Source organism: Guptibacillus hwajinpoensis (genome assembly GCF_020171785.1).
GTDB classification, from domain to species: domain Bacteria; phylum Bacillota; class Bacilli; order Bacillales; family Guptibacillaceae; genus Guptibacillus; species Guptibacillus sedimenti.
Window position 1 is genome coordinate 1 of sequence record NZ_JAIVAE010000003.1, and the last position, 461,373, is coordinate 461,373.

Consider the following 461,373-nt stretch of genomic DNA (forward strand, 5'->3'; position numbering starts at 1 on the left):
GAGCTAGGTGAAGGAGAGTTTTTTTCATCTTATATACTTCAAAACACCATTTCAACTAACAGGAAAATCAAAACCATTAAAAAAGCTTGTAGAGGAACCAAGGGTTCCTCTACAAGCTGAACGCATCCAATGGATGCGTTTTTTCGTACAGATGACCAATCACATTTTCATCCTTTTGAATATAAATAAAGAAAACTACTTTAGACAGGAAGTGCCTTCCAATGGAAATACATTGTGATGGATGTACGAAGGAGATGAGAGACTGGGAAACCATTCATATGGTGAAGTTCGATAAATGGTATGTTGGTCATTTCAACTGCTTATTGAACTTGAAAAAAAAATTGAATCTCAATAGACCGATTAAGTGGGATAAATTAGAAGGTAAGAAGGATAATCAAAAAGATTCGGATGGGAAAACAGCGAATTAGATCGAGGGGCAAGAAAAGACGCTAACTTTAGGTAGCGTCTTTTCTTGTGATTTTAATATGAAACATCCTCTTTATTCGCCGCTTTCTTCCATAGGAAGAGCTGATTAAACTCGCTGGTGAACTTAATGTACCTTTTTTAGTAGAAGGAGATCGGTCTATTTCTCTAGACAATATGTAAATGACATGCTAGTCACCTGTGGAGGATGAGGTGAATATTGTAGAGCATCTAATAAATGAGGTGATACAATGTTAGCTTGTCATTCTGCAATAGGTTACACAGCAATCGGTGACTCTATTACATTAGGAACGGGGACCATGTTGTTTTCTCCAACTTTTGTAGATTTTTATAAAAATGAATTACAATGTTCCATAAGAAAAAAGGTGAATGTAAGTGTTTATGCTGAAAATGGAGCGACGACGTCGGAAGTGAAAAAATGGCTTGCTTGCTCGAAGATCGACCTGGGACAAACGGAAATCGTAACTTTAACAGCCGGTGGAAATGACCTTATCGATGCGGCTGAATCTTACGCGGTAACGAAAAAAGATACTGTGTTGGATGATGCTTTAAAGCTTTGCTGCCAAAATATGAGCTGGATTGTCTCCAATTTGTCTAAAGCTCTTAAACAGTCAGATGGAAAAGCGATGATACGAATTGTTAACTTGTATAATCCTATTCCTACTATTCCTTTTTCGGATTACTGGGTAAAGCAGTTCAACCGTCATATTGACAAATGTTCCACTGGAGAGTTGGTGAGAGTGGCTAATGTCTTTCCCGTTTTTAAAGGGAGAGAAAAGCAATTGTTAGCTTCAGATTGTATCCACCCGAACACGCATGGACATAAAGAAATTTCAAATGTACTTATGAAAACAGGAATTACTTTATAAATGTTTAATTAATTGAAAGCAAGGGTAAATTTTTGTGTTAATACATTATAGAAATACTAGGGAGGAACATATGGTACAACAATCGATTCAGTTAAGCGAATTACGAGAACAATTGCTTCATTCCTTTGAGGCAACACGCGCAATGACAAATACATTAGTGGAACCACTTGAGACGGAGGATTTTACCATCCAATCAATTCCCGATGTTAGTCCTCCCAAATGGCATATGGCCCACACGACTTGGTTTTTTGAAACGTTTATTTTGAAACAGTATAAAGAAAATTATGAGTCTTTTCATAAAGAATTTGACTATTTATTTAACTCGTACTATGAAAGTGTTGGAAGTTACTTTCCGCGTCATTCAAGGGGATTATTAAGTAGACCAAGTATAGATAAAGTAAGAAGCTATCGTTCGGATATCAATGAAGAAATAGTGAACTTAATTCAACAACTCGATGAAGGACATCTTCATCAAGTTGCAGATCTCGTTGAAATTGGACTAAATCATGAACAACAGCACCAAGAACTTTTAATGACAGATATTAAATATAATTTCTCCGTTAATCCGTTGTACCCTGTATACCGTCCACTTGATGACGAACCTACTGCAAAAGCGACACCGTTAGAATGGGTGTCATTCGAGGGTGGACTTATTGAAACGGGGATAGATGAAGAGGACGGCTTTTCTTTTGACAATGAGCGACCAGTACATAAGGTATGGCTTGAACCATTTAAATTAGCGACAAGAACGGTGACGAACGGAGAATACATGGAATTTATCAATGCTGGAGGCTATGAACAGGCTGCCTACTGGCTGTCTGATGGTTGGGCAACTGTGAAGGAAGAAAATTGGAAAGCGCCATTGCATTGGGTCGAAAAAGACGGTAAGTGGTATACGTTTACACTTCATGGACTAGTGCCGATTAATAAAGAAGAGCCCGTTACCCACGTTAGCTATTACGAAGCTGAAGCCTATGCAAGTTTTGTTGGGAAGCGCCTACCTTCAGAATCAGAATGGGAAGTTGCAGTGAGGGATCAGCCGATCGCTGGTAATTTTGTAGAGGATGGTCACTATCATCCGGTTGCATCAGTGAAAGAAGAAGAAGGTAACATTAAAAAAGCTTATGGAGATGTATGGGAATGGACGAAAAGTCCTTATATGCCATATCCTGGTAATAAACCTCTTGAGGGTGCATTAGGTGAATATAATGCCAAATTCATGAGTAGCCAAATGATTTTACGAGGAGGATCATGCGTTACTTCGCAAACACATATCCGTCCAACATATCGTAATTTCTTTGGTCCTGAAAAACGCTGGCAATTTACAGGCATTCGTCTTGCAGATGACGTGGAATAACAGGGGGAATTTTAGCCTGATTTACTGAGTTTCTAGATAAGATAGGATTCGACCTCTTGAAGCTTTAAGTTCTTAATGCTGAAATATCGTAATCTTCCTTACAGACATTAGAAGATTATTTCGATATAATTGTCACTGAAGATAAAGATAGAAGGAGCGATGAATGTGAAAAAAATAGAAACGGCAGATTCTTATCAGTCTTTCATTAACAATAAAGAGGTATCCATACTAAAATACGAAGCAAACTGGTGTCCTGATTGCAAACGACTTGATTTTTTTATTGATGACATCATGAATGTTAATCAAGATAAGTCCTGGGCTCAAATTGACATTGAACAGTTTCCTGAAATTACAGAGGAAAATAATGTTATGGGTATTCCTAGCTTACTCGTTTATAAAGATGGGAAGAAAATTGGTCACTTGCATAGCGCCAATACAAAAAATCCCGATCAAGTGAAAGAATATCTAAGTCAGTTTTAATAATAGGAGAAGGTTGCATGTGCAATCTTCTCTTATTTTGTAAGTACATATTCAACTGAGCCATCGTTAAGTGAATGAATGTAAGCAATTGAGTAGCCGATGCTAAGATAAATCCATAGCGTTTCGGTACATGAAGGATGGAGGGGCTCAGTTGGTGCGTAAAGACTTTTGTAGAGCACAGTTGTTTGATTGGAAAATGGTGAACAGTGGAGAAGTACGACATGTTTTCCACTCCAAGCCGTCCCGATTTGATGTCGTCTCATTACACTCATCCTTTAGGGTATTTTTAGTTTTTTTCAATCACCTGCAAAAATGAGAAGTTACTCGATTTAGATGGAAAGATTCATTTTGTTGATAGGAGTATCATATGATTCATGCATGTTGAATGATATGACTACGACATTATTTTAAAAATATTTTGAATTTTTTCTGCGTAGCTGGTATATTAGTAACATATACCGGCAAACTTCTATTGTAAATTTGTAAATTCTTTAAAAACATGTAGGTTTTCTAGGAAAATAGTCGGTGCATGTCATTTCTTAATTCTCCAGATAAGGGCAAACCATTCTAAAGAATGGGACGCAAAGACACAGGTCTAATGTTGGGTCACCAACGATGACGGCTGGTCCTCCTGGAAACCCGATAAGGAGGAGAAAAGAATGACCATGGCAGAGATTAAGCCTAAGAAAGTACTAGATCAAGAATGGGTTATTCTCATGAGGGCTGCCCGGGAGCTTGGGTTACAAAAGGAAGAGGTAAGGTCATTCCTAAGACAAGGTAAAAAACCAACATCCACGAATGTACATAAATGATGAGCGACCAGTAAGGTCGTTTTTTTCTGGCTTAATCCTTGACTTTAGGTGAACATTTTTTGTATCATATGTCATATCAATCTCATACATAACCATACTAACTATGAAGGACAAATAGTAATCAGATAAACCTCATTGAAGCGATTCGGGGATGGTGCGAGCCCGAATAAGGTCTGATGAAACGGCGGTCTGGAGTTTACGTTCTGAAAGTGGATGCATGATATGCATCAACTAGGGTGGAACCGCGGGTGCATAAGCTCTCGTCCCTGGACATTTATTGTCCATGGAGCGAGAGCTTTTTATATTGATTGAAAAAAGGAGAGAATAACATGACAATTTCTATGGAACAGATCGTATCTGTATCAAAGCACAGAGGATTTATTTTTCCAGGGTCTGATATTTACGGAGGACTCGCAAATACGTGGGACTATGGTCCGCTTGGCGTAGAATTAAAAAACAATATTAAAGGAGCATGGTGGAAGAAATTTGTTCAAGAATCTCCATACAATAGTGGCCTAGATGCTGCCATATTGATGAACCCAAAAACTTGGGAAGCTTCGGGTCACTTAGGTAACTTTAATGATCCATTAATTGATTGCAAAAGTTGTAAAACAAGGCACCGTGCTGACAAGTTAATCGAAGACGCACTATCGACAGAGGAAGATGAAATGATTGCAGACGGCCTTTCATTTGAAGAAATGGAACGTCTAATTAAAAATAACAACATTACATGTCCAGAATGTGGTAGTGAAGACTTTACAGAAATTCGTCAGTTCGATTTAATGTTTAAAACACATCAGGGTGTAACGAAATCAAGCACAAATGAAATTTATCTTCGCCCGGAAACAGCTCAAGGAATTTTTGTTAACTTTAAAAATGTTCAGCGTTCTATGCGTAAAAAAGTACCTTTTGGTATTGCACAAATCGGAAAAAGCTTCCGAAACGAAATCACACCAGGTAACTTTACGTTCCGGACTCGTGAATTCGAACAAATGGAGCTCGAATTCTTCTGTAAACCTGGTGATGAACTCGAGTGGCATGACTATTGGAAAGAGTATTGCAAAAACTGGTTGCTTAATCTTGGCGTGAGTGGAGATAGCATTCGTCTACGTGAGCATGCAGAAGATGAACTTTCCCATTATAGTAACGCAACAACTGATATCGAGTACAAATTCCCGTTTGGTTGGGGCGAGCTTTGGGGCGTTGCTTCAAGAACAGATTACGATCTGAAGCAGCATATGGAACACTCAAATGAAGATTTTACTTATCATGATCAGCAAACGGGTGAAAAGTATGTACCATATTGTATCGAGCCTTCACTCGGTGCAGATCGTGTGACACTTGCCTTTTTGATTGAAGCATATGAAGAACAAGAGCTTGAAGATGGCACATCAAGAAGTGTGATGCACTTCCACCCGGCGATCGCGCCATTTAAAGCAGCTGTCTTCCCACTTTCTAAAAAGCTATCTGAAGAAGCGCGTGCCGTTCATGCTGAGCTATCTAAATATTTCATGGTTGATTATGATGAAGCTGGTTCAATCGGTAAACGTTACCGTCGCCATGACGAAATTGGTACACCTTACGCGATTACGTTTGATTTTGATTCTGTAGAAGATCAGCAAGTCACGATCCGTGATCGTGATACAATGGAACAAAAAAGAATGCCGATTTCAGAACTGAAAAGCTTTCTTGAAGAAAAAACACAATTTTAATTAAAGTAGCCGCTCGTGTACGAGCGGCTTTTCTTTACTAATGAGGAGAGTGAGTGAAAGGTGAGAATACTTTGGGATTTTGATGGGACATTATTTGATACATACCCAGCGTTTACAAAAGTGATGAAACAGTTAGTCTCCTCTGAGCTATCAGAAGAAGAGATATTAAGAGAGTTGAAAGTTTCCTTTCATCACGCAACAGAAGTGTTTCAATTAACTGAGGAGCAGATTACAGCATTTCGTAAAAAGGATAATGCCCTTTCTCCTGACGACAAACCACCATTTAGAGGATTAAAAACGATCCTGGAAAAAGCCGATTTAAATGTAATCATGACACATAAACCACGTGCTGAAGTAATTGCTATTTTAAAGCATTTTGATATGGAACATTATTTTGCTGATCTCGTAGCAGGTGACGATGGTTTTCCACGAAAGCCCGATCCTGCTTCATACCATTATTTGAATGATCAATACCATTTGGACCTTGCAGTAGGGGATCGTATGCTGGATATTCTTCCTGCAAAAGAAGTTGGAATGAAAACATGTCTCTTTCAAAATGACTCTCCAGGAGCCGATTTTTATGTGACAAATTATCATGATTTAAATGAAAGGCTTTGGCCTTCTAATTATTAATAATCAAGTAGTTGATCCCCTTTGTGTTCATATGTGATAATACACATATCAACACAAGGGGGATGTTTTTGTTGGATAAAAAACTTCGGTTTATATTGATTACATTTTTGCTAGGTGTTTTTCTAGGTGCTCTTGATTCAGGCATCGTATCTCCTGCGTTAACCACCCTTATAGAAGATCTAGGGATTGACTTAAAATGGACGGTTTGGGTAGTAACGATTTATACGCTAGTCTATGCAGTAAGCATGCCAATTGTAGGGAAACTTGCTGATTTATTTGGGAGAAAGCGAATTTTCCTAACTGGTATTACGTTATTTGCCATTGGTTCTGTAATCGCTGGATTTAGTCAGTCACTTTCCTTTCTCCTTGTTGGTCGAGCGGTTCAAGCTCTCGGTGGTGGTGGCATTATCCCTATTGCAAATGCCGTAATCGGAAGCAGCTTTCCAAAGGAGAAACGGGGCATGGCACTCGGTTTTGTTGGAGCTATGTTTGGAATAGCGACGATTCTTGGACCAAATGTAGGAGGTTTTTTCGTTGCTCAGTTTAGTTGGAGATGGATATTCTTCATTAACGTCCCTATTGCACTTATTATCATCATAATGGGCTTAAAACTTCCCGATGATCGAAAAGAGACAAAAAAACCTTCACTTGATTGGGGGGGAGCTGGTGTATTATCTTTTGTTATCATAAGTCTTCTACTGGGATTAACGAATCTTGATACAAATGAATTTGCGCAGTCGATCCAATCGCTCATGGTTTGGCCGCTTTTACTAATTAGTGTTGTATTTATTTATCCACTTATTCGAGTGGAAAAAGCTGCAAAAGACCCGATTCTTAAATTAAGTTACTTTAAAGACCGGAATATCGTGTTAGCTTTACTCATTTCAATGATTACAGGTATTGGCATAATTAGTATGATTTTTGTTCCTTCATTCTCAGAAATCATATTACTGCTGTCCAGAGGTCAAGGTGGGTACGTTATGACAATTCTGGCAGTAGCATCTGGTTTTGCTGCTCCTATAGGTGGAGTACTTCTCGACAAGTGGGGGGCAAAACAAGTTGTATTACTTGGCTTTTCATTAAGTCTTCTTGGTTCACTTTCTTTTGTTTATATAGCAGATGGATGGATCACACTATCTCTTGGGATGATTCTATCTGGTATAGGGATAGGATTCACTATGGGAACACCCTTAAATTATATTATTCTTGAGTTAACACCTGATCATGAAGCGGGATCAGCTCTATCTCTCGTAAGTTTGTTTAGATCGGTAGGTACTTCACTTGGCCCTGTTATTCTTGCTGGTTTTATCGCTATGTCAGGAGCAACATTTAACGGAAGTAAAATGTCTGAAGCGATCAGAGATGTGATTTTATCCGGCTATCAACATATGTACCTTGCTGCCTCTGTTATTTTCTTGATTGGTCTTATACTCGGAGTCTTTCTGAAGATGCCTCCCAAGTCTTCCAGCGTTCATAATTCATAGGAAATGGTAGGTTCGCTAGATTTTTCCTTCATTAATATAGCTTGCAAAAAGCCAGATCTGAACACGTATGCTCGATCTGGCTTTTTTTATTGCCCAAACCTGTTAAGAACTTCATAGAAGTGTTTAAGAAATTCGAAAAATTTTCTTTCTGAAGGGGCTAGTTCTCTTCCTTGAGGAATAATGACGCCCACAGTCCTTGTCACATTGGGCTCTGATAATTCAATTTTTACTGTTTCACCAGGTAACTGTTCTGAAAGTGTTATTTCAGGTAAGAGACTTACACCTAATCCTGCTGCTACAAGCCCCTTAATCGTATCAATGTCTTCCCCTTCAAATGCAATTCGAGGTTTAAAACCAACCTGCTGACATGCTGATGTAACTAGATGATGAAGCGCATATCCTGAACGAAATAGAACAAAGGGTTCATTCTTCAATTGTCCTAGTCTCAACATTGGATAATCTGCTAACTCGTGTGAGATTGGTAAAAGAGCGAGTAGTTTTTCAGTGAAAAAAATGTGGCCTTCAACATCTGTTCGATCTTTTGGTACTGGAGATACGAACGCAATATCGATCTCTCCTTTGCTGACAGCGTCCGTTAGATCTTGCACAGATCCTTGCCTTAATTGAAATCCAACGCTTGGATGCTCTTTACGAAATGCTGATATAACAGTAGGTAGCGTTTTGGCGGCTAAACTATTCGGAAAGCCGATGCGGATTGTTCCGGTGTCTGGATTTAGAAATTCGTAGACGGCTTGTCTCGCACGTTCAATTTCTGAAATGGCCGTCTCGGCGTGATCCATAAATATTTGTCCAACTTGAGTTAACTTTACGTTTCTCCCTTCCCGAATAAATAATTGTACGCCAAGTTCCGATTCAAGATTGGCAATTTGTCGACTTACAGCTGATTGAGCAACGTGAAGAGAAGTCGCTGCTGCTGTAACATGTTCTCTTTTTGCAACTTCCATAAAATAATATAACTGCCTAAGTTCCATAAAAAAGCAATCTCCCTTTTGATTCATATCAATAATAGATTAATTATATCTAAATTATATATTGGAAGCATTGGTTAAAGCAATGTAAAATGAGTGTAGAATATTTAAACAATTTCGACGTTATGGCGTTAAAGCGAGAAACCATAATGAATTGGGATAAGAGCGAGGAGTGGGAATATGGATAGAACAAACTTTCCAGAGAAACAGGGATTATATGATCCAATTCATGAGCATGACGCTTGTGGCATCGGGCTGATCGCCAATATAAATAATGTGCCTGCGCATGACATTATTGAAAAGGGAGTCTATATGCTACGCCAGCTAGATCACCGCGGAGGGCAGGGAAGCGATCCTGACACGGGTGACGGTGCGGGCATTATGCTACAGATTCCACACGAATTTTTCCAAAAGAATTCCGGGTTTAACCTTCCAAATAAAGGGGAGTACGGTGTCGGAATGATGTTCCTACCCGTTGATAATCAGCTGAGACAGCGCGCAAAACAAATTGTTGAAAAAGCAATCGAGGAAGCAGGCCAAGAGTTTATTGGCTGGAGAACCGTTCCTGTAGATGAAACAACAATTGGAGAAGCTGCATGTATTGCTCAGCCTGTCATTCGACAGGTCTTTATTAAGAAAAGCGATATTTCTGCTGAAGAATTTGAACGTAAATTATACGTCATTCGTAAAAAAGCAGAGAAGCAAGTATCTCAAGATTCACAGCTATCAAAGACAAAGTACTACGCAGCTAGTTTCTCAAAAGATACGATTGTTTATAAAGGAATGCTCACACCAGAACAGCTTGATCAATTTTATTTAGATTTAAAAGATCCAAGTTTTAAATCTGCTTTTTCAATGGTTCATTCACGTTTCAGTACAAATACTTTTCCAAGTTGGGATCGGGCGCATCCAAACCGTTACCTTATTCATAATGGAGAGATTAATACGCTTCGAGGGAATGTAAACTGGATGAGAGCAAGAGAAGGTGCTCTTCAGTCAGATGTCTTTGGAGACGACATGAAAGACATTGCTCCAATCGTACGACCAAACGGGAGTGATTCTTCATCATTAGATAACTGTCTTGAATTTTTGAATCTTTCAGGCCGATCACTACCCCATGCGGCTATGATGATGATCCCTGAACCGTGGGATCGTGATGCAACGATGCTTGATCCTAAAAAAGCTTTCTACGAGTATCATAGTACATTAATGGAACCATGGGATGGACCAACTGCAATCGCGTTTACAAACGGTCGCCAAATTGGAGCGATGCTTGATCGAAATGGACTGCGTCCTGCACGCTACGTAATCACAAACGACGATACGTTTATTCTTTCATCCGAAGTTGGTGTCATTGAAATTGATGAAGAGAAAATAGTGGAAAAAGGCCGCTTAAGCCCTGGCAAAATGCTTCTATTAGATCTTGAAGAAAAACGACTTGTGTATGATGAAGAGATTAAAACACAAATCGCAACAGACAAACCGTACCGTAAATGGTTAGATGAAAATTTAATGAGCTTGTCTCCTGAAGCAAGTAAAACGAGAGAAATTGAAGAGAAAGAGCTCATTAAAACACAAAGAGCCTTCGGTTACACATATGAAGAGTTAACTAAGAATATTGCTCCAATGGTAACAGAGAAGAAAGATCCAATTGGATCAATGGGGAACGATGTCCCTCTTGCTGTTCTTTCTGAGCGACCGCAGCTATTGTTTAACTACTTTAAGCAACTGTTTGCTCAAGTTACGAATCCACCGATCGATTCCATTCGTGAAGAATCGGTTACTTCAACAATGACGTTGCTTGGACCAGAGGGCAACTTGCTTGAAACGGATCCAGGAAGTGCTAGAAGAATTCGACTTGAAACACCGATTCTTACCGATAGTCGTTTTGAAGCGATTAAAGCATTGAATGAAGAGGACTTTCATCCAGAAACATTAAGTTTGCTGTTTGATGCAGCTCGTGGTGAAACGGAAATGGAACATGCTTTACTAGCACTGTTCCGAAAAGCTGATCGTGCCATTAAAAACGGTAAAAGCATCCTTGTTCTTTCAGATTTAGGAATTAACCGTGATAAAGCAGCAATTCCATCATTACTTGCTTTAAGTGGTCTTCATCATCACTTAATTAAGAGAGAAACGCGTACGAAGGTTAGTTTAATTGTTGAAACTGGTGAGGCTAGGGATGTTCATCAGTTTGCCATGCTAACTGGATATGGGGCTGACGCTATTTATCCTTATGCCGCTTACGATTCAATTAACCAGATGATTTTGGACGGAACCATTGAAGGATTTACGTTCGATGAGGCGATTGAGAACTACATTGAGGCTGCCACAACTGGTATCGTTAAAGTAATGTCAAAAATGGGTATTTCAACGATCCAAAGCTATCGTGGTGCTCAAATCTTCGAAGCAATCGGTGTAAGCAACGAAGTGATCGATCGTTATTTTGCTGGTACCGCTTCGCAAATTGACGGCATTCCAATCGATATTATTGCGACAGAGACGTTGATGAGACATCATTTTGCTTATCATGATTCTGAATATAGTGATTTAACGCTTGAAACAGGAAGCGAACTTCAGTGGAGGAATGGAGGAGAGCATCACTCTTTCAATCCGAAAACAATTCATACGCTACAACACGCTGCTAGAAGTAATAATTATGAATTATATAAAAAATTCTCCGGTATGGCGCTTGAAGAGAATTTAACTTATCTTAGACAGGCGATTGATTTTGGATCGAAAGAATCCATTTCAATTGATGAGGTTGAAAGCGTTGAATCCATTACACGTCGATTTAAGACGGGCGCAATGAGCTACGGCGCTCTAAGTGGTGAGGCTCACGAAGCTCTCGCAATTGCGATGAACCGGATTGGAGGACGAAGCAATAGCGGTGAAGGTGGAGAAGATCCTTCTCGTTTTACGCCAGATGAAAATGGGGATCTACGTCGAAGTGCGATTAAACAGGTCGCTTCTGGTCGCTTTGGCGTATCAAGCTATTACTTAAGCAATGCAGATGAAATTCAAATTAAAATGGCTCAAGGCGCTAAGCCGGGCGAGGGTGGTCAGTTACCTGGTAAGAAAGTATATCCTTGGATTGCCGAAGTTCGTGGCTCTACGCCAGGAGTCGGATTGATTTCACCACCACCGCACCATGATATTTATTCAATTGAGGATCTTGCCCAACTTATTCATGATTTGAAAAATGCAAATCCATCTGCACGAATCAACGTAAAGCTCGTTTCAAAAGCAGGCGTTGGTACGATTGCTGCAGGAGTAGCGAAAGGGCTGGCAGATGTGATTCTTATTAGCGGATATGAAGGTGGAACAGGAGCATCGCCTCGAACGAGTATTAAACACGCGGGTCTTCCATGGGAACTGGGCTTAGCTGAAACGCATCAAACGCTCGTCTTGAATGATCTTCGTGACCGCGTTGTTCTTGAAGCGGATGGAAAAATGATGACCGGTCGTGACGTAGTGATGGCGGCGATTCTTGGCGCTGAAGAATTTGGATTTTCAACTGCACCGCTTGTTGTTCTTGGATGTATTTTAATGAGAGCTTGTCATTTGGACACATGTCCAGTTGGTGTAGCAACTCAAAATCCTGAACTTCGCAAGAAATTTATGGGTAACCCCGATCATGTGGTTAATTATATGCAGTTTATTGCTCAAGAAGTGCGAGAAATCATGGCTGAACTTGGCTTTAGAACAATTGAAGAAATGATTGGTCGTACCGATGTACTGAAAGTAAGTCGTCGTACAAAAGACCATTGGAAAGCAAGATATCTTGATCTTAAACCGCTTCTTTATCAGCCGCATGTATCCGATGAAGTCGGTAGATTCAACCAGCGACAGCAGGATCATAAACTAGATGCTGCGCTTGATAATACGTCAATCATCCCTGCAGCACTTGGAGCGCTTGAAGAGCAAAAACCTTTTGAAGGCTCTTACGTTATTCGCAATACAAACCGCGTTGCTGGTGCGCTATTAGGACATGAGATTACGAAGCGATATGGTGCTGATGGACTTCCAGAAGACATGATTCGCCTGCATTTTAAAGGGTCTGCTGGTCAAAGTTTCGGAGCATTCGTCCCTAACGGGGTGACAATGCAGTTAGAAGGCGATGCAAACGACTATGTTGGAAAAGGATTATCAGGCGGGAAACTCATTATTCATCCTTCCGCTAAAGCAGGGTTTGCTAGAGACGAAAATACAATCGTAGGAAACGTTGCTTTTTATGGAGCAACTTCAGGTGAAGCCTATATCAGTGGGCTTGCAGGAGAACGTTTCTGTGTAAGAAACAGTGGTGCTAAAGCGGTTGTAGAAGGAATTGGCGACAATGGATGTGAATACATGACGGGTGGCCGTGTCGTTGTGCTTGGTGAGACTGGAAAGAACTTTGCAGCCGGTATGTCTGGAGGAATTGCATACGTTCTATCAGATGATCAAGAAGCATTTAAACGCAATGTGAATGCTGAAATGGTCCATGTTGAAACATTGAGCAACTATGAAGAAATTCTTGAAGTAAAGCATATGATTCAACAGCATGCTTACTTTACTGATAGTCCAAAAGCCATTCGTTTTATTCAAAACTGGAATGAAGTTGTAGGGAAGATCGTGAAGATCATTCCTAAAGAATTTAAGAGAATTACAGAATCATTAGAAGAGCTTAAAGAACAAGGCTATAAAGACGATGACGCAGCATATGAAGTGTTCCAACAGGCAAAGAACGGTGAAGTAAAGCCACGTAAAAGTGATCTGGAGCCGGTATAAGGGGAGGTATTCGATTGGGTAAGCCAACAGGATTTTTAGACTATCCTAGAGAAAAAGCACGTGAAAGAGATCTATCAACACGACTGAAAGATTGGGGAGAATACCAACTCCCTCAATCTGAAGAAAACTTGAAAACGCAGGGGGCACGCTGCATGGATTGCGGCACGCCCTTCTGCCACTCAGGTATCGAATTAAATGGGAGTGCATCAGGTTGTCCACTTTATAACCTGATTCCAGAATGGAATCATCTTGTTTATCAAGGGAAATGGAAAGATGCGCTAGATCGCCTACTTAAAACAAATAATTTTCCAGAATTCACTGGCAGGGTATGTCCTGCGCCATGCGAAGGTGCCTGCGTAGCAGCGATTCCTGACGATGCAGTTGCGATTAAAAGCATTGAAAAAGAAATTATTGACCGCGGTTTTGCAGAAGGATGGATGACACCTCAGCCTCCTAAAAATCGTACTGGGAAAAAGATTGCCATCGTAGGATCAGGTCCCGCAGGCTTAGCTGCCGCTGATCAGCTGAATAAAGCAGGACACTCCGTTACAGTATATGAACGTGATGATCGTATTGGCGGTTTATTGATGTACGGCATTCCTAACATGAAGCTAGATAAAGAGTTGGTAGAGCGCCGTGTAAAACTTCTTGCTGATGAAGGCGTAACCTTTGTTACGAATACGGAAATTGGTAAAGACGTGACACAAGCTGAGCTTCGTGATGAACATGACGCGGTGATTCTTTGTACGGGAGCTCAAAAGCACCGTGACCTTCCAATTGAAGGACGTAAGCTTGGAGGAATCCATTATGCAATGGATTACTTAAAGCAAAATACAAAGAGTTTGTTAGATTCTGAGCTTCAAGATAAGAAGTATGTTTCAGCAGAAGGAAAAAATGTGATTGTAATTGGTGGTGGAGATACAGGGGCGGACTGTGTTGCTACAGCACTTCGACACGGATGCAAAAGTGTCCACCAATTTGGTAAACATCCACAGCTAACAGCTGATCGAATGATCGATAACCCTTGGCCAGAATTCCCGAAAGTTTTTACTCTTGATTATGCTTATGAAGAGGCTCAAGCAGAGTACGGTGAAGACCCTCGTCAATATTCCATCATGACGAAAAAATTCGTTGGTGATGAGAATGGTCAAGTAAAAGAGCTACACACGGTTACGATCGAGAAACATGTTGATAAAAGAGGGAATGTGTTCATGAAAGAACTTCCTGGAACAGAACAAGTTTGGCCAGTTGAACTTGTCTTAATTGCAATTGGCTTCACTGGACCTGAGGAAGGTGTTCTTGAGCATTTTGAAGTCGATCAAGATAACCGTAAACGAGCGAAGGCAGAATTTGAAGATTATCGTACAAATGTAGACGGTGTGTTTGCAGCGGGTGATGTTCGTAGAGGACAGAGCCTTATCGTATGGGCAATTAATGAAGGACGCGGTGTAGCTCGTGAGACGGATCGCTATTTAATGAACAAAACGGTTATGCCTTAATAACAAGAAAAGCACTCCAACGGAGTGCTTTTCGGTTTGTTACGAAGAACGATCTTTCGTGTGGATGATGGCGAGCACAAGAGCGGAAAAGCTGACCATTAACGATAGGGCCTCAAATACGCTAAGCATCACATCACTCCTTTACAAATAGAATGTCACTTACAGGGGTTGTCCTATACGCAAAAAAGCGAAGTATTTGACAGAATGTCTGGAATCAAATACACTTAAATCAAATATCTCGAATTAAAGATATTTATCATTTATAAATTAGATGATTAAGATAATTGCAATGCGGGAACCTTCTAAAATGGATGTAACAATGAAAAGGAGACTTATAACTTATGAAGCACACAACAGGAATACACCATATTACAGCAATTGTAGGAAACCCTCAGGAAAATGTCGACTTTTATAGCGGGGTTTTGGGGCTACGCCTTGTTAAAAAAACAGTGAATTTTGATGACCCAGGAACGTATCACCTTTACTTCGGAAACGAAGAAGGAGCACCAGGTACAATTATGACGTTTTTCCCGTGGTCGAACGCTCATGATGGTGAAATCGGTTCTGGTCAAGTTGGCGTAACAAGCTTCGTAGTTCCAACAGGTAGCCTACCATTCTGGAAAAAACGCCTGGACAAGTTAAATGTAGAAAACGGTGAGATGACTCGCTTTGGTGAGAAGGTTCTTGCTTTTGATGATCCTCATGGTTTGCATCTAGAGCTTGTTGAACGAGAAGAAGGTGAACCTAATACTTGGAGTTTTGGCGGTGTTAGTACGAAACATGCAATCAAAGGATTTGCTGGTGCAACGCTATTAACAGGAAAACCAAATTCAACTATGACGGTTCTTGAAGAAGTTCTCGGTTTTATCCGTGTTGCGGAAGAAGAGGATTTCGTTCGGTTCAAATCAAGTGCTTCTATTGGTAATACGATCGATGTTAAGAAAACACCAATGGTTTCTGGAAGAATGGGGTCAGGAACAGTCCACCATATTGCATTCCGTGCAAATGACTTCAATGATCATGAGGAATGGAGAAATTTACTCGATGAAAAAGAGTATGGTCCTACACCAGTCGTTGACCGTCAATATTTTAATGCCATCTACTTTAGAGAAGAAGGCGGAATACTTTTTGAAATTGCAACAGATCCTCCAGGATTTGCAAAAGATGAAGACCCTGATGAAATGGGGAAAAAGCTTCTTCTACCACCATGGCTTGAGGAAAAGCGTCCTGAGATTGAACGTGTTTTAGAGCCTGCAAATGCAAGAGTGCTTGAGGGTGACAAATAGTGAAACACATTTTCAAACAAGAAAAAAAAGATCTTCCCGTATTACTCTTACTTCATGGAACGGGGGGAACAGAAGAAGATTTGGTTCCTCTAGCTGAGCTTGTTGCGCCAGAGCACTCAATTCTAAGTGTGAGAGGAAATGTTTCAGAAAATGGAATGCCGCGGTTTTTTAAACGATTAGCAGAGGGTGTTTTTGATGAGGCAGATTTAATTGAGAGAACGCATGAGTTAAATGCTTTCATTGATGAATCCGCAAAAATTTATAACTTCGATCGTAATCATGTTATTGCCATAGGCTATTCAAATGGTGCTAACATAGCCGGAAGTTTGCTTTTCCATGACCCAAATGCACTTAAAGGCGCTATTCTTCATCACCCGATGGTGCCACTGCGAAATCTGAAGCTACCTAATCTTTCTGGAAAGCCTATCTTCATAGGCGCAGGAGAGAATGATCCGATTTGCTCTCCTGAGGAAACGAAAGAACTTTATGAAATGCTTTCTCATGCTGGGGCGGATGTAGAGGTCCATTGGGAAAGCGCTGGACATCAATTAACAAGGTCTGAAGCTGAAACAGCGGCAGATTGGTTTCATAAGCATTTTAAATAGCGGAAAGAGTGCTTTAACATATCCTCAATAATAAAAAAGCAAGCATCAAAGTCGCATAACTTTGTTGCTTGCTTTTTTTGTATACCAGTTTAAGTACTTTTCTTTTCATCGCGATCGATTACGGCAGCTCCGATAATGTCTCCTAGTACGTTTGAAGCTGTGCCAGCCATACCGATTAGTACGTCAACACCTGCGATGAGAGCGACGATTTCTAATGGTAAATTAAACATCGTTAAAACAGCTGATAGTGTCACTAAGCCAGCAGCTGGAATGCCCGCTGTTCCTATAGATAAAAGAGTGCCAATCGCAACGATGATCACATAATCCATAATCGAGAAGTTTAACCCTGTTACATTTGCAGCAAATACAATCGAGGCTCCCATTCTTAATGCCCCTCCATCAGAGTTAAACACGGCTCCAATCGGTAAAGAAAAGTTCACAACTCGCTCTGAAATACCAGCTTTTTTTGCAGAGTCAATGGCTATCGGAAGAGAAGCGATACTACTTGATGTGAAAAAGGCTGTAAGATAAGCATCCTTCGTTTGAGAGAAGAAGTGTCGAATACTCAACTTTGAGTATTTTAGAAAAGAAGTATAAATCAGTGCCCATAACAATAGAACACCTAAGTAAAACACCCCTGTAAAAGCAATGAGTGACTGGAAGGTTCGAAAGCCTTGATTACCGAACGATGTTGCGCTGATCGCAAAAATACCAATTGGTGCATAAAGCAAAATTCCCTGTAATAGCAAGAAGAACAAGTCATTTGCAGATGAGAAAAGACGATGGAGCCTTTCACCTGATTCCCGCAGATCTTTTTTGTCGGAATAACGCATTTTTCCCATCGTTAATCCGATGATCACAGCGAGAAAGAGAATGCCCATTAGCTGGCCAGAAGAAAAAGTTTCAAAAAGGTTACTAGGCACAATGTTAAGAAGTACATCAGAAAATCCTGGTGTATCTGGCTTTTCTACTTTAGCATCCGGAAGGGTTAAGCCAGAACCGGGGTTAACCCATAAAGCGATTGTGACCCCTATTAATACAGCCGCGGCTGTCGTTAATCCGTAATACACGAGCAGCTTGCCGCCAAGCCGACCAAGGTGTTTCGGATTCATTTGATTAATTGCGAGCACTACTGTTAAGAAAATGACTGGAATTGCGACAAGGTTAAGCAAGTTGATCAAAATGGTGCCAAGTGGTTTAATAATTTCAATACTTGGTCCAAAAAGAATACCTGCTCCTATACCTAATAGAAAGCCTAGAGTCATTTTTAATACGAAAGAAGAATCTTTATACAATTGCCACATTACCTGCATGGTTACACCTCTTATTAAATAGTGTTATTAGTATAACAGCTAGATAGGAAATTGTTTAGAGATTATATTTCCTTTTAAAATAAAATATATTTATAAAAGGTTATTTATCATTGGATATTTAGATTTTACTTGATTTTTAAATCGCTTTTTAAGATATTTATATTTTCTTGTTATATTTTTTTAGAATAGTATTTTGGGGATAAGCTATTCTTCTATTATTTGCTTTTGAAGGCACGTGGTATACTAACTAAGAAGGAATTAGAAGGAGTTTAGAAGAATGATTTTTACAACTGCAGGTAGACCAACTGAAGCGCTAGTGAGAGAAGCGAAAAGACTGAGCCGCTTACACAAAGGCACATACATACCAAGGGAAAAACGATCGATTAGCCAACTTATGAATTTATGTGATGAACCACTTATAGTTGTTGGATTTGATCGCCTTTTTCTATATAAAGATCAGGCAGAAAAGCCTGTTTTCTTCCATCCGAATACAGCCATGTTTCGTACGAAAGCTCTCTTACGAGGACGTAGCGATGCGTTCATTCAGGCGAGCGGACTTAATAAAGGTATGAGTATGTTAGACTGTACTGCGGGTCTGGGAGCTGACAGCATCGTTGCGAGCCTTGTAGTAGGAAAAGATGGAAGTGTTCAAGCAATCGAAGGCTCAGACCATGCTCTTATACTTCAAGAGGGACTTAAAAATTGGCAAAGTGGCGAGGCAAAGATCGATAACGCTATGAGGAGAGTAGTCGTGATAGGGAAGCGGTATGAAGCAGTTTTACCGAATTTACCTGATGATTCAGTAGATGTGGTTTATTTTGACCCAATGTTTGAAGATACCATACTAGAATCTGATGGGTTACTAGAAATGAAAAAGATTGCCCTGTACGATGCGCTATCTGAGGAAATGATAAAAGAAGCAAAACGAATTGCTCGTATAAGAGTTGTTTTAAAAGATTCGTGGAAAAGTTCACAGTTTCAAAAGTTTGGCTTTCAACAGCAGATTCGAAGAACATCCAAGTTTCATTACGGAATCCTTGAATGTAGGGGGTGAAGCAATTTGTTACCAGATCACCTAGATTATAATTTGAAAATCCTGTTTATCGGTTTCAATCCTGGGCTTCAATCAGAAGAAGTAGGCCATCACTATGCAAATCCTACAAATCGTTTTTTCGCTGTATTATATGAAGCGGGACTGACTGACCGGAAGCTCTCACCAGAAGAAGATCATAGACTTCTCGAATATGGGTATGGATTAACGAATATCGTTGATCGTCCTACAAGAGGAGCGAGTGACTTAACTATTGAAGATTATGTCCAGGGAAGAAAAAACCTTATGAAAAAAATCAACGGATATATGCCATTAGTAAACTGCTATGTCGGGAAAGGAGTATATCAGAAATTATCTGGGATAAAAAAGGTTGATTGGGGATTTCAACCGATTAATCAAGTGGATGGTGTTCGCGATTTTGTTGCACCATCTACAAGCGGATTAGTTAGGATGTCTCTTAAAGAATTAATTGGTATTTATAGTGAATTAAAAGTGGATAAGGTCAATTAGGAGGGACTGGGTATGTCGGATAGAAATAAGAGTACTGAGAGAAAAATTTTGCAACCTGAACATAAGGAAGAATTACTTCGCAAATTAAAAGACCGCTTTGAAAAAAATATGCAGCGTCATAATGATCTTGAATGGGCAGGTGTGCGACTAAAGCTTGAGGAAAATCCTGATAAAATATGGACTCTAAATGAAATGGAAATGACAGAAGGAGAGCCAGATGTTGTAGGTTACCTTAAAGAAAGTGACGAATACATTTTTTATGATTGTTCGGCTGAGAGTCCTAAAGGCCGCAGAAGTGTTTGTTACGATCGAAAAGCTTTAGAGTCCAGAAAAAAATTTAAACCTGAGAACAACGTTATGGACATGGTAACGTCCATGGGTGCTGAGCTATTAACTGAAGAGCAGTACCGCGAATTGCAAACGCTTGGGAATTTCGATGTGAAAACGTCGAGCTGGGTGCAAACTCCCGCTGATGTGAGAGAACTCGGCGGTGCGCTTTTTTGTGATCGTCGCTACGGTCGTGTGTTTGTTTATCACAATGGTGCAGAATCTTATTATGCTGCCAGAGGGTTTCGCTGCTCACTAAAGGTGTAATAATGATTTGGATTTAGTAAACCCCTTCTATCAATTTCAGCTTAATTGTAATGTAAGCGCTATTGTGAGGTTAACTTGAACGGAGGATAAGATGAAGCTGGGGACTTTTTTTATACAGGAACGCATGGCAACTCATAACGTAATTGGTATAAGTTTAGCTGTTGTGAACCACTGCAAAATAAGTCATACGGAATGTTTTGGTTTATTAGAAGCACATTCAACTAAGAGGGTAGAAACTTCTTCACTTTTTAATGCGTGTTCTGTTAGTAAGTTTCTTACGTCAGTACTTGTAATGACTTTAGTGGAAAAAGGAAATCTTGATTTAGATAGAGATGTCAATGAATTTCTAACTTCCTGGAAGCTTTCAAACAAACTATTTATGAATCACAAGGTGACGCTTCGTTACTTACTTAGTCATCAATCAGGAATAGTAGACCCTATTGATAGTTTTGGTCAGCTTGATCAAATTGATACGGATCCTCCATCCATGGTGGAACTTCTGAAAGGAAAAACAGTCTATTGTAAAGAACCTATTCAGGTAACCTACAAACCTGGCAGTGACTTTCAGTATTCTGATGCTGGATTTTGTATCATTGAACAAATAGTAGAAGATGTGACGGGTATGAATTTTCATGAAGTTATGAACGACTTCATTTTTAAACCATTAAACATGAATCGTAGCACCACAGATTTCACCAGGTTAACAGCCTTTAGTGGAGAAATTGCTTCTGGTCATCATAAAACGGGTGAAAAAGTTAAAGAAAACGATATGATTTATCCATATGCAGCTGCATCTGGTCTTTGGACCACACCCACAGATTTATCTTTGTTTATGATGGATTTCTTGAAGTCTATGAAAAATGAAAGCAAAATAGGACTATCTGCAAGTAGTGCCATGAAGATAATCAGTTCGTATGGTGATAGAGAGTGGACAGGATTAGGTGTATTTCTAGAACGCTCAGGTAAACATTTCAAAGTCTTTTCTCTTGGATGGGGAGTTGGTTTTCAATGTATGATGGCACTGTACCCCAAATTAGAAAATGGAGTAATCATAATGACAAATACAGATTTAGGTGTACATCAAGATGAAGGCATTATAGGGGACATCATTCGATCACTTACACTCGATAATAGTTAGGACAAGGGTGGACTATTTAGTCATAAGTCTTTAACTGTGAATGAAAAACGATCCTGCTTGCTCGACAAGATCAGGATCGTTTTTATTATACAAATCGTAGCAATAACCGCTTTAACAATGGTGTTAAATACGCGGGTATTTCATTTGCGGAAGGAATGACAAGACTTTGTGTCCCGTATATATTTCGCATCGTATTTTTTTCTTTTTCTTGTGGTTCTCCATTTGATAAAAAGACACCGATTACTTCATAGCCTTTTTTTCGTGTCTGAATAACGGCTTCATGTGTATCGATGATGCCATTTTCACTATAATCGTAAGCAGAAGGCTCTCCATCTGTAAAGACGAGTAAGATTTTATGTTTTTCATTTCGTTCAGCTAGTTCTTCAGCAGCTTTTCGAATCGCGTAACCATCCCGATTGTCTTCTTCAGGCTCCAATTGCATAATTTTTGCACCTTCATTAGGTTGAGTGGAGCGATTATAGTCGACGATTTTGAAAAGGGTATTTGGCTGTTCTTCATCATCTGCATCGAAAGCATCTTCATAGAAGCCAGTGATCGAGTGTTTAATGTTGAGTCCTTTTAACGTCTCGTGGAAAAGTGTAATCCCAAGGCGTGTTTCTTCCATTTTATCGTACATGGATGCCGAACAATCGACAAGTAACGAGAAGGTGACATCTAGCTCTGTACTAGGCGCATTCTTTTTATAAAAGAGACGAGGATTTTCGTCTGTTAATATCCTAAGGAGCTTGCGATTCAATCGACCAAAATGAAGATCACTTCTTGGGGCAATTTGTTTTTGCTCGATCGTTTTTTGGATCGCAGAGCGAAGTGACTTTTCAGCATATTGAATTTCAGCTTTCGCAGTTCGATAATTCGATCGCTCTTCAGAAGTAGGTTTGTCGGCTTGACGAATGACTTCCTTCACGTTTCGATTCGCTTCCCCTAGGGGATCCTGCGCTCCTGCGACAGCTTTTGTATCATGGCTTTCAAGAAGAGCTTCTTCATCAAACTGACTGCCTTCTGATTGCTTTGAAGCACCTTGCACACTGACAAAGGCTTGATCACCGGATTCTTCTTTTCGTTCTCCTTCACCGATGAGGTCGGATTTTGCCCCTTCTTCCAGGTCAAATTGAAGGAAATTGGAGCCTTCTTGTTCCTGTTCTTCATGCCACGTATTCATTTCTTCATCATACGTTTCTTTATCTTCTTTATCCGTCGTTTCCATAGTATCGTCACTTTTCAACTGACGAGCTTCTTCATCCTCTACTACTACCGAGGGATTTGCGGATGTCCCATACATCGTTAAATATTCTGTTGACATATCGAAATGATCATCATTTAGTTCCTGACAAAAAGCGTTTGTGAGCGTAACGACGGCTTTTGTTGAACTCGCTTTAGAAATCTCCATAATTAAATGGCGCAAATAGGGCTTATATTCTGCTAGGTCATTTCCGAGAGCAACTGGTTTACCGATCGCTTGGAGGTAGATGGCGCAAAATAAAGCATCAAGCAGCTGGTTCTGACGATTATGAACGTCCAAACGTCCACGGAAACGCTTTTGAAATAGCGTTCGTCTTGTATCAAAAGCAGCACTCATTCCAGGACGGACATTCATACAAATCTTCTCAAGTCTGACATCTTCTAATAACGCAAACAACTGTTTACGAAAAAGAGGATGTGATTGGTTTTTAAGAGTAGAGAGATAACGATCTACTTCATTGAAATTTGTATAATGAACATTACCAAGTGCACGAAGGTAGATATCACTTTTCATGCCATCAAATTGTGTGCCATCAAAAATATCATTCCAATAATGACTGACCGTAATCAACTTTTCAGCTGGTCTGTAATAAGAATGGAAAGCGAACTGAACTTCACTCTCTATGTGACTCAGTGTTTCAGCGAGATCAGATAAACTTAGATGAAGAAAAGGATCAGTCTGATTCTCAGCAAAGTTTAGAAACTTCATTTATGCTTTCTCCTGATAACGTCCAAAAATCGTTTCTGCGATGTTTTCCACTGCCGCTTTTTCACGCTCATCTTCAAGCTTATCTGTAATCGCGCGTTTAATCGCACGTCTCGCTTCCATAAATGTTGTTAAGTCACACGCATCTAAGAGTGAACGAGGAGAGGCGGCTTCTTCTGAAATCTGGCCATCTCTTACTTTTGATTGAAGGTCAGCAGATAGTGTCACAAACTGATCAAGCTGATCTGAGTCGTCTAGAAGCGACTGTTCACTTAACATTTCTTTTAAAGCTTCCCCTTGTAAGTAAGGCACTTCTATTACGATAAAGCGATTTTTTAATGCCTCATTTAACGGTGCTGTTCCAATATATCCTTCATTAATCGCAGCAATAACACCAAAGTTCTCTTTTGCACGAACCGTTTCTCCAGTGAAAGGGTTGAGCACCATGCGTCGATAGTCAAGAACACCATTTAGAATAGGAAGTGTTTCTGCTTTCGCTGTATTTATTTCATCAATATAGAGAAGTTCACCGTTTTTCATCGCATTTTCCACTGGCCCAGGAACAAATGTAATATGCGCATTGTTTTGTTCGTCATAACTTAGCGTTTTGTAACCTAGAAGCGCTTCAGCATCTAAATCAACGGAACAGTTAATTGAATACATAGGTTGGTTAAAGAAATAGCTAATTAATTCGGCTAGTTTTGTTTTACCAGCTCCTGTTGGTCCTTTTAGCAAAACATTCTTCCCAAGAATTAGAGCTGTTACGGCATCTTTTACAATTGACATGTCTGGTGCTGTGTATCCTTTTGAACCAATTAGGTAGTGATCTGGGTTTGTATTTGCATCGCGTCGGTCTTCAATACGATTCTGTATTTTATCTGGAATATCAAACGTTTCATATAATTGCATCTGTCATACCTCCGAGTTTCGAATTCACATCTATTCAAAAGTTAACTATAACGGAAAAAAACAGTCTCTGTCTAATGAAAGTCGTTGGAATGTCAACGTCAATCATTTTACCGAGCGTAATAGATGAGCTATACTAGTTCTAGCAAGTAGGCCTATGAAAGAAGGGGGCATAAGAAATGAAGCCTATTCAAATAGAAAAAGTACAAGAAATTCTTGAAACATTTGAAAACAAAGAGCTGTATTTACACTTAGAAACGACGAGTGGAGCCTATGCTGCTCAAGATAAAGAAAAGCTTGCGGTTGGAGCTTACATAAGAAACGGCTCAATTAAATTTACCAATGTAAAAATGGCTGGTAGCGGTCCATTTCGCGTTGGGTTTAAATTAAATGACGGCTGGATGTATGCGGAAGGCTTAACGGATTATCAGTTGGATGGTGGTCGCCTGTTAATGGCAGGTCATGATTCAAGCGGCCGTTTAGCTGTAGCCGTACAACTAAGTTATACACCATTCGACTAAGGAGGTAACGATGATGGAGAAACAAGTCCTAGTTGTTTTCCCGCACCCGGATGATGAAGCTTTCGGAACTGCAGGGCTAATAACGAAATTTGTAAATGATGGCGTGCCTGTCACTTATGCATGTGCAACGCTAGGAGAAATGGGACGTAATATGGGAAACCCATTCTTTGCAACAAGAGAAACCCTTCCAGAAGTACGTAAGAAAGAATTGCAGGATGCTTGCAATGCAATGGGGGTAAAGGACCTTCGCATGCTTGGCTTCCGTGATAAAACGCTCGAATTTGAAGATCCTGAACTGCTAGTTTCAACGATAGCGAAGCTCGTTGATGAATTGAAGCCGTCGTTAATCATTACATTTTATCCGGAATACGGTATCCATCCCGATCATGATGCCTGTTCGGCTGCTGTCATTGAGACGTTAAAACGTATGCCGAAAGAAGACCGTCCAACGGTTTATGCATTGCCAATTACTCCGGATCGCGAAGCAGTACTTGGTAAGCCAGATAAAACATTTGATGTAACGGATGTGTTAGAAACGAAGATTAAAACAATTGAAGCTCACCGTTCCCAAACAGAGGCTATGGTGGCGAGACTTGAAGACGGCTCTATGGATCCTAACTCCGAAATGATGTCGTTCATTAAGCAAGAATCCTTCTGGATCTACCCATTTGATGAATAAGTTCTGAAGCGTTCATATCTATTCCGAACAGAACGTGATATAATTTGCACTATAATATGATAGATGGAGGAATACGACCTAAATGATTACAGTTACAGATGTCGGCTTACGATATGGTGATCGTAAGCTTTTTGAAGATGTTAATATTAAATTTACTCCAGGAAACTGTTATGGACTAATCGGTGCGAATGGCGCTGGTAAGTCAACGTTTCTTAAGATTTTATCAGGTGAAATTGAACCGCAAACAGGCGATGTTCATATGGGACCTGGTGAGCGTCTTGCCGTCCTTAAGCAGAACCATTTTGAATACGAAGAGTATGAAGTACTAAACACGGTTATTATGGGACACGCTCGTCTTCATGAAGTTATGCAGGAAAAAAATGCGATCTACATGAAAGAGGATTTCTCTGATGAGGATGGTATGAAAGCTGCAGAGCTAGAAGGTGAATTTGCTGACCTTAACGGGTGGGAAGCTGAGTCTGATGCAGCCGTATTGTTGAAAGGTCTTGGGATTTCAGAAGATCTTCACTATAAAAAACTAGCTGACCTCACTGGTTCTGAAAAAGTGAAAGTGCTTCTTGCTCAGGCGCTATTTGGTTCCCCTGACATTCTTCTTCTGGATGAGCCTACGAATAACTTGGATCTTAGTGCGATTCAATGGCTAGAAGAGTTTCTTATTAACTTTGAAAACACCGTTATCGTTGTATCCCATGACCGTCACTTCTTAAACAAAGTATGTACGCACATGGCTGACCTTGATTACGGTAAAATTCAAGTATACGTAGGTAACTACGATTTCTGGTATGAATCAAGCCAGCTTGCTCGCACAATGAAAGAAGATGCGAACAAGAAGAAGGAAGAGAAAGTAAAAGAACTTCAAGCGTTTATTCAGCGTTTTAGCGCGAACGCATCGAAGTCCAAACAAGCGACTTCTCGTAAAAAACTTCTTGATAAGATTACGCTTGATGATATTAAGCCATCGTCAAGAAAGTATCCTTATGTAGCATTCACACCAAATCGTGAAATCGGAAACGATGTGCTACATGTAGAAGGTTTAACAAAAACGATTGATGGTGTGAAAGTTCTTGATAACGTGAGCTTTATGCTTAATAAAGATGATAAAGTGGCACTCGTAGGTCGTAATGAAATTGCGAATACGGCGCTCATTAAAATCTTGATGGGTGAAATGGAAGCAGATAGCGGTACGTTCAAGTGGGGCGTAACGACTTCTCAGGCTTATTTCCCTAAAGATAACTCGGAATACTTTGAAGGCGTCGATACAAACCTTGTTAACTGGCTTCGTCAATACTCGCCAGAAGATCAGAGCGAAAGCTTCCTTCGCGGTTTCTTAGGAAGAATGCTATTCTCTGGAGAAGAAGTATTGAAGAAAGCAAGCGTTCTTTCCGGTGGAGAAAAAGTACGCTGCATGCTTTCGAAAATGATGTTAAGCGGTGCAAACGTGCTTGTCCTTGACGATCCGACGAACCACTTGGATCTTGAATCAATTACAGCGCTCAACAATGGTCTTATGAACTTCAAAGGGGCAATGATCTTCACATCTCATGACCACCAGTTCATTCAAACGATCGCTAACAGAGTCATTGAAGTAACACCTAAAGGGATCATTGATAAAGAAGCAACTTATGATGAGTACCTTGAAAACACAGAACTGCAAGCTAAAGCGCAGGCAATGTATAACTAATAGACTAAAAAGCGGGTCCCACTGGGATCCGCTTTTATTCGTATACCGTTCGTGTAGATTGTTGCACATATCGTAGTCTCAAAAATAACGTAATGGCGGCAAAAAATAGTCCAGTACTAAGGCCAACCCAGTACCCATATGGACCAAACGCTGTGTATTTCGCAAGTATAAAACCTGAAGGAAGACCGATCACCCAATAAGAAATTAAGCTCATAACGAGTGTCACATTCACATCCTTATATCCTCGGAGTGCACCCTGAATTGGAGCAGCAACTGCATCTGAAAGCTGGAAAAAGATCGCATAGATTAAGAATACTTTAATCAAATCGAAAACGTCCTCATTACTTGTATACCAACTTGCAACTGCATCGTTGAATAGAAACAAACAAAGAGCTGAAAACAAAGCCATACCAACGGCAAAAGCAATTCCCATGTAACTGTAGTGCTTCGCATCTTGTAATCTTCTTGCGCCAACTTCAAATCCGATGGCGATCGTTAAAGCCATTGAAATACTAAGTGGAATCATATATAGAAGAGAGGCGAAGTTAATAGCCGCCTGATGAGCAGCAATCGTTTCGGTTGAATACGTGCTCATTAATAGCGTAACGGCGGCGAAAATACTCACTTCAAAAAAGATGGAAAAACCAATAGGGACGCCAATTTTTAACTGTTCTTTCCAAATTGAAAATGAGACTGGATAAAAACGTTTGAAGACACCGTATGCACTAAACGGTCTTACTTTTATCACGACCAGTAATGCAATTAGAAGAATAAACCAATAAGTGATCGCTGATGCATAACCAGCACCAACACCACCTAATTTAGGGAATCCCCATTTTCCAAAAATAAGTACATAGTTGAAAAATACATTGATTGGAAGCGATGTGAGAGTAACAAGCATCGTTGTCCTTGTCTGTCCAAGTGCATCAAAGAAACTTCTAAGTACCGAGTAAATAAACAATGGAACAATCCCAAATGAAAGTCCGATTAAATACTCTTTTGCAATTTGAGCTACGTTGTCCTGAAGATCCATCGTATTTAATATTGGATCCAAAATAAAACTTCCAACTACTAAAATACTAAGTGATAAAGCAATAGAAAGGTAAATGCCCTGCAGGACTGAAAAAGAAACACGATCTTCCTGTTTGGCGCCAATATAATGCGATACGATTGGCGTTATGGCAAGTAAAATACCGCTTAAGCCCGTAAAGACAGGTACCCAAAGACTCGACCCAATCGCAACTCCGGCTAGATCATTCGCCCCAGCTCTTCCGCTCATGAGTGTGTCTACAAAGTTCATTGAATAAAGACCAACTTGCGTAATTAAAATCGGGTACAAAATCACAATTAATAGTTTGATTTTTTCCTTGAGGGAATTAGTTGGATACATGGTGCAACATCCTTGCTATGTAAAATACTGAACACGGAAATTATAGCACATTCTGCCTCATCAATTAGAAAGTTATGCTACACTAAATATGTGAAATAGTGAACATACAAACGAGGTGTTAATACATGAAAAGTCGAGTAGACGTGGATACAAATATTATACTTTTTGATGGGGTTTGCAATTTATGCAATGGATTAGTGAAGTTTATGTTTAAATACGATAAGAAAGCCGTTTTCTCTTTTGCATCGCTTCAATCAGAAACGGCAGAGATTGTTCTTAAGAAAGCTGGTCTTACAGAAGTTCCAGATAGTGTGATTGTGATCAAAGAAGGGAAGGCGCTAGTTAAATCAGAAGCGGCTCTTTGGATCATTCATCAACTTGGCGGATGTTTTAAGCTATTGCTAGTATTTCGCTTCTTCCCACGTTCCATTCGAGATCGGCTCTATGACGAAATAGCCAAACGTCGTTATAAATGGTTCGGAAAAAAAGAAAGCTGTATGATCCCAACAAAGGAACAAAGAAAGCGATTTTTGTAAAAAGAAAAACGTTGAAATTGCTTACCTATCAATTTCGTTGTTATATAATGGAAAACAATGAAGGGAAGAAGGATATACGAATTCTTCTACCAAGAAAGGCATTGATCACTCATATTTCTTACCTATCGCAATCATGCATCACTTGAGAGGGGGATTTCATGGAGCACGTCATTATCGTAGAGGGTGTAACTAAAAAATATGGTTCTGTGTTTGCAGTGAAGAATTTATCTTTCACCGTAAAAAAAGGTGAAATCTTCGGTATTATTGGTCCTAATGGTGCAGGGAAAACAACGACGCTTGAAATGCTTGAAGGAATATTAAAACCTAACAGCGGTACGATTGATGTGTTAGGCTATGTTCCTACGAAACAATTACGCGAATTGAATAAGCGCATTGGCGTACAATTTCAATCCACTTCGATTCAAAAGAAAATGAAAGTAAAGGAAGCACTTCAATTATTTGCATCATTTTATGATGGGCCGAGTCAAAAGGATCATTTGATCGAATTACTCGGACTGCACGAGAAGTTAAACGTACATTTTGAAGATCTTTCAGGAGGTTGGAAGCAACGTGTCACCCTAGCACTCGCTACGATTCATCAGCCTGAAATCTTATTTCTTGATGAGCCAAGTATGGGACTGGATCCTCATGCACGTAGGGAAATGTGGTCATTGATTGAACGATTAAGAAAACAGGGATGTACAATTGTGATTACTACCCATTACATGGAGGAAGCAGAAAAATTATGCGACCGTGTGGCTATGATTTACAATGGGGAATTAAAAGCGCTTGATACGCCACAGCAGTTATTAAGTGGGAGCATTTCAAAAAATATCACTTTCGAAAGTCATCAGTTAAAACTTGAGGATATAGAACCAATACCCGGTGTGCTAAGAGTTGAAGAAAATGATGGGCTATTTCACGTGTTTTGTAAAAATCAGCAAGAAACAGCTTATCAAATTTTTCGCATCTGTCATGAGCAAGAAATTTCTCTTTCGAACTTCTATTTCGAGAAAGGTACTTTAGACGACTTATTTGTACACTATCTCGAAGAGGAGGTCGTCCAATGAACGCTGTCGTGCAGTTAGCAATTCTAGAAACGAAAATGTTCTTTCGAGATCGTTTAAGTGTGTTTTGGACATTTCTTTTTCCTGTTGTCATGATCTGGCTTTTTGGTTCCATGTTCGTTGGAAATGAAATGAATGGCCTTACTTTTGCTGAGCAGTTTGTTCCTTCTTGGATTGGAGTAAATATTGTAACAACTTCTTTTTTTACTTTAGGTACGGTTCTTGCTGGCTACCGTGAAACAGGCGTTTTGCGAAGGTATCAATCAACCCCTCTTCAACCATGGAAAATTCTCGCAGCGCATACTGTACAGGGAACTGTTATTTTCTTTTTTTCTGCCGTGTTACTAATGGTTTTTGGGATGTGGATGTATGGCCTTTCATTACCCGAATACATCGGAAGCACACTATTGGCTTTAGTTATTAGTATTCTAGCTTTCTTTCCATTTGCTCTATTCTTAACCTCACTAGCTAAAAACACCCAGGCAGCTGCAGCTATCAGTTCCCTCTTTTTAAACGTCATGCTTTTTTTATCAGGGGCCACCTTTCCAATTGCATTTATGCCAGAGGCACTTCAGTTCGTTGCGAAACTACTTCCGCTTTATTATGTCATTAATTTGCTTCGTGGAACGTGGAACGAAGCTTCCATTTCCTCTTATGGAGTCGAAGTAGGAATTTTTTTAGGAATTTCAGTAGTCTCAATCCTACTGGCCTCTCGTTTTTTTAGATGGAGCGGAAAGTAGCAGTAGACGAAAAAGGTAAGGGTTGTAAAAATTTAATTTTACTCATTTCAACCACCTTTAATTTGGTGATTCGGTTTAAAATACGAACGTTTTATTTCTTTTATTCGAAAATATTCATGTTTTACTTGAACCTCAGTTATGGGTTTGCTATGGTAGTTAAGTACTAACTAAATCAATTTTACTCGTATATTCTCAGAAATATGGTCTGAGCGTTTCTACCCGGTTCCCGTTAAAGTACTGGACTACGAGTTGAAGTATGCTGATAACTGTCTTTGTTTTTATAATGTAAAATAAGATGACAGCTATTTTTTATACTTGAACTTTTGTGGTCTGGAGGGTAGAACATTACACCATCCAGACTTTTTTTTTCACGAATACGAGAATGATATTCTAGAAGGGAGCAGCAAAAGAAAGGTTAGTCAGACAGGTTATCGTGTTTATTTAAAAAATATCCGAACATACATACTAGGGAGAGAGCAACCATGAGGAAACCAGTGATTAAAAAATACGTAGCAACAACGATGCTAACTTTACTTTTGCTAGTTGTTTTGTCAGCATGTAACTCTGAATCAGAATCTTCTGCAGAGCAAGAGACAACGGAGCGGCCCATCCTTGTTCAGGGGCCAATGCCAATTGAAGCAGAAGAATTTGCAGAAAGATTAGAGAATGTGACGGAAGAAACTTCAGGATCATTTCTTTTTTATAAAGGAACGGTAGATGATTATCCAGTGATCGTTGCAAAGACAGGAAAAGGTATGGAAAATACAGCTGCTTCAACAGCCGTAGCCATCGAGAAGTACAATCCACTTGCGATTATCAACCAGGGTACTTCGGGTGGTCATGACCCCGAATTAGATGTATTTGATATCGTTCTAGGCAAAAGAACGACGAACACCGGGTCTCTAAAAACGGTTAATTTGAATGAGGATGAAGGTATAAAGCCAACGGAATGGAAGCCAATGGATTTAATGGCTTCTGAGGGTAGCGCAGGAGAAGATCCTGATGCAGAAAATATACGCTACTTTGAAGGAGACCCAGACTTACTTGCTGCAGCAAACGCTGTAAAAGATGACTATCAAAAAGGAAAAGTTGTGGAAGGAACGATTGGTTCTGCCGACGTGTGGAATAATGAAATTGATCGTATTAATTGGTTTCATGAGAAGTATGGTACTTCCGTAGAAGAAATGGAAGGCGCAGCAGGAGCTCAAATCGCTCAAGCCTACGATGTTCCTTTCCTTGGGATTCGTATTCTTTCAAATAATAAAGTAAACGGAGGAGAATATAACCCAAATACCGCTGAAGCAAATCAAGAATATGTTTACAAAGTTGTCCAACAATATATAAAGAATCAATAAAATAACTAGAATCCGGCCGTGTTTTAACAAGAAACAGCTTAAGTCATAAGTGCAAGGTAAGACGCACTTTTCTTAAGCTGTTTTTTTATTTTCTCTTCTATCCAACTTTCCTACTTGCGACAATATGCTAGTTTTTTGTGGATTTCATTTTACACTTTGTATAGTGTATCAAAGAAATGAATCTTCTACACTTTCATTAGAAAGAAAATTCAGTTAATTACTTGAATGGGAGGGTATACATATGTCAGATTCAGTAAAAATCGGGTTAATTCAGGCGAAAAATGAGGTGGATGGCAATGAACCGGTTGAGTTGCATAAGCAAAAAGCGATTGAAAAACATATTCAGCTTGTAAGAGAAGCAAGTGAAAAGGGAGCTCAAATTGTTTGTTTACAAGAGATTTTCTATGGACCGTATTTCTGTGCAGAGCAGAATACGAAGTGGTACGACGCTGCAGAGGAAATTCCTGAGGGACCGACGACAGTAAGATTTCAAGCACTTGCTCGTGAACTTGGAATCGTGATCGTATTACCTATATATGAACGTGAAGGTATCTCTACTTATTACAACACAGCAGCTGTCCTTGATGCGGACGGTTCCTATCTAGGAAAATACCGAAAACAACATATTCCTCACGTTGCGGTTGGAGAGAACGGACACGGCTTCTGGGAAAAGTATTATTTTAAACCAGGTAACCTCGGATATCCGGTGTTTAATACGGCTTTCGGTAAAATTGGCGTATACATTTGTTATGATCGTCACTTTCCTGAAGGAGCGCGCTTACTTGGGTTAAACGGAGCAGAGATTGTTTTTAACCCTTCAGCTACAGTAGCTGGACTTTCTGAATATTTATGGAAGCTTGAGCAGCCAGCCCATGCGGTTGCGAACGGCTACTATTTAGGAGCGATTAATCGCGTTGGGACGGAAGCGCCATGGAATATGGGGGAATTTTATGGTCAATCGTATTTGGTAGACCCACGTGGCAACTTTGTTGCGATGGGCTCGCGTGATGAAGATGAAGTTATTATCGGTGAAGTGAATAAAAAGATGATTCGAGAAGTTCGAGATACATGGCAATTTTATCGTGATCGCCGTCCAGAAACTTACGGAGAAATGACGTCATTATTACCTTAGCGAGCAGGTGTGGCTTGGCCACCTGCTTTTTCGTTTAAAGCTCTTGCAGAACAGAGCTCATTTTATTTATAGGGGGGACTCATATGAGTACTAGCGAACCAATGATTCAACGAGAGCTTCAGAAACGATTTACCGAAGTCACACCACCGCTCACGAACCAGGAAGCGTTTCAAGAATCGCAAAGGTGTCTTTATTGTTACGATGCTCCGTGCATCCAGGCGTGTCCAACCGGCATTGATATCCCTACCTTTATTAAGAAAATCGCGTCAGGTAATATGAAAGGTTCCGCTAAAACAATCATGACAGCCAATCCAGTAGGGGCAAGCTGTGCAAGAGTTTGTCCAACTGAAGAACTATGTGAAGGTGCTTGCGTACTTAATCATTCGACGAAACCGATTTTAATCGGAAACCTTCAAAGGTACGCCACTGATTGGGCAATAAAAAATGATCAGGTCCTATTTAAAGAAGGTCAACCAAACGGTAAGAGCGTCGCCATTGTGGGGGGAGGTCCAGCGGGATTATCTGCCGCTCGTGAGCTTGCTCTGCTTGGGTATAGCGTGACGGTTTATGAAGCTGAAAAGCAAGCAGGGGGGCTCGATACGTATGGGATCGTCTCATTTCGCTTACCGAAGGCCATATCTTTATGGGAAGTTGAGCAAATCGAAAACTTGGGCGTTACGATTAAAACGGGTGTAAAGGTTGGCGTAGATATTCCATTTCATGAGCTTCTTGCAACGAATGATCGCGTGATTTTAGCAATTGGAATGGCAAACGTCCCTGATCTTCAAATTGCAGGTGAAAATGCGGAGGGCGTTTATGATGCGATTGAACTTGTAAAAATGACAAAAGACGCACCATTTCCAACTCACTTAAAAGATAAGAAAGTGGTAGTGATTGGCGCAGGTAATACTGCAATCGATGGTGCTACTTGCTCTGTTCGGCTTGGAGCAGAAAACGTGAAAATTCTTTATCGTCGATCCGAACAAGAAATGACTGCCTATGATTCTGAATACGAATTCGCCAAACAAGATGGCGTTGAGTTTCGCTGGTTAACGCAACCAGTCGAAATTGTCACAAATAAGTCAGGACAAGTTACAGGGATGAAATGCGTGAAAATGAAGCTTTCAGAACCGGCTGAGGACGGGAGAAGGAGAACTGAACCTATCCCAAACTCTGAATTTTTGATTGAATGCGATGCAGTCGTCAAGGCGATTGGGCAAAAGCGTCATCTTTCTTTTATTGAAGAACTTGGTATTGCGCATAACGACGGCGTTATTTTAATTAACCCAGATACGATGGAAACATCCAATCCAAAAATCTATGCATGTGGCGATGTGATCTTTGGAAAAGGTCAGGGAGAAGCCATGGTTGTTTCCGCGGCCCAACAGGGGAAAACCGCTGCTTATCATATGCATGAAAGTTTAAAAGAAACGTACTCAGCGTAATGGGAGAAAGGGGAATAATGATGGCAGATCTTAGAACGAATCTTGCGGGGATTACTTCACCGAACCCATTTTGGCTCGCATCTGCACCACCTACGAACTCAGGCTATCAAGTGCAGCGTGCGTTTGAAGCAGGATGGGGAGGAGCTGTTTGGAAAACGTTAGGGGATCCAATTCTAAATGTTTCTTCAAGATACGCAGCCGTTCACTTTAATGGGCAGCGCGTAGCTGGATTTAATAATATTGAGCTCATTACAGACCGACCGCTGGAAGTGAATTTGAAGGAAATCTATGAAACGAAGAAAAAGTTTCCGAATCATGCTGTTGTTGCTTCGTTGATGGTTGAGCCCAATCAAGAAGCATGGCATGAAATCGTTAAAAAGACAGAGGCCGCAGGTGTAGATGGTCTAGAACTAAACTTTGGTTGTCCTCATGGAATGGCTGAACGAGGAATGGGGTCTGCTTCTGGGCAAGTGCCTGAACTTGTAGAAAAACAAACCTATTGGGCAAAAGAAGCGGCTGAAACACCAGTTATTGTTAAGTTAACACCTAATATTACGGATATTACCGCTACGGCTGAGGCTGCCGTTAGGGGTGGAGCAGATGCAGTAAGCATGATTAATACGATTAATAGCCTTGCTGGAGTGGATATTGATACGTGGCGACCGATTCCGCATGTTGGAGGAAAAGGCGCACATGGTGGCTATTGTGGACCTGCCGTGAAGCCGATCGCATTAAACATGGTCAGTGAATGTGCAAGAAATAGTCGTATTAATGTCCCGATATCTGGAATGGGCGGGGTGTCAAACTGGCAGAATGCGATTGAATTTATGTTGATGGGCGCAAGCAATGTCCAGATTTGTACTGCAGCGATGCACCACGGTTTTCGTATTGTCGAAGATCTGATCGACGGTTTGTCTACGTATCTTGATGAAAGAGGCATCCTTTCAGTTCAAGATATTATTGGAAAATCTGTTCCTACCTTTTCAGACTGGGGAAACCTCGACCTCAATTACAAAGTTGTCGCGCGGATTAATAATGACGTTTGCATTAATTGCAATAAATGTCACATTGCCTGCGAAGACACTTCTCATCAATGTATTGATATGTTAAAAGATCCAAAAGGACATGCCATTCTTCAAGTAAGAGAAGAAGATTGTGTTGGCTGTAATTTATGTTCAATCGTCTGTCCAGTTGATGGTGCAATTGATATGGTTGAGCTAAAAAGTGACTTGCCACCGATGACCTGGAATGAACGCCAATCGCTCATTACTTCGCTTAAAGATTATAAAGTTACAAAATAAATAGGAGGGTTTTTTATGAAAAAAATCATTCGCAATGGAACAATTGTAACGGCAAGTGAAACGTATCAGGCAGATATTCTTATATCAGATGGCGTGATATCTTCTATCGGAAAAAGCATTGAAGTGGAGGGTGCTGAAGTTGTTGATGCTACGGATCGCTATGTTTTTCCAGGCGGTATTGACCCCCATACACATCTGGAAATGCCATTTGGAGGCACAGTAACAAAAGACGATTTTGAGACTGGAACGATAGCGGCAGCGTTTGGCGGAACAACCTCGGTCATTGATTTTTGTCTCACTGAAAAAGGAAAACCACTTTCTCACGCAATTAAAACATGGCACGACAAATCAAAAGATAAATCGGTGATTGATTATAGCTTTCATTTAATGATTAGTGAAATTAATGATGAGGTATTAGATCAATTACCTGCTGTGATCAATCAAGAAGGAATTACATCTTTTAAAGTATTTATGGCCTATAAAAACGTCTTTCAAGCTGACGATGAAACCCTTTATCGTACGCTATTAGCTGCGAAAGAACATGGAGCGCTAGTTATGGTTCACGCCGAAAATGGAGATGTTATCGAATATTTAACGAAAGAAGCGTTAGCCAAAGGACAGACAGAGCCGATTTATCATGCTCTTACAAGGCCACCGGAAGTTGAAGGAGAGGCGACTGGGCGTGCTGCACAATTAACAGGACTCGCTTCTTCTCAATTATATGTCGTTCACGTAAGTTGTCAGGAAGCGGCGGATAAGATTGCGGAAGCAAGAAAGAAAGGTTATGACATACATGGAGAAACGTGCCCACAATACCTTGTTTTAGACCAATCGTACTTAGAGAAACCGAACTTCGAAGGCGCAAAATATGTGTGGAGTCCGCCCCTTAGGGAAAAATGGAATCAGGATGCGCTCTGGAATGCACTTAGAACGGGACAGCTAGAAACCATTGGCTCGGATCAGTGCTCTTTTGACTTTAATGGTCAAAAAGATTTAGGAAGAGATGATTTTACCAAAATACCAAATGGCGGACCAATGATTGAAGATCGATTTAGCATTCTTTTTTCAGAAGGGGTTCGAAAAGGTAGGATTTCATTAAACAAATTTGTTGATATTACTTCTACAAAATCAGCTAAGCTATTTGGGTTATTTCCAAAGAAAGGAACCATTTCGATTGGAGCAGATGCGGATTTAGTCATTTTTAATCCAGAAACAAAACGAAAAATTTCTGCCGACACACACCATATGGCAGTTGACTACAATGCATTCGAAGGGATGGAAGTGACTGGTGAACCTGAAACAGTACTAGTAAGAGGAGAGTTTGTTATCAAAAACAAACAATTTGTAGGAACACCGGGTTCAGGACAGTATCTGAAACGAGCAAAGTATGGCAAGACGACAAATATGACAGACAAGCCGATGATGATCCAGTAAGAGACTGAAAAAGGAGATAGCTGAATGAAAAAAGAGGAAAGCTATTTAAAATCACCGGACCTTTTGCCAATTGCTCATAAGGATAAAAAGATCGGGACTGGCGGGTTTGCCATGATGTGGGTTGGGATGGCTGTTGTGCTTGCAGCGTTTGCAATTGGTGGAGCAGGGGTTCAATCCTTATCACTAACATGGGTCGTGGTTGCAACGATTATTGGAACGATTGGAATTGGGTTGTTTATTACGGTAATAGGTGATATTGGCATTGAACATGGGTTATCTTTTCCCGTTTATATGAGAGCGCCTTTTGGAACGATTGGAACCCATATACCCTCAATCGTTAGAGGACTTGCAGCATCATTCTGGTTTGGCATCAACACTTACTTTGGCGCAACCGCGATGAATGCAATTTTAAACGTTCTATTTGGATTTGATAACTGGTTCGTCTGTTTCCTTATTTTTGCTACTGTTCAGCTTGTTAATACAGCGCTAGGCATTAAAGCTGTGGAACGATTCGCAGATCTTGCCGCACCGGTTATTATCATTATTTCGGTTTGGATGTACGCATCTCTTTCAGAACAAGCCATTTCTCAAGGTAGAGAAGTGTGGGCTTGGATTGAAAGTCCCGTAACAGGTGGCGCTGCAGTAACTGCTTTTCTCGTCGTCATCTTTAGTAATATGGGATTTTGGGCAACGATTTCAGCTGACATTCCATCGATCTCTCGCTTCATTAAAGCCCCTAAATTTGAACGAAACTGGGTAAAAAGAAATAAAGGAACACTTGTCGGTAGTATGGTTGCGCTACCGATTACCCAGACCTTCATGGTCGTAATCGGTGGTGTGTCTTACATTGCTGTATCAAATTACGATCCAGTCGTTGCGTTACAAGAAGCCGCGACAGGTTTGGTTCTAGGTGTCCTTCTATTAATGATTGTTCTTGCACAGTGGTCAACAAATGTTTCTGCAAATCTTGTGCCAGCTGCAACAATTTTTTCAAATGTTGGAGGCCCGAGAGTACCGTTTTGGGCTGGGGTATTCATTGCCGGTATTGTTGGATCGGTTGTTCAGCCTTGGAGTCTATTTAATATACTTATCCCTATTCTATTGATCGTGGGCGGGATCTTATCCGCTATCGTTGGTATTCTCTTTGCTGACTATTATCTTTTACGCAAAAGACGCGTAAATGTGCCAGACTTGTATGAGAAAGATGGCCAGTATCGCTATATGAACGGTGTTAATGCTGCTGGTTTTATCGCCTGGTTCATCGGGGGATTAGCTGCTTATTTCCTTTCTAACTACTCGTTTTTAGTCGGTTTTCTCGTAGGCGCTGGCACTTATTATGTATTAGCAAAGTACTGGTGGTTCAAAAAATACAAACAAGCAGAAATGCTGGATCCAAGTGATGAGAAATTTCTCGGCATTACAGTTGGGCGTGATTGGATCATCGGCAGTGACAGCGAATCGCAAGCTGTGCAAGAAGTCGGTAGTGGACTTGATGAAAGGAGGTAAGGTGATGAAAGAACATCAGCATTACTTAATTGAACGCGAGAAGATCGACTATTTTATAGATCGTGGCTATCGTATAAATGGAATTACGGAAAATTTAAGTGGAGCATTCATCGAGTTTGTTCTAAAGGACGTAAAGTCAGGTGAAATTTCGAATGAAATTCTTCATATTCAGACAGCAAATGGGAGAAAATATTTCTCAGCTCTTCTATTAAAACAGATCCAATCCGTTACTTAAGGAGGAGGGAAGAGATGGAGTACAACTTGTATTCAAAAGATAGCGCCTATCCATGTGAAGTGACAATCGATGAGGAAAACGGTCGCTATATGATAAGAAAAGCGGATACGAGCGGAGAAATATTCAATTCAGCAGCGGAATTAACTTCATGGATTCGATCCAATTGGAAAGAGACGGACTTTCGAAGTAAAAAACAGTATTATTATCTCATGGAACTATTAGATGAATATGAATGGGAAATAGAATCCGGGCAATAGTTGCCCGGTGTTTTTTATTTATTATTTAAATTTCATATACCGTACTAAAATTAAATAAATAAAATCTGGCATTATGACTAATTGTGTCACAATATAGAGAATAAGTAGAAATGATTTTGATCATATAGTAAAGTTATTCTCACGAGATGTAAGCGCTAACATAAATGATGACTGAAAGATAATCTTCCACAATTCCCCATCATTACAAAACTTCATGGTTAGATTAATCATATAATCTTCAGAATAGGAAGTGATCGGATGCTGCGAATGACCAGTTTAACAGTCCATGAAGTGTTAGAAAGAGATCATTTTCAACATGCTACTGTCATAGCTGGTAAAGAAGGCTTAACTCGACGGATTAAATGGGTGCACGTGATGGAAGTAACGAGTGTGAAACAGCTTTTACATGGAGAAGAATTAATTCTATCGACTGGCTTTGTATGGAAAGATAATGTGCAGGTTTTTCGTTCGATCGTAAAACAATTGATCCAAAGTTATGCTGCAGGTCTTTGTATTGAAATTGGTACATATATGGATCATATCCCCTTAGAAATTATCGAACTTGCTAATCAACATCAATTCCCCATCATTGTATTTACAAAAGAAGTTCGCTTTGTAGATATCACCCAAGATCTTCACTCCCTTTTAATTGCCCATCATTATCAAATGATTTCAGATCTCGAACAATTTTCACAAGAGCTAAACCGTCTCCTTCTTCTTCCTGGATGTTTAACGAAGATTTTATCGCTATTGTCTATAAAAACAGGTATGCAGGTCATTTATAATCCAAAAGAAGCAGCCCCTATTTTTGTGCCAGAAGCGACAGAAGAAAAACGAGAAACTTTCATGCATTTTCTGAAAATTCAACCTGACGGGAAAGGGCTCGTACTTCAACCCGTTCGTGCAATGGATTATCATTTTGCAAACCTTAGTCTTGTACCAGCACAGCATGCGTCCGTCTCAGATTATGACATGTTACTACTTGATCGTAGCGCAACCGCAATTGCTCAATATCTTCTTCGAGAGCTATATATTGAAGAAAAGAAGCGAGCATTAGAGACAGAGTGGTTATATGACTGGCTTGAAGGCAAGCACACAGAAGAGCGAATTTTGTCTTATCTCGTTGACGTAGACGAAACGCTCATCCCACGTGGACTTCATGTATGTACATGCAAATTTAAAAAGCCACATGATTCATACACATCTTCTCAAATGACGTATTTTATGCTCCTTATGCGCTCAATGTTTGAGCAGGAAGGTTTTTTTATATTATCGTTAACAACTCGGAATAAGCTGATCATTATTGTACTAAATCGGCGGACAGAAGAAAATGTGGAAGAACGATTACGTGAAGCTTTTAAACGCTTTCTACAAAGTGATATTTTACAGAAAGAAACTGTCCCAGAAGTTGAAAAAATCGGGGTTGGGAAACATGTCCGATTATTAAAAGACATGCACAGAAGCTATGATTCGTCGCTTGAAACCATCACGATGAATGACAAGATGTCGATAAACCCTTCCCTCGTTACCTATTACAACGACTTTCATATCTACCGTATGATCTTCCACCTAGCTAAAGGAAAAGAGCTAAATGAGTTTATGTATGATTATTTAGATCCGGTTATTGAATATGATGTAAAGAACAATAGTAATCTTTTAAACACCTTAAAAGTCTATATGTGTTGTAATGGGTCAAAAAAGGAAACTGCTGAACAACTCTATGTAGTGAGACAAACACTCTATCATCGATTAGAAAAACTAGAGGAATTACTTGGTCCAGATTTCATGTGTTCACCGAAACGTTTAGCAATCGAATTCGCTATTCATGCATACAGTTATTTAAAACAGCAGGGTTAAATGTGCAACGTGTACAAAACGTAGTATATCCATGTTACGTTTTGTCTAATGAATGAAAGCCATTACATCCCCTACAATGAAAATAGGAAAGATTAAAGGAGGGCATGTGATGACTGTTGTAAAAAAAGAAACCACTTTATTAAAAAACTTTGTTAACGGAGAATGGGTGAGCGCCAAAAGTAAAGATACGCTTGAGGTACCAAATCCTGCAACGGATGAAAACCTAGCATTTGTGCCACTGTCTTCAAAAGAGGACGTGGATCTTGCGGTTAGTGCAGCATCAGCTGCCTTTCAAACATGGAGTAAAGTACCTGTTCCGAAGAGGGCACGTATCCTTTTCAAATATCACTCCCTTTTAATGAAACACCATGATGATCTAGCAGAACTAGTTGTAAAAGAAAATGGTAAAAGCTTTAAAGAAGCTCATGGAGAAGTGCTTCGAGGTATTGAGTGTGTAGAGTTTGCAACAGGTGCCCCTTCTTTATTGATGGGAGACAATCTGTCGACGATTGCAGAAAATATTGATTCAGAAATGTTCCGTTATCCAGTAGGAGTAGTCGGAGGGATTACACCTTTTAACTTTCCAATGATGGTGCCACATTGGATGTTTCCACTTGCGATCGCGTGTGGGAATACGTTTGTCTTAAAGCCTTCTGAACGAACGCCAATTCTAGCTAATCGTATGGCTGAATTATTAACAGAAGCAGGATTACCAAAAGGCGTATTTAATATCGTGCACGGTGCACATGACGTTGTAAATGGGTTATTAGAACATGATGACATAAAAGCTATTTCATTTGTCGGATCCCAACCGGTTGCTAAATATGTCTATGAAGAAGCTGCCTCTCGTGGTAAAAGAGTGCAGGCCCTTTCTGGAGCCAAAAATCATCATATTGTTATGCCAGATGCTGATATTGAGAAAGCTGTACAACAAGTCATAAGTTCAACATTTGGTAGTGCTGGACAGCGTTGTATGGCTTGTAGTGCCGTTGTAATTGTTGGAGACGGTGAGTCATTTATATCTGCACTTAAAGAAAAAGCAGATGATTTAAAAATGGGAAATGGTTTAGATGAAGAAGTTCTACTAACTCCTGTTATCCGAAAATCTCATCGAGAAAAAGTGCTAGGTTATATCGATAAAGGATTAGAAGAAGGGGCAGCGTTAATTCGTGATGGTCGTATGGATATGGATGCTCACGAAGAAGGGAACTTTCTTGGACCAACAATATTTGATGAAGTAACGCCTGATATGACGATTGCGAAAGAAGAAATATTCGCACCTGTTCTAAGCTTGCTACATGCAGATTCGATCGATGCCGCTCTCGGCATTCTTCGTAAATCACGATATGGAAATGGTGCGACGATTTATACGAAAGATGCAGGTGTAATTAGGCAATTCCGTGAAGAAGCAGATGCGGGGATGCTTGGTGTTAATGTTGGTGTACCAGCGCCTATGGCTTTTTTCCCTTTTTCAGGATGGAAAGATTCTTTCTATGGGGATCTGCATGCAAATGGAAAAGATGGTGTCAATTTTTATACAAGAAGAAAAATGATTACAACTCGTTTTGACTACTAGAGGGGAGTGAAGAGTATGCAAACTGCTCACGAGAATCTTGCAGGAAAAGACGAGAAATATGTATGGCATGCGATGCGGCCATATGATCCGAAATCGACAATGGTCATTGAAAAAGCAAAAGGCGCGTGGTTATCTGATTACGATGGGAATCAATTTCTTGATGCTATGGCGGGTCTTTGGTGTGTGAATGTTGGATATGGTCGAGAAGAACTCGCTCAAGCAGCTTTCGATCAGCTTAAAGAACTATCTTATTATCCCTTAACACATACACATGCTCCGGCGATTAAATTAGCGGAAAAGTTAAATGAAATGCTTGGTGGAGGATATGTCATCTTCTTTTCAAACAGTGGTTCTGAGGCAAATGAAACTGCATTTAAGATCGCCAGGCAATATCATGAGCAAAAAGGGGAAGGAAGTAGACATAAAATTGTTTCACGCTATCGGGCCTATCACGGAAATACGATGGGGTCATTAGCTGCAACCGGTCAGGCACAGCGGAAGTATAAGTATGAACCGCTTGGCCAGGGCTTTTTACATGTGCAACCACCAGATACGTACCGTGATGTAGAAGACGATCGGGTTGAACTTGCTTCCGTCAAAGCAGTTGACGATCTGATGACCTGGGAACTAAGTCAGACTGTAGCAGCAATGATCATGGAACCCATCATCACAGGTGGAGGAATCATCATGCCTCAAAAAGACTACATGAAATCCGTAAAAGAAGTGTGCGAAAAGCACGGTGCTCTTTTAATCTGTGATGAAGTGATTTGTGGTTTTGGAAGAACAGGAAAAGCATTTGGTTTTATGAATTACGATGTTAAACCTGACATTGTAACAATGGCAAAGGGGCTAACGAGTGGGTACCTTCCTTTATCAGCTACAGCGGTGAAAGAAGAAATTTATGAGGCATTTAAAGGGAAAGATTCATATGATCACTTTCGTCACATAAATACATTCGGAGGTAATCCTGCATCATGCGCACTTGCTCTAAAAAATCTAGAAATAATGGAACGGGAAAAGCTTTTCGAGCGGTCGCAAGAATTAGGAGAAAAGCTGAAGCGTCAATTAATAGAGCAGTTATCTTCTCATTCCAATGTTGGGGATATCCGTGGGAAAGGGTTGTTGATTGGAATTGAGCTTGTTGAAGACAAAAGGACAAAAAAACCGCTTGCCGTGGGGGAACTAAACAAAGTGATCGGTTATTGCAAATCGAAGGGAGTAATTATCGGGAAAAATGGTGACACCGTAGCAGGTTATAATAATGTGCTTACGATGGCTCCTCCATTAATGATCGAAGAAAAAGACATCGATTTACTTGTTGATACCATTGTAGAAGGAATATCCGATTTATAAAGGTGCGCTTCAAGCGCACTTTTTCCTATGGACTCGTTATAAAAAGATTGAATAATTAAAATAATTGGTTTATAGTAAAGGTGTTACATACCGACTGGTTAGTTAATAAAGGGGGAAGAAAATGAAAGCGATTCAATTAACAGAGTTTGGTGGTCCGGAAGTGTTGAAACTAATCGACTTAGATGTACCGGAGCCAAAAGGACACGAAGTACTTATTGAGATTCAGGCCATCGGGGTTAATTACGCAGATACCGCAAGAAGAGAAGGGCAATATGTTGTGGAAACACCTCTGCCGTATGTGCCAGGTTCTGAAGTGGCTGGTGTTGTAAAAGCAGTTGGGGAAAAAGTGACTTCAGTAAAACCAGGTTCTTCGGTGGTCACGTTATTAGGTACAAAAAATGCAACAGGTTATGCAGAATATACGTTAGCTGATGAAAGAGGACTGATTGCGATTCCAGATGGCGTTGATCCTCAGTATGCAGTAGCTCTACCTCTACAAGGATTAAGTGCTTATCACACACTTAAGACAATGGGACGTTTTGAAAATGGAGAAACGGTTTTGATTCATGCTGCAGCAGGCGGCGTTGGTACAATTGCCGTACAGCTCGCCAGACTATGGGGAGCTAAAACAATCATTGGTACAGCAAGCAGTGAAGAGAAAAGAAAGCTTGCAGCTGATATGGGAGCAGATATTACGATCGATTATACGAAAGAAGGCTGGGAACAAGAAGTTTTAGAAGCTACGGAAGGTAAGGGAGTAGATGTTATTCTTGAAATGGCAGGAGGAGACGTTTTCAGAAAATCGTTGAATTGCCTTGGACCTTTCGGACGACTCGTCATATATGGGGTAGCAAGTGGAGAACAAAGCCGCTTTTATCCATCTTCCTTAATGGAGAAAAATCAGTCAGTTGTTGGCTTTTTCCTACCACAGATGATGCGTAAGCCATCACTTTATCAGAAGAGTCTAGAAGAACTCCTAAACTATATGCAGAGTGGAGAACTTAAATTGACGATTGGTGGGGTTTTTGAGTTAGAAAAGGCAGCTGATGTTCATCGTATGCTTCAAGGACGCCAAACGAAAGGGAAATTAATCTTAACTCCTTGATTGAAAAAGGAAGCGTGCATCAAACAAAGACGATCGAATTTGGTCGTCTTTTTTACATGGAGAAATTAGTTTTAATATTCTCTGTTAGAAAATCGCTATTGCCTATTCACTATGTTAACACTTTGTGGTAATTTAGTATTGCACTGTGTTAATATTCGAAATATTTTTCAGTGAAAATTCAATGTTGTTGAAAATTTTTTCGGAAATTTGCTTGAAAGTTTTGTGAGCAATCTAATACTATGCTAAAATATCAATGAAAGCGTTTTTTTAAAAGAATGTTTCAAAAAGTGAAAAGAGTGTAAAGAACTAGTAAGAAACCAAACTTTAACGAAGTTAGAAACCGTTCAATGCACGATTTGAGATTAAACCCAGCAGGGAGGTAGCATGCTTTGAATACCAAACAGTCCAGAGTGGAACATCCATGGCAAGAATTTTATGGACCAAACCTTGGCTATGCCATTGAATTATACGAGAAATATCAAGAGGATCCTGAGTCAGTTGATCCTGAGATGCGCCAAAAATTTGATCAGTGGGGACCTCCACCTTCATCACAGGAAGTCATTGAATCTACTAGTCAGCCCGCCAACCTCAAAAAGGTTATTTCTGCTGTTAAATTAGCCGACAACATTCGTACATATGGGCATTTGGCAGCAGCAATTAATCCGCTAACAAATGAAAAATCTGATCAAGATTTCATGACACCTCAAAATTACGGGCTTTCCGATGAAGACTTGAAAGCGATTCCTGCTCAAGTTATTTGGGAGAATGCACCAAGAGATGTCACTAATGGATTACAAGCAATTCAAAAACTTCAAGATCTTTATACAAAGTCCATGTCTTATGAGTTTACTCATGTTCATGCGGAAGATGAACGTAAATGGTTAGATGAGATGGTTGAGAACGATTCTGTAAGCCGTACGCTTACGAATGACGATCGTATCGCACTGCTAAGAAGACTAACAGAAGTAGAAGGTTTTGAAAAATTCCTTCATAAAACATTTGTTGGCCAAAAGCGATTCTCGATTGAGGGCGTTGATGCTATGGTGCCAATGCTAGATGATGTAATTAAATGCGGTGCAAGTGATGGTGCTAAGAACGTTATGATTGGAATGGCTCACCGTGGTCGCTTAAATGTTCTTACACATGTTTTAAATAAGCCTTACGAAAAGATTTTTGCGGAATTCCACCATGCACCAAACAAGGAACTTGTTCCTTCTGAAGGTTCAATGGGGATTAACTATGGTTGGACAGGCGATGTCAAATATCACATGGGTGCTGACAGACAAATCGAGGATTCGGAAACAGCCAGTGCAACCATTACACTAGCCAATAATCCAAGTCACCTTGAGTTTGTGGATCCTGTTGTAGAAGGTTATGCTCGCGCTGCACAAGAAACGCGTAATGAAAAAGGTGAACCGAAGCAAGATTTCACTAAATCTTTTGCGATATTAATCCATGGTGACGCTGCTTTTCCAGGCGAAGGTGTGGTAGCAGAAACGCTAAACTTAAGTCAGCTAAAGGGATATCATACCGGTGGTACAATTCATATCATCGCCAATAATCAGCTAGGTTTTACAACGGAAAGCACGGATTCAAGATCTACAAAGTATGCTAGCGATCTAGCAAAAGGATACGAAATTCCGATTGTTCACGTGAACGCCGATGATCCGGAAGCTTGTCTTGCAGCGATGCATCTTGCGTATGAATATCGAATGAAGTTTAATAAAGATTTCCTTATTGATTTAATTGGCTATCGTCGTTTCGGTCATAATGAAATGGATGATCCAGCCGTTACTCAGCCACATTTATATGAAAAAATTAAGAATCATCCTACTGTTCGAGCGAGCTATGCAAAGTATTTAACTGAGCAAAGCGTGATTGAAGACGGTCAGGGCGAAAAGTTAGATGAAGAAGTTCTTTCTGAGCTTCAGACTGAATACGACAAGATCGCTAAAGGTGGAGACGGCGATGGCGAAGTACAAGAGCTACAACCACCAAAAGAAATTGTGAAGGGACTCCCTTCTATCGATACAGCTGTTTCACTAGAAACGCTAAAAGATATTAACAACAAACTGTTAAGCCGTCCAGATGGATTTAATGTTTATCCTAAGCTTGAGCGCATTCTAAAACGCCGAATTGATATGTTAGAAGAAGGCGGTAAAGTAGATTGGGCGCTAGGTGAAACGTTGGCATTTGCTTCAATTCTTAGCGACGGAACGCCAATTCGTATTACAGGGCAGGACTCTCAGCGCGGAACATTTGCTCAGCGTCATCTCGTTCTTCACGATAAAGAAACAGGCGAAACTTTTTGTCCACTACATGAATTACCAGAAGCTGAATCGTCCTTTGCGATTCACAATAGTCCACTTTCTGAAGCATCAGTGGTCGGGTTTGAATACGGATATAACGTGTTTGCACCAGAAACGCTCGTTATTTGGGAAGCGCAGTATGGCGACTTTGCGAATGCTGCTCAAGTCATTTTTGATCAATTCGTTTCGGCCGGTCGAGCGAAATGGGGACAAAAATCAGGAATGGTTCTTTTACTACCGCATGGTTACGAAGGTCAAGGTCCAGAACATTCCAGTGGCCGAGTTGAACGCTTCTTGACATTAGCTGCTGAAAATAACTGGACAGTTGCTAATTTAACGAGTGCTGCTCAGTACTTCCACATTTTAAGAAGACAAGCGGCTATTCTAGAGAAACAGGAAGTGCGTCCACTTGTTATTATGACGCCAAAGAGCCTTCTTCGTAATCAGCGCACATCATCTCCTGGCTTTGAATTTAGTCAAGGCCAATTCTTGAGCGTTGTTGAGCAAGCAGGACTTGGTGAAAAGAAAGATAAAGTAGAGCGTATTGTTTTATGTACTGGTAAAGTAGCTGTAGACCTTGCAACTGAAATAGAGTCTTCTGATGAGAAGTACGATTGGCTCCACGTTCTTAGAGTAGAACAGCTATATCCATTCCCTGAAGAAGAAGTGAAAAACATATTTGACCGCTATTCAAACGTCAAAGAAATTATCTGGCTGCAAGAAGAACCAAAAAATATGGGATCTTGGAATTACATTTCTCCTCGTTTAAGGGAGACGGCACCAGAAGGCGTTTCTGTAAGCTATGTAGGACGTCCTGATCGTTCAAGTCCTGCTGGCGGGGAACCTAATGTGCATAAAAAAGATCAAGAACGAATCATTCAGGAAGTACTAGAACCATCTAAAACTGTTTCCCATCAAGGAGGTAATCGTCGTGATTGAAGTTAAAGTACCAGAACTAGCAGAATCCATTACAGAAGGTACCATTTCTCAATGGTTAATCAAAGTAGGCGACAAAGTTGAAAAAGGTGACAACCTTGTTGAGCTTGAAACAGATAAAGTTAACATTGAAGTGAGTGCAGAAAACGATGGCGTCATTGAAGAGCTTTTGAAAGAGCCTGGCGATAATGTTGAAGTTGGAGAGATTATTGCTTACCTTGGCAACGGAGAAGGTAGTTCTTCTAAGTCGTCAGATCAAGACTCTTCTGGAAAAGAAGAAGCAAAGAAAGAAGAGAAAGAAGCACCTGAAGAAGCAAAGTCAAACGAAGAATCTAAGGCGCATGCAACAGAATCTTCAGAAGACGAAAAATCTGAGAATGAACGTACAGTAGCTTCCCCTTCTGCAAGAAAGCTTGCACGTGAACTAGGCGTTGATCTGAATAATGTTGAAACGCGTGATCCATTAGGTCGCGTTCGTCCAGACGATGTGAAGGCTCATGCAGACAAAGCGAACCAAAAAGAAGCTCCTAAGGAAAAGAAACAAGAGGCACCTAAGCAACAAAAGCCATCTCCTGAAGCGAATGACGGCAAACCAGTTGAGAGAGTTAAGATGTCTCGTCGTCGTCAAACTATTGCGAAACGTCTTGTTGAAGTTCAGCATACTGCAGCAATGCTAACAACTTTTAACGAAGTAGACATGACGGCAATTATGGAACTTCGGAAACGTCGCAAAGATAAATTCCTTGAAGATAATGATGTGAAGCTTGGCTTTATGTCCTTCTTTACGAAAGCTGTTGTTGGCGCACTTAAGAAATATCCACGTCTAAACGCTGAAATTCAGGATACTGATATTGTATTGAAGAAATTTTATGATATCGGTATCGCGGTTGGAGCAGAAGAAGGTTTAGTAGTACCAGTCGTTCGTGATGCAGACAAGCTATCTTTTGCAGGAATAGAACAAGAAATTGGTAATCTTGCAAAGAAAGCACGAGACAATAAACTCAAACTTGATGAACTACAAGGTGGATCATTTACGATTACAAACGGAGGAATCTTTGGATCGATGCTTTCAACACCGATTCTAAATGCACCTCAAGTTGGTATACTAGGTATGCACAAGATCCAGTGGCGCCCTATGGCAATTGATCAGGAACGAATGGAAAACCGTCCGATGATGTACATTGCCCTATCCTATGATCACCGTATTGTAGACGGTGGAGAAGCAGTTAGCTTCCTTGCTAAAATTAAAGAACTTCTTGAAGACCCAGAACAGCTTCTTCTAGAAGGATAAAACGAAAGAACCTGAATCTACTGATTCAGGTTCTTTTTCTACTTCTACATTTTTGAAAGGAGAAGGTAGATCCTTTATCTTATCGTTCCTGTCATGTAGAATAGAAAGAAAGTTGAAAGGGGTGAAAGATTTGATTCATCAAACATGGAAAGAGACATCGACGATTAAAAAGGTGAAGTGCATACATACTGATGCAAAGAAGTATATGGTGAACCGCGTTTTAACTGAAGGAAAAACTTATGAAGTGAAAAATGAAACAGAAGAATTTTTATTCGTTTTAGACAATAGTGGTAAAATCGGTGGGTTTTATAAAGAGTATTTTGAAGAAGTAGAATGAGTGTATAAAGCCAGATCAAAATTGATCTGGTTTTTTATTTTATTAACGAAAAAAAGGAACACTGGATTATCCCCAATGTCCCTTACATCTCCTAACAAAATTGATCATTTTTGTTAGGGTTCTTTAATCCAAAAATCGGTCTTAAGTACAGAGCAAGATAGGATCCTGCGAGAGCGACGACCATCCAAACCCAGCCGTGGAGACTAAAGGAAGCTATTCCGCCAAAATAGGCACCTATATTACATCCGAAAGCTAGTCTGGCACCATATCCCATAAGCAGTCCTCCAATGATCGATGCGGCTGCTAACTTAAATGGCACTCTTCTCATGATAAAGGCGCCGCCAGCGCCTGCTGCCACAAATGCACCAAGAATAACACCAAAGTTCATGACGCTTGTTGAATCAGTAAGAATCGATTGCTGGAGTGCTTCCCCTTTTGTCCCTGACCAATATCCCCATTGTGTTACATCAATTCCAAGAAATAACGCGATTTTTGATCCCCATAAAGCAAAAGCGGACGTAATTCCCCATGGATTTCCGCGCGATATCAATGTGAGGGCATTTAAAACAGCTAATGCGATTGCTGCAATCCAAATCGGCCATGAGCCACGAAAAATCCGCTTCCATCCTGATGTTGTAGGAAGAGGCTTCATTTTTGGTGGCTTTCGTTTTTTAGCGATGAATTTTACAGCGAAAAAAATAATCCCAAACAATGCAAGTTGCACAATCCAGGCACCAAAATATCCCAATCCAGTATCTTCAGCTAAGGAAATCGCTTTAAAAGAGGGCATTTGATTTACCCAGAAATCAAAGTGCCATGCACCGATAACAGATCCGACGATAAAACCAAAAAGAGTAAGTAGCATTTCAGTTTTTCCCCACCCTACTGTATAGAGCGTACCTGAAGCGCATCCACCGCCTAGCTGCATCCCAATTCCAAATAAGAATGAACCAACCACTACGCTTGTTCCAACAGGAAATACATATCCTGTTGGAGTCGTTCCAAATAATCCAAAGCTGTTAGAGAGAATCGGCGCAAACAGCGTGCTAGCTACCGCAAGCATCAACATATGCGACTGAATGGCTGTTCCATTTCCTACACTTAATAATTGTCTGAAAGCAGAAGTGAAACCAAATCTTGCATGTAATAAACAATAACCAAGTAGTAATCCTAAACCAAATAAGACAAGTTGCTGAATTCCTTGATCGACCAATAATAGTAATGCGAGTAGACCAATGACTAAAAAGCCCCCTGTTAAAACGGGCTTTTGAGGAGCTTTTAAGAAAGGTAACTGTAAATTTGTTTTTGAAGAGTGAACTGGTTGTTCCATTGCCATGTATAATGCACCTCATTCCGATGTATTTAGTATGAATTGATTCGTATATCCTACATGATTTTTTTATATCTGTAAACTATTACATACCAAATCTTTTTACCTCTATCGATGAAATGGACATATCTTTCTCTACTTGGAGATTGTGCTATAATGACACATGTATCAATAGAGATTAATTTATTCATCAGGAGCTTAAGATTAGGTTTTAAAACCGTCTCAGGCTATTGGAGGTTGAGACAATGGATAATGAGCAATTAATTGAAAAAGCATTTGATTTTATTCATCAAGCTTATGCTGAACTAACGATCGATCCGTCACGCATAGAAGATCGTAAAAAGGAAATTATGCATGAAGTTAAAGCAACAGGTGCCTATACTCATACATATGACGAACTTGCTCAAGGAGCTAAAATGGCCTGGAGAAACAGCAATAAGTGTATTGGTCGCCTGTTCTGGAATACGATGACTGTGTTAGATGCGCGGTATGCTTCAAAACCTAAAGAAGTAGCGGATGCCCTTCTGCACCACATTCGCATCGCGACAAACGGCGGAAAAATTAAGCCAACGATTACTATTTTTCAGCCTGGTAAAGTTCGTGTATGGAACCATCAGCTAATTCGTTATGCAGGTTATAATACTGATAAAGGTACGATTGGTGACCCTGATTCGGTCGCTTTTACTAAGGAAGTCATGAAACTTGGATGGGAAGGAAAGGGAACACAATATGATATACTTCCGCTAGTTTTCTCAATAGATGGAGCTTTACCAAGTTTCGTTGAAATTCCGAATGAAGACGTACTTCAAGTCGTGATTCAACACCCGGACTACGATTTCACACCATTGCATGCACAATGGTATGGCGTCCCCATCATTTCAGATATGCGATTAGAAATTGGCGGTATTAGTTATGATGCCGCGCCATTTAATGGCTGGTATATGGGCACAGAAATAGGGGCAAGAAATTTAGCTGATACTGACCGGTACAATCTTTTGCCGGATGTAGCTAAACTCTTAGACCTTGATACAAGTTCAAATGCAACGCTTTGGAAAGATCGCGCATTAGTTGAACTAAATAGGGCTGTCCTTTATTCCTATCAAAATAAAGGGGTAAGTATTGTCGATCATCATACAGCTGCAAAACAATTTCAAAAATTTGAGCAAAATGAAGAGAAGGCCGAGCGAGAAGTTACTGGAAATTGGACTTGGCTAATTCCGCCTGTGTCGCCAGCTACGACTCATATCTTCCATAAACCTTACAAAAACAAAATTGTAACACCGAACTATTTTTATCAATCAAAACCTTATTAAGCGAGGGAGAAACTTGGTTATTGAAAAAGCTTATTTCACCATTCATGAAGGTCTTGAATCAAAATTTGAAGCGACATTTAAAGAAGCTGTACGTTACATTGCAGAAACCGATGGATACATGAATTATCGCTTGTTGAAATCAATTGAAACAGAACGTAAATACGTCATTTTCATTGAATGGGAAACACTTACATCACATACGGAAGGCTTCATGTCATCCGATCGATTTGAAAAATTTACGTCTTTAGTGGACCCATTTCTTGAAAACGTAGAGATGGAGCATCTTGCACCCCTTGACTCAGATCTTTAAACCCACATTTTTGTGGGTTTTTATATGCAAAAAACTATACAAGCTATTTAGAAAAGGGTATGCTAGGATATAGTTATATTCCTATAAGAAAGGTTGGTTTTGTAATGCCTTCATCTATCCCCAGGCCACTAGTTCGATTAAATCAATCGTTTATTTTTATATTTGCTACAGGTTTTGTATTCTTTTCACATTGGCTTTTCCTCCTGATCCCACTCATTGCTGGATTGATGGGTTTGTTACTTTATTTTAATCCAGTGCTGAAACTGGGAAAAAAATTCTTAAAGAAACCACTTAATCAATATATTCCTGAGGATGCCGATCAACAAAATTTCAATCAGAAAATAGCTGTATCGCTTCTTACCATTTCTTTTATAGCTCACATGTTTTCTATTGAATGGTTAGCAATCACGGCTGCAGTCCTAGTAGCTTTAGCTTCGTTTATCGCTATTCTAGGCTTCTGTATCGGTTGTTTTGTTCGTTTTCAATGGAAGCAATATCAATATAGACGGTCACAGCATTCTTAAAAGGCAGCTTTGGCTGTCTTTTTTTTTGACTGAAAAACCTGAAAAGTTAATTTCTGATATACTAAAGAAAGAGAGACGATGAAGATTAGAAAGGATAGGTTTGGATGAGAGAGAAGATTTATGACTTAATCGGTGTAGGAATTGGACCATTTAATTTAGGATTAGCTGCATTATTGGATCCAATAAATGAAGTGAATGCTTTGTTTTTCGATCAAAAACTTGAATTTGATTGGCATCCAGGTATGTTAATTGAAGGAACCAGATTACAGGTACCGTTCATGGCGGATTTGGTCACGATGGCGGACCCAACAAATCCATATAGTTATTTAAATTATTTGAAACATCAAAACCGCTTATATAACTTCTATTTCTTGCAACGACTTGAAATGCCTCGAAATGAATATAACCACTATTGCCAATGGGCAGCAGGTCAGTTAGAAAGCTGCCGATTCGGTACAAAAGTAACGAGCATTGTACCTGTAGGTGATCCTGTTGAACATTATGAAGTGGTTGTTGAAAACCTCGAAACAGGAGATGTGAATACGTACTCTGCTAAAAATATGATACTTGGTGTTGGGACCGTTCCTTCTTTACCTTCATCGCTTCAGGGGATGAAAGAAGAAGATGTATTTCATTCATCAACATTCCTTCAGCATACTGACCGCTGTTCTAAGGCAAAAAGTATCACTGTTATTGGGTCAGGTCAGAGTTCTGCAGAAATTTTCAGGGAACTTTTGAAAGACCGAAAAGAGCATGGGTATTCACTCAATTGGATAACACGCTCACAAGGTTTTTTCCCAATGGAGGAAACTAGATTAAGCCTTGAGCATTTTTCACCCGAGTATGTCGATTATTTCTATGACCTACCTCAGGCTCAAAAAGATGACATTTTTAGTGGTCAACAACTTCTCTACAAAGGAATTAGTCCTCATACTATTACTGACATATATAACCTGTTATATGAACAATCTGTAGGTGGCGAAAAGATGGATGTCACATTAATGCCATTAATAGAAGTAAACGGGATTAAAGAAAAAGAAGACGGTACTGGTTATGAATTAGAATGTCTTCAATGGCAAAAGGATAAAAAGTTTCTTATTGAAAGTGAAGTTGTGGTGGCGGGCACTGGCTATCGTCCATTAATTCCTCACTGCCTTGAAGACCTTCAGCATTTAATTGAGTGGGATGAAAAGGGACGCTACCATGTAACAAAGGATTACCGTCTTCGATTAAAGAAAGAAGCGAATGCGAATATCTTTGTACACAGCGGCATGCAACATACGCATGGAGTAGGATCCACAAATTTAGGGCTTGCTGTTAATCGAAATAAAATTATTATTAATGAGCTTTTAGGAAAAGAGTTTTACCCGATCCTTGAAGGAAATATCTTTCAACAATTTGAAGTAAAAGAGTAGTTAAACTTTCTATTTAAAGCTAAACATTTTATGATAAAAGAAAATAGAAAGGAACGGTGATGAGTGTGATGGTCCCATGAATCAATCCCAATCACTAACATCCAACAATTTTCTTGCAAAGTTGCTTACTCAGTACGCGAGCATTCATCATAGAGCAATTGGAGCTGCTGCAGAAGAATACATCAAACAGCTTGGAATTAGAACGGGAGAGTGGCTAGAGTCTCACTATCGTCTTCTTGAATGGACGCCTGATGACTATGCTAGGGTGATCGTTGATATAAAGAATTCTATTGGAGGAGAGTTCTATATATCAGAAGTTACTCCTACCTATGTGATTGTGAAAGCAAATCGCTGTCCATTTGGAGATCAAGTAATGAACGCACCACATCTTTGTACCATGACATCAAGTGTGTTTGGGGGAATCGCAGCAAGGCATTTTAAGTATGGTGAAGTAAATCTCCGGAAAAGAATTGCACTCGGTGACCCAGGTTGTGAAGTAATGATAGCATTTGAACCCGGAATTGAAACGGGAGACCGTTATGAAAACCTTCCAATTACGCCCGAGAATGGTGACCCTTTTACGTGGGAGGAAGATACCATCACACTCTTAAATCAAGAGTTAAAACGGAGTGATGAGATGGTAATGAAATTGCTTCAAGAATTAGAAGAACTTAAAAATCAAGTTGACAATCGTTAGAACTAAAACCAGCCTGGCAGTGATGGGCTGGGTTTTTTTGTATGAAATTCGGAATTAATCAGAAACTAATGACAAAGGGGTGATAAATATGGAGAAAAACGCTAGAGGATATGTTCAAGAGAGTTGTCAAGCTCTAGAAGAAGCGAGTCGTTGTTTACAACAAGCGTTATCAACAGTAGAGAAGGATCAAAATAGAGATCGAATACAGCAATCATTAGATGGATTAACTGCTGTTCAATCTCATTGTAGAGAAACGGCAAACGTACTTTCACACCAATAAAAAATTTTTTTGAAGAAATTTGAAGAATGAAGTTTTAGAAGAAATAAAATCGGAAATGGTGGACTAACGTTACACATAAGGAGGGATAGATCATGAGTCTTTTGTTTGGAAAAGGCATGCAAGCATTCGAACAGGATGCTAAAGCAGAAAGAGAAAAAGTACAAACTTCTCCAATTGCACACTCTAATAAAAAATCAAGATTAAAACAGAAACCGACTAAATTCTAGCCATCCTTTTGGATGGTTTTTTTATTGATTTTTGCACTCGAATTCATTACACTGTTTAAGAAAGAAATGGTAATAGAGGAAGGTCCTTACTCTTTCTTAAAAGGTGATATTGATTTTTTAAATGGATCACTCAATAAATAGAAAGGAGATAAAAAGTTAACAACAAGAAAACGTTATTGTGATTAATCAATCAAAACCAAAGGGGATTAGCTGTTGAAGAAAGTTAACGTAAGTAAGTTTATATTTTTTCCGGACATTATGATAATGTCATTATTTCTATTGAGCGGCATTATTTATTTATTCATTGAAGGATTGAGAGCGGAATATCTCGTATTTGCCCTTTTTGGTCTACTTATTTTTAGTATAAGTGAATATTCAACTCATCGCTTTTTCTTTCACAGAAAAGCTCCAAAAAACAAGTTCTTCTTAAAAGTTCTTCAGCGATTACATTATGATCATCATCAGTACCCAAATCAGCTAAAGCTATTATTTATGCCTATCTGGTATAGCACGCCACAATTTGCAGTAATTACATTTATTATGTATCTCATTACGAATAGCTTACCTAACGCAATATCTGTGGCAGTGGGTTTAATGGTAATGCTGCTTCTATATGAATGGAGACATTTTAAAGCACATCAACCTGGAAAAGCAAAAACGAAATATGGAAATTGGTTAAAAAAAACGCATTTACTGCACCACTACAAAAACGAAAATTATTGGTTTGGTGTAACAAACCCATTTGTTGACGTTCTCTTCGGTACATTAAAAGATGAAAAAGAAGTAGGAAAAAGCCAAACAGCTAGAAATATCAAAACGGAAAATACATCCTCTAAAGTAAAAATGCTATGAAGTAGCTCAGTGCTCTACAGTTCTTTTCTTACTTTACTGGAGTTAAATGCTATAGGAACTGTAAAAAATGATTAGATTGTGATAAGAATGGGAAATGTCCTCTTGTGAGTATAAGAATAATGGAGGAGATTTCAAATGGTTAAACAATGGACAACTACAACATTGCATAATGACGTAGAAATGCCAACGCTTGGTCTTGGTGTTTGGAAAATGGAGAATAACGATGAAGTAAAAACAGCAGTCAATGCCGCAATTGATGCAGGATATAAAGCGATCGATACTGCTGCTGCATACAAAAATGAAGAAGGTGTTGGTGCTGCTATTAAAGAAAGCAGTACACCACGTGAAGAACTTTTTATTACATCAAAAGTATGGAATGATGATCAGGGCTATGATTCCACCCTTCAAGCATTTGAAGACACGGTTTCAAAGCTTGGAATTGATACGTTAGACCTTTATTTAATTCATTGGCCTGTAGAGGGCAAATATAAAGAGACATGGAAAGCGATGGAGAAGCTCTACAAAGATGGTCGAATTCGTGCCATTGGTGTCAGCAATTTCCATCCCAATCATCTTGAAGATTTAATGAAAGATGCAGAAATTAAACCGATGGTAAACCAGGTAGAATTCCATCCACTTCTAAATCAAAAAGAGCTTCGTGAGTATTGTAAACAGCATTCTATTCAACTAGAAGCATGGTCACCACTTGCTCAGGGAAAACTATTAGATCATAAAGTTGTGAAAGAAATTGCAGAGCAGCACGGTAAATCTACTGCTCAAGTGATCATTCGATGGGATCTTGAACATGAAGTAGTAACAATTCCTAAGTCGTCAAATCCCGAGCGTATTAAACAAAACTTTGATGTTTTTGATTTTGAATTAACACAAGATAACATCCGCGCGCTTGATGAGTTAAATCAGAATGAACGAATGGGTCCTGATCCTGACAACTTCGATTTTTAAGACGAAGCCGGCCATGTGCCGGCTTTTTGTATGCAACCATTCCTTTTTTGTTACGTCTGTATTGTGAAGGGAGAGAAGAAAATGAGGAAATGGCTGTATGGATTTGTACTATCAGTATTGATCGTTACTTTTTTCTCAGGTGTGTGGTATACCATGATTCGAGAATCGAGTACAGAAGCGGTGAATTCTGTAGCACCTATCGCGAAGACTCAGGCAGATCGTGAGTACTATGAACTTGGTGAACCATATGTCGAAGAAGATATGGATGGGGAGGAGCTTTTTCGATTAGAAGTTAATGTGTTGGATGAATTGCCTGAAGAAGCCATCTTAAAAGAATTAGATAAAACACAAGAGTACATTGGGTTTGAACTTTATGCGAAAAATGATCAAGAAGCTGGCCTCGATTTCAAGCCTTATTATTCAAAGCTAAAAGTAAATGGTTCGCAAGTAGAACCTGCCGACTTTGTCATCATTGAACAAGACGGTTGGAACAAATTCATGATGAAAAACCAAGGTTCATTTCGGCTTGTGCTCATTTATCCTGTCGATCGAGATGCAAAAGAAATGACGCTTGTGATTTCCCCTGAATTTTACTATAAGGATATCTTGTATAAATGGATGAGGTAGCATTTTCATTAAATTTGACAATGTTACGGAAAGGAGATGAAATTATCTCGAATTCGAGATAATTAAAAGGAGAGATGAGTCAATTGCGTATAGAACGTTTTCGTGTAAATCAGCAGGGCGTAGGAGAATTTGATGGTGGTAAAATCACAGAACAAAAGCCAATTGGCTTTCCAGGAGAAGGTTCAGAGGTAAAACGAGTTGGTCCTTTGTTTTATTGGGCATGGGCTAAAGCAGAGCACGAAGGGTATATCCCTCTCCATCCACATCAAGGATTTGAAATCATTACGTATGTGATCAGTGGAAAAGCAGAGCACGGTGACTCACTAGGAACTAGAAGTGTTGTGGGAGCCGGTGGCCTTCAAGTGATGCAGACAGGATCGGGTGTTTCTCATGAGGAAGGTTTCGTTGGTCCAGATATGCAAGGCTTTCAAATTTGGTTTGAGCCTCATTTAAGAGAAGCGCTGCGACGCAAACCAACTTACCAACAGTTTGAACACGAAGAGTTTCAAACAATCGTTAAAGATGGAGTGAAAATAAAAGAAATTCTAGGAGATGATTCCCCTGTTTCATTCGAAACAGATGCACTTATGTGGGATGTTTTGATTGAGGACGAAATCATGTTTCAACAATCCTTAACTAAAGGACGCTCGCTAAGTGTTCTTGTTTTAGATGGTGTTGGTGAACTAAATGAGCATGTTTATGAAGCGAAAGATTTTTTTGTTATTGATGGTGCAGAAAGTGCTGAAATGATCGTTCAATCTAAAGAAAAGACGCGACTTTTAATAATCGAGGTTCCGACATCAGTTAGTTATCCATTGCTTCGAAAATAATCCTATATGCTTTTCCCGATCGATTTACTGGAGATTAATTCCTCTTGTAGTGTACGATAGATAGTATACATCAATTGGGAGGGCTGGAATCTTATTATGAACCACTTGTATCATTCTTATATAAAAAATGATCGGCAGAAGAAATTATTGAAGATGGCGAATACGCTCGCAGATTCATTTTCTGAGAGGGCGGATGAAATCGACAAGGAAGGTCGTTTTCCTTTTGAGAATTTCGAAGAATTAAAGAACTCCGGATATGTTGCTTTAACTGTTCCAACAAAGTTTGGTGGAAAAGCGATTGATCTATATGAATTTGTTATGCTTCAAGAGCGTATTGCAACAGGAGATGCTGCTACCGCGCTCTCAATTGGTTGGCACCTTGGACTTATGCTCGAAATGAGAGACGAGCAAACATGGACAGATGACGTTTATGAGCGACTTAGTCGTCTTATTATGAAAGAAAATGCTTTGTTTAATCGTGCTGCTTCAGAGCCTGCGACAGGAAGTCCGACCCGTGGTGGAATGCCACAAACGAAGGCAACAGAAAAAGATGGACAATGGATTATTAACGGACGAAAGTCATTTACTTCAATGGCACCCGGACTCCAATACGCGCTTGTTTCCGCTCAAATTGGAGATACAGGTGAAAAAGGTTTTTTCCTTATTGATATGAACCTTTCAGGTGTCGAAATTGAAGAAAAATGGGATACGATTTCGATGAGAGGGACACGAAGTGATGATCTGGTACTTAACGATGTTGTCCTACCGAAGGATGCTTTAGTGGAAGGTCCTGAATCCCCTAAGAGTAAGTTACCAAAAGCGTGGCTTCTTCACATTCCTGCATGTTATTTAGGAGTTGCAATAGCTGCTCGAAATGAAGCAATTGCTTTTGCATCTACGTATTCTCCGAATAGTCTACCCGGTCCCATTAAAGAGGTACCCGAAGTGCAGCGTAAAATCGGCGAAATGGAACTAGAATTGATGCGAGCACGAGAAATGATGTATTCTGTTGCTTTAAGGTGGGTTTCTGAACCTGATAAAAGGTCAGAAATGGGACCTGAACTAGCTGCTGTTAAACATGTTGCGACAAATAGTGCAGCTAATGTGGTAGATCAGGCAATGAGAATTGTTGGAGCTAGAGCGCTTTTTAAAGACAATCCAATGCAGCGCCATTATCGAGACGTAAGAGCGGGTTTACACAATCCACCTATGGATGACGCTGTTATATCAATGCTTGCGAAAAATGCAATCAGTCATTACGAATCTTCCTAAGGGGAGATTTTTTTTGAGAAAAAATGAAACCCTCTAATTAGACGTTTTTTACTACCTCATCTTTCAATATGCCAGCAATCTAGTTCATTAGATTTAAATTAGTCAGAAAAAAAGGAAAAAACTATTCGAATAGCGAAATAGATCACTAAGAAACGAAAGGAGGGGAGAAAAGTGAGAGAACGTCGAACCGTTTCTTTAAGTGGAAGCTTGTTGTTAACTTATCCATGGGAAATGGAGCGTAAGGAGCAAGCATTAAAAGAACAAGGTATCTATAATAGGAATAGCCAAAAAGAACAGGAGTTGAAGGAGAATAAATGATTTCCTTTCATGATAGTCTCTTCATAAATGCATTATAGCTTAGAGCCGCGCGAAAGAATAATCGCTTCGGCTCTATTTTAATTGGAAAGGATGTAGGTCTTATGTTATCAAAAAAAACGATCGGTTATGGAACGATGTTATCTAGTATTCTTATCTTAAGTATGGGCTGTAAACAAGGGAAAGGCACGTTACATCAAAAAGGAAAATGGTCATCATCTTTACATAGAATATTAAGCGATCATCGACTCAAAGGAGCAATTGCTGGGGTCAGCGTACGTTCCGCAAAAACTGGAGATTTACTTTTTGATCATAATGGAGATACAAGACTAACTCCTGCTTCAAATATGAAGCTCATTACTGGAGCTGCTGCTCTCGAAATGCTTGGCTCTGATTACCGTTTTACGACTGAGGTTTGTACAGATGGCGAAATACACGACGGAACTTTAATCGGCAATCTTTATTTAAGAGGAAAGGGAGACCCTACCCTTCTAAGAGAAGACTTTGATCAATTTGTTAGTCAGCTTAAATCAATTGGTGTAAAACGGATCGAAGGAAATGTAGTAGCAGATGAATCGTGGTTTGATGATCAGCATCTTTCTGAAGATATGATTTGGAGCGATGAGCACGAATATTATGGAGCGCAAATTTCAGCGCTTACCGTTTCACCAAATACCGATTACGATGCAGGTACTATTATGGTGACTGTTTCGGGAGGGGAAATCGGGAGCGCACCAGAAGTCGTGCTTCATCCTAAAACTAATTATGTTAACATTGTTAATTTGGCAACGACCGTATCTTCTGAAAAAGAAGGGGAACTTGTTATTAAACGGGTTCATGGGTCAAACACGATCACTATTTCAGGTACTATTTCACAGTTTGGTGATCCGGAAACGAATTGGGTCGCCGTTTGGAATCCTGGAGCTTATGCTCTGGACCTTTTTTCCGATTCGCTGCTAACACATCATATCGCTCTATCTGGAAACAAAGAGATTGCGTCTACACCTAGTCATGCAAAGACGCTTCTATCCAAGAAATCAATGCCGCTTTCAGAATTACTCATACCGTTCATGAAACTGAGTAATAATGGACACGCCGAAGTACTTTTAAAGGAAATGGGGAGGGTTCACTTAGGAAAAGGAAGTTTTGAAGCAGGTTTAGAAGTCGTTAAGACTTTTTTGAGAAGTGAAGGATTAAATCCTAATAACATGTGTTTACGAGACGGATCCGGCATCTCGCAAATGAACCTTATTCAACCAAACGAACTTTCGAAGCTTTTATATACATTACAAAGCAAGAAATGGTTTTCATCGTTCTTTGATTCGCTCCCAGTAGCAGGAGCTCAAGAGCGGTTCGTAGGGGGTACACTACGTGAGCGGTTAAGAAAAACTTCTGCTGAAAACGTAATCTTCGCGAAAACTGGTTCACTAATAGGGGTTACCTCATTGTCCGGTTATATTAAAAGGCAAAAACCTCTTGTTTTTTCAGTTATTATAAATAACTTTCTTGATGAAGAAGAAATGGAGAAAATTGAAGATGAAATTATGCTTATCTTAGCGGGTGACGTATTGTAATATGGCTGCAATTGCAGCCTTTTTTAATGTAGAATAGGAGAAATATATGATTCTACGTCAGTTTACATGATGACTGTTATAATAGGTATGGATTAGATTTGGTAAAGAGAGACAAAGCCTTGAGCGAATTGCGATTATTTCGGCTATACATAGAAAGAGGCATGCAGCCTAAATAAAAAGAAGTACAAACGGTGTACTACCGATGATAGAAAGGGGGATGTCATGCTTAAACGTCTCTATCAGTATCTTTTATTTATATGTGTGATTTTATCTGTATCAACAATCTGGTATAAGTCTCCCATACAACAGGAGATCTTGATTGGTACATGGATTGTCTTCTTTATTGATTATATTGTGTTTCTATATTTATCAAAAAGCCGATGGGACTACATTAAACGTCATCCTTTTGATTTGGTTGCACTGATCCCTCTTGACTCAATTTTTCAAGGAGCAAAGCTTGCGAGGCTTTATCGATTATGGCGGATTAAAACAATTGCAAAACGATTTAGTAACCCCATTCTAGGGAAAGCCATGGGAATGTCACCTCAAACATGGTTTTACACAAGTTTTGCCTTTGTTATTGTTTCAACATTCCCGTTTTATTTCTATGAGCCAGTTGTCGATTCTTTTCAGGATGCTGCGATATGGTCATTAGGTTCAATTATATTTGTTGGACGTTTTTCCGTTGAACCAACTTCTTTTATTGGAAAAATGGTGATCATTCTCTTAACGATTGTTGGCATTCTTCTTCACGCTTTAATCGTACGAACCGCTTTTCGATACGTTGATTATTTACGAAAAAAATGGTCATCCAAAGAGGATGACCATTCAGAAGCCTAGTAAAACCACTTAACGATAAAGAAAGTGCAAAGTGATAGCGTGATGGACACAATTGTGATAATCGCCATTGGCTTCAGGGCTTTATTTTTCAAGTCTTTTAAACTAACGCTTAAACCGAGCCCTACCATAGCAGCGGTTAAACACCACGTTGTAATTTCTGTCACAACATTCATGGCTGAATCAGAGAAAGGGATAATGGGCCCGAGAAGGAATGTTCCTGCTAGACTCATGATCACAAAGCCAACTAAAAACCAAGGAAATGCTACTTTTTGTTGCGTACCCTTGTTTTTGCGTTTCATAAGATACATGAACAAAAAACATACTGGGACAAGGAGAAAAACCCTTCCAAGCTTGGCAAGTAAGCCCATTGCTAATGCAGTTTCTCCCCCTGGTGCTGCAGCTAGAGCAACGTGAGCGACTTCATGGAGTGAAATTCCAGACCATACTCCATATTCACTTGATGTTAGTGGCAGGAATGGGCGAAGAATCGTATACCCAATGGAAAAAATCGTTCCAAACAAAGCTATAATACCAACGCCGATTGCTGTATCTTCTTCTTTCGCTTCAACGATCGGTGCAACAGCTGCAATTGCAGCAGCTCCGCAAATCCCTGTACCCGCGCCAAGAAGCAGCGTAATAGACTTATTAGCATTCATTACTTTAGAAAGCCAAATAGATGATAATAGAGCAAATGCAATAACAACTGCACCTAGTAATAGAATAGGTAGTCCATCTTGAAGAATCATACTAACATTTAATTTCATTCCATATAAAATGATCGCAAACCTAAGTAGTTTTTTTGATGAAAATGTGATGCCTTTTCTGAGCCACTCCGGATAGCCAGCCACTTGACGGTATGCAATCGCAATTAAAATTGCTGAGGCTAGTTGTCCAGTAAGCTTAAACCCTGGGACCATGGCGAGAAAATAACCTAATAACGCAATAAAAAACGTAAAGGCAATGCCAAGAATCCAGCGTATGGGTTCCGGTAGTGTTTGCTGATGTCTTAACGTGTTGATCATATTCTTTCCTCCGTTTCTCCTTCTATAGTTTACGTTACGAAGTATTATAAGTGAAATAATTATATTGAATGGTTATAATAAGTAATAACTTATAGTTAGAGGTGAGGAAGTGGATCAGCAATTAAAAGTGTTTGTTACAGTCGTCGATAAGCGAAATTTCTCCAGAGCAGCTGAAGAACTACACATGACACAGCCTGCCGTTAGTCAATATATTAAAAGCTTAGAAGAGACCCTTGGTACTAAGTTACTAGAGAGAAACAACCGATCGGTAGAAATGAACAAAGCTGGTGAAATTGTTTATCATCATGCAATAGAGTTATTAAATTTATATTCAAAAATGAACTATTTATTGGATGACCTGACGAACAGAGCAAGTGGCAAACTGACAATTGGTGCAAGTTACACTTATGGTGAATATGTTTTGCCACATGTTATTGCTTCAATACGAAAAAAGTATCCTTTAATTACACCAGCTGTCACCATTGGAAATTCAAGAGAAATTGGAGATCTTGTTTATTCCCATCAGCTAGATGTTGGTATTATTGAGGGAGACTATCCAGCAAGAGACATGAAAGTAGATAGTTTCACACAGGATGAAATGGTCATAGTAGCAGCCCCTTCACATAAGAATGTCGATCATGGGAGCATACTTGAAAATGAAATGTGGATTGTCCGTGAAGAAGGTTCTGGAACGAGAGAAGCGAGTGAAAAAATGTGGGAGCTTCTATCGATTGACCCTTCTCAAAAAATGGCATTTGGAAGTACGCAACTCATTAAAGAGTCCGTCGAAGCTGGAATTGGCATAGGTATCCTTTCAAAATGGACGATTCGAAAAGAATTGAAACTCGGAACATTAAAGATTCTTGAATTGCCCAATTTTAGATACACGCGAACGTTTTCGATATTAATGCGCTCTCCCTTTCAAACGAAAGTTCTTGAAGTCTTTCTCGATCACGTCCATTCTCATCATAAAACATAAGCGTTCAGTAGAGAGTTATTGGTGAGCATGATATAGTATAGAAATTGTGAAAGAACGAATGGTTAAAAGGAAGCGATAGATAATGAAAGAAATGATAGAAGAATGGCAATTAGCGCTTCGTGCGGAAATAGCCCATTTAAAAAAGTTTGGAAGTAGGCCAATAAAAATTGTTAACGGTCGATTATTATCAGGGGATGATTTTCGATACTATTTTGATGCACGTTCGCTTATTCAGATTCCATCTGGATCAAAAATACGCATTGAAATGAAACATATAAAACGCGATGGAAGAATGTTATCTTCAGAAGGGAAAAATGTCATTCTCGCCCTTGAGGGTGATTTTGGCGATCAAATTAGAGAAGCTGATCTTTACCATGATCCGTGGGAATTGCTTGATGAGCTGCACGAACGCCTGGAAGAAATAAAGAAAAGTAAAAGAAGGTTAGCGCGGGTTAGCAAATTAATGAATCCACCTAAAACGGTTAAACACCCTGAAGAAAAAATTAAGAGTCATCTTCACGAGTTGATTCTTAGGTCAAAATATAATCCAGTAACTTATGTATGGGGGCCACCAGGAACTGGTAAAACACATAACCTGGCAAGAGCCGCCGCAAACCACTTTTTTAAAGGAAATAGCGTTCTAATTTTATCGCATAGTAATCAAGCTGTTGATGTTTTAATGAGAGAAATAGCTCTTTTTGCTGAGAAAAGGGAGAAGTTTGAAGAAGGTAAAATCATGCGCTATGGCCTGCAACGTGACGTTCCATCTATTTTGCCGCTATATACAGATCAGTTACTGAGAGCACAACATCCAGATCTTGCTGAAGAGAAAGAGAGTATAGTGGAGGAACGGAAGAATTTAAAAGACGATTTATCAAATTCCTTTAGCAATCGTGATTCAACTCAGCTGCTAAAGTTAGAGTCTAAATTAGGGAATGTTCTCGAAAAGATTCGGCGTAAAGAAATGGAATTCGTTAAAAACGCTACGATAATAGGAACTACTTTAACAAAAGCAGCGATTGATGAAACGATTTACCGAAAAAGAGTTGATGTTGTCATTATTGATGAAGCTAGTATGGCTTACGTGCCCCAGGCAGCGTTTGCTGCCTCGCTTGGAAAACGGGTTGTGATATGTGGTGATTTTAAACAGCTTCCCCCTATAGCATCATCCCGCCATCCGCTCGTTTCAAAATGGTTAAAAGAAGATGTTTTTCATCGGGCTGGCATTATTGAAACGGTTCAATCGGGTAACCTTCATCCTCAACTGTTTTTATTAAATGAGCAGAGGCGTATGCATCCAGTTATTTCAGCTTTTACAAACAAAACAATTTATCATTCTCTTGTTAAAGATCATCCCACAACGGCTACGTTAAGGAAAGCCATTACTGAAAAACTTCCTTTCAAAGGAATGGCTTCCGCTCTCATTGATACAAGTCATACAGGTGCTTATTGTTTCACTGGCCACTCGTCAAAATCTCGGATGAACGTATGGCAACTCTTCTTATCTTTTCAAGCAATTTACGAATCATTGCAATCAGGAATGACCTCGATTGGCTATGTAACACCTTACCGTGCCCAATCGAAACTCATGGGATTATTGATAGAAGATCTTCTTTCACAGACTGACCAAGCAGATATTCTATCTGCAACTGTTCATCGATTTCAGGGAAGCGAACGAGATATGATGGTGTTTGATACAGTAGATAGTGATCCAGAATTCCGTCCTGGAATGCTACTTACAGGAAATAATAGCGAGCGTTTAATCAACGTCGCTATGACCCGTACGAAAGGGAAATTTATACATGTTAGCAACGTGGATTATTTCAAAAACCGGATGGCTCAATCTAAAACGCTCAGACAATTAATGGAGCACCAGTTACAGAAAAACGAAAGAATTAGACCTACTCAAATAGGAAAGTGGATTACACATCATCATGCTCATTTAAAATGGAGTCATGCTTTAAACACTGAAGACGTATTTGATGATATTCAAAAAGCAAACGAAATCATCATTTCTATTCCAACCGGCACATCGCTAACAAAAGAGTGGATAAAAACGTTGAAATCCTCCCCAGGTAAAACAATCATCCTCTCCCAAGCGGTCGTTCAAGCGATTCCGTTGGCGGTTCATGTGGCGTATGAAGTTCCCTTTCCCTTTGTAGCTATTGATCGAAAAATATTCTATCTTGGCATGCCATTTGAAGGAATGAAAAATGTCCTTCCACCAGCGGTTTCAGCGAGGTTGGAATCAGCGCTTGTTACTGGTGAGATATTAAATCAAATCCTCCCATCAGACGCTTAAAAGAGAATGCTTTTGCTTTTCTTCATTTGCGTTACTGTGTTAAAGTTATAGAGTCGAATGAATTGAATGAAAGCAGGTGACTTATGGCGATTCAAAAGCTTGAACATGTTGGCGTACAAGTGCGAAACATTGAAGCATCGAAAGGGTTTTATCAAGGAATGATTGGACTCGAACTACTTGATGAATTTGATCATCCTGATGGCGATAAAAAACTAGCTTTTCTTGGTTTTAATGGTGAAATTTTAGTGGAGTTAATTGAAGGCTATGATTCAGATTTACCTACGGAAGGTAAAGTTCACCATATCGCCTTTACAGTAAAAAATATTGAACAAGAACGCACCCGTCTTCATGATCTTGGTGTAACGTTTATTGATGAAGGTATCAACACATTGCCTAACGGAGCAAAGTATCTTTTCTTCGCAGGACCAGATGGTGAATGGCTTGAATTTTATGAACCTGCATCTAAATATAGCAAGTAAATACTAAAAGACAGTGTCCCCGTGAAAGGGCACTGCTTTTTTCTGTTCAAGAGTTCCAATCCTTTCGTTTTTAAACGCTCATCTTCGCTTTTTTGTCTGAGCAGGAAACTCTTAAAAAGGGTGATCATGCTGTAAGATTGAAGAGAATAAAAGTCATAGAAAGAAGGAATCGTTATGGCCAAACAGCAAGATCTTCAGAAAGAGAAGATCTGGACGCGTGATTTTATTTTTATTTGCATGGCAAACTTTTTTATTTTTGCTGGATTCCAGATGACCTTACCTACACTACCTTTGTTTGTGAATGAACTTGGCGGCAGTGATCAGCTAATTGGTTTTGTGGTCGGTATCTTTACCTTATCTGCTTTACTTATTCGACCATGGAGCGGGCACGTACTGGAATCACTTGGAAGAAGAATCATTTTCTTAATTGGATTATTGGTTTTTGTCATATCGGTAGGATCTTATGCGTTCACTGGCAGTCTTGTTCTGTTATTCCTAATGCGGGTAGTCCAGGGACTCGGATGGGGTATGTCGACAACGGCGGTAGGCACAATCGCAACGGATTTAATTCCACAAAAGCGAAGGGGAGAAGGAATGGGGTATTTTGGCCTTGCAGGAAATTTAGCTATGGCTTTTGGTCCAGCTCTTGGTTTATTCCTAATCGCTCTTTCAGGTTTTAAAACAATGTTTTTGATTGCAGCCTCTGCAGGTTTGCTTTCATTCATCATCGCTTCGATTATTCGCTATAAACCTGCGAACAAAACACCTATTGAGAAAAAGAAATGGGACATCTTTGAGAAGACAGCATTAATGCCTTCGATATTACTTTTCTTCATAACAATGGTCTTTGGAGGAATCGCTACCTTTCTACCATTGTATGCTGAACAGTTAGGTATTGATGGAATTGAATGGTACTTTGTCGTGTTTGCTGTATCGCTTATGCTTGTACGTGCTTTCGCAGGACGAATCTATGATCGGAGGGGCCATAAAGCTATTTTTCTTCCAGGCGCCTTTTTAATTTTAGCGGCAATGATTGATCTTACGTTATTGGCGAATCAATTTATGCTCATTCTTGCAGCTGTATTATTTGGGATCGGGTTTGGGTCTGTGCAGCCTGCTCTTCAAGCATGGGCAGTTAATGAAGCACCTAATCACAGAAAAGGAATGGCGAATGCTACCTTTTTCTCATTCTTTGATTTAGGTGTAGGTCTAGGGGCAATGTTTTTCGGTTTGATCGCATCCACATTTGGCTATGCTGATATTTATTTAACAGCAGGTATATCCGTTATCATTTCAATGGTGATTTACGTTATTTATTTAAAAAGAAGTGCTACGGTACAAAGACACCATGAAGCTGTTCAATGGAAGTAGGAAAATGAGCTCGTAAACCGAGCTCATTTCTTTTTTATCGACTACTCGGAATGAGCATCTCCTTGTTCACTTCATTTAGATCGCGACACCCTGACAACGCCATCGTTAAATCAAAATCAGCAAGAAGGTTAGAAAGTACATGCTTCACGCCTGCTTGCCCAGCTACAGCTAGTCCGTACATACATGGTCGTCCTACGAGAACGGCTTTGGCTCCAAGTGCAATGGCTTTAAATACATCAGCACCTCTTCTAATTCCACTATCCATTAAAACAGGAACTTGATTTTCTACAGCTTCCACAATGGCCGGTAGAGCATCGAGTGCTGAGATTGCACCATCCACCTGGCGCCCACCATGGTTTGAGACGATAATCCCATCGGCTCCATATTTTAAGGCTAGTTTGGCATCATCGGGATGAAGGATGCCTTTTAAAATGATAGGCAAAGATGTATACTTTCTTAGCTCTGCTAAATCCTCCCACGTGAGTCCGGCATTTCCAAATACATGAGTCCAATGCATAATTGCCCCCATAGCATCTTCTTCAGGAGGTACATGGAGTCCAGCGCGAAAAGCAGGATCCGTTAAATAGTTCCCAATTCCTTCTCCAATCAGAAAAGGCAAGTACACATTCTGTAAATCCAATTCACGCCATGCCATCATAGGAGTGTCAAGCGTTACGACGATTGCTGAGTATCCAGCGAGTTCCGCTCGTTGAACAAAACTTTTAGCGATCTCTGGATCACGACTCCAGTAAAGTTGAAACCACTTAGGTGCGTCTCCCATTATTTCAGCAATTTCTTCCATAGAATGACTTGATGCCGAGCTAGCAATGTAGGGGATTTCCATTAAAGCAGCGGCTTTCGCTGAAGCAAGTTCGCCTTCTTGATGGATAATGGATTGCACACCAATTGGGGCAACTAACAATGGAGCAGGGAGCATCTGACCGTACAAGCCTACTTTTAAGTTTCGGTCTTCAACATGACGAAAGACGCGGGGCACGATATTCCATCTCTTGAATGCTTCGCGGTTCGCATTTTTCGTTTCTTCCGCCCCAGATCCTCCAGCTACATAATGATAAGGTCCATCCTCAAGAATTTCCCGTGCTCGTGCTTCCCAATCTTCATATCTTGTTGGTAAACGCTCCGGATCAGGTGAAAGCATCTGCTTATAAATACCAAACTGAATTTCATTGCCGATATTAGCCATTGGAACGACTCCTTTATGAATGTAGTTAGTTGAATCTTCTTTGCTTTCTATCCAATTCCTTCTTTAAAATGGAAACTTTATATTAATATAATTAGAAAATAGCAGGATTTTGTATGTTAGTTTCGAAATAGTAGGATGGCACTAAATTTGCATACTGGGGGACAATCATGAAGCTTTCAGTCATACATACGAACGATATTCATAGTCACTTTAACAACTTCGCTAAAGCAACATCACTTATTCGCGATTATGCTGATGAACACACGCTAGTGTTAGATGGTGGGGACTTTGCAGATTTTAAAAGCATCGAGCTTCAGGGAACACGAGGGGTCGGGGCAGTGAAGATGTTGGAATCGACTGGTTACGATGCCATTACGATAGGAAATAATGAACTATTTAATGGAAATGATACATTAGAGCATATGGCGGTTCAGAGCACGGTACCGTTCATTAGTTGCAATCTACTTAAAACTAACGGTGAAACGTTCAAAGGAGTATATCCTAGTACGATTCTGATTAAAAATGAACTTCGCATTTTAATTACGGGTGCTTCTCCAGATTTACAAGAGTTCAATGATTTAATGGGCTTTCAAATTTTAGAATATGTAGAAGCGATCAGAACAGAAATTAATAAGCAACATGGAAACTATGATGTTTGTATTGTTTTAAACCATGTTGGCACACAAGCAGATATCGAATTAGCAGAAGCCATCGATGAAATTGATTTGATTTTATCCGCACATGACCACGTCCTTTATGAGGAAGCAAAAATAGTGAATAATACGATACTAAATTCAGCAGGTATGTATGGTGAGCATATTGGAATTATTGAAGTTGATGTATCAAATGAAGGCGTAGAACTATTAGCTTCTTCTACCATATCAACAGCTAAAGCGGTTGAAGATGTCGAAATTCAAAATATATTACAAGTAAGTAGGGAAGAAGCGATCGCTCACCTAAGTAAACCGCTTTATACCGTTAGCAAACCATTGTGGCATGACGTACTAGAAGAGAATCCGATGACCAATTTAATCGCAGATGGTTTGAAAGATCGTTTTGATTGCGATCTAGGGCTAATAAATAGTGGAATTGCAAATGGCGGTCTCATCGGCTATGTTTCCAATAAAAAACTAATTGAAATTTGTCCATCTCCACTAAATCCTACTTATTTTGAAATTCAAGGAAAAGACCTTTACGCAGCTCTTGAAAGTTCATTAAATAGCTCGGTTTGTATGGCTGATGGAAAAGGACCTGGTTTTCGAGGGAAGTATGTCGGACGGCTTCATGTTTCTGGTGCAAAAATTCAACATAATCAAAATCAAATAAAGATGATTACAATTAACGATGAAGCTTTCGATCCCGAGCGGTGGTATCGTGTAGCTTCATCAGATTACTTGCTAAGAGGTTCTGGGTATGGAGAGCTAGCAAACAATCGAAACTTTCATTATCAACCAGATGAAATAAAAGATGTTATTAGAGAATACGCCGAGAAGGAAACTTTTGTAATAAATGCTTTCAAGAATCGTTGGGTGTAGACTATTTCCGTCTTGAGTTCGTGTAGCTCGTACTCTAGACGTTCCTAGAAAAAGGAAATGAAACTTAAATTTAGGCCACATTGAAAGGAAGAAGATAAATGCGCGACGAACGATTAAGTCAGTTAGCTAAGACGCTAGTCCATCACTCCATTGAAGTTAAGATTGGTGAACGCGTGATGGTGACGGGTCATCAAATTGCCAAACCGTTAATACGTGAAATCATTAAGGAGATTTATGCAGCCGACGGGGTGCCATTTGTTGAATTACGTGATGATGAAATAGACGTTCACTTGGCTGAATTTGCAACAAAAGAGCAAGCAGAGATTCAAAAAGAATGGTATGCGAAGCAATTAGAAGATGTGCAATCGTTTATTCATATTCGAGCTGAAGAAAATGATGCGACATTGTCAGAACTTGCATCTGATGCCATGAAACTATATGGAGAAGTTTTCAAAGAGATCGATCATAAAATGGTGAATGAAAGAAAGTGGGTACTTCTTGATTATCCAACGCCAGCAGCAGCACAAAAAGCAAAAATGGGGACCCTTACTTATCAGGATTATTTGTTTGAAGTGTGTAGTCTTGATTATAAACGAATGGCGGAAAAGCAACAGCCGCTTTTTGATTTAATGGAAAAGACTGATCAAGTAAAGATCATCGCACCTGGTACGGATCTCTCATTTTCTATTTTAAATATCCCAACTATCGCTAGCCACGGAAAGAAAAACATTCCTGATGGAGAAGTGTTTACATCACCCGTCAAGGAGAGTGTAAATGGTATAATTTCATTTAATACACCTTGTTCTTATCAAGGGATTACCTTTCACAACGTAAAATTAACGTTGGAGAAAGGGAAGATTGTTCATGCGGAAGCTGACCAAACAGACAAACTGAACGAAATCCTAAATCTTGACGAAGGAGCACGCTATATTGGGGAATTTGCTATCGGATTGAATCCACTAATTAATCATCCAGTAGGGAATACCTTATTTGATGAGAAAATAAATGGTAGTATCCATTTTACGCCTGGACAAGCTTATGATAATGCCGACAATGGAAACCGCTCAATGATTCATTGGGATATGGTTTTGATACTACGGAAGGAGTTTGGTGGGGGAGAACTGTATTTCGATGGTCAACTCATTCAGAAAGATGGGGTTTTTGTAACAGATGACTTGATTGATTTAAACCCAGAAAATCTTAACCAAAAAGAAATTGTACGCTAATCAGCAACCACAGGCAGAATGATGCTTGTGGTTTCCTTTTATAATAACTAAGAGAGAACGGAAAAATAATAGTAAAATTATAAATTTCAATTACCGTAATAATTTACTAATTTTATAAAAAAGTATATAAATAAATATAGCTCCAGACACGTTAAGTCAAGAGAAAAAACAGAAGTTCTTATCATCCCCCAAATATAGCATGAATGGTACAAACCACATTTTTACTTTTTCAGTTCATTAAGAACGAATGACACAATATGCACGTAAACAAAACTAATTGCTTCTATACTCACACAATGATACAAAACATATATTGTGTATCATTGTGAAAATGAATGAAAGCTTATTTTTAGGGGTTTTCCTCTTTTACAGGAGAGGCCAGAAGGGTATAATGATACATATTGAACAAAATCTTATTATTAATGATACATATTGAATGTAGAAAGAAGGTTGCCTACATGAACACGGTTCAGCCGATTCGAGATCCTCAGAAGATAAAATTAGTAAAACAAAACCTGCGAAAGCGAAATTCCAGAGATTGGTTTTTGTTTAATATGGGAATTAACACTGGTTTACGGATTAGTGATTTACTACCTTTACGTGTTGGTGACGTTCGTAACCAAACCCATATCATCATAAAAGAAAAAAAGACCGGAAAATCAAAACGCTTTCCAATTAACTATGCACTTAAGGAGCTTATCGAATCGTATACGTTTGATATGGAAGAACGAGATTTTTTGTTTCCTTCAAACAAAACAGATTTACCTATCCAACGAGGTCAGGCTTATAAAATTCTAAACCAGGCTGCTTCAGAAGCAGGGCTTTCTGAAATAGGAACGCATACAATGCGAAAGACATTTGGTTACTTTTACTATAAACAGACGAAAGATGTAGCAATGCTTCAAAAGATCTTCGGCCATTCTGCACCATCGATTACTTTAAGATACATTGGCATTGAGCAAGAGCAAATGGATGAATCACTGTTTAACTTTAGTTTGTAAAATTACTTCAAAATCGGAACATGTTATACTTTTTTTGAGAGGAGGGGAATTAAGCTCATTAAAAGCAGATTAGCGTTAATGATTTATTAGACTACTATATTAATGAAGAAACACGGAAGAAGGTTGCGTTTTGGTTCCGCTTACAAATTAGGGGGAGGTTTTGTCATTGGGAAAGAAAGATCATCAAGATCCAACGGAAGCGTCCATACATACTGATTTTAAAAACAATATGACATACGGAGAATACTTAAGCCTTGATAAGATACTTGCAGGGCAGAATAGGTTATCCGACCATCATGATGAAATGCTTTTTATCGTTATTCACCAGGTAAGCGAATTATGGATGAAATTAATCTTGCATGAACTAAGAGGTGCAATTGAAGCAATCGAAAAAGATGAATTATCAACTGCTTTTAAAATGCTTGCGCGTGTTTCGAAAACTCAGACCCAAATCATTCAGGCTTGGGACGTTCTCTCAACGTTAACCCCGTCGGAATACATGCAGTTCCGCGATTCGCTCGGACAGGCTTCTGGTTTTCAGTCTTATCAATACCGTATGATCGAGTTTGCATTAGGCTATAAAACACCTCACGTTTTAAAGATTTATGAGAAAGATAAAGAGCTTCATGAAGAACTAAAAGACGCTTATCAAGAACCCGGTATTTATGATGTAGCGATTAAAGCTTTATCGAGGGCGGGATTACCTATTGATAAGGACGTTCTTGATCGCGATGTGACCGAAACATACAGAAGGAATAACTCAGTGATGCAGGCATGGTTGACCGTATATCGAGATGTAGAAACGTATTGGGACCTATATGAACTAGCTGAGAAGCTTGTTGATATTGAAGATTGGCTCCAACAATGGCGTTTCCGTCATATGAAAACAGTTGAAAGGATCATCGGGTTTAAACAGGGGACTGGAGGCTCATCCGGCGTTGGATATTTAAAGAAAGTTCTGGATCATCGCTTTTTCCCTGAACTTTGGGATATTCGAACAGAGCTTTAGTATAATTTAATATTATTATGTAAACAAACACTAAAAAATGCCCTCTTGTTAAGGGCATTTTTTTATACTAATACGTCCTGTAACGTGTGATCACTTTCTAAGAAAGAGAGAGCCTTTTGTTGGAAGGTTTGATCATGTAAATATGTGTAGCGACTTGGTTTTACTGATGGTGCAAATAAAATCGCCTCTGCCAGAGAGGACTTTTGAATCTTTTCTTCTTTTACATAATGAAAGAAACCTGTTCGCTCAAACACTTTTTTCATTCGTAATGCACGATGGTTTTGGACGTTTGCCATAATGTACGTAGCAAGACCAACTTGAATCCCATGCATATAAGGTTTCGACAATTGTTTGTCTAGAGCGTGTGAAATTAAGTGCTCTGAACCACTAATTGGAGCACTATTTCCACTAATCACGGTGGCCACACCGCCCATGGTTAAGGAACTTACAAGCTCTTTGATAAAGATTGGATTTTGAAGATCAGTCATCGGCGTTCGAATGAAACTATTGACCGCTTTTTTACTAAGCATCGCTGCGAAAGCATTGACGTGGCCTTTTCCATGCCTTTCTTCAAATTCCCAATCGTAAAGAGCCGTAATGTTACTCATTAAGTCACCAACTCCTGCAAGTAAGAAATGAGAAGGAGCCTGTTGAATCACTTCAAGATCCGCAATAATTCCAAAAGGCACCTGTGCAGGAACGGTCGCCTTTTTTTGATTAACGATAAGAGAACAATTGCTGCTAGCAAAACCATCATTGGAAGCGGAAGTAGGCATGCTGATAAAGGGGAGTTTTCTAGAAAAGGCAATATACTTTCCGTAGTCAATAATCTGACCGCCCCCCATCGCAACGACAACATCATAGGAATCAAGGGTAAAAGCAAAAGCTATGAGATCCTGAATCGTTTGACCGGGTTCCATTTTTTGAACGTTGATTGTCACATGTTTCGATTTCTGAAAGGACTCGGCATAAGCATCGTAAGTAAACGCATCAAACAAAAACAGAGCATGATGAAACCCGTGTTTATGAAGAATAGAATCTAGCTGATGACGGATACCTGAACGAATCTCCAAAATAGAAGGAATCGGAATATTCGTTAATGCATGCATGATTAAACCGTACCTTTCTCACGTAAAAATTCTTCTATCTGTAAAAACGAATCAACCGCAACATAAGGCACATGATTTTCCTTTAATAAATCTTGAAGGGCATCTTTAGCAAAAGTTAGATCGGCAACTTTCGCAGGATGCGAATCGGGTTCACTGTCACCAGCAAAATAAACAACATCATAGGTTTCCTTTAATTCTGCAATGACTTTTGATTTATCAATACCGTAACGTCTTGAATAATGTTTATGATTTTCATCAATCGACAAATGGACATTTTTATCTTCATAGTATCCTTTATTTGAGAATACCGGTACGTCTTTAATGCCATAATGCTCAAGAATGTGATGAATGTAATAATCGGTGCCGGCACTTAGTATATAGAAATCCCCACCGCTTTCCTGAACCGTTCGAATGAAAGAGGGGACGTGCTCATCAATAGGTAGCGAGAGAATGTCTTGAATAATTTGCTCTTCATGCTGATCAATCGATTGAAATACCTGGCTAAGAAAATCAATATCTTGCATTTCACCTGCTTTCCATTTCTTATACAATGGTTTACCTTCAGGATAGTAAGTGTCAATCACAAGCCAGTAGAAATCCTTTTTTGAAATCGTTCCGTCAAAATCTGACACAAAAGCCCACTTTTTCATTTATGTATCCTCCTCTTATGATAGCTGATCTCTTAAAATTGTAGCATGCTTTTGGATGCAAAAGAAATTCAATTCTTTTAGAACAATAACGTACAACAGCATTAAATTGTGTTAAAATGATTTTTAAAAAGTTAAACAATTCAATTTAATCTGAAGGAGTGCGAGAATGAGTAAAACAATCAGCAAAGTCCAGGTGGAAGATATCATTATCGCAAACCAAGTTTTAAAAGAAGTCGTTGTTCATACACCGCTACAGCGGAATGAAATACTCTCCGATCGCTATAACTGCAACGTTTATTTGAAAAGGGAAGATTTGCAAAACGTCCGATCTTTTAAAATTAGAGGGGCTTATAACCTTATTCAAAGCTTAACAATGGAAGAAAAGGAAAATGGGATTGTATGCGCTAGTGCTGGAAACCATGCGCAAGGTGTCGCTTTCTCATGTAAGACGCTTGGCATTCAGGGACACATCTTTATGCCCGCTACCACGCCAAGACAAAAGATATCACAAGTTGAATTATTTGGAGGCTCCTACGTTGAAGTGATTTTAACAGGAGATACGTTTGATGATTCCTTCCATACAGCGAAAGAGTTTTGTAACAAGCATGACAAAACGTTTATTCATCCATTTGATGATTATCGAACGATTGCAGGTCAGGGAACCGTTGGCCTGGAAATTATGAATGACATTGATGAAGTTGACTACGTGATGCTCGGCATTGGCGGAGGTGGACTTGCCTCTGGTGTTGGATCGTATATTAAAAGCATTAGTCCCGATACGAAAATTGTTGGAATTGAACCTGAAGGCGCTGCGGGAATGAAGCGTTCGATTGAACACGACAGCGTCGTACCACTTGACTTTATTGACAAATTTGTAGATGGGGCTGCCGTGAAGCAAGTAGGGAAACTTACCCTAGACATTTGCAAGCATCTTCTCGATGATGTTGTTCTTGTTCCAGAAGGGAAAATTTGCACAACCATTTTGGAACTATACAATCAGAATGCGATTGTAGCGGAACCTGCAGGTGCTTTATCGATTGCTTCACTCGATTTCTATAAAGATCAAATTAAAGGGAAAAACGTTGTTTGTGTCATTAGTGGGGGAAATAACGATATTAACCGGATGCAGGAAATTCAGGAACGCTCTTTGATTTATGAAGGTTTGAAACACTATTTCATTGTCCACTTTCCGCAGCGGGCTGGCGCCTTAAAGGAATTTATGGCAGATGTGTTAGGACCAACTGACGATATTACCCGTTTCGAATATACAAAAAAGAACAACCGAGATCGAGGGCCAGTCTTAGCAGGCATTGAACTTAAGCATAAAGAAGATTATGAACCTTTGATTGAGCGTTTAAATCGAAAAGGGTTTTCTTATATTGAAATTAATAAAGATCAGGACCTTTTTAACCTGCTTATCTAAAACGCCTACTATAGGCGTTTTTCTTTGTCAGGGCTTTCAAGTATAAATGTGACGCTTCTTTCGATATGATAGGAAGAGATTGTATTAAAAAGAGGTGCGCAATGAAACTAAGTATACTTGACCAATCACCCATTTTTTATGGAGAAACGGAAGGGGATGCTCTACAATCCTCAAAAGAATTAGCTGTTCTCGCAGATCGTCTTGGCTATACCCGATACTGGGTCACAGAACATCACGATTTAGAACATGTAGCTTGTCCTGCACCAGAAGTGCTCTTAAGCTATATTGGTGCACACACTAAGCAAATTCGCCTTGGTGCTGGAGCGATTCTCCTTCCGCACTATCAACCATATAAAGTCGTTGAAGTTTTCAATACGCTTGCGACGCTATTTCCAGATCGTATTGATTTGGGTCTAGGTAGAGCACCAGGTGGGTCTGCCGAAGCAACAACGGCTCTATCTCCACGATTTCTTGAAGAAGTTCGAAAGATGCCAGAAAAAGTAGAAGAGTTACTTCACTTTCTTCATCATGATTTTCCGAAAGACCATCTGTTTCATAACGTTCAAGCAAAACCAATTCCGAACCACAGGCCAGAGCCCTGGTTACTTGGAACAGGAAAGAAAAGCGCATTACTTGCTGCACAACAAAACCTGTCCTATGCTTTTGGGTATTTTATGAGTGACCATGATGGAAAGGAACTCTTTAACACATACCGAACCAATTTTGTTGGTGATCAACCTTATACACTATTAGCCGTTTCGGTTATTTGTAGTGAAACAGAATCACGAGCACAGGAACTTGCTCATTGGACACAGGTTAATAATGAAGCAAGGAAAAAAGGGGATCAAACGCTCTTATCCGTTGAAGAAGCGAAATGCGTTTCTCTTCCTAATGAATCCAATTCAAAGCTCATTAGCGGAACATTTAAAACGGTGAAGAAGAAGCTAATGAATCTTGAAAAAGAATATGAACCAGATGAACTCATGATTACGACAATCACCCCTAATCGTGAGGAAAGGTTGACTTCTTATCAGCTTCTAAGTGAAGCCATACAGCAAAAATAGATGTTTTTTCACTAATACGAATAAATCTGTTATGATAGAGTTTGGTTTCTTTTGTTTTTATAACACACGTTACGAACTGTCAGCATTTGAACAGTACCAATAGATAAGAAAATAAAAGGACGGATCACGCTAGAAGAGGAGACCGTACATGACTCAATCACTACCTTTCGAAATTACAAAGGAAGATTCTTTTTACGAGAAGCTTGGAGACTATGTAGGCGATGTATTTTATGACATTTTACCTGAACATGGTTACGAGCTTCGCGATGAACAGATCTTCATGGCTTTTCAAATTGAACAAGCCTTTAAGAACAAGAGCGTTGTTTTTGCCGAAGCAGGCGTAGGAACAGGAAAAACGTTTGTTTATTTGCTATATGCGATTTGCTATGCAAGGTATACACGGAAACCTGCCATAATTTCGTGTGCGGATGAAACGCTGATTGAGCAACTCGTAAAAGAAGGCGGAGACATTGAGAAACTTGAGAAAGCTCTTGGATTAACCGTAGATGTTCGCCTCGCTAAAGCAAGAGAACAGTATGTTTGTGTAAAAAAACTCGATTACCTTTCCCATCGAACAGATGATGAGGACATTTTGAGCGTTCACGATGAAATTCCTGAGTTTGTCTATGAACCTGCTGCCTCGATGAAATCCTTCCATCGATATGGCGATCGTAAAGAATACCCATGGGTACCAAATGATAAGTGGGAAAAAATCGCCTGGGATCCATTGCAACAGTGTTCAACTTGTGATTGGCGCCATCGATGTGGCCAAACATTAAATCGTGAATACTATCGGCATGCTAGTGATTTAATCATTTGTTCTCATGATTTTTATATGGAACATATTTGGACGAAAGAATCGCGTAAACGTGAAGGGCAACTTCCATTGCTTCCTGAAGCAAGTACAGTTGTTTTTGATGAAGGACACCTCCTTGAATTCTCAGCACAAAAAGGACTAACGTATCGCTTTCACTCTGAGACTCTCTCAAACATTCTAACAGGTTACATGGACCAGGATGTTCGAGAAGAATCTCTCACACTTGTTGAAGAGATTCTTGAGCTTCATGATAACTGGTTTGCTCATCTCAGTGACTCAGCAATAGCCGTAGAAGGTTCCGTTCGTAAGGATGTTCCACGCACAGAAGCAATGATTGAAATCGCAAAAGCCATTGCTGAAAAGGTAGATGCCCTATTAGAACAGCTTGTTTTTGATTCTGAGCTTTATGTGATGGAAGATTATCACGTCAAGATTATGGAAGAATATCTCGAATTTTTTGCTTATGGATTAAGAACGTTACTTCAGGATGGAGAAGGGATTCACTGGCTCGAGGAAACAGAGACACAAACATCGCTTGTGATTATGCCAAGACTTGTAGAAGACATTTTAAGAAAAGAAGTGTTTTCACAAAAAATCCCTTTTGTCTTTTCGTCTGCAACGTTATCTCAGGCGGGGGATTTCTCTTATACAGCTAGCAGCCTTGGTATTCAAAAGTACGCCTCATTTTCTGTGAATTCTCCATTTGATTATGAGACACAAATGAAAATGAATGGAACGGTTTCTCAGTCTGAAAAAGAAAAATGGGAAGAAATGGGCCGTGCACTCAATCAGAACAAAGGTCATTCGTTATTGCTATTTTCATCGCTTGAAGAAATGAACCGTTTCCGCAGCTATGCCGATCAAGAAAGCTGGGATTTTACAATCATCTATGAAGGCGATCGTGAAATCAGTGAAACGGTTAAAGCTTTCCAGCGAGAACAGTCTACCGTACTATGCTCCTATCATCTGTGGGAAGGACTTGATGTACCTGGTGAATCGCTTACGCAGGTGCTTATTTCATCCTTACCATTTCCACCAAACGATCCAGTATTCCAGGCAAAGCGAAGCCACTCAGAAAATCCAGTGAATGAAGTGGATCTTCCTTATATGCTCTTACGCTTACGTCAGGGAATTGGTCGGTTAATTCGAAGCAGTGCGGATCATGGTTCTGTCCGGATTTGGATGACAGAAGAGCAAGTCACCACATATGAAAAGCAAGTTCAAGAAGTTTTGCCATTACCGATTAACTGGAATTAAATCAAAAGCTCTTTCTCCAATGAGGAAGAGCTTTTTTGTATAGGAGTTGGTATGATAGATACAGGAGGGATTGAGTGAAAACAAATTGGGAAAGGCATCAAGCGATCATTCATCTTCCAGATGAAGCCATTACCTCCATAGTGAAAAGCTATCATCCACATTGGAATATTACATCAACGACTTACCTTTCAGGGGGCTTAAGTCACACAAACCTGAAAGTCGACATTGCAAATGAAAAGCCAATCGTCATAAGAGTAGCAAGAAATGCTGAGAGTTTATACCGTGAAAAAGAAATTCATGGCATTCTTCCAACTCGTGTCCGAAAACCCTATTTTCTTCACTTAACTAAATGGAATGGGTATAACATTGGGCTGTTAGAATGGATGGAAGGTGAGTTACTTCGAGATCAGCTGACGATTTCTTCAGCACTTGAAATAGGAGAAATGGGGAAATCAATAGGTGAGCAGCTTGCGTGTATTCGCAAAAAACGTTTTACTACATATGGTTTTCTTGACCCGAATCTTAATGTTAGGGAAGAATTCCGTTTAACTCCTCAGTCATTTATCACAACAATCGAATCGTTTTTCAAACACCATGCTTCTAAATGGTTACCGGAACATATGCCTGAAAAAATCATTGAATATGCAAAGGAAAATGCGCCTTTACTTAAAGAAGATCAGAGTGGAGCAAGACTTGTTCATGGTGATTTTAATGGGTTGAACATCTTAATGACAGGAACGGAAGTAAGTGCCATTCTGGATTGGGAATTTGCATTATCAGGGAGTATTTATTTTGACATAGGGAACTTGCTACGGTACGAATTCAATCATATCGACTCCTTTGAACAAGGTTTATATAAGGGGTTAAAGAATAAAGGAATTTCACTACCGAAGCAATGGAAAAAGCTCGCGAAGCTTGCTGATCTTGTAGCGCTATGTAGCTTGCTTGACAGAGTAATGTGTGGAGAAAATAGAGTGAAAGATATTACGTGCCTTATCAAACAAACAATTCACTCAGAATAGTTAAAGAGAGAGGGAAAAGACATGAGGATAGGTTTTATTCGCCACGGGAGTACGTCATGGAATAAAGAAAAGCGGGCTCAAGGAAGCTCGGATATTCACCTTGATGAACAAGGTCGCCGTGATGCAGCTAAGCTAGGTGAGTCACTCTTAAATGAGGAGTGGGATATAATCGTTTCAAGTGATCTATCACGTGCAAAAGAAACAGCAGAAATTATCGGGAGGTCCCTTCATATTGATGTTAAAACGGATCCAAGGCTGCGGGAAGCTGGCGGAGGACAAATTGAAGGCACAACGGAGCAAGAACGAATAGAAAAATGGGGAGAGAAATGGCGTGAGTTAGATCTCGGCATCGAAAAAGAAGAACTCGTTGTGGCAAGAGCACATGAAGCATTAGATGACTTATACCACCAATATCCAGGTCAAAACATTCTTATCGTAAGTCATGGATCGTTTCTTCGACATTTCTTTAAAAGCACATTACCTGAACTAAATCATGAAAAGCATATTGTGAACACATCTTTAACAGTTTTAAGAAGAAAAGGAGACGAGTGGTTAAATGAACTTTATCACTCAACAAGTCACCTTGATTAATAAATAAGGTTGTTATTAGCTCCAATATACATTTTAAAAAGGATATTCGATTATCATCAAGAAGTCTTTTAGTAAGTATAAGCAAGGTATTTATTGGAGGGATTGAACGGTGAAGCAATATCCTACACGTATAGCAGAAGATTTATCTCTTATCGATCTTTACGACCTGTCTCTCACACAGCGGACAGGTTGCTATGTCCTGCATGAAGAAGAACTAACCATTATTGAAACAAGTGCAAGTCCTTCGATTCCACACTTACTTAACGGGTTAGAAAAACTACATATCGACCTGGATGACGTGCGTCATATTATTGTGACGCACATTCATCTTGATCACGCAGGCGGAGCAGGCCTCCTGCTAAAAAAATGTCCGAATGCGCGGATTCTCGTTCATTCAAAAGGAGCACGACATTTAGAAAATCCAACTCGCTTAATTCAGGGCGCCAAAGCTGTTTATGGCGAACGGTTTAAGGAGCTGTTTGACCCGATTCTACCGATACCAGAAGACCGCTTAGTCATTATGAAGGATTACGATGAACTGAAGATTGGAAAGAAGCGCACGTTAACATTTATCGACACACCAGGACATGCCAAGCATCATTTTTCCATACATGACTCCAAAACGAACGGCATGTTTGTTGGAGATACAGTAGGGGTTTATTACCCACAACTGGACGTTGAACTATATTTACCCTCAACATCACCAAATCAGTTTGATCTAGATGACATGCTGGCATCTGCTGATAAAATTATGTCATTTAAACCTAGTTACATATACTTTGGCCACTATGGTATGTCTAACCATCCGCCCGAAGTTATTCAACAGCTGAAAGCTTGGCTATCTGAATTCTCAAGAATAACTGAAGAAGTGATAGGAACCCACCATAAGAATGATGAGCGTTCAGAACATCTTTTCAAAACGCTATTCAGTAATGTTCAAGGCATTTTATCTAAGCAAGGCGTACCTCTTGATCATCCCGTTTATCAATACATCAAGATGGATTTACACGTGTCAGCACTTGGCCTATTGGATTACACTGATCGAAAAAAAGTAAGAACCACTTAGGGGGATCTTAAGTGGTTTTCTTATGGATACGAAGCAAAACCGTTTATGATATAGTGAATAAGTCTACAGATCAACGTGTGGAGAGGTGCTATGTTAAAAACAAAATCAACGATTCAATCATTTCGTTATATTTTTATTACGTATGTAGGAACCATCGTCTTATTTGCGCTTCTTTATTTGCTGCCTTTTTCACATTATGGGTCGCTACAAGCGGTTGACTCGCTTTTTATATCCACAAGTGCTCTTAGCGTAACGGGTTTATCTTCAGTGAATATTTCGACAGACTTCACTCGAATTGGACAGGCTTTATTGATTATTGAAATGCAGTTAGGAGGCATTGGCATATTGGTTCTAGTCAGCTATCTTTTTCTTATGATGGGAAAGAAGCTAACGATGTCTAGCATGCTTTTAATTTCTAAAGACCAAAATCAATCGCAGCTAAAAACCATTCGTTCGTTAAGTTTGTCGGTATTAATGATTGCGTTAACAGTCGAAGCGATTGGCTTTAGTCTCATGTTCAATGCTATTAGTGAACAATACAGCTCAGTTAAAGAAGCAGTCTTTGTGACCGTTTTTCATAGCGTTGCAAGCTTTACGAATGCAGGATTCGATTTATTTGGAGATAGCTTAATTTCTTATCAGCATAATTGGCTATTGCTTTTAACGTCTGCTACAATGATTTTTCTTGGTAGCCTTGGATTTCCTACCATAGTCGAATACATATTAGGCTTTCGTAAAAAGAAGAGTTTATTTACAAAAGTAAATATTCGACTTCATAGTTCACTTTTTATCATTGGACTTATGGTGTATTTCTTTTTAGAGTACAACGGTGTATTTAATCATTTATCTGTATGGGATAAGTTCGTAAATGTGATTTTCCTTTCAGCCACCTCCCGCAACGGGGGGTTAACGACTGTCGACATTTCAACGCTTGATATCACCACAGTCCTTATTTTAATGACTTTGATGTTTATAGGTGGATCTTCTTCTAGTACAGGTGGAGGACTGCGCTTAACAACTTTTGCCGTACTTCTCGCAAAGATGGTATCTGTCGCAAAGTCGGAAGAATACACTACATTATTTAAAAAAACCATTTCTCAGGATTCCATTAATAAATCCTTTCTTATCTTTTTAAGCTTCATCTTTTTATTTGGCTTTTCGACCATCGTACTTTCCTATTTTGAATCGCAGGATATCCTTTTAGTGGCTTTTGAAGTCATTTCAGCATTAACGAATACCGGATTATCGATGGGCATCACTGGAGAACTTACAGAGGTATCAAAGCTATTATTATGCATGCTTATGATTATTGGGCGCATCGGCGTATTTAGTTTCATTTACGCTGTATTTAAAATCGAAAAATCGAGAACACGTTACATCAAAGAAGACCTGGCTGTTGGATAGAAGGAGTGAAGAACGATGCGAAAACAATTTTTAGTAATCGGTGCAGGAAGGTTTGCAAAGGGCATCATTCGTGAACTATATGAGCAAAAATGTGATGTTGTTGTGTGTGATAAAGATGAAGGACCGTTAGAAGATATTGACGATTATACGACTCATTCCATTGTCGGAGATTTACGTGAAAACCGCGTGATGGATGATCTCAATGTTGAGCAATATGACGCCGTTTTTGTCGCGATCGGTACGGACGCCTATTCTGCGATTTTAATTACGAACAGATTGCGTGATCGGAAGGCAAAAAAAATTATTACAAAAGCAGTTAGTCGCGAAATCGGAGAAATTTTATCTAACTTAGGAGCAGATCAGGTCATTTATCCTGAAGAAGAAGCAGGGATGAAAGTAGCGAAACAAATTATGATGCCAAATGTGCTCGAGTATATCGAAATCACAAAAAACGTTTCGGCGATTGAAGTCGAGGTCCCAGAAGAACTGGTCGGAAAAACACTTCTCGAACTCGATTTTTCTAGAAAATATGAGTTGAACGTCTCCCTAATCTTACGGAAGGAAGCACCTATTTTGAGTCGCTATGCAGAAGTCGCGTTTCAAAAAGGGGATGTTATCTTAATGGTTGGAGAAAATAAGAAAATCGAGCGCTTTAAACACAAATTTTCAATCTGAATCTGTAACTCAACAGGAAATTAAAATCCGCATAGTTTTGCGGGTTTTTTTATGAAAATACAAAAAAATAAAAAAACATTTGAATGCGTTTACATCGTTGTCTTTTCAGTACAAATAGCTTAATTTTGCATAGAGATTAGGTGTCATAAAAGATGACAAGAATAAAATTTCTTGTTTATAATAAGTTTATTGAAATATTTTTAATATTTGGTATTAAGTTTTTTTAGAAAGGTTGATCGGACATGACAATTGATACGGCACATTCAACGCAACAAAGTCACCACGTTGCGCTAAGGCGTGACATTAACATGCTAGGAAGCCTTCTTGGTGACGTTTTAGTGCAGCATGGCGGCAAAGAACTTCTTGATATGGTTGAATCGATTCGAGAGAAGACGAAATCTCTCAGAACAGCTGCAGATCTCGAAACTTCTCAGCAGCTGAAGGAAACCATTCAGACGCTTCAACCACCTATGAGAAAACAAGTCATTCGCGCATTTGCTCTTTATTTTCATCTCGTCAATATTGCAGAGCAGAATCATCGCATTCGAAGACGTAGAGATTATCAAATGTTGGAAGAAGAACAGTCACAGCCCGGATCCATTCCGCACGCAATTTCTTTACTTAAGAAGAACAATGTACCAGGTGAGCTGATTGAAGATACATTGTCCTCTCTATCACTTGAATTGATTTTAACAGCCCATCCAACTGAGGCAACGAGACGCTCAGTGCTAGAAATTCATAAACGTATCGCAAATTCATTACAACAATTAGATAATCCGCTATTAACAAAGCGAGAACAAAAAGCATTAAAAGCGGATCTTCTTAACGAAATTACCATCCTTTGGCAAACTGATGAATTACGCCATAAAAAACCATCCGTTATGGACGAGGTAAATATGGGCCTTTTCTATTTCGAAGAAACGCTATTCGAAGTACTACCACAAATCCATCAAGAACTTGAAGAGTGTTTAAAAGAACATTATCCAGATGCAAAATGGGAAGTGCCGAATATTCTAAAATTTGGCTCGTGGATCGGTGGAGATCGAGATGGCAATCCATTTGTTACGCCAGAGGTTACATGGAATACGCTTGAACGGCAGCGAGAAGTTGTCATTTCTAAATACAAAGACTCTGTAAAAGACTTAATGAGACAGCTAAGTCAATCGACAAACCGTATTTCCATCTGTAGCGAGTTGATGGAATCCATTGAGGAAGATAAACGTCAATTTCCAAACACAAAAGAATGGGGCGTGCCTCATGAAGCTTATCGGGTGAAATTAGCCTATGTATTAGAAAAGCTAAGTCGGGTAAACAGTGTGAACGGATACAAAAATACAGAACAGTTTATTGCTGATTTGAAGCTTATAAGCAATAGTTTGCGTCAACATTTCCCAGAAGGGGCTCACTTTTCGCAATTAAATAAACTCATCCGACAGGCATCTCTTTTCGGATTTCACCTCGCTACGTTAGATGTTCGGAATCATAGTGGTGAACATGAGGGAGCAATCGCAGAAATTTTAAATCGAGTTAACATGGCAAGTGATTATGCAGCATTAGAAGAAGAACAAAAAGTTCGCTTACTTACTAGTATTTTGGAAGATCCGCGTCCTGTTTTATCGACATATGAGGACTATTCCGAAAAAACACGGAAAATCATTGATATTTTTACAATGATTAAAAAAGCTCATCAAGAGTTCGGTACAAAATCAATTTCTGTTTACTTAATTAGTATGACCCGTTCGGCAAGTGATCTTCTTGAGGTACTCGTTCTTGCGAAAGAAGCAAACATTTACCGATTGCATGCAGATGGAAGTGTTGAAAGTGATTTAAATATTGCCCCTTTACTTGAAACCATCGATGACCTTAAAGCTGGACCTTCCATTATGAAGAGGCTTTTTGAACTCCCGGTCTATAAAAACCACTTAGCCAAGCTCGAAAACCGTCAGGAAATTATGCTTGGGTATTCAGATGGAAGTAAGGATGGAGGTACACTGACAGCTAACTGGAAGCTTTATCAGGCCCAGCAAGAAATTAGCAGCATTGCATCTGAAAAAAACCTTCGTCTTAAATTCTTCCATGGACGTGGAGGTGCACTTGGCCGAGGTGGTGGCCCACTTCGCAGAAGTCTTTTGTCACAACCACCAGAAACATATACAGCTGGGGTCAAAATTACAGAGCAAGGTGAAGTGCTTTCTTCTCGCTATTTGCTTTACGATATCGCTTATCGAAGTTTGGAACAAGCAACGACAACATTACTAACTTCTGCTGTTTCAGGAATTGAAACAGATCAGCGTCAAGAAAAATGGCATAAAATGATGGATGAAATGTCAGCAGTTTCACTTAAGTCTTATCAGTCCCTTGTATTTGAAGATGACGGATTCCTTGCTTACTTTAAACAAGGAACGCCACTCCCAGAACTTGGCGCACTAAACATTGGTTCACGCCCTATGAGTAGAAAAGGAACTGATCACTTTGATGATTTACGTGCAATTCCTTGGGTATTTGCCTGGACTCAAAGCCGTCAATTGATGCCAGCATGGTATGCTTCAGGCACTGGTTTAACGAAACTCGCTACAACAGAGGAAGGCTTAAAGAATTTAAAAGAAATGTATCAAAACTGGCCATTTTTCGCTTCACTTATTGATAACTTACAAATGGGTCTAATGAAAGCGGACCTCGCAACCGCTGAGAAGTATATGTCTCTGATTGATGACGAACAGCTCGCAAATCGGATTTTTGGTAAGATTGTCGATGAATATCATCGTACGAAGGATGTAATCTTAACCATTACAGGACAAGAAGAGCTTCTTGATGGTACGCCAAATATTAAAGACTCCATCCGTTTACGCAACCCTTACGTTGATCCATTAAGTTCACTGCAAGTTGAATTAATTTCAACGTATCGATCTCAAGGTAGCGAGGACGATGAGCTATTGAAAGAAATTCTGTTAACCATTAACGGCATCGCGGCTGGTCTTCGAAATACAGGCTGATATCCAAGTACCCCTTTATTTATAGAGGGGTATTTATTGTAAAGAAGGTGCGCGATTCTCGCTATTTACCACAAATACTTTTCCCTCCTTTAGAAAAACTAAGATAGTAACAAAATCATCTAAAGGAGGGCAACCCATGTACAAAAAGATCATACCTTTATTATTGCCAGGATTACTGCTTCTCGGAGCATGTAACGCAAATAACAACGATGAAGAAGCGTTAAATATAAATAAAACAAGCGCGCCTACAGAGGGAATTCAACGGATAAACAGTGGTCAACTTACTATTGATCCTAACTCCTATAGTACAGAGACACCAAGCGCAAAATTCCCTCATGGTGAAATGGTTCAAGATGGGCAATTTGAATTCAATGAAGTTCTTCCAAATGTAGATCCGCGTGAATATTTACCAGAAGGTTTCCCAGAACAATATGGCATTGGCGGCAAAGAGGAACAACAGCGTCAACAAAAGATGAGACCAGATCAAAATACTGGTCAAGCTCAGCCAAATGAAAATCCTGCTCCTGAGCAGGAAGAAGCCAATAAAGAAAAATCACCTACTTCAGAGCCATCAGGTGAAATTACAAAAGAGATTCAACAGGTTATCGACTTAACAAACGCTGAACGAAAAGAGCAAGGACTATCTCCACTAAAAGCCATGCCATCATTAAGTGATGTGGCTCAGGAAAAATCACGTGACATGCAACAAAAAAATTACTTTTCCCATACGAGTCCCACTTATGGTTCACCATTTGACATGATGAGGGATTTCGGAGTTGACTTTAACACTGCTGGTGAAAATATTGCTCAGGGACAACAAACTCCCGAAGCCGTTGTTGATGCCTGGATGAAGAGTGAAGGTCATCGAAAAAACATTATGAACAGCAGTTTTACTCACATCGGAGTGGGACTTGCACAAGATGGGCATTATTGGACGCAAATGTTTATCGGGAAATAATGATAACAAAGAAAAGGGTCACATTTGTGGCTCTTTTTCCTTTTTTAGATAAATATTTAGAAATTACCTGAAGAAGAAGGAAGTGGATTCATTTTGTCGAATCAAGATACTAACCGGTCAGTAAGTGTGTAGTTTATCAAAATCGATTTACAAGGAGAGATTACTTATGGATTTACGATTAACTGACGAACAAGTGATGGTGCAAAAAACAATTCGGAAATTTGTAGAAAACGAATTAATTCCATTAGAAAATGATGTGCTTCGTAATGAACGAGCAGGAAAGCCAGGGATTTCTGCCGAAAAAATGGAAGAGCTTCAGCAAAAAGCAAAAAAAGCAGGCTTTTGGGGCATTAATACACCAGAAGAGTATGGTGGGGCTAACCTTGGTCAAATGATGCTTGCGATTGTGATGATGGAGGTTTCTAAAACGTTTGTCCCGTTCCGCTTCGGTGGATCCGCTGATAATATCCTTTATTACGCAAATGAAGAACAGAAAGAAAAGTATCTTTTACCAACGATTAATGGTGAAAAGAAATCTTGTTTTGCGATGACAGAGCCTGGTGCTGGTTCTGATACACGAAATATTAAAATGACAGCCGTACGTGATGGGGATGAGTGGGTTCTTAACGGTGAGAAAACGTTTATTACTGGTGGAAATGAAGCTGATTTTGTTATGGTGATTGCGATTACAGATAAAGAAAAGCATGCCGCAACAGGTAGAGACGGAGTTACTTGCTTTATCGCAGACCGCGAGATGGGCTGGAAGTCTGAATACATTCACACAATGGGAGAATGGGGACCAGCAGGATTAGTGTTTGATAATGTAAGGGTACCAAATGAGAATATTTTAGGTGAAGTGGATGGCGGTTACAACCTCGGTCTTGAATGGATTGGTTTTGCGCGTTGGATTGTTGGGGCAACAGCTGTCGGAGCTGGTGAACGGTTACTTAAAATGGCGATTGACTACGCGAATGAAAGAGAAACATTTGGTAAACCAATTGCAGAACGCCAGGCCATTCAATGGCAAATCGCCGATTCTGCTGTGGAGATTGAAGCTGCTAAATGGCTCGTTTTAAACGCTGCTTATACGCTCGATGAAGGGAAAGACAATCGCCAGCTCGCTTCCATGGCTAAACTCTATGGTTCAAATATGGGAAACCGCGTTGTAGACCGTGTCTTGCAAATTCATGGAGGAATGGGATATACAAAGGAGTTACCAATCGAACGCTGGTATCGTGAAGCTCGTCTTTGGAGGATCTATGATGGAACAGACGAAATTCAACGCTTGATCATTGCTCGAAACCTCTTGAAAGGACATGTGAAGGTAGGTCAATACGCATAGGAGGGTGTTTATGTTTGAATCACTTATTGGTACACGATCAACTCCTGTAAAGAATATCGTGGAACGCGGTTCTTTGAAAGCGTTCTCAAAATCGATTGGGGATGAATCACCGCTTTATCTTGATGAGTTAGTTGGGAAACGCTCAAGGTATGGAGCAAACATTGCACCACCTACATATCCCAGAGTGTTTGATTATGGTGAAATTCAAGGCTTCGACTTGCCTAATGTCGGATTGATTCATGGAAAGCAATCTTTTCACTATAAGCGTCCGCTTTTGGTAGGGGAAACAGTTATGTGTTCCACTTCGCTTGAAAATTACTATGAGCGCAATGGAAAGAGTGGTTTACTCGGATTTCTTTTATTAAAGCGGTATGGAGAAGAGCCAGGAGGAAAACTAATTTTTACTGAAGAGCAAGTAGTGATTATTACTGAAGCTGTAAGAGAGGGGATGAGTTCTTGAACATAGTAGAAGAATTTAGTGTCGGAACACCATTGGAAATCACGCTCCCCCCAGTCTCTAGGTTAGATCTAATCAAATATGCAGGCGCATCGGGCGATTTCAATCCAATCCATACGATTGATGAAGAAGCTACTAAAGCAGGACTTCCGGGTATTATTGCACATGGAATGTGGACAATGGGTAACTTAGCGAAATTGTTCACGCCATACTATAAAGAGGTCTTTCTTGAAGATTATTCTGTTGCCTTCAAAGGAATGGTTTTCTTAAATGATGTGCTTACACTAAAAGCTTCTCTCGTATCGATCCAGAACGATCGCTATTATTTTGATGTAGCTGCACTAAATCAGAAAAACGAAGCAGTTGTCAAAGGCTCAGCCGTTCTAAAAAGGTTTTAATCAAATAAGCCCGCACAAACGAACCTTTTTAGGTTCGTTTCTTTTTTGTTCTTTATTAAATTCAATTAATCCCGAAACTTATTTTATTCCAAATCGTAGAAGAAGAGAGAGGAAGATACATACTTACCACTAATCGGAAAGGATGATGAACAGATGATGGAATTTATCGGATTAATAATTTCCGGTATTATTTTGTTTTTATTACTTTTGGCAGGCGGTATCGGATTTTTCATTTTCAAAAGGCGTTATAAAACCGCCTCCTCTAATCAGGCACTGATAATCACAGGACCAAAACTAGGAGATGCAGAGAAAGATAATCGCATTTTCGTCGATGACAATGGTCGTAGTATGAAGATCGTACGTGGTGGCGGTATTCGATTAAAGTTGTTTCAAACAAGTACGCCGATCGACCTTACCTCATTTCAACTAGAAATTGCTTCACCAAAAGCATATACATCAGAAGGCGTTCCAATTCGTGCAACAAGTGTCGCAGAAATTAGCATAGGCAGCAGACTTGAAATTGTTGCGAATTATGCAGAGAAATTTCTAGGCAAACCACAAAAAGAGAAAGAGCGTGAATTAAAAGAGGTTCTTGAAGGTCATCTTCGCGCCATCATTTCATCGCTTACAGTCGATGAAATCTACAAAGATTTTAATTCGGTCAATAAAAAAGTGAAGAATATTGCTGAAGAAGATCTCAAGAATCTAGGATTTGAAATTACTTCTTTTGCTCTAAAAGAATTAAAGGATGATGACGAAGAGAACGGATATTTAGAAGCTCTAGGACGTCCACGTATTGCAGAAGCTAGAAAAGATGCCGATATTGCAGAGGCTAACGCCAGACGTGAAACCCGGATGCACAAAGCGAAAACGGACCAAGAAGCAGAAGAAGATGAAATAAGACGTCAGATTGAGATCGCCCGTTCTCAAAAAGACAAAGATGTGAAGGAAGCGGAGTACAAAGCTGAAATCGAACAAGGAAGAGCACGTTCTGAGCAGTCCTATAACCTTGAGCAAGCAAGACTTAATCAGAAAGTAAAAGAAGAAGAAATGCAGGTTCAATTCATTGAACGACAGCGTCAGGTCGAATTAGAACTTGAAGAACAAAAACGAAGAAAAACGCAGGCCGATTCGAATGCCTATGATATTCGAGCAAAAGCCGAAGCGGAAGCGGAACGCGATCGCATCGATGGAGAAACGAAAGCTGAAATTGAAAAGCAAAAAGGATTGGCTGAAGCAGAAGTGATTCGAGAACGTGGTCGTGCTGAAGCGGAAGCGAAAGAACTAATGGCTCAGGCAATGGAGAAATATGGCGATGCTGCGATTATTGAAATGCTTGTCGACATGTTGCCGAAATATGCGCATGAAATTGCTCAACCATTGTCTCAAATTTCTGAGATGAAAGTGATTGATATGGGTGGCGGTAAAGGTTCCACACAGATTACAGACAATGTAACAAAAACAATGACAGGTCTTCAGGCAAGTCTAAAAGAATCAACTGGAATGGATTTAAAAGCCATGCTTGAGAGTTTTGTCTCAAGAGGACATTACAATTCTTTTGATAAAAAAGCTGATCCTACAGAAGAAGATAAGAGCACCAATTCAGGAATGGAGGATGACGCTTTTAAAAGCGAAGTAGCCTCAGCATATGAAGAAGAAAGAACAGAACGTCTTAATAATGAAGAAAACGAACAAAAAGAATAACACATGGAGAAAGCCTGGTTCAGTCCAGGTTATTTCTTTTGTATACCTGAACGTTGATTGACGCTTTTTATAAAATAGTGGTAAAGTGATGATGTTATCAGAAAAGTTTAAATTTTACATATGAACGGAGGACTGTCACATGAATATCGTATCTTTGCTAGCCACCTTTCTTGGTGATGACCAAATTAGCGTAAATGCCACTGTGTTAGAGCAGCATAGTAAAGACGAATCTTATCATACACCACATGATCCAGACGTGGTCGTTTTTCCAAAAACGACTGAAGAAGTTAGTAAAGTTTTAAAGGTAGCAAACGAAAATGGAATACCTGTTGTTCCATTTGGGTTAGGTTCAAGCCTAGAAGGTCATGTGATTCCTTATCAAGGTGGAATCTCTATCGATTTTCAATTGATGAACAAGGTTCTTGAAATAAGACCAGAGGATTTCCTCGTACGGGTACAGCCCGGTGTCACGCGTTCCCAATTAAATAAAGAATTAAAAAAGCACGGCTTATTTTTCACCGTTGATCCAGGTGCAGATGCCACACTAGGTGGAATGGCATCAACTAATGCTAGTGGAACCACCTCTGTTCGATATGGGGTCATGCGAGATCAAGTTCGTGATATGGAAGTTGTCCTTGCAGATGGTAGGGTTATACATACTGGAAGTAACACAGCAAAATCGTCATCTGGCTATCATCTGAATGGGCTATTCGTTGGCTCAGAAGGCACACTCGGGACATTTACAGAACTGACTCTCAACGTCTACGGAATTCCTGAAGCCACCCTTGCAGGCAGGATCGTTTTCCCAACCATTGAGCAAGCGGTTTCAACTGTTACCAATATCCTTCATGCTGCGATACCAGTCGCAAGAATTGAACTGGTTGATGCGCGTTCCGTTCAACAAGTGAACAAAACAAATGAAACGAACTACATAGAGAAGCCAACATTATTTATCGAGTTTCACGGAAATGAAGCTGGACTGAATCAAGATGTGGCGTTTGCTAAAAGCATTGCTGAAGACAACCAGTGTGAGGAGTTTATTTTCGAACATGATACGAAGAAACGCGCTCTTTTATGGGAAGCTCGACACAACCTCGCATACTCGTTCAGTCATGGATCTCCAGGTAAAAAGATGATGGTAACAGACGTCTGCGTCCCCATTTCAGAGCTTACCGGTGCGATAACAGACGCAAGGAAAGCAATCGAAACTTACGGATTAGATGGTGCCCTTCTCGGTCATGTGGGAGATGGAAACTACCATGCCATCGTCATGATCAATCCTAATGATTCAATTGAGCTTGAGAAAGCGACAAAACTAAATCAACACCTTGTTCACTATGCGCTCGAGCGAGGAGGCACATGTACAGGAGAACATGGAGTAGGTACAGGGAAAGCGCAATATCAGCAAAAGGAACATGGAGCTGCTTTGGATGTCATGTTAGCAGTTAAACACACACTTGATCCGAACGGCATTATGAATCCAGGTAAAATATTTGCGATTGATAAAGAACAGTCTTCCATTATCTGATCATTTTTGAGGTGACCGCTTTGGACTTATCAACTATTTTCCAACTGTCTTTTCCTGCTTTCATTTCAAAAAAAGGAATTATTTTTTCCACAAATGACGCTTTTCGTTCCATCATAAAAGATGCTGAAGAAGAACCAGTTGAAGAGATTTTTGATATCATAGAAGAACACGAAACATTTACTATAACCCGGTATAAGAACAAAGAAATGTTGTTCATTACAGAGAAGAAGGATCAGTACATCTATTACATCGGGAAAGAAAACACTCATTTCTCTGATTTGGAAAAACAGGTAACAGAACTTGAAAAACTAAACAGGGAATTGGATTCAATTATTGACAATTCCTATGACGGAATTTATATTACCGATAACAAAGGGATTACATTGAAAACCAATACAGCGATTGAACGAATAACTGGCATCCCAAAGGAATATTACATTGGAAAAAATGTTGATCGTCTCGTCAATAGAGGTATATTAAAAGATTCCGTAACGAAAAAAGTACTGAAACAACGCCGAACTGTATCAGTTGTACAGAATAATTTCGAAGGAAAAGAAACGTTAATCACCGGTAGCCCAATCTTTAACAATAAGGGTGATATTGAAAAGGTGATCACAAACATACGGGATCTTTCTGAATTAAACAGACTTATATCCGAGTTGAATAGTGTTCAAAAAAAGAATGCTGAATATGAAAAAGAACTCGAACTATTAAAAGGATATTCAAACTCAGGAATCATTATTGAGAGTGAACCGATGAAAGAACTTTATGAAACTGCCACTAGAATCGCGAGTTTTGATGCAACTGTTCTTATATTAGGTGAAACGGGTGTAGGAAAAGACGTTCTTGCTCGATTTATCTATTCAAAAAGCAAGAGAGCTTCAACCGGAGACTTTATTAAAGTTAATTGCGGTGCTATACCACAAGAGCTAATTGAATCAGAGCTCTTCGGTTATGAAGGCGGCGCATTTACTGGCGCGAATCGCAATGGTAAGCCGGGAATGTTTGAAATGGCTGACAAGGGGGTTCTGTTTCTTGATGAAGTAGGTGAACTCCCACTGAAGACGCAAGTGAAATTACTTCAGGTCATTCAAGATAATACCATTCAACGCGTTGGTGCCACAAAACTGAAAAAGGTCGATGTAAGGATTATAGCTGCAACCAATCGCAACCTCCTCCAAATGGTAACAGAGCAGGAATTTAGAGAGGATTTATTTTATCGCCTCAATGTCATTCCACTCTCCATTCCTCCATTAAGAGAGAGAAGAGATGATATTCTACCACTAATCCAGTTCTTTCTAAATCGAACGAATTTAAAATATAACCTTGATAAGCATTTAAATGCAGACCTTAAAAACTCTCTATATGAATTGGATTGGAAAGGGAATGTAAGAGAAATGGCTAATTTAATTGAACGAATGGTATTAACCACTTCTAAGCGAGCCATATCTCATGATCACCTTCCTGCCGATTATAAAAAGGAAAGAGCAGATCCTCAAATTCACAGCCTTAAAGAAGCAGTTGAAATAACAGAGCGTAAAGTTTTAGAAAATGCCTATTCAAAATACAAAAGCACATATGAGATTTCTCGAGTTTTAAATACCAGTCAACCAACAATTGTAAGAAAATTAAAGAAATATAAAATTGGTCAATCATAGATTATAATTCCATTACTCGCCTCTGGCGAGCTTTTTTATTGGCATCAAACTTGCAATATTTAAGGGAAAGGAGTGAAACGCTATGAAAATCGGAATTGCTGGAACAGGAGCAGTGGGTGGTTATATTGGCGGTATACTAGCACTTGCCAATCATGAGGTTGTTTTTTTATCCCGAGGGACTAACTTGCTCAGGATGCAAGAACGGGGTTTGAAAATCAAAAGCCCTGTAGATGAAGAAATTATTTATAAGGAATTTACACATTCACTGGATACATTTAGCGATGTCGACCTTATTATATTAAGTGTCAAATCAAACGATACACTCTTTATGACTAAACAGTTAAGCCATAATATATCTTCTAGTACGCCCGTTCTTCTTATGCAAAACGGAGTTAGTAATGAAGAAATTACAATGAAATATTTCGATCCTGCTCGCCTATTTACAGCTGCAGTCTATTTAACATCTAGAATGACAGAACCAGGTATCATCGAGATGTCAGGTAAACCTAGATTAACGATTGGGTCATTAAATTCTGGAAATATAGAGGAAGCAAAGTCTCTCACTCATTTGTTTAATGAAGCAGGAATTCAATCGAAGACATCATCAAATATAATGCGGGATAAATGGAAGAAACTGTTGTGGAATGTAACGTTTAATCCTCTTTCTGCCTACGCAGGTGTCACAGTAGGACAAATCATTAACCAACCAGAACTACGTGAAATAGCTGAGAGAGCTTTAGTGGAAGGGATGCAAATAGCGAGTCATAAAGGGTTCTATTTTCAGGATGAGCTGATCAATCAAATATTCGTTGGGGCAAGAAAAGCAGATAATCATTATACAAGCATGCTCCAAGATCGACTAAACGGAAAACAACTCGAGATTGAATCGATATGTGGATATTTTTTGAAAGAAGCGACGAAGCGAGGTATTTCTATTCCAGTTATTCAATCACTTTATAACCATTTAGCAACTTTAAAGAAAGAAGCTTTTCGCTAAAAACCATTTACTTAAATCGTTTCAGGTTTATGGCTGATTCATTTATGAATCAGTGCATTGTCATACGATAATAGCGATTCTTTTTATCGATAGCTAGATGTTAATGAAACGTGTTGATTTTTGATTCACTTACGTTTTTTGATGTTTAAAATAGTCAATATAACAATAAAATCTAACATAGACATAGCGTAAATAGTTTATACGTCACTACTAACAGAGCTTGCTTACTAGAAAGTATTAAAAGCGATACAAAAATGAATTAGTAATTCATTTTTGTATCGCTTTTTTGATTTTTTTTAACCATTTTTATTTCCAAAATGAATATAAACCTCGTAAATAAGCTGTTTTTGAGCTTTTTTAAAAAATGGCATAAAACTTGCAATCAAATTAAAGTAACAAAAGTAAGGGGTAACCTATTATGACTGCAACGATTACAAGTGAATTACAACAGATGAAAGCGATGATTCGAAACTTTGTTGAGAATGAGATTGAACCCTATGCTCAGCAAATTGAAGAAGAAGATACGATTCCAGAGCACTTGATCGAAAAAGCAAAAGAACTTGGCCTATTTGGAATGAGCATCCCAGAGGAATATGGGGGAATCGGATTAAATACAGAAGGAAAAGCTGTCGTATTAGAACAGCTTGGACGAACGCACAATGGATATGTTTCATTAATTAGTGCTCATACAGGGATTGGAAGTACGGGGTTGGTGAAATTAGCTTCTGAATCTCTTAAACAAAAGTACTTACCTGATATGGCTGCTGGAAACAAAATTGCCGCATTTGCTTTATCTGAACCTGGAGCCGGATCAGACGCAACGAACTTATCAACCAATGCAGTGAAACAAGGGAATAAATGGATTATAAATGGTATGAAGCATTTTATTACCAACGGTCCTGTTGCAGATGTCTTTACTGTCATTGCCTCTACTGATAAATCAAAGGGAGCTAAAGGTGGCATTACCGCATTTCTAGTAGAAAAGAATTTCCCGGGACTACTTGTTGGAAAACGCGATAAAAAGATGGGGTTAAAAGGTTCCTATACATGCCAGATCATTTTTGAAGATTGTGAAGTACCAGAAGAAAATGTAATCGGTGAAGTCGGAATGGGATACATATCAGCACTCAAAATTCTCGGTGAAGGGCGGATAGGTCTTGCTGCTCGTGCAGTAGGTTCGTGTGATAAATTAATCGAGATGTCTGCAAGTTATGCGAAAGAACGTATACAATTTGGAAAGCCTATTGCTTCCAATCAAGCGATTCAGTGGATGCTTGCTGATATGGCAACAGAAACGGAAGCAGCTAGGGCACTAACGACCATGGCAGCGAAGAAAGTTGATGAAGGAAAAAAAGTGATTAAAGAAGCATCGATGGCAAAACTCTATGCCTCTGAAGTATTCAACCGCGTTGCTGATAAAGCGGTACAAATCCATGGCGGGATGGGGTATGTCTCTGATTATCCAGTTGAACGCTTTTACAGAGATGCTCGGATTACTAAAATTTATGAAGGAACAAGTGAAATTCAGCGCATGATTATTTCAAGACACATACTAGATGAGAATTAACTTTCGATTTACTCGAACGACGGATACAGCGAAGAAAGGAGCTGGATTGTTTGAGTCAACATTATTCTGAAAATTCCGTTCAGAAAATCGATACAACTATTAAAGATAAACCAGCCTATATCGAAGACATATGGTCAACGAGAAAAGCCAATTGGAATCCAGCAAGAATTCTAATTCTTGTAGCATCTGTTTTAGCTATTGGTTTATCACTCTTTCACATTTATACGGCTGGTTTTGGAACGCTATCCTCGTGGCAGCAGAGAAGTATCCACGTGGTCTGGGCACTTCTGTTAATCTTTCTTATCTTCCCATTTCGAAAAGGAAAGAAATTTGGATTTATTGATTTGCTATTTGTTTTAGCAACAATAGTAGAAACTGGTTTTATCCTTCTTCACGGGGACGCCATTCAAAGTAGGCAAGGGAACCCAAACATGACAGATATCATTCTCGGTAGTATTTTCATAGGATTAGTGCTTGAAGCAACACGCAGGACAAACGGCTTTCTTATGTCATGTATTGGGTTGTTTTTCATGGGCTACATCTTTTTGGGTCCCTATTTTCCTGGTGCGCTAGCTCACCCCGGAGTAAGGTATGGAAAAATGGTGGATCAGATGTTTAATGGCACACTTGGAATTTTCAGTGCTCCTATCTATATCAGTTCAACCGTATTAATTTTGTTTGTGATTTTCGGAGCGTTTTTAATGCGTTCTGGAGGAGGGCAATTTTTTACCAACTTTGCTTTCGGCGCACTTGGTCATCGAGCAGGAGGACCCGCATTATCTGCAGTTGGAGCAAGTGCAATGGTTGCAACAATTACTGGAAATGGGGCGGCCAATGCAGCTGTAACAGGCTCTTTCACGATTCCTCTAATGAAGAAACTCGGGTATAGTAAACGGTTTGCTGCAGCGGTTGAAGCAGTAGCTTCGCAAGGTGGACAAATTATGCCACCCATTATGGGAGCATCCGTCTTCATCATGGCTGAAACAACGGGTATCCCTTATATAACGCTCGCATTATATGCATTAATTCCCGCAATTATTTACTTCTTAATTGCAGGATTCATCGTGTATTACCATGCGAAACGTTTGCACATGGAAGGCATTCCAAAAGAACAACTTCCCGATCCCAGAATGGTACTTCTAACTCAGGGCTATCTATTTCTTCCAATTATTATGATTATTTACTTAATGATTGATGGATTTAGTCCAATGAAAGCTGGCTTTTATGGAATCATAGCTACGATTCTCTTAAGCTGGATTAGAAGAATGACGAGAATGAATTTATTGGATATTCTCGCTTCACTCGAAAGTGGTGCCAGAAGCGCTTTAGCCGTTATTTCTGCCTGTGCGACTGCTGGTATTATTGTTGGTGCTGTATCGCTAACTGGACTTGGTCTTACGTTCTCGAGATTTATGATTGATACTGCGGGAGGTCATTTATTTCTTCTTCTCATCATGTTAGCCATTGCTTCAATCATTCTTGGTATGGGAATGCCAACCGTTTCAGCCTACGTCATCCTTGCCGTTTTAGGGGTTCCTGCGCTAGTGGAGATGAATGTTAACGTTGTGGCTGCCCATATGTTTGTCTTTTATTTCGGCGTAATGTCAGGACTTACTCCTCCAGTTGCAATAACAGCTTATACGACGGCAGGAATTGCTGGATCTAATCCATCATCAACCGCATTTTACGCGATTCGTATTGCTCTTGGCGGATTTTTTGTTCCATTTGTCTTTGTATATAACCCCGAATTGTTACTTCAAGGCGGTGATATTCCTGCCATCATTACTGCATTGCTTTCTGCTGCAGTTAGCTGTGTACTTTTTGCAGGTGCAGTGGAAGGATATTGGTTTGGACATGTCACGCCATTGAAAAGGACGATTTTATTTATCAGTGCTATATTACTTGTCATGCCTGGCTTAATCGGAGACCTAATAGGGCTTATTCTTGTCGTGTTCACGTTCATCTGGCAACGTGCTCATCGTGTCAGTAAAAGCTCACCACAAGAAATAAGTGGATAAAAGGAGGATTTTAATGCGTAAATCATTAATTAGTCTATTGATAGCGCTTACACTAATCGTAATGACAGCTTGTGGAAATAGTGCTTCTAGTGATGGAGAAGGACTCGAAGCACCTGATAAGTTTTTAAAAGTTGGTTCTGGACCTATGGGTTCTGGGTGGTATCCGATTACGACTGCATTGTCAGAACTATATATGGATCACTTTTCTGGACTTAATGTTTCACAGATTGAAGGCGGCAGTACTTCGAACCTAAAATCACTTCAAATTGGTGATATCCAGTATGGTATTCATTACACTTCTGATTTTGCTGACGCAGTTAAAGGGACCGGGAGCTTTGATGAACAATTAGATCAGGTAGCAGGACTTACTTCTCTCTACCCGGTTTATCAGACAATCGCGACTCTTGCAGATAATGAAGAGATTAATAAGGTGGAAGATATCGTTGATCAACACATCTTCCTAGGTCCAAAAGGCGGGGGTGGCCCAGTTGCCTTCTGGAGAATGATGAAAGAATACGGGATTGACGAAGGTTCTATTGAGGATGCAGGTGGTAAGATTTCCTATGGTAATTATTCAGATGGTGCCTCTATGTTAAAAGATGGAATTGTCGATGTTTTTGTTGGTGGTGGGGCTCCTCAAGTGACTTCTCTTCAGGAGATAGAGGTAACAAAACCTGTTAAGGTTATTCCAATTGATGAAGAAAAACTTAAAGCAATTAGCGATAAAGGATTAGGAATTTCTAATGACAACCTTCCAGGAGGTACGTATAAAGGTCTAGAAGAAGAGATTCCAACTTACACTCTTGTTGCGATGTTTAGCGTACGCTCAGACCTACCAGAAGATTACGTTTATAACTTGACGAAAGTATTTTGGGAAAACCAGGATCCCTTCAAGGAACAAATTCCACAAAGAGCAAAGAACTTCACGTTGGAAACGGCTTTGGATGGGATCGATCCAGAAACACTTCATCCAGGAGCAAAGAAATATTATGAAGAAGAAGGGATCATTCAATAAAAAAAGGAAAAGAAATTCTCAAAGGTGGGAATGGCAGTGGATAAACTGATCGATCGACCATGGTACCGATTTTACCCAGAAGTCATGAACAATTCTCCATCACTACCGGAATGTTCTGTGTACCAATTGCTTCAAGATAGCGTGAAAAAATACGGACAAAAAATTGCACTTCGTTTTCAAGATCAACATATCTCTTATATAGACTTGCAGGAGAAAGTGGATCGGCTCGCCTCATCCTGGCATGAAAGGGGCATAAAAAAAGGAGAACGAATCGGCTTGATGTTACTGAATCAGCCTATGTATGTCTATGCCTATTATGCAGCTCAGAAGTTAGGAGCTACTGTGGTACAGATGAATCCGATGTATATGCCCAGGGAAATTGAAGAGATATCACACGAGGTAGGTCTTTCTTATCTCGTGACAGAGAGCAAGTACTTGGAAAAACTTGAAATTGTGATGAAATCCTACTCTTATGATCAGCTATTTCTTACAGATCAGAACTCTTCCATTTTACCAACAAATGTTCACTTCATTGAACAGCTTATTGAAAACAGCTCATCGGATCATGAAACCGTACCAATTCAAGCAAAAGATGATATTGCCGTCATCCAGTTTACAGGTGGTACTACAGGAAAAATGAAAGGCGCTATGCTAACACATTATAACCTTGTTTCTAATGTGATCCAGAGTCATTTAATGTATGGAAATGAGATGAAGCTGGGGGAGGAAGTCACGTTAACGGCAACCCCTCTTTATCATGTTTACGCCATGACAAGCGGAATGAATTTAAGTATTTATATAGGAGCTACCAATATTATCGTACCTAAGTTCGATGTAAACGACGTGTTACGAATCATTAGGGAAGAACAGCCTACATTTTTCCCAGGTGTACCAACGATGTACAACGCTTTTGTTAATCACCCAGATGTAAAGGAATACGGACTCAATTGCTTTAAATTTTGTTCTAGCGGGTCTGCTCCACTTCCGATTGAAGTGATTAATCGTTTTGAAGAAATAACAGGCGCAGTCATCGGAGAGGGTTTTGGCATGTCAGAAACATCCCCTTCTACACATCGAAATCCACCATTCGGTGAAAGAAAGATTGGTAGTATCGGTATCCCTTTCCCAGGAACAGATTGTCAAATCGTTGATGGAGATGGAAATGAACTTCCTCCTAAAAGTGTTGGAGAGCTCGCCATCAAAGGACCTCAAGTAATGAAAGGTTACTGGAATAAACCAGAGGAAACGAGTAAGAGCTTAAAAAACGGATGGCTACTCACTGGTGATCTTGCAACGATGGATAAGGATGGTTACTTCTATATCGTTGGCCGAAAAAAGGAAATGATTATTACAGGAGGATTTAATGTTTATCCTCAGGAAATCGAGAGCGTCCTGTATGAACATCCTTCTGTGAAAGAAGCCGCTGTTATTGGGGTCCCTCATGAATACAGCGGCGAAAGAGTGAAAGCATTCGTTGTTGTTAAAGATAGTTCCATTTCAGAAGAAGAGCTCGTTGCCTATTGTTACGAGCATTTAACAAAATACAAAGTTCCAAAGCAAATTGAGATAAGAGACTCATTGCCCAGGAATACAGTAGGAAAGTTACTCAAAAGGCTATTGATTAATGAAGAAACGATCGAAATAAGGAGGTAACAATAATGAAAAATGAACGTGTTAATAGAGTTGGTGTGATTGGATCTGGAACCATGGGGGCTCAGATTGCGATGGTTTGCGCTCTTGCTGGCTATCCAGTTGTTTTAAACGATATAGAAGAAAGTAGTCTTGATAAAGCCAGAAAGTCACTAGTTGGCCATATGGAACGCAGAATTAAGAAAGGAAAATTGACAGAAGGACAGGTGGAAGAAGCTTTTCACTTGATTCACTTTAGTACTTCTCTAAACGATTTCAAAGAAGTTGACCTTGTTATCGAGGCAATCATTGAGAAGCTAGAAGTAAAAAGAGAACTGTTTGCTAAGCTCGATCAAATCTGCCCAAATCATTGCATCCTTGCAACAAATAGCTCGACAATCGTAAGTTCAAAAATAGCAGACACAACGGACCGTCCTGAAGCTGTATGCAACATCCATTTCTTCAATCCTGCGCTCGTCATGGATTTAGTAGAGGTTGTAAAAGGACCTCATACGTCTAACCAAACAGCAGATACCGCTTTCGAATTTGTAAAATCCATTCACAAAACGCCGGTTCTATTGCAAAAAGAAATTTCTGGTTTTGTTGCAAACAGAATTCTTGGAAAACTAATGGACGAAGCAGTTTACTTACTTGAGAATGGCTATGCAACACACGAAGAGATCGATCTCGTTTGCACAAAAGCATTAAATCATCCCATCGGACCTTTTGCACTAATGGACCTCACTGGTATCGATGTGAATTATTATGTACGTCAACAGCGATATGAAGAGTCCGGAAATGAAGCCGATCGACCAGCACAAATCGTGGAAGAAAAAGTAAACAAAGGGGAACTTGGGAGAAAGACAGGTAAAGGCTTTTATAGCTATCAAACTTAAATGATGGGAGTCGTTTGAATATGGAGAATATCGTTTTCACTCAAGAAGATCAGCTAGCCTATGTAAAAATTTCACGTCCTGACGTAAGGAACGCTTTGAATAAAGAAACATTGATTGAATTAAAACAAACTCTGGAGAAACTTGAAGAAATGGACGAAGTGAAGTGTGTCATCATCACAGGTGAAGGAGAAAAATCATTTGCAGCAGGTGCAGATATTTCACAACTTGAAAAGAAAACCATGTATGATGCATTCAAATCAGGAAGCATGCAGGAAGTCTATGATTATATCGAAGGCTATACGAAACCAACCATAGCAATGGTAAACGGTTATGCGCTGGGTGGTGGATGCGAGCTTGCCATGGCATGTGACATAAGAGTTGCAGCGACACATGCCAAATTTGGCTTGCCCGAACTCAATCTCTCCATTATTCCTGGAGCAGGTGGTACTCAGAGGCTTACAAGACTTGTCGGTAGAGGGAAAGCACTGGAAATGATTTTAACAGGAAAGTTGATTTCAAGTGAAGAAGCCGCTGCGATTGGCCTAATCACTGAAACTGTTGAAATATCAAACTTAAAAGAAAAAACAGTTGAAATCTCCCAACAAATTATTAGTAAAGGTCCGATGGCCGTTATGATGGCAAAACTCGCCGTGAATATGGGAGCGGATACAGATATGAAAACAGGTTTAGTCATTGAGAAGCTGTCACAAGCGATTCTTTTTGCTTCAGAAGACAAAAACGAAGGAACGAGAGCTTTTCTTGAGAAAAGAAAGCCCGTTTTTCAAGGTAAATAAATGGAGACAAATACAAACACTATTTATGATCATGTTAGAACTGATTTTGAAACAAGTCCCTTTTTCAATTTATTAGGTTTTGAATTACGATCGATTACTGAAGATGAAGTCATCCTTGAGCTACCAATAGAAAGAAAACTATTAAACACACATGGAAGTCTGCATGGTGGTGTATATGCAACGATGATCGACAATATTATTAGTTTGAAAATACGTTCTATGATCGGCAGTCCTGTCATCACGATTAACTTGACCATCAACTATATTGCTCCAATTACAAGTGGGAAAATTATTGCAAAAGCGTTCGTCTATGGAGAAGGAAAGCGAACGAAAATGGGTGAAGGAATTGTGATGGATGAGAACGGAAAACTTCTTGCAAAAGGAAGTGGAACTTTTAAAGTGATTAAATCGAAAGAACAATAACGATCGTTAAAGAAAAAAGGTGTTGCATGTGTCAATTCAAAAAATAGCAGTGATTGGTGCAGGAACTATGGGGAGAGGCATTGCCTATTCTGCTGCAGCAGCAGGACTATCGGTCATTCTTCAGGATGTCAGCGAGGCGTCATTAGATAAGTCCAAATCTTATCTAAAAACGCAATTTGATCGGTCCGTAAGTAAAGAGCTTCTTTCAAAAGAATTAGCTGATAAACGATTTAGAGAAATTAACTATACAACAGAACTATCTGAAGCTGCCAGGGATCGTGATCTAGTCATTGAAGCAGTTCTTGAACTAATGGAACTCAAAACAAGTATCTTCAAACAACTCGATGAATACGCACCAGATCATGCTATCTTAGCTACCAACACATCCACCATGAGTCCAACCGAAATCGCTGCCCAAACAAAGAGACCTGATCAATGTCTTGCCCTTCACTTTTTTAATCCCGTGCCAAAAATGAAGCTAATTGAAGTCATTTGTGGTTTAGAAACTTCTGAAGAAACTATTAACAAGGCTATGGCCTTTTGTAAATCGATTGAAAAAGAATGCGTGCGAATTAATGAATTTCCTGGGTTTGCTGTCAGCCGAATGAATTGTCTAATTGGCAATGAAGCGATGAACATGGTCATGGAGGGTGTTGGTTCACCAGAGGATATCGATAAAGCGATAAAACTAGGTCTAAACCATCCAATGGGTCCACTAGAACTCGCTGATCTAGTTGGTCTCGATACAAGACTACGTAACATGCAATATCTGTATGAAACGCTCGGAGAAAAATATCGACCATGCCCGATTTTAACGAAATACGTTAAAGCCGGAAGACTAGGGAGAAAAAGCGGAAGAGGATTTTATACATACGATTAAAAGGGAGAGAAAATAATGGACTTTAAATTCGATCAGGACATTCAGTTTCTTAAAACCAACATCCGCAATTTTGTTGAACATGAAGTCGAGAAGGTTGCCATGACGATAGAGCGCGAAGATCGTATACCAGACCGAATCATTGAGATGTCTAAAGAAATGGGATTATTCGGCTTAAGTATCCCAGAAGAATATGGTGGCTTAGGTATTGGGATGGTTGGAAAATGCGCTCTCTATGAAGAGTTAGGTAAAACCCATAATGGTTTTACTACACTGATAGGTGCTCATACAGGTATTGGCTCTGTCGGAATCGTTGAACTCGGCAATGAAGAACAAAAACAAAAATACTTACCCGATATGGCAAGCGGAAAGAAAATTGGCGCCTTTGCCTTAACCGAACCTTCTGCGGGATCGAATGCTTCTAATTTAAAAACCACAGCAGTTAAAGAGGGAAATAAGTATATTTTGAATGGAACAAAGCACTACATTACGAATGCCACTGAAGCTGATGTTTTTACCGTAATGGCAGCAACAGATCCATCAAAAGGTGCAAAAGGAATTACTTCATTTATCGTAGAAAAGGACTTTCCAGGCTTTCAGGTCGGTGCGGTTGAAGAAAAAATGGGGTTAAAAGGATCCCACTCCGCTGAGCTTATTTTTGATAACTGTGAAGTACCAGAGGAAAACGTGCTTGGTGATGTGGGAAAAGGATACGTGAATGCATTGAAAATCTTAGCAAATGGACGTGCTGGGCTCGCTGCGCGTAATCTGGGGTCATCTCAAAAACTATTGGATTTAAGCATGGAATATGTACAAGAACGTATTCAATTTGGAGTACCAATTATTGAACATCAGGCCGTCGCTCACATGGTGGCAGAAATGGGAGTAGAGATTGAAGCCCTAAGGTCGTTTACGTACCGCGTCGCGTGGATGGTGGATCAAGGTGAAAAAGTGATCAAAGAAGCTGCCATGCTTAAGTTATATGGATCAGAAGTTTACAACAGAGTGGCAGACAAAGCGCTACAGGTTCATGGAGGAATTGGTTACATTTCCGATTATCCAATTGAGCGCTATTTTAGAGACGCGCGTATTACACGGATTTACGAAGGAACTTCTGAAATCCAAAAGAACATCATTGCAAGTCAACTTCGAAAAGAGTACAGCTAAAGGAGGATGAGGTATGACAGAAAAGATTGTTATTGTTGAAGCTGTTAGGACACCAGTAGGGCGTTATGGAGGCGTGTTGAAAAATTTTAATTCAGGTGAACTAGCCGCTATTACCATTAAAGAAACAATCGCAAGAGCAGGGATTACGCCCGAACTTATTGATGAAGTTATCCTTGGTGAAGTACGTCAAACAACAGAGTCGTCGAATGTTGCCAGGGTTGCTGCTTTAAGAGCAGGGGTACCTGCTACTTCACCCGCATTTACAATCAATCGACTTTGCGCTTCTGGAATGCAGGCAATTGCTTCAGCTGTTCAACAAATCCATTCCGGACAGGCTGAGATTCTCGTCGCTGGTGGTACGGAAAGCTTAAGTCACGCACCGATCTATTTACGCGACAGCCGCTTTGGCGGAGATAGAACAAAATTAGTAGATTCCAATCTTGAAGCTGGTCAACAACCGGCCGAGTTATATGGTAATAATTTAGGTATGGGCATTACCGCAGAAAACGTAGCGGAAAAGTACCAGATTTCTCGAGAGGATCAGGATGCTTTTGCTGCTGAGAGTCAGCGACGCGCGGCTGTAGCCATCGAGGATGACGTTTTTGCTGAAGAAATCGTTCCGGTCGAGGTAAAGTCACGACGTCAGACCAACCTCGTTAATCATGATGAACATCCGCGTCCAGGAACAACGATAGAAAAGCTTTCAATGTTAAAGGCAGTATTTAAAGAAGGCGGTTCGGTTACTGCTGGAAATTCTTGCGGTAGAAACGACGGAGCGGTGGCGATGCTTGTGATGACGGAAGCGAAAGCACGTGAACTACAACTTCAACCACTTGCCCGAATTATTGACTGGGCTACCTCGGGCATTTCACCCGAGATCATGGGGGTTGGCCCTGTTCCGGCTGTTAAAAAACTTCTAGAACGAACAGGAAAGCAGTTAAATGATATCGGATTAATCGAATTAAACGAGGCATTCGCTGCCCAGGCGCTTGCGGTTATCCGTGAACTTGGACTCCAGTCAGATAAAGTGAATGTAAATGGCGGGGCTATAGCGCTTGGTCATCCCCTTGGGGCAACGGGTGCACGCATTTTAACATCTCTTATGTATGAAATGAAACGAAGAGATGAGCGGTTCGGTATCGCCACACTTTGCGTCGGTGGTGGACAAGGAATGGCAATGATGGTAGAGAATATGGTTAACTAGAAGAGACGGGATGCCGTCTTTTTTTTTCAGCCTATACAGCTTTACACACTACTCATTTAGCAAAAAAATAACGAATTAAAGGAGGTCAAAAAATGAAAATAAGACCATACGAACCTAAAGACTTAGATCACATCATCGAATTATTTCAACAAACCGTTTATATCATTAATCGACAGGATTATTCAGCGAATCAAGTAAATGCATGGGTGAATTCAACAACTAAATCAACAAGATATTCAAAATGGGCACTAGAATTTGAGCGGAATTTCACTTATGTAGCTGAAGAAGAAGGAGAAGTTGTAGGCTTTATCGACATGACCGCAGCCGGCTATCTTGACCGTTTATATGTGCATCATTATTTCCAGAGAACGGGAATTGCTTCTTTGCTTCTCTCAGAAATTGAATCCACTGCACGAAGTCAGCAGTTAAATAAGATCACCACAAAGGCTAGCATTACAGCACGTCCATTTTTTGAAGCACAACATTTTCAGACGATCAAGAAACAAACTGTTGAAATAAGCGATGCTAAAATGACAAACTTCTTGATGGAGAAAAAGTTGAAACGCTGAGACAGGAGAGATCATTGAAAAAATGATAGAGGGTTAAATCAGCAGTCAGTTCATCTCAACATTAATATTTAATTTGAAATTCTTTTGAGTATCCAATAGCGGCAATGATCGTCCCAGCTGTTTGAGCATAACTTCCTAGCGCCAAAATTTTCTCACCAAGTTTGATCCGTTTTCTTTTAATAAACAAAAGCCCAATTGTCTCTATTGAGAGCGCATAAGTTTGTATGGTCAATCCTGTTGTAATTAATCTAGCATAAGCGGATTGACTTAGGCTTGAACCTTGTGCTTCAAAGCCAGCACCAATTGTTTGAACCAGGCCTCCAATAATATCAATAGTTAGACCCTCATTTTCATCTAAGCTAATGGCTTGAGCGCCTCCCACCACATTAGAAGCGTTACCCGCCGCCTGCAGCCAGGAACCTAAAATACCTAGCATTTCCTCTTGCTTACCACCTGACAAGTTCGTCCGCCCTATGGCTTGAAGAGAATCTCCTGTTGCTTCAATCGCATTCCCAATCGCATACAGGTCGCCACCAACTTCATCAATGAGTTCTCCTTCTTCCCCCATTGCAACAAGTGTATTTCCGATCGAAACAATACCTGCTCCTAGAACTTGTATCCAAGCACCTATCAGTATAATCGAATCACCGTACACCTCCAAAATTTAATCCACTCCTTTTCATTTCTTCATCTTATTCAGTAATTAGAAGCAATGATTGTATGCTATATTCATTAATCGTCAAATCGCTTCATAGTAGAGTAAAACATCCTCTTTTTCTCTTCAAGTTGGAACCCCCACTAAAAATCAACCTGTTCATCTTCCATTTTACGGATGTTATTACCTCCAATAGACCTACAAACATCTCATTCATTCAATGAGAATAGTTCTCAAGTATTATTGAATATGATAATCATTCTCACTTATAATGTTACTTGCAACACATTGAAAATGATTATCATTTAAAAAGGATGGTTTCTATATGACTGTTAAAGATTTAGCCAATAACCAGACACTGCTTGACCAACAAGAAAGAAGAGAATCAAATGCAAGATCTTATCCAAGAAGGATACCAATCGCCATTGATAAAGCAGAAGGCATTTTTGTTACAGACGTGGACGGAAAGCGATACTATGACTGTTTGGCTGGTGCAGGAACACTTGCACTTGGACATAACCATCCTGTAGCGATAGAAGCAATGGAGAAGATTCTTCACGATAAACGACCGTTACATACGTTAGACATTACAACGCCAGTGAAAGAAGAGTTTGTAAATGAAGTGTATTCATGCTTACCAGAACAATTTGCCACTCGAGCCAAAATCCAGTTTTGTGGCCCTACTGGAGGGGACGCCATTGAGGCAGCTTTAAAATTAGTCAAAACAGCAACTGGAAGAAGCAGCATCCTTACTTTCCAGGGTGGGTACCATGGTTCTACACATGGGACGATGGCGATCAGTGGGAATCATGCTCCTAAACAATATGTTCAAGGCTTAATGCCTGATACTCACTTCATGCCGTATCCTTATGCCTACCGCTGTCCATTCGGAATGAAGGATGAAGAGGGACACAGGGTTTCAAGCACCTATATCGAAAATCTTCTCGATGATCCAGAAAGCGGCATTTTAACCCCAGCAGCCATGATTCTTGAGGTCGTACAGGGCGAAGGAGGTTCAGTTCCAGCTCCAATTGAATGGCTTCAAGAAATGAGAAGAATCACGAGTGAGAGAGGAATCCCTCTCATTATTGATGAAATTCAAACAGGCATCGGTCGAACGGGTAAAATGTTCGCATTTGAACATGCAGGGATTGTACCGGACGTTATTGTGCTTTCAAAAGCAATCGGAGGAAGTTTACCTCTTTCCGTTGTGATTTATGATCAAGATCTTGATAAGTGGAATCCAGGTGCACACATTGGTACTTTTCGAGGGAACCAAATGGCAATGGCTGCTGGGACTGCTTCATTGAAATTTATTAAAGAGCATGAACTTCACAAGCATGCAGCTGCAATGGGTGAAAGAATGATTGCTGCACTAAAAGATATGCAACACCAGTTCCGTGAAATTGGGGACGTTCGAGGAAGAGGGTTAATGATTGGAGTAGAAATTGTAGACCCCAATCAGGTTCAATCTTCTTCAGGAAGTTATCCATCTCACCCTGCATTAGCAAGCCTCATTCAGAGAGAATGTTTTCGTCGAGGTTTGATTTTAGAAGTTGGAGGGAGAAACGGCAGTGTCGTAAGACTTTTACCTCCGCTGATTATTACGGACGAGCAAGTGACAGATGTCCTCACAATTATTGAAGAAGCAGTAAAAGTTGCTGTTGAGTCAATCGAATGACACTAACGAACAAAGAAATTAAAGCAGAAGTAATGGAAGAACTCTTTCTTCATAGTGGAGAAAGTGGACAAGCTTCTTTTCAAAAGCAAATGACCGAAATGATCGCCATCCTCAGTCGAACCTTTCAGGATGCAACCGCTCCATACATTGGGAAGCAACCCAAAATGGTTCAAGATGAAATCGCATCACTGATTAAGTTTCCTAATGAAACTCAAAATTTCACCGAACTATTGCAAGAAATAGCGGAACCGATACTAAAAAATAGTCTTCAAGTTTCTCATGAAAAAAGCATCGCCCATTTGCACTGCCCGCCGCTCATACCAGCTATTGCGGCGGAGATTGTGATTAGTTCTTTCAATCAGTCTCTTGATTCATGGGATCAAAGCACCGCTGCCACGTACTTAGAACAGGAAATGATCAAGTGGCTGACAAAGAAATTTGGCTATACAGCCAATTCTGATGGCACATTTACAAGTGGCGGGACGCAATCGAATTATACAGGCCTTTTGTTAGCGAGGGATGAATTTTGTTATCGCAAGTGGGGGCGTGATGTCAAGCTGGATGGGTTACCCTCCCAATTTCACAAATTAAGGATTCTTTGCTCTGAGGATGCTCACTTCACCGTACAAAAAACAGCTGCCCAACTAGGACTAGGAGTGAACGCCGTAATAACGGTAAAAGTTGATGAGTACCACCGGATGTCGCCGATGCACTTAAAAAAACAATTGATAGATTTAAAAGAAAAAGATCTATTACCTTTTGCACTTGTCGGAACTTGTGGCACGACTGATTTCGGGAGCATCGATCCTTTAGTTGAATTAGCCACGATCGCAAAAGAGGAAGAATTATGGTTCCATGTCGATGCGGCATATGGTGGAGCACTTATACTCTCTGAATCTTACAATTGGAAGCTAGAAGGGATTAAAGCGGCGGACTCCATTACAGTTGATTTTCATAAGCTTTTCTATCAACCAATCTCATGTGGCGCTTTTCTTGTGAAAAACAGCCAGTCCTTTCGTTTTCTGAATCATCACGCTGATTACTTGAATCCAATTGAGGATGACGGGGAGGGAATTCCAAACCTAGTCAATAAATCGATTGTTACAACTAGAAGATTTGATGCTTTTAAACTTTTCCTCTCACTGAAGACCGTTGGAATCAGACTTTTTTCTGAAATGATTGACGCGACCTTTTATCTGGCTCAAGAAACAGCGAATTACTTATCTCACCAACCTAATATTAAAGTTGAAAACAAAAACCCAGAACTCAACACGGTTATTTTTCGATTTGAACCACAGACTTCAACCGGAGATGTGTGCAAGTTAAATCGAAAAATACAGCAAGAAATGCTCTACGAGAGCAAAGCAGCCATTGCTAAAACATCGGTGAATGGTCGAACCTATTTAAAATTCACTATGCTTAATCCTAGAACAAAAATGAAGCACATTTATGAGATTGTAGAAGAAATTCAAACGCTAGGATGGAAATGGAGGGAACACACGTGAAGTTTGCCAAAGACTATGCAGAACAAGCTACGATGCAGAGCTTCCTAAATTGTTATTTACGCGAAACTAGCCATTTTACTGAAATAGAAAAACCTGAAGCTTTGCGAGATTTATCAGCTCCGAAATTCATTTCCTGCTTACTAGAAAACCAGGGAATTGAGCTGATTTTACCAATCTCTTATTGGTCTTTAACTGGACGACATATCTTTGAATTCCCATTGGTTTATCGCATCGAAAATGGCGCATTTAACCCGCTTGATTATCTGACATTAACCACATTAATTGTAAAAGAACTCCTGATCGATCAGAAACGATTAGATGCAGAAGATGAATTGATCATGCGGATCATATTAAGCTGTCAAAACATGAAATCGTATATTGAAGAAAGATACAAAGACAATAAGCGCTTATCGGATGAAACATTTGATTACATTGAAGCAGAACAGTCTCTCTTACTTGGGCATCTGCTACACCCAACACCCAAAAGCAAACAAGGGTTATCACTAGAAGAAGATCGGCTGTACTCACCTGAATTAAATGGTGAATTTCAACTTCACTATTTTAGTGTTCATCCTTCCCTCATCTTAGAAGATTCAAGTTTATCACTATCCGCAAGTGAACTGGTGAGAGAAGAATTAAAAGCGGATGAATCCGTTAATCAAGAATGGCTTCATCAATTTGAAGATTGGGTTCTTATACCTGTGCACCCCCTTCAAGTCAATGTTCTCTTAAAAAATAAACATGTGGTTCACTATATTCAAAAAGGGAAACTTGATTATCTCGGTCCAGTGGGGAAGATGTATACGGCTACTTCTTCATTTAGAACGCTTTACAGTCGTCAGTCTAACTATATGCTGAAATTTTCGGTTCCCGTTAAAATAACAAACTCACTTCGAGTTAATCAGCAAAAAGAACTTTATCGAGGCGTTGAAGTTTCTAGACTATTGAAAACAGTGTTAGGAAAAGAACTAAAGAGCTTTCACCCAATGTTTGAGATAATTCGTGATCCCGCTTATTTGAATGTCGCAATTCCGGACCTTGAAGATGGTTTTGCTGTTGTCATTCGAGAGAATCCTTTCTACAAAAATAGCGAAAACACAAGCTTAGTCGCTGCTCTTTGCCAGGATCATCCATATGACGGGAAAGCTCGTCTACATGCGATTATTACTTCAATTGCAAGAAGAGAAGGACGTGCAATTGAAAAAGTAAGTTTAGAATGGTTTGATCGCTATTTGTCTCTCTCTCTTGATCCGATGCTATGGCTTTATCGCAACTACGGTATTGCTCTTGAAGCACATCAGCAGAATTCTGTCATTAAATTATCGGAAGGTTATCCATCAAGCTTCTATTATCGAGACAATCAGGGTTATTACTTCAGTGAATCTATGGCGGATAAACTCTCAAAACTTCTTCCAGATTTAAATGAGAAAAGCGATACCATTTGTACTGATGAAGTAGCAAATGAACGTTTTCGCTATTATTTCTTTTTTAATCATTTATTCGGCTTAATCAATGCATTTGGAGTGAACGGATTGATTAGCGAACAACACCTAATAAATCTCTTAAGAGATCGTCTTCTACGGTATGAGGCGTCATCATCTCTTGTGAAAAGTTTACTAGAAGAGCCAGTTTTGCCGTGCAAAGCAAATTTACTAACTCGCTTCTATGACATGGATGAGCTGGTGGGATCACTGGAGACACAATCGGTTTATACAATGGTGACTAATCCAATAGCTCAGGGGGTTGCAGTAGAAAATGGCTCACAAGCACGTTGAAGTAGATCAAGAATATAAAACCATTTCCTTTTCTGAAGTGAGCTTTGAACGCGATGTACATATGATTCATCGGTGGATGAACGAATCACATGTTTCGCCCTTCTGGCAATTAAATATACCGATAGAAGCCTATAAACGTCATTTGCTGAAAGCATTAAAAGACGAGCATCAGAACCTTTACCTCGGTCTTATAAATAACGAACCAATCAGCTACTGGGAAGCGTACTGGGTAGAAGGAGATATTATGGAAGGCATGTATGAAAATAAACCTTATGATCAAGGTATTCATCTCTTAATTGGAGAAACAGACTTCCTCGGTAAGGGATACGCACTTCCGCTTCTTAGAGAAATGGTGTCTTTACAACTGAAGGAAAGGCGGACAAAAAGAGTGATTGCTGAACCAGACATTCGAAATAAGAAAATGATTCATGTGTTTGAAAAATGTGGCTTTCGACCGCAAAAACCGATTAAGCTTCCTGATAAAACAGGGTTATTAATGATTTGTGAACGTGATCAGTTTGAAAGGAAGTGGGGGAATGAGTGAACACGTATATGATGCCATTGGGATAGGGATCGGACCATTTAACCTTAGTTTTGCTGCCTTAACAGACGAGCTTGATGAGGTAGATGTCCTTCTGTTTGATCGGAAAGAAGAGTTTGATTGGCATCCTGGCATGCTGATTGATGGAACCACTTTACAAGTGCCATTTTTCGCTGACCTGGTCAGCATGGCGGACGTAAAAAACAAATTTAGCTTTCTAAACTATTTACAAGTTCATAATCGCATGTATCATTTTTATTTTTTGGAAAAGTTTCATATCCCTCGAAAAGAATACAATCACTACTGTCAATGGGTATCTAAGCAACTTGATTCATGCCGATTTGGTTATGAGGTGGTGGATGTTTCATTACATCAATCAGGAAAAGGAGCATCCGTTTATCTTGTGCAAGTTCAGCATATTAAAACATTAGAAATTGAAACGTTTCTAACAAAACATATCGTAATGGGGATAGGTTCAATACCTTCCGTTCCTAAACCTTTCAAGTCTATGCTCAGTGAAACGGTTTTTCATTCATCAGATTACATGGAGAAGAAAGAGCGAGCTGTACAAGGAAAATCGATTGCTGTCGTCGGTTCAGGTCAGAGTGCAGCTGAGATCTTTTTAGACTTGGCCAAAGAGCAAGATAAGCACAATTATGAATTAAGTTGGTATACAAGATCAAACGGATTTTTCCCAATGGAATACTCTAAACTTGGTCTTGAATATTTTTCGCCAGATTACACGGGCTTCTTTTACAGACTTACACAAGAAAAGAAAGATGGGCTACTGAAAGATCAAGCATTGCTTTATAAAGGTATTAGCGCGGAAACGATTTCTGAAATTTATGATCTTTTATATGAGCAATCGATCGGAAATCAACAGCCGGCGCATCTACAAGCAATGAGCCAAATAAACCATCTAGAGATGAATGGAGACGTATGCAGCGTGCAAGGAAGTCATACCGTGACAAAAGAATCGTTTGGTTTTGAATCTGAAGTCATCATTCTTGGGACTGGTTACATACAGAACATGCCAAGCTTTTTGCCGGAATCCCTATTAAATAGAGACCCAAAAAATCGTCTAGAAATTACAGAAGATTATCGTTTGGGCACGAAACATAACAGTGGAAATGAGATTTTTGTACAAAATGGTGAACTTCACACTCATGGAGTCGGAGCACCTGACCTTGGTCTTGGCGCTCATCGAAACGCCGTGATTATTAACCAAATCGCTAAGAAAGAAGTTTATCCCATTCAGTCAAAAAATGTCTTCCAATCTTTTGGAGTGGTCAAAAAACCTGCATTAACAACTAATTAGAAAGTGGTGAAAGGTATGTTCTCTGATAAAGACTTAGATCGTATTTTATCAAAAGAAAGCTGGGAATTAGTGAATCATAAACTTCTCGGAAAAATGCTTTCAGAATTTATGTACGAGGATATGATTACACCTGAAATCATTCAAGAACAAGAAAACCATAGCCTTTTTGAGCTACGTGTTTCTGTGAAGAAAACCTATCAGTTCCATGCAGCAACTCGTCTATTTGATAGCTTCGACGTTGATTGGAAATCGATTCGTCTCTTTTCTGACGGAAAAGAAGAGAAGGTAGGAGCCATCGCTTTTCTTCTTGATATTCAACCGCTGATCGGCATGTCGGCTGAAACGACAGCTCACTTAATAAAAGAAATCAATCAAACCCTCATTGCAGATGCTCATCTGTTATCAAATCCCGTCTCCTCTGATGATTTAGTTGAGGAAGACTATGCTAGATTAGAAGGCTATATGACTGGTCACCCTTGGATCACCTATAACAAAGGAAGGATTGGATTTGGCTACGATGATTACTTGGACTTTGCCCCTGAACAACAAAATGAAGTAAAGCTTTCCTGGATCGGAGTTAGTCGTGAAATTAGCTCTTTTCAATCCGTTAACGACCTAACTTTTGGTGCGCTCATCAATTCTGAGCTTAGTCATGATGACCTTCAACATTTCAATGAGGTTTTACTATCAAAAAAGCTAGATCCTACTAACTTCCTCTTCATGCCAGTTCATGAGTGGCAGTGGAAAAATGTTTTGATTCAGAATTTTGCAGAAGAAATTGCAAATCAAACGATTGTACCGCTCGGGGAATCTAGTGACTCTTACCTCCCTCAGCAGTCCATTCGTACGTTTGTCAACCAATCTCATCGAGACAAGCATCATGTTAAGTTGCCAATGAGCATTTTAAATACCCTCGTCTATCGGGGCTTACCTACAGAACGAACGCTCATCGCACCGCAAATCACTGAATTTATAAAAGGAATCTATGAAAACGACTCCTTCTTAAAAGAGGAATGTAACGTTATTTTACCAGGTGAGATTGCAAGTATTAACGTTGATCATCCTTATTATCATAGGCTAGAACATGCACCGTATCAATACAAAGAAATGCTTGGGGTTATTTTTCGTGAAAGCATCTACACATACCTTGAAGAAGGAGAACAAGCCATTACATTAGCTGCATTGCTATATGAAGACCATGACGGTAAACCCTATATTCAAAGTATGATCGAAAAATCAGGGATTTCGACGCAAGAATGGATCACTCAATTTTTGGATGTCACGATGAAACCGCTGCTGCATTATCTGTACCAGTATGGCACGGTTTTCTCGCCACATGGACAAAACACTATTCTCGTATTAGAAGAGTACAAACCATGCCGACTCGCTGTAAAAGATTTCGTAGATGACGTGAATATTAGTGATCAACCGATCGAGGAGTTAAGAGGATTGTCACCAGAATTGAGAGAGGTTCTTCGCAGTGAACCGCCAGAAGGTCTTACGCAGTTTATTTTCACAGGATTGTTTATTTGCCATTTGCGCTATTTAACAAACATTCTAGAGCATAATGAAATGATGTCTGAAGATGAATTTTGGAAGATTCTCGCGGAAACGATTCATTCATATCAAGCTAGGTTTCCTCACTTAGAAGAGCGGTTTAAGCTTTTTGATTTCTTCCAACCATCATTTACAAAGCTATGTCTTAATCGAAATCGCATGGTCCAAGAAGGTTATTCGTCTGGAGATGATCGGCCGCACGCATCAGAGTTCGGTAAAGTTAATAATGCACTTTCAAATTATAAAAGCGTAACAAACTAACAGAGTGACGGGGGTGCCCCCCGTCCTTTTTAAGGAGATAGGTAGAATGGCGTATGAATGCACGATCACCGAAGAATCCGGTCGAACCCTTTCTTTTCGACCGGTCCATGAAGAAGATGTTCCTTTATTACACGAATGGATGCATCAGAAACACATTTATCCATTTTGGAAGTTAAATTTGCCACTTGAAGAAATTAAAGTCTGGGTTGAAAACTCGATTTCGTCACGACATAAGCGCGTTTTTATGGGCTATCTAAATGATGAACCTGTTTGTTACGTCATTGGTTACGATGTTAGGCAGGATCCAATTAGAAGCTATTATTCAATTGAACCGAGGGATTTAGGTATGCATTTGCTTATAGGACCGAGACGACTATTAAACAAAGATGATGGAGAAGCCATTATTCGAGCGATGACTTTGTTTTTGTTTGAAAAATTTGGTGCAAACAGAATAATTGGAGAGCCAGATGATCGAAATAGGATCGTCATTCCAATACTTAAAAAACTGGGCGGGAATGTGGTAAAAGACATTCAAATCAATGAAAAAAGAGCAAAACTCGTGATTGCAAATCGGAACGATTTTCATCAAAACATATGTGACTCCAACATCACTTCTTCATTTCATCTATTAAATTCCCCAGATCATGAGTGGGAAGTATTTAATGAGGCGGTCAAACATGGATCATCGTAAACTTGATCCACAATCAGAAAAACTACTTAAGAAAATCGCTTCAAGAATGAAGGAGTTGCAACATCCTCCTCTTGAATTACTAACACCAGAAATGTCACGTTATTATTACGACGAAGCTCGCGCATATTTTAAGCCTCTGCCTTCAAATCAAATACACTCAGAGGAAACAAGAATTGGCAGCCATCAAATCCCAATTCGTATTTATCAACCAGAAGGTTTTCATCATCTTCCTGTATTCATCTACATGCATGGTGGCGGGTGGGTTTTTGGATCACTTGATAGCTGTGAATCATTTTGTCAATACATAGCAGAGAAGTGCAAGTGTATCGTGATTTCTGTAGGGTATCGACTTGCGCCTGAACACAAATATCCTGCTGCATTGCTGGATACAATTGATGCCGTGCTCTGGACAGTTGAGCACATTTCATCGTTTGGGGGAGACATCAACAGGCTTTCTATTGGTGGGGAATCTTCAGGTGGGAATTTGGCTGCTGCCGCTTGTATTGCCCTTCATCAAAAAGTAGCGATTCATCATCAATTTTTAATTAATCCAGTCACAAATTATGCATTTGATTCTCCTTCTTATCTTGAAGATTACCAATTTAATTTAACATCTGAGAAAATGAAATGGTTTTGGCACCATTACCTTAAAGCCTCAAATGATGGTAAGGAAGCTTTTGCTTCTCCTTTACAAGTAGAAGATCAGATAGCTGAAAATCTTCCTCAAGCTTTAATCGTTACTGTTGAATATGATCCTTTAAGAAGTGAGGGAGAAGCTTATGCGAATAAACTAAAAAGAAATGGTGTAAACGTTACCCACCTTCAGTATGAAAAACTTGTTCATAGTTTTATCAATATGATTGGAGAAGTTGACATGGCTAAATCGGCTGTTGATCAGATGCTTCTTCATATGAAAGAATTTCTTTATGATAGTGAAGCAAAAACTCCATCTATGAAACCGGTTTAATCCGTTAACTAAAGGGAAACTACCATGTAATGACAGGTTTTGTTAATGGAGGGGAATTATGAAGTATCGACAGTTAGGACAAACCGACTTAAAGGTAAGTGAAGTTAGTTTTGGTACATGGGCCATCGGCGGAGCGTGGGGCAAGACAAATGACGCCCAAGCTCTTGAATCACTTCAATACGCGATCGATGCTGGGGTTAACTTCTTTGATACAGCAGATGTATACGGTGATGGTCATAGTGAAAAACTTCTTGCGAAAGCAACAAAAGGACAGGAAGATAAGATCCATATTGCAACGAAATTTTGTCGTGCAGGAGATATCCATGATCCAGCTACTTACTCTGAAGAAAGTGTGCGTTCATACTGTGAAGCAAGCTTAAAACGATTGGAACGCGATCAGATTGATCTTTTTCAAATCCACTGTCCACCAATTGAAATACTAAAAGATGGAGCTGTATTTCAAGTATTAGATAAGTTAAAGGAAGAAGGAAAAATACGTTATTACGGTGTTAGTGTTGAAACCGTAGAAGAAGGACTGCTATGTCTCGACTATCCAAGGGTTAGCGCATTGCAAGTTATTTTCAACCTTTTTAGACAAAAACCTTTAGAAGAGTTGTTTCCTAAAGCATATGAACAAGGGGTAGGAATCCTTACTCGGGTTCCACTTGCAAGCGGGTTATTAACTGGGAAATTCAAGAAAAACTCATCATTCGAAGAAGACGACCATCGTCACTTTAATCGAAATGGAGAAGCCTTTAATGTTGGGGAAACCTTTGCAGGGATTGAATTTGAAAAAGGGGTTGAATTAAGTAATGAAATCGATTGGATTGCTCGAGATCGAGAGAGCATGACAACCGCAGCCTTAAAATGGATCCTTGAACATAAGGAAGTCTCTTGTGTTATTCCTGGCTTTAAAAATAGTGACCAGGTGAAACAGAATCTTAAAGCGGTAGAAGTTCCTGATTTTACGAAAGAAGAGATGGAGAAGCTTAAAGCGTTCTATGAGCAAGAAGTTCATGGACTAATTAGAGGAGCTTATTAAATAAAGGAAAGGAGTTTTAAAGATGGCAAACCCAATTGAAATTGCTAATATTCGGATTGAGCAAGATAAAGATAAAAGCCGACGAGCTTATATCGCTGATTTCAAAGAACCTATACACTATGGAGTACATGGTGGTGTAAAAGATTTTTACAAAGCCACACCGGAGGTAGAACAACCTTCGACCCTCGATCATATTGTTGCAGCAGCTGGCGGCTGACTAACCGGTACATTATCCGGTGCGCTGGAAGCGCGCCACATACCAACTTATCCAAATAAGGTATCAGGAAAGTTTGAAGGAATCATTGAAGCGCCAGATGGCGTTCTTAAAATCACAAAAATCCGCTGTCATTATAAGTTAATTATTCCTTCTGAGAAGCGGGATGCAGCTGAAAGAGCGCTTAATGTGTTTGAACGAGGATGTCCTGTAGCCCAAACGTTAAAAGACTCCGTCGCTTTTGAACATGATTGGGAGATTATAGAAGAATAAATGAAAGGCTGATGAATAAAACCATTCATCAGCCTTTCTTATTGGAGATATTGGATTTTCTAGAAAAATTTCATAAGATCAGACTCACAGATTACTAATGAAATAATCCGTGTATTATTTCAGCTCAACAACCGGTTCAGCTAGATTAATAAACTCTTTCACAGCAAAAGGCAAATATTTATTTCGTTTCCAAATCAATCCGAGTTCTAAGTTTAAATTAGAGTGTCTAAGCTTTAATGTTTTAATTCTCTCATTATGGATTGAATTGGCAATTTTACTCGGTAGAAGTGCAATACCCAGTTTCGCTTCTACCATTTCAATCATAAAATCCTTTTGTGAGCTTTGACAGACGATGTTAGGGTAAAATTCATTCTTCGAGCATTCTTCTAGAATTCGATCATATAAAGTGAAGTCATCTCGATACAAAATAAAGGGCTCATATTCGAGATCAGCAAGGTGGATTTCAGAGTACACTGCTAACGGATGCTCATCATGAACAATTAACATGAGCGGATCTTTGATAACCTGTATTGCTTCAAAACTACTATTTTTTAAAGGTGTGTTACAGATCAATCCAATATCAAGAGAACCGTCATCAACGCCTTGTTTTATCATTTTGGACCCTACTTCAGTAAGTAGAATTTCTACTGTAGGATAGAGTGCCTTAAACTGGCTGATGATCTTTGAAAAAAAAGCTGCACCGATGATAGGGGGGATCCCAATTTTGATTTCCCCCTTTTTTAATTCTGTAATATCTGAGAGCTCTGCTGTTAGGTTTTGAAAAGCATGCAGAACATGCTGGGCATTGACCAAAACAGCCTTACCAGCATCAGTCAATTCTAATTGCTTGGAACGATAGAAAAGGGGGATGCCAAGCTCTGTTTCCAGATTCTTGATGGCTTTACTAATCGATGGTTGTGACACATGAAGTGTCGATGCTGCTTTTGTAAAACTTAGCTGTCTCGCCACTTCTGAAAAATACTCAAGATGACGAATCTCCAAACCTAATCACTCCTACTGCTGCGATATTTTATGCAAAATTCTGAATTATAACCTTATGGCATACTCAATATGCCAAATATGTATTATATTAATAACTATTTTTATTATAAGATAATACATAACAAAAGGACAGTACCACCGCGAGGTCCTGTTATCTTTACAAGGAGGAAATACAATGGAAAAGTATACGAAGATCGGCTCTTTACAAGTTGCCACTGAACTCTATAACTTTATTAATTCCGATGTTATTCCAGGTACAGACGTTACAAGTGATCAATTCTGGAATGGATTCGGTGAAATTGTGAAAGATCTCTCTCCTAAAAATAAAAGACTACTTTCAATTCGTGAAGAACTTCAACAAAAAATCAACGAATGGCATCAAGCAAATCCTAAGTACAGTTTCGAGGAGTACAAAACGTTTTTAACAAAATTAAATTATATTGAGAAGCAAACGGATGAATTTACGATAACCACTACAAATGTAGACGATGAAATAGCTGTTCAGGCTGGACCGCAACTAGTTGTCCCAGTAAACAATGGACGTTACGCAATTAACGCTGCGAACGCAAGATGGGGAAGCCTTTATGACGCATTATATGGGACAGACGCCATTAGCGACGAAAACGGAGCAGACAAAGCCGGAAATTATAATCCAGTTCGTGGACAAAAAGTAATTGCATATGCAAAACGTTTTCTTGATTCAGCAGTCCCATTAAAAGAACGAAGCTATTCCGATATAAAGCGTTTTTCGATAGAGCAAGGGATGCTCAAAGTGCACTTTTCGGACAATAATGAAAGCGTTTTATTAAATAGGGATCAATTCGTGGGGTATCAAGGTAATGAAAATAATCCCGATGCCATTCTATTGAAAAACAATGATATCCACCTTGAAATTCAAATAGATCCCACTAATCCAATTGGTCAGACTGATCCGGCAGGCATTAAAGATGTATACGTAGAATCTGCCATTACAACGATTATGGATTTTGAAGATTCAGTTGCTGCAGTAGATGCCGAAGATAAAGTACTTGTATATCGGAACTTTCTCGGCCTAATCAAAGGCGACATTGTTGCATCCTTTACAAAAGGAAAAAAGACGATATCACGAACACTGAATCCCGATCGTGAATATATCTCCCCAGATGGTAAAGAATTCTCACTTCGTGGCCGCTCACTCATGTTTGCCCGTAATGTTGGTCACTTAATGACAACAAATGCCGTACTCGATCAATCAAACAGCGAAGTTCCAGAGGGTATCCTGGATACAGTCATTACAGGACTTATCGCAAAGCACGACATTCTCAAGAATGGCAACTATCAAAATTCATCCAAAGGTTCAATTTATATCGTAAAACCTAAAATGCATGGTTCAGAAGAAGTAGCTTTTGCCAATGAATTATTTAATCGAACAGAAGATCTACTTGCATTAAAGCGAAACACAATGAAAATAGGCGTAATGGATGAAGAACGTCGCACAACCCTTAACCTTCAAAACTGTATTCGAAAGGTGAAGGAACGTGTTGTCTTTATTAATACTGGTTTCCTAGACCGTACAGGGGATGAAATTCATACTTCGATGGAAGCAGGTCCCGTTATCCGTAAAAATGAAATGAAGAACGCCACTTGGTTACAAAGCTATGAGAAATCAAATGTGCAACAGGGATTAAAAACAGGCTTTTCCGGTGTAGGACAAATCGGGAAAGGCATGTGGGCGATGCCAGACTTGATGGCAGACATGTTAGCGCAGAAAGGTAGTCAATTACAAGCAGGAGCGAATACGGCTTGGGTACCTTCACCAACTGCAGCTACCCTTCATGCCCTTCACTACCATGAAGCCAATGTTCCTAATATCCAGAGTGAATTAGCAAAGACCACATCAAACTATCAAGATGACATTCTTCAAGTACCAATAGAAGATAAGAACTGGAGTAAAGAAGAAATTCAAGAAGAGCTTGATAATAATGCTCAGGGCATTCTTGGGTACGTGGTTCGCTGGGTCGAGCATGGTGTAGGTTGTTCAAAAGTTCCGGACATTCGAAACATTGAACTTATGGAAGATCGCGCAACCCTCCGTATCTCAAGTCAACATATGGCGAATTGGCTACATCATGGCATTTGTACAGAAGAACAGGTATTAGAAACAATGAAACGAATGGCCAAAGTTGTAGACGAACAAAATGCAAGTGACCCCGAATATCGTGCCATGGCTGCAAATTATAAAGATTCTGTTGCATTTCAAGCGGCTTGCGACCTAGTTTTTAAGGGATTGGAACAGCCAAGCGGATATACAGAACCTATTTTGCATAAACGTCGACAAGAAGCAAAAGCAAAGTTATATGCCAATAAGTAACTTATCTTGCAAAAGTGGCCTTCGGCTACTTTTGCACTCTTTTACGAAAAAATTAACTGAAAAATACAAAAACTCGTTTCAACTTGTCTGATATGTGACTTCTGAAAGGTGGTTATTATTTTGGAATTTAAGCGTATTTCTTCTCAAAAAATATCTGAGAAAGTTGAAGAACAAATAGTAAAACTAATTAAAGAAGGTAGCTACAAAGAGGGTGATAAGCTCCCCTCTGTGCGAGAGCTTTGTGATTCCCTTGATGTAGGTCGTTCAGCTGTACGTGATGCGCTGACAACGCTAAAGGGGAGAGGATTAGTAGAAACAAGACAGGGTGAAGGAACGTTTGTGACAGGGTTCAATCCCAAGCGTTATTTTCAACATATGTTGATGCCCCATCAGAAGGAATTGGAATCTCTCTTTCAAGTTAGAGAAATTTTAGAAACGAGCATTGTCAAACTGGCTGCAGTAAATCGAAAAGAACAGGATCTGATAGCCATGAGAAAAACGCTCAACCACATGAGTGAATGTCAATATGATGACAGCGGCTATCATGATTGTCAATTTCATATGGCAATCGCTAAGGCTTCAGGAAATAGCATTTTACAAGAATTACTTGAATCGATCTCATCCACAATGGCTAAATCAATGGCAGATTTCCATAGTTTAATTGCTTCAAAACCTGAACTGATTCATGACATCCATCATCAGCACGAATTAATCATGGATATGATCGTTTGTGAAGATGCTTCAGGTGCAAACGAAGCCATGTTACTTCACCTATCCTATGTAAAAAAACATATGAGAAAAGGATTTTCGATTCGCTCTGAATTTATTGAAACAATTTGAAGGGAGGGAAGGATTTGGACGAACTGCTGATTGAAGGGCCATTGACCGAATTGGCAAACCGATTTGGCAATATTACGCCTCATATACGATATCCAGAGACGGAAGACGAAGTTGCAATGATTTTACAAGAAGCAAATAAAAACGGAAAGAAGCTCGCTATTGTAAGTGGTGGAACTAAACTGGGATACGGAGGGATAAAGCCTAATTACGACTTTACTCTTTCTCTAAAGAAATTAACCGGTATTGTTGAACATACAGCAGGAGATATGACAGTAACAGTAAAACCTGGTACTACCATGCAGAACCTTCAACAATTTTTGAAGCAACACAATCAGATGGTCCCATTAGACCCAGCTCACTCATCAGCTTCCACTATTGGTGGGGTCGTTAGTGCTAATGAAAGTGGACCTAAACGCTTGAAATACGGGGCTGCACGTGATCACGTCATTGGAATGCGTATTGTTTATCCTGATGGCAAAATCATTCGTACAGGTGGAAAAGTTGTGAAAAACGTAGCTGGCTACGATATGAACAAATTGTTTATTGGCGCGATGGGAACTCTCGGAGTCATTACAGAAATCACATTAAAGTTACGTCCACTTCCAAAACACTCAAGTACCGTCACGTTAAGTGTGCAAGAGGATGCACTTAATGATTTAAAATCATTCATTATACGAATTCAGGACTCTACGATTGAACCTGTTTCTCTTGAACTTATTAACCCTACGCTATCCAAGAGTTTATTTCATAAAGATGAGTATCACTTAATAATCGCACTTGAAGATGTTAAAAAAGCTGTCCTTTTTCAAGAAGATTGGATTGATGAAAACAAACCAACGGAAGCCATGATGAACGTATTAGAACAGCCAGAAGACTTCTGGACAAGATTTAATGAGCTAACACCAAACAGTCAAAACGATTTTCATGATACGACTTCTGGTGTTATGAAAGTCGGAACAGCCAATATGGGAGTATTCCCACTACTTCAGGAATGCGATCGATTGAATCTTGAAGGTAACGTGCAGATTCTTGCACACGCAGGAGTTGGACATGGTCTCAGTACAATTATCGTCTCAGGGCAGCCTGAAAATGTCGTTCAATGGATTAGATACATCCAGGCATTTTCTGAGGAATATGGTGGGTACGGAATAGTAAAACACCTTCCTTTCGAACTTCGGGAACAGTTGGAAGTCTGGGGACAACAAAAAGGTTCTTTCTCTTTAATGAGAGGAATAAAACAGAAGATTGATCCCAAAAATACGCTGAATGAACAGCGTTTTATAGGAGGGATATAGTATGAGTTTAAGAGAAAAAGAACTAATGAAGAACGCACCCCCTTGTTCATCTAACAGTTTAAGTAATTACCTGTGGGAGGACCATCCTGATGAGGAAAAGTGGGCAGACTGTGTACATTGTGGTATGTGCCTTGAATCATGTCCAACATATTTAGAGACAGGGCAGGAACAACATTCACCACGAGGACGCGTTCATCTTATTAAATCTGTCGCTGAAGGAAAGCTTGAAGTAAATGAACAATTTATGGATCCCGTATTTCAGTGCCTGGATTGTCGTGCCTGTACAACTGCATGCCCTGCAGATGTTGATGTCGGTGGGTTGATTGAAGAAGCACGTGGTCAGGTAAGACAGGCAATGCCATTAAAAGGAGTAAAGCGAGCCGTCAGTAGCTTCTTCTTAAAAGGGATATTCCCTCATCAAAGTCGTCTCCAAGCAGCTGGCGGGTTATTAAAATTCTATCAAAAGAGCGGGATTCAAAAAGCGGTTCGATCCACTGGAGTCCTTCGTATTATGCCTGATCATCTTGTAGAAATGGAAGCAGTTATGCCGGAGATTCATCAATCAACGCATCAAAAGTATAAAAATGTTGATATTATCCCTGCGAAAGGAAATTCGAAAGCACAAGTTGCAATGTTGAAGGGATGTATCATGGACGTGATGTTTAGTGATATTAACCAATCAACCATCAACGTACTTACGCATAACGGAAATGATGTTGTTCTTCCTAAAAATCAGACGTGTTGCGGTGCTTTGCACATCCACGCAGGTGACCGAGAAACCGGAAAGAAACTTGCCAAACAAAACATTGAAGCATTTCAAGATGCAGAAAAAGTCGTGGTTAACGCAGCAGGATGTGGATGTGCATTGAAGGAGTATCCGGAGCTTTTCCGACATGATCCAGAATGGAAAGCAAAAGCAGAAGTTTTTTCTGAGAAGGTGGAGGATATTTCAAAATATCTCTATGATACAGGATATGAGAAACCGCAAAGTGCAATCAACAAACGGATTACCTACCACGATGCTTGTCACCTTGCACATGGTCAGGGCGTTCGTCATGAACCAAGGCAGCTATTAAAAGATATTCCGGGTGTTGATTATGTTGAACAACCAAATGCAGATACCTGTTGCGGCAGTGCCGGAATCTATAATATTACAAATCCCGAAATGGCTTCCGCTGTTCTAGAACGTAAAATGGAGAATGTACCCAGCGACGTTGAGATGATTTCTATGGGGAATCCAGGATGTATGCTTCAAATGGCAATGGGGGTTCAGAAATACGGACGTGGCGGAAAAGTAGTACACACCGTTCAGTTACTTGATTGGGCCTATCAAGAAGATGAAAGGAAAGGAGTGAAAGATGGTGTTATTGTCGAGAAGAAAGAAAGCAACAATAGACCCTGACATTCTTGCTCTCTCGAAAATTGTAGGAACCAAATCCATTCTACATCATAAAGAAGATCTATTATCCTACGATTGTGATGGATTTACGATTCATAAAGCGATGCCTAAAGCTGTGATTTTCCCTAAAAACACAGAGGAAGTATCAGCTGCTGTCAAATATTGTGCTAGTCATAACATCCCTTTTCTCGCTCGCGGTGCTGGAACGGGATTAAGTGGAGGAGCGATTCCCCTAAATAATGAAGTTATCATCAGCCTTGTGAAAATGAAGAATCTTTTAAGTGTCGATTATGAAAACAGAAAAGCAGTGGTTCAGCCTGGATTTGTGAACTTAAAACTAACAAACTCCATTTCTCATAAAGGGTATTACTATGCACCAGATCCTTCTAGTCAATACGTTTGTACAATTGGAGGAAATGTAGCTGAGAATGCTGGTGGGGCGCACTGTCTGAAATACGGAGTGACTACGAATCATATTCTCGGTCTTGAGGTTGTGCTTCCAGATGGAGAAGTGATTGAAATCAGCCCTAACGGTGTCCTTGATACTCCCGGATACGATATTCTTGGAATCCTAACAGGGTCAGAAGGCACGTTAGGGATTGTCACAAAAATCACCGTCCGAATTCTCAAAAACCCGGAATCAAAGAAAACTGTTCTGGCTTATTTTGATCGAGTGGAAGATGGAAGCCATGCTGTTTCTGACATTATTTCAGCAGGTATTATACCTGCTGCGCTCGAAATGATGGACCAAACCGCGATCGAAGGGGTAGAAGCAGGGGCTTTTCCCGTTGGACACCCCCCTGATATTGAAGCTCTCTTATTAATAGAAGTAGATGGGATCACTGAAGGGATTGCTGAACAAATTGAACAAATCTTGACTGTTTGTGAGAACCATCATGTACGTGACGTCAAAGTAGCACGTGATGAAGAGGAGCGCGGCCGCTGGTGGGCAAATCGAAAGACAGGATTTGGAGCGATGGGAGCCATTTCACCAGATTACCTTGTTCAAGACGGTGTTATTCCAAGAAGTAAACTTCCTGAAGTCCTTAAAGAAATAAGGAATATAAGCAAGGAGTACAACCTTCGAATAGCTAATATTTTCCATGCAGGCGATGGCAATTTGCATCCGCTTATCCTGTTTGATTCTAGAATTGAAGGAGAAACAGAGAAAGCATTACTGGCGGGTACTGCATGCCTGAAAGCCTGTGCAGATGCAGGAGGATCCATTACAGGTGAGCATGGGGTTGGAATAGAGAAAAAAGAAGAAATGCGATTTATTTTTAGTGATGAAGAACTTGAAGCTCAAACCTCCATCAGAGACGTATTTAATCCCCATAACTTATTGAACCAAGGAAAGCTTTTCCCAACTCCAAGCAGATGTATGGATATTAAAAAGGTGGTCAATGAAACTTCACTTACAAAATCAACATAAAGGAGCTATTAATATGAAATTTGGTAGATTTCATTACAAGAATAAGATTCAATTTGGTGTAATCGAAAAGGATAATATCACGGTAATTGAAGGAAACCCACTTGCGAATTGGTCCTATACAAGGGAGAAAATCTCATTAGATGACATTGAGCTACTTGCTCCAATCGCACCAAAGAACATTATAGGAATCGGGGCGAACTACGTCGATAATAAACAATCACTCCCTAATCAAATCCCTGAAATGCCAGTGTTTTTCTTCAAGCCAGCAACCTCGGTGATTGGACCTAGTGAACCGGTTATCATTCCAAATCAACTGCACGAAATAAAATTTGAGTCTGAACTTGCGGTAATAATTGGCAAAGAAACGAAGAATATCGACAAAGAAAACGCACTTGACTACGTTTTTGGCTACACTGTCGGAAACGATGTAACAGCACCTCAATTTTTCCATGAAAATGGTCACTGGACGCTTGGAAAATCTTTCGACACATTTACGCCGCTTGGACCCATCATTGAAACAGAATTAGACCCTTATGACATTCACGTAACAGCGAAGGTAAACGGGGAAGTGAAACAAAACAGTCCTACAGAGTGGATGATTGTTCCGATAAAAGAAATGATTGCTTATCTTTCAACGGTTATGACATTACATCCTGGTGACGTAATCCTTACAGGAAGTCCTACAGGAGCGCATTTTGTAAAAAACGAAGATACCGTTGAATGTTTTATCGAAAAAATCGGTTCTCTAACGAATACGTTCAAGCATGCCGGTTCACGTGTTCACGTCTCCCAGAAATAATCCTGGGAGTTCCCCTGAGCGTGCTAAAACTAGCTTAAGATTTTACTGTCTTCAAACAGATTACATACAACTATACGAGAATAGACAGCATCGATGAAAGAAAGGAGAATAGGTTTCATTACCAACAAATATAACTATTGGAGGATGAGCAATGAGTACAGGATTATTAGCAATTCTTTCGTTACTCCCGATTGCTGCAGTAGGAATTTTCCTTGTAGGGTTACGATGGCCAGCAAGTAAAGCGATGCCAGTATCATACATCGTCGCGGTTGTACTAGCTCTATTCGTATGGAAAGTTCCGGGCGCTACTGTTGCCGCCGCATCGGTAAATGGGTTAGTTGTTGCCGCTACGTTGTTATATATCATCTTCGGAGCCATTCTACTCTTGAATACACTACAAGAAAGTGGTGGAATAAAAACGATTCGAGAGGGCTTTATTGGTATTTCACCTGACCGTCGCATTCAAGTCATCATCATCGCATGGTTATTTGGCTCATTTATTGAAGGATCTGCTGGTTTTGGCACCCCGGCAGCAGTCGCTGTGCCGCTTCTTGTCGGTCTCGGATTTCCTGCTATGGCTGCCGTTATTGCAGGTATGGTAATCCAAAGCACACCTGTTTCTTTTGGTGCAGTTGGAACGCCAATTCTTGTCGGTGTTCAATCTGGTCTTACTGCTGACGCTAGCATCACGAACGATTTCCTTGCTCTTGTAACAATGGTTGGAGGGCGGGTCGCCATTCTTCATGCTATTGTAGGTACACTTATCCCTTTATTTGTTGTAGCACTTATGACTCGTTTCTTTGGTAAAAACAAATCATTTCGGGAAGGGATTAAAGTCTGGAAATTTGCTTTGTTTGCTGCTTTCGCTATGACGATTCCATACGTTATAGTCGCAAATGTCTTAGGTCCAGAATTCCCATCAATGATAGGGGGGCTAGTTGGACTTGCTATCGTAGTTACAGCTGCAAAAAAAGGATTTCTCATGCCACCTGCAAATGAACAATGGGATTTTGATGATAAAGAAAACTGGGATCCTTCCTGGTCAGGAAGTATTGAAATTAAAGATATTGCTCATAAAAGTGGACATATGTCGATGGTCCGCGCGTGGACACCATACGTTCTAGTTGGTTTACTTCTTGTAGCAACTAGATTGAAAGCGCTACCATTAATCGATTGGTTTCAAGCCTGGACGGTTTCAATACCTAATATTTTCGGTACTCAGATTTCGTCGAGCTTTCAACCCCTTTACTTACCAGGCACGATTTTTATACTTGTTTCACTAATTACTTTTGTCATTCATCAAATGAATACGACTGCTTATGTTCGAGCATGGAAACACTCTGGTAAAACGATGATCGCTGCTTCAACTGCACTCGTCTTTACTGTTCCTATGGTTCAAGTATTCTTAAATTCCGGTGGTGGAGGGGCAGGATTTGATAAAATGCCGCTAGAACTCGCTAACGGTGTTGCAGCTCTAACAGGAGATTTTTGGCCTCTTTTTGCTTCATTCATCGGCGGTATTGGCGCATTTATTGCCGGTAGCAATACAGTCAGTAACATGATGTTTTCCTTATTCCAATATGATGTAGGAGCTCAAATTGGTGTAGATGCAACGTGGATTGTCGCTCTACAAGCTGTAGGAGGCGCAGCAGGGAACATGATCTGCGTTCATAACGTAGTTGCTGCCTCTGCAGTTGTAGGTCTAGTTGGTAAAGAAGGAGACGTTATTCGAAAAACGCTTATCCCATTTGTTTATTATGCAACGATGGCTGGTGCACTTGGTTATTCAATTGTGTGGACTTCTGAAAAGGGAATATTTAATCTTGGAACTATACTCACCACCCTTATTGGAGCTGCAGCGATTTATATCATTGCAACGAATCGCTCTAAAAGTACCGCTATTAGCGTTGATAATAACCCTTATAAATCCATTAAATAATCAGAAGCACCTGCCACTTTACATGGCAGGTGCTTCTGTATACTATGAAGCTTTTGATTCAATCAATGATTCTTTTTCAGGTTTTCTTAAAGATGAAGCATGAAAAACGAGATTTAACAGAATAGCCATTACACTTCCAGCGACGATCCCATTGTCAGTAAGAATTTGAATGCTAGCTGGTAGCTGTTCGAACACGGAAGGAGCAGCTGTAACACCAAGACCAATGCCAATTGAACAGGCTATGATAAATAAGTTTTCTTGTGAGTTAAAATCAACTCGCGTTAGCATTTTTATGCCATATGCCATCACCATTCCAAACATGACAAGCATTGCTGCTCCAAGAACCGGTGCAGGTATAATCGTTGTAACGGCTCCAATTTTTGGAACAAGGCCAAGAACAACTAACATACCACCAACGAGGTAAATGACCTGTTTTTTCTTAATACCTGAGAGCTGGATCAAACCCACATTTTGAGAGTATGTAGTATAAGGGAAAGCATTAAACAATGCCCCTAGAACAATTGCAACACCTTCAGCACGGTATCCCTTTTTCACATCTTCCTCTGAAATCTCCTGTTCACAAATGTCACTTAAAGCAAAGTAAACACCTGTAGATTCTACGAGGCTTACGAGAACAACAAGAATCATTGTTAATATAGCTGTAAGTTCGAAGGTTGGCACACCAAAATGAAGAGGTTCAATAAGGTGAAACCAGGAAGCATCTTTAACAGGAGCTAGATCAACCAAACCCATGAAACTGGCTACAATCGTACCTACTACAAGACCGATTAATATGGCGATAGATCTAACAAATCCATTTGATAGCCTTGTTAACACAATAATGAAGAGTAGCGTCCCTAGTGCAAGCGATATATTTTGCAAAGAACCATAGTCTCGAGCGCCTTCTCCACCTGCCATATTTCCCATCGCAACAGGAATAAGAGTTATCCCGATAACGGTAACGACTGATCCGGTTACAACTGGGGGGAAGAATGCAATTAATTTACTAAACACAGGGGAAATCAGGATAACAAATATTCCCGCTGCTAAAATAGCTCCATAAATAGCTGTTATCCCGTATTGTCCACCAATTGCAATCATTGGTCCGACTGCAGTAAACGTACAACCAAGAACCACCGGTAATCCAATACCAAAGAAACGGTTCTTCCAAACTTGTAAAATAGTAGCGATTCCACACATAAAGATATCAATTGAAACAAGATAAGTTAGGTCACTTCCACTTAGCCCAAGTGCACCTCCAACAATTAGAGGAACAACAACAGCACCCGCATACATGGCGAGAACATGTTGAATACCTAGAGAAGTGTATTTAAATAGATTCATACATAATCTCCTCTTCAGTAAACGTTACCTTGCCAGCTTCTAATTCGGATATCATTGCTAGTGACTCAACTCGATAACCCTTTTCTCGTAATCGTTTTCCGCCATCCTGAAATGCTTTTTCTATTAGAATTCCAATCCCTGCTGTAGTTGCTCCAGCTTTAGTAACAACTTCCAATAATCCTTCAGCAGCTTGTCCATTCGCTAAAAAATCGTCAATAAGGAGTACATGATCCTGCTCAGATAGAAATTTACTAGAAATAGAGATTGTGTTGGACTCTTGTTTTGTATAAGAATAGACATCCGCAGTTAGTAAATCTTCGTTAAGAGTAAGCGACTTTTTCTTTCGAGCAAAAATCAAAGGGACATTTAGTGTTAAAGCAGTGAATACTGCGGGGGCTATCCCTGAAGATTCCAATGTTACAACTTTTGTCACCCCTAAATTAGCAAATCGGTTTGCAAACACTTCTCCAATTTCTTTCATTAATTGAGGGTCTACCTGATGATTTAGAAAAGTATCCACCTTTAAAACGCTATCAGATAGTGCAATACCCTCCTGTTTAATTTTCTTTTTTAAATTTTCCATGTTGAATCCTCCTTCCATACAAAAACCCGAAGAACATCTTACCCACTAAAGAGTGAGCAAAATATCCTTCGGGCCTGCAGAAAGATGCTTTTCTGGCACAGAAGTTTGCTCACTCATAGTCGGATCATTTACGGTGAACCGGTAGAAACTTGCAAGCCATATTCTTGCGGTTATATGAGTGATGATGTTCATAAGGTTATGAATGGTATTATAAACCAACACCAAAATCGTTGTAAAGAAAAACTTAACAATACTAGATCGATAATGCATTTATGTTCGTGTTTTATACAGTTAATCTAAGTTAACTGCTAATTATTACTTTTTCATCCATCAGAAGGCCGGATTCATTGAATCCGGCCCTTGTTAGGTTTATTTTAACCCTTCGTTATGTCAGAAAGAAGTTTGTAAGACTTCTTCCTTTTCTCGTGATCATAGATTGATGAAATAACCATCATTTCATCCGCTTGAGTCTCATCAAGGAACTCCTGCATTTTCTTTTCAACGGTTTCCGGTCCACCTACAATGGAAGTAGCGAGCTGTTGATGTAGAGCTGCTAATTCATATTCACTAGCATTCAATTTCTCAACTGGCGGCTGCATTGGTGCTTCGTGATTGCGAATTAAGTTAAGGAACTGCTGCTGAAGCGTTGTAGCTAGAAAGTTAGCCTCTTCATCAGTATCTGCCACAATTACATTCACGCCTACCATTGCGTAAGGCTCATCCAATACTTTTGAAGGCTTAAAATGACTTCGATAAGTTTCTAAAGCACTAATTGTATTTTTTGGTGAGAAATGACTAGCGAATGAATAAGGGAGACCTAGTTCTCCAGCAAGCTGAGCACTATATAAACTTGATCCAAGAAGCCAAATTGGAATATCTAATCCTTCACCAGGAACGGCTCTAACTGGAGAAGTACCCTGACTTAATGTAGGGTCGAAGTAAGATCGTAGTTCACCGAGTAGATCTGGGAAGTCTTGCCCCATTGATCCTTGTCCTCGTCTTAAAGCGAATGCAGTTCGCTGGTCAGTACCTGGGGCACGACCGAGACCTAGATCAATTCTGCCTGGGAAGAGTGATTCTAGTGTTCCAAATTGTTCCGCAATAACAAGTGGTGAATGATTCGGAAGCATAACGCCACCTGAACCGACGCGAAGAGTGGACGTTCCTGCAGCCACGTGTCCAATGACGACTGACGTAGCTGAACTTGCGATAAAGGGCATATTGTGATGTTCTGCAAGCCAAAAACGATTGTAGCCTAATTTTTCTACGTGCTGAGCTAAATCTCGTGATCTGTGAAGAGCATCCGAAATCGCACCAATTTCTTTAACAGGCGCTAAATCTAGAACAGAATATGAAATATCATTTAATTGTTTTTTCGTTTGGTTAGACATACGTTCATCTTCTTTCTATTTAATAGATTTCTTACTTCTATAAAAACCCAATCCCAATTCTATCAGGGGCGTCTTGTAATAGAAAATAATCCGCTCATCAACACGTATGTCAAAATAGTTATCTGTACATACTAATTACTAGAATCGATTATTAGGAGGGAAGAGGATGGAAGAGTCTCGTTATCGAATCATGTTTACCTATCGGATGAGAAGCGTTGGATTCCTCTGTTTACATTGTTTTGATACGATTGAAAAACAAATCGTTACTGTACCTGTTTATAGTGGTTATAATGGAGTGGAGATCCATCACGATTCCATGCAGCGGTTTCCAAAAGAATTACTTGAAACGCTTCGTAATGAAAAAGAGAAGATTGATGATGGATTCTATTCCATACGAACCTGGGACGTTGAAAATCTTGGATAAAAACAAATGAGCCGATGTTGCATGCACTGCAACATCGGCTTTTGTTTATTTTTAATGCTTCCAGTTAAAACACCATAATTGCAATCCATCCAAGTGCGCCAGAAGCAACCGCATAAAACAACATTGGCCCCATCGTCATCCGAATAATCGTTCCTTCTTTTCCGACCATTCCGACAACTGAAGCAGCTGCCACAACGTTTAAAACACAAATCATATTCCCTGCATTAGCACCTAATACTTGAAGTGAAAGAACCAGTTGTTCATTCATTTGAAGCTGATCCGCTACGCTAAATTGAAAGAGTGAGAACATCATATTGCTAAATGTCGCACTTCCTGAAATAAATGAGCCGAGTGCACCAATGAACGGGGCAACAAGTGGCCAGGCATCGCCAACTGCGTTTGCAACAAGTGTCGCAAGCTCCATTGGCATGCTCAGGAGATTAGAACCATTAATACCAGAATTGATAAAAATCCGAACCATAGGAACCGCTGTTCCAAGCGCAACGACTGTCCCAACCATTGTTTTTATGGAATCCATCATTGTATTTTTCACAGCTGTTCGTGTCATTTTATGGAGAAAGATGGTAACGACGATAACAACGATGAAAATAGTTCCAGGTAAGTACAAAGGTTCAAAAGAAGTACTGATCTCCGTTCCGAGAATGTCTTGCCAGCCTATCTTAACGGACCGGAGCCATCCTTTTATCGGAAGGAAATCCAACCTCGTAAGCACCAATAAAATCGCAACGAGCAAATAAGGAATCCAGGCTACACCTAATGAAAGAGAATGGTGAGGCTTCAAGTTCGTTTGGTTTACATGGTTGAAATCCCAGGGCTCATCAGGAAGAAGAAAGCCTCTTTTGGCAGCTGGAATCACGATGGAAAGGCCAACAAGCCCACCAATAATAGAAGGGAATTCAGGTCCTAGTAAAGTAGCTACGATAAAAGCAGGTACGGTAAAGCTAAATCCAGCAAATAAGGCGAACTTCCATATAGAGAGCCCCTCTTTCCAAGAATGATTTTCACCGAAAAAGCGCGTTAACATCATCACTAAGATTAAAGGAATTAACGTGCCGACAAAAAGATCAATCATGACAGCACTTTGAGTAATGGCCTGAAGGTACTCTCCCATTGACTGACTACCAATAGAAGTTGCTACTTGATCTGCAATGGCTGGTCCCTGTCTAAGCCCCTGATCTACACCAACGATAATAGGTGTTCCTACCGCTCCGAATGATACAGGACTACTATCTGCAATAAGCGCCATCGTAACGGCGGAAAGGGGAGGGAATCCAAGAGCAACTAGAAGCGGAGCACCAATTGCAGCTGGGGTACCAAACCCTGCTGCTCCTTCAATAAATGCACCAAACAACCAGGCAATAATAATGAGTTGAACCCGACGATCCATCGATATGCCCATAAATCCCGCTCGAATCGCATCAATCGCACCACTGTTTCGTAACGTATTTAAAAGCAGAATCGCTCCAAATACAATCCAGATAATCGATAGAGCAATGATCAGCCCTTCCATAGAAGCTGCCACAATTTGTATAACTGGTATTTTCCAAATAAAAAAAGCTACGATTGCAGTAAGTAGTAAACTTCCTGGCATAGCTGTAGTAGCCGGAAGGCGTAGTAGGACAAGCAAGATAAATACCGCAAGAATCGGCGTTAATGCCGCAAAAAGTTGGAGTCCATTCATTTTTCTCACCTTTTCTATGAGGTTAATGTGATCTCTTTCACATATAGCTTATCTAAAATCACCTAAACATTAAGTGACAAACCTCACACTTTAAAACAAACTAGGAAAAGAAAATCTGTTAAAATAGCTTTGAATCAATAATGAAGGAGCTGATATTATGTTAAAAAAAGTCGATTACTTTTTCTATCCTGTTGACGTTACCCAGCCTACTGGGGCAGAAGTGACGTATTATTGGGAAATTAGCGTGGCGGAATACGAAGGTAAAATCTATGCATATGCGAAGGCGGACGAATTTGGAAGAAAAATTCGCTGGCACCAAAGTGATCAGCCTGATAAAGAAAGTGCTCTTACAGTCATTCAAGAAAAATGTAAATCTCAAAGCAAGTAACAAAAAAGCTAGCGAACTTTGCTAGCTTTTTTTAGCACATCGTAACCTATCCAGGTTGTTCATTTTGGCATGCGTTCGGTACATTCAGGGTACGATGAAGAAAAATGGCCAACAAGATAGGATGACGAACGCATGAACCAGAAAATCATAATCCTTAGCACACTTTTATTAGCGCATATTCTCTTGTTTTTAAGCTTTGTTCACTATCCAGAAACGTTTTGGCCTGTTTTTACTGTCACACTTGCGATTTTAATTTTCCTAAGTGTGAAAACAGGAACGCTTTTGTTTCGAAAAATAACAATTAGCAACTGGTGTTATATCCTGATTAGTGCCATCTTGCTTTATGCGATTTCGTATATTGGAATAGAAGGAATCAAGTGGGTTTATCCCTCATTATTTGAAGACATGGAACGCTTTTACGATATTGTGGAACCAGTTAAAGCCTGGCATTTTATTAGTCTTATTCTAATCGTCATCCCAGGAGAAGAGATATATTGGAGAGGGTATATCCAGCAACAATTGAAACGGTATAAAAAAGGAGACACCATTTTCATCGCAACCATTTTATATGCGACAGCCCATCTTTACTCAGATGCCTATTTATTAGTAGCAGCAGCAATAGGCGGCGGAATGGCGTGGGGATGGCTATATGAAAAAACAAAAAATTTTTGGGTCCCACTCCTATCGCATATTCTTTTCGATCTTCTTATTCTCGTTTTTATTCCGCTACTTTAAGGAACAAATGACTTTTCCTAATGGGGAAGGTCGTTTGCTTTTTCACTCAATCCCTGCAAATGATGTCACTATTCTAGACTAAGCGGTTGCGACTTGGTTATACTTCTAGTAGTATTAGAATGAATGGCTAAGAATTGAAAAGAGGGTTATAAATGAAAGAATCAATATACGGATTAACGTTTGATCAGCTAACTGAATGGTTGCTAGAACGTGGTCACAAAAAATTCCGTGCCTCCCAAGTTTGGGATTGGCTCTATAAAAAACGGGTTAAAGAATTTTCTCAAATGAATAACGTAAATAAAGACTGTATCAAGCTTTTGGAAGAGAATTTTGCTATCCAGACATTAACTCAAGAAATCAAGCAGGAATCTTCTGACGGTACGATTAAGTTCTTGTTCAAACTACAAGACGGAAACGTTATTGAAACGGTACTCATGCGCTTCCATTACGGCCAATCTGTCTGTGTGACGACACAAGTAGGTTGTAATATCGGTTGTTCCTTCTGTGCAAGTGGACTTCTTAAAAAGAGCCGTGACCTTACAAGTGGAGAAATTGTTGAGCAAATTATGAACGTTCAGCACGCCCTTGATGAAAAGGCTAATGAAGAACGCGTAAGTCACATTGTGATTATGGGAATTGGAGAACCATTTGATAACTACGATAATATGATGGACTTCCTTCGTATCGTTAATTCTCAAAAAGGTCTTTGCATCGGTGCTCGCCATATCACAGTTTCAACAAGTGGACTTGCGAAGCAAATTTACGATTTTGCGAATGAAGATTTACAAGTGAACCTTGCGATCTCACTTCACGCGCCTAATGATGAGCTTCGAACCAAGATTATGAAAATCAATAAAGCTTATCCACTTGGAAAACTAATGCCTGCAATTGATTACTATCTTGAGAAAACCAACCGCAGAATTACGTTCGAGTATATCATGTTGAGAGATGTGAATGATCACGTAGAAGAAGCGAAACAACTCGCCAATCTACTAGCTGATAAGCGCCATCTTTCATACGTAAACTTGATTCCATACAACCCGGTTGATGATCACTCTTATCAGCGTAGTGAAAAAGAATCGATTCTTGCGTTCTATGATACGCTTAAGAAGAACGGCATTAACTGCGTGATCCGTCATGAGAACGGGACAGACATTGATGCAGCTTGCGGTCAGCTTCGTAGTAAGCAAGTGAAGAAACTAGAAAACGCAGGAAAATAGCACGAATAAAAAGACGCTCACCATAAATGGTGGCGTCTTTTTATATACAAAGGCAATCACACCAACCATTTTTTAATGCATACACTGAAAACAAGCTAGCTTGAGTTCAACTTGTGAGTAAGGAGACAAAATATGAAAGGTTTAATGATTGTTTTTAGTTTACTATGCATCTGGATTGGATTTGGACTATACACGGATTATCAACGTGAAAGCCTACCTTTTGAGTTAATGGGAGAAGATACAAGCATAAAGTCTGGATATAACGATATTTATATTTTTAGAGAAAATAAACAAATTACTTCACTTGAAGTGTTCGATCAAACTAGAGAACGGGTAAAAGTATATCAAATAGATGATTTAAAGGACCTATACCCATCAGCTTCTTATGTAAAAGGAGAAGTGAAAGAAGGGAAACTCTATCTTTTATACGATGAAGGCGGAAAAGTTGTTTCCAAAAGAGTTGTAGTTGGTGCCAGAGGATCTTTATCATTTATGCCTGAAAGAAAATAAATTTTCCTAACAAATCGCCAATTCGTTTTCAGGATTGGCTTTTCTTCTTATAAGAATTAAGTTGATCGGGTCATCACAACAGCAATACCTGTTATAATGGCGTTACTATTGCATAGAGAGGGATTTATATGACAAAGAGCCTTACGAACTCTGAGAGAGATCAAATACTACAAGATCTTACATTTGACCAACAATCATATCTTATGAATATTCTTAAACGAGGTAAAAAAACAGCATTTGCGAATGTGATTGCTCAAAGTAAAGGAAGAATGATTCCAAACGGAGCTACTGATGAGGAAATTGGAATGTTGCTTGACGATTGGATACTAGACGATTACCTGGATGCAGGCGCTGTCTCAGAAGATCTAAAATGCGAATGTGGTCGTGCATTACGCTATCAATATATTGTTCGACATGTAAAAACGGGTGAAGTGCGTCGTTTTGGTATTAATCATTTCGAAGAACACACTGGCTTACCAGGTACCATCGTAAAAGAAGTTGTACAAGGTTTTACAAAAATTGATTATGAGTTAGATGAACTCTTATTAAAAATGCAAAACGGCTCTCCTACATATGACATCCCTGAAGGTTTGAAGCTACCAACCGATATTGAAGAGCCACTTTCCTTACAACTTCCGTTACTTGATCGACAAGAAAAACGGTTAAACAGTTTAATCAGAAGTTACCGTGAAGAAAAAGAAGCGTTACAAAGAGGTAGTACTACGTTAGAGGCTTTAGATATCCCAACACAGAAAAAAGAAGACTTGAAACCTAAAGAAACTCTACCTCAAGATGAGTTACAAGGCTCTTTTGATTTGTTCGCTGAAGAAGCGCAAGAACCTTTACAAGAAATAACAAGTGAGAAACCGAAAGAAACTTATTTTGTGGGAGATCTTTCGTTTCCAACTCAGGAAGCGATAGACGGCTATATTCAACAAGGTACAGAAAGTGCGTTGATGATTTGCGAGCTCTTAATCAAAGAAGGAAAAGTTCAAGACAAGCGCTACTCGACAAAGAAACCGAAAATATACTATGCAGTTTGCACGTATCTCGATTCTTATGTGGCATCGGCATCCATGTCTGTTGAGCCACTTGGACGGGAAGATCGCATTTATCGATTAAAAAGAGGACGATGATCCTGACATTTCATAATTATCAGATAAAGCATTGACATTTCATTATACCAGGTCTATAATTTCAAACATGTTCAAAAATTAAATCAATACTCTTATCAAGAGTGGCGGAGGGAATAGGCCCTATGATGCCCGGCAACCTTTCAACTATAGTTGAAGCTGGTGCCAAATCCTACAGATGATGTCATCTGGAAGATAAGAGGAGGATTCTGTTAGTAATCCCTCTTCTTATTTTTTAAGAAGAGGGATTTTTTATTTTACAGAGAATAAGGAGCTGTTACACATGAAAAGAACACTTCAACAACGCCTGCAAGATGGCCCAGTCATTTGCGGGGAAGGTTATCTGTTTGAATTAGAACGACGTGGTTATCTCCAAGCAGGATCATTCGTGCCAGAAGTTGCCCTAGATAATCCCGAAGCTCTTAAACAAACTTATCGAGATTATATGCTTGCAGGATCTGATGTCGTGCTAGCTTTTACGTATAATGGCCACCGAGAGAAAATGAGAATTATTGGAAAAGAAGAGTTGCTAGAGCCCCTCAATCGACAAGCGATTCGTCTTGCAAAAGAGGTAGCAAAAGAACACCCTGAAGAAGAAGCACTTGTAGCAGGCAATATATCAAACACAAATCTATTTGACCCTGAGGATGAAGACAGTAAAGAACAAATTCGTTCCATGTTTGCTGAAATGGTAAAATGGAGTAAAGAAGAAGGCGTTGATTTCATTAATGGGGAAACATTTTATTATTACGAAGAAGCGAAAATAGCCTTAGAAGAAATTCAAAAACATGATCTTCCAGCAGTTATTACACTTGGACTTATGAGTGAAAACATTTTAAGAGACGGCTATACCGTTGAGGAAGCTTGCCGGTTGTTAGAAGAGCATGGAGCGCTAGTTGTTGGAATGAACTGTTTTCGAGGACCTGCTACAATGCAGCCATACATCGAGAAAATTAGGCAGTCTGTAACTGGATATGTTGGCGCACTTCCCATTCCTTATCGAACAACAGAAGAACATCCAACATTTTTTAACTTACCTGATGGCGGTTGTGCCTGTACATTGCCAACAGAGACAACCTTTCCAACATCTCTCGATCCACTTTATTGCAACCGTTATGAACTAGCAGAATGGGCAAAAGAAGCAAAAAGTGTCGGGGTAAATTATTTTGGACTATGTTGTGGTGCTTCTCCAAGTATGTTGAGAGAAGTCGCTGAAACAGTAGGTAGAACAGCTGTGAATTCGATTTACTCTCCAAATATGGAGAAACATTTTCTGTTTGGATCAGATGAATCCTTAAAGAAAAACAATACGGCATATCGACAGAAGGCATAGATGATGACAAAACGGAGCGGGAAACCTCTCCGTTTTTTACTGCAAAAAGAATAGGCCAGTAACGTATTGGCAATAACGATAAAAAGAAAGTGAAAATGGAACCAATACAGATATGTCTGCATGTAATAAAACATCAATACATTTTACGATTGATCCCGGCCCGATTTTTGTTATAAAAGCAGCTTTTCGCAATAAAAAATCTTGCTTTTTATATCCTTAGCGTAAGATTCATTTGAAAATAGTAGCTTCTTTTGTCAAAATGATCATATTCAGACATCAGTTGTGTTATTATTTTAAATGTGTTTGAATATGTGACACAACGAAACTCTAATGAAATCATAACAAAAAGAACTTGTTTTATAAGCGAGGTAGCCTATGGATAATCAAAATGTAATAAATGAACTCCGCTCGATTTTGCCAGAAGCGGAATTGAAAATAAATGAGCCTTTAAATGCCCACACCTATACTAGGATGGGTGGATGTGCAGATGTTCTTGTTTTTCCTAACACAATTGAAGATGCAAGAGCTGCGGTAGAATATGCTTTTCAAAAAAAATATCCTTTAACGATACTCGGGAAAGGTTCGAATGTAATCATTCAAGATGGTGGTATTCGCGGTATTGTCTTGAATCTATCTTCTTTAAAATCGATTAATAAAAAAGACAAAAAAGTGATTGCTCAAGCAGGCGCTCGAATTATTGATGCATCTGAATTTGCGCGTGATGGCAAACTTAGCGGTCTCGAGTTTGCATGTGGTATACCAGGTTCTGTTGGTGGAGCTGTTTATATGAACGCAGGAGCATACGGTGGAGAGATAGCTGATTGTCTCGAAAGTGTGCTCGCTGTAACGAAAGAAGGAAAGTTAATTAAATTAACCGCTGATGAACTTGATTTATCTTATCGTCACAGTAACGTAGATGAAAAAGGTTTGCTTGTTTTAGAAGCAACCTTCGCTCTAAAAGATGGCGACTATAATGAAATCAAAGCGATCATGGATGACCTAACTGAGAAGCGCGAAACAAAACAGCCGCTAGAATACCCTTCTTGTGGTAGTGTATTTAAACGTCCTCCTGGACTATTTGCAGGTAAATTAATTCAGGACTCTGAACTCCAAGGTACACGAATCGGTGGGGCCGAAGTTTCTAAAAAGCATGCTGGATTTATTGTAAATATCGATAATGCTACTGCAACAGACTATTTGGATGTGATTCATCACGTTCAAAGAACAGTAAAAGAAAAGTTTGATGTCGAGCTTGAACGTGAAGTACGCGTTATTGGTGAACCACCTGAGCAAGCATAAAGAGAAGTCAGCCACTCATTTGAGCGGCTGTTTTTTTGTGATTTATTTAAGATAGACAACTTTTGATCATACTGTGAACAAATTCAATCTGCACGATAAGTGCACAATTTCTAGATAAAGTAGTCTTTGATGGTAAATGAAACCAATCATAGGAGGGTATATATGAAAACAAAAAAAGTTATTTTAGGATTATCACTATCACTTATTCTTGCAGCATGTGGAAACAATAACGAGGGCATAAATCAGGAGTCCGAAAACAACCAATCGCCTTCTAACACTTCAGCAAACTCCGAGAATCACATGGACGAGATGGAACACTCCGGCTCTTCAGAAGTACCTGAAGGGTTAAAAAGGGCTGAAAATCCTGCTTATCCAGAAGGCAGTAAAGCAATCATTGAAACAGATCATATGAAAGGAATGAAAGGTGCAGAAGCCACGATCTCAGGAGCTTTTGAAACTACCTCATATGTTGTTTCCTATATGCCTACGAATGGTGGAGAACTTGTAGAGAATCACAAATGGGTGATCCACGAGGAACTTGATCAACCTGATAACGCGCCTTTAACACCCGGTACAGAAGTAACGCTTAATGCTTCCCATATGAAAGGGATGGAAGGAGCCAATGCAACAATTGATTCAGCCAACCAAACTACTGTTTATATGATAGACTATATGCCGACAACTGGAGGCGAAGAGGTAACCAATCATAAATGGGTAACGGAAGATGAATTATCTCCTATTGAGCAATAAAGTTTATAGATGTCGCGCAATGGCGAATGAATAAGACAACACATAAAGGATGAATTGTTTTGAAGAAACATTGGATAATAATTTTTGGGGCGCTGCTTCTTATTATTGCAGGATGTCAGGAAGAAAACTCAAAACCAGTAGAAAGCAATAATGAGGTAAAGGAAACCCAAAAGAAAGAAAAAGAAACGGCATCGTTATCAGAATCAAACTTTTATAAACCGACTTCACGCAAGCAAATTAACCATGTTCATGGAATCGGGTATCCTGGCAATCAACATGAATTATTCGTGGCGACTCATCTAGGACCGCTGATTTATCTTGATGGAACCTGGTATGAAGCTAAAGCAAACAACCATGACTATATGGGCTTCCAGGCCGCGTCTGATGGTTTTTATAGTAGTGGACACCCTGGCGAAGCATCCGATTTACCAAATCCGCTCGGATTAATCAAAAGTACTGATCGAGGAAAGACGCTCGAGCAGCTAGGTTTTCAAGGAGAATCTGATTTTCACTATTTAGCGGTAGGCTATGAAACGCACAGCATTTATGCCGTAAATCAACAGAAGAACAGCGAAATGGACATAGGTGTTTATTATAGTGAGGATGCAAGTGATTGGAATCAAGTAAACTTAAAGGGGACTCCCGATCAAATTAATGGGATTTTCGCTCACCCTAGTGATGCTAACGTCGTAGCCATAACTTCGCCAAATGGACTTTACCTTTCAGAAGATCAAGGAGAGTCGTTTACACCAATGACAAAGGGCAGCTCTATCACCTCAATGGTCTTTCTTAAAGACCGTATCATCTTCGCCAAACAGGGAGCAGCTAGCCAACTTGTGTCCCTTAAGAACAGAGAAGAAACGCCCATTTCTATGCCGAACAAAATAGAAAAGGCGATTGATTATCTCGCGGTGAATCCACAAAATGAAAATGAGATTTCTTTTCATACATCTGATGGTAGTCTCTATCAAACAAAAGATGGCGGGGAATCTTGGGTCACTTTAATCGATCAGGGTAAAATAAACTAATTGCGACATCATGTTTCCTACTTAAACTTTCAACAATTCCCTCAAATTATCCAGAATTTGTGCAGAATTAATGAAATTTACATCTTAGCAACTTTATTTCGTTTTTACGTTTATTATCAAGTAAATAGGAAAATATGACAGTGTATTACATTATTAAGGAGGAATTTAATCATGTCACATGAAAAGTACGGTTCAATGATTCAAACACTCCACGAATGTATGACTGCATGCAATCACTGCTATGACGCTTGCTTAAAAGAAGAAGATGTAAAAATGATGGCTGAGTGTATTCGTTTGGACAGAGAATGTGCGGATATCTGTGGATTTCTTGAACAAGCCCTTGTAAGAGGAACCCCATTTGCCTCTGAACTTGCTCAAGCATGTGCTACCATTTGTGAGGCATGTGGAAACGAGTGTAAAAAGCACGATCACAAACACTGTCAGGATTGTGCAGAGTCATGTTTTAAATGTGCGGAAGAGTGTAAGAAATTAGCAGCATAATTGTAGAATGAGTTAAGAAGTCTGTTGAATCATTAGCAGGCTTCTTTTTTTATCACCAATTTGTTCATCTTGAAACAAAGCAGACAAGCTGCACACTTTCTCGATATAATGCTGGTAGAATAGCTGAAGACAAGGAGAGAGAAATGAGATTGAAGAGAAAAAGTAAATTAGCAACAAAATTAGGTCTGTTTTTTCTTACAAGCATCTTACTCCTTGAGGGGATTTTGTTTCTGGTGCTATACTTCGGCTTTTTAAATGAGCGGATTATGGCTGAAACTGATGCCCTTCTAGCGCGGGGAAACAGTCATAGAGATGTCCTAGAAAAACATTTCGATCGTGAAACAATGGAACACGTTGCTCTAATGGAATCTGAAGCTGAAACTCAAGTAATTATTACAGATGAAAGGAATAGCGTTCTCGTTCATTCGAATACTGTGACGTCTATGATCAGAACAACCCTTTCCTCATCATCTCCTCTTCCAGTGTCAGGAGATATAGTGGAAGGCGATTGGGGCAATGAACCTTATGTTATGACCGGTTCTCCCATCATCGTGAATGATGATCTTGTTGGAAACGTCTATATGATCCTCGATACAAAAAGTATTCGCGAAGTACGCGATCATTTAACAACCCAATTTTTGATCATTAGTGGTCTCGCACTCTTCCTCACCGTTATTACAATTATTTATCTTTCAAGGATGATTACACGTCCATTGATTGAGATGAAAGTAGCAACGCAGCAAATGAGCACAGGGGATCATAATGTCTCCTTAAAAGTGGATCGAAACGACGAATTAGGTGAATTAGCGAAAGGGATTCAAAGCTTATCAGATGATTTGCTCCGATTAAAAAATGATCGTAGTGATTTTCTAGCGAATATTGCTCATGAACTAAGAACACCGTTAACTTATTTGAGTGGTTATGCAGACATCGCTCAACGAGAAGAGTTATCTTCTACAGAGAGAAGTACTTATCTTTCAATTATTAAAGAAGAATCAGAGAACTTAACTTCTCTCGTTCGAGATTTGTTTGATATGGCTAAAATGGACCAACAAGGATTTGTGATCGATCGTGAGGAAGTCGAATTGTGTTCGTTGATTCATCAGGTAAGGGAGAAAGTAAGGCCTGCTTTTGAAGGTAAGGGGATTAATCTTATCGTGTCCTGTCCGAATAAAATCCATCTTGATATTGATTCTACAAGGTTTTCTCAAGTGATTTTAAACCTTTTGGACAATGCTCTGCATTATAGTGAGTCAGGAAAAACGGTACTCATCGAAGTTCAATCTTTTCAAAGCGACGTGATTGTTAGAGTAATTGATGAGGGAGAAGGGATTCCCGAGAAGGATTTGCCTTTCATTTTTGAACGTCTCTATCGGGTTGATAAGTCACGTTCAAGAAAGTACGGAGGTTCTGGACTTGGTCTTGCTATCGCTAAAGAAATTATCGAGAAGCATGGAGGTAGTATAAAGGCGGAAAGTCAAAAAGGAAAAGGGACAACGATCACCATAGTTTTGTTAGGAGTTGAATCACGTGAAAAATGTGCTGATTGTAGACGATGAAGAGCGGATGGTAGAGCTAATCTCTCTTTATTTGAAACCACATGGGTACACTATTTATGAAGCATATACAGGGATAGAAGCACTACATAGATTAACTGAACACAAAATAGATCTCGTTTTGTTAGATATAATGATGCCCGACATGGACGGCTTTGCGACGTGTGAAGAAATCCGAAATCAATCAGAGGTGCCGATTATCATGTTAACAGCAAGAGAGCAAAATGAAGATATTGTTAAAGGATTCAAGTTAGGCGCAGATGATTACATCACAAAACCATTTGATGAACGTGTTCTTCTTGCTAGAATGGAAGCTTTGGCTCGACGCGTAAAACAAGTTAATCAAAATCAAGTGATCTTCAAAGGACTAACCTGGGATGCAGACAAACATCTCGTATCATATTATAGTGTGCCTATTCCTATGACTCCCATTGAATTTAAGTTGCTTGGCCTATTCTTGAAAAATCCCGAAAAAGTATTTAGCCGAGAACATCTGATCCAGTTGATTTGGGGATTTGAATCAAACACAGAAGGACGCACGATTGATTCACATATTCGAAATTTGCGTGATAAGTGTAGACATGCGGACTTTCAAATCACCAACCATTTAGTCACCATCTGGGGTGTAGGTTACAAGTGGAAAAATGAATCTCCATAATTAATGGTTACCCACGACTATGACTGCCTAATTGGCGGTCATTTTTTTCTTTCACATTATCTCGATCAAATCTGGATATTTTTTGGGAACAATAAGTGAAGATGAATAACATCTACCATCTTATACTAAAAGAAGGAGGCTAGTATGGACCATTCTACGCATGAAGAACATCACCATTCCGAACATAAGCAAGATCACAGTTCTCATCACGAACATATGGTAGAAGATTTTAAAAAGAGGTTTTATCTTTCTTTATTAATCACACTACCTATACTCGTTTTGTCACCTATGTTACAAAATTTCGTTAATCTAAACTTAAGATTCACGGGAGATCTCTACATTTTATTTGCTCTTTCGACTGTTATCTTTTTTTATGGAGGGTGGCCTTTCCTCACAGGAGCATGGAGTGAACTAAAAGATAAAAACCCTGGAATGATGACACTTATTGCACTTGCCATTATCGTCGCATATGTCTATAGTTCATTGACGGTATTCAGTTTATCTGGGAAAAACTTCTTTTGGGAGCTAGCGACTCTAATTGATATTATGCTTCTCGGTCATTGGATCGAAATGAAATCAGTGATGGGAGCATCAAAAGCACTAGAAGAGCTAGTAAAACTGATGCCATCTGAGGCTCATCGTGTTAGCGAAGACGGCTCTATTGAAGATGTTCCTACATCAGAATTAAACGAAGGAGACCACGTGCTTATTAAACCTGGAGAAAAAGTCCCCGTTGATGGAACAATTGTAAAGGGACAGTCTTCGATTGACGAATCGATGTTAACGGGTGAATCTGTACCAGTGGAAAAAGAAAAAAATGATGAAGTTATAGGTGCCTCGATTAACGGAGAAGGTTCTTTGACTGTAAAAGTTGAAAAAACCGGTGAAGATAGCTATCTTTCTCAAGTTGTCACAATGGTGAGAGAAGCTCAAGAATCGAAATCAAGAACACAGAATTTTTCAGATCGTGCTGCTAAATGGCTTTTCTACCTTGCGCTTATAGCAGGAATAACCACATTACTATCTTGGGTTTTACTTGGCTACGATTTTGTTTTTGCTTTAGAACGGATGGTGACAGTCATGGTCATTGCCTGTCCACATGCTTTAGGTCTTGCAGCACCTCTTGTCGTCGCAAGATCAACCGCCTTATCGGCGAAAAAAGGACTGCTCATACGCAACCGAACAAGCTTTGAGGAAGCAAGAAAGTTAGAAGCGGTCGTCTTTGATAAGACTGGTACACTAACAGAGGGGAAATTTGGAATAACAGATATCATTACTGAGAAAGAAGAAGATGAAATCATTCTTCTAGCTGCTTCCGTTGAATCTGAATCAGAACATCCGATAGCTCGCGGCATAGTTGAGGATGCAAAAGAGAGAAACGTGAACTTGAAGTCCGTTGAGGATTTTCAATCGATTACCGGTAAGGGATTACAAGCAAGGGTCGATAATAAAAAAGTAATGGTTGTTAGTCCAGGTTATATAAAAGATGAAGAAATCGATTATCAAAAAGACCGCTATGCGGATCTTGCCAAACAGGGAAAAACAGTTGTATTCGTTTTAGTCGATGGAGAATTAGTGGCTATGATCGCACTTGCTGATAGGATTCGAGAAAGTGCAAAGAATGCCATACAGCAATTAAAAAACTTAAATGTCTCATCTATGATGCTTACAGGTGATAATAAACAGGTAGCAACATGGGTTGCGAAACAACTTGATTTAACTGAAATTTATGCAGAAGTTCTTCCTCACGAGAAAGCCGATCAGATAAAGAAAATCAAACAAAAAGGATTAAAAGTGGCGATGACGGGAGACGGAGTGAATGACGCTCCAGCTTTAGCAAATGCTGATCTTGGAATTGCGATTGGAGCAGGAACAGATGTCGCCATGGAAACGGCCGATGTGGTTTTAGTAAAAAGTAATCCTGAAGACGTGGTATCGATTATTGAATTATCAAAAGCAACCTATAAGAAAATGATTCAAAATCTCTGGTGGGCAGCAGGCTATAACATTATTGCTATCCCGCTCGCTGCAGGGGTTTTATATCCAATCGGCATCGTTCTAAGTCCAGCAATTGGTGCGGTACTCATGTCTTTTAGTACGGTTATTGTAGCGATAAATGCAAAGTTATTAAAAGCATGAATAATCGTTAGGTTAGAAGCAGTTTTCATCGCTTCTAACTAGTCATCCTATTACTTGGGGACGAACTATATCGGCACCGACAAATTAAATTAAAAGGAGAAAATCCGATTGTTTAAATACCTATGTGGGTATATAAGTATATGAATCAGGTTATAAGGGGGCGATTTTTATGATGAGCGGCGGAATGAACGGTGGATTCTGGGGATTCGGATTTTTTGGAATCCTAATTGCTATAGCTATTATTGCAATCATCGTATGGATGATGAAGCCTGAAAAGAAATCAAGTGATTTAAATTTACACGAAACATTAAAAGAACGGCTAGCTAGGGGAGAAATTTCTGAAGAAGAATATGACCGCTTAAAAAAGAAAATTAGTGAGCAATGAAAAGGCTGAAACGTTTCTGACTTTTCATAAGTGCAATATCACTCTAGACGTCGAGGTGAAAAAAATGAAAAAAAAAATAATTGGTAGTTCTATGATTGCCATTTTATTGATGATAGGAGGATGGCTTGTTTTTAAGTCACCTTTACTAACTGACAATTCACTTCCCGCAAGTGTAAATCAAGATGGAACTAGCATAATAGAAGTGAATGCTCAAGAAGTGGATGATCGACCAGTAAAGAAATTCAATTTAACTGCGGAAAAAAAAGAATGGAAAATTAGCAAGGAAAAGAAAGTCGATGCCTGGACTTATAATGGAACAGTTCCAGGAGAAGAAATACGTGTAACAGAAGGGGATTACGTAAAGATTCAATTAAAAAATGAATTAGATGTACCAGTTACTATTCACTGGCATGGTGTATTATTACCAAATGAAATGGACGGTGTACCTGGACTTACACAGGATGCTGTTCAACCAGGAGAATCGTTCACATATGAATTTATTGCTGGAGATGCGGGAACGTACTGGTATCACTCACATCAGCATAGCTCATTACAGGTAGATAAAGGTCTTTATGGTGCACTTGTTGTTGAAGAGAAGAAAAAGAAATATGATAAAGATGAAATTTTTATCCTCGATGAATGGGCAGTGAATCAAGATAAACAGAACTTATCTAATATTGGCGGAATGATGATGGGAAGCATGTCAGGAGATGGAGAAGCAGATACGAAGCAAATGTACGATACGTTCATAATCAATGGGAAAGCTGGTTCTTCTATTGAGCTTTTAGTCTTAAAAGAAGGTGAAACAGCCAGGCTACGTTTCATTAATGCAGGGTACCAAGTTCATCGATTGGTATTTCCTGAAGACTCCATAGAAGTAATTGAGACAGATGGTGAAGAAGTATCTGATAAAACAGAATCATCGAATGTAGTAGAAATTGCCCCTGGCGAAAGGATTGATGTTGCTTTCACAAAACAGGATGGGGAACCAGCGGTCATTGGACAATCAAATACCATTGAAAATGCAGAGGATATGAAAATTCCAGTCGTTACAAAGAAGGATGACGTTTCTGCAGCAATGAATACACCTCTCAGTTCTAATACATCTGTTGTAGATGGGACAACTTTTGGCAGTGAAAATGTGATATTTACTAAAGTACCAGCTAACCCCGATGTAACGTATAACATGGATTTAAGCATGGGGATGGATATGGGTGAAGGGATGGCATTTCAGATTAACGATGAAACATTTCCAAATACGCCACCCATTCAAGTTGAAAGCGGAGATATCGTAAAGGTCGAAATAACGAACTCTGGAAGAATGAATCACCCAATGCACTTACATGGACATAGGTTTCAGGTTACTTCAAAAAATGGTGAGGAACTGAATGCTCCATTCGTGAAAGATTTAATTCACGTAAAACCTGGTGAAACATATACCATTTATTTTAAAGCAAATAATCAAGGAGAATGGTTGTTTCACTGTCATGATAATAATCATGCAGATCGTGGTATGGTGACGATCGTTGATTATAAAGGGGTCTACTCACCGTTTGAATTAGGAGGAAAAAACAACAATTCACCAAATTAAAAAGGTAAATCGGTGTTTAGCATACTCTTGGGAAAACGAACCAGTATATTAGGTGAAAGTTGAATTAAACTAATCAGTGTGGCTAACGATTAGAAACACGTCTTTTAACTTTTATCTAAGGAAGTGATATGAAGTGAATTATAAAAAGCGTAACACCCAGAAAGGAAAAGGTAAAACCGCTACTGTTATGGCATTAAGTGCTCTTGGTGGAGCGGCAGCCTATGCCCTTACCAACCGTATGCAAAACGGATTTGGTGGCATGCAGCAACATTCACAGCAAAATTCTTCCCAAAAGGTACAATCGCATTCTCAACAGCCTCAACATCAAGATCCTGAATCCTTGAAGCAAATGGCATCCGCTCAAGGAATCGATAATGATGCGATCGCAGAATTCACCAATGCTATAAAAGACGATTTGCGATAAGTGAAGCACTCCCAAGTGGGGGTGCTTTTCTTTAACTAAAGAAGCGCTTTTTTCTAAAATTGACTTGCGATACGGATCGTGATTATTATATGTGTGCTCAAGAAGCAAAAGAGTATGGAATTTTTTGACGAAATCATCCAGAAACAAAATAGATTATCTAAGGGACGGGAAACCGTTCCTTTTTATTTTGCAAAAGGTCAGCGAGTCTCTATGTAGAATAAATAAATTGAATGTAATCGTAATAAATAAAAAGGAGTGTTGAAATGATTAATCAAATCGGTCAAATCATGCTATACGTTGATGATCAGGATGAGGCACTAGCATTTTGGACAGAAAAGGTTGGATTTCATCATGTTGCAGTGGAGAACAATAGCGGGGGAATGAGATGGATCGAGATAGCACCAACTCTGGAAGGGGGGACAAGCATTGTCCTTCATGATAAAGCGTTAATAGCAAAGATGGAGCCTGAGCTTAATCTCGGAACACCATCCCTTATGTTTTACACGAACGATTTAGATCGTTTATACGAAAGTTTTAAGAGTAAAAAAATAACCGTTGGGGAAATTGTGTCGATGCCTTCAGGACGCGTTTTTAACTTTGCAGATCCTGAAGAACATTATTTTGCAGTAATGGAAAAGAACGAAGCGTAAAATAGACTGATTGTTTTTTACTGAACATCATCATTCATTTGATGATGTTTTTTTCGTTAAATCCATAACTAAAATGATGATTAAATTTCAGAATAATTGAAAAAGAACTAGAAATGAAGGGAATCATTCATTATAATAAACAAAAAGAAGTATTAACTTCATAAACGAACGAAAGGAGCAGCTATGAACCAGCTTTCCATTAATCAAATGATTAAACAGCATTATCCTTCCCTATCTACCGGTCAAAAAAAAGTTGCAGAGTGGCTCACCCAAAATCATGAGGAAGGAGCATTGCTAACCGCTTTTCAAATGGGAAGGAAAGTGGGAGTCAGTGAAACGACTGTCATTCGCTTCTCCTATGCACTTGGATTTAAAGGATATTCTGAAATGCAGGAATCCGTACGAACTCATTGGTTAGGAAAAGCTAGAACCAAACAAATAGGAAATTCTTCTGATGTACAGGAAGTAACTGAACACACCCTTTTTAACGATATTGTGAAGGAAGAAACGGCTGTCCTACAGCAATTGTTAACGCAAATAGACAAAGACGAGATCTGGAAGGTGATTGATCGTCTGATTAAAGCAAAATCTGTTTACATTGCTGGCTTTGGAAGTTCGTACGGAGCAGCATACTGGCTGCATTATAATCTGAAGCAATTAAGGGAGGGGATTAGTCTTTCGAATTCAAGTGGCTTCTCACCTGAAGATCTTTGTGATCTCACGCAAGATTCTGTTGTCTTTCTGTTTTCATTCCCACGTTATCGAAGAGAAGCGGTTGACCTAGCTACGTGGTCACAACAGCAACAGATCCCTGTCATCTCCATTACGAATCGGCAATTATCTCCCATCGGCTCGCTTTCAACACTTACCTTAACAACGGAGGAGAAGATGGAGTCAGGTCACCACTCTATTTCCTCAGTAATTAGTCTTTTAGAAATGATCCTAAAAGGAATACACTTCAAAGACCGTGATCGTATTAGTCTTCGTCAACAAAAGTTAGAACAGCTCTACAGTAAACAAAGCTGGTTTGTCGAATAACACGATAAGGAAAAGGTGGAATGTTTATGAATGGATTGCCCAAACCAAAAGAAAACATCAATGTTACTTCTTATGACACAAAGGATATCTTAACGTTTTTAATCCCATCCTTGATTGGAATTCTATTGTTTATTGTCCCTATTAAGCAGGATGGAGGAATCACCATCCCTGTTGCGTTTTTGGCAGGATTAATCAATGATTCCATCGGTACTCTTATTCCAGCCATAACCGCTTTCATTATGGGTGCTTCGACAATCGGTTCGTTTATTGCAATTACAATGAATCCATCATTTATAACGAAAAGAACCGATTTACATACTTTACTTCACGTAAGTCCTTTCTGGTTAATCGCTCGATTACTCGGAACAGTATTTGCCGGAATGACGCTTTTTAAGCTAGGACCTGAAATGATTCACTCTGAAAACACAGGTGGACTTTTAATCTATGATTTAATTCCAATACTATTTTCAACGTTTTTACTAGCGGGTCTATTACTGCCACTTCTTTTAAATTTCGGATTACTCGAGTTTTTTGGAGCACTGCTTATCAAAATCATGAGACCGCTCTTCACATTACCAGGTCGATCATCGCTTGATTGCCTTGCTTCATGGGTAGGTGACGGGACGATCGGTGTCCTTCTGACAACAAAGCAATATGAAGAAGGATATTACACAAAACGAGAAGCAGCTGTCATTGCGACTACTTTTTCAGTTGTTTCGATTACATTTACGATTGTCATTATTACTTATTTAAATTTAGAACAATATTTTCTCCATTACTACGCAACAATCATTATTGCTGGTCTAGTAGCAGCTCTTATTATGCCACGCATACCGCCATTGTCTCGGAAATCAAACAATGGGTATGAGCAAACAGAATTGAAGGAAGAAACGGGAATTCCTAAAAATATTTCATCAGCGAAGTGGGGATTTCAACAAGCTGTTTCAAAAGCTCAAAAGAACAAGGGACCGTTGAGCGTAGTAAAAGAAGGAACGCAAAACGTTTTAGATATGTGGTTAGGCGTATTACCGATTGTCATGGCCATTGGTACGATCGCATTAATTACGGCAGAGTTTACTCCTTTCTTTACTTATTTAGGAAAGCCTTTTGAACCTATTCTAACGCTAATGAATGTTCCTGAAGCAGGAGAAGCAGCCCAAACCATGGTTGTTGGATTTGCCGATATGTTTCTACCTGCTGTAATTGGTAGCGGCATTGAAAGTGAATTAACTCGCTTTATCATCGCTTGTGTTTCGGTTACGCAATTAATTTACATGTCAGAAATGGGTGGATTGCTTCTTGGTTCGAAGCTTCCGGTTAGCATTTTCGATTTGATCATTATTTTTCTCATTCGTACATGTATTACCTTGCCGATCGTTGTTGGTATCGCACACGTAATCTTTTAATAGAAAGGAGCATCTTAGTGGAGTTTGTAGATGCGCATCACGATGACATATTAAAAACTTATGAAGACCTACATGAGCTAGCTGAAGCAAGCTGGCAAGAAGAGAAAACTTCTCGTTATTTAAAGGAAAAGCTATCAGACGCAGGGTATCAGATTCAAACATTTGAAGGACATTTCGGTTTCGTTGCAGAGTTTAATCGTAACAGCGCTGATGTCATTGCGCTTCGTGCCGATATGGATGCGTTAGTTCAAGAAGTGGAGGGCGTTGTGAAGCCGAACCATTCATGTGGACATGACGCGCATAGTACGATGGTTTTATTTGCTGCGCTTTCCCTTATCAAGCAACCAATGAAGCACACCATTCGGTTTATTTTTCAACCAGCAGAAGAAACGGCTGAAGGGGCATTGAAAATGATCGAGGAGCAGGCACTAAAAGATGTTGTCTTTCTCGGAGGGATTCACTTACGTCCGTCGATGGAAATCCCTCTAGGAAAAGCAGCCCCTGTTATTTCTCATGGATCAACAACGAGTATAAAGGGATGGATTGAAGGTGTACCTTCTCACGCCGCGCGGCCAGAAAAGGGAAATAACCCGCTCGATGCAGCCGCGGCTATGATTCAAGCTCTAAAACAAATCCGTTTAGACGTTCCAGACGCTTATTCGGTGAAAATCACTGAACTTCATGGCGGTGAAGCTTCCAATTCAATCCCATCGAAAGCGCGATTCACACTGGATTTAAGAGCAAGATCTAACGAGACGATGACCCAACTTATTGGAGAAACGAATCACGTCATGACGAAAGTGGCGGAGTTAACGAAAACAGATATCACTTCCTCCGCTGCCGAATTTTCTCCTGCAGCTGTGAAACATGCACTTGCAATTGACCTTGCGACTATCGCGATAAGCGCCACTTTAGGGCGCGAAAACGTCATATCAGAATGTACGTCACCAGGAGCGGAAGATTTTCATTTCTATGCGTTGAAACACCCTTCAGTCGCTTCAACTATGATTGGGCTCGGCTGTAACCTACTCCCTGGATTGCATCATCCGAACATGCATTTTAATAAAGAAGCCTTAATGGATGGAACGAAGATTCTAATCCAATTACTTTTAGAAGCTGATCAACAGAACTGGCTAGAAAGAAGGTAGCAAAATGAAGACACAACCACTTATGATTCGTACCCTTCATTCAGTGGAAGAACTTGAAGAAGTTAGACGTTTAGAAACAATTGTATGGAGCTTTGATGACTCCGTTCCAGTCAATCAAAGTATGGCAGTTGTGAAAAATGGCGGATTTATTTTAGGAGCCTTTTATGAAGATCAGCTCATCGCATTTCAATATAGTTTTCCAGGATTTGATGGCAAGAAGGTCTATCTCGTTTCTCAAAGTTTAGGAATCCATCCGGATTTTCGTAAAAGAGGAATTGGTGAGAAATTAAAGATGGAACAAAGAAAAACAGCCGCCAATATGGGCTACGATTTCATAACATGGACTTACGATCCATTAGAAACGGTGAACGGATCGCTGAATTTAAATAAGCTCGGGGCCGTGGTGAAGTCGTATCTTCCTAACGTGTACGGCCTAATGAATGATAACTTGAACGCCGGAATACCGACTGATCGCTTTTTAGTTGAGTGGCATACGAAGGACGATAAGGGCATTAGGGAGTCAGAACAAATCCTTCCTCATGCTCTTATCACGGGTGGCGGTGACACTCGCTTTTACCAACCTGACAAAGTAGATCTTTCCATCACTGCAAAGAAAATGTATGTGCCTGTACCTGGGAACTTTCAAGAAATAAAAAAAGCAAATCTTCCACTCGCAAAAGCGTGGAGGGAGCAAACGGGGATCGTGTTTACGCATTACCTTGAGCAGGGATGGAATGTAACGGATTTAGTCAAAAGTGAAGGCAAGCCTAATCTATATTTATACCTCTTAGAAAAAGGAGATTCAAATGAAAATTAACAGTATCATCCTAAGACACATCAAAATGGACCTTTTGCATCCATTTACGACAAGCGTTGGAACCGAGCGGGATAAAGATATTATTTTAGTTGAAGCCACCACGACGTCTGAACATTCAGGATGGGGAGAGTCGGTAGCCATTATGGAACCTATTTATAACGAAGAAACTGTTCAAACCAATTGGCATCTGATGATCGATCATTTGATTCCACTTCTTTCCGGTAAAGAATTGAACCATCCAGATGAAGTATCAGAGCGTTTCAAAAAAATTCGCGGCAACTACAATGCAAAAGCAGCAATTGAAGGTGCGATATGGGATCTTTATGCGAAAGTAAATCACATGCCACTTGCAAAAGCACTTGGGGGGGTGAAAAAGACCATAGAAGTCGGGGTCAGCGTAGGCATTCAATCTTCACCAGATAACATTTTAAAGCAAATTGAAGATTACGTAAAAGAGGGGTATAAGAGAATAAAAGTAAAAATCATGCCTGGTTGGGATGTTGAGATCATCAAACTAATACGACACCATTTTCCATCCATTCCACTGATGGCAGATGCGAACTGTGCCTATACGTTACAGGACATTGACCATCTGAAGCAGCTCGATCAATTTGACTTAATGATGATTGAGCAACCGCTCGCACATGATGACATTATTGATCATGCGAAACTACAGTCTCAACTAAAAACACCGATTTGCTTAGACGAGAGCATTCATAGTTTAGAAGATGCTAGAAAGGCGATTGAACTCGGCAGTTGTCAAATCATTAACCTTAAAGTAGGGCGTGTCGGTGGGCTAACTGAATCAAAGAAAATTCATGATCTTTGCGTGAAGCATAATATCCCGATGTGGTGTGGAGGAATGCTTGAAGCCGGAATTGGACGTGCTCATAACATTGCCATTACATCATTAAGTAACTTTTCACTTCCTGGAGATACAGCCCCATCGTCTCATTATTGGAAGCGAGATATCATTAGACCAGAAGTAGAAATGAATAGCGGCTACATTCAAGTACATGAGAAGCCAGGAATCGGATATGAACCTGATCGAGATTACATTGACGAATTGACGATTGTTAAAAAGACCATTCAGGTGAATTAATACAGTACGGAAAGAAGCCACTTACTCTCAATAGCGTTAGTGGCTTCTTTAATACAAATAATCATTCAATATATTACGCTCAAGATTTCCAACATTAAACAAAAAGGTATAAAAACAGTACATTTAAAGTTAAAAATGCTATTTTTACGGGATAGAGAACACTTGTTCCTATTATAGTATCAACAATATGAAATAAAGGATATACTTCAGTTGCTGACTGAAAAGGAGATTAAAACGATGTGCAATGGATAAAAACAATGGGATAGAAGAGAGGTAGCGAGGTTTTTTAGTTTGTTTCTTTGATTCAATATTAACTAAGTTCCAAAAGGAAAAGTTCATTTTGGAACAAGCTTACTATACCTAATAAAACATTTATTGGATAAAAGTGCTCAAAATCGCCTGCAAGAACGTTTGTTCGTATACTGAAAAAGAAAATTCCCGAGCTACTTGAAGAAATCAAAATTATCATCGGTTCAAATCAACCATTGTATCGAAATAAACACACTGGAGTGTACAGTTTGCTTTTCCACAGCAAAGTTATGAAAAATGATCTTCAAACGTTATTTCATATCACTTCAGATAAAAGTTACAATATTACGTTTCCGAACATACCAAAGCAATACGTTCATCATTTTATAAGAGGTTACTTTGACGGTGATGGCCATATAAACTACAAAGGCTATACAGTAAGTTTTGTAGGAGGATCCTTAGCATTTATGGAATCTTTGCAAGCATTGCTACTTAAGTACGGATTTAATCCCTATATGACCGATAATGATAAACATATAAGAGTATTTATAACCAGTAGAAAATCAATTAAACAATTCGGCGATTGGATTTATGCTGATAAATCACTGTACTTAAAACGCAAACAGGAAAAGTTATTAGCTGATGAGTTACAAGATCGCAAAAGAGATCGCAGCTAAATATAACAACAATCCATACGAAAAATAGAGGAGTACAAATACGTACTCCTATTCCTTAATTTTTATTTTAGTTTACATAATATATATTATAGGAAGTCACTGAATAAGAAATGATTCTGTCTCAATCGTTAAGTAAACTTAAGATATTGAGACAGAATAAAAAATTATCCGATTTCTAAAATACGTGATATTTCATCACTTAAATCAAAATGACTAATTAAATACGAATTAAATACTTTGTTATCATTATCATTTCTTGAAACGACCACATTATTTTCATCTAACTTAATTCTAATTTCTTTTCCTGTCTTTAAATAAATAATGAAGTCTGCATCATCAACCTGAACACGATGATTTGCTAATTGTGTTAAATCAGATCCATCAAGATTGTTAACCCAATTGACAAGATATGATTCATCTTCGTTTGACGTAATAATCTCTTCTTTTTGCTGTTTGCTTCTATGTACCTGTATTTCGTAAATATTCTGTTCATCGATCTTTTGATGCAAGCTGCTTTCAATACTTGTGGCACTTGCAGTGTGCGCATATTTATCGTTTTTGTAGTCTATATAAACTTCAGCTGATTTTAGGTAACCAAATGCGAGAACAGAGAAAAGTAGGATGGTTAGAAGTCCTTTTGATGCTTTTTTCATACAAATCACCCGCTTTCCTTTTCCAGCTATTACTTAGGTGAAACCTCTTCTGCTTCACCTCTTTTATCATAACAAAATTTGAAAAGAATGCACTCAATTATGGGAGTTTTTTTATAATTTTCTTTTCACTTTTTAGTCTTTAATAGTACTAATGATTGATTTTCGAAATAACGATTACAGATTAAAGGGGTAAACCATTATTTAGCGAATTAGTGTTATAGCCTCATAGAATTTTTACTTGTTACGTTACTGTTATTTATCCACTGATCATACGAAGGAGATATGCTCATGCCGTTTTTTATTGCCGTCCTCCCTCCTCCACAAGTTATGAACCAAATTCAATCTTTTCGGCAAAAATGGGATTATACTGAAACCTCTCCACCTCATATAACGGTTAAAGCATCTAGCGGTCTAAAAGCAACGGAGGATTGGGTTCCTAAAATTGAACAGATTTGCCGAGGATTTCCCGCTTTTGAATTAAAGCTAGGCCCACCAGCTACATTTGGCACATCAGTATTATTTAATACGGTCTTATGCAAAGAGATTATTACTCTTCATTTGTTGTTTGTAGATGCGATTAAACCATCTCTTCAAGAACAAAAAAAGCACTATGAAGTAACGGACTTTATTCCACATTTAACAATTGTACAAAAAAACAAACAAATGACAGACGATCAGTTCTTCCATATAAAACAAGATGCCGAACACACCTTAGACGAGTTTAAACCATTTATTGTTCCATCCGTTCATATTTTTTCAATGAATAAGTCTTATACATATACACCCGTACTTGAGTTACCTCTCCGCCCTTTTAAAAAAAGAAATTTTCTTATGTAACTATATTTTAAACGCCCTGGATTTTCCAGGGCGCTTTACTTCGCTATTTTTTTGAATTAATCGCTTTTTCCAATCTTTCTAACCCCTCTTGTAACACGGACCGTGGACAAGCAATATTAATACGTTCGAATCCCTTACCGCCTTCACCGAAAATATACCCTTCGTCAAGTGCAAGCCTTGCTTCGCCTTGCACAAACTGCTCAAGTTCCTCATGAGACATGTTAAGTTTATTAAAGTCTAACCACACAAGATAGGTGCCCTCTGGCTCTATTACGTCAATTTGCGGAAGTCGTTCATTAATAAAAGTCGTAAGGTACGAGAGATTTCCTTGTAAGTAGTCCATAAGATCATCAAGCCATTCTTCCCCATGGTTATAAGCCGCTTCTACTGCAGTTATACCGAATGGACTAGGCGCAAACAAACCTAATTTCCCCATATAAGTGTTAAATTTCTCTCGTTTTTCTTCATCAGGGATAATAATGGTCGACAGCTGCATCCCCGCGAGGTTAAATGTTTTGCTTGGAGCGATACATGTAATTGTATTAGCTGCAATTTCATTCGAAAGGGATGAAATTAACGTATGTTCATACCCTTTGAAAATAAGATCAAAATGAATGTCATCAGACACAATTAGAACATTATAAGCTAAACAAAGCTCAGCAAGCTTTATAAGTTCTTCTTTTTTCCAAACCCTTCCTACAGGATTATGAGGATTACAAAGAAGTAGCATCTTCACTTCCGGATCGGCAAGCTTCAGTTCGAGATCATGAAAATCCATCTCATATTTGCCGTTTCTTCTTACAAGTGGGTTATCAACTACTTCACGCTCACTCTTCTCTACCATATCTCGAAACGGATAGTACACAGGAGACTGGATGACCACTTTCTCTCCCTTTTCCGTATACGTATTAACCGCTGCCGATAATGCAGGCACAACACCTGGTGTAAATACAATCCAATCCTGCTGAATCGACCAATTATGCCGTCTATTCAACCAACCTTGAATCGCAGACTTTGTGTTTTCTGTAGGCATGGAGTAACCGAATATCCCATGCTGAATGCGTGTTGTGAGAGCATCAATGACGGGTTGTGGAGCTCGGAAATCCATATCCGCTACCCACATTGGCAAAAGATCTTCTTTTTCAAAAATGGCTTCAGTATGATCCCACTTTACTGAATGTGTATCAAATCGATTAATTCTTTCATCAAATACGTTCATCATGTGCCTCCAATTGTTCAATAGTCCATCTTTACTTTATCAAATCTTCTCTTATCTGTCAGAGTTATTGCTTATGGTCAATAGCTAAAACACCTTTACAAAGGACATGTAACTACTGTGATGATAAAATGAGTAGTAATCATTCTTTCCCTTTTAAAAGAACGGATAATAGCTGACCAATAAAGTGAGGGTTTACCATATGAATACACTTCACCATGCATTTTGGAGTTATTTCTTTTTCCGAAAGAAAAGCAGGCGAACGATTAAATACATTGTCATCGGTGGCATTGCACCTGATATTATTTATTATGTGATGTTTTTATACTTATTAATAGAACGAAGTATTCAAAAAATCATCAATCCTGAAATCAACCTCTCTGTGCATTATTTTATCCATGGCTTGTTTGAACATCCTGTAGTTGTTGTCCTCCGCCAATTAGGCCATTCGATTGTCATCTGGTTCCTTGGCTTTCTTCTATTGATGATCGTTCATCGAGGCTTTAAGCTAACACCTCTTTCTGGATTTGTGTGGGGATGGTTCTTGCATGTCATTGTTGATTTTTTCACACATGTAAGCGATGCTGTACCGATTTTTTATCCGCTCAGTCATACGATTATTCCTGGAGTTGTCTCGTATTGGAACCGTGATTATTATGGTATCGAATTTAGTTTTACTCATGGCCTGCTTCTAGTATCTACGATCATTTATCTTATCATAGACCGTCGACGAACTAAGAAAGGTTTAAAACAGGCTAAAAATAAAGAAATTCAGTCATAAAAAAGGAGCAGACCTTGTCTAAACAGCCTGCTCCTTTTTCTTATTTACTTAATGACGCGTTTTTCTTCGTCACTCTATTGCGAACTAAGATTGGTATAACGGATAGTAAGATGAAGACCCCAATAGCAAGTGCAATAACTTTTGGATCACCTGATACGAGGCTACTTCCTAAAAAGTTGTAAGCGAATGTGCCAGGTATAATCCCAATTAACGTACCGAAAAAGAATGAAGTAAACCGTATTTTAGATAAACCAGCAGAATAACTAATTAAATCAAAGTTAAATAGCGGAACGAACCGAAAAAAGAGAACATAGAAAAATCCATTTTTCTCAAGCTGTTCTTGTAACTTTCGTCCTTTGCCCTGCCAATCTTTGTTGGCGATTGACTTTCCTAGTTTTCTAGCAACGATAAATGATAAAACCGCTCCTCCAGTTGCCCCGATGACGGTATACATTGTACCAAAAATTGATCCAAACGCTAGTCCTCCCGCAATTGATAACACGGACGCCGGAAAGAAAAGCAAGGGGCGTATCGTGTAAATAACCATATAGACAATTGGAGCAAGTATACCGAATGATAAAATCCAATCTCTGATTTCTTCCACTCTAAAATCTAGATAAGATCGACTGAACCAGATTAAGAGCATGACCGCTATTAAGATGAGTGCCCATTTTAAAACCACTTTTGTACGAAACATCTCCCCATCCTCTCTGTATCCTTCTTCTATTAAGCATACACGAAAAACCTAGAAATGGCTTTAAGATGGCTTACGTCAGTACAAAAACGGGAGCTTATGAAAGCACCTTGTTGTAAACCATAATAATAGTAAGGATGATCAGACAGCTACTTATTAAACCCTCTCCCTTTGAGGCGGTTTTTAAATAAAGTGGAAAACGAACGCGAAGCGGGATAGGATAAAACAACTGAATTCCTCTTACTGTCATCGCATCTAACACAATGTGACTTATAATCCCTACTAAAAGACCCGTTTGGATAAGGTGATCATATTGAAAAGTAAAAGTAGATGTTAACCAGTAGATAAGAATAATAAAAAGAATGCTGTGTGTAATTGTTCGATGACCAAAAAAACGACTAATCCCTTTGGATAAAGCTCTGGCTCTTCTCCCCGTCCAGGAACCTGGATGACAAATGTCTGGCAAAAGTCCTCCAAATAGACAAGCTCCGTAAAAAACAATTAATTCTGGAGCATCAAGTTGATCTGTTATGTAGTAGCTTTGTGCGGCAACTCCTAAGCAAATACCGCCAATGGCATGGGTTTTCCCCTCCATCTTATTCCTCCTTGATCTGTGACTTCTTGTTTGTTTGATTGGAAAGTGCCATTTTAGAGGGGTGGCAATCATATGTTCGCATACCAAATAGTATATCACAAATTTCCTTGCTCATATACAAAGAAAACCCGCTTTTTAGGCGGGTTTTCTTTGTATTATATAGGCTTTTGGACTTTCTTGATTTCTACTGCATCGCCCGTTTCACTCACGTCTACGATAAATGATCCGTTGCTATACCGATCATTTGGTCGATAGGTTGCTGGATCTACCTCTATTGGTTCTCCCTTTTTCGTTCGAACCATAATAAGATCTTGTTTTGTTACTGCCGCAGCTCCAATGACACGGTGAGGATTTGATTTCAATTCACGTAACATCACAACACCGCGTTTTGCTCTCGTTGTTATTTCAAATTCACTTAGCTGCATTTTTTTCACAGCCCCTCGATGTGTGGCTAGGAATATATCGTGCTTCGCAGTTGGCTCATAAATAATCCCGCTCACGACGAAATCGTCATCTTTTAAGTTAATGCCTTTTACTCCGCTAGCCCGTTGACCAACTAGACTAATTTCTTCTTCTTTAAATCGGAGTCCATATCCAAAGTGTGTAGCAAGGAAAACTTCTTTACTTCCATTAGTAGAGTATACGTCTATCAACTCATCTTCTTTTTTTAACTTAAGCGCCATCAGAGGTTTTGAATACCGCTGTGCTTTGTATTGAGAAAGCTCTGTTTTCTTAATCATGCCCTGTTTCGTTACAAAAACTAAGTATTGATCTTCTTTAAATTCTTTTATTTCCATGGCTTCGATAATTCGCTCATCAGACTCGATCGATACAATATTAGCGACGTGCTGCCCAAGATCTTTCCATCTGATTTCAGGTAGCTCATGGACAGGTAAATAAAGATAGCTTCCTTTGTTCGTAAAGAGCAAGATGGTGTGAGTTGTATTGCTATCAAATTGACGAAGAAGCGTATCGGTTTCCTTCATTCCAAAGTCTTTCCCGTTCGATGCTGCATATGAACGAGGACTTGTTCGCTTCACATAACCATCTTCTGTGACGGTTACAATCACGTCTTCAGAAGGAATCATCACTTCAAGATTCACTTTAATATCTTCAATTTCTTCTTCTAAAACGGTCATGCGATCATCCGCGTATTTCTTGCGAATTTCAAGTAACTCTTTTTTAATGAGATTGACAAGCTTTTTCTCGCTACCAAGAATCGTTTCAAGCTTATTAATCAGCTCACTTAGCTCTTCTGATTCCTTTTGAAGTGTCGTTATATCGGTATTGGTCAAACGGTAAAGCTGTAAATTCACAATCGCTTCAGCCTGAGCATCTGTAAAGTCGTATTGTGCCATTAAGTTGGTTTTAGCGTCTCGCTTATCTTTCGATGAACGGATTGTTGCAATGACTTCATCCAAAATCGAGATTGCGCGGATTAAACCTTCAACAACATGTTGACGATCTTTAGCACGTCTTAAATCATATTCAGATCGTCGAATGACGACTTCCTTTTGATGCTCAATATAAGCCTTCAAGATTTGCTTTAAACCCATTTGCTTCGGTGTTTTGTTGTAGATTGCTACCATATTGTAGTTATACGTAATTTGAAGATCTGTTGCTTTATATAAATATTTTAAAATGCCGCTTGCATCGGCGTCTTTTTTTAACTCAATAACAAATCGAAGACCCGTACGGTCCGTTTCGTCACGCACTTCTGAAATGCCTTCAATTTTGCGATCAACACGAAGTTCATCAATTTTCTTAACAAGGTTCGCTTTATTGATTTCATACGGGATTTCTGTCACAACAATTTGCTGACGTCCTCCACGTACTTCTTCAATTTCTGCCTTCCCTCGTAAAATAAACTTCCCTTTTCCAGTCTCAAATGCTTTCCGAATGCCTTCTGTTCCCTGAGCGATTCCTCCTGTTGGGAAATCGGGTCCTTTAATAACACCCATTAGCTCTTGTAGCGTAACGTCAGGGTTCTCCATTTGCATAACGGCTGCATCAATGACCTCACCAAGGTTATGCGGCGGAATATCTGTTGCATAACCTGCTGATATCCCAGTTGAGCCATTGACAAGCAAGTTAGGAAAGCGTGCAGGTAAAACGATCGGCTCGTTTTGTGTATCGTCAAAGTTAGGTGCAAATTCAACCGTATCTTTATCAATATCACGAAGGAGTTCAGATGAAATGGCTGCTAAACGTGCTTCTGTATAACGCATGGCAGCCGGTGGATCTCCATCAACACTTCCGTTATTCCCATGCATCTCCACGAGAATGTTACGTACCTTCCAATCCTGAGTCATTCGGACCATAGCATCATACACAGATGTATCTCCATGTGGGTGGTAGTTACCAATAACGTTACCAACCGTTTTCGCTGATTTCCGAAACGGTTTCTCTGCTGTATTACCTTCATGATGCATTGCATAAAGAATCCGGCGTTGTACAGGCTTCAGACCGTCCCTTGCATCGGGCAGGGCACGGTCTTGAATAATGTATTTACTATATCGCCCAAAAGCGTCACCAAGGACATCTTCAAGCGGTAGATCTAGAAATTTCTCTGCGTTAGCCAATGCTACGCCTCCTCTTCAATAATGGAAATGTTTTCATTCTCGATGATGTTTGTATCTTCATTTAATCCGAAAGCCACATTCGATTCAATCCATTGTCTACGCGGTTCGACTTTATCTCCCATAAGAACAGAAACACGTCGTTCGGCACGAGCAATATCTTCAATCTTCACACGAATTAACGTGCGGCTTTCGGGATTCATCGTTGTTTCCCACAATTGATCGGCGTTCATCTCACCAAGACCCTTATAGCGTTGAATCGTGTAGCCTTTCCCAACCTTTTTCATCGCTTTTTTCATACCTTCTTCATCCCATGCGTACTCTACTACTTCTTTCTTTCCTTTTCCTTTACTAACTTTGTAAAGAGGCGGAAGCGCAAGAAATACTTTTCCATGCTCTACAAGCTGTTTCATGTAGCGGTAGAAAAACGTTAATAGAAGCACCTGAATATGAGCGCCGTCAGTATCAGCATCGGTCATGATAATGACTTTGTCATAGTTTGAATCTTCAATATCAAAGTCAGGACCAACTCCCGCTCCAATCGCATGAATAATGGTGTTAATCTCTTCGTTTTTAAAAATATCCTGCAACTTCGCTTTTTCTGTATTGATTACTTTTCCTCGTAATGGAAGAATTGCCTGTGTTCGTCGATCGCGTCCTTGCTTTGCAGAACCACCAGCAGAATCACCCTCAACAAGGTACAGTTCATTTTTCTTTGGATTCCGTGAAGTGGCCGGAGTAAGTTTACCGCTAAGAATGGTTTCTTTACGCTTCCCTTTCTTACCCGATCGTGCATCTTCACGTGCTTTCCTTGCTGCTTCACGTGCCTGTGCTGCTTTAATTGACTTTTTAATGAGCATCTCACTAATGGATGGATTCTCTTCTAGAAAATAAGAAAATTGTCCGGAAACAATCGCATCAATCGCTGACCGCGCCTCACTTGTCCCTAGTTTACTTTTCGTCTGACCTTCGAATTGAAGCAATTCTTCTGGAATACGTACAGAGACAATGGCTGTAAAGCCTTCTCGGATGTCATTCCCTTCAAGGTTCTTGTCCTTTTCTTTTAAAAGATTCACTTTCTTTGCGTAGTCATTGATCACACGTGTAATGGCCGTCTTCATTCCGGATTCATGAGTACCGCCATCTTTCGTTCGGACATTATTTACAAAAGATAGGACATTTTCTGAAAACCCGTCGTTGTATTGAAAGGAAAAATCCAGTTCAATTCCGTTACTTTCTCCAGTAAACGTCACAACTGGATGAAGTGTTTCTTTATCTTCATTTAAATAGTCGATAAACGCTTCGATACCGGTTTCATAATAGAAGACCTCTTTGCGGTCGTGACGCTTGTCATCTAGTTCAATTTTCAACCCCTTTAATAAAAAGGCTGCTTCGCGCAGGCGTTCACTTAATGTATCGTAATTATAATTTAATGTACTAAACATGATTGGATCCGGTTTAAAATGAATCGTCGTTCCCGTTTTGCGCGTTTTACCGATATTTTCAAGGGTTGTTGCTGGTTTTCCTCCATTTTCGAAACGCTGTTTAAAGATAAAACCATCTCGATGAATCGTTACTTCTAACCATTCGGAAAGAGCATTAACGACCGATGCCCCAACACCATGTAAGCCACCGCTCGTTTTATAGCCACCTTGTCCAAATTTACCACCAGCATGGAGGATGGTTAAAATGATTTCCGGAGTTGGTTTTCCTAGTTTGTGCATACCAACAGGCATCCCACGACCATTATCTTCGATGCTAACACTATTATCTTCATATAAGGTAACGTTGATTTCATCTCCATGGCCAGCAAGAGCTTCATCAACTGAATTATCTACGATTTCATAAACAAGATGATGCAAGCCTCTTGAGTCAGTGCTCCCGATATACATTCCAGGGCGCTTTCTCACCGCTTCCAGTCCTTCTAGAACCTGGATTGAATCATCACTATATTCCTGCTTTTGTTTTGTTACCATGTTTTTCCCCTTTCAACTTGCTGTATAGACTAGCCTACCACATGAGAACGGGTGTTTCTATCTTTTTTGTACCCAATCCGTTTTTTAAAGCATTGCCAGATCTGGTTGTTTTTAATAGTCGGGTAGTCTTTTACAGCGTCTTACTGCGTTCGTTTCGTTCATATGATCTCTGACTATCTTATCAAAAGGCAGGCATTTCCACCCATTTGTAAAGCTAGACATCCACTCATTCTTAACGTATTAAAAAATCCTGCACATTGGCAGGAGAGAAAAAAACATCGAACCGTATTGTACCTTAATGTTTATTCTTCATCAATTGTTTTCACGACATGCACGTTACCTTCTTCAAAACCGAGTGTAACGATATGACCTTCCTCAACCGACTCCCAATCAGACTTATCGGCTAAATAAGGAGTTTTATTAACAATAAGATAATAATAAGGTTTTTCTACCGGCGCGTTTGTCGCCTCTTCTGCATCTTCATTTGTTAATTCTTCATCATCTTCATTCATATTCGTATCTGTTCTCTGGTCCACTTCTGCTGTTACTTGTGGTTTCTCATATCGAATTAGTTTTTCTTGAACCTCTCCAGTTTCAAAAGCAAGGTTCTGATCTTGTCCATTTGCAAAGGCCGTGCTTATGGCAAGTACGAAACAAAGCAATAAAACAGACAGAATGGTTCCTCTTAGCATGTTCATATAGAGGCTCCTTTCAACGTACTTTCGCTCTAAGTTTACCATAGATTTTTTATAAAGTAGTACGTTTTCTAATATTCCAAAGGAATTCGACTCATAAACCATTGGTCATTACTTACTCCATTCAAACAAAGCAAACAGTGTTATCATAAATCCCTCAAAATGATTAAGTTAACTCTTCTTACTTTTCCGGTGTTAAATAAGCTGTAATTTACTAATTCAAACTTCGATTACTTTGAAATGTGGTTGAATAAGTTAACTTCACTTTATTTAAGTTAACCAAAATAAAAAATATGTTGACACAAATGACTTTTTCTTTTACGATTCTTTATAGTGATAATGAAAGCGAGGTTCAGTCATGAGGAAGATGAAAACAATTGATTTAGTTTATGCAGGAATGTTTGCTGCATTAATGGCGGTAGGCGCGAATATTGCTCAATTTCTCGTAGTAGGCGGCGTACCCATTACTTTACAAACGTTCTTTGCGATTTTAGCAGGTTTATTATTAGGTAGTCGGCTTGGATCCATTTCCATGATCGTCTACACGCTAGTTGGCCTTGCAGGTGCTCCGGTATTTGCTCAATTCACAGGTGGTCCTGGCGTTTTATTTAAACCAACATTTGGATTTATTCTATCTTATATTTTAGTAGCCTATGTAGCAGGTAAAATTGTTGAATCAAAATCTAGGCCAACCGTCATTACATTTATAATTGCTAGTTTCACTGCCTTTATCTTGAATTATGTCCTTGGTACAAATTATATGTATTATGCGTATAAATTTTGGGCTGATGCTCCCGAAGGATTTACTTATGGTATGGCATGGTTATGGATGCTAGCCCCGCTACCTAAAGATATTCTGTTATCTATTGTAGCTGCCCTTATTTCACCTCGTATTTACGCTGCCGTTTCGAAAACATCCAAGCGTCCACAGGTAGCTTAATAAATCATTCCTCTATTCCCAATAGATGAATATAAATGTACCGCCGGTAATCTACCGGCGGCTTTTTTATGGTTACCTTATTCATTAACTGTTTGTTTTGACTTACTTGAATTTAAGAATAGTGATACGACAAACATCAATCCAAGGAAAACGATGACAAGGCTGAATCCACCTTTTGCACCAAATGCTTCAGAAACAATACCGATGATATACCCTGCAATACCACCACCGATACCAGAAGCCACATAAATCAATCCTAGTGCTGTACCTGGATTTTTTGAAATAGTTGTTCCAAAAGCGGTTGCGGTTGGGAATAATGTTGAGAAAAACAGTCCCGCTCCTGCAAACAAGTACGGAACTTGATTTGCAAAAAAGAAGCTAATGGCAACAATGATCACTGAACCTAATGAGAATGAAATCATAATTAAGCGTTCGTTGATTTTGTTGGCAAGATAAGCGACACTTAGTCGGCCAATCATAAAGAAAACCGAAAATAGCGAAAGAATAGTAGCAACCATATCCGATTTCGCTTCATTTGAAATCCCTCCAAGTTCAAGAGATTTTAAATACGGTGGAAAGAAGTTTGTGAATGAAACTTCAGCAGATACTTCGAAAATCAAGAAGAACATTAAAAAGATCATCTGCGCATCTTTTAACATAGGAATAAATGCTTTTAAATTGATTTTTTCCGCTTTTCCATCTGGGAATTTAACGGACGTTACATAGAAAATGACAAGGATGTTCAGAATAGCAATCGCGAGATAGAAATAGCGCCATGAAGCAAACTGGAACATGTAGTTTAGAATTTGAGGGAAAATGATCATACCAAGTCCATAAATCCCCATTGCCAAATTAAACATTTGGTTTTGTTTCTCCGGATAAGCAGCGGGCACAATCGCGTTAGACGCAACGCCCAGCGCACCCAAACCAAATCCGATTAACATATAAAAACCTAGAAAGAAAGTGATGTTTGGCGCAAAGCCTGTACCCGCAAAACCGAGTCCCATCACAATTGTGGCGAAGATCACCATTATTCTTAATCCTTTTTTGTCGGTTAAATAACCAAAGATTAAACTAGCGAGCGTAAAGCCTAGTTGAAAAATTAAAACAACGAGTCCAAATTGACTCATATCGAGACCGATATCTGTTTCAACTTTATCGAGCACAATTCCCTTTGTATTTGTTACCCCACCTGACACGAACTGGGTAAACAATAAAATAATTAATGCATGAATACTTTTTCCTTTTGACATTGCCTGAACCTCCAAAAATTAATCTATGACAGGGGTTTCCACGGGTATTCTGACTTAAAACTTGCAAATATTTTCCGACTTTTTTACGTGAGCGTTTCCATCACCGCCATAAATGAGATAGCAAGACATAAAAAAAGTTGTAGAGGGAATTTCCTCTACAACTTACTTCATTGTATATACGGTGAATGTAGCGATAAAATAGATCACTACGATTAAGATCGATGGCAACATGTAAAAAAGGGTGCTCCGTTTGTTCTTTCTTGTAATGCTATACAAAATAACGAGCACAACTACAATAGAAGAAACGGTTGTTATCACATTTGATGGACTCGCATGCTGAAAAATATTTGTTTTAAAGTAGATCGCATCTGTAAAGGAAAGTAGCATAATGTTAAATGCGTTACTTCCGAGAAGTGAACTTACCCCCATGCTATAGTTTCGTAGTTTCAACGCAGTCGCAACACTTACTGCATCAGGTAAAGAAGTACTTGCTCCGACAAGGAAAGACCCTACAAAAGATGCACCAAGCCCTGTACTTTCTGCAATTCGATCGGCTGTCAATGTAAGCACTGTTCCTACGATCATGATTCCAACAGCAGAAAGAATGAACATCGTAAGAACTCTTCGGTAAGAAAATTCTCCGTATTTTTCGTTTTTACGGCTTTTTCTTTTTACTTTTTCTTCTGTTTGTTTATTTATCCATTTCACACCAACAAAATATACAAGCACTAAGATAACTGAGCTATATCCGATATGAAAAATACTTGCTGGAAGTGTGAGCGATAATCCAGCAACCACGATAAGCGTCATCACAATCACAAGATAAATATATAGTTTACTTCCTAGATCAGTTTGTCCCATAATCTGTTCACGACGATAAACCATGTCGAGGACAGCTAGAGCCAATAGGTTAAATAAGTTGCTCCCAAGCAAATTACCAATAGCTAGATCTGGACTATCAATGGCAATTGCGGTTACACTCGAAGTTAATTCAGGCAGAGAAATTGCAGCACCAATAATTATTCCCATAAAAGCAGAAGATGTTTTCGTTTTTTCACTAATGGCGTCGCCGTACATAGCGAGGCGTGTTGCAACAAAATATGTAGCAATGGCAGCTAAGATAAATAGTAGAATGGTTAGATATATATTCATTGACGTTCTCCTTCGTAAGTTCGTTATCACCTTCACCATTACCTTCGCTTCACAAAACTAAACTACTACTTTAACAATGTATTAAAAATGTAATGGTTCAAAATTGTTGATTATTGATCATCAAGCAGCAAGATTAAGACGAAAAACTTCGGACCTCAATCCTAGTCAAATCATTCATTTACAGCCAATTACCCCTTCATTCATATAAAAAAAACGCGCCTCAAATGAAAAGTAGTTCAGTTTTCGAGTACCAAAAGTGAATTAGCTACCAAAATAAGGTTGAATTCTAATAATGAAAAAAGAACTCCAAAACAAAACAGAAGGCTAAAACTTCCAAATAGTTACCCTTCACGTATATAAAAACCCTCTGAAAACATTCAGAGGGTTAATCAATTATTTTACACCTTTCATCAATACCTGGATCTTAGGTGAAAGCAAAAATAGAGCAATACTTAAAACAATTGCCATACCTCCGATTGCCCCGAAATACAGCGTTTCTGTTTCTGGCGTATAGAAACGAACAAGTTGTGCATTTAACGCTTGTGCGGCAGCTGAAGCTAAAAACCAAAGACTCATCGTTTGAGCAGAGAAAGCCTTTGGAGCTAATTTTGTTGTCGCAGAAAGACCTACAGGTGATAAGCATAGTTCACCAAGTACAACAATTAAATAGCTAAGCACAAGCCATAATGGACTTACTAGTGAACCTTCTCCACCAAAGTAGGCAGGCAGTAGTATCACTAAGAATGATAAACCAGCAAACAATAGACCGAACGAAAACTTCTTCGGGATCGATGGCTGACGATGACCCAGTTTCATCCACATCCAGGCAAACACTGGAGCTAATAGAATAATAAATAACGGGTTTAACGATTGGAACCAAGCTGGAGATATACTGATTCCCATGAATTCCAGTTCAGTTCGCTTATCTGCGTAAACTGCAAGGATGGTTGAACCCTGTTCCTGAATTGCCCAGAACATCACCGCTGCAATGAATAATGGAATATAAGCGATGACTCTAGAACGTTCCGTTTGTGTTGTGTTCGGACTATAGTACATCACGATAAAGTATATAGTCGGAACAACAATCCCGAAGATACCTACCAAATTAATAAATACGTTTAATGTAAATAAGCCTGCAGGAATTGTAATACCTAAAATGATAGTAAGACCAACAACAACTAATCCTGCAATTAATCCATATTTCTTCTTCTCAACTGGTCCAAGCGGGTTTGGCACAAAAGTACCAGCAAGCCCAAGATTCTTTTTCTTTGTTATCAGGAATACAACAAGACCTAAAAACATACCGATGGCCGCAGCCGCAAATCCCCAATGGAATCCTTTTGTTTCCATAAGTTTACCAACGATTAGTGGAGCTATGAATGCACCAAGATTGATACCCATATAGAAAATACTGAAAGCGGCATCGCGGCGCGTATCACTTTCGCTATACATTTCACCGACTACAGTGGAAACATTCGGTTTTAACAATCCTGTTCCAATAACGATCAATACCATGGAAACAAAGAACATGGCTAAACTACCTGGAAATGATAAAGCAATATGACCAAACATGATGAAGATTCCACCGTAGAAGACGGCTCTCGACGTTCCGAATATTCTATCTGCCAACCAGCCTCCGATTACTCCGGACATATATACAAGTGAACCATAAATCGACATGATGGCTAAAGCTGTGTTTTGCTCTAGACCCAGACCGCCTTTTGAAACCTCATAGTACATGTAGAATACGAGAATGGCGCGCATTCCATAATAGGAAAAGCGCTCCCAAAATTCCGTGAAGAATAAAGTGAATAATCCCTTCGGATGTCCAAAGAACCCTTGTTGAGGTACGCTATCCACAATTTTCTGTTTATTCATTGATGACATGTTACTACCTCCCTTATTCCTTTACTATAATATTTTAATATTTTAATAAAGTCAAAAAGAGTTTATAAACTGGCAATAATACTACTATCTAGCATTATATTTAAAATTTTTAATTATTTTAAAATAATTAAAAAGTTACAGATGTAATAAACATAATAAAAGAGCATGCCGTCCAATTCGAACGGCATGCAATATCCTTGTTCTTCCTCATAAAATCATCATGGTTACATTGATTTAGTTGCGATTGATCTTACGAGTAGGATGCAGATTAGGTAGCAACTCCATAAAGAAAAACAGTTCAATTAATGACACGAGATGTGTTTTATATTCTACTGCTAAGCTCTTATCACTTTTGTACATCATTGAAGAAACATAGAAGGCTTCTTCAGGACTTTGTAATGTTGCCATTCATAAGGTAGTAATTGTTGATATCGTTTTTCTAAATAGCGGTTATCAACTAGGAGTAAAAGACCATGGTCCGATTCAGTGCGAATGAGTCGTCCCCCTGCCTGTTGCACACGATTCATGCCAGGATAGACGTACGTATACTCGAACCCGTTTTTCCCATCTTGATCAAAGTAGGTTTTCATTAATTGGCGTTCGGTATTAAAGTTTGGCAATCCAACCCCAACCACCACTACACCTGTTAAACGTTCTCCTTTTAAATCAATTCCCTCAGAAAAAATTCCACCCACTACAGCAAACCCTACTAAGCTTGTCTCACGATCAGACGAAAACTCGCTTAAAAAACCTTCTCGCTCTTCTTCTGTCATGCCGCTTTTTTGTATCAACGTTTCTGATTGAGCGGGAGCGGTAAATGCGCTATATACTTCTTCCATGTACCCATATGAGGGGAAAAAGAATAAGTAATTCCCTGGCTTCCTTTCAACAACGTTCTCGAGAAGGGAAACAAGTGATGGCAACGTTCGTTCTCTGTCCCGATATTTCGTGGACAGAGGGGCGATCAATACTTCCGCATGCTCACGCGGAAATGGAGATGGAATTCGTACCGCATAATCCTCTTCTCTCCACCCGAGCATATTTTGATAATACGAAAAAGGACTAAAAGTGGCTGAGAAAAAAACATTCGCTCGAAATCCTTTCCTCATTTTTTGAAGCAGATTGGAAGGGTCAAAACAAAAAAGCTTGATTTTCACTTCTAACGTTCCTGCCTCCACATAGGTAATAAAGCGTTCGTCGTAAAGCTTTGCAATCCGAATAAAGTTTTGCGCTAAAAAGTACGTTTCTAAAAGAAGCTCATCATCTCCTTGTTGCAACAACTCTTTCTCACTTTCTTGTACAAACGTATCCAGTTGCACAATAAGTTCTTCATCCACTTTTGACGAAACGAGAGATCCATTTTGAGTCGATTTCCGATAATCCAGGAATGTACGATTAAGCTTAGCTGCAGCATCCGAAATGGCGTTGTTATGATTTTTATAAACGCGCTTCAGGTTCAGAAATGGGGATTTCGTTAATTCTGCTGAATACATTTCTCGCGCACGATCTACAAGATTATGTGCTTCATCAACTAGTACGGTCGTTTGCTTCTTTTGTTCGTCAATTAACCTTTTTAGCGAAACGCGAGGATCGAATAAATAATTATAATCACAAATAACCACGTCTGCTGTAAAAGACAAATCAAGGGATAGTTCAAAAGGACATAATCGATGCTTCTCTGCATATTGTTCAACTACGCTTCGGGTAATACGCGTTTCATTGTTCAAAAGATCAAGCATTCCTTCGTTTATTCGATCGTAATATCCATCGGCGAATTCACAATAATCCTTTTGACAGATTGTTTTTTCTTTAAAACAGATTTTATCTCTTGCTGTAATGGTTACGGAAGAAGTGTGGAGGCCTTTCTCTTCCATAAGTTGAAAAGCTTCCTGTGCGGTTTCCCTCGTAATGGTTTTCGCGGTAAGGTAGAAAATCTTTTTACCAAACCCTTCCCCTATGGCTTTCATAACAGGAAATAGCGTACTGATCGTTTTCCCAATCCCAGTCGGCGCCATCGCAAACAGCGTTGCTTCCTCCTGTACCGTTTTATAAACGCTTCCCGCTAACTTTCGCTGACCTTCTCTGTATGTATCGAAGGGAAACGTAAGGGCTTTACAGCTTTCATTACGCATCGTCATATGATCCCGCTTCCACTTAGCAAACGGGGCATATTGCTCAATCATGCGCAGCATGAAAGCTCGTAGATCGCTTGCTGTTAGATCATGTTGGAATCGAATGATGTCATTTGATTCTGACTGTACATAAGTTAATTGAATGGTAATCTGATCAAGGTTATATTTCTCAACAGCCATATATCCATAACATTTCGCTTGGGCCCAATAAACAGGGTGTGTCTGTTCATTTACCTCAGAGAGCGGGAGAGATGTCGATTTAATTTCATCGATCATATAGTGATCACCGTTCATTAGGAGACCATCACACCGTCCTTCGATATGAAAGGTCATTTCTTCGTAATGGAACCTGGTATCAAAAGGAACTTCCTTTTGATCCAATTCACTATACGTTTTTTGAACCATCTGATGAAGTCGCGTTCCTTCCGTCATGGTTGTCGCTGTTCGAAAACGATGATCAATACTTCCACTTCGGAATGCATACTCAACAAGCGGTCGTACTGACACTTTAATGATTTCATCCATCTTATCACCTATTATTTACGTTTATGCACTTTCATTAAGAGACCGCCTTTGATTCGTAGGGAAACGAGTGGCTCTGCTAGTACAGGGCGATCGTGCAGTTGTTGAAGATGAAAGCTTTTGCCTATTGTTGAAAATATTAATTGAGCCTCATAAGTAGCAAATTGACTTCCGATACAGCTTCGCGGTCCTCCACCAAATGGGAAATAAGCAAATGGGGCATGCTTCTCTTTCATTCGGTATAGTGAAAACTGCTCTGGATTTTCAAAGAATGAGGGATTACGATGCATAACGTAGGGACTAATCAAAAACGATGACCCCGCTTTAAATTGATACCCCATTAGTTCAACTGGTGTAGTCGCTTCTCTTAATATGACCCAGGCTGCAGGATAGAGTCTTAACGTCTCTTTAAAAAACAGATGTGTAAGATCATGTTGGTGAATACTTGATTCTCCTGCTACTTTCCATTCCTTTAAAAGCTGCTGTTCAATCTCCTCATTTTTGGAAAGTTCATACCACATCCATGATAGCACGTTTGCAGTTGTTTCATGGCCGGCAATAAGCATTGTTAAAATTTGACTTCTCACTTCTTCGCTCGAAAGAGGAGATCCGTCAGTATACGTTGATTCTTGAAGGAGTGAAAGTAAATGATCGCCTTTGGGTGTGTTTTGAATTAGCTGATCTGCCAGTTCATTTAAGCGGTTTTTTCCGAATTTGTATTGTTTATTCCGCTTTGTAGGCACAAACTCCGGTGATGGGAAAGGGAGAAATAAGTCAGCTGCAGATTTCTCGATAATATGGGTCACCGCTGTGACAAGTTCGATGCTTTCTTTCTTTGAGATATCTTGACCAAACATGGCTTTCATAATAATTCTTAGCGTTAACCTCATCATTTCTGAACTAATACAAATGACTTCTCCATCATCCCACCCATCAATAAACCGTTTTGTTTCTTCGAGGATGATTGAGATATATTGAGTCATTTTCTCTTTATGAAAAGCAGGCATCAACATTTTTCGCTGCCGTGCATGTGTTTTACCTTCTGAGGTTAATAGCCCACGCCCAATCGTTTGGCTCAATAACGAAGCAGAGCTCCCTTTCTGGAAAGATTCAGCATTCGTAACAAGGATTTGTTTAACTGCGTCAGGTTGATGCACGACAAAAGAAGAAGCACCGAGCTCTACGAAATCCGCTATATTACGGGTTTTTGATAAAAAACCTAATGGATCCTTACGAAAGGAGATATAATTCTTCAAACGTATACCAGATAACTTTTCAACACTCACGTAAACCACCACTCACTATTTTTCTCTATTATAGAAAGAACTGGATAGTACTTGCAATTTATAAGAGGTTACGATACAAAAATGCTCCCGCTAATCAGCGAGAGCATTTTTGCTTATTTGACATTAATTGCCCAGTTACCGTTTCGGAAAATCGCTTCCGTCGTCCCATCTGCTTTGACGCCGTCAATATTGAGTTCTCCAGAACCCATCATAAAATCAACGTGCGTGATGCTGTTATTTACACCGTGACGATCCAATGCATCATCATCCATATCAGCTCCGCCTTTAACACTACTCGGATAAGCTTTTCCAAGTGCTAAATGACAAGAAGCATTTTCGTCGTATAACGTATTAAAGAAAATAAGGCCTGATTGGGAGATAGGCGATTGGTGCGGAACGATCGCAATCTCACCAAGTCTCCGCGAACCCTCATCCATGTTCAGTAGATTTTCAAGCGTTTCATAGCCTTCTTCCGCTGAAAAATCCACAACTTTACCATCCTTAAATGTTAACGAGAAGTTATTGATTAAGTTACCGCCATAACTTAATGGTTTCGTACTAGAAACCGTACCATTCACCCCATATTTATGTGGTAACGTAAAAACTTCTTCTGTTGGCATATTTGCATTAAATTCAATGCCCTGCTCGGAAATGGAAGATCCGCCTTTCCATATATGCCCTTCAGGTAGTTCAATTTCCAAATCAGTACCAGGTGCCTTATAAGCAAGTTTCTTGTAGTTTCGATCATTCAGAACACCTCTTGCTTTAGCAAGAGTAGCGTTGTGATCATTCCAAGCTGCAATTGGATCTGTTTGATCGACACGCGTAATGGTAAATATTTGGTTCCAAAGCTTTTCAACAGCATCCTCTTCTGATGATTCTGGGAAAATTTTCTTTGCCCATTCTCCATTTGGGATCGCAACGATGGACCATGTGATCTTGTCGTTCATCGTATACTTACGGAAATTTTTCATTGCTTCGCCACTTGCTTTATTTGAAGCAGAAATGCGTGATGAAGCAATCCCTTTTAATAAATCAGGATTGGTGGAGCGGATTGAAAGAATAGCAGCGCCTTCTTCAGCAAAGTGATCATACATTTTCACACGCCATTCAGGGACATTTCCAAGCACATCTTGGGCGGCATTCTCATACCATAAACGGTCAAGATCGTCGTCACTCCAGTTAATATGTACAGTCTTCGCACCTATTTCGTAGGCTTTTTTTACAACGATTCGAGTAAATTCTGCCCCTTCAATAGAGGAGTTAATGACAAGCATTTGATCTTTTTGTAAATTAACCCCTCTTTTAAGAGCAAGTTCAGCATACTTTTCTAACATGATTTGTTCTGGCAACATAATTCCTCCTTCGTATCCTTACGACTACTTAAAATTTTAACAAAACAGACTCTTTCTGTCCTCTTAATCCGGATGATTTGTTTAAACTATTGGAAAGTAGTGTGAAAAATGACAAATATGACGTTCAATGATCAATGTGTTTGCGATCATACCATTACAGTATTTGGAGCGGGAGAAGTAAGTGCTGCACCGGATAGAGCGGTCGTTGTTACTGGAGTTACCACAACTTCAGAACAAGTAGCAGAAGCTCAAGAAGAAAACGCTGCTCTCATTTCCTCCATTGTATCGTCTCTTCATTCTCTCGGTATTCCATCAGAGAATATTCAAACAACCGATTATCGGATTGAAGAAAACATACGCTATGAAAACAACGTGAAGATCTTTCTTGGTTACAAAGTAACGCATCTCCTTAAAGTATACGTCGAACCAGTGAGCAGAACTGGCGCGGCAATCGATGCAGCTGTAGCCTCAGGAGCAAACGTAGTCTCGGATATTCGTTTTGAATTAAAAGATCCAACGATCGCCTACCAAAAAGCTTTAGCCATTGCGATTAAAGATGCAAAAGAAAAAGCTAAAACAATTGCACAAGCGATTGACATTGGCCTTCCACATTCACCACATCAAATTATTGAGCTTAGTTCATCGTCGCCTTCCCCACGGATGTTTAGTGACGTTCAAGCAACTCAAATTCAAACAGGTCAATTAGTGATAACCGCTCAGTTAAAAATGAGTTATCTTCTTAAATAAAAAAAGGGCGTTCTAAACGCCCTCAGCTTATTTCGTCATCGCATGTTCGACTTTAATGCAACGATCCATGATAACTTTAATATCATGTTTCTTTCCATATTCATACGCTTCTTCATTCATCACGCCGAGTTGGGCCCAGAAAACATCCGCCCCGATATCAACGGCATCTTTCATAATGTCTGGAAGAAACTCACTTCGTCTAAAGACATTAACGATATCGACATGACCTTCAATTTCTTTCAGAGAATCTACCGCTTTAACTCCAAGCGCATCATCAATCGTTGGATTAACTGGGATAATGTCGTAACCAGCATCCATCATCGCCTGAGATACCATAAAAGAGGTACGATTAGGGTTGTTCGATAAACCCACAACAGCAATTCGCTTCTTCGTTTTTAGGATGTTACCAATCTCTTTCCTTGATGGGTTTTGAATTGTCATTTACGCTCGCCCCTTTGTTTTTTTGTTTAAGTCTATTATAAAAGATGTCCGACCAGAGCAACACTATTTCGCTCAAATGCGGAGAATAGAATTCATTCCTCTTATGATCAGCTCAGGGCACACAGGGGGTGTTTTTTTCCTGCATGCTGGGCTTTATGTAAGCTGAACGACGAGAAAGACTTGCTTAATTTTGAATAAAATTTCCCCATACTTTTAATTTGAATTTCTCTGGTAACTCTGACCGGCATACTGAGTTATTCCTAATACGGAAGGGTCGCTTCTCCAGCTATACTTTCGCTTAAAATAGACTTACTTTTTCAATACCCTGCTCGGTTAGAGGCTAAAACAGTAAGTTCGCTAGTCATTCTTTCCTTCCAATCATAAAGTGAGCCACAAGGCAAAGATAACAATACGATTGACCTAGCATGGTAATTCGAAAGAAAAGATTTAATTATCCCATTTTTGGAGGTTGCAACACATGAATCCCTCATTTCCATTCCGTCCCGTTACCCAATTGCCCCCTTAAAACGATAGATAGATCGAGCAATAATTAGATTTATTCTTATTTCAAAAAATGAGTCGTTTCACGAGGATAGTTTTGCTATAATTCCTCTTAACTAGTGGAAGGGAGAAGGTAATATGTTAAAAATTCTGGAGCTAACGTCAATACACAGGAGGGACGACTGGCTTTAATGTAAATGACTCCCTCCTGTCTTTCCATTGTCAGAACTTACAATGAAAGTTGGAGGATCATGTCTTCTTTATCAACACGTAATCTGACCCTATTGTTCTGGGTACACTTTTTTGGAACGATTAGTTTTTTACAGCCTGTTTTAACCTTATTTTATGAAAAAAATGGATTAAATGAGGCAAACATTCTTGTTCTTTTAATATGCTGGAGTGGCGCTGTTTTAATAGGAGAAATCCCTACCGGTGTTTTCGCAGATCGGTATGGAGCTCGAGTGTCATTTCTTACAGGTTCCATGATTAAACTAAGTAGTATTGGTATCCTTTTACTTGCTAATAGTCTCGAAATGTTTATGCTATTTAGCGTTTTAAACGGATTATCGGTTACTTTTTTCTCCGGAGCGGACGAAGCGCTAATATACGAGTCATTAAAAAAAGATAATAAACAGCAAAAAATGGATGAAGCTATGGGAAAAATTCAATCAGCAGGATTTATCGCTATGATGATCGCTGTTCTGTTTGGGTCATTTTTTGCAAAAGACCTTGAACAAGACCAATTTCAGCTACTAATTTTATTAAGCATGGTCTCCTATATCGTTGAATTCGTTCTTTTGTTCTTTATTAAGGAGCCTTCTGGCAAAGTGAATATACCCGGAACTTCGATCGAGAATGTTTTGGAAGGTGTACGAGTGATCAAACAGGCACCGAGGCTTTTAGTTATGTTTTTGAATGTAACACTCGTCTTTATACCAACAGTTGCGGTTTTTCAAAAATTTGACCAACCTCTTATGATCGGTTCCGGACTTCCTGTATACTTTATCGGACCAGTTTACGCCGTAGGTGCTTTACTCGCATTCTTTTCTTCAAGAAGTATCGGTATGTTAAATAAAAAGCTTTCTTATTCAGTTTTAATGTACACGTCCGGTCTTCTTTCTGCCTTCGGGCTGTCGTTGGCTGCTTTATGTCAAAATCAGCTATGGATAATCTTATTTCTAGTATTGTTTTTAAGGTGGGTTGGTGCCATTCGCTATCCGATTTATTCCAAGTTAAGCAACGCCATCATTCCATCTCATGTAAGAGCGACAACGATCTCACTCTTATCTATACTTGACTCGTTATTTGACCTTGTAATTTTTTTGTTATTAATCTCTTTTGCTACGGAAGGTATTCAGGGTATTTTATTTGGTGGAGCAGCGGTAGCACTAATTGGATCAGCACTTCCAATTCAGTCACGAGAGAAATTGCGTTCCAGCCCGATAAATCGGTAAATAAATTTCCAGAATGGTTTGCAATTTAGAAGAGCCGGTGCTATTATATATTTAAACCATTTTACTATTAATATATTTAGGATTTAAATTAGCTGTAGCTTCGAAAGAGGGTAACAAAGTTAAATCCTCTTCCACAAGCTGCAGTTTTTTAATGTAAACGTATGACAATGGTAAATGGTGAATTTTAAATTATGTACGATGAGGTACATTAGGAGGCAATTTTTTATGCAAAACGGTAAAGTAAAATGGTTCAACGCTGAAAAAGGTTTCGGTTTCATCGAAGTTGAAGGTGGAGACGACGTATTCGTACACTTCTCTGCAATCAACGGCGAAGGTTTCAAAACACTTGACGAAGGCCAAGAAGTTAACTTCGAAATCGTAGAAGGTAACCGCGGACCACAAGCAGCTAACGTAACAAAAGCATAAATCGCTTTACAAGCCCCCGACGAAACTTTCGTCAGGGGCTTGTTTATTTACTATAAATATTGAGTGTCGAACTCTTCTAAGTGTTCATAACATCGGATAACGGTAGACAATGATAAAGGTGAAACATCGTTTGTCCATCTTTGTTTAGGACGTGTGCTTCGCTAATAGTATAACAACCATGAACAGCTTGAATATTTTGAAACCACACAAGGACGTCCTGAGACGTTACATGATAATAGCCATAGCTATTGAGTGAAGAAAGAAACTCCCTCTCTTTCACCAACGTTTTGGTATATGATTGAGCCCTATCTCCTCGCCAACTTGTAAAGAAGACGATGAAACGAAATTCCTTGAAATCATTTCTAACAATTTAAATCTGAATGATAGCCCACCCTTATACATTAAACAACAACGATCCAAAATAGCTACAGTGGCTGGATCGGATTCGAGGATTAGGAGATCTTTATACTTTAAATAATAACCTCGCCCGTATTCCATTTCTTCCTTTCGCCTCTTGTTAATGCGTACTTTTCAATAAGTGGAAAGCTTTTTATAAAGAATTAGCTCATCATGAATCGGAATGTTTTGCTCTCCAATTAGCGGAATTTCAGGCTTTGCTTGTCGAGCTTGATCGACTGCACCTGGAATAACTTCTTTTATCCGATAGCCCTTTCGTTGATAGAAGTTTAAAGCACTCATATTATCATTTGTGGTAATCACTCTAATGAGCGGATATTGATATTCTACTGCGATTAACTCTACCATCATCATTAATCGTGAGCCTATCCCCTGATTTTCTAAAACACTATCAAGAGAAATAATTTCAATAACACGATCATGACGCTTAAATGTGACAGCGCCAATTATTTTTCCGGTTGAACTGCAGGCTGCAAATCCCTCTAATTCGTGAAGTTTGTATGTGCCTGTCGAGATGACCATTACTGAACTTCCCCACGATTCAGTAAAGAATTTTGTTACTTGTTTTTCATACATACAAGAGAGCGGCTGAATTCGATATGTAGCAAAGTCATTTACCATCAAGAAACAGTCATTCCACTTACCTTCGTGGTATTCATGATTCGGAAGAACACCTACCTTTGTAAACCCAGCATGTTCATAACAGCGAATTGCTCTTTCATTCCATTTTTGTGGGTCCATTACAATCATAGATCCTTTTAAAGTCGTTTCAATATAATAACCGACCGATTGAACCAGATTTTTCCCAATGCCTTGATTCCAATACGACGTTTCTCCTATAAACTGATCCATACCATAAGTGCTTGTAGGAAGTGCGATTCCCTCAACCTCTACCATTAAATAAAATTGGATATAGCCAATTGGAGTATTCTTAAACAGCACCAGGCATCTTGTTTCATCGTCATCTAAAAAGAAATCTTCTAAAACTTTTTCGTACGTATACGGACGATCTTTCCCTTCATAATAAGTTAATACCGCAGGATCTGTTAACCACTTTAAAAGGTAATTCTCATCTCCGTCTTTTAGATAACGGATACTCACATCTCCTTTTTTAACAATAGGATGCATTTAGATCCTCCTAACAAATTTATCTTCTATAACTCCTTTTTACTTTATCGGAATAGCCTTACATGAATATAAATGAAAGCTGGAAAATTTTTTTAGAAAAAATACACAATAATAGTAATAATATTATTCTATTTCGGGTATACTAATAAGTTTAGGATATATCAATGTGAACATTAGTATGTTACACTAGGAGAAACTTATTAGAGATGGGATATGATAAATATATATGGGAAAATACATGATTGACCACCAAAAACAAATTGTCCATAGGACAGCTTACGCTGGTGATGAATGTCATTTACCCGATACTCCGATTAAAGACCGAACTGAAGCCAATCATGAACAAGAATTGCTTGTTTACTTAAGGCAAAAAGGATACAGTAAATGTGCTTCATGCTTTTTTGGCTCAACCTTTGAAGAATCTTATCAATTCGAGAATCCACATAGACATGCATAAATATGGATGAAGATAAAATAAATGAGAATAAACTTATTCTAGAGGCGAGGATGCCGCATCCTTGCCTCTTTTCTTTACTTATCAACCTTAACTAACTGAATAACAACTTGATGTGATTCACGTCGATAATAGTCGGTTTGTTTACTATTGATCACCTTCCATCTTTAATAACTTCTTTAATTGTTAGCGATTTCACGATATAATGCAATTGGTCGCTTTTTTCTGAACACTTTTTTTATTCAAGAGTTTGTATTTTCATGTTACATAAAAGGAGTTGATATGTTATATTCATAACTATGTTTTTATAAAAATACGTTTGGTTTGATAGAAAATCCGTTGCGAAACGACAGAGGTGACACTACGTGAACAGCACTCATCAAAGAAAAGTAACTTCAGAAGGTTTATTAAAATTCATAATTCCATCTCTCATTGGTATTTTCTTATTCATGATTCCAATCCCCAATGATGAAGGTGTTACCATTCCAATAGCGAAAATGGCTGGTTGGTTACAAGGCTTATTTGGAACAACCATTCCTTTTTCTCTATCCGCTCTTATGACGATCATTATTACGATAACTGCTTTACTAAGTGCCTATGCAGTTATCACAAAACCCAATTGGATTACGAAACGTCCATTTCTCACCAGTCTTCTTCAAGTATCATGGGTCTGGGTAATCGCTCGAGTTCTGGGCATGGCTTTTGCCATCTTAACTCTTTATCAGGTTGGTCCTGAATGGATTTGGTCAGATGCCACTGGTGGTTTGTTACTAAATGATCTTATTCCAATTCTCTTTTCTGTATTTTTATTTGCAGGGCTGTTTTTACCACTGCTCTTAAATTTCGGACTGTTAGAATTTTGCGGTACGCTTCTTACAAAGATAATGAGACCGATCTTCACACTCCCTGGTCGCTCTTCGATCGATTGCCTTGCATCATGGATGGGCGATGGAACGATTGGTGTATTATTAACAAGCAAACAGTATGAAGAAGGCTATTATACAAAACGTGAAGCAGCGGTTATTGGGACGACCTTCTCAGTTGTTTCGATTACGTTTAGTATTGTCGTACTTCAACAAATGAAGCTTGAGCAATATTTCATTCCCTACTATTTAACGATCGTACTAGCAGGCGTTGTAGCAGCGGTTATTATGCCTAGAATACCGCCTTTATCGCGTAAGCCAGATACTACTTATGAAACTGCGGCTGAAGCACCGGATGACACGATTCCAGAGGGGCACTCGCGTTTTCAATGGGGCGTCCTTCAAGCAACAAAGACTGCTGAAGATAATCGCGCTTCAAATGTCATTAAAGGCGGCGTTCAAAATGTACTCGACATGTGGATGGGTGTAATTCCAATCGTAATGGCTATTGGAACAGTTGCTTTAATTATTGCTGAAACCACGCCACTATTTAGTTATCTTGGTGCTCCATTCGTTCCGATTCTTAATTTAATGCAGGTCCCAGAAGCAGCTGAAGCAGCTCAAACTATGGTAATTGGATTTGCAGATATGTTTTTACCAGCGATTATCGGTGCAGATATTGAAAGTGATTTAACCCGCTTTGTAATTGCCAGTCTTTCAGTTTCCCAGCTCATCTATATGTCTGAAGTTGGTGGTTTATTGCTAGGTTCTAAAGTACCTGTTCGATTTATTGATTTATTTATTATTTTTCTAGAACGTACGATTATTTCACTACCCATAATCGTAGTAATGGCACATATTATTTTTTAACGGGAAAAACCGGGACAAATTTGTTCCGGTTTTTTTATTTTTTCTTTTGATTGTTTTATAGTTTTTTAACTAATGTTCTTAAAATATTTTATATCTAGTACGGTATATGAAATTTTATGAACCATAAAATAAAACAGCGGCAGTTAAGCCGCTGTTTCGTTTTACTTATTAAAATTAATAACAATTTTTCCTTTCGCATGATGCGATTCGCTTAGCTCGTGTGCTTTTTGAATACCTTCTTGACTGAACGGAAAACGATGACCAATTGTTGCTTTAATATGACCATTTTCCATCAAAGATGCGATCTCTTTCAACTGCTCTCCATTTGGCTCAAGCCATACATTCCCAGATCTAACGCCTTTTTCTTTTGCTTTCTCCTGGTCAGGTTCTCCTACGATTGAAACAAGGCGACCTCCACCACGCAAAACATTAAAACTTTTTTCTTGTATGTCTCCTCCCATTGTATCAAGGACGACATCATACTCTTCTAATTCTTCCGAGAAATCTTGCTCCCGATAATTAATAACTTTGTCAGCGCCAAGTGATTTTAAATAATCTTCATTCTTACCACTTGCAGTAGTAGCTACATAGGCACCCTTATATTTTGCAAGCTGAATGGCAAAGCTTCCTACACCACCAGCACCAGCATGGATCAATACTTTTTCACCCTTTTGAATATCAGCAAAATCAATTAAACATTGCCACGCGGTTAATCCTACAAGTGGTACAGATGCTGCTTCTTCATAAGAAATACGATCAGGAATATGGGCAAGCAAATGATCATCTACGACAACTTCCTCTGCATATGTACCATTTGCTGTTGTTGCCGGTCTGGCAAATACTCGGTCGCCTTCTTTGAACCCTTCAACAGATGAACCGACTTCTTTAATCACGCCAGAAATATCCCACCCAAGAATAATAGGAAAGTTAAAAGGAAGCATCTCTTTTAAATAACCTTCTCTTAATTTCCAATCAATCGGGTTAATTGAAGTTGCATAGCTCGTTACCACAACCTGATTTTTGTCCGGCGTTGGTGATGCCACCTCTTTTTCAACTAACTCATCTTTACCGCCATATTGTTCGATTACAACTGCTTTCATAGTAGAAAACTCCTTTCAATCAATGTCTCTCTACTATGTTCCCTTTCTTTCCTCTTTTCTAAACAGTCGAACTGTCGATACGATCAAATTTAGATAAAGTAATCAAGTTTTGGACAGTTAGTATTCCCTGCCATTCTTTTTTAGCAATTTCCCAATGATTTTCAAATTGTCCCCATGCCCAGGTTGGTTCCCACCTTCCATTCTCATGCTGACTTTCAATTAAATAATCTAAATTCACATTCAATTCCTGATTAAGTTCTTTAGCAAAAGGCGATTGGACAGAGTCCACCAGGAAAAGAGGCTGAACTCCATATTGATCCCATTTTTCTGGACGATCCACAATGTATGATAATTTCTTTTCAATCTGCTTATGAATCTCTTTCTGGACATCTACGCCTGCTAGCCTTCCTAATCGTAGATAACATTGCACCTCATGAATTTCATATTCACTTAATTGACTAAGATGATCCATTACCTTATATAACATCTCTTTTGAGACATGATGGTCCACGTTATAGTGGAGGAGATATCCAACGATCTCAGCGTCAGGATTAGCAAAATAGGGGGATTCCTTTTCCGATACATGCCACCACGGTGCATGCGGAACATCATTCACAAGATTAGGTACCGACTGCCAATCTTTCCTATCCTCTCGAAAAGTTTTTAGGAAATAGTTCGTACCGTCAACAATAAATGGGTGGTCAGCGTTTACTCCAAGTTCGTTGAGATATTGAAATGCTACCGTTGTGGCTAAGGGAGATGATTCTTGCAAACGAAAATCAGGCTCAATATAATTCCCAAAACCACCATCTTCATTTCTGAAAGCTTCAAGTTCGTGAAGAACTCTCTCTTTGTCACCATTCCCTCTCCAGTATGCGAAATACTCCCGGTCGAGCGGTCTTGCATGTAGCTCTATAAATTGACTTGCTTTTTCATACTGTTCCTCTGATAAGATTTTCATATTTATCAATCCTTTCAATCTTTTCCTCACTTAAGCTATTTCTGGACGATATTTTTATCTCCTGCCTTCTTGAAATTATGACACTAAATAAGTAGAGTAATAGAAAGAAAGCGATTTCGAAAAAGGAGGATGTTTATGAATATCATTATCATGGGAGCAGGTGCACTTGGTACATATTTTGGATCCAGATGGATAGAAAGCGGTGCGAACGTGTCGTTTTTTGTACGTGAAGGAAGAAAAAAACAAATAGAACGTGAAGGATTACAGGTTACAAGTGTAAAAGGTGACACAAGAATCTCATCTCCTACACTTTTGACAAACCCTTCTCAAGCTTCTTCACCTGATTTAGTATTGTTAGGAGTAAAAGGATACCACCTTGGTGAAACAATTCCAGTACTTAAAGAATTTGTAGCAAAAGGAGCAAAGGTACTTCCCATTCTAAATGGTATTGAACATATTTCCATTCTAAAAGAAGAGCTTGGGGAAGAAGTCGTTTTAGGTGGATTATCTTATATTATTGCAACGCTTGATAACCGCGGGTATGTCAATCATACAAGCGAACTCCATGAATTGATATTTGGTCCACTCCATCCATCACAAAAAGAAATTTGTGCAACATTAAACGAAATAAATGAACGTGCGAATTTCAACTCACAATTAACTTCTACCATCGAAGAAGAAATGTGGAAAAAGTATATGTTTATTTCAGCTATGTCTGGTATAACCACAGCTGGAGATATACATACAGGAACAATTCGTGCTATACCTGAAACGCTAAAACTTGTTGAGAATGTGATGATGGAAATCAAAACTCTTGCTTCCTACTACGATGTTCACATTAATCAGGAAGATATCGATCGTCGTATGAAATCATTTCACTCCCTACGGTACGAAGCAACATCGTCAATGCATCAAGATAAAAGAAAAAAAAATAACCTTGAAGTTGAACACCTTCAAGGTGGTGCGTTACGTCTTGCGGAAAAGGTAGAGTTGAAACTTCCTTATACGGAAACGCTCTACGGATTAATAAAGCCTTTTGAAACGCAAAACATTTAAAGCCAAAAAGCGAGGAGAACCCTCGCTTTTTTTACGCTTTCACACTAGATTTTGATAAAAATAGCTTTTTCGGATTTTCTTCAAATAAAATAGCTATCGTTTCTTCCGATATACCCGCCGTCTTCAATTTAGGAATTATCTCTTCAAAAAGATACACCGGCTGCCAGTTTGCCATGATTTTTTCGACTTGTTCCGGTAGAACAGGGGGACGTCCCATCCAGTAGTTAACGGTATCATGTGAAAGCATAATTTGTTTTTCATATCCGCTATTCAGTAATCCAATTAACGTAATGAGACGCTCTTTATCGTAAGGCGCGCCGACGAGTCCCTGTATCCCAAAACGATCGAACCCGATGTTCACTCCCCATTCTAATGTTTTTAAATGGTATGCGGCATCTGTATTGCCACACATATGACCGATGATAATGGACTGTGGATTTACGCCATCTTCCACAAGCAGCTTTGCTTGGTCAGGACCCATTGTCCCTTCCTGAGTGTGGGTTAATATTGAAATACCGGTTTTTTTATGAACTCGAGCAGCCGCTTTAAAAAACATCTTCTCATAATCCGTTATCTGATCTTTACTGGACGCTAACTTGATAATACCTGGTTTAATTCCAGTCGTTCCAATGCCGTCTGTTATTTCTTTTATAAACATTTCGTAAATATCTTCTTCCGCTGTACCAAGACCTTGCCTAAATTTGAAATAAGGCGTTGCTCCTTCTCCTTCATAGTAGTAACCTGTCGCACAAATAATTTGAAGACCAGTCTCTGTTGATATTTTCTGAAGAAGCTCTGGATTTCGCCCACATTCATTTGGTGTTGGATCTACAACGGTTTTCACACCATGTGCCATAACATTTTCAGCCACTGAAATCCCAACTCGAAGCGCCTCCTGAAAATCAAAAGCACCAAGTGAAATATCCCCACTAAATCCAGGATAACCAAAAGCAAAATGTTCGTGAACTAGTGTTTTTCCCAGCTGATCAATCGCGATTGGTCCAGTAACCGTTTCGACTGTTTCCCCCACCTTACTTCACTCCCTCTGCTTTTTGACGTTCGTTATCCTGTAGCTTTCTCCATAAAATCTTACCACTACTCGTTGTTGGAAAAGCGTCCATAAACTCAATCATTCTTGGGTATTTATAAGCAGCCATCTGCTCTTTAGACCATTCGATAATCTCTTCTTCTGTCACTTTTCCTTTATCATCTTCATTCAAAATGACGAAAGCTTTCACTGTTTCGCCGCGCCTTGGATCCGGTACACCAACGACACAAGCTTGTTGAACTGCTGGATGCTTATATAAAATTGATTCTACTTCTGTTGGCCAAACTTTAAAGCCTGAGGCATTGACCATGCGTTTCACACGATCAATCATAAAGAAGTATCCCTCTTCATCATAGCGACCGATATCTCCTGTTCGGAAAAAAGACTTTCCATCAAGTTCAATGAACGAACTGCGGTTTTCATCGTCACGATTGTAATAGCCATCAAACACCTGTGGACCGTTCACAATGATTTCGCCAGGCTCACCTGGACCGAGCTCCTTCATTGTATTTGGATCGATGACACGTGCATCTACATCGAACGACGGTACACCAAGACACTGAAGTTTAGGAAAATCTGGTGGGTTGAAATGCGTATGAGAAATCGTTTCAGATAACCCGTATCCTTCAATAAATCGTAATCCAGTTAAGTTGTATAATTTCTCTCCAACCGCCGCTGGTAAAGGCGCGCCTCCCCCAGCTAGTATTTTTAATGATGAAATGGAGTAGTTTGGTAGATTTGGATTCGAAAGAAAATCGATTAGCATCGTACTAATATTCACCCAATTAGCAACTTCGTAGTGTTCAATGTATTTCGCAGCCAAATTGCGATCCCAACGCGTCATAATAACCATTGGTGCCCCGCTATAAATCGGTGCATGCATACTATGAAGCATTCCGGTTACGTGAAACAATGGAAGCGTTACAAGGTGCATGCCATCCGCGGTAATATTCATCCACTGAGATGCGCCTACCGCATTCGCTTGTAAGGTGCGATTCGGATGGATACACCCTTTTGGTAAACCTGTTGTACCAGAAGTATAGGGCATAACCGCAACGTCATCGATCGTACGTACATATTCTCCAGGTACATTCGAATGATGAATCGCATCTTCCCACGTATAGTGGTTCGGTTTATCTACTCTTTTTGCCTCTAACGCCACTTCCGCAGGCATATCACTTTCATTACCAGCATAGTGAGAATAGGCTGCCGTAATCACATTAGTAAGAGTTGTTGTGTTTACTAAAGGCTCTACTTTCTCATATAACTCCTGACCCACAATAGCAGTTTTAATTTCGCAATCTTTAATATAAAAAGATAGCTCTTCTGCTGTTAACATAGGATTAATTGGGACAACGACGGCGTTAGCTCTTAAAATTGCATAGTAGCTAATTATGAACTGTGCTGAATTTTGCATAAAAAGAAGAACATTTTCTCCTTCTTTTACCTGCAACTGTTCAAGAAAGGCTGCAGTCTGATCGACTTCATGAAGTAACTCTTTATACGTCATCTTTGCTCCATAATAAAGAATCGCTTCTTTATTAGGATAACGTTTAGCAGATACGGTGAGGTTATCATAAATGGTTGTTTCAGGAATGGTTAGTGAATAGGGTACTCGTTTTGGCCAGAATTGAAAATGATTTGTTTGCATCTTGTTAGATCCCCTTTCAATTTCTCTTAATTTTCCACCTTCACAACTTTTCCATCTTCAACTGCTCCAATAGCAGGTTTCCAGTCAAATGCACCACCATTATAAATACCTGTTAAGTGCCAAACCATCTTTTCATCAGGTAGTGATTGGATAGCGGCATCCATACTCTCCATAATCTTCGTTGGATCTTCCACCGAACCTGATTCAGACATGGCATTGACAATGACATGCATCGCTTGATAGTTAAATGCACCTTCAGCAGTTGGAATTCGATCAAAACGTTCTTTGTATTGGCTTATAAACTCTTCTGCACCTGGCGCATCGCTATCAATAATTGGTAGTGCTCCAATTGTTCCCTCTAACTGATCAAGTCCACCTAGTACCGGCTCAATTTCCTCAATTTTTGCTTGGTCCATCAGCATAAATCCACCTTCAAAGCCTAATTCTCTAGCTTGTTTAATAACGAGGGCTGTTGGCTGTGATGGTCCCCCTACAAAAAGCACGTCAGGATTGTTGCTTAATGCTTTTGTGACAATTGAGAAAAAGTCAGTATCTTTACTAAAATCAATGGACCCTTCAAAAACGACTTCCCCACCATTCTCTTCCCAAACTGGTTTTAGTGCTTCTGTCCAGTCTTTTCCGTACTGAGATGAGGTTGGTAGCATTGCAATTTTCTTACCATACCGTTCCATTTGATAGTTTGTAAAAGCTTCAGGATATGCGCTGTACGCAGGGGGAATTCCTAAAGTAAGTGAATTATCCTGTTCCATAATTTTGGGTTCACTTGTATAGGCTGCGATTAAAAATTCTTCTTGTTCATTAAATACTTGGGTTGCGAAAACACCACCGCTATGTGGAACAAAAACAATCGGCGTATCATTTTCTTGAACAAGCCTTCTTGCGTTCGTTCCTGTTTCATTAGGCAAATACTGATCATCAAGCGTTACGAGGTTAACCCCGTATTTTTCGCCATCCACTTCAAAGCCTTCCTTGTTAATTTCATCTACAGCCATCTCTAAACCACTCAACGTATTCTCTCCATAGTAAGCTGCTGGTCCACTTAAAGGGCCACTAAATCCAATATTTACAGTATTTTCGAATGTCGTATCTGCACTTGTATCCTTGCTCGTATCTTTCGGTTCGCTTGTATTTGAAGCCCCTTCATTGCTAGAGTTACTAACAGAATCTGCCGCACATCCCGCCACTACGACCATGCCGATCAACATCACCATGTAAACAAAAAGCTTTATCCCGATTCTCATTGTTTTCCCCCTATTCAAATCGATTCCGTTTTTATGCCCCAATATAAGCTTTTCGAATTTGATCATTAGACAAAAGTTCCTCTTTACTTCCTTGAAGAACAATCTTGCCACTTTCAATCACATAGCCACGGTTAGAAATTTGTAGTGCAGCATTGGCGTTTTGCTCAGCTAGAAGAATTGTTGTTCCCTGCTCATTGATATCCTCAATAATATGAAACATTTGCTCTACAATGAGGGGGGCAAGTCCTAATGAAGGTTCATCTAGTAAAAGAACTTTCGGTTTGGCCATTAATGCTCGTCCAATCGCTAACATCTGCTGTTGACCACCACTTAAAGAACCTGCTGCCTCATGCCGCTTATCATATAAAATAGGAAAAAGGGAATACACCTCCTTTAAGCTCTGTTCCACTTCCTTACGATGTTTCCGATGAACAAAACTGCCCATTTTCAAATTTTCATAAACAGACATTTGTGGAAATAACTTTCTACCTTCAGGACATTGCACGATCCCTTCTTTCACTAAAGTGTGAGGCGATTTTCCAGTTAACTTACGATCCATAAACATCACATCACCAGAAGCTGGTTTCATTAAACCACTGATCGTACGAAAGATTGTACTTTTTCCAGCTCCATTTGCACCAAGTAACACCACTGTTTCACCTTTTTTTACTTCGAGTGAAATATGATGAAGTACGGAAGAAGCGCCATAATTCACATTAATATTGTTTAACTGGAGCATGCGCTTCACCTCCGAGATAGGCTTGAATAACCGCTTCATTTTGACGAATTTCATCAGGTCGCCCTTCTGCAATTTTCTTCCCATGATTTAAGACAACGATTTGATCAGCAAGGCTCATGATCATTGGCATCTTATGTTCAATTAAACAGACAGTAATCCCGTGATCTGCCATTTTTCTCATTAAATACGCTAGCCCATCCGTCTCGTCAGGATTAACTCCAGCGGCCGGTTCATCAAGAAGAACCAGTTCTGGATCGGTTGCTAATGCAAGAGCAAAGGCAAGTCTCTTCTTCTCTTCCTGCGTAATAAGTGAGACAGGATGTTCAACAACATGCATCATTTCAACAAATTCCAGTGCGTCGAGTGCTGTTTGATAAGACTTTTTTTCTTCCTCTTTTTCTCTTTTCGTTCGAAAAATCGCATCCCATATCCCTGATTTTGTGCGCAATCTATGTCCGATTAGAACATTATCTAGAACGGTCGATTGCTCAAACAAGTTAGTCGTTTGAAACGTTCTTCCGATTCCTAGACGTGCAATTTGCTGTGGGGGCATTTTTGTAATATCACGATCTTTAAAAAGAATTTTCCCTGAAGAAAGTGGGTGGATTCCACTAATTAGATTAAAAAAGGTAGATTTCCCGGCACCATTTGGACCGATAATGGCCGTGATCGTTCCTTTCTCAACCGATACACTCACATCTTCAACCGCTGCTAATCCCCCGAAACGTTTTGTAATCCCCTGTGTAGAAAAGAACATTATCCAGCCTCACCTACTTTCCTTTTCACTTCATGTTCTTCATTCGCAATCTTTACTCTTTGCTGTTTCTTTCTTTGCACATAGCCGTTTATACTTCCAGTGATTCCACGCGGGTAGTATAGAACTAATAGAACTACAACCGGACCAAAAATAAGCATCCGATATTCTTCAAGAAACTGTAATGATTGAGTAAGTGAAATAACAATAAGTGTTCCGACAAGAGGACCTGCAAGCGTTCCAATGCCCCCCACTAGAAGATACATCAGCATTTCAAATGTTACGGTAATCGCTGATATTTGCGGACCGATAAAACGGATAAATGAAGCATATAACGCACCTGAAAGACCAGCAAATAAAGCAGATAAGGTAAAAGCTAACAGTTGGTTTTTCATAATGGAGATCCCAATTGTTTTGGCCAGTTCTTCACTGTTTCTTATCGCAATAAACGTTCGTCCTAGTAAAGAATGAACAATGCGGTAACAAAGAAAAACTGTAAGGATTAGAAAGAACAAAGCAAGGTAATATTGAGAGGTTAATGTATCAAACGTAATGGGCCCTATATTGCTTGGTGCTGGTATCCCGATTAATCCACGAACTCCCCCCGTTAAGCTATCCCACTTGTCTATTAAAAGATAGACAATGACACCTACACACATGGTGTAAATAGCAAAAAAATGAGATTTTGTTCGAAGAGCAATCACTCCAACTAGAGCCCCGGCAATAGAAGTGATAAGAACTGCCAGAAGGAGAGATAGCCAATAAGACATGCCTGCTTTGGTTGTTAATAGACCAAGTCCATATGCTCCAATTGCAAAAAAACCAGCATGTGCGAGAGACAGATACCCTACGTACCCTGAAATAATATTAAATCCGTAAACCGCGATCGACCAAATAAACACAAGCGTAAGTAATTGGAGAACATACATATTTGGAAAAACGAGAGGAAATAAAACAGCAGCGACGGCAATGATACCGATTAGCACTCGCTTCGATAAGACATTCAGCATTACTGAACCCCCTTCGTAAATAACCCAGTTGGCTTGGCTGTTAGAATGACTACGAGTAGAAGAAACGCAATAACGTCTTTATAATCAGATGATATGTACGTTGCTCCAATGCTTTCGGTAAGGCCAAGCAAATAACCACCAAGAATTGCTCCGGGGATACTTCCCATTCCACCGATAATGATGATAACGAAAGCTTTCATAATGACCAGGTTTCCCATAGTCGGAAAGACAAGATTAATAGGGGATGCTAATGATGCGGCTGCAGCTGCTAATCCACCGGCAATCGCAAAGGTAAGCCAAGCCACCTGATTTGCATTAATACCTACCAGGAACGCACCCTCTCGATTTTGAGCCATTGCGACAATCGCTGCTCCGATCATTGTTTTCGTTAAGAAAAAATGTAATGCAAGCATAAGGATGACAGCAGCAACTATAATTAGAAGACGTTGTAACGTTACAGTTAGACCGAATAAATTAACGACCGACCCATAAGGAGTGTCCATTCTGTGGTATTCCGTACCCCACATAAATTGACCAAATGCTTCTAGAAAAAGGAGAATCCCGATGGCAGCAACCATCATTCTCATACCATCTGCGCCTTCTAACTTTTTAAATATTAGCTGCTGTGTGACAACTCCAAGAAGAGCAACAACAGCCACTGAAGCAATAATGGCGATCCAATAATGAAAACCAAAACCAACCATCATCATTAAAGTAATATAAGCACCAACCATATAAAAAGCACCGTGTGCAAAATTGGGAACATGTAAAATGCCAAAAACAAGTGTTAGACCAAGGGCGACAAGTGTGTAAACGCTTCCAATTGTAAGTCCGTTAAAAATCTGCTGGATAAGGAGCTCCATCATCTTCCTCCTTTTATTAAATTAGATCCAGACTAGGGAGACGGCGGACTTATGAAGGGGATTCAAGATGTAGGAATAAATCTGGATTGAAAAACTTCAATCCAGATTCAAAAAGTTATTTACCTTTAAATTGTGGCGCGCGTTTTTCTTTAAATGCATTTGCTCCTTCTTTGTGGTCGTCTGTCGTTACCATTAGCGCTTGTGTAATGCGCTCTTGTTCAAGTACTTCAGACAAAGAAGAGGTTAGCGAAGCATCTGCAATTTTCTTAATAAACCCATAGGCTTTACCCGGACCTTTAGAAAGCTTCTCAGCATATGCCATCGCTTCTTCTTCAAGACTAGCTATCGGATAAGTTCGGTTTACAATATTCAACTCTTTCGCTTCTTTTGCTGAAATGGGTTGAGCTGAGAAGAATAGCTCTTTCGCCTTATAAGGACCTATTAAGCGAGGAAGAAACGAAAGGCCCCCGCCATCTGAAATTAATCCAACCTGAGAAAAGCTTAATACAAAACTACTATCTTCAGCTGCCAAAATAATGTCACTCGCAAGTGCTAGATTAAAGCCTGCACCAGCAGCAAAACCATGAATCACTGAAATGATTGGTTTCTCAAGATCTCTCATAGCAAGGACCAGCTCATTTAACTTACCTATGTGTTCATAAACTTCAGTTGAGGTTGTATCCCCCATTGTTTTAACATCCCCACCTGCGCTAAAGGAACGTCCTGCACCTGAGAGCATCACTACTCGTATCTCATCGTTCTCCTTAGCATCTTGAATAGCTTTCGTCAGCCCTAAGATCATCTCAGGGCTAAACGCATTTAGTGCCTCAGGGCGATTAAGCGTAAGATGAAGCACAGCACCATGTACATTTACTTTTAGATGTTCCGTTTTTACAGTCGTTTCCATTTTTAAACACTCTCCTTTTTTTTTATACGATGAGCCAGCCGCCGTCGACTAATAAATCTGAACCAGTCATATAACTCGCTTCAGATGAAGCCGCAAATGAAATCACGTTTGCTATTTCCTCAGCTTGCCCCACTCGTTTTAATGCTGTATTCCGTTTAATGGACGCCTCGAACTTTTCATTTTTCAAACCTTCTTCCGTTAATGGTGTTTCAATAAACCCTGGCGAGACTGAATTTACTCGAACGTATGGTGATAGTTCAACTGCAAGTGCCCTTGTGAAATTGATGACCGCTGCTTTCGCTGCACTATAATGAGGAATTTTTGCCCCTGCTTTGTGACCAGAGAGGGAAGCAACATTCACGATAGAAAAGTCCATTTGATCTTCTTTCTTGGCACTTTCTAACATCAGTTTACCGAGAGCTTTCGAGACGAGAAAAACACTTTTTAAGTTTGCATTTTGCGCATGATCCCAGTTTTCTTCAGTCATCTCTAAAATCGGCGAACCTTGAGATCCTCCAGCATTATTAATTAAGACGTGAACGGTTCCGGTCTTTTCTTTAATAAAAGAGGACAATTGATCAACCTGCTCTTGACTCGTTACGTCTGCAACAAAAGTAAGAACATCACCTTCTAATTCTTTAAGATCATCTCTCGTTTGCATTAACTTTGATTCAGTCCGACCAACAAGGATAACTGTTCCACCTTCCGATGCGATTCGTTTAGCTGTCATAGCACCGATACCACTTCCGCCACCAGTTATCACTGCTGTTTTTCCTGAAAATCTATTCATTTTCTCACCGCTTCCTAAACTTCATACTTCAAATTGTTGTAGCTGTGCTTCGCAATTTCCCGATTTCGTTCAAGTGAACTTCCAAAATCGTAACTTGAAAGTTCTCGAATAATTAGATTTAAAACCTCACTTTTTTCTCGAGTAGGAAGCAAACTCATGATTAATTTACGAGCTGACGCTTCCACTTGTAAGAGTGCTTCTTCAAGGAATGTTCTCGTTAATGCTGTTTTAATATGGTGATCTCTCTGTGTATGTTTTACGGCACGTAATACGGAAGATTCAGCTGCGTATAGCATGATGGCTATATTAGCAAGTTTTATCACTGATTCCTGGTGCTTCATTAGTTCCTCACCATGCTTTTCAAACGCAACTCCGACACACAATAAAAATACGTTTCGTATGCTTCTTATCGCATCTTCTTCTGTTAATGAATCTTTTCCTTTTGAAGATAACTCTCTTTTCGCTTTTTCAACAAGCTCCTCTAAAGCTACCTCGCCTTTCAACGCTTTTTTGAGTAAATTACCTGGAATCAATAAGCGATTCACTTCATTTGTTCCTTCGAATATCCGATTAATGCGTGAATCCCGGTACATTTGTTCAATTGGATATTCTTGAATAAAACCTGCGCCACCATGTAACTGAAGTGATTCATCAACAACTTGATCCAGTGTTTCAGATCCAAAAACTTTACAAATCGCACATTCGACTGCATATTCCATCATTTGTTTCCCTACGATTCGATGGTCCTCTTCATCGTACAAATCTTTCATCGCTTCTTCTAAAAGGGATGCTGTGCGATATTGGAGCGATTCTGAAGCGTAGATTCGAGCCATCATGACTGCTACCTTTTCTTGAGTAGCCGTAAAACTTGCAATGGTTTGGCCGAATTGTTTGCGTTCATTTGTGTGTTGTAACGCTAAGTTTAGCGCGTGCTTTGCTCCTCCAGTACAAGCTGAGCCCAGGTTGAATCGTCCCAGATTCAGAACATTAAGTGCAATAACGTGTCCTTTTCCTACTTCTCCTAGAAGGTGATCAATTGGAACCTGGCAATCTTCTAAAATGACCGACCGTGTGGAAGATCCTTTGATTCCCATCTTTTTTTCTTCAGGTCCTAGAGATAGCCCTGGAAAGTCCTTTTCTACAATAAACGCTGAAAAATGCTTTCCATCAATTTTGGCATAAACGATGAACGTATCAGAAAATACCGCATTCGTAATATACAACTTCGTTCCGTTTAAAATATAATGAGTGCCTTCGCTATTTAATACAGCCGTTGTTTGAGATGCTAGCGCATCAGATCCTGCATTGGGCTCCGTTAAACAATAAGCGCCCAAATATTCACCCGAAGCCAGTTTAGGTAGGTATTTATCCTTTTGTTCATTTGATCCAAAGTGCGTGATTGGAAGCGTTGCGATACACGTATGATTGGATTGGGCAACACCGTATCCACTCGTCCTCCCAACAACTTCTCCCACAATCCCTTTTGATATCTTATCTAGCCCAAGACCACCGTACTTTTCTGGAATACTGTGGCCAAGCAATCCAAGTTCTCCTGCTTTTTTTAATAAAGTCACTACCCTATCAAAATCTTGATTTTCAATAGTTTCTCTATGAGCTTCAACTTCCTTTGTAACAAATTGATGAGCTGTTTTTGCGATCATCTTATGCTCATCCGTAAAATCTTCTGGTGTAAAAATATCTTCAGGAACAGAAGACTGATACAAGAAATCGGCTCCCGATCGACTAGATCTGGTTTGTGTCATAATGAACCTCCTCTCGAACGACTGTTTTTTGACCTTTAACGTAAGGAACAATCGAAAAAATCCCTTCTGAAGCAACGAAACTTACTTCATCCTGAAAACCATACTTTTTAATCATTTGACCGACACGTGATGAAAGCAAAACTTCTTCTCCACCATTGACGCTGCCTGAATAAAAAGTAAGAGCAGCGCGTGCAGAATCTGTTAACTCCCATTTAGTTTCGGAAGAAAGCATTTGATCAATAAGATAGCCAGCTCCATAGAAATCTTCCAGCGCGAACTCCCCAGAAGAGCCTGAACAAACAATTACAATCGTTTCGTCAAAGTGATGATCATTGAGCTTTCTGGCAACTGCCTGACCATTAAGTAAAGAAGCAACATACACTTGTTTAGCTTCACTTGTTCGCTTAATCGCTACCGTTCCATTCGTTGTTGATAGAATGAGCGTTTTTCCTTTGACCGATTTTTTTAATTGCAATGGATTGGGATCAAGGAAGCCTTCTATCGTCCGACCTTCATATTCTCCTGAAAGCAAATAACTTCCTTCAGGTAACGTTTTCGCTACATGCATTGCCTCATGTTGATCGAGAACAGGGATAACCTGTTCTGCACCAAACTCAAGTGCAGACGTAATCGTAGACGTTGCTAGCAGAATATCAAGAACAACCGCAATTTTATCTTCACTTATTTTTGCCTGATCAATGTCTTCCTTTTTCAAAACTACATGTATTTTCCCCATATACTCTCCTAACGCTTTACTCTGGCATTGTCACGCGCGTGTGCAATTAAGCTAGCGACAAACTGATTAAGATGTCGGAACCGTTCGTCAGTTGTTTGGCCCATTTTCCATCGATAATAGATTTGTTGGCAAATGACAGCGAGCTTAAAATAGGCAAATGTTAAGTAAAAATTCATTTGCGAGACGTCCCGCCCCGATTTATTCGCATATGACTGAATAAATTCATCCCTCGACATAAAACCTGGCATGACAGTAACAGGTGCTTTCCCCATACCAGCTTTCAAAATCTCCGGGTCATCATGTTGTAACCAGTAACCCATCGCTGCCCCTAAGTCTGCAAGCGGGTCGCCTACCGTCGTCATTTCCCAATCAAATAATCCAACAATTTCACTGTAGTCATCATGAGCGAACATCGCATTGTTTAATTTGTAATCATAATGAATCACGGTAGGACTTTGAGATTGAGGTATATTTGACGCCATCCATTTTGTAAGTTCATCAATACCTGAAAGATCGTCTGTTTTTGATCGATTGTATCGTTTAATCCAGCCGTGTACTTGCCGTTCCATAAACCCATCTGGATGCGTAACATCCGCTAAGTTCGTCTTTTTATAATCAATGCTGTGCAGGTCAACTAACGTATCTACCATCGTTTCGGAAATGCGTCGACACAAATCTTCTGTCGGTTGTACGCCTTCAGGAAATGATGTATCAAGAACTATACCTCTTCTTCTCTCCATAAGAAAAAATGGAACATCAAGCAAAGTCTCATTGTAGAGATACGGTTTTGGTGCTAGTGGAAAAATAGGATTTAATTCTTTTAATATTGTAAACTCTCGCTGCATGTCATGAGCTTTCGGTGCTACTGGTCCAAGTGGTGGTTTACGTAGCACCGCTTCCCAATCGCCAATTGATAGTTGATAAGTTAAATTGGAGTGCCCAGTACCGAACTGTTCAACGAGTAAAGGATCATCACTCAGATCATCAATGTTTTTCTTGATAAATTGCTCAAGTTTTTGTTTATCGAGCTCCTCTCCGTCTCGGACAGGGATCGTATCGTGTGAATAAGCCATATGCCACACTCCTGATTACATAATATTCAGTCATCAACCCTTAGAAAAAAAGTTAGAGGAGCTGATAAGATTCTTCAAGTTTTAACCGTAAGTCTTCTGGGATCACTTCACTCGCTTGTTTTTTGAAATCAAAATAAACGACTGTTGCTTCTCCCTCTGCTACAACGGTATCACTTGCTGTATCTTTTATATGATGCATAAGGGTAAAACTCTTTGTTCCAATACGTTTCACAGTCGTTTCAACTTGTAAAGACTGTTTAAAATAGGCCTGTTTCAAAAAATCGCATTTTGTAGAAACGAGAATAAACGGCCAATCGTCTGTCCCAGATCGTTTACCAAGATAATCAAAAAACTGGACTCGCGCTTCTTCTAAGTAAATAAAATAACTTGTATTATTCACATGTCCGAGCGCATCCGTCTCACAAAATCGTACTCTTACACTTGTATGCACACTCATTAAACTTCCTCTTTTCTATTACCTGTGAGTAAAGGCAGGCTTTCTTTTTTCCATAAATGCTTGTACACCTTCTTTAATATCTTCTGTTTGAAAAACTTCTTCAAACAATTCTGCTTCAAGTTCAACGGCAGATTCAATTGGAAGGTGCGCACCATTGTTCACTGCTTTTTTGATTCGGGATAAAGCCTGCAGAGATTGACCAGTTATTTTTGAAGCGAGTCCCTGAGCATAAGCCATGCCTTGTCCGGATGGTACCACGTGGTTTACAAGACCGTACCGATCTGCCTCTTCAGCTGAAATCGGTTCACCTGTAAACATCATTTCTTTTGCTTTGGCTTCTCCAATAAGTCTAGGAAGACGCTGCGTTCCTCCACCACCTGGGAAAAGTCCTAACTTTATTTCAGGAAGTCCAAGCTGAGCATGTTCTTCTGCAATTCGCATATCACACGTCATTGCAAGTTCACAACCGCCACCGAATGTTAGTCCATTAAGCACAGCAATTGTTGGTTTTGGAAAATGATCTAAATAATTCAATACTTGGTGAGTTTCCATTACGATATTTTTAAAACCAGACTGTCCAATCCAATCTGGAAACTCTTTAATATCTGCACCAGCCATAAAGGCTTTGTTTCCAGCACCCGTTAAAATAACTGCGACAGCATCTTGATTCGCTTCTAACTCTGTAAAAACCTCAAAAAGTTCAGTTGATACTTGTTTGCTCATCACATTTAAAGGGGGATTATTAATCGTAACGATAGCCGTCTTTTCATGAATGTCATACGTCACCATTTTCATTAATTTTTCACTCCTTCTTTTGTATAGTCATACCAGCCTTTTCCTGTTTTTCTTCCTAATGTTCCAGCTTTCACTTTATCCTCAATGGCTTTCGAGGGCTTGTCTTCTGGATTTCCCGTTTCGTTATAACGTTGCTGCATCACGTAATACCCAACATCGATTCCAGATAGATCCATTAATTCGAATGGCCCAATCGGGTGATTTAGAGCTTTGCGACAAATCAAGTCAATATCTTGGAAATCTGCAATTCCTTCTTCGTACAGATACATCGCTTCTTTTTGCAATGCACCTAGAATCCGATTTGCAACGAATCCTGAAATTTCTTTTTTTAGTAATACCCCTGTTCGATTAATACGCTCGCAAACCGCCATCGTAAGCTGGGCCGTTTCTTCAGAAGTTTCTTCACTCATCACCACTTCCACACAGTCCATAACTAGAGGTGGGAAGAAGAAGTGCATGTTTACGACTTTTTCTTTACGATTCGTTGCGGATGCAATTAATGAGTTCACAATTGTAGAACTATTAGTTGCTAGAATCGTATTTGGATCTGCTAATTGATCGAGCTTTTCAAACACTTCACGCTTCACATCTAATTTCTCAACTATGGCTTCAATAATGAAGTCAGCTCTCACCGCTGCTTCTTCAAGATTTGTTGAAAATTGAAGTCTTCCAAATGCTGCTGTTTTTTGATCCTCAGTAATTTTACCTTTCTTAACCCACTTTGACATTATTCCTTCAAGCTTTTCACCTGCATCTTTTAGAGCAGCTTCATTGATATCCTGGATCATGGTTTCATACCCACCAAGTGCACAAAGCATCCCAATCTGATGGCCCATAGAGCCAGCTCCGAGTACTGTTATCGTTTTGATTTCTTCTACATTCATTCTAATTCCTCCTTAAAGTAACTAACCGGTTAGGATGTAAAATTCGTAAACGCTTTCATATTTCTAGTAAAAGGAAAGCTTATCTGCTTTCCTCAATCCCATTTAAAACCATATCAACAAAAATACTTGCTACTTCTTTATCAGACACTGGACCGTTCGGCTTGTACCACTGATAGGTCCAATTTGTAATACCTAGAATGGCAAACGTTACAATATCAATATTGAGATCTTTTCTAAACTCTCCATTTTTGACACCTTGTTTTAGTAAATCCTGAAAGTAATAGCGGATTTGATCACGCTTTGGAAGGATTTCAGCGAGATTTTCTTCTTTTAGATTCTTCATTTCTCGAAAGAAAACTCGCGCACTGTGCCCTTCTAATTCAACGTTATGGATGAGCATATACACCATATCATAGAGTTTTTCTTTACAACTCTTAGACGCATCTTCTAAAATATCTTTCTGTTGCTTAATCATGCCATCGATATAAGAAGAATGGATGTCCATTAACAATGCTTCTTTACTCTTAAAATAATAGTAGAACGTTCCTTTTGTTACGCCGATTGCATCCACAATATCTTGAATCGACGTTTCACTAAATCCATTTTTTTCAAATAGCTCAATACTTTTAACAGTTAGTTTGTGTTTCATGCTAGTACCCTCTCAATCTATCAATCTACATTGATTAAGATTATATCATATGGAGGTTACTTCAAAGCATTTAACCTATACCTGACGTGCTTCATCACGGATGGAACGTCTTAAAATTTTCCCTACACTCGTTTTAGGAAGCTCATTACGAAATTCTATAATCTTCGGAACCTTGTAAGGCGCCATTTCATCCTGACAGTAAGAAGTAACCTCCTCCTCAGTCAAAGTTGCTCCTGGTTTCTTCACAATGACTGCCTTCACAGTCTCACCGCGATAAGGATCTGGGACACCTACAATGACTGCCTCCATAATACTTGGATGTTCATAAAGAACCTCTTCAATATCGCGTGGGTAAATGTTGTAGCCGCTAGCAATAATTAGATCTTTCTTTCGATCAATGATGGAAACATAACCATCCGCATCCATTTTTGCGATATCTCCTGTAAACAACCATCCGTCACGCAACGTGTTCGCTGTTTCTTCTGGCAAATTCCAATACCCTTTCATCACCTGTGGCCCTTTAATAATAAGCTCACCGGATTCACCAAACGGCACCTCTATTTTCCCTTCACCTAGATCAACAATTTTGTACTCTGTCGAAGGAAAGCCAATGCCGACACTCCCAGGCTTACGCTCACCAAAAGGTGGATTAACATGCGTCGTCGGAGAAGCTTCACTTAAGCCGTATCCTTCAAGAATTTTAGCTCCAGTTTTTCGTTCAAACTCTTTCATTAATCCAACCGGCATCGGTGCGCTTCCACTATTACACGTTCGGATGCTTCCAAGATTATACTTTTCCGCATCTGGATGATTCGTTAAAGCGACATACATTGTTGGAACACCAGGAAACATGGTTGGTTTTTGTGTTTCAATTGTACTTAATACTTCATTAACATCGAATTTAGGTAAAATGATGCTCTCTGCCCCAATTCGAATCGATAAATTCATACATGATGTCATTCCAAAAACGTGAAACAAAGGAATAACGGTTAAACATTTTTCTTCACCAAACGTGAATTCATCTTTAAAGAATTCGAGACATTGCTCAACATTTGCAATCAAATTACGGTGAGTTAGCATAGCTCCTTTCGATCTTCCAGTCGTTCCGCCTGTGTACTGCAGAACAGCAATCTCTTCTTTAGGATCGATTGAAACTTCTTTTAACGTCATAGACGTACTTTGCATAAATTCATCGAAAGTAAAATCAGGAGCGAAATTCGCTTCAGAAGGCTGAAGAGAAACAACAATTACATTCTTCACGTTTGTTTCGTTCTGTATGGCTTTCAACCTTGGGTAAAGAGCATCATAGATAACGATCGTTTCTGCTCCAGAATCAGCTAATATGTACTGAAGTTCACGTTCTACAAGCATCGGATTGATCTGGGTAATCGTACCTCCCGCTTTTAACACCCCATAATAACTAATCGCAAACTGAGGACAATTTGGTAACATAAGAGCAACGCGATCCTTTGGTTGCATTTCACAAGTATGCTGAAGGGCTGATCCGAAAAGGGATGAAAGATGTCCAAGTTCTTGATACGTTATTTTTTTATGATAAAAAGAGAGTGCGACCTGATCTGGATAGTCTTTTACTGTTTTCGATAACATGTCTTGTAGCGATACATTCGGGATATCAATTGTACTAGAAATGGAGTCAGGGTAATGCTTTGTCCAACTTTTTTCGTTCATGCTTGCACCTCCGAGTAATTAAAACGTTAATCCGCCTCCGTCAACAAGAAGACTTGTTCCTGTAACGTAAGAAGCTTCATCCGAGACTAGGAATAACACGGCGTTTGCAATTTCCTCTGGTTGTCCTACCCTTTTAAGCGCATTGGCTTTTGAAATAATGGGCCATTTACGTTCATCTTCTCTCCATGGTGTCACAATGTTTGTATCAATTACTCCAGGACAAACGGCATTCACTCGAATATTCTTGCTTCCGTATTCGAGTGCAGCATTTTTTGTTAATGTAATAACCCCACCTTTGGATGCGTTATAAGGGGCCATATATTTTTTCCCTTTAAAACCCAATAGACTTGAAGTGTTAACGATGGCGCCACCATTTCTCTTTTCCATCAATGGAATACTAAATTTCATTCCAAGGAAAACACCCTTCAAATTTATCGACACTACACGGTCCCATTCCTCAACAGGAACCTCCGCTAATTTCACTTCTTCGTTACTAACACCTGCATTATTAAAAAGAATGTCGAGGCCACCATAGTGCTGTTCACACTCTTCTACAAGCGCTTTCATTTCTCCTTCATTTGCCGTGTCCGTTTTTACAAATATAGCATCTCCACCCATTTTACGAACTTGTTCGACAGTTTCTTCACCAGATTCTGCGTGAATATCAGAGACGACTACTTTTGCCCCTTCATCAGCAAAGCGAAGTGCGGTTGCTCGACCGATTCCTCCACCGCCTCCAGTTACAATTGCAACTTTATCCTGCAGCCTCATTTCATCCCTCCTTATTCTCGCTCTAAAACGGTTGCTATTCCTTGACCTCCACCAATACAAGCAGTAATCAGTGCATATCTTCCTTCTCGACGATCAAGCTCATAAATCGCTTTTGTTGCTAGAATTGCTCCAGTTGCACCTAATGGATGACCATGTGCAATCGCTCCACCGTTAACGTTCACAACATTTTCATTCATTTTCAATTCACGATCACAAGCAAGTACCTGGGCGGCAAAAGCTTCATTAATCTCAATCAGATCCATTTCCTCGAGAGATAATCCGGTTTGTTTCAATAATTTTTGCGTAGCTGGAACAGGACCGATTCCCATTATATTCGGATCGACTCCGCTAACCGCGTATCCTCTCACTACCGCAAGTGGTTTTAATCCAAGACTTTCAGCTTTTTCGCGGGACATCACAATAAGAGCAGACGCCGCATCATTTAAGCCAGAGCTAGACCCAGCTGTAACGCTTCCGCCTTTTTTAAATACGGCAGGTAATAAAGCAAGACGTTCAATCGTTGTTTCAGGCCTTGGATGTTCATCCTTTGTTACTTTAATCGGGTCGCCTTTACGCACAGGTACATGAACAGGAGCAATTTGGGAGTCAAAATAACCTTCAGCCATCGCTTTGCCCATTCGCTCCTGACTCCTTTGTGCAAAAGCATCCTGTTCTTCACGCGTAATCTCATATTTTTCTGCTAAGTTCTCTGCAGTAATCCCCATTGGAGGATCGCCAATTTCATCAGGGGAAAGACGTGACTTCATGAATCGGGGTGGCATCGTACTGTATGGTTTAGAAGGCTTCTCCATCAAATAAGGCGCCTGGCTCATGCTTTCCGCTCCCCCAACGACATAAACATCCCCATCTCCAGATTTAATGGCTTGTGCAGCAAGATTTATCGCATTCAATCCTGATCCACACTGACGGTCAATTGTTAGTCCAGGAATTGAAAGAGGAAGACCGGCCTGCAAAGCTGTTAGCCTTGCAATATTCCCTCCACCACCAATAACATTTCCGAAGATCACATCATCGATTGATTCAACATCTAATTTGATACGTGCTACTGCTTCTTTAAGTGCGATTGCGCCAAGCTCATGTGCTGAAATCGTTGCAAACGCTCCACCCTGTCTTCCAATTGGTGTTCGAACACTTGAGACAATTACTGGATCACGATTCATATCATGATTCTCCTCCTTCATTACATTGCATGCTGTCCACCATCGACAATTAGAATATCACCAGTCACATAATTCGAAGCATTTGATGCCAAAAACAGTGCTGCCCCTTTGAGATCATCGTCTGTTCCAAAGCGATTCAGTGGCGTTGTTTCTAGCATCCTCTCACCACCCGCTTCAATTAACCCTTTAGACATTTTTGTAGGGAAAAAGCCAGGTGCAATCGCATTAACATTTATATTGTAGCTCCCCCACTTTACAGCAAGGTCTTTCGTAAAGGTAATCACTGCACCTTTACTCGTGTTATAACCGATTGCATCCATATAGCGAGGGTCAGCGCCACCAAGACCTGCAACAGAAGCAATGTTAATAATTTTCCCACTTTTTTGTTTGATCATTTCTTTCCCAACAGCCTGAGCAAATAAGAACGTACCGGTGACATTAACCTCCATTACTTTGTGCCAGGCTTGAAGAGGCATTTCCACTACGGGTGCCCCCCATGAAGCGCCGCTGTTGTTAACGAGAATATCGATACGACCAAATTCTTTCATTGTTTCATCAACGACATGTTGAACTTGTTCTTGGTTTGTTACATCACATTCAAAAGCTAATGATTTGACTCCAGCTGCTTTTAGCTCCTCACTAACAGCTTCACAAGCTTCTCGTTTTCTTGAACAAATTACAACGTTTGCTCCTGCCTCTGCAAATCCTTCAGCAATTTGCTTGCCTAACCCTCTTCCTCCTCCTGTTACGATTGCTGTCTTTCCTGTTAAGTCAAATAATTGCATCACATTCATATCTTATCCCCCTCATTAACGGTATTTCTTCAATTCCTGTCTTGCGACTGCACTGCGATGTACTTCGTCAGGACCGTCAGCTAATCGAAGCGTTCTCGCGTTAGCCCAGTGAGCTGCTAATGTATAATCATCACTTACCCCAGCGCCTCCAAATGCTTGAATGGCTCGGTCAATCACGCGAAGAGCCATATTCGGTGCAACTACTTTAATCATGGCAATTTCTGCTTTAGCTTCTTTATTTCCAACGGTATCCATCATATAAGCTGCTTTTAACGTAAGCAGTCTCGCCTGTTCAATTTCGATGCGAGAATCGGCAATCCATTCTCGAACGACGCCTTGCTCAGAGATTTTCTTTCCAAAAGCTTCGCGACTTTGTACGCGCTTACATAAATCTTCAAGCGCTCGTTCTGCCGTTCCGATTAACCTCATGCAATGGTGAATTCGCCCTGGACCAAGTCTCCCTTGAGCTATCGCAAAACCTTTTCCTTCTTCCCAAAGCATATTTGAAGCTGGCACCCTGACATCTTTGTACTCGATTTCTGCATGTCCGTGTGGGGCATGATCATAACCAAAAACGGGTAGCACTCGCTTTATCGTGACGCCTTTTGTATCAAGTGGTACGAGAATCATGGACTGCTGTTCATGTTTAGCTGCGTCTGGATCATTTTTACCCATAACAATGGCAATCTTACATCTCGGATCTCCTGCACCAGAAGACCACCATTTCGTTCCGTTAATAACGTATTCATCGCCTTCGCGTTCGATACGAGCTTGAATATTAGTAGCATCAGAAGAAGCCACATCCGGTTCTGTCATTGAGAAACAAGAGCGTATTTCTCCAGAGAGGAGGGGTTCTAGCCACTGTTTCTTTTGTTCGTCTGTCCCGTAACGGACTAATACTTCCATATTTCCAGTATCAGGGGCGGCGCAGTTAAATACTTCAGGTCCAATCATGGATCGTCCCATCACTTCGCAAAGAGGAGCATACTCAGCATTTGTTAGTCCAGCGCCATATTCACTTTCTGGAAGAAAAAGATTCCACAATCCCGCCTCTTTCGCTTTCTTTTTCAATTCTTCCATGATCGGAGGAATACTTGACCACCTGCTCTCCTGTTCTGAAAGCTGTTCTTCATACACTTTTTCATTTGGGTATACATATTCATCCATAAATGTTGTTAATTTTTCAAGATACGATTGGCTACGCTCGGAATAATCGAAATTCATCTATTGTTCGCTCCTTTTAACCGATATCTAACTAACCGGTTGGTATGTTCTTACAAACAGTATAAATTTATTATTCTCAATATTCAATACATTTTAATAAAATTTAAAAACCAGTTGGCCAATTTGCTAGCTTTCTTTCACTAATTGAACCTTTTTTATAACATGCCAGTTCTAGCGTTTTAGCAAGAAACTGCCTCGTTTCTCCTGGATCAATCACATCATCAATTAAATGTTTTGCAGCTGCTTTATAAGGTGAACTATCAAAACTCCATTTTTCTAAGAGCTTTTCTCGGTCCTCTTTTGGATTTTCAGATAACATCAATTCTCTTCCATAAACGACATTGATCCCAACTTCTGGCCCTGTAAAATTGATTTCAGCAGATGGCCAGGCAACGACAAAGTCGGCGCCCATCGTTGGACCACACATATTTCCATAAGCTGCTCCCACGCTTTTCCTAATGACCACTGATACTTTAGGAACTGTCGATTGTGCAAGAGCTTGATTCCACATCATAATTTTAGTAGGAATTTTCCCTTTCTCTGCTTCAGAGCTAACTCGAAAACCGGGGATGTCGTGAAGAAAGATTAAGGGAATATGAAACGAATCGCACATACAAATAAAATCTGTCGCCTTTTCGCATTCTTGAACACCTGCCGCACCAGCATATTTCATCGGTTGATTTGCGATAATTCCGACAGATCGCCCATCGATTCTTGTTAAAACAGTTAGAAGTGCAGGGCCGAATTCTGGTTTTATCTCAAAAAAGTTTCCATCGTCAACGATCGTAGCGATCACTTTTTTCATATTGTAAGCACGATTTCGTTTTTCAGGAACAACAGTTTGCAACTGATCTACCCTTCTTTCTACAGAATCATCATTTAGAAAAAGAGGCGGTTCTTCTTCGCTATGTGATGGAAGAAAACTTAAGAACCTCTTCACTTGAGCAATACAGTCTTCTTCGGTCTCAGCTGATTGATCAATTTGTCCCGTAAAGTCATGATGAACTCTAACGCCGCCTAGTTGTTCTTCTCCTATTTTTTCACCAGTAGCCATTTCAAGCATTCGAGGTCCAGCAACTCCCATACACGTTCCATTTAGTTGGGTAACAAAATCAGAAGATACCGCAAGCCACGTCGGTCCACCAAAGCTATCACCAAGAATGGCCGTTACCATTGGAACTTCACGATGATGCGTTAACATTTCTTGAGGAAAAAGCTTATCACTAATGCCATCAGAACCCATTCCATCTGGCATTCGAAGCCCTCCACCTTCACTTAAATTAACTAAAGGCAACCCTCTTTTTAATGCATAAGCATGGGCAGCTTTCGTTTTTCGAATATGAACGGCACCCTCTGTACCCGCAAACACCGTTTTATCACCTGCCTGAACAACGACTGGACGACCATCTACACGTCCTACCCCACAAATAATCCCATCTCCAGAACTCTTTTCTTCTTGTCCAGGAATTTCAGAGGTGTTTAATTTCCCAAACTCAAGGAATGATCCTTCGTCAATGAGGAGCGCAATTCGTTCACGTGCCGTCTTTTTTCCTATCGCATGAAGCGCATCGATTTTGTGTTGGCCGCCCATTCGTTCCGCACGTAGTCTACGATTCTTCAAATCTTCTACATATGATTCCATCATTCCACTCCCTTTCACTTCTTTAATAACCTTCTTAATACTTTACCTGAAGATGTAGCAGGTAGACTTTCACGAATTTCAATTATTTTAGGTGCTTTATAAGCAGCCATATGGTCTCTAGACCACCCCATTAACTCTTCAATTGTTGTGTTAGAATGATTAGGATGTAAGACGACGACTGCCTTAATGATTTCTCCTTTTTGTTCATCGGGTATACCGATAACCGCTGTTTGCTTAATAGCTGGATGTTCATTCATTAATGCTTCAACGTCCTCTGGAAACACGCTATAACCTGAGCTTTTAACCATCTCTTTCAAACGCCCTCGAAAATATAAGTAGCCTTCATCATCAAGATAACCGATGTCCCCAGTGTATACCCACCCATTCTTTAGAGAAGCAGCTGTCTCATCAGGACGATTGTAATATCCCTTAAAAACTCCTGGGCTCTTAATTACGATTTCTCCCTCTTTAAGTGGACCAACTTCTTCGCTATCCGTATTTATTATTTTCAGGTTTGTCTTATGAATAGGAATGCCGCAGCTTCCAAACTTCACATGTTCAGTTGGCATAAACGTGTCACATGTATGCGTCTCACTTAAGCCATAGGAAGCTTCATATAGTAGACAGCCATTCGTTGCTTTCTTCCATTGATCTGCGAGATTTCTAGTTACTTGCACGCCAAAGCTTGTCGCTAAATTAAGTCGAAGAGATGTTAAATCTCGTTCGTTAAGATCAGGCATTTGCAAAATAGCCACGTTCATAGGGGCGATACTGTACCACATTGTAATGCGATGATCCTCAATGGCTGATACGACCGTTTCTGCATCAAACCGACTCAGCAGCACAGTTTCATTACCGCTATAGACAGGTAAGTTAACTCCCATTACCATTCCAGCAATATGACATAATGGGGCGATCGCTAACAATTTGTCTTCCTGTTTAATTCGATTGCATGTCACCGTAGCAGCAGTTTTAAATAAAGCATTTTCATAAGTAAGCATTGCTGCTTTAGGTCTCCCCGTTGTTCCTGATGTAAACACCATTAAGCACACATCATCTAATCTCACAGGGACAGGTTGAAATGAAACTTCTTCTGTATCATAAAGAGACTCTAGAGTGGTAAATCTTGAAGATTTGATAGGGGATTTTATTTCAGATGGCACACGATTGGATTGCTCAGCGGAAAGAATCGACGTATAAGAAACCGTTACGATAAAGGAAAGAGCTTCCTCAATTTTTGCTAACATTGGTAAAAGTTCTATTCCACATATGATTCCTTTCATGTCTGCTTCTTGAATTAAGTAAGTAAGCTCAGAGGTTTTATACATGGGATTTAACGGAACGACAACTGCTCCAATCTTTTGAATGGCATAATGAGCAATAAGATATTGTGGACAATTTTGCATAAACAAAGCGATATGATCGCCTTGTTTGACACCAATCCGCTCTAAATAGTTTGCTAGTTGATTTGAGTGTTCATTCCATTTTTTCCATGTTAATTGATAACCATAATAATGAATGGCAATTGCGTTTGGTTTTCGCTCCGCTTGAATGGAGAGATATTCATGGAGGGGTCTTTCTCCATATTGATAAATTAATGTAGAAGGAACTGCTTCTGGCCAAAATGATGTAAGCTTTTCCACTTTACCACCCTTTCATACTAACCGTTTAGTATGTTCTGCTTTTATCTTACAACTACTGATCATCTTATTTCAACAGAAATTTCATGTTTTAACATATTAAAATTGGGAAATATAGTTTTTATTCATATTTGAAAGGATGAGCATCATGAATCAAAACTTATACCAGCTTACGCGTGAATATGAAAAATTCACGGATGAATGCGAAGGGCAAAACGTACCGGAATTTGTAGAAAATTTCATTTATGGATCAATGGACTATAACGAGGAAAACCTCCCTAAACTAACGGAGGAAATGGGGAAACAGGCTCAAGGACAGGATCCAGATAATTTCAAAAAAGCTTTTGATGAAATGCTTCTTTATCTTAGAGATCGCTTTGTTGCTCTCGACCCCGACAAGGAATATTGGCCGCTTCATTACCGTGAAGGTGTTAGCGCCTTCGTTGCGATGATCGATGGGTTAATCGTACAGTATTTCTCCGGACTCTATTCAGTGGAAGATTTAAAGGAACGAACCCCTCTATTTGCTGCAATTATTCTTAATGGATTTGTGGGAGTTAATGAAAATGAATATGATACGTTATCTACTGACTAAAAAATAAAAATCCTGCCATTGGCAGGATTTTTGAATTATTTACTTTGTAAACGGTAAACGCTAGAATACTTCTCTTCAAGGTATTGAATCAAATATTCAGCATTCAAGCCCTCTCCAGTTATATCTTTAATAATTTCAATTGGCTCCTTAAGTTTACCATATTGGTGAATATTTTCAGTAAGCCACTCTTTTATAGGTAGTAAATTCCCTTGTTCTAAAAGTTCATCAAACTGAGGAAGATCTTTCAGCATCGCATTCTTTAATTGTGCTGCATAAATGTAACCTAACGCATACGAAGGGAAGTAACCAAATGAGCCACCTGACCAGTGCACATCCTGAAGAACGCCTACTGCGTCGTCATCTGGCGTGATCCCCAAATACTCCTCCATTTTCTCGTTCCAGATGGTTGGTAGGTCTTTCACTTCAATGTCTCCATTAATTAACCCTTTTTCAATTTCGTAACGAACCATAATATGCAGCGCATACGTCATTTCATCTGCTTCAATTCGAATTAACGACGGACCCGCAACATTAATGGCACGGTAATAGTCTTCTAACGAAACATCATCAAACTGTCCAGTGGAATAGCTTTTAAGCTTTTCATAATTATTTTTCCAAAATGACTGATGGCGCCCAACAAAGTTTTCCCAGAAAAGAGACTGGGATTCATGAATACCCATTGACGTCCCGGTACATAAAGGCGTACCGATTAATTTAGGTGATAAATTTTGTTCATAAAGAGCATGTCCACCTTCATGAATTGTCCCGAAGACTGCTGTGCGGAAGTCCTTTTCGTCATACTTAGTTGTAACACGAACATCACCAGGATTTAGCCCTGTTGCGAATGGATGCACCGTTTTATCTAGGCGACCTGCCTCGAAATCATAACCCATTTTTTTTAATATATCCATACTAAATGCCTGCTGCTTATCTTCTGGAAAATGTTCAAACAAAAAGTCGGTTTTCGGCTGATCACTCGCTTGAACAACTTGTTGCACAAGCGGAACAATATGCTCTCTAAGTTGATTGAATACGCGATCAATCACCTTAACCGTTACCCCTGGCTCATACATATCAAGAAGCGTATCATATTTATTTTCTTCATAGCCCCAATATTCGACAAATTTTTGGTTGAACGCCACTAATTTTTCAAGGTAAGGTCTGAACAACTCAAAGTCAGCTTTTTCCTTCGCTTCCTCCCAAACCGTTTCTGCTTTTGAACATAAGACCACGTACTCAGAATATTCTTCTGCTGGAATTTTAATATTGCGCTCATAATCTTTGCGACACTCTTCCACTGTTTTACGGGTGATTTCACTTAAATCTGCTTGAACGTCTTCTCTTGTTAGGTGATCAAGAAGCCCTTTCATTTCAGAGGAAACCGACATTTCAAAAACTTCAGAAGACATCATGCCAATAACTTCAGAACGCTGTTCAGCGCCTTTTTTTGGTGCGCCAGTACGTAGGTCCCAATACATGACGCCAATGGCTTCATTAAAGCTCATCATTTTTTTAACATATGTTAAAAATTGCTCTTCTACTTGCTTCAGTTCGGTCGTCATTTTCATATTCCCCTTTTTTAATAGTATGTTACTTTACCGTAAATTCGACACATCTCGCTTCATTATGTAAGGATTTGTCGGAAGTTAAAAAATTCTAAAATAATCGATCTGTACATTCTCATGTTATCCTTTTGGTAAGCAAATAGTTCAAGGAGGGATTCAGATGTCTATTCAGAATCTGATACACACATTCGATCAGGTAAAAGGAAGAAAACCAGCTACCGCAGACGAATTACTAGACTTTATCCAGGTGAATTATTTACAAGGTTCGCTCTCGTTAAACGAGTATCAAATCTACTTTAAAGAACTTCATGCACAAGGTGCTAAGAAACCTGAATACTTCACGCATGAAGAGATGAAAGCCTTTTAATCCCTCTTGTTCTATCCTACCATAAGTTACTCATGATACGTATAGGAAAAGGCATTCATCCCTTTTCCTATACGTTTTCCATTTCAATCGATCTTTTTTATTTTTTCGATGTTCTTCTTATTAATGTAGAATGAATCAAACATCCCGATGGCTACTATTTCTTTATTATTCCATAATTTTGTTCGATAAATGGAGAAAAAATATGCTTCCGTTCGTGATGTTTGATCTCTTACATAGGGAACAACGGCAAGATCTACGCCTAACTCAATCAGTACATTTTGATCTTTCTTTAACTGCTTCCCAACCCATCTACTGTAATCATCCTGACTTGGATTCGTAAGGAACATTATGACGGCTACCGAAATAATCATACCCAAAATCGCTTTTTTCATAAATGCACCCCTTCACAGTCCCACTCTTCTTACTCTATGAAACAAACTTCCTTCAAATGATTCATGTACATCGTGATATTTTCCACAATATTCCGTTCAAAGCCGATAATCACGTGGTAACAAAAAAGTAAATCAAATTTTTGGAAAGGGGATTTTTTCATGAGACAGCATCGAGTCAATACGTTAAAACCTGGTGAGCACTATAAAGCAAAAGAACTCGACAGCTTTGTATCGTCAAACGATATTGTGCTGTTAGCAAGTAACGCTTCACAACTTTTTTCTGATCCAGAGCGAGAGTTCAAAGTGGTTCATGAAGTTGAAGGGTTTTTTGAACATTCGGCTGACGACGGTGAGAAATATTTCCGTGATAAGCGCGCGTATGTAGTTGAAAAAGTTTAATGAAATGTTTTATTTATAAAGACAAAAGCACCTCTCCATAAAAGGAGAGGTGCTTTTGTTTAAAAATTATTTTTTTGGGGGTCTTGGTCCAAAGAACTGATAGTAATGCGTTTTGATATCACCATTGTATAGCTTACGATTTTTCGTCGCTCGCTTTCCGTAAACTTCTTGGAAACGAGGATGAGAAGTTAGAATGTACACAGACCAGGTATTAAGTCGCTCACGGAACGCTTTTCCCATCTTCCGATACATCTCTTCTACTTCTTCACGTTCACCGAGGCGCTCGCCATACGGTGGGTTACCAATAAGGGTTCCATACTCAAACCTTGAGCTAACGTCCGTTACTTGCATTTGCTTGAATTGAATCATATCTCCGAATCCTGCTTCTAAAGCATTGTTTTTTGAAAGATCAACCATTTTTGGGTCAAGATCGCTACCAAAGATGTGAAGAGGCTGATCATATTTTGCAAGATCTTCCGCTTCAATCATAGCTTCTTCCCAGCGTTTCTTTCCAATCCATGCCCAATCTTCAGATGCAAATTCCCGATTAAATCCTGGTGCGATATTTTGACCAATCATCGCTGCTTCGATCGGAAGTGTACCTGAGCCACAAAATGGATCCATGAAAGGTTTATCGGCATTCCAATTCGTTAGCATTACCATAGCAGCCGCCATGGTCTCTTTTAGCGGTGCAGCACTATGAAGGTAACGGTAGCCTCTACGATGAAGCCCCTTCCCACTAGTATCAATTGTAAGAATAGCTGTATCTTTATGAATGGCAACTTCTATTTTGAACAATGGTCCATCCTCTTCAAACCAGGAAACATTGTACTTTTCTTTTAAACTTTCAACGATCGCTTTTTTCACAATCGCCTGACAATCCGGTACGCTGTATAACGTTGATTTAACAGAACGTCCACTAACAGGAAATTCTGCATTTTCAGGTAAAAGCTCTCCCCAAGGTAGTGCCTTCGTCGCTTCAAAAAGCTCGTCAAACGATGTCACTTTAAATTCGCCAACTTTTAGTTTTACACGATCTGCTGTTCTTAGCCAGTAGTTCGAACGACAAATCCCAATTTCATCACTCTCATAAGTAACTTTGCCATTTTCTACGCGCACATTTTCAAAACCTAGATCCTTTACTTCACGAGCAACCAATGATTCGAGCCCCATGGTGGCCGTTGCAATTAATTCGTATTTCGCCATCTTTTCCACTCCAATCTTTTTCGCTCTTCTATGTAAATAGTCGTTGTCTTAGTAATCATACAAAAAATGAATATGTTATGTTAGTCCTATTTGTATTTAATGAGTTATTGCTTAACACGAACTCCTCTTAGGTTTTCCATTCAAACACTATTATAGCCCAAACGTACAAAAAAGCCCCATAAGGGCTTTTCATCAAAGATGATAACGTTCTGTAAGCCATGTTCTGTTCTATCGTACTGCGAACGGGTCTCCCCTCGTACTCAAGTGGTAATCATCTATCTCCAGACGCGTCCTCACCGCCTGGCTTTCTCTCCGTTTAATTCCTTCGAGAAAGCTCCCCTACCATAATTTGGGTTTCTCGCTCGTGGGGTTTACCTCGTTCCACTCTTAATGTTTCCATTAAGACTTCGTCACTGTGGCACTTTCAGAGTATTCGGGCCTTATCCGTTAAGGACTTAGGCCGTTTCCCCGCCGTTAGCCCGAAATGGACTACCCTGACTTATTGTTTCATCAGGCACGAACACTACGATCATCTCAGACCGTGCGAGCATGGACTTTCCTCTATATGCCACTTAATGTGTGACATACAGCGATCACCCGAACGTTATCATTGTTAGGACAGCAAAAGCAATTATATCTTATATTCTGCTTATATGCAAGGTTGCTTAGTGAAATGTTTTGTTTCGTTATTTATAGTATAGTACGGTAAATGAAATTTTTCAAGTCCTAAAAAAATAAACCACCAATCGGCGGTTTATTCATACAACTTACTTCCAAAAACATGTTTTTCTAAATTAGAAAGTCGCTTTAAAATATCATAGTTCGTATTTCCTGGTTGCGTCTGAGAGCGCGTCTGCTGTCGCTTTTGCTGTTCGGACAGTCGATCCATTTCTCTTCTTAAACGCGTATTTTCTTGACGTAGTTGTTCGATATCGTTCTCAAAACGCTCATAATCTTTAATCACGACATCTAGAAACTTATCAACGTCGTCCTGGTCATATCCGCGAAAGCCGCTTTTAAAATCTTTTTCAAGAATATCCTTAGCTGTTAATTGAGTCGGTTGTTGCTCGGCCATTTTATCACCTCTGTATGTATGCGATTATTGTCTTTATTTTATTCTTCCAAAAGAGTTCCCTCTTGTCAATTGGAATCTCTCCAATTCGCCTTATTGCTTGTAAAAATCTGGATCACTTTCACGTAAATCCTGTTCTAGTAATTCAAGATCAATCGGCGTGATTGTAAAAACTTCGTACCCTTCATCCGTTCTCTGTCTGTTCTTCGCTTCTTTTAAGTAATAATCTGGAGAACCTGGCGTTTCTTCGTCATATAAAACGAGCATTGCGTGACTTTTACGCACTAAAAATTCATTCTTCGCTTTTAACTGCCCAGGATTTTCATAGGGACGACTTGTAATCGACTCAACAAAATCAGCTTCCGCGAGTATCATATTATAAAAATCTTGCGTCTGTTCTTTCCATTTGCTTTCTTGTTCCAAAAATGGCGTCAAGACAGCAAGCTTTAAATCAGGATAAAGCTCTCTCAAATCAAGTGCCACTTCACCCGCCCAGAGTTCCACCCCAGTCTGTCCACTTATTAAAATCCATTCCACATCTTTTTCTTCAATTAACTGCGCCATTCTTCCTTGCAAAGCCGCCTTTATAATTGGAAGACCTGGATGATCATCATTAAATATTCCTAGCTCGTGTGCTTTATAACCAGTAACAAGCAATACGTTTGCCACTTACACACCTCCTATGTAAAAACGAACTGGAAGCCCAGTTCGTTTCAATATTTCATTATTTTCTTCTCTTTTGAGCCGGACTTACTTGACCGTTCATACCATTACCATTCGGCCCCTGCATAGCCCCTGCCACTTGAGATGGACTTGTAGGTGCGTATCCTGCCGGCATGGCACCCGTTGGACGTGGTGGTGGATAATTATTCATATGTGATGCTAACACTTCATCTGACTCCGTTAAAGGATAACTATGATTGTGCTCATACATATGATGATGAACATTTTTAATATGGGTAGGATGAATATGATCAACGTTGTGCTTATAGTAATGATTCTTCACACAACATTTTGTCGGATATACTACAGGACTTGTTGGACATGGACCTCCAGGACCTTGCATGGCTGGACTTACCTGACCTGGCATTCCGCCTTTCATAGCAGGGCTTACTTGATTCGGCATATTCGCATTTGGTCCCTGCATAGCTGGACTCACTTGATTTGGCATATTCGCATTCGGTCCCTGCATAGCTGGACTCACCTGATTTGGCATATTTCCATTTGGTCCCATGCGATGATGTCTATGAAACATAGTGTAGGTTCCCCCTTCTTAATTTGGTGATTTCCCTACTAGCCTATGTTCATTGCGATGTACATGTACTGTGTATTCGTCCTTATTTCCACATTCTTCCCCTGAAATTCACGCCTATTTTTGAACAATGACCTCATTGTCACTGTAATTCTGAGCTGAATCACTAATTTGACTCATTACAACAACTGTTAACGCAATTACGATAAAGAACATAACCATGATTACCTGCTTCAATTTCCATCTCTCCATTACATTCAATCTGAACTATTTCTAAAAAAACTCAGAAACTTCAATATACTACTCAAAGTTACAACAAGAGACGACAATTGTAAACGGTGTTTCAACAAGTTTCCTAAAAGAAATCGTCGAAAGAATGCCCTTTATGCGCTTGCCCGGGGAATAATGAAAAGAAATAAAGCTATTTCCTACCAAATACGAGATTTTCCCTCGCAATTCGCTGTCTTATTTCCTCATCATGACCGTCGTTCATGTCCAATTTGTGAAACATTACTAATAAAAGTTCAGCAGTCATTTTGGCGTCATTTAGAGCATGATGGCGTTCATGACGATCAATATTAAGTTTCCTTATTAACGAGTCAAGCTGAGGATTACTTCGTGGAAATAATTCCTTAGCTAGTCCTTCAGAATCTAAATAAGGCGGCAAGTAGTCTGGTAATCCCCATCTTTGGATAAGGTTTTGTAGAAAATAAACGTCAAATTTAACAGGATGAGCAACAAGCGTTGTTCCCTTACTAAAGGATAAAAACTCCTCAAAAGCTTCAATAAACGTCCACCCTGCACGAATTTCTTCAATTGATAAGCCAGTTAATTGCCTAACAAACCGCGGGACTTTTTTAATAGGACGTACGATTCGATAAAAAGACTCATCCAGAATACGACCTTCAATAAGATCAACTTTTACTGCACCAATTGAAATCACTTCATCTCCTATTGCGGGATAGAAGCCTGTCGTTTCAAGATCAAACACCGTAAAATAGCGACTACTTGATTCTTGATATAATAATAATGAATCATGTAACCGGTCATATACCGGTAATGATTTGTCTGCTCTTATTTTTTTTTGCCATTTTACCCGATCAAAAAGATAATAACGCAATAATTTAAAACCTATGGACGACATTTTTAAATACTCCGATTCCTACGGAAGCTCAATTCACTTACTTGCTGCATTCTTTTCGCAACTAGTAACGCTTCCCTCATTTTCCTTCTCTCTTCTTTCTCCCATTCGATCGGTCTCACTAAATTAGAAATCTCAGACCCCTTCTCCAATTGATACAAATTTTGTCTTACTCGAAAGGTATACAAATAATGAAGCGATGTTTCAATATTAATGACATCACGATGGTGAAAAATTTCTTTCTTCTTTAATTCGTGTAATCGTTTAATCGTATTTACTTCCTCTACACCATATTTCATTGCAAAGATTCGGATCCCGTTCACAATTTGCATAATGGCTGCTTTCTTAAGATCAAGCGTTTTTTCTTTTCCTCGAAGCTGTAATTTCCCAAGAGGATTAAGCGGAACACGAAATCGAATTGTATCTTTCATTAACAGCATTTGCAGCGTATGTGCTTTTCGAATTCGTTCTGTTATACGACTTCTGAGTGCTCGTGCCAAATCAAAGTCACCATACACTGGGCGAAAGTCCATAAAGATCGTAAAGTTACGGATTTCTTCAGCATCTGTTTCCGTAATCCACCGATTCACTTCTGTTTGCCAATTTGAGAGAGACCGTCTCCACTTCTCATTTTTGGCCATAATTCCGCCATCACATTCTGGCAAACCGCATGTTGTAAGCATGGCATTGATTTTCTCTGCAAACACTTTAAAAAACGTTTCGATTTCTGTTTTATGTTCAAGATGTTCATAATCATCAATAATTAGACCGTTATCCTGATCTGTGCTGAAAGCCTGTTCTTTTCTTCCTTCACTTCCCATCACAATAAAACAGTAGTTCACAGGTGCTCTTCCGTATCCTTCTCTTATCATTTCCTTTTCAGCCAGTAAAATAATGCGACGGTGCATTTCATCATTATAATTGGACATCATTTCACATATCTCATATCCCAATGTATTGGCATCGAGTAATTCTTGAATAAAGGCACGAAACTCTTCATGAATAGGAGGAGAAAGATTCATTATTTCATCAAGTTCTTTTGCTCTTGAAAGACGATAAGATAAATCAAGATAGGCTGACTCTTGAATACCGAGGAAAGATTTCGCAGACACCATCCCCACGATTCGATCTCGCTTCACTACCGGTAGTAGTGATACCTTATGAAATTTCAAATAAGCAAGGGCTTCATAACTAAAGGTATCTTCTTCAACGAGATTTGGTTTTTGATACATCCATTTATGAATAGGATCTTGAAATTGTCCCATCGTCAGAGCATTGATAATTTCAAGAGGAGTGACCGTTCCTAATACACTCTCACGGTCTTCACTCACGATTACACCATCATAATTTTTCGTTCGAAACAAATCCGCTGTTTCTAGTACCGTATAAGTAGGAGGAATTGTTACCTTGGAATCCATAATGGCACTGACTCTCGTTCGATAAAGAGCGATGTTTTCTCCATCTGATTCGCGATCACGCTCCTGCTTAATTTCATCATACAGACTACGCATCCGTTCCCCAATTGTATCAAGAACATTATGCGAAAAAGCAGGATTTTCCGTCATTATCTTTAACATTACTTCTTTTTTGATTTGAATGACCTGACAATCTTCATTAGCTTGAACTGAAAATGTCATCGATTCATCCGTTAACATAATCATTAACCCTACCAGGTCGCCCGGGTAGTAGAATCGCATCGTAGCCTGCTGACCATTTGCTTTATGAACGATGTTTTTTGCAATACCAGTAACCAGGAGATAAAGAGTATTGGCATCTTCATCTTCATGATACAAAAATTCACCTTTCTGATAAGTAGAGAACTTGGCAGATGCCATTAAATTCTCAATCTCTTCATCGCTCAGTGAATGGAAAGGTTCCTTTTTCTTAAGTACATCATAGAAATCCTGCATAACAACCTCCAATCGTTAACGGGCTTCCTTTTGCTCAAGCCGTTCAATTCTCTTCATATACAACAATCGCTCATTCTCTTCTTTGTCTTTTAGTATCCTCTTCTTTTCTTTCCATTTTTGATAGGCGGATAAAGAATAATGTAATGCTTTTTCATAGTCTTTCACTTTATGCTCGTAATATTTCGCCAGTTCAATATCACATTCTTCATCATTCGTTTCCTGTGATAAAGAAAGCCAGATCTCAATCGATTTATGAATCTGACCTTGCTTTTTGTAGATACGCGCAAGGGCTTTTTTCGCTTCTTTCTCGTGCCGGCCAGTTGTTTTTTCATAAAGCAACGCTGCATGCTCTTCTTCGCCTACCGCTTCCCACCAACGAGCAGATTGATACTGCTCTCCGGCGGTTAACGACTTCCCTTCCATGTCGAGCAATAGGTGAGACATTCGAATATAAAGCGTAATTAACGACAAAATATCTTCCTCGTTATGCTTCAATACACCTTCAATGAGTTCTGGATCAGGATCCTTCACGAATTCGAAATAAAGCATTGGAGCTAAATAGCCTGGAATGTCTTCCTTTCGTTCAAAACCTAACTGCTGTTCTTCTACATTCGCGAGTCTAACAGATTCCATTTCATTTTTCCAAAAACGTCTTGCCCCGTGCAAAAGATCAAAGTGGCCAAATTGAGGTAACTTCGGTACTTGCTCGCGTATTAACGTGTGACGCGTTTTCACCTGCGGCCAATCAAATGCTTTGCCATTGTACGTTACAAGGTTCTTCATTTCGTTCACATCATCAAGAAAAGCCTTGTACATCGGCACCTCCGCACCTGGACCAGGCAGAAAATACTGATTAACGGATATTCCATTTTCTGTATACTGGCTATAGCCGAGTAAAAAGATCGTATTGCCAACGCCACCACCAAGACCTGTCGTTTCTGTATCAAAAAACAGTAAATCAGAAGGGGTAAGATGCTTAGATGAAAGCGGATGTACCCGGTGGCGATTATTCCACCGCTCCACGACGTTTTCAAGCTCCTGAAACACATAACGACCATGTTGATAGTTAGTGGGATAGTGCTTTTTTCTAACAAGTGCATAGTCTCCGTCCAGAAAATAGGGATGCGCATGAAGCTCTTTCCATTTTTGAAGGTGAGGAACATCGACAGTAGGCTGCTCCACTTTCGCTTCAACGTCATCCGCTTCGCTCAGGTTCATATGCTTTTTCATTCGATTTAATTTAGCTTTCAGTGACATGAGAATGTTCACCTCTTAAATATTCAAGTAAATAGATGGCGGTTTGCTTACTATTTTCGCCCGTTTCACCTGATACTCCTACACAGGATGGGCAGCCACTTTCACATTCACAATTCACGACAATCGATTCCGCTTCCTTTAAAATAAAACCAAGTTCTTTATAGACTCTTTCCGATAATCCGATTCCTCCTGGGTAACGATCATAGAAAAATACGGTCGGCTTGTTTGAATGAACAGCTTTAATTTGAGGTGTCACATGTAGGTCAGACACATCGCACATGACGAAGAGAGGAGCAACGTTCCGAAGGACATTCCCAAGACCGAGTAAGCCTTCCTCCAACCGATTCTCTCCCATTGTTTGGACAAAGCTTTCCGGGAAATCAAACCAGCATGCGTTCGTATGGAGCTCTTCTTCAGGAAGATGAATCGGACCAGATCCGATATTTTCATGCGTCTCAAATTTGATCTTCTTAAATATCGTTGCCATTGCGTTGACCATCACTTCTCCATAAGTAGCTGTTGTATGTGGCAGTGGTTCATGCTTGTCTTCTTCCAATACTTTCAACTGCACAGCAAGATTAGCATCCGTATAGTAATCGACATCCACTTCTCGGACCCACGCCTTTTTTTCATCATAGTCGAGCAGTTCCACTTGATATTGCACACCCTGATGAAGATAAATCGCTTCTTCATGAAGCAATGTCATGGCACTAAACCGATCCATTTCTCCAATCACTTTTACATTCGAAGCTGTCGTTTGATCAATAATCACAACATTTTCCTGAGACGCAGAGCGAAGACTTACGTTGTGAGCTGGGAAGGCATCGTTCATCCAAAACCACCGATTTGCCCGATGGTGAAGGAGTTGTTCATCCGTTAAAAACTCCAACACGTCTTCAATGTTTTCTCCACCAAACGTATCTCCTTGTTGAAAAGGAAGCTCATATGCGGCACATTTTACGTGATCAACAAGAATAATTAAATTATTAGGGTTTACTCGAGCTTCTTCCGGGTTTCGTTCAAAAAAGTAATCCGGATGAGTGATCATATATTGATCAAGTGGACTTGAGCTCGCAACAACAAACACAACAGATTCATCCTGACGACGACCTGCACGCCCGGCTTGCTGCCAGGTGCTTGCAATGGTGCCTGGATACCCTGTTAAAACACACGCCTGAAGTTGACCAATGTCAACACCGAGCTCGAGCGCATTCGTACTAACAACACCTTTTATATCTCCATTACGAAGACCGCTTTCAATCTCTCGTCTTTGTTTAGGTAAATAACCTCCACGATACCCCATAATGGAGCGTGGCCCTAATTCTCGCTGTTCCAACTGCTGCAAGTAGGTGAGGAGAATCTCAACACGAACACGACTCCGTGCAAAAACGATTGTTTGAATGTTATTTTTCAACAATTCTGCTGCTAAATTTCTTGCTTCAAGCGTAGCGGAACGCCTGATATTAAGCGCCTGATTGACAACGGGGGGATTATAAAGAACAAAGTGTTTCCGGCCGGTAGGCGCGCCATTGTTATTAATCAATGTAATTTGTTCTCCGGTTAGCTCTTCGGCAAGCTCTTTCGGATTCGCAATCGTTGCTGATGTACAAATAAAAATAGGGTTACTTCCATAAAATTGGCAAATGCGCTTCAATCTTCGAATCACGTTCGCAACATGGCTTCCAAATACACCACGATACGTATGAAGCTCATCAATCACTATCACTTTAAGATTTTCAAATAGTGAAACCCACTTTGTATGGTGAGGAAGAATAGCAGAATGCAACATGTCTGGATTCGTCATAACAATGTGTCCTGCTTTACGAACGATTTGTCTAATCGTTGGAGACGTATCTCCATCGTACGTATACCCTTTTAAATCAACTTCCATCTCATCAATTAATTCATTGATCTCACTCTTTTGATCCTGCGCAAGGGCTTTTGTTGGAAACAAATAAAGAGCCCGACTTGAAGAATCTTTCAATATCGTATCTAAAACAGGCAAATTATAGCACAATGTTTTTCCTGAAGCGGTCGGTGTAACAGCTACGAAGCTGTTTCCTTTTGATGCCTCATCATAGGCTGTTGCCTGATGCGTGTATAATTGTTCCACACCTCTTTCTTCAAGAGCTTTCTGAAGCTCTGGCTGAAGCCCTTGTGGAAAAGGCGCTGTTTTCGCTTCCTTCGGTTCAATCGTTTTCCAGGTTACGATATTAGACCGATACTTTTCCTCCTGCTGAAACATCTCCAGAAGCTCTGGCAGTTTCTTTTTTCTTTCCATCCGATCACCTCAAAAATTATTCTATGTCTATTGTAGCGAATACGCGTTCGAATGGATACCGTTTTGATTGGTAAGTTCCCTTTCCATTACCTTCTAACGATCGATCGAAATACACAATCAATCCTATTTTGATCCATTACACGCCTTTCTTTTAAGAGCCGAGCTTTTTTCTCTAATAGATTTAACTCTTCTTCAAGATTGACTATTAAGTGCTCTGGATTACTAAGCGTTTCTCTTCTGAATAAAGCCTTTCCCTGTATTTTTATATGATCATTAAGCGATGAATCTTGGAGAAGTTGAGGGAGAGTTGACCGAGGAAGGCTTTCATTCTCCAAGATCCACCTTCCAAAAAGAATCGATTTTAAAACATAAAGCATCCCTTTTTGGTCGGATCGTTCTTCCTGTGCTTTTAAATTTGTTATTCCCATATTAATATAATGAAACAATAATGGTTTTACCGAAAAACAATCCGTGCTTAATTCCCTAAGCATTTTCACTTCTTCCGTTTCCTTGTAAATAGTCGGTGAAATGAACCACTCCAGAATGGAAGGATTCGATTTACCTATTAAATAGAGTGCCTTTTTTATATCCCATCCATGGAATTCAACTTTCCCGCTGTTAACTTCCAAAACATCCGTCTGAGGAAATACCGTTAAATACCAGTCTAGATCGTGCGTGTAAATAAACCGTATATCATGATCACTGTTCTTATTCTCATAACCGAAAGCGCGACTCCCCGCTTCACATGCAAATAAAATCGTAATTTTATTCTTTTTTTCGATCTCAATAAGCTTTGCTGTAATCGTGCTCATGACCTAACCTCTTTATCGACAAAAAGCTACCAGGTTTAGCCCGGTAGCTTTTTCGTTTATTTTTCTAATTCTTTCATAACTTTATCCACGTCCCTCTCAGGAAGCGAACAGCTGAAATTCTCACAAATGTATATGGTCGTTTCGCTTGTCTTCTCAAAGTTAGCAGCAAATGGTGCTGCTTCGGTTAGTTCCGTCGGATCTTCGACGCTCACTACGGTTAGTTCAGGTAAAAAGTTTTGCTGTAGAAACTGTATCAATCTTTCTTTATTGCGATCTTGGTTTGAACCGACGATAACCACTTCTTTAGAAGAAGATCGTGCATAGAGCTTACTCATTAAGAAATAAGCATGACCACTTGAATACGATGAGACATCACCTGAAAAAGCGGTAAACATCCGATTAGCCCACTCATCGTATTTCATTTCGCCTGTTAACTTCGATAAACGGAGCAACTGAAGAACAGCAACGCTGTTTCCAGATGGGAGAGCGCCATCGTGAACATCTTTCGGTCTTGCGATCAATCGATCAGCATCATGGCCATATAAGTAGAATCCTCCAGAACTCTCATCCCAAAACAATTCGTGCATATCATCAGAGATTATTTTTGCTTTAACAAGATATTGGGAGTCATACGTTGCTTCATACAATTCATTTAACGCCCAGAGTCCATATGCATAATCGTCATGATACGCTTTAAATTTCACTTCTCCATCGCGATAACGAGCCATTAAACGTCCATCGACCACCATGTTTTCTTCAATAAACCGATACGACTTTTCAGCTAATTGAGTGTATTCAATTTGTTGAAACGCCGTTCCCGCTTTCGCAAATGCCGCAATCATTAACATGTTCCAACTCGTTAAAATTTTATCATCTTTATAGGGATGAACGCGTTTTTCTCTCTCGACATAAAGTTTCTTTCTTGCTGTCTCCAGTTGAGTTTGGATGTCTTCTTCTGTCAGGTTGAATGATTTAGCAATCTTTGAAAGATCTGTTTTGATTAAGTTAGGGATGTTTTTCCCTTCGAAATTTCCACTCGCTGTAATGTCATACACTTCAGCGTACAGAGAGCCAAGTTCTTCACCTAAGATTGTGTGAACTTCTTCTTTTGTCCACACATAAAACTTGCCTTCTTCCCCTTCAGAATCAGCATCTTCTGCGGAATAAAACCCTCCATCATTTCCTGTCATATCACGTTGTACATATTCGAGTATCTCACAAGCAACTCGTTTGTAGCGTTCGTTCCCAGTAACTTGAAATGCTTCGGTATAGGTAAGCGCAAGCATGGCGTTATCATACAGCATTTTTTCGAAATGGGGCACAAGCCATTCCTGATCGACAGCATACCTCGCAAAACCAAACCCTACGTGGTCATAAATGCCACCATTTGCCATAGCATCAAGCGTTCTCGTCACCATCGTCAAGGCTAGATCTTGATTATAGTGGCGATAATACCGTAGCAAATACATGAGCATATGAGGGGATGGAAATTTCGGGGACTGACCGAAACCACCAAATATTGTATCAAAGGAATTTTGCATTTGACCAAATGCTTTATGTAACGGCTCTTCTGTTAGTTCTCCACCTTCCGCATTCATTCGTTCTTGCAAAGACGCGGTTATTTTATCGCCAATTCCTGCAATCCGCTCAGGATTTTCCTTGTATTGCTGATAAAGCTGCATGATCGCATCTTTAAAACCGGGTAGATTGTATCTGCTTTCTTTCGGAAAATAAGTCCCCGCATAAAATGGTTTTTGATCAGGCGTAACAAAAACATTCAGCGGCCATCCCCCCTGACCAGTCAATCCCTGACACACCTTCATGTAAATGGAATCTATATCAGGACGTTCTTCCCGATCGACCTTTATCGCTACAAAGCGATCATTTAGAAGCCTTGCCGTTTCCTCATCCTCAAAGCTTTCTCTTTCCATTACATGACACCAATGACAAGTCGAATACCCAATCGAAACAAGTACAGGCTTGTTTTCTCGTTTCGCTTTCTCAAACGCTTCTTCTCCCCACGGATACCAGTCGACTGGATTGTGTGCGTGCTGGAGCAAATAGGGCGATTTTTCATGAATTAACTTATTTTCGTGTGGTTGATTGATATTGTTCACTTTGTCACCCTCCATTTCTCGGTATTAGTCTTTTTTCAGTGTACCAAATTGTAGGGTATAATCCTAAACACAAAAATAAGCGGAATCACCGCTTATCGTAAGTTTTATCAATATAGGCTTGTTCTTCTTCTGTTGTCATTAACCTTTTCGCTTTTCCAACCGTTCCACCATTTAAATTCCATATGTAGTTATGGACGTCCACGGCATTGTTAAAGTTTCCTTTGTCCCATTCTGTTAAAGCTTCCGTATAAAAATCCTGGTACTTATACTCTTCTGGCGTTCCTTTTACTTGATCTAGCACCTCGAGCATATTGTCAATCCGCTCCTCAGAAATTTGATAGATTCCCCACTTATCTTCAGCAATAACTTTTTGATGGGTCATTCCATGCATATAATCCTGAAATTTACTTTCACTTGGTATACCATCTGCCGTTATGGATTCTTCACCTTCATCCACGTAACGCTCTGGATCAACAGATGAACCCTCTTCATTACTTATCGCTTCAGCTTCTTGCGTATTTTCTTTTAAACTCCAATCCAAATCTGAAATAAACCAGTACGTAAGTCCAAGGATAAGGATTACCATGGAAGAAATTGAAATAACTAAGGTTTTTGTTGAAGGCATTGAATACGACAGCTCCTTACTTCTAATTCCACCTGTGTGACCGAAAGCGTTTAATGCTGTTCCTCTCTCAATCTATCAAAGGATATTAATACCTATTTTTACATACATTTGTATAAAAACAAGGGAGTTAACCTTATTTTCTGAATGTTTATCAAAAAAATAATGAATTGATAGTTTTAACTAGGCGAATGGATAAGCATGTCCGATACCTTCTACATAAAGTATTGATAGATAGGAGGTGGTAATATGGGAAGTCGTCGAAGTGCTAATAACCGAAGAGCTAACATTAAGCGAAACCGTACTGAAGGTGAAGCAAGAGGTCGTTGTGGCTGTAGAGATAATGACACTGCCGGTCGCGAAACTGCTCCTAGCTGCTCTCGCTATTGCTCCAACGTTTGTCGCCGTTTATTTCCTTTAGACTTTACACGTTGCTTTAACGATTGTGTATCATGTCAGGAAGATGTTCTTTTTGAAACGGATCACGAGTTTTACGAAGATTAATCGCTAAACAGAAAGGACAATCCCTTTTTTACAGGAATTGTCCTTTTTCCTTCCCCAAACGTATTAACCCAGTATAAATTGACCGTGAATATTCCATTGAAATTGATCTGCACGTAACCACGTTGAAAGAGCTTCAATATCATCTGAAAAGACGCGATCTTCCTCAATCGAGGATACGATAGTTCGTCCTTTCTCATATAACTTCTGCGCAGATGTAGAGGCTAAAGTGATGCCCCGGATTTCTAATGCTTGCATCGCACATATCATTTCAATCGCGGCAACTGTTTGGGTATTTAGGATGATTTGATAAGCATGACGAGCACCAATTGTTCCCATACTAACGTGATCTTCCTGATTCGCGGATGAAGGAATACTATCCACACTTGCTGGATGGGCAAGCGTTTTGTTCTCTGATACGAGTGATGCAGCCGCATATTGCATAATCATACCACCAGACTGGAGACCAGGATCCGGGCTTAAAAATGCCGGTAAATCATTTAACTGAGGATTAACGAGCCGTTCCACTCTCCGTTCTGATATATTAGCCATTTCGGCTACAGCGATTTTGAGAAAGTCCATCGCAATGGCAATAGGTTGACCGTGAAAATTCCCACCAGAGACGACCGTTTTGCCGTTTTCTAAAATAAGAGGATTATCTGTAGCAGCATTCATTTCAATCTCAAGCTTTTCTTTTATATAAGCTAGACTTTGTCTTGAAGCCCCGTGAACTTGTGGCATGCATCGGAGGGAGTAAGCGTCCTGCACGCGTTTATCTCCTTGATGTGTCACGAGTTTACTATCACTCGTTAACTTTCTTATTCGTTTGGCAACCTCCATTTGCTCAGGGTATCCTCGTGCTTCATGTATCGCTGGATGAAAGGCGTCAATAATTCCTTCCAGTGCTTCAAATGTCATCGCTCCGATCCAATCACACTGATCCATTAAACGCTCTGCTTCAATATAGTTGATCACTCCCATCGCCGTCATCGCTTGTGTCCCATTAATAAGGGCAAGACCTTCTTTTGCCTTTAAGGTGAGTGGGGAAATACCTCGTTCATCGTAAACCCCTTTTGTTGGTACAATTCTCCCCTGGTAATGAACTTTTCCTTCTCCTACAAGAACTAACGCAAGGTGAGAGAGCGGCGCTAGATCCCCGGAGGCTCCAAGAGAGCCTTGACTTGGAATTACAGGAATTATTTCTTCATTTGCTAGATCACAAAGACGTTCGACAACACATGGGCGAACGCCGGAATACCCTTTTATTAACGCATTAAGTCGTAATACGACCATGGCTTTACTGACTGGTTCTGGAAAGTATTCCCCTACCCCACAGGCATGAGAACGTATAAGGTGAAGTTGAAGAGTATCGACATCTTTATCTTGAATCCGAACGTCGCTGAATTTACCGAAACCTGTATTAATACCATACACAGTCTCCCCACTTGCCACGATCTTCTCAACTGCTAACCTGCTTTTCATAACCTTTTCCATACTTAGCGGATCAATCGCAATTTCTTCTCCTTCGTAAATGACACGTTTCATTTCCATTAAAGTTAACGTAGAGCCATTTAAATGAACCATATATATCGCCTTCTCTCATTCAAATTGATCGTCTTAAAACAAAAAGAGGCGGCAATAGAACATACTGTTCCATTGCCGCCTCCTCATCACTCATTACTTTAGGCAGCATTTATCCTATATGATTAATTCCAAGACCAAACGTTTCATGTTCAAGTCCTTTTACTGGAGCGCCAATTGTTCCATAAAAAGCAACAGCAATCCATTCTCCTTCATCATAATGCTCATAAGGTGAGCCACGGACAATCGCAAAACGTAAGCCCACGGTTCGCATCATGTCTCCTGCACCTATCTGGCCACGCATAACCCCTTCTAATGCCTCTAATATGGCATGATATAAGGCATGTGTCTCTCGATAAAGCTCTTCTGAAATAATCTTATTCCTTTTAGCAGATGTTTCAACAGCTGAAATGACTTTCTGCATACTCATTGATCCAGACTTTCCCTGACAATAATCCACATCTTTCAGCTGATGAGAAAATGGTTCTAGCTCTTCAGGAGTTAAGGACGCTACGAGCATCGCTAATTTACCAATCAATATCTTTTGTGTCATTTCTCTCACCTGTCCACGTTTCTACTAGTTACTAGTAACTCTCTTTATTGTAAGCGCTATCAACCTTAGTGGTCAAGACGTTCCCTTCCTATAATCTTTCGTTTACAAACTCCCGTTAAAAAGGAAAGCATTGTATGAACAGCACTTTTCACCCCGATCTCACCGACATCTTTTCTAGGATCAAGGCAAACGATGTCCATTGCCTTTACTTTCGAATGCTCTCCCGCTAACTGGACAGCTTCAAACAACTCATCCGTTCTCATTCCACCAGGAGTTGCTGCGGGCGCAGCTGGATTACAAGAAATATCAAGGACATCCATGTCGACCGTTAAGTAAATCGTGTCAACGGTTTTTTCAAGTTGAGCTAAGGCATCTTGAACGACATGATGGATGCCCTTTTTCCTTACTGTTTTCATCGTCGTGTAGTGAACGCCATGTTCATCAGCGTAGTTTTTTAAATCTAAACTATTAAAAAAACCGTGAAGTCCGATATTATGCACATGCTTTCCTTCAACTGTATGGCTTTCTATTACCTGCCTTATGGGCGTTCCATTTGCGGGGCCAAAATCTGCTAAGTCTCGCAAATCAAAATGTGTATCTAATTGCAAAATGCCGATCGTCTCAGTTTGATGCACCAGCTTCCAGCCTTTAATCAACATAGCCGTTATCGAGTGATCCCCGCCCATCGTTAAAGGTATTGTATGGGGGTGCTGTTTTCTCATCGCTACCATGGCCTGTTGAATTTGGTCATGCGTATACCGTATATCTGTCGCATGCTGTTTGACATCACCAAGATCAATCGTTTTTAAACGAGCTAGATCAATATCTTCATCTAGATTATACGTACGAAAGGAACGCCATGCTCTTCGCATCGCATCAGGATTCTCACTTGCTGCGGATGTACTAATCGAAGACTTTGATAAGGGAACACCGAGAATGGTAATGTCGTAGTCTTCCCAATTTGGCGTTGATTCACCTATTGTTTCAATCCATTCATTCACCGTAAGATCAAATTGTTCATCCGTTTGCTTTGACCAAACCATGGTTGGACGATTTAACATTGGGTATGGATATCCCCTCATAAAAGGTGGCCTCCTACGACCAGCGTTACGCCTCCTTTAATCACAGTATCGACATGATTCATTCCATATTGATAGGAAAGAGTAAGGTAATTCGGTACATCAAAGATTGTGATATCTGCTTTTTTTCCAGCTTCAAGACTTCCTGTAACATCCGCACAGCCAATTGCATGAGCAGCATTAATCGTTGTCGCAGTTACTACCTCTTCAGGCGTCATCCCCATTTTCAAGCAGCCAAGATTCATGATAAATGGAAGAGAGAGTGTAGGAGAAGAACCAGGATTTGCATCCGTAGATAGTGCAACACCTACTCCAGCATCTATCATCTTTCTACTTTGAGCAAAATCAGCCATTAGGAAAAATGCCGTTCCTGGAAGTAAAACACCCATTACACCTGCATCGGCCATATCTTGTATCCCCTGATCTGATGCTCTAAGAAGATGATCTGCCGAAATTGCGCCTACTTCCGCTGCCAGCTCCGCTCCTGCATAAGGTTCAATCTCATCCGCGTGAATTTTAGGAATGAGTCCGTATTCTTTACCAGCTTCTAGTATGCGCTTTGATTGATCTGGTGTGAAAACACCCCGTTCACAAAAAACGTCATTAAATGTGGCGAGCTTCCGCTTGGCTACTTCTGGAATCATTTCAGAAATCACTTTCGATACAAACGTTTCGGGGTTTCTCTTTTCTGATATAGGAATGGCATGAGCGCCCATAAACGTGGAAATGACATCAATAGGATGAGATTCATGGAGTTGTTTCGCAACTTCTAATTGTTTTATTTCATGTTCTAACGTGAGACCGTAACCGCTTTTCGCTTCTACTGTTGTCACACCGTGCAATAAAAATTGGTTCAGACGTTTTCTCGACTGTTCGAACAATTCTTCATAACTTGCTTTTTGTGTCGCACGCGTAGTGGCATGAATGCCGCCACCAGCTTCCATAATTTCCATATATGTCTTCCCTTGTAACCGCATCGCGTATTCATTTTCTCTCGTACCAGCATGAACAAGGTGCGTATGGGGATCGATTAACCCTGGAGTTACCACTTTCCCCGCGGCATCAATTTGCTCTGTAAGGGCCACTGAATCTTTGTATTTTGCTACCATTTCGTTCGATGATCCAACTTCAACAATGATTCCATCTTCTATATAGACAGCGCCATTTTCAATTAGTCCTATTTTCGACATTTTCTTTTTTAATGCTGGACGGTCCGAGTATCCTGACATTGTGATCAGCTGTGCAGCATTTTTTATTAATAGTCTTGCAGTCATATCGCTCTACCTCCTATTTCTTTCGTAGCATCGGAACATGAATGCCTTTCTCCTCTGCCGTTTTCTTCGCTAAATCATAGCCTGCGTCAACATGACGAACAACACCCATTCCAGGATCTGTTGTTAAAACACGTTCAATTCGCTGCTCCGCCTCTTTCGTCCCGTCTGCGACAATAACCATACCTGCGTGGAGCGAATAGCCCATACCAACACCACCGCCATGGTGAACGCTAACCCAACTTGCCCCACCAACACTATTAATCATCGCATTTAAAATCGGCCAGTCAGCAACTGCATCACTTCCATCTTTCATTGCTTCGGTCTCTCGATTCGGTGAAGCGACGGAGCCAGAGTCAAGATGATCACGCCCGATCACAATCGGAGCACTTAATTCACCTTTTGCGACCATGTTATTAATGATTTTCCCAAATTTCGCACGTTCTCCGTACCCAAGCCAACAAATTCGAGAAGGAAGTCCTTGAAAACGAATTTTCTCTCGCGCCATACGAATCCAATGACATAGGTGTTCGTTGTCACTAAACTCATTTAATATCACTTCATCTGTTTTATAAATATCTTTTGGGTCTCCAGATAAGGCTACCCAACGAAAAGGGCCCTTCCCTTCGCAAAACTGCGGTCGGATATAAGCCGGTACAAATCCCGGGAAATCAAATGCGTGTTCAACGCCTTCGTCTTTCGCAACCTGGCGAATGTTATTTCCGTAATCGAATGTTACAGATCCATGCTTCTGCATCTCAAGCATGGCCTGAACGTGCAAGGCGATACTTCGTTTTGCTAATTTACTATACTGATCTGGACTCTCTTTTCGGAGTTTCTCTGCAGCTCTTATTTCTAGGTTTATAGGATAATAGCCGTTTAAAGGGTCATGAGCAGAAGTTTGATCCGTTAAAATGTCAGGGATAAACTGATGATCGATCATTTTAGGTAAAATTTCTGCCGCATTCCCTAGTAAACCAATGGAAAGAGCTTCTCCTTTATTTCGAGCTTTCTTTGCCAACTCAATTGCATGCTCAAGACTAGCAGTTGACGTATCAAGATACTTTGTATCGATTCGACGTTGAATCCGTTTAGCATCCATTTCGATTGCAATACAAACGCCTCCGTTAAGAGTGACGGCAAGTGGTTGCGCCCCGCCCATTCCGCCTAAGCCTGCTGTTAACGTAATGGTATTGCTTAAACTACCATTAAAATGCTGCTTCCCACATTCAGCAAATGTCTCATACGTTCCCTGTACAATCCCTTGACTGCCAATGTAAATCCAGCTCCCAGCTGTCATTTGTCCATACATCATCAACCCTTTACGGTCGAGTTCATGAAAGTGGTCCCAATTTGCCCAGGCAGGCACCAAATTTGAATTAGCGATCAGTACTTTAGGCGCATCCTTGTGAGTCTTAAAAACAGCTACTGGCTTGCCAGATTGGATCAAAAGTGTTTCATCATCCTCTAGTTCCTTAAGTGAACGAACAATCGCTTCATAGCACTCCCAATTCCTCGCCGCTTTCCCGATTCCACCGTAGACTACGAGATCCTCTGGATTCTCAGCGACGTCAGGATGCAAATTATTATTGAGCATTCGTAAAGCAGCTTCCTGAATCCATCCTTTTGTGTGGAGAACTGTGCCTCGATACTGCTCTACTTTGGTTGCTTTTGTATCCGCCATCTTCGTCACCCTTTCAGAATCATTTCCTAATAAAAGCGTAGCACCTGATGCAGAAGTGATATAGATAACCAGATTTTGATTAATAGGAAATACTTTATAAACAAGAAGACCATTTCGATAAACAACAAATAATTTATAGTATTTTTTTTAGAAAAGTCAATTAAACTATTTATCTCTTATGATTTAAGATAGCGAATCGTGGGTAATATCAATGAGTGATCTTTAAAGGAAAAATCATACTCTATGTAAGCTCATGACCTGATTAAATTGCGATGATTTTCTTAAACAGCAATCCTTGATAAATCCATAGAAAATTTGGTGTTAATTATGATGGAATAATGGGAAGAGTATAGATGGTTGCATGATGAAGTTTAGAATTAAAAGGAGTGGAAAAACATGAACAACAATCAATTCGACAAAATCAAGAATGGAACAGGATTTATTGCAGCGCTTGATCAGAGTGGTGGAAGTACACCTAAGGCCTTAGCAGAATACGGTGTTCCTGAAGATTCCTACTCTAATGAAGACGAAATGTTTGATCGTGTTCATCAGATGCGAACAAGAATCATTACATCACCTGCTTTCAGTGGAGAGAAAATTCTTGGCGCTATCCTATTTGAACAAACGATGGATCGTGAAATCGAAGGCAAGTATACAGCTGACTATCTTGCAGATAAGGGGATTGTCCCTTTCCTAAAAGTAGACAAAGGACTAGCCGAACAAGAAAATGGCGTTCAGCTTATGAAACCAATTCATGATTTAGATGAAACGCTTGGTCGCGCAAGTGAACGTAAAATTTTCGGTACGAAAATGCGCTCTGTGATTCATGAACCAAACGAAAGCAGTATCAAGGCAGTTGTTGAACAGCAGTTTGACATCGGAAAGCGAATTCTTGCCGCTGACCTAATGCCAATTATTGAACCAGAAGTAAACATCCACAGTGAAGACAAAGAGAAATCAGAAGAAATTTTACGTGAAGAAATCCTAAAACAGCTTAATGATTTGTCAGACGATCAAAATGTGATGCTTAAACTTTCAATTCCTACAAGAGCGAATGCGTATAAACAATTAATTGAGCATCCTCGTGTGTTACGTGTTGTTGCGCTATCTGGAGGATATTCACGTGATGAAGCGAACGAAAAGTTAAAAGAAAACGATGGTCTTATTGCCAGCTTCTCTAGAGCACTTGCTGCTGATTTAAATGCGAATCAGTCTGAACAAGAATTTAACGATGCTCTACAGAGCGCAGTGGACTCTATTTACGACGCTTCCGTAAATAAAAAATAATAAGCGCTAAATGGAATGGGTGAGGATACAACAAGGTATCCTCACCCATTCTTCATATTCACTTGCCCACTTTTCGATATTCGCCAGGTGTTTTGCCAGTGAATTCTTTAAAAACCCGGCTAAAGTAATTCGGGCTCTTGAAACCTACATGACTTGCAATGGACTGAACGGATTCTTTTGTTGAGATGAGAAGCTCTTTTGCTTTGTAGATACGTGTCGTATTTAGTATTTCACGAAACGATTGACCATAATTTTGAGTTAATGTGTGACTTAAGTAAGCTGGATTACGAAGCACATGATCCGCTACTTCATTCAAGGTAAGAGCGGAATCATGATAATGATCATCAATGTATGTTAAGGTTTCTTCGATGACATTTCTTTTTAAAGTAGGACGAGCGTCAACTGAATCATGTAGAAGATTCGTAAGAAATAGGATTAAATCTTGAACGATGCGATAAAGAATAGGACTATATAAAATCGATTCAAATACCTCTTTATATAAGGCTTCACTTCGCTGATCGGTCATTCCTTTACGAATCATAAATCGTCTGATTTGAGCAAGGATACTCGTTAAACGCGTTCGCAAAAGACCCGGCTCTGGATAAGGAGATGCCATGCCATAAAAGTGCTCGTACATCCACTTTTTCAATTCTTCGATTCGACTTTCCTCAAGCATAGTAACCCAATGACGCTGTTCTGTTAACGTTAGAAATGGGTCGATATCATGCCACTCCTCGTCTTGATTAGAATGAAGAACTTGTTGATAGCCAGTAAAAAAAGATATTTCCATCACCTTTTGTAATTTCATATAAATTTGATGCAAGGAATGGTCGGTCATTCCTTGATGCACTGCTATGACAATAGACCCTCCATTCATCTGTTCCCATTCACGCAAAAACCTTTGCGCCTGATGAATAGGTTCATGTATCAGTTGGTCAAAAACAAGGACAATTCGATCCGTTGTTGAGAAAACATGTGGCGTAGATGAAAAGTTAAACTGGTCAATAAATTGGCGTAACTCACTGAGGAAGATTCTTTCCTCCGTTTTCAATAAGTAAACCGGAGCGCGATAGGTCAATTGATCATCAATAAACAAGGAGTTATACCATAGTGTTTCGTGTAACTTTTCCCCTTTCTCTCTCCTTTTAAAATCCGCAACATTCCGAAAGGCTTTCTGTAAAGAGGTTTTTATTTCTAAGGGTGATAGCGGTTTCACGATCAAGTCTAAGGCGCCGATTTCAATCGCTTCAGTGGCTTTTTCAAAAGTTGGCTCAGCTGTTACTGCAATCACTTCTGTAGTATAACGATCAATAAACGTTTTCATAAGATTCCATTTATCCCGAGGGATCATGTCCAATTCAATGAAAAGGATATCAGGTAATTCTTTTTCCAAAATCATCATAACCTCTGTCAACTGATTAACCGTTTCCACTGATGAAATAGGAAATGAATACTTTGAGATTAACCATTTCATTCCGATTAACTCCTGGGAATTACGATCTCCAACCACTAGTTTGTACATAAGTCATTTGCCCCTGCTTCCTTATTGCATTTTCGTTCACGCAGAAGAGATTCTTTAGTTTCCTCCTCTATCCACTTTTATTTTGTCAAAACAGATCAGAAACCTCAACATTTTTCCTTCCGTTCATTTACGTACCTAAACAAAAAAAGGACTTGCTTTCAGCAATGATCCTTTTCTCGTTAGCGAGTCTTCTCTCCATTACCAAGGACAGCTGTAACACCCCAAACCTTATCGTATGCCCCATATCCATTTAATCCAATATCGAGGTCATGGAAATAACGATGAAGTTTTTGAACATCTCGTGTAGTGCCATGTTCAATATAGTGTAAGGCAATGAATTTAATGTCCTGTAGGTCCTGATTGAGCTTGTCATTTTCCTCTTTGGAATAAGTATTAATGACTGACACTAATTCAATCGCTTTATCAGTTTGATCCGTATGATTGAGCTTTGATATTTCACCAAATCCAGTCGTTTGATTGTAATACGCATGTGTCGAAGCAACAAAAGCATTTATATTGTCATATGTGAGATCATTCGAAATTGCTGACGCAATTTGTTCCATCTCCTCATCTCCATAATCTGGTCGATTCTCTATGGGAGAGGCAATCCATTCCTTACTAACAGAGAGAGCGCGTTCGTTGATTGAAAAAAGGACATAGATTGTAATGGCAAGACTCGCTATCGTCGCTAGACCAAGCAAAACGAATTTTGCTTTGGTAGTAATCAAAACATCGCCTCCCTTCTTATATTGATAGAAACGTTGTCTTAACGCCACAAAAGCGATATCTCATCTCTGAATGATATCGCTTTTGTTTATACATAATCAGAGAAGCTCCTCATCTTAATCATCCCCAAAGGTGTCGGTTACTCCGAACGTATCCTCATGATCATAGTTGTTCAGAGCTTTGTCGAGATCATGAAAGTACCGATGTAGTGCTCGTACCTCAGTTGTTGTAAGGGTTTGACTAGAAAGTTCCTTTATGGACATTAAGTCTTTTTTTAGGTCTTCATGAGCTACCCCGTTGTCTAAAAATACATCAATATAGGCTACGGAAGCAGTGGCTTGACGCTCCTGTGCTTCTAAATCCATAGGACGGTCAATCATCCCGTAGCCCGTTGTTCGATTGTAAAAAGCATGAAAATCCGCAACGAATTCTTCTACTTGCTCATATTCTGCCGGGAAAGAAGCGGCAGATACTTGATACTCATTCTCCTTAATCTTCGTCCCATTTACCTCGGTGTGAAGTGAGAAAATATAAATATAGAGAGCCGCGAATGTTGCAGCAACGAGGAGACTGATTATGGAAAACATCACTTTCGCTTGATCCATTTCATCTTCCCCCATTCGAATTTCTCTCTACTCTAATTCTTTACTTCGCAAAACCGAAAATATTTTTGATTTTTGTAACGCCCCACTTCGGATCATGTGCTCTGCTTTCGTCCCGGAAACGATCCTGCACAACAGCCATTAGTCTTTCTTCTCGCGCAGACATTTGTTCATCAGCAATTTGTCTTTCTTTTGTTACTTCAAATTGATAGAATTCACGTTCATCGACTGAGACATCAGCTAAGTGATCGATTTTCTTACCAATCGCATTTAATTCCATTTGGTTAATGGATGCGTGCGCGTCTGAAGCAGTGGCGATTTCTTCATGAACAATTTCATGAACTTGATGAACGATATCTTTTTCTAAGCGCTTTACGGTTTCATCCATACTAAGAAGTTTTTTTACTTCTGCTGATTCTACAAAAGAAACGATTTTAGATAAGGAAGTCTGGATATCTACCTGATCAATAGGCTCGCTAGGCGGCGTTTTTTCTGCTTCCTTACCTTGTAGTTCTAACGTATTAATAATGACTTCATCAGCAGCATGACTTTCTTTCATGTTTTTAATTAATTGAAGGACTTCAATATCGCCAATTGTATACGTACGGGCATTGTTTTCATCGCGTGGAATCGTTAGAAATGGCGCAAACTGTTCTTCCCATAATTTCAATGTATGACGAGACACATTCAACATGGAAGCTACCCTAGAAATCATCATTGTATTATTCATCTTCATCATTCCTCCCCGTTGATTTAATAAAGTTATTCCATGCCTATCTATCTATTTTCCTGCAAGGTGACAAAGGTTCTTAAAAACAGTCAGAGACTCTTAGGAAATAGCGTTAATCTACAAAAGCGCTCGTTTGTTGTAATGTTTTGAAATGGATTATTCACTTTTCTCGAAATATGACGTGATCTAATCCAGCAGACTACTTGGTCTATTAGGAGGCATTCCCAACATTTCAGAAAGCGCTATCATCACGATGTATTATGGTAATATATAGATAAAATGAAATGGGAGGGAAGTTATGAGTACGGTTGTTACACCTGTAAAACAGCCTAAGTTAAAGAAAAGAAAGTGGCCTTTTTACCTTACTGGAAGTATCTTATTACTAGTAATCCTCGCTTTATCCGTCAGTTTTTGGTTTGTGCAGAAAACAGCTCCTGAAACAAATGGGGAAATCACTTTATCAGGCTTAGAAGATTCTGTTTCCATTTATCGAGATCGTTCAGGCGTTCCTCACATTGAAGCCTCATCTACAAAGGATCTGTTTATGGCTCAAGGATTTGTGACAGCTCAGGACCGCATGTTTCAAATGGACCTAAGTCGTCGTCAAGCTTCTGGAACACTGAGTGAAGTCATTGGTAAGTCCACGATCGACAATGACAAGTTTTTTCGTACGTTAGGCTTAAGAAGGGCTGCAGAAGATTCTTATAATGCCTACTCTGATGAGGCAAAGCAAATACTCGAGTGGTATGCAGATGGTGTCAACGCCTATATGACACAAGCAAAAGCGGAGAATTCACTGCCAATTGAATTTACACTTGCGGGTTATGAACCAAATGCATGGACACCACTTGACTCTCTTACAATTGGAAAGTATATGGCGTTTGATTTAGGCGGGCATTGGGAAGGTCAGGCATTTCGCTACTACCTTCTTCAGAATTTCTCAGAAGAAGAAGCAATGGATTTGTTTCCGAGTTACCCTGATGAAGGGTCTACTGTTATTCAAGAAATGAAAGAAAGTCAGTTAGACATCTCAAAAAGTTTTGCTAAAGCGGTTATCCCAGATCCATTTAACGGAAGTAATAATTGGGTCGTATCAGGCGAAAAAACCGCTTCCGGAAAGCCTCTTCTAGCCAACGATCCGCATCTTGGACTTGGTACGCCTCCTATCTGGTACGAAACGCATTTAAATTCTCCAGATTATCACGTTAGTGGCGTTATTTTTGCAGGCGTTCCTGGAATTATCGTGGGACGAAACGACTCAATCGCCTGGGGGGTTACAAATGTAGGACCAGATGTTCAGGATCTCTATATTGAAAAACGAAATCCTGATAACCCTACTGAATTTCAGTACAATGATAAATGGGAAACAGCAGAAGTTCTTGATGAAAGCATACCTGTAAAAAACAGTGAACCGATACCATATGAAGTTGTCATTACTCGACATGGTCCTATTCTTTCTGAATTTGCCCATGACGATCAACCAGATACAGCTTTATCTCTCAGGTGGACTGCATTAGATCCTTCAACCGAATTGGAAGCTGTTCTTAAGATCGATCGAGCGTCTAACTGGGAAGAATTTAAGGAAGCACTCACTTCCTTTCATACGCCAGCTCAAAATTTTGTGTTTGCTTCCACTGACGGAACAATTGCTTACCGAGCAAATGGACTCATTCCAATTCGTAAAAATGGCGATAGCATGCTACCAGTCCCCGGTTGGAACGATGACTATGAATGGGACGGTTATATTCCCTGGGAAGAACTTCCGACAATCGTAAATCCGGATGAAGGATTCATTTCTACGGCAAATAATAAAATTACAACAGATGACTACCCCTATCACATCACCCATACGTGGGCTCAACCTTATCGTCAGAATCGTATTCGAGAAGTATTAATTGACGGAAATAACCTTGAGACTCAAGATATGATGAACCTTCAAAACGATTTCGTGAATTTACAGGGAAAAGAGCTCACTCCCCTATTAACAAAGGAACTTCACAGAGAAAACTTGACCTCAGTTGAAAAAGACGCTCTCTCGCTCCTTCAAGAGTGGAACTATATCGATGGTAGAGATGAAGCCGCTCCGCTTCTCTTTCATCTATGGATAGTGGAGATGGAAAAGGTGCTGTTTGATGGAAAGATTGACAAAGAAATGATGCCCCTTTTTGATGGAAAGAGTCAAGTCATTGATCAGCTTATTAGACGAGCTGTCGATGGAGAAGAAGGGCCATGGATGGAAAAGTCTGGAGGATTTCAATCTGTCGTAACGAAGTCCTATCAAGCTGCAGTTGATCGAGCTGCTTCCTTACAGGGGCATGCACCAAAGAAATGGGCGTGGGGGACGTTCCATTCTGTACCATTTGAACATCCTCTTGGTGCGATAAAACCTTTGCATCTTCTCTTCAATCCAGAAGTGAACGCGATGGGCGGTAGCCGTGTAACAGTTGGTGCTGCAGGCTGGAATTCATCAACTGGTACAGTTAACCACGGAGCCCCATGGCGAGGGGTCACAGATTTAGCCAATATGGAAACAAGCTATAACGTCATATCCCCTGGGCAATCTGGTTACGTGTTTAGTGAATGGTACGACAATCAAATCGATGATTGGGTAAATGGGCGTTACCACGAAACGAAGATGAGCGGCTATGAAGAAAATGCGAAGCATCTTATTCTGAAACCGTAACAAAAGGCTCTCTCAAACGAATGAGAGAGCCTTTTACTTGCTATTTTACGGATACTGTCCAATTTTGTGTATCTTCTAACTTCCCTGTTTGGATCCCTGTAATGGTGTCATACAATTTCTGAGAAAGCTCTCCAATTTCATGATGATTAATAACCATTTTCTTACCTTGCCAGTTGAGTTCTCCTACTGGTGAAATGACTGCAGCCGTTCCAGTACCAAACGCTTCTTCAAGCTCTCCCTTTTGCGACAGCTCATACAGTTCTTCAATAGATACCTTTCTTTCAGTGACTCTAATATCCCATTTCTTTAACAATTCAATAACGGACATTCTTGTAATGCCGTGGAGAATGCTACCGTTTAATTCTGGCGTAACAACTTCTCCATTAATCTTAAAGAAGATATTCATGCTCCCCACTTCTTCAATATAGCGCTTTTCAACTCCGTCAAGCCAAAGAACATCTGCATTTCCGTCTTTATAGGCTTTTGCCTGCGCTTGATAAGCGGATGAATAGTTTCCGGCCGTTTTTGCCATTCCTGTTCCGCCTTTAACAGCTCTAGTGAATTTATCTTCTACGCTAATTTTCACTGGTGTTAAGCCACCAGAAAAATAAGAGCCAACTGGTGAAAGAATGATCATTAGTTTGTACGTATTTGAAGGAGCAACAGATAAATTCGGCTCTGTTGCAATAATATACGGGCGTACATAAAGCGATGTTCCCGGCGTCGATGGTACCCAATCTTGCTCAATGTGAATCAGTTCTTTTAAGTAACCCATCACACGTTCTTCATCAATTGGAGGAATGCTCAATCGGTCGCTTGAAAGGTTCAAGCGCTGCAGATTTTTCTCCGGTCTAAATAAAAGGATACGATCGTCAGAACGGTAGGCTTTTAAACCTTCAAAAACCGTTTGTCCGTAGTGAAAAATCATCGCAGCAGGATCAAGAGTAATAGGCTCATAAGGAATGATTCGTGGCTCAAACCACCCTTTATCGGTTTCATAATCCATTACAAACATATGGTCGGTAAACGTTCTTCCAAAAGGGATCTGATCCTTTTCAGGCTTCGCTTTTAAATTTGTACTTTTAACAATTTCTAAATCTGTACTCATGGCCAGGACTCCTTACTCATTTAAAATAATATTCATAACCTGTGCTCCTTCCACTTGAAGGCAGCTTACTATTTATCTATTGTACTGCCAAACTCTATTGAATTAAAGCTTTATAGTACAGAAAGATGAAAAAATTCAGTAAAAGATGTTTTTCTTCTTAACTATTTTATCTTTCATCGCATTGCAGTAATTTCGACTGCTTCTCTCAAAAAAAGATATTCTTTATTCACTGTTTTTTGTAAACGATACCAAATATACAATAGCACCATTTTAGTTTTCAAGACTTTGTCTTCTCGATTACGATTAGTGAATTTACTATTGCAACTGATGTCTTTTTCACGTAAATTAGTCAAGTATGTTTATTAGGAGGTCTCATCATGAATCAAACACAAAACACGCAGCGCGTGCAAATGGTAACTGCAGATCCATCGGCTATTGGACTGTTTGGTCTTGCAATGGTTACGCTTGTTGCATCATCAGCTAAACTAGGTTGGACAGACGGCGTATCCTTTGTCCTACCATGGGCAATTTTTCTAGGAGGTATTGCTCAGCTTATTGCTAGTTTCCTCGATGCCAAACACAATAACACGTTTGGAACGACTGCCTTCGCAGCTTTTGGTCTATTTTGGCTAGGTGTCGGAACATCCTGGTTAATTCAATTCGGTGTTTTCGGCGATGCAGCAGCGGCAGCTGTTGATCCAAAACAATTAGGCATTGCATATGTCGGATATTTAATCTTCAGTGTCTTTATGACAGTGGGTGCGATGGAAACACATAAAGTTCTTTTCTTTATTTTTGTCTTTATTGACTTCTTATTTATCGGACTTACATTCTCTACTTTAGGAATTTTCCCTGAAGGAATGCACTTCTTAGCCGCTATTGCTGAGTTCTGTATTGCAATCTTAAGTTTCTACGGTTCAGCTGCTAGCGTATTAAATACCCATTTCGGCAAGGTGACACTACCTGTCGGAAAGCCTTTTGGTATTTTCAAGCAGGCTTAAAAAAGACAGATGAAAGTTAATTCTTTCATCTGTCTTTTTTGTATCACTATTTGCTTTTTGAACGAGATTATTTTACTAAAACCCCTCTTTCAAACGCTTTCCAAGTAAACGAACATTTTTTCGCCCTCTAATCATAAATCGTAATTCTTTCATCGCTGCAAACTGTTTTCTTTGTTCCATTCTGCTTCACTATGATTAGTAAAATAAATTTTCAACATACTTCACTTTTAGTTTACAATAATATGATTATGTATAAAGTTAACCTTTCTTGAAGATCGTTTAGCACACCTAGTAGATTATACATGTTTCAATTAATAAAAAAGAGGCAAAGGGGATCCAACTCCCCTGCCTCATTAGCAGTTTTTATTTACTTAACTGATTAATCAGATCAATGTCATTATTAATCTCTGTTAAAGTTTGAAATGACTTCGTATGTTGATTCATTAATTAGCTAATGTTCCTTGGTGAAAGAACAGTTGCCATTGATCGCCATTTTTTCTCCATATCGAACTTCGAAGCGTTTTTTGATTTCTTGTTTTATCATAAACACGATACGTAGCAAGCACCACATTTTCTGTTAAAGGGTGAATGTCAAAATCAGATAACGTCATTTCTCTTAGCGAAAGGCCTCCTTCTATCGCATCCTTTTTACTCCAAATCGCCCCTGAACTTCCAAACTCAAAGAAATCAGCTGCGAGTATTGAATTTAACTTCAATGAGTTCTCCCTCACTTGAGGCGTAAGCAACTTCATTTCCAGTTGAAAAATCTGTGTTTTGATTTCATCGATTCTCATATTTTCACCTCTCACTTTTTACCATTACCTCCATTTTACTCCTTCAAAAAACCACTAGCAGCAGTAATTTCAATGAAATTATTGATGTAAGCGGTTAAGTGAACGGCTATGCATTGAAATTCACTCAAGGATAATTTAACCTATTAGAGTAGGTATAAAAGATAACTGGATGATGGACACTTTAAAAGAAAAATACAATGAGTTACGTCCCATTTTCTTCTGTCGCTTGATTAGTGCCTTTTACATATAATCAGGCTTTTGAATACCTTAACATGGTTTTGCCTTATGATAGAACAAAGAAGCGTAATTGCTTAAAAGAAGGAGAAGTGACTATGTCAGAATCAATCACAACCGAAACAGGCGAAAAACGTGTTCCAACCCAAGACGAGCGCGAACTGCTTGATCAGCTTTTAGATCCTAAAGTTCAGGAGTCATTAAGCGTACTCGTAAAGGAACTACCTAAAGTAACAGAACTTGTCAACATGATGTCTAAATCATATGATACCGTACAAGCACTCGCAACAGATGATGTATTAAAAAATGATACTGTCGAATTCATGTCTGAAATTCTTCACCCTGTCAAAAACTCTGTTAAAGACGTTGCCGCTAATGCAATTGAAGCAAAAGATGAAGCAGAAAAAAGCTCTGAAGTGATTGGCCTTTTCGGACTTTTGAAAATGCTCAAAGATCCACAAGCTCAAAAACTTTTCAGATTTGTAAATGCCTATCTTAAAGTTTCAGGCGAAAAAAGTAACCAAAAATAATATTGATCTGCTAGAAATGGAGGAACAATCATGTCAAAACAAATAGTCATTTTGGGCGCAGGTTATGGTGGGCTTCTTTCTGCTTTATCCGTACGTCAATACTTAAACGAATCAGAAGCAACTGTTACATTAATCAACAAAACGCCAACACACCAAATCATTACTGAATTGCACCGTCTAGCTGCTGGTAACATCTCTACTGAGGCTGCTGCACTTCCACTCGACAAGTTATTAAAAGGAAACGACATTAACCTTAAAGTTGCAACGGTTGATTCTTTTTCTGTTGATAACAAAGAAGTGAAGCTTTCAGATGGCTCTACACTTTCTTACGATGCACTAGTCGTTGCACTTGGTAGTAAAACAGCTTACTTCGGCATTCCAGGACTTGAAGAAAACAGCATGGTTTTGAAGTCTGCTGAAGATGCAAACCGTATCCACGCTCATGTGGAAGAACGCATTAAGAGCTTTGCAGCATCAGGTGACGAAGCGGACGCTACCATTCTTATTGGCGGTGGCGGTCTTACAGGAACTGAGCTCGTTGGCGAACTAGCGGATGAAACACCGAAGCTTGCTCGTAAATATGGCGTAGATCCTGCTAAAATTAAACTGAAACTGGTTGAAGCAATGCCAAAAATTCTCCCAATGCTTCCGGACGAATTGATTAACCGTGCCATGACTAGTCTTGAAAAGCGCGGCGTTGAATTCTTAACGAACCTTCCTGTTACAAATGTTGAAGGTAACGTCGTTGAACTAAAAGACGGTCAAAAGATCGTCACAAACACATTCGTTTGGACGGGTGGCGTACAAGGTAACCCACTCGTTGGCGAATGCGGAATTGAAGTCAATCGCGGCCGTGCAACGGTGAACAATTACCTTCAATCCACTTCACATGAGAATGTGTTCGTAGCTGGAGACAGTGCTGTTTACTTCAAACCAGGAGATGAGCGTCCTCAACCACCTACAGCTCAAATTGCATGGCAGATGGGTGATCTCATTGGTTATAACCTCTATGCTTACCTTTATGACAAAGACTACAAAGAATTTGAACCCGTTAACTCAGGTACATTAGCAAGTCTTGGTCGTAAGGATGCAGTTGCTCAAATCGGAGGTAACTCAACCTCTCTTAAAGGACTTCCTGCATCTGTGATGAAAGAAGCAAGTAACGTTCGTTACCTTTCACACATTAAAGGGTTGTTTGCTTTAGCATACTAAATGACGAATCACTTTCTATAAAGAGAAAAAAGTGCTGGGAGTTCCAGCACTTTTTTTCATATAATAAAATTTGGTTTTGTACCTTTTACAATTTGATTTAAAGGATACAAGTCACCTGTAACTCCGTGGCAACATACGACATTCATGCCTTCTATAAATATTCGACTCGTAAACACCGTTTCGCCATGATCACAAAAGATTTCAATGCTTGAGGAATCTATAAAAAGACGAATTTGATGCTTCTCCTTTTGTTTTCTTAATGCATATCTTTTTGTGCCAAATTCTTCAGCATAAACTTGGGTCATCTTTGATCGATCAAGACAATACTCTTCTCCATTTGAAGAGAAAACCACGGTTTCATTATCTTCATTTCTAAACACAATTTCAAATTCTTGGTCGACTTCAATGACCATTTCAAATGAACGGGAAATTAATTGGTGATTCGTTTGCAGATTCTGCCCCTTTGCCCTCAGCTCTCTTAGCTCTTGAAGAGGCTGTTGTACTAAACGATTCCCCTCAATCTTAACTTCTCTCGGCAACGTTAACATGTGAGCCCACATATTTTGGTCTGTCGGATAGATGCTCTTTGAATTGCCTAACCAGCCAATTAGAATCCTTCTTCCATATGCATCCTCATAAGTTTGAGGAGCATAGAAATCAAACCCTTTGTCTAGTTCGATATATTCGTGGGCATTTAGTTTACCCGTAGCAACATCTAATACATCACTAATACAATACACCACCGAAAATACATTGTTATACTGATACTTATCTTTACTCAGCTCCCCTTGAGGAGAAAAGATAAGAACACCGCGATTATTTTGTTCAAAATAGTTGGGGCACTCCCACATATACCCTGCATCCTTAAAATTCGTCTGAAGAATGCTATGATACGTCATTTCATTTGGTTGGTCTCCCGAATAAAGGGCGATTGCGCCTTTATTCTTACTTGTTTCACCACCCACAAGCATATAGTATTTCTTGTCTCGTTTAAAAACAATCGGATCTCTAAAATTATTGCTGAATTCGGGAGGCGTCCCTTCGATCATCACGTTTTCCTTCGCTATCGTTTGATCTTCCTTTAGGAAGCCATACACCTGACTTGGTATGGCTTCACTCTCCTCAGTCAGATGATTTCCTGTATAGAACAGGTGCATCTTATCCCCTTCAACAAAAGCGGATCCTGAATGACACCCGTGAGAATCATATAACTGATCTGGATAAAGAGCGATACCGTGATCTTTAAAATGAATAAAATCTTTCGTTGAAACATGATACCAATGCTTCAATCCATGAACAGGTCCTAATGGGAACCATTGATAGAAGATATGGTGTTCTCCTCTAAAAAAAGCTAATCCATTTGGATCATTCATTAATCCATGATGAGGTGCTATATGATAATTCGGATAATAAGCATCCTCTTTTGCAATTTTTTCAATCATACTTAGATAGTCATTCGAAACATCTGACAAAGTAACGAAGCGATTCTGGCGGTTAGAAAAATCAATGTAATCAATCATGTAAAGCTTCCCTTCTGTTAAACCTTAAGAAAATGAACATTAGCCATGTTTAATATTTAAATTTAATGCAGGTTGTTCGGCAGACGGCTTTTCACGATAAGCAATGAACGTAACGAGAAACGAAGTGGCCAATGCAACTAGAATCACAAGAATGTATTGAAAGAAACCATCGCCTATATACAATAACAATCCTGGTAGCATCGTCGAACCAGTACCCGCAGCAGCGATGCCCAAAATCGAAGCAAACCCACCGCCGACTGCGCCACCTAAACAACCGTAAATAAATGGCTTTACTTTCGGTAAGTTAATCGCAAACATCACAGGCTCAGTGATGCCAAAGAAAGCAGGTATTACGGAACCTAACATATTAGATCGTTTAATTTTATCTCTTTGCTGAATAACGACCGCAAGAGCTGCTCCTGCTTGACCGGCGATTGCTGCCGTACCAATTGGATTGATTAAATCATATCCCGTTTCTGCAACCATCTTAACGGTTATCGGAACAATCGTATGGTGCATACCTGTTATCGCTAAAAGCTGAATGGTACCTCCATAAACAAATCCACCTATCCCAAATGGTAATTCAAAGAAATACATGATGCCAGAAGTAAGTAAATTTTCTATCCCCAAAATCACCGGGCCCACGATAACAAGTCCAAGAATTAATGAAAACAGTAATGTGACAAACGGTGTCAAAATAAGGTCTAGCATCTCAGGAATGTATTTTCTCGCTATTTTTTCCGTTTTGGCAGCTAACCACCCCATAAAGACAGCAGGTAGAATCGAACTTTGCATACCTGTTATTGGAATATCAAACCCTAATATTGTAAGAAGTAGCGGTTCTACTTCCCCGAACGATACAGCCCATTTATCCGGTAACTGTGGCGCTACTAGCATTAAGCCGAGGGCTATTCCAATGACGGGTGATCCTCCAAATTTCTTCATAGCAGACCAAGTAATTAACACCGGAATGAATGTAAACGCTGTATCTGTTAGTACTTGAGACAGTACTAAAATGGTTGAGGAGAGTTCCATTCCGAAACCGTTTACAAGTAATCCTCTAAGTCCCATCAATAGACCTGTTGCAATGAGAACAGGGATAACAGGGATAAAAATATCTGCAAAGGTTTTTGTTAGTTGTTGAATCTTAGAATTGTTTGAATTTCTTGGTTCATTAGAGCTGTCTTGACTGTCAGTGACTCCACCTTTTTCAAGTTCAGCATAAACTTTATTTACAAAACCAGTACCAAGAATGATTTGATGTTGCCCACTTTGATAAAAATATCCGCTTACGCCTTCAATTGAATCCAATGATTCTTTCTTAAGCAATGTATCATCATTCAGCTCGACCCTTAATCTTGTTGCACAGTGAGAGATGCGATAAATATTCTCTTTTCCACCTAATGCTTGTAATACAGAATGAGCAACTGTTTTAGGATTCTTCGCCATGATCCTACCCCTCCAATAGCATATTCGTTATCCTCACAAAAGCGGAAACGTTTCCACTTTGTCCTAAAAAGAAAATTTCTGATTAAACCCCCGCACTGGAAACGTTTCCAGTTACGATAAAAAATGAAAGCGACTCTAGAAATCGCTTTTGAATAACTAAATGATATCGTTTACACACCAGGGAGTCAAGTGTTTTTTTTATTTGTACTATTTCCATCAAAGAAGGTAACTGGAAGAACATTTTTCTTTTCAACTGGCTGTTCCTTAATTAGATTAATAAGCACTTCTACTGCTTTTTCAGCCATTTCAGCAACAGGTTGGATAATTGTTGAAAAAGTTAATTCATCTTCCTTACTGGAAGTAACACCATCAAAACCAATCACTTGCACATCCTCTGGAACTCTTCTTCCTACATTTTTTAGGGACCGCAACAATAATTTCGCCCACTTATCATTCATGGTAAAAAATCCATCCACATCAGGGTTTTGTTTTAAAAATCGTTGGATAACCGCTTCAATGTCTGTGACAGGCTCTCTTAATTCGTAAATACAGTGATCAATATTTTTGCTTAAACTCTCCGTTTCAAATCCAAGCCGCCGTTTCATCGATTCATTTTCAATGTTTGAAACACTACCTAAATAAGCAATGCGGTTACAACCCCGTTTTATCAGTTCTTCAGCTGCAAGCTCTCCACCTTTCTTATTATCACTCGTGACAAATACGACATCTTTCGTAAAGTGTCGATCAATACTTACAATCGGTAGGTGACTTGAAATATATTGATCAAGTTCAGCACTATAGGTAATTGCAATTAACCCATCTATTTTATTTTTTTCAAGCATCGAAATATAGCTTATTTCTTTCGCACGTTCATTCTGAGTATTACAAAGGATCATTTTATAGCCGAGATCAGACAATTTCTTTTCAACATGATAAGCAAATTTCGAAAAGAATGGATGCCAAATGGTAGGCACAATCAATGCGATCGATTGACTTTGCTGCATTTTAAAATTCCTAGCCACTTCATTTTGCTTATAATTCAGTGCTTCAATCGCTCGTTCTACTTTTCGTCGCGTTGTTTCTTTAACAGGACCATTGTTGTTAAGTACTCGTGAAACAGTACCTAATCCTACCCCAGCCTCTCTTGCTACATCTTTCATATTTACCAAAGTTCTGATTCACCTGCTTTGTTTATGAATTCATACAAAAATTATTGTAACATAGAAAAAGTTGTCAAGTTGACCGATAACCTCATTAAGTTAGTATAATAAGGTTATCCTACTCCACATTTACCTTTATCATCCGATCATCTTCTTTAACGGGATCCCCTCGACCATCTTTATTATTCGTAATCGCATATAAATTTCCTTCAGCTAAAAATAATGAACGAACTCTTCCAATTCCTTCTTCCACAACTGTGGTTCCCTGTCCTTTAAGCTGAAACGATCGAATTGCTTCACCTCGTAAGCAAGCGACATACAATTGATCATTCCAAAAAACCATTCCTGACGGAGCCCAAGTGTCGTTACCAGAATGATAAAGTGGCTGCGTCATCCCATCCGCAACTTCATCACCTTCAATCACAGGCCAGCCGTAATTATTTCCTGGATCAATTTGGTTGATTTCATCATGTGCAGACTGCCCATGCTCAGAGCTAAAAAGTTGTCCTTCGTCATTCCAGGCAAGTCCCTGGGGATTTCGGTGGCCATACGAGTACACATAGGAATCCTTAAATGGATTGTCTTCTGGAACATTTCCCTCTAGATCCATGCGAAGGATTTTACCCGCTAAACTTTCTTTATTTTGAGCTAACTCTGGTTCACCAGCATCGCCAGTTGTAATATAAAGCATGCCATCAGGTCCTAATTTCACTCTGCCACCATTATGAAACTGTGAACCAGGGATATTAGAAAGAAGTTCGTCCGTTTCTGTCCATACCCCTTCTCTTAACTCAACCTTCACCACTCTATTCAGCGTTTTATTATCTTCTAAATACGTATGATAGAGGAAAGCTGTTTGCGATTCTGGAAAATCTTTTGATAAGGCTAGACCTAAAAGCCCCCCCTCTCCTTCGCTGTGAATCTCTTTTGCAAGTTGCAGAGACTGCCTCTCCAAACGATTCGTAACGTTTGCCACTATGCCAGAACGTTCCGTAATGTAAAATGTTCCTTCAGATCGTGTGATTTCCCACGGAACATCTAGATTTTCTATAAATGCTTCCTCATAATTTTCCTCAGCCACATGCTCATCAGAACGATCGTTAGGTTTATGACTAGAACATGCTACCAAAATGAGAAATGCTCCGATCACTCCCATTATTCTCACGATGTATGCCTCTTTTCTCATTATTTATAAAATCACTCACAAATCATTAATACATTTCCGTCAGGATCCTTAAAGTTAAACCAATGACCGTTTTCAATTTCCGTCACAAGTTCAATTCCCTTTTCTTTCATAAAGGAAAAGGCAGCTGCAATGTCATTCGTATCAAAATGAAACGCAGGTGTGTGGAATATGGTTTCGGACGAAAAAATTTTACTATCAAGCACAAGTCCAGTCCCCTTCATAGGAACAATATAAAGGTGTCCAGCGATAATATCCCCATCTGGCTCGAGGCCAAGCAAATCACAGTACCATTTTTTAGCATCCTCGATATTACTTACTGGGATAAAGACCGCACTAACTCGATTTAAGATTGGTGTCAATTGGCTAACCTTCCTTTCAATATAAATTTCTCATCAACTATATCTCTTCTTGATTCCGTGTGTTGATCCTGCTCAGGAATAATAAATCAAAAAAAGTACTTACTTTTAAAGTACTTTTGCTTCCTATGGTAAAATAATTCAACAAAATTCCCCCTCTACATTTTTGCTTTCTAGTCAGTAGCTGAGGTGGGTAAGATAAAGAAATATTCCTCAAACAAAAGGAGCCTATCTACGTTCAGATAGACTCCTCTTCATGTTAAAGGAAAAAATCCTTAATCTTAGTTATAAACACTAGCACACGTGCCAGCTTCTGGTTCATAGTAACAATGATTTTTAAATTGACCTGCAAAAGGTTGCCCGTACCAGGTAGGAGGACAAGGAGCATAAGGATTGAAATACCAAAGAGCATATTTCCCCGGATGTTCTCTCCAATAATCCAAGTTCTTTTTTGCTAACCGTTTTTCAACAGACCTTGCTCTGTTATAAAAGACATTCCCTTTTTGAACGGCCTCAAAGGAATAATTCCCTCCCTGCACTTGATAAATCACTTGGGGAATAGTTCTCAGACCTACAAAGTCTAAACATTCTGCTTGTGCACGGTTCACAATGACATTTCCTACATACAACATTCCTTGCTTCCCTTCACCTTCGGCTTCCGCTCTCATCATTCTTGCCATTAAATCAACGTCTGAACTTGTGTATTTTACTCTCGGCATATTTTTCACCCCAAGTACATTGTATGAAGGAAAGGCACTTTTATGTCATTCATTTTATAGCAGAATGAAACTTCAAAACTGTTCTACTAATTTTATTTTAGTATAGCATTAGTAGAAGAAGGGATCGCTAAACGTTCATAAATAAAAAAAGGATAGGTAAGTAGCATGCCGCTACTTACCTATCCCCTTCTTTTAATATACAAGGTACATAAACCAATCCCATCAAGCTAGGACTGTGGAACAGATTGATCTTTGTGTTTATTCCCGTTATTCTGTAGCACTTTTAAACCACTACCGATGTCTGACGCTAGAATATAATTTCGATCTACGAATACACCCCACACATCTGATTGCTCTGGTGTGTATTGAGCAATTTCTGTCGGTTTAGAGGGATTCGTAATGTCTACCGCTATAACTCCTCCCGCATAGTGAGAAAGATAAAGGGTATTTCCATGGACTTTTGGATCGTGAACTGTTTTCGCAAAGGTGACATTGTCTTCTTCTGGAATATCATAGGTTAACTCTGTTTTAAATTCACTCAAAAGTTTTGGATTACTCTTATCTTTTATATCAAAAATACGTGTATAACCATATGCATTTTCATATCCTTCTTTAACTGGGTCATAGACTTCTCTTGTTTCAATTAAAATCGTCCCACCTTTTGCAAGGGTCGAGGAGTGAGCGGATCCCTGCTGATCAGATGCAAAATCAGTTCTTCCAAGGTACTCAGGTTCCTCTGGATTCGATATGTCAAATATAACTGTGCCAAGATCCCACATCGAGACATATGCGTACTTTCCAGTTTCATCTACCATTGTACTGTGGTTAAAGAGTGGTCTAGTTTTACCATCCGGTGAGTTCCAGTGATAGCCATTGAAATCGTCTGCTACCTCAGGAAGTGTCCTCGGATCAAACTGCCAGAGTGTCTCTGGGTTCGTTGGATCTGTCACATCAACAATTTGAAAGTCTTTCTCTTCTCCATTACTGTAATAATCAGCATAAGGGTTTGCAGCTACGACTATTGCGCGATTACCTTGAGTTGTTAAGTATAACTCATGTGTTCCTCTTGTTTTCTTAGTCACTTCCCAAAAGCCAAGTTTTTTAGGGTTTTCCGGATTCGTTACGTCATATAAAAGAAATCCACCTTTGGAATCGGGATTGTTTTTATTTAGCTGCTGAACGGAAACGACAGCAAGATCACCTTTAAACTCAGGAGTGCTAATGGATTTCACAATTACTTTCTCCTGCCATGTTTCTGGAATATCGTTATTTGCAAATACCGCTACCTCTTCCGGATTTGCAGGGTCTTTCAAATCAAACACCCGAACTCCGCCATTACCATTGTTCTGCACATGCGTGCCTACATAGGCATATCCTTTGTGAGCGTAAACATCAGCAAATGAATTTTGCTTACCGTCTTCACGAACAATATCCATCTCTGGTGCTGCCACTTCATTTAAGAAATTAAGGTTTTTACTACCTTCAAGAACCGGAGCTGCAACATTATCATAATTCGCGCGTTCTCCTTTTTCAATATTCACATCTCCAATTTCATCATGTGCGAGGACCTGTCCTGGAAGAATAATAGAAAATGCCAAAACTCCAGACAATGCCGTGTTAACTATGTACTTACTATTCAACTCATCGCCTCCGATATCTAAATATTCTGATAACGAAATACTGATAACACACTCAATTGTAAATTTAATTCATATTTTGTAAAATGATCCACATGAACCACTTAGTATTTAATAAGTCGTGACTAATGGAATACTGCCTTTCAATTCAAACGTAATTTAAATCATGACAATACTCCTGGTTCCTTATTCTTTCAAATTAATATTTAATAGTTTAAACGTAGTTCTTTCTAAAAGCATGTTTGTATGAGAGCATCTTAAAAATGCTGACCTTCTTTTCGCTTCTGTTGGGGTTACGCCATGTAAATTAAAAACGATCTCGTAAGGGAGTCCAGTGAATTTTATCCATATTTCATCGCAACATCGATTATTTTTGCATTACTATTTTGAAGCTCGAATGCTACCAAACTTAGTCGTCTACAACGTATATATTCTGATAACATCATTCCTGCAAGAAAAGAAAACATTTTCTTAAAATGATATTCGGAACAATAAGCTTTGCTTGCGACTACTTTGTAGTCTATTTCATTAGTAAGATTTTTATCAATATACTTCATTGCAGTATTCATGTCCTTAAGCAACTCCAATATGACCTCCTTTCATCAATAGAATAACAGCAGTTTCCTCTATTTATCCGACATTTCGTGTACCATTTAGTAAGGTTAATGAACCAATAATGGTCCGTTAGTTCAATTCTGTCATCCGCATGTTTACACCCCATTTTTTTAAGAGCTCCGAGATAACAGTGCTACTTCCTCCTTTTAAAGTCTCCACAACAAACTGTTATGCAATTCCCATACGCAAAACTTTTGCCGTTAAACACACATTGACAGGGTTAGGCCGGCAGGATACAATACGCATATAATTACTATGCATCGAACTACTATGCATAAGGAGGGAATGTATCTATGAAAGTGAGTAAAGAGCTGCTTAAAGGGAGTACCACCACGCTGATTTTAAGCTTGCTGAACACTAAGCCAAGGTATGGATATGAAATCATCAAGGAGCTGGAATTAAAGTCTGATGGTATTTTCAGTTTCAAGGAAGGAACAATCTACCCTATTCTTCATACCCTTGAGAAAAAAGGACTTATTGTCTCCTTCTGGGGGGAAGGGACTGGAAAGAGAAAGAGGAAATATTACAAGTTGAATGAGTCAGGAAGAGAACTTATCCAAGAGAAAAAAGAAGAATGGTCTGTTTTTAAAAATGCAGTGGACCAAGTGCTTCATGGAGAGAAAACCGCATGGGAATAGATAAGAAATTCGAAGTATATATTGATAGGTTGTGTAAGCGGATCAGAAATAAGGATGTACATGATCACATCAAGCTCGAGATAGGCGATCATCTTCAAGAACTTAAAGAGGATGCCATGCGCAGGGGACTTTCTGAAGAAGAGGCTGTAAATGAGGCAATGAAGCATATAGGTGATGAGAAAGCATTAGGGAAGCAGTTGAACAAGACGCATAAAGCACCGTTAGATGTACAAACCATTCTTTCTGTTCTCGCGGTTTCTCTGTTCGGACTTCTGGTTATGTACTACCTGCAATTTCATTCCACCATTACAGCGCTTCATGAGATGAAGGTATTCAATAAAAGCCTGGTTTTCTACTTAGCCGGCCTTCTGCTCATACTAATTTTGTTCAAATGTGATTACAGAAAACTGGCTAAGTATTCGATCCGCATTTATGCAGGGACGTTATTCATTCTTTCATTGACCCTCCTTCTCGGTGTCCGGGTCGAAGGCATCCCATTTTTAAATATCGGCTTTGCTTTTATCAATTTCACTGAAATCACTCCATACCTCTTGGCCATATCCTTTGCGGGAATCTTTCACGCCTGGAATTGGAAAAATATTAAAAACTTCTGGATTGGAGCAGGGCTTCTTGCTGTACCGATCCTTTTGCTTTCAACGACTGGGGCAGTGGCTGCTACATTCATCAGTTTGGCGATATCCATTACCATTATGTCCGTGTCTAGCGCCAGCATCAAGCAAGTTTTATCCATTACTGTACCTGTATCCATTTTGCCGATGGTTCGTCTATTCGTCCAAACAGATACGTCGACATCACCTTATACTAGTTTGACTTTGAGAGATGCAAACTTTATCGGTAATGCCTTACAGTCCACTCCCGGACTGATGTCAGAAGTCCATACTGATTTCATTTTTTCGTACACCATCTACACATTCGGTTGGTTTCCCTCCATCATCGTGTTTGTATTGATTGCCTATTTCATTTGGAGAATCATTAGTACTGGCAGGAACATGGTTTATTCCTATGGCCGACTTCTTACTACCGGTCTAGCAACGACATTCTCCGCTCAGTTCATCCTAAACATCCTGATAAACCTCGGTTTTTCAGGGTTGCCCGGTGCAGTCATGCCTTTCATGAGTTTTGGAGGCTCTCATATACTACTTGAAATGACTGCTGTCGGTTTAATATTAAGCATCTACAGAAGACGCAATCTAGTCGAACAACATTTGGCATATAGTTGAATACCCAGGAAATTTTGATGTTTTCTACGAAAAATTATAAAAGATAACTAAATAAGCATGGCCGGACAAGCCGGTCATGCTTATTTAATATACTCTATATTTTTCTTTTGTTCACTTATATCCAATTCAGGATGGTGTACTCTCACCAATCTTATGACCTCTTCAATTAACCCCTCTAACTCTATTACACCTTTCTTTGGATCCCCTATTAATATTTCGTTCATTCGATTATGGAGATTTTCTGGTTTAATCTCCATAAGTTCAATATTATTCCCCATCCATTTAAAAGCTGGGTGATGAACATACATATGATTTAGGCCAAACAAAACTCCAAACAAGTTCTTTTGCACCCCACAAATGACATCGTAGAGCATCAACCAATCCTTACGTTTTAAAAGTGCTTCGCGGTTATTCCATCGATTACTCAACCAAAGATTTTCGGAAATCATATGTTTAGAAAGTGGTAATGGATATGTAGCAACCCTATTTTTTAATTCATTGATTTTTTCTTTCCCAAAAAGACTTACACCACTATGAATGGAAGCTAAAATACATTGCTTCTCATAGTCAGTTTCGTAATTTTCCACCACCTCGGAAATGAAGCGTTCTACTGTTTCAAACAAAAAGCTGCTAATCTCAAACTTAATGCCATTCTGATTTAAGTAAGCTTCCGACCACTCTTCATCTTCATAAGGATAATACGATAGAAAAGTTCCATTAATTTGCTTAATGGGATACCGTCGCTCCTCATCTGTTGGAGGGCTTGACCATAAAACATGTAACTCAATATCTGAGTGTTCATCTTGTAGGTTTTTAGATACTGAACCAGCAAGAATTATGGCTTCTATCTTTGGGTTTTCTTTATACACCGCTGCCATATCTATTGATTGTTGTAATAAATCCATTTTAGACCTCCACAACTTTACGTTTGATAATCGTATTTTTTTAAAAAGACAACTGGCTTTTTACAGCTATCTCAGCAATTTTTAGTACAGCAATAGATCCGATAATATGGAATACAAGATTTCGAGATGCTGAAAAAAGAATATTTCCTTCACGCATTTTACAATATAGATAAGCATAGGAATTTAGCTATTAAATCCTGCTTCTTTCAAAAACTCTATTTTCCTTATATCTTTATTGTTGTTTTGATCTGCCCTATAACTATCTTTTGATGAGGCGTTATAAACACTTAAATATTGTTCTGGGGTCAACAAATAATACTTAACTCCTTCATGTTGCTGCATCTCTAAGTCTTCTAATCGTACTCCAGCGAAGCTTGGTAAAGTGTCAATGATCCCAAACTCAACTGATAACCCTTCGTTGAAGAACTCATGTTCATGCAAATCAATTAACCTATAACCCATTGTGTTCATGATATTCACAATATCCATCCAGTTATGTATAGATAATTCTGGTGCTACTTCCCACCCTCTTTTATCACCAGGTACATGAATATCTAAGTCTTGAGCATTCCAGCTCTTACTAGTAATTACTTCTAAGCCAACTGAGCCCATTAGTAATGGAATAATGTCAATATTGTTTAATTTTTTGGTGATTTTCAAGAACTCATCAAACTTGTTATTAACCATTTGCTCCTCCATTTTTCCGAATTTATCACAACTCTGTTAAGTCAGTTAAAAAAAATACTCCGAGGGTCCTAGCTTGTGTAGCAAAATCATGTACTCTCTTAAATATTTGATCTGAGACAACCGAACAATAAGTAAATAGTTATTGCTACTGCTTAATAAATAATTCCAATAATCAACGCTACCGCCATACAAGTGATTGTTGCATATTTTGATTGCTTTATTATACGTTCTTCACCTTTACGCAAGGATTCAAAAAATGTGAGTGGAAAGTAAAAACATAAAACTATAAATAAAATAAGGATGATGCTCATCCCAATTCCTTCTCTAGATACTTCCATACGTGACATCAATCCGCCAACTATTTTGTATTTTGCAACTTACCCATACCCTTTTGAAAAGTTTCACCTATATTAACCAATTGATTGAAAGGGTTAAATAGTAATCCTCTGAACTTCAATTCTCGCTCCGATTTAATGGAGCATTAGCTTATTGCTACTTGTCTAAATGGGTGTTTCGGAGAATTCTCTAATCACTTCCATAATGAAACCCCAAGTAATAATCAATACTGGCGATAAATTTACTATCAAAGCGAAGATTCTTTTTCCTAATTTATCTTTACTAAACATTGAAACAATACTTACCGGAGTTCCAAATAAAGACAAAAGAAAAGTAAGCATTACATAGAATCTTAAAATATAATCGATTGTACTGGCACTCTCGTCCGGTGTAAATCCAATATAGATGAAGACTATAATCCCTGTAAGAGTAATCCACCCAATGCAGTAGGAAATTCTCGTAAGTAAGTTAAGACTCTTCCTATCCATGACATCTACCTTTTCGACTAATCAATATAGCAATGAAGAGATGACCGAACCCAACTATATTCATAATGATATCTCCTGAATTTCCTATGTCATTAATTTTCAACCCGCCTAAAAAACCACCAAATAAAATAAGTGGAATAACTATAAGCAATCTCAAAATTATTCCTCCGAACCCTTATGTGTAGGATATATCATACACTTACTTCAATACTATACTTAATAAAGATAAGCTCCGCAGCTACTGGAAAACTTGATTTTTACTTCAAATATTTTAAGGAAATGGTGCAACAAATTCTACTTTAATTCTATCTGGGTCTTCAAAGTAAACAGCATAGTGATGATTACCGCCCGCAAAAGGATGCAGATTTTCCTATATAATACTTATACCTCTCTCCTTGAGGTTATTAGCCATTTCGTCTACTCTTTTACGTGATGAAGCGTGAAATGCTAGGTGATTCAAACCAGCTCTACACCTGTGGTAAGGGTAAGGTATATCTAAAAATTTCTCTTCTGTTTGAACAAACACTATGTACGTTTCACCTAGCTTCCAACTTTGTCCTTTATCCCATTTCTGAAAAGGTTCATACCCTATCTCCTTTAAAAACCAGTTCCAGAATGAAGTGGATCTTTCCAGATCAGATACATAGATTTCAACGTGGTGAAGTAACCCCTCAGACATTTAGATCCCCCTTCTATTAATAAATGATTGCTCCGAAATACTTCAAGAATATTATTTATCATGAAATACTCATAGAAATTGTTCTGTTTTTAAAGCCTAGATTTTCATATATCTTAATTGCTTGATTTCCTTCAAAAACGGTTAAACGAATTTCGGAGTATCCTTCTTGTTTTAATTGTTCAACACCAGTTTTAATCAACTGTTTGGAAATACCTTTGCCTCTGCATTCCTCTATAACAAATAATTCATAAATAAATCCTATAGCCTTATCTGAAAATTGGTCTTTACTTCCTCCGATAAGAACCCAACCCGTTATTACATTGTTTTCAGTTGAAATTAAATAATAACTTCCTTTCTTTAAAAGAGTTTCTACTAGTTGTTTTGTCTTTTCAATCGTTGGTTCAGCTTCACCTAAAGTTCCCTCAAATATAGCCTGTGGGGAAAGTGATATTATCTTTTCAATTTCTACTTCGTTTGGTTTTCTTATGTCCATTTATCAACACAACCCTTCCAGAATGGGAGATTTTTCAATATACTAATTATTTCAAATTAAAACTAATAAATCCATCCTTTTTTCTTACAAAAAAGAGCCTATCTTATTAAAGATAAGCTCCGAGTTTGCGGAAAACTTGCTTAGAGATAAAAATTTTTCTACTTTCCCCTCATAACTCTTTTAACTTCTCCACATCTTTCACATTGATCATTAGCTCTTAGAGAATCTTGCTCACAGTTCATATAATGATCTACCTATCCCAATCTAATATCCATTTAGTTTCCAATTTAATGCTCACTTGCCTTATCGTTAAAGATTATTGAACTTGTTGTATATCTATACTCTGAAATACGGAATTCAGGAATGGTAGATCACTTAGTTGTTCTCCCCTTAATTGAATTGTTACCTTACACTCAACTGCCTTTTTTTCACGATATACATATGATAGTGCACATTGAATTCCGGGTAGTCTGTATAGCGGTCAGCAAGTACTTCCCACTCGTTTTCCGTCTCCTCCATCACACGCTTCAAGTATGTCTCCCTCTTTTGCCCTTGCATCATAAAAATGGCCAACACCCCACCGTCTTTCAGCTCCGCAGCAATACGCTGGACCAGTTTCGTTTCGCCCTCGACATCCCTTTTATAAAAATGCAGCATCGAATCCAACAGGACAATATCGTGCTCCGCACCTACTGGGTACGTGTAAACATCTCCTACTTTCCCGGTCACGTTTAACTGTTCGTCACAGGCGACTTGATTCATTTGATCGAGCCCGACAGTGGAGATATCGACGCCTGTCACCGTGTACCGTAACCTTCCTAAGCTTAATGAATCTCTGCCTTGTCCGCATCCTAGATCTAGTACATGCCCTTTCGGTTCATACTCCTGAAAGAATGCCACGAGTCCAGGGTAGGGATTTCCGAAATAATGATGTTCTTGATAATGCGTATCGTAGACTGGTTTTATCATGATACTCCACCGCGTTCCCAATCTTCCATCGCCATTTCATGATTGATTTCAGCAGCGACTTCATACCCTTCACTCGTAGCCTTCAGCAATCCAGAGAACACATTCTTCGTGTCTCCGATGACATATAATCCCTTCACAGCGGTTTTCGCTCCTTCTTCAGTTGCGACTCCCCCCATGTCTGTATAGTCGACGCCAAAATGGTCGAGAGAAAACGCCTGGGATTCACCCGTATCCATGATAAATCCGCCAGATCGATGGTACGCCTCCCCTGACACCATCACGACCTGCTGGAGCCGACCCTCGGTTGAAATAAGTTCTTCAATCGCCTCTTCCACAAGCTCCACACCATGCCCTCGTAAATCTTTCCGGTCTTCTTCCGAAAGCGCTGCTGCACCGTTTGTAAAAACAATTAGATCCTGACTCCAGTTATAAATCAATTTTACGTAATGAATAAGCCAAGGTTCGTTTCCGAAAATCGCCAATGGCTCATCTTTCCGCTCCCATCCGTCACAATACGGACATGGAAAAACTGTGGAGCCGTATACGTTCTGTAGTCCTATGATCGCAGGCAGTTCCTCTCTCATCCCCGCTGCCACAACGACCCGCCGGCTTGCATAGCTTTTCCCGTTATCTGTCTGAACGGTAAAAACGCCCTCTTCCTTTTCAAGTGCCGTAACCTTCGTTTCAACATAGCTTACCGTCGGATAAGCCTTGATTTCACTCAAACCGATCGACTTGAACGATTCAGGCTTCACACCACCGTCTCGTGTCAAATATCCGTGCGATGCATGCGTCACACTGTTCCGAGCAGCGTTGGCATCCAGTACAAGCATCTTCCGCTTTGATCGTCCAAACACAAGCGCTGAACTTAAGCCAGCAGCCCCTCTCCCTATTACAATCACTTCATATTGTTCCAACTTATCCTCTCCCCTTTCTAGCTTTCACACTTGCTGTTTTCGCTTCATATGTACCTTCCGCAACCCCAATTGGCAGTTCTCTCACCTGGTCTCCTAGATTTAGAACGTCAAGAGAAGGAGGAGTCTTCATTTCATCCGCCACTTTCTCAGATGATGGAAATTCCTCCAAGAGCCCTCCTGGTGGAAGCTCGTCCTCTTTTTTGACCAACCCAAGATACACGAGCAGACCGCCTTCCGCGAGCTGCTTTTCTAATCTTGAGAAAAGCGTCTCCCGTTCCTCTTTCGAAAAATGGACAAACGAGAGAAGAACCAAATCAAACTTTCCTTCGCCCGTGTATTTGAGTGCATCGGCTATTTCTGCTTCGATCGAATATCCCTTTTCCCGAGAATGTTCCTCGATGAACTGAACAGCCGCCGGAGCAAAATCGACACTCGTCACGTTCCATCCCTGCTGCGCCAACCAAAAACTATTGCCGCCTTCCCCGGCACCGAGATCAAGCGCACGCCCTGCCGGAACAGCCTCCAGCCATTCAACAACCCGCTCATCTGGTCTGGTCCAACGCGTCTTGTTCTGTTGATATTCCTCGTCAAAACTCACGACAACAATCCCTTCTTAAATGTTCTCCATGCAAGCTCCGGGATCTCTCTAGGGGCCACCGTCCCGTTGTGCAACGTCTCCCAAGCCGTCAACAGAACCCCGTCATACATATGGAACACCCACGCATCTGGCATAGAAGAATCAATATGCCCTGCTTCCCTCATACGCCCAATCAATTTATACAGCCCTTCGTTGACCTTTGAAAACTTGCACGTTTCCGGATCATGCTCTTCATGATGCCCATGCTCGCGGAATAAAAGATGAAATCCTTGTTTTCCCGCATTCGTCTTAATAATCGATTCCATCTGCTCCAGCGGATCCTCAAATCTGTCTATCGATTCATTGAAAATAACTAACGTCCTTTCAATCAGCACATCATGTATGGAAGAAAACAATCGCTCGCGGTTCTTGAAATAACGGTGAATCGTCATTCGACTTACGCTCGCCTGTTCCGCGATTGTCTCCATCGATGCGCTTTCGTCTTTTGAAAGAACATCAATTGCGACGTTCACGATGTTGGTTTGTGTTTTGTTCATTTCTTCACCCCTTGACGTTACAACTATGTAACATATTGTACAAACAAGTAAAGTTATAGTCAATAAAAAAGCAGGCACTCGTTCAGATAACGGGTTCGGTTTTGGAGTACAAAACAGTAAAAAACAATGGAAATAGACCTTTAAATGGTTAGGAACTAACACTCGAAATGACATATAAATTAACAGTAAAAATAACGCAATAAAAAGGAGCTTGGATAATCAAGCTCCTTTACCTATGACTTTAAATGTCATCTTATTCAATTAAAGCTCCAAGATTATGGAAGATGGTAAATTTTGTACAAAAACTTATGATACACTTAGATTAAGTAAGTTCAATATCTAACATTTCTTTTTTCCTCGAACGGAAGGATTAGGGGAGTCTGACTTCTAAAATTCTTAAATAAAGGTGGAATTTTATGCTTTGGCTTATGTTAATAGTTATATTTCTGCCTCTTATAGCAAGACGAATAGAAAGACATTTTCAACGATTAAAAAAAGAAAAAAATGAAATGAAGGACATCTTCAGTGATTGAGAGGAAATGATCTCCCACTTAAGTAACCTATTGCTTTAGTTATGAAACAAAATATACCACAGTGGAACTTCTACAAAACTGAAAGTTCCTATTTTTTGTAAAGTATCACATTAAACTTTAACATAGCCATTTAATTAAAAAGAAGCCTATCTTATTACAGATAAGCTCCGAGATACTGGAAGATAGTAAATAACGAATCCTTCTCTCCTAAGTCAAGACCTACTTTCATACAGAAGACTTAATATCGACATTTATTCAGGACCGTCAGAAAATGCAGCCAATAGATTAATATTCTAAATTACCTCATCTACTCAAATTCTAACCTATCTAAATTCCACACATTTTCTTCATAGTCATTGATAACTTTCACCCGTACTTTTTTCCCTTCACCATATTTATCTGGATAGGAAACTCGTATAATTTATGAACCTTGTATCTTTTCAAATACATATGACTCTGTATAAGATAATGCATCGCTAAATGTTCACTGTATGTTTATCCATGTTTACGGAAGCAAAGATAAGTGATTCTGAATTTCAACAGTTTAATAGTGTATATTTGTAAGCTATTAATGGTACTAGGTTTTAGTTATCCTTCTCATGGTTAATTAACCATGAGAAGGATAACATATGTTAATCATATGGAAATGCTGATGATACATTCGACTTCTCATTAATTAAATATCGGACTTTATAAAAGGCGCTTCCCCATATATGATGTTGTTAGACCTGACCAGCTAATTCATTGTGCTTAAAAATCTCTAATTTAATTTTAGATATAAAACCACCAGAAGTCTTGCCAGATTTTATTTAATTAGGTCATGCCACCAATTTTCTCAAAAGATAATAAACAGAATCTAAAGGTAATCATACTTACTGGAACGACTAATACAAATATTAAGATTGGCATGACATAGATAAGTGTTCCTAAAGTTAACCATATAAGGACAATCCCAAAAGAAGTGGAACCATCTAAGAAAGCTCGAATAAATGATTTTTTTATAAGATCCCATCCGCTTGCTCCAGAATGAACGAGTATTGGAAAAAGAAAAGTAGTAGTTAAAAGAAATATAATCAGAATCAATCCTGTCATAGAACTCAGTACAACTTTGATTATTCCTTCCATCTGCAAAAAGAATAAAGCATCCAATACTAATACGCTTCCAGCTAGGAACCAAACAGTCCCAATCCACCCTGTCTTTACATATTTTCGAAAACTATGTAAGTAATTGCGGAACACACTATCTTCTTGATCAATCTTCCAGATGCGAATGACATTGATCATAGCAGCTGTAGAGTGACCTATAGTAATAATTGGCAAGCACCCAAGTATCCATAAAAGATTTAGCAGTATCGAATTTGTTATCGTCTTCATGAAGATCGATGCTTTTCCATTTATCCCAAACATGTCACTCGCCCCTTTTTATTCGCTACATAGTTTTTGATAATTCGCTTTCAGTTTTTGGACGGTATATTCCAATTGTAACTCTTTACTTTTCGCTCTCCATTCCAATTCAAATTCGTCTCCGCTCATATAGAAAAGTTCTGTCATCACTTTTGCACCCTGATTAACAAAAATTTCTACAGAACACTCATCTATGATCATCTCCAAATTTTTTAAATGCTTTACTGGCATAGTATCGATACTCATAAAATGCTCAGAAAACTGCGCATCCTTCAAATTTGTTCTGTCTAAAGAAAAAGTGCCTACTGAAGGATCGAAGACTATCTTTATTTCTTCTCCTTCTCCTTTGATAGAAAGGTCAAAGGGAATAGCAGTCTTTTTGAATTCCGCAATTACCCGACTCTGTTTGGGCAGGATGTGGGAAACGGTTTCTACTGCCCCAATATGAACCAAATGTGAATCTATCCTCTCCACCAAAAGCTCTACACTTACTGGTTTTTGAACAAGAATTGCTTCCCCTTCTACATTTTCCAAAGAGAGTTTCCGAGGAATCGACATCGATCCACGGAAAGGATGTGTCGGACCCTCGTTCGCATACTGCCAATTATTCATCCAGCCTATCCATAAAGGTTGTGGAAGATTGCTCCACGTAACCGCTGCGTAGAAATCTCTCCCGAAGTCTGCCCATTTCACATATTCTTTGGGCTGATCACAATGGAATACCTCTCCGTCAAACTCCCCCGTAAAATATTGAATCGCAGAACCGCCGTTTGGTCCTCCTGGATTAATGCTGACAATCAGCACCCACTTTTCTCCTTCTTCCGTTTGAAATCTTACTAAATCTGGGCATTCCCAAACCCCTCCATGTGCTCCGTAATCCTGCCCGAACGAGGATAAATACGCCCAGTTCAGCAAGTTTTCAGATTTATAGAACCGGATATGGTCACCGCAAGCGAGGGACATTATCCACTGATTTTCATATCGAAAGACTTTTGGATCGCGAAAATCTTTCAAACCCGGATTCTCAATGACAGGGTTATGGGGATACTTCGTCCATGTCCGCCCTTTGTCATTGGAATAGGCAAGACTTTGTGTCTCATGTCCTTCGTTATGGTGAGTGAAAAGAGCAATAATTGTCGGGAATCCGTCTTCTTGTAATCCACTCGTGTTTTTATCATCCACCACTGCACTTCCTGAAAAAATCATCCCCTGTTCATCAGGAAATAAGGCGATCGGCCTGTGCTCCCAATGAAGGAGATCCTGGCTAATTGCATGCCCCCAATGCATCGGTCCCCACATTTCACTTTCTGGATGGTGCTGATAAAACAAATGATATTCACCGTCTAAATAATACAATCCATTTGGATCATTGATCCAGTTTTTCTCTGCGCTAAAATGAAAATGCGGACGATATGTTTCTTTCCCCATTTTTTGATTCCTCCTTTTCTTATCCTTTCACCCCACTAGACGTAACCCCCTGCACATAATAACGTTGGAAGAAGATAAAAATTAGTACAACAGGGATAGTCGTCAAGGTCAAAGCTGCCATGATTTGGCCGTACTCGATATTGTTATCTGTAAACAAATACTGGATTCCTACTTGGACTGTTCGAATTGAATCATCAGTTGCAACAATTAAAGGCCACATAAAGTCACTCCAGTGCGTGACAAAAGATAAAATTGCAGCTGTCGCAAAGACAGGCTTTGAGTTCGGAACAACGATTCTCAAAAAAACTTGTAGTGGATTTGCCCCATCAATCTGGGCTGCTTCTTCAAGTTCATTCGGAATGCCTTTAAAGAATTGGATAAACAAGAAAATGCTGAATGCTTCCGCAATAAACGGAACGATTAATGATGGGAATTCGTTGATCCAGCCAAAACTATTAACTACAACATAGAGAGGTATCAAAACACTTTCAAAGGGAACGACGTAAAGAGCGATAATGACCACTAAAATGAACCCACTTCCTGGAAATTTAAGCTTGACAAGCGCATAAGCACAAAGGGAATTGACGATTGTGCCTAGTAAGACGATCATGCCGACCGAAAAAAGACTGTTCCAAAGATACTTTAAGAAGTTCACGCTGTCTGTAAATAAGATGGCTAAATAGTTATCAAAAGTCGCTTGTTTTGGCAAAAAAGACTGGAGCCCCATATCTTTAAAGATTAGCGTTTCCGGTTTGATAGATGCAACAACCATCCAGAGAAGAGGCGATATGAATAAGAGTCCAAGCAGGACAATAACAATTGAAATCCCTATTTTGTTTACACGTTTTTTCCAAGATACACTCATTCTTCTTCCCTCCTATTGGTTCAATACTTTCTTTAAGATTAACGAGATACTCAGTACAACAAGGAAGAATACGACAGCAATCGCGGAGGAATAGCCAACATCCCTGAACTGAAAGCCATTTTCATAGAGCATAAAGACAAGAGTTTTGGTTGAATCACTCGGGCCTCCATTTGTCATGATATAAGGCTGGACAAATAAACGGAAGGCTTGAATAGTCGTGATCATTAATACAAAACCTGTTACATTTTTTAAGGAAGGAAGCGTGACATTTAAGAATTTCTGCCATACGTTTGCGCCGTCAATATCAGCAGCTTCATACAACGTCTCGGGCACCTCTTTTAAGCCGGCCAAAAAAATCATCATCTGAAAGCCAGCACCCTGCCAGACAGACATAAAGATGATCGAATTCATCGCTTGCCCTTCACTCAGCAAGAAAGGCTGATCAGGTATACCGAAAAAGTTCAGCGCACTATTGATTAGACCGCTGTCGACATTATATAGAAACGTCCACAAAATCGCTACAACGACCATCGATGTGACCACCGGGCTAAAGAAAAAGACACGACCGATGACGGCTGTTTTTACTTTTTTATTCACTAGAATTGCTAATCCAAGGGCAACCGCACACTGTAGCGGTACAACTAAAACAGTGAAGTACAAGGTATTCTTCAGTGCAGTAAAGAAGATCGCGTCATTAAATAAACGGGCATAGTTATTAAACCCTGTAAACGTCTTCCCTTGTGGATTCAACATGTTGTACTCCATAAAGCTGTAAACAAAGGCTAAACCGACAGGTAAAATTAAAAAAGTAAAAAGTAAAACTAGAGCTGGAACGGAGAACAAGAACCCCAGCCACTTTTTCTGCTGTTCATATGTTAACAAAAACCGGTGAGATTTCTCACCTTGAATTTTACTCAACAACCATTCCACATGAGTCACCGCCTAAGCATGTATTAGTATAAATGGAGACGAGAATAGTAGGGGGTGTTCCTCTACTATTCTACGATCAACCATTCTTCTATTGGACTTTCCTCTCCAAATCCTTGTCCACTTCTTCTGCTACTTTGTCCAATTCCTCTTGGACGTCTCCTCCAAGGAAGATGTTCTGCACCGCTTGTCCATACTTTGTAGTAAGTACAGGGTAAGAAGGTGTCGTTGGACGCGGGTGGGCACTATTCAATACCTGGTCTTTCAATACATCGAGAGGCTCTTCCTTCCATTTATCCATCATTTCAAAAGAGGAATGTCGTGCCGCAGGTTTGTTTTCTACATTCGAAATCTTCACGATATTTTTTTTGTTCATCATATAATTCAACAATGTTGCTGCTTCTTCCTTATGCTGGGTACTCGTAGAAATTCCCCAGTTCCAGTCTCCTGAAGGAGATACTTGTTTTCCTTCAGGACTCTTCGGATAGTAGGTGATGCCCCACTCTGTGTCTGGATAGTTTTGAAGCTTGGACCACTCCCAAGAGCCCATAAGCATCATAGCTGCTTTTCCGTCTTCGAATTCCGTCGGAGTCGGTTGCAAATTCACAAGCCCTTCTTCCGTGAACTTTTTCAAATATTTCAATGCCTCCACTGTTTCTGGCCCGTTGACGTAACCATCCGTGGTGGTACCATCTTCAGAAATGAAACTTCCACCATTGCTCCATACCATTGGTCCCGTGAAGTAGATGATCCACTCTCCATAATCAAGTGTCCAATTGACACCATAGGTGTTTTCTTCTTTATTTGTTAGCTGTTTCGCTGCTTGGTAGAACTCGTCCCACGTCCAGGCTTCCTCACCAGCTTTTGGGGGCTCAATCCCTGCTTCCTTCAACTTATCCTTATTGTAGAATAGAGCGACCGTGGATTCGGTTGGTCCAACCGTATACAGCTGATCTTGGTATGTCCCCTGCTGAATGATTGATTCTACAAAATCGTCTTGATTCTCCACTATCCCATCGATCGGCTGGATGATTCCTGAATGGGCGTAGTTAGCAACACTCGGCCCGTCAAGCGCAAGCAGGTCAGGCAGCGTGTTACTTGTAGCCCCTGCTGATACTTTATCTTCATAAGCGTATTTGTTTCCCCTTGGTATAAAAGTGATTTCTGCCTCTATTTCGCCTTCGTATTCATTGTTGAACTCCTTGATAATTTCCTTATAAGCTTTACTTGTCTCACCTTCCGGATACCATAGGGAAAGCTTGACTTCTCCTCCATCATCTCCAGATGCTTCTTCACTCGAGTTGCACCCGAAAAGTACTCCCGTAAACAATAGAAATATGATTCCAATGCAAAGTTTTTTCATCCATGAACCCCTCCTCTTGATAGTTAAAGCGCTTCCATGAATCTATCGTATAACAATGAAATCGCTTTAATAAGAAGGCGTTTCTATGATCTATGTTTAAATTTCTACAAAAAACAGCTGCCTCTTAGTAGGCAGCTGTTTTAATTCTTTTGGTTTTGTTTACGGTACTGGCTTGGAGTCATGCTCATCGTCTTTTTGAAGACTTGACTGAAATATCGCTGATCTGTGTATCCGACTTTTTCGGCAATCCGGTAAGTCTCTAGATTTGAATTTCTCAAAAAAGTACAAGCATGCTTTACTCTTTCCTTTCTTATATATTCAAGAAACGTTATGCCTTCCTTTTGTTTGAAAAGCTGACTGAAATAGCTAACACTGATCCCTACATGTTCTGCTACTTGCTCGATACTCAAATCTTCATGGAAATGGTTTTTAATATAGGTGATTGCTTGATTCACAGACTCTGATACACTAGCTTTTGGTGTATAAATGCGCTCAACTAACTCTTTTGTAATGACCTTTTCATCTGTAAAAGAAGCAAGAGCCAACAAGTCCTTTGCCTCATCAGCGGATTTCTTACAGCTATTCATCCCTTTCACAACACTTCCGATAGCCCAAACACTATCTTCCACTACTTCCACTCCATTTTCAGCGAATTCTGTTACTTTTCTTTCAGCGTCTTCTTCTTCATCAAATTGTAAAACTGCCAAGAAATTTTTCTCTCCCCAAGGGTAAAGGAAATGCTCCCATTCCCAGCCACTCAGATAAGTTCGGAGAGAACCCAAATCATATCCTTCACTACTATCAGGGTGCAAAATCATGATTGCTGCATAAGAATGCCTAGTTTCCCTCATGGGGACTTCCAAACCCGAAGTGACTTGGTCATATACCCATTGTTTCTTTTGTTCATAGAAGTGTTCTTTTCTTTCTTTAATGGTTAAAAGAGCTTTATTGATACAATTCTCTAGCTCGTCATAATCGATCGGCTTTAAAAAGTAATCTAATGCATTATACTTTAATCCTTCGCGAGCATAGGAGAATTCGTCATACCCACTCAGTAAAATCGATAGCGGGGGTGATGGCCAATTATATATTTCTTTCAATACTTCGACACCAGACATTTCAGGCATGGATATATCCGTTAGTAATAAATCTACTGAATATCTCTGAAGCTTTTCTAACAGCTCACGCCCATTTTTCACTGCGGCGACGATTTCACAATCTAAGGATTTCCAATCAATAATACCCTGTAGATTTTTCAAAATTAGAGGTTCATCATCTGCAATGACTACTTTATATTTCATCCTTTTCACCCTTTAAAGGAAATTTCATTTTAATGATAGTGCCATGGATAGAATCAGAACAGACCGTTAACCCATAGGCCTTCCCGTAATAGAGCTGTAAACGCTTGTGAACATTCATCATTCCATGCCCAAGCTTTTCTTTACTAGCTCCATTAAGACTTTCTAGAATATCTACTGGAATCCCTTTCCCGTTATCGCGAACTTCGATGACTCCCTTCCCTTCATGTATTTCCCCTTTGATCGTAATTATCCCTGTTTTTCCGGATTCAAATGCATGTAAGATGCTGTTTTCAACTAAGGGCTGCAAGATAAGCTTCAACACATAGGCTTTTTTTAAGTCTTCTGCTATAAACACCTGAAATTGGAAGGCATGGTCATATCGGATTTTCTGGATTTCAAGGTAGCTGACCACATGCCTGACTTCCTCTTGTACCATGACTTCATAATCGCCATTAATGCTAATGCGAAGTAGTTTTCCTAGGTTAATGGTAATTTTACTGATTTCTTTTTGTCCATTCATTGCAGCAAGAGCGTTAATAGATTCTAATGTGTTATAGAGAAAGTGAGGGTTGATCTGCTCCTGAAGAACTTGGAACTGAGCTTCCCTTTTGTATATTTGCTCCTGTTTAACATCTTCGATAAGACCGCGCATTCTCGCCACCATATTATTAAAACCGGTTGAAATATCCTTCAGTTCTTTTAATTTGAATGATTTCATCTGCACATACAAAGAACCTTGTTCAATCTTTTTCATGCTTGTTAACGATTCCTGAATGAACTTCGATACTCGACGTAAATAAAGAAGGTTAAATGAAAGAGCAATTAGAATAGCCACTACAGAAAGGAGGATGGTTGTGTTACGAATATGAAAGATTTCACTTGCTAATACGTCCCAAGGCTTGACCGATACTAGAATTAGCTTATCTGCGTTCATCGTTTTAAATTGGGAAGGAATGTACGTAACTAAACTTTTATGTTCTTCCCAGTCTGTTAAAATGTAGCCTCCTTCCCCAACTTCAAAAGAAGGAAAATCAATCCCTAGGTCACTGCCAATCCTTTTGTGGTCTGCAGAGTAAATGATCTTGCCGGTTTGATCAACGAGAAATTCTTCGGAGGGTATCATGCTCACTTGGGCAAAAATATCGTCAAATAATCGAATGTTCAAGTTCATCACTAAGTAGCCAAGGTCTTCCAATGTTTGAATATCTTTAATCACACGTCCCTGGGTGAGAACAGGCCTTTCATCGCTTGTCCATTCCTGATTATCTGTCGGAGACAGCCACACCGGCCTGCCTTTTTGTTCGATAATCCCGCCATAAAAAGGGCTATTTACAAAGCTTTCAAACTCCGGAACAGATGAGTTCCTCAAGTGGAGCTGCTGGCCGTCTTTACTATAAAGGATAAAATCATCAATTTGCGCATTCCCATACATCAGCCCACCAATCGATTGCTGGTTATTATAAAGATCAATCACAGAAAACGTATTGTTGGTCTCAAGATAGTTCTGAATCTCTCCTGTAACCATCACATAATCTGAAAAAACATTGACTTGAGAAACAGCGTTCATCAGATTTCTATCGATAGCCTTTAATGTCTGAATCGTCTGCTCGCTGATGTTATTTTTTAATGTCGCAGAAGAGATTTGATAAGAGACGATTCCCAAGACAAGTAGCGGAACCAGTACGAATACTAAAAAGGCTATTAACATTTTTCTACGGAAACTCATGGCATTCACCGTCAGTTCAATTCATAATTTTGAAACATCTGTTCTAAATCCAATAAATAGGTATCGATATCTTTATGGATAAGAAACTGAAGCGTATGTTTGCGATAGTCTTCTTCCGCTTCCGTTCCTCCATTCCAATAATGATTCGGCCAATTGACAGTTTGACCTGATAGAATTTTATTATGAAGGACTTCTACCTCTTTCCGATCTACCCTGACACCTTTTATGGTGCTGATCGATCCTTCATAACTCGATAGCTTTGAAGCTTGCTGATTCTCTGTCAAAAAAGATAGGAAAGCTTTCGCTTCCTCTGGGTGATCGGTATCGGAGGAAATAGAAATTCCAATATCTACACCTCCTAGAACGTTATGATCTGCAGAATTATCCGATGGAAAAGGGAAGATTCCATAATTCAATTCTGGGTTAATCATCTCAATCATGGGCAGTGCCCATGTTCCCATGACCAGCATTGTCCCATCTCCCTTTGCGAACTGTTCATTGGTTTTAAAATAGTCATCCTCAAAAGAACTTGCTTGTGTGTAAGGGAGTACGGATAGAATCTTTTTCGAAATATCCCTCCAGCGCCCATCTTCTACAATAGATTTTGGAGTATTGCTCCAGTAAGCTTTCGGAAATTGATCTGCCACAAGATTCAGTGTAAATACACTCGTTTGTTCCAAATCTTTGTTAGGCATTAGTAAAGGCGTATACCCTTCCAGTTTCAATTGTTCCATGACTTCTATCCACTCACTCCAAGTGTTAGGAATTGCTACACCTGCTTCAGAAAAATGATCCTTATTATAAAGTACCCCTACTGCATTCTGAGTTAGAGCAGCTCCGTACATCCGCCCATCTACCAAATACCTTTCTTGTATTGTAGGTTCAATTCTGGATAAAAAAGGTTCCTCAGTAAGATCCAAGATATATCCTTTTCGAGCTCGTGTAATATAATCCTGTTCAATCGGATACGTAATGAATAAATCAGGTGCTTCTCCCCTAGCAATCCTTGTTTTTAAAACTGTTATACCACCAGGTACGACCACTTGCCTCACATCAATCCTTGGATTTTTTTCTTCAAATTCCAGAATCAATTGGTTGAAAATCTTTTCCGTTTCCACTTTCGGTGAAAAAAACTCCAGAACTACTTTCTCCTGTTTCGATTTATCTATAGAAATTTCATCGCTGTTGCAAGATGCCAAAAGGAGCAAACTTCCAATCGACAAAAGGAGCCATTTCTTCATAGTTGTCCCCCCCTAAACCTAAATATATCTTATTATATAGTCGTTTCTACTTTTAAAGAAAGGGCTTTCAGATAAGGCGAGGGTAAACTTGCATTTTCCCTAGAATTTATCCCCAATACTTGAAGATTTATTTAAGTTTACCTTCGAATCCACAAAGTTTAACTTATCTAACAATAAACCCTCTACATACATCAGATGATAACAACTGATAAAAATTAGCCTCAGCTGGAAATCCGGTTCAGAAGACACTTTGTCATAGCCATGTGATGAGTAAAGAAATATATTATTTATTTCATTTACTAAAAGACCAAGTATGAATAAACCCTAGTACCTCAGCAAACTTTAAGAGGTAGAATGCATTCAATAATAGAATGCTTTTTTCTTGGCTATCTCGAAAGTGAGTCTTCCACAATCCTGCCCTGTTATTAACTTAAACAAAAAGGATCGTCATCCTTTTTAGATTAACGCTCCGAGATACTTGAATAATATCTCTAGTGACAATAATTTCAGGAATAATGTAAGCTTTTAGAACCCTCTATTTTCAACTTATAAAACACCTTATCTACCTTTACGATTGGAAAATTACTAGGTAATTCCCTTCTACCCACTGCTATAAATCCATTCTTTTGATAAAACCGATGTGCGGCGAGAAATTGCGGAGTAGTCCCCAAGTATATCGTTTGAATTTCGTGGTCCTGTGCCCAATCGACTGCTTTGTTTAATAGTGATTTTGCAACTTGATATGTAGAGCCTCTATAACTTTTGTTTACAAACATCTTCCTTAGAGCAACTTGGTTGTGTCCTATGTCTAACAAACTTATTGTTCCAATTACTTCATTATCTAATTTGGCTAACCAAAAGTTACCCTTCCCTATCTGATAAAACTCTGGAATTTTGAGCAAATCAGGTTGGTCTTCCTTAGTAATTGCGATACTATATTCCTTCTGTTGTATATGTAAAATAAGTTCAGATACCTGTTTTTGATAAGCTTCCGAAAACTCTTCAATAATTAATTTATTATTCAACCTTATCAATCTCCATTACCCTTGATGTATCCATTCATTTTCCATCTCCATTTCCAATTCCTTAGTACCAATTATTTCAAAATTGTAGGTGTAACTCAATCTTTTATTTCACATAAAATGTAGTCTATCTTATTACAGATAAGCTCCAAGATTATGTAAGAATCGGATTCGAGATATCTCTTACTCTTCTTTACTTTAATACTCGTTAGTAAAAAACACATATTACTATTTTTGATTCTCTAATGCTCTCGTCACTATATGGAATACAAAGTAACTCATTCCACTAAGACCTGCAATTCCGAACAGGGTAAGGAAAGCGTTTTTCTCCACATACACCATACTTACAGCAAATAAAATAAAACAAATTATTGCACCTATAATACTTTGAATAGTGTTCATCTTCCTATTCATTTGTTACCTCCCTCCTATAACACAAAACTGTTCCGTTATTACAATGTTTTTTATCTATAAATTTTGAAGAGGGAACCAACCATTGTTCAAGATTCGCTCCGAGTTTGTTTAATACTCGAGTTCGAGATATATCTTGGATAGTCTTTTACTTTAGCCCCATTACTTTAATTAGAAGTAACTACTTATTTACTTTTTAATACGACTTCAACTAATTCTGGTCGATTGTTCACTCTTAGAGGAACTGGATTGTTACCCAACCCTCTACTTACAACCATTAAGGAGCTTTCTTTATGATACAAACCACCATCGTATTCTGGAAACAGTTCTTCCGTTGATACAACCCCTCCAATAAATGGTAGATGCATCATCCCTCCGTGAGTATCCCCAGAAAAGACTAAATCAGCTCCCCAATCAACGTATTCATCAAAATAAAAAGGTCTATGCGAAAGTAAAATATCCACTTTGTCGTCACTCGTTTTCCCTAAGCGATGTTCGATACGCATTTCTCCTGACAAATGTTCTTTCAACCCATACAAGTTAATTTTTGAATCTTGTTCTGTAATTGTTGCTTTTTCATCATTTAAAACGGTAACCCCCAGTTCCCTTAATCTTTCTTCATATTCTTCTTTAGTACCTTTGTTTTGATACTTATTTCTATCTTCGTAATACATACCTTCTTCGTGTTCACCAGTAACATAATATATCGGATAATCATTGCTTAGAATTTCAAGTAACTCTACCAGAACTTCTCCGTTATTCGGTATTTCTTGGGAGTTATTTAACATATCACCAGTTATAACAATAATATCTGGCTCTAGTCCATTAATTTTATCAACCAGTCTCTTGTTTCCTTCTCCAAATTCTTTGTTGTGCAAATCTGCTAATTGCACAATTTTAAAACCATCAAATTCTTCTGGCAAATCTTCCAAAGAAACAAATTCTTTTGATATCGAAATCCAATTAAGCTGCGAAAAGTAATAAGATACAAGTAATATTAAGATCGCTAAAGTGATAAGCGATTTTTTTCGCCGTACAACCATTTTTTCCTCCCCGTAACGCCAATAAATTGCTTCCACTATTCTGCTCCGTTAGTTAGATATCTAAATACCATGATATTCTTGTATTTATGTAGTAAAGGACTAATGCTCTATTAAACAATTGCTCCGAAATAACGAAACAATGGACTTTATTCAACATTCTTGATTTGCCCCCGGTTGCTAAATAAGTTAAGTTCAAAATTACATTACTTCTATTTTATATCTTTGTTTTCCCTATGTTTAAAAATAACTACACTACACTCTTCACACCTTAACGCTGGAACTTTTTTGACTTTTAACCATGCATCACCTATTAATGTTTCACTTCCAAAATCCGCAAAGATGGAATTAGGCGAGTCTGACCAGCAAATTCTTCGAGGAGAGAATATATATCCTTGCTTCAACTGATTACCACATTCAGGACACATTACAATATCGTCCATTGTGAGTTACACCACCTTCATCTTAGCGTTTTTATTGGAATAACTAGTATACCTGCACCGTCATTTTTAAATTAATTTTTACTTTACTATATGATTATGTAATTAGAGCGAGTAATCGCTCCGATTTAACAGAGGAAAGGCTATTTCTACTCACTATGTACTATTGATAGTTAAATTCTTCGATGGTCTTAAATACCCTACTGAAAACATCTAGGATATTTTCTTGAGATTCTTTGTCATTATATAGACCATATTTCCAACCTAAATGACCATCTTGTTTGGAGTAATATCCCACAGCATACTCTGAATTGCTAAGGCTGTGAGCTTTTTCGTATGATGAGTCAGCATTTGTAAAAGCATAGGTTAATTTTTCTGATTGTATAAAAAAGAAAGGCAAATTCGTAGTTTTGTATAACTCAGCGTATTTACTTTCAGAGGCTTTCTCTAGGAATTCCTTCATTATAAATACCGCATCGTAATCATTTGAATCAATATCTTGCAGATCACCAAAATTCATTTGTGTGAACGTGATAAGTTCATTTTCCTTTATTTTTGGTTCGTCACCTACAACTGCAATTTTTAATGGTGTCCCATCGTAGTTTTCAAACTTAGGACCATTCTTTCCTACAGCATTTGGAGATTCAGTAATACTACTTTTATTTCCTCCTTGATCAACTAAACCGTTCGTTATACACGAAGATAACAACACTATTGAAAATATTAACAGAAAAACGCGTGTCAATTACATACCTCCTTAATGAATATTACAGGGAAATTATTCAATTATCCGGCTCAAATTTCTAATACCAATTATTTCAAATCATACTGCGTAACTCAATCCTTAATTCCAGTTAAAAGGCTCCTATCTTATTACAGATAAGCTCCGAGATTGTTGAACTTACATTCTAGTTAAGCTTGTGATGTTGACATAAAAAATACTTTAGCTGTTTGAAAAGAACCAATCTTTTTCATATTTAAGATTTAGCAAACCTCCAACTCTATATGCAAACTCTATAAATGCTGATCCTTTCGCTGTATAAAGTAATCATCCACAACAACTGGTGAGCATTCATAGTTCTCATCGTTCAATGTATCCAAGAAATGCCCTTTGCTCAGTTGTTAATCCTGTAGTATAACGTTTCTCCTCTAGCACACCACTTGCTGACAATAAATAAGGAGCACTAGAAATTGCAGCAATTATTCGATATTACTTATGCTTTACTTAATACGTGCCCTTTGATGCTGTAAAGAGCGTATTAAATTTAGAACCCAAACTATTTGAAAAGAAATTGAGCCCATATCATTTACTATTTTCAAAAAAAAGCCCTATAGTAAGACTTTATTCGAAAAGTCAACGCCATAGGGCTTTCATAAATTCACTTTAATGCTTTACAACTTCCTGTCCACGGACATTCCATGTAACTGCAAACAAAATCGTAGCGATCACACATGAACCCGTTAAGAGCATAAACCCAGCATCCCAACCTGAAATCTGAACTACGTAACCCATTAATGCGTTTGCCATAACAGCTCCTCCAAGATAACCGAATAACCCTGTCAGTCCTGCTGCTGTACCCGCAGCTTTTTTCGGAACAAAGTCTAACGCTTGTAAGCCTATCAACATAACCGGACCATAGATCAAGAAACCAATAGCAATAAGTGCAAGATTATCAATCATTGGATTTCCAGCAGGATTTAACCAGTACACTACTACGGCCACAAGAACACCTAACATAAAGACAAATCCAGCAGGTCCCCGACGCCCTTTAAATAGCTTATCTGAGATATACCCACATAAGAGTGTCCCTGGAATACCTGCCCATTCATATAGAAAGTAGGCAAAGCTTGACTCTTCCATATTAAATGCTTTTTCCTCACTTAAATACGTAGGTGCCCAATCTAACACACCATAGCGGACAAAATAAACGAAAACATTAGCAATCGCGATGATCCATACCCATTTATTATTAAGTACGTATTTAAAGAGGATTTCCTTCGTCGTAAATTCCGTTTCATACATCGTCTTTTCTTTATTTTGGTAATCATTTTTATACTCTTCAATTGGAGGTAATCCTACAGATTGCGGCGTATCTCGCATTAGAACAAAAGCAAGGATCGCAACCAGGACAGCCACTAGTGCTGGTAAAATAAAAATCCCTTCATATCCAGCGAAGCGTGCCCCAAAATAAGTAGCCGTGATGGACGCACCAGCTACAGCTAATGGTGCCATTAAGCCACCACCAACGTTATGTGCTACATTCCAAATTGAAGTTTTTGTCCCTCTTTCACTCACACTATACCAGTGTACAAGCGTTCTACCAGAAGGTGGCCAGCCCATCCCTTGTACCCAGCCATTCAGAAATAACATTACAAACATAATAGCGATTGTGGATGTGAAGAACGGTACCATACCTAACATTAGGTTTATAATTGCTGAAAGTATCAACCCTGTCGCTAGAAAGTACCTAGCATTACTTCGATCAGAAACAGTCCCCATCACAAATTTACTTATTCCATATGCAATTGAAATGGCAGACAAAGCTAGTCCTAACTCTCCCTTAGTGAACCCTTCTTCCGTCAAATAAGGGATGGCAATCGAAAAGTTTTTACGAATCAAATAATAACCCGCATACCCAATAAAAATTCCTAAAAAAACTTGAAGCCTTAACTTTTTATATTCAGAATCCACCTTTTCTTCCGGCAATCTTTCTTGATGTGGTGCCGGCTTAAAAAAACCAAACATTTGACCCCTTCCTTTCTTACTATTGAATTAAGCGCGAGGATTAATATATCGGAAAAATATTTTACAAAAAAAAAAAAAAAAAAAAACACACACTTCTCCTTTTCCCTAAAGAAAAATAAAAAGTGCGATTCTCAATGTCTCCCGCAGTCTATTAACCTGTATTTTCCATAATAAACAATAATGTAATCGCTGTCAATGACTTATAATATAATTCAGATATAGGTTTAACCCTATCATTTACTAATAAACCTCTCTCGTCCATGTATAACATAATTGAAATTATTGATTAATCTTTTATCTTTCCAGTTTCTATTTATGCCTTTTTTTAAAGATGTCTCTAATTGCATTGATAATAAGAACCTCTAACCCTAATTACATAATCCTGAAACCTTCTTAATGCCAATAATTTCAAAATAATGCGTACAACTCAATCTTTAATTTCAGATAAAAGGAGCCTATCTTTTTAAAGATAAGCTCCGAGATTATGGAAGATGGTGAATTTTGTACAAAAACTTATGATACACTTAGATTAAGTAAGTTCAATACCTAACATTTCTTTTTTCCTCGAACGGAAGGATTAGGGGAGTTTGACTGGGAAATTCTAAAATAAAGGTGGACTTTTATGCTTTGGCTTATGTTAATAGTTATATTTCTGCCTTTTATAGCAAGACGGATAGAAAGGCATTTTCAACGATTAAAAAAAGAAAAAAATGAAATGAAGGATGTCTTCAGTGATTGAGAGAAAATGATATCCAACTTTATTAACCTATTGCTTTAGTTAACAAGAAAAATATACCACAGAGGAACTTCCACAACACTGGAGGTTCCTATTTTTTGTGAAGTATCACATTAAACTTTAACATAGCCATTTAATTAAAAAGAAGCCTATCTTATTACAGATAAGCTCCGAGTTTGTTGAAGAACAAAAAGTGATAAATTAAAAAAACTCATATAACCCATTGGCAAAATAAGCATAATCTTTATCACCGATTATTTTACCTCCATAACCTTCAAAAAAGATTTGTTTATCTATTTCACTTTCAAAAGCATTTGGTTTAGGACGAATAGCTAAAGATACATCACATCTAGGGTCTCCATAAGCTCCACTACTCCAATCTATAACGCCAGTAATTACACCATTTGATACAATTACATTATCAATTGTAAAATCTCCGTGAATTAGAGCTTGTTTATATTCTTTAGGCTTATTTGCTTTCACTCTTTCTAATAACTCATTAGTTCCGTCAACCTTGTATTTTTTTAAGTTATCTTCTGCTTTTAATAACATTTTGTCAAGCCACGGTTGTTCATCTATAAGTTCGTTGGGGCACGGGGTTGAATGTATTTTAGACAAGACTTTTCCAAAGTTAAATATTATTTCTTGGCGTTTAACCTTATTATTCTCGTTGAATAAAGCTTTTCTTAGAGTTTCTCCTTCCACTAAATCAATAAGAGCCCAGGATACAGTATCATTATTTTCTTCAAAGAATTTCTTTACCTTTGGGACCGGTAATTGTGTCTTATTGGTTAAACAATTTAAAATAGTTACTTCTCTTTTTAACATTGAACAAAATTGTTCACCCTTTGTCCTTTTAAGAGCAAAAAGTCCTTGGTCACTTTCGATTAAAACTACATCAGAAGTGTAGCCTTGGCGTGGAAAACTTATAGAAAAAATTTTATTTAAATAATCTCTTATCTCAATTGGAAATTCGTCAATATGTAATGTTGGCAATTCACTCACCCTCCATATACCCCTTCTTCAACTAAACTGTCCATACCTTCAGTACCAATTATTTCAAATTATTTAGAGCAACTCAATAATTTTTTTACATTAATAGGAGCCTATCTTATTAAAGATAAGCTCCGAGTTTGTAGAATAATTCAGCCTAACGTTTAATGTAAGGCGGTGTTATATTTACTCTCCCAAAGCATCTCTAAATTCTTCATCGTTTATATAACGAATGTCTTTCACTTTTCCTTCTTCATTAGTAGAAGCAGTACCCTCAACAGTCATTGTTTCGCTTTGTTCATCTTCTTGGTTAGTGAAAGTAACCTTCACTTTGAAATCATATTCACCCTCTTTATCTTCATTTTCATCAAGTGTAACTTCTCCAACCTCTAACATATAGTTAGGGTGAGCTGCTAGCAAAAACCTTACTCCCCCACTAAGTTTTACTATGTCGTTCTCATAAAAATCATCAGTCACATAAGGCTTGAATTTTTCTTCTCTGAATTCAGTGAGATTTTCAGCCATATCTTCGTTTGATTCTAACATTTTTTCCTGTTCCTCATTAGGACCTGTAAATATGTTTTCCAACACAGTTTGAATGTTTTCTTGAGATTCTTGTGAATTTTCTGCGCTTTCGTTTTCGCTACCCTCTGAACTGTTCGAACTGTTATCCCTTTCTTCGGAGTTCGCGCAACCTACAGCTAATAGAAGGATTCCCAGCATCATAAAAGGTAGAAGGTAATTCTTCATTGTTTTCATTGTTTAACTCCCTCCAATTCTTCAAAGTCATAACAAATTAACCCAAAACACCTAGATATACATCTTAAATAACTAACCGACTTATTCCAGATAACTGCCCGATTACTGAACATCACTCCGCTTTATACAATACCATATTTTCCTATTTAATCGAATGATAATATTACCTTTCTTATGACAGTGAAAACGATCTATTCAGTAAAAAAAGTCCAATTCGAAAGGCCTTTTATGATCAGCCTTCCAAATTGAACTACTTCTTTTGTATTATTGTTTTGAAATCGCTGCGTGAATGTCGTAGTCTGCAGGATCAAGTTCGGTTTCTTTATCAATCGCAAGCCTGGCAAGTTCAAGCCCAAGATATGGACCTACAGTGAGGCCAGAGGCGCCCAGACCATTTGCGGCTAGTAAATTATTCATTTCAGGTACATATCCGAATACTGGAAGAAAACCTGGTGTGAAAGGACGAAAACCTACTTTAGCTTCCAAAAAAGTACTCTTTGCTAATCCGGGAGCAACAGCAAGTGCTTTACTAAATATTTCTTGAAGACCGCCTGCCGTTACGCGCCTGTCCATCCCAGCTTCATTTTCGTGAGTTGCGCCAATGACGACTCGCCCATCGTCAAAGCTTAATAAATACTGGTCGTTTGGCGGCATCACAACTGGCCACTCGCTTGTAGTTTCACCGGGAACCTCAAGATGAACAATTTGAGCTTTTTGAGAAGTGACGCTGAATTTTAGTCCTAACGGAGATAAGAGTTCTTCCGCCCATGCGCCAGCGGTAACAATGACTTTATCCGCTTCAAGGGTCTCGCCTTCAAGGGTTACTCCTGTGATTTCGCTATTTGTTGACTGGAGTTTCGCATCACCATATTTCAATGTAGCCCCATGCATTTGTGCAGCACGTAGAAGCGCCTGTCGAAGCGCTGCGCCATTTACTCGAGCGGCTCCGCTCACAAACACGGACTGATACTCTTCTGCTACGTAAGGAAACATTTTTTTTGTTTCTTCTTCTGATAACTTCTTAATCTCACCTATTTCTGGTGCATCTTCTCTCCGTTTTTTTGCTCGATCCATCATTTTATCTAATTTCGTTTCATCCGTGTGTAGGCTAATTGCGCCTACCTTCTTGTAACCCGTTTCTGTCTCTCCATCCTCCATTAATTGTTCAATTAAATTTGGATAGTATTTTGCTCCACCTTTGGCGAGTCGATACCATATCTTATTTCGGCGTTGAGAAAGCCACGGACATACGATCCCTGCTGCGGCTTCCGTAGCCTGGCCAGGTTCGTTTCTGTCGATAATTGTAACATCTACCCCCATTTTTGCTAAGTGGTAGGCAGTTGAGGCACCAAGAATACCTGAGCCTATAATAATCATTGAATTCATCAGTAACACCTATTTCGTTAAATTCATTTCTTTTTCATTCTACACACAATCATTAAGCCGCTCAAGCAGTTAAAAGACGCTTTGTCTGGAAACAACTTTCTTCTATATAAATTGCTGTCTATGCTAAAATGACACCATTACATTATGAAGGAGTTTCATCATGAAAAAAACATTGGATCATATGGGAATTGCAGTTAGACGATTAGATGAAAGTGTTCAGTTTTATACTGAAGTATTAGGAGGAGAACTATTCGACCGCTATAGCAGTGAAGCTACAGGAGTTGAGAGCGAAATTGCAGTGATTGACCTTAATGGAAGTCGTATTGAATTGCTTATGCCTACAAACAATACAACTTCTCCAATCGCACGATTTATGAAACAAAAAGGAAAAGGCGTTCACCATATTGCATACAGGGTCGAGAACCTTGATGAAGCCCTTAAAGAATTAGAACAACAAAACATCCGTGTGATGGAAGAAACACTGCGTATCAACAAACATGGTAGAAGGTTAATTTATTTAAATCCCGCTGATACAGAAGGGACAATTATTGAGTATTGTGATTATCCAGAAACAAATTAACTTATAATTGAATAAACGCTAGTCGAAAAACAAGAATCATAAATAACAAGAATGTGAGTACAAGAAGTATATTAAGTCTTGAAGGTAAATTATTATTTTGATTGTTTTTATCACTCATGGTAGCTTTCCTCCCGTTGCTAAAATTGTAAAACGATATCGTTCGTGTTATTGCTTCATGATCGTTATGGATTTCATTACAAAATCCTCAGCTCTTTACCATATAGGAAAAACAGCACCTTTACTGAAGGGACATTTTCCTCATCGTTTGCATTTTAGCATAGTTTCACTTGTTACAAACGAGTTTTTTGGATTCAAAGTTATTTTTTCTTCAAACGCTTTAAGGTAAGAAAAAACTTTCCTCTCTATTGCTTGATCTTTTCTTCTTTTACATTATTCGTTTCCACTTCATTTCTTATGGATGGAGAAATCGTCATTATCTCTAGCCATTCAGCCAAATCATATAATGAAAAAAATGCAGCCTAAGCTGCATTTTTTATTCCATCTATGTTTTCGATTCCTCATTATGAATGCTTCTATACGGCAATTTCCATCCATATCGAAGAGAAAGCATGCGGAGGAACACTATGGTTCCAAACAGTAACATTAATGGAGGTAATTCTTTCGGATAACCAAGGCCGATTAACAGACCAGCCATCATCGCCCAAACAGCATAGACTTCTTTTTGCAACACCGTTGGTTTCCTTCTTGCTAGAAGATCACGAATGATCCCTCCACCTGTTCCTGTCATAGCAGCAGCGACCATGGCTGCAATAAAAGGATGTCCCATCTCTTCAGCAAAGAGTGCACCCTGGATTGCGAATGCTGCGAGACCAATCGCATCAAAGAAGCTCCCCCATTTTTCCCAGTAATAGTTAATCCAGCTAGCTGGAAAAACAAAGATAACGAGAATTGTAGCGATCGCAATCATAATAAGAATATCTTGATCCCAAATTGAAGATACGGGCACACCTATTAATAAATTCCGGATAATTCCTCCACCAAATGCCGTTGCAAGTCCAAGAACGATTACACCAAGAAAATCAAACTCTTCTTCTAGTGCGACCAGTGCGCCACTCGCTGCAAAGGCAATCGTACCGATAATATTGAGAATTTCCCAAGTCACACCATTACGCCCTTTCACGATCTATTGAAAGTTAAAGTGTACGTCAGCTTTCGCGTGTTAGCAACCCTTAATAAGAAAAAACCCCCAGCTGGAGGTTTAAGAAGAAAGATGATAGTGCATTTCGATTAAGTCTTCATCTGAATGTGGAATTTCCTTTCCTTTTACCATTTGCGCGCCGTTGATACATCCACTCGTAAGGAGAATAATATCGTGGTCACGTCCAAGCTGCAGTGACTTTAAGACACCTTCACGTCTTGTGTGTGTACGATAGATATTCGGAGCATTTGGATTCAAAAATCCGGACATCACCTTATCAACAATGACTGACGGCTCATGATAGCCTGGATGGTCCACGGTTACAATCACTTCATCTGCCCTACCTTCGATCGCCTTAGCCATTTTTGGCATTTTTTCAAAATCTCTTATTCCAATGCCTGCAATCATCACGATTAGTTTCCGATGGTCTATTTTTTTCACTTCATCAACGAGACGAGTAAGAGCGACTGGTGTATGAGCGTAATCCAGAATAATCGTTTCACGATTAGGCCCAGTTATGACTTGAAAACGACCTTCAGGACTTTCTAATCGCGGTAGCACTCCTATAATTTCGGATAATGAATAACCTAGTAAGAGTGCAGTACCAACAGCCGAAAGAACATTCGCGACATTATAGTCAGCAAAAACCGGTACAAACACATCATACGACTCACCATGTGAAACAAGTCTAAAAGATGTTCCATTTACTTGATAGCGAATGTCAGTAGCGATGAGGTCAGCCTCAGCATGTTGGTTTAAGCTATAGCTTACGATTCGATCGTTAAAGGTTTGGATCAGTTCGCTTCCCATTTCATCATCTACATTCACGACAGCTGCTTTTGCTTGATCAAAGAGTTTCATTTTACAAACTTTATAATGTTCAAATGTATGGTGGTATTCCAGGTGCTCAGGAGAAATGTTTGTATGAATGGCTACATCAAAATTTATTCCATCAACTCGGTGTTGATCAAGGGCAATCGAAGAAACTTCCATTGCGACTGCCTTATCTTCTACATCGACTAAATCATTGAATATCCGATGGAGATCGAGTGATTCAGGTGTAGTAGGCGTGCTTTTTTTGTAAGGAATCCTCTTCTTTGAAGACCAGATACCTGTTGTGCCAATCGAACCCGCTGGTAAACCAAGTAAGCTTAAAAGAGACCGAACATAAGCGGCAACTGTGGTTTTTCCATTTGTTCCTGTTACACCAACCGTTCTTAACTTCTCATCTGCGGCGTCGTAATATTGTTTTGAAAAGGAAGCCATCGCTTTTCGAACATCATCGACAAGAACAAATGTGCGATTTGGATAGCTGTGTGAAAGACTTTGAGTAAGATCCTCTCGGTCAGCTATGACAGCGACGGCTCCATTTTGAATGGCGTCTTCTATGTATAAATGTCCATCGTGATTCTCACCTCTTATCGCAAAAAACACGGAAGACGGCTCTGCATTCTTTGAGTGAAAAGTAAGTTGGGTAATCGTTTGATGGTCTGGACCATCAATTTGAAAAATAGATGGATAGTGAAGTTTTGAAAAGTTAATTTTCATGGTGAATTCCTCGCTTTAGCCGTATTATTTACTTTTACTGGAAAATTTTTAAAACGAAAGTAAATAATCTAATTTTACTTAAATTCCCCATTATTGCTTGATAAAAAACAATGACGTTACATATAGCATACTCAATTTAACCTATTTTTCATTCATAGGAAATGAACAGACAGCCTTGAAAAACAGCTGTCTGTTATTTCTATTACTTTTCTGTATGATAGTGATTACGAACAAGGTCGGTTAGGCTAAGTTCATCTAGAAGATGGACGGGAACTAAAAATGTAATCGTCACTACGCCTGGGTGCCTCCCGATTTCGATTGAACCTGTAATCGTTGCACGGTTCATTACCTCAGGAACGGTAATGCCTAACGTGTCAGCTGCACGCTTCAGTCCATTATCTGTTGCCTCATTAAGATCTGCACCGGTTCCGATAAAAGATAACGGTAATGACTCTTCTAATTTTGAAACACCGTACATATTCGCCACGCGCTTGGCTGCTTCTCTTTCTTTTGTAGTAAATGGCTTTGCCAAATGCGGTAGATCTTCTACTGCAGGGAGTAAAATAGGTCCTTCTATCGTCAGGTCCTTAATAACGATCGCTTGAAGATTTACAATACCCGCAACATCAGCTGTATGACCTGCGATCTCCCCATTCCCTTGCATAGCATGCATGTCCCCGATATAAATACCTCCACCAGGTACTTTAACAGGACAAATTAATACCGCTCCTTCTCTAACACGATTAATATCCATATGGCCGTCTGTCCGATCTTTCAATTCCTCTTTTGTCACACTATACTCATGAGGTGCATCAATTAGAAATTGACCGAAATCTCCGGCATTATGTGAATCAGGTAATGGGCGGGAAGGCGTTGTTCCAAGCTGGCCGAGAAAAGGACGTAGTCTTGCCATCGTTCCTACTAGATCACTTGGTCCAAACGTAACAATTGGATTTTGGACAGAGTTTTCAGGAGTAGCCATAAAGGATTTACCGTTTTGAGCTATATGAGTGGCTGCAGCTTCATCTACCGTAACACCAACTGTACGATCAGAGTCAAATGCCATTGTATAACCATTCGTAAAAACAAAAGGGGTTACATCTTCTCCACAATTCGAACAGCGAATCGCCTCTGGTCCAGTTCCTTCAATTTTCGTATCAGGATATAATTCTCCACACCCAGGGCACTTCACCGCTACGAACGGATCACCAACAAACCTTCCATCAACAGGTTGATCGTTTCCCGAAGACGTTGCCATTGAAGTAACCTGAACCGATTTAATGCGTATTGCAATTGCGTCCCCTACTTCAGCACCTTCTACAAATACAGGCTTTGTCACTTCATGTCCTCCACGTAGACAAGGGGTGATCATTGGTCCCCAACATCCAGGTGCTGTATTCGCAACGATATGACCACCGTCTTTTAACGGTCCAAGCATTTCTTTCGAAGGATCTAGTATTCCATTCGTGAATTCATTAACAAACACTGTTTGTTTTGCTTCCATTCCCTCTCCCCTTTTCATATGTATTCCTTTCTTCATTATAAGAGTAATGTCGATTCATGTAAAAAATTAATTGGCTAAAAACAAAAAAACTTTGAATTCGAAGCTTTAATACTTTCAAAATTGGCTTATTTTGAAGTGATTGACGAATTCCAAAACGTTGCCTATACTGAATAAACGCAAACATAGAGACGGGTGATGAAATGGAATTTAAAATGCAGTATCTTTCCTTTTACTTAATCCAAATAGAAGGAAGCGGAGAAAGTGAAGAACGACGCTATAAGCATTATCAAACACTAGATGCAGATAGCTATGAAGAAAGCTCTCTCAAAGACTTTCTCGATGGTGAATTAACGAAAATTATGAAACGAAAAGTGGATCGTCATGCTAAATCTGAAGGTGCTCCTACCAAGATTGGCCGATTTATTGTCGAACCTGGTCATGAGCTAACATCCAATCCCAACTATAATTTATTCGACCGCACCCGCTACGCCGAATCTGCGGATGATTTTGAAACATCTACTGACCAAATTGTACAGATGTATCTTGATACAAGTGCGATAAGAGGCGGGGTTTTGATTGTTGCGACTGCTAAATTAACAAAACTGTTCGATGATCCTTTTCTTTTCATCTTAAAATGTGACTTCGAACCAAAAGTGGCTACCATCACTGACGAAGATACGCTAATTCAAAATGTTGAAATGGCGATTACGACAAAAAGCATGAAATCGGTCCAGTATCCCTATATGCCAGAAGAAGGCATGATCGACAGTGCTGAAATCAAAGTCCACCAGTCTTCTCACGCACGCTACTTTGAAGATTTCTTGAAATGGGTCGAATATGAAAAGTCGATGCCTGAAATCGTAAAAACGCAAACGATGGGCATGGTCCAGGAGCACATCCAGGAGACGTATCAGGAAGAAAGTGAAGAACGAGAAGAGTTCGAACAGGCGATAGAAGAATGGTCTCAGAGTCCGAAGCGTGAGCTACAGGAGCGCTTTACGACCGAACAGGTCGTGGAAGCTACTTCACAAATCGTGGAACACTCCCCTGACGTTGAGTGGAAGCTGAAGCTTGACCACGTATCCGTGAAAGCGATGCTGTCTGACTTCGGTGAGTCGATTCATCTTGCGAAGGTGAACGGAAAGTACGTACTTGCGATTGAAGCCGATTCAATTACGTTTGAGAAGGGCTTTTCCCCTGTCGAGTTTCATAAACCTGATACGCTTCAGGAAGTCGTGGAGCGGATTTATAAGAAGAATGAGAATGAGTCATAACAGAAATAATAAATAGCCTATTCGTTATGGTAAGTGTATTAAGTATGAAAGTTGGCCGTTATGAAACGGATGAGACGGAATCCAAGGAATGCTTCCAGATCGGATAAAAGAAGATATTGAAATGATCCAACACGATATTCCGGAAGCTTTCTGGGATGTATTATTACAGAAGGGATTTATCTCTCCTGATGCCTCTTTTACTTTTACCTACTACGATTAAAAAAGTATCTTAACTAAACAAAAATGGACTTCTCTACTGGAAGTCCATTTTTGTTTATATACTTTAGCCTAATAAACTTACTTCCTCATCCTCTTGCGTTTGTGCCACTTAAAATAGACTTTATTTTCAGGATGAATGCTAATTTTTTTGCGTTGATTTAATCCGTACATGTTATAGTCATCTTCTTGAATACTTGAAGAAATGTGTAAACGCCCCTGGCCATCAAAAGCAATTAATCCCTCCTCATAAAGAGCGGCGTGGTTTTGACAAAGAAGCAACCCATTAAAAGGATCCAATCGCTCGTCGTTTGAGCAATCCTTCCACGGCTTAGCATGGCTTGCTTTAAGTAATTCCGGAAGTTTAATGGCACAAAGAGCACACTGACCTTCCCATAACGGAGCAACTTCATTGCGAAACTTTAACTTTCCCCATCTCATTTTCATTTTCGCTTCTGATTCTGTTTCCGTAATGATCGGTATTAATGTATTACGTTCTGTTCTTCTAACTTCATCTACGGTTAACTCTAATTGTTCTTCATTTATACGATAAAAATTGGACTCACTAATTAGCTCAAGCAGCTTAATTGTTAGCGCTTCATGACACGGGTATAAATAGCCGGGATTTCCACTTGCATCAAATTGAAATGGTGCGTATTTAAGAGGTAATAAAGGCGAAATTTCTTCAAATTTCTCTTTTACATTTAGTGGAACGTCCAACTCATGGTACTCTAGCGCTACTAAATATCCTTTATCGGCTACCGTTTGATGCGATAACTTTGACGGTCTCCTCTCCTCTTTACAGTCACTCTTAGCAAGGCTAACCGCTACAATCTCTCCTTTAACATAGTGGAAAATAGGATCTCCTTTTTTGACTTCTTTCAGCCTCTTCCACGAGTGAGGCTCTTGGCCGCCCCTATCTTCTTTCGGTGACCAGATCACCCCTGCTTCTTTTTCTTCAACATATGTATCTCCTTGCATGACAATAAAACTATTCATCTTTCTTCCTCCAACTTTTGAGCGTATTTCTCTAGTTGTTATTTTCACAATGAAAACCGTATTCATTCATACGTTATCCAAGTTAAAGTATATTGGTGATTTGTGAATCATTCAAGTTATTGCGTCTCTTAAATATATGTTAATGGGTTACAACTCTATAAAAAAAAGACCGAGCAGACTACCCAATACAAAAACGAAACTAACCAATAATGCAACGACTTTGTTGGTTAGTTTCGTATAAGAGGTACACATACAACTAATTGATATACCGATATTCCATCAATCGATTTAATATATGAACTTCCTGCAAGATCTCTTCTCCAATATTAGTTTCACGAACTTTTTTTCTTTCTAATTCCTTATCTACTAATCGTTTTACTGACAATACATCTGCCCCGTGTAATAAAACTTCTTCTTTAGAATTAAATAGCTTATGAGCAACAAGCTGCATGCCGTAAGAATTAAATAATAACGTGTACCCCGCAATACCTGTTGTTGATTGATAAGCTTTCGAGAAACCGCCATCAATGACAATCATCTTGCCATTTGCTTTGATTGGATTTTCTCCATCAATTTCTTTCACAGGCGTATGTCCATTTATAATATGCCCTTGATCTGGATTAAGATCAAATTCTGCTAAAATCTGGCGACAGATCTCTTCTTCTTCACGCAAATGGTAATAGGGATTTTTTCTTTCTTTATGGCTCTTCTTATCACTTATAAAATATCTCTCAAAAGTCGTCATTTCTCTCTTACCGAACAGAGAAGAATACTCGCCCGTCCACAAATACCAAACCATATCCGTCGAAAGATCAGCTGTTTCTTCAGGATGTGCGAAAGCATGGCGTAAATAATCCTCAAAAATATCAAGTAATTCGCGACCGGCATACGTTTTATTTTCGATATTCATTTTTTCCATATTCCCATTCTCATCGAGAGGAATACATCCATGAATTAGCAGATTACCGTTGTATCTAAGATAAAGACTGCCTTTTTTCATAAGGAAGTTCATATGCCTAGCAAGCTTTTCGGAGTGTTGTACTGAGAACAATAGCTTGTTGATGACTTCCTCTTCCTCCTCTAATAGCTGGTCAGGTTGGTCTGGATTAATGGTTGAAAAACAGGTGTTTTCTAACGGATACGTTTCCCCATGAATTGTAATGGTGTTTTCTTGATAATCAATTTTCTCTAGTAAAAGTCTTTCTGACATATTAAAGTAAGATCTTCTCTTGATGATTGGACTCTCTAGTTTAAATTGTATCATCGTGATCGCCTGATGTATTTTCGTGATCTGACATTTTTCATGACTCGTTTGTTTCTCGTCAGATTCTCTCTTTGGCGCAAATGCGGGATTATTATCATAATATTTTTCTGCGAGATTCAGTAAGGGCCTCAGATTTATGCCATAAACATCTTCAATGATTTCTAAATTGTTGTATCGAGCACAGATACGGATAATATTTGCCAGACATACTTTAGATCCTGCAAACGCACCAATCCATAGAACATCGTGGTTTCCCCACTGAATATCTACAGAATGATAGTGAATAAGCGTATCCATAATTTTGTCAGGTTCTGGTCCTCGATCGTAGATATCCCCCACAACGTGAAGATGATCCACAACGAGTCGTTGCGTTGTATAGGCAAGTCCGGTGATTAGCTTATCCGCTTGGTTCAGAGAGATAATTTGTTGAAGTATTTTATTATAATAAGGCTCCTTATTCGTAAGATCAGCCGTTTTATAGAGAAGCTCTTCAATGACATAAACAAACTGAGTAGGTAAAGCTTTACGTAGTTTGGATCGTGTATATTTGGAAGAGGCATACGAGATGAGCTTTAGCATACGTTCAATCATCACCGTATACCATTCGTATAATTCGTTTTCACTACTAAAAGAATGTTTAATTAGGTTGATTTTTTCTTCTGGATAGTAAACGAGCGTCGCAAATTCGTTTAACTCATCTTCTGGTAATTCATCTTTAAATAAGTCAGAGATTTTCTCTTTTACTTTACCTGAACCATTTCGTAGCACATGTTGAAAGGCTTGGTACTCCCCATGTAAATCACTAACAAAATGCTCAGTTCCTTTTGGTAGATTCAGAATGGCTTTAAGGTTGATGATTTCAGTGACAACTTTTTCTTCACTATCATATTTTTGGGCAAGTAAATCCAAATGTTTTGTGTTCAAACTAATGTATCCCCTTTCAAATTACTGCAAGGTTTAAGATGAGAACGATTGCAACTACCCTTACTAGGATTCTTTATCATAAATGATTCTTTACATTGATAGTAACATATTTTTGAAATACTAGAATAGAGAATAAAGCAGTACTCTACTACCTCATATGAAACGAATGACTTGCTACACTGCAAGTTTCTCATTTAATGTAAAAGGTACAAAAAAAGCAGTTCCATTTGGAGTACACGATAGCATGCGCCTCCAACGAAACTACTTTTAACTTTACTTCTATTTATTGAACTGTTTTTTCAGCTGCATCAACGGTATGTTTTAATAACATCGCAATTGTAACTGGGCCTACGCCGCCCGGTACAGGTGTAATATAGGAAGCTTTCTTCGCAGCCGCTTCATATTCCACATCACCGACGTTTCCTTTGTTATATCCAGCATCCAGCACGACAGCTCCTTCTTTAACCCAGTCCCCTTTAATAAATTCCGGTTTCCCCACTGCAGCAATAATGATATCTGCTTGCTGCACATGCGAAGCAAGGTTAGTGGTTCTAGAATGACAAGTTGTTACTGTTGCATTCTGATTTAATAAGAGGGCAGAAACTGGTTTACCTAAAATTGGGCTGCGGCCGATTACAACAGCGTGCTTTCCTTCAGCTTGAATATCATAGTCTTCCATAATTTTCATGATTGCTGCAGGAGTGCAAGATGGATAAGTACCAAAGCCAAGAGCTGTTTGGCCATAGCCAGCACTCGTTACACCATCAACATCTTTTTCGATCGCAATGGTTTCAAATGCAAGACGTTCATCAATTTGAGATGGGACGGGGTGTTGAAGCAATATACCATGCACAGATGGATCCTGGTTTAACTCTTCAATTGTCTGTACGAGCGTTTCAGTTGTTGTTTCTTCAGAGAGGTGAATTTTTTTAGAGGTAATGCCTACCCGCTCACACGCATTGCCTTTCATCCTTACATAGGTCTCAGAAGATGGATCATCTCCAACAAGTATCGTAACAAGGCTTGGTGTCACATCATTTTCTTTAAGAGATGCGACTCTTGTCTTTAACTCTTCTTTTATGCGATTAGCAACTGCTTTACCGTCTAAAATTTTTGTTTCGTTTGTCATATAAACTCCTCCTGAAAATTGGTAAAGAATGAGTTATCTCATTACTTCGCCCAGACGACCGGCATAGTCCGTCACAGCTCCCCTGTGGTTACTTCCACAATTGTCGCCAGTTACTGCAACGAATGATTTCTACGGATATAGTAGCATAAAACATCAGAAAACGAAAGGAAAACTGAAATACCAACCACTAGAAGTGAACAAAATCACCTAAAACTCACCTATCGTTCGTGTATATTACCGTAATCGTCTTTTAGGCAAAGTGCATCTATTTCGATTATGATTGTTCATTTATACTTTCGAACCGGATCCTGAACTTGCTTATGAAAACCATAATAATTTGGCGTAAAATTAAAAAACCTCGAATAGATTTACTAGTCGAGGTTTTGGGTATGCGCCTTAGAGGATTCGAACCTCTGACCCACAGCTTAGAAGGCTGTTGCTCTATCCTGCTGAGCTAAAGGCGCATGATATGAAGAAGATTAACTCATCTAATCAACAGTATATCACGTTTTATAATCGCATGATAAGTGTAATCTGAGATTCTTCTTAAATTATGTAATGGAGCGGGTGATGGGGATCGAACCCACGACATCAGCTTGGAAGGCTGAGGTTTTACCACTAAACTACACCCGCAAATGGCTGGGCTAGCTGGATTCGAACCAGCGCATGACGGAATCAAAATCCGTTGCCTTACCGCTTGGCTATAGCCCAATCATGGTGGAGGGGGACGGATTCGAACCGCCGAACCCTGAGGGAGCGGATTTACAGTCCGCCGCGTTTAGCCACTTCGCTACCCCTCCATAATGAAATTGTAATATGGTAGCGGCGGAGGGGATCGAACCCCCGACCTCACGGGTATGAACCGTACGCTCTAGCCAGCTGAGCTACACCGCCACTTACATTATGTATGGTGCGCCCGAGAGAAGTCGAATCCCTAACCTTCTGATCCGTAGTCAGACGCTCTATCCAATTGAGCTACGGGCGCAAAAAATATATGGTGCGGGTGAAGGGACTTGAACCCCCACGTCGTAAGACACTAGATCCTAAGTCTAGCGCGTCTGCCAATTCCGCCACACCCGCATGTGCTGTGCATCAGCGACGTTTAATAATATACCATTAGATCGTTTATAAAGTCAATTGTTATTCTAAAAAAACATAGATTTTTTTTTGCGCAAAGAGTGAAAGCGTTGACAGGTCCTTATCCCTTTCATACGATTAGTGGTAGAAAAGGAGCTGTTTCTTATGAGTTTATCACAGTCCATTGAAAATGCTAAAAAATTCGACGAGAAAGATCCACTTGCGAAGTTCCGCCGTGAATTTTATTTGAATCCGAACAGACTATATATGGATGGAAATTCACTTGGTCTTCTTTCAAAAAAAGCTGAATCCTCTCTTCTTCAATCACTAGAAGACTGGAAACACCATGGAATCGACGGCTGGACTGATGCTCAACAGCCCTGGTTTTATATGGCTGAAAACCTTGGTGAAATGACTTCTAGCTTAATTGGCGCCGACTCTTCTGAAACCATGACAACCGGATCTATAACAACGAACCTTCATCAGATGCTTGCTACATTTTTTAAACCTTCTGGTAAAAAGACGAAAATTCTTGCTGATTCTCTAACATTTCCATCGGATATTTATGCGATTCAAAGTCAATTAGAACTTCACGGGTTATCACCAGATACACACCTTATTCAAGTTGCAAGTAAAGATGGTAGAACACTAGTGGAAGATGACATTATTGAGGCAATTGATGAGACAGTTGCCCTCATACTTCTCCCTTCTGTGCTGTATCGAAGTGGTCAATTACTCGATATGGAGAAGTTAACGAAGGCGGCTCATGATAAAGGAGCGATCATCGGATTTGATTTGGCGCACTCAATAGGAGCCATTCCACATAAACTACATGAATGGAAGGTGGATTTCGCCGTTTGGTGTACATACAAATACTTAAACAGTGGACCTGGTGGAGTTGGCGGCCTTTTCGTTCATGAGGATCACTTTGGAAAACGCCCTGGACTTGCGGGTTGGTTCAGTTCGAAAAAGGACGTGCAATTTGATATGAGTCATACACTTACCCATGCAGAAACCGCAGGGGCTTATCAAATTGGAACTCCTCATATTTTTAGCATGGCCCCATTAACCGGATCGTTAGAATTGATGAATGATGCAGGGATTGAATCGATACGAGCAAAATCGCTTTCCCTAACCAGATTTTTAATGGAACTTGTTCAAGAGAACTTAACAGAAGATGGCTTTGTGATTACGAACCCATCAGAAGATGATCGGCGCGGTGGACACGTTTGCTTGGAGCATGATGATGCTGCACGTATATGTAAAGCGTTAAAACAACAAGGCGTCATTCCAGATTTCCGTTCTCCAAACGTGATTAGGCTTGCACCGATTGCCCTTTATTCATCTTATGTTGACGTCTATCACGTTGTAGAGATTCTTAAAACCATCATGCAGGAAAAGACGTATCAACAATTTTCTAACAAACGAAATGTTATCGCTTAAGTTTGTATATTTCCAAACCTCCCCATTCATACTAAACATGATTAAAATGAAGGAGGGAAACTGGATGAGTCAACTTAATGAACTTGAACTTCAAAACTTACGTCATATGATTGGCGGCCACGAAACTCTTGCAAACAAACTTGATTCCTACGCGCAGTCGTGTACCTGCCCACAGCTTAAGCAAATGCTACAAAAAGATGCTCAAGATGCACGTCATACACAACAACAACTAATGGGCTTTCTAAGCTAAGGAGGGATCTTATGAACGAAAAAGATATGGTAAACGACTATTTATCAGTGTTAAATAGTAGCTTAAGTAATTACGGAAGCGTGATTTCTCAAGCTGATAATCAGCAACTCCGGCAGGCTCTTCAACAGATCCGTAATACAGATGAACAGAGACAGTATAGCCTTTATCAGTACGCAAAGCAGAAAGGGTACTATCAACCTGCAGCGCCAGCTCAGGTTAATGAAATCCAACAAGTTAAGAACCAACTGAGTGGTGCGCAACAGCAACAAAATAATCAGCCACCTCAAATGCATTAAACGAGAGCCGGTGAAAACCGGCTCTATGTCTTTGTACTCATTTTTTCATAATTTTACAAATAGCGTTTCGCTCTCCCACTATATGGATAATTAAACTAGTACTACATATAAGGAGTGTTGGCAATGGACGCTATTTTAAATGCAATAACCGAATTTTCCGCATTCATCTGGGGTTACCCAATGATGATCTTACTTTTAGGAGGCGGATTGTTTTTAACAATACGATTAGGATTCTTTCAAATCCTGTTTTTTCCCCACGCTTTAAAACATACGATCGGTAAAGTATTTAAAAAAGAAAAAGGTGATGGCACCATCTCGCCTTTTCAAGCATTTGCTTCAGCGCTTGCATCTACTGCTGGTGCAACGAACATAGTTGGGGTTCCTGTTGCCATCGCTTTCGGTGGACCTGGTGCAATTTTTTGGATGTGGGTCGTTTCCATTATCGGGATGTCAACCAAATTCTCAGAAATTGTACTCGGTATCAAATATCGTGAAGAAGATAAAAACGGCGTCTATGTTGGTGGCCCAATGTACTACATAAGAAAAGGGTTAGGCTGGAAATTTGCCTCTTCTCTCTTCGCTTTTGGATTAATGATTGAAATTATACCAAGTGTCATGGTTCAAACAAATTCGATTTCAACTCTTTCTGAAAGTGCTTTCGGAATGCCTACATGGCTTACTGGTGTTATCTTAATCGTTCTTATTTCCGCTGTTGTACTTGGTGGAATTCGTCGAATCGGTGCAGTTGCTGAAAAAATCGTTCCATTTATGGTGCTTACATATATTGCTGGTGCGATCGGCGTCATGATTATTAATATTGAGGAATTCCCGAACGTGATCAGTCTAATTTTCGTCCACGCTTTTCAACCAATCTCTGCTGCAGGTGGATTTGCTGGTGCAGGATTTGCTGCTGCGGTTAGGTGGGGACTGGCTCGTGGACTTTATTCGAACGAAGCCGGGATGGGTACAGCATCCATCGCCCATTCTGCAGCACATACACCACATCCATGTAGACAGGGATTATGGGGCATCTTCAGCGTATTTATTGATACAATTGTCCTCTGTACCGTTACAGCATTCACTGTACTTTTGTCAGGAGCTTGGAAAGATGTGAAGCCTTCTAATGCAGCTGATATGGTATCAGATGCATTCTCTGGATTAATGGGACCCACCTGGGGACCCATATTCGTTTCTTCCCTCTTATTGATCTTTGTCATTACTACGATTGGTGTACTTGTGTTTTACGGTGAAAAACAAGCTGAGTACTTATTTGGGATTCCTTTTTCTAGAGTGATGCGTTTCGTTTATATTCTTTCGATTTTTGTTGGAGCGATTGGTGGCCTTCAATTCGTATGGGAGCTCGTTGATATTACACTCGCATTGTTTGTTATTCCAAACGTGATTGCCATACTATTCCTTAGTAAGGAAGTAAAAGAACTGACCGATGATTATAAATTCAACTTCTTAAAGCAAGCTCAAACAAAAGATAAAGGCATTAGTTCATAGAGTTTCCCTGGGACATTCACCTAATTTAGGTTCTCCTCCGCTCCTGCCTATATCATTTCTAGACCGCAACATACAGTGATAAAGAAAGAGAAATTAAAGGGGGACCTAATACTATGTACCATGCAAACAATGCACCATACGGAAACGAGCCTTATCAGCCGGTAGCTGGAGCTTCATACGGTATGCCTTGTCATCGACCTGCCGGAAATGGATTTGCGCTAATCGTCGTTCTTTTCATCCTGCTTATCATCGTAGGAACTGCTTTTATTAAATGCTAGTCCACTGAGCAAGAACCAATTGGTTCTTGCTTTTTGTATGAGTAGAATTGTTCCATTTTCCATTCGCTGTTATAGTGATAAAGAATGTATGATGAAAGAAGTGATTTAATGAAAACCATCCTAATTGATATGGACTCTGTCATTTGTGATTTGATGTCAGAATGGCACCGCAGATATAACGAAGATTATCAAGACAATCTTTCTGTTGAAAATCTTATGTGCTGGCGCTCTGAAGATTATGTGAAAAGCGAATGTGGAGAGAAGATTTATGAGTACCTGGATCAACCCGGTATTTTCCTTCACTTAAAACCTCTTCCATATGCGATCGAAGTTCTTGAACGACTTTCTTTGAATTATGATGTTCTAATTGTAACTAGCAGCCGTACATATGCTTATACTGAAAAAGAAAAGTGGGTTGAGAAAAACCTCCCTTTTATCGGTAAGAATAATTTGATTTTCTCCCATCGAAAAGAAATGATTCGCGGTGACTTATTGTTTGATGATGCCCCTCATAATCTGATCGCCTTTAAAAATACTGGCAGAACAGCGATCGCCATGAATTATCCTTATAATGCTAACATTGATGTTCCTCGTGTTAACAATTGGCTAGAGTTTGAGAAATGGCTTGCAACATGGAAGTGAGGGCAAAACTCGTGGACGAAAAAAAAGACCTCTTAATTATCGGGGGAGGACCAGCTGGAATTTCAGCTGCCATATGGGCGAAACGCCTCGGACTGAATCATTTGTTACTTGAAGAAAAGAATGATCTCGGTGGTCAATTAAATACCATCTACAATCAAATTGTCGATTACCCTGGCATGATCGCTCCAAACGGTCAATACCTTCAGAAAAAACTTACTGAACATGCCCATAAAATAAATGTTGACTATGCTTTAAATTCAGCTGTTACGTCAATTGATTGGAAGAAAAAAATTCTTAAAACAACCGCTGATGATACATATGAATTTCGCTCTTTGATTATTGCCACAGGATCATCACCTCGAAAACTCCATGTTCCCGGTGAACAGGAAATGATCGATCAGAAAGAAGTATATTCAGCTACTAGAGATAAATCTAAATTTATTAACAAAGACGTAGCAGTAATTGGCGGAGGCGATCGAGCTTTTGAGGGTGCCTTATTACTTGCTGAAGCTGGCTCTCGAGTAACCCTTATTCACCGTTCTAATCACTTTAAAGCTCGTCAAGAATATAAAGATCCTGTGATGGAACATGAAAACATTACGATCCTAACCGAAACTGTCGTAACTGGATTGAAGGGAAAAGGTAGGAAAATTTTATCTTTATCTAATGAAGGTCTTCATAAAACAATTGAAGTGGATGGTGTATTTATTCGAATTGGTGTCCAACCAAACACGGAACCTTACAGTAAAGGTATTGCACTTGATGACGAAGGCTATATAAAATGCCATGCAGATGGCGAAACATCACTTCCATACGTGTATGCTGCTGGAGATGTTTGTACGCGCCCACTTTTGTCTAGCATCGCTTCTGCAGTTGGCCAGGGAATGACGGCTGTAAAACGACTATCGTTTTATCTAGAAAATTAAAAAGGACCCACAGGTCCTTTTTAATTTTCTTTATGGAAATGTACGATGTCTTTTAACAGAAGTATTGCTTCTTCCAAAAATCAAACAAATAATAATGAAGAGAAAAATGCCAATCCCTAGATAAAGGATCGTGCTACTTGAAAAAATGGATTCTGTTTCCTCATCTTTAACTTGTGCAACAGGTTTAGCTTCAGTTTTTTGCTCTGGAGCGTTACTTTCTATAGAAGTTGTGGTTAATAACTCTAAATCAAGATTTGAACGGTACGAATTTCCTACACTCACGAGTTGGTTTTCATTTGATAATGTAAGATCGATCGGATGATCGTCATTTTGATACAGAGTAATGTCCTCTGAAAGACTGTATTTCTCTTGATTTACAACGCCTAGTTCAGTTCCTTTCTCAAATTCAACCGGTGTAAAGTCACTAAATCCATAATTAAGAAGATTTAATGTATCCTGATAAGCGATTTTGTCATCAGTTGCTTTCATCGTAACAGCAATTAATTCTCGATCACCTTTCGAAGCAGTCGTAACTAGGGTAAAACCCGATTTTGATACATAGCCATTTTTTCCACCAGTAACGAAATCATAATCAAGTAAGAGGCGATGGTGATTTATAAGGGTCGTCTCCCAGTCTTCACCGTTCCACGTCATTTGTTTCATTCCAAATAGTGAGCGAAACTCTTCATTCTTCATTGCATATTGAGTGATTTTCGCCATATCCTCTGCCGTCGTAACATGTTCTTTATCAAAAAGACCGTTAGGATTGACAAAGTGAGTGTTCTGAACGCCTACTTCTTCACTTAAAAATTCATTTAATTCATTAGAAAACGATTCCACATCTCCGCTCAAATGCTCGGCAATAGCAATGGCGGCATCATTTCCTGAATTAATCATCATACCTTTTACTAATTTATCTAAAGGAACAGTTTCTCCTTCCTTTAAATAAACTCTCGTCCCTTCCGCTGCCCGTGCATTTTCGCTAACAGTTACCATCTCATCCATTTTATTGGACTTTACTGCCATTAATGCGGTTGCAATTTTCGTAATACTTGCAGGGTACATTTCTTCTGAGCTGTTTTTCTCATAAAGAACCTGTCCTGTCTTTCCATCAATAAGGATCGCAGTGTCACTTCTAATGGTTGGGACTTCGTTAGCAAATGTTACGGCAGGAATCAAACTTGTTGTGAAGCAAATAACGACAATAAGATGGACAATGTGTTTTAACCTCATGGAAGCTCCTCTTTCTTTTACGTGCTAATTACATTATTCGTTCTATTGCTGAATGAATTGTCTAGTAAAAAAGACCTGATCCGTATTTAATTATAGCCTCCTATATGCCATCTGAATATAGTTTATTTCTTTATACCCTAACCAAAAAACTTTTAACTTAAAATGAATCGTTGTTAAAAATACAAAATATCAAAATAAAAAACCGCTAAAGCGGTTTTGTTAAGAAGCATAAGAGCCTTTCCATTGTTCTACAATATGTTGTGGCGTACTCCAACATAGCCAGGATACAAGTATTTTATTTTCTTCTGTTAACACCATCCAATATTCTACTCTCTTTTTGTCAAAATTCTGGTAAAATCCTGATTTTTTTATAAAACGATCCATACTCGAATTCCCTCCAGTTTGTTCGTGTTATACATAACTAAATTCGATTAAGAACCTTAAAATCCTCTAAATTTTCAGAAAACTAAGAGCGGTTTTACCATAATGTCCCTTTAACAAAGTTGCATAGCATTTCTTTCTCCTGAGCATCATATTAGTCAAGGAGGTGTACACAACATGGCAAACAACAATAGCTCAAACAATCTGGTAGTCCCTGGTGTACAACAAGCTTTAGATCAAATGAAGTACGAAATTGCAAGTGAATTCGGCGTTCAACTTGGTCCAGACTCCACTGCTCGCTCTAACGGTTCTGTTGGAGGAGAAATTACAAAACGTCTTGTCCAAATGGCTGAACAGCAAATGGGCGGCGGGAGCTACTAATCGCTAACTGAATAGTATGGATAAAGGGGGCGGAGAAATCCGCCTCCTTCTTATTCTCCAAGAAGATTAGATGTTTGAATCGCATATTCAATAAGATCACCTAAATCACTAATTTGATCTTCATTAATTTTACGGTTAAATTCTAGTAATACGTGTGTGGATAATGAAACTTCCTGGTGATCCTCTGCATAAGGAAAGGAAACAGTTTGACGTATAGTCGGACGGTTTCCCCAGATACTTCGAATGTCTTCTTCAATTTCAGCACAATCTTCTTCATCTGATATGAAGACATCGAAGTATATTTTAATTTCACATCCAGGTTCAATTTGGTCCAGCTGTAGCTGCTCAGCACTAAAATTAGCAAGGTCAGCGAATAGCTCGATTGTCACATCCACATCTGCATTTCCAGTAAACTTCATTAGGTATTTTCTTGAAAGCGATGCGAGATCTACCAAATCTTCCCGACTTATGATCGAGATCTCTCCTTCAAGATCCCGATCATAAAGTTCTCCTTCTAAGACTACTTTAACATTTTCATAAATGGTTGGATCAAACATACCGTTACCCCCCTATCGTTTCACTATATCATGAATGTTAGAGGGACAAGTAGTTAGGAATGACGCGGGTGAGATTTAGCAAATTGAATAAAGGTGTCTTCATCTCCAATTTCACCACATGCAGCACACTGAACTCGAACATTTGGTCCTTTGTATTCCATATGAAAAGGATCCGCTTTCCCTTCCTCCATCACAGAAACCACTTCTCCAGATTCTGGGTCTAACTTCACTGAAGTTGCTTTTTGCTCAATTTTATTAAATCTCATACGATTCGTCTTACATCTAGGACACAAATATGCTGTCATAAACTCACTCCCTTTTTTATTAGTGTTCCACTAAAAAAGGAAATTTTATTCATTTAGTATGGTATGTGAAATTTAATAATTAAACGGGAATCTCTCCCGTCTCACTTCACTTCCTCTATTAACTTTTCTAACACATATTCAACCGATTGTACCCGCTCATTAAATTTTTTTGGCCCTGTATCTTTTTGCCAGGCTACAACCGAAATCATTTCAATATTTTCAAACGTATTCTTAATTTGAATTGGATATAAATATTTAGGTTTGTTGGACATAACCCATTCCCTCGCTAAAGGCTCCCAATCTTTAAGAAGCATTAATGCTCGATCAGCAAAAGGTTTCACTTCTTCATAGAAATTCACCTTATAGTCATCAAGGTGAGTGCGCGTTGTATATTGCACTCTTGCTTCTTCATTTATTTCTAATAACTTCTTAGTCAGTTCACGTAATTTTTGTGTATTTTGCATGATCCTCACCCCCACCAATCTATCCTAACACACGATAATCGTTTACATACAAAAACCTTATATCCAATAGGACATAAGGTCAGAAGGGAACCATATTCAACTCTTTCTAGAAACTGAACAGACTCATGATCCAGGGACGCTTTCCTTTGCCCGTCGACTGACCTACTGCCTCTTGTATAGACGTGTGATCTTCAAGCTCAATCAATTTTTCTTCCAACATGTTTATTTTTTGCATTAATTCATCTAATTCTGTTCGGTGCTGTAAAACTTGCACGGTAATCACTTCATTAGCCTTTTCCTCCAACTGACGCTCAAGCTGTTCCAATCTTACTGAAAAACGATCTAGTCTTTGTTCAAACCGTTCTGGAGATATCATAACCTCTTCTTTATTACCGCTCGTTCCTGATGATTTGATTTTTTCCATTGAGTAACCCCTTCTTAAATCGTTTTTAATCGATTTTAGTTTCTCAACTGTTTCGCTTGAAAAAAGAAAATGTCCGAGTTCATTCTTCTCACATGCTAAATCAAAATACTTTACCCACCTTTGAACAGTAGTAGGGTTTACACCAAGTTCATCTGAAACCTGCTTTGTTTTCAATAACATGCAATCCCATCCCTTCTGTCATTCTCAGGCCTTTGCCTGTAAGTTTGTATACTACATATTCTCTTTCCTCTCCTCATTGCCTTCCCCGCTGACAAAACTAGAACGGTTTCGTCAAAGGTAGTGGTTTACTGCTAAAGGAAAGTAATTTCGACAAAGAAGGGGCATGATTTTGTAACATCTGATCAAACTAAGAGTAGGAGGTGGTACAAATGAACAAAAAACAAAAATTTGATAAACCAAATCAAAAAACAAAACAGCAAGAACCGAAAACTGGGTACGGAAATAAGAAAACGGAAGGCCCCGATCGTCCTTCCACATAAAGCAGGGTTATCTCCTGCTTTTTTTTATGAGCAAATTTTCTATTTCAACAGCAACACGAATTTCACTTCTTTTCTTTTCATACCAATCCGATAAGGCAAGTTCAGCTGGAAGCGTTACGTCATTCTTTAGCATTTTCTTTACGAGTGATTGCCCATGGTACCAATCTCGTCTTTCTTTTCGATGATGATGAATGATCGGATAAACTTGACGTAGCATTTTGCCTTCTCGCTTTTTATTCATATACCGCTCATAATCAAATCGTGTCCCTGTAGGATACGTGTTTGTCGCGAAACGATAAAACTCTTCAAAATATGTCGGATGAAAGAGCAACTTAGCTAATTTTTTCCCAAGCTCAATGCGATCTTTCGTATGTCGGAAACGACTGACAGATAAACCGTATAACTCACCTCTCAAAGTTGGAAAGAGAACCGTACTAAAATGAAACCAATCTTGAATTGTAAAAAAGAAAGAATGAAAAACTTCTTTTGCATAAGTATGATGTTCCATTACTGGCGCTTCAATCACATGCTGTTCATTTATAATTAGTGCCGTCATTAAGCGCTCTTCATCACCAGTTTGAAAAAACTTTTCCCATTCCTTCAAAATAAATTCCGATATATCTAATTTTTGTCCAAGCTCAAAATAAGATCTCTTTCTTCTTTTGCTAATTTCGTATAGCATAAGCTGTGGCGCTGCATCATCAAATATTGTCCAATTGGCGCGTTCATATGTCATGAAGAAATTGATTAATTGTTGCTTCGTTAATGCTTTTGGAAACCACTCTCCCTGTAAATCACACATACTCCAACCCGCATTCCGAGAAACCATTGAAGCTAAAAATGCCCATTTAATTTCTGGATTCCGTTGATAATAGTGATGATAAAATACGGTACGTGAAATATTATCCATATTCCACTTTTTCGTTTCTCTTCTAATTTGACGAATGATCTCCAACGCGTTTTTCACAACATTTTTCACCTGCTTGAAACATTTTTGTCGTACAACTCGTATTAAGTAAAGTAAAATAGATTCAGTGCACCTTCGAAATAGAAAGGATGATTAACGTGCCGATTCGATATCCGAACGGAAAGCCGTACGTCCCTTCGGCTCAGAATCAGCTGGCAAGTCAAAAACAAAAGTCATATAGCAACCGAGGTATGACACTAGAAGAGGATATTAATCAAAGTAATACGTATTATCTCTCAACAGGTAAAGCCGTTATTCACAAAAAGCCTACGCCCGTCCAAATTGTTAATGTTGATTATCCGAAACGGAGTGCGGCTGTTATTAAAGAAGCTTACTTCAAACAGGCTTCGACTACCGATTATAATGGAGTCTATAGAGGAAAATACATCGATTTTGAAGCCAAAGAAACGAAGAACAAAACGTCCTTTCCTTTAAATAATTTTCATGAACACCAGATCAGTCATATGAAACAAGTACAGGATCATGATGGAATTTGCTTTGTCCTTCTCCGCTTTTCAATCACCGATGAGGTTTTTTTACTTGATGCAGTTGCTCTCTTTTCTCATTGGCAATTAATGAAAGACGGCGGCAGGAAATCAATTAAAAAAGAAGAGATTGAAAAAGAAGGCACACATATCCCATATACCTTTCAACCACGCATTGACTATCTGAAAATTATTGATAAAATGTATTTCAGCTAATGATGTCTTCGATTTAATTCATAAAACAATGGATTCATTCGAATCCTATTACTAGTACAGGTTTGAAAGGCAGGAATATTCATGAGTGAATATCAATCACGTCAAGAAAGACGTAAAACAAGTAGTAAGAAGCAGAAAGCTCCCAAAAAATCAGGTAAGAAAAGTATTTTCAAAAAAATCTTTCTTACATTAATTGTTTTATTTCTAGTCGGTTTAGTTGCTGGAGGTATAACAGCCATTGCCTATATTAATAGTGCACCGGAGCTTGATCCTGATAAGCTTACGAATCCACAGTCATCTGTCATTCTTGACCGAGATGATGAAGAGGTTCAAACAATCGAAGGCGCTGATGCAAGAGAAGTAGCAAAAATCGATGAAATACCAGATGTTCTAAAAAATGCGTTTGTCTCAGTTGAAGATACTCGTTTCTATGAACATTTTGGTATTGACCCAAGAAGAATTGGTGGAGCCGTTCTTGCAAACATTACAAACGGTTTTGGAGCTGAAGGAGCCAGTACAATTACGCAACAGGTAATTAAAAACTCTCTATTAACATCTGAAAAATCATTAGAACGAAAAGTTCAAGAAGCTTATTTATCCATTAAGCTTGAGCAAGAATATTCAAAAGATCAGATACTAGAAATGTATTTAAATAAAATTTATTTCGGTAACGGAGCATGGGGCGTTGTCGATGCTGCCGAAACATACTTTGGTAAGAACATTACTGAAGAAGAATTAACACCAGGTGAAGCTGCCCTACTTGCAGGGCTACCACAACGTCCAACTTACTACAATCCTTATGAATATCCTGATCAAGCTGAGCAGCGTCGTAATGTCGTTCTTAGCCTAATGGAAAAACAGGGTGTGATCACAGCAGAAGAAGCCGATAAATATCAGGCTGAAAAAGTTGGCGATATGATTGTGGCACTTACGGAAGAAAAAGAAAGCGATCAATATAAAGTCTTTATGGATCAAGTTGTCAAAGAGCTTCGAGAACGTGACGATATTTCTGAAAAAGATATTTACTCAGGTGGACTAGAAATTTATACTACGCTTGATACTCGCGCTCAAGATATTACGTCTAACGTAATAGCAAACTATCCATATTCAAATGAAGATATGCGTTCAGGTCTTGTCCTAATGGATACGAAAACTGGTTCCATTCGCGCAATAGGTGAAACGCGAAAAGATGAAAATATCATTACTTATGCGACCACTGGTAAATTCCAGCCAGGCTCAACCGCTAAACCAATTATTGCATATGGTCCAGCGATTGAGAATGAGCAATGGTCAACAGGACGCTCGATTAAAGATGAGCCATTACAAATAGGTGACGCAAATATCCGAAACTGGGACCGCAAATACCGTGGCCAGGTTTCGATGAGACGTGCTCTTGAAATGTCATATAACGTGCCCGCTGTAAACACCTACCGTGAGATTGGAGTAGAACCAGCTCAAGAGTTCGCTAATAAACTTGGTATGGGGCTAAAAGATGAGGATATGGTTGCTACTGCTGCTATTGGGACATTTAGCACTTCTCCCCTCCAAATGACCGGTGCGTATGCCGCATTTGGTAATGGTGGAACGTACAACGAACCTCATACCGTTCGAAAAGTGGTTTTCCCGGATGGAAAAGAAATTAATCTTGAGCCTGAACCGGAGAAGGCAATGAATGATTATACTGCTTATATGATTACCGATATGCTGAAGTCAGTTGTCGATGAAGGAACAGGAACCGATGTCAAAATCCCTGGTCTTCCTGTTGCCGGTAAAACAGGAACAACGAACCACGATGCTAATACCATTCAGCAACAAGGTTTTCCTACTTCGGGAATTGTTAAGGATGCCTGGTTTGCGGGATACACGACTGAATACTCGATGGCTGTTTGGACAGGATACAACGAACCAAATGCCCACTATCTTGATTCAAATAAAGGGGAAGACGATACGTCTAAACTGATATTCAAAGAAATTATGAGTCAAGTATCAGAAGGCGTTAACACGGCTGACTTCCAGAAACCTGATTCTGTTGTAGAAGTTGGCGTAGAAAAAAGCACGGGGCTTCTTCCAAGTGACTACACACCGAAAGATCAAATCGTGTATGAACTTTTTGTGAAAGGAAGCACGCCAGAAAAAACGTCTACCAAATACGAACAACCTGATGGCGTAAAAGGGCTATCTGCCCAGTACAATGCTGATTCTAATAGCATTGCCCTCTCTTGGCAGCCTGGTGAAGATAAATCCTTCACCTATAAAGTCGAAATGGCTGTAAACGGCGGTAGCTATCAAAGGTTGACGGAAACCGGGGACACTGGATTTACTGTACAAAATGTTGAAAAAGGTAGCGAATATAAATTTAAAGTAACAGCCGTCTCCGATTCAGGCGTTTCAACGAAACCAGCTGAAACTTCCGTGTCAGTTCCGAAAGAAGAAGAATCAGAGGAGCCTGAAGAGCCGGTAGAAGAAGAAAATCCTGAAGAAGAAGGCGAAACACCACCTGAAGAAGGAAGTAATGACCAAGGTGAAGACGGTAGCGGCGACACCGAAGGGAACCAGGGAGATGAAGAACAGCCTCCTGCCGATAATCAAGGTGGAAATGCTGACGCTGGAGATGATCAAGGAAACCAGGGCAACAACGGTTCAGGTGGTAATGGTGAAGATGGTTCTGGTAACAATGCTGGAACAACTGAGCCTGATAATCCTGAAGATAATGAGAATACTGAAGAACCCGCTCCAGAGGGAAACGCTCCAGCTAATGCTCCACCTGCAAATGAAAACGAATAATGTTCAAAAGCCCACTCTGCGTATACGCAGAGTGGGCTTTTCTTTCTTATTAACATTACTGCTAACTATTCTTTACTTACCACGTGCTCGCTGCTTCATTCGCTTTTGTCCTTCTCGACATAGTTCCAATAGCGGACAAATTTCACACTGTGGTGATTGCGCTTTACAATGATACCTTCCGAAGAAAATAAAGCGATGATGAGACACAGACCACTCTTCTTCTGGAATTTTTCGCATGAGCGTTTTCTCTACTTCAAGTACTGAGTCCTTCCATCTGCAAATTCCAAGACGCTTACTCACTCTCTCAACATGCGTATCAACAGCAATGGCAGGTACGTTGAAAGCAACGGAAGCAATCACGTTCGCAGTTTTTCGGCCTACCCCAGCTAACGCCATTAATTCGTCTCTCGTCCCAGGAAGGACCCCGTTATACTGTTCTACAACGGTTCTTGCTAGCTTTTTAATATTTTTTGCTTTGTTTCGAAACAAGCCAATGCGTCTTATATCATTTTCTAGCTCCTCAATTGGCACATGAAGAAAATCCTCTGGACCCTTGTATTTCTCAAATAGGCCCGGCGTTACCTTATTAACAAGAGCATCTGTACACTGAGCCGATAGGACCACAGCAATAGCAAGTTCAAAAGGTGTCGAATGATTCAATTCACAATGCGCATCAGGGAACATCTCTCCCATTGTTTCAAGAACAGTTTGTATTTGGGCTTTCGTTAACAACAGTCCAACTTCCTTTCTTCCGTTCGGAACGATTTTTATTTCTTCACAAACAAAAAACGGAAGCCACACTTCCGCTTTCTTGATACGTATTTATCGTCCAAGCCAATTATAGATTGGTGCACTTTGGTTTGAATCATTTTTCGTTTCTGTTTTAGCAGGCGATTTTTTATCGTACTGATGCTTTCGAAACTTTTCGCCGTAGGCCCTCGCCTGTTCTATCGTTTTGATGCCATTTCGTTTCCATTCAAAAAGAATTCGGTCAATGTAGCGGAAGTTTAACTTACCGCCGAGCACAGCTTCTTTTAACGCTGCTTTAATCAGCTCTGCATCATGCTTGTCAGCATCAATCCACATCCCAAGTGTCTCACATTCAATTGGCGAGAGCGGCCTTGCAAACTCACGCTCAAATAACGTATAAAGACTTTCTTCCTTTTCCATGTTTTTCGCTGCAGACTTTTCTGCTTCTTCCTGCTCAATTGCTTTAAAAATTCTTTCCCACAATGGTAGAAGCGAATAGGCTTCTGAATAATAACTTTTCACATCATTCTGGTGTTCCTCAATTGTTAAAACACCTTTTTGCATCAACTGCTGTATTTTATCCAAACAAGCTTGAGGCGAATAGGTCATCGCTGATGCAAGCTCTTCTGGCGTTGGAAAAGTGTTTCCCTGTTCAATAAAACTGTGTAGCTTAATTAAAAAGAAAGTATCCTCTTCTTGCAAACCAATGTGAACATAGTGGTTTAACAACAATCTTGGTACTGAAACATTTCCTTCGTTCATCATATGAATGATTTGTTCTTTCTTCATCCCATCCACCTCTACCTTTCATTATAGCATGCCGGCATTTTGTGATGGGAGTAGAAAAAAATGCCTTTGCTACGTGCAATACATTTTTTAATCTATCCTCTAACAATATCCATCTTTGGTACTTTAAATGCTTCTAATTTCGGCAATTTTTCAGATAAAGACGCTTCTCTCATAACGAAAGAAGCGTCAGCTTTGTTAGTTTATCATGGATATAGACGATTTAAAAGACGTGGGAACGGAATTGTTTCACGAACATGTTCCACACCTGAAAGCCAGGCAACCGTCCGCTCTAAACCAAGACCGAATCCTGAATGTGGAACAGAACCATAACGACGTAGTTCAAGATACCACTTATAAGCATCATCTGTTAAGCCGTGTTCCTCGTAGCGTTTTTCCATAAGAGATAAATCATCGATTCGTTGACTACCTCCGATAATTTCACCATAGCCTTCGGGAGCAATTAAGTCAGCACATAAAACGACTTCTTCGCGTTCAGGATCTGGTTTCATATAAAAGGCCTTAATATCTTTCGGGTAGTTCGTAATAAAGACTGGCTTCTCGAAACTTTCAGCAATGGCTGTCTCGTGAGGTGCACCAAAGTCTTCGCCCCACTCAATATCCGTAAATCCTTTATCTTTCAACAATGTAATGGCATCATCGTAAGAAATACGTGGGAACGGCGCTTGAATCGCTTCAAGTTTTGAAATATCTCGCTCGAGCGTTTTTAATTCTAATTGACAATTATCTAGTACTGATTTCACAAGGAAGCTGACATATTGTTCTTGAACCTCAAGACTTTCATCGTGATTCATAAACGCCATCTCAGGTTCAATCATCCAGAACTCAATTAAGTGACGACGGGTTTTGGATTTTTCAGCACGGAACGTTGGACCAAAGGAAAAAACGCGTCCAAAAGCCATTGCAGCTGCTTCCATGTAAAGTTGTCCACTTTGAGAAAGATAAGCATCTTCTTCAAAATATTTCGTATGAAAGAGATCCGTTGTGCCTTCTGCCGAACTTCCTGTTAAAATAGGCGGGTCAATTTTAACGAAATCATTTTCGTTAAAGAACTGGTACGTAGCGCGAATAATTTCATTTCGAATGCGAAGAATCGCATTTTGACGCCTTGAACGGATCCATAGATGACGATTATCCATTAAGAATTCTGTCCCATGTTCTTTAGGGGTAATCGGGTAATCGACAGCTTCGTGAATAAGCTCCACGTTCGTGACAGTTAATTCATAGCCAGATTGAGATCGATCATCTTCACGTACCACTCCTGTTACCCAAACGGATGATTCCTGCGTAAGATTTTTCGCTGTTTCCCATGCTTCTTCAGAAACTTCTTTCTTAACCATAACTCCTTGAATAAAGCCAGTACCATCGCGAAGCTGAAGAAACTGGATTTTACCACTAGATCGTTTATTATGTAACCAGGCACCAATTGTAACGGTTTGTTCAACCTGCTTATTTACGTTTGAAATCGTCGTTTTCACTGCTAATTTCCCTCCAACTAATTAGAAAAAATTGGCGCACATTCCCAGTTTATAATGAGAATAGCGCCATGCATCTATTTATTAAGATGGCTAAATCGAATGTTCGGTACTTATTATACCGGTAATTTGTATATTGAACAACTCACTTAAGCCTGTTTGGACTTTACGAATCGCTCAATACGATCAATAGCTTCGAGAATGACTTCGAGTGATGTTGCGTAAGATAGTCTTACGTTATCAGGCGAGCCAAATCCTGAGCCAGGAACAAGCGCTACTTTTTCTTCTTCTAAAAGTCCTTTGACGAAAGCATCGACATTTTCATACCCTGTTTTCTCTGCTGCTTCTTTTGCGTTAGGGAACAGGTAAAAAGCCCCTTGAGGTTTCACGCAAGTAAATCCTGGAATATTATTCAGTTTTTCATAAACGGTGTTCAATCGTTCTTCAAATGCTGTTTTCATTTCATTGACAGGTTCCTGTGACCCTTCGTAAGCTGCTAAAGCAGCATACTGTGAAATAGATGTAGGATTTGACGTAGAATGACTTGCTAAGTTCGTCATTGCTTTAATGATTTCTTTTCGTCCTGCTGCATACCCAATTCTCCATCCAGTCATCGAATGTGATTTAGATACCCCGTTAATGATAATCGTTTGTTCTTTTAAATCCGTAGAAAGTTCTGCGATAGAAGTATGTTTTACTCCATCATAAACGAGCTTTTCATAAATTTCATCAGAAACAATAAGAATATCGTTTTCTAAACAAAAAGCACCGATTTCTTTCAACTCATCTGGTGTATAAATCGAGCCGGTTGGGTTTGAAGGAGAATTAATAATAACCGCCTTTGTTTGAGGCGTGATCGCGTTCTCTAGCTGCGCCACTGTTACTTTAAATGCATGATCTTCTTTACCCTCTACATAAACTGGATTTCCGCCAGCTAGCTTTACTTGTTCAGGATAACTTACCCAGTAAGGTGTAGGAATAATGACTTCATCACCTTCATCAAGGATTACTTGAAACAATGTATAAAGCGCATGTTTCGCTCCCGTACACACAATGATTTCATCAGCATTGTAAGCGATATTTTGATCTTCCTGGAACTTTGCGATAATACTTTCTTTTAGAGGAAGAATACCACCTGAAGGCGTATATTTTGTTAGTCCCTCATCCATTGCTTTCTTAGCTGCATTCAGAATATGTGAAGGCGTATTAAAGTCAGGTTCGCCTGCACCAAGTGCGATTACATCATGACCTTCAGCTTTCAACGCTTTTGCTTTTGCTGTAATTTCTAGAGTGGCAGATGGTGTTAGAGCTGCTACACGAGTTGATAATTGCATTTCATTTCCTCCCTTAAATCCATTAACTTTGTTTAATCGACCGTGAGCGCCAGTAGTCCCCATTACTAAAGTAATAATAGGCAAATGTATAGCGATTGTCGGTATCAATAAACGTTGCTTCCCATACGAGTACTTGTTTCTTTTCTTGATTCACTTCAATACCTGGTTTGATATTAATAATCTCTTGTGGAGAAAATTCATTATTCAATTTCTTTTTAACCGTTTCTGCACTAACGCCTTCCTCCACTTTCTTTGTTACAAGAGGTTGAGCGTTGTCTGGTACAAAAACGTAAACCTCATCCTTGTTCTTATCGCTTCCTTGTAAGACGACATACGCATCACTCGTCCCATGATATTGGACGGCATTATCAACTTCTTCGATCACTGCTTCAGATTCAGCTCGAGCAATCGCTTTGTCCTCTAACTTATCAGGATGATCCGTAATAGCGTTATAAAAAGAGACTCCTTGCCAAATCATCAGTGCTACAATAACACCAGCAATAATTCCTATCAGTCGCATACTATCACCCTATTATGTACGATAGATCGTGAAAATCATTTGTTCCTGATCTTCTTCATCAAGTGCAAGCCCAAACATGAGGTCTTTTTCTTTTAACGTACGATTTAACGAATCTACAATTTTGTAAATATCAAGGGACTTACTCACTTTTACTGTCGATAAAACTTCAATGTTGCTTTCCATTCCTGTCATCTCCCTGTGCTATATGTGTTGATGCCTATATGGAGTGCTGCGCTTACTCCGGGATAAATTTACTACTTATAGATGGCAGAAGGTGAGACAAACTATAAGTACCGTCAGAGACGGTGCATTAAATCTGCTCCACTTCCAACAGTGCCTGCGCCATGCGCAGGCTATTTTTTTATGTTGCTTTCTTACACAAACCTTATAAAAAACATTTTCTCTTCCTATTTTTAAATAAGTTCCGTTTTTTTGCAACAATTTCGATGAGGAAACTTTTATCTTGTTTCTTTTGTAGGAAGAGTGATGACATCATAGCGATCATTTTGAATACGAAGGGTCACACTTCCGATTCGATAAGGATAGTAAACGTCCGTCCAGCTTTCATTCAAACGTTCGAGTACCGATTCACTTACGTCAATGTTGTTATGACGAAAGATAACTGCCATTTGTGGATCAATTGCACTAAGAAATTCGGTTGAACTGCCATTTCCAGCACCAAAATTAGCCACTTTCAAAACTTCTACCGCTCTCCCGGAAGAGGCAATTTCTTCTTCAAGTTCAAGATCTGTTTCCCCCATCATTAATAAATCCTGACTTCCTAAGGATAGCATAAAAGTAACGGAACCTGTCTTAGAGATGTTCAGTATTTCTACATTCACATCCTCCATCAGCTCAAGCTGTTGATTTTCTTGAATGTGCTGTTTACGAATGTGGGATGGAATCGATGTAAGAAAAGCCGTTTCTACTCCTTTTGATAAAAACACTTCTTTCACATCATAATAGTGAAGCAAGTTGGAAAAATTCCCTGTATAAGCTTCATCCGCATTTGTAAGCCAAAGTTTTCTAATTTCCTTTACCTTAAACATTTTCAGACGATTTATTAACTCTTGTTCGGAATGAGAACTACCTGTATTAATTAAAACAGCTCCATTTTCTTTTGATTGAAGAAGAATGGCTTCTCCAATTGAAAGGTCAAGAAACGTCACTGCCACTTCATGATTTCTTAAATGAAGATCAACAGATTGAATTGAGGCTTCAGCACTCGTTGCACCGAGCATAAGACTATAAGTACTTATCATCAACACAAGTAATTTCTTCATCACAATCCCTCCTCATAGAAGTAGTTTGTGATGAAGATGTGCATTATAACCAGAGATCTAGTTCATTTACCAATTCTTCTGTTGTCCCTTTAATTAATGGGACATCAGGTAAGGATTTTACAAATAATCGACCGTACCTAGTCGAAATGATACGGCGATCGAATATAAATACTGCACCTCGATCACGCTGCGAGCGAACGAGCCTACCAAACCCCTGTTTGAAGCGAATAATCGCTTCAGGCAGCGAAAGTTCCATAAATGGGTTACCACCCGAACTTTTCAATTGCTCTGATCTCGCCTGAAAAACGGGGTTGTCAGGCGGCGAGAATGGAAGGCGAACGATGATAAGGCAACTTAAATCTTCTCCTGGAATATCCACACCCTCCCAGAAGCTACTCGTACCAAACAAAATCGCGTCTTCACTTTCTTTAAAATTCTTTGTTAGCCTAACCCTGCTTCCGCTATCAACACCCTGACTAATCAACGTTAGTTCATCATGAGCGATTAATTCTTTCATCCGATGATGTGCTTTTTTAAGCATGTCGTAAGATGTAAACAAAACAAGCATTCTTCCCCTCGTGACGCGGGCAATTTGAAGAATCGCATCCGTAATATGTTCAACAAATTGAACATCGGATACATCTTTAATCATAGGCAAATCTGTAGGTATCATCAGTCGTGCTTGCTCACTATAGTCAAATGGAGAATGATATTGGTGAATGAGCGGCCCAAATTCATCCAAACCAAGTCGCTTCGTAATATAATCAAACGAATTCTTTACTGTTAGCGTAGCGGATGTTAACAATATACTTTTTTTCTTTCCGAAGTAGTCGCTTGAAAGTAGGGAACCCACTTCCACTGGTCTACTGAACAAAAATGCCGAATTTAACGATCCTTTAGGATCAATTTCTACCCACTTTACATCATTTTCACTTTCATTAAGAAGAAGATAGTCCACTTTTGAAAGCTCCTCTAAAACAGAAGCATGAATGCCTTTAAAGTCAGCTGACGTATTTAACTGTTCTCTCGTTAGCTCATCTTCTTTTAAATCAAGTTCTTTCTCTAGCTTTTTTAATGATTTATCTAGATCTTTCAGATAGAAAACCAAACGATGTGCTGCTTCTTGAATTGCTTCCCAAGCTGAGCCATTCTCACCTGTAATCCGATAGCTTAATCGACCAATTTCATTTGAGCGATGAATGTTTTTTTGTACGTAACGATGAAGCATACGAAAAAGTTCATCAACATCTCCAAGAATCGTTTTCACATATGCATCAATTTCATTTTTTGTCTCTTCTACTTCGACTTCCAGGTTTTTTAAAATGCTCAGAACTTTTCCATAAATTCCGTCGCCATCCTTTAGTCCCATTCGGACAAACCCCTGTAGAATCGAGAAATAATCGGTTTTGATGCCAAAAAACTCAGTAGCAATATCTTCAAGATGATGAGCTTCATCAATCACGGCCTGCTGATAAGCGGGTAATAACTGATGCTCATTAATTAAATCACTGAATAATAAAGCGTGATTTGTAATAATTAAATCCGCATTCATCGCAAAGCGTTTTCTTCGATGATAAAAGTCACGCGAAAACCATGGAGAACGGTGATTAGCGGAAACGGCTGCATCACTTTTTACCTGATGCCAAAAAATCTTTCCACCGCTAGAAAGGTTTAACTCTTCCACATCCCCATAATCCGTTTCAAGAAGCCAGACGAGAATTTGTGACTTCGTTAAAATCGTATCGTAATTGTCTTCTTCAACGTGATGTAGCTGTTGTTCGAACCGGGTTAAGTCTAAATAATGACTTCTTCCTTTGATAATCGTAGCTTTAAAGGAAAATGGTAAAATATCACGAAGAAAAGGCAGATCTCGATGTAGCAGCTGTTCTTGTAATTGAATTGTATGGGTACTAACAATAACTGGCTTGCCGGAGTTCTTAGCATGAACGACTCCAGGTAGTAAATAACCTAATGATTTACCTATACCTGTTCCTGCCTCAATGAGAATATGTTGATTTGTATCAAAGGCATGAGCCACCTGCTTCATCATATCGCTTTGACCCGTTCGCAATTCAAAGTCTGGAATTGTTTCAGCCATTTTTTGTTCAAACTCTTTTTGTGCATTCTCGAATTGAATCGACTGATGGGGAGAATCCACTTCACTGGTTTGTTCTTGTAACTTAATCGCAATGTCTCGAAAGATCTCAAAATTACCTTCTGGTTCAATCCTATTCTTTTTATCTTGTATGATCTCATGTAAGACCACTTCCATATCGCTCGATAGTCGAGTGGAAAGCTCCGCTAACTGTTCGAGTGTTACAAGTGGTAAACCATACAGTTTATCAAAAAGAAAGAGCAATAGTTCAGCTGTCACTTCAGCATCACTATCTGCTTGGTGTGGATTGTCATGTTGAATATCTAAATATTCTGCAAGGGAAGACAATTTATATGCTTCTGCTGTTGGCAATAATATTCGAGCAAGTTCCACCGTGTCAATTGTTGGTCCTGTAAACGGATCATATCCACTCACATCAAGCTGAGCATTCATAAAGTTAAGATCGAATCGTACGTTATGGGCGACAAAATAAGCCCCATCCAATCGTTTGAGAAGCTCTGGAGCCACCTCTTCAAATAATGGTGCATCTTTCAAATCTTCATCCGTTATTCCTGTCAATTGTTGTATAAATACAGGAAGTGATTTCTCAGGGTTTACAAATGATGCATACCGATCAACGATCACTCCATCTTCAATAACTGCTAATCCTATCTGAATGATTCGATCCCCATTTTTAGGGGAGTTTCCTGTCGTTTCAAAATCTATTATGGTATATCGATTCATACGTTTTCACCTCAGTTGCTTCAACCCTTCAAGCGGTTACCTTCATTACTTTATCATTTTTTCTCTTGAACGGAAAATAATTTCTTATTCATTTAAACTCAATTTACCTAAATGTTTTCTAAAACATAGTCCGCTGTGGGTTAGAAGGAAGCGTTCTATATCTGAGAGCACGCATGGTGAAAAGAACTTTCCATATCATCCTTCAAAAAAATGCCCTGGACAGAGTCCAGAGCATTTTCTTATAAAATTGTTGCTTCAGGCTCTAGCCCAATCATATCAACGATCGTATTATGTTCATTCATAATGGCTACGCGCGGCGTATATTGTTTCGCTTCTTCCTCACTCATCATAGCGTAAGCAACAATAATCACGACGTCTCCTTCTTGAACAAGTCGTGCAGCTGCTCCATTTAAACAAACAACTCCCGATCCTCTTTCACCAGGAATAATATATGTTTCTAACCTTGCACCATTATTATTATTTACAATTTGAACTTTCTCATTCGGAAGCATGCCTACAGCTTCAATAATGTCCTCGTCTATTGTAATGCTTCCCACATAGTTTAAATTAGCTTCCGTTACACGGGCGCGATGAATTTTACCCTTCATCATTGTTACAAACATCTTCTACACTCCTATCGCAATTTCACTTCTAGTTGTAACCTTGTTATCTATGAGTCGTGCAGCAGTAAATTGAACAGCCACCGCTACAATGATGTTTTCTTTCATCACATCAATGGCTTCTAACGCTGGATATGAAAGAACTTCAACATAATCAATCACTCCAGAAGTTTGGTTTAAATAAGAAATAATCAATTCTTTAATCCGTACTGGATTCGTTTCCCCTCGCTCAATCGCATTTGCTGCAGCATCAAGACTTCTTGACAACTGAATGGCCTCTTCTCGTTCAGTAGGCGTTAAATATACATTACGCGAGCTTTTCGCAAGCCCATCTTCCTCTCGGATAATTGGACACGGTACGATTTCAACGGGAACGTTAAAATCCTCCACAAGCCCCTTTATCACGGCTACTTGCTGAGCATCTTTCATACCAAAGTAAGCGCGATCTGGGAGAACGATCTGAAGCAATTTCATAACGACGGTAGCTACGCCATCAAAGTGTCCTGGCCTTGATTCACCACATAATGTATCGACACGTTCCTGAACAGTTAATCGTGTGGTACGTTCTTTCGGATACATCTCTTTCACATTTGGATAGAACAGGATGTCTACTCCCGCCTGTTTCGCAAGTTCTTCATCGCGCTTCAAATCTCTCGGATAGCGATCAAAATCTTCATTCGGACCAAATTGCAAAGGATTTACAAATATGCTCATGATAACGCAATCATTTTGTTTCAACGCTTCTTCAACAAGACTCATATGTCCTTCATGAAGATAACCCATCGTAGGTACAAAGCCAATCGTCTTCCCCGATCTTAACGTTTTTTTAGAAAAAGTCTGCATTTCGTTGATCGTCGTTATGATTCTCATGATCTCGTCCCTCCGTACATCCCTGATAGCTGCTCTTCCTTCATATTAAACGAGTGCTTTTGCTCTGGAAATTGACGTTCTTTCACTTCTGCAACATACTCACCAATCGCCTTCGAAATAACGTTTGAAACATGACTATACTGCTTCACAAATTTAGGTACATGACCTGTACCATAACCGATCACATCGTGATAAACGAGAACTTGCCCATCTGCCTGAACACCCGCTCCAATGCCAATGACTGGAATTGAAAGCTCATATGCCACAATTTCCGTTAGCTGTTGAGGGACACATTCCAATACAAGCGCAAAGGCTCCTGCTTCTTCTATTGCTTTTGCCTCTCTAACGAGTAAGGCCGCACTATCAGATTCTTTTGCCTGTACTTTATAGCCACCTAATACGCCTACAGATTGCGGTGTTAGTCCTAAATGGCCCATAACCGGTACACCTGCTGTAGTTAACTTTCTTACTTGTGGAATAACTTCTCCACCGCCTTCAAGCTTAACTGCATGAGCCCCAGCTTCTTGCATAAGTCTTCCTGCATGTGCAAGCGTCTCTTGAAAAGTACTATGATAGGTAAGGAAGGGCAAATCTGTTACTACAAATGTATGAGGCGCTCCACGTTTTACTGCTTTCGTATGCAGAACCATATCATCCATCGTAACCGGTACAGTTGAATCGTAACCAAGTGCCACCATGCCTACCGAATCACCTACTAACAAGAGATCCATCCCTGCTGCTTCTGCTAGTTTTGCTGAAGGATAATCATATGCGGTTAACATCACAATTGGCTCTTTGTTTACTTTCATTTTTTTGAAATCGCTTGTCGTCTTCATCTTTTTCCTCCTTTTTTTAGAGGAACATTTCACCGCACAAAAAACCTCCTAACATGGAAATGCAGCAGACAGGGGTATCCCATCAGTCTATGTACGCATAGACTTGCCGCAAAACTCCACGTTAGGAGATTACTTCATCGGTTTTATCCCTCTGTCCCAGTCCATACGGATCAAGGCAGACTATTATTTTAGTAAGAATAAATGGTGCGGCTCTAATCAGATACCGCCCTTACACCTGTTAGTATAGCAGAAAATATGACACAATCGTTAACAGATTTCAATATCTGCAGAATAAATATAGTGCATCTTTCCACTTTCATCTTCTAAAAGCAGCACGCCTTCTTCTGTAATCCCTTTTGCAAGGCCTTCGATTACGCCATTTAACGTTCTAGCCTTTATTTTACGACCTAGACTAACTGCATAACTTTCCCATAGAAGTTTGATCATCCTAAATCCATTGTTTAAATATTCTTCATAAAGCGTTTCTAATTCATTTAATATGGCAGCTAGAAGGGCTGAACGGGTTATATCCCTGCCAGACTCAATCTTAAGCGAAGTTGCGGTCGTTAACTCATCCGGAAAATCTTCTTTGCTCGCATTCACATTAATGCCCATCCCAATAATGATTGACTTAATTTGATCTGCTTCAGCCTGAAGTTCTGTCAGTATGCCCACAACTTTTTTTCCATCAATTAAAATATCATTCGGCCACTTAATTTCTGCTTCAAGTCCCGTTTGCTTACGAATCGCATGCACCACGCTAACCGCAGCAATCAGTGTAAACTGTGGTGCCCTCTGAGGTGGGAGTTTCGGACGCAAAATAATACTTGTCCAAATCCCGCTCCCACTAGGAGAGTGCCAGGAGCGACCAAGTCTTCCTTTCCCTGCTGTTTGTTCGTCAGCTACAATGATGGTGCCATCGGAAGCTCCTCGATGGGCTAAATCATGCGCAATAAATTGAGTTGATTCGACAGTAGGATAAGTATATATGGTTTTCCCTAGAAAATTGGTCGTTAGCTTAAGAGCAATTTCTTCTTTACTAAGCATATCCGGTCTGGAAACAATTCGATAACCTTTTTTTTGAACTGCTTCAACTTCGTAGCCGTTTTTCCTAAGTTCTGACACGTGTTTCCAAATAGCTGTTCGAGATACGTTGAGCGTTTCACTTATCATTTGACCTGAAACGTAGTTTTCTGCATGCTCTTCAAGCATTTGCAGCAGGCGCTGCCTTATTGAGTCTGCCACTGTTTAAGCCACCTTCTAATGCTGGATTTCTCATTTTTAATTTCATCATTGATTACGGCTAGCTCAATTTGCTTTAGAGCCTCACCAACCCACGGTCCTGGAGAGCATTCTCTCCAGCGAATGAGGTCCTCCCCTGTCACAGCAAGCATTTTGGAGGAGGTTATCGTAAGGTTTGAAGTGATCTGTTCCACACTTTCAAGAAACGGACGACGCTTTTCGAACACCGATCGAAGCCTCTCACATGACTTCACTTCTGGGAGTGCATTATAAACGGTTTCCTTATTCCACCCTTTATCTTGTGAATTCTTTACATTTACTAAAAGATGCTCCACTTCTTTAATAATCCGATTTGACAATCGCCACTTTTTTAAAAATTGACTTGGCTTTTCAGTCGTGGAAGATAGCCACGCCCACCGCTCTATTTCTGTCGTTAAATTCACCAAAAAAGGAAATTCATCAAATGATTGCTCAATTTCTTGAAGTTCTGGTAAAACGAGATGAACATTTGCCTGGACAAGTGTATGAAGTGCTTGATCTACGGCTTTTCCAGCTAGTAGTTTGCTGAACTCCATTTGAATTCTTTCAATTGCAACATATTGAAGCAAGTCCGCTTGTTTCTTTAACGCTTGTTCCGTTTGTTGGTCAAGTGTAAAGTTAAGCGTGCTTTGAAATCGAAGGGCTCTTATCATCCGTAATGCATCTTCTTGAAATCGTTCATCTGGATTACCGACCGTACGAATGAGACGATTTTTAAGATCCTCTTGTCCACCATATAGGTCGATAAGCGTTCCATCTATTGAAAGCGCCAGGCTATTCATAGTGAAGTCACGTCTCGCGAGATCTTCCTCTATTGAACCTAAGAAAGAAACCGCATTTGGATGCCTAAAATCATTATAAGACACATCAGTTCTAAATGTTGTTATCTCGTATGAAAACCCATCATAAATAACAGTAACCGTTCCATGATCGATCCCTGTTGGAATGACTGTATGAAAACTAGCCATGATTTCTTCAGGTTTAGCTGAAGAGGCAAGATCAAAGTCAGAAACAGGTAAACCGAGTATCGCATCTCTCACTGCGCCTCCAACAATATACGCTTCATGTCCGGCGTCCTTCAGAAGTTGTAGCACCTCAAGACAACATTCATAAGCTCTACCCGTTAGTATAATCAAGTAAGTGCCCCCTGAAGCGTTTTATAATAAATCGCCTCATACTGTTCTAAAATGCGTTGGGAAGCAAATCTAGTTTGAACAGCTTTAACCGCGGCCGAACTCATTTGGTTATGCAACTCTTTATTCGATAGTAACTGCACAGCATAAGCGGAGATAATGTCTATCTCACCAACTTCTGCTATAAACCCGTTCACCTCATGTTCAATGACTTCCGGAATTCCGCCTATGTTCGTTCCGATTGCAGGTACGCCACACGCCATCGCTTCAAGAGCAACTAAACCAAAACTCTCTTTTTCAGATAACAATAATTTCAAATCACAGATAGAGAGAATTTCAGCTACATTTTCTTGTTTACCGAGAAACTTCACTTTCTCTTTTAACCCTAAATCGTTTACGAGTCGACAGGCAACTTGAATTTCAGGGCCATCACCAATGAGCAATAACTTTGCAGGCATTTCTTTTTGGATGCGGTGAAATACCTTAATGACATCAGGAACACGTTTTACCGCTCTAAAATTCGAAATGTGAACAATAACCTTTTCCTCTTCCGTAATGCCGTAACTTTTCTTCAAGTCTGCAGGAGGTTTTGGATAATAAATGCGTTCATCTACAAAGTTATATACTGTGTCAATCGGTTTGTCTGTTTCAAGTAATCGGTGTGTTTGATCAACGAGATCGTTTGATACAGCTGTTACGCGATCAGATTTTTCAATACCAAATCGAATTAGTTGTGTTAACGACGGATCATATCCAAGTACTGTAATATCTGTTCCGTGCAGGGTTGTAACAATTTTAATATCTCCTCCAACCATTTCTTTCGCGAGGAAAGCACAAACAGCATGCGGAACAGCATAGTGAACATGAAGGAGATCAAGGTTTTCTCGTTGAATCACCTCTGCCATTTTACTAGCAAGGGTTAAATCATACGGAGGATAACGAAAAACAGCATATTGGTTGACTTCAACTTCGTGAAAATAAATGTTGGGGTGAAACGTATCCAGGCGGAATGGAACGCTACTTGTGATAAAGTGAACTTCATGCCCCTTTTCAGCCATCATCTTTCCAAGTTCTGTCGCAATAACGCCAGATCCCCCCACAGTTGGGTAACAAGTAATTCCTATTTTTAATGTCATCGTCTTTCTCCTAACGGAAATTCTTCCAGGGACAGCAGGTTCTTCGCAATAAACCCTTCTGCATATTCTACTCCTGACTCTTTGCCATATAAATATTCTCGATGAATTACTTTATCAACGTACCCATTTGTTAAAGGAGTGGATACACTATCGGACGTGAGAGTAAATTGACTCTCATACGCTTCAAGCGATTGTCTTTTTGCCTCAATTTGATTACTGATGTTAATCGTAAATTGAGGACGATGGAATCCGTTAATAAAGTAATAATAGATTTGACTTACTTTATGAGCATCTCCTAATTGTGGATGATATTTTCGAATGCCCGCTGAAAAAACGGCTTCTTCCACTAATCGAGCCGCATGACCATGATCCGGGTGGCGATCTTCTGAGTAAGGAACAAAAACAATCCGCGGCTTTTTCTTGCGTATGATTTTAACTAGTGCTGAAAGCTTATCATCTGAAATACCCAATCCACGATCAGGAAATTTCATATTTAAACGCGTTGTTACCGACAAAATTTCAGCTGCATGCTGGGCTTCGTGATGTCGGGTGAAAACAGTACCGTTTGAAGAAAGTTCAGCCTCTGTTAAATCACAAATACCTGTCGTCCTACCTTCTTCAGCGAGTTTCTTTAGCGTGCCACCCATTCCAATTTCAACATCATCTGCGTGGGCCCCAAACGCAAGTATATCAAGTATTATTTCTTCCATGTACAATTTCTCTCCAATCCAATTCTCCCCTTGCCAGGGCGTGAACAAGTATTTCCGCACTGCCCATATTTGTTGCTAGCGGGATATCATATACATCACATAGTCTAATGAGCGCTGTAATATCTGGCTCATGCGGCTGTGCTGTTAGGGGATCTCGAAAGAAAATCACTGCATCCATATCATTCTCTGCAATCATTGCACCAATTTGCTGATCCCCACCAAGAGGACCAGATTGGTAACGATGCACGTTTAAACCAGTTTCATCTATGATTCGTTTTCCAGTTGTCCCAGTCGCATAAAGGTCGTGTGGATCTAAAATCATTTTATAAGCTAGTGTAAAACGAACAAGATCGTCTTTTTTCTTATCGTGCGCGATTAAAGCGATTTTCATGAGAACATCCCCTACTCCATTATATTTTCAAGACCGTAAACAAGCTGATCAATTTTTAGAACCGTTTCAACAGCAAGCTGTACACCTGGCATGAAGGACGCTCTGTTCATTGAGTCATGACGAATTTTCAATGTTTGTCCTTCGCCTCCAAAAAGAACTTCTTGGTGGGCCACAAGACCTGGCAAGCGAACGCTGTGAATCCTCATGCCTTCATAATCTGCACCACGTGCTCCAGCCAGGTCCTCTCGTTCATTTTCATGCCCCTGCTTCTTTTCTTCCCTTACTTCTGAAATCATTTTTGCCGTTTTTACTGCTGTTCCAGATGGCGCATCAAGTTTTCGGTCATGATGTTGCTCAATAATCTCAACATCAGAGAAATATTTAGCTGCCATTGTAGCAAATTTCATCATTAACACAGCACCGATTGCAAAGTTAGGAGCAATAATCGCACCTAACCCTTTTTCTTCTGCCGTTCTTGATAGTTCGTCCACATCATCATTTGAAAATCCTGTTGTTCCTACAACGGGTCGGACTCCATGATCAAACGCAATTTGCATATGCTTTTTCCCATGTTCAGGCGTTGTTAAGTCAATCAAAACGTCACATTCTACTTCAGATAAACATTGATCTAGATCCGTATAGATAGGTGAATTTAGTGATGGCAGTCCACTAATATCTGCCACCGTTTGTCCAGACGATTTACGGTCCACAACAGCAGTTAACGTGAAATGCGCTGTTCGATCGACAAGTTTTACTGCTTCCATCCCCATATTCCCTCTTGGTCCTGCTATCACAATTTTCACTTCTTGCATCAGTCGCCACTCTCCTTCTCGATTTTTGTCCAACGATCTTTATCTCTGGTTTGAAACTTATTCATCACTCTTCCAAATGCTTCATCAAGGTCAATATCTAACGAATTCGCAAAACAAGTAAGCACAAATAAAAGATCGCCCATTTCATCTTCAATGGTTCGTTCTTCTTCCGAATTCTTTTTTGGTTTTTCACCATGATAATGATTAATTTCACGTGCTAACTCACCAAGTTCTTCTGTCATTCTGGCTAGCATGGCAAGTGGACTAAAGTATCCTTCTTTAAATTGACTTATGTATTGGTCTACCTCTTCTTGCATTTCATGTATTGTGCGTTCTGACACAAACCATTCCACCTTTCACATCAGTTCTTATGTTAGCTAAAAGAAGAACATTTGACAAATGTTTCACACGAATTCCTCTCATTAACTTATAGCGAGTATAACAGAATGAAATTGCTGTCTGCTCGGTATTTGATTATAATGTAGATTGTTGGTTCATACGTTAGGAGTGTCGGATATGGAAGGTATACGAACAAAAAATGTGTTCTTTATTTTATTAGGCTCTGCCATTTTTGCATTTGGGCTTGTGCATTTCAATATGGAAAACAATTTAGCTGAAGGTGGTTTCACCGGCATAACACTATTACTTTATTTTCTATTCAATATCGACCCAGCTATTTCGAATCTTGTTCTTAACATTCCCTTATTTCTCATTGGCTGGAAGCTACTTGGTCGAAAAGCATTTATTTACACGATTATTGGAACCGTTTCCTTATCTCTGTTTCTATGGATCTTTCAGCATTATTCAGCGCTCTCAATACCTCTACAAGATGATTTAACGCTTGCCGCTCTGTTTGCAGGTGTTTTCGTAGGAGTAGGACTCGGGATTATTTTTCGGTACGGAGGGACAACTGGCGGCGTAGATATTATCGCGAGACTTGGATCTAAATATGGTGGATGGAGTATGGGAAGAACGATGTTTGTTTTTGATTTTTGCGTCATTGCCATATCACTTGTTTATCTTAACTACAAAGAGGCCATGTATACGCTTTTAGCCGTTTTTGTAGCTGCTCGCGTAATCGACTTCATTCAGCAAGGTGCATATGCAGCAAAAGCTGCAATGATTATTAGTGAGAATAACAAAGAAATAGCGGATACCATTATGAGCCAAATGGATCGTGGCGCAACCGTCTTAAACGGGAAAGGAAGTTTCTCAGGATTACAAAAAGAAATTCTCTATTGCGTCGTAGCACGAAATGAAATCGTACGTCTAAAAAACATTATTAAACAGGTAGACCCTCATGCATTTGTCGCCGTAAATGATGTACATGATGTGCTAGGTGAAGGGTTTACGCTTGATGAAAATAAAAATCCAATTGAACAGTAACGTCACTGCCAAAAAGAAAAAATAAATGAACTAAAAAAATCTCGCCAGTAGGCGAGATTTTTCATTAATCTTCGTTCATTCCGATAAAGATAAACACAAAGCGTACCAATTCTAATAGCGCAACAACTGCTGCTGCTACATATGTTAACGCGGCTGCATTCAATACTTTCTTTGTTTCTCTTTCTTCGTCATTTCGAATCACACCAGTGGATACAACTTGCTCCATCGCTCTGTTAGATGCATTAAATTCTACCGGGAGCGTTACTAGCTGGAACAAAACAGCTGCACTCATAAAGATAATCCCTAGCAAGATAAAGTTTGCAGAAGACATGAGAATACCAGCAAGAATGACAAAATAGCTAAAGTTTGAACCAAGATTCGCTACTGGAACAAGCGTATGACGGAACCGAAGTGGTGCATAGTCTTGCTCATCTTGAATCGCGTGTCCTACCTCGTGCGCCGCTATAGCTGCACCCGCTACAGAATGCCCATGAAAGTTTCCTGATGAAAGTCTTACCGTTTTGGAACGTGGATCATAATGATCTGAAAGGTGACCTCGTACTTCTTCTACCCCTACTGAATACAATCCATTTTCATCAAGAATTTTTCTTGCAACTTGAGCACCAGTCATTCCAGAAGAATTAGGAACTTTGGAATATTTTTTATAGGCGCTCTTCACTCTGCCCTGTGCCCAGAGTGGAATGATTAACAAAAGCGCGAAGTATATTAGAAAACCAGCCATTTTCATTCCTCCATCACATGTGTAATTGCTTTTTAAAACTCTTATTAACGTCAATTTTAGTCAAATTCACCTTGAAAGTCAATTACACAGTTTCAGGTTCACAAGATCTTCAAATTTAATCCATCTGTTTCCTTTTTAATGTCTCTTTTTCTCCTTTATACTTTCGATAAATTACATAAACCAATGTGAAAATAATGATTCCGCCAATTGAGACGATTAACCACATGAGAGAAGATTCTTCAGAATAAGATGGATTATAGGCGTTTTTAAAATCATCATACATCGTTTCAAGCTGACCAGATAATTCTGTATTTCGTCCTGACGCGTACTTTTCGATAAAAGCGATATGAGAATCAAGACGCTGCTGAGTTTCAGGAGATAGATCAATTGCCATCGCAGGTCGAATAGTGCTGTAACTACCTAAAAAACGATCTTTACTTGCTTTATAAACATCTACATCTCCGTGTTCAATAGCAGTGGACATCTCATGAATTAGTGGTAAAATCTGATCATCCGTTTGATGCCAAATCGGCTGTTCTTCCGTAACCAGAGCATCTACCGCCAATCGAAATTCTGTTAATGCCTGAATTCGCTGATCATTTGCTTTATCCATAGATGTTACAGCTTTAAGTGCACGATCATGCGTATTTAGTATCACCCTAAGTTCCGTATTCGAAAGTTCACTTGACTGTTTACCGGGAAAAACGATTGAAAATTCCTCTAACATCATTTTTGATCGATCAAACTTCTCTTGCTTTCCAAATTCCAGGACATTTGCGGCTATGTCATTCCAGACTTGTTTCGAATCGGCCTGTGAAGCGTGTACATTTACCGGGAGCGTGAAAAGCAACACTAATAGGAGCCATCGTCTACCCATTCCTGTCCCTCCTTCTTCCTACTTCAATGTATGAAGAAATGGACAAGAGTAGACCACCGACCTTAGTGGATCGAGAGCTTAAACCGTTCTTTTCGAACGGCTAAGAAATACACAATCGTAAGGGAAACTACCGATAGCCAGAATGTAAAATATCCGATTAGTGATGTGTATTCGCTTAAGATCGAATATCGCGGCATTTGACCAAACACATAATCAATTACATCATTATGTAATGTCCAAATGGCTACAGCCACTAAATGCCAACGTTTTATTTTATAAAATGGGGTAAAGAGCAATCCTTCAATTGCCATACCTAAGTGCGAAAGAATTAGCATGATTGCAATGGGAGATAGTTGACCAGTTTCGATCATCACAAGAGCATTCATCACAACAGCCCAGATTCCATACTTAAATAGCGTAACGGCTGCTAGTCCTTCCATAAGCGGCCAGTTTTTCTTAAAAAGGAATGCTAATAAAACGAAACAAAAGAAAAGACTCGCGGTTGGACTATCGGGCACAAACAATAAAAAAATCGGGTCTGTATCAGCTAGTTGCCAGCCATACCAATAGTAACCGTAAATTGTTCCGGGTATATTAATAAGAAGCAACAATATGAGAAAAGGTTTTGACTTAAGTAAATAAAAAAATTGAGAAATCATCCTGATCTCCTTTACAAGAGGTTTAAGTTGTATCTTCAAGCTAAATCAGAAAAAAAGCTGACTGCAACAGTCAGCTTTTTTCATTTTATTGATTTGCCTCAGACGTTTCAACAATGAAGTCAGCTAGCTTTTCAAGTTCCTCATCAGAACCTTTAAAGGCGTTCGCTGGCATTCCGCCGATTCCGTTCACAGCAATATCCATAATGGATTCTTTTGTTTGCTTTGTTTCAAGAAGTGATGGACCGGATCCACCTTGAAGACTATCACCGTGACAACCAATACAAGATTGTCCTGAATAAATAGCATATCCTTCCGCTTCTTTGTCTACTTCAGCTTCAACAATTTCCCCTTGCTTAGCTGCTTTCTCCCAGTCATGTGTAACAACTGATTCCCATGTTAGGTAAACAGTTGAAATAAGACCAAGAAGCATTAACGCCGTTGCTACAGGTCGCTTAGCAGGTCTTCTTTCAGGACCTGGATCAAGCCATGGAGCAAGAAGAAGTGCACCAAATGCAAGACCTGGCATAATGACTGTACCTACAAGTGTATAGTCACCAGCCGCAAACTTGTATTTCAAGAGCTGGTATAAAAAGAGAAAATACCAGTCAGGAAGCGGCGTATACGTGGCATCAGTAGGGTCCGCTACGCGCTCAAGCGGAGATGGATGGGCAATTGTAAGAGCAAGATACCCAATTAGGAATACCGCACCTACCATCCACTCTTTTAACAAGAAGTTCGGCCAAAACGCTTCTGTTTTGCCGGGGTACTCTGAATAATCTTTTGGAATGTTAGGCTTTCTCTGCGCAGGGATACGCGAGTCGCCAACAAACTTCATTCCTTTTCCGCGATGCATCTGTCCCCCTCCTTCGTATAAAAAATTGTGTCGTCAATTAAATATAAGTTCTTTAGAATACGTCTTATAGAGGGCCAGAAATACCCTGCTTACGAATCATGATAAAGTGAGCAGCAAGCAATCCTAGGAGTGCAGCTGGTAAGAAGAATACGTGAATCGCAAAGAATCGTGCAAGAGTTTGCGCTCCGATAATTTCTCCACCTGCTAGAAGGGTCTTTGCCCATTCACCTACAACAGGAATTGTTACCGCAATTTCAAGACCAACTTTTGTCGCAAATAGCGCTTTCATATCCCATGGTAAGAGATATCCCGTAAATCCTAAGCCTAGCATAACGAAGAAAATCAATACACCAACTACCCAGTTCAATTCACGAGGTTTTTTGTAAGAGCCGGTAAAGAATACGCGAAGGGTATGTAGAAACATCATAACGATAACGAGACTGGCTCCCCAATGGTGCATTCCTCTTACAATTTGTCCAAATGCTACTTCATTCTGAAGATAGTATACAGACTCCCAGGCGTTAACAATGTCTGGTACATAATACATTGTTAAGAACATCCCGGATAAGATTTGGATCACAGTAATAAAAAACGTTAAACCGCCAAAACAATAAACAAACGCTGAAAAGTGGTGAGCTGGGTTAACGTGCTCAGGCACTTCGTGATCTGCAATATCGCGCCACATCGGCGTAATATCTAAGCGTTCATCTACCCAATCATAGATTTTATTTAACATAGATTACGCCCCCTAACGTGGTTCAGGTTTTCCGAGGTAAAGTTTTCCATCTTCAACTTTCTTGTTGTAAACATCAAGCGGCGCAAGTGGTGGTGTACCCGGAACGTTCACACCATCTTTCGTATAACGCCCCGCGTGACATGGGCAGAAAAACTGATCAGGATATGCAGGATTTGAAGACCAGTCAACTGTACATCCGAGGTGTTTACAAACAGGTGAAAGTGCGACAATTTCGTCTTTTTCATCTTTGTAAACCCAGGCGGATTGCGTTACTTCAGATTCATACCAACCATCTACCTGGTCAATTTTGAATTCTTTACGAACTGGTTTGTCCGTAATCTCGCTTGTGTCCATAACAGGTACAAAATCCTGCTTGGCTCCTTCTTTTAACAATGGATCAATTGCAAAACGAACCATCGGCATTAGCATCCCTGCTGCCATAAAACCGCCGACACCAGTCAGGCTGTAGTTTAGAAATTGGCGTCTTGTTACTTCCTTCTTCTTCGCCATTGGTTTCCCCCCTATCCTATGAAGTCAGTCCAGCCGGACAAAATAGTACACACATATAACTAGGACATTCCTATGATAGCGTAGTCAGTCTTGCTCTGTCAATATTCGGATTGGTCTTTAGCATGCCACAAATCAACTATTTATATTACTTTGCCACGTATTTGTTACAAATTGTAAAACCTGCTTCACTTGAGCTGAGACCGTTTCCATTTTATATTGTTCATCCATATGTTCAAGTGGAATTGCCGGCATCCATAATAAAGCACTCGAGATTTGGTCCTCCACCTGTTTCCATTCTACATCAGCAGTTAAGGTGATAATATGTTTAATACCTCCTTTATGCAATTCTACCTCTATCTTTTTCAAGCGGTCCGTTTTAAAAGTTTGTTCCTCTGAAATTAAATAGGTATAAGCAGGTAATAAAAGAAGACGACCTTTTAATTGTCTTTCTAGTTCATTTGATATGATTGAGATATACTCTCCCATAGATACGATCGTTTTCATATTGTTCGTCATTGATATTGGAACGAGTGGAAGAACGACTGTATCTACATATTCTTTTTCTTTTTCAAATAACGCAATATCTGCTTCAGTCCATTTCATTGTATAAACTCCTTTTTTGTCCATATAAACACCAAGTTGTTTGGTGAGAATAAGATTCTAGCCACTTAGCCTGCTGGATTGGCAAGTCGATCCATATGGTTCTTGCTTCTTCAATCGCATAAGCGGTAACCATTTTCCACATCTCTCTGCTATATAGCGTTGTTTCATTTAAGACCTTAACATGCAAATACGATGCACCTTTCTCTTCTCTCACCAGCATAAACCCACCCGTATCGTTAGCAAATAGCTCTACTTGCTCAAGATAAGTGGAAGAAAGGGAAGGTAAGTATGGAAGTGGATAATAGATCGAGTAAGGAAAAAATAATTGATCACTCTCTTTCCAATACTTTTCGATCGTAGCTTGCTTATTCTCTTCTGTCACTCTATTAAACGACCTTGTGTCGGTTTGTCCGATAATTGTATGAGGACTTATACGAGAAGACACAATTTGCGATTCAAGATGCATCTGCAAATGAGGCGCTATACCGTTACCTCCCGTGTTATAGTCTTCTGTTGCATAGCCAACCCAGGTAATAGCTGGGTTTTCAAATGCCTCAATTAGCAACGTATTCATTAATTCTGAAGCGATTCCTCTTTTTCGAAAATCACTATGTGTCCTTAATCGACCTAGGACAGCAGCTTCACCTTCAATTATCGTCAGACCAGCAATACCAACAAGCATTTCTTTCTTGAAATATCCTACCATCTTCTCTTCTTGCATTAGTTTATGTATGATGCGAATAACGTAATCATCTTCCATCCCCGTGGGCATCTCTTTAACGAGAGGAATATCCTCGTATTCTAGGGTTCGAATCAACTCTTTCTCTCCTTTCATTAAGCCGATCTGATCAATGTCATTCATTCGCCGACCCTAGTTCTTGCATTTCTTTCTAGTATATCATTTGTATAGAAAGTGTTGAAGATTTTTCCTAGAACGCACGTTCCAAAATACTTAAGCCAAACAAAAAACCCCTGATCAATCAGGGGTTATAAATGACTCAATTGCTTACTTAAATGGAGAAATGCTATTTCATCATTTCGATCCAGTGCCTCATCAATTTGTTTCAAAATGGATTCCTTTTTGAAACGTGTGAATGACTCGTCGAGGACCATTTCAGCCATAAACGAATATTTTTTATCAGCTGCCATATTCTCCGGTAAAAATGGATTCTCTTCTAAAACAGCTACGTAGTGAGGAGAAACATTTTTACTTTTGAAGTTTAGCTGAATATAAATAGGCTCGTCCTGATTCAGGCGAATGTCATGAAAAGACTTTTCAGGGTCTGTCGTAATGATGTTATGTTTGTAAAAACGAAAAGGCGCATTTTCTACACAGTGCGTGGAAATCACAAGCGCTTTTGGACAAAATTCAGCGTTCTCAACAAAATGAACATTCCCCATCAACACTTCATCACTTATTAAATAGTTCAAAAGCCAGACACATTCACGTTTCTTCACCTGATACTTCTTTAGAAACCATTTCAGAAAGTCTTTTTTTTCAACGACAGAAACGGAGCTGCTCATAGCGATTCCTCCCTGAGATTTTCCTAATTTAACAATTCGTCATTGAAGGTACATTTCCTTCTTCACCTTTAATCCTCTTTGAAAGTTTCCGCATCAAACCTCAAAATTTCTTCTTCAAGATGGACGAGCGATGGGTCTAGCTTTAGAGCAAGTTTGAAGGCTTTCACTGCTTCTTCTCTTCTACCTTCTTCAATTAAGAAGGCACCATATTCCTCTAGAAAAATTGGATCCTGTCTGAAATAAGTATATGCATTTTCATAGCGTTTTATGGCATCTTTATACTCTTCAACCTGTGCATAAGCTGTTGCCGCTGACCAATCAAGGTATGGATCACTTTGCTCTCCCTCTTCAATGTTTCGCAAGAGATCCAAAATATCTTCATATCGTTCCTCTGTCTTCAAATAGGCGGCTAGCGTTTTCGCAGCTTCTATATGCGCTGGATTAATGGCTAGTAATTCACGTAAATACTGTTCTCCGCTTGCATTATCGTGTGTTTTAAAGGTTAACCTACTAGCTTGTATATATAGCTCTTCATTAAATTCATCAAATTTAATTCCTTGGGCTAGTACCTCAATTGCTTCAGCTACCGCACCTTCTTTTTCATAAGCTTTGGCAAGATAAGGATAAAGTGTACTATACTGGGGATCTAGTTCTTTTAGCTCATTAAACGCATTAATGGCTTTTCGGTATTCATTGATTTGAAGCGCCGTAAACCCATAACCAAACAGGGCGTTAATTTCACGCGCGTTCTCGAGTCCCTTCTCATAGTAAGTAAGCGCATCTTCAAATTGTCCACTCCCGCTCAATGCTTCAGCCAATCGAAGTTCAATATTTTCATTAGCAAGCTCTCCTTTGGTTCCAAGAACTGCTTCATAGTAAGGAACTGCCTTTAAATGATGACCTTGTGTTAAATAAAATTCACCAAGTCCAAAATCGATGATTGGTTCATCAGGCGAAAGTCGCTTTGCTTCCAGCAGTTTTTGCTCTGCAACTTCTTCCAATCCTTCCGTTTGGTAAAGATCGGCCAATAAGAGAAGGGCAGGTGGATATGCAGCATCATTTTCATCAATTTTATTTAAAGCAGCAATGGCATCCTGCTCTTGTTCAAGATCAACATAGCATTCCGCTGCCTGTACAAGTAATTCACCTTCATTTGGGTAATGAATAAGTAGCTCTTCTACGACGTCTCTAGAATCTTCAATAAGTCCAAGACTGTAGTAAATGTTGGAGAGATCATATAAGCTTTCATGATCAGCTTCTTTTCGTACTTCTTTTAGTTCTGTTAAACCTTTTTCAAAATTTCCCGACTCAATTAATGAGACAGCCTGTTTAAGACGATCCACGTTCCAAAACTCCTTCTAACACTACTTATTTTCTTTCGATGACTCCAAGCATAAACTCATTTTATTGCGCCACCCTTCATTTTTACTGTAAAGGATGGTTCTCTTTCTGTTATTTACGACAAAGCTCTGAAATGAATGGGTCTCCTCCATCATAATCAAGAATTTCGTTATCTTCAACTTCATTGCCTAAATTCATCAAATCAGTAAGTCTAGAAGTGAGGAAATTTATTAATTAAGATCAATGAAAAAAATTCCCTGTGCAGAAAGCGGTTGTTAACGCTTTCAAAACACAGGGACAAAATAAATATGGATAGGAGTGGAGAGAAACCATTACTACATTTAGTATAACAGGAAAAGATATAAAATCAACTGATTCTTTAGAAAATTTTGCGTATTTTTAAAAATTCAGCAGTTCCTGTTACAAAAAAACAAAAAGCAGGTTCCTAGGAACCTGCTTTAAGCTTCTTTAAATGGTCAAAGAAATCAGGATATGACACTTTGATAGCATCAGGTAATGCAAGCTCGACAGCGCCTTCCGTTATACATCCAGCGACAGCAAGCATCATACCAATCCGATGATCGCCTAAACTTGAAACTTCCCCACCATGAAGAGGCGTAGGCCCTTCTATCACCATGCCGTCTGGTGTACCAGTAATCGAGGCCCCTAAAGTTTGCAAAGCTTCCACTACTGCATCTATGCGGTTCGTTTCTTTGACTTTTAATTCTTCAGCGTTGCGAATAATTGTCTTTCCATTCGCCTGGGTTGCAAGAAGCGCAATAATCGGCAACTCATCAATTAAGCGTGGAATGATATCTCCTTCAATAACTGTTTCACGAAGATTACTCGTACAAATTGTAAGATCTGCTACTTCTTCTTGATTGACTACTCGTCTATTTTTAATCGATAATGCTGCACCCATTTGTTCAAGGACATCTAATATGCCAGATCTTGTTTCGTTAATGCCCACATTTAATAAGGTTATTGTGCTGTTTGGAACGATTGCCCCCGCTACGAGGAAAAAGGCAGCTGAAGAAATATCTCCAGGTACTTCAACATTCGTAGCAGTTAGCTTTTGACCGCCTTCTACACTAACTGAAAGTCCATCTCTTTTAACTTTTACGCCAAAACTCTCCAGCATATTTTCGGTGTGATTTCTGGAGCGATGTGTTTCAGAAACAGTCGTAACTCCTTCAGCTTGTATACCAGCTAGAAGAATGCCTGATTTAACCTGAGCACTTGCGACAGGCGACTGATATGTAATGCCTTTTAAATTGCCACCTCGGATTGAGATTGGTGCATATGTGCCCTGCTCTCTTCCATCAATAACAGCACCCATCTGTGATAAAGGAACTGTTACACGATTCATCGGTCGTTTAGCAATTGACTCGTCTCCCGCTAAAACCGAGTGAAAAGGGCGACCCGCAAGTAATCCCATCATTAAACGAAAAGTAGTACCCGAATTCCCTACATCGAGAAGCTGAGAAGGTTCCTTGAGTCCTTCAATTCCTTGCCCTTCTACAACAACAGATGCGCCATCTTGTTCAATACGAACCCCCATCTGTTTAAAACAGGAAATGGTACTTAAACAATCTGCTCCAGGAAGGAAGTTCGTAATCCGCGTTGTGCCATTAGCAATTGAACCAAACATGATCGCACGGTGGGATATAGATTTATCTCCAGGTATCACGACTGTTCCTTTAAGACTGTGCGCTTTCGTTATGGTTTCCATAGTTACGTTCTCCTTATTTATCATCTACATATGTTTCAAAATCACAATCTAGGATTACTTTCGCATTATCACGGTCAGTTTCTGAGCGAAAGCTCACTCGAAGCACACCCATAATATCTTCTCGGGTTTCAATGATTCGAATGTTTGTAATTGAAATTTCTTCCTTTGCGAGTTTTTGCGTAACAGCAGCGATTACACCGGGCTGATCCTGTACATCAAGGAACAAATCATAAAAGGCCGGTATCGCTCCTCTTGAGCGAACAGGTAATCCATCACGAAAGTCTTTCGCGCCAGAAAAATAATTAAAAATACCGTCCTCATTTTCTTCTTTAATATAGCCCTGAATTCTATCTAATTCTAACTTCATGTCTTCTGTCATATGAAGTAGAACATCTTTGTTCCGCAACAGAATGTCACGCCACATCACAGGACTAGCTGATGCGATACGCGTAATGTCTCGAAACCCTCCAGCTGCAAACCTTGCGACGTTAAAGCGCTGACTATCATTTCGATCACTAACAAAGTTCACAAGACTTGCAGCTAAAATATGCGGGAAATGACTAATTAATCCGACTAAATAATCATGTTCCTGTGCTTCAAGCTCAACAAAAGTAGCATTGGTAGAACTTAAAAGGTCCATTAAGTCGTGTAGTTTCGATCGATCGACAGCATCATCTGGTGTTAAAATATAAAAAGCATTCTCAAACAGGTGGGATTTTGCTGCTGTCACGCCCGTTTTGTGGGAACCAGCCATCGGATGCCCACCAATAAATGTTATAGAAGGATTAAGAATTTTCTTCGCATGACTTACGATCGAAAGTTTAGTACTCCCCACATCCGATACGATGACGCCATTCTTTAATTTTATTGAGGAAAGTTGTTCTAAGATTTGCTCCGTTTGCACGACAGGAGCTGCAATCATGATATAGTCTGCTTTTTGCACCGCTTCTTCAAGAGAAGAAGCGGTGTCATCTACGACACGAAGAGCTTTTGCAAGATCAAGCTGGTTTTGATTCACATCGAACCCTGTAATCATGGCGTCCTGATGCCCTGCTTTAATGGCCAGAGCAATCGATCCCCCGATTAGTCCAAGACCGATGATTGCTACATTTTTACTCATGACTTTCGCATTCTCTTGTCATTAAGAAATTGAGATAGACAGTCAATGATTTCCTTGTTTTGCTCTTCCGACCCGACGGTTATTCGCGCTGAAGTTGGAAAGCCGAGAGCAGAACCAGAGCGGACAATGTACCCATGCTTCATGAGATAGTCAAATACTTCATCTGCCGGAAGACCAAAATCGATAAGAACAAAATTCCCTTGAGAAGGATACACAGATAATTCAAATTGCTCACAAAAAGCATAGTAAAGAGCGCGACCCTTCTCATTTTCTTCTCGACACTTCTTTATAAATTGCTGGTCTTTTAGGGCAGCAATTGCAGCAGCTTGTGCGACGCGGGAAGTATTAAACGGTTCTCTGGAAGGTTCAATGGATGCGATCACTTCCGAGTTAGCTACACCATACCCAACGCGCAACGCAGCGATGCCATAAGCTTTAGAAAACGTACGTAAGATGACCAGATTTTTATATTTTGAAAGGGTTGCAAGCGTGTCAGGATAATCAGTAGCAGTCACATATTCTTTGTATGCTTCATCCATTACCACAAGCACGTGCTCTGGAACCTTATCCAAAAACGCAAATAGCTCATCTTCTGGAATGTGTTCTCCAGTCGGATTATTAGGTGAACAAACCCAAATGATTCGCGTATTCTCATCTATAGCTTTCAACATCTCAGTTAATTGATGCTTTCCATCGATTAAGGGAACTTCACGAACCTCAGCATCTTCAATGACCGCATTATGACGGTATTGCGGAAAAGTTGGTGTAGCCATAACCGTGTTAGTTCCTTTTTCAAGATACGTTCTGCAAAGAATTTGAACGACTTCGTCTGATCCATTACCGAAAACGAGCTGATCTTCATTTACATTAAGATGCTTTGCTACCTCAGTCCGAAGAGAAGCTGCATAGCCATCTGGATAAATGTGTAATTGCGACAGTTCTTTTTCAATCGCCTCTTTCACACTTTGAGAAGAACCAAATGGATTTTCATTTGAAGCAAGCTTAATAACTTGTTTAAGACCAAGTTCTTTCTTTACTTCTTCAATCGGTTTACCTGGCTTGTAAGGGGTTAACCCTTTCATTTGTCTTTTTGGAATCATGCCTGCACCTCACGAATGGATTTTCACTTTCCCATATGGAGAAATCAAATTTCGTACATATGCCCGAATTTGATCTATCCCTTCTTTCTGGGATGCTTCTTTCTTCAACACTTCCACTTGTTCCTCAACTTGACGAATAATCGCACTACCAACAATAACGCCATCACAGTGCTCTTTTAGCTTTTCAACTTGTTCAGGAGCCGAGACTCCAAAGCCAACCGCAACTGGAATCATACTATGCTCTTTCACTCGATCGAGAAATGTAAAGACTGAGGAATGAAAGTCAGTCCTCGTTCCCGTAACACCGAGTGACGAGACGCAATAAAGAAATCCAGTAGCTTCTTTCGAAATGGCCTGCAGTCTTTTATCTGAAGTTGTTGGCGCAACAAGAGAAATCAGCGCAGTCTCATTAGCATTGCAACTTTCTCTCCAGTCTTCACTTTCTTCAAAAGGAAGATCTGGAACTAATAGTCCGTCAATATCATTTTCTCGCACTAAAGCGAAGAAGCGTTCTTCTCCTAATTGTAACAAAAGATTGTAATAAGTAAATATCACAACTGGAATTTCAAGTCCTTTTTCTCGCATTTGTTTCACGAGACCCATCGCTTTCTCAAGGCTCATTCCGTGTTCTAATGCACGTAGTGACGCACGCTGAATCACTGGACCATCTGCTAGAGGATCAGAATATGGAATACCGAGTTCAATTGCATTAGCTCCTTCTTCTTGAAGCATCAATGCTAAATTAATAGTCGTTTCTTCTGTTGGATCACCAGCTACAACAAAAGGTATGAATAGATCGTTTCGTCCATCTACATGTTTCTCAAATCGTTTATTCATTAACGTCACCTCCAAGATGTTCCATTATCGTGTGCACATCCTTATCTCCTCTTCCTGAGAGGCATACAAGAATAACTTCATTTTCATTCATGTCTGGCGCTTGCTTAATTGCTTCAGATAGCGCATGAGCACTTTCAATCGCCGGAATGATACCTTCCTCTTCGGATAGAACTTTTAATGCATGAAGTGCTTCATTATCAGTAATTCCTGTATATGTCACGCGACCCGTTTCATTTAAATAGGCATGTTCAGGTCCAATTCCAGGATAATCGAGTCCGGCAGAAATTGAATGTGGTTCTTGAATTTGTCCCGTTTCGTTTTGCAATAAGTAAGTAATTGAGCCATGAATAACACCGAGACGACCTTCAGAGAGCGTTGCGGCGTGTTCTCCAGTATGAATTCCCTTACCGGCAGCTTCTACGCCAATCAAGCAAACATCATCTTTAAGAAATGGATAGAACATGCCCATTGCATTACTTCCACCTCCAACACAAGCGATTACCTTATCGGGTAATGCTTCCATTTGTTCGCGGGATTCATCACCGATCACGCGCTGAAAATCCCTTACCATTTTCGGATAAGGATGCGGGCCAACTACAGAGCCAATTAAATAGAACGTATCTTCCACATTTGCTACCCAGTACCGAATCGCTTCATTCGTCGCATCTTTTAACGTTTTGCTACCAGAAGAGACTGGGACAACTTCAGCACCGAGGAGCTTCATTCTGAACACATTCAATTCCTGACGTCTAATATCCTCTTCTCCCATAAACACTTTACATTCTAATCCAAATCGAGCAGCTACAGTTGCAGCTGCAACACCATGCTGGCCAGCACCTGTTTCAGCAACAATTTTTTCTTTCCCCATACGAACGGCAAGAAGAGCCTGTCCAATTGCATTATTTAATTTATGTGCCCCTGTATGGTTAAGATCTTCACGCTTCAAATAAATTTGTGCCCCGCCAAGTCTTTTTGACAAGTTTTCTGCATGTGTAATCGGCGTTGGTCGACCTGAATATTTTTTCAGTTCCTCATGATAACTCGTCATAAATTTTTCGTCTGCCATTGCTTCGTTTAACGACTGTTCTAATTCTTCTAGCGCATACATAGCTGTTTCAGGAACATACTTTCCACCGTATCTACCATATCTTCCGCGTTGATCAGGTACACTTGTTGACATTGTTATCCCAGCCTTTCGATTATGGTGTTCATTTTCGTTTTATCTTTCCTATCATCGGTTTCGATTCCACTTGATACATCTATTCCATCTGGATGGTAGCTTATCAATTCTTGAACATTATCTGGCTTTACTCCACCTGCTACAAATAAAGGCACCCTTTGCTCAGCCGCTTCAGCCTGATATGACGGGATAGAATCCCAATCAAATCGTTTTCCGGTTCCTCCCCATTGTCCAGGTAGTTTTGTGTCAACGATATATCCATCAGCGATACCTTCGTATCGTTTCATTTCATCTAGAGATCTTTTACCATGATGAATCACTTTCCAAATCGTTTTCCCTGTCATTTGTTTAATCTTGGCCGCGAAAGCTGGTGTTTCATTACCATGGAGTTGGAGGATATCAAGCGGTACTTCACTTACCGTTTGCGCTAACTCTTCTAATTCCGGGTTCACAAACACACCTACAATTTTCGTATCATTCAGAGGTGGATAATCGCTTAACCAACCTTTAACTTGTTCATCCGTAACGCGCCGTACGCTATTTGCAAAAATAAATCCTGCATATGGGACACCGCTCACTCTCACGCTCTCCCAATCCTCTAACGAGCGATTACCGCACAGCTTAAGTTCAGGCTTTCTCATGAACTGTTTCACCAAACAAATGCTTAATTCCCTTTTCATAAGTACCATCTCTCATAAGAGCCTCACCTACTAGTACGGCTTTCGCTCCCGCACTTTTCACGTCTTTAATATCCTCGTAAGTTGATATGCCGCTTTCGCTAATCATCAATGTTGACTGAGGAATATACTGGCTGAGTGAGTGTGTTTGTTTAGTAGACGTTTCAAATGTTGCGAGATTCCGATTGTTAATTCCTATGACTTCTGGAGTGAAGTGATCAGTAAGCGCTTCAAGCTCTTCTTTGGAATGTACTTCAACAAGGCATTCTAATCCTAAATTTGAAGCATAATCATAAAATTCCTTGGTCTTTGTTGCGCCAAGCGCTCGCACAATTAATAGAATAGCATCTGCACCAATACGTTTACTCTCTTCAATTTGTCTTTTATCAATAATAAAGTCTTTCCGTAAAACCGGTAAAGACACGTGCTTTTTAACTTCTGTTAGGAAAGAATTTGCGCCCATAAAGAATGACTCATCCGTTAAAACAGAAACGGCATCCGCTCCTGCTTTTTCATAAGCTTTAGCTACTTCTACAGGATCAAAGTTAGCGTTAATAATACCTTTTGAAGGAGAGGCTTTTTTCACTTCTGCAATCAATCCTAATTCATGCGTTGGCTTACGCAAACTTCCTACAAATGAAACATTTGTCACTTTTTCATCATCCGGCATAATAAACCGTTCCATCTCTTCGTGCTTCACTTTAATAATTTGATCAAGCATGAACATTCAACTCCTTGTTTGTGCTTAATGCATTTAGTTGCTTTCGACCAGTACCATTCATAATGGCATCTTTAGCCATCTGCACACCTTCTTTAATAGTTGCACACGCTCCTGCAAGGTAGAGAGCAGCTCCAGCATTATAGAGAACAATTCCAGTGCTAGCTTCATTTCCTTCATCGTTAAAAATTCGTTCAATTAAACTCGCACTTTCTTTTGAAGTGTTGACCACTAAATCCTGAGCGTTACCTGTTGATAGACCAACTTCTTCTGGTGTGCGGCGATAAGTCATGATCTCACCATTTCTTAATTCGACAAAATCAGTGTAAGTTGAAATAGAACACTCATCGATTCCTTCCCCACCAGTCACCAGTAAAGCGCGTTTTGTTCCTAGACGCTTTAATGCTTTCGCCATTTTCAATGCTTTGTCATGACTATAAACACCAATTAGCTGTGACTGACTACCGGCTGGATTTGCTAGCGGTCCCAGGCTATTAAAAACCGTTCTAAAACCAATCGCTTTTCGAGCACTTACAGCGTGCTTCATAGCTACATGGTAATTCGGAGCAAATAGGAAACACATGTTTCTTTCCTTCAAAGTTGCAACAGCTTCGCTACGACTTGATTGTGTAGGGATACCGAGCTCATCAAGAACATCTGCGCTACCACTCTTAGAGGAAACAGCTTTATTACCGTGTTTCGCAACTTTGACACCCAGGCTAGATACGAGTATGGCTGAAGCAGTTGAAATATTGAAGGTAGAGTGGCCGTCCCCTCCTGTACCACAAGTATCGATTAGCGGCAGTCCACCATGATCAAGCTGAACAACATGGTTTCGAAGGGAGCGAACAAACCCAGTCAATTCATCAACCGTTTCTCCCCTCATTTGGAGAATGGTTAGGAAGCTAGCAATTTGTGCATCATTCGCTCTTCCTTCCATAATAACATCCATGACCTGTTCTGCTATGGATTCAGACAGCGTGTGCCCTTCCATCATTCTGCTTAATTGTTCTTTAAACATTTAGCTGCTCCTCCTTTTGGTCGAAAATGGCTTCCGCTACCTGAATCGCTTTAATAAGAGCACTCGCCTTATTTCGCGTCTCTTCCCATTCGCTCTCAGGTACGGAATCAGCTACGATCCCTGCTCCTGCTTGCACGTATGCTGTACCGTCTTTGATCACCATTGTTCGAATGGCGATGCATGAATCAACATTGCCATCAAATCCTATATATCCAATAGCTCCTGAATAAATGGATCGCGAAGTTGGTTCAAGCTCGTTCAATATTTGCATCGCCCTTACTTTTGGCGCACCAGAAACTGTACCTGCAGGAAAGGAGGCTACTACCGCGTCTAAACTAGTAAATCGAGGTGCCAAAACACCTGTTACTTTAGAAATAATGTGCATCACATGAGAGAAGCGTCCAATGTCCATTAGCTGAGGTACTAAAACACTTCCGTATTCCGCTACTCTCCCAACGTCATTTCTTGCAAGATCGACGAGCATATAGTGCTCTGCTCGTTCCTTCTCATCTTCAAGCAACTCTTCAGCGAGCTCGTTATCTTCTTGAGCTGTTTTTCCACGTTTTCTCGTCCCTGCAATTGGATCGATCTCAATTTTCCCATCTTGTACCTGAACTAATTTCTCAGGTGAACTACCGATGATTTCTACATCGTTCATTTTTAAATAAAACATATATGGTGATGGGTTAATGACTCGGAGAACTCGATAAAGATCTAATCCTCCAATGGTGACATCTTTTTCAAACCTTTGAGATAATACCGCCTGGAAGACATCCCCTTCTTCAATATAAGATTTTATTTTATTCACATCATTTAAGAATTGCTGCTTTTCATAGTTCGATTTAATTTCAGAGAAATCCACCTCATGTGAAGCATCTTCAGGAAGAAGCATCACTTCACCTTGATTAGGCTTTGATGCAAGAGAGACAAGTTCTTCCATAATCGAAAAAGCATCGGTATAAACTCGTTCAACATCTAAAGCCTCTTTTACCCTGGCGTGATGACAAACTGTTAGTCGCTTTAAATGATGATCATAGATTAATAAATTCTCACAAACCATAAAATGAACTAACGGCATATCTTCGTCCCGGTCAGGATGAACTGGAATTTTGTCAAATTGACTAACAGCATCATAGCCAATATAGCCAACAGCTCCACCATAAAAAGGGAAGTCGTGATCTGGTAGCTTAGGATTTAAATATTCAAATAGCGCTTTTACTCCTGACTGGAAATCATTTCGTTGAAGGATTCTATTCCCATCCACATCATTAACAGAGAAAACACCTTTTTGTTCAACCAGGGAATAGACTGGATCTACTCCTATAAATGAATAGCGTGACCAGCTTGACTCTTGATCACTACTCTCTAATAGAAAGCTTGCTCGTTTACCTATATTTTGAAAAATTTGAATGGGTGTTGTCGTATCAAGGAAATACGACTTCATTAATGGGATCATCCCGTAAGTTTCGGAATCCCTTTGAAAAGAAGAATAATTTGAAGTCAACTTTCTCACCTCTCCATTGTTAGTCATGGAGAATGGAAAAGCTGAGTAATCCGAGGATAAAAATGTGGTATAACAAAGAACAGACTGTAATTGTCTGAATGTTACCAATATCGAAAAAGGGTATAATAAAACCCCCTAATAACCTCAGGGGGTGTATAAACGTATCCCTCTAAGCTCTCCTCAACTCAACTATCCTATTCTCTGCTCTCTCAACTCGTAATACCTAATCGTGCCTCTGCTCTAAAACTTATTTCTATCCTAGTATGATGAATCTCATTTGTCAACTCGCAAGATCTGGACGAAGTGACACAGCTTTCTCTAAATAAATGTGATTAATTTCATCCTGGTCAATTGTTGTATTCACCGTCATTAACAGTCGAATACACAGCGGTAGCGCTCCTTGAACAGGGATTTCTGATGAGCAAAGCAACGGAACGTTTGACCACCCTTTAAATGCTCGAACTGCTTCTGCAGGGAATACAGCATCTAAATCCCCAGTCATCGTAAACTGAATGGACGCCACCATAGCAGGATCGATTTTATTATGTTCGATTAGTTGTTCTAGTAATGTCGTCGTTGCATGAATAATTTCATCTTTTTTATTAAGGTTAACTGTGGTTGCTCCTCTAATCCCTCGAATCAATGTGCTCCACTCCCTTCCATACTAGATCGAAGCAGTTCAAGGGCAGATTCATCGTTTATCATTACCTTAACAGGCTGACCGATCTTCTTTAATAAAACAAATTGTAATGTTTTGTTTTCCGCTTTTTTGTCTTTCTTCATCCGGCCAACTAATTTGTGAATACTAAGCTCATTAGGAACTGCAGTAGGAAGACCGATATCTTGAAACCATTTCGTTATTTCATCCATACGAAACGTTGTTTGAAAATATTCCTCACTTAATTTAAGGGCATAGATCATACCAATAGCAACCGCTTCTCCATGTGTCATTTTTCCATATCCAAGTTCTGATTCAATCGCGTGACCTAGTGTATGACCAAAATTCAAGTAAGCTCTTATTCCTTGTTCGCGCTCATCTTCCTTCACAATCGTGCCTTTGACCGTAATACCCTTCTTAATAATGAATTGAAGCTCTTCATCTGTGTACTCCTGAACTTTCTTTCCTCTATCCATTAGCCATTGTAAAAACGATTCATCATGTATGAGCGCATGCTTGATCACTTCACTAAATCCCGAACGCCATTCGCGATCGGGAAGGGTTCGTAGACACTCTGTATCATAAATAACGGCTGATGGCTGATGAAAGGCACCAATTAAATTCTTACCTACTTCATGGTTAATCCCTGTTTTCCCACCAACGCTCGAGTCATGAGCTAGTAACGTAGTTGGAATTTGAATAAATTCAATTCCTCTCATGTATGTAGCGGCAGCAAAGCCGGCTAGATCACCTACTACCCCACCACCAAGAGCGATGATACAGGCTTTTCGATCCAACTCCGCTTTAAGTAATGCCGTCATTACTTCATAATACATAGCAAAAGATTTCGATTCTTCTCCAGAAGGCACAACGAAAGTCTGGATATTCTCATGACCTTGAATTGATGATAAATATCTTTCTTCAACTGCTTCATCTGTAATAATGAAAAAACGTGAGTAAGAAGCGTAATCAATCAGATCTCTCCATTTGTTTCGAATCCCAGTTCCAATATGAACAGAATAACATCCCCCATTTGTATCAATCGTTAAACTGTCCATCTTTAAAACTCCCGGCTATATGTCCTGAAGCGTTCAAGCGCATCTGCAATTTCTTCAATACGATCATGACCAAACTTATCAAGAATTGAACACGCTACTTCCCATGCCACAACATTCTCAGCCACGACACTTGCGGCTGGAACCGCACAGCTATCAGATCGTTCTATACTCGCTTGGAATGGCTCTTTTGAATCGATATCTACGCTTTGCAGTGGTTTGTATAATGTTGGAATAGGTTTCATAACCCCTTTCACAACGATAGGCATACCGGTTGTCATACCACCTTCAAAACCACCAAGGCGATTTGTTTTACGTGTGTATCCCTCTTCCTCAGACCATTGAATTTCATCATGGACTTCACTTCCAGGAATTTTCGCTGCATCAAAACCTATTCCAAATTCAACACCTTTGAATGCATTAATACTCATAACAGCCCCAGCTATTTTCGAATCAAGCTTTCGATCATAGTGAACATGACTTCCAAGACCTACAGGCAATCCTTCTACGATCACTTCGACGATTCCACCAATTGAATCTCCATTTTTCTTCGCATCATCAATTGCTTCCATCATTTTCTGACCAGCTACTTCATCAAGGCTTCGAACAGGCGATTCTTCTGAAACACGCTGTATTTCTTCAAGAGACATACCACCATCGTATTGACTCTCAATTCCTCCAATCATGCGCACGTGCCCAGCCACCTTAATACCAAGTGTCTTAAGTAGTTTTTTAGCTACAGCTCCAGCAGCAACTCTTACCGTTGTTTCTCTAGCAGATGAACGTTCCAATACGTTTCTCATGTCACGGTGGTTATATTTAATAGCGCCATTTAAATCTGCATGCCCAGGACGCGGACGTGAGATTTGACGCTTCATGTTTTCTTCTTGTTCTTTCGTTAATGGCTCTGCACCCATATAATTTTTCCAGTGCGTCCAGTCTTTATTTTCTACAACAAGCGCAATGGGAGCACCCGTGGTTTTCGCATGTCGAACTCCGCTTAATATTTGGACTTGATCCTTCTCAATTTGCATACGGCGACCTCTCCCGTATCCAAGTTGGCGCCTCGCAAGTTCAGTGTTAATATCTTCCGCCAATAGCTCAAGACCAGAAGGAAGTCCTTCAAGTATTGTTGTTAGCTGTGGTCCGTGTGATTCTCCTGCTGTTAAGTATCTCATCTCAATCTCCTCCATTATCCTTTGGCGCTTTTACGTACTACTATACCACACCATATAAAATTCGTGTAAGTATTTTTAATTTTTTCAATGATGGTTGGGCATATCCTAACACAATTTAACTAAAAAAACACAAAATTTCTATTCTTTTCTCTAGTAGATTGCTTCATCCGTTTTCTTTCGTTAATGTTGAAGATATAACCTACAACAAGGAAGTGTCTAGATGGAAATTACAAATCTTACAGCTCAATCCATGGCCAAAAAAATACAAACAAAAGAGATTTCGCCTGTGGAAGTTGTGCAAAGTCATCTCAATCGAATAAAACGTTTGAATCCTAAACTGAATTTATTTATTACTGTATTTGAAGAGCAAGCGATAGAAGAAGCTAAAGCAGCTGAAAAAGAACTGATGAATACAGGTACAAGAGGACCTTTGCACGGTGTACCAATCGCATTAAAAGACCTTACATCAGTAGCTGGCCGGCGTACTACGTTCGGTTCTCCACTTTTCAAGGACCACATTCCACAATCAGAGCCGACAATTGTAAAAAGGATTCGAAACGCAGGTGCTATTATTATCGGAAAAACAAATACACCAGAATTCGGGCATAAAGGCACAACAGACAATCTTTTATTAGGTCCGACAAAGAATCCATGGGACACTTCTAGAACTGCCGGAGGATCAAGTGGTGGATCTGCTGCTGCAGTAGCAAGTAAGTGCGTGCCACTAGCAGAAGGAAGTGATGGAGGCGGTTCGATTCGTATTCCTTCATCCCTAAATGGCATTATTGGTCACAAACCAACGTTTGGTCGCGTACCGTTTGACAGCTCACCTTTCAATCGCTTTGGAACCACTCAACCTTTTGTTCATTATGGTCCAATGGCGAGATCTACCGGTGACGCAGCTCTCCTCCTTTCTGTGATGGAAGGCTACCAGCCAACTGATCCGTATTCGGTTCCAGTTACAGAAGAAAATTTACTTGAGGAAATGAAATTAGGTGTTAAAGGTAAAAGGTTCGCCTTTACTGAAAACTTTGGATTGTATCCCTTTGAGCAAGAAATTTTAAGTCCGCTAGAAGAAGCGATCAGTCTTTTACGTGATCACGGGGCAATCGTAGAAAATATCCCATTTCAATTTGGTATGAAACTTGAAGAATTGATTTCATTCTTCAATAAGATGTGGTATGCAGGTTTGGCAACAGCTTATGGGTCGCTTTATGATCGCTTCCCTTCAAAATTTAGTCTCTCTGTTTCTCGCATGATTGAATCAGGTAGACAGCTTAGCGCAATAGAATTAAGAGAAACCGAAATGAAGCGTACGATGATTTGGAACACAATTCAACAAGAATTAGATCGGTACGACGCTATTCTCTCTCCAGTTGTTGGAGTAACTGCTTTTTCACATCAGATTGAAGGCCCTGATACGATAAACGGAAAAGCTGCCGCCCCAATCTCTGATTGGATGATGACCCAGTTATATAATTGTACTGGACATCCAGCGATATCGATCCCAGTCGGAAAAGCACGATCCGGTTTACCCGTAGGTCTTCAAGCTGCGGCCGGCAAATTCAACGATAGTTTATTATTTAGAATTGCCCATACACTTGAACAGGAAAAAGGTTTTGAATCCCCAATCATCTAACCACCTATTCATCGCTTTAACTAAAAAAGAACCAGACAGAGTTCTGTCTGGTTCTTTTAATATAAGCGCTTTCATTTTTCTTCCAGTAAATTAAACCCACTTGGAAACCGTCTTTGTATATTCATTTAATTCATTTTCATTAAAAAACAATGCAATTTCACGCTCCGCACTTTCAGGTGAATCTGAGCCATGGATCACATTCATACTGACTTGAACACCGTAGTCACCGCGAATGGTTCCTGGATTAGCATCTTTCGGATTCGTTGCCCCCATCATCGTACGAGCAGTAGAAATAACATTTTCACCTTCCCAAACCATTGCGAAGACAGGACCTGATGTAATAAAGTCAACTAGTTCCCCGAAGAATGGACGCTCTTTATGTTCACCATAATGAGTTTCTGCAAGGTCTTTTGAAACCGTCATCAATTTTGCCCCTACTAAATTAAATCCTTTATTCTCAAAGCGTGATACAATTGCACCAATCAAATTACGTTGAACTCCGTCAGGCTTTACCATTAGAAAAGTTTTCTCCACAAAAATCTCCTCACTTTCAACACTTTGTATGTATAGGGCAGAAATATTTATCTGCCCTTCAAAATTCTATCAAATATTCGCAAAAATAACAACATTTCCTTTTTAATGTTTTCTTTTGCCGATATATTCTGCGATTTGTTTAAGTGACGTTCTTGCTGAAGAAGCGGGGAGCTGTTCTAGTTCATAGAAAGCTTTTTGAAGGTAGCGATCACTAATCTGTCGAGAATGTTCAATACCACCTGACAATTTCACAATAGACAGAACTTGATCCACCTGCTCTTGAGAAGCATGGAGCTCTTCTGAAAAAACATCCATGATTTTCTTCTTTTCGTTTTTTTGATTCATCGCATAAAGGACAGGTAACGTAATGTTACCCTGTAGTAGATCTCCACCTGCTGGTTTCCCAAGCTGTTTAACAGTTCCTGTATAATCTAATATATCATCCGTTATTTGGTAAGACATACCAACGTAATAACCGAATTGCTTTAAGTGAAGCTGCTCTTGTTTAGATGCTCCCGCTGCGACTGCCCCTAGCTCACATGAAGTTGAGATTAGAAGGGCTGTTTTACGTTTAATTCTGCGAAAATAATCCCGGACATTTTGATCCCAATTAAATTGATCACGAATCTGTTCAATTTCACCAACGCTCATCTCTAGAATGGCATGGGACAAAATTCGATTTGCAGTCGGGTCATTTAATTCGGTCACTAGTTCAATGGCTCGGGCAAAAATATAATCTCCAGTATACATAGCTACACGGTTATCCCATTTTGCTTTTATTGTTTTAGCGCCCCGTCTCATTTCAGCGTCATCAATGACGTCGTCATGAACGAGAGAAGCCATGTGAATTAGTTCAAGCGCCACCGCCACGTTCTTCATGAGAGGCAAATTGTAGTTCCCGAACTTACCTGAAAGCAGAACGAAAACAGGACGGATTCGTTTCCCTCCAGCTTTTAATAGGTGGTTTGATGCATCCCGAAGAACGGGATGATGAGCATCTACCGTTTGCTCCAGTTCAGTTTCAATAAATGACAAGTCTTTTTTTAAAGAAGCGTATATCGTTTTTAATTTCATGAGATCCACCTAACTGATTTTCACAAAATATCTGTTCTCTTATTCACTGGTTTAAAACCTCTGTGCATCGCTGCAACACCGCCAGAATATGGCTTTGTATCGACGCGGCTGAAGCCATTTTTGAAGAAAAGTTGTTTTAACTCTTCTCTTCCGGGAAACGTGCTAGCTGATTCCTGAAGCCAAGAATACTCGTCATAACTTTTCGCGAGCACTTTACCAAGAACTGGCATTACGTGCTTAAAATACCCGTAATAAACTTGTTTAAAGACTGGGATGGTAGGCTGGCTCGTTTCGAGGCAGACAACTTGTCCACCCGGTTTAACCACGCGATACATTTCTTTAATAACCTGGTTATAATCGGGTACGTTTCTTAGTCCAAAACCAATCGTAACGTAGTCAAATGAATTGTCTTCAAAAGGAAGATTCATTGCATTTCCATGAATGAGGGTAACGTTTTCTTTCCTTTTCTCATTCACTTTGACATGACCGACTTCAAGCATGTTTTCACTAAAATCAAGTCCAATGGCTGATCCGCTTTCTCCAACCGCATCAGCCATTGCAATTGTCCAGTCTGCTGTGCCACAGCAAACATCAAGTGCTGATGATCCTTTTTGAACATCCATTAATCTCATTGTATCTTTTCGCCATGCTTTGTGACGCTGAAAGCTGATAACTGAATTCATTACATCATAACGTTTTGAAATCGTTTGAAATACATCGTGAACGCGTTCTTCTTTTGATGAAGCCATGCTTTATCCCTCTTCCGCCATTTTCTTTTCCTGGATACCCTTCATGCCCCAATTGTATTCGAAACGCTCCTGAAATAGCTGATGGAGTTCTGAATGCTGTTGGAGAAGTTGGTCCATTTCTTTTTTTGCATAGGCAATATAAGAATCGAGAACAATTTTTGCTTTTGATGCCTGATTTGTTGATAACTTCGCACCTTTTACCGAGAGGAGCGTAGAAGCAATTTTTTGTAACATAAATGTACCTGATTGAATGATCCCCTGCTTTCTTTCAGTTAAAAGACGATTCATGTAGAAATAGTGTGAACCGAAGCTTTTCCAATTCGTAAGACCATAGTGTTCAGCAACTTTGCGAACTAAAATGGATTCAATCTCTTTCAAATTGTCAAACACGGGTTCAATCGTACTATACTCAGTTTGGTAAAAAGACATCTTTGCTTCATTAATCTCCTGAATAGCTTCAGAAAGTGTCCGAATCAGCTCATTATCTTCCCATTTAGAAAGAAGGTGATAATACATGCTACTAAAATAATCACCTGCAAGTACTGTCAACTGTCGATTTTTTCGATCACCCTCGTTATCGATCTCCTCAAGTGAAATAAGATCATGCGTATCAAGAGCTATTTGCACAAGCATGATGGAAAGAAGTGTATCCTGTTTCCTTTTATGTTCGAGCTTCGCTTGTTCTAGCATGCCATAAAAAACATATAACTTCTCTTCATCAATCACTGGAAAGTCGATAAATCGAAGTAAATATGAATGGGATAGGCGAGACTGCAGCATGTCCCGAACTCCTGCTATTTTTTTATGTGTGGTTTCCTTCGGATTTGTCATATCCCATACCCCTAACATGTCTTCCATTTAGAAAAGTGGGCTAGCCGCTTTATAGCGGTGAAAGCTTAGTTTTCTTTTCTTCTTTAAATACCCTTATTCGTAATGGTTCAATTATGTATTCAATTCTAGTATAGCACAATAACCTTTGACCTAAAACGAGCGGCTCTTGTTTTAAAATGAAAGAAAAGCAGGTTTCGGTTTCCTGCTTTACTCTTCTGTACTTATTTCACCGTGTTCTGTTTGAATAACGGCTTTCCCTCTTACCTTAACGGCAGAAGTATGTTCAGTGAACTGGGCAATCATCACTTCTCCCTTATCAAGTTTCTCTGAATGATGAAATCTTGTATCTGACCCTCGTGTTAACCCAATGACGTTCACGCCATTTTCTAAGGCTTTAATAACAAAAAAATCATTGCTATCGCTTTTCATATCAATCACTCCGTTTAAAGGTTTAGCCTTTAATCAACCCAAGGACTTCAGCTCGTGCAGCTGTGTCATTCTCAAACACACCTCTAACTGCTGACGTTACGGTTGATGATCCAGGCTTTTTAACGCCTCTCATCGTCATACACATATGCTCAGCTTCTACGACAACCATCACGCCGTGAGGTTCAAGTGTATCCACCATTGAATTCGCTATTGTCGATGTAATTCGCTCTTGAAGTTGAGGGCGCTTAGTAACAGACTCGACAGCTCTTGCCAGTTTGCTAAGTCCTGTTACTTTACCGCCTTTCGGTATGTATGCCACATGCGCCTTTCCAAAGAAAGGAACGAGATGATGCTCACAAGTTGAATAGAACGGGATATCTTTCACTAAGACAAGCTCTTCGTGATCTTCCCCAAAAATAGTTTGAAAATGCTCTTTTGGATCTTGATGTAGCCCCTGAAAGATTTCTTCGTACATTCTTGCGACACGTTTTGGAGTATCTAACAATCCTTCGCGATTTGGATCTTCCCCAATTGCTTCAAGGATCATTGTCACTGCTTCTTGTATTTTTTCATGATTAACTTCGTACATTGTTCTTACTCCTCCATTCAGGGCCTATATTACCTATGAAGATTCTAGCACATGGAGAAAAAGTTAGCAAAAAAGAAGAGCCGCATAATGTGCGACTCTTCTTTTGCCCTATGTATTTCTTACTTAACTGCATCCTTAAGGGCTTTACCAGGTTTAAATGCAGGAACCTTACTTGCAGCGATTTCGATTTCTTCGCCAGTTTGAGGATTACGCCCTTTACGAGCAGAACGCTCACGGACTTCAAAGTTACCAAAACCAATTAGTTGAACTTTGTCACCCTCTTGCAAGGATTGCATAATGTTATCAAAAACTGAGTCAACAGCTTTTGTCGCTTCTTTTTTAGAAAGCTCTGCAGATTCTGCAACAGCATTGATTAGATCTGTCTTGTTCATTCTGTTCACCTCCTCTCAAGAGAGATGGATAAATACATTCATTCACTTAATGACCAATATTTATACGTTGCAATGCACGTTTAGTACGTTTGCAAGCCCTATATTATACGAAGATGCGAAAGAATTCAATACGTTTGTGTCGATTTCAACGATTTTTCAGTGTTTTTTTACCTATTATCTGCGATATTCACTATTTGTAAACGCTCTAACGATCACTTTCCTCATTATTGATTAATTCAATCAATTCCGTTAATGCTTTACTGAACTCTGTACTTATTCACCGCTCGTAGAAACTATATTACCCCTTATACAAGTATGGTTAAACCTACAAAGCGAAAAATCGACTCCATAAATTGGAGTCGATTTTGTTATAGTATAATCGCAATTAAACCGCCTGATCCTTCGTTAATAATGCGCTCTAACGTCTCTTTTAATTTATAACGAGCATTTTCAGGCATTAAACCAAGTTTTGCCTGAATCCCTTCTCTTACGATTGAATTTAGGGAACGACCGAATATATCAGAGTTCCAGATCGAAAGTGGGTCTTCTTCAAAATCTTGCATTAAATAGCGTACAAGCTCTTCGCTTTGCTTCTCTGTTCCGATGATTGGGGCAAATTCGGATTCTACATCTACTTTTATCATATGGATTGAAGGTGCAACTGCTTTTAACCTTACACCAAACCTCGACCCTTGGCGAATAATCTCTGGCTCATCTAGACTCATATCTTCAATAGCAGGGGCCGCAATACCATATCCTGTCTGTTTCACCATACGAAGAGCGTCAGAGACGTGGTCATACTCTGCTTTAGCAAACGCAAACTCCTGCATAAGTTGAAGAAGGTGATCTTTGCCTCGAATTTCCACACCAACCACTTCTTTAAGAATTTGATCATAAAGATCTTCCGGTGCATACAGATCGATTTCCGCTATTCCTTGCCCCATCTCAATTCCAGCAAGGCGAGCATCTTGTATAAATTCAAACTCTTCAAATTGCCCAACGACACGATCAACATCGCGAAGTCGCTTAATATCTTTAACTGTTTCTCTTACAGATTCTTCATAATTTTGCCTTAACCAATGATCCTGGTGGAGAACCATAACCCAACTAGGCAAGTTTACGTTAACTTCTAATACTGGAAATTCATAAAGCACTTCTCTCATCACATTGTTAATATCATGCTCTGTCATACTCTCTACACTTAGTGAGATGACTGGTATGTCATACTTATTCGAAAGATCTCCACGTAATGCTTCTGTTTGAGGATGGTGAGGATGAGCTGAATTGACAATCATAATAAATGGTTTGCCTACTTCTTTTAATTCTTCAACGACTCTTTCTTCTGATTCGAGATAGTCATGTCTTGGAATCTCTCCAATAGAACCATCTGTTGTAATCACTACTCCAAGAGTGGAATGCTCTTGAATGACTTTTCTTGTACCAATTTCAGCTGCTTCCTGAAACGGAATAGGCTCCTCATACCAGGGTGTATTGATCATACGAGGTCCATCCTCATCTTCATACCCTTTTGCTCCAGGTACCGCATACCCAACGCAGTCAACAAGTCTAACATTCACGTCTAGGCCATCTTCTACATGAATTTGAACAGCATGATTCGGGACGAATTTAGGTTCAGTCGTCATGATCGTCCGGCCTGCAGAACTTTGTGGTAGCTCATCTTGTGCCCTTGCTCGATCTGAATCGCTTTCCATATTGGGCAAGACGATAAGTTCCATGAACTTCTTAATAAACGTTGATTTCCCTGTTCGAACAGAACCTACGACTCCAAGGTATATATCTCCCCCTGTACGCTCTGCGATATCTTTGAAGATATCTACTCTCTCCACGTGATCGCCTCCTGAATTCCGCCTCAAAGGACGAAATGATTCACTCCAGACCGCAGACATTCTTGAACACTACCATTCTATGATGTTGTCCAATAAATATGACACCTTAAAGCAAAAGGATTTGATGTAACAAGTAAACTTTGGCTACCTTACTGTTTAAATTCATAAAAAAATCCCTCCTCTTTTTAATAGTTGTATTGCTAAAGAGAAGGGAAAATACCTATTTCACTAAAAAAACAGCTTTATCATCTTCAAGCGTATACGGAACGGATGCCACTGGTACATAGAACGAATTGTTCGCTAACAAATCACGGATATCATCACCGTTTTGATAGTTATGGTCGGGATTACTTTCAATCGCTTTAGTAAGGTCACTTGAGTAGTCAATATGTACATTACCATTCTGATCAAGGAAAAACGGAAGTTGGTCGTTTGTAAACGGGCTCTTTACCGTTATCTCTTCCTCGATACCCATCGCGTCGTAATCGATTGAATAACGATCTTTCGCAAGTACTTCCTTAAAAGGAGGATAGTCTTTTTTTCTTCGATAATCATTTATACGGAGCTGCAGATCTTTTACTTTTTCAATCATTAGTAGATCAATTAACCTTACTGTAGGGTTTTCTTCCACGTTAATTAGAACATATTGAAAGACCCCTCCATTTTCAAAGGAATTCCCTGGTGCTTGTTGCAAAAAAGCAGGTACTAATTTCTTGAAATCAATGGGGTACTTTTGATAGATTGGCGTTTCCTGATCTCTCGTTTTGATTGGAAGAACTGACTTGTTACCCTGATATTGCTCAACGGCTGTTTGAACAGATTGTATTTGATCTGTATATGGAATCTGATTCTCGTTCTTCTGGCTTTCGGGATACAAACAACCTGAAAGCATCGTAACAAGACTCGCCCATAATACAAGCTTTGTAGCTAATCGCTTCATTTCACTCATTCCTTAATCAAAGTTTACTTGCTTAGTTTGTAGGGCCAGTGACCACGACTAGAAGCATCAGGACACCTGCAACGAACATACACATATAAGCAAAAGTCGATACAAGTATTCGAAAAAAACCTTTCAGCTTCGAGCGGCTTAGCATTATGGCCATAACAGCAATAAACATTAAGCCTAGTGCAGAAAGCGCTACCCACATTTTAATTAACGCTGGTGACATTATTTATCCCCCTAGTATGACAAAATCTAACTTACACTGCCAATCATTATATCAAATCTTATCCCTTTTTACCTATAGCCGTTTTAACATTTTAAAAGGAGCTTTTTTAAATACGTTCGTCAGTTCTTTTTTGAGAAATATCACGTTTAATTGTCAACAGATCCGATAACGCTTCCAAACCCACAAATAAAAAGCTGAAGAAAGGGGCTTTTCTTCAGCTTTGACTATATGGATTTCTTATAGAAGTATGCTTTTGCACATTGATGGTTCCTTATTAGTATATGGTCTTTCATCGAAGGCGGTATCGTTGATTAGCCTAAGTTTTATCATTTTTTTATTTTTGACTAAAAAGTTTGGCAATCGCAGACAAATCGAACGGCATATTCTTGTTGACGATCGCTTTTACGATTCGATCTTCTTTTTCTTTTGAGACAGGTACATTCGCAACGCGTGCAACATTCGCTATTAATCTACGCACTGTTTTCTCATCAGTAAAATCTGCGCCCTGAACGGAATTTGCTAACTTAAAGATGTCTTCTTTTTTGACATTCGTTTTCTTTTCTATGTTATCGAACAGATCGCTCACGCTGTTTCCTCCTTACCATTAAGGTTCAACATAGTGTATGCAAGGAGGAATACTTCGTGCTTCGCCTGCTTATAGTTCTTTAGGATTTAATTCAAAACGATCAGCAAGTAGTGAAGTAAGATCTTCTGTTTCATGGGTTCGAAGTCGTCCCATTAATTGATCTACGCCATCTTTCGGATCTTTGTTATTGAATAGCACCTCAAATAACACAGATGTAATTGGCATTTCTACGTTCTGTTTTTGCGCAAGGTAATATGCCGCTTTCGTCGTCCGGACACCTTCTACGACCATACCCATATTTTCGAGAACTTCATCAAGGTTTTTCCCTTTACCTAACAAATTACCAGCTCGCCAGTTACGGCTATGTACACTTGTACACGTTACAACAAGATCTCCTATACCTGTTAAACCCATAAACGTAAGCGGGTTTGCCCCCATCGCTGCCCCAAGACGCGCAATTTCAGCTAAGCCTCTTGTAATCAGTGCAGCTTTGGCATTGTCGCCATATCCAAGTCCATCAGACAAACCAGCACCAAGCGCAATGATATTTTTTAAAGCTCCTCCAAGTTCAACGCCAATTATGTCATGATTCGTATAAACTCGGAAATTCGAATTAATAAATAGATCCTGGACATATTCAGCTTGAGCCATGGACTTAGAAGAAGATGTGACAGTTGTTGGGTGACGAAGGCTTACTTCTTCCGCATGACTAGGTCCTGATAAAACAACAACTGATTTCCTTAGATTTTCCGGAATCTCTTCTTCAATCACTTCAGAAATTCGCTTGGACGTCTCAGGTTCAATTCCTTTACTTGCGTGAATGAACGTTACGGGTGTTGATAAGTATGTCTTAATTTCAGGAAGAACTTCTCGAAGCGCTTTCGTTGGTGTAACAAGCAAGATGGCTTCAGCATCTTTTACACTTTCTTCAAGTGAACTAGTGGCTTTAATCCCTTCAGGTAGACTAATGCCAGGAAGATATTTATTATTTGTATGCTTCTCATTTACTTCCTCTGCAAGATCTGTTCTCCTTGCCCATAATGATACCTCATGTTGATTATCTGCTAGTACAATTGCAAGAGCTGTTCCCCAGCTTCCTGCACCTACCACTGAAATTTTTGCCATTGAACTTCCTCCTTACTGCTCGACCTTTTGACCGAGCTTGCTTTCAGTACCAGTGAACAACCGTTTCACATTTGTACGATGTCGCCAAACTGAAAGAATCGCCAGAATCGTCCCTAACAAAATATAAGATGCTGGGTTTCCTCCAAGCAAGAATATAAATGCAGGCGTTAGCACAACAAAAATTAAGGAACCAAGTGAAACAAATCTCGTAATCACAATCGCAAAGATAGCAATAATCCCAGCATAAAGTGCTGGTAAGAACGCAATTGTAGCAAATACTCCAATCGTTGTTGCCACACCTTTTCCGCCTCGAAACCCAAAAAATACCGGCCAGTTATGACCTAAAATCGCACATATTCCTGCAAGGAAAGGAACGATTGGTTCACTAGAGAACCAATACCCTAACCATACAGCAAGTATGCCTTTAATCACATCGAGAGCCAGGACAGTAATAGCAGGACCTGTCCCGAGTACTCGAAGTGTATTTGTCGCTCCTGCATTGCCGCTCCCGTGATCTCTTATATCGATCTTCTTCACGAATTTTGCAATTAAATAACTGAAGCTAATTGAACCGAGCAAGTACGCAGCAATGCAAATTAGGATCGCGATCATCTCATTTCCCCCTTTTAATTAGCAAGGTCCCCCGAACGAAACAAGGTTAATTATTCGCTTTTTCTTCGAGCAAGAATACGTAATGGCGTTCCCTTAAAGCCAAACGTCTCACGTATACGGTTCTCTAAGAAGCGTTTGTAAGAGAAGTGAAGCAATTCTGGGTCATTAACAAATAAAACGATAGTAGGCGGCTTTACAGCCACTTGCGTCGCATAGTTAATTTTCAGTCGTTTCCCATTATCTGTCGGTGTAGGGTTCATCGCAACTGAATCCATAATTAATTCATTCAATACATTTGTTTTCACACGTAATGCATGATTCTCAGCTACTGTGTTCACAACAGGTAGTAGCGTGTGAAGACGCTGTTTCGTTTTCGCAGATAAGAACACAATCGGTGCATAGCTAAGGAACAAGAAATGATCGCGAATTTTTTGCTCGAATTCACGCATTGTCTTATCATCTTTTTCAACAGCATCCCATTTGTTGACAACGATCACTACGGCTTTACCAGCTTCATGAGCATAACCCGCTACTTTCTTATCCTGCTCGATGATCCCTTCTTCACCATCAATAACGACTAAAACAACGTCTGAACGTTCAATCCCGCGCATGGCTCGAAGAACGCTGTACTTCTCAGTCGTCTCATAAATCTTTCCTCGTTTTCTCATTCCTGCCGTATCAATAATGACATAATCTTGACCATCACGCGTAAACATCGAATCAATGGCGTCACGTGTCGTTCCAGCTATATCACTTACGATCACACGTTCTTCCCCAAGGATTGTATTAACAAGCGATGATTTCCCTACGTTTGGACGGCCGATTAATGAAAACTTAATCGTTCCTTCATCATATTCTTCCTCATGTTCTTCAGGGAAGGATTTAAACACTTCATCTAGAAGATCACCTAGTCCCAGACCATGAGAACCTGAAATACCGAATGGAGTACCAAATCCTAGAGCATAGAAATCATAAATAAGCGTTTGCTGTTCCGGGTTATCTACTTTATTTACAGCTAATACAACTGGTTTATTGGAACGATAAAGAATTTTTGCAACTTCTTCATCGGCATTTGAGATCCCATCTCGGCCATTCACCATAAATATAATAACGTCAGCTTCGTCAATGGCTATTTCTGCCTGGTAACGAATTTGCGAAAGAAACGGCTCGTCACCGATCTCAATACCACCTGTATCGATAATATTAAATTCACGATTTAACCATTCTCCTGTACTATAGATACGATCTCTTGTTACTCCTGGAGTATCTTCTACAATCGATACTCTTTCTCCTACTATACGATTAAAAATGGTCGATTTCCCAACATTTGGTCGACCCACTATTGCGACAACTGGTTTTGTCATTTTATGCACGCCCTTTCTAAAAGACTATCTAAGCTTGAAACCAGAAAGTCGTGGACAAACTTTCCAGGAGTTCATGATAAAAACCCTCCTCTATAAGAAGGGCGTAGTCTTCGATAGCTTTTATATCTTATCAAAAAAGCAACCATTGAACAACAGACGATCAAATGAATCTTCTTTCAATCACTCCTAAACTTTACTAATGCTTTACAATTATATACACACCATTACTTAACTTGTGCGCAATCCCATCTAGGATGGCTTCAAGATCAGCTGCTACTCCGTCCATTTCTTCTTCCGAGTCACAAACAAAAATATTAGCTCCAACAGGGGCTTTTGCTACTGATCGCGTAACAGTTGCCAGTATTGCTTTTTCTATTTTCAAGACTCGTCACTCCCCTTTTCCTTCGTTTCCGTTGGCATACGTATGGCGTTTTCGAGCGTCGGGACTTGTGAAATGACTTTCATAGCAAGATCAACATTTTTATTTTGAGGTAAAATAAAAACGCCAATACGTCCATCATCAAGATCGCGTTTAATTAATGGCACAAGGGCTGGAGTACCAGAATCACGATAGACACCGAGTGAAATGGCAAGGTCATGTAGAATCGCTTGTCTTTGACCAAGATTACCAATTGTCATACGCGCATCAAAATTTTTCGGTGAAATTGTAAAACCAAGCCCATGTTGTAAAATCTCTTGCTGCCTTGCTGGAATCCCAATATTCATAATATAAATGTTATCAACATAAAGGCCAGCCCCATCAAATGTCACTTCTTTTTGTTCAATGATCGCAATCTTTCCTAACTTGCTTCCAGTCATGTACTTTCTCGCTACTAAAAACGCAAGCAATGCTGCGACTAATCCCGCCCATAAGTTTATAGCTAAATAGGCAAATGATGTGACAAATGAAATAAAGATAACTAAGTAGTTTCTACCTTCAAACGTAACAGCTATTCCCTCGATGTACGAAGCCCCTCTCGGAACGAGTTCGAGCGAATCCATTTCAGTTAGGGTTTTTCTTTCCATATTGCGCACTTCTCTAAATTGTGAAGCTGCAAGCGTTAAAAAGGTAACGGCCGTAAATTCTTGTTCCATAATGGAAGGCACAACGAGTGAACCTAGTGATGCGGCAATAAATCCAAGGGCAAGGTGGATGATCATCCCATGTGGGTATGTAGGGTATTGGCGGTAATCAGTCCTGAACATATAAATTCTCGCAAGTGTACCTGCGATCACCCCAAACAATATTGAAATTGTGTACTCATTCATGAATATCCCCGTCTTTCTTGATGTTTTTTCAAGAGTTTTTCAAGATGAAGCGTTACTTTTACAAATCCTGACCAAGCAGCTGTGCTCATTACTGAAATAGCCAGTATATCCAATGAGGCTAACTCTCCAATAACTCGTTCAAACCCCATCCCATTAAATATCATTCCTAAAATCATTTCGCCGTGGACGATACTGAGAATTAGAAAAGAGCAGCGTTCGAACGTACCGTTAATCGTTAAGTGAATGATGACAAGAAGAATTGCTGAAATCGACCATCTTGTATACAAAAAAGTAAATACCGGATCATAAATTGCAAACAGCTGAATCGATGTAAATGCTGCTGTTAACATGATCAAAATAATCATTGCGTAAACCGTGTTAACACGATATTTCATTAAAAGAAAATACCCAACTCCCAGTAAAAGCAGCCATAAAGCTGATACCGTAACATTGAAAGTTTCTACCGTTGTATGAATTAAGCAAATCGCTAGCAAAAAAACAAATGTTAACAGCGTGCGATTGAAAGAAGCTTTTTGAAAAAAAACGGCAATAACCAGTCCCATCCACGCGAACCAAACGAATATAATCCCATCCACCATTTCTCCTCCTCTCAGTATGATCAGTATGGGATGTTTTCATAATAGATAGACTTAAAAATGCATAACTTCTAAACCTTTTTTTCATTATAAGAAGAGGTTCGTTTGAAAGGAGGGTGAAAAATGGGGAAAGATCGGCAGGAAAAAAAGTTAAAAAACTCAAAACGAGTTGAGTCAGATCGTGATCAATCTCTTGAACATCAAGGAGCAGCCATGTTAGAAGGAGCTTCTGATGCTAGAAAGCGAAATGGTCAGAAGGGATAAAGCTTCACATTTTGCACATAAAAAGCTCTCTGCATCTTAATGCAGAGAGCTTTTTGAATTTCATTATTTGTATTTCTTTAGCTGATCACCGATCATATCTCCAAGAGAAAATGGAGCGTTTCCATCGCTCTCTTTTTGATATTCTTCAACTTCGCTTGATACTTGTTCTGTCTCTAGAACTTTAATACTTAGTGAAATTCGCTTTTCCTCGAGATTGACATCGAGCACTTTCACTCGTACTGTTTCGCCCTCTGAAAGGACTTCCTGAGGTGTACCAATATGTTTGTTCGAGATTTCTGAAATGTGTACAAGACCTTCAACGCCAGGCGCTACTTCAACAAATGCGCCAAAGCTAACTAAACGTTTTACAGTACCTTCAATTTCATCTCCAGTACTAAGCTTGCCCTTCACTTCTTCCCACGGTCCTGGGAGTGTTTCTTTTATGGATAGTGAAATTCTTTCGTTGTCACGATCAACAGAGAGAATTTTAACATTCACTTGCTGACCTTCTGTTACAACTTCAGACGGTGTTTCCACACGATGGTGAGCCATCTGAGAGATGTGAACGAGCCCATCAACTCCACCGATATCGACAAATGCGCCAAAATCAGTTAACCGTTGAACCGTTCCCTCGACAACTTGTCCTGCTTGAAGAGATGCAAGCGTTTCTTGTTTTTTATAATCCGCTTCTTGTTCAAGAACAGCGCGATGTGATAAAATCACCTTCGCTTTCTCTGGATCAAACTCAACAATTTTCACACTCAGGCTTTTACCTTTGTAGTCTGAGAAATCTTCAACGTAGTGTCTTTCTACAAGGGAAGCTGGAATAAATCCGCGAACACCAAGATCAACTACAAGACCACCCTTAACCACGTCTGCAATTTCAACATCGAATGCCACAGAATTTTCATACTTGTCTTGCAGGGCATCCCATGCTTGATCAGCTTCGACTGCTTTCTTAGAAAGCACTAGTTCATCTTCAGAAACTTTGATTACTTTAACTTCTATTTCATCACCTTCTGAGAGCACGTCGCTAACCTTTTCGACGTGAAGGCTTGACAGTTCGCTGATTGGCAGCACTCCATCAACTTTAAAACCAACATCAACTGATGCGTGTTTTTCTTCGACTTTGGAGATTTTCCCAGTCACCACATCTCCAATTTCGAATGATTTGAACTCAGTCATTTCCTGATTCATCTCTTCACCCATTGACAAACTCCTCCTTCAATCCAAAAGAAATAAAACTTTTCGATATGATTTATAAAAGTCTTCCACTATTAGCGAAAGAAATTTATTGAAAAGTTAAGCACCCTTTCCTCTAACTTTCACTAAAAATGACGGATTTGTCAAGTATCCTGACACATTTGTTTAAATTTTTTAACAATATTGAATTATTTATGATGGATTTCGATCAAATCTTGTATTTCTTTCATGATTGCCTGCGTCGCTTTTTTTGCTGCACCCTGTTCTTCACGTAAGGAAGAAAGGTCGACAGGTTTTCCATATACGATTTTCAAGCGACCAAATGGTTTATAAGAGCCCTTTATCGCGCAAGGGACAACTCTTACCTCAGGACGAAGTGCAAAAAAACCTGCTCCAGATAGACCCTCACCTAGCTTTCCATCTTTGCTTCTTGTTCCTTCAGGAAATAAACCAACAACGCCGCCATCTTTTAGAAATTTCATTCCACTTCTAAGGGCTTGTTTATCACTCATACCTCTTTTCACAGGAAATGCGCCAACCTTTTCAATCAACTTCCCAAGAATTGGAATAGAAAACAATTCTGATTTGGCCATGAAATGCACATCTCTCGGGAACATCGCACCTACTAATGGTGGATCCAGGTTGTTTATATGATTTGAACAAAGGAGAATTCCCTTATCTTTTGGAACGTTTTCTCTTCCTACAACTGTAACTCGATTGAATAGCTTAAAATAAACGCGAAATAAGCCCTTCCCGACACCGTATAAACTCACGTCATCATGCCCTTTCTTTCGCTAAATGTAAAATATGATCCACAACATCTGAGATCGACATAGTGGTCGTATCAATTTCAATTGCATCGCTTGCTTTAACGAGAGGGGCTACTTCTCGCTCAGTATCACGCTTATCTCTTAATGCAATTTCATCTTTTATCTGATCATAATCTGCTTCGATTCCATTTTCAATTAACTCTTTGTAGCGACGTGAAGCTCTTTCTTCTACTGAAGCAATTAAGAATACTTTAAGTTCAGACTTCGGAAGAACGTGTGTACCGATATCACGACCATCCATCACAACGCCACCTCGGTCTGCGAGTAGTTTTTGTCGTTTAACCATTTCTTCTCGTACTTCACTTTGTCTTGCAACGAATGAAACATTGTTGGTTACGTGTGAAGATCGAATATCCGTGGTAACATCAGTATGGTCAACCAATACAAGCTGCTCACTTTCGCCAACTTGAAGATCAATGACAGTAGTATCTAATAAATCTTTAAGCGCAGGGCCGTCTTCTAAATCAACTTCATTTTCAATAGCTTTAAAGGTTAAAGCACGGTACATTGCACCTGTATCAATATAAAGAAATGTTAAATGATCGGCTACTTTTCTTGCTACAGTACTTTTACCAGCTCCAGCAGGTCCATCAATTGCTATATTTATTCGTTTGTTCATATTCTTCTTGCCTCCAAATTCCGTTCAATCCTATTAAATCATCTAATCGACAACTTAACGTACAAAAAAAGCAGGGTATCCTGCTTTCTTTGTACGACCAAAATGTCATATTTATCATAACATAAGACATTTTATCGGTCTATTCACTATTGACGCTTGATCAGAGGAGACAAATCCTTCAATACACCTTCATAATAAATGGCTTTGCTAAGATAAATCCGAAAGTCCTCCTGAGTCAGTAACAACTGAGAGGCTATAAGAAAAATAAATTGAATGACGATCAGTTTTATTAACATATGTTCAAGTTTCGCCATTCTTTCACCTCATTTATGCCGTTTCGTAATTCATCTCAGTACCGTCCATTTTTTCAACTCTTTCTTCACGTCCATTTTCAACATTAATAAAGATTCGATACGTTTCATTTTCAATCGTACCCATAAATTCATAACATAATACTTCTTCTCCAAGGTCATTTTGTATGACGCCTAATCCTTCGTCCATCACTTGGACATTGGGGTTCACTTGTTCTAATGCTTCGTTTCTTGATAATGTTGGCGTGTCGAGTTGTCTTTCATGATGATTCGTTAAATACTCTAACGACTCGTATCCAGTAATATCACCATTGTCTAACGCCACCTTAATATGAACCGCATCAGGGTAGATCGCAACATCATCTTGTTGATATACAAATGTAAAGACACCCATCCGATCATACTGACTACTTTCAGAAATGGTCATATTTGTGATGTCATGTTCTTTTAAGAAAGCCCTCGCTTTATCTGCTGCTTCATTCAAGCTAAGCTTTTGTTCCCCGATTTCCCTATCCATCAGGATCCAGATCGGCTTTGCACCCTTTTGAGTAACATCAAGATTGGTCGATGATTTTTTGTCTTCGTTCTCAATTGAAAGACTATAGGCTCGATACTTAGATTCATCCCCCGTTCTGGTTATGTCTATTTTGGCTTTTGAATCAAGATCTAGAAAATCAATCACTTGTTGTTTGGCTTCTTCTTCATTAAGTTTCTTCCCTTTAATATTTTTATTTAAATTCTCTTTCTTAGTGTTAAGCTGTGTCACTTCAGGTCCCCAGTTCACTTCACTATACCCTTCCACTTGCTTATCCACTGTCTTAAATCCATCTATAATTGTATTGTCTTGTGGCTGAGATTCGGAAGCTAGAGCAAGCTCTACGTCCATCCAGCGAAGATTATGATCAATGACCATCGCTTGAACTTTTCTTAATTCATTTTTGATATCCGTGGAATGGCTGTGCAAATTCTTCAGCGTCTCATATTCTTCATCTGATAAGGGGTTTTCATCGAGGTCTCGAACAGCTACTCGGTAACTAAATGAGCCGATATTCGTTAAAAACTCTTCTGTCTTGTTAAAAGGCATAAGAGTTAAAGGAAGCTGTCCCACGTCATTTTGAGCTTCTGAAGTTAAGCGCCATACTTCAGCTAGCGCCGGCGAAAGACTACCACGAGAGTTCATTGCTAGTGTCGATCCAATCTTCTCTTCTAGTGCATCCATGTGAAAATTCAAATCATGAAAGGCTCGTTGGTAAGTATTTTCAGCATTAATAAGTACCGCATTTTTCTCCTGGTGTTCTTTGTATCCCCAATAACTTGTTCCGGCAACACCAACTGCAAGTACACCAATCAATATTGAGCGAATCAATTAAACCACCTCCATTATTCACAAAATATATGTTTCCCAATTTGTTTGATTTGCGGTCTTGTCCATATCCATCCAGACGTAGCTGTATTCGGATTAAAATAATAAAGCGCTTCTCCCGTTGGATCCCATCCATTTATCGCATCGATAACAGCTTCTTTTGCCTTTTCATTTGGCGTTAACCAAATTTGTCCATCTGAAACTGCTGTAAAAGCACGCGGTTCAAAGATAACGCCAGATACAGTGTTTGGAAATGATGCGCTTTGGACGCGGTTTAAGATAACTGCAGCAACCGCAACTTGGCCTTCATATGGTTCTCCACGTGCTTCTCCATAAACTGCATTTGCAAGAAGCTTAATATCATTCTGAGAATATCCTGAAGGCACATTCTTCGCCTGTACATTCGAGTCTTTTGGCTTACTTTGGTTCACTTCTGATGCTTCAGGACTTTCGCCCCCCTGTCCAGGGTCATACTTTGTGGTTTTATTTAATTTGGCCTTCATCTCTGGTCCAACAAGCCCATCAACATCCATTCCAAATTCGTATTGATAGTTTCTAACTGCCCAATACGTTCCCCAACCAAAAACCCCATCAACTTTACCTGTATAAAAGCCAATATGCTTCAAACGTGCTTGAAGTTCAATAACGTCTGTTCCTGTCGCGCCCTTTTGAATAATTTGGTTTGAAAATGCACCTGCTTCATTGTTATCATCTAAAACCATGATAAGCGGTGCACAAATTAATCCGATTACCAAAGGGATTTTCAGAAAATTAAATGCCTTTCTCATGCTGTGAACCTCCCTGATCATTCTGATTTCACACGTGTAGTTTTTGTAACGAGAGGTATTTTATACAAATGAAACGAATGACTCAAGATTTTTTCAGTTACCTTTCTCGTTTTAAATTTGCTACAAAAAAAAGATGCCCAGTGGGCACCTTCGTTAGATTGGCATATTTTCTTTCGTTTGCATTAATTCTGCCTGATTGAGATCTGCGGCTTTTATTTTTCTTAATCCAATAAACCACAGGATCAGCATAAAGGGGATCATTAGATAGATCGTATTACTGTTTACCTGAAGAACCAAAAAATTATACGTACCATGAAAGATAAACGGTATGAATAGAGAAAGGGCAATCCATTTCCCGATCTTATTCTGTAACGAAAATTTCCCTCTACCTAAATAAGAACCCATCATTAAGCCAAATAACGCGTGACTTGATACTGGCAAAAGCGCCCTCCACCATGCCTCTTGAATGCCATAGGCAAAAAGATAAAATACATTCTCAACAGACGCAAACCCAAGTGAAATTGCCACACCATAGACAATCCCATCATAAAAATCACTAAATTCTATATGGATATAAACGGTAAAATAAAATATAAACCACTTTAAAAATTCTTCCAACAATCCCGACATTAAAAATGACTGACTGAATGGTGACTGTAAAAAATTTTCCACTTCAAATCCGTGCTGAATCACCATAACTGGAAACACAAGCATGGCCCCAAATACAAAACTTCTAACTACTGGGCCAATCGGCTCAGATTCATACTGATGCTGTTTAAGATAAAAAAAACAAAGAAGCGCAATGCCTGGTGCTATTCCAGCAGTTATGGCTGCTAACATAGGCTTTCCCCATTTCTACCCCATACCTCTTTTAAAAGAAGATTCACTCTTACCTATACTTTTATAATCGTATCATGTTACTTTATTTAAGGAAACATTAATTAGGAAAATAATGAGGTGACGCTATGAGTAAATTATTGATTATCCATACCGGAGGAACCATTGCAATGGAGGAAAATAAGGATTCTGGTGCTGTTAATCCTGGGAAAGAAAATCCGTTAAACGCAACGCTTAACCAATTGTTAACAGGAGATGATGTTTTAATTGATGATTACATCAACATCCCCTCACCTCACATGACGCCAGAAACGATGTTTGCTATTGCAGAGAGAATTGAAACAAGAATAAAGGAAGAGCCTATTCGAGGCGTGGTCATTACCCATGGCACCGATACGCTAGAAGAAACAGCTTATCTGTTAGATCTTGTGCTTCAGACAGATCTCCCTGTCGTCGTAACAGGGGCAATGCGCTCAAGTAACGAGCTTGGCTCTGATGGGCCTTATAACTTACTTTCTTCAATAAAAGTAGCATCCTGTCACGAAGCGAAGGGGAAAGGCGTTTTAGTTGTCTTAAACGATGAAATACATACTGCAAAAAACGTAACGAAAACGCACACGAGCAATGTATCTACATTCCAAAGCCCTCAGTATGGACCAATTGGAATCGTAACGAAGCAAAGAGTCTTCTTTCACCATACGTTAACGATGAGGGACCGTTATCACATATCCGGATTAACAAAAAAAGTTATGCTTTTAAAGGCTTATGCCGGAATGGATTCAAAATTACTAATTGCTGCTGCTGAACTCGACATTGACGGTATTGTGATAGAGGCTCTCGGACAGGGCAATTTACCTCCTGAGATGATGGATGGGATTAATCATCTAAGAGCAAAAGGAATCGCAATCGTCATGGTTTCTCGCTGTTTTAACGGCATCGTTCAAGATGTATATGGATATACGGGCGGTGGGAAGCATTTGAAGGAACAAGGCGTCATTTTCTCAAACGGCTTGAATGGACAAAAAGCACGCTTAAAATTGCTAGTTACACTTGAAGCAACTGGGGATCCAAAAGAACTGCATAGCTTTTTCTTAAGATAAACTCCCCCTATCGTTTCATATACAAAAAACCTACCTTAATTGGTAGGTTTTTTTGCTTTCTTAATTACTGCATTTGCAATCATCGCACCGTGTAACCTTCCGTTTTCAATGAAAATTTCATTTGCATTGTTCCCAGCTGCAATTACCCCTGCAATGTAGCAATTTTCTACATTTGTCTCCATCGTTTCCTTATTAAAGGTAGGACGACCACTTTGTTGATCAATCTGGATGCCGATCTTGGTAAGGAATGAATGATCAGGATGATAACCTGTCATGGCAAAAACAAAATCATTTGGTATAGTTTTGTATTCTCCCATCACATCATATACAATTTCTTTTTCTCTTACTTCAACTAAAGAGGCATTAAACTCCATTGAAACTTTATTGTTTCTAACAAGAGCTTCAAATTCAGGCAAAATCCACGGTTTAACACTTTTAGAGTATTCTGCGCCTCTATAAAGAATCGTTACCCGCGCTCCCGCTTTTTCAAGTTCTAATGCTGCATCTACTGCAGAGTTTTTCCCACCGATGACCGCAACGTCCTGATCAAAATAGGGGTGTGGCTCTTTAAAATAATGCAGTACTTTATCAAGATTTTCCCCTTTGATGTCCATATAATTTGGACTATCATAATAACCAGTTGCGATTATTAAATGCTCAGCACGATAGGTGATCTTTTTAGATTCATGTACTTTTTCAGTTTCGATGACAAAGGCGTCATTTTCCTTTGTAATGACGTTTGCTTTTTCAAAGGAATGAATTCTTAACTCTTTTCGCTTAGCCACGTCTCGATAATAAGCCAGAGCCTGGTTTCGCTTCGGTTTACGTTCTTCAATAATAAAAGGTACTTCTCCTATTTCAAGTTTCTCACTTGAACTAAAAAAAGTTTGGTGCGTGGGATAATGATAAATGGCGTTAACGATATTTCCTTTTTCAATAATTAAAGGGTCATATCCTTTATTCATTAATTCTATAGCTGCAGACATGCCACAAGGTCCTGCACCAATAATGACGATCTGTTCTTCTCTCATTTCTCTCACTCCCGAACCACTCCATAAGAATTAGACCATTTCTTTATTATTATTCTACTTAGTACAATAAAAAAATTCCCTACCTGAATGATAGGGAATTTTATTCGGAAAGGCAACTATTTATATCCATCCTCTAAAACGAGAAGCTTCAGCCATTTTCCGCACGCCAACCATATAAGCGGAAAGCCTCATATCAACTCGGCGTGTTTCTGCCGTTCGATAGATCGAATTAAATGCGTTAACCATTACTTTTTCAAGCTTTGCTTCCACTTCTTCTTCTGTCCAATAATACCCTTGATTGTTTTGAACCCATTCGAAATAAGAAACGGTTACGCCGCCGGAACTTGCCAACACGTCTGGAACAAGTAGAATGCCTCTATCAGTTAAAATTTTTGTTGCCTCAATTGTAGTTGGTCCATTTGCGGCTTCAACTACAATGCTCGCTTTAATTTGGTGAGCATTGTCTTCAGTAATCTGATTTTCAATGGCTGCTGGAACAAGAATATCACAATCAAGTTCAAGTAGTTCTTGGTTACTAATTGTTTCTTTAAAAAGCTTCGTTACTGTACCAAAGCTATCACGACGGTCGAGTAAATAGTCAATATCCAGGCCTTCCGGATCGTGTAAGGCGCCATATGCATCTGATATACCAACAATTTTCGCTCCAGCATCGTGCATAAATTTCGCAAGAAAGCTACCTGCATTTCCGAATCCCTGAATCACTACTCGTGCACCTTCTATTTTGATATCTTTTTTCTTAGCAGCTTCACGAATACAAATTGTAACACCTTTGGCAGTTGCAGATTCACGACCGTGAGATCCGCCTAGTACTAATGGCTTACCAGTAATAAATCCAGGGGAATCAAATTCTCTTATGCGACTATACTCATCCATCATCCATGCCATAATTTGAGAATTTGTAAAAACATCTGGGGCAGGGATATCTTTTGTAGGTCCAACAATTTGACTAATCGCTCTGACATAACCACGGCTCAAACGTTCTAATTCTCTGAAAGACATTTCTCTCGGATCACAAATAATGCCTCCCTTACCGCCACCATATGGAAGATCCACAATTCCTGCTTTTAAACTCATCCAGACTGAAAGTGCCTTTACTTCAGTTTCAGTTACATCTGGATGGAAACGAACGCCACCTTTAGTAGGTCCGACAGAATCATTGTGCTGAGCACGATACCCTGTAAATATTTTAATAGAGCCATCATCCATCCGAACTGGAATTCGAACCGTCATTAATCTCATTGGTTCTTTCAATAATTCATACACTTCACTCGGATAGCCTAGTTTGTCCAGCGCTTCGTGAATGACCGATTGCGTCGACTCTAATACGTTCCGTTTCTTATTGTTTCCTTGTCCGTTGTCTGTTTCGTTTTTGTCGACCATTGCTATACCTCCCATTACTGTGCACTTACTCTGCTGTTTTCATTTAGCTTAGAAATCTAACCTATTCCAATTTAATTTTAAAACGTCTTATGTTGTTTATAGAATGTTCTATTGCTCTGCTTTCAAAACATAGTATACACGTTTAAGTAAGCTATGAGAAGGCATTCATGCCACATTTATGCAATTTGTTCCACACTGTTGAAAACGCTTACGATAAAGGTTGGCGGTCTTTAGCAATTAAAAGTAAGACCCCACTTGTGTGAGGTCTCGCATAGCTATTTCTTTAAGCCTAACTGAATTAAGTTCTCAATCATTTGTTCATAAGAGTAACCAATTTCTCTCGCTGCATCTGGGAATAAACTAGTTGGAGTCATTCCAGGTAGCGTGTTTACTTCAAGAAATACTGGTTCAGATCCATCTTTAGGTACGATATAATCCACACGTGAGTACGTATCGCATCCAAGTAATTCGTGTGCAACAACAGATTGTTTTTGAATGAGATCTGTATAGGATTCAGAAATACGAGCTGGAACGATGTGTTCACTTCCACCTTCTGCGTATTTCGATTCATAGTCGTAGTAAGCGTTCTTTGGAACAATTTCCACAACGGGAAGTGGTTTTACTTCTCCCTTTGAGCCCATCACAGCAACGGTTACTTCAGTCCCAGAAATAAACTCTTCTAGAATGACCGTATCATCAAATCGAAAAGCTTCTTCAATCCCTTTTTGAAGCTCCTCTTCCGATTTAGCAATGGTTAATCCAATCGTCGATCCTTCGCTGTTTGGTTTTACCACAACTGGATAACCAAAGGGTAAATTAAGTGAATGATGATCGTCCGACTTATGGAGAACAAGATCCTGTGCTAAGCGTACTCCAGAATCTTTTAACACTTTTTTGCTTTTAGCTTTATCCATTGCAACTGCAGATCCTAGAACGCCCGATCCCACATATGGGATTTGCAGCATATCAAGAAGTCCTTGAATCCTTCCATCTTCTCCATACTTACCGTGAAGGCCGATAAAAACAATATCAACCTCAAGTTCCATCACTTCTGATAATCGTTCTGGGTGAAAATCTATACCGATTACTTCATGACCGTTTTCTTTTAAAGCTTTCATGATCCCTTTACCGCTTGATAGCGAAACTTCTCTTTCAGCAGAAGTTCCTCCATAAAGTACTCCAACTTTCATAAGCTATACCTCCTAGGCTACATTTATGTATGTCATTATATTCGATTGTTAATCGAGTGGAACTTACCAAAACTTCTCTCATCATACCATGTTTTTCGACAGCTATGTTATCCTGAGTGACCATCATTAAGTATTATTATTGGAAAAAGGATGATGATCTTTTGTATACTTGCCATAATCTTATTTATATGAAAGGAAATGTCCTTATGTCTCGTACATTTATGTTTATTTTTGCTCACCCTGACGATGAAAGCTTTACTTGTGGGGGGACGCTAACTGAATTAGCTAAAGCAAAAGATACGAAAACCATTTTATACAGTGCCACGCCTGGTGATGCAGGCAAATGTGGAGAACCACCTCTTTGTCAAGTAGATGAGCTGGCTGAAGTTCGAAAAAAAGAACTAAAAGAAGCTTCTAAGCTACTTGGAATTGATGAACTCCATATTGGTGATTATCAAGACGGGAAATTAAATACGCTTCCTGATGATGAGCTGAAGAATGATGTGTTAAAACGAATTGAAGCGGTCCAACCTGATGTTGTCATTACATTCCCGCCACATGGGTTATCAGGTCACCCAGACCATAAAGCGATTCAGCTAGCAACGCTTCAAGCTGTAAAAGAAACAAACGTTGTAAAAGAGCTGTATTACGTCACTTTCCCTCAATCATTAGCTGAAGAAACAGGAAATCCAGCTTATGCAGATCCTGATGACTCAATCACTTTGATCAAATCCTTCTCAAACGAAGATTTAGATCCAGTTAGAAAAGCACTATTAGCTCACCGTACACAGCATTTGTCCGTTGAACGAGTTTTTCCTACGATCTATAATAAAGATGGATTTATGAAATTTAACAATAAAGAATACTTCATTAAAGCATGGAATAACCCAAGCTACACGAGCGGTTCTATCCTTACTTAACTAACAAAACCTCCCAAATGGGAGGTTTTGTTAGTTAAAATAATGATTTAGCTGTTCAATCGCTGTTGATTGCATAATTTGCTTCCCATATTCCATTACTCGATAGCTTGTAATCGTTGAAGGATTTCCGAATTCAGCAAGCAACGCAACTAACGAATCTAATTCATACTCAGCAAATTCCTCTTCATCAAATTTAAGATAAAATTGAGACTGGAAGGAATAAAGAGTACCACCTAAAATTCCAACGTTGATTAATCTTTTAGAAAGACCAATCACGTCCTCAAAAGATCGAAACTCATAAAATACTTCATCGCTTTCATCGAGCGTAACTTGCATTTCAATGTATTCGTCATTATAGTCATCTTCAAAATCACTTTCTGCCGAACCCTTTGTAACAATGACAACCATTCCTTGAGCAGGAAGCGAGAACACTTCTACAGCAATTGGTCCATCGACTTTAAAGCCAAGTTCATCGTCAGCTTCCATTATCATCTCGCGAAATAGCCTGTGAACTTTCGGTACGTCCTGCCATAGCTCTTCTTTCGTAATTCCACGTTCATTTAAATCATCATAAGTTAGAAAAATCTTTATTTTGTCGTACGCTAAACGTTCAAGACGCATCTATTTCCCCCCTACCGTCTGTCACCCGCAAATCCTTTATTCATACTATATGTGATAATACAAAGATGGTTCTTGGTTGACGATATTCTTCTAGTTTACACTGTAAAAGGAAGCTTAGACAAGTCATGTCAACTATCCATTTAAGTAGTCAGCTTTTGAATTTTATCTTTAATCCAAACATCCCACTCATCTTTATTATTACCAACGAAAAAGGAGTCATAGGCCTGTCTCTTTTCCCCTCGTAAATGCCCTATAGCAGCTCCACCTATACCAATCGTTAAATCAGAGAAGCGCTCATCAAGGCGATCAACGAGGTCAAGGCACCTTGGTAAGTTTGCCATTAACGTACATGATAAAAATAATATTTTCGGATCCGTATCTTCCACAACCGTCTCAATATCATCCTCAGGAATGCTTGCTCCTAGATAAATGACTTCAAAACCTTTTCTCCTTAAATAAAGAGTGAAAATCAACAAACCAAGTTCATGGTATTCTCCTGACGAGCAAACCGCCATCACTTTCGGAAGATATCCATCAACGGGTAGAGTGTGGAAAATCATTCCAATTCTTGAGCGTAGAAAAGCACTTGTAAAATGTTCATGTGCAATCGTTATTTTCTCATTTTCCCAAAGCTCTCCTACCCTAACTAATAGCTGGGCAAGGATGTCATGTACTACCTTATCAATACTAAACACAGAAAACGCCTGATTCAACAAATCCTGAGCTTTATTCTCGTCGAAAGCAAGTAGCGCTTCTAATATTTCATCAGCAAGTATATGAGCTCGATCTCTTTCCATATCAATTCCCATACTATCTGTATCTGTTGAATCATTTCCATTTTCAAGCAATTCTACAGCTTGGCTAATTGTAAAACCTTGTTCTGTTTTTTGGACAAGCCATTTTAAGATAGACATATGTTCTTCCGAATAAAGACGATGACCTGCCTCATTTCTTATCGGAGAAATAATATTATAACGCCTTTCCCATGCCCTTAAGGTCCCAGGTTGTATTCCCAATTTCTTCGAGACCGCTTTTATATTATACTTACCTGCAGACATCGTCATCTTCCCCTCTAGTACAGCCCTTATCACACCTAGTATAAGGGGTGAATGATGTTTGTGTAAACTTTGTATAAGCAAATCGGTAATTTTTTTGTATTTATTTCCTTTTTAATATAAAAATATGTGATTCTGCAGGGGCCATCAGTCTTAAAGGTAACGTTGTCGTACCATACCCATTACTAATGACGACCGTCGTTCCTTTAACTTTTTTAATGCCCCCTTTTTCTCGAATTCCCCACCCAAATAAACGTATTTGTCCTCCATGAGTGTGACCAGAAAGAATAAGTTGTATTTCACTATTGTCAGGCCAGTTCCGCTTAATATCGGGATTATGGCTGATCAGTATTTTTGTTTTTTCGGTGGCTTCTTTAACTGCATCCTCTAGTGAGGCATTTTCTGTTGAAAGATCGTCAATACCTATTAAACTTATTCCCTCGCCACTATTTTTAAGGTTTACTGCTCGATTCTTAAGCATGATAATCTCTTCATCCATTAACAGTTTTTCAAGTTTGACGGGGTCTTCTTCGTAATCATTATTCCCCCATACAAAGTAACAAGGTGCTATATCCCGGAGAGATTTTAGATTATGGCGAACTTTATCAAAAGAGACCCCTTTTTCCATAACATCTCCACCAATAACGATAATGTCAACTTGGTTTCTTACTTTTTCTAACACTTTGTTCGATATAGATCGATTATGAGTATCCGAAATAAAAAAGATTCGATATGAATCGAAATTTTCTGGTAGATTTTCGACATCAATCTCTTTCCTAATGACTCTGTTAAGGTGTGCTTCAATCCACATGTAAATTAGTAGCACTATTCCAATTAAAACAAGGCCAACAAAATAAATCATGCATCATTACTCCTCTGAAAGCGTTTTAATTCTCTTGCCGCTCTTATATTAGCAGTTAAAACACCGTAACTAAATGCCATCACAAGTGAAGCAAGTGACAACCATTTGTTCGTTTCAAATAATACCCAATATACAACAACTAATAAACTTCCTTCTAGTAATAACGTAATGAGGTGAGCTTTATTATTAATCCCTAATGCAATAAACCCCTCCACATGTTCTCTAATAACGCGAGCTACAAAAAGAAACCCAAACAAAAAACAAAGCGCTCCAAACCCATAACGCCCGCTGTTTAACATGAGGTCTGTAAATGTCATGCTTTTAAAATTCAAATTACTTTCCGCTATATACAACAAACCGAAAATCGCTACAATTCTTATTAATAGAAGCGGCATAGTAAAACCCCCCACTCTAACGTATGTAAGAGTAGGAGGCTTTATGGGTACTATTCACTCATACTTCTTTTATATCAAGAACTTTAAATCCATTCTGTTCAAGTTTTGCAATGAATTGATCAATATTTTCCTTTTTTTCAATCTTCATTACAATTCTCCTGACATTCTGGTTAGATTCATCGAATGTGGACAACGAGATAATATTTTCATGAAAACTTTTTGCGATTTTAGCAAGCCTAGCAATTCTTCCTTCTGTCTCTGAAGATGCAAATGCGATTCTTATACCAGGCTTGCGCATGCCAAATGCACTTTGAAATTGATCCAATATATCAGATCGCGTAATGATGCCAATAAAATGCTCATTTTGATCGACGACTGCTACGAGAGGAGCATTCTTTGCTAAAAGAAGAGTATTCTCAAACACTTCTTCTTGATCAACCGTTACATCTTTTTGGTAGGCAATTTCTCCTGCAGTAGTTTCCGACAAGAATCTTTCTTTATCAGTCATGTCACTTTTAAAAAATGCTTTATAAATACGATTAAACGTTACAATTCCAGCATATTTTGTTCCATTAACAACCGGCACACCATCGATTTCTCGTTCCTTTAATAATTTGAGTGTTTCATCCAACTTTGTGTCATCATTCACATAAACAGTTTCTCGAATCGGTTTCATTGCGCTTCGTACGTACATGGCTATCACCTCTTTGTAAGATCACTACTCTTAATTAATACCACATTTCTGAGATAATATCCTTCTAAAATAAAAATTAATGGTGAAATGCATCGTTTTCTTCCGTAAATTGGGCTTTTTAATTTCTTGAAGATTCAGTCTTTTTAAGGTAAGATTAGATCATAACAAGATCACTCAAGAACGTACACAACAAAACGGAGATGATGGCTCAATGATTAATAAACTTAAAACCAAATCACTGTTAGGGAATGAAGACTTGGATTTTAACCGTCGTTTGGGTATGCCCGTCGAAGTTTTCTGCCCAAAATTAAAAGATACTGTCGCCTTCGGAAAGATTGAGATGTTCGATGAAGATGAACTTTCCATTAACGGAAACAACTTTCAAATTGAACAGTACCTATTCTTTGGTTGTCCTGAGCAAAGGTAACAGTTTATTTATAATAAAGATTAATGTCGTATTCCTCTTTTAAATATTTAAAAACAACATGACGACTTTCCCATTGTTTTTGACCTTCAAATAGTTCATCACTTCGATCTAATATCTCCAGTCTTAAGGACTCATATTCATCCTCAGCTTTCTTGGTTTTTTTTGAAAACTTCCTTAATTGAAAGTAAGTAACAACACTACTAATAACCAATATTAGCAGCATAGGAATCGTATTAAAAGTAAGTTCATTCACAAAAAAAGAGGTGCTGTTTTCTAGCTCATACCAAAAAAAACACCCCATGCTAACTAATAAAAACGCAAGGATATATCCGTAAGACTGTGATTTCGCTTTATACTGCTTTTCAACAATCTTTCGTTCTACTAATTCTTGCAACAGAACGATGGTAACTTTCGACTGTGGTTGTGGAAGGTTCCACTCCTTTAATGCGTCCACTATATCCCCCCCTTTGTTGAATCTAGTTTATGCAGGAGCTTGGTTTGTTACGACAGTGGGGGTAAATCAATTTAAACTATAGCGATTTTACAAAAAATATGAATACAACAAGAATAGAGAAACCATCCCAATAAACAGTAGTGCGAGTACTCGAATTAATGTGAAAGAAGGCATTTCTTTTTCTTCATTTCTCTTTCGACTCGACTGCTTTTTTTTTGCACTTTTATTTCGATGGTATTCCTTCCTAGAAGGCAGTGGACTTTCGCTTTTCATTAAACTCACCTTTCATGATGTGATCACCTTCGTGCTTTCTGCTTTATGAGACAAGCCATAACAAAATCGATTAAGAAATGAGCTGTGATTGTTGTCATTAAGTTTTCAGTCACTTCATACAAAACACCGATTAAGAAACTAATCACAACGACGGAACTAAATAAGACAGGTTTAGAAAGATACCGAACGTGTATGATCGCAAATAACAAACTTGAAAGGACTAATCCGAAACTTGTTTGGATAACACCTCTAAACAACAGCTCTTCACTAAATGAAATGATAGCACACAAAAAGAAAATATGAGAAATTGAAAGACGAGAAAAAATTCGCTCATTAATACCTCCATCATCCAACTTCTCTTCAGGTAGTGTTTTCATAAGAATGAGATCAATACCAATTACAAGGAATGCTGTGCCCCCACCTAAAACGATGATCTCTGTCCAAGTAAAATGGATTAGATCTGCGAAAAACCACAAATCTTGAAACAAAAATAAACTCATTACACTTGCTAGAAGAACCAATATAATTTGAGTTAAATACACATTCAATAACAGTTCTCGATCTGTTAACTGTTTTACTGCTTCAGCCTGTCGATTCCTCACCGTGGTCCTCCTTGCTTACGGTAAGCAGCCGCTTCAATTCAGCTTCCCAATCAAATGCACGCTGGTCGGAAACGTTGATTTGATCTCTACTACCTTTATATTCTTGAAGGTTTAGCCCACAATAATCACAGCAAGGTTCAATGATATGATTAGGTTCTCCAAACCTTTCTAATAAACCTTTTCTTCTACACTGTTTTTCTTCTAGCCAGCTTTTAAATCGAAACCATTTTATAAGCTTTGCTTTTCTGTGTCGTTCTATTGCAGTTAGAATTCTTGCTAAATTCATATCGACATCAAAAGATTGGATCACTCTTTCTTTGATCACTCCTAATCCTTCTAACTGATGAAGCAAATAGCGCCATGCTGTCTCAGTGTAGCCAAATCGATCTCCTTCACGCTCAAGGTGATGATTGGAGTAGGCTGATCCTTCTCTCCCAACAAAGTCGAGTAAGACTTCTTTCACTTCATGTTCTTTTGGAAGCTCCGAATCAATAAAGGAAAGTGGTAAGAACTCATCTTCTTCTGTGTGTAAATGAATCGCAATGGATGGTAATTGATCTCTTCCTGCTCTCCCTATTTCTTGCAAATAGCTTTCAATTGTAGATGGTGGGTGAAAATGAATCACAAATCGAATATTACTTTTGTTAATCCCCATCCCAAAAGCATTCGTTGAACATATAATCGATAGCTCATCATTAAGAAACTGTTGTTGAATTAAGAGACGGTCCTCCTGTTCCATTCCCGCATGATATGACGCACAATTTCTACCTTCACGACTCAATGCTTTCGCTAGTTTATCTGCCCAACTTCGACTTGAGAAATAAATGATACCTGGTCCTTTCAATTCAAGGGCGTATTCCTTAACTGCCTCGATCTTGGTTTCAAGAGAGGGAAATTTATCTAGCTTAATCGCTATATTAGGTCGATCCACGCTATGTACATGAATGGCGGGGTCGCTCATATTTAGCTGGCGAAGAATATCACGGCGAACATCTTCCGTAGCTGTTGCGGTAAGAGCAAGGAGTGGTGGACGACCAAACGCTTCACGAATAGCTCCGAGCTTCAGATAGTCCGTTCTAAAATCATGGCCCCATTGAGAAATGCAGTGAGCTTCATCTATAACCATTAATCCAACATCTAATTTTTTTAAGGCTTGATAAACATATTTATTTTGTAGAATTTCTGGGGAGACATAAATAAAGGAAAAAGTTGATAAATCCTTTAAAATACCTTTTCGCTTTTCAAAATCCAGAAATCCGTTTAACGCAATGACTCTTTTTTCACCTTGCGCTTTTAATTGCTGGACTTGATCCTCCATTAACGAAACTAATGGCGATACGATAAGAATTGGAGAAATCCCCGCATATAATGGGAGTTGATAGCATAGTGATTTTCCAGCTCCAGTAGGGAGCATGGCGAAAACGTCTTTATTATTGAGTACATCCGTAATAATTTCTTCCTGGCCATAGCGAAATTCGCGGTAGCCAAAGTGCTGATATAATAAGTCTGATAACGACATTAAATCCCTTCTTTGCAAAGAGTTAATCGAATTTCAAAATAGGAATATTGATCGTTCATATAGTCCTTAATTAATTTTAATCGCTGACTGTTGATTTCCTTACTAGCTAACTTGATTTCTAATTGTGCCTTTGGATCTACAAATGGACTTATTGAAAATTCCGGAACATTTATCGCAATCTCGACTAAATGATCCTCAATTGTACTTCGCTTGAGCCTTCGAGTATGGGCAATTTCTTCAATCGTCATTCCGTCTTCAAGAAGTTTATAAGTTTGCTTTGTAGATAAAGTTAGTGGCAACTGGCCGCTTGTTCCCTCTATCATTGAAGCAAGAATCGGGTATTGCGCTGCATTATGCTGAACCTGGAAGAGTAAACCATGAATGACACCTTGAAAACAGATCATTGCTTCTTCATAACTTATCTTGTGCACATCCGCTAGTTGATGAACGGTCAACCCCGTTCTCCCTTCGCCACTTAGCCTCATAATAAAAAAAGAAGCATGGGGATCTGGTAGTTTTTGAAGGTGCGATCGAATCTCCTGAAACAGTTCTTCTGCGAGAAGTACTCTCTTTTCTTTCTTGACTGGAAAATGCTTTTTCACCCAATTTTGTATTGCTTCATCTTTACTAATTGGGTAAAAATTCATGTTGCCATGGATTGAATAAGAAAGGCTTTGCATGAATAAACTAAGCCGCTGCCAAAATAATTCACTTACTTGATGGTACTGCCAACCCGCTAAATAATTCGGTATCGGTTTCGTGACTAAAAAGGCACTTAAAGCATCTTTTCCGCCTGAAGTGATTTGATATCCTTCGTGTTGATTTGGTTGAATCAACTGCGCCTCAAGTAATGCGAAAACGTGCTGTTCAAGTTTTGAACGTTTTAACTTCTTTAAAATCCCAAAGAAACTCCCTACTTTAAAAAGCTTCCCATCTTGTATCGTTTGAGACGATTTCTTTCCAGTTAGAAGATGGTATACGGCAGATAGTGAACGTTCTCCCTTAAACCGGTCAAAAATATATAATAGCACACCGTCGAAATATTCCATAAATCCACCACCTATTTCCTTCTCCATTATTGTATCAAATTTTTTCAACTGTTTACTTATTTTAAAACCGGGTAACATTCATTTAGATGCTAATAAAAGGATTAAACTATTGAAAAGTCAAGGCATCACCTTTACAATAAGATTATTAAAAACTTTCATTTACGAATAAAAGGACGATGAAAGGCATATAGAAGTATTGAATAGGAGGTTAAATCATGGCTAAGTATACTATTGTAGATAAAGACACATGTATTGCCTGTGGAGCTTGTGGCGCAGCCGCACCCGATATTTATGATTATGACGATGAAGGTATCGCTTTTGTAACACTTGATGACAACGAAGGTATCGTCGAGATCCCAGAAGTGCTTCATGAAGATATGATGGATGCGTTTGAGGGTTGTCCTACTGATTCAATCAAAATTGCTGATGAGTCATTTGATGGCGACGCAACAAAATTTGAATAGGTCCCATTAAAAATCCCTGATTTTTTAAATCAGGGATTTTTTATTATTTTTTAAAAAGAAATGTTATTGTTCAAATTGACACTTTAGTGCTTTCATGGTAAAAAGTAAGGTATTGAGTTTTCTAAAAAATGAGAAGAGATAGACAAAGGGAGTGGAGAAGTTGGCTTACGTTCTAGTAACTGATGGTATTAAGGAAGATGGTTTACAGCCGCTGTTAAATGAAAGCACGCTCACATGTGACATTGGATCTTTAAATGATTTCAGTGATCGTCTCAATCAGTATGAAGCTTTGCTTGTAAGAAGCGCTACAAAAGTAACTGCAGAAGTGCTTGATCAAATGCCTGCATTACGTATTGTTGCAAGAGCCGGTGTTGGAGTAGATAACATTGATATTGATGCTGCCACAAAGCGAGGCGTTATTGTCGTCAATGCTCCAGATGGCAATACGATTTCCACGACAGAACATACTTTTGCAATGATGGCTTCTCTAGCCCGAAACATTCCTCAGGGAACATCCTCTTTAAAAAGTGGCAAATGGATGAGAAAACAATATGTCGGAACCGAACTTAATGGAAAAACACTTGGGATTGTTGGTATGGGACGTATTGGTACTGAACTTTCCAGAAGAGCTAGAGCCTTTGGGATGGATGTGGTCGTTTTCGATCCTTTCTTAACGAACGATCGAGCTGAAAAATTAGATGTTCAGTCTGTTGAATTTAATCACTTGCTAGCAACTGCAGATATTATTACCGTTCACACACCACTAACTGAAAAAACACGCGGTCTTTTAAACGAAGAAACGCTCGCGAAAACTAAAAAAGGCGTTTTCTTAATAAACTGTGCTCGTGGTGGCATTATTGATGAGGAGGCACTTATCCCATACCTTGATTCAGGACATATTGGCGGCGTAGCACTTGACGTTTTTGTAGCAGAGCCTCCAGAGGAGGATCATCCACTCCTTCGTTATGATCAAGTGATTGCCACCCCACACCTTGGCGCTTCTACGAAAGAAGCGCAGCTTAACGTCGCTGCTCAAGTAGCAGAAGAAGTCCTTCATTTTCTAAAAGAAAAACCAATTCGAAATGCAATCAACTTACCTGGTTTTTCAAAGGAAGAATATGAAAAGATTAAACCTTATTATGAACTTACGCGTAAAATGGGTAGCATTCTTTCCCAATGTATGAAATCAGCTGCGAATTTAGTTGACGTAACGTATGCAGGTAAGTTGACTGAGTTGGACACCGCTATCTTAACAAGAAACTTGATGGCTTCTTTCCTAAAATCAAGACTAGATACCACTGTAAATGAAGTAAATGCACCTTCGATTGCGAGAGAAAGAGGCATTACTTACGGGGAAAAGCATAGTTCTGAAACACATGGATACTCCAATCTTATTTCAGTTTCGGTACAAGGAGACAAAGAAGCCTTCTCCCTTCAAGGTACTTACATTAAAGAATATGGTGATCGAATCACACAATTAAACGGGTTCGATATCGATTTCCATCCTCAGGGCCATCTTCTCTACATACAACATAACGATCGTCCAGGCGTTATTGGTAATGTAGGAAAAGTACTTGGTGAACACCGCATTAACATTGCCACGATGCAAGTTGGTAGAAAAACAGCTGGGGGCGAAGCGATTATGATGTTATCATTTGATGCGCCATTGCCTAAAAATATAGAAGAAACATTAGAAGATGTTCAAGATATCGTGAAAGTTGAGCAAATTGGTGGTGTTTAAACATAAAAAAGGAACGAGAGTATTTTGCTCTCGTTCCTTTTTTTATAAATTAATTGGTTTACGCTCTCCATTTTCAAATGTCATCAGTTTTGAATAGCCGACGGATTTGGCAAGAGCTACAGCTTGATCATAATCTGCACCTACGTCTGTAGGTACGTGAGCATCCGAAGAAAGAACGATAGGGATGTCCTTTTCATAGCACATTTTTAGAAGCTCTGGATCTGGATAGAGCTCACCTACCGGCTTTCTTAAACCTGCTGTACTTATTTCAACACATGTTTTTGATTGAGATAAAGCGTTCGTGGCCCGATCATATTGTTCAAGTAGAAAGTCATGACTTTCAGGTTTATATTTAAAGATTTTTACTAGGTCGAGATGTCCGACAATATCAAATAAATTGGATTCAGCTAGCGTAACGACTTGATCAAAGTATTTACGATAGACGGTGTTAATATCTCTTTCGTCCCAAAGATGACGATATTCCGCTAAATCAATTCCAAAGTCCTCTACCCAATGAATCGATCCGATCACGTAATCAAACTGATAACGAGAAATAAATTCTTTCATCTCTTGATGTTTTCCGGGGGTGTAGTCCATCTCAATTGACATCTTAACGTCCATCCCCTTCTCTTCTGCTTGTTGAAAGAGATGAACATAGTCCTCCATGTTATACCACCTGCGTTCATTGACCCATGGATTACTTAATATGTTCTGCGTTTCATAAAAATGATAAGCATGCTCAGAGATACCAAAATGACTCACATTTTTTCGCTTTGCTTCTTCAACGAACTGAGATAAATAATCAAGAGTTAACGTTCCTTTTTCAAGGTGATTGTGATAATCCGTGTACATAGCTACAGCTCCTTTTATCGAACTAGTTTGACACTTCCCATCATTATTGTAACGTATTAACGAGACGAAAGGATACCTCTATCGCTTTCTTTTCTATCAATCATTCTTTACTTCACCGAAAAAAGCCTCCGAATAATTACGGAAGCTTCTTTGATTTACATCAATTCGACAATATGTGAGCGGTGCCTGTCACTCAATCACTCAATCTTCTCTGGAATAAAGAAGGAGAATGTCGTGCCCTCTCCACTTTTGCTGTGGACGGAAATGTGACCCAGATGCGATTCTACAATGTTGCGAGCAATCGCAAGACCAAGACCTGTACCTGATCTTCCTCTTGTACGGGCTTTATCTGCTTTATAGAAGCGTTCAAATACGAACGGAAGATCATCCTCTGGAATCCCTGATCCTGTGTCTGTAACATCAAATTGCACACCTTTTTCAAGTGAAGTGATCAGTAAGCTCACTTCACCTCCACCAGGGGTATGTCTAACTGCATTATCCAATAAATTGGTTAATACTTGTTCGATTCTATCCGGGTCAATCATCAACATTCGATCTTGATTTGATACATGGAATTTTAAGTTCACTTCTCGATCTCGGGCAAGACCAGAAAACTTCCTTAAAATCCTCTGACCAAAGTCTTGCAAATGAATACTGCTGTAGTGTAATTCATTGTGACCAGCTTCCATTCTTGCAAGATCAAGCAGTTCGTTCACGAGCCTGCCCATTCTTAGAGACTCGTCATAAATAATTTGAGCTACTTCCTTCTTCTCTTCATCACTGCTCGCAATGTCATCCACAATCGCCTCACTATACCCTTGCAACATTGCAATTGGTGTTCGTAGCTCATGTGACACATTCGCAATAAAATCTTTTCTTAATTTATCAAGCCGACGTTCTTCTGTCATATCTCGGAATACGGCAACTGCACCACGAATAGTAGACTGATTATATAGTGGAGTCATGACAACGACCCAACTTCTTCCTTGCAACTCCACTTCAGTTAGCTGTTCCCGCTCAAGCATAACGACCAAACTGAACAATTCGTTAATATCTTCTGGCACTTCTTTTTCGGGATCTTCTTCCATCCCCTGTTCGTAGTACCACGCTTTTAGAAATCGCTCAGCAGGGGGGTTCGTACTTAATATCGCCCCAGTTTTATCAAACGTTATGACGCCATCAGCCATGCTGCTCAATATACTGGAAAGCTGTTCCTTTTCCTGATTTAAAGCGGTAACATAGTTATTTAATTGTCTGCCCATCCGATTAAAAGCGACAGAGAGTTCTCCGATTTCATCATGAGTAACCATCGGTACTTTTGTATCGAATTTCCCTTTCGCAACCTGTGTAGCAGCTTCTCTCATCTTCAATAATGGGGCAGTGATGCGAGTTGATAAGAAAAATGCAAAAATGGTGGTTAAAACTATGGCAATTCCAGCAGCTATGTAGATTAAATTTCGGGCTTGACTGGTTGTCTTCGCAATCACATCAAGCGATTGATATAGAAATACCGCGCTATCATTTTCGCCATCAACTTCCATAGGTACTCCAACGATTAGTAGCTCATTATGTGACTCTGGATTAAGATTTGTTTCAAAATCACCTTGTTTTACAACCGTCTCTCTCTCAGTAAAAACGCCATTAAGAATTGGATCATCTTTAAAAACTTCCAATGGTAATTGCGGTAAACCGTGTGAGTTTGGTGAATACCATAACTCTCCGCTTTCTTCTTTATCAATGATCATTACCCCTGTCGGGTAAAAGTCTGTGATTTCCCAGGCAGTTTCAAGCGCTTGATCTCGATCATCATATCGCTCGATAACAGAAGCCACTTTATTTGCTAGTCGCTCCATCTGTTCGGCTTCTTTTTCCACATGAAAATCCTCAAAAAACTGAAGTAATAAAATGGTTAAGATCGATAATACAAATGCAACTAACAGGATAATAGTAAGCCAAAGCTTACCTACAACACTTCTCCAAATCATTACTCTTTAACAGCCTCAAACTTATACCCTACACCCCAAACTGTTGAAATCATTGCAGCAGCTTTTGGAGAAACTTTATTCAACTTTTCTCTAAGTCGTTTCACATGAGTGTCAACAGTACGAAGATCACCAAAAAATTCGTAATTCCATACATCTTTCAACAGTTCTTCACGAGAGAATACTTTGTCAGGCGCTTTTGCAAGATAATACAAAAGCTCATACTCTTTGGGTGTTAAATTAATAATTTGTTCCTCAGCTAGGACACGATGTGCATCATGATCAATGGTTAAGTGCGGAAATACGATTACATTTTTTGTGGTTGTTTCTGTTTGTAGAAATTTTGTCGTTGATGACCTTCTAAGCAATGCCTTCACGCGGAGAACGACTTCCCTCGGACTAAATGGCTTCGTAATATAGTCATCTGCGCCAACTTCAAATCCTTGAACTCGATTGGCTTCTTCACCTTTTGCCGTCAACATAATAACAGGCGTCGCTTTTTGCTCACGCATTTGCTGACAGACTTCTATTCCGTCCATTCCCGGAAGCATCAGATCAAGCAAAATGAGATCAAATTCATCTTCGATGGCCATTTCAAGTGCTTGTTCTCCGTTTTCCGCTTCTTCAATTTCATAGTTTTCTCTTTCAAGATACATACGTAGCAACTTTCGAATACGCTCTTCATCATCTACAACTAAAATTCGTGCGTCTTTTTCCAAGAAGATTACCTCCCACATGAGCTCATGCGTTCTATTCTATCATGTATTTAGCTTTACAGACCAGTAAAGGAAGTCCATTTGCGATATATCATAGAATCTATGTATTCATAATAAGTCTTCCCTTTAGCATGTTCTACCTTTTGAACAAATAAACAAACTACCCTACCTTATAAGAAAACCTTCACTATGCGTGAAGGTTTTCTTTGTTATGCATAAGAATGAAGCCCAGAAATAACAAGGTTTACAACTACGAGGTTTAGCATGATGATGACAAAACCTACTACTGCTAGCCATGCTGACTTCTCACCTTGCCAGCCTCTTGAAAGACGTAGATGGAGATACGCCGCATAAAAGAGGAATGTTACAAGCGCCCACACCTCTTTAGGGTCCCACCCCCAGAACCTCGTCCAGGCAGCCTGAGCCCAGATCATCGCGAAGATTAGAGCTCCAAGCGTGAAAACCGGAAATCCAATCGCAACTGCTCGATATTGAATTTCATCTACTAGTTCTTCATTAACATTTTTGAGGGCAGGTTGAATTGCAGCACCAATTCGCTTACGTAAAACCAACCTAATTAGACCATATAGGACCAGGCCTCCTACTATTGACCAGATGAGCGTATTTAGCTTATGAGCAGCCTTCTCTCCTTTCATCCAGCTAGGAGCTTCAAAAAGAGGCCCAAATTCATTCCCACTAACATATTGCCCATCAGTTGGACCAGCTAGTGCTGGTAACGTATAGTCTACTGTAACCTGTTGTTCATTCTGATCAACAAATTGATAAGTAGATGAATAGCCTGCAGCTTCGAATCCAAGTGAAAGGATAACAAAGGCAATCGTACTTATTAAAGAATACATCACAAATTCAAGCCAAAAAGTAGACTTGCTTGCTTTCTTCTGATTTACAGTTTTAACAAGATAAACAAGGCCAGCAGCAAAACTAATGGCTAATATCCCTTCGCCGAGTGCAGCCGTCGTTACATGAATTTTAAGCCAGTTACTTTGTAGAGCTGGAATAAGCGGCTGAATGTCGGATGGAAACACACTTGCATAAGCGATAACAATAATGGCTACCGGCATTGCAAAAACCCCGATAACATTACTTCGATAGATCAGATATATAATCAAGAAAGCGAAGACCATCGCCATCCCGAAGAACGTTGTAAATTCAAATAAGTTACTAACAGGCGCATGCCCTGCTGCAATCCATCTTGTAATAAAATAGCTCAGTTGAAAAAGAAAACCAACCGTTGAAAGAATAAATCCCCACATTCCCCATTTTTTTGCATGAGATTCCTCATCTGACTTTCGCCATTTCCTCCCGAATAGAGAAATAGCAAAAACGATACTCGCTGCAAAGTAGATAAAGAAAGCGACATAAAGCAAGTTACTGCTTAATTGAGCCATCTTATCTTGCCTCCCTTCGTGGTGCTAACAATCTATTTCTTTTGTTCTGCCTGGTCTATCGGCATTTGAAGTCCAGTTTGAGTCGAGATACTTTCGAGTTCACGCTTTAAACCATACCAGTTTTTATTTGTATGAGAAGATAACCAGATGTCTTTATCTGTTCTTCGCACCCAAATTCGACGGTGATTCCAGTACATTCCTTGAATGACACCAATCATAAAGATTGCACCACCGATAGCAAGAATCCATAAAGTATTATCTTTTCTTACAACAAGGCCGGACACATTTTTTGTATCTACGTTTTGAAATGACATTTTGTAGTCATTTTCCCCAAGCGGTTCTAAGTTCTGCTTAATCGCCACAAAAGCAACTTCGCCATCTGGATGCTCAGGAGAAACCATATTCAAGATAAAAGCAGGATTATTGGGAATTTTCGATTTAGTCGTTGGTTCCCCTTTATCATTAAACTCGAAATCTGGAAAATAATCCATCACTTCTACGCGATACCCATTATCAAGATCATATGATTTATCAGGATTATATAGATTAATTGAAAGGTCTCCAACAGATTCACCAGTGTCTTTATTATCCATTGTAAATGACATCGTTTGTAGTTCATTCAACTTATAATCTACTTGATAAATCGCATAACCATCAAACTTAAGCGGTTTATTTACTTGAATAGGATGCTCCTTCACTTTCTCGAGTTCAGGATCGGTTCCCGCGACTCTTTCACCAACTTGCTTATATAAAACAGCGTCAGTTTGATAGTTTTTCGCAACCGCTGCTTGTCCTGATTCTTCAATCGCATTTTTGAATTTTTCATCGTTATTGTCATACGTTTCTAATATAAATCCGTCGCTTTGTAAATAATAAGCTTCTTCGGTACCTTTTATTTTTTCTGTTTCACCTTCTCTTAACCAGAGAACTTCATCAACATACATTCCTGGGAAAAAGCGAAGCATGCCACCGATCAGAAATAGTATAAGTCCAATATGATTCACATATGGTCCCCATCTTGAAAAACGATTTTTCTCGGCGAATAGGTGACCTTCTTCTTCTTTTACTTTATACCTTTTCTTTTCTAAAGCTTCTTTAATACCCTGCAAGTCTGGCGTATTTTCATTGACTTCTGTTACACCAAAGTATTTTTGACGTTTCATAAAGCTCTCATGACGAATAACACGCTGTTTTTTTAGAGAGCGATATAACGGAATAAAGCGGTCAAGACTGGCAACGATTAAAGATAGTCCAAGTGCTGCAATTAAGAGCATGTACCACCAGGAACCGTATAAATTATGAAAACCTAGGTCATAATAGAGTTGACCAAGTACGCCATATTGTTCTTTGTAGTAAACTGTCGGATCTGACAGCGGCGGTATGTACATTTCTTGAGGGAAAATTGTGCCTATTGCGGAAGCGACAAGTAGTAAAATAATGATCCAAATTCCTACCTTAACGGATGAAAAGAAATTCCAGATCTTATCAATAATCGTTGTTTTATACGTTTGTGACCTCCGTGCACTTCCTTCATATCTCATATTAAGTAGTTGCTTAGAATCTAAATCACCTTTAAGCGGTTTACCACATACTTCGCATATCTCAGTTCCATAAGGGTTCACATGTCCGCATTCACAGGTGATGTTTTTGTTGCTCATTGGAACACCCCATTACGGTTGAATTCGCTTCATATAACGATCAATAACTTCCTCTGAAAGACTAGCTTCCGTTTTTTGAATAACCTTTCCATCCTTATCAATTAAAAAGGTAACTGGAATTGGGCCTACTCCATAGTGATTTGTTACATCATTGCTTTTATCAAGCAATACTGAAAAACTAAGATTATACCGATCAGCAAAGCTTTCTGCTGTTAATTTAGGCTCTGAAACATTCACTGCTAATATTTCGACACCTTTTTCCTTGTATTCTTTATACTTCTTGTCCATAGCAGGCATTTCATCTTTACAAGGCTCACAATAGGTTGCCCAAAAATTCAGAAAGACCCCTTTTCCTCTGTAGTCCTCAAGCTCAACTTCATTTCCTTTTAAATCAGTTAATATAAAGTTAGGTGCTTGATCTCCGGCCTGTACGATTCCGCTTTCATTTGCAAAAAAGTTTGTATAGAACGTATAGCCGACTGCTATAAAGACGATAGCCAATATAACAGTCCGCACGATCAGCCGGTTTTTCTTCTTCATCGAACCAACTCCAATCAAACAAAGCAATACTACTCTCACTATAACGTGTCATTAAGTCGGAACCTTATCGTTTTTTTGAATTTTGTGTGACAGCTTGGTTTCTCAGCTGTTTTACTTCGTAAGGTTTTAGTTCACGATAATCTCCAGGATTCATTCCAGTTAGTTCCAAAAATCCGTAACGTTCTCTTTTTAACTTTTGAACAGGATAACCCAAAGTTTCGAACATACGACGCACTTGACGGTTTTTCCCTTCATGAATCGTTAATTCTACAATCGACTTTTCTTTTTGCTTATCGACTGATAATATTCTTGCGCGTGCTTTAGCGGTTTTGCCATCTTCTAGCTGTACGCCTCTCTCAAGCTTTTGAATGGTTTCTTTATTCATTAAGCCTTTCACTTTTGCCACATACACTTTGTCTACGTGATAGCTTGGGTGCATAAGCTTATTCGCAAAATCCCCATCATTTGTTAGGAGTAAAGCACCTGACGTGTCGTAATCAAGTCTTCCAACAGGAAAAATTCGTTCTTCGATTTCATGAAAATAATCGGTAACCGCTTTTCTTCCTTTATCATCATCTATTGTTGATATGACGCCTGTTGGTTTATAAAACAAAAAATAAACAGGTTCTTCGCGTTCTACCTGAATCCCGTTCACTTCGATTTTACAGCGTTCAGATACCTTTGTCCCGAGTTCAGTAACGACTTTGCCGTTTACTTTCACTCTACCTTCTTCAATCAATGTTTCTGCTTTTCGTCTGGAAGTTACACCAGCCTGAGCAATTACTTTCTGCAAACGTTCCATTAAATTCACCTCACTAAAACATCATACTCTTGTCACAGTCAAACCTCAAGCACAGATTCATTCTATCATTTATTATGCTCAAACAAGAATTTTCCAAACCTTCTGTTAGCATTAAAAAAAGCCATGCGAGATGGCTTTTACCCAAAGACGATCGTAACAAACAAAATCGCTGCTGCAATTCCGACAAGATCTGCTAGTAAGCCTACCTTCAGGGCGTTCCCCATGCGCTTAATTCCGATCGCTCCAAAATAGACCGTAATGACATAGAGGGTTGTATCAGTGCTACCCTGCATGGTAGAAGCTAATCTTCCTATGAACGAATCTGGCCCATAAGTGCTAATAATATCGGTTGTCATCGCAAGCGCACCTGTCCCAGATATTGGACGTACAAGGGCCAACGGCACTATTTCTGTTGGCACGCCAATTGCTTCTAAAGGAACTTTTAACAAACTACTTAGAAAAGCCATAGCTCCTGAAGCTCGAAACACTGAAATGGCAACCATCATGCCAACAAGATAAGGGACGATCGAGACCGCGATAGAAAGTCCTTCTTTCCCACCTTCTACAAACGTTTCATAGGTAGGTACTCTTTTCCAAGTTCCATACGCTAATATAAACCCAATCATCAGAGGGATAATCCAAATCGACATATTCACGTCGAACCCCCCCCTTTACTTCTCCTATAAAAAAAACGATCGATGAGAATCGCCCCGATTGTTGAGCACGCCGTTGCTGCAATGGTTGTACCTATTATTTCAGTTGGCGAAACAGAACCATACTTCATTCTAATCGCGATCACGGTTGTTGGAATTAGCGTTAAGCTAGAAGTGTTAAGAGCAAGTAACGTAACCATTGATCTTGTCGCATTGTCTTTCATGTCATTAAGCTTTTTAAGTTCTTCCATAGCTTTTATCCCCATCGGCGTCGCCGCATTACCGAGGCCAAACATGTTTGCCATCATATTGGAAAGAATATAGCCCATAGCTGGATGATCTGGTGGTACCTCAGGAAATAGTTTTCTAGCAATTGGTTTAAACCCTTTCCCTAATAGATCAAGTAAACCAGATTTCTGAGCAATTCTCATTAAACCAAGCCAAAAAATAAGAACACTTAACAACCCAATACAAACTGCTACGGCTTCTTCTGCACCTGTAAAAATTGCTTTATTCACGTCTTCCATCGTTCCATTTATAAGGGCATAAAGGATGCCAATCAGGAATAAGCCGGCCCATATGAGATTAACCATTGAGCTCACGACCTCTATCGAATGAAAAAAGCTCTTTTAAAAAGCCCCAGAATCCTTTGTTTTTTTCCTTATCTCCTTCGTACATAATCGGTGCTTTGATAATTGTTTCACCATTTAATTTCACATAATACATACCGACCGGCTCAGACGATCCAAGTTCATCCCATTTATTTTTATCCGGTGGCTCTACGAGTTGGATGGTTGATTCAACCTGATCCCTTTCATCTTCTGCTAACGGATATGAAAGATCTCTACTTAACGTAACGTTATCCTTGTATGGTTCTTTCTTCACGTTCTTTAGCTTACCTTTAGGCTCAAGAAGGGTTAGTTCATAGTTCGCATATCCCCAATTAAACATGGATATGTGATCATTCCAATCGTCTGGCGCATCTAACGTTACAGCAATAAGTGTCATATCATCTCGCTCTGCGGTTGAAACGAGCGTTCTTTTTGCTCGTTTTGTGTAACCCGTTTTTCCACCCGTGGAATCCGAATATAAACTTGTTAAAAGCTTATTCTTATTACGCCATACATAATCCCACTCTTCCATTTCATTGGGAGCCTTATGTACTTTTGTTCCTGAAATAATTCGATACGTCTCGTTATTCATGGCATACTGAGTTAGCAAGGCCATATCATAGGCTGTTGAGAGATGATTTTCATGATCGTCCAAACCATGTGGATTCATAAATACCGTCTTCGACATCCCGATCTCTTCTGCCTTTTGGTTCATTAACGTTACAAAACCTTCTAAACTGCCACCAACCTCCTCAGCTATCGCGACCGCGGCATCGTTTCCCGAGCGCAACATTAAACCGTACACTAAGTTTTCAAGCGTTATTTTTTCTCCTTCTTTTAAGTATAAAGAGGATCCTTCCGTCCCAGCAGCATTACGGCTCACTGTTACTTTCTCATTCATTTTGCCTGATTCAATCGCAAGAACTGCAGTCATAATTTTTGTAATGCTGGCTATTCTTCGTTGGGAGTACGCGTCTTTTTCATAAAGGACCCTTCCTGTTTCTTGTTCAATTAGTATCGCGCTTCTTGCTGAAACACCAATTCCATTCGCAAAAGCCTCTCCTGGAATCATTAGAAACAGCAGAGCTGCAATTAATATTAAGACGCCAATTTTTGTCTTCAACGAGTTCATCATGACATCCACGTCCCTTAGGCTCTATATTTGTACAAGTCTATGAGCATGAATCGTGGGATATGTCTATCAATCCTCGTTTACGTTTGAAAATACAACTCGATAATCTGTGACATCTTTTAAAGCCTTTTCTTCAATTGGAATGCGGACTTTCACTAACAAAATCCCGTTTAAAAGTGTAAACACAATCGCCGTAATATAAGAGGAAAAAATAAGTGGGAGTGAAATGATTTCGAGGGCAACAATCATATAATTTGGATGTTTTATATAACGGTACGGTCCTTTTTTGACAACGTTAGCATCTGGCAGAACAATAATTTTCGTGTTCCAAAACCGTCCCAGGCTTTTGATTGTCCAAAAACGAAGAAATTGTGCCAGAACAAATATCCCTAACATGATTGTCCAAATGACCGACAATGAAAAGCCACGTAATATAGTTTCAATACCGACAGCAAGAAGAAAACTGATATGCAGTATCACGATATATTTATAGTGGTTGTGACCTATTTCTTTCGCTCCTCGCTCCTTCATCCACCTCTCATTACGCTTCGCAAGCATTAATTCACCTAAACGCTGAATAACTAGAATACTAAAAATCCCCGCAAACAGAAGACTCATTTATGCCCCTCCTTTTCCCCATTTTAATAACAAGAGTTCTGAACAAAACCCGGGTCCAAGAGCTGCCATAAGTCCAATATCCTCTTCCTTACAACCATTTCGTAGAATTTGGTCCAATACGTATACAACCGTTACAGAACTCATATTGCCATAATTTCTTAATACTTCTCGCGAAACAGATGTCATGTCACGACTGAACCCAAGTGCTTCCTCGTAAGCTGTCAAAACTTTTGTCCCCCCAGGATGAGCAATAAAATAATTGATTTCTTCGGTAGTCTTTTTCTCTGAGCTAAGAAATTGTAAAACATTTGGTTCAAGCCAACTTGCAACAATTGATGGAATCGATTTCGAAAAAACAACATGCAAGCCTTCATTGCTTACTTCCCAGCCCATTACGTCTTCCGAATTCTTCATTAGGGTTGAGCGTGTCGCTACTACTTTTGGCAGACTGCTCATGTTGGACCGTTTCTTAATTGGTGACTTTTCTCCAATCATTAAAACGGAAGAGGTTCCGTCCGCAAACAATGCCGTACCTATAAGATTACTTTTGGAATAATCCCCGTGCTGAAAAGTTAAGCTACACAACTCTACATTTATAACAAGAACAGCCTGTTCAGGGTGAGCTAGACAGTATTCACTAGCTCTCGCTATGCCTGCAGCTCCTCCTGCACAACCAAGACCCCAAATCGGAATTCTTTTTGTATGAAGGGAAAATGGAAGAACATTCATAAGTCTTGCCTCTATACTTGGAGTTGAAATTCCTGTTGTTGAGACAAAAAAGATCGCATCTACCTCTTCACAGCTCACAGCTTCTTTTAGATAAACGGGATTCTGAAGACACTCCTCTACTGCCTTTTTTGCATATTCAACAGCAAGCGTAATATATTTTTCGTTTTTTTCTTCGAAGGTTGGTCCACTACTGTACCACTCTAGCGGCATCGCAAAATATCTTGTATCAATTTCTGCACTTTGAAAAACAGGAAGCAAGCGTTCAATATCTTTAAAATGGTGACCAAACTGTTTTTTTGCGAATGCGGCAGCTTCCGTTTGTTCGAGGCAATGAGGGGGTAAACATTTCCCGATTGATAGGATCATTGGCTTTTACTCCTTTTACCTTTTCAACTAGTTTCCGAAATCCTCCTGATTTTTATACAAAAAGTTCTAACGGAGCGGGATTTGTTCTCTTATATTGCTGCTTATTAAAACGGAAAAAAGATGTCTCAATCTAGAGACATCTTTTCACTATTTAACGTATTCTTAGATTTATTTTTCTTAATTTCAATTAAACTCGCGTAAAGTTGCGATAAATCCGACTTATCCAGCAGGCGAAAAAACTCTTCTTCAGTATTCATATAGAGCCGTTTTCTTCCTGGATAAAACGAAAGGAAACTTAGAGCAACAGCTTCCTGTAAGGGTAGATCATACCCCCATATCCCTTTAGCCTTTGCCGTTTCTCCAAAAATAGCGGGATACAAGACATGGAATCTTTTTTTAGTTCCATCCTGAACATAAGTAACGGTTGAGCGAACAAATGAATCCTCAGGAGAATTGGAACGCTCCTTCTTTAGGTGTTCATAGGTGACATCAACGACTTTCATCGATTATCCTCCTTCACCAATTACGTAAGTTTATTCTGGAATTTCCTGAAACTTCTCAAAAAACAGGTCTGCTTCTTCCTCTTCCTTATCTTCGCTACCATCTGGAAGTGGCGGGAGATCTTTAATTGAGCTTAATCCAAAATGAAAAAGAAACTCTCGAGTTGTTCCATAAAGAATCGCTCTGCCGGCTTTTTCAGCTCGTCCTGCTTCTTTAATGAGTAATTTACTCATCAAAGTTTGAAGGGGCTTATCCGTTTTCACGCCTCGAATCTCTTCAATTTCAACCCTCGTAATCGGTTGTTTATAAGCGATAATCGCAAGCGTTTCAAGAGCAGCTTGCGAAAGCGTATGGTTGCCAGGTGTTTCGACCAGCTTCTCAATGTAAGACGCGTTTTTAGCATTTGTCGTGAGCTGATACCCCCCACCAATGAAGCTAATTTTAAAACCACGATCTTTATCATCATACTCTTGTTGCAGGTCTTTTAGTGCATCTAGAAGGGTGTCCTCTTTCAATGAAGTAGTTTCACAAAGAGATTTGACAGTAATCCCTTCGTCACCTACTACAAATAGAAGACTTTCGATAATGCTCTTTATTTCTTCATTCGTCACACTGATGCCTTCCCTTCTCGTTCAAAAATCATGATTTCACCAAAGTTTTGATCTTGTTCACATGCTACATCTCTCGTTTTCATTAGTTCAAGAACAGCGAGAAACGTGACAATCATATGCCCGCGATCCTCTTCACTAAAGAGCTCACTAAAGCGTCTCTTAGCGCCTCCTTGCAACTGATGACGGATATCATTCATCCGAGCTTCAATTGGAATTTCTTCACTTTGAACTGTGGTCCGCTTTGGTTTTTTATCTTTTACTCGCCTCGTCATTTTTTGAAATGCTGCAAGCATATCGTATAAAGTAACATCCCCTATTGATGTTTGATCGTCTTCATGGGTGTATTCACTTATATCAGCAGGTGGTCGTGCATAGAGCAAACTTCGACTAGACTCTTTTTTCTTCAGATCATTTGCTGCTTCTTTAAATCTTCTGTATTCAACAAGACGTTGAACTAGTTCATCACGAGGATCATCCTCAAAGTCCGGGTCCTGTTCCAATATTTCTTCTTCTTTTTGCGGTAGAAGCATTTTGCTTTTAATCGCAAGTAACGTTGCTGCCATGACAAGATATTCACTCGCTATATCAAGTTCTAACTCTTGCATGGTGTGTACAAAGGTTAAATATTGATCCGTAATTTGCGAGACCGGTATGTCATAAATGTCAACTTCGTACTTATTTATAAGGTGCAGTAGTAAATCCAGCGGACCTTCAAATGCATCTACTTTTACATTATATTGCATCATTTTCCATCTTCCTTTATTCATGTCCATCGAGTATACCGATTATATCATATTTCAACTATACAACAGATGACGGTCTCTTTAAATGTGATCGATAAAGCGATGCACTTTCGATGCCTCGCGCTCATGTGCTACACTACAAAAGAAACGGAGGAATCAGTATGTATCCAGAAGCTTATATTGAATATCTGGCTCATTTCCACGGTCTTCGTGACTATTTTGAGTGTCATGAGATTCTTGAAGAACATTGGAAGGAAGATCCTCGAGAAAGTCGTAAGCTTCATTGGGTAGGCCTTATCCAAATTGCTGTTGGACTCTACCATCATCGCCGTGGTAACTTCACTGGTGCCAAAAGAATGATTACGAATGCGAAACGCATTGTATTAAAGGAAAGAGAAGAACTTAAGAATTTAGCTATCAATGTTGATGAGCTTTCTGAAAATCTCACTTTCGAACTTCAACGAATCAACGAAGCTTTACCATATGACAGCTTTGAAATTCCGCTTACAAGTAATGCTCTTATCACCATGTGTCAAAATAGATGTCTTGAACTCGGTTGTATTTATGGTAGCAAAAGTGATCTTGCTAACATTGAACTGATTGATCGTCACACAAGAAGAGATCGATCAGAAATTATCCAAGAAAGAAAGCAACAACAACAATTAAAACAGCAGAAAAGGAACGGCTAAGCCGTTCCTTTTCTGCTTATAATCAATCGTTTACTTCATGTTCTCTTCTAGGTGACACCGTTCAAAAAAAGTGCCTGTATATTCATTTCCTTTAATACATATTTCATCGCTGAGCATCTCACGGAGTGCTTCGACCATCTGTTTACCAATTCCTTGATGACGATGAGAAGGATTTACGCTAATGTCTTTTAATTCGACTTCATTCTCGCTAACCCATTCAATTCCAAGCAATCCAATAATATCTTCTTCTTTCCAAAGAAAAAGCTGCAGCGAATCCATTTCTTCATAGTCTTTAATTGATTGTTGCAGTTTTTTAATATCTTTTTCATTTGGCATAAAACTCAATAATCCCATGGCTATTTTCTCATGAGCTTTTTTGTAACGAATTAGCATGATTATCCCTCATTAAAGTAATTCTTGGCTCTCCGTTTTGTAACATATTCGAACTTAGATGGGAATGTTCTTCTCATCTAACGAAAGAGCGCAGTGAGCATGATCAATTCCATCACGCACAAACGAATCCACTATTATTCTTGATGACTTCTGGGTATTCCACAAATTTTTCTACCCTTCTCCGCATACCATACTCATCATAGCCAAAAATGAACAGATAATCAACCTTCAAATGATTTTGATAAATTCGCCATCTCAATTGCGGCAGTTGCTGCATCCCATCCTTTATTTCCAGCTTTTGTACCAGCCCGTTCAACGGCTTGTTCAATTGTATTTGTTGTTAATACACCAAAAATAACTGGAACGCCAGTCTGCATTGTTAAATTGGCTACGCCTTTAGACACTTCTCCACATACATAATCAAAATGAGGCGTTGCTCCACGAATAACGGTACCTAACGTAATAATTGCGTCATATTTTCCGGTATCCACCATTTTTTTTGCGGCAAAAGGAATCTCAAACGCCCCGGGCACCCATGCGACATCAATGTTATCTTCTGAGAGGCCATGGCGTTTTAACGCGTCTTCAGCACCTCCAAGTAGTTTACTTGTTATAAATTCATTAAATCTTCCTACTACTATACCCACTTTTAATCCTGATCCAACCAAATTTCCTTCAAATGTTTGTCCCATCTTAAATAACCTCCTATAATTTCGTTACTTTATTAGAAATGTAGCATGTGTCCTAGCTTACTGTGCTTTGTTTTCAGGTAGCGTTCGTTCTCTTTTCTTGAAGGCATTTGAAGCGCTACTCGTGACGCTACTTCAAGACCATAACCGGTTAATCCCGCTATTTTTCTAGGGTTGTTTGTTAATAAGTTCATTTTGGAAACACCTAGATCACGCAATATCTGAGCGCCAATCCCATAATCTCTTAAATCCGGCTTAAATCCAAGCTTTTCATTTGCTTCAACGGTATCGTAACCCTCTTCTTGAAGCTTATAAGCTTTCATCTTATTTAGAAGTCCTATCCCTCTTCCTTCTTGACGCATGTAGAGAAGCACGCCGTGTCCTTCTTCTTCTATTTGTGCTAAAGCTGCATGAAGCTGTGGACCACAATCACAGCGGAAAGATCCAAAGACATCACCTGTTAAGCACTCAGAATGTACGCGAACAAGCGTCGGTTGATCAGGAATAATCTCTCCCTTTATTAATGCTACATGCTCTTTCTGATCAATAATGTTTGAATATCCGACAGCTCGAAAAGACCCAAATTCAGTAGGAAGTTCGATTTCTACTTCCTTTTGAACAAGCACATCTTTACGATTTCGATACTGAATTAAATCCTTAATTGTAATCATTTTCAAATCGAATTCTTCAGAGATCTCTTTTAAATCCGGGACTCGTGCCATCTCACCGTCTTCTTTCATGATTTCACAGATAACACCAGCAGGGGCTGAACCTGATAGACGAGCTAAATCAACTGCTGCTTCTGTATGTCCCGCTCTTCTAAGTACTCCCCCATCCTTAGCAATCAAAGGGAAAATATGACCTGGTCGGTTAAAATCAGCGGGTTTTGCATCTGGATGGATGAGATATTGAATGGTTGTAGCTCTTTCTGCTGCTGAAATGCCAGTGGTTGTACTTTTATGATCAACACTAACGGTAAAGGCTGTACCGTGGGAATCAGTATTATGGTCAACCATAGGACTTAATTTCAGTTGATTCGCGCGTTGTTCAGTAATGGGCGTACAAACAAGTCCTCTACCTTTTGTGATCATAAAATTAATTGTCTCTGGCGTTACCTTATCAGCTAACGCAATAAAATCCCCTTCATTCTCTCTGTCTTCGTCATCACAAACAATAACGACCCGGCCTTGCATTAAATCGTAAATGGCTTCTTCAATTGTGTGGAACATAACTTAACCTCCTGTTGCATCACTTATTTAAACCCATGGTCTTCAAAAAACTGGCTTCCTAGTGAAGCAGTGGGCTCTGGTTTCGATCCGCTTCTTTGTTCTAGGTATCTCATAATATACTTCCCAAGCATATCGCATTCAATGTTTACTGTATCTCCGACTCTTTTCTTACCAAGCACCGTTTCTTCGACAGTATGAGGAATAAGTGAAATCGTAAGAGAGTGTTCCCCGATCCCAAAAACAGTAAGACTTGTGCCATCCACCGAAACGGATCCCTTTTCGACAAAGTAAATTAACAGATTCCGAGGAATGGAGATATCATAGTAAATCGCGTTATCAATTTGTTCAACTCGGGTAATTTCCCCGACACCGTCAACATGACCAGAAACAAAGTGACCACCAAAACGTCCTTTTGCGGACATAGCCCGTTCAAGATTCACTGAAGAATTCGGCGCTAGTTGACGCAGGCTACTAGCACGAAATGTTTCAGGCATAATATCGACAGAAAAAGAAGCATCTGTAAACGATGTAACCGTCAAGCAAACACCGTTTATCGAAATACTATCTCCTAGATGAACGTCCGATACTACTTTCGATGCAGCGATCTGCATCACGATCGACTCTCCTGCTTGCTGCACACTTTCCACTCTGCCAATCTCTTCTACAATCCCTGTAAACATTACGACGTCCTCCTTGATGAGATAATACGAATATCATGTCCAATGCGCTCAACGCTTTCAATCGATAAATCGACCGCTTCGCTCATGAATTCAAATCCTTTAGCTCCAAATGCTGATGGAGATTCTTTTCCACCGATGAGCTTAGGCGCGATATATGTAATCACCTGCTGAAAAGTACGTGCTTCCAAAAAACTACCGTGCACTTCAGATCCGCCTTCCACAAAAATGGATGTAATTTCTCGCTTCCCAAGGAGAGCTAATACATCTTCAATAGGAAGGGCTGGATTTGCTACTTCTAGCACGTGAACATGTGCGGGAAATACTCGTTCACTCTTTCCCGCAGCCTGTTTGGTTGTTATCACCCAAGTTTCCGCTTTTTGATCATTTATCACTTTTGCATCAGAAGGAATCCTCAAATTACGATCAAGGATAATTCTGATCGGAGAAAGACCTTCTCCATATCGAGTTGTAAGGGACGGATCATCTGAAAGAACCGTTCCAATTCCTACTAAAATAGCGTCATGCTGATGACGGAATGCATGTACATCTTTCCGAGCTTCTTCTCCTGTTATCCATTTGCTATCACCAGTATGTGAAGCAATTTTACCATCTAATGTTGCCGCAGCTTTCAACGTGACGTATGGCCGTTTATGAGAGATATAATGGAAGAACATCCGATTCAATTTAAGTGCTTCTTCCTCTAATAGTCCAATCGTTACCTTTATCCCTGCAGCTTGTAACTTAGACACGCCTTGACCAGCTACGAGTGGATTCGGATCCTGACTAGCCACATAAACTTCGCTAACTCCTGCATGAATAAGAGCATCCGAACAAGGAGGCGTGCGGCCATGATGACTACACGGTTCAAGCGTGACATAAGCCGTGCTACCCTCAGCTTCACTCCCGGCCATTTTCAAAGCCTGTATTTCTGCATGACCTTCTCCAGCTTTCAAATGGGCGCCCATCCCTACGATTCGTCCATTATTTACAAGTAAACAACCAACGGAAGGATTTGGACGTGTTTGACCAATTGTACTTTTAGCCATTTCTATAGCGGTGTTCATAAAATCCATATGATTCATCGAGTTAGCTCCATTTCTACTCTCCTTAGTGGTTAAGAAAGAGAATAAAAAAACTCCCATAACGGTGTTATGGGAGTCAAAATTATATGCCAAATAAGCCTTTTGAATTCATGATTCAAAAGGAGATTAGCTATAAGTTTCCTTCTCCCATCCAGACTATACTGTCGGTTCTGGTTTCACACCAGATCCACCGTTTGCATACGCAACCGGGTCACGGACTTAGCTAGCTTTAGCTAGACATCACCGCCGGTTGGGACTTTCACCCGACCCCGAAGGAAAGTATTTAGTTTTGATGCGTCGGAACTATTCTTCGTCCCAGACTTTAACTTCTTTCATCACATCGCCTTGCTTAATGCGAAGAACCGTATCCATTCCTTCTGTTACCTGACCAAAAACAGTGTGAACACCGTCAAGGTGAGGCTGAGGTTCATGAACAAGGAAAAACTGGCTTCCACCTGTATTTTTACCTGCATGAGCCATAGACAATGAACCAGCTACGTGCTTATGAGGGTTTCCTTCTGTTTCACAATCGATTGCATATCCAGGTCCACCCATTCCAGTTCCTGTTGGGTCTCCACCCTGTGCTACGAAACCTGGGATAACACGGTGAAAGTTTACACCATTGTAAAAACCTTCGTTAGCAAGCTTTTCAAAGTTAGCAACGGTATTCGGTGCTGCTTCTGGGTAAAACTCGATTTCGATTTTTTCTCCATTATCAAATGCAATTGTTCCTTTTTTCATAAATAAATCCTCCTGCACTAACAATTTTCTTCAAAGCTCTTTCATTATAGCACATACTTATGCTGTTCCCTATCATTTCTACTTTTACAAAGTTATTTTGAAATAATCGCTTGTTTTAACGGAAGGTCATGACGTATTAAATCCTCAAAAGATTCTCTCTTCACGACGAGTTGTGCTTCTCCATTTTCCACAAAAACCACCGCTGGTCGAGGTAGTCTGTTATAGTTATTTGCCATAGAATACCCGTACGCCCCCGTTGAAAATACAGCCATCGTATCTCCTGCTATGGCGCTTTGTAATTTGCAATCCCAGATTAACATGTCACCTGACTCACAACATTTTCCCGCAACTGAATAAACCTGTTCTTTCGGCTCATTCATGCGATTTGCAATCGTTGCTTCATACTTTGCTTGATAAAGGGCCGGTCGTAAATTATCTGTCATTCCTCCATCTACTGCAAGATAATGACGAAGTTCTGGCACTTTCTTGTGTGATCCTACTGTATATAACGTCAAGCCAGCTTCTCCAACGAGCGAACGTCCTGGCTCAATCCAAATTTCTGGGATTTTCATTTCATTACCTAACTGAGCTCTTACAGCATTAACCATTGCCGCGATATAGTCGCCAACTGGGAGTGGATGATCTTCTTCAGTATATCGAATTCCAAACCCTCCACCTAAATTAAGAACTTCTGGCTCATACCCATAGAGTTCAAACCACCTAGCAAGGTAACGATAAATTTTCTCAATAGCCATTACAAAACCATTCGTTTCAAAGATTTGAGAACCAATATGACAATGGAGACCAAGAAGGTGAATAGCTTTCATGCTTGTTGCTTGAACAATGGCTTGTTCTACTTGACCACTTTGTAAATCAAAACCAAATTTTGAATCTTCCTGTCCAGTTAAGATATAGTCATGGGTATGTGCTTCAATTCCAGGCGTAATACGCAAAAGCACATTTGCCACCACATTTTTCTCTTCCGCTAACTGTTCAAGTAACGTTAGTTCATAGAAGTTATCCACAACAAAGCACCCTATTTTTGCATCTAGCGCCATTCGAATTTCCGCTTCACTTTTGTTATTTCCATGAAAGTGAATTCGTTCTACCGGAAACCCTGCTTTTAAAGCTGTATAGAGTTCTCCACCTGAAACCACATCGAGACTTAATCCTTCTTCTTCAGCAAGTTGAATCATTGCCATACAAGAGAATGCTTTACTAGCATAGGCTACTTGGTAGTTGACCTTCTCCTGTTCAAAAGCATTTCGAAATGCTCGCGCTTTCTCTCTAATCATCGCTACATCATAAACATATAAGGCCGTTCCGTATTTTTGACTTAATTTTACTGTATCAACGCCTCCAACTGATAAATGGCCTTCTTCTGAAATTGCTGACGTTCCGTATAAATTCACAATCATTTCTCCCCTCTCGCTGATATGAATGCGAGCAACCCTCCACAAAATAAGAAAAACAGCCAACTTTATAGATACATTGGCTGTTTTCTCCGTATCCTCACGAGTTGGATTAGCTCACCACCGAAAATATTCCTCTTTCGGTGACAGTCTGCAACTTGTTCAGCAGCAGCCCAGCAAGAAAAGGATGGCTCTTTTCTCACTTCGGCAAATTGACCTTTCTGATATCATCCTCGCATTCCATTCTATGCTCAGATACCATACTCATTCGTTTTGCGCCTCTATCCCCATTACATTCAATGAGGTCTATTCAATTAAGAAATAAATTATCATACTTTCTAAGATTCGGCAAGTGGTTTGTCCGGTTGCTTCGTTTCATTTTGTGGTTCTGTAATGCTTGGACGTAGTTTAGTGAGTGGAACTGATACACGAATCAACACTTGAATAAAGGCTTTAGGATTAAAAGGAATAAACGGCCATAGGTAGGGGGTGTTTAAAGGTTTTAACGCAACAAGGAATAAAATGATTGCTGTAATTCCAATCATATATCCCGGCACTCGAAAGAAAAAGACAAGTAATAAAAGAAGAAGCCTTACAAGTTTATTTGCAATCGATAATTCATAACTTGGTGTTGCATATGATCCTATTGCAGCAATCGAAACATATAGGATAACTTCTGGAACGAATAATCCGACATCGATGGCAATCTGTCCGATTAACACGGCCGCGATTAATCCCATGGCCGTGGAGAGTGGCGTTGGGGTGTGAATTGCAGCCATCCTCAGCGTTTCAATCCCTACTTCAGCAAGCATAATTTGAACAAATATCGGTACATTTGTTTCATCATTCGGGCCGATAAAATCGATCGTTTTAGGTAGTAACTGCGGTTCATATACCGCTAATAACCACAGTGGTAGCAAGAGTAGCGCAGCTAACATCCCACCAAATCGAACCCATCTTAAAAACGCACCTGGTAAAGGGGCTTCTCGATATTCTTCAGCATGTTGAACATGATGAAAAAAAGTAGTTGGTGTTATAATAACGCTTGGTGAAGTGTCTACGATGATTAACACGTGCCCTTCAAGTAAATGAGAAGCCGCAACATCAGGCCTTTCCGTATATCGCACAAGCGGAAAAGGGTTACCTGCCTGGTGCACAAGAAACTCTTCTACCGTTTTATCGGCCATTGGAATACCATCAATGTTAATTTCTTTTAATTTCTTTTTTATAATTTCAACCAAATTTGGATTGGCCACATCTTGAATATAGGTAATACATACGTCTGTTTTAGACCGTTCTCCAACTTGGAAAATTTCATTGCGTAGTCGACCATCTCGTATCCGGCGTCTTGTTAAAGCCGTATTTTCAATGATGTTTTCAGTAAAACCATCACGTGAACCTCTAATAACTTTCTCTGTATCAGGCTCCTGTGGAGTTCTTCCTGGATACTTTCGAACATCAATAATATAAGCGATTTCTTCGCCTTCCATAAAAACTGCGATTAATCCAGATAAAACCTGGTCGACGACTTCATCGAACGTTTCAACCTCTGTAACCTGCTGATGTGGCAAATGATTATGTATCACTTGCTCAAATTTAACCGTTAATCGATGATGATCATCAACCTCCATCAGCTCTCGCATAATTTCTACAATGATGGATGTGTCACAAAGCCCTGTACAATAGTAAAACTGAATTTCTTTGTTAAGAATCTTAAGTTTTCGAACTCCTACATCAAAACTTTTTCCAATTCCGATTGATTTCTTTAAAAATTCTTCGTTTTCTTTAATCTTTTTAAATATTTTTTGTTTATTATCGATTTTAGTGGTCATAAAAACCGCTCCTTTCTAGCAGAATTTGAACGGCTTTCAATGTTATAGGCGAACCAACTTCCGGATCATCATAACCTGACATTTTACCTATATCACCGACACCTATAATAATGGGAAGGTTTAATTTATCTAAGATTGACACCGTGTCGCCATCTATTCTTCCCGCCTCCATATCTGCAAATCCATTTTTGTCCACTCCATAATGTGTCAATTCTCCGTCACGATCAATGGAGACATCAACCCTCGTCCATTCTGAGAAATGAGTTCTGGATGCGACTGCAATGGCCCCAAGTAGTTCAATGCTTTCATCTTCAGCAACAGATTGCATAGCTAGTTCCCCATATCCTTCACCAGGAAATCCACTATCATCGAACATAACAAAAACTGGATCATGAGGAGCTTCTTTAATAAGAGCGATAATTTCGTAACCAGCAAGCGGGGTGGGATTTCCTGCAGATTGACTAATGCATCTTCCTCCAATATCTGTAGCTACTTTTTCTATTGCTTTTTGCGCATAAAGGTCTCCGTCAGTGACGAAGATCACCCGCCGCTTTTTCATGATTTTCACCCCTTTGGTTTAAATAAAATAGCTACAATAAATCCAAAAACAATTGCAGAAGAAATACCTGCTGAGGTTAATTGAAATATCCCCATTGCAATTCCAATGAAGCCGTGTTCTTCCCCTTGCTGCATAGCGCCATGGAGAAGTGAATGACCAAAGCTAGTAATAGGTACAGTCGCACCAGCTCCAGCAAATTCAATAAGGCGATCATAAATCCCAAATCCATCAAGCACTGCTCCTGTTACAACAAAAGAAGACATGACGTGAGCTGGAGTTAGTCTGAAAATATCAAGTAATAATTGACCGATGACACAGATCCCACCGCCGACTGCAAAAGCGATAAAATATTCCACTATTTCACACCTCCAACTCGTTCAAATACGACTGCGTGAGCAATAGCAGGCATTGTTTCTTTTTGTTGAACCATTACGGGACTATGCAAACATCCTGTTGCTGTAACAAGAATTTTGTTATAATTCCCCTTTTTTAATAGGTCAATAAGGTGACCATATGTGACGACGGCTGAACAAGCACATCCACTTCCACCAGCAAATACTTCTTTTTGATCTGGTCTGTAAATCATCAGCCCACAATCATTATGATTGTTAGTAATGTCAAATCCTTTTTCGCTTAACAAATCTCTTACAATCGGAGCTCCTACAGCTGATAAGTCACCGGTAACGATAAGATCATACGCTGAAGGTTCAATATTTAAATCCGTAAAATGAGTTGCTAGGGTATCTGCTGCAGCTGGCGCCATTGCACTCCCCATATCAAATGGATCCTTTATTCCCCAATCCACCACTCGACCAATTGTTGCTGCGGAAATTCTTATATCCGATGGTTCTTGACTAATCAATGCGGCACCTGCACCCGTAACAGTCGAGGTAGCCGTTCCAGGCTTTTGACCACCATATTCTGTTGGGTATCGAAACTGCCTTTCGGCTGTTGCATTATGGCTACTTACTCCCGCAATAGCTTTATTAGCAAATCCACCTTCTACTAACGATGAAGCAATGGCTAGAGATTCCATTGAAGTAGAACATGCTCCAAAAACCCCAAGAAAAGGGATTTGATTTGTTCTAGCTGTATAAGTGGCACTAACAATTTGATTCAATAAATCACCTGCCACAAAAATGTCAACATCATTGGGGTTTAGTTCCTTTTTTGATAAACAACTTTCTACCGCATCCTCTAATAATTTTCTTTCTGCCAGTTCCCAATTATCCTGATCACAGTGAAGGTTACTATAGGTGACATCGAACGAATCTCCAAACGGTCCCTCCGCTTCTTTAGGACCAACCGCTGTCCCTACAGACTGCAAAAAAACAGTAGAGAACTCCCAAGTTTGTTTTCCAGACTTCATAACAATTCTCTCCTTATATCAGTGCTTTAAAGAGCATTCTGAGGATACCGACAATGTATGCTGCAACAACACCAAACACGATGACCGAACCAGCAAGTTTGAACATGTTCGTTGCAATCCCAAGTACAATGCCCTCACTTTTATGTTCAAGAGCTGCGCTTGTAATGGAATTTGCAAAACCTGTTACAGGTACCGCTGAACCAGCACCTGCAAATTGACCAATTTTGTCATACCAACCAAAAGCAGTTAAAAGCGCCGCGATAAGGATCAGTGTGGCAACCGTAGGATTTCCTGCATTTTTTTCTGAAAAGTTAAAGACGTTCATATAAAAATTCTGTACGCCCTGACCAAACATACAAATGAGTCCTCCTACAACGAATGCTTTCACCACATTTAATAAATAAGGCGGTTTTGGCTGATAAGTTTTAATATTTTTTGAATATTGTTTCTGGTCGTTCAACGAATTTGCCATTATTTTTAGCCTCCATTTACAAAGATTGTCCAATGAAACAATGATCCGAAAACCTTCCCTAACACAATAGCCATTAGTAAAATCAAGATCTTATCGATAAATCCAATTCGTTTCGTTAATATAGGAAGAACGTTTAAAACTTCCGTTAAGGCAGCCGCTAACATACCAATAAATACTCCCGCTCCAAGTCCAATTGGGACAACTACAAATTTAGGGAGGTTTAAAGTTGGGTTTCGTAAAGATAACCAGCTTGATACGATAGCCCCTATAATAATTCCCCATTCGTAAAAACGAATAAGATGTAAAGTCTTTGATAGCTGAGTAAGACGGGGAATAATACCAAGAACTGAAAGAAAAGCAACGAACCCAGCTCCTACAGCAATTCCTTCCGCAAAACCAATAAGCATAACGAGTAGAAACTGAGCATTCATGGTTTGTTATGACCATTCTCATCGTTTTCATGGACAATGACATATTGATCAAGATCTTGTTGGTAATTAAACATTTCCACTTCCAAAGGACTTGGCTCTTCATTAAATCGCTTTTTAAAAAGATGATTAAAGAAGAGAACCATCCCAATTCCGAGACCAAATGAATAGGGTACTTGCAGAAGCAAAGGCTTCGGATTATCAATTCCAGTCACAATTTTATAAATCTGTTGATGCACTTCTCTCATACTGACATCTTCGTGGAAGTTCATGATCGCTAGAGCAGCCCCAATAAATAATAAAAACCAGATAAACACAAAATAAACAGGTGCTAGTTTTTTCTTAGGATATTGAACTTCAACAATTGTTTGTGTAGGACCAACAACTTGAACCTCAATATAATTCATCACTTTTTGGATGGCTGTTATCACTTTCATTACATCGATCACGACCAAATTTTTATCTTCTTTTGTCACCTGATAAATCGGGATTTTTTCTACTTTGGCACAATTTTTGTCTTCTCCTATTAACTGGGCAATATCTCCAATCAAAAGTTCTTTATTTGGGGGGACCTTCTTCTTCTGCCTTAGTCGAAGATAGATCATCTCACTTTCCATGGTCCTTCACCTCCTTATGCAAGGGGCATATTGGTTATAGTATGTTTCTACCAAATCACTCTCATTCTCATGCTGCGTAAGTACCATTAATTCCCTAAAGCGAAGTGAACGTTCATTCTTACCACTTCTCTTTTAAAACAAATAAAAGAACAGATGAGTTATTTACTCATCTGTTCTTTTATTTGTTTTAAAATCTTCTTTTCTAATCTCGAAACTTGAACTTGAGAAATGCCAAGACGTTCCGCTACTTCAGATTGGGTTTGATCTTTGTAATATCTTAAATAAACGATTAACCTTTCTCTCGTATCAAGATACTGTAGTGCTTCCTTTAAAGCTAATTTATCAAACCAGGCGGTGTCCGTGTTATCAGCAATTTGATCTAAAAGGGTAATTGGATCTCCATCGTTTTCATAAACAGTTTCGTGTATGGAAGAAGGAGCTCGTACCGCTTCTTGAGCCAGAACAACCTCTTCTGGTGTAACCTCGATTCGTTCTGCAATTTCATTTACTGTTGGCGTTCTTCCAAGGGTTTTGGATAGCTCATCTTTTGCTTTCCGTACTTTATTTCCCGTTTCTTTAAGAGACCGACTCACTTTCACAGTCCCATCATCACGTATAAAACGCTGGATTTCTCCGATAATCATCGGAACTGCATATGTGGAGAATTTAACATCGTAACTTAAATCAAATTTATCAACAGATTTTAGCAGACCGATACACCCGATCTGAAAGAGATCATCCGCTTCATACCCTCTATTTAGAAATCGCTGTACAACTGACCAAACGAGACGCATATTCTTTTCAACAATAAGATCTCGCGCCGCCTGGTCTCCATCCTGGCTGTGTTTGATCAATTCCTTAACTTCATCAGGCTTTAGTTGCGACTGCTTCCCTTTTCTAACCTCCACGTCCATATGCAGGTCCCCTTAATTACATAACGCTTTATTTTTTGATAGGTACTTCATTAAGTGAATCGTTGTTCCCTGTCCACTAGCCGATTCCACTTTAACCTCATCCATAAAATTTTCCATAATTGTGAATCCCATACCTGATCTTTCTAATTCAGGCTTTGAGGTATATAGAGGCTGTCTCGCCTCCTCAAGGTCTAGAATACCAACACCATGATCACGAATCGTTAAATTAACCGTATCGTCATTTAACTCCACAGAAATATAAACCTTTTCTTCTCCGTTTTGCTCATACCCATGAATAATGGCATTCGTTACAGCCTCTGAAACAACAGTTTTGATCTCAGTTAACTCATCGACAGTAGGATCAAGCTGAGCAATAAAAGCAGCAACCGTTACACGAGCGAAAGATTCATTCTGACTAAGCGCAGAAAATTCTAATTCCATTCGATTTCTCATTATGCCACCCCCAAAGTTGCGAGAGCATGCTGTTCGTCAGCTTCTAGTCTCACAATTTTAAAGAGTCCAGACATTTCAAACAAACGCTTAACAGGGGGGGAAATCGAGCAGACAACCATTTCTCCACCAAAACTTTTCACTTTATTGTAACGACCTAGAACAACACCAAGGCCAGAACTATCCATAAAAGATAGTCCTTCGAGACTAAGTACAATATGCTCAATTTTACGTTCTTCAATAATCGTATCTACCCTGTCTCTTAGTTCTTCTGACGTATGATGATCCAACTCTCCATCAAGTCGAATCAAAAGAACGGGATGTCTCACTTCAAGATTGATCGAAAGACTCACGTAACATTCCTCCTCATGTTTGCTTGTGAGTTTTTTCTCTCTTTACAGGGTTAATTCCTTCTTCCTGACAAAACTAGTGTTCATTCGATGAAAGTGGTGATCACTTGACAGTTTGGGTAGGTGCTTTGGCGAACTGCGCCGCCGTTCGTTTCATCAGCTGCCACCAGGAAGCTTTGTTTATATTTTCCGCAGATATAACGGGGGAGGTTGCCGTCACATGCCCGTCAATTTTCACTGACAGTTCACCCACCTCATCCCCTTGCTTTACAGGCGTTTCAATATTCTTTTTGATTTTTATACTCGTTGTGATATCCCCGTTTTCCTGGCCTTTTTTTAGTAAAACAGAGACACGCTCAGAAGTGACAACAGACATAGAAGACTGATCTCCTTTATTTACTTTCACTTCTGTGACAACTTTGTTACGATCAAATAGTTTTTGGGTTTTGTACTGAGAAAAGGCATAATCAAAAAGTTTTGTAATCTCAGCATTACGTACTTTGGGAGAAGGTGCACCCATAACGACGGCAACAACTCGCATGTCATCTCGCTTTGCTGTAGCAGTCAGACAGTATTTTGCTTCACTTGTAAATCCAGTCTTTAAACCATCAACACCAGGATAAAATTTAACAAGTTTGTTTGTGTTAACAAGCCAGAATTTTTTATCTGTATCCTGCCTTAAATAGTCTTCATACAAACCAGTATATTTTGTAATCAATTCATATTTAAGGAGCTCTTTCGCCATTAATGCCATATCATTTGCTGTTGAATAATGATCTTCCGCAGGCAAACCAGTCGGATTCACAAAATGGGTATGACTAAGACCCATTGATTCCGCTTTCTCATTCATTAACTTAACAAACTCTTCTTCCGAACCAGCGATCGCTTCTGCCATTGCAACAGAAGCATCATTACCAGAAGCGATTGCGATGCCTTTCAGCATATCATTAACAGTCATTTCCTCTCCTGCTTCAAGGAAAATCTGCGAACCACCCATTGATGCAGCATATTCACTTGCTCTTACCTTCTGATCAAGACTTATTTTGCCACTTTCTATCGCTTCCATAATTAAGATCATCGTCATGATTTTTGTCATACTCGCAGGAGGAAGCTTTTTATCACTATCTTTTTCAAACAATACTTCACCTGTATCTCGCTCAATCAGAATTGCAGAAGAAGAATTCTCTGCGATTTTTAGCTTTGCTTCTTCTGCATGGGTAAAAGAAGGAACAAGTAGGGTTCCTCCCAGCAAGAAGGCGAGCGCTGTTGCAACAACTTTCATTGGTGATCCCTCCATTCTTAGTATTACAAGGATTTCCAACATGTTGGAAAAATATACGAATTCTTGATCCTCCAAAAGGATATCCTTAATAAACACAAAAAAGAAGCCTCAAATTGAGACTCCTTCAAATGATAACGAAGATAATTTAGTTAATCACTTTATAGATAAGTTGCGGTTTTTCAGTAGCTTGTTTAGAAACCGTGTACGCTTCATTAATCTTATTGATTGAGTTTTGAACGTCTTCTTCATCGCTGTGAAGAACAACAAGCGCTTCACCTTTCTCTACTTTGTCGCCAACTTTTTTCTTAAGCGTAATTCCTACACCATGGTTAATTTGATCGTCCTTGGTTGCTCTCCCTGCTCCAAGGTACATAGCTGCCACGCCAACTGATTCAGCATCAATTTCCGTAACATATCCGTCTTGCTGTGCCGTTACTTCAATATCATGTTTAGCTTGTGGCAATCTAGAAAGGTCATCAATGACACTAACATCTCCACCTTGAGCTTGAACAAGCGTTCTAAATGATTCAAACGCCTTCCCATTTTGTAAATTTTCTTCAAGGGTTTTATATGCTGTATCAAAATCATCAAATGCTCCAGCAATAACTGTCATATGAGAAGCGAGTTCGAGAGATAAAAGACGGAGATCCTCAATATTCTCTCCTTGAAGAACCTGACATGCTTCACGTACTTCATTCGCATTCCCTACTTCAAAACCAAGCGGTTGACTCATGTCGCTAATCACCGCTACTGTGTTTCTACCGAGGTTGTTTCCGATATTAACCATTTCTCTAGCAAGCGCTTCAGAATCTTCTAGCTTTTTCATAAATGCACCAGAGCCAGTTTTCACATCAAGAACAATTCCATCTGCTCCAGAAGCTAGCTTTTTACTCATGATTGAGCCTGCGATTAGAGGAATCGAATCAACAGTCGCTGTCACATCGCGCAATGCATACAATTTTTTGTCAGCAGGAGCAAGATTGCCCGTTTGTCCTGCTACAGATAGTTTGTGTGTATTGACATTATTAACAAACTCTTCCTTTGTCATTTCAATATGGAAGCCTTTAATGGACTCAAGCTTGTCTAGTGTACCGCCAGTGTGCCCTAAACCTCTCCCAGACATTTTAGCTACCGGGACACCAACAGACGCTACCAGTGGACCAACAATGAATGTTGTCTTGTCTCCTACGCCACCCGTAGAATGCTTGTCCACTTTATGTCCTTTAATAGCAGACAAATCAATTGTTTCACCTGAATCCACCATAGCTTGAGTAAGCATCGCTGTTTCATTTGACTTCATTCCATTGAAATAAATTGCCATCATTAATGCCGATGCCTGGTAATCAGGAATGTCGCCTTTGGTATATCCATCAATAAAGAAATTGATTTCTTCTTTCGTCAATTCTTTTCCATTTCGTTTTTTCTGTATTACGTCTACCATTCTCATTGAATCGCTCTCCCTTCTAACTTAACCCATTTTACTTACAATTGTTTTCACTAATAGCAAGAAGTTAGCCTTCACCTTCTCTGTTGTTTCAATCACTTCGTCATGATGAAGTGGCTGATCGAGGATTCCAGCTGCCATATTTGAAATACAAGAGATTCCAAGTACATTCATGCCTGTATGTCTTGCAACAATAACTTCTGGTACAGTCGACATACCTACTGCATCGCCACCCAATGTCCGCAGCATGCGAACCTCTGCTGGCGTCTCATAAGTTGGGCCGGTATTTCCTACATAAACGCCAGATTGAAGCTTCATCCCAAGCTCTTTCGCTGTATCTTGCGCTAAACGTTGTAGCTCTAGCGAATATGCTGTAGACATATCCGGAAAACGAGGGCCAAATTCGTTGCTATTAGGTCCAATTAACGGATTCGTGCCGAAATTGTTAATATGATCAGCGATCACCATTAAATCACCAGGTTGGAACTCTTCATTTATTCCACCTGCTGCATTTGTTACAATCACATGATGAATCCCAAGTTCTTTCATCACTCGAACGGGAAATGTTACTTTGTCCATTGAATATCCTTCGTAGAAATGGAAACGCCCCTGCATGGCTGCCACTGTTTTACCATTTAATGTACCAAATACAAATTGTCCCGCATGCCCTTCTACTGTTGAAACAGGGAAATTCGGAATATCACTATATGGAATATGGACAGGATTTTCAATTTCTTCAGCAAGGACACCTAATCCAGAGCCTAAGATAAGACCGATTTCTGGAAGAAATTCTCCTACTTGATCTTGTATATAGGATGATGCATCTTGTATTTCTTGTTTAATCGTCATTTTTGTTCCTCCTCTTGATTCTCAAAGCTTTTCAAGAAAGCTAGTCCCGTGTTCTGGTAACGTTACCTCAAAATTATCCGCAATCGTTGCTCCAACATCTGCGAACGTTTGACGGATGCCAAGATCAACGGCTTCTTTAATGCCTTTATGATAAGCAAGTAATGGGACGTATTCACGCGTGTGGTCCGTTCCGTGATGGATTGGGTCATTCCCATGATCTGCTGTAATCAGTAGCAAATCATCATCTTCCATCCGTTCAAGAACTTCGGTCAGTCTTTCGTCATACTCTTCTAGCGCTTCACCATAACCCTGTGGATCTCTTCTGTGGCCGAATAGTGCATCAAAGTCAACAAGGTTAAGGAAACTAATTCCTTCAAATTGCATTTGCTGAGTTTCAATAAGCTTATCCATGCCATCCATATTAGATTTTGTACGAAGCGACTTCGTAACACCTTCTCCATCATAAATATCAGAGATTTTTCCGATAGCAATGACATCTTTCCCATTGTCCTCTAGCTCATTCATTACTGTATGTCCAAAAGGTTTTAGTGCATAGTCATGGCGATTGGACGTCCGTTTAAAATCGCCTGCTTCACCGATGAACGGCCTTGCAATGACTCTTCCTACCATATATTCTTCTGCTTTCGTCATTTCTCTTGCAATCTCACAAATGTGATAAAGTTCATCAAGTGGTACAACATCTTCGTGTGCAGCAATTTGCAAAACAGAATCTGCTGAAGTATAAACAATAAGGGCGCCTGTTTTAACATGCTCTTCACCAAGTTCGACTAGAATTTCAGTACCGGAAGCAGGTTTATTGCCAATAACCTTTCTTCCAGTCCTATTTTCAAGTTCCGAAATGAGCTTATCAGGAAAGCCGTCTGGGAACGTTCGAAACGGTTGCTCAATATGGAGGCCCATAATTTCCCAATGGCCAGTCATCGTATCTTTCCCATTAGAAGCTTCCATCATTTTCGTATAGTGCGCCATAGGCTGATCAGCTTTCGCGATACCATTTAGTTCACGAATATTACCAAGACCTAACTTTTCCATATTCGGCATCTTGAGGCCATTCATATGGTCGGCAATATGGCCCAATGTATCTGCACCTAGATCATCAAATTGTTCAGCATCAGGCGCTTCACCGATTCCTACTGAATCCATTACAACTAAAAATACTCTTTTAAAACGTTTCGTCATGTATATCCTCCTCGTTCATTATCCATTCAAGATTATTATTCCCTTGAAAAAAACAAAAAACACATATGTGAATGCGTTTACGAAAGCAGAAAAAAGAAAAAATCTGGCCAAAGACCAGACCTCTTTCTGGAGAGTGCCTTTATTAGGCTCTAGGATGATAAGTGGAATAAATATCCTTTAGCCTCGCTTTAGTCACATGTGTATAAATCTGTGTTGTCGATATATCGGCATGCCCAAGAAGTTCCTGTACCGCTCTCAAATCAGCGCCATTTTCTAATAAATGGGTTGCAAATGAATGTCTTAACGTATGTGGCGTAAGTGGCTTAAGAATGTTTGCTTTTACTGCAAGCTTCTTAAGAATTTTCCAGAACCCTTGTCTTGATAAGCTTTCACCACGATGGTTCAAAAACAGCATATCCGTACGATTCTTTTTCATTAATTGCCCCCTACCTTCATCAAGATAGATCGTGAGAGCATCTCTTGCCATTTTACCTAGCGGAACGATTCTTTCTTTATTTCCCTTACCTATTGTTCGAATAAATCCCATCGTCAAATGGATATCTTCCATTTTTAATTCAATTAATTCACTAACGCGTAAACCCGTCGCATATAACACTTCTAGCATGGCGCGATCACGTTTACCAAAGGGGGTTGAATAATCTGGAGCTTCCAATAATTGTTCAACTTCTGCTGTTGATAGGATTTTAGGTAACTTCCGTTCTGTTTTGGGAGTTTCGATATGTACAGAAGGATCCTGTTCAGCAGCCTTCTCCCGAAGTAAAAACTGATGAAATGCTCGTATGGATGCAATATTACGCGCTATTGTAGTGGATGCTTTCCCATTGTCTCTAAGAGCATAGAGATAGTTTACAATATGCATGCGCCGAACATCATTCAATGAAGATATATTTTCATATTCATTTAAATGTTTTAAATATTGAGCGAGATCTCGCCTGTATGCATCGAGCGTATTTTTGGACAGGCTTCGCTCAACGATTAAATAATGCAAAAAATCCTGTACCTGATCTTTCATTGCAAACGCTCCCTTATTCACCTGTCTGGTAAAACAAATTGAGCCTTTCAAGGAAAGTGAGCTGAGTATCCGATTCCATTTGAACGACTTTCACCGCTTTTCCTTGTGGCACATCATAGCGATGGTAATTCTGGTATTCTTGATTTACCCAGAGAATGCCAAAGTAAAATAGTAAAGTACATCCAGTAAAAAGCAAGAAAACTTTCATTGTATCTAACACAACCAATAGACCCTGTTTCAATCTAACGCACCTCCATCTCTAGTAAAAGGTATGCCAGAGATGGAGTTTTTTATACATCGTTAGGATTTGTAGAGTCACAAAAATTGTTTTACCTATTAACTATGATTAACAGCTTGTTCTGACGGTTCTTTATCTTCCTGCTTTTGACAGCGATAACAGATTCCATGAAACGTTAGACGATGATCTTTGATTTTAAAATTCCAATCGTTTTCAACTATTTTTTCTACATCTCCAAGCAAATCTTCCTGAATTTCATCTACTGCACCACACTCAATACAAACCAGGTGATGATGAAAATGGGCAGCACCCTCTTGTCTTAGATCAAACCTTGACACACCATCGCCAAAATTGATTTTATCAACGATTTTCAATTCAGCTAGTAGCTCAAGTGTACGATAAACCGTTGCTAGGCCAATTTCAGGAGATTTCTCTTTAACGAGTAAATACACATCTTCAGCGCTTAAATGGTCTTCTTCGTTCTCAAGAAGGACCCGTACGGTTGCTTCCCGTTGAGGTGTTAGCTTATAGCTTTGAGAATGAAGATGTTTCTTAATTCGATCGATTCTGCTTTCCATGTCCCATTTCCCTCCCTCGATCGATGCCATTTTCATTATAAGCAGTAGGCAAAACGGTGTCAAATTAAAATTATTATCAACCCAAAATTGTAATTATTATCATCTGATATTTATTTCAATATCATTTTATATCTATAACTGCTTTTATTAATCCAGGTGACAAATAGGCTTCAAACCACGCTGCAACACATAAGATCATCAAAGCACACAAAATAAGAGCCGAAAACCTCATGAATGGAGGGAAGATTGGTTCTGACCTTCTTTTCATAACTAATTGTTTCATTAGCCTAAGTGAAAATGTTAAAGAAGCTGTAGCTACCACAATCATTACCGGAACGGCAAGAATGTTTTGTGGAAATACAGATACGAAAGCCAACAAAAATCCTTTCCAACTCATTTGGTTAACTAGAAACCCTACAGTAAATCCTACAACAATTCCTTTTAGAAAAAGCATCACTAACACAATAGGGAGACCGATAATTGTAAGACCAAGAAGCCACATCAAACCGATATACTTCGCATAGTGTGTTAAACTTTGCTGAAACATTTCAGAAGATGATGCAAATTGGCCATCGGATACCTGTCCAAAAAAACGACTTAAATAAACCGCAAGATCTTCTTTTTGAGTAAAACTTAAACTATTTACGATAACAGCTCCAAACACAATTCCCATCAGAAACAAAACCGCAATAAATGTGTAGAGAGATAACTGATCTGATAGATGAGCGGATATCATTTGCTTTAGACGTCTACTACGATTCATACGTCTTCCCCCTTCATACCACCTTTGGTAAAGTCTATGAAAAGGGAGTGAAACGTATGACTAATCGATAGATTATCTCTTCTGCTTGATGACCTTGCCGTATGTCCCACCGCCGCCTTGTTTTAAGGCAAGTTCTCCACTTCGTGAAAGGACAATTAGATGAGCGAGTGGTTCACCTACTACATTAGCCAAATCACTTTCGCTAACGGCGTGGAGAATGTTCATTTCGGTTCCAAAAACAGCTAAAAGCCGTTCGAATGTTTTCGGACCAAGTCCTGGGAGAAAATCTAAGGGAACATGGTGAATATAAGGCGGGCGCATAGGATGAGTGGAAGCTGAACTTAATTCTTGAATTCGATTCAATACTCCTTTCACTATTTTATGACTACCACAAACTTCGCAATACGTTTGAATTACAGGGGTGTGACATTGAGCACAACTAGTTCTATAATATTTACCTAACTTTGGGCTTAAGCCGAAATTCGCTTTAATCCCCCGGCCTTCACCCCCTTTTAAAGCCTTCGACCATTCTGTAAATGACGCCTCTCTTACAGATAATAGCTGATATTCCCTAGCCATTTTTTGTATGGAGTGCGCATCGGAATTAGTTAAATAAGGGAAAGGATGAAGCTCGTGGATCTGGTCTGCCATTTGCGTATCTGATGAAAGTCCTAGTTCAATTCCGTCTATTTTATTAAGATCTAGCACTTCACTTATTGACCGATGAACCCCTTTACCATAAAGACTTTTAAATGGTGTAAATACATGAGCAGGTATGAATAAACCAGCAAGTTCTTTTGTTTTCTCCTGAATAACTTCAGCCTTTTCATAGATCCGCTGTGAGCTAAGCGAGATGTTTTTCATGCGAGAATTAAGCCATTCTGAAAAATGTTTCATTTTTGATAAATTCGGCAAATACACTAATACGTGAATGGGACCATGGCAGTTTTCATCATAGATTTCAATTTCGGTTCCTAAAATGAGCGTAAGCGAACCGAAACGAATGCCACCATCTTTCAATTCATGTCCTTGACCTCTACCAATGTATTCTTCTAACTCTGCCATCACTTCAGGAACGTGACAATCAATGACACCAATCATATCAAGACCTTTTCTCGATCTCGCTTCTTTTAAGATTGTAGAAAGAGTTAAAGACTTTGCTCCTGTTATTTTCACTGCTTTATTGGTCCTTGTTCTCCCAATATGGATATGGAAGTCTGCATAACATAACTTCATTTCATCAGCTTCATTTTTAAATACATGATCGCATATGCCGTTTTTGCGTCATGAATCTCCTGGCTATCTAGCATTTCTTCCATTTCTTCTATTGATAAATGAAGCAGATCAAGAAATTCATCTTCATCAGCGGACTGTTCTCCCTTTTTCGTTAATCCTTTGGCAACATATAAATGGACAAGCTCATTAGCAAAGCCCGGAGAAGTATAGAACGAAATCACTTTTTCAAGTTTCTCACACGTATAACCGGTTTCTTCTTCTAGTTCACGCACAGCAGTTAATTCAGGCTCTTCACCTTGCTCAAGTTTACCTGCTGGTATCTCTACAATCGCTTTGCCAAGCGCTTTGCGATATTGCCTAACCGCGAGTATTTTATCATCAGGTGTTTGAGCAATAATTGCAACGGCACCGGGATGATCAATTAATTCTCGCTTGCTTTGTTTACCGTTCGGTAACTGCACATCCTCTACTCTAACGTCAATAATCCGACCTTCATAAATGGTTTCTGAGTGCAAGGTCTTTTCATATAAATGGTCCATTGCTTCATCATCTCCTGGTTCTAAAAATTATAATCGATACATAAAGTCTATCACATGAGACAAATAATAGGGAAAGATAGCACCGTATCGAACTATTTAGGAGGTCTTGTTTATGAAAGTTTATATTCAGCCGAATGGGATTACGATGGTTGGAAAACCAAAGCAAATTCAATTAATGATCAGACACTATATGAATCATTATGATACGATTGAAGAATGGATTCATGCCCCTGCAGTTCGTACAAAATCGCACTTGAGATTAATTCAATAAACAAGAAACGCTGCCAGATATTTTGGCAGCGTTTCTGCTTTAACGAATTTCGGTTTTGAAGATGTTTTTCATTTGCTGTAAAAAAACATCATGATGCTCAGAGAATGTAGTCATGCATTTGCTTTCTGCAACGGTATGAAATCCTCTTGCATAGGCACCATACGCGGTTAAAAAATCACATATATCGGTACATACGCCTGAGAGGTGAACGGTGTCTATGTTTTTGCTCTTCAATATTTCTTCGAGGTTTGTATTATAAAAAGCGTCATATTCTTGTTTAGGTACATAGGTTACTTGTGCAAGATTTTGATTCGCTTCAAACCAAGTTTTCAATTCCCCATATAAGTCTTGGCCCCAGGATCCGATAACATTATGTACCGGCCAAATCTTAAAGTGCTCATCATTTTCTTGATGGGCATCCATACATATGACAACTTCTTTTCCTTCTTCAAGAAACTCGTTTGCGAGCGTGATAATATTTGGAACAATCTGCTGCCCTACTTTTCCTGAAGTAAGTCCACCTTGATCGTGAATAAAGTCATTGCTCATATCAATAATTAATAACGCTTCTTTCATCATTCTCCCCTCCTAGTGCCTTTACTATAGCAGGTGTTTTTTTCATGTGACAAGACACCAATAACCAGCATATCATTGGCGTGAAATCGCTTATAACGGTACACTTGAAATAGAATTAACATTAGGAGGTATGCTTCGTTATGAAAACCAATCAAATTGGCAATTCAAAGTTGCATGTTAGTGAAATCGGACTAGGAACCATGTCACTAGGAACCGATCGAGCGAAAGCTGTCTCACTCATTCATGAGGCGATCGATAACGGCGTTACATTTATTGATACAGCAGATTTGTATGACTTCGGTTTAAATGAAGAAATCGTTGGAGAGGCTTTGCGTGATCGAAGAGATTCAGTTGTTCTTGCAACGAAAGCGGGAAATCACTTTGAAGAAGGAAAAGAGGGATGGTACTGGGACCCGTCTAAAAAGCATATTAAGGGAGCCTTAAAAGACAGTTTGAGACGTTTGAAAACAGATCATATTGACCTTTTCCAACTACATGGTGGTACGATTGAAGATCCGATTGATGAAACGATCGAGGCTTTCGAGGAATTAAAATCTGAAGGTCTCATTATTGAATATGGGATTTCTAGCATTCGACCAAATGTGATTCGTGAATTTGTAAAGAAATCTTCTATCGCTTCAGTCATGATGCAATATAGTATACTAGATCGTCGGCCTGAAGAAGAAATGCTAGATTTATTGCATAACCATAACATTAGTGTCATTGCTAGGGGTCCTCTCGCTAAAGGAATGTTAACTGATCGATACGATGAAAAAATTAAAGAAGATGGTTTTCTCGACTATTCTAAATTTGATGTTCATGAAACGGTTAAACAGCTGAATGAGATAAAAGGGGACAAGCGCAATTTGACTCAGACGGCACTTAAATATGCACTTGCTCACCCCGCTGTAGCCACCGTTATTCCCGGAGCTAGTCGAAGTGAACAACTTCTTGCAAACATTACCGCACAGAATGCTCCAGACTTAACACCCGATGAAGTACAAAAGATACGTGACGTTTCGAAAAAAAATGTATATGATAAGCATCGTTAAATTTAATATAGCGCAGTCATTTGACTGCGCTATTTCCTTTTCGACTCAAAATTAAAATCTAAAAGGCGTCTAATATGGGATTATTTATGATTAGTTCTGGTTCTGTTGACGCTTGAATTTGCTCAATACTATAGCCAGTTGCCACTTCTTTTAATACAAGTCCTTCAACTGTAATATCAAGAACAGCTCGCTCCGTAATAATGCGATTGACAACACCTTTCCCTGTTAGAGGAAGGCTACATGAGTTTAGAATTTTAGGTTCTCCATTTTTGTTAACGTGGTCCATAATCACCACAATCCGTTTTGCTCCATGAACGAGATCCATTGCTCCTCCCATTCCTTTAATCATCTTTCCAGGTATCATCCAATTCGCAAGATCGCCATTCTTCGAAACTTCCATTCCCCCTAAGATGGCCACGTCAATATGTCCTCCTCGAATCATTGCAAATGACTCAGCACTATCAAAATAAGCGGCTCCTTGCATTGCTGTAACCGTTTCTTTTCCTGCATTAATTAAGTCAGGATCAACCTCGCCTTCACTTGGATAAGGTCCAATACCTAGAAGGCCATTTTCCGATTGAAGAACGATCTTTTTACCATCTGGAATGTAATTAGCTACCATTGTCGGCATTCCAATTCCCAGATTTACGTAAGAGCCGTCCAGGATTTCTTTTTCAGCACGTCTTGCAATCTTTTCACGAACTGCTGCTTTATCTACTTTAACCATCATTAGCCTCCTATCGCGTCGTTAATCGCTCAATCTTCTTTTGCTGCTCACCAACAATAACCTTCTGTACATAAATGCTCGGAGTATGAATAGAATCTGGATCTAACTCTCCAATCCCCACTAATTCTTCTACTTCTGCAACCGTTACTTTTCCTGCGGCTGCTACCATTGGGTTAAAGTTGCGTGCCGTTTTGTTGTAGACTAAATTCCCCATTACATCTCCTTTGAGTGCTCGAACAAAGGAAAAATCAGCTTGTATCGCTTCTTCAAGTAAGTATTCTTTTCCATTAAATGTTTTTACTTCCTTTCCTTCAGCAATTGGCGTTCCGACGCCGGCTGGAGTATAGAAGGCCGGGATTCCAGCCCCCCCAGCTCTAATTCGTTCTGCCAGTGTTCCTTGTGGAATGAGCTCCACTTCTAATTCTCCTGAAAGCACCTGTCTTTCAAACTCTTTGTTTTCACCAACGTAAGATCCAATCATTTTTTTTATCTGTTTATTTTTAAGAAGCAATCCGAGACCCCATTCATCTACTCCACAGTTGTTTGATATGACTGTTAAGTCCTTCGTTCCTCTCTCTTTTAATGCAAGAATTAAATTCTCTGGAATACCTACTAAGCCAAACCCGCCAACAAGAATCGTTGCCCCGTCCTGAACATCTTGAACTGCTTCTTGAAATGAATCAAGTATTGGTTTCATTTCCTTATACCTCCTGCCATTTTAAGTTCGTTCAACAATTGTTGCTACTCCCTGTCCTCCACCAATACAAAGCGTAGCTAGACCATAGCGCTCATTTCTACGTTTCATTTCATGTAGTAGAGTTACTAGAATTCGAGTGCCACTTGCGCCAATCGGATGACCAAGTGCAATAGCCCCACCGTTTACGTTTAAGATTTCTTTATTGAAATCAAGCTCTCTTCCAACGGCAAGAGACTGTGCAGCAAAAGCCTCATTTGCTTCTACAAGATTCATTTGTTTCATTGAAAGCCCCGCACGTTCAAGTGCTTTCTTCGTAGCCGGAACTGGACCTAGCCCCATAACGCTTGGATCTACTCCACCGCTTGCATTCGAGCGAATAACAGCAAGGTATTCTATTCCAAGTTCATCTGCCTTCTCTCTACTCATTAAAACAACAGCGGCTGCGCCGTCGTTAATTCCAGAAGCGTTTCCTGCCGTAACCCCACCGTCTTTCTTGAAAGCCGGTCGTAACTTTGCAAGTTTATCAGCCGTCGTTCCTGGTTTAACGTATTCATCCGTATCAAATAATAGAGGTTCACCTTTTCGCTGTGGAATAGAAACAGGGAGAATCTCTTCTTTAAATCGTCCTCCTTCAATAGCAGCCTGTGCTTTTTGTTGACTCCAGGCAGCAAATTCATCCATCTCTTCTCTGGTTAGATGATAATGATCACAAAGGTTCTCAGCAGTAACCCCCATATGATAATCGTTAAATGCGCACCATAATCCATCTTGAATCATGCTATCCACCATCTTTTGGTCACCCATTCGCAAGCCTTCTCGCGCTCCGTTTAATAAATAAGGTGCCTGACTCATATTCTCCATCCCACCGGCGACAACAATATCTTGATCGCCAAGCATAATAGATTGAGCTCCTAGATGAACAGTTTTCAATCCTGAACCACATACTTTATTAATTGTCATCGCAGGAGTTGAAACTGGGATTCCCGCTTTAATCGCAGCCTGACGAGCAGGATTTTGTCCGAGACCCGCTTGAAGAACGTTTCCCATAATGACTTCTTCCACCTGATCTATCGATAAGCCAGCTTTTTCGATCGCTCCCTTAATGACCGCGGCCCCAAGTTCTGTAGCAGAGATAGATTTTAGTGAACCATTAAATGAACCTACCGGCGTTCTGATAGCGCTTACAATTACGACATCTCGACTCATTTCGATTTCCTCCTTATGTATCTATGACTCTCTTCTACATAATTCTTACTGCATTCAAATAAATCCTTCCTCCAAGTAAGAATTTCCATTATTCAAACGATTCTCTTGCCAGACTCTATTTCCTTTGTTTTAATTAAAGATAGCGCTTACAAAGAAGGGTGATGAATGTTTTGCTACCACAACACGCTACAATCATTGAAGTAGGTCCAAGAGATGGGCTTCAAAATGAACAAAATCAGATCAAAACAGATGATAAAATCCGTTTTATTAAAGCTCTAAAAGCGGCAGGAATGAAAGAAATAGAGATTACTTCATTTGTCTCACCGAAATGGGTTCCCCAAATGAAAGATGCCAGTGAAATAGTTAAAACATGCCTTGATGATACTCGGAACTTTGTCTTAGCTCCTAACCGTAAAGGGATAGAGAGAATTAAAGAAACGAATGTGAAAGCCATAGCACTTTTTGCTGGTGTTAGTAACTCCTTTAATCAAAAGAATAGCAATAAAGGAACAAAGGAGCTTCTTCATGAGCTCTTGCCTTTAGTCGAAGAATTAAAAGCGGATGGTTACTTCGTTCGAGCCTGTATTTCCACTGCTTTCTATTGCCCATATGAAGGGAAAATAGACGGTAATGATACAATTGACGTGTGTCAACAATTTGTTAATGCAGGTGTAGATGAATTAAGCGTAGCAGATACTATTGGAATGGCCACTCCAGAGGAATCGCACAACCTTTTTAGCCAACTTGTAAAGGAGTTTCCAACAACGTTGTTAACAGCGCATTTCCATGATACACGTGGAATGGCCCTTGCTAACATCTATGCATGTCTCCAAGCTGGAATTTCAAGATTTGATACATCAGCTGGCGGACTAGGTGGCTGCCCTTTCGCCAAAGGAGCGACAGGCAACGTCGCCACAGAAAGTGTTGTTTATATGTTGGAGCGAATGGGGATCGAAACAGGTATTAATCTAGAAAAACTAATGGGAGCAATAAATGAGATTGAGCCTCACCTATCTAGATCCATCCTAACACCTTACCGAACGTTATATAATAAAGAAAAGGAAGGTTCTATAAAGTAGACATATAAATATTATGGTAAACCAAAAAAATAAGCACACAGAAGTGTGCTTATTTCACCCTTTAACTATAGTTAAAATAATACTATAGATTAGAGCTAGAATTAGTCCACCGATAACCGTAATTCGATCCATCTTTTGACCTTTAAATAGATTCAATACTCCCTTTACGGCCATAAATACTACGAAAAAAATAACAAAATACATCAAAAACGTCACTCTAGTAAATCCCCCTAATCGTTATCCTTTGTTTATATACCGCATTCTCGGGTTAATGATTTCACTATCGCTCTTAAGCATAAAACACTGGTGTTTCGGAAGGAAATCAATTTTCATTTCTTTATCAAAAAACACTTTATATTGTTTCTGAATCAATACAGGTCTAAAATTTGATTCAAGCGTCATATTAAAATCACCCTGAGCGGAATCATTTACTAATTGCGTAACCCCGTTCACTACACACCCGCAATCTTCGATGTCATAATGTAACTTCATATAACCCTCAGAATCATGTTCTAATTTCTCGATCGCTTGATCTGTGAATGTCACTCTCATGTTATCTCTCCTCTCCACTATCTTCTATAATAACGTCTATAAACTTAATAGCCCAGTCACACCACTCAATCCAGGTTTTCATCTGACGTCTACCGTATTCAAGCGTTAGATATTCCCCCAGTCGATCTTTCTCTATTCTATGATCAACTGCATTTTCTTCTTTCCAGCTGTTCATATGCTCAAGCACCATTTGATGATGCTCTTTACTCTCTTTTAGAAATTGGATCGCTTCTTCTTTTGGAATAAGGTGAAATAAAGAAACACGCATCAATTGTTCGTTTTTCATTTTAGGTGGGTCTACAGTATGATGAGCAAGCCATTCAATGAGAAGACGGTACCCTTTATCTTCAATTGAATAGATCTTTTTATCTGGAAGATCTAACTGCGGAACAATTTCAAAGCTTACTAGCTTCTCTTTCTCCATCTTACCAAGTTCTCGATAAATTTGGGTATGATGCGCAGACCAAAAATGGATCATCGTTTCTTTAAATTGTTGTGTTAGCTCATAACCGGTTGATGGTTTCTTTGTAAGTAATCCAAGAAGAGCATATCGTAAAGCCATATCATCATTTCCTTTTCAGCAATTTGCTTCTTCTCCATTATAAACGTCTTTACAATATCTTTGCACATTTGAAGTTGCAAATCCACATTTGACAATTAATTTGAACTTTATTTTATTTGTAATGATAATAAAAACGCCCCCTCTCACGGATAATATGTTTATACGTTGCTTAAAGATACTGGACAAATCAAAAAAGCAGGCTGTCTATTTCGACTGCCTGCTTTTTCGATGGTTTAAACTATTCTTTCGTATTGATATTTAGTAATCCTTCCGCTGTTTTTCGTGTCTCGTTGCCAAAAGAATCTTTCACTTTCACTTCGATCTCAGCACCTTCAGCCACCACATTCGAAGTAGCTGTCCAGTAACCGACATAATGCCCTTCTGATACTTCCATCATTGGAAATTCAGTCATACTTGAAGGCATCATCGTTGGATTCACTAGCGGCATACGAATTGAGAAAGTAGCCTTTATTCCTGGAGCGCTATCGAATTCAATTTTCACTGATTCTCCTGCTTGAAGATCTTTATTTTGATCTGGTTTTAATTGATTAATGACCAATTCTTCTTGCTGGGAATAAACTTTGATCGACTTTTTCGTTTTATTTCCTGCTTTGTCTTTCGCCACTACTTTTATAATGTTCTCACCTTGCTCGAGCAGCATCCGATGTGAGAATACACCATCTTCTACTTTCGCTTTCGTTCCGTTAACCTTTACCCAAGCAAGATTTTCATCATGAACGTCACCTTTAACTGTTACTGATCCTTTATTTGTTTTCCAGTCATCTTTAGGAGATGTGATCGTTAATTCCGGTTTCGTTTGATCTAAAGTGACCATAACAGCATCAGATTCTCCCGTCATCCCACGATCAGTCGATGCACGAGCTGTTAACTGATTTTCACCATCGCTCAATTGGATTTCTGTTGTAAAATTACCTTCTTCATTAGAAGTTGTGACAGCTTCTTCTTCGCCATTTTTCATAACATGAACGTCTGTCATTGGTGCCGTCTCACCGTCAACTTCAATGCTATTCTTGTTTGTATACGAACCGTCTTTTGGAGATGTAATCATTGGTGCTGTTAGTTCATAATCAACGACTGCACGGATCATATAGTTCCCTTCCTCTTCAGGAGCCTTAGACCATGCGCCGCTAACATATTGAAAGCTTCGGTCGACATATTCCCCGTCTTCATCTGTTGCAAGACCCGGAGCATTTGGATTGGCATCCGCTTGAATATAAGTGAGATAAAAATCACCTTCTACGATCACTCCTTGATCAGACAGATCAACCATCGTCCATTCGCCATTTCGAAGAGCAGTCGCGTCAATTGGACCAGCGAGTTTCTTACCTGGTGCTCCATCCGGACCTGATGCATCATGAATTTCGACTTTAAAATTTGTGCCGCCTGGATTTGGCCATTCCGTATTCCAGAATCTAAATAACCCTCCAGTCACAAGCGCACGTTCTTGACCTTCTGCTAGCGACATTTTCACAGCCCAACCGTTCCCAGCATCATAGAACGCTCTTGCGTTCTCAGCAGTACCATCGTCATACCCGATTTCCCCTGCATATCCGATGAATGGGGAAAGATCAGCATTCTGTACAACGGTCTCGTTCGCTTCCACAGCGACGTTAAATGTTTCGCTATAGTAACCAGCCGCAAGAACTTTTAACGTATACTCCCCTTCATAACCTGTTACTGAATAATGTCCTTCTTCATCAGTTTGAACAGGTGCTATAGCAGCATCTTCTACTAATAAAACAGTTGCATCTTGGATTGGCTCTCCTGTTTCACTATTCGTGACTGTTCCTTCGATTTCTCCCTCTGGTATCGCTTCTAATGTGAAGTCAGCTTCTGTCACTTCATCATCTACGATCGTCACTTCCTGAGTCTCTGACTGGTAGCCATATGCTTCTGCAATAGCTGTGTAGTCCCCTGCTGCATGAGTCATGGAATAGCTCCCATCTTCCAAGTTCGTTGTTGCAGAGCGCCCTGTCTCAAGAATAGAAACTTCTGCTTGAAGCGGCAGAGCTTGAGGCGTAGGTGATGGTTTCTCTTGAACTGGATTTACAACAAGCGGTGAAGGTTTTAACTTGTCAGGATTGACTTTTTCTTTCGCTTTGGCACTAGCAGATTTTTCTTCAGGCTGAATAGAAACTTTCGCGCTCTTTTTCTTAGCGGCGACTTCCATCGGCTCTGCTGATAAACTTACATCGTCAATATACCAGCCCTGCTTCATCACGCTACCATCCGTCTCGACGTGAAAAGCTAAATAAATCCGCTGATTTTCATAGGCTGATAAATCCACCTCTTCACTCACCCATTCATCAGAAAGATTATTATACTCCGCAAGAGCTTCCCAATTTTCCTGATCGGTTGAAACGAAGAGATGACCATAATCATAGTTTCTTTCTAGTTCATACCATTGATTGAATTGAAGATAAGCTTCACCTTCTGGTAAATCGATAGGAGGCATCATCAGCGTCATGTTAGCACTGTTGTCATATGCTCCATCAAGGTTGGTTCCATAAACCTTTTCTCCAGAGTAAGCTTCAGGACCAACCGTTGGCGTCCCCCACTCCCATGAATTATTTTCTCCCCAGCTCATCCATCCAGCTGGCTCTGATTCAAAGTCCGTTTCGTATCCTGTTGAAATACCAGGGATAATTTCTACCTGATATTCATCCGTTGTGACAACATGTCCACCATAGTCTTCGATTTTAAACCTGTAACTAACGGAAGGTTCACTGACGGCGTCACCTGGAATAATAGCTTGATAGGATCCAGAAAGATAGTTCCCATCAATTCTTGTTGCTTCAGTTGACGTCCACTCTCCGTTATGAGCATATTCAAGCTCTACACTCGTTACGCTCACATTATCTGTCGCTGTGACGGTAAGAGGAAAGTCCATCTGAGCATAAGCCTCTGCAGGAGCATCGTGTTGATACGTAGGCTCTTCTTCATCGCTTCCTTCTTTCATTACATCACCCTCTAATGTACCGAGCCCACTCATAACAGAAGAAACAGCGTCAAATGCATTCACTAATCCATAACCGTAACCATTATTCGGAGAATCTGGGAATTCATCGTCTGTAAGTGGTGTGACGGTGTTTAAAAAGATGTCTTCTATATCATCAACCGTCAACGATGGATCTGCTTGACGAAGGAGAGCCGCGATCGCTGATACGTGGGGCCCAGCCATCGACGTACCATTCCACCCTCCTTCATAGCTACTCCCTGGTACCGCAGAACGGATATTAACTCCAGGAGCTGAAACGTCAGGTTTTATTTCATCATATGGGGATGGTCCCTGTAGAGAGAAACTCCCAAGAGCATCATTGATATCTGTAGCTCCCGTAGCAAATGACTCAGGATAATTTGCTGGTGTTGCGATTGACTCCGGACCTCCGGGATTAAATAGTGTTGTATTACCCGCGGAAAATTATGGAAATATATCTGCATTTCGCCAATTTTGAACCATTGGGCGATACCATTCGTCAAGCCCAGGTCCGCCTCCCCAAGAATTGTTCACGACATCAGGAGCCTTCTCAGGGTGTGGATTGCCTTCTGCATCCTTAGGAGCAATAATCCATTCTCCTGCTTCAAGAAGATCGATATCTGTTCCACCGTCTTCGCTAAAAGCTTTTACCGCTATCCATTTTGCCCCAGGAGCGACGCCAATCTCATTCGAACCATCCGGTTCAGCGCCAACCATAGTTCCCATTGTATGAGTCCCATGTGCGAGATCATCATATGGGGCGGCTTCTCCGCTTACAGCGTCAAACCAGTTAAATTCATGATCTACTCCTTCAGAACTATATCCTCGATACTGTTCCATAAGAGCGGGATGATCCCACTGAACACCGGTATCAATGTTAGCGATCACCGTCCCTGCCCCATCAATTCCCATATCCCATACTTCAGGAGCACCTACTCGATCAATATTCCACTCAATTGAGTTCGTATCTGCAGTCGTTTTAGCCTTAGTTTTCGTTTTATCTGGAATTGGCTGAATCTGCCTGATTTCGTTAGGAAGTATTTTATCCACTTCAGGAAACGATGCTAACTGATTCATTACTTTTTTTGTTGCTGTTACTGCCATACCGTTTACGATGTAAAATGATTTTATGTCTTCTGCATTGCCTTTTTTCTCTTGTTGTTCTAAGTATGTGGACACAGAGTGTTGTGTTTCAATAGACGTAGCTCTTAACGCATTAACAACAGCTGATCGCTTAGTGATTTCAGCTTGAAAGGAAGTTAAGTTGTTTTTCTTAGCCTTTTCTTCAGCTTCTTTCGCAACTTTTGTCGTATCAGCTTGTTCTGCAAATTTAATCAAGAACGTTACTTTTTCGTTCTTCTCAAATGCTTTCGCTACCTTCTGATCAACGCGTTTCACTTCATCATTCATGGATACAGAAGAATCACTTTTCGCGTTCGCTTGCATCGCTGGTTGTATGAAGCTCGTGATGAGGAGAATAAAACAAGCAAAAAGAGCTACGATTTTACGTTTGCTTCGTTTTCTCAAATTTCTTCCTCCCTCATTATTAGTTTTGTATTTACACTCTGCCCTCCTTTTGTATTGCCGGGTTCACTTAATATGCTATACCAGGATTTGTCACAACCCAAACAAAAATGACTAAATTTTCAGAAAATGATTCAATTCTCTCAAAGTACTTTTAATATAAAAAAATGATGATTGTCCTAGGTGTATGTAGTATTTTGACGGGCGATATCGTTTTTAAATAGCCTTTAGCGGTTAAGGACTATGGAAGCAGCGATGATTACTTTAGTAACACGACTATGACGAATTCCCTAAACCTTCTTTTTATTCCATTATGATACCAGTACAAAGAAGGACTTTTCTCAAATAACGCGTAATCGACATGCCATAAAGATTGAAAAACGATTCTCATTTGTCATCTTTCGCTAGTAATCGTGTCGTCAACCCCTTTCTTTTCAACACTAAAATCCGACAGTGTTTTCTCATGCCCACTTATAAAGTCGCGGTCTTTTTGTATGAATTAATGCAAAGACCAATTATGATATTTCCACATAAAAACCCCTCTTTCTTAAAGAAAGAGGGGTTTTGACAGTCTTTTTCATTGCGAGAAAAAAGGGATAACGGTATTTACTTACCCATTCACCTTGTATGTGTTCATAAACTTTTGATCAATTCGATTTTTTAATTTCCATGAGAGAGGATGATGAAGCACGATTCTCCCATATATCAGTAATCCCTTTTTCTGACCAGTAGAAAGGATCGACAAGTAAGTATTTTTAGGTTGGAAACGCCGACCATTCGCTTCTTTCATGAATCCCTTAATATTCTCCCAAAGGATCTCGGATTGTCGAACGGCTACAACACCCGCTTTAGGAAGACCCGGATACTGCCGGATTGAAGCACAATCTCCCGCTGCAAAAATGGCAGGATACTCCTTTACTTGTAATGTATCTTCTACAAGTAAGTAACCCTCTTGATCAACAGGTAATTGAGAAGTTTGAAATAAACCGGGAGCTTTTGGGCCAGTTAACCATAATACTTCATCATAAGCAATTTGGCTACCAGTTGAGGTGATAATGTGACTAGACGTGACGTTTGCCACTTTTTCTTTCAAATAAAGTGGCAAATTTTTATCTTGAATTATTTGCTTAATTTCTTCCTGTGCCTTAGCAGAAGCATTTTCTAACAAGGGCGAATGAGAAATGATTGAAACGGGTTTCTTATCCTCAAGTTTTCGTCTTGCGGATAGAGATAAAGCCATTTCAACTCCCGCAGCACCCCCTCCTACAACGACGGGGTTTTTTGCCTCCTGCATTGCTCTCGCTACTTCTTCTATACGATAGTTGGGTTTTATGCGTAGAGCATGCTTCCTTGCACCAGGGACATCGATTCCGGCTGTTAATGAACCGATATCAACGGAAAGAACATCATATGAGAGAATATCGCCTTTTTCGGTTAACACAACTTTCGCTTTCGCATCAATCGATAATGCTGCACCCTCTGTAAAATGAATGCCTGCAGCCTTTGCTAGTGTAGGAATATGTATACGCATGTCTTCTTTGTTATACAGACCCTCGAGATAGCCCGAGAACATTCCAGAATAATATTGATACTCAGAAGGAGAAATGATTGTCACATCATGCTCTCCTTTTTCTTCCTTAAGCTTCCTCATGATGTAAAGATGAGCATGTCCTGCTCCAATTAACAACAGCTTTTTCAAACTTCTCCTCCTCTGTCCTCTGATTCCTTATCGAACCCATTTAATGTATTTTTCTGATACCTTAGGCAGCCAACCATCAAATAATTTTTCTCTCCAAAATAAATCAGCTGCTTGATTTAGGATAGCACCTTTCGTTGGATATGGATGAATAACTGTAGAAATGTCTCCAATTTTATGGCCATGTTCTTTTGCAAACACAATTTCCTGCATCCAGCTACCAGCATCTTCCCCAACAGCATGAGCACCTAGAATATGCCCCTTCATGTCTGTTATTACTTTTAGAAGTCCATTTTTTTTGCGCTCAGCTATAAAACGATCCACATCTTCTGTACCAACCTTGAAAACACGAATTTGATCGCCATGTTTCTCTTTCGCTTCCTTTTCAGTCATCCCAAGATGGAACACCTCAGGATCAATATAAGTAACCCATGGAACGTTCTCATAGCTTACTTTTCTCTTTAATCCAAACACCGCGTTTTGTACGATAAGCTTTCCTTCCATACCAGCTCCATGTGTAAACGGAAAGGCGCCATTCACATCTCCGATTGCATAGATATGAGATTGGCTTGATTGTAATGTCGCGTTAACTGTAATAAATCCATTGTCCTCATCTACTGAAGCTGCTTTTAAATTTAATTTATCTGTATTAGGCTTTCTACCCGTTGACATCATAATCATTTCTGATTGGATCATCTTCTCTTCGCCATTTTCAACATACGTCACAACTTTATTCCCATTTTCCTCTTTAATTCCTTTTACTTCTGCATTAAATACAAATGAAAGCTCTTTTTCCAATTCCTTTGTAGCAATTGGAATGATATCATGATCTTCTTTTTTCAGAATGGTCTCAGAAGTTTCAAGTATGGTTACATTGGTGCCAAATCTTGAGAGAGATTGAGCAAGTTCAAGTCCCACAGGACCCCCACCTATAAAAACGATACTTTCAGGTAAGTGATCTAAATTGAAAATCGATTCATTCGTCAGATAAGAAACATGTTCCACTCCGTCAATTGGAGGGACTTTCGGGCTTGACCCTGTGGAAATCACGATTCGCTTTCCTTTGATAGGGTTCTCTCCATCAATGAGAACAGTATGACTATCTTTAAATGCACCTTTGCCTCGGTAAATGTCTACCCCTAATTTCTCAAAGCGCTCATCGCTATCAATTTCTTGAATTTCATGGATCGCTTCTTTCACACGATCGATCGCACGACTAAAAAGCACTTCACCACTGACCGTAAGTCCAAACTCTTTTGCGCCTTTATAGATAGCATGAACTTCTTTAGCTGCTGTAATAAAGGCCTTTGAGGGAACACATCCAAAATGAAGACAATCTCCACCTAAACCTGGTTGATCATCAATTAAAGCCACATTTGCTCCCATATTAGCTGCACCAGATGCAGCAGTAAGTCCACCAGAGCCTCCGCCTATTACAATTAGATCATATTCTTTCATTTGTTCCATCTCCTCTATCCTAGTATCCTTTTTGCTTCTGCTAGTCTTTGAAAAGCAGTAAATAATTCAATTGCTACAAACGCTAGTGTTAAAACAACTAAAAAATTGTGAAACAAAATCATTGCTGTAAATAGAATAAAACCTTCTGTCCTCTCCGCAGCCCCAGCTTGATAATAGAATGATTTGATCCCTTTTTTCTCTGACACAGCCCCTACTGTAAGGAAGATTGTCATGGCAAAAATGATGGAAGTGCTTAATAATAACAGTGCCCACATTGCTTCAGGAAATTGAAAAGCAAGACCTAATATGACACTAATTTCAACTACTCGATCAAAACTCACATCCAATACGGTGCCAAAAGCAGATGGCTTTGTTTTCCGAGCCATTGTTCCGTCCACAGCATCAAGAAAACCTGAAGCCCATAAAACGATAACCGCACAAACATAATAATCAAGGTAAATAAATATACCAGATGAAATACCAATAATGAATGAGATGACCGTTACTTGATTAGCCGATAAACCTATACGAAGTAGCGAATCTGAAGTGCGATCCATTAAAGGCTGAACATATTTTCTTGCATGAGTGTCAAGCATGACAGCACCGTCCTTATTTCAGTTCTTCTTCAACAGAAGGTCCGAATGCTTTTCTGCGAATATATAGACTTACGAGTAGTAATAGAAGCAATACTGCAGCAGCAATAATGACCGATGAAATATTATTTGATAAAAAACTTGCGCCAAGAAAATTCAACGCAATGGCGCCTGGTAGCATCCCAAGCAGTGTTGCTAAATAGTATTTCCTTCGATTCACATTAGAAACCCCACAAACATAGCTAACTAAATCAAAATGGAGAAAAGGGACGAGACGCAACAACAGGACATAAAGAAAACCCTTTTCCGATAATCGTTTCTCCAGGTTTTCTCCCCTCCGCTTCCAAGATTTCGGTAGAATGTTCATCCCTAACTTTCTTGCTAACGAAAAGAAAAGAAGAGCTCCTATGGAACCACCTACCACAGCAAGAACTGTGCCAAGCAGGGGGCCAAATACTAATCCACCACTGATTGAAATGATCGATGTAGGAAAGAGAACAAAGGGACGACCAATACAAATAAGCAGGAAAATTAATGGGGCATAAAAGCCGAATGAGGAAATCCAACTACGAATGTGAGAAGGTCTAAAATCAAATACATATTGATTTAGTAAATAAATAACAATGATCAGTGCCGTTAATGCTAATCCTTTTAAAATTGTTTTACTTGTCATTGGGCAAGTCCCCACTGATCTTTCTGAGTAGAATATTTTTTCATTTCTTCCCTCTTAGCACTTAACAGCACTTCTTGGCCAACAACTAAACGATTATCTGACATGGCAAGAACACTTCCCAGTTCCCATGAGATACGATAGCATTCTATGTTGTTTTTCACTGTAATCGCGCTTACCTTTCCTGAGACAAAAGTGAAATCCTGGATACTAGGTTTATCTTGAACTGGAATAGCTTTTAATTTACTAATAGGAATAAACCCTTCTTCTAGAGCCAAACCTTCTCCAATAATTTTAGCACTCTCCATAGATGAAGGATTTGTGACAACATCATAAGGATGACCAATTTGGATGAATCTGCCCTCAAACATAACCGCAAGTCTATCGCCCATTTCGATCGCTTCGTCACGGTCATGAGTGATAAATAGTGAAGTGATGCCTTCCTCTCTTAATAAATCTTTCACCTCACCACGAAGTGATTCTCGTAGTGTAGCGTCAAGTGAGCTAAAGGGCTCATCTAATAAAAGTAGATCTGGTTTCAGCACTAGTGCTCTCGCAAGTGATACTCTCTGTTTTTGACCACCTGATAACTCATGCGGAAAGGCATCTTTCCATTTAAACAGCTTCACTTTTTTTAACATTCGTTCAGCTTGCCTCACACGCTCGGTTTTTGATACTTTTTTTCTTTTCAAACCATAAGTTACGTTTTCTAATACAGTTAAATGAGGAAACAATAACGAATCCTGAAACATCAAGACCACCGATCGATTTTCTGGTCTCAGTCTCACTATTGACTTTTCTCTTAAGTAAATGTCTCCTTCATCTAGACTTTCTAAACCAGCAAGACACCTGAGGAGTGTACTCTTACCACACCCTGAAGGCCCAACAACTGTAAAATGCTCACCTTCTTCAAGATGAAACGAAAGGTTTTGCAAAATGGATGTATTTGAAAATTTCTTATAAATATTTCTGCATTGCAATAGCTGGTTCAAAACAATCTTCCTTTCAAACGCGATTAACAGCTCGAATAACCAGCCTCATCATAACTTCCACAAAACCAATAAATAGCAGGGGAAGCAAAGCAAAAAGAATTGAAAATCCTGCAATAACTGCATCATTCGAACTCGAAAAATAAGGGTAATATAACATTGGGAGGGTAATCACTGTACCTCCACCAATAATAGCTGTTAGCGCATATTGTCCTAACGATATAACAAAAGTTAAAAGCATTAAGCTTCTAATACTTGGTAGTAATAAAGGTAGTGCAATTGTAAAAAAACGCGTGAATAGGCCCGCTCCTAGTACAGATGCTTGCTCATATAGACTACTTCCCATCCTCTCATACCCTGCCCTCATGACACGAATCGCATAAGGTAGTGTAGGAATCAAATGCACAAAGACAACGCCTATCACCTTATCAGCTATACCAAATTGTATCATTGTAAATTGAAGTCCCATTGCAAGTAAAATGCCTGGGATTAAAATAGGAGATAGCAACAGTCCTTCAATAATTGATTTCCCTTTGAACATATAGTGAGAGAGCGCCCTTGCTGCTGGTATAGCAAGAAGTAGATTTAATAATACAACTAAAAACGCAACCTTGAACGTTGTAACAAGTGATTCGATTAATTTAGGGTCTTTCATAATACTCCGCCATGCATCTAAACTTAGTCCGCTTGGTAATAACGCTGGCCATCTCCATCCTACAGAAACGCTTTTCAACCCTATTGTTACAAAGGGGAGGATGAATAATATGATAAACAAAATAAGCATAAAACTAGTTGCTAACTCCCTTTTCCCTAAACCCTTCAAAAATAACCTCATCTGCTTCTCCCCTTTATCATTCTAAGCCTATGTTTTTGCACAGCTCCGATGGAAAGGGTCGCAAGAAGAAGGGCGATCACACCCGGAAGAATCATAGCTGAAAAAGCAAGTGGGCGCTTGCTCCAATCGCCATTATAGAACCATTCATACGCTCTGACCGGAAGCATTTCTGGTCGTGTGACTCCTAATAAGTATGGAATTTCAAACGCCGAAGCGACAAATGCAACTAATATTACTGAAGTTTCAATGAGTACGGGAAGTAACCATGGTAATTCAACTGTTTTAAAAGCATCCCAATTACTTCCACCCAGCGTACGAACAACTTCTGAATAGCGGTGATCGATCTCATAGTAAACAGGCAAAAGCATGAGAATGACAAAAGGAACTTCCTTCCATACATATGTTAAAATGATCCCGATTCCAAATTCCTCTTGAACAAGAACTGGAAAGTTTGCTCGATTTTCTAATGCCCCTATTTGATAAAGCAGAGAAGAAAGCAGTCCGCTTTGTGAAAGGAACAGGAACACTAAATAACCTGCAACAAAATGCGGGATTAACATTGGTATCCATACAAGTAGCTTCCACGTTGAAACTTTAAATAATTCATATAACATTCTTGTCATTACTAATCCTATCACTAACGATAGTAAGGTTGACAGAATAGCAACTCGAAATGTTAATTTAAGAGAATGGAAAAAAGCATCACTACTAAAAAGTTCTGCGTATGTTGCGATCGTCCACTCTCCGTCTATTGTTTGAAAACTTTGAGCTACCGCTGACCACGTTCCATACCCTACCAGTAACAATGTGATCGCAAACGCAGGTAATAAATATAAACTTATTTTCCAGTTATTGCTCAACAATCCGATTCGCCCATTCATTATTAATCCACTCCGTGTAACCTGTATCTATGTCTGGTAGCTTATACTCGTTTAAGGCTTCTGTTGAAAGAACACTTTCTCCTCGATTAAGAGTTTCAATCATTTGCTGGTCCTCTTCACTCAATTTATCGAAATTCAAAACCGTTCCTTCTCCCCACATCTTAGGATCCATTTTAGCTATTTGAGCTTCTGGCGACTCCAAAAAATTAATAACCGTCATAGCTCCTTCTGGATTTGGGCTATTAAATGGAATACTGAGATAATGTGTATTTGAAATCGAGCCAGGATCTTTTAGAACAAATGACTTCGTACTATCAGGGAACGTTCCATTCTCAATTAAACTTTCACCTCTTGCTTCATTAAAGCCCATCGTCATTAAGATTTCGCCCTGACTATAAAGCGTATCAAGTTTGGTTAATGATTCAGGGTATGTTTCACCATTACGCCAAAGGTCAGACTTAATATCATTAAGGTAGTTCCAGACGTACTCCTCAGAGTCTTGAATAACTTTTTTGTCAAACCCCTTAGATAGAAGACTTGACTCTTCACCTGCCCCCTTCATGAGAAGGTGCTTCACAAATGTATTGCCCGTAAAATCAGAAACGTTAGGATACGTAAACATCCCAGGATTATCGTGAATCCACTGTTTTAATTCACCAAGTGTACTAGGAGGTATGTCGACTTTACTTGAATCGTAATGAAAAACAAATTGAACATTTCCCCATGGAGCTTCTAAACCATTAATCTCCGTTCCCTGGTCATAGTTAGCATTTTGGTCCTGAGTTCCAATATATTCTTGAAAATGAGGCAATTTCTTTGAGAAAGAACCTAGTAATAAATCTGCATTCTTAGCATTTTTAAAGTTTGAGCCATTAATCCATATGACATCAATCGTACCCTCATTTTTGTTCGCTTTTTTCTCTGTCAAAAGCTTTTGCATAAATTCTTCAGTATTCATCGGTTGACGGTTAAGAGTAATATTGTGTTCTTCTTTTAATCGTGGGGCAGCCCATTTATCAATGTATTGATTAATCCCTTCATCTCCTCCCCACATAAAGAGATTAACCTCTGTTCCCTTAGAGGAGGTTACGATTTCATCCCACTCCTTTGACAATACCTCTTTGTTACCCATTTCATTGGATTCACTATTCCCACATGCAACAATAAAAAGTAGCGTTGCAATGATGAATGTAACCTTTCGCTTCATCTCGTTTCCCCCTTGTATAAACTATCCTAGCAACTGAAAGACACATTTGACGAACTTGATTGTGCTATATACGCATCCATCATCTATTTCCCCCTATTATTATACCCTTTTCAAAAACATGATGCTGTAACGCTCCTTACATCTTAAGCATTAGTAATACCACTTCATTTAAAATAAGATTTCTAAGTTTATCTTACGATCCAAGAAGAAAAGCAATAGCCAAATGGCTATTGCTTTTCTAGTGGGTATGTTAGGCTACCCGGTCATTTATTTTACCTTAACTGTTTTGCATCTTTCTACGAACAATCACACCGGTTGCTGCCATCGTTGCAAGAATCGCTGCAACAATCCATTCGATTGGCATTTGCTGTTCAGCTCCACCCATACCTGTTTTCGGCATCTCAGTAGGCATTGCTTCCATAGCGAATTTATCCGGGAATTGATCTACAAAAGCTCCTGATAAACCTTTTGCTGGCATATACATATGTGCGTAAGCTTCACGAACAGAATCATAAGCAGCATCATAATCTTCCATTGTGTAGTTATCAAAAGCAGAAATTAGCTGGGTAACGTGCATTTGAAGTCCTTCAGATAATGCACCCGCTTCTAGTCTTCCTTCAGTAGCTGTTTCAAGGAAGCTTGAGAAATCAGCTCGATAATTTTCTAATGCTTTCATCGCTGCTTCTTTTGCTTCTTCATCTTCAGCTCCTGTTGCTTGAACGTACTCGACAAAGTTACCGATATGTCCAGACCACATTTCTTTAAATTGATTTCCTGCTTCCTCACCATAGACGGAGGTAATGGCAGCTGCGAGATCATCCGTATTCTCACTTAATGCAGCAGCAGAAGCATCGAAATCTTTAGATCCGTCAATACCGTTTTGCATCGTCATCATAGCAAGCCCAGCATGCTCAGATAGAAGGTGACCTAGTGTTGCACGAAGATCCGATGCTGGCGTTACGGCTTTTGTATTTTCGAATTTATCCGGAAACTGGTCAGTAATAGCTCCAGAGAATCCTTTAGCAACCATTTGCATGTGCGCAATAGCCTCACGTTCTTTCTCATAAGCCATTTCATAATCTCCAGCTACATAGCTATCGAATGCGCCTATCAATTGATTAATGTGGGCTTGAAGTCCTTCGGATAACGTATCGGCTTCTAGACGTTCACCAGTGGCATTTTCAAGGAACATGGAGAAATCTTCTTTATAACCATCTAAGCTATCTAGCGCTTTTTGTTTTGCATCTTCATCTTCATTCCCTGTTGCCTTCACGTAATCAACAAAGAATCCGATATGATTACTCCAGATTTCATTAAATTCAGCACCAGCTTCTTCACCGTAAACAGATGTAATCGCTGCTGTAAGATCTTCTGTATTTTCACTTAAGGCTCCGGCTGAAGCTTCAAAATCGGCAGATCCCTCAGCACCTTTTCTCATTGTTTCAACTGCAAGATAAGCATGCTCACTAAGTAAATGACCAAGATCTGCACGAAGATCAGCTCCTGGGGTTTCAACTGTTGGCTTGTCCATTTGCTTCTCGTGATCAGCAGCGAATGCTCCAGCTGTTGGTATTAGAAGTGAAAAACTAAGTGGAACAATTAGAAGCCCTTTTTTCCAGTCAATTACTTTCTTTTTCATATTCTTGTTCGTATTCATTTTCAAATCCACTCCCCTTAATTTTTGATTTACACTTAGCTAACGGAGAGAAGATCAGTTTGGATCATTCTTTTTTTATATTTTTTGTGATTTCTATTTTATTCGATGTAAAAAAAAAGAGCAAACCCCGGTGTAAAGGGGGTTTGCTGTTTTTTTTAGTATATTATATTTTTTAAAAAAGTAGAAATACAGCAAAGCTCATTATCTAGTATTCATTGGTTTTTAATAATTTAGTCAAAATCCTTTTTCTCCCATTCGTCTTCAGGTATATCTAAATCCTCACCTGAAAAACGTTCTTCTTTAAACGGATCAGCATGATTATGAAAACCATTTTGTTCCCAAAAACCAGGTGAGTCCGCCTCAATAAATTCAATCCCTCTTATCCACTTAATACTTTTCCAAAAATAAAGGTGTGGAACGACTAGACGTAATGGCCATCCGTGTTTCGCTGTTAACTGCTCTCCGTCGATCGAGTGAGCAAGCATAACATGATCTTCTAATAAATCGGTAAGGTGAATATTTGTCGTATAATTATGGTCTCCATGAAGCATAACATGATTCGACTCAGGCTTAATATCGAGTTCTTTTATAAAATCCTTCATCAACACGCCTTCAAACGTATTATCAAAGCGAGACCATCGGGTAACGCAGTGTATGTCACATGTCACCTTTTTCTGTGGTAATGCAAGAAGTTCATCATAGGAAAGAGAGAATTCACTCGCTACATTTCCAAAAACCTTTAAGTCCCACGTTGTCATATCATAAGTTGGTACATCTCCTTCATGGAGAATAGGGAATCTTTCCGTTAATACCTGTCCTGGAGGAAGACGCTCTCCATACTTTTCGTTTGCTTTAGGTACTTTCATTTTCCGAATACGGTCCGCTTTCTTCATAAACTTCACACCTTTCATTTTTTCATATGTAACTAAAAAACTCTTCCAATATAGGAAGAGTTCAGTCTTTAACAGAGCTCTCCCTCATCTTCCAGAGCTAAAGCTCTGCTGGAATTAGCACCTTGTTTATCAGGTTGCCGGGCATCAAAGGGCCAGTCCCTCCGCCTCTCTCGATAAGGAAAAAAACATGTAATTGTGATTCATTCTATCGGTATCCTTTATTTATTGCAATCCTTTTTCTAGCGTGTTTCATCTCTCATCTACTAATCTAGTTCTTTCTGCATCTTAATAAAAGGGTAAACTCCTCCATTTGTATGTTGTTCAAAAGAATCAATTTTTTGAAACCCTGCTCTATGATAGACTTTAATTGCCCTCTCATTGAAATCTGCAACAGACATAACGAGTGATGATGGTCTATACAATTCAATCGCTTTTTCTATGCCAGCTTTTAAATACTCATCTCCATGACCATTCCCTACCAAACCTGGACTCATCCCAAGTCCGATTTCAACTTGGTTATCTGATTTAAGAACGTAACTAAAAAAACCTATAAGCTGGTCCTGGCGATAAACGCTCCAGTAATGTGGATTATTAGTTGCCTCTTCTCGAAACTCATACAAATCTTCAGGATCCTCATCCATATTATAAAATGAGTAATCACCGGTGTATTCCCACGAAATGACTCTCTCTACATCTTGTTCACTCATTTGTTTAAAAATATAGTTCATTCTTTCCCTCTCCTTCTTTGTACTCATAGGAAAAGCCCCATGCCGGGAAATGCATGGGGCTCACACTTTATATTTTAAGGGGGACAGGAACCGGGGAAGTTCCTGTAAAAACAGTGTAGCAAGTTCCAGGAGAATGCTGATTGATTATGAGTTGTTTTTCACATTCTTTTAATAAATGAAAAGAATGTGGTCAACTATTTATAAACCATGATCGTTTGAAGTTCTCGAAAACCAATGTCTTTATAAATGTATTTAGCGAAGTTAGAGGAATACACATTCAAACGAATCTCCTCATATCCCTGTTCTTTGAAATTTTCAATACTCGCTTGCACAAGCTGCTTAGAGTATCCCTTTCCACGAAACTTCGGAAAAACAAATACATCGTAAATGAAACCATGTTTGCTTTCTGTAAAGTAATCCGTGTTTTCTCCAAGTAGTACCCAACCAGCAATTTCCCCTTTATCACGATAAATGAGGTGGTAACCGCCTCGATCAAGTATGGAAGATACAATTTCAAGTGCTTTCTCTTCTTTTACGATACCTGGATTTGTCGTTCCTTCGTTAACAGATTGAATGGAATTCGACAAAATAAAATCTCTTTCTTCGATTGTCGCTCGTTCGATCACACTATTCCCCTCCATCGCCAAAGTCTTTCGTTAATCGTTACTTCTTGATAACAGAATCTAGTTCCTTCTTATAAATCAATTCCTTTATTATCCAAACGATCAAATCATCATTACACCACTAGCTCTAGCATAGGTGAAATGCTACTCGGTCGTTATGGCATAAACATACGTATCGATTAACTTATTCTTATCTACTGATTGACTATTATTTTTTAAAATCGCCTCAAGCTGAAAGAAACATCGTTCTGCGACCTTTCGACTTTTCCAATTTTCCGCATTGCAACGGATTTCAATTCTTTTCGCACGAAGTTCTCGAATCGCAAATCTAACAATTCCCTGAACAGCCTCCGTCATATATCCCTCTCCACTATAGTTCGAATCAATCCAGTAACCAATTTCAAACTTACGAACGTTCCAGTCAATGCGATGCAAACCAGAAGAGCCAATGAACCTACCAGATTGTTTATGGAAGAGCAGCAGCCGTAAGTCTTCTCTTTTTAAGAAAGCTGCGTGAGATTCTCGAATATTCGCTTCAACATCGGCTTCTGACTGACCATTATGCGCAAACGGCATATATGGCTTAAGTTCGCTTAACGAGGCATCAATCGACTTATGCACTGCTTTGCCATCACCTGGCAACGGATAACGTATATGTAAACGATCCGTGTAAAATTCATTAGGAAAATCAAGTAGAATCGGCTGCATGAAAAAAGCCCTCCAAAAACTCTAAAAGATGTCAGAATTATACCATTAATGAGAAATCTGTCAAGAAAGATACCCTTTTCTTCTAATCTTTATCTTTGTTTTTCGTCAATCTAGAAATCTCCTGAAGGACTGATTTTAGCTAATGTTTGTCTTTCCTCCGCTCTATACTTGTGAGAATGTCCTTGCAGGAATTATTTAAGACCATAGGATAAGGAGTAATGATGTCCGATGATAAACTCTATTTATACATCGTCCGGTGTCATTTATACGATTCTTATTGAAAGCACGAATGTCGGATCACCTCCTTGTGGCTTTGCAAGGGGTGATCATATGTAGAAGTTCCGGCATGTCTCTTTTTTCCATATCATGAAGTAACAACGTCTCGGAAAGCAATTTGCCAATCTTCTAGAGTTTTCTCCCTTCAGATAGAGTGGTCTAAATTTCGACTATTAGGTGGCTGCTCCTTCAAACGAGCCTTTATACATTTCCCCCCCTCCTATATACTAATAATTAGATCCCGTCTGAAAGGAGAATTTGTGTTGGATGTTACACTCATTTTATCATTCTTAGGAGCTGCTGTTCTCTTAACAATCATGCCAGGTCCTGATAATTTATTTGTGTTAGCTCAAAGTATCACTCAAAATAAAAAAGCAGGTATTGCTACCTCCCTTGGGCTTTGTTCAGGGCTTCTCGTACATATTTCTGCTGCAGCTGTTGGATTATCCGCGATTCTTTACCAATCTTCATTTGCCTTCACTATCGTGAAATTAATTGGGGCTGCTTATTTACTGTTCATGGCTTATGAAGCTTTTAAAGAGCGAAACGAATCGTCAATGCTTCAGAATCATCCATCTCGAACTTATTTTTCTCTATATAAGAAAGGCATTGTAATGAATGTTTTAAATCCAAAAGTTTCTTTGTTCTTCCTTGCTCTCCTACCACAGTTTATTGACCATCAAGCTGGCTCTCCCACTTTTCAGATGTTTTTGTTAGGTTTGATGTTCATTGTTCAAGCACTTATTATTTTTAGTCTGATTAGTGTTTATTCTGGAAAATTAGCAAGCTATATTACTGGGAATTTAACGTTGTTAAGAAGATTTAATCTCACGAAAGCAGTGCTGCTCGCTTTTATTGGTATCCAAATTGCCTTCAGTAAAAACTAAAAAGCAGCGCCTCCAAAAAGAGAGGCGCTGCTTAACATTTTCGATCTACTAATGAACGTTATTGAGCTGTATACCCACCATCAATAAGAAGAGCTTGGCCAGTAATACTCTTCGCTGCATCGCTTGCGATAAACATTGAGTAGTCGGCAATCTCTTTCACTTCAAGTAGTCGTTTTTGTGGAACAAGAGGGTAAATAACTTCTTCCAATACCTTCTCAAGCTCTACTCCACGTTCTTTCGCTAAATCTTCCATTTGTCCTCTAACAAGTGGTGTATCCACATAGCCAGGCGCCATAGCATTTACTGTAATGCCGTGCTCTGCACCTTCTAATGCAGATACTTTTGTAAGACCAATTACACCATGTTTCGCGCTGTTATAGGCGGCTTTACCAGCAAAACCAATTACTCCATTGATTGATGCCATGTTTATAATTCGCCCAAATCCTTGTTCCTTCATAATTGGAAAAACATGTTTCGTAGCAATAAATGGAGCTGTTAGCATAATATCTTGCATCATTCTGAATTTCTCAGTTGGAAAATCTTCTAATGCAGCAACATGTTGAAGCCCCGCATTATTAATAAGTACATCTACGCGACCGTATTCTTCAACAGTACGATCAATCGCCTGTTTGATTTCATCTTCACTTGTAACGTCTGCTTTAATCCCGATAACTTCATAGCCTTTATCTCGAAGTTTTTGGGCAGCTTCCTTTGTACCCTCTTCATTTATATCAGAAAGAACAACTTTTGCACCGTTTGCTGCAAATGTCTCACCAATTTCAAATCCAATTCCTCTAGCTGCTCCTGTAATAAATACAGTCTTGTTGTTAACCATGAATCGTTCCTCCTAGTGTAAATCCTAATTTTTTTCATTCTCACACACTTCCATTTACCCTTTACAACGATTTATAAACAAATTCTATCTCATTTTTTAACTTCACGCTTTTCGTTATTTTCAATTAATTCACCGAAAATATCTACTTGTATAAAGGTTCTTAAGGCTTTACGAACGAGAAGATCTTCTGTTTGATGGAACTGCATTTTGGGTACTGAGAATAGACAGAATGATCCAAAACTGGAAGGAGATAAAAAGTAATGACGTTTCGCTACGCCCTTTTTGTAATCGTTATCATTTCAGCTTCTGGATGTTCTAATATAGCTGTTTTGAATCCTAAAGGCTCAGAAGCACAGTCAGAGCTTAACTTACTTTACCTTAGCTTAGCCTTAATGAGCATTGTCTTACTTGTTGTTTTTACTTTATTTACCCGATTTTTAATGAAGTATCGCGAGCTTCCTGGACAAGAAAACGACTTTCCCACTCAAGTTAACGGGAATAAAAAACTCGAAATTACCTGGGTAGTTATACCGATAGCAATTTTAACTATCCTGGCAGTTCCTACATTTGCTACTACATATCAACTTGATAACAAGACAGAGATCGTTCGTGAACCTTTAGAAATCAATGTTACAGCCCAGCAATACAAATGGAAATTTCATTATCCAGAACACGACATAACGCTCGAAAATGAAGTGAAGCTACCTGTGGATCGGCCGGTTGTCTTTACGCTTCATTCGAAAGATGTGATTCATTCTTTCTGGTTACCACAACTAGGTGGAAAAAAAGATGTTCTCCCCAACCAAGTAAACAAGTTAACACTAACACCACTTGAAACTGGAGTCTATGACGGAAAGTGCGCTGAGCTTTGTGGAGCAAATCATGCCCTCATGACATTTGATACTACCGTTATTGAACAAGAAGCATTTAATCAGTGGACGCGTGTTGCTGATATACAGGAGGATTAAATGATGAATGTGATTTTAGACTACCTCTTATCACTACCTTCAGATATTATTTTTGCAGATATTTCATTTACTATTATGCTGATTGCCACTGTTTATTTTTTAACGAAGTACGCAAAATGGAAATGGCTGTGGAGTTGGATTACTTCTACAGATCATAAAAAAATTGGAATTATGTATTTATTTGTATCGTTTCTCTTTTTTATACGTGCTGGAATTGAAGCATTGCTTATCCGAATGCAGCTTGCTTTCCCTAATAATGAATTCTGGGTATTTCAAGGCGAACGATTTAACCAATTGACTAGTACTCACGGAACAGTGATGATTTTTCTCGTCGCTACTCCTCTACTAATCGGTTTGATGAATGTGATTGTTCCTCTCCAAATTGGTGCGAGGGATGTTGCATTTCCTTTTATGAATTCTTTAAGTTTGTGGTTATTCATTTCAGGTGGCATTTTGATTAATGCAAGTTTTGTAGCAGGAGGCTCACCTAATGCCGGGTGGACAACGTATGCTCCTTTAGCATCGAAAGAGTTTACGCCTGGACCCGGGAATAGTTATTACCCGATAGGACTTCAAGTTGCTGGACTCGGAACAATTATGGGCGGAATCAATTTTATCGTTACGATTATAAAAATGAGAGCGCCCGGCATGCGATTTATGAGAATGCCCTTATCAACATGGTCGATGTTCATTACGTCTATCCTCATCGTGTATGCATTCTCAGCTCTTGCCGTTGCTCTACTATTGCTGACATTTGAGCGACTTTTTGGAACAGTTATCTTATCAGCATCGGAAGGCAATCCATTAATCTGGCAGCACCTTTTCTGGATATTTGGTCACCCTGAAGTTTATATCATCGCCCTACCTGCTTTCGGGATATTTTCCGACGTCATTAGTGTTTTTTCAAAGCGAAAACTCTTTGGTTATCCTTCTATGGTTTTCGCCATTATCCTTATTGGATTTCTCGGTTTTATGGTGTGGGTTCATCATATGTTCACAGTAGGGTTAAATACGAATATTACTATCTTTTTTGCCCTTACAACGATGCTAATCGCTGTTCCTACTGGAATTAAGATATTTAACTGGCTATTTACGATGCGAGGAGGTAGGATTCGCTTTGATACACCTATGCTCTATGCATTAGGATTCATCTTCACTTTTGTTATCGGTGGCGTTACTGGTGTTATGCTTGGAACCGTTCCAGCGGATTATCAATACCACGATAGCTACTTTGTCGTTGCTCACCTTCATTACGTGATCATTGGTGCCACTATTTTCGGAGTGTTCTCTGGTGTTTATTATTGGTGGCCAAAAATGTTTGGAAAAAAACTGAATGAAACCCTTGGTAAATGGAACTTTTGGACTTTTGGCATTGGATTTCATATTACTTTCTTCCCCATGCACGTTATGGGATTAATGGGAATGCCACGACGTGTTTTCACGTATCCGGAAGGGGATGGATTGGGCTTTCTTAATTTCATTAGTACGTGCGGTGCTTTTATGATGGGGATTGGCGTATTATTTTTCATGATAAATATCTACATAACGACGCGTTATACGAAAAAACGCGTATTAAATGACCCCTGGTTCTCTAGAGGACGAACGCTCGAATGGACAATCCCATCTCCACCTCCAGCCTATAACTTCGCACGTCTACCCGAGGTGAAGAGTCGTGAGCCTCTGTGGGATGCTTATGAAAGAGGAAATAAGAATATCAACTTTATAGGTGAATACGAAGATATTCATCTTCCTAACTCCACTTCTCTTCCATTCTTTATGGGAATTGGCTTTCTAATTGCTTCTTTTGGTTTCGTATTCGAGATATGGCCAGTCGCTCTTTCGGGAATGTTGATCGTTTTTCTTATGATGAGTATTCGATCGTTTCAACAGAAAAACGGTATTCATCTTCCTAAGGAGAAGGTAAGGGTACAAGACATGAGGGGTGAAGATTAATGGAAACAATGTCCACTCAAATGCACCTGAACCATAAGCAAGCACAAATGAATATCCTTGCTTTTTGGTTCCTTATCGGTGCCGAGGTTGTGGTGTTTGGTTGTTTATTCGGCATTTACCTCGCTGTTAAATCCTTAACAGGTCAGGGGCCAACTCCGAATGAATTATTTAAATTAAATGAAATAATGCTTTCAACTGTTGTTTTACTAACTAGTAGTTTTACTTGCGCAATTGCGGTTTATTTTCTAAACCTTTCTAAGAAGTTATTGACGCTTCTATTCTTTCTTATCACAATTTTACTTGGCTTAGCTTTCATTGGGTTGGAAATAAGAGAATTCACTCTTTATGTAGAAGAAGGCGCTAAGATTTCTACTAGTGCTTTTCTTGGTGCATTCTATCTACTTCTTGGCACTCATGGCTTTCACGTCTTATTTGGTGTCATCTGGATTTCTTTATTATTAGTGCAACTTTGGCTAAAAGGAATAAATCAAGAAACAGCTCCAAAGTTATTTATCGCGAGTCTTTACTGGCACTTTATCGATGTGATTTGGGTGATAATTTTTACTATTGTTTATTTAATAGGAAAGGTGTGAAACGATTGAGCAAGCATACTAATAAAGAGATTCATAAACTCTTCCTTTCTTTCCTCCTAATGATTTTATTAACAGCTTTAGCTTTTTTCCTTGTTCTTTATCAACTCATTTCACCACCTTTTTTAATCGTTCTTATCACCTTTTTTGCTCTCATTCAAATCGTGATTCAGCTGGACCGATTTATGGATATACGGGAAAAGGAAGGTGGATATCGTTTAACTTCTCTGATAGGTGGAAGTTTTGTTGCTCTCCTGGCGATCGTTTTTTTAATACTTCTTTAGAAGGTCGTTTTTTGATTTTTCACATACAAGAATACTCCGAAGGGCTTAGCTCTCCGGAGTATTCTTGTAGAAATCATAGCTTGCTGCTTCTCTTTTCTTCGAAACACCTAACTCTTTTCCTAATATTAAAAGCGACTGGTTTATTCTCCAGATATAGTACAAGTCATTCACGAATTTCTTCACTTCTTGATCTTCTTGAGGAATGTTTTCTGAAAGACCTTCAATATATTCCCTTTCTTTATTTAAATTGTACATAATTAATCCAGTCTCACCTTTTAGAAGTTTCAGTAAGGTAAGAATATTGTGTTTTATTACTTCCTTTACTAGCTGAAGCGTTTTTTCTGATCCTTTGACAATAGTCGAACGACTGTTACGGTTTGTAGAAGCAAGCAAATGCTTAGCAAAATAATTAATCGCGGTTAGAACGGTCAACCAACGCTCAATTCCTGAACGAGCTAGAATAGCAGGTCTATTTCGAAGTGGCCTTGCATCTTCTGCTATTTTCCTCATCTGTTCGTCAATGCCAAACGCTTGGTTGGTAAAATCATAGTGCTTCTTACCATCTGTAAAAGATTCAAGATAATCAGTCACGTACGTACTTAATTTGGTTAAAAAATCTTCAGCTGTATTGGCAACCTTATCACGAGTGCTTTTCGGATAAATAATTGCAGCTGCAAGAAACCCGATAAATGCTCCTGCAAGTGTATCAAATACTCGAGCCATTAGTATCTGCTCAGTAATACCACCCAATATAAAATCGTACATTATCGCGATCAGCATCGTCATCCAAAACATCATCATAGCATAGGAAATGGATAATAAATAAAATGCCATAAAGATGCAGCAGAACAACGCAATTAACTCTAAAATAACCTGACCCGCAAGAAGATGTGCCAGTCCAAAACCAGCAATGGCACCAAAAATTGTCCCAAGAGATCTTTGAAATGCTTTCTGGAGGGTCATTCCTACGGTATCCGTACCTAACAAAACAACAAAAGCAGAGAGAAGAACCCAGTATTGATGAGCGGGCGATAGAAAATATCCTAGAAAAATCGCCACTGCTCCTGCTACTATAGCCTGTAAAGCTTTTATTGTTGCAGCTCTCGGCTGTTTCGCCTTTTCTTCTATGTTTACGTTCTCTTTCTTTATTTCTTCCGCTTCTTCTAGCCGCTCTTTCTCCTCAATGTTTGCTATCCGTCTTTCTCCGAGTTCGATTGAACTATCAACTAGGTGATTGGCAATTGACTCAATCCTTCTAATTAGCCACAGCCA

445 protein-coding genes, 7 tRNA genes, 1 other RNA gene, 4 pseudogenes and 8 riboswitches (1 of these 465 only partly in view) are annotated in these 461,373 nt (G+C 39.5%); of the genes and pseudogenes, 179 read left to right on the forward strand and 278 right to left on the reverse strand.

Annotated elements, in window-relative coordinates:
• Nucleotides 1-221 precede the first annotated feature (221 nt).
• From LCL91_RS04085 to LCL91_RS04100, 4 genes are all read left to right on the forward strand, one after another.
• Nucleotides 222-428: a hypothetical protein gene (locus tag LCL91_RS04085; protein WP_098443633.1), complete on the forward strand. Its 207-nt coding sequence runs from the start codon at nucleotides 222-224 to the stop codon at nucleotides 426-428.
• Nucleotides 429-674: 246 nt separating this feature from the next.
• The gene (locus LCL91_RS04090) at nucleotides 675-1,313 is read left to right on the forward strand and encodes an SGNH/GDSL hydrolase family protein (protein WP_224880187.1); all 639 of its coding nucleotides are present in this window, start codon (nucleotides 675-677) and stop codon (nucleotides 1,311-1,313) included.
• 70 nt (nucleotides 1,314-1,383) lie between these two features.
• A complete protein-coding gene (gene egtB / locus LCL91_RS04095) occupies nucleotides 1,384-2,670 on the forward strand; it encodes an ergothioneine biosynthesis protein EgtB (RefSeq protein ID WP_224880189.1) in 1,287 nt (428 codons plus the stop codon).
• A gap of 165 nt (nucleotides 2,671-2,835) precedes the next feature.
• A complete protein-coding gene (locus LCL91_RS04100; RefSeq protein ID WP_224880192.1) occupies nucleotides 2,836-3,150 on the forward strand; it encodes a thioredoxin family protein in 315 nt (104 codons plus the stop codon).
• A gap of 32 nt (nucleotides 3,151-3,182) precedes the next feature.
• Here LCL91_RS04100 and LCL91_RS04105 read toward each other — a convergent pair whose 3' ends face one another.
• Nucleotides 3,183-3,413, reverse strand: a complete 231-nt coding sequence (locus LCL91_RS04105; protein ID WP_224880194.1) for a hypothetical protein — start codon at nucleotides 3,411-3,413, stop codon at nucleotides 3,183-3,185.
• Between the two features lie 283 nt (nucleotides 3,414-3,696).
• A riboswitch (cyclic di-GMP riboswitch) is annotated at nucleotides 3,697-3,785 on the forward strand.
• Nucleotides 3,786-3,809: 24 nt separating this feature from the next.
• Here LCL91_RS04105 and LCL91_RS04110 point away from each other — a divergent pair.
• From LCL91_RS04110 to LCL91_RS04125, 4 genes are all read left to right on the forward strand, one after another.
• Nucleotides 3,810-3,962 (forward strand): anti-repressor SinI family protein, encoded by a 153-nt coding sequence (locus LCL91_RS04110; RefSeq protein ID WP_224880196.1) that lies wholly within the window; start codon nucleotides 3,810-3,812, stop codon nucleotides 3,960-3,962.
• Nucleotides 3,963-4,291: 329 nt separating this feature from the next.
• Complete coding sequence (locus LCL91_RS04115) at nucleotides 4,292-5,674, forward strand: glycine--tRNA ligase (protein ID WP_224880198.1); 1,383 nt, start codon at nucleotides 4,292-4,294, stop codon at nucleotides 5,672-5,674.
• Nucleotides 5,675-5,734: 60 nt separating this feature from the next.
• On the forward strand, nucleotides 5,735-6,307 hold the full coding sequence (locus tag LCL91_RS04120; RefSeq protein ID WP_224880200.1) for an HAD-IA family hydrolase: 573 nt from the start codon (nucleotides 5,735-5,737) through the stop codon (nucleotides 6,305-6,307).
• A 71-nt stretch (nucleotides 6,308-6,378) separates the two neighbouring features.
• Nucleotides 6,379-7,791: an MFS transporter gene (locus LCL91_RS04125; protein ID WP_224880201.1), complete on the forward strand. Its 1,413-nt coding sequence runs from the start codon at nucleotides 6,379-6,381 to the stop codon at nucleotides 7,789-7,791.
• A gap of 86 nt (nucleotides 7,792-7,877) precedes the next feature.
• On the opposite strand, the gene LCL91_RS04130 is transcribed toward LCL91_RS04125, so the two are convergent.
• The gene (locus LCL91_RS04130; protein WP_098443642.1) at nucleotides 7,878-8,783 is read right to left on the reverse strand and encodes a LysR family transcriptional regulator; all 906 of its coding nucleotides are present in this window, start codon (nucleotides 8,781-8,783) and stop codon (nucleotides 7,878-7,880) included.
• A 177-nt stretch (nucleotides 8,784-8,960) separates the two neighbouring features.
• On the opposite strand from LCL91_RS04130, the gene gltB reads away from it, so the two are divergent.
• Complete coding sequence (gene gltB, locus LCL91_RS04135) at nucleotides 8,961-13,550, forward strand: glutamate synthase large subunit (RefSeq protein ID WP_224880203.1); 4,590 nt, start codon at nucleotides 8,961-8,963, stop codon at nucleotides 13,548-13,550.
• Nucleotides 13,551-13,564: 14 nt separating this feature from the next.
• The gene (locus tag LCL91_RS04140) at nucleotides 13,565-15,049 is read left to right on the forward strand and encodes a glutamate synthase subunit beta (RefSeq protein WP_165995707.1); all 1,485 of its coding nucleotides are present in this window, start codon (nucleotides 13,565-13,567) and stop codon (nucleotides 15,047-15,049) included.
• 39 nt (nucleotides 15,050-15,088) lie between these two features.
• On the opposite strand, the gene LCL91_RS04145 is transcribed toward LCL91_RS04140, so the two are convergent.
• Nucleotides 15,089-15,178, reverse strand: coding sequence for a putative holin-like toxin (locus tag LCL91_RS04145; RefSeq protein WP_224880206.1), 90 nt, complete (start codon nucleotides 15,176-15,178; stop codon nucleotides 15,089-15,091).
• A 212-nt stretch (nucleotides 15,179-15,390) separates the two neighbouring features.
• On the opposite strand from LCL91_RS04145, the gene LCL91_RS04150 reads away from it, so the two are divergent.
• Both LCL91_RS04150 and LCL91_RS04155 read left to right on the forward strand, forming a co-directional pair.
• Nucleotides 15,391-16,335 carry a ring-cleaving dioxygenase gene (locus LCL91_RS04150; protein ID WP_224880208.1) on the forward strand — a complete coding sequence of 315 codons (945 nt, stop codon included), beginning with the start codon at nucleotides 15,391-15,393 and terminating at the stop codon, nucleotides 16,333-16,335.
• Nucleotides 16,335-16,940, forward strand: coding sequence for an alpha/beta hydrolase (locus tag LCL91_RS04155; protein WP_224880211.1), 606 nt, complete (start codon nucleotides 16,335-16,337; stop codon nucleotides 16,938-16,940). Before LCL91_RS04150 ends, LCL91_RS04155 begins: the two co-directional genes overlap by 1 nt.
• A gap of 89 nt (nucleotides 16,941-17,029) precedes the next feature.
• Here LCL91_RS04155 and LCL91_RS04160 read toward each other — a convergent pair whose 3' ends face one another.
• A complete protein-coding gene (locus LCL91_RS04160; RefSeq protein ID WP_224880213.1) occupies nucleotides 17,030-18,253 on the reverse strand; it encodes a dicarboxylate/amino acid:cation symporter in 1,224 nt (407 codons plus the stop codon).
• Between the two features lie 277 nt (nucleotides 18,254-18,530).
• On the opposite strand from LCL91_RS04160, the gene LCL91_RS04165 reads away from it, so the two are divergent.
• The 4 genes from LCL91_RS04165 (at nucleotide 18,531) to LCL91_RS04180 (ending at nucleotide 21,546) form a co-directional block, all read left to right on the forward strand.
• On the forward strand, nucleotides 18,531-19,307 hold the full coding sequence (locus LCL91_RS04165; protein ID WP_224880214.1) for a class I SAM-dependent methyltransferase: 777 nt from the start codon (nucleotides 18,531-18,533) through the stop codon (nucleotides 19,305-19,307).
• 6 nt (nucleotides 19,308-19,313) lie between these two features.
• Nucleotides 19,314-19,814, forward strand: coding sequence for a mismatch-specific DNA-glycosylase (locus LCL91_RS04170; RefSeq protein WP_224880216.1), 501 nt, complete (start codon nucleotides 19,314-19,316; stop codon nucleotides 19,812-19,814).
• Nucleotides 19,815-19,826: 12 nt separating this feature from the next.
• Complete coding sequence (locus LCL91_RS04175) at nucleotides 19,827-20,408, forward strand: DUF4256 domain-containing protein (protein ID WP_224880218.1); 582 nt, start codon at nucleotides 19,827-19,829, stop codon at nucleotides 20,406-20,408.
• A 91-nt stretch (nucleotides 20,409-20,499) separates the two neighbouring features.
• A complete protein-coding gene (locus LCL91_RS04180; RefSeq protein ID WP_224880220.1) occupies nucleotides 20,500-21,546 on the forward strand; it encodes a serine hydrolase domain-containing protein in 1,047 nt (348 codons plus the stop codon).
• Between the two features lie 85 nt (nucleotides 21,547-21,631).
• Here the strand turns inward: LCL91_RS04180 and LCL91_RS04185 are convergent, their stop codons facing one another.
• Nucleotides 21,632-23,515, reverse strand: a complete 1,884-nt coding sequence (locus LCL91_RS04185) for a vWA domain-containing protein (RefSeq protein ID WP_224880222.1) — start codon at nucleotides 23,513-23,515, stop codon at nucleotides 21,632-21,634.
• Nucleotides 23,516-24,421: an ATP-binding protein gene (locus LCL91_RS04190; RefSeq protein WP_224880224.1), complete on the reverse strand. Its 906-nt coding sequence runs from the start codon at nucleotides 24,419-24,421 to the stop codon at nucleotides 23,516-23,518.
• A gap of 176 nt (nucleotides 24,422-24,597) precedes the next feature.
• Between LCL91_RS04190 and LCL91_RS04195 the strand changes: the two genes are divergently transcribed.
• The 3 genes from LCL91_RS04195 to LCL91_RS04205 all read left to right on the forward strand — a co-directional run bounded on the left by LCL91_RS04195 (nucleotide 24,598) and on the right by LCL91_RS04205 (nucleotide 27,320).
• Nucleotides 24,598-24,939, forward strand: a complete 342-nt coding sequence (locus tag LCL91_RS04195) for a YojF family protein (protein ID WP_224880226.1) — start codon at nucleotides 24,598-24,600, stop codon at nucleotides 24,937-24,939.
• A 13-nt stretch (nucleotides 24,940-24,952) separates the two neighbouring features.
• Nucleotides 24,953-25,618 (forward strand): bacillithiol biosynthesis deacetylase BshB2, encoded by a 666-nt coding sequence (gene bshB2, locus LCL91_RS04200; RefSeq protein WP_224880228.1) that lies wholly within the window; start codon nucleotides 24,953-24,955, stop codon nucleotides 25,616-25,618.
• Between the two features lie 82 nt (nucleotides 25,619-25,700).
• On the forward strand, nucleotides 25,701-27,320 hold the full coding sequence (locus tag LCL91_RS04205; protein WP_159782568.1) for an ABC-F family ATP-binding cassette domain-containing protein: 1,620 nt from the start codon (nucleotides 25,701-25,703) through the stop codon (nucleotides 27,318-27,320).
• Nucleotides 27,321-27,354: 34 nt separating this feature from the next.
• Here the strand turns inward: LCL91_RS04205 and LCL91_RS04210 are convergent, their stop codons facing one another.
• On the reverse strand, nucleotides 27,355-28,710 hold the full coding sequence (locus LCL91_RS04210; RefSeq protein ID WP_224880230.1) for an MATE family efflux transporter: 1,356 nt from the start codon (nucleotides 28,708-28,710) through the stop codon (nucleotides 27,355-27,357).
• Between the two features lie 125 nt (nucleotides 28,711-28,835).
• Here LCL91_RS04210 and LCL91_RS04215 point away from each other — a divergent pair, with 125 nt between their 5' ends.
• The 18 genes from LCL91_RS04215 (at nucleotide 28,836) to LCL91_RS04300 (ending at nucleotide 50,482) form a co-directional block, all read left to right on the forward strand.
• Nucleotides 28,836-29,246, forward strand: a complete 411-nt coding sequence (locus tag LCL91_RS04215) for a thiol-disulfide oxidoreductase DCC family protein (protein WP_224880232.1) — start codon at nucleotides 28,836-28,838, stop codon at nucleotides 29,244-29,246.
• Between the two features lie 158 nt (nucleotides 29,247-29,404).
• Entirely contained in the window at nucleotides 29,405-30,316 is a 912-nt protein-coding gene (locus LCL91_RS04220; protein WP_224880234.1) for an ABC transporter ATP-binding protein, read from the forward strand.
• Nucleotides 30,313-31,053, forward strand: a complete 741-nt coding sequence (locus LCL91_RS04225) for an ABC transporter permease (RefSeq protein ID WP_224880237.1) — start codon at nucleotides 30,313-30,315, stop codon at nucleotides 31,051-31,053. The genes LCL91_RS04220 and LCL91_RS04225 overlap by 4 nt, the downstream gene beginning before the upstream one ends.
• A 162-nt stretch (nucleotides 31,054-31,215) precedes the next feature.
• A riboswitch (purine riboswitch) is annotated at nucleotides 31,216-31,318 on the forward strand.
• A 217-nt stretch (nucleotides 31,319-31,535) separates the two neighbouring features.
• Nucleotides 31,536-32,408: a 5'-methylthioadenosine/S-adenosylhomocysteine nucleosidase gene (locus LCL91_RS04230; RefSeq protein WP_224880239.1), complete on the forward strand. Its 873-nt coding sequence runs from the start codon at nucleotides 31,536-31,538 to the stop codon at nucleotides 32,406-32,408.
• 241 nt (nucleotides 32,409-32,649) lie between these two features.
• Nucleotides 32,650-33,540: a nitrilase-related carbon-nitrogen hydrolase gene (locus LCL91_RS04235; protein ID WP_224880241.1), complete on the forward strand. Its 891-nt coding sequence runs from the start codon at nucleotides 32,650-32,652 to the stop codon at nucleotides 33,538-33,540.
• A gap of 83 nt (nucleotides 33,541-33,623) precedes the next feature.
• Nucleotides 33,624-34,985 (forward strand): NAD(P)-dependent oxidoreductase, encoded by a 1,362-nt coding sequence (locus LCL91_RS04240; RefSeq protein WP_224880242.1) that lies wholly within the window; start codon nucleotides 33,624-33,626, stop codon nucleotides 34,983-34,985.
• A 20-nt stretch (nucleotides 34,986-35,005) separates the two neighbouring features.
• Nucleotides 35,006-36,286, forward strand: a complete 1,281-nt coding sequence (gene preA, locus LCL91_RS04245; RefSeq protein WP_224880244.1) for an NAD-dependent dihydropyrimidine dehydrogenase subunit PreA — start codon at nucleotides 35,006-35,008, stop codon at nucleotides 36,284-36,286.
• A gap of 15 nt (nucleotides 36,287-36,301) precedes the next feature.
• A complete protein-coding gene (gene hydA / locus LCL91_RS04250; RefSeq protein WP_224880246.1) occupies nucleotides 36,302-37,720 on the forward strand; it encodes a dihydropyrimidinase in 1,419 nt (472 codons plus the stop codon).
• A 24-nt stretch (nucleotides 37,721-37,744) separates the two neighbouring features.
• Complete coding sequence (locus tag LCL91_RS04255) at nucleotides 37,745-39,226, forward strand: NCS1 family transporter (protein ID WP_224880247.1); 1,482 nt, start codon at nucleotides 37,745-37,747, stop codon at nucleotides 39,224-39,226.
• A 4-nt stretch (nucleotides 39,227-39,230) separates the two neighbouring features.
• Nucleotides 39,231-39,461 (forward strand): hypothetical protein, encoded by a 231-nt coding sequence (locus tag LCL91_RS04260; protein ID WP_098443666.1) that lies wholly within the window; start codon nucleotides 39,231-39,233, stop codon nucleotides 39,459-39,461.
• 14 nt (nucleotides 39,462-39,475) lie between these two features.
• On the forward strand, nucleotides 39,476-39,718 hold the full coding sequence (locus LCL91_RS04265; RefSeq protein WP_224880249.1) for a hypothetical protein: 243 nt from the start codon (nucleotides 39,476-39,478) through the stop codon (nucleotides 39,716-39,718).
• A 267-nt stretch (nucleotides 39,719-39,985) separates the two neighbouring features.
• Entirely contained in the window at nucleotides 39,986-41,575 is a 1,590-nt protein-coding gene (locus LCL91_RS04270; protein WP_224880251.1) for a PucR family transcriptional regulator, read from the forward strand.
• Nucleotides 41,576-41,684: 109 nt separating this feature from the next.
• Nucleotides 41,685-43,151: a CoA-acylating methylmalonate-semialdehyde dehydrogenase gene (locus LCL91_RS04275; protein ID WP_224880253.1), complete on the forward strand. Its 1,467-nt coding sequence runs from the start codon at nucleotides 41,685-41,687 to the stop codon at nucleotides 43,149-43,151.
• Nucleotides 43,152-43,166: 15 nt separating this feature from the next.
• Nucleotides 43,167-44,504, forward strand: a complete 1,338-nt coding sequence (locus tag LCL91_RS04280; RefSeq protein WP_224880255.1) for an aspartate aminotransferase family protein — start codon at nucleotides 43,167-43,169, stop codon at nucleotides 44,502-44,504.
• A 121-nt stretch (nucleotides 44,505-44,625) separates the two neighbouring features.
• On the forward strand, nucleotides 44,626-45,609 hold the full coding sequence (locus LCL91_RS04285; RefSeq protein WP_224880257.1) for a quinone oxidoreductase family protein: 984 nt from the start codon (nucleotides 44,626-44,628) through the stop codon (nucleotides 45,607-45,609).
• Between the two features lie 389 nt (nucleotides 45,610-45,998).
• Nucleotides 45,999-48,857 carry a 2-oxoglutarate dehydrogenase E1 component gene (locus tag LCL91_RS04290; RefSeq protein ID WP_224880259.1) on the forward strand — a complete coding sequence of 953 codons (2,859 nt, stop codon included), beginning with the start codon at nucleotides 45,999-46,001 and terminating at the stop codon, nucleotides 48,855-48,857.
• Nucleotides 48,850-50,145 (forward strand): 2-oxoglutarate dehydrogenase complex dihydrolipoyllysine-residue succinyltransferase, encoded by a 1,296-nt coding sequence (gene odhB / locus LCL91_RS04295; RefSeq protein ID WP_224880261.1) that lies wholly within the window; start codon nucleotides 48,850-48,852, stop codon nucleotides 50,143-50,145. Before LCL91_RS04290 ends, odhB begins: the two co-directional genes overlap by 8 nt.
• 130 nt (nucleotides 50,146-50,275) lie before the next feature.
• Nucleotides 50,276-50,482 carry a DUF6501 family protein gene (locus tag LCL91_RS04300; protein WP_160919510.1) on the forward strand — a complete coding sequence of 69 codons (207 nt, stop codon included), beginning with the start codon at nucleotides 50,276-50,278 and terminating at the stop codon, nucleotides 50,480-50,482.
• Between the two features lie 91 nt (nucleotides 50,483-50,573).
• On the opposite strand, the gene LCL91_RS04305 is transcribed toward LCL91_RS04300, so the two are convergent.
• Nucleotides 50,574-51,812, reverse strand: coding sequence for a YeeE/YedE family protein (locus LCL91_RS04305; RefSeq protein WP_224881207.1), 1,239 nt, complete (start codon nucleotides 51,810-51,812; stop codon nucleotides 50,574-50,576).
• Nucleotides 51,813-52,057: 245 nt separating this feature from the next.
• On the opposite strand from LCL91_RS04305, the gene LCL91_RS04310 reads away from it, so the two are divergent.
• The 15 genes from LCL91_RS04310 to LCL91_RS04375 all read left to right on the forward strand — a co-directional run bounded on the left by LCL91_RS04310 (nucleotide 52,058) and on the right by LCL91_RS04375 (nucleotide 63,851).
• Nucleotides 52,058-53,125 (forward strand): nitric oxide synthase oxygenase, encoded by a 1,068-nt coding sequence (locus tag LCL91_RS04310; protein ID WP_224880263.1) that lies wholly within the window; start codon nucleotides 52,058-52,060, stop codon nucleotides 53,123-53,125.
• A 13-nt stretch (nucleotides 53,126-53,138) separates the two neighbouring features.
• Complete coding sequence (locus tag LCL91_RS04315) at nucleotides 53,139-53,435, forward strand: antibiotic biosynthesis monooxygenase family protein (RefSeq protein ID WP_224880265.1); 297 nt, start codon at nucleotides 53,139-53,141, stop codon at nucleotides 53,433-53,435.
• A 104-nt stretch (nucleotides 53,436-53,539) separates the two neighbouring features.
• Nucleotides 53,540-53,959 (forward strand): DUF4395 domain-containing protein, encoded by a 420-nt coding sequence (locus LCL91_RS04320; RefSeq protein WP_224880267.1) that lies wholly within the window; start codon nucleotides 53,540-53,542, stop codon nucleotides 53,957-53,959.
• 104 nt (nucleotides 53,960-54,063) lie between these two features.
• Complete coding sequence (locus LCL91_RS04325) at nucleotides 54,064-55,374, forward strand: lysine N(6)-hydroxylase/L-ornithine N(5)-oxygenase family protein (RefSeq protein ID WP_224880269.1); 1,311 nt, start codon at nucleotides 54,064-54,066, stop codon at nucleotides 55,372-55,374.
• 76 nt (nucleotides 55,375-55,450) lie between these two features.
• Nucleotides 55,451-56,071: a methanogen output domain 1-containing protein gene (locus LCL91_RS04330; RefSeq protein ID WP_224880271.1), complete on the forward strand. Its 621-nt coding sequence runs from the start codon at nucleotides 55,451-55,453 to the stop codon at nucleotides 56,069-56,071.
• Nucleotides 56,072-56,159: 88 nt separating this feature from the next.
• A complete protein-coding gene (locus LCL91_RS04335; protein ID WP_224880273.1) occupies nucleotides 56,160-56,351 on the forward strand; it encodes a hypothetical protein in 192 nt (63 codons plus the stop codon).
• Between the two features lie 92 nt (nucleotides 56,352-56,443).
• On the forward strand, nucleotides 56,444-56,578 hold the full coding sequence (locus LCL91_RS21970) for a hypothetical protein (protein WP_255461985.1): 135 nt from the start codon (nucleotides 56,444-56,446) through the stop codon (nucleotides 56,576-56,578).
• Between the two features lie 213 nt (nucleotides 56,579-56,791).
• The gene (locus tag LCL91_RS04340; protein ID WP_224880276.1) at nucleotides 56,792-57,430 is read left to right on the forward strand and encodes a sterol desaturase family protein; all 639 of its coding nucleotides are present in this window, start codon (nucleotides 56,792-56,794) and stop codon (nucleotides 57,428-57,430) included.
• 135 nt (nucleotides 57,431-57,565) lie between these two features.
• Nucleotides 57,566-58,393, forward strand: a complete 828-nt coding sequence (locus tag LCL91_RS04345) for an aldo/keto reductase (protein ID WP_224880278.1) — start codon at nucleotides 57,566-57,568, stop codon at nucleotides 58,391-58,393.
• A gap of 81 nt (nucleotides 58,394-58,474) precedes the next feature.
• On the forward strand, nucleotides 58,475-59,020 hold the full coding sequence (locus LCL91_RS04350; RefSeq protein WP_224880280.1) for a hypothetical protein: 546 nt from the start codon (nucleotides 58,475-58,477) through the stop codon (nucleotides 59,018-59,020).
• 74 nt (nucleotides 59,021-59,094) lie between these two features.
• A complete protein-coding gene (locus tag LCL91_RS04355) occupies nucleotides 59,095-59,850 on the forward strand; it encodes a pirin family protein (RefSeq protein ID WP_224880283.1) in 756 nt (251 codons plus the stop codon).
• 96 nt (nucleotides 59,851-59,946) lie between these two features.
• Nucleotides 59,947-61,122 carry an acyl-CoA dehydrogenase family protein gene (locus LCL91_RS04360; protein WP_224880285.1) on the forward strand — a complete coding sequence of 392 codons (1,176 nt, stop codon included), beginning with the start codon at nucleotides 59,947-59,949 and terminating at the stop codon, nucleotides 61,120-61,122.
• Nucleotides 61,123-61,293: 171 nt separating this feature from the next.
• Nucleotides 61,294-61,440, forward strand: a complete 147-nt coding sequence (locus LCL91_RS04365; RefSeq protein WP_160919521.1) for a hypothetical protein — start codon at nucleotides 61,294-61,296, stop codon at nucleotides 61,438-61,440.
• A 101-nt stretch (nucleotides 61,441-61,541) separates the two neighbouring features.
• Nucleotides 61,542-63,011 carry a D-alanyl-D-alanine carboxypeptidase/D-alanyl-D-alanine endopeptidase gene (gene dacB / locus LCL91_RS04370; RefSeq protein WP_224880288.1) on the forward strand — a complete coding sequence of 490 codons (1,470 nt, stop codon included), beginning with the start codon at nucleotides 61,542-61,544 and terminating at the stop codon, nucleotides 63,009-63,011.
• A gap of 222 nt (nucleotides 63,012-63,233) precedes the next feature.
• Nucleotides 63,234-63,851 (forward strand): hypothetical protein, encoded by a 618-nt coding sequence (locus tag LCL91_RS04375; RefSeq protein WP_224880290.1) that lies wholly within the window; start codon nucleotides 63,234-63,236, stop codon nucleotides 63,849-63,851.
• Here the strand turns inward: LCL91_RS04375 and LCL91_RS04380 are convergent.
• Nucleotides 63,848-64,873, reverse strand: coding sequence for a YeiH family protein (locus LCL91_RS04380; RefSeq protein ID WP_224880292.1), 1,026 nt, complete (start codon nucleotides 64,871-64,873; stop codon nucleotides 63,848-63,850). The genes LCL91_RS04375 and LCL91_RS04380 overlap by 4 nt on opposite strands.
• 109 nt (nucleotides 64,874-64,982) lie before the next feature.
• On the opposite strand from LCL91_RS04380, the gene LCL91_RS04385 reads away from it, so the two are divergent.
• The 4 genes from LCL91_RS04385 (at nucleotide 64,983) to LCL91_RS04400 (ending at nucleotide 70,004) form a co-directional block, all read left to right on the forward strand.
• Nucleotides 64,983-65,852, forward strand: coding sequence for a LysR family transcriptional regulator (locus tag LCL91_RS04385; protein ID WP_224880295.1), 870 nt, complete (start codon nucleotides 64,983-64,985; stop codon nucleotides 65,850-65,852).
• 82 nt (nucleotides 65,853-65,934) lie between these two features.
• Nucleotides 65,935-68,154, forward strand: a complete 2,220-nt coding sequence (locus tag LCL91_RS04390) for a DEAD/DEAH box helicase (protein ID WP_224880297.1) — start codon at nucleotides 65,935-65,937, stop codon at nucleotides 68,152-68,154.
• 83 nt (nucleotides 68,155-68,237) lie between these two features.
• Nucleotides 68,238-68,633, forward strand: coding sequence for a VOC family protein (locus LCL91_RS04395; RefSeq protein WP_224880299.1), 396 nt, complete (start codon nucleotides 68,238-68,240; stop codon nucleotides 68,631-68,633).
• 174 nt (nucleotides 68,634-68,807) lie between these two features.
• Nucleotides 68,808-70,004, forward strand: a complete 1,197-nt coding sequence (locus LCL91_RS04400; protein ID WP_224880300.1) for an MFS transporter — start codon at nucleotides 68,808-68,810, stop codon at nucleotides 70,002-70,004.
• A gap of 34 nt (nucleotides 70,005-70,038) precedes the next feature.
• Here LCL91_RS04400 and LCL91_RS04405 read toward each other — a convergent pair whose 3' ends face one another.
• Nucleotides 70,039-71,208, reverse strand: coding sequence for a lactate 2-monooxygenase (locus LCL91_RS04405; RefSeq protein ID WP_224880302.1), 1,170 nt, complete (start codon nucleotides 71,206-71,208; stop codon nucleotides 70,039-70,041).
• A gap of 167 nt (nucleotides 71,209-71,375) precedes the next feature.
• Here LCL91_RS04405 and LCL91_RS04410 point away from each other — a divergent pair, with 167 nt between their 5' ends.
• From LCL91_RS04410 to kynA, 4 genes are all read left to right on the forward strand, one after another.
• Nucleotides 71,376-72,743 (forward strand): bifunctional metallophosphatase/5'-nucleotidase, encoded by a 1,368-nt coding sequence (locus tag LCL91_RS04410; protein WP_224880304.1) that lies wholly within the window; start codon nucleotides 71,376-71,378, stop codon nucleotides 72,741-72,743.
• Between the two features lie 98 nt (nucleotides 72,744-72,841).
• The gene (locus LCL91_RS04415) at nucleotides 72,842-73,969 is read left to right on the forward strand and encodes an aminopeptidase (protein ID WP_224880306.1); all 1,128 of its coding nucleotides are present in this window, start codon (nucleotides 72,842-72,844) and stop codon (nucleotides 73,967-73,969) included.
• A gap of 458 nt (nucleotides 73,970-74,427) precedes the next feature.
• Nucleotides 74,428-74,970 (forward strand): site-specific integrase, encoded by a 543-nt coding sequence (locus LCL91_RS04420; protein ID WP_160919532.1) that lies wholly within the window; start codon nucleotides 74,428-74,430, stop codon nucleotides 74,968-74,970.
• 166 nt (nucleotides 74,971-75,136) lie between these two features.
• The gene (kynA, locus tag LCL91_RS04425) at nucleotides 75,137-75,979 is read left to right on the forward strand and encodes a tryptophan 2,3-dioxygenase (RefSeq protein ID WP_224880308.1); all 843 of its coding nucleotides are present in this window, start codon (nucleotides 75,137-75,139) and stop codon (nucleotides 75,977-75,979) included.
• Between the two features lie 62 nt (nucleotides 75,980-76,041).
• On the opposite strand, the gene LCL91_RS04430 is transcribed toward kynA, so the two are convergent.
• Complete coding sequence (locus LCL91_RS04430) at nucleotides 76,042-77,091, reverse strand: iron-containing alcohol dehydrogenase family protein (protein ID WP_224881208.1); 1,050 nt, start codon at nucleotides 77,089-77,091, stop codon at nucleotides 76,042-76,044.
• Nucleotides 77,091-77,738, reverse strand: a complete 648-nt coding sequence (locus LCL91_RS04435) for an MtnX-like HAD-IB family phosphatase (RefSeq protein ID WP_165995802.1) — start codon at nucleotides 77,736-77,738, stop codon at nucleotides 77,091-77,093. Before LCL91_RS04435 ends, LCL91_RS04430 begins: the two co-directional genes overlap by 1 nt.
• Before the next feature lie 166 nt (nucleotides 77,739-77,904).
• Between LCL91_RS04435 and ilvA the strand changes: the two genes are divergently transcribed.
• The 28 genes from ilvA to LCL91_RS04575 all read left to right on the forward strand — a co-directional run bounded on the left by ilvA (nucleotide 77,905) and on the right by LCL91_RS04575 (nucleotide 111,251).
• Nucleotides 77,905-79,161, forward strand: a complete 1,257-nt coding sequence (gene ilvA, locus LCL91_RS04440) for a threonine ammonia-lyase IlvA (RefSeq protein ID WP_224880311.1) — start codon at nucleotides 77,905-77,907, stop codon at nucleotides 79,159-79,161.
• 101 nt (nucleotides 79,162-79,262) lie between these two features.
• Nucleotides 79,263-80,225: an LLM class flavin-dependent oxidoreductase gene (locus LCL91_RS04445; protein WP_224880313.1), complete on the forward strand. Its 963-nt coding sequence runs from the start codon at nucleotides 79,263-79,265 to the stop codon at nucleotides 80,223-80,225.
• A 148-nt stretch (nucleotides 80,226-80,373) separates the two neighbouring features.
• Nucleotides 80,374-82,299, forward strand: coding sequence for an ATP-dependent DNA helicase (locus LCL91_RS04450; RefSeq protein WP_224880315.1), 1,926 nt, complete (start codon nucleotides 80,374-80,376; stop codon nucleotides 82,297-82,299).
• 74 nt (nucleotides 82,300-82,373) lie between these two features.
• Nucleotides 82,374-83,321 carry a phosphotransferase family protein gene (locus tag LCL91_RS04455; protein WP_224880317.1) on the forward strand — a complete coding sequence of 316 codons (948 nt, stop codon included), beginning with the start codon at nucleotides 82,374-82,376 and terminating at the stop codon, nucleotides 83,319-83,321.
• A gap of 21 nt (nucleotides 83,322-83,342) precedes the next feature.
• A complete protein-coding gene (locus LCL91_RS04460) occupies nucleotides 83,343-83,912 on the forward strand; it encodes a histidine phosphatase family protein (RefSeq protein WP_224880320.1) in 570 nt (189 codons plus the stop codon).
• A gap of 109 nt (nucleotides 83,913-84,021) precedes the next feature.
• A complete protein-coding gene (locus LCL91_RS04465; RefSeq protein ID WP_224880322.1) occupies nucleotides 84,022-84,978 on the forward strand; it encodes an MBL fold metallo-hydrolase in 957 nt (318 codons plus the stop codon).
• Between the two features lie 90 nt (nucleotides 84,979-85,068).
• Entirely contained in the window at nucleotides 85,069-86,382 is a 1,314-nt protein-coding gene (locus tag LCL91_RS04470) for a TrkH family potassium uptake protein (RefSeq protein WP_224880324.1), read from the forward strand.
• Nucleotides 86,383-86,397: 15 nt separating this feature from the next.
• Nucleotides 86,398-87,057, forward strand: coding sequence for a potassium channel family protein (locus LCL91_RS04475; protein WP_159782614.1), 660 nt, complete (start codon nucleotides 86,398-86,400; stop codon nucleotides 87,055-87,057).
• 242 nt (nucleotides 87,058-87,299) lie between these two features.
• Nucleotides 87,300-90,050 carry a phosphoenolpyruvate carboxylase gene (gene ppc / locus LCL91_RS04480; protein ID WP_224880326.1) on the forward strand — a complete coding sequence of 917 codons (2,751 nt, stop codon included), beginning with the start codon at nucleotides 87,300-87,302 and terminating at the stop codon, nucleotides 90,048-90,050.
• A 136-nt stretch (nucleotides 90,051-90,186) separates the two neighbouring features.
• On the forward strand, nucleotides 90,187-91,008 hold the full coding sequence (locus LCL91_RS04485; protein WP_224880328.1) for a CAP domain-containing protein: 822 nt from the start codon (nucleotides 90,187-90,189) through the stop codon (nucleotides 91,006-91,008).
• Between the two features lie 166 nt (nucleotides 91,009-91,174).
• Complete coding sequence (locus tag LCL91_RS04490; RefSeq protein WP_224880330.1) at nucleotides 91,175-92,350, forward strand: acyl-CoA dehydrogenase family protein; 1,176 nt, start codon at nucleotides 91,175-91,177, stop codon at nucleotides 92,348-92,350.
• Between the two features lie 10 nt (nucleotides 92,351-92,360).
• On the forward strand, nucleotides 92,361-92,810 hold the full coding sequence (locus LCL91_RS04495; RefSeq protein ID WP_224880332.1) for a MaoC family dehydratase N-terminal domain-containing protein: 450 nt from the start codon (nucleotides 92,361-92,363) through the stop codon (nucleotides 92,808-92,810).
• On the forward strand, nucleotides 92,807-93,205 hold the full coding sequence (locus tag LCL91_RS04500) for a MaoC/PaaZ C-terminal domain-containing protein (RefSeq protein ID WP_224880334.1): 399 nt from the start codon (nucleotides 92,807-92,809) through the stop codon (nucleotides 93,203-93,205). The genes LCL91_RS04495 and LCL91_RS04500 overlap by 4 nt, the downstream gene beginning before the upstream one ends.
• Before the next feature lie 153 nt (nucleotides 93,206-93,358).
• Nucleotides 93,359-94,909, forward strand: coding sequence for a flotillin family protein (locus tag LCL91_RS04505; protein WP_224880336.1), 1,551 nt, complete (start codon nucleotides 93,359-93,361; stop codon nucleotides 94,907-94,909).
• 139 nt (nucleotides 94,910-95,048) lie between these two features.
• The gene (locus LCL91_RS04510; RefSeq protein ID WP_224880338.1) at nucleotides 95,049-96,437 is read left to right on the forward strand and encodes an FAD-binding oxidoreductase; all 1,389 of its coding nucleotides are present in this window, start codon (nucleotides 95,049-95,051) and stop codon (nucleotides 96,435-96,437) included.
• An 11-nt stretch (nucleotides 96,438-96,448) separates the two neighbouring features.
• On the forward strand, nucleotides 96,449-98,095 hold the full coding sequence (locus LCL91_RS04515) for a sigma-54 interaction domain-containing protein (protein WP_425589654.1): 1,647 nt from the start codon (nucleotides 96,449-96,451) through the stop codon (nucleotides 98,093-98,095).
• Between the two features lie 82 nt (nucleotides 98,096-98,177).
• The gene (locus tag LCL91_RS04520; RefSeq protein WP_224880342.1) at nucleotides 98,178-99,092 is read left to right on the forward strand and encodes a ketopantoate reductase family protein; all 915 of its coding nucleotides are present in this window, start codon (nucleotides 98,178-98,180) and stop codon (nucleotides 99,090-99,092) included.
• Nucleotides 99,093-99,510: 418 nt separating this feature from the next.
• Nucleotides 99,511-100,659, forward strand: coding sequence for an acyl-CoA dehydrogenase family protein (locus LCL91_RS04525; RefSeq protein ID WP_224880344.1), 1,149 nt, complete (start codon nucleotides 99,511-99,513; stop codon nucleotides 100,657-100,659).
• 50 nt (nucleotides 100,660-100,709) lie between these two features.
• Entirely contained in the window at nucleotides 100,710-102,677 is a 1,968-nt protein-coding gene (locus LCL91_RS04530) for a TRAP transporter permease (RefSeq protein WP_224880346.1), read from the forward strand.
• A 13-nt stretch (nucleotides 102,678-102,690) separates the two neighbouring features.
• Complete coding sequence (locus LCL91_RS04535; RefSeq protein WP_224880348.1) at nucleotides 102,691-103,692, forward strand: TAXI family TRAP transporter solute-binding subunit; 1,002 nt, start codon at nucleotides 102,691-102,693, stop codon at nucleotides 103,690-103,692.
• 36 nt (nucleotides 103,693-103,728) lie between these two features.
• On the forward strand, nucleotides 103,729-105,345 hold the full coding sequence (locus tag LCL91_RS04540; protein ID WP_224880350.1) for a long-chain-fatty-acid--CoA ligase: 1,617 nt from the start codon (nucleotides 103,729-103,731) through the stop codon (nucleotides 105,343-105,345).
• Between the two features lie 5 nt (nucleotides 105,346-105,350).
• Nucleotides 105,351-106,217 carry a 3-hydroxyacyl-CoA dehydrogenase family protein gene (locus LCL91_RS04545; RefSeq protein WP_224880352.1) on the forward strand — a complete coding sequence of 289 codons (867 nt, stop codon included), beginning with the start codon at nucleotides 105,351-105,353 and terminating at the stop codon, nucleotides 106,215-106,217.
• Nucleotides 106,218-106,237: 20 nt separating this feature from the next.
• Nucleotides 106,238-107,011 carry an enoyl-CoA hydratase/isomerase family protein gene (locus LCL91_RS04550; RefSeq protein ID WP_224880355.1) on the forward strand — a complete coding sequence of 258 codons (774 nt, stop codon included), beginning with the start codon at nucleotides 106,238-106,240 and terminating at the stop codon, nucleotides 107,009-107,011.
• Complete coding sequence (locus tag LCL91_RS04555; protein WP_224880357.1) at nucleotides 107,012-107,434, forward strand: PaaI family thioesterase; 423 nt, start codon at nucleotides 107,012-107,014, stop codon at nucleotides 107,432-107,434.
• A gap of 34 nt (nucleotides 107,435-107,468) precedes the next feature.
• Nucleotides 107,469-108,314 carry a 3-hydroxyacyl-CoA dehydrogenase family protein gene (locus LCL91_RS04560; protein ID WP_224881210.1) on the forward strand — a complete coding sequence of 282 codons (846 nt, stop codon included), beginning with the start codon at nucleotides 107,469-107,471 and terminating at the stop codon, nucleotides 108,312-108,314.
• A 15-nt stretch (nucleotides 108,315-108,329) separates the two neighbouring features.
• Complete coding sequence (locus tag LCL91_RS04565) at nucleotides 108,330-109,478, forward strand: acyl-CoA dehydrogenase family protein (protein ID WP_224880359.1); 1,149 nt, start codon at nucleotides 108,330-108,332, stop codon at nucleotides 109,476-109,478.
• 13 nt (nucleotides 109,479-109,491) lie between these two features.
• Nucleotides 109,492-110,682, forward strand: coding sequence for a thiolase family protein (locus tag LCL91_RS04570; protein WP_224880361.1), 1,191 nt, complete (start codon nucleotides 109,492-109,494; stop codon nucleotides 110,680-110,682).
• A 92-nt stretch (nucleotides 110,683-110,774) separates the two neighbouring features.
• Entirely contained in the window at nucleotides 110,775-111,251 is a 477-nt protein-coding gene (locus LCL91_RS04575; RefSeq protein WP_224880363.1) for a GNAT family N-acetyltransferase, read from the forward strand.
• A 61-nt stretch (nucleotides 111,252-111,312) separates the two neighbouring features.
• On the opposite strand, the gene LCL91_RS04580 is transcribed toward LCL91_RS04575, so the two are convergent.
• Nucleotides 111,313-111,906: a DUF6944 family repetitive protein gene (locus tag LCL91_RS04580; RefSeq protein WP_425589664.1), complete on the reverse strand. Its 594-nt coding sequence runs from the start codon at nucleotides 111,904-111,906 to the stop codon at nucleotides 111,313-111,315.
• A 325-nt stretch (nucleotides 111,907-112,231) separates the two neighbouring features.
• On the opposite strand from LCL91_RS04580, the gene LCL91_RS04585 reads away from it, so the two are divergent.
• The 11 genes and pseudogenes from LCL91_RS04585 to LCL91_RS22180 form a co-directional block, all read left to right on the forward strand.
• A complete protein-coding gene (locus tag LCL91_RS04585; protein ID WP_224880368.1) occupies nucleotides 112,232-113,587 on the forward strand; it encodes an aspartate aminotransferase family protein in 1,356 nt (451 codons plus the stop codon).
• Nucleotides 113,584-115,092, forward strand: a complete 1,509-nt coding sequence (locus LCL91_RS04590) for a pyridoxal phosphate-dependent decarboxylase family protein (RefSeq protein WP_224880370.1) — start codon at nucleotides 113,584-113,586, stop codon at nucleotides 115,090-115,092. The genes LCL91_RS04585 and LCL91_RS04590 overlap by 4 nt, the downstream gene beginning before the upstream one ends.
• 32 nt (nucleotides 115,093-115,124) lie before the next feature.
• Nucleotides 115,125-116,867 carry an IucA/IucC family protein gene (locus tag LCL91_RS04595; RefSeq protein ID WP_224881212.1) on the forward strand — a complete coding sequence of 581 codons (1,743 nt, stop codon included), beginning with the start codon at nucleotides 115,125-115,127 and terminating at the stop codon, nucleotides 116,865-116,867.
• Nucleotides 116,848-117,411, forward strand: coding sequence for a GNAT family N-acetyltransferase (locus LCL91_RS04600; protein ID WP_255639901.1), 564 nt, complete (start codon nucleotides 116,848-116,850; stop codon nucleotides 117,409-117,411). The genes LCL91_RS04595 and LCL91_RS04600 overlap by 20 nt, the downstream gene beginning before the upstream one ends.
• Nucleotides 117,404-118,726, forward strand: a complete 1,323-nt coding sequence (locus LCL91_RS04605; protein WP_224880372.1) for a lysine N(6)-hydroxylase/L-ornithine N(5)-oxygenase family protein — start codon at nucleotides 117,404-117,406, stop codon at nucleotides 118,724-118,726. Before LCL91_RS04600 ends, LCL91_RS04605 begins: the two co-directional genes overlap by 8 nt.
• A gap of 15 nt (nucleotides 118,727-118,741) precedes the next feature.
• Nucleotides 118,742-120,544: an IucA/IucC family protein gene (locus LCL91_RS04610; RefSeq protein ID WP_224880374.1), complete on the forward strand. Its 1,803-nt coding sequence runs from the start codon at nucleotides 118,742-118,744 to the stop codon at nucleotides 120,542-120,544.
• 46 nt (nucleotides 120,545-120,590) lie between these two features.
• Nucleotides 120,591-121,235, forward strand: a complete 645-nt coding sequence (locus tag LCL91_RS04615) for a GNAT family N-acetyltransferase (protein ID WP_224880376.1) — start codon at nucleotides 120,591-120,593, stop codon at nucleotides 121,233-121,235.
• Complete coding sequence (locus LCL91_RS04620) at nucleotides 121,222-122,202, forward strand: alpha/beta hydrolase (RefSeq protein WP_224880378.1); 981 nt, start codon at nucleotides 121,222-121,224, stop codon at nucleotides 122,200-122,202. Before LCL91_RS04615 ends, LCL91_RS04620 begins: the two co-directional genes overlap by 14 nt.
• Nucleotides 122,203-122,260: 58 nt before the next feature.
• Nucleotides 122,261-123,244, forward strand: a complete 984-nt coding sequence (locus tag LCL91_RS04625) for an aldo/keto reductase (protein WP_224880380.1) — start codon at nucleotides 122,261-122,263, stop codon at nucleotides 123,242-123,244.
• A gap of 22 nt (nucleotides 123,245-123,266) precedes the next feature.
• Entirely contained in the window at nucleotides 123,267-123,461 is a 195-nt protein-coding gene (locus LCL91_RS04630) for a hypothetical protein (protein WP_098443728.1), read from the forward strand.
• A gap of 21 nt (nucleotides 123,462-123,482) precedes the next feature.
• Nucleotides 123,483-123,731: pseudogene (locus tag LCL91_RS22180) on the forward strand (OsmC family protein); the annotation flags it as partial.
• Between the two features lie 114 nt (nucleotides 123,732-123,845).
• On the opposite strand, the gene LCL91_RS04640 reads toward LCL91_RS22180, so the two are convergent.
• Entirely contained in the window at nucleotides 123,846-124,733 is an 888-nt protein-coding gene (locus tag LCL91_RS04640; RefSeq protein WP_224880381.1) for a LysR family transcriptional regulator, read from the reverse strand.
• A 175-nt stretch (nucleotides 124,734-124,908) separates the two neighbouring features.
• Between LCL91_RS04640 and LCL91_RS04645 the strand changes: the two genes are divergently transcribed.
• From LCL91_RS04645 to LCL91_RS04675, 7 genes are all read left to right on the forward strand, one after another.
• Nucleotides 124,909-127,083, forward strand: a complete 2,175-nt coding sequence (locus LCL91_RS04645) for a malate synthase G (protein WP_224880383.1) — start codon at nucleotides 124,909-124,911, stop codon at nucleotides 127,081-127,083.
• Between the two features lie 120 nt (nucleotides 127,084-127,203).
• Nucleotides 127,204-127,923: a FadR/GntR family transcriptional regulator gene (locus tag LCL91_RS04650; RefSeq protein ID WP_224880386.1), complete on the forward strand. Its 720-nt coding sequence runs from the start codon at nucleotides 127,204-127,206 to the stop codon at nucleotides 127,921-127,923.
• A 14-nt stretch (nucleotides 127,924-127,937) separates the two neighbouring features.
• Nucleotides 127,938-129,218, forward strand: a complete 1,281-nt coding sequence (locus tag LCL91_RS04655) for an FAD-binding oxidoreductase (RefSeq protein ID WP_224880388.1) — start codon at nucleotides 127,938-127,940, stop codon at nucleotides 129,216-129,218.
• Between the two features lies 1 nt (nucleotide 129,219).
• Nucleotides 129,220-130,620: a (Fe-S)-binding protein gene (locus LCL91_RS04660; protein ID WP_224880390.1), complete on the forward strand. Its 1,401-nt coding sequence runs from the start codon at nucleotides 129,220-129,222 to the stop codon at nucleotides 130,618-130,620.
• On the forward strand, nucleotides 130,577-132,049 hold the full coding sequence (locus tag LCL91_RS04665; protein WP_425589655.1) for an FAD-binding oxidoreductase: 1,473 nt from the start codon (nucleotides 130,577-130,579) through the stop codon (nucleotides 132,047-132,049). The genes LCL91_RS04660 and LCL91_RS04665 overlap by 44 nt, the downstream gene beginning before the upstream one ends.
• Nucleotides 132,050-132,062: 13 nt before the next feature.
• Nucleotides 132,063-132,848 carry a fumarylacetoacetate hydrolase family protein gene (locus tag LCL91_RS04670; protein ID WP_224880392.1) on the forward strand — a complete coding sequence of 262 codons (786 nt, stop codon included), beginning with the start codon at nucleotides 132,063-132,065 and terminating at the stop codon, nucleotides 132,846-132,848.
• Nucleotides 132,849-132,999: 151 nt separating this feature from the next.
• Nucleotides 133,000-134,787 carry an L-lactate permease gene (locus LCL91_RS04675; protein ID WP_224880394.1) on the forward strand — a complete coding sequence of 596 codons (1,788 nt, stop codon included), beginning with the start codon at nucleotides 133,000-133,002 and terminating at the stop codon, nucleotides 134,785-134,787.
• A 42-nt stretch (nucleotides 134,788-134,829) separates the two neighbouring features.
• Here the strand turns inward: LCL91_RS04675 and LCL91_RS04680 are convergent, their stop codons facing one another.
• The 3 genes from LCL91_RS04680 to LCL91_RS04690 form a co-directional block, all read right to left on the reverse strand.
• Nucleotides 134,830-136,131, reverse strand: a complete 1,302-nt coding sequence (locus tag LCL91_RS04680; protein ID WP_224880397.1) for a nucleobase:cation symporter-2 family protein — start codon at nucleotides 136,129-136,131, stop codon at nucleotides 134,830-134,832.
• The gene (locus LCL91_RS04685; RefSeq protein WP_224880401.1) at nucleotides 136,118-136,714 is read right to left on the reverse strand and encodes a xanthine phosphoribosyltransferase; all 597 of its coding nucleotides are present in this window, start codon (nucleotides 136,712-136,714) and stop codon (nucleotides 136,118-136,120) included. The genes LCL91_RS04680 and LCL91_RS04685 overlap by 14 nt, the downstream gene beginning before the upstream one ends.
• Nucleotides 136,715-136,810: 96 nt before the next feature.
• Nucleotides 136,811-136,912: riboswitch (purine riboswitch) on the reverse strand.
• A gap of 176 nt (nucleotides 136,913-137,088) precedes the next feature.
• Nucleotides 137,089-138,105, reverse strand: coding sequence for an LLM class flavin-dependent oxidoreductase (locus LCL91_RS04690; protein ID WP_224880403.1), 1,017 nt, complete (start codon nucleotides 138,103-138,105; stop codon nucleotides 137,089-137,091).
• Between the two features lie 166 nt (nucleotides 138,106-138,271).
• Between LCL91_RS04690 and LCL91_RS04695 the strand changes: the two genes are divergently transcribed.
• A complete protein-coding gene (locus tag LCL91_RS04695; RefSeq protein WP_224880405.1) occupies nucleotides 138,272-138,529 on the forward strand; it encodes a hypothetical protein in 258 nt (85 codons plus the stop codon).
• Nucleotides 138,530-138,593: 64 nt separating this feature from the next.
• Here LCL91_RS04695 and LCL91_RS04700 read toward each other — a convergent pair whose 3' ends face one another.
• Nucleotides 138,594-140,231: an L-lactate permease gene (locus LCL91_RS04700; protein ID WP_224880407.1), complete on the reverse strand. Its 1,638-nt coding sequence runs from the start codon at nucleotides 140,229-140,231 to the stop codon at nucleotides 138,594-138,596.
• Between the two features lie 157 nt (nucleotides 140,232-140,388).
• On the opposite strand from LCL91_RS04700, the gene LCL91_RS04705 reads away from it, so the two are divergent.
• From LCL91_RS04705 to LCL91_RS04820, 24 genes are all read left to right on the forward strand, one after another.
• Complete coding sequence (locus LCL91_RS04705) at nucleotides 140,389-140,619, forward strand: hypothetical protein (protein ID WP_098443741.1); 231 nt, start codon at nucleotides 140,389-140,391, stop codon at nucleotides 140,617-140,619.
• A 132-nt stretch (nucleotides 140,620-140,751) separates the two neighbouring features.
• Nucleotides 140,752-141,354 (forward strand): CPBP family intramembrane glutamic endopeptidase, encoded by a 603-nt coding sequence (locus LCL91_RS04710; protein WP_224880410.1) that lies wholly within the window; start codon nucleotides 140,752-140,754, stop codon nucleotides 141,352-141,354.
• A 152-nt stretch (nucleotides 141,355-141,506) separates the two neighbouring features.
• Nucleotides 141,507-142,574, forward strand: a complete 1,068-nt coding sequence (rlmN, locus tag LCL91_RS04715; protein WP_224880412.1) for a 23S rRNA (adenine(2503)-C(2))-methyltransferase RlmN — start codon at nucleotides 141,507-141,509, stop codon at nucleotides 142,572-142,574.
• A gap of 132 nt (nucleotides 142,575-142,706) precedes the next feature.
• Nucleotides 142,707-143,084, forward strand: a complete 378-nt coding sequence (locus LCL91_RS04720; protein ID WP_224880414.1) for a hypothetical protein — start codon at nucleotides 142,707-142,709, stop codon at nucleotides 143,082-143,084.
• 128 nt (nucleotides 143,085-143,212) lie between these two features.
• Complete coding sequence (locus LCL91_RS04725) at nucleotides 143,213-144,220, forward strand: DUF3895 domain-containing protein (protein WP_224880416.1); 1,008 nt, start codon at nucleotides 143,213-143,215, stop codon at nucleotides 144,218-144,220.
• Between the two features lie 89 nt (nucleotides 144,221-144,309).
• Nucleotides 144,310-144,419: riboswitch (SAM riboswitch) on the forward strand.
• Nucleotides 144,420-144,500: 81 nt separating this feature from the next.
• The gene (locus LCL91_RS04730; RefSeq protein WP_224880418.1) at nucleotides 144,501-145,550 is read left to right on the forward strand and encodes a homocysteine S-methyltransferase family protein; all 1,050 of its coding nucleotides are present in this window, start codon (nucleotides 144,501-144,503) and stop codon (nucleotides 145,548-145,550) included.
• A gap of 375 nt (nucleotides 145,551-145,925) precedes the next feature.
• Nucleotides 145,926-146,849 carry a UDP-N-acetylmuramate dehydrogenase gene (murB, locus tag LCL91_RS04735; RefSeq protein ID WP_224880420.1) on the forward strand — a complete coding sequence of 308 codons (924 nt, stop codon included), beginning with the start codon at nucleotides 145,926-145,928 and terminating at the stop codon, nucleotides 146,847-146,849.
• A 162-nt stretch (nucleotides 146,850-147,011) separates the two neighbouring features.
• On the forward strand, nucleotides 147,012-147,599 hold the full coding sequence (locus tag LCL91_RS04740; RefSeq protein ID WP_224880422.1) for a YdhK family protein: 588 nt from the start codon (nucleotides 147,012-147,014) through the stop codon (nucleotides 147,597-147,599).
• Nucleotides 147,600-147,658: 59 nt separating this feature from the next.
• Nucleotides 147,659-148,627, forward strand: a complete 969-nt coding sequence (locus tag LCL91_RS04745) for a F510_1955 family glycosylhydrolase (RefSeq protein ID WP_224880424.1) — start codon at nucleotides 147,659-147,661, stop codon at nucleotides 148,625-148,627.
• Nucleotides 148,628-148,798: 171 nt separating this feature from the next.
• The gene (locus LCL91_RS04750) at nucleotides 148,799-149,128 is read left to right on the forward strand and encodes a four-helix bundle copper-binding protein (protein WP_098443750.1); all 330 of its coding nucleotides are present in this window, start codon (nucleotides 148,799-148,801) and stop codon (nucleotides 149,126-149,128) included.
• Between the two features lie 143 nt (nucleotides 149,129-149,271).
• Nucleotides 149,272-150,687, forward strand: a complete 1,416-nt coding sequence (locus LCL91_RS04755; RefSeq protein WP_224880427.1) for a sensor histidine kinase — start codon at nucleotides 149,272-149,274, stop codon at nucleotides 150,685-150,687.
• Nucleotides 150,659-151,342, forward strand: a complete 684-nt coding sequence (locus LCL91_RS04760) for a response regulator transcription factor (protein WP_224880429.1) — start codon at nucleotides 150,659-150,661, stop codon at nucleotides 151,340-151,342. Before LCL91_RS04755 ends, LCL91_RS04760 begins: the two co-directional genes overlap by 29 nt.
• A gap of 144 nt (nucleotides 151,343-151,486) precedes the next feature.
• Complete coding sequence (locus tag LCL91_RS04765; protein WP_224880431.1) at nucleotides 151,487-153,481, forward strand: heavy metal translocating P-type ATPase; 1,995 nt, start codon at nucleotides 151,487-151,489, stop codon at nucleotides 153,479-153,481.
• 169 nt (nucleotides 153,482-153,650) lie between these two features.
• Nucleotides 153,651-153,866, forward strand: a complete 216-nt coding sequence (locus tag LCL91_RS04770) for an SHOCT domain-containing protein (RefSeq protein ID WP_224880433.1) — start codon at nucleotides 153,651-153,653, stop codon at nucleotides 153,864-153,866.
• A 64-nt stretch (nucleotides 153,867-153,930) separates the two neighbouring features.
• A complete protein-coding gene (locus LCL91_RS04775; RefSeq protein ID WP_224880435.1) occupies nucleotides 153,931-155,457 on the forward strand; it encodes a multicopper oxidase family protein in 1,527 nt (508 codons plus the stop codon).
• A 133-nt stretch (nucleotides 155,458-155,590) separates the two neighbouring features.
• Nucleotides 155,591-155,881, forward strand: a complete 291-nt coding sequence (locus LCL91_RS04780) for a hypothetical protein (RefSeq protein ID WP_224880437.1) — start codon at nucleotides 155,591-155,593, stop codon at nucleotides 155,879-155,881.
• A 59-nt stretch (nucleotides 155,882-155,940) separates the two neighbouring features.
• Nucleotides 155,941-156,009: an ATP-dependent Clp protease proteolytic subunit gene (locus tag LCL91_RS22185; RefSeq protein ID WP_224881217.1), complete on the forward strand. Its 69-nt coding sequence runs from the start codon at nucleotides 155,941-155,943 to the stop codon at nucleotides 156,007-156,009.
• A gap of 135 nt (nucleotides 156,010-156,144) precedes the next feature.
• Nucleotides 156,145-156,531 (forward strand): VOC family protein, encoded by a 387-nt coding sequence (locus LCL91_RS04790; RefSeq protein ID WP_224880439.1) that lies wholly within the window; start codon nucleotides 156,145-156,147, stop codon nucleotides 156,529-156,531.
• A 183-nt stretch (nucleotides 156,532-156,714) separates the two neighbouring features.
• Entirely contained in the window at nucleotides 156,715-157,569 is an 855-nt protein-coding gene (locus tag LCL91_RS04795; protein ID WP_224880441.1) for a MurR/RpiR family transcriptional regulator, read from the forward strand.
• A gap of 26 nt (nucleotides 157,570-157,595) precedes the next feature.
• Nucleotides 157,596-158,975, forward strand: a complete 1,380-nt coding sequence (locus LCL91_RS04800) for a YjiH family protein (protein WP_224880443.1) — start codon at nucleotides 157,596-157,598, stop codon at nucleotides 158,973-158,975.
• Nucleotides 158,976-158,992: 17 nt separating this feature from the next.
• On the forward strand, nucleotides 158,993-160,123 hold the full coding sequence (locus LCL91_RS04805; protein ID WP_224880445.1) for an amidohydrolase: 1,131 nt from the start codon (nucleotides 158,993-158,995) through the stop codon (nucleotides 160,121-160,123).
• A gap of 4 nt (nucleotides 160,124-160,127) precedes the next feature.
• Complete coding sequence (locus tag LCL91_RS04810; RefSeq protein ID WP_224880449.1) at nucleotides 160,128-160,940, forward strand: GNAT family N-acetyltransferase; 813 nt, start codon at nucleotides 160,128-160,130, stop codon at nucleotides 160,938-160,940.
• The gene (gene menC / locus LCL91_RS04815; protein WP_224880451.1) at nucleotides 160,930-162,042 is read left to right on the forward strand and encodes an o-succinylbenzoate synthase; all 1,113 of its coding nucleotides are present in this window, start codon (nucleotides 160,930-160,932) and stop codon (nucleotides 162,040-162,042) included. Before LCL91_RS04810 ends, menC begins: the two co-directional genes overlap by 11 nt.
• A 518-nt stretch (nucleotides 162,043-162,560) precedes the next feature.
• The gene (locus LCL91_RS04820; RefSeq protein ID WP_224880453.1) at nucleotides 162,561-162,968 is read left to right on the forward strand and encodes an LAGLIDADG family homing endonuclease; all 408 of its coding nucleotides are present in this window, start codon (nucleotides 162,561-162,563) and stop codon (nucleotides 162,966-162,968) included.
• Between the two features lie 164 nt (nucleotides 162,969-163,132).
• Here LCL91_RS04820 and LCL91_RS04825 read toward each other — a convergent pair whose 3' ends face one another.
• Entirely contained in the window at nucleotides 163,133-163,630 is a 498-nt protein-coding gene (locus LCL91_RS04825; protein ID WP_224880455.1) for a hypothetical protein, read from the reverse strand.
• A 279-nt stretch (nucleotides 163,631-163,909) separates the two neighbouring features.
• On the opposite strand from LCL91_RS04825, the gene LCL91_RS04830 reads away from it, so the two are divergent.
• On the forward strand, nucleotides 163,910-164,458 hold the full coding sequence (locus tag LCL91_RS04830) for a 2'-5' RNA ligase family protein (protein ID WP_224880457.1): 549 nt from the start codon (nucleotides 163,910-163,912) through the stop codon (nucleotides 164,456-164,458).
• Between the two features lie 43 nt (nucleotides 164,459-164,501).
• Here the strand turns inward: LCL91_RS04830 and LCL91_RS04835 are convergent, their stop codons facing one another.
• Entirely contained in the window at nucleotides 164,502-165,677 is a 1,176-nt protein-coding gene (locus tag LCL91_RS04835) for a MalY/PatB family protein (RefSeq protein ID WP_224880460.1), read from the reverse strand.
• A 199-nt stretch (nucleotides 165,678-165,876) separates the two neighbouring features.
• Between LCL91_RS04835 and LCL91_RS04840 the strand changes: the two genes are divergently transcribed.
• Complete coding sequence (locus LCL91_RS04840) at nucleotides 165,877-166,455, forward strand: metal-dependent hydrolase (RefSeq protein ID WP_224880462.1); 579 nt, start codon at nucleotides 165,877-165,879, stop codon at nucleotides 166,453-166,455.
• A gap of 40 nt (nucleotides 166,456-166,495) precedes the next feature.
• Here the strand turns inward: LCL91_RS04840 and LCL91_RS04845 are convergent, their stop codons facing one another.
• The 5 genes from LCL91_RS04845 to LCL91_RS04865 all read right to left on the reverse strand — a co-directional run bounded on the left by LCL91_RS04845 (nucleotide 166,496) and on the right by LCL91_RS04865 (nucleotide 172,997).
• Nucleotides 166,496-167,152, reverse strand: coding sequence for a TVP38/TMEM64 family protein (locus tag LCL91_RS04845; RefSeq protein ID WP_224880464.1), 657 nt, complete (start codon nucleotides 167,150-167,152; stop codon nucleotides 166,496-166,498).
• Between the two features lie 94 nt (nucleotides 167,153-167,246).
• Nucleotides 167,247-167,744: a metal-dependent hydrolase gene (locus tag LCL91_RS04850; protein WP_224880466.1), complete on the reverse strand. Its 498-nt coding sequence runs from the start codon at nucleotides 167,742-167,744 to the stop codon at nucleotides 167,247-167,249.
• A gap of 155 nt (nucleotides 167,745-167,899) precedes the next feature.
• The gene (parC, locus tag LCL91_RS04855) at nucleotides 167,900-170,326 is read right to left on the reverse strand and encodes a DNA topoisomerase IV subunit A (RefSeq protein ID WP_224880468.1); all 2,427 of its coding nucleotides are present in this window, start codon (nucleotides 170,324-170,326) and stop codon (nucleotides 167,900-167,902) included.
• Nucleotides 170,327-170,328: 2 nt separating this feature from the next.
• Nucleotides 170,329-172,299 carry a DNA topoisomerase IV subunit B gene (gene parE / locus LCL91_RS04860; RefSeq protein ID WP_224880470.1) on the reverse strand — a complete coding sequence of 657 codons (1,971 nt, stop codon included), beginning with the start codon at nucleotides 172,297-172,299 and terminating at the stop codon, nucleotides 170,329-170,331.
• Between the two features lie 302 nt (nucleotides 172,300-172,601).
• Nucleotides 172,602-172,997, reverse strand: a complete 396-nt coding sequence (locus LCL91_RS04865) for a hypothetical protein (protein WP_224880472.1) — start codon at nucleotides 172,995-172,997, stop codon at nucleotides 172,602-172,604.
• A 355-nt stretch (nucleotides 172,998-173,352) separates the two neighbouring features.
• On the opposite strand from LCL91_RS04865, the gene LCL91_RS04870 reads away from it, so the two are divergent.
• Nucleotides 173,353-173,934 (forward strand): biotin transporter BioY, encoded by a 582-nt coding sequence (locus LCL91_RS04870; protein WP_224880474.1) that lies wholly within the window; start codon nucleotides 173,353-173,355, stop codon nucleotides 173,932-173,934.
• A 77-nt stretch (nucleotides 173,935-174,011) separates the two neighbouring features.
• On the opposite strand, the gene LCL91_RS04875 is transcribed toward LCL91_RS04870, so the two are convergent.
• From LCL91_RS04875 to LCL91_RS04900, 6 genes are all read right to left on the reverse strand, one after another.
• Nucleotides 174,012-175,187 (reverse strand): MFS transporter, encoded by a 1,176-nt coding sequence (locus LCL91_RS04875; protein ID WP_224880476.1) that lies wholly within the window; start codon nucleotides 175,185-175,187, stop codon nucleotides 174,012-174,014.
• A gap of 162 nt (nucleotides 175,188-175,349) precedes the next feature.
• The gene (locus LCL91_RS04880) at nucleotides 175,350-176,339 is read right to left on the reverse strand and encodes a sodium:calcium antiporter (protein WP_224880478.1); all 990 of its coding nucleotides are present in this window, start codon (nucleotides 176,337-176,339) and stop codon (nucleotides 175,350-175,352) included.
• A gap of 393 nt (nucleotides 176,340-176,732) precedes the next feature.
• Entirely contained in the window at nucleotides 176,733-178,226 is a 1,494-nt protein-coding gene (locus LCL91_RS04885; protein WP_224880480.1) for a peptide MFS transporter, read from the reverse strand.
• Between the two features lie 359 nt (nucleotides 178,227-178,585).
• Nucleotides 178,586-180,883, reverse strand: coding sequence for an ATP-dependent DNA helicase (locus LCL91_RS04890; protein WP_224880482.1), 2,298 nt, complete (start codon nucleotides 180,881-180,883; stop codon nucleotides 178,586-178,588).
• Between the two features lie 11 nt (nucleotides 180,884-180,894).
• The gene (locus LCL91_RS04895; protein ID WP_224880484.1) at nucleotides 180,895-182,166 is read right to left on the reverse strand and encodes a cytochrome P450; all 1,272 of its coding nucleotides are present in this window, start codon (nucleotides 182,164-182,166) and stop codon (nucleotides 180,895-180,897) included.
• A gap of 113 nt (nucleotides 182,167-182,279) precedes the next feature.
• Nucleotides 182,280-183,521, reverse strand: a complete 1,242-nt coding sequence (locus tag LCL91_RS04900) for an aminopeptidase (RefSeq protein WP_224880486.1) — start codon at nucleotides 183,519-183,521, stop codon at nucleotides 182,280-182,282.
• A 108-nt stretch (nucleotides 183,522-183,629) separates the two neighbouring features.
• On the opposite strand from LCL91_RS04900, the gene LCL91_RS04905 reads away from it, so the two are divergent.
• Nucleotides 183,630-184,268, forward strand: a complete 639-nt coding sequence (locus LCL91_RS04905; protein ID WP_224880488.1) for an SIMPL domain-containing protein — start codon at nucleotides 183,630-183,632, stop codon at nucleotides 184,266-184,268.
• 27 nt (nucleotides 184,269-184,295) lie between these two features.
• Here LCL91_RS04905 and LCL91_RS04910 read toward each other — a convergent pair whose 3' ends face one another.
• Nucleotides 184,296-184,709, reverse strand: coding sequence for a CoA-binding protein (locus tag LCL91_RS04910; RefSeq protein ID WP_224880489.1), 414 nt, complete (start codon nucleotides 184,707-184,709; stop codon nucleotides 184,296-184,298).
• A gap of 752 nt (nucleotides 184,710-185,461) precedes the next feature.
• Between LCL91_RS04910 and LCL91_RS04915 the strand changes: the two genes are divergently transcribed.
• Both LCL91_RS04915 and cspD read left to right on the forward strand, forming a co-directional pair.
• Entirely contained in the window at nucleotides 185,462-186,664 is a 1,203-nt protein-coding gene (locus LCL91_RS04915; RefSeq protein ID WP_224880492.1) for an MFS transporter, read from the forward strand.
• Between the two features lie 225 nt (nucleotides 186,665-186,889).
• The gene (gene cspD, locus LCL91_RS04920; RefSeq protein WP_048309367.1) at nucleotides 186,890-187,090 is read left to right on the forward strand and encodes a cold-shock protein CspD; all 201 of its coding nucleotides are present in this window, start codon (nucleotides 186,890-186,892) and stop codon (nucleotides 187,088-187,090) included.
• 531 nt (nucleotides 187,091-187,621) lie between these two features.
• Here the strand turns inward: cspD and LCL91_RS22190 are convergent.
• Nucleotides 187,622-188,635 carry a GNAT family N-acetyltransferase gene (locus LCL91_RS22190; RefSeq protein WP_369522935.1) on the reverse strand — a complete coding sequence of 338 codons (1,014 nt, stop codon included), beginning with the start codon at nucleotides 188,633-188,635 and terminating at the stop codon, nucleotides 187,622-187,624.
• 819 nt (nucleotides 188,636-189,454) lie between these two features.
• On the opposite strand from LCL91_RS22190, the gene LCL91_RS04935 reads away from it, so the two are divergent.
• The gene (locus LCL91_RS04935) at nucleotides 189,455-190,822 is read left to right on the forward strand and encodes a YjiH family protein (protein WP_425589656.1); all 1,368 of its coding nucleotides are present in this window, start codon (nucleotides 189,455-189,457) and stop codon (nucleotides 190,820-190,822) included.
• A 161-nt stretch (nucleotides 190,823-190,983) separates the two neighbouring features.
• On the opposite strand, the gene LCL91_RS04940 is transcribed toward LCL91_RS04935, so the two are convergent.
• Nucleotides 190,984-191,922, reverse strand: coding sequence for an NADP-dependent oxidoreductase (locus LCL91_RS04940; protein WP_224880494.1), 939 nt, complete (start codon nucleotides 191,920-191,922; stop codon nucleotides 190,984-190,986).
• Nucleotides 191,923-191,980: 58 nt separating this feature from the next.
• The gene (locus tag LCL91_RS04945) at nucleotides 191,981-192,883 is read right to left on the reverse strand and encodes a hypothetical protein (RefSeq protein ID WP_224880496.1); all 903 of its coding nucleotides are present in this window, start codon (nucleotides 192,881-192,883) and stop codon (nucleotides 191,981-191,983) included.
• A gap of 135 nt (nucleotides 192,884-193,018) precedes the next feature.
• Between LCL91_RS04945 and LCL91_RS04950 the strand changes: the two genes are divergently transcribed.
• Complete coding sequence (locus LCL91_RS04950) at nucleotides 193,019-193,939, forward strand: ketopantoate reductase family protein (protein WP_224880499.1); 921 nt, start codon at nucleotides 193,019-193,021, stop codon at nucleotides 193,937-193,939.
• Between the two features lie 31 nt (nucleotides 193,940-193,970).
• Here the strand turns inward: LCL91_RS04950 and LCL91_RS04955 are convergent, their stop codons facing one another.
• From LCL91_RS04955 to LCL91_RS05065, 23 genes are all read right to left on the reverse strand, one after another.
• Entirely contained in the window at nucleotides 193,971-194,969 is a 999-nt protein-coding gene (locus tag LCL91_RS04955; RefSeq protein ID WP_224880501.1) for a phosphotriesterase family protein, read from the reverse strand.
• A 1-nt stretch (nucleotide 194,970) separates the two neighbouring features.
• Nucleotides 194,971-196,638 (reverse strand): long-chain fatty acid--CoA ligase, encoded by a 1,668-nt coding sequence (locus LCL91_RS04960; RefSeq protein WP_224880503.1) that lies wholly within the window; start codon nucleotides 196,636-196,638, stop codon nucleotides 194,971-194,973.
• Nucleotides 196,639-196,664: 26 nt separating this feature from the next.
• A complete protein-coding gene (locus LCL91_RS04965; protein ID WP_224880505.1) occupies nucleotides 196,665-197,900 on the reverse strand; it encodes an ABC transporter substrate-binding protein in 1,236 nt (411 codons plus the stop codon).
• A 31-nt stretch (nucleotides 197,901-197,931) separates the two neighbouring features.
• Nucleotides 197,932-198,639 carry an ABC transporter ATP-binding protein gene (locus LCL91_RS04970; protein ID WP_224880507.1) on the reverse strand — a complete coding sequence of 236 codons (708 nt, stop codon included), beginning with the start codon at nucleotides 198,637-198,639 and terminating at the stop codon, nucleotides 197,932-197,934.
• Nucleotides 198,617-199,396, reverse strand: coding sequence for an ABC transporter ATP-binding protein (locus tag LCL91_RS04975; RefSeq protein ID WP_224880509.1), 780 nt, complete (start codon nucleotides 199,394-199,396; stop codon nucleotides 198,617-198,619). The genes LCL91_RS04970 and LCL91_RS04975 overlap by 23 nt, the downstream gene beginning before the upstream one ends.
• Nucleotides 199,396-200,403 (reverse strand): branched-chain amino acid ABC transporter permease, encoded by a 1,008-nt coding sequence (locus LCL91_RS04980; RefSeq protein ID WP_224880511.1) that lies wholly within the window; start codon nucleotides 200,401-200,403, stop codon nucleotides 199,396-199,398. The genes LCL91_RS04975 and LCL91_RS04980 overlap by 1 nt, the downstream gene beginning before the upstream one ends.
• Nucleotides 200,403-201,266 carry a branched-chain amino acid ABC transporter permease gene (locus tag LCL91_RS04985; RefSeq protein WP_098443790.1) on the reverse strand — a complete coding sequence of 288 codons (864 nt, stop codon included), beginning with the start codon at nucleotides 201,264-201,266 and terminating at the stop codon, nucleotides 200,403-200,405. Before LCL91_RS04985 ends, LCL91_RS04980 begins: the two co-directional genes overlap by 1 nt.
• Nucleotides 201,267-201,381: 115 nt before the next feature.
• On the reverse strand, nucleotides 201,382-202,173 hold the full coding sequence (locus LCL91_RS04990; protein ID WP_224880513.1) for an enoyl-CoA hydratase/isomerase family protein: 792 nt from the start codon (nucleotides 202,171-202,173) through the stop codon (nucleotides 201,382-201,384).
• A 22-nt stretch (nucleotides 202,174-202,195) separates the two neighbouring features.
• Nucleotides 202,196-202,963, reverse strand: a complete 768-nt coding sequence (locus tag LCL91_RS04995; RefSeq protein ID WP_224880515.1) for an SDR family NAD(P)-dependent oxidoreductase — start codon at nucleotides 202,961-202,963, stop codon at nucleotides 202,196-202,198.
• A gap of 14 nt (nucleotides 202,964-202,977) precedes the next feature.
• Nucleotides 202,978-204,726: an acyl-CoA dehydrogenase family protein gene (locus tag LCL91_RS05000; RefSeq protein ID WP_224880517.1), complete on the reverse strand. Its 1,749-nt coding sequence runs from the start codon at nucleotides 204,724-204,726 to the stop codon at nucleotides 202,978-202,980.
• The gene (locus LCL91_RS05005) at nucleotides 204,707-205,462 is read right to left on the reverse strand and encodes a 2-phosphosulfolactate phosphatase (RefSeq protein ID WP_224880519.1); all 756 of its coding nucleotides are present in this window, start codon (nucleotides 205,460-205,462) and stop codon (nucleotides 204,707-204,709) included. Before LCL91_RS05005 ends, LCL91_RS05000 begins: the two co-directional genes overlap by 20 nt.
• Nucleotides 205,463-205,470: 8 nt before the next feature.
• Nucleotides 205,471-206,535 carry a phosphotransferase family protein gene (locus LCL91_RS05010; RefSeq protein WP_224880521.1) on the reverse strand — a complete coding sequence of 355 codons (1,065 nt, stop codon included), beginning with the start codon at nucleotides 206,533-206,535 and terminating at the stop codon, nucleotides 205,471-205,473.
• Between the two features lie 52 nt (nucleotides 206,536-206,587).
• On the reverse strand, nucleotides 206,588-206,992 hold the full coding sequence (locus LCL91_RS05015) for an acyl-CoA thioesterase (RefSeq protein WP_224880523.1): 405 nt from the start codon (nucleotides 206,990-206,992) through the stop codon (nucleotides 206,588-206,590).
• 18 nt (nucleotides 206,993-207,010) lie between these two features.
• The gene (locus LCL91_RS05020) at nucleotides 207,011-207,787 is read right to left on the reverse strand and encodes an enoyl-CoA hydratase (protein ID WP_224880526.1); all 777 of its coding nucleotides are present in this window, start codon (nucleotides 207,785-207,787) and stop codon (nucleotides 207,011-207,013) included.
• Entirely contained in the window at nucleotides 207,787-208,671 is an 885-nt protein-coding gene (locus LCL91_RS05025) for a 3-hydroxyacyl-CoA dehydrogenase family protein (RefSeq protein ID WP_224880528.1), read from the reverse strand. The genes LCL91_RS05020 and LCL91_RS05025 overlap by 1 nt, the downstream gene beginning before the upstream one ends.
• Nucleotides 208,672-208,750: 79 nt before the next feature.
• Complete coding sequence (locus LCL91_RS05030; RefSeq protein WP_224880530.1) at nucleotides 208,751-209,320, reverse strand: TetR/AcrR family transcriptional regulator; 570 nt, start codon at nucleotides 209,318-209,320, stop codon at nucleotides 208,751-208,753.
• Between the two features lie 75 nt (nucleotides 209,321-209,395).
• Entirely contained in the window at nucleotides 209,396-211,009 is a 1,614-nt protein-coding gene (locus LCL91_RS05035; protein WP_224880532.1) for a long-chain-fatty-acid--CoA ligase, read from the reverse strand.
• 18 nt (nucleotides 211,010-211,027) lie between these two features.
• Nucleotides 211,028-211,780, reverse strand: coding sequence for an SDR family NAD(P)-dependent oxidoreductase (locus LCL91_RS05040; RefSeq protein ID WP_224880534.1), 753 nt, complete (start codon nucleotides 211,778-211,780; stop codon nucleotides 211,028-211,030).
• An 11-nt stretch (nucleotides 211,781-211,791) separates the two neighbouring features.
• Nucleotides 211,792-212,961 carry a thiolase family protein gene (locus LCL91_RS05045; RefSeq protein WP_224880536.1) on the reverse strand — a complete coding sequence of 390 codons (1,170 nt, stop codon included), beginning with the start codon at nucleotides 212,959-212,961 and terminating at the stop codon, nucleotides 211,792-211,794.
• A 20-nt stretch (nucleotides 212,962-212,981) separates the two neighbouring features.
• A complete protein-coding gene (locus LCL91_RS05050; protein WP_224880538.1) occupies nucleotides 212,982-213,755 on the reverse strand; it encodes an SDR family oxidoreductase in 774 nt (257 codons plus the stop codon).
• Between the two features lie 15 nt (nucleotides 213,756-213,770).
• Nucleotides 213,771-214,979, reverse strand: coding sequence for an acyl-CoA dehydrogenase (locus LCL91_RS05055; protein ID WP_224880540.1), 1,209 nt, complete (start codon nucleotides 214,977-214,979; stop codon nucleotides 213,771-213,773).
• Nucleotides 214,980-215,082: 103 nt separating this feature from the next.
• Entirely contained in the window at nucleotides 215,083-216,621 is a 1,539-nt protein-coding gene (locus tag LCL91_RS05060) for an acyl-CoA carboxylase subunit beta (RefSeq protein ID WP_224880542.1), read from the reverse strand.
• Nucleotides 216,622-216,635: 14 nt separating this feature from the next.
• On the reverse strand, nucleotides 216,636-218,264 hold the full coding sequence (locus LCL91_RS05065; protein WP_224880544.1) for a class I adenylate-forming enzyme family protein: 1,629 nt from the start codon (nucleotides 218,262-218,264) through the stop codon (nucleotides 216,636-216,638).
• 145 nt (nucleotides 218,265-218,409) lie between these two features.
• On the opposite strand from LCL91_RS05065, the gene LCL91_RS05070 reads away from it, so the two are divergent.
• Complete coding sequence (locus LCL91_RS05070) at nucleotides 218,410-218,856, forward strand: hypothetical protein (RefSeq protein ID WP_224880546.1); 447 nt, start codon at nucleotides 218,410-218,412, stop codon at nucleotides 218,854-218,856.
• Nucleotides 218,857-218,891: 35 nt separating this feature from the next.
• Here LCL91_RS05070 and LCL91_RS05075 read toward each other — a convergent pair whose 3' ends face one another.
• Complete coding sequence (locus LCL91_RS05075; RefSeq protein WP_224880548.1) at nucleotides 218,892-220,418, reverse strand: carboxypeptidase M32; 1,527 nt, start codon at nucleotides 220,416-220,418, stop codon at nucleotides 218,892-218,894.
• Between the two features lie 163 nt (nucleotides 220,419-220,581).
• Between LCL91_RS05075 and yppF the strand changes: the two genes are divergently transcribed.
• The gene (gene yppF, locus LCL91_RS05080) at nucleotides 220,582-220,788 is read left to right on the forward strand and encodes a YppF family protein (RefSeq protein WP_224880550.1); all 207 of its coding nucleotides are present in this window, start codon (nucleotides 220,582-220,584) and stop codon (nucleotides 220,786-220,788) included.
• Between the two features lie 83 nt (nucleotides 220,789-220,871).
• Here the strand turns inward: yppF and LCL91_RS05085 are convergent, their stop codons facing one another.
• Nucleotides 220,872-221,180, reverse strand: coding sequence for a DUF4359 domain-containing protein (locus tag LCL91_RS05085; protein ID WP_224880552.1), 309 nt, complete (start codon nucleotides 221,178-221,180; stop codon nucleotides 220,872-220,874).
• A gap of 159 nt (nucleotides 221,181-221,339) precedes the next feature.
• On the opposite strand from LCL91_RS05085, the gene LCL91_RS05090 reads away from it, so the two are divergent.
• Nucleotides 221,340-221,579: a hypothetical protein gene (locus LCL91_RS05090; protein WP_224880554.1), complete on the forward strand. Its 240-nt coding sequence runs from the start codon at nucleotides 221,340-221,342 to the stop codon at nucleotides 221,577-221,579.
• Nucleotides 221,580-221,645: 66 nt separating this feature from the next.
• On the opposite strand, the gene LCL91_RS05095 is transcribed toward LCL91_RS05090, so the two are convergent.
• The 12 genes from LCL91_RS05095 to LCL91_RS05150 form a co-directional block, all read right to left on the reverse strand.
• Nucleotides 221,646-222,785 carry a THUMP domain-containing class I SAM-dependent RNA methyltransferase gene (locus LCL91_RS05095; protein ID WP_224880555.1) on the reverse strand — a complete coding sequence of 380 codons (1,140 nt, stop codon included), beginning with the start codon at nucleotides 222,783-222,785 and terminating at the stop codon, nucleotides 221,646-221,648.
• Between the two features lie 207 nt (nucleotides 222,786-222,992).
• An RNA gene (rnpB, locus tag LCL91_RS05100) (RNase P RNA component class B) lies at nucleotides 222,993-223,390 on the reverse strand.
• Nucleotides 223,391-223,539: 149 nt separating this feature from the next.
• Nucleotides 223,540-223,860 carry a cell division regulator GpsB gene (gene gpsB / locus LCL91_RS05105; RefSeq protein WP_098443813.1) on the reverse strand — a complete coding sequence of 107 codons (321 nt, stop codon included), beginning with the start codon at nucleotides 223,858-223,860 and terminating at the stop codon, nucleotides 223,540-223,542.
• A 90-nt stretch (nucleotides 223,861-223,950) separates the two neighbouring features.
• A complete protein-coding gene (locus LCL91_RS05110; RefSeq protein ID WP_224880557.1) occupies nucleotides 223,951-224,526 on the reverse strand; it encodes an SLOG family protein in 576 nt (191 codons plus the stop codon).
• 55 nt (nucleotides 224,527-224,581) lie between these two features.
• The gene (locus tag LCL91_RS05115; RefSeq protein WP_224880559.1) at nucleotides 224,582-225,112 is read right to left on the reverse strand and encodes a CotD family spore coat protein; all 531 of its coding nucleotides are present in this window, start codon (nucleotides 225,110-225,112) and stop codon (nucleotides 224,582-224,584) included.
• Nucleotides 225,113-225,530: 418 nt separating this feature from the next.
• The gene (locus tag LCL91_RS05120; RefSeq protein ID WP_224880561.1) at nucleotides 225,531-226,253 is read right to left on the reverse strand and encodes a 3'-5' exonuclease; all 723 of its coding nucleotides are present in this window, start codon (nucleotides 226,251-226,253) and stop codon (nucleotides 225,531-225,533) included.
• A 2-nt stretch (nucleotides 226,254-226,255) separates the two neighbouring features.
• Complete coding sequence (locus tag LCL91_RS05125; protein ID WP_224880563.1) at nucleotides 226,256-228,160, reverse strand: DUF294 nucleotidyltransferase-like domain-containing protein; 1,905 nt, start codon at nucleotides 228,158-228,160, stop codon at nucleotides 226,256-226,258.
• Between the two features lie 15 nt (nucleotides 228,161-228,175).
• The gene (locus LCL91_RS05130) at nucleotides 228,176-229,417 is read right to left on the reverse strand and encodes a ribonuclease H-like domain-containing protein (protein WP_224880565.1); all 1,242 of its coding nucleotides are present in this window, start codon (nucleotides 229,415-229,417) and stop codon (nucleotides 228,176-228,178) included.
• Entirely contained in the window at nucleotides 229,401-231,698 is a 2,298-nt protein-coding gene (locus LCL91_RS05135; RefSeq protein WP_305077772.1) for a DEAD/DEAH box helicase, read from the reverse strand. Before LCL91_RS05135 ends, LCL91_RS05130 begins: the two co-directional genes overlap by 17 nt.
• Nucleotides 231,699-231,784: 86 nt before the next feature.
• A complete protein-coding gene (locus LCL91_RS05140; RefSeq protein WP_224880567.1) occupies nucleotides 231,785-232,510 on the reverse strand; it encodes a nucleotidyltransferase domain-containing protein in 726 nt (241 codons plus the stop codon).
• 56 nt (nucleotides 232,511-232,566) lie between these two features.
• Nucleotides 232,567-234,627, reverse strand: a complete 2,061-nt coding sequence (locus LCL91_RS05145) for a thioredoxin domain-containing protein (protein WP_425589657.1) — start codon at nucleotides 234,625-234,627, stop codon at nucleotides 232,567-232,569.
• Between the two features lie 85 nt (nucleotides 234,628-234,712).
• On the reverse strand, nucleotides 234,713-235,252 hold the full coding sequence (locus LCL91_RS05150) for a DUF6241 domain-containing protein (protein WP_224880571.1): 540 nt from the start codon (nucleotides 235,250-235,252) through the stop codon (nucleotides 234,713-234,715).
• Between the two features lie 262 nt (nucleotides 235,253-235,514).
• Here LCL91_RS05150 and LCL91_RS05155 point away from each other — a divergent pair, with 262 nt between their 5' ends.
• Nucleotides 235,515-235,670 (forward strand): hypothetical protein, encoded by a 156-nt coding sequence (locus tag LCL91_RS05155; RefSeq protein ID WP_224880573.1) that lies wholly within the window; start codon nucleotides 235,515-235,517, stop codon nucleotides 235,668-235,670.
• Nucleotides 235,671-235,816: 146 nt separating this feature from the next.
• Here the strand turns inward: LCL91_RS05155 and hutH are convergent, their stop codons facing one another.
• From hutH to hutU, 5 genes are all read right to left on the reverse strand, one after another.
• Nucleotides 235,817-237,334, reverse strand: coding sequence for a histidine ammonia-lyase (gene hutH, locus LCL91_RS05160; RefSeq protein ID WP_224880574.1), 1,518 nt, complete (start codon nucleotides 237,332-237,334; stop codon nucleotides 235,817-235,819).
• A gap of 109 nt (nucleotides 237,335-237,443) precedes the next feature.
• Nucleotides 237,444-237,884, reverse strand: a complete 441-nt coding sequence (gene hutP / locus LCL91_RS05165) for a hut operon transcriptional regulator HutP (protein WP_224880578.1) — start codon at nucleotides 237,882-237,884, stop codon at nucleotides 237,444-237,446.
• A 65-nt stretch (nucleotides 237,885-237,949) separates the two neighbouring features.
• Nucleotides 237,950-238,966 carry an agmatinase family protein gene (locus tag LCL91_RS05170; protein ID WP_224880580.1) on the reverse strand — a complete coding sequence of 339 codons (1,017 nt, stop codon included), beginning with the start codon at nucleotides 238,964-238,966 and terminating at the stop codon, nucleotides 237,950-237,952.
• Nucleotides 238,963-240,237 carry an imidazolonepropionase gene (gene hutI / locus LCL91_RS05175; protein WP_224880582.1) on the reverse strand — a complete coding sequence of 425 codons (1,275 nt, stop codon included), beginning with the start codon at nucleotides 240,235-240,237 and terminating at the stop codon, nucleotides 238,963-238,965. Before hutI ends, LCL91_RS05170 begins: the two co-directional genes overlap by 4 nt.
• 13 nt (nucleotides 240,238-240,250) lie before the next feature.
• Nucleotides 240,251-241,918, reverse strand: coding sequence for a urocanate hydratase (gene hutU, locus LCL91_RS05180; RefSeq protein WP_224880584.1), 1,668 nt, complete (start codon nucleotides 241,916-241,918; stop codon nucleotides 240,251-240,253).
• A 396-nt stretch (nucleotides 241,919-242,314) separates the two neighbouring features.
• Here hutU and LCL91_RS05185 point away from each other — a divergent pair, with 396 nt between their 5' ends.
• Nucleotides 242,315-243,205: a fructose bisphosphate aldolase gene (locus tag LCL91_RS05185; protein WP_224880586.1), complete on the forward strand. Its 891-nt coding sequence runs from the start codon at nucleotides 242,315-242,317 to the stop codon at nucleotides 243,203-243,205.
• A gap of 58 nt (nucleotides 243,206-243,263) precedes the next feature.
• Here the strand turns inward: LCL91_RS05185 and LCL91_RS05190 are convergent, their stop codons facing one another.
• The 4 genes from LCL91_RS05190 to LCL91_RS05205 form a co-directional block, all read right to left on the reverse strand.
• On the reverse strand, nucleotides 243,264-244,727 hold the full coding sequence (locus LCL91_RS05190; protein ID WP_224880589.1) for a helix-turn-helix domain-containing protein: 1,464 nt from the start codon (nucleotides 244,725-244,727) through the stop codon (nucleotides 243,264-243,266).
• 179 nt (nucleotides 244,728-244,906) lie between these two features.
• Nucleotides 244,907-245,455, reverse strand: a complete 549-nt coding sequence (locus tag LCL91_RS05195; protein WP_224880591.1) for a hypothetical protein — start codon at nucleotides 245,453-245,455, stop codon at nucleotides 244,907-244,909.
• 114 nt (nucleotides 245,456-245,569) lie between these two features.
• On the reverse strand, nucleotides 245,570-246,058 hold the full coding sequence (locus LCL91_RS05200) for a hypothetical protein (RefSeq protein WP_224880593.1): 489 nt from the start codon (nucleotides 246,056-246,058) through the stop codon (nucleotides 245,570-245,572).
• Between the two features lie 40 nt (nucleotides 246,059-246,098).
• Complete coding sequence (locus LCL91_RS05205; protein ID WP_224880595.1) at nucleotides 246,099-246,785, reverse strand: MerR family transcriptional regulator; 687 nt, start codon at nucleotides 246,783-246,785, stop codon at nucleotides 246,099-246,101.
• Between the two features lie 298 nt (nucleotides 246,786-247,083).
• Between LCL91_RS05205 and LCL91_RS05210 the strand changes: the two genes are divergently transcribed.
• The gene (locus LCL91_RS05210) at nucleotides 247,084-249,468 is read left to right on the forward strand and encodes a penicillin acylase family protein (protein WP_224880597.1); all 2,385 of its coding nucleotides are present in this window, start codon (nucleotides 247,084-247,086) and stop codon (nucleotides 249,466-249,468) included.
• A gap of 40 nt (nucleotides 249,469-249,508) precedes the next feature.
• Here LCL91_RS05210 and LCL91_RS05215 read toward each other — a convergent pair whose 3' ends face one another.
• Nucleotides 249,509-250,576, reverse strand: coding sequence for a branched-chain amino acid aminotransferase (locus LCL91_RS05215; RefSeq protein ID WP_224880599.1), 1,068 nt, complete (start codon nucleotides 250,574-250,576; stop codon nucleotides 249,509-249,511).
• A 377-nt stretch (nucleotides 250,577-250,953) separates the two neighbouring features.
• On the opposite strand from LCL91_RS05215, the gene LCL91_RS05220 reads away from it, so the two are divergent.
• Nucleotides 250,954-251,577: an acetate uptake transporter gene (locus LCL91_RS05220; protein ID WP_202407228.1), complete on the forward strand. Its 624-nt coding sequence runs from the start codon at nucleotides 250,954-250,956 to the stop codon at nucleotides 251,575-251,577.
• Between the two features lie 443 nt (nucleotides 251,578-252,020).
• Here LCL91_RS05220 and LCL91_RS05225 read toward each other — a convergent pair whose 3' ends face one another.
• The gene (locus tag LCL91_RS05225) at nucleotides 252,021-252,371 is read right to left on the reverse strand and encodes a DUF4440 domain-containing protein (protein WP_224880602.1); all 351 of its coding nucleotides are present in this window, start codon (nucleotides 252,369-252,371) and stop codon (nucleotides 252,021-252,023) included.
• 332 nt (nucleotides 252,372-252,703) lie between these two features.
• On the opposite strand from LCL91_RS05225, the gene LCL91_RS05230 reads away from it, so the two are divergent.
• Entirely contained in the window at nucleotides 252,704-253,135 is a 432-nt protein-coding gene (locus LCL91_RS05230) for a DUF1641 domain-containing protein (protein ID WP_159782750.1), read from the forward strand.
• Nucleotides 253,136-253,165: 30 nt separating this feature from the next.
• On the forward strand, nucleotides 253,166-254,347 hold the full coding sequence (locus LCL91_RS05235) for an NAD(P)/FAD-dependent oxidoreductase (RefSeq protein WP_098443838.1): 1,182 nt from the start codon (nucleotides 253,166-253,168) through the stop codon (nucleotides 254,345-254,347).
• 56 nt (nucleotides 254,348-254,403) lie between these two features.
• Here the strand turns inward: LCL91_RS05235 and LCL91_RS05240 are convergent, their stop codons facing one another.
• From LCL91_RS05240 to LCL91_RS05275, 8 genes and pseudogenes are all read right to left on the reverse strand, one after another.
• Nucleotides 254,404-255,867, reverse strand: coding sequence for a sucrose-6-phosphate hydrolase (locus tag LCL91_RS05240; protein ID WP_224880605.1), 1,464 nt, complete (start codon nucleotides 255,865-255,867; stop codon nucleotides 254,404-254,406).
• 39 nt (nucleotides 255,868-255,906) lie between these two features.
• On the reverse strand, nucleotides 255,907-257,316 hold the full coding sequence (locus tag LCL91_RS05245) for a PTS transporter subunit EIIC (protein ID WP_224880607.1): 1,410 nt from the start codon (nucleotides 257,314-257,316) through the stop codon (nucleotides 255,907-255,909).
• 185 nt (nucleotides 257,317-257,501) lie between these two features.
• Nucleotides 257,502-258,476, reverse strand: coding sequence for a LacI family DNA-binding transcriptional regulator (locus LCL91_RS05250; RefSeq protein ID WP_224881221.1), 975 nt, complete (start codon nucleotides 258,474-258,476; stop codon nucleotides 257,502-257,504).
• 118 nt (nucleotides 258,477-258,594) lie between these two features.
• Nucleotides 258,595-259,632, reverse strand: a complete 1,038-nt coding sequence (locus tag LCL91_RS05255) for a PQQ-dependent sugar dehydrogenase (protein WP_224881222.1) — start codon at nucleotides 259,630-259,632, stop codon at nucleotides 258,595-258,597.
• Nucleotides 259,633-259,673: 41 nt separating this feature from the next.
• Nucleotides 259,674-260,021 (reverse strand): VOC family protein, encoded by a 348-nt coding sequence (locus LCL91_RS05260; RefSeq protein WP_224880609.1) that lies wholly within the window; start codon nucleotides 260,019-260,021, stop codon nucleotides 259,674-259,676.
• A gap of 278 nt (nucleotides 260,022-260,299) precedes the next feature.
• A complete protein-coding gene (locus LCL91_RS05265; RefSeq protein WP_224880612.1) occupies nucleotides 260,300-260,737 on the reverse strand; it encodes a cell wall hydrolase in 438 nt (145 codons plus the stop codon).
• A gap of 227 nt (nucleotides 260,738-260,964) precedes the next feature.
• The gene (locus tag LCL91_RS05270) at nucleotides 260,965-262,377 is read right to left on the reverse strand and encodes an LVIVD repeat-containing protein (RefSeq protein ID WP_224880614.1); all 1,413 of its coding nucleotides are present in this window, start codon (nucleotides 262,375-262,377) and stop codon (nucleotides 260,965-260,967) included.
• A gap of 273 nt (nucleotides 262,378-262,650) precedes the next feature.
• Nucleotides 262,651-262,961 (reverse strand): annotated as a pseudogene (locus LCL91_RS05275) (helix-turn-helix transcriptional regulator); the annotation flags it as partial.
• Nucleotides 262,962-263,282: 321 nt separating this feature from the next.
• On the opposite strand from LCL91_RS05275, the gene LCL91_RS05280 reads away from it, so the two are divergent.
• Nucleotides 263,283-263,627, forward strand: coding sequence for a PadR family transcriptional regulator (locus LCL91_RS05280; RefSeq protein WP_224880615.1), 345 nt, complete (start codon nucleotides 263,283-263,285; stop codon nucleotides 263,625-263,627).
• A complete protein-coding gene (locus LCL91_RS05285) occupies nucleotides 263,618-264,868 on the forward strand; it encodes an FtsW/RodA/SpoVE family cell cycle protein (RefSeq protein WP_224880617.1) in 1,251 nt (416 codons plus the stop codon). The genes LCL91_RS05280 and LCL91_RS05285 overlap by 10 nt, the downstream gene beginning before the upstream one ends.
• Before the next feature lie 80 nt (nucleotides 264,869-264,948).
• Here the strand turns inward: LCL91_RS05285 and LCL91_RS05290 are convergent, their stop codons facing one another.
• The 26 genes and pseudogenes from LCL91_RS05290 to LCL91_RS05415 all read right to left on the reverse strand — a co-directional run bounded on the left by LCL91_RS05290 (nucleotide 264,949) and on the right by LCL91_RS05415 (nucleotide 291,797).
• Nucleotides 264,949-265,773, reverse strand: coding sequence for a DUF4037 domain-containing protein (locus LCL91_RS05290; protein ID WP_224880619.1), 825 nt, complete (start codon nucleotides 265,771-265,773; stop codon nucleotides 264,949-264,951).
• Between the two features lie 183 nt (nucleotides 265,774-265,956).
• Complete coding sequence (locus LCL91_RS05295; RefSeq protein WP_224880621.1) at nucleotides 265,957-266,460, reverse strand: phosphoribosylanthranilate isomerase; 504 nt, start codon at nucleotides 266,458-266,460, stop codon at nucleotides 265,957-265,959.
• Nucleotides 266,461-267,276: 816 nt separating this feature from the next.
• Nucleotides 267,277-267,441: a serine kinase gene (locus tag LCL91_RS05300; protein ID WP_224880623.1), complete on the reverse strand. Its 165-nt coding sequence runs from the start codon at nucleotides 267,439-267,441 to the stop codon at nucleotides 267,277-267,279.
• A 114-nt stretch (nucleotides 267,442-267,555) separates the two neighbouring features.
• Nucleotides 267,556-267,963 (reverse strand): annotated as a pseudogene (locus LCL91_RS05305) (VOC family protein).
• A gap of 58 nt (nucleotides 267,964-268,021) precedes the next feature.
• Nucleotides 268,022-268,456, reverse strand: coding sequence for a GNAT family N-acetyltransferase (locus LCL91_RS05310; protein WP_224880625.1), 435 nt, complete (start codon nucleotides 268,454-268,456; stop codon nucleotides 268,022-268,024).
• Nucleotides 268,457-268,858: 402 nt separating this feature from the next.
• Nucleotides 268,859-269,425, reverse strand: a complete 567-nt coding sequence (locus tag LCL91_RS05315) for a class I SAM-dependent methyltransferase (protein WP_224880627.1) — start codon at nucleotides 269,423-269,425, stop codon at nucleotides 268,859-268,861.
• Nucleotides 269,422-270,342, reverse strand: a complete 921-nt coding sequence (locus tag LCL91_RS05320; RefSeq protein WP_224880629.1) for an NAD(P)/FAD-dependent oxidoreductase — start codon at nucleotides 270,340-270,342, stop codon at nucleotides 269,422-269,424. Before LCL91_RS05320 ends, LCL91_RS05315 begins: the two co-directional genes overlap by 4 nt.
• A gap of 1 nt (nucleotide 270,343) precedes the next feature.
• Nucleotides 270,344-270,940: an SAM-dependent methyltransferase gene (locus tag LCL91_RS05325; protein ID WP_224880631.1), complete on the reverse strand. Its 597-nt coding sequence runs from the start codon at nucleotides 270,938-270,940 to the stop codon at nucleotides 270,344-270,346.
• The gene (locus LCL91_RS05330; RefSeq protein WP_224880633.1) at nucleotides 270,937-271,476 is read right to left on the reverse strand and encodes a TetR/AcrR family transcriptional regulator; all 540 of its coding nucleotides are present in this window, start codon (nucleotides 271,474-271,476) and stop codon (nucleotides 270,937-270,939) included. The genes LCL91_RS05325 and LCL91_RS05330 overlap by 4 nt, the downstream gene beginning before the upstream one ends.
• Before the next feature lie 1,346 nt (nucleotides 271,477-272,822).
• On the reverse strand, nucleotides 272,823-273,416 hold the full coding sequence (locus tag LCL91_RS05335; RefSeq protein WP_224880635.1) for a YesL family protein: 594 nt from the start codon (nucleotides 273,414-273,416) through the stop codon (nucleotides 272,823-272,825).
• Between the two features lie 15 nt (nucleotides 273,417-273,431).
• Nucleotides 273,432-274,841 carry a glycoside hydrolase family 32 protein gene (locus LCL91_RS05340; protein WP_224880638.1) on the reverse strand — a complete coding sequence of 470 codons (1,410 nt, stop codon included), beginning with the start codon at nucleotides 274,839-274,841 and terminating at the stop codon, nucleotides 273,432-273,434.
• Nucleotides 274,842-274,860: 19 nt separating this feature from the next.
• Nucleotides 274,861-275,706, reverse strand: coding sequence for a carbohydrate ABC transporter permease (locus LCL91_RS05345; protein ID WP_224880640.1), 846 nt, complete (start codon nucleotides 275,704-275,706; stop codon nucleotides 274,861-274,863).
• Between the two features lie 12 nt (nucleotides 275,707-275,718).
• A complete protein-coding gene (locus LCL91_RS05350; protein WP_224880641.1) occupies nucleotides 275,719-276,624 on the reverse strand; it encodes a carbohydrate ABC transporter permease in 906 nt (301 codons plus the stop codon).
• 100 nt (nucleotides 276,625-276,724) lie between these two features.
• The gene (locus LCL91_RS05355; RefSeq protein WP_224880643.1) at nucleotides 276,725-277,996 is read right to left on the reverse strand and encodes an ABC transporter substrate-binding protein; all 1,272 of its coding nucleotides are present in this window, start codon (nucleotides 277,994-277,996) and stop codon (nucleotides 276,725-276,727) included.
• Between the two features lie 140 nt (nucleotides 277,997-278,136).
• Nucleotides 278,137-279,297 (reverse strand): response regulator transcription factor, encoded by a 1,161-nt coding sequence (locus tag LCL91_RS05360; protein ID WP_224880645.1) that lies wholly within the window; start codon nucleotides 279,295-279,297, stop codon nucleotides 278,137-278,139.
• On the reverse strand, nucleotides 279,287-281,023 hold the full coding sequence (locus LCL91_RS05365; RefSeq protein ID WP_224880647.1) for a cache domain-containing sensor histidine kinase: 1,737 nt from the start codon (nucleotides 281,021-281,023) through the stop codon (nucleotides 279,287-279,289). The genes LCL91_RS05360 and LCL91_RS05365 overlap by 11 nt, the downstream gene beginning before the upstream one ends.
• A gap of 11 nt (nucleotides 281,024-281,034) precedes the next feature.
• Entirely contained in the window at nucleotides 281,035-282,264 is a 1,230-nt protein-coding gene (locus LCL91_RS05370; protein ID WP_224880649.1) for an ABC transporter substrate-binding protein, read from the reverse strand.
• Nucleotides 282,265-282,770: 506 nt separating this feature from the next.
• Complete coding sequence (locus tag LCL91_RS05375; RefSeq protein ID WP_224880651.1) at nucleotides 282,771-283,289, reverse strand: GNAT family N-acetyltransferase; 519 nt, start codon at nucleotides 283,287-283,289, stop codon at nucleotides 282,771-282,773.
• Nucleotides 283,290-283,514: 225 nt separating this feature from the next.
• Nucleotides 283,515-283,700 carry a hypothetical protein gene (locus tag LCL91_RS05380; protein ID WP_224880653.1) on the reverse strand — a complete coding sequence of 62 codons (186 nt, stop codon included), beginning with the start codon at nucleotides 283,698-283,700 and terminating at the stop codon, nucleotides 283,515-283,517.
• A gap of 182 nt (nucleotides 283,701-283,882) precedes the next feature.
• Nucleotides 283,883-284,776, reverse strand: a complete 894-nt coding sequence (locus LCL91_RS05385) for a metallophosphoesterase (protein WP_224880655.1) — start codon at nucleotides 284,774-284,776, stop codon at nucleotides 283,883-283,885.
• A 173-nt stretch (nucleotides 284,777-284,949) separates the two neighbouring features.
• Nucleotides 284,950-285,180 (reverse strand): PF20097 family protein, encoded by a 231-nt coding sequence (locus LCL91_RS05390; protein ID WP_224880657.1) that lies wholly within the window; start codon nucleotides 285,178-285,180, stop codon nucleotides 284,950-284,952.
• A gap of 160 nt (nucleotides 285,181-285,340) precedes the next feature.
• Nucleotides 285,341-285,922: a hypothetical protein gene (locus LCL91_RS05395; protein ID WP_224880659.1), complete on the reverse strand. Its 582-nt coding sequence runs from the start codon at nucleotides 285,920-285,922 to the stop codon at nucleotides 285,341-285,343.
• A gap of 639 nt (nucleotides 285,923-286,561) precedes the next feature.
• Nucleotides 286,562-287,923: a glycerol-3-phosphate transporter gene (gene glpT, locus LCL91_RS05400; RefSeq protein WP_224880661.1), complete on the reverse strand. Its 1,362-nt coding sequence runs from the start codon at nucleotides 287,921-287,923 to the stop codon at nucleotides 286,562-286,564.
• 937 nt (nucleotides 287,924-288,860) lie between these two features.
• The gene (locus LCL91_RS05405) at nucleotides 288,861-289,664 is read right to left on the reverse strand and encodes a phosphotransferase family protein (protein WP_224880663.1); all 804 of its coding nucleotides are present in this window, start codon (nucleotides 289,662-289,664) and stop codon (nucleotides 288,861-288,863) included.
• Between the two features lie 174 nt (nucleotides 289,665-289,838).
• Entirely contained in the window at nucleotides 289,839-290,411 is a 573-nt protein-coding gene (locus tag LCL91_RS05410; protein WP_224880665.1) for a hypothetical protein, read from the reverse strand.
• A gap of 264 nt (nucleotides 290,412-290,675) precedes the next feature.
• Nucleotides 290,676-291,797 carry an NAD(P)/FAD-dependent oxidoreductase gene (locus LCL91_RS05415; protein ID WP_224880667.1) on the reverse strand — a complete coding sequence of 374 codons (1,122 nt, stop codon included), beginning with the start codon at nucleotides 291,795-291,797 and terminating at the stop codon, nucleotides 290,676-290,678.
• A gap of 160 nt (nucleotides 291,798-291,957) precedes the next feature.
• On the opposite strand from LCL91_RS05415, the gene LCL91_RS05420 reads away from it, so the two are divergent.
• Nucleotides 291,958-292,377 (forward strand): VOC family protein, encoded by a 420-nt coding sequence (locus LCL91_RS05420; RefSeq protein ID WP_224880669.1) that lies wholly within the window; start codon nucleotides 291,958-291,960, stop codon nucleotides 292,375-292,377.
• 502 nt (nucleotides 292,378-292,879) lie between these two features.
• On the opposite strand, the gene LCL91_RS05425 is transcribed toward LCL91_RS05420, so the two are convergent.
• The 3 genes from LCL91_RS05425 to LCL91_RS05435 all read right to left on the reverse strand — a co-directional run bounded on the left by LCL91_RS05425 (nucleotide 292,880) and on the right by LCL91_RS05435 (nucleotide 296,588).
• Nucleotides 292,880-293,500, reverse strand: a complete 621-nt coding sequence (locus LCL91_RS05425) for a trimeric intracellular cation channel family protein (RefSeq protein WP_224880671.1) — start codon at nucleotides 293,498-293,500, stop codon at nucleotides 292,880-292,882.
• Nucleotides 293,501-293,596: 96 nt separating this feature from the next.
• A complete protein-coding gene (locus LCL91_RS05430) occupies nucleotides 293,597-295,084 on the reverse strand; it encodes a UDP-N-acetylmuramoyl-L-alanyl-D-glutamate--2,6-diaminopimelate ligase (RefSeq protein ID WP_224880673.1) in 1,488 nt (495 codons plus the stop codon).
• A 202-nt stretch (nucleotides 295,085-295,286) separates the two neighbouring features.
• Nucleotides 295,287-296,588, reverse strand: a complete 1,302-nt coding sequence (locus LCL91_RS05435) for an acetamidase/formamidase family protein (RefSeq protein WP_224880675.1) — start codon at nucleotides 296,586-296,588, stop codon at nucleotides 295,287-295,289.
• Between the two features lie 200 nt (nucleotides 296,589-296,788).
• Here LCL91_RS05435 and LCL91_RS05440 point away from each other — a divergent pair, with 200 nt between their 5' ends.
• Nucleotides 296,789-297,862, forward strand: coding sequence for a DUF3900 domain-containing protein (locus LCL91_RS05440; RefSeq protein WP_224880677.1), 1,074 nt, complete (start codon nucleotides 296,789-296,791; stop codon nucleotides 297,860-297,862).
• A gap of 297 nt (nucleotides 297,863-298,159) precedes the next feature.
• On the opposite strand, the gene LCL91_RS05445 is transcribed toward LCL91_RS05440, so the two are convergent.
• The 10 genes from LCL91_RS05445 to LCL91_RS05490 all read right to left on the reverse strand — a co-directional run bounded on the left by LCL91_RS05445 (nucleotide 298,160) and on the right by LCL91_RS05490 (nucleotide 303,474).
• The gene (locus LCL91_RS05445; RefSeq protein ID WP_224880679.1) at nucleotides 298,160-299,077 is read right to left on the reverse strand and encodes an HNH endonuclease; all 918 of its coding nucleotides are present in this window, start codon (nucleotides 299,075-299,077) and stop codon (nucleotides 298,160-298,162) included.
• A 256-nt stretch (nucleotides 299,078-299,333) separates the two neighbouring features.
• A complete protein-coding gene (locus LCL91_RS05450; protein WP_224880681.1) occupies nucleotides 299,334-301,265 on the reverse strand; it encodes a fructose-1,6-bisphosphatase in 1,932 nt (643 codons plus the stop codon).
• 283 nt (nucleotides 301,266-301,548) lie between these two features.
• Entirely contained in the window at nucleotides 301,549-302,394 is an 846-nt protein-coding gene (locus tag LCL91_RS05455; protein WP_224880684.1) for a bifunctional 5,10-methylenetetrahydrofolate dehydrogenase/5,10-methenyltetrahydrofolate cyclohydrolase, read from the reverse strand.
• A gap of 41 nt (nucleotides 302,395-302,435) precedes the next feature.
• Nucleotides 302,436-302,518, reverse strand: a riboswitch (ZMP/ZTP riboswitch).
• Between the two features lie 266 nt (nucleotides 302,519-302,784).
• Nucleotides 302,785-302,858: transfer RNA gene (locus tag LCL91_RS05460), tRNA-Arg, on the reverse strand.
• A 95-nt stretch (nucleotides 302,859-302,953) separates the two neighbouring features.
• Nucleotides 302,954-303,027, reverse strand: a tRNA-Gly gene (locus LCL91_RS05465).
• Nucleotides 303,028-303,030: 3 nt separating this feature from the next.
• Nucleotides 303,031-303,105 (reverse strand) — tRNA-Gln (locus LCL91_RS05470).
• 4 nt (nucleotides 303,106-303,109) lie between these two features.
• A tRNA-Tyr gene (locus LCL91_RS05475) sits at nucleotides 303,110-303,194 on the reverse strand.
• Nucleotides 303,195-303,211: 17 nt separating this feature from the next.
• Nucleotides 303,212-303,288: transfer RNA gene (locus LCL91_RS05480), tRNA-Met, on the reverse strand.
• A 14-nt stretch (nucleotides 303,289-303,302) separates the two neighbouring features.
• Nucleotides 303,303-303,379 (reverse strand) — tRNA-Arg (locus tag LCL91_RS05485).
• A gap of 10 nt (nucleotides 303,380-303,389) precedes the next feature.
• Nucleotides 303,390-303,474, reverse strand: a tRNA-Leu gene (locus LCL91_RS05490).
• Between the two features lie 162 nt (nucleotides 303,475-303,636).
• Here LCL91_RS05490 and kynU point away from each other — a divergent pair.
• From kynU to LCL91_RS05525, 7 genes are all read left to right on the forward strand, one after another.
• Nucleotides 303,637-304,914, forward strand: coding sequence for a kynureninase (gene kynU, locus LCL91_RS05495; protein ID WP_224880687.1), 1,278 nt, complete (start codon nucleotides 303,637-303,639; stop codon nucleotides 304,912-304,914).
• Nucleotides 304,915-304,978: 64 nt separating this feature from the next.
• The gene (locus LCL91_RS05500) at nucleotides 304,979-305,164 is read left to right on the forward strand and encodes a hypothetical protein (protein WP_224880689.1); all 186 of its coding nucleotides are present in this window, start codon (nucleotides 304,979-304,981) and stop codon (nucleotides 305,162-305,164) included.
• Nucleotides 305,165-305,175: 11 nt separating this feature from the next.
• Nucleotides 305,176-305,460 (forward strand): spore coat protein, encoded by a 285-nt coding sequence (locus LCL91_RS05505; RefSeq protein WP_224880691.1) that lies wholly within the window; start codon nucleotides 305,176-305,178, stop codon nucleotides 305,458-305,460.
• 123 nt (nucleotides 305,461-305,583) lie between these two features.
• Nucleotides 305,584-306,966, forward strand: a complete 1,383-nt coding sequence (locus LCL91_RS05510; protein ID WP_224880693.1) for an alanine/glycine:cation symporter family protein — start codon at nucleotides 305,584-305,586, stop codon at nucleotides 306,964-306,966.
• 113 nt (nucleotides 306,967-307,079) lie between these two features.
• Complete coding sequence (locus LCL91_RS22315; RefSeq protein ID WP_370314233.1) at nucleotides 307,080-307,244, forward strand: YjcZ family sporulation protein; 165 nt, start codon at nucleotides 307,080-307,082, stop codon at nucleotides 307,242-307,244.
• Nucleotides 307,245-307,352: 108 nt separating this feature from the next.
• A complete protein-coding gene (locus LCL91_RS05520) occupies nucleotides 307,353-307,886 on the forward strand; it encodes a 5' nucleotidase, NT5C type (RefSeq protein ID WP_224880695.1) in 534 nt (177 codons plus the stop codon).
• Between the two features lie 11 nt (nucleotides 307,887-307,897).
• Nucleotides 307,898-308,812: an NAD(P)/FAD-dependent oxidoreductase gene (locus LCL91_RS05525; RefSeq protein WP_224880697.1), complete on the forward strand. Its 915-nt coding sequence runs from the start codon at nucleotides 307,898-307,900 to the stop codon at nucleotides 308,810-308,812.
• Nucleotides 308,813-308,842: 30 nt separating this feature from the next.
• Here LCL91_RS05525 and LCL91_RS05530 read toward each other — a convergent pair whose 3' ends face one another.
• Nucleotides 308,843-310,045 (reverse strand): D-alanyl-D-alanine carboxypeptidase family protein, encoded by a 1,203-nt coding sequence (locus LCL91_RS05530; RefSeq protein WP_224880699.1) that lies wholly within the window; start codon nucleotides 310,043-310,045, stop codon nucleotides 308,843-308,845.
• A gap of 219 nt (nucleotides 310,046-310,264) precedes the next feature.
• Nucleotides 310,265-310,429 carry a hypothetical protein gene (locus LCL91_RS05535; protein ID WP_224880702.1) on the reverse strand — a complete coding sequence of 55 codons (165 nt, stop codon included), beginning with the start codon at nucleotides 310,427-310,429 and terminating at the stop codon, nucleotides 310,265-310,267.
• A gap of 174 nt (nucleotides 310,430-310,603) precedes the next feature.
• Here LCL91_RS05535 and LCL91_RS05540 point away from each other — a divergent pair, with 174 nt between their 5' ends.
• A complete protein-coding gene (locus LCL91_RS05540) occupies nucleotides 310,604-310,807 on the forward strand; it encodes an alpha/beta-type small acid-soluble spore protein (RefSeq protein WP_098443926.1) in 204 nt (67 codons plus the stop codon).
• 50 nt (nucleotides 310,808-310,857) lie between these two features.
• On the opposite strand, the gene LCL91_RS05545 is transcribed toward LCL91_RS05540, so the two are convergent.
• The 5 genes from LCL91_RS05545 to LCL91_RS05565 form a co-directional block, all read right to left on the reverse strand.
• Entirely contained in the window at nucleotides 310,858-311,364 is a 507-nt protein-coding gene (locus LCL91_RS05545; RefSeq protein ID WP_224880704.1) for a hypothetical protein, read from the reverse strand.
• Nucleotides 311,365-311,417: 53 nt separating this feature from the next.
• Nucleotides 311,418-311,669: a DNA alkylation repair protein gene (locus tag LCL91_RS05550; RefSeq protein WP_224880706.1), complete on the reverse strand. Its 252-nt coding sequence runs from the start codon at nucleotides 311,667-311,669 to the stop codon at nucleotides 311,418-311,420.
• Between the two features lie 101 nt (nucleotides 311,670-311,770).
• Nucleotides 311,771-312,133, reverse strand: coding sequence for a YppE family protein (locus tag LCL91_RS05555; protein ID WP_224880708.1), 363 nt, complete (start codon nucleotides 312,131-312,133; stop codon nucleotides 311,771-311,773).
• Between the two features lie 106 nt (nucleotides 312,134-312,239).
• Nucleotides 312,240-312,737 carry a MerR family transcriptional regulator gene (locus LCL91_RS05560; RefSeq protein WP_224880710.1) on the reverse strand — a complete coding sequence of 166 codons (498 nt, stop codon included), beginning with the start codon at nucleotides 312,735-312,737 and terminating at the stop codon, nucleotides 312,240-312,242.
• Nucleotides 312,738-313,064: 327 nt separating this feature from the next.
• A complete protein-coding gene (locus tag LCL91_RS05565) occupies nucleotides 313,065-314,024 on the reverse strand; it encodes a DUF2515 family protein (protein WP_224880711.1) in 960 nt (319 codons plus the stop codon).
• A gap of 98 nt (nucleotides 314,025-314,122) precedes the next feature.
• On the opposite strand from LCL91_RS05565, the gene recU reads away from it, so the two are divergent.
• Together recU and LCL91_RS05575 are read left to right on the forward strand one after the other, a co-directional pair.
• Nucleotides 314,123-314,725, forward strand: a complete 603-nt coding sequence (recU, locus tag LCL91_RS05570) for a Holliday junction resolvase RecU (protein WP_224880713.1) — start codon at nucleotides 314,123-314,125, stop codon at nucleotides 314,723-314,725.
• An 81-nt stretch (nucleotides 314,726-314,806) separates the two neighbouring features.
• Nucleotides 314,807-317,509 carry a PBP1A family penicillin-binding protein gene (locus tag LCL91_RS05575; RefSeq protein ID WP_224880716.1) on the forward strand — a complete coding sequence of 901 codons (2,703 nt, stop codon included), beginning with the start codon at nucleotides 314,807-314,809 and terminating at the stop codon, nucleotides 317,507-317,509.
• Between the two features lie 72 nt (nucleotides 317,510-317,581).
• On the opposite strand, the gene nth is transcribed toward LCL91_RS05575, so the two are convergent.
• The 18 genes from nth to LCL91_RS05665 form a co-directional block, all read right to left on the reverse strand.
• Entirely contained in the window at nucleotides 317,582-318,241 is a 660-nt protein-coding gene (gene nth / locus LCL91_RS05580; protein WP_224880718.1) for an endonuclease III, read from the reverse strand.
• A gap of 90 nt (nucleotides 318,242-318,331) precedes the next feature.
• On the reverse strand, nucleotides 318,332-319,048 hold the full coding sequence (locus tag LCL91_RS05585) for a DnaD domain-containing protein (RefSeq protein WP_224880720.1): 717 nt from the start codon (nucleotides 319,046-319,048) through the stop codon (nucleotides 318,332-318,334).
• A 203-nt stretch (nucleotides 319,049-319,251) separates the two neighbouring features.
• Complete coding sequence (asnS, locus tag LCL91_RS05590; RefSeq protein ID WP_224880722.1) at nucleotides 319,252-320,544, reverse strand: asparagine--tRNA ligase; 1,293 nt, start codon at nucleotides 320,542-320,544, stop codon at nucleotides 319,252-319,254.
• Nucleotides 320,545-320,690: 146 nt separating this feature from the next.
• Nucleotides 320,691-321,875 (reverse strand): pyridoxal phosphate-dependent aminotransferase, encoded by a 1,185-nt coding sequence (locus LCL91_RS05595; RefSeq protein ID WP_224880724.1) that lies wholly within the window; start codon nucleotides 321,873-321,875, stop codon nucleotides 320,691-320,693.
• A 22-nt stretch (nucleotides 321,876-321,897) separates the two neighbouring features.
• Nucleotides 321,898-322,395 (reverse strand): DUF5590 domain-containing protein, encoded by a 498-nt coding sequence (locus tag LCL91_RS05600; RefSeq protein ID WP_224880727.1) that lies wholly within the window; start codon nucleotides 322,393-322,395, stop codon nucleotides 321,898-321,900.
• 12 nt (nucleotides 322,396-322,407) lie between these two features.
• Nucleotides 322,408-322,578 carry a YpmA family protein gene (locus LCL91_RS05605; protein ID WP_136947239.1) on the reverse strand — a complete coding sequence of 57 codons (171 nt, stop codon included), beginning with the start codon at nucleotides 322,576-322,578 and terminating at the stop codon, nucleotides 322,408-322,410.
• A 275-nt stretch (nucleotides 322,579-322,853) separates the two neighbouring features.
• Entirely contained in the window at nucleotides 322,854-323,678 is an 825-nt protein-coding gene (locus LCL91_RS05610) for a ComEC/Rec2 family competence protein (RefSeq protein ID WP_224880729.1), read from the reverse strand.
• Nucleotides 323,679-323,721: 43 nt separating this feature from the next.
• A complete protein-coding gene (dinG, locus tag LCL91_RS05615) occupies nucleotides 323,722-326,517 on the reverse strand; it encodes an ATP-dependent DNA helicase DinG (RefSeq protein ID WP_224880731.1) in 2,796 nt (931 codons plus the stop codon).
• A 239-nt stretch (nucleotides 326,518-326,756) separates the two neighbouring features.
• A complete protein-coding gene (gene panD, locus LCL91_RS05620) occupies nucleotides 326,757-327,140 on the reverse strand; it encodes an aspartate 1-decarboxylase (RefSeq protein WP_160919006.1) in 384 nt (127 codons plus the stop codon).
• 3 nt (nucleotides 327,141-327,143) lie between these two features.
• A complete protein-coding gene (panC, locus tag LCL91_RS05625) occupies nucleotides 327,144-328,007 on the reverse strand; it encodes a pantoate--beta-alanine ligase (protein ID WP_224880733.1) in 864 nt (287 codons plus the stop codon).
• The gene (gene panB / locus LCL91_RS05630) at nucleotides 328,004-328,843 is read right to left on the reverse strand and encodes a 3-methyl-2-oxobutanoate hydroxymethyltransferase (protein WP_224880735.1); all 840 of its coding nucleotides are present in this window, start codon (nucleotides 328,841-328,843) and stop codon (nucleotides 328,004-328,006) included. The genes panC and panB overlap by 4 nt, the downstream gene beginning before the upstream one ends.
• A 267-nt stretch (nucleotides 328,844-329,110) precedes the next feature.
• A complete protein-coding gene (locus tag LCL91_RS05635) occupies nucleotides 329,111-330,088 on the reverse strand; it encodes a biotin--[acetyl-CoA-carboxylase] ligase (protein ID WP_160919003.1) in 978 nt (325 codons plus the stop codon).
• Nucleotides 330,073-331,260, reverse strand: a complete 1,188-nt coding sequence (locus LCL91_RS05640) for a CCA tRNA nucleotidyltransferase (RefSeq protein ID WP_224880737.1) — start codon at nucleotides 331,258-331,260, stop codon at nucleotides 330,073-330,075. Before LCL91_RS05640 ends, LCL91_RS05635 begins: the two co-directional genes overlap by 16 nt.
• Nucleotides 331,257-332,393, reverse strand: a complete 1,137-nt coding sequence (bshA, locus tag LCL91_RS05645) for an N-acetyl-alpha-D-glucosaminyl L-malate synthase BshA (RefSeq protein ID WP_224880740.1) — start codon at nucleotides 332,391-332,393, stop codon at nucleotides 331,257-331,259. The genes LCL91_RS05640 and bshA overlap by 4 nt, the downstream gene beginning before the upstream one ends.
• A complete protein-coding gene (gene bshB1 / locus LCL91_RS05650) occupies nucleotides 332,390-333,103 on the reverse strand; it encodes a bacillithiol biosynthesis deacetylase BshB1 (RefSeq protein WP_224880743.1) in 714 nt (237 codons plus the stop codon). Before bshB1 ends, bshA begins: the two co-directional genes overlap by 4 nt.
• Nucleotides 333,084-333,494: a methylglyoxal synthase gene (gene mgsA, locus LCL91_RS05655; protein ID WP_098443948.1), complete on the reverse strand. Its 411-nt coding sequence runs from the start codon at nucleotides 333,492-333,494 to the stop codon at nucleotides 333,084-333,086. Before mgsA ends, bshB1 begins: the two co-directional genes overlap by 20 nt.
• Nucleotides 333,495-333,505: 11 nt before the next feature.
• Nucleotides 333,506-334,306 carry a 4-hydroxy-tetrahydrodipicolinate reductase gene (dapB, locus tag LCL91_RS05660; protein ID WP_224880745.1) on the reverse strand — a complete coding sequence of 267 codons (801 nt, stop codon included), beginning with the start codon at nucleotides 334,304-334,306 and terminating at the stop codon, nucleotides 333,506-333,508.
• Nucleotides 334,306-334,623: a nucleotide pyrophosphohydrolase gene (locus tag LCL91_RS05665; protein WP_202407199.1), complete on the reverse strand. Its 318-nt coding sequence runs from the start codon at nucleotides 334,621-334,623 to the stop codon at nucleotides 334,306-334,308. The genes dapB and LCL91_RS05665 overlap by 1 nt, the downstream gene beginning before the upstream one ends.
• A gap of 199 nt (nucleotides 334,624-334,822) precedes the next feature.
• On the opposite strand from LCL91_RS05665, the gene LCL91_RS05670 reads away from it, so the two are divergent.
• Nucleotides 334,823-335,692 (forward strand): YitT family protein, encoded by an 870-nt coding sequence (locus tag LCL91_RS05670; RefSeq protein WP_224880747.1) that lies wholly within the window; start codon nucleotides 334,823-334,825, stop codon nucleotides 335,690-335,692.
• Nucleotides 335,693-335,756: 64 nt separating this feature from the next.
• Here the strand turns inward: LCL91_RS05670 and LCL91_RS05675 are convergent, their stop codons facing one another.
• The 22 genes from LCL91_RS05675 to aroC form a co-directional block, all read right to left on the reverse strand.
• Nucleotides 335,757-336,434, reverse strand: a complete 678-nt coding sequence (locus tag LCL91_RS05675) for a zinc metallopeptidase (protein WP_098443952.1) — start codon at nucleotides 336,432-336,434, stop codon at nucleotides 335,757-335,759.
• Nucleotides 336,435-336,549: 115 nt separating this feature from the next.
• Nucleotides 336,550-337,311: a sporulation protein YpjB gene (locus LCL91_RS05680; protein ID WP_224880749.1), complete on the reverse strand. Its 762-nt coding sequence runs from the start codon at nucleotides 337,309-337,311 to the stop codon at nucleotides 336,550-336,552.
• 62 nt (nucleotides 337,312-337,373) lie between these two features.
• Entirely contained in the window at nucleotides 337,374-337,967 is a 594-nt protein-coding gene (locus LCL91_RS05685) for a DUF1405 domain-containing protein (protein ID WP_224881224.1), read from the reverse strand.
• A gap of 88 nt (nucleotides 337,968-338,055) precedes the next feature.
• Nucleotides 338,056-338,823 carry a menaquinol-cytochrome c reductase cytochrome b/c subunit gene (locus LCL91_RS05690; protein ID WP_098443955.1) on the reverse strand — a complete coding sequence of 256 codons (768 nt, stop codon included), beginning with the start codon at nucleotides 338,821-338,823 and terminating at the stop codon, nucleotides 338,056-338,058.
• 64 nt (nucleotides 338,824-338,887) lie between these two features.
• Nucleotides 338,888-339,559 carry a menaquinol-cytochrome c reductase cytochrome b subunit gene (qcrB, locus tag LCL91_RS05695; RefSeq protein WP_098443956.1) on the reverse strand — a complete coding sequence of 224 codons (672 nt, stop codon included), beginning with the start codon at nucleotides 339,557-339,559 and terminating at the stop codon, nucleotides 338,888-338,890.
• Between the two features lie 12 nt (nucleotides 339,560-339,571).
• Nucleotides 339,572-340,069: a ubiquinol-cytochrome c reductase iron-sulfur subunit gene (locus LCL91_RS05700; protein ID WP_098443957.1), complete on the reverse strand. Its 498-nt coding sequence runs from the start codon at nucleotides 340,067-340,069 to the stop codon at nucleotides 339,572-339,574.
• 132 nt (nucleotides 340,070-340,201) lie between these two features.
• Nucleotides 340,202-340,672, reverse strand: a complete 471-nt coding sequence (locus LCL91_RS05705) for a YpiF family protein (RefSeq protein WP_224880751.1) — start codon at nucleotides 340,670-340,672, stop codon at nucleotides 340,202-340,204.
• The gene (locus LCL91_RS05710) at nucleotides 340,659-341,534 is read right to left on the reverse strand and encodes a GNAT family N-acetyltransferase (protein ID WP_224880754.1); all 876 of its coding nucleotides are present in this window, start codon (nucleotides 341,532-341,534) and stop codon (nucleotides 340,659-340,661) included. The genes LCL91_RS05705 and LCL91_RS05710 overlap by 14 nt, the downstream gene beginning before the upstream one ends.
• Before the next feature lie 125 nt (nucleotides 341,535-341,659).
• The gene (locus LCL91_RS05715; RefSeq protein ID WP_098443960.1) at nucleotides 341,660-342,196 is read right to left on the reverse strand and encodes a ReoY family proteolytic degradation factor; all 537 of its coding nucleotides are present in this window, start codon (nucleotides 342,194-342,196) and stop codon (nucleotides 341,660-341,662) included.
• 68 nt (nucleotides 342,197-342,264) lie between these two features.
• A complete protein-coding gene (locus LCL91_RS22195; RefSeq protein ID WP_224880755.1) occupies nucleotides 342,265-343,539 on the reverse strand; it encodes a tetratricopeptide repeat protein in 1,275 nt (424 codons plus the stop codon).
• A gap of 443 nt (nucleotides 343,540-343,982) precedes the next feature.
• Nucleotides 343,983-345,269, reverse strand: a complete 1,287-nt coding sequence (gene aroA, locus LCL91_RS05725; protein ID WP_224880757.1) for a 3-phosphoshikimate 1-carboxyvinyltransferase — start codon at nucleotides 345,267-345,269, stop codon at nucleotides 343,983-343,985.
• Between the two features lie 13 nt (nucleotides 345,270-345,282).
• Nucleotides 345,283-346,389, reverse strand: coding sequence for a prephenate dehydrogenase (locus LCL91_RS05730; RefSeq protein WP_224880759.1), 1,107 nt, complete (start codon nucleotides 346,387-346,389; stop codon nucleotides 345,283-345,285).
• A complete protein-coding gene (hisC, locus tag LCL91_RS05735) occupies nucleotides 346,386-347,489 on the reverse strand; it encodes a histidinol-phosphate transaminase (RefSeq protein WP_224880761.1) in 1,104 nt (367 codons plus the stop codon). Before hisC ends, LCL91_RS05730 begins: the two co-directional genes overlap by 4 nt.
• A 9-nt stretch (nucleotides 347,490-347,498) precedes the next feature.
• A complete protein-coding gene (trpA, locus tag LCL91_RS05740; protein ID WP_224880763.1) occupies nucleotides 347,499-348,326 on the reverse strand; it encodes a tryptophan synthase subunit alpha in 828 nt (275 codons plus the stop codon).
• A complete protein-coding gene (trpB, locus tag LCL91_RS05745) occupies nucleotides 348,319-349,506 on the reverse strand; it encodes a tryptophan synthase subunit beta (RefSeq protein WP_224880765.1) in 1,188 nt (395 codons plus the stop codon). Before trpB ends, trpA begins: the two co-directional genes overlap by 8 nt.
• A 2-nt stretch (nucleotides 349,507-349,508) precedes the next feature.
• Nucleotides 349,509-350,147: a phosphoribosylanthranilate isomerase gene (locus LCL91_RS05750; RefSeq protein WP_194221921.1), complete on the reverse strand. Its 639-nt coding sequence runs from the start codon at nucleotides 350,145-350,147 to the stop codon at nucleotides 349,509-349,511.
• On the reverse strand, nucleotides 350,134-350,904 hold the full coding sequence (gene trpC / locus LCL91_RS05755; RefSeq protein WP_224880767.1) for an indole-3-glycerol phosphate synthase TrpC: 771 nt from the start codon (nucleotides 350,902-350,904) through the stop codon (nucleotides 350,134-350,136). Before trpC ends, LCL91_RS05750 begins: the two co-directional genes overlap by 14 nt.
• Nucleotides 350,897-351,922, reverse strand: a complete 1,026-nt coding sequence (trpD, locus tag LCL91_RS05760; protein WP_224880769.1) for an anthranilate phosphoribosyltransferase — start codon at nucleotides 351,920-351,922, stop codon at nucleotides 350,897-350,899. Before trpD ends, trpC begins: the two co-directional genes overlap by 8 nt.
• On the reverse strand, nucleotides 351,915-353,366 hold the full coding sequence (gene trpE, locus LCL91_RS05765; protein WP_224880771.1) for an anthranilate synthase component I: 1,452 nt from the start codon (nucleotides 353,364-353,366) through the stop codon (nucleotides 351,915-351,917). Before trpE ends, trpD begins: the two co-directional genes overlap by 8 nt.
• A 340-nt stretch (nucleotides 353,367-353,706) precedes the next feature.
• On the reverse strand, nucleotides 353,707-354,069 hold the full coding sequence (gene aroH, locus LCL91_RS05770; RefSeq protein WP_224880773.1) for a chorismate mutase: 363 nt from the start codon (nucleotides 354,067-354,069) through the stop codon (nucleotides 353,707-353,709).
• Nucleotides 354,066-355,142, reverse strand: a complete 1,077-nt coding sequence (gene aroB, locus LCL91_RS05775; RefSeq protein ID WP_224880775.1) for a 3-dehydroquinate synthase — start codon at nucleotides 355,140-355,142, stop codon at nucleotides 354,066-354,068. Before aroB ends, aroH begins: the two co-directional genes overlap by 4 nt.
• Nucleotides 355,143-355,144: 2 nt before the next feature.
• Nucleotides 355,145-356,317, reverse strand: a complete 1,173-nt coding sequence (gene aroC / locus LCL91_RS05780; protein ID WP_224880777.1) for a chorismate synthase — start codon at nucleotides 356,315-356,317, stop codon at nucleotides 355,145-355,147.
• Nucleotides 356,318-356,537: 220 nt separating this feature from the next.
• Here aroC and LCL91_RS05785 point away from each other — a divergent pair, with 220 nt between their 5' ends.
• Nucleotides 356,538-357,956 carry an amidase gene (locus tag LCL91_RS05785; RefSeq protein WP_224880779.1) on the forward strand — a complete coding sequence of 473 codons (1,419 nt, stop codon included), beginning with the start codon at nucleotides 356,538-356,540 and terminating at the stop codon, nucleotides 357,954-357,956.
• 90 nt (nucleotides 357,957-358,046) lie between these two features.
• Here LCL91_RS05785 and ndk read toward each other — a convergent pair whose 3' ends face one another.
• The 17 genes from ndk to LCL91_RS05870 form a co-directional block, all read right to left on the reverse strand.
• Nucleotides 358,047-358,490: a nucleoside-diphosphate kinase gene (gene ndk, locus LCL91_RS05790; RefSeq protein WP_224880781.1), complete on the reverse strand. Its 444-nt coding sequence runs from the start codon at nucleotides 358,488-358,490 to the stop codon at nucleotides 358,047-358,049.
• Nucleotides 358,491-358,592: 102 nt separating this feature from the next.
• Nucleotides 358,593-359,564, reverse strand: coding sequence for a heptaprenyl diphosphate synthase component II (gene hepT / locus LCL91_RS05795; RefSeq protein ID WP_224880784.1), 972 nt, complete (start codon nucleotides 359,562-359,564; stop codon nucleotides 358,593-358,595).
• A gap of 20 nt (nucleotides 359,565-359,584) precedes the next feature.
• Complete coding sequence (locus tag LCL91_RS05800) at nucleotides 359,585-360,313, reverse strand: demethylmenaquinone methyltransferase (RefSeq protein WP_224880796.1); 729 nt, start codon at nucleotides 360,311-360,313, stop codon at nucleotides 359,585-359,587.
• A gap of 3 nt (nucleotides 360,314-360,316) precedes the next feature.
• Nucleotides 360,317-361,144 (reverse strand): heptaprenyl diphosphate synthase component 1, encoded by an 828-nt coding sequence (locus LCL91_RS05805; RefSeq protein ID WP_160918978.1) that lies wholly within the window; start codon nucleotides 361,142-361,144, stop codon nucleotides 360,317-360,319.
• 207 nt (nucleotides 361,145-361,351) lie between these two features.
• Entirely contained in the window at nucleotides 361,352-361,573 is a 222-nt protein-coding gene (gene mtrB / locus LCL91_RS05810) for a trp RNA-binding attenuation protein MtrB (protein ID WP_098443979.1), read from the reverse strand.
• Between the two features lie 22 nt (nucleotides 361,574-361,595).
• Complete coding sequence (gene folE, locus LCL91_RS05815) at nucleotides 361,596-362,162, reverse strand: GTP cyclohydrolase I FolE (protein ID WP_159782852.1); 567 nt, start codon at nucleotides 362,160-362,162, stop codon at nucleotides 361,596-361,598.
• Between the two features lie 119 nt (nucleotides 362,163-362,281).
• Nucleotides 362,282-362,554, reverse strand: a complete 273-nt coding sequence (locus tag LCL91_RS05820) for an HU family DNA-binding protein (protein ID WP_048309232.1) — start codon at nucleotides 362,552-362,554, stop codon at nucleotides 362,282-362,284.
• 368 nt (nucleotides 362,555-362,922) lie between these two features.
• Nucleotides 362,923-364,401 carry a stage IV sporulation protein A gene (gene spoIVA / locus LCL91_RS05825; RefSeq protein ID WP_160918975.1) on the reverse strand — a complete coding sequence of 493 codons (1,479 nt, stop codon included), beginning with the start codon at nucleotides 364,399-364,401 and terminating at the stop codon, nucleotides 362,923-362,925.
• Between the two features lie 220 nt (nucleotides 364,402-364,621).
• Nucleotides 364,622-365,341: a hypothetical protein gene (locus LCL91_RS05830; RefSeq protein ID WP_224880799.1), complete on the reverse strand. Its 720-nt coding sequence runs from the start codon at nucleotides 365,339-365,341 to the stop codon at nucleotides 364,622-364,624.
• A 31-nt stretch (nucleotides 365,342-365,372) separates the two neighbouring features.
• A complete protein-coding gene (locus LCL91_RS05835) occupies nucleotides 365,373-365,570 on the reverse strand; it encodes a DUF2768 domain-containing protein (RefSeq protein ID WP_098443983.1) in 198 nt (65 codons plus the stop codon).
• A gap of 334 nt (nucleotides 365,571-365,904) precedes the next feature.
• Nucleotides 365,905-366,156 (reverse strand): stage VI sporulation protein F, encoded by a 252-nt coding sequence (locus tag LCL91_RS05840; protein ID WP_098443984.1) that lies wholly within the window; start codon nucleotides 366,154-366,156, stop codon nucleotides 365,905-365,907.
• A 69-nt stretch (nucleotides 366,157-366,225) separates the two neighbouring features.
• Nucleotides 366,226-367,281: an NAD(P)H-dependent glycerol-3-phosphate dehydrogenase gene (locus LCL91_RS05845; RefSeq protein ID WP_224880801.1), complete on the reverse strand. Its 1,056-nt coding sequence runs from the start codon at nucleotides 367,279-367,281 to the stop codon at nucleotides 366,226-366,228.
• Between the two features lie 12 nt (nucleotides 367,282-367,293).
• The gene (gene plsY / locus LCL91_RS05850; protein WP_224880803.1) at nucleotides 367,294-367,893 is read right to left on the reverse strand and encodes a glycerol-3-phosphate 1-O-acyltransferase PlsY; all 600 of its coding nucleotides are present in this window, start codon (nucleotides 367,891-367,893) and stop codon (nucleotides 367,294-367,296) included.
• Between the two features lie 50 nt (nucleotides 367,894-367,943).
• Nucleotides 367,944-369,257, reverse strand: coding sequence for a ribosome biogenesis GTPase Der (gene der, locus LCL91_RS05855; protein ID WP_098443987.1), 1,314 nt, complete (start codon nucleotides 369,255-369,257; stop codon nucleotides 367,944-367,946).
• A gap of 196 nt (nucleotides 369,258-369,453) precedes the next feature.
• Nucleotides 369,454-369,639, reverse strand: coding sequence for a capping complex subunit for YIEGIA (locus LCL91_RS05860; protein ID WP_098443988.1), 186 nt, complete (start codon nucleotides 369,637-369,639; stop codon nucleotides 369,454-369,456).
• The gene (locus LCL91_RS05865) at nucleotides 369,636-370,526 is read right to left on the reverse strand and encodes a YIEGIA family protein (protein ID WP_224880806.1); all 891 of its coding nucleotides are present in this window, start codon (nucleotides 370,524-370,526) and stop codon (nucleotides 369,636-369,638) included. Before LCL91_RS05865 ends, LCL91_RS05860 begins: the two co-directional genes overlap by 4 nt.
• Nucleotides 370,523-371,122, reverse strand: coding sequence for a YphA family membrane protein (locus LCL91_RS05870; protein ID WP_224880809.1), 600 nt, complete (start codon nucleotides 371,120-371,122; stop codon nucleotides 370,523-370,525). Before LCL91_RS05870 ends, LCL91_RS05865 begins: the two co-directional genes overlap by 4 nt.
• A 123-nt stretch (nucleotides 371,123-371,245) precedes the next feature.
• Here LCL91_RS05870 and LCL91_RS05875 point away from each other — a divergent pair, with 123 nt between their 5' ends.
• Nucleotides 371,246-371,386: a YpzI family protein gene (locus LCL91_RS05875; protein ID WP_098443991.1), complete on the forward strand. Its 141-nt coding sequence runs from the start codon at nucleotides 371,246-371,248 to the stop codon at nucleotides 371,384-371,386.
• A 63-nt stretch (nucleotides 371,387-371,449) separates the two neighbouring features.
• Here LCL91_RS05875 and rpsA read toward each other — a convergent pair whose 3' ends face one another.
• The 7 genes from rpsA to prsW form a co-directional block, all read right to left on the reverse strand.
• Nucleotides 371,450-372,595: a 30S ribosomal protein S1 gene (gene rpsA, locus LCL91_RS05880; protein WP_224880811.1), complete on the reverse strand. Its 1,146-nt coding sequence runs from the start codon at nucleotides 372,593-372,595 to the stop codon at nucleotides 371,450-371,452.
• A 182-nt stretch (nucleotides 372,596-372,777) separates the two neighbouring features.
• Complete coding sequence (locus tag LCL91_RS05885; protein WP_224880813.1) at nucleotides 372,778-373,362, reverse strand: lysophospholipid acyltransferase family protein; 585 nt, start codon at nucleotides 373,360-373,362, stop codon at nucleotides 372,778-372,780.
• Between the two features lie 4 nt (nucleotides 373,363-373,366).
• Nucleotides 373,367-374,038, reverse strand: coding sequence for a (d)CMP kinase (gene cmk, locus LCL91_RS05890; RefSeq protein ID WP_224880816.1), 672 nt, complete (start codon nucleotides 374,036-374,038; stop codon nucleotides 373,367-373,369).
• A gap of 146 nt (nucleotides 374,039-374,184) precedes the next feature.
• The gene (locus LCL91_RS05895; RefSeq protein ID WP_224880818.1) at nucleotides 374,185-374,352 is read right to left on the reverse strand and encodes a DUF5359 family protein; all 168 of its coding nucleotides are present in this window, start codon (nucleotides 374,350-374,352) and stop codon (nucleotides 374,185-374,187) included.
• 13 nt (nucleotides 374,353-374,365) lie between these two features.
• Entirely contained in the window at nucleotides 374,366-375,715 is a 1,350-nt protein-coding gene (ypeB, locus tag LCL91_RS05900; protein ID WP_224880821.1) for a germination protein YpeB, read from the reverse strand.
• A 14-nt stretch (nucleotides 375,716-375,729) separates the two neighbouring features.
• Nucleotides 375,730-376,500 (reverse strand): spore cortex-lytic enzyme, encoded by a 771-nt coding sequence (gene sleB / locus LCL91_RS05905; RefSeq protein ID WP_224880823.1) that lies wholly within the window; start codon nucleotides 376,498-376,500, stop codon nucleotides 375,730-375,732.
• Nucleotides 376,501-376,653: 153 nt separating this feature from the next.
• A complete protein-coding gene (prsW, locus tag LCL91_RS05910) occupies nucleotides 376,654-377,340 on the reverse strand; it encodes a glutamic-type intramembrane protease PrsW (RefSeq protein WP_098443998.1) in 687 nt (228 codons plus the stop codon).
• A gap of 125 nt (nucleotides 377,341-377,465) precedes the next feature.
• Between prsW and LCL91_RS05915 the strand changes: the two genes are divergently transcribed.
• The gene (locus LCL91_RS05915; protein ID WP_224880825.1) at nucleotides 377,466-378,437 is read left to right on the forward strand and encodes an asparaginase; all 972 of its coding nucleotides are present in this window, start codon (nucleotides 377,466-377,468) and stop codon (nucleotides 378,435-378,437) included.
• A gap of 35 nt (nucleotides 378,438-378,472) precedes the next feature.
• On the opposite strand, the gene LCL91_RS05920 is transcribed toward LCL91_RS05915, so the two are convergent.
• The 3 genes from LCL91_RS05920 to LCL91_RS05930 form a co-directional block, all read right to left on the reverse strand.
• Nucleotides 378,473-379,468, reverse strand: coding sequence for a YpdA family putative bacillithiol disulfide reductase (locus LCL91_RS05920; protein ID WP_224880827.1), 996 nt, complete (start codon nucleotides 379,466-379,468; stop codon nucleotides 378,473-378,475).
• 120 nt (nucleotides 379,469-379,588) lie between these two features.
• A complete protein-coding gene (locus LCL91_RS05925) occupies nucleotides 379,589-380,869 on the reverse strand; it encodes a Glu/Leu/Phe/Val family dehydrogenase (protein WP_224880829.1) in 1,281 nt (426 codons plus the stop codon).
• 275 nt (nucleotides 380,870-381,144) lie between these two features.
• The gene (locus LCL91_RS05930) at nucleotides 381,145-382,059 is read right to left on the reverse strand and encodes a D-alanine--D-alanine ligase family protein (protein WP_224880831.1); all 915 of its coding nucleotides are present in this window, start codon (nucleotides 382,057-382,059) and stop codon (nucleotides 381,145-381,147) included.
• 206 nt (nucleotides 382,060-382,265) lie between these two features.
• On the opposite strand from LCL91_RS05930, the gene LCL91_RS05935 reads away from it, so the two are divergent.
• Nucleotides 382,266-382,979, forward strand: a complete 714-nt coding sequence (locus LCL91_RS05935) for a PIG-L deacetylase family protein (protein WP_224880834.1) — start codon at nucleotides 382,266-382,268, stop codon at nucleotides 382,977-382,979.
• 30 nt (nucleotides 382,980-383,009) lie between these two features.
• Here the strand turns inward: LCL91_RS05935 and LCL91_RS05940 are convergent, their stop codons facing one another.
• From LCL91_RS05940 to LCL91_RS05960, 5 genes are all read right to left on the reverse strand, one after another.
• Nucleotides 383,010-383,600, reverse strand: coding sequence for a genetic competence negative regulator (locus LCL91_RS05940; protein WP_098444004.1), 591 nt, complete (start codon nucleotides 383,598-383,600; stop codon nucleotides 383,010-383,012).
• 140 nt (nucleotides 383,601-383,740) lie between these two features.
• Nucleotides 383,741-384,664 carry a MerR family transcriptional regulator gene (locus LCL91_RS05945; RefSeq protein ID WP_224880836.1) on the reverse strand — a complete coding sequence of 308 codons (924 nt, stop codon included), beginning with the start codon at nucleotides 384,662-384,664 and terminating at the stop codon, nucleotides 383,741-383,743.
• Nucleotides 384,665-384,758: 94 nt separating this feature from the next.
• On the reverse strand, nucleotides 384,759-385,517 hold the full coding sequence (locus LCL91_RS05950; protein WP_224880838.1) for a metallophosphoesterase: 759 nt from the start codon (nucleotides 385,515-385,517) through the stop codon (nucleotides 384,759-384,761).
• On the reverse strand, nucleotides 385,514-385,912 hold the full coding sequence (locus LCL91_RS05955; RefSeq protein ID WP_224880840.1) for a hypothetical protein: 399 nt from the start codon (nucleotides 385,910-385,912) through the stop codon (nucleotides 385,514-385,516). The genes LCL91_RS05950 and LCL91_RS05955 overlap by 4 nt, the downstream gene beginning before the upstream one ends.
• A 58-nt stretch (nucleotides 385,913-385,970) precedes the next feature.
• Nucleotides 385,971-386,606, reverse strand: coding sequence for a CBS domain-containing protein (locus tag LCL91_RS05960; RefSeq protein ID WP_224880842.1), 636 nt, complete (start codon nucleotides 386,604-386,606; stop codon nucleotides 385,971-385,973).
• A 211-nt stretch (nucleotides 386,607-386,817) separates the two neighbouring features.
• Here LCL91_RS05960 and LCL91_RS05965 point away from each other — a divergent pair, with 211 nt between their 5' ends.
• A complete protein-coding gene (locus tag LCL91_RS05965; protein WP_098444009.1) occupies nucleotides 386,818-387,033 on the forward strand; it encodes a hypothetical protein in 216 nt (71 codons plus the stop codon).
• A gap of 4 nt (nucleotides 387,034-387,037) precedes the next feature.
• On the opposite strand, the gene LCL91_RS05970 is transcribed toward LCL91_RS05965, so the two are convergent.
• The 4 genes from LCL91_RS05970 to LCL91_RS05985 form a co-directional block, all read right to left on the reverse strand.
• Nucleotides 387,038-387,487, reverse strand: a complete 450-nt coding sequence (locus LCL91_RS05970) for a DUF2663 family protein (protein ID WP_224880844.1) — start codon at nucleotides 387,485-387,487, stop codon at nucleotides 387,038-387,040.
• Nucleotides 387,488-387,783: 296 nt separating this feature from the next.
• Complete coding sequence (locus LCL91_RS05975) at nucleotides 387,784-388,362, reverse strand: CPBP family intramembrane glutamic endopeptidase (RefSeq protein ID WP_224880846.1); 579 nt, start codon at nucleotides 388,360-388,362, stop codon at nucleotides 387,784-387,786.
• Entirely contained in the window at nucleotides 388,343-389,881 is a 1,539-nt protein-coding gene (locus LCL91_RS05980; RefSeq protein ID WP_224880848.1) for a RecQ family ATP-dependent DNA helicase, read from the reverse strand. Before LCL91_RS05980 ends, LCL91_RS05975 begins: the two co-directional genes overlap by 20 nt.
• Nucleotides 389,881-390,930 carry a helix-turn-helix domain-containing protein gene (locus LCL91_RS05985; RefSeq protein ID WP_224880850.1) on the reverse strand — a complete coding sequence of 350 codons (1,050 nt, stop codon included), beginning with the start codon at nucleotides 390,928-390,930 and terminating at the stop codon, nucleotides 389,881-389,883. The genes LCL91_RS05980 and LCL91_RS05985 overlap by 1 nt, the downstream gene beginning before the upstream one ends.
• A 215-nt stretch (nucleotides 390,931-391,145) precedes the next feature.
• Here LCL91_RS05985 and LCL91_RS05990 point away from each other — a divergent pair, with 215 nt between their 5' ends.
• Complete coding sequence (locus LCL91_RS05990; protein WP_098444014.1) at nucleotides 391,146-391,394, forward strand: ferredoxin; 249 nt, start codon at nucleotides 391,146-391,148, stop codon at nucleotides 391,392-391,394.
• 160 nt (nucleotides 391,395-391,554) lie between these two features.
• Nucleotides 391,555-393,135 (forward strand): phosphoglycerate dehydrogenase, encoded by a 1,581-nt coding sequence (serA, locus tag LCL91_RS05995; RefSeq protein ID WP_224880853.1) that lies wholly within the window; start codon nucleotides 391,555-391,557, stop codon nucleotides 393,133-393,135.
• Nucleotides 393,136-393,177: 42 nt separating this feature from the next.
• Here serA and LCL91_RS06000 read toward each other — a convergent pair whose 3' ends face one another.
• From LCL91_RS06000 to LCL91_RS06070, 15 genes are all read right to left on the reverse strand, one after another.
• A complete protein-coding gene (locus LCL91_RS06000; protein WP_224880855.1) occupies nucleotides 393,178-393,987 on the reverse strand; it encodes a histidinol-phosphatase in 810 nt (269 codons plus the stop codon).
• Nucleotides 393,988-394,184: 197 nt separating this feature from the next.
• Entirely contained in the window at nucleotides 394,185-395,972 is a 1,788-nt protein-coding gene (locus LCL91_RS06005; RefSeq protein ID WP_224880857.1) for an ATP-binding protein, read from the reverse strand.
• The gene (locus tag LCL91_RS06010; RefSeq protein ID WP_305077821.1) at nucleotides 395,972-396,688 is read right to left on the reverse strand and encodes a response regulator transcription factor; all 717 of its coding nucleotides are present in this window, start codon (nucleotides 396,686-396,688) and stop codon (nucleotides 395,972-395,974) included. The genes LCL91_RS06005 and LCL91_RS06010 overlap by 1 nt, the downstream gene beginning before the upstream one ends.
• 206 nt (nucleotides 396,689-396,894) lie before the next feature.
• Nucleotides 396,895-398,094, reverse strand: coding sequence for a c-type cytochrome biogenesis protein CcsB (ccsB, locus tag LCL91_RS06015; RefSeq protein WP_224880861.1), 1,200 nt, complete (start codon nucleotides 398,092-398,094; stop codon nucleotides 396,895-396,897).
• A 32-nt stretch (nucleotides 398,095-398,126) separates the two neighbouring features.
• On the reverse strand, nucleotides 398,127-399,752 hold the full coding sequence (gene resB / locus LCL91_RS06020; protein ID WP_224880863.1) for a cytochrome c biogenesis protein ResB: 1,626 nt from the start codon (nucleotides 399,750-399,752) through the stop codon (nucleotides 398,127-398,129).
• A 12-nt stretch (nucleotides 399,753-399,764) separates the two neighbouring features.
• The gene (resA, locus tag LCL91_RS06025) at nucleotides 399,765-400,292 is read right to left on the reverse strand and encodes a thiol-disulfide oxidoreductase ResA (protein ID WP_224880865.1); all 528 of its coding nucleotides are present in this window, start codon (nucleotides 400,290-400,292) and stop codon (nucleotides 399,765-399,767) included.
• Between the two features lie 64 nt (nucleotides 400,293-400,356).
• Entirely contained in the window at nucleotides 400,357-401,094 is a 738-nt protein-coding gene (locus tag LCL91_RS06030; RefSeq protein WP_098444022.1) for a pseudouridine synthase, read from the reverse strand.
• A 137-nt stretch (nucleotides 401,095-401,231) separates the two neighbouring features.
• Nucleotides 401,232-401,744 (reverse strand): spore maturation protein, encoded by a 513-nt coding sequence (locus LCL91_RS06035; protein ID WP_224881226.1) that lies wholly within the window; start codon nucleotides 401,742-401,744, stop codon nucleotides 401,232-401,234.
• 2 nt (nucleotides 401,745-401,746) lie between these two features.
• Nucleotides 401,747-402,340, reverse strand: coding sequence for a nucleoside recognition domain-containing protein (locus LCL91_RS06040; protein ID WP_160918945.1), 594 nt, complete (start codon nucleotides 402,338-402,340; stop codon nucleotides 401,747-401,749).
• The gene (locus tag LCL91_RS06045) at nucleotides 402,333-403,493 is read right to left on the reverse strand and encodes a D-alanyl-D-alanine carboxypeptidase family protein (protein ID WP_224880867.1); all 1,161 of its coding nucleotides are present in this window, start codon (nucleotides 403,491-403,493) and stop codon (nucleotides 402,333-402,335) included. The genes LCL91_RS06040 and LCL91_RS06045 overlap by 8 nt, the downstream gene beginning before the upstream one ends.
• Nucleotides 403,494-403,559: 66 nt before the next feature.
• Entirely contained in the window at nucleotides 403,560-404,108 is a 549-nt protein-coding gene (locus LCL91_RS06050; protein ID WP_224880869.1) for an isoprenylcysteine carboxyl methyltransferase family protein, read from the reverse strand.
• On the reverse strand, nucleotides 404,109-405,203 hold the full coding sequence (locus tag LCL91_RS06055; protein WP_224880871.1) for a type III polyketide synthase: 1,095 nt from the start codon (nucleotides 405,201-405,203) through the stop codon (nucleotides 404,109-404,111).
• 125 nt (nucleotides 405,204-405,328) lie between these two features.
• Nucleotides 405,329-405,706: a hypothetical protein gene (locus LCL91_RS06060; RefSeq protein ID WP_224880873.1), complete on the reverse strand. Its 378-nt coding sequence runs from the start codon at nucleotides 405,704-405,706 to the stop codon at nucleotides 405,329-405,331.
• 30 nt (nucleotides 405,707-405,736) lie between these two features.
• Entirely contained in the window at nucleotides 405,737-406,315 is a 579-nt protein-coding gene (gene scpB, locus LCL91_RS06065) for an SMC-Scp complex subunit ScpB (protein ID WP_224880875.1), read from the reverse strand.
• Nucleotides 406,312-407,058, reverse strand: coding sequence for a segregation/condensation protein A (locus LCL91_RS06070; RefSeq protein ID WP_224881228.1), 747 nt, complete (start codon nucleotides 407,056-407,058; stop codon nucleotides 406,312-406,314). Before LCL91_RS06070 ends, scpB begins: the two co-directional genes overlap by 4 nt.
• A gap of 161 nt (nucleotides 407,059-407,219) precedes the next feature.
• On the opposite strand from LCL91_RS06070, the gene LCL91_RS06075 reads away from it, so the two are divergent.
• Nucleotides 407,220-407,747 carry a DUF309 domain-containing protein gene (locus tag LCL91_RS06075; RefSeq protein WP_224880877.1) on the forward strand — a complete coding sequence of 176 codons (528 nt, stop codon included), beginning with the start codon at nucleotides 407,220-407,222 and terminating at the stop codon, nucleotides 407,745-407,747.
• 30 nt (nucleotides 407,748-407,777) lie between these two features.
• Here the strand turns inward: LCL91_RS06075 and LCL91_RS06080 are convergent, their stop codons facing one another.
• The 27 genes from LCL91_RS06080 to LCL91_RS06210 all read right to left on the reverse strand — a co-directional run bounded on the left by LCL91_RS06080 (nucleotide 407,778) and on the right by LCL91_RS06210 (nucleotide 430,126).
• A complete protein-coding gene (locus LCL91_RS06080) occupies nucleotides 407,778-408,140 on the reverse strand; it encodes a GNAT family N-acetyltransferase (protein WP_098444030.1) in 363 nt (120 codons plus the stop codon).
• A 221-nt stretch (nucleotides 408,141-408,361) separates the two neighbouring features.
• Nucleotides 408,362-408,832: a 6,7-dimethyl-8-ribityllumazine synthase gene (gene ribH / locus LCL91_RS06085; RefSeq protein WP_159782895.1), complete on the reverse strand. Its 471-nt coding sequence runs from the start codon at nucleotides 408,830-408,832 to the stop codon at nucleotides 408,362-408,364.
• A gap of 32 nt (nucleotides 408,833-408,864) precedes the next feature.
• Complete coding sequence (locus tag LCL91_RS06090) at nucleotides 408,865-410,058, reverse strand: bifunctional 3,4-dihydroxy-2-butanone-4-phosphate synthase/GTP cyclohydrolase II (RefSeq protein ID WP_160918938.1); 1,194 nt, start codon at nucleotides 410,056-410,058, stop codon at nucleotides 408,865-408,867.
• Nucleotides 410,059-410,081: 23 nt separating this feature from the next.
• The gene (gene ribE, locus LCL91_RS06095; RefSeq protein ID WP_224880879.1) at nucleotides 410,082-410,738 is read right to left on the reverse strand and encodes a riboflavin synthase; all 657 of its coding nucleotides are present in this window, start codon (nucleotides 410,736-410,738) and stop codon (nucleotides 410,082-410,084) included.
• Nucleotides 410,738-411,820, reverse strand: a complete 1,083-nt coding sequence (ribD, locus tag LCL91_RS06100) for a bifunctional diaminohydroxyphosphoribosylaminopyrimidine deaminase/5-amino-6-(5-phosphoribosylamino)uracil reductase RibD (protein ID WP_425589658.1) — start codon at nucleotides 411,818-411,820, stop codon at nucleotides 410,738-410,740. Before ribD ends, ribE begins: the two co-directional genes overlap by 1 nt.
• Nucleotides 411,821-411,955: 135 nt before the next feature.
• A riboswitch (FMN riboswitch) is annotated at nucleotides 411,956-412,101 on the reverse strand.
• A gap of 22 nt (nucleotides 412,102-412,123) precedes the next feature.
• On the reverse strand, nucleotides 412,124-412,561 hold the full coding sequence (locus tag LCL91_RS06105; RefSeq protein ID WP_224880881.1) for a peptidylprolyl isomerase: 438 nt from the start codon (nucleotides 412,559-412,561) through the stop codon (nucleotides 412,124-412,126).
• Nucleotides 412,562-412,653: 92 nt separating this feature from the next.
• Nucleotides 412,654-413,979 (reverse strand): diaminopimelate decarboxylase, encoded by a 1,326-nt coding sequence (lysA, locus tag LCL91_RS06110; protein ID WP_255639915.1) that lies wholly within the window; start codon nucleotides 413,977-413,979, stop codon nucleotides 412,654-412,656.
• Nucleotides 413,980-414,078: 99 nt separating this feature from the next.
• Nucleotides 414,079-414,265: riboswitch (Lysine riboswitch) on the reverse strand.
• 46 nt (nucleotides 414,266-414,311) lie between these two features.
• Nucleotides 414,312-415,805, reverse strand: coding sequence for a spore germination protein (locus LCL91_RS06115; RefSeq protein ID WP_224880883.1), 1,494 nt, complete (start codon nucleotides 415,803-415,805; stop codon nucleotides 414,312-414,314).
• Nucleotides 415,795-416,364 (reverse strand): stage V sporulation protein AE, encoded by a 570-nt coding sequence (locus tag LCL91_RS06120; protein WP_255639916.1) that lies wholly within the window; start codon nucleotides 416,362-416,364, stop codon nucleotides 415,795-415,797. The genes LCL91_RS06115 and LCL91_RS06120 overlap by 11 nt, the downstream gene beginning before the upstream one ends.
• 5 nt (nucleotides 416,365-416,369) lie before the next feature.
• The gene (spoVAE, locus tag LCL91_RS06125; RefSeq protein ID WP_165996402.1) at nucleotides 416,370-416,720 is read right to left on the reverse strand and encodes a stage V sporulation protein AE; all 351 of its coding nucleotides are present in this window, start codon (nucleotides 416,718-416,720) and stop codon (nucleotides 416,370-416,372) included.
• Nucleotides 416,720-417,733, reverse strand: coding sequence for a stage V sporulation protein AD (gene spoVAD / locus LCL91_RS06130; RefSeq protein ID WP_224880885.1), 1,014 nt, complete (start codon nucleotides 417,731-417,733; stop codon nucleotides 416,720-416,722). Before spoVAD ends, spoVAE begins: the two co-directional genes overlap by 1 nt.
• A gap of 13 nt (nucleotides 417,734-417,746) precedes the next feature.
• On the reverse strand, nucleotides 417,747-418,205 hold the full coding sequence (gene spoVAC, locus LCL91_RS06135) for a stage V sporulation protein AC (protein WP_224880886.1): 459 nt from the start codon (nucleotides 418,203-418,205) through the stop codon (nucleotides 417,747-417,749).
• Nucleotides 418,206-418,210: 5 nt separating this feature from the next.
• Entirely contained in the window at nucleotides 418,211-418,636 is a 426-nt protein-coding gene (locus LCL91_RS06140; protein ID WP_224880888.1) for a stage V sporulation protein AB, read from the reverse strand.
• The gene (locus LCL91_RS06145) at nucleotides 418,633-419,250 is read right to left on the reverse strand and encodes a stage V sporulation protein AA (RefSeq protein ID WP_224880890.1); all 618 of its coding nucleotides are present in this window, start codon (nucleotides 419,248-419,250) and stop codon (nucleotides 418,633-418,635) included. Before LCL91_RS06145 ends, LCL91_RS06140 begins: the two co-directional genes overlap by 4 nt.
• Nucleotides 419,251-419,408: 158 nt before the next feature.
• A complete protein-coding gene (gene sigF / locus LCL91_RS06150) occupies nucleotides 419,409-420,164 on the reverse strand; it encodes an RNA polymerase sporulation sigma factor SigF (protein WP_098444043.1) in 756 nt (251 codons plus the stop codon).
• A gap of 12 nt (nucleotides 420,165-420,176) precedes the next feature.
• The gene (gene spoIIAB, locus LCL91_RS06155; protein WP_098444044.1) at nucleotides 420,177-420,617 is read right to left on the reverse strand and encodes an anti-sigma F factor; all 441 of its coding nucleotides are present in this window, start codon (nucleotides 420,615-420,617) and stop codon (nucleotides 420,177-420,179) included.
• On the reverse strand, nucleotides 420,617-420,967 hold the full coding sequence (gene spoIIAA, locus LCL91_RS06160) for an anti-sigma F factor antagonist (RefSeq protein WP_098444045.1): 351 nt from the start codon (nucleotides 420,965-420,967) through the stop codon (nucleotides 420,617-420,619). Before spoIIAA ends, spoIIAB begins: the two co-directional genes overlap by 1 nt.
• A 100-nt stretch (nucleotides 420,968-421,067) precedes the next feature.
• A complete protein-coding gene (locus tag LCL91_RS06165) occupies nucleotides 421,068-422,246 on the reverse strand; it encodes a D-alanyl-D-alanine carboxypeptidase family protein (protein ID WP_224880892.1) in 1,179 nt (392 codons plus the stop codon).
• Between the two features lie 145 nt (nucleotides 422,247-422,391).
• Nucleotides 422,392-423,693 carry a pyrimidine-nucleoside phosphorylase gene (locus tag LCL91_RS06170; RefSeq protein ID WP_224880894.1) on the reverse strand — a complete coding sequence of 434 codons (1,302 nt, stop codon included), beginning with the start codon at nucleotides 423,691-423,693 and terminating at the stop codon, nucleotides 422,392-422,394.
• Between the two features lie 21 nt (nucleotides 423,694-423,714).
• Nucleotides 423,715-424,539, reverse strand: coding sequence for a purine-nucleoside phosphorylase (locus LCL91_RS06175; RefSeq protein ID WP_224880896.1), 825 nt, complete (start codon nucleotides 424,537-424,539; stop codon nucleotides 423,715-423,717).
• 21 nt (nucleotides 424,540-424,560) lie between these two features.
• Nucleotides 424,561-425,739, reverse strand: coding sequence for a phosphopentomutase (gene deoB, locus LCL91_RS06180; RefSeq protein ID WP_224880898.1), 1,179 nt, complete (start codon nucleotides 425,737-425,739; stop codon nucleotides 424,561-424,563).
• 142 nt (nucleotides 425,740-425,881) lie between these two features.
• Complete coding sequence (xerD, locus tag LCL91_RS06185) at nucleotides 425,882-426,772, reverse strand: site-specific tyrosine recombinase XerD (RefSeq protein ID WP_224880901.1); 891 nt, start codon at nucleotides 426,770-426,772, stop codon at nucleotides 425,882-425,884.
• A gap of 13 nt (nucleotides 426,773-426,785) precedes the next feature.
• Nucleotides 426,786-427,013 carry a YqzK family protein gene (locus tag LCL91_RS06190; RefSeq protein WP_224880903.1) on the reverse strand — a complete coding sequence of 76 codons (228 nt, stop codon included), beginning with the start codon at nucleotides 427,011-427,013 and terminating at the stop codon, nucleotides 426,786-426,788.
• A gap of 95 nt (nucleotides 427,014-427,108) precedes the next feature.
• Nucleotides 427,109-427,588, reverse strand: coding sequence for a Fur family transcriptional regulator (locus LCL91_RS06195; protein WP_224880904.1), 480 nt, complete (start codon nucleotides 427,586-427,588; stop codon nucleotides 427,109-427,111).
• Between the two features lie 121 nt (nucleotides 427,589-427,709).
• Complete coding sequence (spoIIM, locus tag LCL91_RS06200) at nucleotides 427,710-428,351, reverse strand: stage II sporulation protein M (RefSeq protein WP_224880906.1); 642 nt, start codon at nucleotides 428,349-428,351, stop codon at nucleotides 427,710-427,712.
• Between the two features lie 72 nt (nucleotides 428,352-428,423).
• Nucleotides 428,424-429,587 carry an endonuclease Q family protein gene (locus tag LCL91_RS06205; RefSeq protein ID WP_224880908.1) on the reverse strand — a complete coding sequence of 388 codons (1,164 nt, stop codon included), beginning with the start codon at nucleotides 429,585-429,587 and terminating at the stop codon, nucleotides 428,424-428,426.
• Nucleotides 429,584-430,126, reverse strand: a complete 543-nt coding sequence (locus LCL91_RS06210; protein ID WP_098444053.1) for an NUDIX hydrolase — start codon at nucleotides 430,124-430,126, stop codon at nucleotides 429,584-429,586. Before LCL91_RS06210 ends, LCL91_RS06205 begins: the two co-directional genes overlap by 4 nt.
• A 112-nt stretch (nucleotides 430,127-430,238) precedes the next feature.
• Between LCL91_RS06210 and mciZ the strand changes: the two genes are divergently transcribed.
• Nucleotides 430,239-430,397, forward strand: coding sequence for a Z-ring formation inhibitor MciZ (mciZ, locus tag LCL91_RS06215; protein WP_224880911.1), 159 nt, complete (start codon nucleotides 430,239-430,241; stop codon nucleotides 430,395-430,397).
• Nucleotides 430,398-430,436: 39 nt separating this feature from the next.
• On the opposite strand, the gene LCL91_RS06220 is transcribed toward mciZ, so the two are convergent.
• Entirely contained in the window at nucleotides 430,437-430,973 is a 537-nt protein-coding gene (locus LCL91_RS06220) for a cysteine hydrolase family protein (protein WP_369522936.1), read from the reverse strand.
• 140 nt (nucleotides 430,974-431,113) lie between these two features.
• On the opposite strand from LCL91_RS06220, the gene LCL91_RS06225 reads away from it, so the two are divergent.
• On the forward strand, nucleotides 431,114-432,025 hold the full coding sequence (locus LCL91_RS06225; protein WP_224880915.1) for an aldo/keto reductase: 912 nt from the start codon (nucleotides 431,114-431,116) through the stop codon (nucleotides 432,023-432,025).
• Nucleotides 432,026-432,083: 58 nt separating this feature from the next.
• On the opposite strand, the gene LCL91_RS06230 is transcribed toward LCL91_RS06225, so the two are convergent.
• The 3 genes from LCL91_RS06230 to LCL91_RS06240 are packed head-to-tail and all read right to left on the reverse strand — an operon-like array spanning nucleotide 432,084 to nucleotide 434,655.
• A complete protein-coding gene (locus LCL91_RS06230; RefSeq protein ID WP_425589660.1) occupies nucleotides 432,084-432,755 on the reverse strand; it encodes a CoA transferase subunit B in 672 nt (223 codons plus the stop codon).
• Nucleotides 432,756-432,762: 7 nt separating this feature from the next.
• Nucleotides 432,763-433,449, reverse strand: coding sequence for a CoA transferase subunit A (locus LCL91_RS06235; protein ID WP_224880917.1), 687 nt, complete (start codon nucleotides 433,447-433,449; stop codon nucleotides 432,763-432,765).
• A gap of 21 nt (nucleotides 433,450-433,470) precedes the next feature.
• Nucleotides 433,471-434,655, reverse strand: coding sequence for an acetyl-CoA C-acetyltransferase (locus tag LCL91_RS06240; protein ID WP_224880919.1), 1,185 nt, complete (start codon nucleotides 434,653-434,655; stop codon nucleotides 433,471-433,473).
• Nucleotides 434,656-434,816: 161 nt separating this feature from the next.
• Here LCL91_RS06240 and LCL91_RS06245 point away from each other — a divergent pair, with 161 nt between their 5' ends.
• Entirely contained in the window at nucleotides 434,817-435,734 is a 918-nt protein-coding gene (locus tag LCL91_RS06245; RefSeq protein ID WP_224880921.1) for a hydroxymethylglutaryl-CoA lyase, read from the forward strand.
• A gap of 54 nt (nucleotides 435,735-435,788) precedes the next feature.
• Here the strand turns inward: LCL91_RS06245 and LCL91_RS06250 are convergent, their stop codons facing one another.
• From LCL91_RS06250 to LCL91_RS06330, 17 genes and pseudogenes are all read right to left on the reverse strand, one after another.
• A complete protein-coding gene (locus LCL91_RS06250; RefSeq protein ID WP_224880923.1) occupies nucleotides 435,789-435,950 on the reverse strand; it encodes a hypothetical protein in 162 nt (53 codons plus the stop codon).
• A 21-nt stretch (nucleotides 435,951-435,971) separates the two neighbouring features.
• Complete coding sequence (locus LCL91_RS06255) at nucleotides 435,972-436,286, reverse strand: iron-sulfur cluster biosynthesis family protein (protein ID WP_160918920.1); 315 nt, start codon at nucleotides 436,284-436,286, stop codon at nucleotides 435,972-435,974.
• A 1-nt stretch (nucleotide 436,287) separates the two neighbouring features.
• Entirely contained in the window at nucleotides 436,288-436,848 is a 561-nt protein-coding gene (locus LCL91_RS06260; protein WP_224880925.1) for a PadR family transcriptional regulator, read from the reverse strand.
• Between the two features lie 238 nt (nucleotides 436,849-437,086).
• Nucleotides 437,087-441,373 (reverse strand): annotated as a pseudogene (locus LCL91_RS22320) (S8 family serine peptidase).
• A 607-nt stretch (nucleotides 441,374-441,980) separates the two neighbouring features.
• A complete protein-coding gene (locus LCL91_RS06270; RefSeq protein ID WP_224880927.1) occupies nucleotides 441,981-443,069 on the reverse strand; it encodes an FAD-dependent oxidoreductase in 1,089 nt (362 codons plus the stop codon).
• Between the two features lie 27 nt (nucleotides 443,070-443,096).
• Entirely contained in the window at nucleotides 443,097-444,524 is a 1,428-nt protein-coding gene (locus LCL91_RS06275; protein ID WP_224880929.1) for a dihydrolipoyl dehydrogenase family protein, read from the reverse strand.
• A 14-nt stretch (nucleotides 444,525-444,538) separates the two neighbouring features.
• The gene (locus tag LCL91_RS06280; protein ID WP_224880931.1) at nucleotides 444,539-445,120 is read right to left on the reverse strand and encodes a CDP-alcohol phosphatidyltransferase family protein; all 582 of its coding nucleotides are present in this window, start codon (nucleotides 445,118-445,120) and stop codon (nucleotides 444,539-444,541) included.
• A 13-nt stretch (nucleotides 445,121-445,133) separates the two neighbouring features.
• Nucleotides 445,134-445,790 carry a TVP38/TMEM64 family protein gene (locus LCL91_RS06285; RefSeq protein WP_224880933.1) on the reverse strand — a complete coding sequence of 219 codons (657 nt, stop codon included), beginning with the start codon at nucleotides 445,788-445,790 and terminating at the stop codon, nucleotides 445,134-445,136.
• Complete coding sequence (locus LCL91_RS06290) at nucleotides 445,787-446,779, reverse strand: ABC transporter ATP-binding protein (protein WP_224880935.1); 993 nt, start codon at nucleotides 446,777-446,779, stop codon at nucleotides 445,787-445,789. The genes LCL91_RS06285 and LCL91_RS06290 overlap by 4 nt, the downstream gene beginning before the upstream one ends.
• Before the next feature lie 13 nt (nucleotides 446,780-446,792).
• Complete coding sequence (locus LCL91_RS06295; protein ID WP_224880936.1) at nucleotides 446,793-447,611, reverse strand: ABC transporter permease; 819 nt, start codon at nucleotides 447,609-447,611, stop codon at nucleotides 446,793-446,795.
• The gene (locus tag LCL91_RS06300) at nucleotides 447,608-448,492 is read right to left on the reverse strand and encodes an ABC transporter permease subunit (protein WP_224880939.1); all 885 of its coding nucleotides are present in this window, start codon (nucleotides 448,490-448,492) and stop codon (nucleotides 447,608-447,610) included. The genes LCL91_RS06295 and LCL91_RS06300 overlap by 4 nt, the downstream gene beginning before the upstream one ends.
• Complete coding sequence (locus LCL91_RS06305; protein ID WP_224880942.1) at nucleotides 448,461-449,699, reverse strand: ABC transporter substrate-binding protein; 1,239 nt, start codon at nucleotides 449,697-449,699, stop codon at nucleotides 448,461-448,463. Before LCL91_RS06305 ends, LCL91_RS06300 begins: the two co-directional genes overlap by 32 nt.
• Nucleotides 449,700-449,976: 277 nt before the next feature.
• On the reverse strand, nucleotides 449,977-451,356 hold the full coding sequence (locus tag LCL91_RS06310; protein ID WP_255639917.1) for a copper amine oxidase: 1,380 nt from the start codon (nucleotides 451,354-451,356) through the stop codon (nucleotides 449,977-449,979).
• 230 nt (nucleotides 451,357-451,586) lie between these two features.
• Nucleotides 451,587-452,249: a sulfite oxidase-like oxidoreductase gene (locus tag LCL91_RS06315; protein ID WP_224880945.1), complete on the reverse strand. Its 663-nt coding sequence runs from the start codon at nucleotides 452,247-452,249 to the stop codon at nucleotides 451,587-451,589.
• An 81-nt stretch (nucleotides 452,250-452,330) separates the two neighbouring features.
• Nucleotides 452,331-452,429: riboswitch (SAM riboswitch) on the reverse strand.
• A gap of 83 nt (nucleotides 452,430-452,512) precedes the next feature.
• Nucleotides 452,513-452,977 (reverse strand): GNAT family N-acetyltransferase, encoded by a 465-nt coding sequence (locus LCL91_RS06320; RefSeq protein WP_224880946.1) that lies wholly within the window; start codon nucleotides 452,975-452,977, stop codon nucleotides 452,513-452,515.
• A 194-nt stretch (nucleotides 452,978-453,171) separates the two neighbouring features.
• A complete protein-coding gene (locus tag LCL91_RS06325) occupies nucleotides 453,172-453,603 on the reverse strand; it encodes a GNAT family N-acetyltransferase (protein ID WP_165996453.1) in 432 nt (143 codons plus the stop codon).
• 141 nt (nucleotides 453,604-453,744) lie between these two features.
• Complete coding sequence (locus tag LCL91_RS06330) at nucleotides 453,745-454,308, reverse strand: GNAT family N-acetyltransferase (protein WP_224880948.1); 564 nt, start codon at nucleotides 454,306-454,308, stop codon at nucleotides 453,745-453,747.
• Nucleotides 454,309-454,847: 539 nt separating this feature from the next.
• On the opposite strand from LCL91_RS06330, the gene LCL91_RS06335 reads away from it, so the two are divergent.
• On the forward strand, nucleotides 454,848-455,471 hold the full coding sequence (locus LCL91_RS06335) for a LysE family translocator (RefSeq protein ID WP_224880950.1): 624 nt from the start codon (nucleotides 454,848-454,850) through the stop codon (nucleotides 455,469-455,471).
• Nucleotides 455,472-455,529: 58 nt separating this feature from the next.
• Here LCL91_RS06335 and LCL91_RS06340 read toward each other — a convergent pair whose 3' ends face one another.
• Nucleotides 455,530-456,306, reverse strand: a complete 777-nt coding sequence (locus LCL91_RS06340; protein WP_160918908.1) for a 3-hydroxybutyrate dehydrogenase — start codon at nucleotides 456,304-456,306, stop codon at nucleotides 455,530-455,532.
• Between the two features lie 260 nt (nucleotides 456,307-456,566).
• On the opposite strand from LCL91_RS06340, the gene coxB reads away from it, so the two are divergent.
• From coxB to LCL91_RS06360, 4 genes are read left to right on the forward strand one after another with little or no spacing between them, the layout of a single operon-like run.
• Entirely contained in the window at nucleotides 456,567-457,274 is a 708-nt protein-coding gene (gene coxB / locus LCL91_RS06345) for a cytochrome c oxidase subunit II (RefSeq protein ID WP_224880953.1), read from the forward strand.
• 3 nt (nucleotides 457,275-457,277) lie between these two features.
• Nucleotides 457,278-459,227 carry a cytochrome c oxidase subunit I gene (locus tag LCL91_RS06350; protein WP_224880955.1) on the forward strand — a complete coding sequence of 650 codons (1,950 nt, stop codon included), beginning with the start codon at nucleotides 457,278-457,280 and terminating at the stop codon, nucleotides 459,225-459,227.
• Nucleotides 459,227-459,820: a cytochrome c oxidase subunit 3 gene (locus tag LCL91_RS06355; RefSeq protein WP_224880958.1), complete on the forward strand. Its 594-nt coding sequence runs from the start codon at nucleotides 459,227-459,229 to the stop codon at nucleotides 459,818-459,820. Before LCL91_RS06350 ends, LCL91_RS06355 begins: the two co-directional genes overlap by 1 nt.
• A 5-nt stretch (nucleotides 459,821-459,825) precedes the next feature.
• Nucleotides 459,826-460,101 (forward strand): cytochrome C oxidase subunit IV family protein, encoded by a 276-nt coding sequence (locus LCL91_RS06360; RefSeq protein ID WP_224880960.1) that lies wholly within the window; start codon nucleotides 459,826-459,828, stop codon nucleotides 460,099-460,101.
• A gap of 45 nt (nucleotides 460,102-460,146) precedes the next feature.
• On the opposite strand, the gene LCL91_RS22210 is transcribed toward LCL91_RS06360, so the two are convergent.
• Nucleotides 460,147-461,373, reverse strand: partial view of an FUSC family protein gene (locus LCL91_RS22210; protein WP_224880963.1) — the 3' portion only. 1,008 nt of this gene lie beyond the right edge of the window; only the last 1,227 of its 2,235 coding nucleotides appear in the window; the start codon falls outside the window, past its right edge; it ends in the stop codon at nucleotides 460,147-460,149.

Bases quoted from the DNA above. Each gene is read 5' to 3' on its own strand.
- LCL91_RS04085 (WP_098443633.1), top strand. From the start codon at position 222: ATGGAAATACATTGTGATGGATGTACGAAGGAGATGAGAGACTGGGAA.
- LCL91_RS04090 (WP_224880187.1), top strand. From the start codon at position 675: ATGTTAGCTTGTCATTCTGCAATAGGTTACACAGCAATCGGTGACTCT.
- egtB (WP_224880189.1), top strand. From the start codon at position 1,384: ATGGTACAACAATCGATTCAGTTAAGCGAATTACGAGAACAATTGCTT.
- LCL91_RS04105 (WP_224880194.1), bottom strand. From the start codon at position 3,413: ATGAGACGACATCAAATCGGGACGGCTTGGAGTGGAAAACATGTCGTA.
- LCL91_RS04110 (WP_224880196.1), top strand. From the start codon at position 3,810: ATGACCATGGCAGAGATTAAGCCTAAGAAAGTACTAGATCAAGAATGG.
- LCL91_RS04115 (WP_224880198.1), top strand. From the start codon at position 4,292: ATGACAATTTCTATGGAACAGATCGTATCTGTATCAAAGCACAGAGGA.
- LCL91_RS04130 (WP_098443642.1), bottom strand. From the start codon at position 8,783: ATGGAACTTAGGCAGTTATATTATTTTATGGAAGTTGCAAAAAGAGAA.
- gltB (WP_224880203.1), top strand. From the start codon at position 8,961: ATGGATAGAACAAACTTTCCAGAGAAACAGGGATTATATGATCCAATT.
- LCL91_RS04145 (WP_224880206.1), bottom strand. From the start codon at position 15,178: ATGCTTAGCGTATTTGAGGCCCTATCGTTAATGGTCAGCTTTTCCGCT.
- LCL91_RS04150 (WP_224880208.1), top strand. From the start codon at position 15,391: ATGAAGCACACAACAGGAATACACCATATTACAGCAATTGTAGGAAAC.
- LCL91_RS04160 (WP_224880213.1), bottom strand. From the start codon at position 18,253: ATGCAGGTAATGTGGCAATTGTATAAAGATTCTTCTTTCGTATTAAAA.
- LCL91_RS04165 (WP_224880214.1), top strand. From the start codon at position 18,531: ATGATTTTTACAACTGCAGGTAGACCAACTGAAGCGCTAGTGAGAGAA.
- LCL91_RS04175 (WP_224880218.1), top strand. From the start codon at position 19,827: ATGTCGGATAGAAATAAGAGTACTGAGAGAAAAATTTTGCAACCTGAA.
- LCL91_RS04180 (WP_224880220.1), top strand. From the start codon at position 20,500: ATGAAGCTGGGGACTTTTTTTATACAGGAACGCATGGCAACTCATAAC.
- LCL91_RS04185 (WP_224880222.1), bottom strand. From the start codon at position 23,515: ATGAAGTTTCTAAACTTTGCTGAGAATCAGACTGATCCTTTTCTTCAT.
- LCL91_RS04190 (WP_224880224.1), bottom strand. From the start codon at position 24,421: ATGCAATTATATGAAACGTTTGATATTCCAGATAAAATACAGAATCGT.
- LCL91_RS04195 (WP_224880226.1), top strand. From the start codon at position 24,598: ATGAAGCCTATTCAAATAGAAAAAGTACAAGAAATTCTTGAAACATTT.
- bshB2 (WP_224880228.1), top strand. From the start codon at position 24,953: ATGGAGAAACAAGTCCTAGTTGTTTTCCCGCACCCGGATGATGAAGCT.
- LCL91_RS04205 (WP_159782568.1), top strand. From the start codon at position 25,701: ATGATTACAGTTACAGATGTCGGCTTACGATATGGTGATCGTAAGCTT.
- LCL91_RS04210 (WP_224880230.1), bottom strand. From the start codon at position 28,710: ATGTATCCAACTAATTCCCTCAAGGAAAAAATCAAACTATTAATTGTG.
- LCL91_RS04215 (WP_224880232.1), top strand. From the start codon at position 28,836: ATGAAAAGTCGAGTAGACGTGGATACAAATATTATACTTTTTGATGGG.
- LCL91_RS04220 (WP_224880234.1), top strand. From the start codon at position 29,405: ATGGAGCACGTCATTATCGTAGAGGGTGTAACTAAAAAATATGGTTCT.
- LCL91_RS04225 (WP_224880237.1), top strand. From the start codon at position 30,313: ATGAACGCTGTCGTGCAGTTAGCAATTCTAGAAACGAAAATGTTCTTT.
- LCL91_RS04230 (WP_224880239.1), top strand. From the start codon at position 31,536: ATGAGGAAACCAGTGATTAAAAAATACGTAGCAACAACGATGCTAACT.
- LCL91_RS04235 (WP_224880241.1), top strand. From the start codon at position 32,650: ATGTCAGATTCAGTAAAAATCGGGTTAATTCAGGCGAAAAATGAGGTG.
- LCL91_RS04240 (WP_224880242.1), top strand. From the start codon at position 33,624: ATGAGTACTAGCGAACCAATGATTCAACGAGAGCTTCAGAAACGATTT.
- preA (WP_224880244.1), top strand. From the start codon at position 35,006: ATGGCAGATCTTAGAACGAATCTTGCGGGGATTACTTCACCGAACCCA.
- hydA (WP_224880246.1), top strand. From the start codon at position 36,302: ATGAAAAAAATCATTCGCAATGGAACAATTGTAACGGCAAGTGAAACG.
- LCL91_RS04255 (WP_224880247.1), top strand. From the start codon at position 37,745: ATGAAAAAAGAGGAAAGCTATTTAAAATCACCGGACCTTTTGCCAATT.
- LCL91_RS04260 (WP_098443666.1), top strand. From the start codon at position 39,231: ATGAAAGAACATCAGCATTACTTAATTGAACGCGAGAAGATCGACTAT.
- LCL91_RS04265 (WP_224880249.1), top strand. From the start codon at position 39,476: ATGGAGTACAACTTGTATTCAAAAGATAGCGCCTATCCATGTGAAGTG.
- LCL91_RS04270 (WP_224880251.1), top strand. From the start codon at position 39,986: ATGACCAGTTTAACAGTCCATGAAGTGTTAGAAAGAGATCATTTTCAA.
- LCL91_RS04275 (WP_224880253.1), top strand. From the start codon at position 41,685: ATGACTGTTGTAAAAAAAGAAACCACTTTATTAAAAAACTTTGTTAAC.
- LCL91_RS04280 (WP_224880255.1), top strand. From the start codon at position 43,167: ATGCAAACTGCTCACGAGAATCTTGCAGGAAAAGACGAGAAATATGTA.
- LCL91_RS04285 (WP_224880257.1), top strand. From the start codon at position 44,626: ATGAAAGCGATTCAATTAACAGAGTTTGGTGGTCCGGAAGTGTTGAAA.
- LCL91_RS04305 (WP_224881207.1), bottom strand. From the start codon at position 51,812: ATGGAACAACCAGTTCACTCTTCAAAAACAAATTTACAGTTACCTTTC.
- LCL91_RS04310 (WP_224880263.1), top strand. From the start codon at position 52,058: ATGGATAATGAGCAATTAATTGAAAAAGCATTTGATTTTATTCATCAA.
- LCL91_RS04320 (WP_224880267.1), top strand. From the start codon at position 53,540: ATGCCTTCATCTATCCCCAGGCCACTAGTTCGATTAAATCAATCGTTT.
- LCL91_RS04325 (WP_224880269.1), top strand. From the start codon at position 54,064: ATGAGAGAGAAGATTTATGACTTAATCGGTGTAGGAATTGGACCATTT.
- LCL91_RS04330 (WP_224880271.1), top strand. From the start codon at position 55,451: ATGAATCAATCCCAATCACTAACATCCAACAATTTTCTTGCAAAGTTG.
- LCL91_RS04335 (WP_224880273.1), top strand. From the start codon at position 56,160: ATGGAGAAAAACGCTAGAGGATATGTTCAAGAGAGTTGTCAAGCTCTA.
- LCL91_RS21970 (WP_255461985.1), top strand. From the start codon at position 56,444: ATGAGTCTTTTGTTTGGAAAAGGCATGCAAGCATTCGAACAGGATGCT.
- LCL91_RS04345 (WP_224880278.1), top strand. From the start codon at position 57,566: ATGGTTAAACAATGGACAACTACAACATTGCATAATGACGTAGAAATG.
- LCL91_RS04350 (WP_224880280.1), top strand. From the start codon at position 58,475: ATGAGGAAATGGCTGTATGGATTTGTACTATCAGTATTGATCGTTACT.
- LCL91_RS04355 (WP_224880283.1), top strand. From the start codon at position 59,095: ATGAGTCAATTGCGTATAGAACGTTTTCGTGTAAATCAGCAGGGCGTA.
- LCL91_RS04360 (WP_224880285.1), top strand. From the start codon at position 59,947: ATGAACCACTTGTATCATTCTTATATAAAAAATGATCGGCAGAAGAAA.
- dacB (WP_224880288.1), top strand. From the start codon at position 61,542: ATGTTATCAAAAAAAACGATCGGTTATGGAACGATGTTATCTAGTATT.
- LCL91_RS04375 (WP_224880290.1), top strand. From the start codon at position 63,234: ATGCTTAAACGTCTCTATCAGTATCTTTTATTTATATGTGTGATTTTA.
- LCL91_RS04380 (WP_224880292.1), bottom strand. From the start codon at position 64,873: ATGATCAACACGTTAAGACATCAGCAAACACTACCGGAACCCATACGC.
- LCL91_RS04390 (WP_224880297.1), top strand. From the start codon at position 65,935: ATGAAAGAAATGATAGAAGAATGGCAATTAGCGCTTCGTGCGGAAATA.
- LCL91_RS04395 (WP_224880299.1), top strand. From the start codon at position 68,238: ATGGCGATTCAAAAGCTTGAACATGTTGGCGTACAAGTGCGAAACATT.
- LCL91_RS04400 (WP_224880300.1), top strand. From the start codon at position 68,808: ATGGCCAAACAGCAAGATCTTCAGAAAGAGAAGATCTGGACGCGTGAT.
- LCL91_RS04405 (WP_224880302.1), bottom strand. From the start codon at position 71,208: ATGGCTAATATCGGCAATGAAATTCAGTTTGGTATTTATAAGCAGATG.
- LCL91_RS04410 (WP_224880304.1), top strand. From the start codon at position 71,376: ATGAAGCTTTCAGTCATACATACGAACGATATTCATAGTCACTTTAAC.
- LCL91_RS04415 (WP_224880306.1), top strand. From the start codon at position 72,842: ATGCGCGACGAACGATTAAGTCAGTTAGCTAAGACGCTAGTCCATCAC.
- LCL91_RS04420 (WP_160919532.1), top strand. From the start codon at position 74,428: ATGAACACGGTTCAGCCGATTCGAGATCCTCAGAAGATAAAATTAGTA.
- LCL91_RS04435 (WP_165995802.1), bottom strand. From the start codon at position 77,738: ATGAAAAAGTGGGCTTTTGTGTCAGATTTTGACGGAACGATTTCAAAA.
- ilvA (WP_224880311.1), top strand. From the start codon at position 77,905: ATGAGTAAAACAATCAGCAAAGTCCAGGTGGAAGATATCATTATCGCA.
- LCL91_RS04445 (WP_224880313.1), top strand. From the start codon at position 79,263: ATGAAACTAAGTATACTTGACCAATCACCCATTTTTTATGGAGAAACG.
- LCL91_RS04450 (WP_224880315.1), top strand. From the start codon at position 80,374: ATGACTCAATCACTACCTTTCGAAATTACAAAGGAAGATTCTTTTTAC.
- LCL91_RS04460 (WP_224880320.1), top strand. From the start codon at position 83,343: ATGAGGATAGGTTTTATTCGCCACGGGAGTACGTCATGGAATAAAGAA.
- LCL91_RS04470 (WP_224880324.1), top strand. From the start codon at position 85,069: ATGTTAAAAACAAAATCAACGATTCAATCATTTCGTTATATTTTTATT.
- LCL91_RS04475 (WP_159782614.1), top strand. From the start codon at position 86,398: ATGCGAAAACAATTTTTAGTAATCGGTGCAGGAAGGTTTGCAAAGGGC.
- ppc (WP_224880326.1), top strand. From the start codon at position 87,300: ATGACAATTGATACGGCACATTCAACGCAACAAAGTCACCACGTTGCG.
- LCL91_RS04485 (WP_224880328.1), top strand. From the start codon at position 90,187: ATGTACAAAAAGATCATACCTTTATTATTGCCAGGATTACTGCTTCTC.
- LCL91_RS04490 (WP_224880330.1), top strand. From the start codon at position 91,175: ATGGATTTACGATTAACTGACGAACAAGTGATGGTGCAAAAAACAATT.
- LCL91_RS04495 (WP_224880332.1), top strand. From the start codon at position 92,361: ATGTTTGAATCACTTATTGGTACACGATCAACTCCTGTAAAGAATATC.
- LCL91_RS04505 (WP_224880336.1), top strand. From the start codon at position 93,359: ATGATGGAATTTATCGGATTAATAATTTCCGGTATTATTTTGTTTTTA.
- LCL91_RS04510 (WP_224880338.1), top strand. From the start codon at position 95,049: ATGAATATCGTATCTTTGCTAGCCACCTTTCTTGGTGATGACCAAATT.
- LCL91_RS04520 (WP_224880342.1), top strand. From the start codon at position 98,178: ATGAAAATCGGAATTGCTGGAACAGGAGCAGTGGGTGGTTATATTGGC.
- LCL91_RS04525 (WP_224880344.1), top strand. From the start codon at position 99,511: ATGACTGCAACGATTACAAGTGAATTACAACAGATGAAAGCGATGATT.
- LCL91_RS04535 (WP_224880348.1), top strand. From the start codon at position 102,691: ATGCGTAAATCATTAATTAGTCTATTGATAGCGCTTACACTAATCGTA.
- LCL91_RS04545 (WP_224880352.1), top strand. From the start codon at position 105,351: ATGAAAAATGAACGTGTTAATAGAGTTGGTGTGATTGGATCTGGAACC.
- LCL91_RS04550 (WP_224880355.1), top strand. From the start codon at position 106,238: ATGGAGAATATCGTTTTCACTCAAGAAGATCAGCTAGCCTATGTAAAA.
- LCL91_RS04555 (WP_224880357.1), top strand. From the start codon at position 107,012: ATGGAGACAAATACAAACACTATTTATGATCATGTTAGAACTGATTTT.
- LCL91_RS04565 (WP_224880359.1), top strand. From the start codon at position 108,330: ATGGACTTTAAATTCGATCAGGACATTCAGTTTCTTAAAACCAACATC.
- LCL91_RS04570 (WP_224880361.1), top strand. From the start codon at position 109,492: ATGACAGAAAAGATTGTTATTGTTGAAGCTGTTAGGACACCAGTAGGG.
- LCL91_RS04575 (WP_224880363.1), top strand. From the start codon at position 110,775: ATGAAAATAAGACCATACGAACCTAAAGACTTAGATCACATCATCGAA.
- LCL91_RS04585 (WP_224880368.1), top strand. From the start codon at position 112,232: ATGACTGTTAAAGATTTAGCCAATAACCAGACACTGCTTGACCAACAA.
- LCL91_RS04590 (WP_224880370.1), top strand. From the start codon at position 113,584: ATGACACTAACGAACAAAGAAATTAAAGCAGAAGTAATGGAAGAACTC.
- LCL91_RS04595 (WP_224881212.1), top strand. From the start codon at position 115,125: ATGCAGAGCTTCCTAAATTGTTATTTACGCGAAACTAGCCATTTTACT.
- LCL91_RS04600 (WP_255639901.1), top strand. From the start codon at position 116,848: ATGGCTCACAAGCACGTTGAAGTAGATCAAGAATATAAAACCATTTCC.
- LCL91_RS04605 (WP_224880372.1), top strand. From the start codon at position 117,404: ATGAGTGAACACGTATATGATGCCATTGGGATAGGGATCGGACCATTT.
- LCL91_RS04610 (WP_224880374.1), top strand. From the start codon at position 118,742: ATGTTCTCTGATAAAGACTTAGATCGTATTTTATCAAAAGAAAGCTGG.
- LCL91_RS04615 (WP_224880376.1), top strand. From the start codon at position 120,591: ATGGCGTATGAATGCACGATCACCGAAGAATCCGGTCGAACCCTTTCT.
- LCL91_RS04620 (WP_224880378.1), top strand. From the start codon at position 121,222: ATGGATCATCGTAAACTTGATCCACAATCAGAAAAACTACTTAAGAAA.
- LCL91_RS04625 (WP_224880380.1), top strand. From the start codon at position 122,261: ATGAAGTATCGACAGTTAGGACAAACCGACTTAAAGGTAAGTGAAGTT.
- LCL91_RS04630 (WP_098443728.1), top strand. From the start codon at position 123,267: ATGGCAAACCCAATTGAAATTGCTAATATTCGGATTGAGCAAGATAAA.
- LCL91_RS04645 (WP_224880383.1), top strand. From the start codon at position 124,909: ATGGAAAAGTATACGAAGATCGGCTCTTTACAAGTTGCCACTGAACTC.
- LCL91_RS04660 (WP_224880390.1), top strand. From the start codon at position 129,220: ATGAGTTTAAGAGAAAAAGAACTAATGAAGAACGCACCCCCTTGTTCA.
- LCL91_RS04665 (WP_425589655.1), top strand. From the start codon at position 130,577: ATGGTGTTATTGTCGAGAAGAAAGAAAGCAACAATAGACCCTGACATT.
- LCL91_RS04670 (WP_224880392.1), top strand. From the start codon at position 132,063: ATGAAATTTGGTAGATTTCATTACAAGAATAAGATTCAATTTGGTGTA.
- LCL91_RS04675 (WP_224880394.1), top strand. From the start codon at position 133,000: ATGAGTACAGGATTATTAGCAATTCTTTCGTTACTCCCGATTGCTGCA.
- LCL91_RS04680 (WP_224880397.1), bottom strand. From the start codon at position 136,131: ATGAATCTATTTAAATACACTTCTCTAGGTATTCAACATGTTCTCGCC.
- LCL91_RS04685 (WP_224880401.1), bottom strand. From the start codon at position 136,714: ATGGAAAATTTAAAAAAGAAAATTAAACAGGAGGGTATTGCACTATCT.
- LCL91_RS04690 (WP_224880403.1), bottom strand. From the start codon at position 138,105: ATGTCTAACCAAACGAAAAAACAATTAAATGATATTTCATATTCTGTT.
- LCL91_RS04695 (WP_224880405.1), top strand. From the start codon at position 138,272: ATGGAAGAGTCTCGTTATCGAATCATGTTTACCTATCGGATGAGAAGC.
- LCL91_RS04700 (WP_224880407.1), bottom strand. From the start codon at position 140,231: ATGAATGGACTCCAACTTTTTGCGGCATTAACGCCGATTCTTGCGGTA.
- LCL91_RS04705 (WP_098443741.1), top strand. From the start codon at position 140,389: ATGTTAAAAAAAGTCGATTACTTTTTCTATCCTGTTGACGTTACCCAG.
- LCL91_RS04710 (WP_224880410.1), top strand. From the start codon at position 140,752: ATGAACCAGAAAATCATAATCCTTAGCACACTTTTATTAGCGCATATT.
- rlmN (WP_224880412.1), top strand. From the start codon at position 141,507: ATGAAAGAATCAATATACGGATTAACGTTTGATCAGCTAACTGAATGG.
- LCL91_RS04720 (WP_224880414.1), top strand. From the start codon at position 142,707: ATGAAAGGTTTAATGATTGTTTTTAGTTTACTATGCATCTGGATTGGA.
- LCL91_RS04725 (WP_224880416.1), top strand. From the start codon at position 143,213: ATGACAAAGAGCCTTACGAACTCTGAGAGAGATCAAATACTACAAGAT.
- LCL91_RS04730 (WP_224880418.1), top strand. From the start codon at position 144,501: ATGAAAAGAACACTTCAACAACGCCTGCAAGATGGCCCAGTCATTTGC.
- murB (WP_224880420.1), top strand. From the start codon at position 145,926: ATGGATAATCAAAATGTAATAAATGAACTCCGCTCGATTTTGCCAGAA.
- LCL91_RS04740 (WP_224880422.1), top strand. From the start codon at position 147,012: ATGAAAACAAAAAAAGTTATTTTAGGATTATCACTATCACTTATTCTT.
- LCL91_RS04750 (WP_098443750.1), top strand. From the start codon at position 148,799: ATGTCACATGAAAAGTACGGTTCAATGATTCAAACACTCCACGAATGT.
- LCL91_RS04755 (WP_224880427.1), top strand. From the start codon at position 149,272: ATGAGATTGAAGAGAAAAAGTAAATTAGCAACAAAATTAGGTCTGTTT.
- LCL91_RS04765 (WP_224880431.1), top strand. From the start codon at position 151,487: ATGGACCATTCTACGCATGAAGAACATCACCATTCCGAACATAAGCAA.
- LCL91_RS04770 (WP_224880433.1), top strand. From the start codon at position 153,651: ATGATGAGCGGCGGAATGAACGGTGGATTCTGGGGATTCGGATTTTTT.
- LCL91_RS04775 (WP_224880435.1), top strand. From the start codon at position 153,931: ATGAAAAAAAAAATAATTGGTAGTTCTATGATTGCCATTTTATTGATG.
- LCL91_RS04790 (WP_224880439.1), top strand. From the start codon at position 156,145: ATGATTAATCAAATCGGTCAAATCATGCTATACGTTGATGATCAGGAT.
- LCL91_RS04795 (WP_224880441.1), top strand. From the start codon at position 156,715: ATGAACCAGCTTTCCATTAATCAAATGATTAAACAGCATTATCCTTCC.
- LCL91_RS04800 (WP_224880443.1), top strand. From the start codon at position 157,596: ATGAATGGATTGCCCAAACCAAAAGAAAACATCAATGTTACTTCTTAT.
- LCL91_RS04810 (WP_224880449.1), top strand. From the start codon at position 160,128: ATGAAGACACAACCACTTATGATTCGTACCCTTCATTCAGTGGAAGAA.
- menC (WP_224880451.1), top strand. From the start codon at position 160,930: ATGAAAATTAACAGTATCATCCTAAGACACATCAAAATGGACCTTTTG.
- LCL91_RS04830 (WP_224880457.1), top strand. From the start codon at position 163,910: ATGCCGTTTTTTATTGCCGTCCTCCCTCCTCCACAAGTTATGAACCAA.
- LCL91_RS04835 (WP_224880460.1), bottom strand. From the start codon at position 165,677: ATGAACGTATTTGATGAAAGAATTAATCGATTTGATACACATTCAGTA.
- LCL91_RS04840 (WP_224880462.1), top strand. From the start codon at position 165,877: ATGAATACACTTCACCATGCATTTTGGAGTTATTTCTTTTTCCGAAAG.
- LCL91_RS04845 (WP_224880464.1), bottom strand. From the start codon at position 167,152: ATGTTTCGTACAAAAGTGGTTTTAAAATGGGCACTCATCTTAATAGCG.
- LCL91_RS04850 (WP_224880466.1), bottom strand. From the start codon at position 167,744: ATGGAGGGGAAAACCCATGCCATTGGCGGTATTTGCTTAGGAGTTGCC.
- parE (WP_224880470.1), bottom strand. From the start codon at position 172,299: ATGGTAACAAAACAAAAGCAGGAATATAGTGATGATTCAATCCAGGTT.
- LCL91_RS04865 (WP_224880472.1), bottom strand. From the start codon at position 172,997: ATGAACATGCTAAGAGGAACCATTCTGTCTGTTTTATTGCTTTGTTTC.
- LCL91_RS04870 (WP_224880474.1), top strand. From the start codon at position 173,353: ATGAGGAAGATGAAAACAATTGATTTAGTTTATGCAGGAATGTTTGCT.
- LCL91_RS04875 (WP_224880476.1), bottom strand. From the start codon at position 175,187: ATGTCAAAAGGAAAAAGTATTCATGCATTAATTATTTTATTGTTTACC.
- LCL91_RS04880 (WP_224880478.1), bottom strand. From the start codon at position 176,339: ATGAATATATATCTAACCATTCTACTATTTATCTTAGCTGCCATTGCT.
- LCL91_RS04885 (WP_224880480.1), bottom strand. From the start codon at position 178,226: ATGTCATCAATGAATAAACAGAAAATTGTGGATAGCGTACCTCAACAA.
- LCL91_RS04890 (WP_224880482.1), bottom strand. From the start codon at position 180,883: ATGGATGAAATCATTAAAGTGTCAGTACGACCGCTTGTTGAGTATGCA.
- LCL91_RS04900 (WP_224880486.1), bottom strand. From the start codon at position 183,521: ATGTTGCCAGAACAAATCATGTTAGAAAAGTATGCTGAACTTGCTCTT.
- LCL91_RS04905 (WP_224880488.1), top strand. From the start codon at position 183,630: ATGACAAATATGACGTTCAATGATCAATGTGTTTGCGATCATACCATT.
- LCL91_RS04910 (WP_224880489.1), bottom strand. From the start codon at position 184,709: ATGACAATTCAAAACCCATCAAGGAAAGAGATTGGTAACATCCTAAAA.
- LCL91_RS04915 (WP_224880492.1), top strand. From the start codon at position 185,462: ATGTCTTCTTTATCAACACGTAATCTGACCCTATTGTTCTGGGTACAC.
- cspD (WP_048309367.1), top strand. From the start codon at position 186,890: ATGCAAAACGGTAAAGTAAAATGGTTCAACGCTGAAAAAGGTTTCGGT.
- LCL91_RS22190 (WP_369522935.1), bottom strand. From the start codon at position 188,635: ATGCATCCTATTGTTAAAAAAGGAGATGTGAGTATCCGTTATCTAAAA.
- LCL91_RS04940 (WP_224880494.1), bottom strand. From the start codon at position 191,922: ATGAAAGCAGTTGTAATCGAACAATATGGCGGTAAAGATGAGTTAGTT.
- LCL91_RS04945 (WP_224880496.1), bottom strand. From the start codon at position 192,883: ATGAAAATCTTATCAGAGGAACAGTATGAAAAAGCAAGTCAATTTATA.
- LCL91_RS04950 (WP_224880499.1), top strand. From the start codon at position 193,019: ATGAATATCATTATCATGGGAGCAGGTGCACTTGGTACATATTTTGGA.
- LCL91_RS04960 (WP_224880503.1), bottom strand. From the start codon at position 196,638: ATGCAAACAAATCATTTTCAATTCTGGCCAAAACGAGTACCCTATTCA.
- LCL91_RS04965 (WP_224880505.1), bottom strand. From the start codon at position 197,900: ATGAGAATCGGGATAAAGCTTTTTGTTTACATGGTGATGTTGATCGGC.
- LCL91_RS04970 (WP_224880507.1), bottom strand. From the start codon at position 198,639: ATGCTCCAGTTAAACAATATTAATGTGAATTATGGCGCTTCTTCCGTA.
- LCL91_RS04975 (WP_224880509.1), bottom strand. From the start codon at position 199,396: ATGTTCTTTTCTACACAGGGGATTACAAAACGTTTCGGGGGATTAGCA.
- LCL91_RS04980 (WP_224880511.1), bottom strand. From the start codon at position 200,403: ATGCTGAATGTCTTATCGAAGCGAGTGCTAATCGGTATCATTGCCGTC.
- LCL91_RS04985 (WP_098443790.1), bottom strand. From the start codon at position 201,266: ATGGAGCTCCTTATCCAGCAGATTTTTAACGGACTTACAATTGGAAGC.
- LCL91_RS04990 (WP_224880513.1), bottom strand. From the start codon at position 202,173: ATGGAAACGACTGTAAAAACGGAACATCTAAAAGTAAATGTACATGGT.
- LCL91_RS04995 (WP_224880515.1), bottom strand. From the start codon at position 202,963: ATGAATAGATTTTCAGGAAAAACAGCAGTGATAACTGGTGGCGGAAGT.
- LCL91_RS05000 (WP_224880517.1), bottom strand. From the start codon at position 204,726: ATGACACAAACCAGATCTAGTCGATCGGGAGCCGATTTCTTGTATCAG.
- LCL91_RS05005 (WP_224880519.1), bottom strand. From the start codon at position 205,462: ATGGGGAAAATACATGTAGTTTTGAAAAAGGAAGACATTGATCAGGCA.
- LCL91_RS05010 (WP_224880521.1), bottom strand. From the start codon at position 206,535: ATGGCTTATTCACACGATACGATCCCTGTCCGAGACGGAGAGGAGCTC.
- LCL91_RS05015 (WP_224880523.1), bottom strand. From the start codon at position 206,992: ATGAGTGTGCATACAAGTGTAAGAGTACGATTTTGTGAGACGGATGCG.
- LCL91_RS05020 (WP_224880526.1), bottom strand. From the start codon at position 207,787: ATGAAAATGGTGACGTATGACATTCATGAAAAGACGGCTATCGTTACG.
- LCL91_RS05025 (WP_224880528.1), bottom strand. From the start codon at position 208,671: ATGAATGTAGAAGAAATCAAAACGATAACAGTACTCGGAGCTGGCTCT.
- LCL91_RS05030 (WP_224880530.1), bottom strand. From the start codon at position 209,320: ATGAAACACAAACTAACTGTTAAAAGTATTGAGCTATTTGAAAAAAAT.
- LCL91_RS05035 (WP_224880532.1), bottom strand. From the start codon at position 211,009: ATGAACGAAAAAAGTTGGACAAAGCATTACCCTGACTCCATTTCTAGT.
- LCL91_RS05040 (WP_224880534.1), bottom strand. From the start codon at position 211,780: ATGAGGCTGCAGGATAAAGTTGCAATTGTAACTGGAGGCGGTGGAGGA.
- LCL91_RS05045 (WP_224880536.1), bottom strand. From the start codon at position 212,961: ATGAATCGTGATCCAGTAATTGTCTCAAGTGTTCGAACACCAATTGGA.
- LCL91_RS05050 (WP_224880538.1), bottom strand. From the start codon at position 213,755: ATGAATGTGATGCAATTATTTGACTTAACAGGAAAGACAGCAATCGTA.
- LCL91_RS05055 (WP_224880540.1), bottom strand. From the start codon at position 214,979: ATGAATTTCGATTATTCCGAGCGTAGCCAATCGTATCTTGAAAAATTA.
- LCL91_RS05060 (WP_224880542.1), bottom strand. From the start codon at position 216,621: ATGGAATCATATGTAGAAGATTTGAAGAATCGTAGACTACGTGCGGAA.
- LCL91_RS05070 (WP_224880546.1), top strand. From the start codon at position 218,410: ATGAATCAAAACTTATACCAGCTTACGCGTGAATATGAAAAATTCACG.
- LCL91_RS05075 (WP_224880548.1), bottom strand. From the start codon at position 220,418: ATGACGACCGAACTGAAGCAAGTAGAAGAGCAATTTTTAACATATGTT.
- yppF (WP_224880550.1), top strand. From the start codon at position 220,582: ATGTCTATTCAGAATCTGATACACACATTCGATCAGGTAAAAGGAAGA.
- LCL91_RS05085 (WP_224880552.1), bottom strand. From the start codon at position 221,180: ATGAAAAAAGCGATTTTGGGTATGATTATTTCGGTAGCCGTCATAATG.
- LCL91_RS05090 (WP_224880554.1), top strand. From the start codon at position 221,340: ATGAGACAGCATCGAGTCAATACGTTAAAACCTGGTGAGCACTATAAA.
- LCL91_RS05095 (WP_224880555.1), bottom strand. From the start codon at position 222,785: ATGGCGAAATACGAATTAATTGCAACGGCCACCATGGGGCTCGAATCA.
- gpsB (WP_098443813.1), bottom strand. From the start codon at position 223,860: ATGGCCGAGCAACAACCGACTCAATTAACAGCTAAGGATATTCTTGAA.
- LCL91_RS05115 (WP_224880559.1), bottom strand. From the start codon at position 225,112: ATGTTTCATAGACATCATCGCATGGGACCAAATGGAAATATGCCAAAT.
- LCL91_RS05120 (WP_224880561.1), bottom strand. From the start codon at position 226,253: ATGTCGTCCATAGGTTTTAAATTATTGCGTTATTATCTTTTTGATCGG.
- LCL91_RS05125 (WP_224880563.1), bottom strand. From the start codon at position 228,160: ATGCAGGATTTCTATGATGTACTTAAGAAAAAGGAACCTTTCCATTCA.
- LCL91_RS05130 (WP_224880565.1), bottom strand. From the start codon at position 229,417: ATGTCACTGAAAGCTAAATTAAATCGAATGAAAAAGCATATGAACCTG.
- LCL91_RS05135 (WP_305077772.1), bottom strand. From the start codon at position 231,698: ATGGAAAGAAAAAAGAAACTGCCAGAGCTTCTGGAGATGTTTCAGCAG.
- LCL91_RS05140 (WP_224880567.1), bottom strand. From the start codon at position 232,510: ATGAGCACGATTACAGCAAAGCTTATTGAGATCGAAAAAAAGAATAAA.
- LCL91_RS05150 (WP_224880571.1), bottom strand. From the start codon at position 235,252: ATGCCTTCAACAAAAACCTTAGTTATTTCAATTTCTTCCATGGTAATC.
- hutH (WP_224880574.1), bottom strand. From the start codon at position 237,334: ATGGTTCATTTAAATGGCTCTACGTTAACTTTAATGGAAATGAAACGT.
- hutP (WP_224880578.1), bottom strand. From the start codon at position 237,884: ATGACACAAAAGATATTGATTGGTAAATTAGCGATGCTCGTAGCGTCC.
- LCL91_RS05170 (WP_224880580.1), bottom strand. From the start codon at position 238,966: ATGAGGGGATATCCATACCCAATGTTAAATCGTCCAACCATGGTTTGG.
- hutI (WP_224880582.1), bottom strand. From the start codon at position 240,237: ATGACTGCAAGACTATTAATAAAAAATGCTGCACAGCTGATCACAATG.
- hutU (WP_224880584.1), bottom strand. From the start codon at position 241,918: ATGGCGGATACAAAAGCAACCAAAGTAGAGCAGTATCGAGGCACAGTT.
- LCL91_RS05185 (WP_224880586.1), top strand. From the start codon at position 242,315: ATGAACAACAATCAATTCGACAAAATCAAGAATGGAACAGGATTTATT.
- LCL91_RS05190 (WP_224880589.1), bottom strand. From the start codon at position 244,727: ATGTACAAACTAGTGGTTGGAGATCGTAATTCCCAGGAGTTAATCGGA.
- LCL91_RS05200 (WP_224880593.1), bottom strand. From the start codon at position 246,058: ATGGATCAAGCGAAAGTGATGTTTTCCATAATCAGTCTCCTCGTTGCT.
- LCL91_RS05205 (WP_224880595.1), bottom strand. From the start codon at position 246,785: ATGAATAATACAATGATGATTTCTAGGGTAGCTTCCATGTTGAATGTG.
- LCL91_RS05210 (WP_224880597.1), top strand. From the start codon at position 247,084: ATGAGTACGGTTGTTACACCTGTAAAACAGCCTAAGTTAAAGAAAAGA.
- LCL91_RS05215 (WP_224880599.1), bottom strand. From the start codon at position 250,576: ATGAGTACAGATTTAGAAATTGTTAAAAGTACAAATTTAAAAGCGAAG.
- LCL91_RS05220 (WP_202407228.1), top strand. From the start codon at position 250,954: ATGAATCAAACACAAAACACGCAGCGCGTGCAAATGGTAACTGCAGAT.
- LCL91_RS05225 (WP_224880602.1), bottom strand. From the start codon at position 252,371: ATGAGAATCGATGAAATCAAAACACAGATTTTTCAACTGGAAATGAAG.
- LCL91_RS05230 (WP_159782750.1), top strand. From the start codon at position 252,704: ATGTCAGAATCAATCACAACCGAAACAGGCGAAAAACGTGTTCCAACC.
- LCL91_RS05235 (WP_098443838.1), top strand. From the start codon at position 253,166: ATGTCAAAACAAATAGTCATTTTGGGCGCAGGTTATGGTGGGCTTCTT.
- LCL91_RS05240 (WP_224880605.1), bottom strand. From the start codon at position 255,867: ATGATTGATTACATTGATTTTTCTAACCGCCAGAATCGCTTCGTTACT.
- LCL91_RS05245 (WP_224880607.1), bottom strand. From the start codon at position 257,316: ATGGCGAAGAATCCTAAAACAGTTGCTCATTCTGTATTACAAGCATTA.
- LCL91_RS05250 (WP_224881221.1), bottom strand. From the start codon at position 258,476: ATGAAAGATGTAGCAAGAGAGGCTGGGGTAGGATTAGGTACTGTTTCA.
- LCL91_RS05255 (WP_224881222.1), bottom strand. From the start codon at position 259,632: ATGGGAGTGATCGGAGCATTTCTCATTTTGGTAGCATGTTCTAGTCAT.
- LCL91_RS05265 (WP_224880612.1), bottom strand. From the start codon at position 260,737: ATGCCGAGAGTAAAATACACAAGTTCAGACGTTGATTTAATGGCAAGA.
- LCL91_RS05280 (WP_224880615.1), top strand. From the start codon at position 263,283: ATGAAAGTGAGTAAAGAGCTGCTTAAAGGGAGTACCACCACGCTGATT.
- LCL91_RS05285 (WP_224880617.1), top strand. From the start codon at position 263,618: ATGGGAATAGATAAGAAATTCGAAGTATATATTGATAGGTTGTGTAAG.
- LCL91_RS05290 (WP_224880619.1), bottom strand. From the start codon at position 265,773: ATGGATTTATTACAACAATCAATAGATATGGCAGCGGTGTATAAAGAA.
- LCL91_RS05295 (WP_224880621.1), bottom strand. From the start codon at position 266,460: ATGGTTAATAACAAGTTTGATGAGTTCTTGAAAATCACCAAAAAATTA.
- LCL91_RS05310 (WP_224880625.1), bottom strand. From the start codon at position 268,456: ATGGACATAAGAAAACCAAACGAAGTAGAAATTGAAAAGATAATATCA.
- LCL91_RS05315 (WP_224880627.1), bottom strand. From the start codon at position 269,425: ATGATAAAACCAGTCTACGATACGCATTATCAAGAACATCATTATTTC.
- LCL91_RS05330 (WP_224880633.1), bottom strand. From the start codon at position 271,476: ATGAACAAAACACAAACCAACATCGTGAACGTCGCAATTGATGTTCTT.
- LCL91_RS05335 (WP_224880635.1), bottom strand. From the start codon at position 273,416: ATGTTTGGGATAAATGGAAAAGCATCGATCTTCATGAAGACGATAACA.
- LCL91_RS05340 (WP_224880638.1), bottom strand. From the start codon at position 274,841: ATGGGGAAAGAAACATATCGTCCGCATTTTCATTTTAGCGCAGAGAAA.
- LCL91_RS05345 (WP_224880640.1), bottom strand. From the start codon at position 275,706: ATGAGTGTATCTTGGAAAAAACGTGTAAACAAAATAGGGATTTCAATT.
- LCL91_RS05355 (WP_224880643.1), bottom strand. From the start codon at position 277,996: ATGAAAAAACTTTGCATTGGAATCATATTTCTATTGTTTACGGGAGTA.
- LCL91_RS05360 (WP_224880645.1), bottom strand. From the start codon at position 279,297: ATGAAATATAAAGTAGTCATTGCAGATGATGAACCTCTAATTTTGAAA.
- LCL91_RS05365 (WP_224880647.1), bottom strand. From the start codon at position 281,023: ATGAGTTTCCGTAGAAAAATGTTAATAGCCTTTTTAGTATTCGTACTG.
- LCL91_RS05370 (WP_224880649.1), bottom strand. From the start codon at position 282,264: ATGAAGAAATGGCTCCTTTTGTCGATTGGAAGTTTGCTCCTTTTGGCA.
- LCL91_RS05380 (WP_224880653.1), bottom strand. From the start codon at position 283,700: ATGAATAGGAAGATGAACACTATTCAAAGTATTATAGGTGCAATAATT.
- LCL91_RS05390 (WP_224880657.1), bottom strand. From the start codon at position 285,180: ATGGACGATATTGTAATGTGTCCTGAATGTGGTAATCAGTTGAAGCAA.
- glpT (WP_224880661.1), bottom strand. From the start codon at position 287,923: ATGTTTGGTTTTTTTAAGCCGGCACCACATCAAGAAAGATTGCCGGAA.
- LCL91_RS05410 (WP_224880665.1), bottom strand. From the start codon at position 290,411: ATGAAAACAATGAAGAATTACCTTCTACCTTTTATGATGCTGGGAATC.
- LCL91_RS05415 (WP_224880667.1), bottom strand. From the start codon at position 291,797: ATGAATTCAATGATTATTATAGGCTCAGGTATTCTTGGTGCCTCAACT.
- LCL91_RS05420 (WP_224880669.1), top strand. From the start codon at position 291,958: ATGAAAAAAACATTGGATCATATGGGAATTGCAGTTAGACGATTAGAT.
- LCL91_RS05430 (WP_224880673.1), bottom strand. From the start codon at position 295,084: ATGAAAATTAACTTTTCAAAACTTCACTATCCATCTATTTTTCAAATT.
- LCL91_RS05435 (WP_224880675.1), bottom strand. From the start codon at position 296,588: ATGGAAGCAAAACAAACAGTGTTTGTTAATGAATTCACGAATGGAATA.
- LCL91_RS05440 (WP_224880677.1), top strand. From the start codon at position 296,789: ATGGAATTTAAAATGCAGTATCTTTCCTTTTACTTAATCCAAATAGAA.
- LCL91_RS05445 (WP_224880679.1), bottom strand. From the start codon at position 299,077: ATGAATAGTTTTATTGTCATGCAAGGAGATACATATGTTGAAGAAAAA.
- LCL91_RS05455 (WP_224880684.1), bottom strand. From the start codon at position 302,394: ATGACAAACGAAACAAAAATTTTAGACGGTAAAGCAGTTGCTAATCGC.
- kynU (WP_224880687.1), top strand. From the start codon at position 303,637: ATGAGTTTATCACAGTCCATTGAAAATGCTAAAAAATTCGACGAGAAA.
- LCL91_RS05500 (WP_224880689.1), top strand. From the start codon at position 304,979: ATGAGTCAACTTAATGAACTTGAACTTCAAAACTTACGTCATATGATT.
- LCL91_RS05505 (WP_224880691.1), top strand. From the start codon at position 305,176: ATGAACGAAAAAGATATGGTAAACGACTATTTATCAGTGTTAAATAGT.
- LCL91_RS05510 (WP_224880693.1), top strand. From the start codon at position 305,584: ATGGACGCTATTTTAAATGCAATAACCGAATTTTCCGCATTCATCTGG.
- LCL91_RS22315 (WP_370314233.1), top strand. From the start codon at position 307,080: ATGTACCATGCAAACAATGCACCATACGGAAACGAGCCTTATCAGCCG.
- LCL91_RS05520 (WP_224880695.1), top strand. From the start codon at position 307,353: ATGAAAACCATCCTAATTGATATGGACTCTGTCATTTGTGATTTGATG.
- LCL91_RS05530 (WP_224880699.1), bottom strand. From the start codon at position 310,045: ATGAGGTTAAAACACATTGTCCATCTTATTGTCGTTATTTGCTTCACA.
- LCL91_RS05535 (WP_224880702.1), bottom strand. From the start codon at position 310,429: ATGGATCGTTTTATAAAAAAATCAGGATTTTACCAGAATTTTGACAAA.
- LCL91_RS05540 (WP_098443926.1), top strand. From the start codon at position 310,604: ATGGCAAACAACAATAGCTCAAACAATCTGGTAGTCCCTGGTGTACAA.
- LCL91_RS05545 (WP_224880704.1), bottom strand. From the start codon at position 311,364: ATGTTTGATCCAACCATTTATGAAAATGTTAAAGTAGTCTTAGAAGGA.
- LCL91_RS05550 (WP_224880706.1), bottom strand. From the start codon at position 311,669: ATGACAGCATATTTGTGTCCTAGATGTAAGACGAATCGTATGAGATTT.
- LCL91_RS05555 (WP_224880708.1), bottom strand. From the start codon at position 312,133: ATGCAAAATACACAAAAATTACGTGAACTGACTAAGAAGTTATTAGAA.
- LCL91_RS05560 (WP_224880710.1), bottom strand. From the start codon at position 312,737: ATGTTATTGAAAACAAAGCAGGTTTCAGATGAACTTGGTGTAAACCCT.
- LCL91_RS05575 (WP_224880716.1), top strand. From the start codon at position 314,807: ATGAGTGAATATCAATCACGTCAAGAAAGACGTAAAACAAGTAGTAAG.
- LCL91_RS05585 (WP_224880720.1), bottom strand. From the start codon at position 319,048: ATGAAGAAAGAACAAATCATTCATATGATGAACGAAGGAAATGTTTCA.
- LCL91_RS05595 (WP_224880724.1), bottom strand. From the start codon at position 321,875: ATGCAATTATCAACTCGTGTAGCAGCTCTAACACCATCTGCCACTCTA.
- LCL91_RS05600 (WP_224880727.1), bottom strand. From the start codon at position 322,395: ATGCGACTGATAGGAATTATTGCTGGTGTTATTGTAGCACTGATGATT.
- LCL91_RS05605 (WP_136947239.1), bottom strand. From the start codon at position 322,578: ATGGAAAGCAACATTGAAGTTTTATCGACAGTAAAAGTGAGTAAGTCC.
- LCL91_RS05610 (WP_224880729.1), bottom strand. From the start codon at position 323,678: ATGAAGAAATTACTTGTGTTGATGATAAGTACTTATAGTCTTATGCTC.
- dinG (WP_224880731.1), bottom strand. From the start codon at position 326,517: ATGAATCGATATACCATAATAGATTTTGAAACGACAGGAAACTCCCCT.
- panD (WP_160919006.1), bottom strand. From the start codon at position 327,140: ATGTTTGTAACAATGATGAAGGGTAAAATTCATCGCGCCCGTGTAACG.
- panC (WP_224880733.1), bottom strand. From the start codon at position 328,007: ATGAGAATCATAACGACGATCAACGAAATGCAGACTTTTTCTAAAAAA.
- panB (WP_224880735.1), bottom strand. From the start codon at position 328,843: ATGAAGACGACAAGCGATTTCAAAAAAATGAAAGTAAACAAAGAGCCA.
- bshA (WP_224880740.1), bottom strand. From the start codon at position 332,393: ATGACATTAAAAATAGGAATTACTTGTTACCCAACTGTGGGGGGATCT.
- bshB1 (WP_224880743.1), bottom strand. From the start codon at position 333,103: ATGGAAGAAATAATACTTGATATACTTGCGTTTGGGGCCCACGCAGAT.
- mgsA (WP_098443948.1), bottom strand. From the start codon at position 333,494: ATGAAAATCGCTTTAATCGCGCACGATAAGAAAAAAGACGATCTTGTT.
- dapB (WP_224880745.1), bottom strand. From the start codon at position 334,306: ATGCAAGAAGTGAAAATTGTGATAGCAGGACCAAGAGGGAATATGGGG.
- LCL91_RS05665 (WP_202407199.1), bottom strand. From the start codon at position 334,623: ATGCAAGAAGAGGTAGACCAATACATAAGTCAATTTAAAGAAGGATAC.
- LCL91_RS05670 (WP_224880747.1), top strand. From the start codon at position 334,823: ATGGAAGGTATACGAACAAAAAATGTGTTCTTTATTTTATTAGGCTCT.
- LCL91_RS05675 (WP_098443952.1), bottom strand. From the start codon at position 336,434: ATGGCTGGTTTTCTAATATACTTCGCGCTTTTGTTAATCATTCCACTC.
- LCL91_RS05680 (WP_224880749.1), bottom strand. From the start codon at position 337,311: ATGGGTAGACGATGGCTCCTATTAGTGTTGCTTTTCACGCTCCCGGTA.
- LCL91_RS05690 (WP_098443955.1), bottom strand. From the start codon at position 338,823: ATGCATCGCGGAAAAGGAATGAAGTTTGTTGGCGACTCGCGTATCCCT.
- qcrB (WP_098443956.1), bottom strand. From the start codon at position 339,559: ATGTTAAATAAAATCTATGATTGGGTAGATGAACGCTTAGATATTACG.
- LCL91_RS05700 (WP_098443957.1), bottom strand. From the start codon at position 340,069: ATGGCGAAGAAGAAGGAAGTAACAAGACGCCAATTTCTAAACTACAGC.
- LCL91_RS05705 (WP_224880751.1), bottom strand. From the start codon at position 340,672: ATGAAATGGACTGAAGCAGATATTGCGTTATTTGAAAAAGAAAAAGAA.
- LCL91_RS05710 (WP_224880754.1), bottom strand. From the start codon at position 341,534: ATGAATGACATTGATCAGATCGGCTTAATGAAAGGAGAGAAAGAGTTG.
- LCL91_RS05715 (WP_098443960.1), bottom strand. From the start codon at position 342,196: ATGAGCAGCTCCGTTTCTGTCGTTGAAAAAAAAGACTTTCTGAAATGG.
- aroA (WP_224880757.1), bottom strand. From the start codon at position 345,269: ATGGAAACCATAACGAAAGCGCACAGTCTTAAAGGAACAGTCGTGATA.
- LCL91_RS05730 (WP_224880759.1), bottom strand. From the start codon at position 346,389: ATGAGTAAAAATGTAGCAATCATCGGTCTTGGACTAATCGGGGGATCG.
- hisC (WP_224880761.1), bottom strand. From the start codon at position 347,489: ATGATTCCAAAAAGACAAATGAAAGGGTTAACCCCTTACAAGCCAGGT.
- trpA (WP_224880763.1), bottom strand. From the start codon at position 348,326: ATGAATAAACGATTTGAGAAACATGTAGATGGACGAAACGATCTATTC.
- trpB (WP_224880765.1), bottom strand. From the start codon at position 349,506: ATGTCAACAAGTGTACCTGATCAACGCGGAAGATATGGTAGATACGGT.
- LCL91_RS05750 (WP_194221921.1), bottom strand. From the start codon at position 350,147: ATGAGAAAGCCTGAACTTAAGCTGTGCGGTAATCGCTCGTTAGAGGAT.
- trpC (WP_224880767.1), bottom strand. From the start codon at position 350,904: ATGCTTGATCAAATTATTAAAGTGAAGCACGAAGAGATGGAACGGTTT.
- trpD (WP_224880769.1), bottom strand. From the start codon at position 351,922: ATGTTTAAAGAACAATTAAGCAGAATGATGGAAGGGCACACGCTGTCT.
- trpE (WP_224880771.1), bottom strand. From the start codon at position 353,366: ATGAAGTCGTATTTCCTTGATACGACAACACCCATTCAAATTTTTCAA.
- aroB (WP_224880775.1), bottom strand. From the start codon at position 355,142: ATGGACAGTTTAACGATTGATACAAATGGGGGATGTTATTCTGTTCAT.
- aroC (WP_224880777.1), bottom strand. From the start codon at position 356,317: ATGAGATACTTAACAGCAGGAGAATCACACGGACCACAGCTAACAACA.
- LCL91_RS05785 (WP_224880779.1), top strand. From the start codon at position 356,538: ATGGAAATTACAAATCTTACAGCTCAATCCATGGCCAAAAAAATACAA.
- hepT (WP_224880784.1), bottom strand. From the start codon at position 359,564: ATGAAATTAAAAACGATATACGCTTCTTTAAAAAAAGACTTGTCATTT.
- LCL91_RS05800 (WP_224880796.1), bottom strand. From the start codon at position 360,313: ATGGCTTCATCAAAAGAAGAACGCGTTCACGATGTATTTCAAACGATT.
- LCL91_RS05805 (WP_160918978.1), bottom strand. From the start codon at position 361,144: ATGACAAATCCGAAGGAAACCACACATAAAAAAATAGCAGGAGTTCGG.
- mtrB (WP_098443979.1), bottom strand. From the start codon at position 361,573: ATGAAAAGCGATAGCAATGATTTTTTTGTTATTAAAGCCTTAGAAAAT.
- folE (WP_159782852.1), bottom strand. From the start codon at position 362,162: ATGTACGAAGTTAATCATGAAAAAATACAAGAAGCAGTGACAATGATC.
- LCL91_RS05820 (WP_048309232.1), bottom strand. From the start codon at position 362,554: ATGAACAAGACAGATCTAATCAATGCTGTTGCAGAATCTGCAGAGCTT.
- LCL91_RS05830 (WP_224880799.1), bottom strand. From the start codon at position 365,341: ATGAAGCGATTAGCTACAAAGCTTGTATTATGGGCGAGTCTTGTTACG.
- LCL91_RS05835 (WP_098443983.1), bottom strand. From the start codon at position 365,570: ATGTCACCAGCGTTAATTAAAATGTGGGTAGCGCTTTCTGCACTAGGC.
- LCL91_RS05845 (WP_224880801.1), bottom strand. From the start codon at position 367,281: ATGGCAAAAATTTCAGTGGTAGGTGCAGGAAGCTGGGGAACAGCTCTT.
- plsY (WP_224880803.1), bottom strand. From the start codon at position 367,893: ATGATCGCGATCCTAATTTGCATTGCTGCGTACTTGCTCGGTTCAATT.
- der (WP_098443987.1), bottom strand. From the start codon at position 369,257: ATGACAAAACCAGTTGTCGCAATAGTGGGTCGACCAAATGTTGGGAAA.
- LCL91_RS05865 (WP_224880806.1), bottom strand. From the start codon at position 370,526: ATGAATGAGTACACAATTTCAATATTGTTTGGGGTGATCGCAGGTACA.
- LCL91_RS05875 (WP_098443991.1), top strand. From the start codon at position 371,246: ATGGGGAAAGATCGGCAGGAAAAAAAGTTAAAAAACTCAAAACGAGTT.
- rpsA (WP_224880811.1), bottom strand. From the start codon at position 372,595: ATGGGTGAAGAGATGAATCAGGAAATGACTGAGTTCAAATCATTCGAA.
- cmk (WP_224880816.1), bottom strand. From the start codon at position 374,038: ATGAACAAACGAATAAATATAGCAATTGATGGACCTGCTGGAGCTGGT.
- LCL91_RS05895 (WP_224880818.1), bottom strand. From the start codon at position 374,352: ATGGCGAAACTTGAACATATGTTAATAAAACTGATCGTCATTCAATTT.
- sleB (WP_224880823.1), bottom strand. From the start codon at position 376,500: ATGAGAAAGGCATTTAATTTTCTGAAAATCCCTTTGGTAATCGGATTA.
- prsW (WP_098443998.1), bottom strand. From the start codon at position 377,340: ATGTTAGCAGCCATAACTGCTGGAATAGCACCAGGCATTGCGCTTCTT.
- LCL91_RS05915 (WP_224880825.1), top strand. From the start codon at position 377,466: ATGAGTAAATTATTGATTATCCATACCGGAGGAACCATTGCAATGGAG.
- LCL91_RS05920 (WP_224880827.1), bottom strand. From the start codon at position 379,468: ATGAGAGAAGAACAGATCGTCATTATTGGTGCAGGACCTTGTGGCATG.
- LCL91_RS05925 (WP_224880829.1), bottom strand. From the start codon at position 380,869: ATGGTCGACAAAAACGAAACAGACAACGGACAAGGAAACAATAAGAAA.
- LCL91_RS05930 (WP_224880831.1), bottom strand. From the start codon at position 382,059: ATGAAAGTTGGAGTACTTTATGGAGGAACTTCTGCTGAAAGAGAAGTT.
- LCL91_RS05935 (WP_224880834.1), top strand. From the start codon at position 382,266: ATGTCTCGTACATTTATGTTTATTTTTGCTCACCCTGACGATGAAAGC.
- LCL91_RS05940 (WP_098444004.1), bottom strand. From the start codon at position 383,600: ATGCGTCTTGAACGTTTAGCGTACGACAAAATAAAGATTTTTCTAACT.
- LCL91_RS05945 (WP_224880836.1), bottom strand. From the start codon at position 384,664: ATGACGATGTCTGCAGGTAAGTATAATATAAAAGCGGTCTCGAAGAAA.
- LCL91_RS05950 (WP_224880838.1), bottom strand. From the start codon at position 385,517: ATGATTTATTTTGTTGGCCTTGTTTTAATTGGAATAGTGCTACTAATT.
- LCL91_RS05955 (WP_224880840.1), bottom strand. From the start codon at position 385,912: ATGCCGCTTCTATTAATAAGAATTGTAGCGATTTTCGGTTTGTTGTAT.
- LCL91_RS05960 (WP_224880842.1), bottom strand. From the start codon at position 386,606: ATGTACGTACGAAGCGCAATGAAACCGATTCGAGAAACTGTTTATGTG.
- LCL91_RS05965 (WP_098444009.1), top strand. From the start codon at position 386,818: ATGATTAATAAACTTAAAACCAAATCACTGTTAGGGAATGAAGACTTG.
- LCL91_RS05980 (WP_224880848.1), bottom strand. From the start codon at position 389,881: ATGTCGTTATCAGACTTATTATATCAGCACTTTGGCTACCGCGAATTT.
- LCL91_RS05985 (WP_224880850.1), bottom strand. From the start codon at position 390,930: ATGGAATATTTCGACGGTGTGCTATTATATATTTTTGACCGGTTTAAG.
- LCL91_RS05990 (WP_098444014.1), top strand. From the start codon at position 391,146: ATGGCTAAGTATACTATTGTAGATAAAGACACATGTATTGCCTGTGGA.
- LCL91_RS06000 (WP_224880855.1), bottom strand. From the start codon at position 393,987: ATGTACACGGATTATCACAATCACCTTGAAAAAGGAACGTTAACTCTT.
- LCL91_RS06005 (WP_224880857.1), bottom strand. From the start codon at position 395,972: ATGATTTGGAGAAGTGTTGTAGGTAAGCTTTGGCTTACTATTATCCTG.
- ccsB (WP_224880861.1), bottom strand. From the start codon at position 398,094: ATGGCTCAATTAAGCAGTAACTTGCTTTATGTCGCTTTCTTTATCTAC.
- resB (WP_224880863.1), bottom strand. From the start codon at position 399,752: ATGAGCAACAAAAACATCACCTGTGAATGCGGACATGTGAACCCTTAT.
- resA (WP_224880865.1), bottom strand. From the start codon at position 400,292: ATGAAGAAGAAAAACCGGCTGATCGTGCGGACTGTTATATTGGCTATC.
- LCL91_RS06030 (WP_098444022.1), bottom strand. From the start codon at position 401,094: ATGGAACGTTTGCAGAAAGTAATTGCTCAGGCTGGTGTAACTTCCAGA.
- LCL91_RS06035 (WP_224881226.1), bottom strand. From the start codon at position 401,744: ATGTCGATTTGGATTATCCCTCTGATGATTGGGTTTATATTAGCGTAT.
- LCL91_RS06040 (WP_160918945.1), bottom strand. From the start codon at position 402,340: ATGGTTAATCTCATATGGGCCGGCTTATTCCTGATTGGCATCCTTTAT.
- LCL91_RS06045 (WP_224880867.1), bottom strand. From the start codon at position 403,493: ATGATGAACTCGTTGAAGACAAAAATTGGCGTCTTAATATTAATTGCA.
- LCL91_RS06050 (WP_224880869.1), bottom strand. From the start codon at position 404,108: ATGAGTCTTCTGTTTGCGGGGATTTTTAGTATTCTAGTTATTCAGCGT.
- LCL91_RS06055 (WP_224880871.1), bottom strand. From the start codon at position 405,203: ATGATCCTATCAATCGGGAAATGTTTACCCCCTCATTGCCTCGAACAA.
- LCL91_RS06060 (WP_224880873.1), bottom strand. From the start codon at position 405,706: ATGAAAGTCGTTGATGTCACCTATGAACACCTAAAGAAGGAGCGTTCC.
- LCL91_RS06070 (WP_224881228.1), bottom strand. From the start codon at position 407,058: ATGCAATATAATGTAAAAGTAGATGCATTTGAAGGTCCGCTGGATTTA.
- LCL91_RS06075 (WP_224880877.1), top strand. From the start codon at position 407,220: ATGTATCCAGAAGCTTATATTGAATATCTGGCTCATTTCCACGGTCTT.
- LCL91_RS06080 (WP_098444030.1), bottom strand. From the start codon at position 408,140: ATGCTAATTCGTTACAAAAAAGCTCATGAGAAAATAGCCATGGGATTA.
- ribH (WP_159782895.1), bottom strand. From the start codon at position 408,832: ATGGGACAAACATTTGAAGGAAATTTGGTTGGATCAGGATTAAAAGTG.
- LCL91_RS06090 (WP_160918938.1), bottom strand. From the start codon at position 410,058: ATGTTCCACACAATTGAAGAAGCCATTTACGATTTAATGCAAGGCCGG.
- ribE (WP_224880879.1), bottom strand. From the start codon at position 410,738: ATGTTTACAGGGATTGTAGAAGAGATTGGCAGAGTGGAAAGTGTGCAG.
- ribD (WP_425589658.1), bottom strand. From the start codon at position 411,820: ATGAATCATATGGATTTTATGAACACCGCTATAGAAATGGCTAAAAGT.
- LCL91_RS06105 (WP_224880881.1), bottom strand. From the start codon at position 412,561: ATGAAAAAAGGAACAATTGCATTTGATAATGGAGAAAAAATCGAAATC.
- lysA (WP_255639915.1), bottom strand. From the start codon at position 413,979: ATGATTGTGAATTTATACGGAACGTCAGCAATTTCAGAAGAAGGCCAT.
- LCL91_RS06115 (WP_224880883.1), bottom strand. From the start codon at position 415,805: ATGACCACTAAAATCGATAATAAACAAAAAATATTTAAAAAGATTAAA.
- LCL91_RS06120 (WP_255639916.1), bottom strand. From the start codon at position 416,364: ATGAAAAAGCGGCGGGTGATCTTCGTCACTGACGGAGACCTTTATGCG.
- spoVAD (WP_224880885.1), bottom strand. From the start codon at position 417,733: ATGAAGTCTGGAAAACAAACTTGGGAGTTCTCTACTGTTTTTTTGCAG.
- spoVAC (WP_224880886.1), bottom strand. From the start codon at position 418,205: ATGGCAAATTCGTTGAACGACCAGAAACAATATTCAAAAAATATTAAA.
- LCL91_RS06140 (WP_224880888.1), bottom strand. From the start codon at position 418,636: ATGAATGCTCAGTTTCTACTCGTTATGCTTATTGGTTTTGCGGAAGGA.
- LCL91_RS06145 (WP_224880890.1), bottom strand. From the start codon at position 419,250: ATGGAAAGTGAGATGATCTATCTTCGACTAAGGCAGAAGAAGAAGGTC.
- sigF (WP_098444043.1), bottom strand. From the start codon at position 420,164: ATGGACGTGGAGGTTAGAAAAGGGAAGCAGTCGCAACTAAAGCCTGAT.
- spoIIAB (WP_098444044.1), bottom strand. From the start codon at position 420,617: ATGAGAAATCGAATGGAATTAGAATTTTCTGCGCTTAGTCAGAATGAA.
- LCL91_RS06165 (WP_224880892.1), bottom strand. From the start codon at position 422,246: ATGAAAGTTGTTGCAACAGCGCTCGCCTTCTTGCTGGGAGGAACCCTA.
- LCL91_RS06170 (WP_224880894.1), bottom strand. From the start codon at position 423,693: ATGAGAATGGTAGACGTAATACAGAAAAAACGAAATGGAAAAGAATTG.
- LCL91_RS06175 (WP_224880896.1), bottom strand. From the start codon at position 424,539: ATGACGATTAAACAAGAAATACAAGATGCATCATCCTATATACAAGAT.
- deoB (WP_224880898.1), bottom strand. From the start codon at position 425,739: ATGACGAAACGTTTTAAAAGAGTATTTTTAGTTGTAATGGATTCAGTA.
- xerD (WP_224880901.1), bottom strand. From the start codon at position 426,772: ATGAAAGATCAGGTACAGGATTTTTTGCATTATTTAATCGTTGAGCGA.
- LCL91_RS06195 (WP_224880904.1), bottom strand. From the start codon at position 427,588: ATGGAAAGCAGAATCGATCGAATTAAGAAACATCTTCATTCTCAAAGC.
- spoIIM (WP_224880906.1), bottom strand. From the start codon at position 428,351: ATGAATCGTAGTAGACGTCTAAAGCAAATGATATCCGCTCATCTATCA.
- LCL91_RS06205 (WP_224880908.1), bottom strand. From the start codon at position 429,587: ATGAAGTTATGTTATGCAGACTTCCATATCCATATTGGGAGAACAAGG.
- LCL91_RS06210 (WP_098444053.1), bottom strand. From the start codon at position 430,126: ATGGACCATTTATATGAAAAGACCTTGCACTCAGAAACCATTTATGAA.
- mciZ (WP_224880911.1), top strand. From the start codon at position 430,239: ATGAAAGTTTATATTCAGCCGAATGGGATTACGATGGTTGGAAAACCA.
- LCL91_RS06220 (WP_369522936.1), bottom strand. From the start codon at position 430,973: ATGAAAGAAGCGTTATTAATTATTGATATGAGCAATGACTTTATTCAC.
- LCL91_RS06225 (WP_224880915.1), top strand. From the start codon at position 431,114: ATGAAAACCAATCAAATTGGCAATTCAAAGTTGCATGTTAGTGAAATC.
- LCL91_RS06230 (WP_425589660.1), bottom strand. From the start codon at position 432,755: ATGATGGTTAAAGTAGATAAAGCAGCAGTTCGTGAAAAGATTGCAAGA.
- LCL91_RS06235 (WP_224880917.1), bottom strand. From the start codon at position 433,449: ATGAAACCAATACTTGATTCATTTCAAGAAGCAGTTCAAGATGTTCAG.
- LCL91_RS06240 (WP_224880919.1), bottom strand. From the start codon at position 434,655: ATGAGTCGAGATGTCGTAATTGTAAGCGCTATCAGAACGCCGGTAGGT.
- LCL91_RS06245 (WP_224880921.1), top strand. From the start codon at position 434,817: ATGAATGTTTTGCTACCACAACACGCTACAATCATTGAAGTAGGTCCA.
- LCL91_RS06255 (WP_160918920.1), bottom strand. From the start codon at position 436,286: ATGAGAGTGACATTCACAGATCAAGCGATCGAGAAATTAGAACATGAT.
- LCL91_RS06260 (WP_224880925.1), bottom strand. From the start codon at position 436,848: ATGGCTTTACGATATGCTCTTCTTGGATTACTTACAAAGAAACCATCA.
- LCL91_RS06275 (WP_224880929.1), bottom strand. From the start codon at position 444,524: ATGAAAGAATATGATCTAATTGTAATAGGCGGAGGCTCTGGTGGACTT.
- LCL91_RS06280 (WP_224880931.1), bottom strand. From the start codon at position 445,120: ATGCTTGACACTCATGCAAGAAAATATGTTCAGCCTTTAATGGATCGC.
- LCL91_RS06285 (WP_224880933.1), bottom strand. From the start codon at position 445,790: ATGACAAGTAAAACAATTTTAAAAGGATTAGCATTAACGGCACTGATC.
- LCL91_RS06295 (WP_224880936.1), bottom strand. From the start codon at position 447,611: ATGAGGTTATTTTTGAAGGGTTTAGGGAAAAGGGAGTTAGCAACTAGT.
- LCL91_RS06300 (WP_224880939.1), bottom strand. From the start codon at position 448,492: ATGAATGGGCGAATCGGATTGTTGAGCAATAACTGGAAAATAAGTTTA.
- LCL91_RS06305 (WP_224880942.1), bottom strand. From the start codon at position 449,699: ATGAAGCGAAAGGTTACATTCATCATTGCAACGCTACTTTTTATTGTT.
- LCL91_RS06310 (WP_255639917.1), bottom strand. From the start codon at position 451,356: ATGAATACGAACAAGAATATGAAAAAGAAAGTAATTGACTGGAAAAAA.
- LCL91_RS06315 (WP_224880945.1), bottom strand. From the start codon at position 452,249: ATGAAGAAAGCGGACCGTATTCGGAAAATGAAAGTACCTAAAGCAAAC.
- LCL91_RS06320 (WP_224880946.1), bottom strand. From the start codon at position 452,977: ATGAACTATATTTTTAAACAAATGAGTGAACAAGATGTAGAGAGAGTC.
- LCL91_RS06330 (WP_224880948.1), bottom strand. From the start codon at position 454,308: ATGCAGCCGATTCTACTTGATTTTCCTAATGAATTTTACACGGATCGT.
- LCL91_RS06340 (WP_160918908.1), bottom strand. From the start codon at position 456,306: ATGGTTAACAACAAGACTGTATTTATTACAGGAGCAGCTAGAGGAATT.
- coxB (WP_224880953.1), top strand. From the start codon at position 456,567: ATGACGTTTCGCTACGCCCTTTTTGTAATCGTTATCATTTCAGCTTCT.
- LCL91_RS06350 (WP_224880955.1), top strand. From the start codon at position 457,278: ATGAATGTGATTTTAGACTACCTCTTATCACTACCTTCAGATATTATT.
- LCL91_RS06355 (WP_224880958.1), top strand. From the start codon at position 459,227: ATGGAAACAATGTCCACTCAAATGCACCTGAACCATAAGCAAGCACAA.